A 461,373-nucleotide genomic window follows, 5' to 3' on the forward strand; every position below is an offset into this window, starting at 1 on the left:
ATTACCCATTACCCATTACCCATTACCCATTACCCATTACCCATTACCCATTACCTGTTCCCTGTTCCCCTTTTAGCTCCAGGTTAGATTAAGAGAGAGGATGGAACAGTAAATCGGGGAAAAAGCGATTAAATTCGATTAAAACCCCAGCCGTAAAGACCATTAAAGCCGCGGCTAAAACGGGTGCTGTAGAAAGATATGTGAGGAAATACTTCATGAGTTTTTCTCCTAAGTTTGCAAATGTGAAAAACAATTAATCTGTTAAAAGAAACCAGAATTCACAAAGATTATTAGAACATTAACAAACTTTGTTTATGGGTTGATTAGGGAATAGTTTAAGTTAACTATTAAACTCAAATCTTCCCAAATCTCTGTTCAAGAATTCCACGACTAACGAGGTGAAACGGTGATTTCGTTATCTTTAGCGAACATTTCACCCGTGGTCATTTCTTTTAACGCTGCTAAGGGCCACAGGAAACCACTGAGCATAAAGGTTAAAGCCACAGGAACATTGATGATAATTTCTTTTTCTGCGGGGTTTTCGCTCTTTCTCGCATATTGTAAATAAGACCGACCTACCCAACCAATCCATCCAGCAATATACAGGAACAGAATCCCAGGAATTAAGAAATCGCCCGCATGAGATAGACTTCCATCCACAATTAAATGGGGTAAGCCATCTTCTTTTCCGCAAAGTTCTTGGGAATAGCGTTCAAAGCGTGCTTTTGCCTGTGCAGGGTTAGCCGCCACAGAGATAGAGGTTTTGGCTCGTTGCTGAAATACCGAAGATTCAGAGCAGGGAACCAGGTTATAAGCTGAAGCTGCGGGAACAACGGTCATCCACAAGCCCAGGGCCAGAATAGCAGCCAACAATCGACGCATAGAAGTGTTTCCTTTTGTTACAGAACAATACGTTTTCCATCCGTTGAGCCGAAGGCGTTTTGAGAAGTCCCTCTTAACAACCACCGGACAAAGCGTTTGTTATCCCTCAAACTGAGGTGAAAACCCACGCACAAATTCGACAATTAGGTTCAGTTGTTCACTGTACCCAAAAAATCTGCAATGATAAAGCTACTCAAAGTTAGCTCCAATCATTTCATAAAATTTATCAGTCAATGGCAACCGTTTTAGCAATTGAAACAAGTTGTGACGAAACCGGGGTCGCAATTGTAAAGAATCGTGAAGTTTTAAGCAATGTTGTGGCCTCTCAAATCGCCATTCATCAACAATATGGCGGGGTTGTCCCCGAAGTTGCCTCCCGCCATCATTTAGAAATGGTTAATCCTGTCCTTGACCAAGGATTAGAAACCGCAGGTTTGGACTGGTCGGCTATTGATGGAGTGGCGGCTACCTGTGCGCCGGGACTGGTAGGAGCCTTAATAACGGGCATTACCACCGCTAAAACCTTAGCTCTGGTGCATGATAAACCCTTTTTAGGGATTCATCACCTGGAAGGGCATATTTATGCCAGCTATTTGACCGAAACCAGTCTTCAGCCGCCATTTTTATGTCTGTTGGTATCGGGGGGTCATACCAGTTTAATTCATGTCAAAGATTGTGGGGTCTATCAAATATTGGGACATACGATGGATGATGCCGCCGGGGAAGCCTTTGATAAAGTAGCCCGGTTGTTAAATTTGGGCTATCCGGGCGGGCCGATTATTGACCAATTAGCCACCCAAGGCAACCCTAAAGCCTTTGCCTTACCCGAAGGCAAGATTTCCCTCCCGAATGGCGGCTATCATCCCTACCATTCCAGTTTTAGCGGGTTAAAAACGGCGGTATTAAGGTTAGTTCAAACCTTAGAAAAAGAAGAAAACACCTCCTTGCCCGTGGCCGATATTGCGGCGAGTTTTCAAGATACTGTTGCTAAAAGTTTAACAAAACGGGCGATCGCTTGTGCCTTAGATTTTGGATTAGATACAATTGCGATTGGGGGCGGTGTGGCGGCAAATAGTGGGTTAAGAAACCATCTGCAAGAAGCGGCTAAAACTCACGATTTGCGGGTATTATTTCCGCCATTAAAATATTGTACCGATAACGCCGCTATGATTGCTTGTGCGGCTTCAGACCATCTGAGTCGAGGTCATATTTCACCCCTAACATTAGGGGCGCAGTCTCGAATGTCCTTAGAAGATGTTATGCAGTTGTATAAAGGGTAATTACGAATTACGAATGGGAGGGATAGTCGCAGGATTGGTCTTTCAATCATTAATCGTTGAGGATAAAAAACAATATGAAAATAGAAGTAGAACAATTATCAGAAATTTATGAAAAAGATTATTTTTTGTGGTTAGAACAAACCATCAAACTTTTAAAAAACCGTCATCTTAACCAGATTGATTATGACCATTTAATTGAGGAATTAGAAGAATTGGGTAACGAACAAAAACGGAAAGTTGAAAGTTTGTTAGAACAAATTATCAGACATTTATTATTATATCAATATTGGGAAACTGAATTTCAATATAATTCCCACCATTGGCACGCAGAAATTATTGGATTTAGAACCCAAATTAAACGCCGTTTAACAACTAATTTAAAACAATATTTATCCCAGGAATTATTATCAATCTATGCCGATGCTCTGAAATTTGTTAAAGCGAAAACCCAACTCGATAATTTTCCCCAACAATGTCCTTATACCTTTGAACAAATTTTAGACGAAGATTGGCTACCTACCCTAACTCACTCCAAGAAATCCTAGAAACCAGGTAATAGAAACCGGGTTTCTCCAATAGCTTTTGCTACTAACAGAAAGATGAATTCAGAAACCGGGTTTCTGAATCAATCATCAATAACTTTTCCTCGCATTATCTTCAGATTCGAGCGCTTATTTTTACTATCCAGACGCTTTCTCTGAGAACTTCGAGTAGGTTTACTCGGTTTGCGAGGTTTAGGAAGGGAAATCGCACTTTTAATTAGGTCTTGAAGTCGTTGTAAAGCTTCTTCGCGATTCTGTTCTTGACTGCGGTATTTTTGGGCTTTCATAATAATCACTCCCTCCTTACTAATACGCTGATCATTTAACGTCAATAGTCGCTGTTTATAATATTCAGGTAATGAAGAAGCGGAGATATCAAAACGTAGATGAATGGCTGTTGCTACTTTGTTAACATTTTGCCCCCCGGCTCCTTGAGAGCGAATGGCAGTCATTTCAATCTCATGGTCAGGGACGCTCACGGTGTTAGAAATTTGTAACATCATTAATCAATAATTGTAAGAGAAAATATCAAAATTAAACCCTAGGGACAAGATATCAATTCAAACAAGGAAGGATAGCTAAATCGGTTTTTGGATCGAATAAATGAATTTTTTCCGGTGTTAGGGCTAACCAAATTTTTTCACCGGGTACAAATTCAGTTTCGGCGGGAATTCTAACTTGTAAGGAAAAAGGAAGATTATTTTCTCCAAATAAATGTACCCATAATAGGGTTTCATGTCCTAATGCTTCCATCCGATCAACAATTACGGGTAAATTTTTCGTAGCTGGACAACTAACAATTAAATGTTCTGGTCTAATTCCTAAAATTAATTTTTCTTCCTTCTGGCGAGGTAAAACCGTTTGCCAAATATCGGGTAAAGTTAAACGGAATTGAGGATGACTAATTAATAATGGGGCGGTGAATTGAATCGGAATAAAATTCATCGGCGGAGAGCCAATAAATTCCGCTACAAAGCGATTATTAGGACGATTATAGAGTTCTAAAGGCGGAGCAACTTGTTGAATTCTTCCTTGATTCATAACCGCAATTCTTGACCCCATGGTCATCGCTTCAACTTGATCATGGGTGACATAAATGGTGGTTGTGCCTAATTTTTTTTGTAATTCTACAATTTGGGCACGGGTTTCGGTTCTTAATTTTGCATCTAAATTAGATAAAGGTTCATCCATTAAGAAAACCTGGGGATTTCTGGCCATGGCTCGACCTAATGCGACACGCTGTTTTTGTCCCCCGGATAATTGTTTGGGATAGCGATCTAATAAGGATTCAATTTGTAATAATTGGGCAACGGTTAAGACTCTTTCAGCTACGGCTTTTTCTCGTTCTGAAATATAGCGAAAGTTAGGAGGAAGCGATCGCGTCATTGCCACTAGCGCATCTTCTAACCACAGGGGCGCGAAGATTTCATAATCTCCAATGGTCAAGGATAATTGTTGATTAGAATATAACTTAGACTCGCTTTTAGGAATAATTAAAGGCTGTTTTGCTTCAGTTTCTCGGTAGGAACGTCGCAACCCAAAGCCTAAGTTATCATAAACTTTTAAATGGGGATACAGGGCATAATTTTGAAATACCATGGCAATATCTCGCGCCTTGGGGGGTAAATCATTCACTAATTTATCCCCAATATAAATATTACCGCCCGTAATGGTTTCTAAGCCCGCAATTAACCTTAATAGGGTACTTTTTCCACACCCGGACGGCCCGACTAAAACCATAAATTCGCCATCATATATATTCAGATGTACCCGTTTTAAAATGGCTTGACGGGTGGGGGTTGATTCTAGGAGTTCCGATGAGTTTTTTTCCTCGGATGAGGTTTGACGACGGGTGGGAAAACTTTTATAAATATTATCTAAAATAACTTCTGCCATTTTAATTTTACCTAATTTTATGTAGGGGCGGGTTCTCTCAGATATTGATAATAAATCATTAACTGAACTAAACCCGCTTTTTCTTCTTCTTATCTCGGTGTTGGTGCGTGCGATCCACTCACCCTAGGATTTGATCGAGATAATTCTCTCATCGGGTTTGAGTTTGAAAATGCGATCGCCTGTACTATCTTTTGTGGATAGATGAATTTGATCCGTGGGAACATGAATAATCCGATTATCACTGGTTAACAGATGGATTTGTTGGTGGGGTTTAGCGGGGGCAATTCCCACTAATATATCATTAGGAGATTTAAACTGGATCAGGGAAATTCCAATGCCACCTCGGTTACTTCCCCGCACTAATTCCATCCCAATTCGTTTAATATAACCCTGTTCTGTCACTAATAATAAACTGCCTTTAGGTGATAGGGTAATACATCCAATTAAATGCTCTTTTTGTCGTAACCGAGTGGCTTGGGAACCCTGGGCGGTTTTCCCCATGGGGGGGAGTTGTTCATCATTTAGATCAAATCGTAGGAGTCGCCCCCCGGAGGTGGCTAAAACCACTTTTTCATCGGGTTTAGATAGGGTAGCAAAAGATAACTCATCGTCATCTTTGAGTTTAACAATCGTACTGCCTCGGTTGGTTAATTCCGCTAATTCTATTAGGGGTAAACGTTTAATTTTTCCCTGTTGAGTTAAGGTAATTAAATCGGTTTTATCGGGAAAAGCCGATAATAGAAATTGAGCAATCATTAAGTCTTGGGGATTAATGGATGTATCTTTATAGGCGGAAGGAGATAATAAAGTAATAATGGGTTTTCCCTTAGACCGATTATTACCCATCGGAATATCAGCGACACTCAAGGGATAAGCTTTTCCAGTTCTCAACACCATGACCAGATTTTGACTGGTTTTAGTATTGTGGGTTTGGGTGATAAAATCATCGGTTTCCTCAATATTAATAGCGGTCTTATTTTCACTCTGATTCCGTTTAGAATCTGCGGTTTTGGCAGAAACTCGCCGAATATAACCGCGATGGGTAATTTCAATTACGGTTTCTTCCTCCACCGGGGGTAAGGGTTGTAATAAATCCGGGGGGGAGGTGAGTTCTAATATTTTTTCTTTGGATTTTTTAGCGGTTTTATCCTCAGATGAAATAGGAGTCTGACCCTGGGGATAAATAATTCGGGTGCGTCGTTCATCGCCATATTTTCGTTTAAGCGATCGCAATTCTTTTTTCAGGGATTTTAACAATTCGGGACGTTCATCGAGTAACCGTCTTAACTGTTCAATATTAGTGGTTAATTGGCTAAATTCTTCCTGTAACTTTTGCCGTTCTAACCCCGTCAATCGACGCATGGGCATGGCTAAAATAGCATCGGATTGAATATCACTAAACCCTAATTGATTTTCTAAGGTTATTTTTGCCGTGGAACCATCGGGGGCATTTCTGAGAATTTCAATCAGACTATCTAAATTTTCTAAAGCTAGTAATAACCCTTCCACTAAATGACAACGCCGTTCGGCAGCTTCTAATTCATGGCGATATTGACGGGTTAAAGTATTTTCCCTAAATGATAGAAATTCTTGGAGAATTTGTTTTAAACTTAATTGTCTAGGTTGTCCATTGACAATCGCTAAAAAAATTGCCCCAAACTTGGTCATTAATTCCGTTTGTTGGTAGAGATGATGTAATACCACCTCCGGGGAAAATTCCCGTTTTAATTCAATTACAACCCGTATCCCTTCGCGATCGCTTTCATCTCGAATATCAGAAATTCCCTCTAATTTTCCCGCATTAACTAACCCGGCAATTTTTTCAATCCACGCCGCTTTATTCACCTGAAACGGCAATTCCGTGACAATAATTGCGTTTTTTGTCCGACGTTTTTGGGCGGTAGGAACTTCTTCCATTTTCGCCACCCCCCGCACCACAATACTGCCTTTTCCCAGGGTATAGGCCTCCCCAATGCCTTCGGTACTAATAATTTCTCCCCCCGTGGGAAAATCCGGCCCGGGGATCAATTCCATTAATTTTTGATCGGATAATTCAGGATGATCAATTAAGGCAATTAATCCATCCACGACTTCCCCTAAATTATGGGGGGGAATATTCGTCGCCATTCCCACCGCAATGCCCGAAGATCCATTTAATAATAAAAATGGCAGTTGGGCGGGTAAAACCGTGGGTTCCTGTTGAGAATTATCGAAATTACTAATAAAATTAACTGTGGCTTCCCCCACCTGGGAAAGTAACCCCTCATGACCGACGGCTGCCAAACGGGTTTCGGTGTAACGCATCGCCGCCGGGGGGTCATTATCCACCGAGCCAAAATTCCCATGACCCGCTAACAACGGATACCGACTGGAAAATTCCTGAACCAGTCTCACCAAGGCATCATAAACCGATTGATCCCCGTGGGGGTGATATTTCCCCAACACATCCCCCACGACCCGCGCACATTTGCGGTAGGGACGGTCGGGAGTTAACCCCAATTCGTGCATGGCGTACAAAATCCGACGATGTACGGGTTTCAACCCATCCCGGACATCGGGTAAAGCTCGGCCAACAATCACACTCATGGCATATTCAAGGTACGATTGTTGCATCTCGGTGTGAAGCGATGTGGTAATCACTTGCCCAGAAAAGAGGTTTAACTGTTTAGCCATGAGTTTAGTTGAGTCTACAGCGATAGGGTTCTTACCGTTATCAGTAAACAGTAATCAATAATCAGTGTAAGAGTGAATAGACTTTTTGCTGTCAATATCTGTACTGATAACTGATTACTGTATGGCGTGGTATGATGACTTTTCGGTACTGGAGAGTGAAAAATAGAGAGATTTGGTAAATCTATTTGAATAGTATATCGGGTGGGAGACTTAAATGAAGACCGTTCTGATTGTAGAAGACGATCAGGTTAATGCTCGTGTTTTTTCAAAAATATTGACAAAACGGGGTGGATTAGCCGTTAAACACACGGAAAATGTGGAAGAAGTGATGGAGATTGCCCGCACTGGGGAGGCGGACTTGATTTTGATGGATGTTTCCCTAGCGCGCAGTGTTTATCAAGGGAAAGCTGTTGATGGAATTAAAATTACCCAACTCCTGAAAGCTGACCCCGCCACCGCGAAACTGCCGATTATTTTAGTAACGGCCCATGCCATGGCTGGAGATCGGGAGGATTTTCTGGCTCAAAGTGGAGCCGATGATTATATCTCTAAACCCGTGATTGATCATCAAAAGTTCGTGGATAAGATTAAATCCTTGATCCCTCCAGAGGAGTAGACCGCAATAGGGGAACTGGAATCCATAGGTTTTCCAGTACCTACTGCCTTTTTTGTCCTCCTGGGTTGGGATTTGAGACTAGGGACTCGGGGGGGTGGGTTGGGTGTCTTTAACTTGAACTAGCACTTTTTGGATTTGAGGATTAGCTAGAAATTTTTCCGTATCCTTGAGTAAGCGATCGCCCCAAAGATTTTCTTTCAGATAATCAGAGTCAGCATAACGGCCATCGAGACGCAGGGCCGTTTCTCCTAGAGATAGAGCTTCGGCGGCTTCACCTTTGGTATAAAGGCCAACGGCTAAGGCTAATAGGGGTTCGGCTGCTTTGGGATCAATCTTAATCGCCTGTCTCCATTTGCTGATGGCGGTATCAATTTCTCCCTGTTCATACTTGACTAGGCCCACATTATTAATGGCTGGCCAAAGACTGCTTTCTTGGGCAAAGGCTTTCTCGTATTGTAGAATTGCCTGCTCTAACCGCCCTAACTTATAATAAGCATTGCCCAAATCAAATAACGCCCCGGGAACCTTGGGGTCAAGTTTCAAGGCAGCTTCTAGGAATTGAACGGATTTTTGATAGTCGCCTTTTTTGAAGTAGGCTTCGCCTAAAATAAACTGAATCCCCGGGTCTTTGGGTTCTAAGGTTTTGGCTTTTTGCAAAAACTCAATGCCTTTATCGAGTTCGTCTAATTGCAAATATAAACTGCCTAATAGGGCCCAGGCTTGATAACTGTCCGGTGCCAGTTGAGTTGCGAGTTCTGCCCGGGGTAAAGCTAATTGATATTGTTGAAATCGGGTTAACTGAGCCGCTTCTTCGAGCAACCCTAATCCCGTTTGTTTAAGTTGTTCTGAGTCCAGGGGTGGGGTATAGGGAACCAGAGCTTGTCCCCTGGCGGATGGAGCAACATTCCACAAACTCAGAGTAAGGATAACGGACAGAATCAGGGTTCGATTTCGCACGGTAAGAGCTAACCTAAATTTTTTAATATTTTGCGGGTTCTGTTGATCATACACGAACTTGGATCAATCGGTTAAATAAAGGGTAATAAAATCTCAAATTCCGTACCGATTCCTGGCTGCGATCGCAATTTTAATTGTCCGCCATGTTTGGCGGTGACAATATGATAACTCAGAGATAAACTGGTTTCTTTTTCCGTGCGTTTGAGATTAGAAAATGAATCTAGGATTTTTTGTTGTTCTTCCGCAGACAATCCCGGGCCATTATCGGCAATAGAAATCGAAACCCAACGTTCGGGAGGGCTGAGATTCTCCCCTGGGGATGAGTCTAAACCGATGATTGTTGTTGTAATCACAATTTGTGGTGCTTTCCCCGACTCTAAACCTGGGGAAATGCTATATTCATTCACCCAATCTTGTCTCACTAATTGATTGAGCAAGGCATCAAAACCATGAATCAAAATATTGATAAAAACTTGGCTCAACTGTCCCACATAGCAGCTGACGGGAGGTAAATGACCGTAATTTTTAACCACGTCAATTTCTCGGTTAATCCGGCTTTTCATTAACAGTAAAATACTATCTAAATGACTATGTAAATCCGCAGGTTTAGGATGGATTTCATCAATATGGCAAAAATTTTGTAAACTCGTGGCTAATTTACTTAATCGTTCCGTACCACTTTTGATACTTGATAGAATCCGAGGAAAATCTTGGCGGAGAAAGTCAAATTCTATTTCTTGTTTCAGTTGTTCAATGGCGGGAAATTTCTGGGTATAATGGGATTCATAAGCGTCCAAAAGTTCAATTAAACCATCACTATAGGTGACTAAATGGGTTAAATTTCCCCAAATAAATCCCACCGGATCTAAAATTTCATGGGCAACGCCATCTACTAATCTTCCTAAACTCGCCATTTTTTCACTTTGTAACAGTTGAACTTGAGTTCTTTCATAGCGAACTTGAGTTTCAATTCCTCGAATTTGCCAATAGGCAAGATTCAATTCATGACTGTTTAAAAGACGATAGGAAACCATCCAAGGATAATCCCCCGAAGATGACCAATTTCCCTGTACCACAATCGGATCGATATATCCAGGGGCAGTTCGCTTTAAGGATTGTTGGGTTGCTGCTAGAATTGTGGTTTGTGCAGGTAATACTAATACGGGGGTTCTAACATAACTATAAAGTACATCTAGGGATTGATCTAAAAATAATTCTAACCCCCGGGGACGGAGAAAAAATTCTAGGAGATCCCGCCGAGAAATCATCCCCAAAAACTCAGAAGTAGAGTTTTCCTGGGGGTCTACAATAATTACTCCCGGTAGCAAGGGATGTCTTTCAAACTGTTGTACTAGGGTTCGTACACTCGAAGCCAAAACCACTTGAAAATCGTATAGGGGTAAATCTCCTAGGGTGGAGTCTAAACTTAAATCTCCTCCGGTTTGACTTTCCCATAAATAGGGTACAGATATGCTCGTCAAGGTACTTTTAGGTAGAATTAGCAACACAGTTTCCTATCCCTTAGACTAACATTAAGGGGTCAAAAATTAATCAAAAATTTATTAATTTTAATTACCAATGGGGGTTCTCTACTAATAACGCTTCAGCCGCATTCGCTTCTAAAGGACGGGCGAAGAAATAACCCTGCCCTTCTTCACATCCCAAACTTCTAAGCAGGGACAATTGTTCGGGGGTTTCTACTCCTTCGGCGGTAACGTTCATATTCAGATGATGGGCGAGGGTAATAATGGCTTGAATAATTTCTAAATTTTGACGAGTTTGACTAATTCCTTGAATAAAAGATCGATCAATTTTTAAATTATGTAAAGGAAATCGATGTAAATAACTGAGGGAGGAATAACCCGTGCCAAAATCATCAATACTTAACTGAATATCTCGATCTCTGAGTTGTTGTAAAAGTTCGGCGGCGGATTCGGGATGTTCCATGATCGCACTTTCGGTAATTTCCAATTTTAAATAACTACTATTTAATTGAGTTTGCAAAATAATTTTATCAATATTTTGAATTAAATTCAGTTGAGAAAACTGTTTTACTGATAAATTAACGCTCATTTTAATGGTGCGTTTAGATAAACCTCGATCTTGCCAGGTTTTCAACTGTTGACAGGCTTCTTTTAAAACCCATAAACCGATGGGAACAATTAATCCGGTTTCCTCGGCGGCGGGAATAAAATCTCCTGGGGATATTAGTCCTTTTTGACCATGATGCCATCTTAATAAGGCTTCAAATCCATTAATTCTTCCGGTGTCTAAGGAAATAATCGGTTGATAATATAAGATAAATTCTTCCCGGTGTAAGGCCCGTCTTAAATCCGTTTCTAACTCTAAACGTTGTTGAGCGTGATAGTGCATTTGGGTATCAAAAATTTGATACCGAGCCTTTCCTTTGGCTTTGGCTTGATACATGGCAATATCTGCATCTCTTAAAATATGTTCCGGTTCTTGATAGGTTCTATTCCCCACCACAATCCCAATACTGGCATTAATAAATAATTCCTGTTCCTCAAATTGAAACGGCCAACTCATGGAGGTTTGGATTTTTTGAGCTAAACGACTCACATCGTCAATATCTTGAATATTTTCTAATAAAATAGTAAACTCATCGCCCCCAAACCGAGCCAACATATCTGTAGATGCTAAATGGGTTTTTAGGCGGCGGGCGATCGCAATTAATAGCCGATCTCCGGCAAAATGTCCCAGGGAATCATTCACCACTTTAAAGCGATCGCAATCCAAAAATAAAACCCCAAACTGATAATTAGGTTCCCGTTGGGTTCGTTGTAAAGACTGTACTAATCGATTCATAAATAGAACCCGATTCGGTAAATTAGTGAGGGCATCATGGGATGCCAGATGTAGCAATCGGGTTTGGGTTTTTTGATGTTCAGAAATTTCCTTTTCTAGCTTATAATTCAAGCCTTTTAATTGGGCATTGACAATTTCTAATTCCATTGTCCGAGATTGGACTCGCTGTTCTAATTTTTCATTGAGTTGTTGAATTTCAGCCCTAGCCGATTGTAAGGCAATTTGATTTTCAATCCGCGCTACCACTTCTTCAAATTGAAAGGGTTTAGTAATATAATCTACCCCGCCGACTTGAAAGGCTTTGACTTTATCGATCACTTCATTCAAAGCGCTTAAAAAGATCACCGGGATATCCCGGGTTTTTTCATTCTCCTTCAAGGACTGACAAACGGTATAACCGTCCATATCGGGCATTTTGATATCTAATAAGATCAAATCCGGTGGCAGGGTTTGTACGGCCATAATTGCCATTTGTCCATTCATTACGCCCCGAACTTTATATCCCATTTGGATCAAAGTATTCGATAACAGCCGTAGATTTTCTAGGGTGTCATCTACAATTAAAATATCGGCTTTAAAAGATCGATTAAAAGAATGATTCATTGCTGGGTCGCTTTATGAGCTAAATCCATTATCTGATCAAAAGAAAAATTATTCACTAATAGGATGAGAGATTCTGCGACCGGACTGTGGGATACAGGAATTTGTTGCACCAGTTGTAAAATTTGTTCGCCATCGGCTGCGGTGGCACTGTAGTGCAATGCTACTAACCATTCAGAAGACATCATGGTCAACGCATCCGGGCTAATGATGGAGCTTGGCGGGGGTGCTAAGGGTTCTAAAGTGGGAAGATCAGGTGTGTATAAATATCGTACCCCTAAATAGTGGGCAATTTTCTCTAATAGGGCATCTTCTCGGAAGGGTTTTTTGACAAAATCATCACACCCGACTGATAAAACTATAGCCCGTTCTTCTTCAAAAACACTAGCAGTTAAGGCGATAATCACCGTCGCTTGACCTTTTAAATGGGATTTAATTTGTTTTGTGGCTTCGTAACCATCCATCACCGGCATTCGCATATCCATGAGGATTAAATGGGGTTGCCATTCATTCCAGACTTTTAATGCTTCTTGACCATTTTCAGCCTCAGCCACCTCAAACCCCAAAGGAGATAACAGTTTAACTAATAATTGGCGATTGGTAAATCGGTCATCAACGACTAAAATGCGGAATTTGGGTTGATTTTCGGCTAAACCAATGATTCGTTTTTGAGTTTTAATTTCTTGGAGATCCTCCGCGTTAGCCAGGTCAACTTGAAGATTAAATTTAAAAATAGTCCCTTGATTTAAGATACTATTGACTTGAATATCGCCGCCCATTAACTGAATAAATTTTTGACTAATTGCTAATCCTAACCCGGTTCCTTGTTGAGATTGACGTCCTGTTTCTGTTTGCATAAACGCCTCAAAAACTTGATGGAGTTCACCGGGGGCAATCCCAGGGCCCGTATCTTCGACTTCCAACTCCAGGGTAAGTTTGTCATCAGTTGGCGTTTTCGGTTGAACTTTTGCCCGTAATATTACTTGCCCCGTTGTGGTAAATTTAATGGCATTGGACAATAAATTCATTGAGATTTGCCGGAATTTACTTTCATCGGTTTTAATATATTGAGGTAGGTTAGGATCTAATTCAAAAATAAGTTTTATTCCTTTAGAGTTTGCTTTTAATTCAAACATTTGTTCTAAGGTGGTAAAACAGGAATAGAGGTTAAAACAACTGGAATTAATCTGGGTTTTTCCCGATTCAATTTTGGTTAAATCTAAAATTTCATTAATTAATTTGAGTAAATGTTCTCCAGAACGATTGACAATTTCCAGATTTTCTGAAAGTTGTGCATCGCCGTTATATTGACGGAGCATTAATTGGGTAAACCCTAAAATCGCGTGCAAAGGGGTTCTTAATTCATGACTCATATTCGCTAAAAATAGGCTTTTAGCCAGATTAGCTAATTCTGCTGATTCCTTGGCTTGTTTCAATTCTACGGTGCGTTCTTCGACTCGAATTTCTAGGGTTTCAAAGGATTCTTTGAGTTCCGATACCATTTGATTAAAAGATTGGGATAAAACCTCTAATTCATTAATGCCATAAACTTCATTTTTAGGAAGGATTTCTTCTAATTTTCCTTGAGCAATTTTTTGAGAATCTTGATTTAATTTTACAATCGGTTTCATAATCCATCGGGCGGTTAAAATTCCCAAGATTACGGATAAACCCAAGGCTAAAAAGCAAAGAATAATAGTTCTTTTTTGATTGTTTTGGATCTTTTCCGTAAAGTCGGATTCAGGAACAACCACCACAATTAACCAATCTAAACCTCTGGGGTCGGAATAGGGAACAATTTGGATTAGTTGTCGTTGATTATTATAAATAAAATCGAGTTGTTGTTCGGTAGTAATATTATTAAATTTTTCAAAATGATTCAATAAAAAAATAGCTGTTTTTTGTAAGAATTTATCAGAACTTTCAATCGCTTTAATTCTTTGAGTTTTTCCTTTTTTGTCTACTAAAAATGATAAATTTAAACTAGAACTGGCTACAATTAGACCGGAACGTTCAATAATAAAGGTTTGTCCTGATTTACCGACTTCTATACTTTTTAAAAAGTCACTGACTTGGTTTAGAAATAAGTGACTTGCTAATACTCCTAACACTTTTCCCTGATTATCTTTAACAACAACACTCGCAGGTAAAACCATTTCAGGATACGCATGATAAGTAAAAATGGGACTCCAAATCGATTGATCAGCTTGCAATGCTGCTTTGTACCAAGGTCGCTCTCGAATGATAAAATTAGGGGTTTCTTGGATTAATTTTTGGGGGTTTCCTTGAGGATCTAATTCATTAAATTGAATACTTCCCTGGGTAGATAGATCGGATTTCATCATCAACAAACCAGACTGATCAAATCTTCCCACCCCAATAAACTCGTCTTTTTCACTCCCAAATAAAATAAAACTGATGGTTTTAAAGGATTGTACTTGTAACCAGAAATGATATTTCAGGTTTTGCATATTATCAATATCAATATAACCGGATTTAATCGCATCTAAGTTGAGTTGATTAATTAAATGGGGAACTTCTAAAAATTGATACAATCTTTGTTCAATTCGGTTAGAAATTTCGTTTCTGAGTTGATAAGCAACATCTCTAACGGAGGTTTTACTGGTACGGAAAGACAACCAGCCAATTAGTCCAACAGTGCCAAATAGTTGTAAAATAAAAGGAACAATCAGAACCCATCGTAGGGGAAATTTAATTAATAAGGGCTTCATAGAAAAAGTGATTAATAAATTAAAATTTTTTATGAATTGCGATCGCACTCAAATTAAATCAATAATATTTTAACCCATTGACAAGGGGGTAGTAGACAGTTTCTCAAACTGTCCATGATAGTTGAGGGGTTTTGTGACTCAAAACTACAATAGAATTAACAATAACGCCCCAAGGAATTGACGGTTATGAGTAATAAACAAATGTTGGCACAAAAAGATACATCCGCTTGGATTCTTCAAGTTTGGCTATCTTTTATTCTGGCTGTATCCACAACTGCCGTCGGTATTGCTTACCTCCCCGTTGATATTTGGGTGAAAGGATTTATGGGGATGGGTTTAACTTTTTCGGTGGGGTCTTCTTTTACTTTAGCAAAAACTGTTCGAGATAATTATGAAGCGGACAAATTATTATCTAAAGTCGATCAAGCTAAGTTAGAAAAATTATTAGCTGAATATAATCCGATGAAGTGATTTAGGTTGTTAATCACAAATCAAAATACAATTGAGATCAATTTTTCTCGCCTGTAGGGTGCGTGTATAGCTTCCCGCACGCACCTATTAGCACCTCAAGTTATCAAGTCACTTAGAGTTATCCAGTGAGCGAGGACGCTCGCACTACGACCGCTATACTTTAAATAATTAAAAATTAATTTTATTGACTCATTTGTTCCGCTTGTTGTGTTGTATAATTCAGATTTTTTTGATATTCTATAACCTTTTTTTGAGCTATTTCATAATTAGAGCTTGACGAAGAAATTGATTTCATCATATCAATAGCACTTTGCCATTCATTGATAACTAAATTCCAGTCATCTTTAGACTTTGCCGATTGCGCTAAAGTTGATGCCCGGGTCGCTTTATTAACAGCTTCTCGGAAAAAATCAACTTTAATTGATGGGTTTTCAGTTGAGCGAGAAACTAAATTAGGACTAGACTCTTGTGGAGACGATGAAGCGGTAATAGTAGAATTTCTCGGTAAAAATAATATAGTATAGAGGCTTAAACCTACAGCAATAGACCCAATTAAACAAGAAGCTATGGTTAAATTTCTGTTGAACTGAACATTATTTTTAAATTCACTTAAAAAAGATTCTGTTTCGTCTAATTTTTTTTGTAGTTTGTCTAAATCAGTTTTGCTTTCATCAATTTCAGACTGAGTTCTATTTTCAATCTGGCTAATTTGAGTCAAAATATTTTCAGTTTTATTGTGTATAGCATTAAAAGTTTCATGCCAATATTTTTTATATTCTTTATGGTTGATTGATAGAGAGTCAATTTCTTGTTTAGTTTGAGATAATTCAAAAGAGTTGTTAGATAATTTATCTTTATAACTTTTTGATAATTGCTCTAATTCTTGCTTGATTCGAGATAAATCATCAATAACTTTTGCTGCTTCTTGAAAGCGTTTTTGAAGTCTAGCTAGTTCTTCAACTGAATTCATCGTTTAATCTCCTTATGATTATAAAATACGATTAAGATTTTTAATATGGGGTTCAAGAGAAATACAAGATTCACAGATTTGATTAAGCATCTCAATTTGTTGAATCAATTTATCAGCATCACTTAAATTTTCTATTTTCTTCTCCTGCAAATTTTCTATTTTATTGAACTGATAAATTTCTTTCAATTCTCGGAATAAATTATATAAAGTAGAATCCAATTTTTCATTAGAGAAAGTAGGAAAGCTGCAACCCACGTCTTGAAAATTAGAATATCTCAATGATTTTGGTTCTTCCAGAATTTCTTTCCAAATTAATCGATTTTCAGTAAATACTAAACCGACTTTTCCTGAGCCGAATAAACTTTGATCGACTAAAGCTAATACTTTTTCTCCTTGTTCAAGATTTACATACTTATCAAGTGCATTAGCAAGTTTATCTACAGGAATATTAGGAGCTAAAAAATATTCGTTTGTTTTTTCTGATAGATAATAGTTGAATACAGTCATTAAATGATGGGTTTGATGTTCTAATAAAGTATAAAGTCTTGCTTCTAACTGTTTGGCATTATTTTTTTTATTTTTCAGTAAGTTGTAAATACCAAAACCTGCACCCGCAGCAATTAAAGCCGCCCCTCCTGTCATGACACTAACTCCGCCCAAGGCTGACATAATCGCAGTATAAGCCGCCGCCCCTGATAATGTGCCAATGGCTGTTCCTGTACCCGCTACACCAAAAGCTCCCACCGCAGCCCAAGCGGTTGCAATAGTCGCGGCACTGGTTAATGTTCCTGCAACAGCCGCTATTCCTAAATTAACTTTATCTTCTGTATCCATTTGAGAGACGGACACAATGGAAACTAAAGTTGCGGCTCCAATTAATGCGGCTCCCCCCGTTACTACGACTAATCCTCCTAACATTCCTAAACCCCCGGCGGCAACAGAACCTCCTCCTAAAGCCGCTAGTGTTGCATTAGTCGCGGCTCCACCTGATAAACCTGCAATGGCAACTTTTGTTCCTGCTTCTACTCCTAAATGCCCCAAAACTGCATGAGCATTCGGCACAATTTGAGTAGCTTTTTTGACAGATTTAGCAACTTTACCAACCCTGTCTATAATATTATTTGAGTTTCCCTCATTCTTTTGCTCAAATACTCGCTCTGAGGCTAACTTATAAATAACTTTACATTCTTCAGGAATATTTGAATTAATAACTAATTCATCCAGTTTGAGTAATTGCTGCAAATCGGTAATTTTTTGATTATCTCGAACTTGAATATAAACCAATAAATATTTTTCTTTTTCTACTTTTGATATAACTTGATCTTCGATTAAATCAATAATAAATAATTCCGTTGTAATAGCTTTTGATGTTACGCTGGCATTCAAATATCTCTGTTTAACAGTTACGGGAATATTAGAATTAGTAATTATGGAATCAAGATCATTAAGATAATCTAGCTTCCCAATGGCTTCACCTGCCCTCACACATTGATAAATTCCTCTTAAGGCTTGTTTTTTGTGTTCAGAAAGACGGGAAACTTCTAAAGATTTTTCTAAACATTCCTCAATCCAAATTAGACGATTATTTTCGCTGGCTAATTGATATTTTTGAACAAATTCATCATCTAAATTTTTTTTGTTGCTGTCAACTATAAAATCTAATAAATCAAGGGCTGCTATATCATCATTTAATTGATTTTGTCGAATATTTTCATAAGATTGTGTACATCTGACTTTGCTATCATATTTAATGTCGCAATTGCTAATTAAATTATTGATTATCTGTTGATAACTATTATTTTCATCATATAAAGTATGAAGAATCAACAGAACATCATTTTGATCTAAACCAGATTTTTTTAATCTTAGTTTAAATCCTTCTTGCAATTGATCGGGGATTGTTACATCATAGGATTTACCAGATCGCAGAATGACTTTTTGGTTGCCTCCATGACTTGCAATCTGGTCAGGAATAAAAATGTGATAAACTTCTTCAGACATAAACTGCTTAATGATATCCTCAATAGAATATGATAAATTAATATTTCTCCAGTGTCATCAGTAAATTTACGGAAAATTTTTTTCCCTTGTTCCCTCATTATAGCCGTTGATTACAACTTAAGCTAACGAGAAGGAGTATTAGGGCAGGTTTAGTAATATTGGGGTAAAGTAAAAAAGCTCTCGAAGAACGCGCCCCTACCAATTTCTGTAAACAGGTTATAGCAGTATTAAGCTAATAATAATCGTCCTTTAGGTTCAAGGATAGAACGTCCTAACTCGTCGCTCGACATTTGTTAATAATGTTAGATCGCTAATATTTTTTCGTCACTTAAATCAATAGTTTCTAAGTTTAGGGTAAATTGAGTCATAGTTCTGATTAGAAAGCTATGGGATTATAGTTATTATTATAAGTGATGCACCAGAAGGCGAGGCTAGTAACATTGCTATTTTTATAAACTATAATAAAAAAATACTTATCCTAACGGACATTCAATAATGTCTATTGTTGAAGAACAAATTCAAACCCCAACACTTCTCCCTGAAGTGCAATTTCCGCCCAGTGATTTATTGAGTCAGGAGCCTCCATTGGAAAGCGAACTCCATCTCCGCCAAATTCTACTTTTACTCAACTCGTTAGAATGGTTATGGCAAAATCGAGATGATTTTTATGCGATTGGCAACTTAACCATTTATTATAGTCAACGTCAAAAAAAATCCGAAGAATTTCGCGGGCCAGATTTTTTTGTAGTTTTGGGAACTGAACGAAAACCCCGTAATAGTTGGGTTGTTTGGGAAGAAGATGGCAAATATCCTAATGTCATCATTGAAATGTTATCCAAAACAACGGCTAATACTGATCGCGGAGAAAAAAAAGAAATCTATCAGGATGTTTTTCGTACCCCAGACTATTTTTGGTTTGACCCAAAGACTTTAGAATTTGCCGGATTTCATATTGTTGAGGGTCAATATCAACCCATTCCACCTAATGAAAACGGCTGGTTATGGAGTCAACAATTAGACCTATTTTTAGGGATTCTTGATAATAAATTACGATTTTTTACAATAGGAGGTGAATTGGTTTTAATGCCTGAAGAAGTTGCTAGAAATGAAGCTCAACGGGCTAATAAGTTAGCCGCTAAACTCCGAGAATTAGGAATTGATCCTGAACAACTTTAAAAGGATTTAATACTAAACCTTCCTGATTAAACGAAAGATTAAAATAGGCAAAAGAAGAATATTCTCCTTTTGCCTGATTTCATTAAATGAATATAAAAAAATGGCAGTTTTCAGCCCGCCATCAATCAGTTATTCGGTTAAAGACTTGTCTGGTTTCGGTTTTTGTTTCTGACGTTTCCGGTTAGCTAAACCCGCTTCCACAGGGAAACCAACAACGGGAATTACCTGATCTTGACGTTCTGCTTCTAAGCGTTTCAGTTCAGTGTAATCCACCCAATTAATACAATTAACCGGACAAGTATCAATCGCTTCCTGTATTAACACGGATGTATCGCCATCCTGTCTAAATACCCGCGCTCGACCATAATCTTCTTGAATAAAAAAAGTATTCCGAGCGACGTGGGAACAGTGTTTACACCCGATACAGGTGAGTTCATCCACATAAACCCCTTTTTGCCGCAATGCACCGCCTAGTTCCGGCTCAAACCCCGAACGTTCCGGTGCATTTCGCAAAAATCCGCCCAATTCTGGTTCTAGTCCAGAACGTTCGGATACGGGATCACTTAGTGATACAGACCCATCAGACATTAGGCACTCCAGCGTTGTAAAACTAAGCGGATGGAACCATCTTGATGATTTTGTTGTTCAGCAACTTGAAACCCTTGTTTGGTGGTTTCATTAACAACGGTGTGGTAGGCATAGCGTTGAGTGATTTTGCTCAAAAACCGATCAACGGGAACTGCTTGTTGCCAAAATTGTAAATCAGCAACAAACTCATATTCTTGGCCATTCCATGTAAAACCTAAGTCATAACCGTTGTCTTGTTCAATTACGACTTGAGCGGGGCGGGTTTGACCTTGATAACCGCGAACCTCTTTAGGGCCAGCTTTCCAGTCAATTTCCAGATCACTTAAAGCAGTTTGTAATGAGGTCAGATTCCGAATTTGGGTCTTGATTTGGCTAAAGTGTGACATAGTTAGCTATTTTTAACGAGATTTTCAGTGAACTCAAAAACAGAATTTACCAATGGCTCGAACCCACTTGGTTTGTCGCGGTCTCGGACTGTTGTTGGGTACGGGCGTAATATTCAGAAGTGGCCTCCTGAGTCAGCACGATACCTAATTCGGCTTCGAGGGCGGCAGTTACTTCCGCACAGGAAGACCCAACAATGCCAGTAACTTTCTCCTGCACACGGCCATCTGGATAGATGATGAATTCTAAGGTTTCCATTATGCTAGGGGAATGGCGAGGATATACACCGACGGTTGACTGTTCAGCGACAACTGACAACTGATGATCCCTTTGTTGATTAAGGTTTGACTCGAAAAGTCCGTACATCAATTTTGACGAATGGATCACAAAAGAGTCACAACTTAACAAAAGTTATTAATACTTGAAGCAGTAGGACAATTATAGGCTAACTTTGTTTTAAATTTATGATCTCGGTCTTAAGAAAATCCTCAGAAACCTCTACAATCTGGGGAGGACTGTTAATTAGCTTTTGTTCTATAATCTCTGTTACCGCCAACACGCCTAAACCTTTATGCAGCTTGCTCCCAAACCTCTAACCGACGAAACCTTAACCCCACCCCCAACGGAAACGATTATTTTAGATGTATCTGGGATGCAATGTGCGGGCTGTGTGAAAGCGGTGGAACGTCAACTGCTCCAACAGTCGGGGGTGATTTCTGTTTCTGTGAATTTAGCGACGGAAGTGGCAAGGGTTGAATGTACCGCCAACCAACTCAACCCGGAAAATCTGGCTGAAATTTTAACGAATACCGGGTTTCCCACCCAACTCCGTAATTTAACATCTTCAGCTACGGACAAATTAAAGGCGCTACAAGACCGACATCGCCAGGACATGGGAAAACAAATTCAACGGATTGTTACCTGTGGTCTGTTGTTATTATTATCCAGTATTGGACATTTACATCATTTTGGCTTTCCCCATATTCATCTATTAAGTAATATTTGGTTTCATTGGGGACTCGCCACCATTGCCTTATTATTTCCCGCCCGTTCTATTATTATTGATGGTGGACGTAGTTTATTAAATAATGCCCCTAACATGAATACGTTAGTGGGACTGGGAACAGTTACAGCCTATTTAACCAGTTTTGTCGCCTTATTATTTCCCCAATTGGGTTGGGAATGTTTCTTTGATGAACCTGTAATGTTATTGGGGTTTATTTTATTAGGAAAAACCCTAGAACAGCACGCTCGACAACGAGCCGCCACCGCCTTTCAATCTTTAATTGCCTTACAACCGACTACTGCCCGTTTAGTTGCACCTAAATCTCAAAATGAGGGGATTTTAAATAGTGTAGAAATTCCCGCCGAACAAGTTAAAGCGGGGGAATGGTTGCAAGTTTTACCCGGGGAAAAAATACCCGTTGATGGCGAAATTCGGTTCGGAACAACCACCGTCGATGAATCGATGTTAACGGGGGAATCTATGCCGATTTTAAAACAAATTGGGGATGATATTTCGGCGGGTACAATTAATCAAACGGGGGTAATTTTAATCGAAGCAACCCGCACGGGTTCTGATACTATTTTAGCCCAAATTGTACAGTTAGTAGAAACAGCCCAAACTCGCAAAGCTCCGATTCAGAAATTAGCCGATATTGTAGCGGGATATTTTACCTATTTTGTCATGAGTTTAGCGGGTTTAACCTTTTTATTTTGGTATGGGTTAGGAACTCGGATTTGGCCGGATGTGATTCCCTTAGCCGGAATAGAAATAGCCACGAATGCTCCTTTATTATTAAGTTTAAAATTAGCAATTGCAGTGTTAGTAATTGCCTGTCCCTGTGCCTTGGGATTAGCCACACCTACGGCTATTTTAGTCGGTTCGGGAATGGGGGCAGAAAGGGGATTATTAATCAAAGGCGGGGATATTTTAGAACGGGTACATCAACTGAATACCGTTGTTTTTGATAAGACAGGAACCTTAACTACAGGTTCTCCCAGGGTCACAGATTGTATTACTATTTCTGAGTTATCACCACAACAAATAGTACAACTGGCGGCAACGGTAGAACAGGGTTCAAATCATCCGATTTCTCAAGCCATTTTAAGGGAAGCAAAAGAGCAGAATTTATCGTTATTAATCGGATCAAATTTTCAAACCGAACCGGGTTTAGGGGTTTCAGCGATAATAGATAATCAAAGTATATTTGTCGGCAATTTAGCCGGATTAATGGAACACAAAATTAACTATCCTGAAACCTTACCGGAATTTTCAGGAAAAACCCTAGTTTATGTTGCGATAGAGGGTGAAGTGGTTGGGTTAATAGCCATGAGTGACCCATTAAAAGATGATGCTCAAGCAACAGTTAAACAGTTACAAACTATGGGGTTACGGGTAATTTTATTAACAGGCGATCGCCAATCCGTTGCCAATGCGATCGCAATGGAGTTAAACTTAAACTCAGAGGATATTTTTGCCGAAGTTCGACCCCAGGGCAAAGTTAATCTCATTCAAACTTTACAACAACAGAATCAAGTTGTAGCCATGGTGGGAGATGGAATTAACGATGCACCCGCTTTAGCACAAGCGGATATTGGAATTGGGTTACAAACCGGGACGGATGTGGCGAATGAAACCGCAGACATTGTGTTAATGCGAAATTCCTTAATTAGTATTGTTGATTCCATCCAATTAAGTCGCGCCACCTTTAATAAAATTCGTCAAAATCTATTCTGGGCATTCGGTTATAATATATTAGCAATTCCCCTGGCGGCGGGGTTTTTATTCCCTCAATTCGGAATATTATTAAGTCCTTCCACCGCCGGGGCTTTAATGGCATTAAGTTCCGTTACTGTTGTCACCAATTCCTTATTATTACGTCGTCAAGTTAAACGTTAGGAAATCCGTGTTATTCTTCACCATCCTCGGCTTCTCCTTGTTCAATTTCTACTTCTTCTAGGGATTGTCCATGTGTACTTAGTAAACGCCAAAGATCGTCATAGAAAAAGTAATCAATTGTTTGAATATGTTGTGAGAGCAAAGAGTCACTAACCATGTTGGGTCGAATATCACAATAATATACACCATCTAATGGGTTTAGCCTAATAGTGTAAGCTTTGAAATGTCCTGACAGAAAAGTTGAATTAATACCATATTTGTTTAATTGCTTTGTCTTTTTCCTTTGCACATCATTCAAAAAAATAGCAATGTGAGGTAGATTAGTAGCAGTTAACTTGTTGTACAGAAACTTATCTACAAAAATTTTGTCGATACGATCTTTACTTGAAGTTTTCACTGAACCAATAATTTTAAGCTGATCTTGTTCACTAATTAGTAAATCATGTTGATAACTCGTATGAAGTAGGATTTTGCCGTTATCGTCCTTAATTGGAACTTGTGCTGTTCCAGCAACACAGTCTACATCTAACTCCGAAATGATAAGTCGAATCAAACGCTCAAAAAGATCTCCATTTACCTTGCGGGCTTGATTGGATTTTCCTGAAGGTAAAGCATCAAGGGCAGCACCAATAGATTGCTGAATAGTATAGATAGTACGAACTAAAACTTGCCTTAACTGATTATCCGGTAACTGTCTATCTCTTTCTCTTAACTGTGTAACAACTTGCAAAAACTGTACAGAAGCGTTCTCGAAAATAGCTTCCTCATACATTAATAAGGTGTTAACTGGACGTGTAATATTATAGAAACCATCTTTCTGATACTGATAGAATTGGTAGTGATTTTCGTTCTGTGAAACTATTCTGGCTTGTAAACCTGTCTCAATAAACTGCAAATATCTTTTGCAGAAGTTTATATAGTCTTGAAGAGTTTGAAAACGTCCTTTATCAGTTGCATGATTAACTAAATTCGTTAAGCTCATCTTATGGACTCTCTCCTTTCGGCATTTTTACGATCAAAAGCAATCCATTCATCTTTTGTCATCCGGCGAACGTTTTCTATACGTCCAAATGCCCAATTATTGTATTCCATATTAAGATCACAGCCCATCCACTGTCGATTTAGTTGTTCGGCGACCACAATCGTTGTTCCTGACCCTGAAAATGGATCGATAACTAAATCCCCTTCATTAGAAGACGCAAGAACAAACTTTCTTAATAGCTCTTCAGGTTTTTGTGTAGGGTGAGGTGTTGTCTCACCCATGCCATTACAAGTAGTAGGAATCTCTATAACATCTTTAGGTTTTGCACCTTTCGGATTAGGTGTCCAATTATCACGCTTCTTCCTTGCCCCTTTTCCGTAAGCACTCGTTTCAGCTTGTGGGTGGGACGGATATTTCAACGTATGTGCGCCATAAGGAATTCGCACATCGTCCATATTCAGTTTAACTTTATCTGATTTACGAAAATGAATAATACTTTCATGGGAACGTCCCCAATCATTACCTAAATTTGCTTTATTCTTGTAATGCCAAATTAACCAACGACAACTTTTGAAATACTTTGATGCTGGATGCTTTAGATCGGCTAAGATTTCAGAAAAACCACAAATGTAGAGAGAACCCGTTGATTTTAAAATACGCGAGGCTTCACTGATCCATTGAAGTGACCATTTAATGTACTGCTCTTGATTCTCGAAACTATCCCAGTCAGCTTTCTTAATGTTGTAGGGCGGATCAGCAAAAACTAGGTCAATGCTCTCAGAATCAAGGGATTTGAGCCAATCAATTGAATCACCTTGATAAAGTTGCCCATGAGGGTGTGAATATTGCAGTTGAAAGGCCTTAGTTAAAGGTTTTGATGCTTGCTTCCTAATTGGCTGTGTTTCAACAAATTCTAGGGAAGGCTGCGTCATACCTATGGTCTGATCAGAAATGACCAATGTTAGTTATTCCTCGCTATTGTGTTAACAAACAGGAAATAATTATACTACATTTAGATTTTTCTGGAAACTAGGAACACCGGAAGATAAGATTTTATACAGCTTGGTTTCAGGAGCCATCGTTATCCTAAACGTGATAGAAACGGCTATAAATCCTATTTACCCTGAACAATCAACACCGAACAGGGTGCATGATGGACAACATGATAACTAACACTGCCTAAAATTGTCTCTGTAATTGCCGTTCTTCCCCGTCTTCCCATCACAATAATATCAGCATTCCAATCCTTTGCTACCTGACAAATTAAACGCCCAGCTTTTCCTTCTTTCCAATCCCATTCTGCCTTAATTCCAGCTTCAATAGCCAAGTTTTCCAACCCCGTTAACCATAGGCGAACTCGTTCTAAATCCTGTTCTAACTGCTCTTGAATCAATTGATAATGCTGAACAATTTGATCCACCTGCACACTAGCATAACTATAACTTTCGGGTTCATGGAGAGTTAAACGATTAAAAATCATCAACTGTGCCGATAATTTCTGCGCTAATTCTAACGCCTTTTCAAACACGATTTGACTTTGTGCCGATTGGTCAACCGCAACTAAAATTCTTTGATAACTCATATTCCGTTGTTGCGCTTCAGCGCATCTTAAACTTAATATTCTACACCAACAAACCGGGCTTATATAAACCCGGTTTATCCCTAATTAACTTTGAGTGACAACTTCTTTTTCCTTCGCTAAGAATTTTTCTAATTCTGTTAGCGCATCCGCATCCATTTTGGTTTGCATCGGACAGAATTTCGGCCCACACATGGAACAGAATTCAGCCGTTTTATAGATATCTGCTGGCAGGGTTTCGTCGTGATATTCCTTCGCCCGTTCGGGGTCTAAGGATAACTCAAATTGACGATTCCAGTCAAAGTTATAACGAGCTTTTGATAACTCATCATCACGGTCACGGGCGCCAACACGATGACGGGCAATATCCGCGGCATGGGCGGCAATTTTATAGGCAATTAACCCATTTCTGACGTCTTCGGCATTCGGTAAACCCAGGTGTTCTTTTGGCGTCACATAACATAACATTGCTGTGCCGTGCCACCCGGCGATCGCTGCCCCAATTGCTGAGGTAATATGATCATAACCTGGGGCAATATCTGTTACTAACGGCCCCAAAACATAGAAGGGTGCTTCAGAACAATCCTCCATCTGTTTTTTAACATTAAACTCAATTTGATCCATGGGAACGTGACCAGGGCCTTCTACCATCACCTGTACATCATGTTCCCAGGCGCGGCGGGTTAATTGTCCCAGGGTTTTGAGTTCCGCCAGTTGAGCATCATCAGACGCATCATGGGTACAACCCGGACGCAGAGAATCCCCTAAACTAAAGGAAACGTCGTATTTTTTGAAGATTTCAATAATATCGTCAAAGTGGGTATAAAGAGGATTTTGTTTGTGATGATGGAGCATCCAACGGGCAATAATTCCGCCACCACGGGACACAATTCCGGTAATTCGACTTCTAACTAAGGGCAGATATTCAATTAATAAACCCGCATGAATCGTCATATAATCCACACCCTGTTGGGCGTGTTTTTCAATAATATGTAGAAAATCATCGGGGGTGAGATTTTCAATTGTGCCGTGAACACTTTCCAACGCTTGATAAATCGGAACTGTGCCAATGGGAACCGGAGAAGCGTTAATAATAGCGGTACGAATGGTATCTAAATTACCGCCTCCGGTGGATAAATCCATTACCGTATCCGCACCATATTTGACGGCTAAATTGAGTTTAGCAACTTCTTCATCTAAATTAGAAGAATTAGGAGAAGCGCCAATATTAGCATTAACCTTACATTTAGAAGCAATGCCAATTGCCATCGGTTCTAAATTAGTATGATTAATATTAGCAGGAATAATCATCCGTCCCCGTGCCACTTCTTCCCGAATCAACTCAACTGGTAAATTTTCCCGTTGAGCCACATAGGTCATTTCTTCGGTAATCACGCCTTGGCGGGCGTAGTGCATTTGAGAAACGTTGCCCTGTCCACGCCGTTTGGCGACCCATTCTGTCCGCATTTTGATTTTCCTCGTATTAATAGCTTCCCTCCGCCGGTACTAGCCGGACTCAGGTTCCAAGGGTGTTTTTCTCAGCCTGAACCTAGTCAGGCACCCCTAGCTTATTAGTTGAAAATGGTATCACAGTTTTTGTTGATTGGGTAGAAATTAATCCAATTTTTAGAAAATCAGGAAAATTCAGGGTGTAATTATACTCATTGAATTAAATCCTAATACATCTTCATAAATTTCTGAGACAAGACAACTAAAATTAATACTCTCTAAGTGAATGGTTTCAAGATAATACTTCAATAAGTAAACAAGGATATTGTTTAATATTATGGGGGTTGCGATCGCGAGAATCACAAGTTACCATTGATAGGCGGGCAATTTATTTTTTTTAAATATTAATTAGAACGCAGCTTTTCTAATACCTTATCTGTAAACGGATTTTCACCCTTTTTAAGAGATTCTATCCAAGCTTTTCGCTGTTTTTTCTCCTGATCATTTTCAGCCGATTTCACAAACATCTCAAAATCTTCAATAGCGCCTGGAAAATCATTCGTTAACGCTCTGGCTAAACCTCGACTATTACGAATCCATCCATTTTTAGGATCAAGTTCAACGGCTTTATTACAGGCAAGCATCACCTTCTCAGCTTGTTTACTAACACTTCCTACCCAACACAGTTTATTCCAATCAGAAGCGGAAATTTTTAAATTGGGATCTAATTTTTGAGCTTGATTATAAGCTAGAATAGCTTTTTCAAATTTTAAAATAGGTCTACCATATTCATCATTTCCTATTAACCACTTTCCAATCCGAACTAAACTCTCTGCTGCCAACTTTAAACTCAAGTTAGAGTCAAGTTTGGAGGCTTGTTGAAACTTAGAAATCGCTTCCTTAATATTACCCTCTGCTGCCAGGTGTTCACCCTGCAAAAACCAAGCGGTTGCAGAAGGTTCAACTTGACCACAAACTTGTCGTTCCTTTTCCTCAAGATTGGGGTTATTTTTCAGGTAGTTCCTCATCCAACTACAAGCGTGTTTGAGGAGTGCCTCTCGGTTAAGTTTCCACAGTTTCACCGTCTTGTCCCTACTCCCAGAAGCGATGAATTTTCCGTCGGGGCTGAAGGCGACACCCCAGACATTACTCTCATGGCCTTTGAGGGTGTCAACGAGAGTGCCATCAAGTTTCCACAGTTTCACCGTGTTATCCTCACTGGCAGAAGCGATGTATTTCCCATCGGGGCTGAAGGCGACACTGATGACACCACTCTCATGGCCTTTGAGGGTGTGAACGAGAGTGCCATCAAGTTTCCACAGTTTCACCGTGTTGTCACCACTCCCAGAAGCGATGAATTTCCTGTCGGGGCTGAAGGCTACATCCCAGACATTACTCTCATGGCCTTTGAGGGTGTTAACTAAAGTGCCATCAAGTTTCCACAGTTTCACCGTGTTGTCCTCACTGGCAGAAGCGATGAATTTCCCGTCGGGGCTGAAGGCGACACCCCAGACAGGACTCTCATGGCTTTTGAGGGTGTTAACTAAAGTGCCATCAAGTTTCCACAGTTTCACCGTGTTGTCCCGACTCCCAGAAGCGATGAATTTCCCGTCGGGGCTGAAGGCTACACTGATGACACCACTCTCATGGCCTTTGAGGGTGTTAACGAGAGTGCCATCAAGTTTCCACAGTTTCACCGTGTTGTCCTCACTGGCAGAAGCGATGTATTTTCCGTCGGGGCTGAAGGCGACACTGATGACACGACTCTCATGGCCTTTGAGGGTGTTAACGAGAGTGCCATCAAGTTTCCACAGTTTTACCGTGTTGTCATCACTGGCAGAAACGATGAATTTCCCGTCGGGGCTGAAGGCGACACTGGTGACACCCCTCTCATGGCCATTGAGGGTGTCAACGAGAGTGCCATCGGGTTTCCACAGTTTCACCGTGTTGTTGTCCTCACTCCCAGAAGCGATGAACTTGCCGTCGGGGCTGAAGGCGACACCCCAGACAGAATTCTCATGGCCATTGAGGGTGTCAACGAGAGTGCCATCAAGTTTCCACAGTTTCACCGTCTTGTCCCTACTCCCAGAAGCGATGAATTTCCCGTCGGGGCTGAAGGCGACACCCCAGACATTACTCTCATGGCCTTTGAGGGTGTGAACCAGAGTGCCATCAAGTTTCCACAGTTTCACCGTGTTGTCAGCACTGGCAGAAGCGATGAATTTCCCGTCGGGGCTGAAGGCGACACCAAAGACAGAATTCTCATGGCCTTTGAGGGTGTGAACCAGAGTGCCATCCAGTTTCCACAGTTTCACCGTTTTGTCAGAACTCCCAGAAGCGATGAACTTGCCGTCGGGGCTGAAGGCGACACCCCAGACATTACTCTCATGGCCTTTGAGGGTGTGAACCAGAGTGCCATCCAGTTTCCACAGTTTCACCGTGTTGTCAGCACTCCCAGAAGCGATGAATTTGCTGTCGGGGCTGAAGGCGACACCCCAGACAGAACTCTCATGGCCGTCTAAACTATTAATTTGTTTCTGTCCAGGCCAGTCAACGATTTGTCGCAGCAAGCCTGTTGCTTGCATCTGGATATCCATTGTTGCTGTCTTTGCCTGTTGCAATCTTTGATTGAGTTTAATCACATTCAACTGCACGGGCAAGCTAGAATTGAAGGAAGATTCTAACGTCCATTCTAAGGTCGTTATTTCGGCTCTGAAATTGGCATTTTCCTCCCCAATAAATGCTTTGCGCCGTTGAACTTCTGACCACACACCGAGTAGAGCAACGATTACAGCAAATGCAATTGAGCCACTAACAATTTGTTGACGTTGACGTCGTTTTTGTTTTTCTTCCTTTCCTTGCAGTTCTTGACTCAACTGAATATATTCTTGTTCATCTGGAGACAATTCATCTCGACGTATTTTAAGTTGTTCAGAGGCTTGAACTAGGGCCGCCCCCCGCAATAATAAGCCTTGATCTCGGTTCTTTTCCTGCCAATAATTCATGGCAGTTCGCAGTCGTTCTTGCCAGGTTCTAAATTCTCGGTCTGTTGCCATCCATTGTCTGAGTTGACCCCAATTTTTAATTAAGGCTTCATGAACCACTTCAACGGTTTCTTGTTCTTTAAGTTGTTGCGGTTGTTGTTGAGAATTATCCGTTGTTTCACGGGTGATTACCGTCCGACTGGTAACAACTAATCTCGCATCGGCTAATTGTTTGACTAAATTCCAATTACTATCATTTAACTCGGCTTTAGTTGCCACTCGGCGGGTGTCTTCCGTTCCTGCACCGGGACGCACTAATTGTACAAAGATTCGCCGGACTTGCTGTTGTTGTTCCGGTTTGAGTTTACTAAATTCGCTATCCGCATAACAAGTTAATGCCCCCGAAACTTCTCCAATTTCTTGATAAGCATTGTGGGTTAATTGTTTTCCCTTTCGTTTGCTCCAAAGTTCCGTTAAGGCAAATTCTAATAACGGTAAATTTCCCGGTTCTTTATCGACATCATCGAGAATGCGTTCAATGAGTCCCCCTTCAAAACTCACCCCTAATTTTTGGGCAGGTTTTTCAATAATTTCTCGGAGTTCTTTTTCATTCATCGGCCCTAATTTGATATCGTTTTTTTGCAATACATCAACTAAGGGACGATAGGATAGGGCATTTCCTAAAAAATCTGCCCGCATCGTAGCAACTAATATCGTTGATAAAGAGGATTGTTCAGCAAAGGATTTAAAGGTATTTAAGAGAATATCGAGAAAATTACGACGGATTTGTTCATCGTTACAAAGGGTGTAAAGTTCCTCAAATTGATCGGCGATGAGTAAAATTCTATTATTAGGATAATTGCGTTGTATTGTTGAGAAAACATCCGATAAAGGAACGGTATTATCTTGAAAATATCCGGCTAATTTACGAGCTTGAGCGATGCGATCAGTTTCATCCAGATTTTTGACATAGAGGGGAACTAACGCTTGAGCTAGGGCATGAAACGGGTCATTTCCCGGTCGAAAATGGGTAAATTGCCAATGTCCGATTTTAACTAATTTTGGGACTAAACCCGCTAAAATTACCGAAGATTTCCCGCTACCCGATGCCCCTAAAACTGGGATAAAATTACGGGTTTCTGTATATTGAAACAGGTTTTCTACAAAGACTTCTCGCCCAAAGAAATATTCTGCTTTTTCAGGACTGAAATGATATAATCCTTGATAGGGACACACTAAATTATCATTAACATCTTCTTCTGTAGCGGTTAGAACCGTTTGTTCTTGATAATAATAGTTATAGATAATTGTCCGAGATTGATTAATGCTGGTGGTTCCCTGGGTTGTATTCACTAGGTTGACCACCGGATCTTCATTACCGGAAATATTGATATCTCCAGTATGCTGACTTTTATTAATTAAAGGTTTATCGTTGTTTTCGGCACTCATCCTCTCCCCCATCACGATTATTTTTAATCTCAACCCAGACTCAATCAGAATTAAATCCAAACCCCTGCTAAAATAGCAGCAACTTTCATCACAGGTTCAGCCAGGGTTTCTACCCCTTCTAATCCTTTTTTAAGGGCTTCAACAGCTTCATCAATTAAACTTTTATCCGGTTGAGGTTTCTTCAGTTCTGCTTCGATCATGTCAACTGGAAACTCGGCTTGTTTTTTCTGAATAGAATTAAGGGCATTTGTTGCAGCAATTTCCTGTTTAAGTTTTTGCAGTTCATTTAATGCTGTTTCTAACTTGGAATTTTCTCCGACGGTTTGGGTATAGCTTTGATCAAGATTGACCTCAGAATCTACTGTGTTAAAGGCTTGAAAACCTTGATAATGGGTTCCACTATTACCACTAATGGTTATGTTACCAAGAGATTGAGATTTATTCATAGATGGCGGATTTTCTTGAGGAGATGGCATGGTTTTTTTAGATTCAGGATTGGAACTCATCGCTGCATTTTTCGTTCTGTTTCGATATTTAATTTGAGGTTTATCGACTTCTGGAATAGCGTTCAAATCGATTAATGTTCGACCCGATTCAAAACAGTTCTCATAAGGTTCTCCCGCCCCTAACGCCCGATAAAATCCCACCGCAAATTTAATCGCAGCTTGATCTCCAATGGCTTGATTCATACCGACAACACAATCAATATGTTGATGAATAGCGTTAGCTTGAATTTCACTATAACAAGTATTCAGAATAACACATTCAATTTGAGTTTGAAAGGCTTTAAATAATCGAGCTAAAGCATCTTCTCTCACCAAGACACTCTGACCGGAATGGTCTTCTAAAACCAAGCCATCACTTCCAGAACCATGACCGGAAAAGTGTACAATAGTCGGATGATGATCATAAAGGGTTTGTTGTAAATCATCAATCTGAACCGCACCTACTGAAATTATACTAAATTCATCTCTGTAATTAGATTTTCTCAGAATTTGTTGAATTTCTCTGAGTTCTTGATCTAAACGTAATGGAGTTGTATTTTTGGGATTAGCTGCAAGAATTAAGATCTTTTTCATAAGTTGAATCCAATTTGTTAGATAGAGAACTTGAGATCGAGAAATTCTAACGTTGCTTTCACACCCTAGGGGTTTATTTTCGTCTGGATTCTAATTTCTGGTAAACATCTCTTAAATCAACATTATGATAGGCTAAGGCAACTAAAGTATGATAGAATAAATCCGCAACTTCTCCGGCGATCGCATCTTTATCATTATCCTTACAAGCCATCACCACTTCGGCGGATTCTTCCCCAATTTTTTTGAGAATTTTATTATCTCCCCCCGCTAATAATTTAGAGGTATAGGATTCTAATGGGGGATAGTCGCGGCGATCGCAAATCAGATCAAATAACCCAGATAACGTATTTCCTGATAACTCCCGATGCGCTTCTCCTACTCCAATAATCAGCATCGGATTATCATCATTGTAACGAATTTCTTTTACAGTTATTTGCGAATTCCATAACACAACTTCTGTTTCTTGACAAGACCAAATTTGTCTGAATCTGATAGTTTTTTCTAAGGCTTCTGCATTCATCCAAACCCAATTTAACACCGTTCCTTCTAAAGCATCTTGGATAATAGATAGAATCAATCCTTTTTCGTCGTAACGAATTGTATCAATTTCACTCAACAGGCTTAACTCTAAGGGTTTTAAGGTTGACATAAATTTACCGAATACAACGAGATCCCTAACTTGATTACAATATCATCTGGTTGGTTAGGCTATACCCAGTAAAAGTGATCGGAATACTGCTTTTTGCCTATCAACCCAGACAATATACATTTTAAGGAGATTATCTCAGAGTGACCATACCCTTAATAACCACAAAATCAGAAGAAATATTTGCCGCAGCCCAAAAAATTATGCCGGGTGGCGTAAACTCCCCCGTGCGGGCGTTTAAGTCCGTTGGGGGACAACCGATTGTTTTTGATAGAGTCCAAGGCGCCTATGCCTGGGATGTGGACGGGAATCAATATATTGATTATGTTGGCTCTTGGGGGCCAGCTATTTGTGGTCATGCCCATCCCGAGGTGATCAATGCCCTGAAAGAAGCCCTAGAAAAAGGTACCAGTTTCGGCGCTCCTTGTGTCCTAGAAAATGTTTTAGCAGAAATGGTAATTGATGCCGTTCCTAGTGTTGAAATGGTACGTTTTGTCAATTCGGGAACTGAAGCCTGTTTGTCGGTCTTGCGTTTGATGCGAGCCTTCACCGGACGGGAGAAACTGATCAAATTTGAAGGTTGCTATCACGGACACGGGGATATGTTCCTGGTCAAAGCTGGTTCCGGCGTCGCTACCTTGGGTTTACCGGATTCTCCGGGGGTTCCCAAAGCCGTCACTGTTAGTACCCTCACCGCCCCCTACAACGACCTAGAAGCGGTAAAACAGCTATTTAATGAAAATCCTGGTGAAATTGCCGGAGTCATCCTAGAACCAATTGTAGGTAATGCTGGCTTTATTCCTCCCGATGGCGGATTTTTGGAAGGGTTGCGGGTGCTAACTCGGGAAAATGGGGCTTTATTGGTGTTTGATGAGGTGATGACCGGGTTCCGTATTGCCTATGGTGGCGTGCAGGAAAAATCCGGGGTGACGCCCGACTTAACGACTTTAGGGAAAGTCATTGGCGGTGGTTTACCCGTAGGAGCTTACGGCGGACGGCGGGATATTATGTCCATGGTGGCTCCGGCTGGCCCAATGTATCAAGCCGGAACCCTATCGGGAAATCCCTTAGCGATGACGGCGGGAATAAAAACCCTAGAGTTATTGCAAAAACCAGGGACTTATGAATATTTGGATAAAATCACCAAAAAATTAAGTTCTGGGTTGTTACAAATAGCCAAAGAAACTGGTCATGCAGCCTGTGGAGGTCAAATTAGTGGAATGTTTGGTTTATTCTTTACCCCAGGGCCAGTCCACAATTATGAAGATGCTAAAAAATCCGATTTAGCTAAATTTAGTCGTTTTCATCGGGGAATGTTAGAGCGGGGAATTTATTTAGCCCCCTCTCAATTTGAAGCCGGGTTTACGTCTTTAGCCCATACGGATGAAGACATTGATAAAACCTTAGCTGCGGCTAGAGAAGTCATGTCTAGTTTATAATAGCTTCCGCCCCTACAAGTTTGATTGAATGTAGGGGCGAGTTGGTTTTAATACAATTACCAAATAGAACAATAATGAAAGTTAAGACCTCTGTTTTTGCAGCCATCCTGTCTTTGAGTGTTCTGGGTACTGCCATGGTTGCTCAAGCGGACACCGTAAAAGCTCGCTGTGATGTTTACCCCAAAGGAGAAGATCAAGCCTCCTCCTCTGGCCCCTGTACGTTTTCTCAGCGTCAAGGCGCCGTTGGCATCCAACTCAAAGATGGCAAACGTTATGACCTTCGCCCCGTAGGGGATGAGCCGGGTAACTATGTAGACCAGGACGGTCAAGCTGCCTATCGTCAAGGGGGTTTGGAGGGCAAAGGACACATTTATCGGTTCGCTAATGAGTCGATTTATGTCTATTGGGATACGGCTCCCTACTAGATACCGTTCATAACCGGTTTACAAATATTAGCAAAAAAATATCGAAATAACCTATCAGAAGAAAAGGATGGGAGTGTGGAAACTCAGTGTCTTCAGACAACAGAGGGAACACGACGCAGGGGAATTTATTCCCCTTGAAATATTAAAAGATGTGCTAAAATCTAAAAACACAAGTAAGAATAATAAACATCTGCGTGTTGAAGCATTCTAGTATCGGAGAAATCCCGGCTCCCCAGAAACAACGGTTAGGTTAAAGTCCTAACGGCAGTATGACAAGCAAGGAGCAAATAATGGCAGATTGTAGAGCGTACCGCAACTTGGCTTAGTGATGGCTTCTGAAAGTGTCTTAATTCAAGAGTAAAAGTATCGGGAAGATTAGGCTTGTCGCTTAATCAACTCAGTAGACGATTTTTGGCAGTCGTAGCGAGAATTAAACTAATTTAATTCTGTCCGCAGAATCTCAGTGTCTTCAGACCTGAGAGTGTCAATCTGAGCAATTTTCTGTTTAAATTTTGAACAGTCACTTTATCATCATTCAGGAAAAAACAATTATGAGCATAGAAGATAGAATCAAAGCTGCGGCTACAGATGTCGAAGGCAAATTAAAAGCCGCTGCGGGTGACTTAACGGGTGATAACCAACTGAAAGCAGAAGGGGAAGCCAAACAAATACAAGCCGACGCTATGAATGCCGCCGCCGATCTCAAAGATCAGGCTAAAAACCTAATTGATGGCGTAAAAAATGCCACCAACGATACACTCAATAACGTTAAACAAAAATTGGATTAATTCAGAATATTAGATTATAAATTCCTATTCTCCTGTTTTGTATGTAACTTAACGGGAGATTTTTTGTACAATAGAATCATCCCCAACCCCACAAAATCAGATGACTCTCACAACCCAACGCTTTACCCTAGAAGAATATCTTCACTACGATGACGGTACAGATAGTCTCTATGAATTAGTAAATGGAGAATTAGTTTCTATGGCATTAGGAACCGGACAACATGGTGAACTGATCGATTTTCTGAATACTCAATTTCGCACCGAGATTACTAGAATGGGACGAGATTGGGTATCTAAACAAATGGCGATCGGTGTTCAATCTCCCCGTGGCGATCGCTGGGATACGGTTCGCATTCCTGATCTTATGATTATTCCTAAAGAACAGTGGCGGAATTTGCAAAACCGCGAGGCTGTTATTCGTCTGAATGAAGCACCCCCGCTTTTAGTTGTAGAAGTTGTTAGCACTTCAACTAAAAGTGTTGACTATCGAGCTAAACGGGCCGAATATTGTGTTTTAAATATTCCCGAATATTGGATTGTTGATCCGTTACAAGCTAAAATTACGGTTTTTACCCTATCTGAAGGATGGTACGATGAAGTAGTTTTTATAGAAAGCGATCGCCTAATTTCTTCTACTTTTGCGGAACTTAATCTCACCGTTAATCAAATTTTTATTAGTGAAATTTAAGGTAGTAAGCCCTTTAGGGCTTTGAGGCGTAAACGCCCCACCACAAAGTAGTTAGCCCTAAAAGATCTTGAGGCGTAAATACCTCACTACGAAGTTAGTTAATGCTTAATCTTTTGTCCATTCTGTGTGAAAAAATTCACCCCGGGGTTTATCGATACGCTCATAGGTATGGGCTCCAAAATAATCCCGTTGGGCTTGGGTTAAATTCAAGGGTAAAGTTGCCCGTCGGTAACTATCAAAATAGTCTAAGGACGCACTAAAAGCCGGAACTGGAATCCCAAATTGATTCGCAATAACTAACACTTCCCGCCATGCTTGTTGACGATCTAAAATCGTCTGTTTAAATTCCGGTGCTAATAACAAATTCGGGAGGTCAGGATTTTCGCCAAAAGCGGCTTTAATTTTATTCAAAAATCCCGCCCGAATAATACAACCACCCTTCCAAATTCGCGCCATTTCCCCCAGATCCAAATTGTACCCATACTCCTTAGAAGCGGCACCTAATAAAGCCATCCCTTGAGCATAGGAACAAATTTTAGAACAGTACAACGCATCCCGAATTTTATTCACTAATTCGGAAATATCGCCCTGATAATCACTCGTCGGCCAAGGCAATTCTACGGAAGCAGCCACCCGTTGATCTTTATAGGAAGAAATAATCCGACTATTCACCGCCGCGATAATTGTGGGAATGGATACACCCAACTCCAAAGCACTCATCACCGTCCAGCGTCCCGTGCCTTTTTGTCCCGCAGAATCAACAATTAAATCAACTAAAGGAGAACCCGTTTCTGGGTCAATCTTTTTGAAAATATCCGCCGTAATTTCAATTAAAAATGAATTGAGTTCGTCGGTGGTATTCCACTGGGCAAAGACTTCATGGAGTTGTGCCGCATTCAACCGGGCGACACTTTTTAGCAGGTCGTAGGCTTCGGCAATTAACTGCATATCCCCATATTCAATGCCGTTATGCACCATTTTAACGTAGTGACCCGCTCCCCCTGGCCCCACAAAAGTCACACAGGGGCCGTCATCCACCTGGGCGGCAATTTTGGTTAAAATCGGCTCTAATTCTTTATAGGAGGCTTCCGTACCCCCTGGCATCAGGCTAGGCCCCCAAAGAGCGCCTTCTTCCCCGCCACTCACACCCATGCCCACAAACCCTAAACCCGTGGCTTCTAATTCCTTGGTGCGGCGTTCGGTATCTTCATAGAGGGAGTTGCCCCCGTCGATAATCATGTCATCTTGATCCAGCAGAGGTTTAAGCTGATCAATCACGGCGTCCACGGGTTTCCCGGCTTTGACCATCACCAAAATGCGGCGGGGACGTTCTAAGGACTGGACAAATTCTTCTAGGGTATAGGCGGCTTTGACGTTTTTTCCCTGGGCCCGTTGCTGCATAAACTCATCGGTTTTAGCCCCGGTGCGGTTATAAACTGCGATCGGAAACCCATTGCGTTCGACGTTGAGCGCCAGGTTTTCACCCATGACGGCTAGACCAATTACACCAAATTTTTGTAGGGTCATAGAGTTCTACTGACTGTAATATTGTGGGTTACTGAATGCAGTAATCTTATTAGATTAGCGTTGATTTTACTGGGTGTATAATTTAAGTCAGATTTTTTTAAAGATTTGCCTGATAAAGAATTTAGTGCAGTTTGATCAAAACCAATGGAAGAATTACAGTATCTCGCAACTTGGGTTAAGGAACAACACGCCCAAGAATATATCCTGACTTGGTTATTAACTCAACCTGGCCTCTGGTGGTCAAATGGGGAAGTTTACCAGGCGGTTTTACAAAAATCGGGGAAACGGTTGAAGGAATTTGTCAAGAAAAGCAAACAAGGAGATCTATTTCAAGGCATTACCGATAAAATTGTTAGTGATGAAAGTTGGGATCAAATTGCTGAAAGTTTAGGTCGGTTAATGGGAGTTTATCAAGAGGAATTGGTGAAATTACAGGATCAAGGACGGTTACAACAAACTCCTCGTTTATCGGTTCCCCGTCCTTCTCCTCCGTCAAAATCCTGGTCTAATATTGATGTTCAACAGCCTTTACCTGACCCGAATACCGATGCTCTAACTGGACTCTAAACTATTAATTATTGTGGGGATAGCGATCGCTTTTTTTGTTAGAACTAAAATCTAATACAACATACTAATGGGAGATTATTTTTATGTCTTTGATGACAATTAAAGATTTAGAGCAAGTCCAAAAAAATCTCTCCGAAGGCGGTTTAGATTATCAGTTAGAATTAATTAACGGGAAGATTGAGATTAGGGGGCTATCAGATGTTGTCTCCAGTGAAATTCGAGCCGAATTCATTAGACTATTGGGAAATTGGGTTTATCCTCGTCGTTTAGGTCGTATCTTTGACTCTGCTGCGGGTTTTATTTTACCGGATAGCAATCTTACCGCCCTGGATGTTTCTTTTGTTCGTGCATCCCGTCTTAGACAAAGTGTGCGTTATTTTGCTGAATTAGTCCCTGATTTAGTGGTAGAAATTAAATCCCAAAGCGATCGCATCAAGCCTTTAAAAAAGAAAATTAATCAGTTTTTAGAGTTAGGGGCGCAAGTTGGTATTCTGATTGATCCTGATGAGTTAACGGTTACGGTTTATAGCTCTACAGAGGAACCCACTGTACTCGGAAATGGAGATATTTTAACCCTGCCAGAACTTTTTCCCGGTTGGGAGTTATCGATTAATGAATTATGGCCTCCGGTTTTTACGGATGATGAATTCTGAAAGCACTTTTCTATGGGAGTTAGTGTTTTTAGATACAGTTTCGGGGGAATCAGACCGTTGATAATTTCGGTGTGGTGACTAAATTTTGGGAACGTTGGCTTGAGATTGCTTTTAGATGACAACAATACCTATGAAACCTCGAATCATTGTTTGTAGTTTAGGTCGCACGGGATATCAGATTTTTAGACTCCTGAAGCAACAAGGAGCTATTGTTGTGGGTATCAGCGATAAACCTATCCCCCAGGAAGGGTCTGATGTGGTGGTGGGAAATGGGCGATCAGCTTCAACTTTATTAGCCGCCGGGGTGAAGACAGCCAACGCTTTGATTTTAGCCGGAAATGATGAAGCCACAAATTTAGCAATTTTAATGCAAGCCCGAATTTTAAATCCTCAGATTCGGATTATTAATCGTTTATTTAATACCAATTTAGGATCGCGCCTGAATCAAACTTTACCCGAACATAGTACCATGAGCGTTTCGGCTCTGGCTGCTCCTGTATTTGCCTTTGCGGCTTTAGGAAATCAGGCGATTGGACAACTAGAATTATTTAATCAAACTTGGCCGATTCATGAAGAATTAATCGATGAAGATCATCCCTGGTTAGGAAATAGTTTGAGGGATTTATGGGCTGATTCCAATCGAATGTTAATTTATTATTTACCTTTTAAAGATAAAATTGATTTAGTTTCTGGGGTAATGGCGGATCAAAAGTTACAGGTAGGCGATCGCTTAATTATAGCTATCAAACCCAAACCCCATCAAATTCAAAAGGATCTCAAATATCGCTTTCTTAAATTAAAACGGGGACTACAAAAATTCAAACAATATGCTAAATCAGCTTTAATTGTTAGTTCGATTTTATGCCTAACTATATTAGGTGCTGCTTTAACCTATATTTTTGTCGATCCGACTTATTCTTTTGTGGATTCTCTCTATTTTTCCGTGGGGATGATTACCGGAGCCGGAGGTAATGAACAAGTAGTTGAACATTCCCCTGATAGTATTAAAATATTTACAGTGGTGATGATGTTAATGGGCACTGGCGTCGTCGGAATTAGTTATGCCCTATTAAATGATTTTATTTTAGGAACTCGTTTGAAAGATTATCTGGATGCGACCAGAGTTCCCGAACGCAATCACTATGTTATTTGTGGATTAGGTGAATTAGGATTAAATATTGCTCAACATTTATATCAACGGGGCTATGAAGTAGTCGTTATTGAACGTGATCCTAATAGCCGTTTTCTCAGTACCGCCAAGGGGTTAAAAATTCCAATTTTTGAAGGAGATGCCAGTTTAGCTAATACCCTAAAAGGTGTTAATATCGAAGCAGCAGAAGCATTATTAGCCGTTACTAATGATGATACGGGAAATTTAGAAATTGCTTTAAGTGCCAGGGGGTTAGCACCTCGCCTAAGGGTGATTACTCGCACCCATGACTCCCATTTTGCCTTGATGGTACAACAGATTTTTGATTTTGAAGCGGTATTAAATACAACGGAAATCGCGGCTCCAGCCTTTGCTGCTGCTGCCCTGGGAGGAAAAATCTTAGGAAGTGGAATTACGGCCGATAGTTTGTGGGTGGCTTTAGGAACCTTGATTACCCACAATCACCCTTTTTGTGGGAAACGAGTCCAAGAGGTTGCTAGAAAAGCTGATTTTGTTCCCTTATATATTGAAACTGCCTATCAAACGATTCACAGTTGGGAACTGTTAAATTTTCTCCTGCAACCCGGGGATATCTTATATTTGACTATGCCAGCCCATCATATTGAGCAACTGTGGCACACTCTCCCCCCAGAACGATTTCCCTGGGAGGATAACCCCGTATTGAGTCGAGAGTCGAGCCTAGGGCCAACGAAAAAATTAATGGGTTAAGGAACAGGTACAGCAAACTGTTAGCCATAAACTATGTCTGACTGATGACGGACAAGCGCCGACTAACTGCTCACTGCAAATGTCCGCTTTTCCCCTTAAGGTTCACTATTTTGAAATTGTTGTCTACGGTTACGAAGGCGACGGCGTTCTTTATGGCGAGCTACCTCTTTCCGCTTGCGTTTTTGTCCGGGGGTTTCAAAATGACGATTTTTTTTCAGATCGGCAAAAATGCCAGCTTGTGAAACTTTTCGTTTAAAGCGACGTAAAGCAGACTCTAATTGCTCAGTTTCACCGAGAACGACTTGGCTCATTCCATATTCTCCCAGTTAAAATTATAGATTGGTTTAACAAGCTGCCCTAATTTAGCGGACAGAAACAAATGGGAATCAGATATCTTTTCCCGTTTCCCCGAAGCGGTTATGATGGCTTTAGACGGCCTCCAAGAGCAACCACGGGGAATATCCACTTGAATCGAAGCATGGTAGAAAAAAAATTTCCCATACGGCTTGGTGTTTGCCGTTTACTCCCCATACAGAGCAGTTCTTAGTATAACACAAATTGTGACCACAATTCATCCCACGCCTTATTAACACTCTGCCCCTAAACAGAGGCAGATTCTTTAAGACTTGCTTAAAAGGGATAGTCAAATACCCCCTGTACACTCAAAACAACTATCAATAAAGATAATTTAGGGGAACAAATTCCCGTCTGTCGTCTTTGGGTCGTCTAGGGCTCATTCTTAATTTGTGAAAAGATCCTAGCGACGGGAATAGCCGCCACCACCGCCACCACCGCCACCCCAGCCGCCACCGCCGCCACGGGGGGATTTGCTGCGTTCTTCTTGGGGACGAGCTTTATTTACCTTCAGGGTGCGCTCCATCCATTCAGCCCCATCTAACTCTTGAATAGCTTTGGCTTCTTGATCTTCAGTTTCCATTTCTACAAAACCGAAACCTCGTTTGCGTTGGGTTTCACGGTCAATAGGAAGTTGAACTTTTTTTATCGTTCCATATTCGCCAAAGACCTCTTTAAGATCATCTTCTGTGACGCTGTACGATAAATTGCCAACGTAAATAGTCATTACTTACCTCTTAAAATCGAGTGGTGTGCAGAGATTGGAATTCGGAGGTAAGCGAGTAGGACTTACACTAAACAGAAAAATTTTTCCTGATTCGGGCATTACAGGGCTACCGATACCTAATCCATCGGATATTGTAACATAATTTTCAACGATTACCAGTGCGGGGGAAATAATCTTTGGGCTCTAACAGAATTGTTAATGAATTGTTAATTTTAAGTCAGGAGGAATCAACTCCAGTCCGAAGACTTGAGCAAAGGTTTCTGCAACTTGTAAACGGACTGCTTCTAAACTAATCCCGGGAATAAATTGGGCTAAACTACCCACGGGTTTATCGGCAATACCACAGGGAACAATTGCTTTAAACCCACTCAAGTCGGGGCAAACATTTAAAGAAAAACCGTGCATGGTAATCCAACGACTGACTTTGATCCCCACGGCCGCCACCTTGGTTTGATTAATCCAAACTCCTGTCAATCCCGGAATTCTTTCTCCGGGGAGTCCATAGCTGTCTAGGACTTGAATTAACACCTGTTCTAACTGCCGTAAATACCAATGTAAATCAGGGGTGTGGCGTTGTAGATTTAAAATCGGATAGGCGACTAGCTGCCCAGGACAATGGTAGGTTACTTCCCCTCCCCGTTCGACCCGATGGAGTTCGGCCGGAGTTTGGTCGGGATCGAACTTCAGAAATCGTAAATCGGCTCCTTGTCCCAAGGTATAGACAGGAGGATGTTCTAATAGGATCAACACATCATCGAGATCGGGGTTGAGTTTGCGATCTTGAACCAAGGATTGTTGCCAATTCCAGGCTATTGTATAGGGAACCGATCCAAAGTAATAAATTTGACAGGGGAAAGCCACAATAACCGTTAAAAAAAGAAGTGAACAGGAGATAGAGTAACAGATTTGATGCTAATATAATAAGTATGAATACTTAATTTACCTCCGAGGAGAGCAGAAAAAACGTACAAGAGATCAGAAAAAAAATCAAGCGGTTTTGGACGAAACCTAACCCCAGAAAAGTCAAGAATTGTCACAGGATCAAAAAAAACTGTAATGGGTGAAGTTTGGTATCAGGTTAGTGTTAAGGTGAGAATATGCCCACATTATGAGCGGGAGGGAGCTTTATGAAGCTTGTTATCCAGGGTAAAAATTTAGAAGTTACGACGGCAATTCATGAATACGTACATCAAAAAATCACAAAAGCTGTCAGTCATTTTGAACAATTGACAACGGAAGTGGATGTACATTTATCAGTTGCCCGGAACCCTCGGATCAATCCAAAACAAACCGCAGAAGTGACAATTTATGCCAACGGAACTGTGATTCGGGCTCAAGAAAGTAGTGAAAATCTTTACGCCAGCATTGATCTAGTCGCCGACAAAATTGCTCGCCAACTGCGGAAGTACAAAGAAAAACGTCAGGATAAGAGTCAAAATCTACCTAAAACCGGTGAAGTCGTTATTGAGCATCCGGTGGTTGAAGACTTGATCGGGGATCGTTCTCCTGAACTACCCCCAGAGGTGATTCGCACCAAATATTTTGCGATGCCTCTGATCAGCGTTGACGAGGCTTTAGAACAGCTTCAATTTATTGATCATGATTTTTATATGTTCCGCAATGCGGAGACGGAAGAAATTAATGTGATCTACAAGCGTTCTAATCACCGTGGTTATGGCGTGATTCAACCTCGCCACGGAGACGCAGAAAGTAACGGTAAATCTACTCAGACCAATACTGAGACTTTGAGTTCGCCCAAAGCCGCTCAAGTCTAGGGGGGTCAGGGGTTTGACACACCGCCAAACCCCGATCGCAACTGTAAGGACAAATTATTAAAGATGAGTCTTTGTTGGAACAGTATTCTAGTCTAGGACGCTTTGGCTCAAAAAAAGACCATCAGAACCGTGCCATATTAGGATGGAACGTTTGAAGCTCCACCCCAGGAATGGCGGTGGATTTTTTTAATTCGTGCATAGTCCACAGCACAGAAACAGTCTCACAAGAGTTAAGAATTAAGAGTTAAGCGTTAAGCCATAAAAGTTCAGCGTTAAGAGTAGAGATTGAGATTTTCTCTTTACTGATAACTGATAACTGTTTAGTGATAACTGATTATGCTGTTGGCTTTTAGATTAAGCCGGTTCAATACCCGTTTCGGTTGAACTAATTTTTAGTGGATGATTCTGAAAAAGTTGATCTTCTCGGGTGTGGCTAAACCCATTATTTTGGTAAAAGTTATGTTGAACCGTGCTAATGATGCCCCGGCTTCCAGAATTTTAATTGTTGATGATGTTCCAGAAAATCTGGAACTGCTTTATCATGTGTTGACGGATGCCGGGTATGAAGTTGATACAGCTTTAGATGGAGAAGCGGCTTTAGAACAAATTAATCGTCATTCTCCAGAAGTAATTTTACTGGACATCATGATGCCCGGTTTGAATGGTTATGAATTGTGCAAACAATTAAAGGCTTGCCCGCAAACCCGGGATATTCCTGTAATTTTTATTAGTGCTCTGGCCGAAATTAATAAAAAAGTCAAAGGTTTTGAAGTGGGCGGGGTGGACTATATTACCAAACCCTTTGAGATTGAAGATGTGATGGTTCGAGTCAAAAATCAGTTAACCATTGTTGAACAACAAAAACAGTTACAAGAACAAAAAGCTCAATTAGAAAAAGAAATTAAAGAGCGACGACGGGTTGAAACAGCGCTCCAACAAAGTATTAAACGGGAAAAGACCAGCGCTCGTGTGATTCAACGAATGCGCCAAACCCTTAACTTGAATAAAATCTTTAAATCCACAACTGTAGAGTTGAGGAAGGTATTACATTGCGATCGGGTGGTGATTTATCAGTTTAACCCCGACTGGAGTGGAAAATTTGTGGCTGAGTCGGTAGAAACGGGTTGGCTCCCTTTAATTAAAGCTCAATATCAAGATCCGGTCATGGTACAAACGGCAATTTTAAATTCCGATTGTGTCTTTGAATCCTTAACGGCAACATCTGAAATTGTGGTTGAAGATACTTATTTGCAAGAAACCCAAGGTGGTGTTTACCGCCGGGGAGTTACTTATCGATGTGTTGAAAATATTTATCAATCTAAATTTAGTCCTTGTTATATTAATTTTTTAGAACGATTTCAAGTTAAATCTTATTTAACGGTTGCTATTTTTTGTGCGAATAAACTGTGGGGTTTATTAGGAGCCTATCAAAGTTCAGATTTTCGCAAATGGCACCACATAGAAATTTCAATGGTGGTTCAAATTGCCAGCCAATTAGGGGTTGCGGTTCACCAAGCCCAACTTTTTACCAAGATTCAAGAGCAAACTGAAGAATTAAAAATTGCCAAAAAAGCAGCGGAGTCAGCCAATGCTGCCAAAAGTCAATTTTTAGCCAATATGAGTCATGAATTACGGACGCCGTTGAATGCGATTTTAGGCTTTGCTCAAATCATGAAAAATGATAATTCTTTATTAGCAGAACACCGAAAGCATATCGAAATTATCAATCGTAGTGGAGAACATTTACTGGATTTAATTAATGATGTTTTAGAGCTTTCTAAAATTGAAGCCGGGAAGATTACCCTGAGTGAAACTCGATTTGATCTGTTAATATTAATCGATAATATGAAGGATATGCTGCGATTAAAAGCCGAGAGTAAAGGCTTATTGTTTGAGTTTAATATTTCTCATACCGTTCCTCAATATATTATTACCGATGAAAGAAAACTTCGTCAAATTCTAGCTAATTTATTGGGAAATGCGATTAAATTTACGGAAACAGGTGCGGTTAAATTGCGAGTAAGTGCCGGATTTAAACCACCATCAGAAAACGAGGAAACTGACCAGGATACTAACCGATTTTCACGTTTGAACTTGCACCCTGGATTAGAAGAAATACAAGAGAATCAAAAAATCAATCTTAAATTTGAAATTGAAGATACCGGAGCCGGAATTTCCGCCGAAGAATTACCTTTATTATTTGAGGCATTTACCCAAACAGAAGTCGGCCGTCAATCGGGTCAAGGAACGGGTTTAGGACTGCCGATTAGTCGTCATTTTGTCCAATTAATGGGGGGAGATATTCAAGTGCAATCAATCCCCCAACAAGGCTCAACCTTTAGCTTTGAAATCCAAGCAAGAATAGATAGGGAAACCAGCCTCTACCCCAGTCAAAATCAGCAACAAATTATTCATCTTGCCCCGGATCAAAATCCCGTTCGGATTTTAATTGTGGATGATGATGCGGATAATCGGTCATTATTAGTTAAAATGTTAAATAGGATCGGTTTTGAGGTACAAGAAGCCGGCGATGGTCAAGAGGCATTAGAGCTTTGGCAAAGTTGGCAACCGGATTTAATTTGTTTAGATATGCAATTACCAATTCTGGATGGCTTTGCTGCGGCCCGTCAAATTCGGAGTCAAGAACAGCAACGGTCTATTCCAATTTTAGCGATTACTGCCTCTGTTTTTGAGAGAGAGCGACAATCTATTTCAGTTTCTGGATGTAATGATTGGATCAGTAAGCCGTTTAAAGAAGAAGTTTTGTTAGAAAAAATTCGAGAACATCTAGGAGTGAAATATGTCTATCAAGAATCCTATTTAAGTTATACAACATTGCCCAAGATAACAACATCTTTGGTCAGTTCTGCATTAAAAAATCAACTGGCGAGGTTACCTGATTCATTAATTAAACAATTACATCATGCTGCCACCCAATGTAGTGACGATTTAGTTTTACAATTAATTGATCAAATTCCAGAAGAATTTTTGGAGTTGAGCCAGGTCATTCAAGAATGGGTATTAAATTTTAGATTTGACCTCATTATTGATTTAACTTATCAGATTCAATCCTCCAAGCAATGAATAACGAGCAAAATCCCCGAAATCCTTGTGATATATTAATTGTTGATGATTACCCCGAGAATTTACGAGTTTTAACTGCAATTTTAGTTGAGCAAGGATATCGGGTGAGAAAATCTATCACTGGTCAAATGGCACTGACTACAATTGAAGCCCAAGTCCCTGATTTAATCTTATTAGACATTCAACTTCCTGATATTAATGGTTATGATCTCTGTCGTCAGATTAAAGCAAATCCCCGCACCTATGCGATTCCGATTATAATGATTAGTATTCATGATCAAGCCGAAGATATTGTTAGAGCTTTTGCCGAAGGAGCGGTAGATTATATCAAAAAACCATTCCAACCAGAAGAAGTAATTATTAGAGTGAAAACTCAAATGATGATCCAAAATCTTTATAATCAATTAGAATACCAAAATCGCACCTTGTTTGAAAAAAATCATCAGCTTCAGTCAGAGGTTGAGCAACGGATTCAAATGGAAGAATCCTTAAAAGCAGCGAATTTACAATTGGAAAAGCTGGCATTTATTGACAGTCTGACAGAGTTGGGAAATCGCCGTTATTTTGATGAACAATTGCCGCGAATTTGGCGACAGATGGCTAGAAACAAACAATTAGTTTCCTTAATTATTTGTGATTTAGATTATTTTAAAATCTATAATGATACCTATGGTCATCCGGCTGGCGATCTTTGTCTTAAACAAGTGGCTCAAGCGATTAAGCGTGCACTCAAACGTCCGGGGGATGGCGTTTTTCGTTATGGTGGAGAGGAGTTTGTGATTATTCTCCCTGAAACTTCCCTAGAAGGTGCGATCCAAGTGACTAAAAATATACAGCTTGAAGTAGAACAACTTCACCACCTAAACACTAATTTTTATATCTATAAAAAAACAACATTAAGTTTTGGAATTTCCTGTGAATATCCCGAACCGAATACATCACCAACGGCTTTAATTATTCAAGCCGATCAAGCGCTTTATGAAGCTAAAATACAAGGCCGTAATACCTATGCTATTTATTCTTATCCCAGTCCTTTTTAATCTAATTTAGTTGTGAAATATTTCAAAAAAAAGTCCTTAAAATGGAGAATAAACCTTAGTAAAATTATTTTGCTGGTTTTGATTTGCTGTTTCTATTTATTGCCCTTACCCGGAGCAGCACAGGAACAATTTCAACCGTTATTTCAATCCAATATTGCGGCAGTTACTTTAGATGGACGTGCTATTTTTAAAGTTGCTGGAGCGGAAAATTTAACGGCTCAAGAACGAGCAGAAATGATTAGTACCAAACTGCAAGAAGCTGCCACATCAACCCAACCCGTAGAAGTTAAAGTTAAACCCATCAATCAACAACCCACTCTCTGGTTAAATAATTCCTATTTACTGACCGTAACTGAAGGGGATACACAAAGCCAAAATATTCCTGAAGATCACGCTCAAATTTTGCGTTCTAATATTCAAGTATCAATTGATCAAGCCCGGAAAGAACGGAGTGGTAATTTTATCAAAAAAGCAGTAGTTAACAGTTTCTTAGTGCTGTGCTTGGGCGTTTTACTGCATTGGGGATTAGGTAAATTTTTGCATCCCTATCTTCGTCGTTTGTTTGGATTTTTGGCTGATCATTCTCCCGGTTTTAATCCTATCAATAATCAGCAAAATTATTTAGAATTATTTTTGACTATAACACTAAAAAGTATAAAATTAGGATTATGGATTGGAATTATTATTTATATTACCAATCAATTCCCATTCACCCGAATTTTAAGCTATCAATTAACAAATACTCTGATTTCCACATTAACATCTAAACTGATTACAATTAATAAATCCTCCTATTCTATTCCTGACTTACTAATTTTAATACTTTTAGTTTGGGGATTAATTGTTTCTGCTAAAGTAATCACAGATATTTTACAATCCCGGGTATTAAATGCTACTCGAATTAGTCGAGGTTCTCAAGAAGTTGTCAGCGTAATTTTTAGATATGGGTTTATTTCCCTAGGAACCCTGGTTTTATTACAGGTTTGGGGTTTAGATTTAAGTTCTTTAACCATTTTAGCTAGTGCCTTAAGTGTCGGAATTGGGTTTGGATTTCAAGATATTGCTAAAAATTTTGGCAGTGGTTTAGTCTTATTATTTGAGCAGCCGATTCAGATAGGAGATTTTATACAAGTTGGTGATTATATGGGAACTGTAGAACGAGTGGGAGCTCGAAGTACGGTGATTAAAACCTTAGATCAAGTCTCGATTATTGTCCCTAATTCTCGTTTTTTAGAATCAGAATTAACGAATTGGCATCATGATGATCCGGTTTCGGGTGTCCGTCTCGCGATTGGTGTCGCCTATAGTTCCAGTGTAGAAATTGTCAAAGACTTATTATTAATCGCAGCCGAGGAAAATTCTGAAGTTTTATCTATTCCGAATCCTCAAGTTTTATTTAAAGGATTTGGGGACAATTCATTGAATTTTGAATTGCGAGTTTGGACATCTAAACCCTGTCGTCAGTTTTTAATTAAAAGTGATCTTTATTTTAAAATAGAAGCCCTGTTTAGACAATATAAAATAGAAATTCCTTTTCCCCAACGGGATGTTAATTTTCGGGGAACCCTGCCTTTAGAATTATCTGCTGATTTGCAAAATATAATTAAAAAAATTGCTCAAAATAATGATCAATCCCCCCAAAATTTAGAGAATTCTGGAGAGGAAGATTCTAACGCTTAACCTTGAGGCAATTGAGGACAGGTTTTCTGATTCCAGTCACATTGATAGAGATGTTGTTGTTGCCAACTGAGGGGAATTTCTAGTAAATCTCGGGTTCCCGTCATCCCTTGACCTAGAAACAATAATAAAGCGATACAATTTAAAACCGTATGGGTGATTCTCCAGCGATTGGATTGATAAATTTCAGGAACAATTGCTAAGGCAAAAACCATTAATAACGCCGCAGCTACCCCATAGTAATAATGAGAAACTTGCCATTCATATCCTCGTCTAAAAACTCCCTCTTGACATCCAATTACTACAATTCCCATTCCGGTTAACGTGGCAAAAACTCCTCGCCAAATCCTTTGATTTGGTTTAGCTTTATAGAGTAAAATCAGTGAAGAAATCGTGAATATAAACATAAAAATAATAAAAATAGCTTGGGGCATTTTCTCGGGGGATAAATCTTTAAAAACCCCCTTAAAATAAATTGAATACGCCAAACCAACTAACGTAATTCCCACCACCGAACCCGTTAACCACCGACCTATTTTTAAATGTTCTTGCCCAACATTTGCCGGAATTTTAGTTTTATTCTCGGGTTCAGAACGATGTAGACGGCGTTGACGGGTTTGCCATGCCATATAAACAGAAATCCCGATTAGGGGAAACACAAAAACCACCGCCAATACGGGATGAATTAATCCCATAATATCCTTGAGTTCCATACATCTCCTAAAAAAATTACTACCGATTGCTGAAATTGGGTTTCCCTGATTACCTATTCTGGTATTTATTGCTATAGAATAGTTATAACTTAATTTTGCTTTAATCAATCTCTGAATTTTTTAAATGAACGCAATTTCTAGCACTAACCCTAAACACCGACAGGAATTAGAGAAAATCCTAGGGGCAGGAAATGTCCAACCCTGGGGCGAAATTGACTCTATACAACACCAACAAATCATTCAAGGTTTAGCACCAGAAACTCCAATTGAAGGGATAATATATCCTCAAACTCAAGAACAATTGGCGGAAGTTATTGCCTATACCCACCAACATCAATTAAAGGTTTTACCCTGCGGTTTTTGTAGTAAAATTGATTGGGGAGGACTGGTCAAAAATATTGATTTTGTAGTTAGTACCCAGGGTATGAATCAACTAATTGAACACGCCGTTGGCGATTTAACTGTCACCGTAGAAGCGGGGATAAAATTTTCCCAACTGCAAGCTATTTTAGCTCAAGAAAATCAAGTTTTAGGATTTGACCCCAGCTATCCTGAAACCGCAACAATTGGCGGAATTATTGCCACGGGGGATACTAATTCTCTCCGACACCGTTATCGGAGTATTCGAGATTTGATCCTGGGGATTTCCATTGTTCGTTATGATGGAAAAATCGCTAAAGCTGGCGGTCGAGTTGTGAAAAATGTAGCGGGTTATGATTTAATGAAACTATTTACAGGTTCCTATGGGACTTTAGGAATTATTAGTCAAATTACCCTGCGAGTTTATCCCCAAGTTGAAGCGTCTGGGACGGTAATCTTAACCGGAGAAGCGTCGGGAATTTCCCAAGTCAATCAAATTTTATTATCTTCTGCTTTAACTCCTTTAGCTGTGGATTTAATCTCATCTAAATTATCAAAAAAATTGGGATTTGGAGATAATTTAGGTTTGATAGTTCGGTTCCAAAGTATTCCCGAAAGTGTGCAACAACAATCGCAACGCTTAATGGAAGTAGCAGAAAAATTAGGGTTAAAAGCAATTTATTCTGACTCCGATGAGGAGAATTTATGGCAACAATTAAAACAGCTAATTTGGCAATCTGAATCTGAAGATTCTATTATTTGTAAAATAGGAATTACCCCCACCTCTGCGGTCAAAACCTTAATCGAGTCTCAAACCATCGGCGTTATTCATGCTGGAGTCGGTTTAGGGGTATTAAGGTTTGACGGCATTTCTCCACAAACCCTGTTAAAATCAAGAAATTGGTGTGAATCTCAAGGAGGGTTTCTATCAATTTTAAAAGCACCTGTAGACCTAAAACAAGAGTTAGAAGTTTGGGGATATGCCGGAAATGGTTTAAATTTGATGCGTCAAATTAAACAACAATTTGATCCTCAAAATCAGTTTAGTCCCAATCGTTTTGTTGGTGGAATTTAATTCATAAATTATTTTAGGAGAATCTTGTTAAAATGCCAACCTCTGATCAAATTATTGACCCTCAATTAATTCCTGCTAAAGACAGTAACTTTTTAGGGCAAAATCCCCATTTAAACCCCAATGAAATTCCGGGTTTTGACTCCACAAATCCCCCTAATCCTAATTTAATTAGTACCTGTGTTCACTGCGGATTCTGTTTATCAACTTGTCCGAGTTATCGGGTTTTAGGAACGGAAATGGACTCCCCTCGAGGGCGGATTTATTTAATGGATGCCATTTCTAAAAATGACGCCGCTTTAGGAGAAACCAGCGCCGAACATTTTGATAGTTGTTTGGGATGTTTAGCTTGTGTTACCACTTGTCCTTCCGGCGTTAAATATGATCAATTAATTGCCGCTACCCGTCCCCAAATTGAAAGAAATGTTCCGAGAAGTTTATCCGACCGTTTAATTCGAGGATTAATTTTTAATTTATTCCCCTATCCCAAGCGTCTAAAGGCGTTTTTAATCCCGCTTTTTATCTATCAAAAATTAGGGTTACAAAAAATAGTCAGAAAAACGGGTTTATTACCGAAAATATCTCCTCGTTTAGCGGCAATGGAATCAATTTTACCTGCTATTCCTAAAGATGCTTTTCGAGAAGATTTCCCGGTTATTATTCCCGCCCAAGGGGAAAAACGCTATCGAGTCGGGGTGATTTTAGGCTGTGTTCAACGGTTATTATTTAACCCCGTTAATGAAGCCACGGTGAGGGTTTTAACCGCCAATGGGTGTGAAGTTGTGATTCCTAGAAATCAAGGTTGTTGTGGGGCGTTACCCGAACATCAAGGACAAACCGAACAGTCCCACACCTTAATTAAACAAATGATTGACCGATTTTCTGGGACTCGTTTGGATGCTATTATTATTAATGCGGCGGGCTGTGGTCATACCTTAAAAGAATATGGACATATCTTAAAAGATGATCCCGAATATCGAGAAGCAGCGCAAGAATTTTCGGCAAAAGTTAAAGATATTCAGGAATTTTTAGTCGAAATTGGGTTAACAAAAACCCTGTCTCCTTTAACAGAAACTGGAGAATTAACGATTGTTTATCAAGATGCTTGTCATTTATTACATGGACAAAAAATTAGCTCCCAACCCCGTCAACTGCTGCAACAAATTCCGGGGGTAAAATTGCGCGAACCCATGGATGCGTCTTTGTGTTGTGGAAGTGCCGGAATTTATAATTTATTGCAACCAGAAATTGCCGATGAATTAGGACAGCAAAAAGCAGAAAATTTAACCAATACGGGGGCAGAATTAATCGCGTCTTCTAATCCCGGTTGTTCGTTGCAAATTAAAAAACATCTACAATTGCAAGGAAAAGATATTATGTTAATGCACCCAATAGAATTACTTGATTATTCAATTCGAGGGGAGAAAATTAACATTTCATAGTTTATTCACGATTAATGTCATAATCAAACAAAATAGGGTCAATATTTTTGCTATGGTTGGTCAGCTTTTAGACGGACGCTATCAAGTCATAGACGTGATTGAGTCAACGGATTTTGGGAAAACCTATCTCGCCAAAGATACTCGGCGACCCGGTGAGTCGTTGTGTTTTGTTAAACATTTGCATCTGACTCCAGCAGATGCCAAACTCGTTAATGTAGCCCGTCAGCGCTTTCAACAAGAAGCCAAGGTTTTGGAAAAACTCTCTCAACATGATCAAATTCCCCAACTATTAGCTTATTTTGAAGAAAATCGAGAATTTTATTTAGTCGAATCCTATGTTTCGGGTCACTCATTAATGGATGAGATGTTACCCGGCAAACCCTTAACAGAAAATCAAGTCATTAATTTACTCACCGATGTATTAGGAATTCTGAGATTTGTTCATCAACAGGGCGTAATTCATCGGGATATTAAACCCAGTAATTTAATCCGTCGTCAAACCGATGGAAAATTTATTTTACTGGATTTTGGAGCCGTTCAAGAAATTAATTTAAACTCCCATCAAGATTCCCCCATCAGTCGGGTGGGAACCCTTGAATATATGCCCATTGAACAGTTCCAATGTCATCCCCATTTTAATAGTGATATTTATGCTTTGGGGATGATTGCCATTCAAGGATTAACGGGTTTACCCGCTTCCGAATTGCCAAAACTGCGAAGAAATAATGGTTCAGATACAGGTGAAATATTCTGGCGACATTTGGCAATTGTCAGTGTTGAATTGGGCGATATTATTGATAAAATGGTGCGGTCTGATTATCACCAACGTTATCAATCTGTTGATGAAGTTTTATCAGCCATAAAAACCCTGCGTTCTGCCTCGGCACCTAATCTTTCTAAGCTGGAAATCTATCGAGAAGAAGTTCAACGGTGTGCTAACCATCATCGAGGAGAAATTTCAATTATCGGTCGGCAAATTTTAGAGGAATTACGATTAAGTTTAGAACTATTACCCGAAGATGCAGAAGCGGTTGAAGATGAAATTTTAAACCCTTATCGTAAATATCATGAAAAGGGAGAACGTTATGAACAAGCTTTAATTGCCACGATGCAACAGGAATACCCATTTAGTCCAGAAACTCGCGAAGAACTGAAACGATTTCAACAACTTTTAGGGTTAAATGATCAAGATATTGCTATTATTGAAAAACAAGTTTTACCCCAATCTATTTTAACTAAAATTGCTAAATTTATCCGTAATTTTGGCTGGATTTCTTCCTTTTCTCCCCCTGAAAATATAGAGTTTAAACCTTCTCAAAAATCTGGGTTTTCTCCCCGACTGGCTTTGGGTTTAGGATTGATTAGTTTATTGGGAATAATTTGGGCAATCTCTGAATATCAGAAATCGAGAAATTTACAAGAATTACAAACCCAAAAAATTAATAATATTCAGCAACTTTTAGTCGCCGGAAAATATGATCAATGTTTAAACGAAGCTGAAAATATTACTGAAACCTCTTTTCAGGATCAATCACTTAAAAACCTGATCCAAAAATGTGAGGATAAAGTATTTTGGAAAACCGTAACTCCTGAAAATTTCGCCCAACATTCCGATGCAGTTTGGGCTGTTACCTTCAGTCCCGATAGTCAAACAATTGCCAGTGGGAGTCAAGATACAACTTTGAAATTGTGGGATATTAAAACTAGGAAAGAAATTAAAAGTTTAGTGGGAGATTTCTCCCCAATTTATGCTGTAGATTTTAACTCCGATGGCACAGAAATATCCTCTGGAAGTGGGTTATGGCGGATTTTAGAATGGAATTTGACTACTGGAAAAGAGTATGCACCCCTAGAACATTTAGCCACGATTTGGTCAATTGATGTTAGTCCCGATAATCAAAAAATTGCCAGTGCGAGTGCGGATAAAACTGTGAAAATTTGGGATCGACAAACGGGAGAAATTTTGCAGAATTTTACCGATCATCAAGATCAGGTTTATGCGGTTGTTTTTAGTCCCGATGGTCAACGATTAGTTACAGCTTCTCAAGATAAAACCATTAAAATTTGGCAAGTAGAAACAGGAGAATTGTTAAATACTTTAACCGGACATTTAGAAGGAGTGCGATCGCTGACAATTAGTTCCGATGGTAAAATTATTGTTAGTGGTAGCTTGGATGATACCGTTAAAGTTTGGAACCTAGAAACTGGAGCGTTAATTCAGACTTTAACCGGACATTCTAACGATGTCTTATCCGTCGCCATCAGTCCCGATAACCTGATTATTGCTAGTAGCAGTCGAGATAAAACTATTAAACTATGGAATTTAAAAACGGCAGAATTATTAAATACCTTAACCGGACATCAAGATGATATTCATTCGATTAAATTTAGTCCCGATAGGAATAGTTTAGTTAGTGCAAGTAAGGACAAAACGATTAAATTGTGGGTGCGTTAATATCAACTCCGTAGAGACGTGCCATGGCGCGTCTCTCTGCACAAAAGTCGAGGAAAGCAAAGACAAACTATCAAGTACAAAACGATTAAATTAGCCCTCTTCTGTCAGTCTCCGAAACCAACAAGTAATAAAAAGTAGAGTTATCCATTAGACATCTCCGAAATAAAAATGGGGAGGGATACTTGATGGTAAAATTAGATTTTACCCCAAGGAGAGATGACTAAATCAAGAGGCTATCTGGACAAGAATCCCCAGCAAACAAAAAGGCTATTGTCGATGAACAAATCTTACTAACTCTAATTTATCTGCATCAGATGCCCACATTTCAAATGTTAGGGTTACAGTTTGAAGTGAGTGAATCAACAGCGAATGATATTTTCCATAACTGGATAAAAATCTTCAGAGAATTACTGCCAGCCAGTTTAGTTGAGCAAGTAAAAAAAAACGAGAGTGATTGGGAGTGGGTAGAAGAAATTCTGCTGGAATTTGAGTTAATAGTAGATAGCTATGAACAGCCCATGCAAAGACCAATAGACAACGAAGAGCAGAAAAAATATTACTCAGGAAAGAAAAAAACACATACGTTTAAAAATCAAGTCATTGTCATGCCGAGCGGGAAAGAAATAGTGGATGTAGCTGTGGGTTATACCGGAGCAACAAGCGATCTGAAATTGTGGAGAGAAAGAAGGGAGGAATTGGGGAATCATCAAAAATACAGGGGGGATAAAGCTTATGTAGGGGAAACAGCAATTAATACACCACATAAGAAACCGAGGAATCAAGAAATATCCCTTGAACATCGAGAAGAAAATCGGTTAAAAGCCAAACAAAGGATTGTAGTCGAACATTTAATAAGACTGATAAAAATTTATCGAGTTGCTTCCGAAAGATTTCGGTTAAAGAGCCAAAATTATGAAGCAGTAATCTTGACAGTATGTGGACTAATAAGATGGCGAATAGGAGCGATTGTATTATCATCTAAGAATTGCCCAGAATACTTTTGAAAAATGATTGAATATCAGAAATAAAATTCATTAATTATTATTAATGTAACTGAAAAAGCCTATGAATCCGTTACTTTAGGAGAACCCGGCACAGGAGTGCTAGAGGCTCAAAAAGTAGCGATAGAGGGCGTTTGAGGATTTTCGGAGATGTCTANTTTGCCTAATTTCCAAGCCACATATTTGAGAACAGTGGTGAACTGACCATGAGCGGCATCAAGCATTGATTTATTCAAACCACTTTTAGACCTCTTTTGTCAGTCTCCGAGTATAATGAATAGAAGAATCAGGTTCTTCAGTATCTAGTATGCTAAAAATTTAGTTAAAATGCCAATTAAGTAAACATCTTGCTTGAAAGTTTTTAAAATTTCTGAATCAATAAGCCGAACGTTTAATCAGTTTCAGCTTGTTATTAATTCCCTCCACTACTCCACTGGTTGTTCTATGATCAAAGTACGCAATAATTTCATCTAGCCATCGAATAATTGTCTTTTGACTTTTCGGGAAATACTTTTTAGCTTCATCTAACCACATCCCCAATTGCCATAATCCCCCTAACCAATCATTTTTTTCCTCAAAAATTTGACGAATTTTTTCTTTGAATTCCTGCATACTTTTTAGGGTAGGAGAAACCTCTTTCACTTCCGCTAGTTTCCGGCTTTGTTGTTCATTCAAATCTTTTTCATTCTTCAAGAGAGCGTATTTACTCTTCTTCAATCCGGCTAAAACTTTTTCAGAATTGGCTTTTTCCGATTCGGACTTTGCTGTTTTTAGCAAATTTTCTTCCTTCCGCCTTTCTTGTTTTCTTTGCCAATCTAACTCCTGATTGATTTGTACCATCACATGAAATCTATCCGCTACAACTTGAGCATTTGGCATGATTTCTAAGACTAAGCTTTTGTATCCTTTCCACAGATCTATACTGACTTCTTCTATCTTTTCTAACACTTCTCTTCCCCACCCCATCAACACTTTTTTGATTTCTTCTTGTGTTCTTTTTTCGAGGATAGCAATTAATTCCGATTTCTCTAAATCTATTAAAACTGCACAATAATTTCCTTTTCCTTTAATCAATCAGGACTTACGCAAGGACACTATATATAGTGTGCAGTAAGTCAGCGAACGCTGCCAATTGTTCAAGTATTTGCGCCAGCAATATAAAATTTAGACACAAAAATTATACTGATTGACAGATATTTAGCAGTCAATATTTATGCTAAACTGATTAAGTTAACTTGGGATAGAAAATATGTCGTTTAGCCAATTAGATTACTGCCAATATCTATTAAGCAGCCCAAACAATTATACTCTAAATAACTTAGCCAACCACTTAGAAAACGTTAGCCATGATACCATAAACCGTTACTTAACCAAAGAAAATTTTACTTCGGAATCTTTGTGGCAAAATATCAAAAAAGATATCCAAATCAGTGAAAATAGTGCGATCATTTTTGATGATACAGTATTCGATAAAAGGTTTGGAGAAAAGATTGAATTAGTCCGTCGTCAATATAGCGGAACAGAACATCGTGTACTGTCAGGCATTGGGTTAGTTAACTGTGTTTATGTTAATCCAGAATTGGGTTTATTTTGGGTAATTGATTATCGCATATATCAGCCAGAGCATGATGATAAAACCAAACTAGATCATGTAGCTGATATGTTGAATAATCTGGTAACAGAAAAACAACTCCCCTTCGCAAAAGTCCTTATGGATAGTTGGTATGGGTCACAAAAACTAATGGCAATGATTGATGAATTAGGAAAAATTTATTATTGTCCATCAGTTAAAAGCCGAATCTCTGTCAAATTATTTAATCAAAGAACTGAATTTCCCTTCGATAAAAATGGAACTTGTTTGATTGTTTTAGGTTTGTTTTTAAATAAATAATCAGGCGATTGCTATTATCATTGGTATGCGATCGCCTACTTTTGACACGCTATATATAGCGTACTTGCGTAAGTCCTGTCGGAGTAAATCATTATCTGCATCTCCAAACAGATAATCATTGCCCAAATTGCCACTGAGCAGATCATCTCCCTTACCCCCGTAAAGCAGATCAGAGTCCTGACCCCCCCACAGGGTATCATTGCCTCCTTGACCCTCGAGGGTGTCATTGCCCCGATTTCCCTTCATTGCTTCCGGGTCTGTGGAGCCCCGAACATAATCATCTCCCCCCAAGGCGGCTAACCCGTTGGGATATTTAGATATGGCCACGGGGTTACTTCCTAAGACTCCGGGGGCAATTTCAACGTTATCGGCATTTTCCGTTAATAAAAATAACCCCGATAGCAGGTCACTAGGTGTTAGGGGTTCAGAGATCACGGGAATATTGGAATTATCTTCCCCGACTTGTTTAGGATCTCGGATGCTAATGGGCTGTATTTCTGATGATATGGACTGCATATTGTTTAACCTGAGAATATTAACTCTATTATATAATTACAAGTTATTTTGTCCCTTGTTTACTAAAGATTATACACCTTCTCCATTGTCCATTCCCTATTCCCTATAACGACGGAAAATCCCCTATAATTTAATGTGTATTGAACAGATGAATATTAAAGGGTCATAAAAAATATGAGTTATGATTATGATTTGTTTGTGATTGGTGCAGGTTCCGGGGGATTAGCTTCTTCCAAACGGGCGGCATCCTATGGGGCAAAAGTTGCGATCGCCGAACATGATTTAGTCGGGGGAACCTGTGTAATTCGGGGTTGTGTTCCGAAAAAATTAATGGTTTATGCTTCCCAATTTTCCTATATGTACAAATATGCTCAGGGTTACGGATGGGGAGAAGTTGAACCTACATTTGATTGGCATAAATTAATTACGGCTGTTGATACGGAAGTAAAACGGTTAAGTCAATTACATATTAGTTTTTTACAAAAAGCTGGAGTTGAACTCATTTCTGGTTATGCTAAATTTATTGATCCCCATACGGTAGAAGTGGGCGATCAAAAAATAACCGCCGATAAAATTTTAATTGCTGTTGGTGGAGAAGCGGTTAAACCTGATATTCCTGGTATTGAACATAGTATTACTTCCCGGGAAATGTTTTTACTCCCAGAAAAACCTAAAAAATTTGCCGTTTGGGGTGGGGGTTATATTGGGGTAGAATTTGCTAGTATTCTCAAGGGATTAGGCAGTGAAGTTACCCAAATTATTCGCCGAGATTTGATTTTAAATGGGTTTGATGAGGATATTAGAAATAATATTCAATCGGGGATGGCGAGTCATGGGATTGAGTTTTTAACCCAAAAAGTGATTAAAAAAATTGAAAAGACCGAAGCCGGATTAAAGTTGTGTTTTAAGGGGAAAAACTCAAAATCTATAACCGTAGATGCCCTACTTTGTGCCACCGGACGTAAACCGAATTTAGCCGGATTAAGGTTAGAAAATGCCGGGATAGAAATTAATAAAAAAGGGGCAATTGTGGTAACGGCTGATAGTTGTACCAATCAACCTAATATTTTTGCCGTGGGAGATTGTACCGATCGCATGAATTTAACCCCCGTAGCGATCGCCGAAGGACGAGCTTTTGCCGATACAGAATTTGGTCATCAACCCCGATTTATTACCCATGAAAATATTGCTACGGCGGTTTTTTCCTATCCCGAAGCTGCGACCGTAGGCCTAACAGAAACCCAAGCCCGGGAAAAATTTGGGGATAATATTAAATGTTACACGGCCCGTTTTCGTCCGATGTTCCATAGTTTTACCGGATCGGAAGATAAGGTATTCATGAAATTAATTGTGGAAATTAATACTGATCTGGTTTTAGGTGTTCACATGGTGGGAAAAGATGCGGCGGAATTAATTCAAGGGGTGGCGATCGCGGTTAATATGGGAGCGACCAAAAAAGACTTTGATAACACCATGGGAATTCACCCGAGTAGTGGAGAAGAATTTGTCACCCTGCGCTAATAGCTGCCTCTAGGTTCTTCCCATTCCGCCATTTCCTGCTAATATGGCTAAATCAGTTTCTCACCGTTGGGGAAGTTGCCCGTGCGTATTCCACTCGATTATTACCGAATATTAGGCTTACCGATTCAAGCAACTCCAGAACAACTGAAGCAAGCGCACCGCGATCGCACTTTGCAACTTCCGAGACGGGAGTATTCTGATTTAGCGATCGCTGCGCGCAAACAGTTGATTGACGAGGCCTATGCTATTTTATCGGATGCCGATCAGCGAAATGCTTATGATATGGGGTTTCTAGCTAAAACCTACGAACCCGAATCAGAAGTCAAAACTCCGGCTTTTGGGAAACGGGCCAGCCCCGAATCCACCGCCCTCGAACCCGTGATCGATGCTCATACCCCGAGTATTGAGATCGAAGATCGACAATTTGTGGGGGCTTTATTACTCCTGCATGAGTTAGGGGAATATGAATTGGTGGTGAAACTCTGTCACCCCTATTTGAATACGGGAAGTATTGGCCTCAAAGATGGCCGTTTTGGGGAAGCCTCCCTAATTGTTCCCGATATTGTTTTAACCGTCACCAGTGCCTATTTAGAACTGGGTCGAGAACAATGGCAACAAGGACAATATGAAAATGCCGCTTCTTCCTTGGAAGCCGGACAGAATCTGTTATTAAGGGAAAGCTTATTTGCCAGTTTAAGAGGTGAAATGCAAACGGATCTCTACAAACTCCGTCCCTATCGGATTTTAGAATTACTCCAACTCCCCCTAGAAAAAGCCGCAGAACGTCGAAAAGGATTGCAACTCCTCCGAGAAATGCTCCACGAACGGGGCGGTATTGATGGTCAGGGCGATGACGGGTCAGGTTTAGGCGTTGAAGACTTTCTGCGGTTTGTGCAGCAACTCCGTCGCTACATGACCACCACCGAACAACAGGGGTTATTTGAAACAGAAGCCCGTCGCCCCTCGGCCGTTGCCACCTATTTAGCCGTTTATGCCTTAATTGCCCAAGGATTTGCGGAAGCCCAACCCGCCCTAATTCGCAAGGCTAAATTGATGCTGATGCAGTTAGGGCGGCGGCAAGATGTGCATTTAGAAAAGGCCGTTTGTGCCCTACTATTGGGGCAAACCGAAGAAGCCAGTCGTTCCCTAGAATTAAGTCAGGAACGGGAACCCATTGCTTTTATCCGAGAAAATTCCCAGAATTCCCCCGACCTGTTACCTGGGTTATGTCTCTACGCCGAAAGTTGGTTACAGGATGAGGTATTTCCCCATTTTCGGGATTTGCTGGATAAGTCGGTGTCCTTGAAGGATTATTTTGCCGATCCCCATGTCCAGGCCTATTTAGAAGCCTTACCCAATGAAACGGGGAGCACATCTAATGAGTGGGTAGTAGTTCAACCGAGACGTCCGACGACGGCCGCGGGTTCGGCATCGAAGTCCACGACCCCAGCTACAACGGAAACGAGTCCCCAACTTACCCAGGCTTCTTTAGACGCTTTAACGGCGACTTTAGCCGCTAGAAATATAGTATCGAGTGCCAGTCTCCAAGAACCCTTAGCTCCCCCCCAACCCCCCCCAGCCAGTGTACGGACTGCGGTAGAAACGGGTTCTACGACAACTTCCTTGCAGGGAAATCGCAAAATGCCTGAATCTTCCCGTCGCAGTTCGTCCGAAACTGCCCCTCAACCGCTTCCAGACCCGGCCGCGTCAGCCCCTGTCCCTCCAACTCCCGCCCCAAAAACCGCTTCTAGTTCTGCCAATAGTAGTAGTCTGCGTCGGATTCAACGGAAAAATGATTCTGGTCAATGGCGTCGGTTATTAATTCTGGGTCTGGGAGGGTTGTTCGCAGTTTGGTTGCTTTGGTTCTTACTTTCCAGGGCTTTTGGGGCCTTAGCCGATGTTTTGGGCTGGTCTGGGCCAAGTTTGAAGGGGGAACAGGCGATGGTGCAGTTGAGCCAGCCTCCCTTACCGATTCCTGAACCGACGCCCGTTACCGCCGAACCGGAAAAAATCACCCCAGAAGTGGCTGAAGCCAAACTGAATCAATGGTTATCGGCAAAATCCGCCGCCCTGGGGCCAGAGTATCGAGTGGAGGGTCTGCGGGAAATATTAGTTGATCCAGCCCTGGCCCGTTGGGTGGCTATGTCACAAAACATGAAACAAGAGGGTTCCCATCGCACTTATAAACACGACGTGAAAGTCAGTGAAGTCCAGATTGATCAGACTAATCCGAATCAAGCCCTCGCGATCGCCAATGTTCAGGAACAAACCCAGTTTTTCAGCCGCGGTCAAGCCCAAAACACTGAAGATGCCTCTTTACAGATTCAGTATCGCTTGATTCGTAAGGATGGAGCTTGGCGGATTGAAGATTGGCAAGTGATGCGCTGATGGAAATTTCCCTCTTTGATCCCCAAAGAGGTTTTTTTTACCCCCAAATGTCAGGGTTTCATGACATAACGATCCCCACAATCCCGAAAACTGTGTATATTTACTCATCAATATTGATTTACCCCTTGACCAAACTTAATATTTTCTGCAATATGGTGAGTAATCAAGCGATCCCCATGATCCCGAAGAATTCCTACAGAGTTATCGAGAAATTGGGTCTAAAACCCCTAACTTCTAGTTAGGCTTGAATGAATTGGGGAAGCAACAGAAACAAACCTAAGTCATAAGTCTTAGGAGTCCCTGTAGGTTAACGTCGGGGAGGATGTCAACAATCTGCTGTTTAAGCCAATGGAGATCACTCTTTTATGCCAAAGGAACGCCCACCTTTAGAAAATATGACATTGCGACAACTCCGCAAGGTAGCAAGTGAATATGGGATTTCTCGCTATAGTCGAATGCGTAAATCTCAGCTTTTAGAAGCTATTGAAGAAATTGACAGTCAGAAGTTTGGAACCCCTAATCCATCTCGCGCATTGGAGGCACAAGAAGAAGTGGAAGCCGCAAAGTTTTCTCTAGTCGGTCAGAACTATCCGATCACTGATTCCCTGTCCTCCGTGGATGAGGGTTTAGCGGATTTACCCACCGGATATGGTGAAAGCCAGATTGTGATGATGCCTCGAGATCCTGAGTGGGCCTATGCTTACTGGGAGGTTTCTAACGAGCAGAAGGAAATGTTTCGCAGCCAAGGTGGACAACAGTTAGCCTTGCGGATCTATGATGTTACTGATATTGATTTAGACTATCAAACTCCCCACAGTATTCAAGAATATCCCTGTGATGAGTTAGCGCGGGAATGGTATTTACCGATTCCGGTCAGCGATCGAGATTATGTTGTTGAAATTGGTTATCGTTGTGTTGATGGTCGTTGGTTAGAATTAGCCCGTTCTGCGGCGACTCGGATTCCTCCAGTTTATCCCGCAGAATCTATTGACGATCAATTTATTACTGTTTCTTGGGAAGAAGAATTACAGGGGAAAACCTTCTATGAATTCCCCCTTCCCACAAAATCCTATGTCCTTGCGGGTGTTCACGACGATCTATTTGGGTTATCCCGGGAAGCAGAAGCCAAACGCATCGCGGGTTCTCTCTTTGGGTCAATGCACCAAGTCGTTAAACCGCAAGAAACCGTCAGTTCTTTTATCTTCCCCTCGGGTGTGGGAATGTGGGCGTCGGGTGTGGGTGAAACCATGTCCGGTGTCGGAATGTCCGGTGTGGGACAAATTATGTCCGGTGCGGGTATCGGCCAAATTATGTCCGGTGTCGGGATGTCCGGTGCGGGTCTAGGTTATACGACTTCCGGTATCGGTTATACCACTTCCGGTGTGGGAATGTCCGGTGCGGGACAAATTATGTCTGGCGCGGGTATCGGTCAAATTATGTCCGGTGTCGGGATGTCCGGTGCGGGTCTAGGTTATACGACTTCCGGTATCGGTTACACCACTTCGGGTGTGGGAATGTCCGGTGCGGGTCTGGGTATCGGTTATACCACTTCCGGTGTGGGAATGTCCGGTGCGGGACAAATTATGTCTGGCGCGGGTATCGGTCAAATTATGTCCGGTGTCGGGATGTCCGGTGCGGGTCTAGGTTATACGACTTCCGGTATCGGTTACACCACTTCGGGTGTGGGAATGTCCGGTGCGGGTCTGGGTATCGGTTATACGACTTCCGGTGTGGGAATGTCCGGTGTGGGACAAATTATGTCCGGCGCGGGTATCGGTCAAATCATGTCCGGTGTCGGGATGTCCGGTGCGGGTCTAGGTTACACCACTTCCGGTATTGGTTATACCACTTCGGGTGTCGGAATGTCCGGTGTGGGACAAATTATGTCCGGCGCGGGTATCGGTCAAATCATGTCCGGTGTCGGGATGTCCGGTGCGGGTCTAGGTTACACCACTTCCGGTATTGGTTATACCACTTCGGGTGTCGGAATGTCCGGTGCAGGATTAGGTTATACCCAATCTGGTATTGGCTATACTCAATCGGGTGTGGGTTATACGGAGTCTGGTGCAGGATTAGGTTATACCCAATCTGGTATTGGCTATACTCAATCGGGTGTGGGTTATACGGAGTCTGGTGCGGGATTAGGTTACACCCAATCTGGTATTGGCTATACTCAATCGGGTATTGGCTATACTCAATCGGGTGTGGGTTATACGGAGTCCGGTGCGGGATTAGGTTATACCCAATCTGGTATTGGCTATACTCAATCGGGTATCGGTTACACTCAATCGGGTGTGGGTTATACGGAGTCTGGTGCGGGATTAGGTTATACTCAATCAGGCGTTGGCTATACTCAATCGGGCGTGGGTTATACGGAGTCTGGTGCGGGATTAGGTTATACCCAGTCTGGTGTAGGTTACACTCAATCAGGCGTTGGCTATACTCAATCAGGCGTTGGNGGGTCTGGGTATCGGTTATACGACTTCGGGTATGGGGATGTCCGGTGTGGGACAAATTATGTCCGGCGCGGGTATCGGTCAAATCATGTCCGGTGTCGGGATGTCCGGTGCGGGTCTAGGTTACACCACTTCCGGTATTGGTTATACCACTTCGGGTGTCGGAATGTCCGGTGCAGGATTAGGTTATACCCAATCTGGTATTGGCTATACTCAATCGGGTGTGGGTTATACGGAGTCTGGTGCGGGATTAGGTTACACCCAATCTGGTATTGGCTATACTCAATCGGGTATTGGCTATACTCAATCGGGTGTGGGTTATACGGAGTCCGGTGCGGGATTAGGTTATACCCAATCTGGTATTGGCTATACTCAATCGGGTATCGGTTACACTCAATCGGGTGTGGGTTATACGGAGTCTGGTGCGGGATTAGGTTATACTCAATCAGGCGTTGGCTATACTCAATCGGGCGTGGGTTATACGGAGTCTGGTGCGGGATTAGGTTATACCCAGTCTGGTGTAGGTTACACTCAATCAGGCGTTGGCTATACTCAATCAGGCGTTGGCTATACTCAATCAGGCGTTGGCTATACTCAATCAGGCGTTGGTTATACTCAATCGGGCGTTGGTTATACGGAGTCCGGTGTGGGTTACACTCAATCGGGTGTAGGTTACACTCAATCGGGCGTAGGTTACACTCAATCGGGTGTAGGTTACACTCAATCGGGCGTAGGTTATACGGAGTCCGGTGCAGGATTCGGCTATACGATGTCTGGAATGGGAATGTCCGGTATCGGGATGGGCGCTTCCATACCTCCTATTCGTCCTCGGGAGTTCTGGTTAGTGGCGGATGCTGAACTGATTGTTTATGGCGCCACCGAGCCCAGTGCTAACTTAACGATTGGTGGACGTCCGATCAAACTCAACTCCGATGGTACATTCCGTCTACAAATGTCCTTCCAAGATGGTTTGCTGGACTTCCCGATTTTTGCGGTGGCCGCCGATGGGGAACAAACCCGTTCTGTCCATCTCAAGTTTGTGCGTGAAACCCCTGAACGCCGAACAAATACGAAGGAAGAAGCAATACCAGAATGGATTCATTAATTTGAAATCAAACAGTTAACAACATAGTTTTTTATTATCTACCCCTCGATTTAATTTGAGGGGATTTTTGCTGGATTTAAGAGGGGATTAAACGCACAAAGGTAGAGTCAATGGAGTTCAGGGAATTGAGCATTTGATTGAGTTCAATCCCTAGAATAGTATAATCCTTTAGAATTTGACGGGTGGGGGTATAGTCTTGATCGCTGGCAAACTCCTCTAGGCGAGTGACTTGTAAGGTTTGTAAATGGGTTTGTATGGCTTGAATTGAAGGTTCAAAAGTCGGTAAGGTGGGCGGTAAAGTTCCTGTTAAAATAGCACTGACTAAAGGGAGAAAAAATTGATTAACTTGTTCAACAAAAGTAGCTAATTCGGGATGGGGTTCAGTGCCACTAAAATGCTCAAGTTGTGCAAATAAAACACTCACAGAACGACTAAATCGATGCAAATAAATTAATAATGCCATTCTCGGTTCAATATCCGCAGTGGAGGTATTCGGATCACTACTTAACTGTTGTAAAGCCGCTTGAGCATTAAAATAAGCTAAACGGGTTTTTTGTCGTTGTTTAATAATTAAGTTTAAATCATAAGGTGCGGTTCCTAAATAAACCGATATAACTGCATTAAAGTAATCTAAAGAGGCGGCGATCGCTTTTACTAATTTAACCGATAACTGTTCTTTTTCATTGGTTCTAAATAACAAAAATGCCCCCACAAAAGCCAACGCTGCCCCCATACAAGTCCAGAGTAAACGAATCATAGCAACTTGCCAATTTCCCCCTTGTCTACTCATTTCTAATCCAATCGCAAAGATAGAAATAAAAAATACAGATAAACCATAATGAAAAGGAATTAAAGAAAATCCGATCACAATTGAACTTAAATTAATAGTTTCTAAAATCAATTGATTGGGAATAAACAACCAAAAAATAGGAGTAACTATCGCGCCTAAAATCGTTCCTAACATCCGATGAAAGAATCGTTGAAAGGTATTTCCAAAACTAGGTTGTAAAACCACTAAAATAGTTAGAGTTAACCAATTCCCTTGAGGAAGTTCTGCTATACTATAAATAGCTACACCAATGGTTATCATAATACTCAACCGTAGCCCATGACGAAAAAAGCTAGAGTCAAAGGTGAAATTGTCTCGCAAAGGATCAAACCAAGATGTGATTTTAATTCCTGATAATATTTCGGCTTCTGACGATAAAATCTTATTTTTTTGTAGATGATTAATAGAGTGATTATTTCGGATTTGGTTGACGGTTAATGCAGTACAATCTAATTGGATAATTATGGTTTCTAAGGTTGAAACAATGCGTTCTATGACGACTAAAGCGGGATAATCCTCAGCATGATCGGCAATTGTTTTTTGTTGGAGTTGTTTTTGTTGGGCGATCGCAGTTACAATATGTTTTAGGTGATGAGTATCAACAGAAACAGGTTTATTCCATAACAGTTTTACTAAATTATCACAAAATAAAGCAATTTCTTCTAACCCATCATTTACTAAAATTCCCACGGTAACAAATTGGGGATCATGTTGATGAAGTTGGAGTAATTCGGTTACAGTTACAATCATATTAATTAAATTATCTGCATCCTGAATTAGAACAATTGCTGATTCTCCTAACCTCGTATTTCCTAATCTTAATTTCCGGTCTAATGTCCAGGCTTGGCGGGCATTTTCTAAGGTTTCTCGCAGTTGACTAACTTGTTTTAATTCTTCAGATGCAGATGTATTTTCAGCTTGATTAATATATTTGGCAATGGCTTGATAACATTGACTGATCGATTTTTTCAAACTAAGATTGGGATTCAGTGGCCAAATCCCTAAACACAATAACATTGTCCAAGTTCCAGCTATTAGAGAAATCATAACTCTTTCACTCACAATTTCCCAATCTCCCGAGGGTAAATTAAGAGTAAATAAGGTTAATAAACCAATCACCATTCCAGACAGAACCCCTGGATGTCCATATAAAGCAATATACCCAACTAAAAATAAACTAAAAAATGAAAATATAAGTTTAAGCCATAAAATATGAGATACTAAAGTTGCTAAAGCAATAAATAAAGTAGAAACTAAAACGGTAAATAATAAAGAAATAGCCCGGGTTGAATAAAATCCCCCGGTATCACTCAAAAGAAAAAATAAGCTATCGAGACCGACATAAAAACCTAAATCCGAATGACCGGTGAATTTTCCCACTGCTAAAGCAACAGATAAAGCAATAGTTAATCTCAAAGCTCTTGCTACTTTAAGATTTCCACTAGGTTTTAAGAGAAAATCAAATTGTTGATTTAAAAATGTTTTAGTCATAAACAAATTATAGGGAATGGGCAATAAACAATAGGGTCAATACTGGGAAATTTAATTCATCCTAGGGGATAGGCGTACCCATTGGTGTCAACTTCAGGAAAAATGCGATCGCAACTATAGCGCTACGCATTACAGTAGAGACGCGCCAATAGCCTTCGGCATGGCTTCGCCCGGTAAATCCTGTTCCCTGTTCCCTCGCGCTATAGAAGTATGAGGTGCAAGAGTGGAGTCCACCCAAAAACAACAAAAAACGCCCCCCTTTCGGAGAGCGTTTTCTGTATTATTGAGGTTAAAAATTAACCATTAATTTGAGGAGCAACCAAAGCCACAGGAGCGGACTCGCCAGAAGCTAAATCTAAGGGGAAGTTGTGAGCGTTGCGCTCGTGCATAACTTCCATACCCAGGTTAGCCCGGTTTAACACATCAGCCCAGGTGTTGATCACCCGACCGGTAGAGTCGATGATCGACTGGTTGAAGTTGAAACCGTTCAAGTTGAAAGCCATGGTGGATACACCTAAAGCGGTGAACCAAATCCCAATCACGGGCCAGGCACCTAACAGGAAGTGTAAGCTACGGCTGTTGTTGAAGCTGGCATATTGGAAGATTAAACGACCAAAGTAACCGTGGGCTGCAACGATGTTGTAGGTTTCTTCTTCTTGACCGAATTTGTAACCGTAGTTTTGTGATTCGGTTTCGGTGGTTTCACGCACCAAGGAAGAGGTAACTAAGGAACCGTGCATGGCGGAGAACAAGCTACCACCAAAGACTCCAGCAACTCCCAACATATGGAAGGGGTGCATCAAGATGTTGTGTTCGGCTTGGAACACTAACATGAAGTTGAAGGTTCCAGAGATGCCCAGGGGCATACCATCAGAGAATGAACCTTGACCGATGGGGTAGATCAGGAACACGGCGGCTGCTGCTGCAACGGGTGCAGAGTAGGCGACGCAGATCCAAGGACGCATACCTAAGCGGTAGGACAATTCCCATTCCCGACCCATGTAGCACAGGATGCCGATCAGGAAGTGAAAAATCACCAACTGGTAAGGGCCACCGTTGTACAGCCACTCATCTAAGGAAGCTGCTTCCCAGATGGGGTAGAAGTGTAAACCAATGGCGTTAGAGGAAGGAACAACTGCACCAGAGATGATGTTGTTTCCGTATAACAGTGAACCAGCAACGGGTTCGCGGATACCATCGATGTCTACGGGGGGAGCCGCGATGAAGGCGACGATGTAGCAGATGGTGGCGGTTAATAAGGTGGGGATCATCAGAACACCGAACCAACCGATATAAATGCGGTTGTTGGTGGATGTCACCCAGTTACAAAACCGTTCCCAGATAGAGGCGCTTTCGCGCTGCTGAATCGTGGTTGTCATTTTGGTTATGATTGCTATGTATTTGTCGAGGTTCGTCGGTAGTTGTTTGTCTACCTTAATTAATAATATGACACAGATGATTGCGTTTTGTAAAGAGGTTTTAATAAAATTTTTCCCAATGTATGTAATCAGGAAATCTTATCTTTTGAGTTTGGAGCGGTTAGGGTGGGGCGCGATCGCCTCACCCAAAGAATTTAACCGGGGGGCCACTGCATTTGACGACCACCCAGAATGTGTAAATGAAGATGATCTACGGTTTGTCCGCCATCTTCACCTGTATTAATGACAACGCGATAGCCACCGTCTAGTCCCGCGTCCTTAGCAACCTGTTTGACCTTCAAGAGCAAATGTCCGAGGAGGGCGTGGTCTTCGGGTGTAGCATCGGCCAGTTGTGGAAGGGTTTTTTTAGGAATAACTAAGATGTGAACCGGGGCTTGGGGGGCGATGTCCCGAAAAGCCAGACACAAATCATCCTCATAAACGATATCAGCCGGAATCTCTCGACGGATAATTTTGTTAAAAATCGTATCAGCCATAGATTTATCCTTTATCCTGGGGTTTAAAAATTGCAGTCCTACTCAATTTAAAGATTTATCCCCTTTTAAGGGCGAATTCGAGATAATTTTTATAATTTCTTCCCAAATCTGTCCCCATTGACGACTGATTGGGCTGGGATCTCGAAGATGGAGTATGCTAGGCTTCTAGTCTAAATAATTGTATTCAAAGTTTATAATTTCTGATCAAGCCATTCTATGTCTATTCCTAAAAAAATCGGATGCTAGGATTTTTAATATTCTGTTGTTCGATGTCTATTATTTGAATATAACCTTATGCCCACTCCCCTATTTCATGCAACAACTGGATATTTTCTCGGTAAATTTTTGCCCCAAAAGCCAATCCCCAGATTTTATCCGTTTCGCCGTTTTAATCTCCATATTTTCTATCCGGTTTTTGTAGCAACCTGTGCGGATTTTGATTTTATTCCCCAAACTTTAACGGGTATACCGTTGCATCGAGGCTGGAGCCATAGTTTGGTTTTTATGTTGAGTTTTAGTTTAATTGTTGGTTGGGTTGCTAGTAAAATCTGGAAGACATCCTATCAACAGTTATTCCGATTTACATTGATTTTATATAGTTCTCATTTAATCCTCGACTTCTTTGCCGAAGGCAGAGGAATTAAACTATTTTTACCGTTTTTAGATCAATTTTTTAAATCCCCCCTTCTGATTTTCCCGGGTATTCATCATTCCAGAGGATTATTTGATCTGAGTCATTTTATTCCAGTTCTTTATGAATTGCTCCTCTCTGCTGTCCTGTATGGATTTCTGACCCAATGGCAATTATATAAAGCCTACAAAGCGGATAAATCTGCTATTAAGAATAATATCTATGTTCATCCTCAATTGCATTCCAAGAAATCGGTTAAATCTTCCGATTCTTCTTCTTAACATTGTTTATAACAGTAAAGTGCGTAAGCTGTCAGCCCATGCACAACTGCATGATCAATTTCCCCTAATCATCCCCTAGCTACCACAAAAATAAACACAAACAACGCAATCAATAAAAACCATAAAATTCCATTATTATCAACAGTTTGCTGTTTTTCTAACCTAAACACACAACCATTTTTTAAACACACGGCTTGGTTTTCGGACGTTTTTCTGAGTTTGCAACCGACTTGAGGACAGGACATAATATTAACTCCTATTCAGATAATTCCCCCTAACTCCCCTGAAAAAAGAGGGGAGCTTTTTATTCAGGGGTTAGAAATGCTGTTATTTTTGAGAAAAAGAGCGATGAGCATCAATAATTAAATACGTCCCTTGGGCAATCATCAGCAGAATTACTAACGCTAAAGGGATTCCTGATAAGATTGAAGCAACGCCGATTGCATCAATACAAGTCGCTTGGATAATAAATGAAGCTCCGCTTAGGCGTTGGTTAGCGTTAGAAATCTTTAAAAGTTGGGTCAAGAGAATCGCAATAAATTGTTGTCGCATAGCAGGTTCCTATTTAACTCTGAAACCACGCTAAATCAAAGTATTGGTGAAGTGCCAGAGCAAAACAAAGCAGTTTAAATGCACCATTCTGCACCCATCGAATTTCACTAAAAAACCTAGTCCTTTGAGCAACTAGGTTTTGATTAAAATAAAGTTTATAACTTTAGGATATAAACCTGACTCAATTTTCGGTTTTCAGCAAATCACTCAAATGATTAATGATAATTTCTCGGTCAGGAAAACGAGCTTTAATAATTAATTCACCTCCCATTGTTGAAATCACCTCTCGTAAATGATTAACATAGAGGTCGGTTTGTTTTTCTAAAAAGGCTTGTTGTAATTCATTTAACTCTATTTTTTGCTTAAGTTGGGCTGTTTTTTGATCAATTTTAGCTTTTCTTTCAGGTGAAATATTATCAATGAGTTGGTTGAATTTATGATGTCCTGTCATAATAAACCCTCCTGTTGTAGTTCTTCAAGATATTGATCGTACAATCGATCGGCGATGGGGATATATTTATCATAAAATAGATTATCTCCTGTTTTATCACCTCCAATTAATAATATCGCTGTGCGTCGGGGATCGAAAGCATAAAAAATTCTCAAAGGATTTCCTTGACTTTGGATGCGTAATTCTCTGAGATGAGAATGTTTGGAAGCATTGACCCCAGAAGAATAAGGAAAGGGTAAATTAGGCCCTTTTTCTTCTAGTAACTGGACAACACTAATAATGTTATCCTGTTGGGGTTCACCCAGAACATCCCACCATTGGCTAAATTCATCAGTATATTCTATCTCCCAAGTCACGTTTCTGATTTATCTCTCTAATATTTTCTCAATTTTAAGCTAGAATTTATTCATTATGGCAATTCACCTAAATTTATCTTTCTACCCTTGATAATTAGACGGATTTGAGATAATATTAAAAACAGCAATAAAAAACCAGACTTGTTAAAAAATGTCTACATCTCGCAGTGTTGCCGCTACTTCTGAGGGAATCGCTAAAATTAAAGCGAGAATGGTTGAACTGGAAAAAACCATTGACCTGGGAAAAACGGGAAAACATTGCTGGACACAGGGGTATTTAGCGAAACAAGCTCACGTAGGTTTAGACACAGTTAAACGGTTTTTGAAAGGAATTGCTATTGATACAGGTTATGCGATCGCAATTGTAAAAGCGTTAAACTTAGAATTAGCAGATATTGTCAATATTCCCAAACTTGACCCAGAACCACCACAACCTAATACTATTAACTGGCATCAAATCTGTGAATCTCGCCTCGACGCCTACGAAGAACGCTTTTTCAAGAATAACCCGTTAACGGGGATTAATTTTTATGTGCCTTTGGGGTTAGTGGAACCGAAACGGGAACAGGAAAAACGACAAAAACAGGAAGTGAACCCGGAGGACGGGTCACAATTTTATCAATTAGCGGAAACAGAAATTACCAAAACCTATAACGAACCTAATCAATTTTTTGAGGAGGTTTTACGACAGGGAAATAGTAAAAGTAAAGGTAAACGTTTGGCTATTATTGGGGAACCTGGGGCGGGAAAAACAACGTTATTATATCAAATTGCTCGATGGATTTTACAGGAAAATTTAGGTTATCCGATTTTAATTCGGTTGGCGGATGTTGATAAACCCATACGAGATTATTTAACTCAAAATTGGTTACGCGATGCGACGCCAAGTTTAACGGGGGTTTCGCCGGAATGGGTTTCTGGGTTTGAGAGGTTGATTACAAAAAAACAAAATTCTTCGGCGGATTATTCGGCGGATTATTCGGCGGTTGAAACCGCGTCTACACAGACAAAACCCGCCGTCGCGGGTTGTGAGCCGTTGGATTTCTCATCTGTCCGCGAAGGCGGACATCGTTTGTGTAGCCGCGAATTCCATTCGCCGGATACTTCTTCGACGGATATTTCGGCGGATTATTCGGCGGTTGAAACCGCGTCTACACAGACAAAACCCGCCGTCGCGGGTTCGCAAATTGTGCCATTTTCCCAACAGGTTTACTTACTCCTCGACGCCGTTGATGAAATGGGGATAACGTCACCTTTGGTAACAATTAATCAACAGTTAGCGGAAGGATGGACGCAGGGGTTACGGGTGGTGTTAACCTGTCGGTTGAATGTTTGGGAGGGGGAGAAAAACGCCTTAAGGGATTTTGATGTTTATCGCAATTTAGATTTTAATTCCCAACAGATTCAGGATTTTATTGAACAATGGTTTAATGATAAAACCCAGAGTCAGGAATTATTAAAACAGTTAAATGAATCCAACCAAACCCGGATTAATGATTTAATTAAAAATCCCCTGCGGTTAGGGTTATTATGTCGGACTTGGAAACGGGGGCAAAAATTACCGGAAACCCAAGCGGGACTTTATCAACGGTTGGTTAATAGTCATTATCAATGGAAGGATGAACAGAAACCGTTTCAAATTCCATTCGAGGTGCAAGAATGTCTCCATCAAAAGTTAGGAGAGTTAGCGAAAAATGCGATAAACCGTGAACAATTTCGGTTTCGCTTAGAGGAAAAATTTGTTGAACAGTATTTAGGAAAACCGCAACGGGAAAATACTCTATTTGATTGGGCGTTGAAATTAGGATGGTTAAATCGGGTGGGGTTAGCATCCGTTGAGGAAAAGGATTCAGACCAAGCGGTTTATGCGTTTTTCCATCCCACGTTTCAGGAATATTTTGCAGCTTTAGCGATTAACGATTGGGATTATTTTTTACCTCGAAATCATGGGAATTGTCCGGTGGAGGGGAAAGAGTATCGAATTTTTCAACCCCAATGGAAACAGGTGATTTTATTATGGTTGGGGCGGGATGATGTGGAGATAGGGGAGAAAGAGGCGTTTATTCAGAGGTTGGTTAGTTTTGATGATGGATGTGGATTTTTTTATGGGGAGCCTGCCTATTTTTTGGCTGCTGCGGGAATTAATGAGTTTAAAGAATGCAGTTTATCGGATGCAATTGTAGAAAAAATTGTTAAATGGGGTTTTGGTTATTTTAATAATGAGAAGCAAGAATGGATAACTTTTCTGGCTCCAATTGAGGAAAGCGCAAGAGCAATATTACCAGAGACAATAAGAGAAAAAGTAATCACTAATTTAATTAAAATTTTAGAAAATACTGAGGATGAATATACTCCTAGTATTGTTGCCGAGAGTTTAGGGAAACTTGACCCTGGAAATGAGTTAGCAATAGGAACGTTAATTCGAGTTTTAGGGAATACTGAGGATGAATATACTCGTAGAAAAATTGCTGAGAGTTTAGGAAAAATTGACCCTGGAAATGAGTTAGCAATAGGAACGTTAATTTGGTTATTAGAAAATGATAAGGATGAAGATACTTGCTGGTTGTTTGCCTATAGTTTAAGTAAAATTGCCCTTGGAAATGAGTTAGCAATAAGGGAGTTAATTCGGGTCTTAGAAACCTCTGAGAATCAAACGAATCGGAGTTCGGTTGCCTACAGTTTAAGTAAAATTGCCGTTGGAAATGAGTTAGCAATAGGGGAGTTAATTCGGGTCTTAGAAACCTCTGAGGATGAAGGTACTCACTTGTGGGTTGCCTATAGTTTGGAGGAAATTGCCGTTGGAAATGAGTTAGCAATACGGACATTGATTCGAGTCTTAGAAACTACTGAGTCTGAAGATACTTGCTGGAGGGTTGCCAGGAGTTTAGGGAAACTTGACCCTGGAAATGAGTTAGCAATACAGACGTTAATTCGAGTCTTAGAAACCACTGATTCTAACTTGATTCGCATGAGGGTTGCCGTTATTTTAGGAGAAATTGACCCTAGAAATGAGTTAACAATACGAGAGTTAATTGGGATCTTAGAAATTACTGAGGATGAAGATGCTCGCAGGACGGTTGCCGTTATTTTAGGAGAAATTGACCCTGGAAATGAGTTAGCAATACGAGAGTTAATTCGGGTCTTAGAAACTACTGAGTCTGAAAATACTCGCAGGAGGGCTGCCGAGAGTTTAGCAGAAATTGCCGTTGGAAATGAGTTAGCAATAGGAGGGTTAATTCGGGTCTTAGAAACTACTGAGTCTGAAGATACTCGCAGGACGACCGCCGAGAGTTTAGCGGAAATTGCCGTTGGAAATGAGTTAGCAATAGGAGGGTTAATTCGGGTCTTAGAAACTACTGAGTCTGAAGATACTCGCAGGACGACCGCCGAGAGTTTAGGGAAAATAATCAAAACAGAAAAACAATATACAGATATAGTTTTACCCCTCAAACATAACTTAATTAATGGAGTTCACGAGAATAATTTTGCTCTCTTTAAAAACTTCTATACACTCCTCTGGCCATGCGCCCAAAATCTACCTTATCCCAAATTTTATCAAGCATGGCATCACAACACCCTGACCCCACATCCTGAAATTACCAATAATACCCCCGTTGGCAATACCCCAACCGTGCGACAATTAGAACAACAATTCACCGATATTTGTAGCCAACTCCCTTACCCCCACCTCCATTGCATCGACGCGAAAAGACTGCAAAACCTCAACACTAAAAGCGAGTTTGTCCAAGCATTTTGTAACCGTCTCTATCAAAAACTATTACCTAATGAAACTATCCCAAAAGTGCAAAATGTCACTGACTTAGAAACCAAAATTATCCACCTGAAACAGCAACTCCAAACCCCCCATCTGTTCATACTGTTACTCGCAGATGGGACACCCACCCCCGAAGTGCTCGACTGTTGCGACTATCTCACCGACGTCTTACACCTCGGTTGGATAACTCCCGACCCCCTACCCTTACCACCCCCGCAACGTTCTTTTATGGCGTCGCAGGAGAATTTATTAGAAGCAATTGAAAGTTGGGTTGCGGAATATTAATCAACTTCAGAAAGTCAGAAACCGGGTTTCTGGGTTTCTAAGCCGAAAAATCATCCTCAAGACTGAGATAAATAGGGCGAGATTATATTACTATTTTACCATATAAATAGAGTCTAAAAATAATTTAATGGATCAGCACTATGGCAACTAAAAAGCGTTATATCCCTTCGGAAGAATATCGTCAAATGTTAGTCCGTGATGGCGATCGCCGTTTTAAAGAATGGCATGATAAATTCTTGAAATATCAACAGCTATTTCTGGCAGATATGAACAAACGCAAAGCAGCATAATTTTTAGCCAAATTATTATTTTCTTAATAGTTTTATTGAATAATTATAACTTGTCTTGCGGGAAAAGAGGTTATATTAAATGCCTAAATTATCCCTCCTAATTTCCCATTTTTAATGGGGTTAGGGGGGATCATCTTTAGCGGTTATAATTCTATTTAATATTGGTTTGACCCTACGGGGTTAATGGAGGTAGGTATAACGCCGCAAACTGCGTTCATAGTTTTGTAATAGCAGTTGAGATTCTTCTAAACTAATCCGTTTTTGTTCTAACGCCTGTTCGGTTTGGCGACGAATACTTTCAATTAAATCCTCCGTATCATACTGAACATAACCCAATACTTCGTTCATGGTATCGCCTTTAATTACGGATTCAATTTGATATCCTTGGGGAGTTAATTTGATATGAACAACGTTAGTATCCCCAAATAAATTATGCAGATTTCCCATAATTTCTTGATACGCCCCCGCTAGGAACATTCCTAAATAATAGGGTTGTTTTTCATTGGGATTTTGAGATAAATCGGAACTCTGTTCTAAAGAATGTAATTCTAAAACATATTTTACATCTCGTAAATCAATAAACTGATCAATTTTGCCATCACTATCACAGGTTAAATCCGCTAAAGTTGCCCGTTTTGTGGGTTCTTCATCTAATCGATGAATCGGCATAATTGGGAATAATTGATCAATTGCCCAGGTATCGGGGGCGGATTTAAAGACCGAAAGATTGACATAATAAATCGAAGCCATAATCTTTTCTAGGTCTTCTAATTCATCGGGAATATAATCGGAATTTCTAACAATTTCTAGGATTTTTCGACAACAAGCCCAATGAATTTTTTCGGCTTTAGCGCGATCGCTTAAACTCAAATAACCAAACCCAAATAAACTAATCGCTTCCCCCTTAAATTGGGTAGCATCGTGATAGGCTTCTTGGTAGTTATCCTCATTAATTGATTGATAAGTATCATCCAAATTCCTTAAAATTAGATGATCTTTTTCCGTAATAACTGGGGGTTCATCCATGGGAATATCACTGCTGCCCAACACATCAAACACTAAGACAGATTGATGGGAAGCGATCGCCCGTCCACTTTCACTAATTAACGTCGGAACTGGTAATTTTCGCTCCTCACAGGCTTCTTTAACCTCGGCGACAACATCATTAGCATAATTCTGCATATTGTAGTTTTTAGAGGCGTGGAAATTGGTTTTAGACCCATCATAATCAACGCCTAAACCGCCGCCCACATCCAAATACTTCATATTCGCCCCTAATTTTGCCAATTCCACATAAATTTGACTGGCTTCTTGCAAGGCATCTTTAATCACACTAATCGAAGAAATTTGGGAGCCAATATGAAAATGTAACAGTTGTAAACTGTCTAACATTTCAGCTTTTTTCAGCTTTTCCACCACGTCCATAATTTCAGGAATCGTTAAGCCAAATTTAGCGCGATCGCCCGTTGAACCGCCCCAACGTCCCATTCCCTTTGTACTCAATTTAGCCCGGACTCCCACAATCGGACGGATGCCTAATTGTTGACTCGCAGCAATGACTAAATTAACTTCTTCAATCTGTTCTAAAACAATAATTGCCGTCTGTCCCAATCGTTGGGCTAATAGGGCAGTATCAATATATTCTTGATCTTTATAACCATTACAAATTAATAGGGAGTCATGATTTTTTAATAATGCCAAAGCAATTAATAATTCTGGCTTTGAACCCGCTTCTAAACCAAAATTATAGGGTTGACCAAACCGGACTAAATCTTCTAGTAAGTGCCGTTCTTGATTACATTTAACCGGATAAACTCCCCGATAAACCCCCGGATAACTGTAACGGGCGATCGCCTTAGCAAAACAAGCATTTAATCGCTCAATTCGGTCTTCAAGGATATCGGGAAAACGGATTAATAAAGGTAACTCAATATTGCGACTTTTTAGCGATTCGACTAATTTTAATAAATCCAAAGATCCCCCTCGGTTCGCTTTTGGGGAAACCGTCACATTCCCCACCGCATTAATCGAAAAATAAGGATCACCCCATCCTTGAATCCGATAGAGTTTTTCGCTATCTTCAATTGTCCAGGTTTTTTCCTCCGTAACCTGGGGGGACTCCGTTGTTACCTCCGGTGTCTGGGGTTTAGGGGCGAGTGCATTGACATCCATTTGTTTCTATCCTTGCCGTTGAGCAACAATCAGACAGTGTAGCGGTTTAAGTTAAGATTAACCAGCCCTCTGTTACCAGGGATACGGTAATCTAAATTGTGAACTTGAATCACAGTTAAGGAGATTCCCTTGGAACGGACATTTATTGCGATTAAACCCGATGGCGTTCAGCGCGGACTCGTAGGGGAAATTATTGGGCGCTTTGAAGCCAAAGGCTTTACCCTGATTGGTTTGAAGTTAGTGATTGCCAGTCAAGAGTTAGCCGAACGCCACTATGATATTCACAAAGAAAGACCTTTTTTCAAAGATTTAGTGTCTTTTATTACCTCTGGCCCCCTAGTCGCCATGGTCTGGGAAGGGGATGGCGTTGTGGCTTCAGCCCGGAGAATTATCGGAGCCACCAACCCCTTAACCGCCGAACCGGGTACGATTCGGGGGGATTTTGCGGTCAGTATTGGCCGGAATATTATTCATGGTTCCGATGCCATTGAAACTGCACAACGGGAAATAGGCCTCTGGTTTACGGATGCTGAATTGGCCAATTGGGAATCGACGATGAAACCCTGGTTAGTCGAGTAGTTTTCATCCAGTTAGCGGTTAAGAATTATCGGTTAACCGCTAACGATTAATTATTATGATGGGCATCTTCAACCCGTTGGGAAAATCCCCAAGCAAATAAACCCAAGGTGAGGACAACCATTAACCATTCCGGCGGCACTAAAGCCGGATCAATCACTCGCAATAACAACCTTAATCCCACTAAACCTACGGTTAAATATCCGGCGGTTTCTAAATAGACATAATCCTTTAGCCACTGAATAAATAAAGTCGCCATAAATCTCAGAATAATAATTCCGATAGTAGCCCCGGTAATCACCAGCCAAGCTCGATCGGAAATGGCGATCGCGGCGGTGACACTATCGAGGGAAAAAGCCAGATCCGTAACGGCAATCAGGGGCAAGACTTGCCAAAAAGACTTGTAGCGTATAGCTGATTCTGATTTATCTTCCTGACTTTTATTAAAAAAGTATCGAAATACTAACCAGAGTAAATATAAAGCTCCTAATAATTCAAATTGCCAATATTTAATTACCCAAGTCGCAGTAATAATTAAAAGAATTCGTAAAATAAAGGCTAGAAACAAACCAATATTTAGGGCTTTGTTTTGAAGTTTTGGATCTTCTAAACCACAGGAAATAGAAGCTAAAGCAATGGCATTATCCGCCGATAATACCGCTTCCAATGCAATTAAAATCGGCAGTAAGACGAGAAGATTTAACTCGATATTTCGAGAAAATTCCAGAACGTTATCAAGATCTAACATTAACGATTGATGATTCCTATAGTGTCCTCATTTCAGATTATATTAGAGTTTGCCTGATCTGTCGCTGATTGTTCAAGAAGCGGACTCAACCTCTGGGGTTTTCAACTTTTTGTTACGATACCCTTCCCAAAATGCCCAAATTAGTTGACATTAGTTAACGATTCTCTCAATTTATGAAGGAGCTATTCAACAATGGCATTAACAGATACTCAGGTTTATATTGCCTTGGTTGTTGCCTTGATCCCTGGAATTTTAGCCTTCCGTTTGGCGACCGAACTGTATAAATAGAAAATTTCCAACTTATTAGTGAAAATTCACTGGTAACGGGTCAATTTCTAAATCTGTCTCGACAAAAAGAACCAAAATAGCAGACAATCATGCCCGAATGGGATAAAGTATTGTGTGTTAACTCGGTAAAAGTGTCGGGACAGTTTTTTTAGAAGAATCCTGATTAGATGTCGTTTCTTAACCCGTTTTGGGGAAAGCTAGAACCCGCTCCTACTGTTAGTGTTCCCCGCGTTATAACATTCGTGAAAAGTCATGTCTGCAATTCGACCTGTTCCCCAAATTATCACGCCCGTTGACCCTGTTCGCCGTCCCCGCGTGCGTCGAACCGCAAAGCGCCGACCTATTCGCAACCCCGGTTTGCTCACCGTTGAAACGACTGTTAAATTAGGCATCAATCTGATTTTATCTACCTTTGCCCTCTCGGCATTAATTCAGATGTTACCCCAACATCGTTCGGCGTCGGAAAAACTTCAAGATATTCGGGCTGAGGTCAAAATGACGGAAGAACGGGTGATGAAAGAACGGGAAGAATTTACTCGCTATTTTGATCCCCAGCAAACTCAAAGAATTATGCAGGAACAAGGGAACCGAGTTGATCCGAGTCAAAAGCCGATTGTTTTCCTACCAGAACGTACCAGCAGCGCCGCCGAATTAACGGAGGAACCAACCGCTACCTATGCAGGTTTAGAATAGCAACTTCAATTCATGAATTCAGATGTAGGGGCAATTCATGAATTACCCCTAAAATACAGCCATAAATCCTAAATTTATCTTAAATGATTCGGCCAGAGATTTCGTTCCTGTAACCATTGTTGATTAAACAATTTAGATTGATAGCGAGCGCCCCCATCACATAAAACCGTCACAATGGTATGACCGGGCCCCATTTCTTTCGCTAAAGCTACCGCCGCCGCCACATTAATCCCAACCGAACCCCCCATAAATAATCCGTCTTTTCTTAATAGTTGATAAACCACCCGCACCGCTTCCAAATCATCAACTAAAATCGCATCATCAATCGGAACATCTTGCATATTTGCCGTAATTCGACTATTCCCAATTCCTTCAGTAATCGAATTACCTTGAGGAGTAATTTCTCCGGTTTTCACATAACTATATAAACCGCTGCCCATCGGGTCAGCCACAACGGTTTTAATCTGAGGATTTTTCTCTTTTAAAAACAGCGAAACCCCCGCAAAAGTTCCTCCGGTTCCGGTGGCTGCCACCCAAGCATCAACTTTACCATCGGTTTGTTGCCAAATTTCTGGCCCGGTTGTTTCATAATGGGCAATCCGATTGGCTAAATTATCAAATTGATTTGCCCAAACAGCATTTTCCATTTCTGAAGCCAAACGTCCCGATAATTTAACATAATTATTAGGGTCTTTATAGGGAACAGCCGGAACCGGACGAACTTCTGCCCCTAAAGTTCTCAAGGCTTCCATTTTTTCCGGGGATTGAGTATCGGGAATAATAATTAAACATTTGTAACCCTTGGCATTACAAATATGAGCTAATCCAATCCCAGTATTGCCTGCGGTTCCCTCAACAACGGTTCCACCGGGTTTAAGTAATCCTTTTTCTTCTGCATCTTTAATAATATATAAAGCTGCCCGATCTTTCACAGACCCCCCCGGATTTAAAAATTCTGCTTTCCCTAAAATTTCACAGCCAGTTTCATCACTAAAACTATTTAATCGAATTAATGGGGTATTCCCAATTGTGCCAACAAAACCGTTTTTAATGTCCATGAGCAACGTCCTAGTTAAAATTTAGTAAGGGGTTTCTTTTATTTTAGGGATTAACAGGACTAATGCAAAAAACCCGGCTTGGTGAAACCGAGTTTTTTGTTGAAGACGGTTTTATTTATTGGGTTGAGGAGTCAGACGTAAATAGGGTTTAACTTCTTGATAACCTTTGGGAAACTTCTCTTTCAAGACTTCCGGGTCTTTCAGGGAAGGAACAATCACACAATCTTCCCCATCTTTCCAGTCGGCGGGGGTAGCAACGCTGTAGTGGTCAGTCAGTTGCAGAGAATCAATCACCCGCAGAATTTCATCAAAGTTGCGTCCGGTACTCGGAGGATAGGTAAAGCTCAGACGCAGTTTTTTGTTAGGGTCAATGATGAAGACACTCCGCACGGTCAGGGTGGCATTAGCATTGGGATGAATCATGTCGTACAATTCGGACACTTTGCGATCGCCATCCGCTAAAATGGGATAATTAACAATAGTATTTTGGGTTTCGTTAATATCTTGAATCCAACCTTTATGGGATTCGGTATCATCCACACTCAGAGCAATCACTTTAACGTTGCGTTTGTCAAATTCGGGTTTTAACTTAGCAACCGTGCCCAATTCCGTTGTGCAAACGGGGGTATAGTCCGCCGGGTGAGAAAATAACACCACCCAGCTATCCCCAGCCCAATCATAAAAGCTGATGTCGCCTTCAGAAGACGCTTGAGTAAAGTTAGGGACGGTATCCCCAAGTCGAAGTGTCATATTTAATATCCTGTAAGTTCAATGAAAACCTGTGTTTTTATTATACCCCAGTTTTCCCATCGGATTCAAGGGATTATAGAGAAAAAGGGTTTCAAGCCTTAAAAAATCTTGGTTTAGCAGACACAAGAATATTGTAATAAGCTAAATTATAGAAATAGGACTACCTTCTTAAATCGGGTAAACTCGTATTACAGTAAATAGAAATAGAGTCTTGGGAATAGATACAAGAGTGGATATTGTAATTGGTCGGGGCAAGGCTGCCCGCAGAGCTTATGGCATTGATGAAATTGCGTTAGTCCCTGGACAACGCACCCTTGACCCGGGTTTGGCAGATACAACTTGGACAATTGGTGGCATTCAACGAGAAATTCCGATTATTGCTAGTGCCATGGATGGGGTGGTTGATGTGCGGATGGCGGTAGAATTATCTAAACTGGGAGCATTAGGGGTATTGAACCTAGAAGGGATTCAAACCCGTTATCAAGACCCAGAACCGATTTTAGACCGCATCACTTCAGTCGGGAAAGATGGGTTTGTCACCCTAATGCAAGAATTATATGCAGAACCCATCAAACCAGAATTGATTATCCAACGAATTCAGGAAATCAAGGCGGGGGGCGGAATTGCTGCGGTTAGTGCTACTCCGGCCGGAGCGAGTAAATATGGTTTAGTGGTGGCTGAAGCGGGGGCTGATTTATTCTTTGTGCAAGCCACAGTAGTCTCCACTACCTTTTTATCTCCAGAATCTGTGATTCCTCTGGATTTAGTCAAGTTTTGCCAAGAAATGCCGATTCCGGTGATTTTGGGGAACTGCGTCACCTATGATGTCACCCTGGATTTACTCAAAGCTGGAGCCGCCGGAATTTTAGTGGGAATTGGCCCGGGTGCGGCTTGTACTTCCCGGGGGGTTTTAGGGGTAGGAGTTCCCCAAGCCACGGCCGTAGCTGACTGTGCCGCCGCCCGGAATGACTATTATCAAGAAACCGGACGTTATGTGCCGATTATTGCCGATGGGGGCCTAATTACCGGAGGAGACATCTGTAAATGTATCGCCTGCGGTGCGGATGGGGTGATGATTGGTTCTCCCTTTGCTCGGGCGAAAGAAGCACCCGGACGGGGCTATCACTGGGGTATGGCGACCCCTAGCCCGGTGTTACCCCGGGGAACTCGGATTCGGGTGGGGACAACGGGAACCTTAGAACAAATTCTGCGCGGCCCGGCTCAACTTGATGACGGTACTCATAATTTATTGGGGGCGTTAAAAACCAGTATGGGAACCCTGGGGGCCCAGACTATTCAAGAAATGCAGCAGGTGGAAGTGGTGATTGCGCCTTCGCTGTTAACTGAAGGAAAGGTCTATCAAAAAGCCCAACAGTTAGGCATGGGTAAATAATATCCTTCCCCCATCACGTTTGATGGTGATTCCCGTGGCACTGATGGCAAGAGTATCAGACCCACGGGATTTCCCAACTAGGGGACTGTGTTGAAACTGCGGTTTTCACCGCTTTGTGGGTAAGTTCTAATTTGATTGCAGTCCCCTTCCTATGAGAAATCTGCTAGGTTTAAAATATGACTAAAAATACTGAAGGATTTAAAATTGTTAGCGACAACCGCAAAGCCCGCTATCTTTACGAGATTTTAGAGACCTATGAAGCGGGGATAGTCCTTGAGGGAACGGAAGTCAAATCGATTCGGGCGGGTAAAGTTAACCTACAAGATGCCTATGCCTTAATTCGAGGGGGTGAAGCTTGGCTATTGAATGCCCATATCTCACCCTTTGAGAAAGCTAGTGTTTATTTTAACCACGACCCTCGGCGCACCCGCAAATTATTGCTGCACAAAGAACAAATTAATAAACTATTGGGACAGGTCGAACAAAAGGGGTTAACCTTAGTTCCCCTGAAAATGTACCTCAAGGGGGGACGAGTTAAAATTGATATTGCCGTCGGACGAGGCAAAAAACTCCACGATAAACGGGATGATATTCGTCAAAAAGATGATAAACGGGCGATGGAAAGGGCGATGAAACGCAATTAAATTGAGTTTTTAGCGGTTTTGTTGTGGGCGGAAAAGTTGTGTCAACTCTCCCCCAACTCCTGTTCGACAACCAGATGGCAGAAAAATTCTAAATATTAACTTATAATAATATTTAATATGAAATTCCTAAATGTTTGCTATAAATCATTAATCAGGAGCGGGTGGCTAATCCCAATTCGTAATTCGTAATTCGTAATTCGTAATTCGTAATTCCGTTGCTGTAGCATTATTTTTTCGATTTCATATAATAAGATTATATTCTCCCCCTTTCCTTGAAAGTAAGAGGACTGGGGGCTTGGGTCTTAGTTTGCATAAACTCAGACAATTAATCGCCTAGAATCGGGAGAACTCTCAAGATGATACCAGAACCAACAACCCGCAGAGAACGCGATAGTATGGGAGAAATTGAAGTTAAAAGCGATCGCTATTGGGGTGCTCAAACTCAACGTTCTATCCATTATTTTAGCATAGGAAATGATTTAATGCCCAAGGAAGTAATTACCGCCTTTGGGATTCTGAAAAAAGCCGCCGCGATTACGAATCAAGAATTAGGAAAACTCCCCGCAGACAAAGCTGAATTAATTGTTCAAGCTGCCGATGAAGTGATCGAGGGCAAACTGGATAATCACTTTCCTTTAAGGGTTTGGATGACCGGAAGTGGAACCCAATCTAATATGAATATTAATGAAGTGATTGCCAATCGGGCGATTGAAATTGCGGGCGGAATATTAGGCAGTAAAACCCCAATTCATCCGAATGATCATGTTAATATGTCCCAATCTTCTAATGATACCTTTCCGACGGCGATGCACATTGCGGCGGCAATTGCCGTGACCCAACGGTTAATTCCTAGTGTCAGAAAAATGCGGGATGAGTTACAAAAAAAAGTCGATGAATTTGCCGATATTGTTAAAATTGGTAGAACCCATTTACAAGATGCTGTTCCCTTAACTTTAGGTCAAGAATTTTCCGGTTATGTGGCTCAACTCGATGCAGATTTAAAGCGTCTTGAACTTATTTTACCCGATTTATATGAATTAGCCCTGGGCGGAACCGCCGTGGGAACGGGATTAAATACCCCGAAAGGGTTTGCAGAAAAAGTCTCTCATCAGATTAGTCAATTAACCGGATTACCCTTTATTTCTGCTCCGAATAAATTTGCAGCCATGGCCGCCCATGATGGTCTAGTTATGGCCAGTGGAGCCTTAAAAACCCTAGCCTGTTCGTTGATGAAAATTGCCAATGATATTCGGTTTTTAGGGAGTGGCCCCCGTTGTGGTTTAGGGGAGTTAATCTTACCTGAAAATGAACCCGGTTCGTCAATTATGCCTGGGAAAGTTAACCCGACTCAATGCGAAGCGATGACCATGGTAGCCGCCCAGGTTATGGGTTATGATACTGCGATTACTATTGCGGGTTCCCAGGGGCATTTTGAGTTAAATGTGTTCAAACCGATGATCATTTTTAATTTCATTCAATCGGTAGCTATTTTGTCCGATAGCTGTCATAATTTTACGGATTTCTTATTAACTGGATTAAAAGTTAATCGTAATAAAATTAACAGCTATGTTGAACAATCCTTAATGTTAGTCACCGCTTTAGCTCCTAAAATTGGCTATGATCATGCCGCTGAAGTTGCCCATGTTGCCCTAGAAAGAGATCTAACTTTAAAGGAAGTTTGTCTGGAATTAGGCTATATTTCCAGTGAAGAATTTGATCAGATTGTCAATCCCTATAAAATGGCTTATCCTGATGTCTAGGTTGTGATTTTAGCTAAAGTCGCAAATTGAGTCTAAAACCTGTGATTAAATCCTGAATTAGACCCCCTGAATCCCCAGTTTAACATCCTGTTCCTTGGTAAAGCGGTGGAGGAGGGGTCTAGGATGGGATAACCCGTTAATTGTATTTTTGTATTTTTGGTAACATTAGTTTTGATTTACCCTATCATCGGTGTGCGAGTTTTCTATTAATTGGTATTTGGGGACATCTATTGAATTTCAAGAATTAAGGATCTATACTAATCAAAGTCTATCTTTTAATACTTTAATTAGCATCGTTTTTTGTGAAACTTGATTTAATTTATGGATTCAACCTCAACCCATGTAATCATTTATGCCTTCTTTAAACAAAATGTCACTGGAAAATACATTAATATTTCCTGACCGGCCTCTAGCATTAAATTCTCCTTTTTATATTTATCGTTCTCCCGGTGAAGAACTGGCCTATGCAGAACTCGAAAAATCCGGCAGCTTATTGCGAGTTAAAGCCCCCAAAAAATTGGGCAAAAGTTCCTTAATGCTCAGGTTAATCCATCGTGCAGAAATCTTGGGATATCGTCCCGTTTTAATTGATTTTATGCAAGTTGATCAAGAAATTTTTCAAAGTAGTGATAAATTCCTGCGGTGGCTGTGTATCAATGTAGCTCGACAGTTAGAACTTGATCCCAAATTAGAAGATTATTGGGATGAAGATATGGGAAGTAAAGTGAGTTGTACTCTCTATTTTGAATTCTATATTTTACCGCAAATTAATTGCCCACTATTTCTAGTTTTTAATGAGTTAAATATTGTATTTGAACATACAAATATTAGTCAAAATTTTCTACCTTTAATTCGATTTTGGTATGAACAATCTCGACATAACCCGACCTGGAAAAATATCCACTTATTTTTAGTTCAATCAACGGAAGTTTATGTGTCTTTAAATATTAATCAATCTCCGTTTAATATTGGACTGTCGATTGAACTTCCTCCGTTTACAGTGAATCAAGTTGAAAATCTGGCTGAACGTTATCATCTGAATTTAAGCGATACTCAAATTCAAAAATTAACAAATTTAGTCGGAGGACATCCCTATTTAGTCCATCTGGCTATTTATCATTTAGCCAATAATTTAATTAGCCTAGAAGACTTATTAAAAAAGGCTCCCACCCTAGAGGGAATTTATAAAGAATACCTGGAATCCCTGTGGCTGATTCTACACAACAAACCCGAACTAGCGATCGCCATGAAACGGGTCGCTACCTCTGGGGGGGATATACAATTAGAACCAATAATTGCCTATCAATTATATAGTTTAGGTCTAGTTAATTTAGATGGGAATTACTGTACACCATTCTGTGAACTTTATCGTGTGTATTTCGGTTCACAAATTATCACTGAAAATCAAAATAATTCGGTTAATTTAAAACAACTAGAAGCAGAAAATAAGATTTTAAAATCTCTGGTTTATATTGACACTCTGACACAGGTTTTTAACCGCAGACAATTCGATCGCTCCGTAGATATTGAGTGGAAACGAATGATGCGAGAAATTGCCCCATTATCTTTGATTTTGTGTGATATTGATCATTTTAAAATTTATAATGATACCTATGGTCATCAAGCCGGAGATCACTGTTTACGGGCCGTAGCCCAGGCTATTAGTGATATAGTTCAACGTCCGGCGGATCTAGTCGCCCGCTATGGCGGTGAGGAATTTGTGATTATTCTCCCTCAAACCGATGCCAAAGGTGCTATTTATATTGCGGAGGCGGTTCGTGAGCATATTAAAGCCTTAGCTTTACCTTTTAACACGGATAAATTACCCCACCGTCAGGCACCCATTATTACAATTAGTTTAGGGGTAGCTAGTGCTATTCCTGGTGTGGATGCGATAGATATTGAAACCTTATTTTTAGCTACGGATGAAGCTCTGTATGAAGCGAAAGAAAATGGTAGAGATCAGGTTAAATTGAGTTCATTTCTTCGATTTCAATATTAATTAAATCCCTAATCTATGAAAATGATTAACTTTTGTCAACCCGCTATTACTTTGATTAACAAGCTGAAATATCCTCAAAAATTTATTTTAATTAGTTTTATTTTTATTATTCCTTTAAGTTTAATGATGTATCTTCTGATTTCAGAAGTCCAGACTCGGATTGATTTTGCAGCCCATGAAAAGTTGGGAAATGCCTATCTCCGTCCTTTAAGACAAATCTATCCCAAAGTTTATCAAGCTCAATTGTTAATGGCTAATCCTAATTTTAGTCCTGAGGATAAAATTAAGTTAGAAAAAATAAAAGTAGAGATTCAGGAGCAGATTAAAATTTTAGACGAAATTGATCAAAAAACCGGAGAAATATTATCAACAACTGCACTTTTTCAAGAAGTTAAAGATAGTTGGAGAACTTTAAAAGACAATCATAAAATTTGGAGTTTACAAACTCAAAAAGTTTATTATTATATTATTTTAGATCAAATTAATCAACTTAGATTTCAAGTAGGTGACGAATCCAACTTAATTCTTGACCCGGATTTAGATACTTATTATTTAATGGATGCTACCCTTTTAAAATTACCTGAAATTAGTAAGATTTTAGCGGATATTCGGTTAATTAGTCAAGAGATTAGTCAACGTCAACAACAGGAAATAACTCCCCAAGAATATTGGGAAATTACCACAATTTCAGGACTTTTAAATGATTATAATGAAAAACTAAAACGGACATTTGAAGTTTCTTTTACCCATGACTCCATGGGAAATCTTCGACCGAAACTAACCCAAGACTTAAATTTACTTACCGATAATATTAAAAATCTCAATGATGGACTGAGTGAAGTGATTAGAACTGGAGATACTACCCAGATGCAAAAGTATTTCATAGAAGCCGAAACTAATATAGAACAAACTTGGATTTTATGGGATAAAACTATTGATGAATTAGATGTTTTATTGCGCCATCGTATTGATGGTTTTTTACATCGACAAATATTTTTATCGATTCTAGTTTTAATCACATTATTAGTCGTAATTTATCTGTTTATTGGATTTTATCGATCCGTGATGCAAACGGTTCATATTCTGAGTATTGCTTCTCAAAAAATGATTGCCGGAGACATGAATGAAACCCTACATCTGGAGAATCAAGATGAATTAGCAGAAGTCGCTAAATCCTTTAATAATATGGCTTTTGCTTTGGTTAAAGCTAATCAAGAAATCACCTCTCTTAACCAGCAATTAACCTCAGAAAATATTAGAATGAGTGCGGAGTTACAAGTCACTCGTCAATTGCAAAAAATGATTTTACCCAATGAAGGAGAACTTTCAGAAATTGTTCATTTAGATATTGCGGGTTATATGGAACCTGCGGATGAAGTGGGCGGAGATTATTATGATGTTTTACAACATAGTAATGGCATGGTAAAAATTGGGATTGGAGATGTGACCGGACATGGGTTAGAATCCGGGGTTTTAATGTTAATGGTACAAACAGCAGTCCGAACTTTAATTACCTGTAATGAAACCGATCCAATTATTTTTTTAACCACCCTAAATCGGGTCATTTATGAGAATGTTCAACGGATGAAATCCGATAAAAATTTGACGTTTTCTTTAATTGATTATTATAATGGATTTTTAAGCATTTGTGGGCAACATGAGGAACTGATTTTGGTGCGATCGCAATTAGACTGTAATCCCAAATCCGATCCAGAATGTTATCCTTTTGTAGAAACCATTGATACAATAGATTTAGGATTTCCCATTGGTTTAGAAGCGGATATTACGGATTTTATTGGTTCTATTAATATTAAATTAAATCCTGGAGACGGTGCTGTTTTATATACCGATGGCATTACGGAAGCTGAAAATAATCAAGGTCAATTTTATTCTTTAGAAAGACTCTGTGAAATCGTGAAAAAACACTGGCATTTAACCGCATCAGAAATTCGGAAAGCGGTGATTGATGATGTGCGATCGCATATTGGCAAACATAAGGTTTATGATGATATTACTTTAATTGTTTTAAAACAAAGATAAGTCAGATCATGTCTTTTCCCCTGTTCCCTGTTCCCTGTTCCCTGTTCCCTCCTATAACGGATAATTCCGTTGTAAAAATGCTTCAGCAGAAGCGCGATCGCAAATTTCACCATCTAACATAACCGTTAATAAATCATCCAAAATTTGCTTAAATTGATGACTAGGTTTATATCCCATGGCTTTTAAATCATTACCATTTAAGGCGGGTTTAACCTCTTGCCATTGGGTTAAATATTGCCAAATTCGCTTTCTGACCTGGCGAGGAGATTGCACCGCGATCAAAATTAACATTGATAAACTATAGGGTTTAAATAACCAAAAAAACTGACTATTTTTCTCTGATTTAGAGACTGTTTCAATCATCTTATTTTTAGCGGATTCCAAACTTTTTAACCGTTCGATCGTTCCCGCCTGTAACTGAAGATTGTGGGCAACTTTTTCCCGATATTCTGGAGATAAATAGGCGACCAAAACCTCCAAACGAACTTCCCAATGGTTTAATTTTTTTTCGGGATCAAAGCGTTGTAAACAGCGATCGACAGACCGTACTTGTCGCCATAACTGCGGACTTAATTCTAAAGTTGGATGAATACACCGTAACGCTTTTAACTCGCCTAATAGTTGTAACGAGCGTTTCCAATCGGGAGATTGAAAAATATATCTTAACTCACTTTTTAATCGAGTTTCCAAAGCCGGAACTCGACGATTTTGATCAAAAGATTTATTACTTTCTTCCCGTTGTTTTTCATAAATTCCACTACTAATGGCATAACTAATATAGTCTTGCGTTTGAGCTTCAATTTCAAATCCTAACCGCACCGCAAACCGCACCGCCCGATAAATTCGAGTCGGATCTTCAATAAAACTATTGGCGTGTAAAATCCGAATTTTTCCAGATTCTAAATCCGATACTCCGCCAAAAAAGTCTAATAATTCCCCCACCTTGGGAGAAGTTAACCGCAACGCCAAAGCATTAATCGTAAAATCCCGTCGATATAAATCCTGACGAATGGAACTCGCCTCGACTTGAGGATTTGCCGCCGGGTAGGGATAAAATTCCGTTCTCGCGGTGGCAATATCAATCCAAAGTGAATCTAAAATTGGGTCATTATGCCATAATAAAGCGGCGGTTTGAAATTGACCATGAATATCTAATCTTGCTGCGGGATAATGTTTTTGTAAATCCTGGGCTAACTCCACCGCCGGAGAAACAGATGATAAAATATCAGGGCTAAAATTAGCATTTTTATAACAGCCATCCACGACAATATCAATATCATTAAGTGATACCGTTGTTTCCGATTCTGCTAATAATAAATCCCGTACCGCCCCCCCGACTAAATACACTTGCCATCCGCGTTTTTCTGCTAAAAATGAGAGGCGATTCAGTAAAGTTAATAAAGGTGTGGCTAATTTTTCTTCTAAAAGTTCTTCCACGGTGGTACAAGTCAACCCCGGAATACAGCCTTTAAAAATTGATTTCTGAGGCCGTTGTTGTTGATGAAGTAACCTTAAAACATCGGTTCGGGTAACAATTCCGACTAAATTTTTATCTTGTAAAACGGGTAATCTACCAATATCATAAGTCACCATTAAGGCTTCAATTTCGGGTAAGGTTGTTTCTGGAGTAATAGTTTTTAATTGGGGTGTCATATACCCTTTCACTGGGGCGTGACTAAAGCCATGGTGCAGGGCAATATCTAAGTCTCGACGGGAAATAATTCCTACTAATTGATCCTGTTCATCCACTACGGAAAGACCGGAATGATCATAACGTAATAAAATGCGATGGGCTTCTTCCACGGAGGTATCGGGGCGAATAGTTCTCACGGGGGAAGACATTAATTCTTGGGCTGTTGGTGGGTGGGGAATTTGTGCTTTTAATTGTTCAACTAATTGCTCTAAAATTTCACTAAAATTGCCTTCTTTTAAAACCACGGAAGCCGCCCGGGTATGACCCCCACCACCATAGGGTTTAAACAATTCATTTAAGTTGGTTTTTTCAATTCGAGATCGTCCAATAATACTTAAGCGATCGCCTTCTCCCCGACCATATTGATTAGCTAAAAGTAGGGCATCACTTTCGGTTAAATCAATTAATTCTGATGCCAAACTTGATAAACCCGGCACGTATTCATCGGTTTTAAATAATATCCAAGCAACCGTATAACCTCTGATTGTTGATTTGTGTAGCTGTTCTAAAGCTAAACTTAATAACTCTTGTAATTTCTGGGGTAAACCGGGTTCTACATATTCGGCAATCACGGGTAAATTAGCGCCTTGTTCCATTAACCAAGCGAGTGCTATGGCATCTCTGGCGGTGGAATGGGGAAAGGTTAAGGAACCCGTATCTAAATGGATTCCTAATGCCATTACCGTCGCTTCTGCGGTGGTTAAAACTGTTTTTTGAGGTTGATTTCTTAACAGTTCTACAATTAATGTAGTAGTTGCCCCAACTTCTTCAATATAGGTTTCTGTGGCGGGAATATCCGATATCATATCAGGATGATGATCGTATATTCTAATAGCGGATAAATTGGCTAATTTAAACCATTCGGCACTTTTTCCTAAGCGATCGCAATTTTGGGTATCTACCACACTAATTGAATGAATTTTATTCGGATTTACAGAACGCCGTTCAATTAAAGCAAATTCATCTCGATATAAGGCTAAAAAATCCCTCACCGCCGGATGACTTCCCCCCGCTAATACAATCCGACTTCCTGGGTAAATTCGAGTTAATCCCACCGCCGCACCAAGGGCATCAAAATCAACGGTTGTATGGCATAAAATTAGGTGCATAAAGTTAATAATAATTAAGTTTAATTTTTAATTAATTTTACCATAAAAAATCCATCCATATTCTGTCTATGGGGCCAAATCTTAATCCAGCCTTCAGATTCAGGAGTTAAACCAAAACTTTCCGGTGGAGTTTGAATTTTCCAGTTAGAATGTTGACTTAAAAATTTTTGAATTATGGTCTCATTTTCTTGGGGATGGAGAGTACAGGTTGCATAGACTAAACAGCCGCCGGGTTTGACACAATTTTGAGTTGTTTCTAATAATTCTAACTGTAATTGTGACAGGTCTTGGATATTTTTAGGATCATGTCGCCATCGAGCATCCGCCCGTCGATGTAAGGTTCCTAAACCGGAACAAGGAGCATCTAATAATAGCCGATCTGCTATCTCGAAATATCCCTCTAATTTACGAGCATCGCCCGCTTTAATTTGAATCGAATTAAGTTGTAATCGAGTGGAATTTTGCTTAATTTTTTTAAGTCTGGATTTCATCGAATCAAAGGCCAAAACTTGACCTTGATCTTGAATTAATTCGGCAATATGGGTGGTTTTTCCCCCCGGGGCGGCACAGGTATCAATAATAGTTTCTCCAGGTTGGGGATCTAATAAATAGCTAACCCATTGGGCACTACTATCTTGAATTGACCACCAACCTTGATCATAACCTGGTAAATTTTGAATTGATCCGATACTTCCGGTTAATCTTAATCCTAGAGGTAAACCGGAAATTCGACTCACGGAAATTCCCCGAGATTGAAATTCTGATTCTACGTTTTCTAAAGTGGTTTGCAGGGGATTAATTCTTAAATCAATGGCGGGAGATTGATTAAACCAAGTGCAAAGCTGTTCGGTTTCTGCTAATCCTAAAGTATCTAACCAAAATTGAATCAACCAGTCGGGAAAACTATAGATAATTCCCAATCTTTCCCTAGGATTTTGAGGTAATTTAAACGGCGTAAAAACAGAGTTAAAAGAATTAGCAGTTTCTATAGTACATTTTTCCAATTCTCGAAGATATTGTCTCAAGATACCATTGACAAAACCACTAAAATGGGTTAATTTATTGTGTCTAACTAATTCAACGCTTGTATCGACCGCCGCCGAATTGGGAACTTGATTCAGATAGCAAATTTGATAAAAACCGAGATGTAGTATAGTACGAATATCCGGGTGCTGTTGATGGGATTTTTTCGGGGCTAAGTAATCAATTAAACTATCAAGCGATCGCCGTCTACGCACACAACCATAGACTAATTCTGTGGTTAAGCGTCGGTTAATATCGGATAGATCGGATTCACGAAGCCATTGATCTAAAACCACATCTGCGAGTCCCCCCCGTCGGTTAATGTCTCGGAGTGCTAAAAATGCAACTTGGCGTGGATTATTATTCACAGTTATTATAAAATTCAATTCCAGGTAATTGGAAAATAATTGATCTTCGTAAGATTGTATGAATCTCCTTCAGGAAACCCAAGTAACCCATGACTACAACTGAATCAAGACTATCAGAATTTGGTGCATTTATTCGTACAAAATTGAAGATTTTTTCTTCTGGTTTTGTTTTATCTCAAGCTCCGACCTATGATACTTGGCGAAAGCATTTCATTCATAAACGCTTAAATTTAGGGTTTATCCTAGCTCTGCTTTCCTATTTTACCTTTAGCCTTTCAGAAATTAACAACTTTTTCTTTAATCCCCAGCATTTTCACCCCTCTTGGTTAGCCACGCAAATCGTCGTCGAATTGGGTTTAATTATCGGTTTATTTATCCTGAGAACTCCCCTAGGTCATCAACATCCAGCCTCGATGTTTTTGCTATTTTCTTGGTTAGTTACAATTACCCCCCAAATTCGAGAAACATTAAGTGGAGTCGCCCGGGCTTCGATTATTGAATGGCCCCTAATGTTTTTTTCCCAAGCCACCTTAATTCCGGTTTATTGGCCGTTGCATTTAATTTCTCAATTAGGGGTTTTTGTCTATTATCAGGGGAGTCAAATTTTCCTCAATTTAAGAGTCGAACTTCCCGCCGATTGGATGACGGCTGATTTCCTGTTTCTCTATCTGTTTTGGATTTGTTTAATTTGTAATCTTTCGGTTTATTTATATGATCGTTTAGCCCGATCAGAATTTAACTCTCGTAGATCTTTAGAGAAAGCCTATATCCAAGTCAAAGAAGAACAGGAACGCTCAGAAAGTTTGCTCTTAAATATTCTACCCCATTCCATTGCCCAACGGTTAAAACTGAAACCCAGTACCATTGCCGATAGTTTCACCGATGCCGGGGTTTTGTTTGGTGATATTGTCGGTTTTACTGAACTTTCAGGACAGTTTGATCCTCCTGAATTAGTCAATTTACTCAATCAAATCTTTTCTGAATTTGATAATTTAGCCGAACTTCATGGCTTAGAAAAGATTAAAACTATTGGCGATTCTTATATGGTGGTTTCGGGTTTACCCATTCCCCACGATGATTATGCAGAAGCGATCGCAAATATGGCATTAGATATGCAAAAAACCCTGAGAGAATTCAATCTAAAAACCCAACAAAATTTTCATATTAGAATTGGAATTGCTACGGGCCCAGTTGTAGCCGGAGTCATTGGAATTAAGAAATTTATTTATGATTTATGGGGAGATACGGTTAATATTGCTAGTCGGATGGAGTCCCATGGTATTGCTGATGAAATTCAAGTCACAGAAACCACCTATTTAGTGTTAAAAGAAAACTATCGATTTGAAAAGCGAGGAATCATTGAGGTCAAAGGTAAAGGAAAAATGACCACCTACTTATTAAAAGGAAAACAAACTTAGGTATTTATATAATATTGAATCATCCCCCCTGACCCTCATTAAAAAAGCAGGCGAGTTAGGAGGGATGAACACTTAAATAAAATCAAGGAATTAAAACTAAAGTAACCAAGTGCTATCAGAAAAATCCTCAGCGTAAACGGGTTGAGAGGTGGAAGAATAGGGACGGCGGCTTAATTGATAAGCCTTGGGTTTTTCAATCACTTGCGGGGCTAAAGCTTGAGCTTTCGGGGCTAAATCTTTAGCTTTCGTTTCCAAGGCTGTTTTCAACGATTCATTTTCTTGTTTTAGAGTTTTCAATTCTTCAATTAATTTAGAATTTGCCTCAGATAATTGTAACGCTGCTTCTTGAGATTTTTGTAATTTTCCTTTTAAATCGGCCGCTTGAATTTCGGTTTTTAGCCCATCAATAAATTTATTTTTGTCCTCTAATTCAATTTGTAATTGTAATATTTTTTCTTGAAGCGATCGCTCCTGATTTTGAACCTTTTCTAAAGCTGTTTTTAACTGAACAATTTGCTCCTCTAAGTCCGATTGTATTGCCGATGTTGTGGGTAAGGCAGTTGATTCAGTCACCACCACACTTTCATCCGGTACAATTTCTACTTCCGCAGCCGTTGAAGTTTTTTCGGTTTCCTGGCGTACCATATCGGAAAGACGTTTCCGCACCATTATTCTTCCTCCCCTTGGGTGAGCATTAATTTCGAGAGAATAACCCTAATATGCCTTAGCTTATCAGATCTTTCCGCCCTCAGAGACAATAAAAAAAGAATCAGCAAGAGATTTGAACTCTCACTGATTCGGTGAAAATCTCAATAAGATCTAAACTAGATTAAGGTTCAACAATAACCGGAGTTCCGACATCAACCTGTTCAAATAAGGCCACAACATCCTCATTTCGCATCCGTACACAGCCATGGGAAGCAGCCTGTCCGATGGAGTTGACCGTAGGGGTTCCATGGAATCCGATCGAATCTTTTCCATCTGTCCAGAAGCCAATCCAACGCAATCCCAAGGCAGTATTTGGCCCGGGGGAACGAATTTCTCCCGTCCAGGGATCTTGCCAAACCGGGTTTTCAATCTTTTGCATCACCTTAAAACTGCCAGTTGGGGTTTCCCATCCCGCTTTCCCCACCGCCACGGGGTAACTAGCAATCACCTGTTCTCCTTGATACAAATAAACCCGGCGTTGACCTAAGCGTAAAATCAAACGCTTGGGCTGTTCTAAGGAAGGTAAAAACAAGCCCGGGTTATCCAAAGGCGGAACCATGGGGTTGAAGGACTGACTCGGAATAATTGGGATAGTGCCAGAAGAAGTCGCACTCAGGGTTTCTGGGACGGGGGCAGTTTGGGCTGTGCCGGGTTGCTGTGCCCCTAAAAATAACGTGGCTGTTGCGATACCAGCGCCGATTAAATATTGAGATAAACGTTGAGCGCTGACTTTGATGGTCATATTTGACTCCTCACTTAGAAATAATATTTAGTATTTCTCAGAAAATACGACTGGGCAAAAATCAAACTGTTCCTTAATTGAAAAGTATCATAGCAGGGTAGAAGCGAGTTACTGCCCCTGGTTGCTCCTTACTTTTTCTTTTGGAATTCCTTTAAGGCAGCTTGGGCTTTTTGCACACCTTCGGTATTTCCTTGTTGTTGATAAAGTTCCAGGGCTTTTTGGAAAAATGTGATCGCCTGTGTCTCTCGACTTCCCCGACCTTTGAGCGCCATTCCCATATTAAAATGGGCTCCGGCATCCTCGGGATTATTTTCAATCACCCGACGGTAACTAATAATAGCCCCAACATAATCTTCCTTCGCCAGTTGAATTTCCCCTAGGGCTGCATTGGCTTCCATCAGGGTAGGTTTTAAGGCTAAAGCCCGTTGATAGGCTTGACTGGCGGCTTCCAAGTTCTGTTCCACCTTAAAAATTTCACCGATTTGGAATTGCACATCGCCATCTCGGGGGGCCAGTTGGGCTGCTTTTTCAAAGGCTGCAATTCCGCCATTGCGATCGCCATATTTCAATAAAGCCGCTCCTAATTTAATCTGGATACTGGCTTCATTCGGGGCTAACATCTCCGCCTGTTGCAGCACTTCTAAGGCTTTCATCACGTTTTCTTGCTTCAGAAAAGCCATGCCCATGGCAGAATAGGCTTGCCAATTACGCGGATCAACCGTTAACAGGGTTTGATAGGCTCGGATTGCCCCCGCATAGTCCCCTTTCCGAAATAGGGTGGCTGCTAATCCTTGATGGGCTTGGATATTATCCCGTTTGAGCATCGTGGCTCGACGATAGGCCTCGGCCGCCGCATCGTATTGTTGTAAATTAGCTAAACTAAACCCTAAACCATACTGAAAATCAGCATTATTCGGTTCTAGGATTAAGGCGTTTTGATAATATTGGGCTGCAACTTGAAAGTTACCGCGTAATGCTTCTAAGTAGGCAATCCCAGAATAGATCTTAGGGTTTCTGGGATCTAAAGGAACCGCTTGGGTATAAATGCTAATAGCATTTTCCACATCTCCTGCATCCACCAACTTCCGACCCTGTTCTAACAAATCATTAAGCTGTTTGTTGGTTTGGGGGTTGGCTTGAGCTACAATTTCCGTAGCTTGAGCAATTTGGGGTGTACTTATAGCAATCACAGCCATAAATACACTACTGACCAGTAATTGAGTTCGATTTGACACGGCCTATTTTGTGTGAGAAGTTGAGCGAGTTGTCACAGGAGTTCCTAACCGATGGTTAGGGGTGAAATTGATACTGACATACTTCGGGCCATTTGTGAAGCTATCCGGTTGATCGGTTTTCCCCATTCGTAATTCGTAATTCGTAATTCGTAATTCCCTATTCCCTTTATTTAATTTTTTTATGCGATCGCCCCAACCCCGCAAACAATTCGCTCAACATTGGTTACGCAGTGAAAAAGCCCTAAATAAAATTGTTAAATCGGCGTTATTATCTCCATCGGATTGTCTGTTAGAAATTGGCCCGGGAACCGGGATTCTCACGACTCAATTATTATCGGTAGCTCGGTCTGTGGTTGCCGTAGAAATTGATCGGGATTTATCTCAAAATCTCGTGAAAAGATTCGGCAATCGGGATAATTTTTTATTACTAGAAGGAGATATTCTCACCCTAGATATCGACGGTCAACTCCAAGGTTTTCCTAAGTTTCAAAATCCCAATAAAGTTGTTGCCAATATTCCCTATAATATTACCGGGCCGATTGTTGAACAATTGTTAGGAACGATTTCTGAGCCTAATCCTCACCCATACCAATTAATTGTCCTCTTAGTGCAAAAAGAAGTCGCCCAACGGATCACCGCCAATGCTGGATCTAAAACCTTTGGGGCGTTGTCGGTGCGAGTTCAATATCTGGCTAACTGTGAATATATCTGTGATGTCCCCGCCAAGGCTTTTTATCCAGCCCCGAAAGTCGATTCTGCCGTACTGCGTTTAAGTCCCCGTGCTATTGCCCATCCCGCCACCAACCCCCAATATTTGGAAACCTTGCTCAAATTAGGGTTTTCCAGCAAACGAAAAATGTTAAGAAATAATTTACAAAGTGTGATTAGTCGAGATCAATTAACCCAATTACTGGAACAATTAGAGATTAACCCCCAAGTTCGCGCCGAAGACCTCAGCGTTGAACAATGGGTTAATTTAACTAACTTGATGGAAATAACTGATCTAGTCACCGATTAAAATACGCTGTATCCTGTCTTTCCTATCTCTAATTCCGAATAAAAATGCGTTCCTATTCTTTAATTGCTCCGGCAAAAATTAACCTTTACTTAGAAATTATCGGCGATCGCCCCGACGGATATCACGAACTGGCGATGGTACTCCAAAGTATCAGTTTAGCCGATCAAATTGATATTCGATCAATTGGAATTGACACCATTAGTGTCCGTTGTGATCATGCAGAAGTTCCCAATGATCATACCAATTTAGCCTATCGGGCGGCGGCCTTATTAACTCAACAATTCCCCGAAGCCATGGCACAATTTGGGGGAGTAGAAATTAACATCAAAAAAAATATTCCCATTGCCGCCGGGTTAGCCGGAGGTTCCACCGATGCAGCCGCGGTTTTGGTCGGTTTAGATCTAATGTGGCAATTGGGCTTAACTCAAAGCGAATTAGAAGTATTAGGGGCTCAAATTGGTTCCGATGTTCCCTTTTGTATTCAAGGAGGAACGGCCTTAGCTACCGGACGGGGGGAACAACTTTCTCCCCTCAAAAATTTAGATCATTTGTATGTAGTTTTAGCTAAATATCGGAACTTGGGAATTTCTACGATTTGGGCTTATAAAACCTATCGTCAACAGTTTAGCCAAACCTATATTTCCCAAGCTCAAGATTTAGAAACCCGTCAACACCGAGTCCATTCCGGGCCGATGGTTTCTGCTATTATGCACGCAGACGGCGCAACCATTGGTCAATTACTGCACAATGATTTAGAAAAAGTCGCCTTACCCGAACATCCTCAAGTATTGGAACTGCGAGAGGCTTTTGAGTCCCAGGGCGTTTTGGGAACGATGATGTCCGGTTCCGGGCCAACGGTTTTCGCCTTAACCGCATCTGAAGCCGAAGCCCTACGGGTTTTAGAAGCAGTTAAAACCCAAATTGCCAACCCAGAATTAGAGTTTTGGACAGCAAAATTTGTCTCCACTGGTATTCGTTTAGCCCAATCATAAACCATGACTAAAACTACTCCTAAAACCTCCGAAATTTCCTCAACAACGGAATCAGTTAATTTATTTCGTTGTCTGAGTAATGCGGGAATTTATGCGGCCATTGCCTTCGGTTTGTATAATTTAACCTATGCAATGTCTGGAAAATTTGCCGCCAAACCGATTCATTCTCAGAATTTTACCGCCATCCAAATGTCCGCCGCCGTTCGGACTTTGGTGCTGGGTTTATTTACCATGGGAACGATTTTATTTACTTTTCTGGCGGTCGGATTAATTGGGTTAGCATTATACGTTAGTATTCAACGATTAATTAAACCTAATATTCCTTCGTCTAATAGTTAAAAAACCGTAGTGAGGCGTTCACGCCTCTAATCTAAGCCCGGTCGGGCTTACTACCGTAGTATATTTTAGGGAGCGAGGACGCTCTCACTACAGATCGGTTGAAATTAATTTGGGAAAGAAAATAGAGCCTATTGACAAACTTTCAAACGTTCTCGCTCATCTGGACGATTAACAAAGTAACTTGATAACCAATTTTACAAGGTATTCTGACATCAAGGAAGGGTGAATTAACAGGGGCGAATCTCTGAGTATTTACTGTTGAGAATGTCGTCTAAAAACGTTATTTCACTCAACTCCTAACCATGCTTTCCCCCGTTCTATTAATTCTTCTAAACTTTCAAACGGCCAAAATCGTACTATTCCATCTTCATAAGCTGCAACAATGTTTTTCCCATCAAGCGTAAAACAGACACCTAAAACAGAACTATCCAACTCAATAAAATCAGGTTCCCCTTCTAACAAATTGCCCTTATATCCCCGAAAATCTGCTAACAAATTGCCCTGTAAATCCCAAACTTTAACGGTTCCATCATGTGAACCAGTAGTTAGGTATTGACCATCAGGGCTAAATGCCAGACTATATATCATGTTACTATGACCCGTAAATTCGGCTAATTCCTGACCCTGTAAATCCCACAGTTTTACAGTTTTATCCTCAGAAGTTGTAGCTAAAAACTGACCATCAGGACTAAAACATACACTCGTTACTATATCAGAATGACCTGGAAATTTGGCTAATTTCTTTCCCTGTAAATCCCAAAGTCTAGCAGTTTCCCACCCGTAACCAGTTACTAGAAACTGACTATTAGGACTAAAACATACACTCATTACCTCACCATAATCATCCTCAAACTTTTTTAATAATTCCCGCCTATGTAAATCCCAAAGTGTGGCAGTTCCATCACCGCAACCAATAGCTAAAAACTCACCATTAGGACTAAAAGACACACTCATTATCCAGTCAGAATAACCTGTAAAAGTATGCAATTCTTGTCCTTGTAAATTCCATAGTTTGGCAGTTTTATCATCTGAACCCGTAGCTATATATTTACCATTAGGACTAAATGCCACACTCCTTACTATGTCAGAATGCCCTGTTGTAAAGGTGACTAATTCCTGTCCCTGTAAATTCCACAGTTTCGCTGTTTCGCCAGAAATTGTTACTAGAGTCTTAGCATCAGAACTAAATGCCATACAATATAACAAGCCATTTATTGTGAAAGTGACTAATTCCTGCCCCTGTAAATCCCACAGTTTTGCTGTTTCATCATTAGAGGCAGTAGCCAGATATTTACCATTAGGACTAAACGCCACAGTGGATACCCAAGCTAAATGACCTGTGAAGCTAACTAATTTCTGTGGTTGTAAATAATCCCGCAGTTTAGCTGTTCCGTCAGAGCAAGCGGTAGCAACATACTTACTATCAGGACTAAATGTTATACTTCTTACTGCACTTACCCCACTGAAATATTCCAAACACGAGGCAAACAGTTGACCCTGCAAATCCCATAGTTTCGCTCTTCCGTCACCAGAAGCGGTAGCAATATACTTACCATCAGGACTAAACACCACACTCATTATCAAAGCACAATGACCTGTGAACTTAACTAATTCTTGTCCTTGTAAATTCCATAGTTTTGCTGTTCTATCACCAGAAGCGGTAGCAAGATACTTACCATCAGGACTAAATGCTATACTCGTTACTCTTTGAGAATGACCTGTGAAGGTAATTAATTCTTGCCCCTGTAAATTCCACAGTTTTGCTGTTCTATCATCAGAAGCGGTAGCGAGATAGTTTCCATTCGGACTAAATGCTACACTTGTTACTCTTTGAGAATGACCTGTGAAGGTGATTAATTCTTGCCCCTGTAAATCCCACAGTTTCGCTGTTCCATCATAGGAAGCAGTAGCAAGAAACTCCCCATTCGGACTAAAAACCACACTCATTACCCAACCAGAATGACCAATGAAAGTAATTAATTCTTGCCCTTGTAAATCCCACAGTTTTGCTGTTCCATCATCAGACGCAGTAGCAAGAAATTCCCCATTCGGACTAAAATCTACACTTCTGACTCCGCGAGAATGACCTGTGAATTTGCGATTTTGACGAATTTTGCTAAGGATTTGTTGAAGGGTATGACTGGAACTACTAGCAGGTGGCTTATTTAGGAGATCAGGTTCATCTTGTGCTAATTCTCGCCAGTTGTACAAGAGGCGTTTTAAATCTTCCCCTATCTTAATGGCATCTTGTAATACTTGGAGTTTATCAATATTCCTATTAAATAATGTTAATACTTCTACTCCTGCTAATTCAATTTTAGTTGACTTAAGAGAAAGTTGAATAATTTTTTTTGCTTTTTCTTTCCCCTGTTTCAGTTGTTGGCGATCATAGTCTCGACTAGCATTCAAAAAATCTTGATCCTCATCACTTAATCGTTTTGTTTCTTCTTCTTTCAAAGCTTTTTCGAGAATTTCTCCACTTAACAATTGTTCGGTATCAGTTCGTCCTGACTTTAACCAAGCCACTAAGTTCTCATGATAAAACTTTCGCTGGTTAGCCAGTTCTTGTTCTATCCAACTCAAATTAAAAACTTCTTGATAAATTCGATTATAAACCTGCAAACAACCATTTTTTTTAACAACTAACCCAGATAACTGAAGTTTAATTTGATCATAGCTATTATCTGCTTTTAGGGTTTGGGTAAAAGAACTGATAAGCTGTTGATAGATTTCCAATAGTCGGCTAGTGTATGCTTCATCCTTGAGAATGCGATCACGAATGGTTCTAAGATGTTCAGGATTATCATTAGTCTCCCAATTCTCAATCATTGTAGATTGCACTAACTCATCAACATTATGATTAGGAACTTCTAAAATTTTATCGAATACTAACTTACAAAGCTTTTGAGTTAAAAATGGCTGTCCTCCTGTCCAATCTAAAACAGATTTTAAAACATTTTCAGGATCATCAACAACTTTAGCTATTCCATTAATTAAAGATTTCTTCGCTTCTTCAAATTCAAAACCTTTTAACTCAATAGCTTGACCAATATTAAAAGGAGTGCGTGTTTTATCTTGAATCAAATCAGAAGGCGTTGCAACTCCTAACAAACAAAATGTTAAACGGTTATAATCTGAATTATTCACTCGTTGATTGTAGCAATATCGAATAAAAGCAAAAAAGTCGTCGGTAGAAAAGCTACAATTTAGAACACTGTCAATTTCATCAATAAAAATAATAATATTTTGAGAAACTGATTTTAATAAAAACTCCTCAAATAACTCTCCAAGCCTTTGAATTGGCGAAATAAAATTACTACTATTCCACCACTCTCGCCAGTTAAGCTGACTAGGAAGGCGGAAAGTTCTCATAATTCGATAGACAATTCCTGTATACCATTGTTCAGGAGAAACTTGATTACTGCCAATACCTGTTAAGTCAATTTCTACACAAGCAAAACCTTCTTTTTGTAATCTGTACATTGTTCTAACTCGTAAGCTAGATTTTCCCATCTGCCGAGAGTTCAGAACATAACAAAATTTTCCAGCTTTTAAACTTTCATAAAGTTCTGTATCTGCTTGTCTAACGACATAGGTGGGATCATTAACAGTTAAACTTCCCCCTAAAGTGTATTCATCATTGAATGAAATTGGCTGATTACTCATTTTTTATAACCTTTCTTTAAAATATAAGCGATATAAATTACAGCGAGGTGTCACATGATTCCCTTCCTTAGCAACTAACCCTAAGCTATCCAACTTAAAGGCAAGTTCATCATCAATTCTGACAGGTTGATCAGCCCCTAATACCATTTTAAAAGCTGCTGCTAATTCTACACTTTGTTTAAGAGTATCACTAATATCTCTGAGATAATTTGTATAAATTCCTGCATTGGTCGGAGCAGTTTCTAGCAATTCTGCTATTGTTAAATCTGGATTAGCTTCTATCTGCTCAAACATTTGCCGAACTAGATAGGGATGACCGTCTACCATATTCATCAACCTGCTAACTGTATTAGAATCAACAGCAATACCATATCGTCGAGATAAATCTTGAACTTGCTCCGTGTTAAATCCTCGTAATTCGATAGACTTTCCAACATTGAAAGGGGAGTTATTAATGCTTAATTTTGGATAATTTGAAGTAGAATAAGCAATTACAAATTTTACTTGCTGCCATAATTCATTAGTTTTTGCAGTTTCATACCAAGACCGTAATAATCCAAATAAATCGGTCGAGATAGTTTCTAAATGAAAAACTCGATCTACATTATCTAATCCTAAAACAAGAGGAAATTCTAAATGAGATAATATATAATCTTCCAAATAATATGTACAATTATCTTTGCTTCCTATAGTTTCATCCCAAAGATCAGCCAAGGAATGATTTAAGTTTAACGAGCGAGTTACAGCTATATAAAGAGAACGTAGTAATTTATCAATATTGGTAATTTCATCTTCCTGAAGTTGGAGTAAATTCCAGTTAGCAGTTTTATAACCTTGTTTTTTAGCTTCTTCAAAAATCTGAGTCATTAATAAGGTTTTTCCCATTTGCTTCGATGCTCTAATCCTTAGTAAAGAACCAGGTTTTAAAATTTCTTGATAACAAATCGTTTCAATCGGAGGACGTTCAATATAAAACCCAGATGGTACTAAACCTAACTCTTGCCCTATTTCTAGTAAACCCTCCCGTCTTGAATGACGTTCATCACTATGATCCTTATCTGTACCAATATTAAAATCATTGCCTAAGTTTTCAATCTGTTTTCTAACGGTACTTGGTGTTATTCCCATAGCGTCAGCAATTTCAGGATCGGTTTTTCCTTCGCACATCAAGCAGAATACTTGTTTACGTTTGTCAGGTAACTCATTAAATATCTGCGATGGGTCTTTTTGTCTCATACATAGTATCCATTATTAGTGAGCATTTTTAGTATATCAATTAGCCTTTACACAAGCCATACACAAAATTAATCTAATTTGTGTATAAATTGATTATTCTTGTCCATTCGGTGTGTAGGACTACCTATGCAAATATAAAAATGTTCATAACGAGGAATAAATATGTTTCTACCCAACAGCTACGATTATTCTAATTTACCTAACCGTAAAACACCCTCTCTTGATCTGCGTAGCTTGTCACAACTTGACACCCGTTTAGCTCACTGTCAAAACTGCTATGCGATTCACCCCAGCTTACAACGAAACCAACAAAAACAAATTTTCTGCCAAACTTGCGGAATTCAATATATTGTCAATAGTCCTGAACCTGCAAAAGTAATTCAAGCTTATTTCCGAGATAAAAATCTCTACTTTAATGATAATGACTTTGATATTGAGCAATATAAAAAATTAGGAGCGATCGCACAACGCCTTAATACTGACGCCAATTATCCCCTCATGGCAGGTTTATTAAAAGCAATGAGTCTGGCTAAAAGGTTTATCCATTTTATCAGTCTGGGGATTAGTCATCAATTTCTGGGAGCATTAAAAACAGTATCCCAAGGGATTCCAGTGAAAGGTATTGTTTCGTTAACCTCTAGTCAAACCTATCAATTACCCGAATTATCCAACTACACCCATGAAAGCCCAAACTTAGAGATTAAACCGATGTGTGAAACTATTTTTAACTGGGATAGAATTCCCCATCAAAAACTAATTGTTATCGATGGATTAATAGCCTTTAAAGGCAGTGCAAATCTGACCTTGACAGCTTGGCGAAAAGCCGAAAAAAATTTAGAAGAAATTGAAGTGATCACCAATATGGATGAAGTTATTTATCTCCATAATCGCTATTTTTCACCCGTTTGGGCTGATTTTAGTTCGGATGGAAAAGCCATTATTATTGATCACGATAATCTTGAGGATATGGCAGCTTAAAAAACATCAATTCCTGTAGGGGTAACGCGCACGTTGCCCCCAAAATATCGGTTCAAAAAGTAATCATTTTCAACTTGTTGGGTGAGTGAGTAAGTTAACCTGTTCTTCTGATTATTAAGTTAATATTCTCACCCACCTAACTCAAAACTCATGATACAATTTGTTGATATCCTCTGAATTATTTAAACTTAATCCGATTAATTTGATTCTGTAACTCCTCAATTTGTCGGCGTAAATCATCGACTTCATCTTGAGATTTTTCTGCTTTCACATTAACCGACCCTTCCGTGGTGGCTTGTTGATATTCACCCGCACGAATTTTACGATATTCGACCGAATCATGCCACTCTTTTAGATATTGAATGCGTTCAACCGGAAAGGGGTGACTTAACATCATGCCCTGACCTCCATTGTACAATAAAAACTTATAAACTTGATTCAAACCATCTTGATCTAAATCTCGATATTGTTCCGATTGACGAATAAATTCATCTAAACTACATTCGTGAGCATATTTTGTACTAACTCCCGCTAATTGCATCATGGATTTCATCACACATTTGAGATCATCCGTTACCAATAATGCCGCCCGGTCTGCGGATAATTCGGCTTTTCTGCGCCATTCATAAAAGGCATAAATTAAGCCACTATTAACTAAATTTCCCAACCCAAAAGTTAATTCCCCAATCATGGAAGCCACACCCATCGCCCAAATTGACATCTGATTTAGAATCGGATGACCACATTTAATATGTCCTAATTCATGGGCTAAAACCGCTCTTAATTCAGCTTCATCGACTAAATCTAAAAGACCCGTATTTACAATAATATAGGGGTGTTCCTGTCCGAGAGCATAGCTATTAACCAGAGGATTTTGAGAGACAAATAAACCCGGTTCGGGAATAATATCTAAATCTCTAACACATTCTCGAAAAAGATGATAAATACTTGCATATTGTCTTGGCCCAACTTGCAAAGCATTTCCCATCAAGTAAACATATTGAGGACGTTCATAGACAAATTCGACAAATTTACTGGCAATTAAATCAAAGCCTGGAACACTTCTTAAAGCAACTTCTGCTTCTCTGTCCAGGGGATGACGGAAGGCTTCGCTAGAAATTCCGGTGTAAGTTGGCATAATAATAATTTACAGGTTATGTTAATACAATGTTTGGAAGCACTAAAGGATTGACTCAGTTTTGGATATTCCGATGATCAAACTATCTTCTGTTTCTATTTTAGGGCTTATTTTTATTTTGAGTGGATGCAGGACTCAAACTGATCCAATGCAAGGTCATATTCAGCAAGTCACCTCATATTTAACGGGTATAATGGAGACTTCAGCCCAAGCTAAGGCGATTCCTGACGCGCCCAGTGTTCGGATGACTACTTGTGAGGTAAAATTGAAGAATACAGATAGTTCTGTTCAACATTCTAAAGGAGTTTTTCTCTATCAAGAACAAGCCTTAACTCGTAATTTATCTAAACCCTATCGTCAGAGAGTTTTAAATATTTTACCCAGTATCGATAAAAATAGTATTGAGTCTGTCAGTTTTAAACCTATTAATTCTACAAATTGGATCGGTTTGTGTCAGAAACCTTTATCAGAACGGCTGATCAGTGTTCAAGAAATAGAGAACGTCAATTGTAGTGTATTTTTAAAACCCGTGGGGACTCAATATATCGGTGAAACTCAACCAGAAGGCTGTGTTACTAATCTTAAAGGGGCGGTTAAAGTCACCAATAGGATTAAGTTAGATGAAAAGGGGATGGAAACTCAAGATCGGGGCTTTGATGCCCAAGGAAAACAGGTCTGGGGGGCAAAAAATCGTCCCTATCAATATCAGAAAATAGAGGTTAAATCTCAATTTTGAATTTAAAATTATTGGAAATACAGTTCCTAGCATCTACATAAAAAAATACAATGATAGAACGACTAAAATTAGTTTTAATTCCTACTTTAAAAGTCAAAAAAATATCAAATCATCAAGTTATTATTAGTCAAAAATTTATAGATGGTGTTCTTGAATATCAAAAATATTGGTCTGGTTCAATAGTGGTTTTTATCGAAGAAGATAAAACTTTAAACAATGATCTTAGCAATACATTAATTGATATTAATAAAATGCCTTTTAAAATAGAAGTATGTGATTTGGATTTCATACAAAAACATCAAGATTTATATAATAATTCATTTTTCTTAATTAGTGCAGGTTTTAGACAAAATCAGATTAGTAAAATTTGTAAACTACATAATATTCCCTGTATTTATATCACTGAATACAGCTTAAAAACTCGCATCCAGATTATTAATGCTACGACTCAGAATCCGATTTTAAGATTGAGAAGATATGCTTGGGAGGTTTCTCAAGAATTAAAGCAAAGAAAGGCGATCGCGATCGCTAATGGAGTTCAGTGTAATGGTGTTCCTACCTATCAATCTTATCATAAAATTAATCCCAATCCCTTCCTTTTCTTTGATACTAGAATTGCCGAAGATATGATAATTAGTAGTGATAATTTAATGGCAAGAACTTCTGAGTGTTTGAAAAAAAATCCTCTACGGTTAATATTTTCTGGACGTTTAATTAAAATCAAAGGTACGGATCATTTACTCTCAGTTGCTGAACATCTTAAACAGCTTGGGGTTCAATTTGAGATGTTTATTTGTGGAGATGGAGAACAGAAAGAAACCCTGGAAAAACAGATTATTCAAAAGGGACTTTCTGATTCTGTTAAAATGCTAGGAGTTTTAGAATTCAAAACAGAACTTGTTCCTTTTATTCAGAAAAATATTGATTTATTTATCTGTTGTCATCTTCAAGGAGATCCGTCCTGTACTTATTTAGAAACCATGAGTTGTGGTGTTCCCATTATCGGGTATGATAATGAGGCTTTTGTGGGAGTTGTGAATCAATCCCAGGCGGGTTGGTTGGTAAAAATGAATCGACCAGATTTATTAGCCGAAAAAATTGCCGAATTAAACCAAAATCGAGAATTAATTGTTGCTGAATCCTACAAATCCCTGGAATTTGCCAAACAACATACTTTTGAAAAAACCTTTCAACGCCGGATTAATCATATTCAAGAAATAGCAGCTACTTAAACAGTTTTATGTTAGATTATACGGTAACTATAATTGATAATTTAATCTCAACTCAGAAGAATTTAAAAAATAGTATTTTATCGAAATTATATGATAAATTTACCTTTGTTGAAACAGCGTGGATTACGTCTTTTAACTGGACGTAAAACCTATAAAGATTTATCAGATAAAAAATGGACTCTTTGCGCGGCTGAGAGTTCAATTTCTCCCCCAGCAATTTATTTACCTGGAGAACTCAATAAAGTTACCGGTGTCGCCGAACAAACGACATATGAGAATGAATTGCGGCGCATACAAGGAGGTCTGACTCAACACGCAGCAACAACTGCTTATCGCTTGAGAAATGTAGAAATTCATAATGGATATATTTATAAAGGGGCGATGAAATTACCCTTAACAACAACAAAAGAATCTTGGTTTAATCAAGATAAAACAGAATATATTTCTGAAGCAGCACTCGCTTGTACGTTATATGGAAACCGTTATTTTGGTCATTGGATGACCGATGATCTGATCTTAAATTTGGCGGCGAGAGAATTAGGAATGGCGGTGAGAACTTCTGAGAAACTGAGTCCGAATCAAATTGAATATAGTCATCTTTTTGAGATTAATTCAACACCTGTTACCCACGCTAAATTTAAGGAATTGATCATTATTGAAGATTATGCACAAAATCAATTTAAACGGCAACGTTATCAATATCTTCGCAATAAAATTAAGCCATTAGGTTCATCTTTAGTTAGTCCAGGGGTGATGTTACTCCGGGGAAAATCAGGGGTTCAGAGATGCCTAGTTAATGAGGATAAAATTGCTGAATTTCTCAGGAGTCAAGGTTTTATTATTATCGATCCTGAACAGACACCCGCCGCGGAAATTGTGCGTCAAATGGTAGGAACAAAAATGATTATTGGAGTTGAAGGAAGTCAGTTAGCTAATGGATTATTTACGGTAGCAGATAATGGCGTGATTCTCACATTACAACCGCCCTATCGATTTAATAATGTCTATAAAGGTCGGCTGGATTGTTTGGGAGTTAAGTATGCTTTTGTATTGGGAAAACAAGTTGAGGGGGGCTTTGAAATCAGCATCGAAGATTTAGTAAAAACCCTAGAAAAAATTGATTCCAGGTAAGGATAATTCATGAATTACCCTTACCCCTATTTTTATCGACTATAAAGTTGATTTAACTTGAATAAGCGATCGCTTAATTCCTGAGTTAATAATTCCGAACTTTGATAACGCCACCGCCAATTTCCATCATTATGACTGGGATCATTCATTCTTGCATCGTGCCCTAAATCAAGAACATCCTGTAAAGGAATAATCGCTAAACTCGCCAGGGAACTTAATGCTAAACGAATCATCACCCAGTTAATATTAGTAATTTCATCGGGGGAAGAATAGCCTAAATATTCAGCAAAATGTTGTTTTTCTTTTGCCGTTGCAGTTTCCCACCAACCAATAGTTGTATCATTATCATGGGTTCCGGTATAAACTAAACAATTGTGAACATAATTATGGGGAAGATAAACACTATTTGCATCTCCACCAAAGGCAAATTGTAAAATTTTCATCCCCGGGAAATGATAATGATCTCGCAATTCTTCAACTTCGGGAGTAATAATTCCCAAATCTTCTGCTAAAATGGGTAAATCACCTAATTGTTGTTTAAGTTCATCAAAAAACTCATAACCCGGCGCTTTAATCCATTCTCCGTTAATAGCATTTTTTTCACTTCCAGGAACCCGCCAATAGGCTTCAAAAGCTCGAAAATGATCAATCCGAACATAATCTGCATATTCCAGGGTAGCTTTAAATCGTTCAATCCACCAAGCAAATTTGGTGTTTTGTAGTTCTTCCCAATTATAAATCGGATTCCCCCATAATTGACCCGTTTCACTAAAGAAATCCGGCGGAACTCCAGCAATATAAAGGGGTTCTAAGGTTTCAGAATTGAGTTGAAATAGATGGGAATTTGACCAAACTTCCACACTATTATAACATACATAAATAGAAATATCCCCAATAATTTTTATCCCTTTTTCATTGGCATATTGACGCAATTTTTCCCATTGTTTAAAGAAAATAAATTGCAGAAATTTTTGATAGGTTATGGATTCTTTTAATACTTCACTCTTGGCTTTTAACGCCTCGGGATCTCGATGGGCTAAAGCGGGTTCCCAATAATTCCACGATTGACCTTCATGGGCTTCTAATAAAGCCATAAATAAGGCATAATCATCTAACCAAGAGGCGTGTTTTTGACAAAAGGCTACAAAGGCAGGATTAGGTTTTTCTTCTAACTGTTGTTGAAAGCGAGTGTAGGCTTTTTTGAGATATAATGTTTTGTGGGGAACAACAGTTTCAAAATTAACCTTGCTAGAATCTTGAGTTTCTAAGGGGATAATTTCTGGTAATTCTAATAATTCTTCTTGGGCTAATTCTTCTAAACTAATCATTAATGGATTACCCGCAAAGGTGCTATAATTCATAATATAAGGAGAATGTTCTTCTCCCGTTGGGCCTAGGGGTAAGATCTGCCATAATTTATAACCACTTCGCTGTAAAAAATCAATGAATTCATAGGCGGATTTTCCGAGATCTCCAATTCCGTGTTGACTCGGAAAAGAGGTAGGATGCAGTAAAATTCCACTGGAACGTTCAAATAACATCGCAATATTGGATTAATTTTTCACTTTTATAAAAGTACCATAGATTCAAACCCATAGCATCTTTCTCACGATAGGTAACTACCGAACTGGAAATAGAGATGACCTATCCCCCGGTCGAGATGTGCCAAGGGTTTCGGTTGTTTAAACAGGAAATTAATTGAAATTCCGGTTACTGCTACTCAGGAATAGATATGATTAAATCAGTAGTATTTCAATAAACAGACTCGGTGAAATTTATGATTAAATTGCCTGATCATTTCCATTCTTTTTTATTAACGGGTTGTTTGGGGATCGGAGGTGTTTTTTTATCCCTATCTTCGGTTTATGCTCAAGATCCGATTGATATTCCAGTTCCCGTAACTGAGGGAACTCCCGCCCAAACCTATACCCCCGGAGCTTGGCAACCCGTCGCCAGAATTAATCCTAATCAACCCGTAACGGTGAGCATTGTGAATCAAACCGGATATAATTTAGAAACGGGATTAACCACCGGAAAAACGAATTCTCAAATTGCTCCTGGGGGCAGTTTTACTATCAATAATGTCCCTGGTAATTCTCATATTGTGATTAATTCTATAGCCAGAGCCGCCGTTCTGGATTATAGAATTGATGTACAGGATAATGTGGTTAATGTGACGGTAAAAACTGCTGCTGGTGTCGCCGGAGATAATGCGATTAATATTCAAGATACCGGGGCAATTTATATTTATTAATCGCTCTCAAAAATTCCGGTCGTAGTGAGCCCGACCGGGCTCTATTAAATTTGGGTTAATGTGGGTGGGTCATGAGTTGACGATTGCACCATGATTCGGTATGAATATTAAAGGAGTGAATAAAAAACTATCAGAATAAAAATTAATTCTTGTAGTTTGAGTGATCATTAAACTGTTTTAGGGGATAAAAATGCGAATTTTAATCATGGGTGGAACCCGATTTATTGGGGTTTATTTAACTAAAATCTTAGTTGAACAAGGGCATGAAGTTGTTCTATTTAATCGAGGTAAAAAACCTGCACCCGTTGAAGGGATTCAACAAATTCATGGCGATCGCACCGATGCTAACCAAATTCAAGAAAAACTTGCTAACCAACAATTTGATGCCATTTTTGATAATAATGGACGAGAACTTAATGATACAAAACCCCTAGCAGATTTATTCAAAGATCGGGTGCAACATTTTGTTTATATGAGTTCGGCCGGAGTATATTTAAAATCCGATCAAATGCCCCATATTGAAGGGGATGCTACTGACCCGAAAAGTCGTCATTTAGGCAAATACGAAACCGAGAGTTATTTGCAGGCTCAAAATTTACCTTGGACATCAATTCGCCCTACCTATATTTATGGGCCATTGAATTATAATCCCTTAGAATCATGGTTTTTTGATCGGATTGTGGCGGGTCGTCCAATTCCAATTCCGGGGAATGGATTTCACCTTACCCAGTTAGGTCATGTTAAGGATTTAGCAACCGCAATGGCCGCGGTTTTAGGGAATCAAAAAGCCATTGGTCAGGTGTATAATATCTCAGGAGAACGTTATGTTACCTTCGATGGTTTAGCCAAAGCTTGCGCTATTGCTGCGGGGAAATCCTTAGATTCATTTAAACTAATTCATTATGATCCTAAACAGTTTGATTTTGGCAAACGGAAAGCATTTCCCATGCGAGTCCAACACTTTTTTGCTGATGTGCATAAAGCCATACAGGATTTAAACTGGAAACCCGAATTTGATTTAATTTCTGGTTTAAAAGATTCTTTTGAAAATGATTATTTACCCAGAGGATTAGATCAAACAGAAGTTGATTTTTCAACGGATGATGAAATTATCGCAAGTCATTAATTGGGTTTATTAATACCGCGATTCTTTACCTATTCCCCACCGATATCAAGGATTGCTGAAAACCCCTGATAATAACCTCAATTATATCCCCCTAAACTACCGTTAAAAAGGCGGATTAGGGGGATATATTCCCAATTGCCGATTCCCTGCTATAAAATAAACCTAGGCGTGATTCAGCGCTTAATATTAGCAATCATAATCGGGGATATGCTGGGAACCACACTAGGCGGACGCTACCACATTTTGCAATCCTTGGGGGGTGGAGGATTTGCACGCACCTACTTGGCGGAAGATCGTCAACTTCCCGATCGCCATCAATGTGTGGTTAAACAACTCAAACCCCACACCACAAACCCCACAACATTACAAATTGCCCGGCGTTTATTTGAAACAGAAGCGCAAGTTTTATATCGTTTAGGACATCACGAACAAATTCCCCAGTTATTCGCTTTTTTTGAAGAAGATCAAGAATTTTATCTAGTTCAAGAATTTATTGAAGGTCATGATTTAACTCAAGAATTAATCCCTAATTTCTCTGTTTCCCCGACCCTGCCGCCTCCTGATCCTTCCATTCATTCGAGTTTGACTCAAGTTCTCCCGAATACGTCTAAAGGCGGTTTAAATGAATCGGAAACGATTATCTTATTACAGGATATTTTAAAAATATTAGATTTTGTCCATCAGCAAAATGTTATTCACCGGGATATTAGTCCTAAAAATATAATTCGACGCAAAAAAGATCATCAATTAGTTTTAATTGATTTTGGAGCGGTGAAACAGATTACAACCCAAATGTTAAATGCTCCAGGCCAGAGTGGTTTGAGTGTGGGGATTGGAACACCCGGTTATATGCCCGGTGAACAAGCTCGGGGAAATCCTAAACCCAGTAGTGATATTTATGCGGTGGGAATGATCGGGATTCAAGCATTAACTGGAATTACGCCGCATCAGTTACAAATTGATCCCGATACGGAGGAAATTATTTGGCAAAATCAAGGGAGTGTGAGTCCAGAATTTGCTGAAGTTTTAAATAAAATGATCCGGTATGATTTTCGAGAACGATATGGGTCAGCCAGGGAAGCATTAGAAGCTATAAAAAGTTTAAATAAACCCAATATAGCAACGGTTCCAGCTTTTAACTATTGGCTTAATCCTTTAAAAATTCAGCCCAAAAAAACAAAAATTTATTTGACTATAATGGCAACGTTGGGATTAATAGGATTGGGGACGGGAACCGGACTTTATTTATGGTCTTCTCTGAAATCTTCTAATGCAATAGAACTCTATAACCAAGGAAATACTTTATCTCAATTAAACCGTTATCCAGAGGCTTTAAGACGTTATGATCAGGCCCTAGATTTAAACCCAACTTATAAAGAAGTCTGGAATAATAAAGCTAAAATTTTATATAAATTAGAAGAATATTCCCAAGCTCAGGAAGCCTATGATAAAGCGATTCAAATTGATCCGAATTATACTGAATCTTGGATCGGTCGAGGAAAAGTTATGACTGCTTTGGGAAAGTATGCGGATGCTTTAACAGCTTTTGAACAGGCGATTGAACAAAATCCAGATGAGGTGGAAGCTTGGCTAGGAAAAGGCGATGTTTTAGTTAACTTAAAACGCTATGAAGAAGCAATTCAATCTTATCAAGTGGTTTTAGAGCAGCTTCCTGATTCCTTTGAAGCCTTATCTAAAACGGGAAAAACCTATCATGATTTAGAAGATTATAAAAATGCTTTTAAATTTTATGATCAAGCGGTTAAAGTTAAACCGAATGATCCGAATGCGTGGTATCACCGAGGGAATGCTTTAATGCAACTTAAACGCTATGAAGAAGCGACAGATTCCTACGATAAGGCGGTGCGTTTTAATCCTAATTTTTCCGCCGCTTGGTATAGTCACGGTCAGGGATTATTAAAACAAGATAGGACAAAAGAAGCTGTTGAATCGTTTGAAAAAGCGGTTAATCTTCAACCCAATGATTATCAATCTTGGTATAATTTAGGATGGTCATTGCATCAACTTAAACGCTATGAAGAAGCAATTTCCGCCTATGATGAAGCCTTAAAAATTAAACACAATGATCATTATTTAGCTTGGTATAATCGAGGGAATGCTTTATATAATTTAGGGGATTATCAAGGGGCGATCGCTTCCTATGATCAGGCAACTATTCAACAAATTGATCATGAAGAATCTTGGTACAGTCGGGGTAATGCTTTAGCGAATTTAAAGCAATATCCCGAAGCTATTTCTTCATATCAAAAAGCCTTAGAATATAGTCCAGATTATCCAGCCGCAAAGGAAGCGAAAGAAAAGATAGAACAACAAATTGAAGTCTTAAATAACCCAACAGATTCTACGAACCCGTAGGATTTTAGACCTTCTTTAATCGAATTGCCAATCCACTCGCTCGGCGTGACCCCAAAATGCTTCTAATTTATAGAAATCTCGACCTTCGGGCAACAAAATATGGACAATGACATCACCATAATCCATTAAAACCCAGTTACCCTCGTTTTGGCCTTCGACTCTCAGGGGCAACCGTTCTAATTCCATTTCTACTTGGTTTGAAATTGCCAGAGAAATTGCCCGGAGTTGAGCTTGGGAAAAACCCGTTACAATCACAAAATAATCAGCTAGATAAGATACCTCCGACACGCGCAGTACCATAACATTATCCGCCTTCCGGTCATCTGCTGCTCGGGCGGCGACTAGGGCGGTTTCCCGGCTGGTATGCTCATCAACATTGGCGCCAGATATCATTTGCTCAACAGCGTATTGGGTTTGGGCGTTATCAACCATTCAGTTTTTTTATTCCTCGTATGGAATCAAGGTTAACAATCAAATTTACATCTAGTGATCATTTTAATCATTATTTTCGATTTTGGAGGCTGAAGTTAAAGACAAAATCGGCTATTCCTGGCTTAACACCTGTTTAAATAACCGTTCATACTGGTCTAAGGCCTGTTCAATGCCATAATGTTCTTCTGCATATTTTCGCCCGGATTGACCCAAGGCGTCTAATTGTGCGGGATTTTTGTGAAGATCAGTAATCGCCTGGGCTAAACTCTGGGCATCCTCGGGCGGTACCACAATTCCCCCGCCACTTTTAAGAATCACATCTTTAGCGGTTCCCGTATCAGGAACAGAACCAATAATAGCACAACCACTAGCTAATAAAACCGGGATTTTTGACGGTAAATTAAAAGCTGTCACCTGGCGTTTTTGCACCACTAATCCCACATCAGCCGCCGCTAACATCTCCGGTAATTTTTCTCGGGGTTCTAGGGGAATTAATATAACATTCTCCGCTTGATGTTCCTGACAGACCTTTTCTAAATTCTGTAACGCCTCCTGTTCCCCGGCAATAATAAAAGAGATTTCAGGAATAGGCTCTAATAATTTTGCCGCTTTAATGACTGTTTCTAAACCTTGAGTTAAAGCAATATTTCCAGAATAGAGAACCACAAACTTATTCTCAAGTTGATACTTAATCCTAAAAGAATTATTGGTTTTTGATAAAGGTTTAATAAAATTAGTATCTACCCAATTGGGAATATAAACAATTTTATCTTTTGGTATCCCGAGTTCGACTAATTTATTAACAAAACCATCCGCAATCACACTAATCCGATTTACCTTTTCATAAGTCAACTGTTCCACAAATTTAGCCGTTTTAATCACAATACCATTGGGGTTCACCAATTTCACCCGCAGGGCAGCTTCTGACACAATATCCTGAATATTCAAGATCACCGGACAACGGCGCGCCCCGGCATAAAGACCCACCGGAATACTGACCAATAAAGGCGGAACCGTGGCAAAAATCAGATCAGGACGCCAACCATTAAACGCTTGAACCAAGCTCGTGGCTATAAAACTACTATCAAGCAGGAGACGATCCAATAATCCCGGTTTCGGGCCACGCACCCAAATATAGCTACGCTGAATCACTACCCCATTCCGTTCTTCCGTGAGATACAACTTATTTTGGTATCCCGGATAAATCCGACGTTCGGGATAATTGGGCATTCCCGTCACCACCCGCACTTCATGGCCCCGCCTCACCAGACCCTCGGCGAGTTCGGTCATCAAAGGAGCAATACCAATGGGTTCAGGATGGTAGTTATAAGAGTAAATTAGTATACGCATACGGTGATTGTTTATCAGTTATCAGTCGTCAGCAGAGAAGTGCCAATAGCCTTTGGCATCGCGCACGCCCGGGCACGTCTGTATCATTCATCAGTTATTAGTTATAGCAGTCCCGTGCATGGCGGTGTTTGACTTATACTGATTCAGCCAACCTGACGGCGCAGTTTTTTCCCCTGGTATTCCCTCTAGCCTGCTATATCAATTATCAGTTGTTAGTTGTTAGGTTTGAGTCCCAATAACATCTCCACTTCAACCTCTGCATTATCGGGAAAACTGGCGCTGATCCCCACACCCCGAATTGAATTGAGTAGGATCATTTTATTCGGTTGAAGGGCGATCGCCGGCGACGCTAACAAATATCCCATAGCCCAAGATGTCATTTTTTCAATATCTAAATAGACATAACTATGGTGGGAACTAGGTAGGGATTTGCTAATCTCTTGAAACCGTTGGCTTTGATTCAAGGGGTCGGTGGGGTTCTGAGTTATCGCTTCCACCACTGGCCCGCCAAAGGCAACAAACATGATATTGGGACTTAACCATCCATGTCCAAATAAAGTACCCTGTTTGGGATCATTCCATTCCGTTACCTCAATTCCAGCTAAACTCCGTTGTTCAATATTAATCGGAGGATTACCCCGGGCAACCAGAGTATTGAGTTTATTTAACATTATTTCTGCGGCCGGGCGATCGCTAGTTTCAATTAATACCACTCCCCCCAACCCCAAGGAGGCTAATACCCCTTTTTCAGAAGCGATCGCAGCCAAAGCAAATTCCCCATCCATCCAGCCAAACACCTCCGTATCGGCGTCCAAATTAATCGCTTGCAGTGCCAAACGAATTTGACTAATTATCTTCTTCAAATCCCCGTTATTTTCGCCCAAACTTAAAAACTCTAACCAAATTTGATGTAGATCATGGCTATTAACCAGGGCTAGGGTTTCACTGGGGAAGCGATTCATCATTTTCCCAAATGCGGGCGTCGGCGGGGACACCTGGCCATCGGGACGGAACTGAGCGCTTGCTTTTAACCGAATCCCATCCGCTTCTACGCCCATCCCAATCACCATCGATTGAATTGGTTTGACCGAAGATAGGGATTTACTAGATAAACCCGGAACTTCTGACCAAGTGCTACCGAGATCCGTCGTCAACCGATCATAATCCGCAATAAACACCGTCATCAAGGGTTCCGAGAGATTGACACTTTTCAAGAACAGGTCAGATTTTCCCGCTAAACTGACCAAGGAAGGGGAACCCATGAAGGTGTCGATCGCCCGTTTCACGGTGTCAGGACTGACCGCGATTACCAGATGATCGTTGATAACCGCCACGTTATATTGTTTTCCCGTTTTTTCGGTATAACTCGATAGACTCACCCCGCGATATTGACTCTGTTGGGATTTAATCTCCGGTGAGGTCTGTAATTTTTGGGCAAAATGCCAAGCTTTCAATTTATTTTTAATTCCCACAACCATCAACAGTTGGGGTTCCGAACCTAGTTTTCCCCCATCGGGAGGCAATAAAGCCACCATCACCCCCCCGATCCAAGGTTGAACATCCCGATTAAAATTAATTGGGGTTTGAGCTAAACTCTGTTCTTGAAAAATTTTGATTCCCCGACTCACTAACGCTTGAGCTTCCGGTGTGCCGAAATTTTGTAATTCTGATAAAACATGAGGCGTTGCCGACACATAAGTGGCCATCATCGCTTCATCCGGTATCAGTTTGCCACTTTCTAAGGGACTATAGGCTTTGTACCGCTCAGTTTTTAAGTAAAGGGCTGCGGCGACACTCCCACAGACAGTCAGCGCCACCACAGCCAAAAGCAGCTTAGATTTTTTTCGGGTCAGCATGATGATTTTTAGGCGGGGGTTGGGATAATCACCCAGGGTTTCGGTTAATTTGATCTATCTTAACGTCGTGAGAGGACTCCCGCCGAGCGCGTTAGCTTGGCGGTGAGATGAATCACGACCAAAGAAAACATGAGCGATAGCGAATTCGATTTAATTTTCTGGAGTTGATTGTTGCTCAACATATTTTTTTAACTGTTCATTTGAGCATTAAATGTTATCTTAAAAGAAGATGATAAAGATGTAGCGACAATGTTAAACGTTCTCAAGGTAAGACTGTATCCAAATAAAGAACAAGAAGTAGCTTTAGTTAAAAGTTTTGGCTGCTGTCGTTTTGTTTGGAATTATTACCTAGAGAAGACTAACAACCAGTATAAAGAAACAGGAAAAGGGTTGAATTATTGCGAGATGGCAAAAGATTTAACCCAGCTTAAAAAGCTTCCTGATTACTTGTTTCTACAGGATGCTACTGCTACTACATTACAGCAATCATTAAAAAATTTGGAATCGGCTTTTAAAAACTTTTTTCAGAAAAGAGCCAGATTTCCTAAATTCAAAAGTAAGTATAAAAAACAATCAATTCGTTATCCCGAAAGTTGTTCAATCAAAGGGAACGGCGTAAAACTTCCCAAATTGGGGATTGTTAAAGCCAGAATCCCAAAAACAATTAGCAGCAGAATTAAATCTGTTACCGTGTCTAAGGCAAGTACAGATAAATATTTTGCTGCTATTTTGTTTGAAACCGATGATTTAACCCTTGATAAAAACGGGAAAATCTCAGGGATTGATTTGGGGTTAACGAGTTTAGTGACAGTGTTTGATGGTGAAACTTACAGGAAAGTTGATCCGATTAAACCCACTAGAAAATACGCCAAGCGATTAAAAAGGAGGCAACAATCATTATCTCGAAAAACGAAAGGTTCTAATAACCGTAAAAAGCAAGTTAAAAGAGTCGCTAAGGTTCATGAGAAGATAGCAAATATTAGGCAAGACTTCCTCCATAAAGTCTCCAGAGAGTTAGTTGATGAGAACCAAGTCATTGTAGTGGAAAACCTTTGTATTAAAGGATTAGCTCGTACCAAATTGGCAAAATCCGTGTTGGATGCTGGATTTGGGATGTTGCTCAATTTCCTGGGCTACAAACTCGAAAGAGAAGGTGGGAAGTTGATTGAAGTTGACAGATTTTTCCCGAGCACAAAACTCTGTAATTGCTGCAAATTTAAAAACAATTCATTGAATTTAAGTATTCGTGAATGGGTTTGTCCGAATTGCCAAATCTACCACGATAGAGATGAGAATGCAGCAAAAAACATCAGGGAAGAAGGGATAAGAATATTGTCAACAAATACTGTGGGACACACAGGAATCGAAGCTTGTGGAGAGGATGTAAGACTCGTTGGTCTTTGCACTAAAAAGCATTCTTCTGTGAAACAAGAATCCCCCGTCGAGCGCGTGAGCTTGACGGGGGAGTGTCAAGTTAGCTTGTTACCCTATCGGGGAAGGGAGCGAAGATTTGTTAATCTAAGGAAAAAGGTGCGAGCATTCAGCCATTACGAGTTATTTCAATGAAAGTAGCAGTTACAGGAGCCACAGGTTTTGTCGGTAGTCGTTTAGTAGAGCGACTCCAACGGTCAGGACATTCGGTATTAATTCTCACCCGTCATCCAGAAAGGGCGAAACGAGTGTTTCCCAGTTCTGTCTATTCCCAGTTAGAAATTGTTGGTTACACTCCCACAAAATCCGGGGCTTGGCAACAGGCAATTTCGGGATGTGATGGGGTGGTGAATTTAGCCGGGGCGGGAATTGCCGATGAAAGATGGACACCGCAACGCAAACACGAAATTTTAGAAAGTCGGGCTACGGCTACCCAGAAATTAGTTGAAGCGATCGCTTTAGCTAATTCTAAACCTAGTGTCCTGGTTAGTGCTTCGGCCGTCGGATATTACGGAACCAGCGAAACCGCCCTATTTGATGAACATAGCCCCTCTGGACAGGATTTTCTAGCCAAGGTTTGTCTTGCTTGGGAAACCGCCGCCCAACAGGTCAAGGAAGGGGGAACTCGTTTAGTTATTTTAAGATTGGGGATTGTTTTAGCCATGGGGGGAGCTTTAGGAAAAATGCTGACTCCCTTTAAACTGTTTGCTGGCGGGCCATTGGGTTCAGGAGAACAATGGTTTTCTTGGATTCATCGAGAGGATTTAGTCGATTTAATCCTATTAAGTTTAACTAATTCCCAAATCGAAGGAGTTCTCAATGCCACGGCTCCTAACCCGGTTAGAATGGGGCAGTTATGTCATACTTTAGGGGAAGTTTTGAATCGTCCCTCCTGGCTTCCGGTTCCTGATTTTGCCCTAGAAATGTTATTAGGGGATGCGGCCCAAGTTATTCTCCAAGGTCAACAAGTTCTGCCCAAACGTACCCTATCCTACAATTTTAATTATCAATATCCAAAAGTTAAACCTGCCCTAGAAGATATTTTATCCTCTTCATAAATTGGGTATTTTTTTAACCGTTGTTGGGATGAGTGTCCACGAAGATTTGGGCTAAAGCCCAACAACGAATTTTTTTAATTATTACCCATTCGTAATTCGTAATTCCCCCCAACCTATTAATAATGGATCATTTTAATCAAGCTCGTTCTAGTTTAAAACAAACTTTATCCCGTTATCAGCATTTACAACGGGGGCGAAGGAGTTCCCATCCTGAATTACAAGCGACCTTACAAAAACAGTTAGAAATTTTATCAACTAACTTAGAAAAGCTAGAACAGGCAATTATTAGAATTGCGGTCTTTGGTTTAGTTAGTCGGGGAAAATCGGCGGTTTTAAATGCCTTATTAGGGGAAAAAATCCTCCAAACCGGGCCGTTAAATGGGGTGACTCAATGGCCCCGTTCTATTCGTTGGAGTGTGCCCTTATCTCAGATTGAAGAACCCAATCGAATTGATAATATTGACGAATCAAATCCGATTCAAGTTGAGTTAATTGACACCCCGGGATTAGATGAAGTCGCCGGACAGTTACGGGGAGAGATGGCAAAGGAAGTCACCCGACAAGCGGATTTAATTTTATTTGTGGTAGCGGGGGATTTAACTAGAACTGAATATGAGGCTTTATTAGAATTACAAAATGCTCATAAACCGTTAATTATTGTTTTCAATAAAATTGATTTATATACAGAAACAGAACAGGAAAAAATCTATCAAAATTTGCTAAAATTGGCTAAAATCACAGATGTTCCCCCGGTTGAATATTCCCATAACTCCCAACCCTTTGAAATTGTCAAGGTATCAGCAGAACCCGCACCCATCCAACTTAGAATTGAATGGCCGGATGGTCGAATAACTTATGAGTGGGAATCTCCAGTATCGCAAATTGATGAATTAAAACAGATTATTTTAAAGCTATTAAATCGAGAAGGACGCTCACTTTTAGCTTTAAATGCTTTAGTTCAAGGGAGAGAAGCCGAACGAATAATTGCCCGTCAAAGTATTGAATTACAAGCGGCGGAAGCAGAGGAATTAATCTGGAAATTTACCCGATATAAAGCTCTAGCGGTAGCCTTAAATCCGATTGCGATTTTAGATGTTTTGGGTGCAACGATTAGCGATTTAATTTTAATTCGGTCTTTAGCCCGTTTATATGGTTTACCCATGACCAGTTATCAAGCGGGGAAATTATGGCAAAAAATTCTATTAAGTTCGGGAGGGTTACTATTAACTGAAATGGGTAGTGGTTGGATATTGGGATTTGGTAAAAGTGCCGCCGGGTTAGCAACAGATTTGGTTAATTATGCCGGAATTGCCATTACTCAAGCCTCAATTTCTGCCTATCTAACCTATACCGTTGGTCAGGCGGCACAAGTCTATTTAGAAAAAGGCTGTAGTTGGGGTGAACAGGGGATTGATACCGCGATTCAAGAGATTTTAAATCAAGTTAACCGAGATAGTTTTATTACGCGATTAAAGTCGGAAATTGATCGGAGTTCCTAATTTAATTTTTTGGCGGCAGATTCAGCAGAATTAGGATCTTTTGTCGGAAAGGTGATAAAATTACCAAATCCCCCCAAGGTTTGATATTTATATCCGGCTATTTCGGTTGTATAAACACTAAATAAAATCGCATTTTGTCGGGTTGTGGATTTATCTACTGTGTCTTTAATTAGGTGACGTTGGTTGACTATTAAGGTATTACAAGTATTAACTAATGCACTAGAAAATCCTTTTAAAAATTCCGGGACTTGGGATTCTTTACAGATGGATTTTTTAATTTCGGATGATAATTGGTCGGAAGCATAATTAATATATTCTTCTCGCTGGGGATTGGTAAACGCCATGGTTCCCGCTAAAATAGTCAGTAGGATCACACCTTTCCCCAGATAACCCGAAGAGGATTGAGATGGAACGTAATCAAGTCTCGCCATGGCATTTCCTAAAAATAACAGACTATCTTGATTATATCTTTCCAGGGTTCCTCTGTCGCTTCAGGATTTCGCTAGAAGCAGAAAAAGCAGGTTTTGGAGTCACCGCTTGGAATTGCGAGTCTAAGGTAACAAAATAGAGTTCTACATCCAAACTCGGATACCGCTCACGAATCTTGGTATAGGCTTGGTTTAAATAATCAACATGGGCTTGATATTCCCGTTCGGGATTTTCATGTAGGTTAGGGTCAATTAAACTCGCATAAGCTCCACAATCTTGATGATCTAAAATGATCACTTTTTCAATGTCATGGAGTTTATAGGATAACTCTAATTGATCCCAAAAAACCGTGGCTTCGGCCTCATGGGGAAAACCAGCAATGGCTAGGGAAGCCCCGGCTAGGGCTGTCCAGTCATATTGTTGGGGTAAAATATTAGACAGAAATTGCTGTTCGGCGTTCATAAACCGAAAATCAATACAACTTAAGACTAAAGCCTTGGCGTGGTGATTTGCAGATAGAGCGGGTTTAGCAAATTCTAACAGAGGAATAGAAACAATAGTTGTTAATAGCGATCGCATAAACCAACGACGACTCAACAAATGGGAACAATTCCCCGGACAGCCACATTTTTGAATTCCCTGAAAATTATGGTTCATGTTTGAAATTCCAACTCTTTTTGTTTAACAGGTTCTTGCAAGGAGCGAATGGCTGCATCAGTGGTTTCAAAACAGTTATTTTGACCAATTTTCTCCAACAAACCACTCCGTTCTAAACGTTGCTGAACTTGAGGTTGTAGACCACTTAAAATCAAACGACAACCCCGACGTTTTAGGTCTTGATAGATGTCTTCGAGAGCCACTAACGCCGTTGTATCAATATTAGGAACAAACCGCAGTCGCAAAATTAAATACTTGACTTGAGGTTCTTCCCTTAAGAAGGTAGCAAATCGTTCTGCTGCACCAAAAAATAGAGGGCCATCCACCCGATAAACGGCAATTTCTTTAGTTAATTCCAGAGGAATACCAGGAGGAAAGGCTTCTTCTTGAGGAACTTTAGCCATTTCAAGTTCACTCATCCGCTTGATAAATAAAACACTAGCAGCAATTAAACCCACTTCCACAGCCAGAATTAAATCAAAGCCAATGGTAATCGTCCAAGTCAGTAACATCACGCCAAAATCAGCGTAATCTGCCCTGAACAGCAAACCAATGGTTTCCCATTCAATCATTCTGACACTGGTGACCATCAGAATGCCCGCTAAGGCAGCTAGGGGAATTTGAGCCGCTAGAGGCGCGAATATCACCACAATTAGGGCTAGGGCCACACCGTGAATTACTCCCGAAAGGCGGGTTTTACCCCCAGAGCGGACGTTAACAGCAGTGCGGGCGATGGCCCCCGTCGCCGGAATTCCCCCAAAAAAGGGAACAATTATATTGGCCAATCCTTGACCAATCAGTTCTCGGTTGCTATTGTGTTTATCGCTAACGGTCATCCCATCGGCTACCACGGCTGACAGTAAGGATTCAATACTTCCTAATGCTGCTAATGCTAAGGCGGGATTAATTAATTCTCGGAGTAAACCCCAATCTTGCCAATGGGGAATACCATGGGGAAGGGGTAGAGATTGGGGAATTTCGCCAATCATCTGAATATTTAGGTGAAAATAGGCCGTTAATCCAGTTGCTAATACTAATCCTACCAAAGAACCGGGAATCAGACGGGTGATTTTGACCCAAAATATTTTGGTGAAAATCACAACACTGGCAATACTAACCGTTGCCCAATTAATATTTTCTAAATGGCTAAAAGTTTGTAATAGACCGGGAAAAAAGTGTTCACTCCGAGGTAAATCTAGGCCGAAAAAATTATTCAGTTGACTACAAAAAATAATCACCGCAATCCCATTTGTAAAGCCACTGGTGACGGGATAGGGAATAAATTTCACCATTTGGCCTAATTTAGTCACTCCCAAAGCCACCTGAATGATTCCGGCCATGACTCCTGCTATCCAAACTTTCTCAATCCCGTATTTACCGACAATTCCAATTAAAATTACGGCCATGGCTCCGGTAGGCCCGGTAATTTGTACCTGTGACCCCCCACAGATAGCCGCGACAATCCCGGCGATAATGGCGGTATAAAGTCCCGCTTTGGGTTCGACTCCACTGGCTACCGCAAAGGCTAGGGCCAGGGGTAAGGCGACAATCGCGGCGGTAATTCCTCCGGTTAAATCACCTCGCCAAGAGCTAAAAATATTACCTAAGCCCAAGTTGGGTTTAACGACTTCTTCTATCATGGCTGTAGTAGTGTTGTGATAGTCATTTATGATCTTCTGAATTTGGATGTTCGAGATTTTCTAAGACATCACGCACTTCTACGAGATGGTTATTAAAAACTTCTAGGGCGGCATCGAGAACTTGAAAAATCGCCGGGTCACGGATGCAGTAGAAGATATAGTTTCCTTGGCGTCGGGCTTTGACTAGATTATAGCGACGCAGAATTGCTAACTGCTGAGAAACTGAAGATGCCTCAACTTCAATCCATTGGGCGATATCGTTAACGCTTTTTTCCCCAACACGCAAGGTGTCTAAAATCTGTATCCGCAGAGGGTTAGACAGCACTTTGAAGAAATCGGCTTTGAAGTAACTGGGCTGAAATGTCATTTCATTGGGTTTGTATCTGAGTATCTTCAAATATCTTCAGATACTTTATCACAAAAAATGTCAGCAGCAACCCGCGCTCTTGAGGATAATACGACGAGAGACAGAGGACAACCTCTTAAAGTCCCCCAATTTTGGGGGATTTAGGGGGCAAATACACTATACATTTCAAGCCATCTAGCCCCCTAGCCCCCAAATTGGGGGGAAAATAAATAATTAGGACTTTTTAGGCTGATTGCTATGATCATTGGTATGCGATCGCCTACTTTTGACACGCTATATGTAGCCTGCTTGCGTAAGTCCTGTTTTTTTCATTTATAAACTTTGAGTTTTGAATTGTGAGGCTTGAATAATTTTGATTAATCCCATTAAACACAAACAGCTAGTGATTAAAGCCAGGGGACTCAAAGAAGCACTATCTAGGATAATAAATACACCTAAACCAATTAAAATAAAGGGAACAAAATGATTTCCATAGCGAGCGAGTAAATTGGAGATATCCCGTTGACAAGTGAGTTTATAAGTCATATAACACCAAATTCCAACAAGTAACAAAAAGACTGATATAATAATCAGTAAACTAGAAATACCCGTAGAAGCAAATAAGGGCATATAGATGCTGATATTATCGCTCCCATTGGCAATCGTAATCGCTGCGACACTATAAGCTGGAGGAGAAATAAACCTAGCTAAACCAGAAGTCGGGGAAATTTTTGTTTCTAATTCTGACTCATAAGATGAATCATCATCAGGATTTAGTAACCGATTAAGTCCCATCGTAATGGGAACTAAACCCAAAAGTCCCATCCATTCCAAGGGTAACATTAAACCCCCTAAAAAACCCACCAAACTCGCGATAATTAAAGTACAAAAACCCAGATACTGACCGATGACAATATGGCGACGACGAAAGCTGGTATTAACTTGAGAAAACAACAGGGTGAGGATAACTAAATCATCCAAATTTGTAGCAGTAAAAGCTGTAATACCAGTAAAAATAGCCGTAAAAATATCATTCATTTTTATATCGCCTTAATCCTTAGAATATTCCATCTGTAAGGTCTTGTTTCAATTGGGGTTTTCCCAATAATTTTTAATTTACCGCGATTAACAGATAGAAACAAATATTCTTTGTTTTCAAAATGATAAATAAAATTAATCAATTTATTTTAAGGCTGGACAGGATAATTTACGGGTATCGGTTGCGACTCAATAACCCTGTTTTCTGTGTCGGGCGATATCTAATTAAACTTGTACATAAGTGGTGATTTAAAGAATAGGTTTAGGGAAATTTTTTAGACGATTCAGGATAATTTTTAATTCAAATCGTTTGTAATATTATGAAATAGCCAATACTCCTGATATTCTAATAGAATAAATTCCATAGCTTCTTCAAATTTTATCTCTAAATCATAATTTTGAATATCTAGGATCATTTGATAAAATAACTCAAACAAAACTCTATGATCCTGATTCCAAACCATCAGTTTTCCATTTTTAGAATGTTGAAGTTTTTCTAGCTCAAATAGGCTTTTCTGACCACTGATGGGATAATCGGTTTGATCTCGACAGAGAATAAATTTAAAATTAGGTTTCAAAACCAATAATTCATTCCAGTTTTTCATTCTATGGAAAAAGGGTGCTCCACCTAAATGCAAAAATCCCACAACAAAACTATGGGTTTTAGTTTGAATAACTAAATGTTCGGGAATTACCCGTTTTCCTAAGTGTAAAACATCAAAACTCAATGGAGAAATCACTAACATTAAGGCTTCCAAAATTGTTATTAATTTCCCTAAATCGTCACTGTCGGTCAGGATTTTAGGCTTGGATAAACTCGCTTCTAAACAAATTCGTTGCGCCTTTAAATAATTTTTGAGTTCACGTTTAGCTGCGGAATCAAAAGAGGGGACAAACCCGAATAATTCCCCATTAAATATTTCTAAATTTGGCTGATTTTTGTCTTCTAAAACCTTAAAAATTTGTGTCATTCCCTGTTTCATTTGTTCCAGTTCAATTTCTAACTGTTTTAACCGTCTTTCCATCTCACCTTCATCGGTTTGTAATACGGGAATCAGTTGATGTTTTGGGAGAGGAATTCCATCGACTTTATAGCGGTAATAATCCGCCGCCACATTGAGGACTGTCCGAATAGAAATATGATTTAAAATCGCAGTAATTTCATCCACTTCAAATAAATCATCCAGAGTGACATCTAAACCTTGTAATTTTAAATTTAATAACTGTTTTAACTCTTGATTGGAAGGACGGTTAAGCAAGACTTGGGACTGGGATACCCGATCAATAATTGACCCGTCAAAAACCTGTTTAAATTGTTGCCAGCGATCGGGAAATAGGTTTAAAATAATTAAACTATTGGGAACATGGGTAAAAATCTCTTTAATTGCAGTTCCAAAACAGTTTAATAACCGTTCATTGTGTTTTAATCCTAATCCTTCTAACTGGTCAAAAACAATGATTAAAGGTTCATCTAAGAGGGATAAACACCCCAAAACCTTTAACGCCTCTAAAGACGCTTCCTCCCGACTCAATTCATCTTCCCAAGAGGGCAAACCCACCCGGTCTAATTCTTCTTGGGGGAGATTATTCATTGCTAACCATTGGGTAATAATTTGACGGCGATTAAAGTCCGTATAGCCACAAAATTTCACAATTCCCTGTAAAAATTTAGGGGCGTAACCCGCGGCGGAAAAGTTATTATTCCACCACTCCAAAGCCCGTTTTTCAATATGTTGCCAAAACTCCCGTTTTGTTTTGGTTTCCGCCTGGGATAAGTCGGTAAATAGCTTTAAATTTCCCCCTTGAATCAGTTGTAATATCTTTTCATCTCTTTGGGTTTTTGAGGTAAAATAGTTATCAGTAGATTTAATAATTTCGGCAAAACTATTCGCTAATAAATACTCAAGCTGAGTATGAATACTATTCGGAACAATTTGGATTAAGGATTCTAAAATTCGACTATAGGTATGGAATAAAACCGTATCCGGGTTATTGGGTTGACGGATAAATAATAATCTATTTTTGGCTAATAAATCCTTGGCTAATCGCATCATTAAATGGGTTTTTCCCGACCCGGGTTCCCCAATCACAATCGCCCCTTTTGTTTGATGATTAAAGTCTAATTTAATATCGCCTAAAATAGCTTTTAAGCGATCGCATTCCTCCGCAAAAATCCCTCGAAAATCCGGGTGATCCTGAAAGGGAGTATCAACCCGACTGGTGCCAAAAGGGTTGGGTTGGGTTTTTAATTCTTTTTTGAGAAATTCATTGACAATATGTTTATAAAGTTGATAGGTAAATAACGCATCATATTTAGCTCGATGGGCAGAATCTTTGATAAAAAATTGACCCTCTAATTTCAGTCTCAGATGTTTACTTAAAGCCTCTAAAGAATGACTATTTAATTGGGGTAAATAGCGTTGAGCTAGTTCAAAACTACACTGAAAATCTAATTGAGGAGCAGAGATTCCCGCGGCTTTAAACGTATTTCTTAATACTTCAATATCATGTTGAGCATAATGACAAATAATGACTTGAGATTGGGCAATTTCCAGAAATTCTGTTAAAATTACTTTCAAGGGTTTAGTTAGATGGGCAATTTTAGGACTTTGGGGATGATTTTCCACAAAGGCTTCATACATTAATTCTCCTTGATCATTGACAATTGCTAATTCTCTTAAAATTGGTTGTCCTTCCGTATCAATAACAATAAAGTTTTTTGTAGTTTTCATAGTAATTCATCACAATAAATAGTCGGTACACAGAGAAGCACATGATCGAAATCACAAGATTTGCTTGATTTCCCTCACTCCCTTCTTTGTTCATTGTCACTCAAATTGAACGTTATTATCACAGAATTTTAGAGATAAGCGTCCCTGATTTAACCGCGAAAATACGGAATAATTAAATTATTGAGTTGATCTCTATTCTTTCCACCGTTAAGGATTTGGAGGGTGATTATGAAAGTTTATCCCAAACCACTGCGCTCAAACCCCTACAATAGTTACCGCGACCCTAAAACCGGACGCTGGTTAGTTGTCAAACCCCTGGAGAATTCGGCTAAAATGGATTAAGTGTAACGTTTTGTAAATCCGTGAGTTCAACTAACCGACGGACTACTAAAACGAACTTAACCCTTTAGACGGCCAATTCCTGTGACCCCAAAACGAATTTTAATCTGGTATCGAAACGATTTACGACTTCATGACCATCAACCCTTATCCTCAGCATTAAACACGCAAGCACAGATTATTCCTGTGTATTGTTTTGACCCCAGACAGTTTAAAAAAACCTCCTATGGATTCCCCAAAACCGGAGCTTTTCGCACTCAATTTTTATTAGAAAGTGTTACAGATTTACGTCAATCTTTCAGAAAGTTAGGAAGTGATTTAATCATCCGTGAAGGGAAGCCAGAAATAGTTATTTCTGAATTAGTTAAAATCCTAAATATTGATGCGGTCTATTATTATCAAGAAGCCACTTCCGAAGAATTAACCGTAGAACAAAATTTAAAAACTGCCTTAGCTGCTTTAGGAGTTGTTGTTAAATCCTACTGGGGTGCAACCCTTTATTCTATCGCTGATTTACCTTTTTCTATTCCTCAACTTCCAGAAATTTTTACTCAATTTAGAAAGCAAGTTGAATCTAAATCAATTATCAATACTCCGTTTTCTTCCCCTCAACAATTACCCCCTTTACCCGAAATTGAATTAGGAGAATTACCCACAATTCAAGATTTGGGTTTAGAAATGCCTGTTTTTGATCATCGGGCGGTGATGGAATTTAAAGGCGGAGAAACCGCAGGATTAGACCGTTTAAAAGATTATATTTGGGAACAGGATTGTCTAAAAACCTATAAAGAAACCCGCAATGGAATGTTAGGGGCAAATTATTCTTCTAAGTTTTCCCCCTGGTTAGCTTTAGGCTGTTTATCTCCCCGACTAATTTATAATACAGTTCAAATTTATGAAAAAGAACGGATCAAAAATGATTCAACTTACTGGTTGATTTTTGAATTATTATGGCGAGATTATTTTAAATTTATTGCTTTAAAACATGGAAATAAAATATTTTATCCTCAAGGTCTACAAGGAATAGAAATTCCTTGGAAAGACAATCCCAAACAGTTTGAACAATGGCAACGGGGAATCACTGGTTTTCCCTTAGTTGATGCGAATATGCGAGAATTATTAACCACAGGATTTATGTCAAACCGAGGGCGGCAAAATGTAGCTAGTTTCCTGACTAAAAATTTAGGGATTAATTGGCAAAGGGGGGCAGAATGGTTTGAATCTTTGTTAATTGATTATGATGTTTGTAGTAATTGGGGTAACTGGAATTATACCGCGGGAGTGGGTAATGATGCCCGAGGATTCCGTTATTTTAATATTCTCAAACAATCGAAAGATTATGATCCGAATGGAGATTATGTTAAACACTGGCTCCCCGAATTAAGGGATTTACCGCCCTCAAAAGTTCATCAACCTGGGAAATTATTACCCGTTGAACAAAAACGCTTTGGGGTAATTTTAGGCGTTGATTATCCTCAACCCATGGTTGATTTAGAAAAATCTGTTCAAGCAAATCAATTGATTTATGAAGCTGCGGTGAGAATTTAAGATCTGTAGGGGTAATTCATGAATCACCCCTACTATAGTTTTATTCCTGATTCATTTGAGCATCTTTAACCGCAGCAAAAAATAGAAATATACCTAAAGGAATACTCAGGGCTAAAATCACACTGGTGGTTAAACCGCCCAGTTGGGGATCGCCTGACGAGAGTTCAAAGACCGAACCCACCGATGCGATCGCCGCCACACAAGATCCTAATAACAAAACCATACTTTTTGGAGTGCCGACCATCTGGAATTATCCTATATTATTTAACAGATTTAACCGCTTTAGGCGAGAATTTATGCTTGGTCAATTCTTCATTTAAAGCCAATTTATTCTCGACTCTATCGACAAACAAAACCCCCTGCAAATGATCCATTTCATGTTGAATGGCACGACATAATAATTCCGTCGCTTTCAGGGTGCGCGGTCTGCCATTTTCATCTTTAAAAGATACTTCTATCTCCTCCGGGCGAGTCACATCCATATAAACCCCCGGAATACTCAAACATCCCTCTTGAAATGGTGAAATTTCCGTACTGGATTTAATAATTGTTGGATTAATCAAGACTAAGGGAGGAGTGGCAGCGTTATCGGGTTCGCAGTCGATCACAATCACCTGTTTATTCACCGCCACTTGGGGGGCAGCTAAACCAATACCGTCCGCACTGTACATGGTTTGTAACATCTCCCGCACCAGTTGACGAATTTCGTCATCAATCCGCGCTACCCTTTTGGCAGGAGTTCTTAAGGCGCGATCGCCTAAAAAGTGAATCTCAAAGGGAGGTTTTTCTAACTTTTTCTTTTCAACTAAAACTTGTACGGTCATAGAAGGGTTACTCTGAACTTCTGAAACAATCTGGTGAACTCAGTCGAAAGATCGCCCCTCCGACTCGTTTTCAAAACCGTGAGGGGTGACTTTCATCTCCGACGGTTTCTTAAATTATACGGTGCTGATCACCCATAAAGAGCGATATCCTGGGACATTCTCACCTCCTTTTGATGTAGAAATGTTTTCAGCCAACATCCCTATGCTTTTGGTTGATGTTCTCCCCTAAATTGAGAATTTAACTCGCCATATAGTCATCAATATCTTTTTTACGTTTTCGCAATTTTGTTAAAGCTTCTCTTTCAATTTGTCGAACTCGCTCTCGACTAATATTCAAGCGATCGCCAATTTTAGCTAAGGTTAAACTTTGCCCATCTTCTAAACCAAATCGCAACGATAGCACCTGACGCTGTTGTTCGGTTAAATCAGCCATCATTACTTCTAAATCGGTGCGGAGGGAAGATTGCAAGGCAAAATCCTCGGGAGATGTTCCCGTATCTTCTAAAAGATCCCCTAACTCCGTATCTTGGTTATCGCCCACCCGCAAATCCAGGGACAGAGGCAGACGAGCCCGTTCTAAATATTCCCGAATTTGTCGCGGGGTAAGTTCTAATTCCACCGCCAATTCCGCCATGGTCGCGGCTCGCCCGAATTTTTGGGCCAATTGACGTTGGGCTTTTTTAATTTTGTTGAGTTTTTCGGTAATATGAATCGGCAGACGAATGGTACGGCCTTTTTCAGCGATCGCCCGGGTAATCGCCTGACGAATCCACCAATAGGCATAGGTGGAAAAACGATATCCTTTGGTGGGATCAAATTTTTCGACGCCACGCTGCATTCCAATGGTGCCTTCTTGGATCAAGTCCAGTAGGTCTACATTCCGTTTAATGTACTTTTTGGCAACGGACACCACCAAACGCAAGTTAGCCTCCACCATTTTGCGTTTCGCACTTTGGCCCTGTTCCATCACCCGCTCTAATTGCGCTTCCGATAGTCCCACTGCTTCCGCCCATTCTGCTGGGCTCGGCGCTCGACCTAAACTGGTGGCTAGATCTTCCCATTGATTTTGAACAGCATTCAAGTGTTGTACTTGTTTGCCATAGATAATTTCTTGCTCATGGGTGAGCAGGGGAACGCGACCAATTTCTCGTAGATAAGCGCGTACAGAGTCTGTGTCTGAGGTTTTAGCAAATTTCATGGCTCATCTCCGGCTGGATACCTTAACCTATAAAGGTTTGATACGTCAAGCCCCTACTCGAAGCGCGAAAAACGATATCTTTCGTGATCAAGTACGGACGGTTAGCCTAGGTGTTAGTACCTGGGGGTTTTTTCAATGTTTAAGCTCTATAACGCTAATTTGCCGTTACAGTCTTAACATAACTACATTATATGTTAAGAAGTTTAACATTTCTTAAAGTAACTGACTATCCCCCCTAGGAGCGGAATCTCCAAAGGCCAGACGCTATATTCCTAGGAGGGTAGCCTGTAACAGTTTTTTTGATTGCATCACACAAAACAAAATCTTCATGTTCCCTTAACAGTTGATATCGGTTGACAGGTTCCGTCCCAGAAGTCTATGCTCTAAGGTTTGGCAGTCTGCTGATTTTGTTTAAACTTCATTTATGACTTATTGTTTAGGAATTATTACGGATACGGGCTTTGTGATGGCTTCGGACTCCCGCACGAATGCTGGGGTTGATCATATTTCTACCTATCGAAAATTATTTGATTTCTCTAAACCGGGCGATCGCGTTATCCTATTATGTACTGCCGGAAATCTTTCCGTTACCCAGGGGATTGTCAGCGAATTAGATCGGGATATTAAAAGTCAGGAAGATGTCAATTTACACAGTCTTCCCTCCATGTATGAAGTGGCTCGATATATTGGGACAAAACTCAGAAAAGTTCAAGAAATTGATGAGCATTGGCTGAAAAAAGACGGGATTGAACCGAAATGCTCCATGCTATTAAGCGGTCAAATCCAAGGACAAGAACCTTGTCTATTTTTGATTTACAGCCAAGGTAATTTTATTCATGCCACCAAAGAAACACCTTTTTTACAAATCGGAGAAACCAAATATGGTAAACCTATTTTAGATCGCACCCTCAGTTTCCAAACCCATTTAGAAGCGGCGGCTAAATGTGCCTTACTTTCGATTGATTCTACGATGAAATCTAATATTTCTGTGGGGCCACCGATTAATTTAGTTTTGTATGAAAAAGATAGTTTAGAAATCAAAAATTTTCTGAAACTGCGTTTAGGTGATCCCTATTTAGCCAAAATCCGTAAGGTTTGGGAAGAATGTCTCAAACAAGGATTTAATGAAATTCCCGATATCGATTGGCAACATCGAGGTAGTGATTTCTCGGAAGATGTTTTAATTGATTAGCTAATCGTATTCTTTGAATTGTAGCCCTATTATTCTATCGCAGTTAACATGAAAATTGGAGTCATTGGAACCGGGTTAATGGGATTACCCATAGCCCTAAGAATTCTGGAAATGGGATTTAAAGTGATGGTTTATAACCGCACAACCTCTAAAGTCGAACCACTAAGAGAAGCTGGAGCAACAGTAGCAGGAACTCCCCAAGGTTTAATCGCTGCTAGTGATTGTATTCTGTTAATGTTAACCAATCAAGAGGCGATTGAGTCGGTATTATTCCGGGCGGAATTTCAATCGATTTTATCTGGAAAAACAATTATTTCTATCGGAACAATTTCCCCAACGGAAAGTAAAAATATCCAAAAAGAAATACTTAAAGCTGGGGGAAACTATTTAGAAGCACCCGTTTTAGGAAGTATTCCCGAAGCCAAATCCGGGACACTACAAATTATGGTGGGTTCCACCGAAGCCCAGTTTAAACAGTGGTTTCATGTCTTACAACCATTAGGAGAACCCAAATATATTGGGGAAGTTGGAAGTGCATCAGCCTTAAAATTAGCCTTAAATCAGTTAATTGCTTCCCTCACAACCGCTTTCGCCCTGAGTTTGAATTTTGTTCAAGGTCAAGGAGTTGATATCGACCTGTTTATGGAGATTTTACGCAAGAGTGCCTTATATGCTCCTACTTTTGATAAAAAATTACAACGGATGTTAGAAGAAAATTATCAAAACCCTAATTTTCCTACCAAACATTTATTAAAAGACACGAATTTATTTTTAAAAGAAGCTGCCACCATGGGGTTAAATGCCAGTTCTTTAGAAGGGGTGAGAGGCATATTAGAAAAAACTCAAAAACTGGGAAAATCAGAGGACGATTATTCCGCCTTATTTACTGCGATTAAAAAGGAGAGTTAGATTCCAAAACTATAGCGCTAGGGAACAGGGAATAGGCAATGAGTTTGCACAGATAGGACTTACGCAGAAACCGGGTTTCTGAACGATAAATGTTGATTTTATCCGCAAAATCAGGGCCAGAAACCCGGTTTCTTTGGTCTTGTGCGGAAGTCCTGACAGATTTAGTAGAGACGTGCGGTGAGCACAGCGATGCCGTAGGCTATTGGCGCGTCTCTACAACTGTAATGCGTAGCGCTATTGGGCGCGCCGTCCCCCCAAAGGAAAATCAAGCTATAGTTTTCTATTCCCCTTTTTTCATCATTTTTTCCACAAAATTGGTATAAATTTCTCCTCGAAGAAATTCGGGATTTTCTAATATTTTTTGATGAAATCCGATAGTCGTCGGAACTCCGGTAATTGCAAATTCCCGTAAAGCTCGTTTCATTCTTAAAATTGCCGTCGGACGGTCTGGCCCCCAAACAATTAACTTGCCAATTAAAGAATCATAATAGGGAGGAATTTCATAATCCGTATAAACATGGGAATCAATTCTCACCCCATTTCCCCCCGGCGGTAAATAACCACTAATTCGTCCAGGGTGGGGGCGGAAATTGTACTCAGGATCTTCGGCGTTAATCCGACATTCGATGGAATGACCGCGCAAAATTACTTGATTTTGAGTTAATAATAACTTTTCCCCTTGGGCGATGCGAATTTGTTCAGCAATTAAATCTAATCCAGTGATCATTTCCGTAACCGGATGTTCCACTTGAATTCGGGTATTCATTTCCATAAAATAGAAATTGCCCGACTGATCAACTAGAAATTCAACCGTTCCCGCCCCGGTATAATTAATCGATTTAGCCGCTTTTACCGCCGCCGTTCCCATCTTTTGACGCAGTTTAGGAGTAATAAAAGAACTCGGTGCTTCTTCTAATAGTTTTTGGTGGCGTCTTTGAATCGAACAATCCCTTTCTCCCAAGTAAATTACATTGCCATAATTATCAGCTAAAATCTGAATTTCAATATGGCGAGGACGTTCAATAAATTTCTCTAAATAAACCCCCGGATTGCCAAAGGCGGCTTCCGCTTCCCCCTGGGCGGCGGCAAAGAGTTTGGGGAGTTCCGAATCTTCCCTAACTAACCGCATTCCCCGACCTCCCCCCCCGGCGGTAGCCTTAATAATCACCGGATAACCGATTTTGCGGGCCAGTTGTAGGGCTTCTTTATCATCACTCAGGAGTCCATCACTGCCCGGGACGGTGGGAACTCCGACCCGTTGCATGGTTTCCTTGGCCGTTGATTTGTCTCCCATTGACCGCATAGCGTGGGGTGTGGGGCCAATAAAAGCAATATCATGATCGGCACAAATTTCGGCAAATCGGGCGTTTTCGGCTAAAAATCCATAGCCGGGATGAATGGCCGTGGCGTTACGAGTCAGGGCGGCGGCGATAATATTGGGAATATTCAAATAACTTTTACTACTGCTGGGTTCCCCGATACAAACGGCTTCATCGGCCAGTTGGACATGAAGGGCGTGGCGATCAACCGTTGAATGAACAGCAACCGTCGCAATACCCATTTCCTCGCAGGTGCGAAGAATCCGTAAAGCTATTTCCCCTCGATTGGCAATTAATATTTTTGAGAATCGCATCTTTAATATCAGAAAACAAGATTTATCAACCGCTTTGTAGTAAGCCCTAAAGGGCTTAGTCTTCTGGGGAAGAAAGCCCTTTAGGGCTTACTACTTTTAGAAATAGTTTTAAAAGGTTCCTGCTAACGCCTCTACACACCGTTCACAAATGGTAGGATCTTCTTTTGATTCCCCAACATGGACGGAATAATTCCAACAGCGATCGCATTTTTCCCCATCTGCTTTTACCACACCAATTCCCAAATCTTCAAACTGTTGATTATAGGGTAAACCGTTTAAAGGTTCAGGAGTATCTAATAGTTCAACCTGGGAACAAATCAAGAGATAACGTAATTCATCAACCCCATTATTATCTTTTAATTCGGTGGTTTTGGGGTTCATTTGTTGCATCTGTTGACGCAAATCCTCATCCGCCACATATAACAAGACTTTGGCTTCTAAAGATGCACCAATAATTTTGTCCTGACGGGCTTTTTCCAAGACAACATTAACATCACTTCTAATTTGTCGTAACTGTTGCCATAACGTCCCTAATTCTGGCTTTTCCCAGTGTTTTTCTAATGTCACCCAACCCGCTTCAAATACCGAAGTCTGGGGGGGAGAATAGGGAATATTTTGCCAAATATCTTCGGCTGTATGGCATAATACGGGGGCGATCGCCTTCGCTAAATTTTCTAACGCTACCGCTAAAACCGTTTGACAACTACGACGCCGAAACCCATCAGCCCCACTAATATATAACCGATCTTTGGCAATATCTAAATAGAAATTAGACAAATCCACCACACAGAAATTCTGAATTACCTGGAAAAATCGGAAGAATTGATAACTTTCAAAGGATTCTGTTACCTCAGTAAAAACCTCCGTAATCCGGTGTAACATATATTGGTCTAATTCCGGTAATTCCTCGTATTTAACCGTATCTTTTATCGGATCAAAATCATGCAAATTTCCCAATAAAAATCGGGCGGTATTTCTAATTTTGCGGTAAACATCTGCCATCTGTTTGAGGATATTTTTCCCCAGAGGAACATCCGAAGAATAATCTACCGAGGACACCCACAGCCGCAGAATATCAGCCCCATAGGGTGGTTCTTGCTGTTGATTTTTCCCCCCTTCAATCACAATTGCAGGATCAACTACATTTCCTATGGATTTACTCATTTTCATCCCCTTTTCATCAAGGACAAATCCATGGGTTAATACGGTTTTATAGGGAGCGTGACCATAGTTAGCTACACTGGTTAATAAACTTGATTGAAACCAGCCCCGATGTTGATCAGAACCTTCTAAATACATATCCGCCGGATAGCGTAATTCGGGGCGTTGATTCGCCACCGCCGCCCAGGAAGACCCCGAATCAAACCACACATCCATGGTATCGGTTCCCTTACGGTAATTCTTGCCATTATTATGATATTCTGGAGGTAATAATTCCTCAATTGATAACTCCCACCAAGCATCGGAACCCTTTTCAGCAATAATAGTTTGAACGTGATTAATTGTGCTTTCATTTAATAGGGGTTCGTTGGTTTCTTCATCATAAAAAACCGGAATGGGAACCCCCCAACTCCGTTGTCGAGAAATACACCAATCACTGCGATCAACTACCATGGAAGTAATCCGATTTTCCCCTTGGGCGGGAATCCATTTGACCTCAGAAATTGCTTTTAAAGCCGCATCTCGGAACCCTTTAACCGAGGCAAACCATTGTTCTGTAGCCCGAAAAATTGTGGGTTTTTTCGTGCGCCAATCGTAGGGATATTTATGTTGATAGGGTTCTTCTTTTAATAGGGAATTAACTTCTGTTAAAGCCTGAATAATTGCCCCATTTCCCTCACCTAAAACATTTAATCCTTCAAATTTTCCCGCTTCATCGGTAAAGTTTCCTTGATCATCCACGGGGGATAAAATCGGTAAACCATATTTTTGACCCACAATATAGTCTTCTTGACCATGACCGGGGGCGGTATGAACTAATCCCGTACCGGATTCGGTGGTAATATAATCTCCCCCAATAACTATCGGACTTTTCCGATTAAATAGGGGATGTTTATAGGTAGAATTTTCTAAATCCTTACCTGTAAAAGTGGCTTTAACTGTTAAGGAATAACCCAAGGTTGCTGATAATTGTTCAGCTAAATCCGTCGCCACAATTAAATACTTAAACGCCGGGGGTTTTTCACTTTCCCCCACTTCCACAACGGCATAATTTAAAACGGGGTTAACTGCAACGGCTAAATTACCTGGAATTGTCCAGGGGGTTGTTGTCCAAATTGCTACCCCTAATTCCGATAGAAAGGGCGCTAATAATTCCCGCAAAGGTTCAGATACTGTTAATAGTTTAAAGGCGGCAAATAAACTGCGGGAAATGTGACCTTCAGGATATTCTAATTCCGCTTCAGCTAAGGCGGTTTTAGAACTGGGACTCCAGTGCACGGGTTTATGTCCTCGGTAAATATATCCCTCTAAAACCATCTTGCCAAATACACCAATTTGGGCGGCTTCATATTCGGGTTTTAAGGTTAAATAGGGGTGTTCCCAGTCGCCCCAAACCCCATACCGTTTGAAACTGGTTTTCTGTTGTTCAACGGCTTGTAAGGCGAAATCCCTGGCTTTGTGACGCAAAGTTAAGGGGGTTAATTGTTCCCTTTCCCCGGCTTTCATGTTTTGTAAAACTTTCAATTCAATGGGTAAACCGTGACAGTCCCACCCCGGAACATAACGAACTTTACGACCCTGTAAAATTTGATAGCGATTAATAATATCTTTAAGAATTTTATTTAGAGCATGACCAATATGCAGCGTCCCGTTCGCATAGGGGGGGCCATCATGTAAAATAAATAATTCGCCGGGGTTATTTTGTGATAGGCGTTGATAAATTTCCTGTTCAGCCCAAAAGGCTTGGATTTCCGGTTCTCGCTTCACGGCGTTTGCCCGCATATCAAATTTTGTTTGGGGCAAGTTGACGCTATCTTTATAGGATTTGGCTTCTGTCACAACAGTATCCTGAATGATTCTTGTTAATTGATTTGTATTGTATCCTAACATCGTAGTGAGCCCTTCAGGGCTCAATTATTGATCTCAAGTAGTAAATCGTAGTGAGCCCTTCAGGGCTCAATTATTCATCTTCAACCAGGACAGTGAACTTGATCTAAAAAACCCGCCCTACCGGAGTAAGACGGGTTGGATGAGAATTAAAGTTAATTAGGAATGGGTAACGGCGTATTCATTCAGAGAATTCAGGGCATGATCTCCGGGTGAAATCGTGACTTTCCCCTGTTGATCCACATCAATAAATGCTCGATCGCCATCCTTAATTGTTCCAGCTAATAAGGCTTCAGCTAAGGCATCTTCTAACAGATTCATTAAGGCCCGACGTAACGGTCTTGCCCCATATTTAGGATCAAAACCCACATTAACTAAATGATCTTTGAACCCTTCACTCACCGTTAAAGTAATATCCCTTTCCATTAACCTGGCCAGCAGATCTCGGAGTAAGATTTCGGCAATTTGCTTAACTTCAGATTTCAGCAATTGACGGAAGACAATAATTTCATCCAAACGGTTAAGAAATTCCGGCCGAAAATATTGTTTGAGTTCCTCATGGACTAAATTTTTAATCCGGTTATATTGCTGATCTGCTTCAGAAGCAGCACCCCATTCAAATCCTAAACCGCCGCCGCCTTTTTCAATTACCTTAGAACCCACGTTTGAGGTCATGATAATTAAGGTGTTTTTGAAACTGACCGTGCGACCTTTAGCATCGGTTAAACGTCCATCTTCTAAGATTTGTAATAACAAATTGAAGACATCGGGATGGGCTTTTTCAATTTCATCAAATAGCACCACCGTATAGGGACGACGACGGACGGCTTCAGTTAATTGCCCGCCTTCTTCATAGCCAACAAATCCTGGGGGAGAACCGATTAATTTAGACACCGTATGTCGTTCCATATATTCCGACATATCTAAACGAATCATCGCGTCTTCTGCCCCGAAGAAATAGGTCGCTAGGGCTTTAGTTAATTCGGTTTTTCCGACTCCCGTGGGGCCAGAAAAAATGAAACTGGCAATCGGGCGATCGGGATTTTTTAATCCCACCCGGGCACGACGAATGGCGCGAGAAACGGCCCCTACCGCTTCATTTTGACCAATTAAACGTTCATGTAAGATATCTTCCAATTTCAATAATTTTACCGATTCTGATTCGGTTAATTTATTGACATTAATACCTGTCCATGCAGCTAAAATTTCGGCAATATCGTCTTCAGTAACAACTAAACCCGTACCCGCTATATTGGTTTTTTCAGTGGGGGTTTCTAGTTTATCTTTGATTTCCAATTCGCGATCGCGCAGTTGACTGGCTTGATCGAAATCTTGGAGTTTGACGGCTGTTTCTTTTTCGCCAATAACTTTAGTTAATTCCCGTTTTAACTCGCGTAATTCGGGGGGAACTTTGGAATTCATCACCCGGACTCGCGAACCCGCTTCATCAATTAAATCAATGGCTTTATCGGGTAAAAAGCGATCGCTAATATAGCGATCAGATAGGGTCGCCGCCGCGTATAATGCCTGATCGGAAATCGTTAATTGATGGTGTTGTTCATAAGCGCGACGCAAGCCGAACAGAATTTCCACGGTTTCTTCCACGGTGGGTTCGCCGACCATCACCGGTTGGAACCGCCGTTCCAGGGCCGCATCCCGTTCAATATATTTGCGGTATTCATCCAGGGTAGTCGCCCCTAAGCATTGCAACTCACCCCGGGCGAGGGAGGGTTTGAGCATATTGGAGGCGTCCATAGTCCCTTCAATGGAACCTGCACCCACAATGGTATGCAGTTCATCGATGACTAAAATGATATTTCCGGCGGTACGAATTTCTTCGACAATGGTTTTCAGCCGTTCTTCAAATTCCCCCCGGAAGCGGGTTCCAGAGATCAGGGTTCCCATGTTCAAGCTGATCACTTGCTTGTTTTCCAGGACATCGGGAACATCGTTATTGACAATGCGTTGGGCCAAGCCTTCCGCAATGGCGGTTTTTCCCACCCCGGGTTCACCCACCAACACGGGGTTATTTTTCGTGCGGCGTCCCAGAATTTGAATTACCCGCTCAATTTCCCGTTGACGACCGATCATCGGGTCAAGTTTGCCTTCGGCGGCCAGTTGGGTGAGGTTTGTGCCGAATTCGTCCAGGGTGGCGGTTTTGGTGGACTTGCTGCGACTTCCTCCCCCCGGGGCGACGGTGGCTTCTTCTCCCAGGGATCGAATTACCTCAGTCCGCACTTGAGAACGGTCAACCCCCAGATTTTCTAGGACTTTTGACGCTACCCCTTCGTTGTCTTGGAGTAATCCGAGTAAAATATGTTCGGGGCCGATATAGTTATTGCCCATTTGTCGCGCTTCTTTCATCGCGGTTTCAAAGATGCGTTTGGCCCTGGGGGTAAAGGGAATTTCCACGGGCAGGAAACCTGACCCACGACCAATAATTGCCTCAACTTCTTTTTGGACTTCACGGAGGGCTAACCCTTGCGCCTTCAAGGTTTTGGCAGCAACACTGGTTCCTTCACTCATCAAGCCCACAAGAATTTGTTCTGTTCCTACAAAGTTATGTCCCAGGCGTCGGGCTTCTTCCTGAGCTAACATCACCGCCTTAATTGCCTTATCCGAGAAGTATTCAAACATTTTTTATGCTCACTCCCTTATGACGTTTATTTTTATGGAGTTGTCATCCCTGGTGGGGGACGATGATAGGTTTTAATGTCCCGATGTAAATTTTTATTGAGATACTACAACCTAATGTAACGTTATTGGGGTCAATGTGTAGTGGGGACACCCGTAATTTTAGAGGAGGTTGTCATTGCTCCCTCGGATCGATATAATGTCACGGACTTTGACCCGGGTAGGCCCTTGATTTTGATCCTCTCGGGCGGATATGTCCTAACGGATAGTTGGGCTAGTTTAGGGGCGGGTGAGCAATTATGCAATCGCTAACCTCATTTTAATTCTTTATTATTCTTTTTAGGTAGGGGAGGTAAACTCAACCCTAGGATGAATTAGATTTTAATACATTTTTATAACGGATTTAGAGTTTCTATAAAAAAATATATAATAGACAATAACCCAATTCAAAAGCACTTTATGAACGTTACCGATATTCGCAATCAAGTTAAACAGTATGTTGATCAGCTATCTCCAGAAAAACTCAGGGTAGCTGCGGATTTTTTATCGTATTTAGCAGAACGAGAAAGTCAAGAAGCAACAGAAGAATTACTTGAAATTCCTGGGTTTAAAGAATCTTTTGAAAAAGGAAAAGAAGATGTTTTAGAAGAACGATTGATTTCTGTTGATAAACTCAAAAAACGAAAAATTTTGATTAATACCCTACAAGGAAAATATGCTCATGCTCCCACCAGTAGTGAAGATTTTGCTCAACAAAAACAAAAGGACTATGAATAATCTTGAATAGCATCTAATTAAAATTGGGTTTCTGCTTCATTTGACTGTGAACTATTTGTTGTTTTGAGTACGTCCATCACCACTTTTGCCGCCTCCGTTAAACCTTTGGTGAAAGGAGCATATCCAGTTGAACAACAAGTTTTAATAATGTCTAAATCAATCTCAAACCCTAGTTTCCATCGGATTTGAAGTGGTCGTTGATTGCTACTAACTTCTGAGAGATAAGTTGATTTTGCGATCGCTGTTTCTAAAACATTCTTGATATCATCTAAGATTTCCATATTCTCCAGTTGTTCAATTTCTACATCTAAAATCCTTGAAACAGTTTGAATATCAGCCAACAACCACGCCTCAAAATTCTTAATGGCTAAACCACCAGCACTGCGATCATTAATCGATTGATCATTAACATCTAAATGATTATCACGAATTCTATTCAAAGCACGTTCTAAGTCCTTCTGTCTTTGAGATAGTTTATCATCCGCATCAACTACAATTAGGATTAGATCTACCTCCTCTGGTTTCCAAGAAATTACCACCTGTGCTAAATATTTGAGGTCTAAAATTGAATATCCAGTACGCCGTTTACAGACTCGACTTTCATTACTTAATGGGTGTCTTTGTACAAAATCAACAAAATCACAATCAGGTAATCCCGCACTTTTGAGTTCTCGTCTAATTAAAGTATGAAGCGCTCCTTCTTTATCCTTTTCAATAATTTTTCCACCGTCTTCGGGTTTAATATAAGGAATACTATCGCCTAATTCTGCTTCCCCTTCAGCAATTAACCCAATACGAATCGGACGACTCATAGGGGATTTCCTCCAAATATATTAGTAAACCAAAGTTCACCTAAAGCGCCATCATAAGCTTCCAGTGCTTTTTGAAAACGCACAGAATCTATGGGTAAACTATGAACTTGAGTTTTACCTTCGTTATCTAGTTCAACAGCACGAACTTGATAAGGCTCAACATAATTTAACAGGACAGGAGAATGGGTTGTAATTAAAACTTGAACAGGTTTACCCGCTATTCCTTCTGTTGATACTATTTTCAATAATTCCATCATTTTATGCAGTAACCAGGGATGAACTCCATTCTCTATTTCTTCAAAACAAAGAATACTCGGAGTGTGTTCTTGATAAAGTGCAGTTAGAAAAGCCAGGATTCTCAATGTTCCATCGGATATGTCAGAAGCTGGGATATGATGTTCTGAATATCTATCAACTAATTCCAGCAAAAAGGTCTGTCTACCACGGAAGGTTGGATTATTACTAGGTAATTTAATTCCTTGTATATTGGGAACAAGTTGTGTTAAACGTTCCTCTAATTCATCAAACTTTTTACGATTATTGTGCAAAATATCAACTAAAGCAGAAGCAATTCCTTGCCCTGTCTTTTCCATGCCACCATTTGATGAGTCATCATCGGATAAGTGAACTGCGGAAAAATTGTAAATACTTACCTTTCTTAAGGCATTAGCAACAAAAGAATCGTGGTATTGATTAGAAACCAAAAATTCTTTGAGTTCATAAGCAGAATGACTTATTTTATCACAAGTCTGTTTAAGATTTTCTATAAAAACTTTTTTCTGCCGATAATCAAGATTGACTAATAGATCTGAAAATATTGTAGTTTCTTCAGAAGAATTGCTTTCTGTTGTAGAACGGGTACTCACTTCAAACAACAGTGAATCTAGTTTTCCCTGCCAGAATTTAGATTCAAAACTCTGTTGATTCTTACTTACAATTGTTGAAGAATCGCCAAACAAATGTATTAGCCCTTTATCATTCCTAGCAGTAGTAGTAGCTATCACCTTTTGGAGAAAATCAGATAATACAGCTAAAGATTCACAAATATTTGATTTTCCCGAACCATTCGGCCCAATAAAGACAGTTAAGGGTTCTAAATTAACTTCTGTATCAAAGAGGCTTTTATAGTGCTGAACTCGTAGTTTAGATAACATCTCTTTTAGAGTGAGCAGATTTATTTATTATATAGCAATATTAAACACTTTGTAAAACAAAAACTTTTATCCCTATAAAATCGGAGCAATCGCGATCTATATATAATAAGCTTTAAAATTCCATAAGCTTTGGTGTCATTAAGTCAAATTGTCGATACCCAAGTGGCGGTTCTCTCTTTTGCTGATATTTTTAGGGTGGTGGGGGTGGCGTTTTTATGTTCATTACCGTTATTATTCTTTTTAGGTAAGGGAGGTAAAGGTGCAAAAGCTCCCGCAGCCCATTAAGGTAAGGATTTTAAAATTTTCCTTCCTGTTGTATAATTCAAAACATTAAGACTGCTCCACATCTTCTGCCTTTTTCCCTTCCTCCAGTCCTAACCTAAATTATGTCTAATTATTCGCCAGTCGTTGACCCGTCCCTCGACTATCAGTTTTTGCTGGTGACTCACATGGTCTGTGCTGATCAACAGATTCACAGTGAAGAATCCAAAACACTTCATGAACTTGCGGTTGAAGTTGGGATCGGAGAACGCACGATCGCAGAAATGGAAAAAATATTAGGTCAAGATGACGATTACCTATCCATTGAGGAGATCGCAAAGCAGATCCTACCCGGTCAGCAACAAGAAGCGATGAACCAAATTTTAGCGATCGCTTATGTCGATGGATTTTGTTCTGTATTGGAACGAAAAATGGCGCAACAGGTCGCTCAACTTTGGAATTGGCCAGAGGGAGAAGTTCAGAAACAATTAATCGAAGCGGGTGCATTTTCCGATACTCATTCAATTATTGGTAGCGAGAAGCAAGAACTTTCAATTGGAGCGCGTTTACTTAAAAAAGCGGGTACTATTCTATCCCAATCACTAATTGATGATTTAGCTAAATTTGTAGGAAAAACGGAAAAAATTGAACAACTCCGACAGGAAATTTTATTATCCGGCCCAGAATATGATCAAGCAATCCGTCAATGTGCTGCTATTGCAGAAGAAGATTATAAATATGCGGATTTGGCATTAGTGAAAACTGACTCGGCTTTAAAAGGGTTACAGAAAAGCATTAAATTAAATGTTCAATCAATTGAAAACAAAAGGACAGGGAACGCTCAAGTAAACCTAACTACTCAGGAAGTCGTAAAACAGCTTAAAGTAACTGAAGAAGCACTGACCGGACAAATTATTCAACAACTAGAAAGTATACAAGATTCACTGCGTTCTAAAAGACAAGCATTGAATTACTTTAGTATTGCTTTTATGGGTCGAACTAAAGCCGGAAAAACGACACTTCACGCTATTATTACTAATGATGGGTGGGATGCGATCGGGGTCGGAAAACAACGAACAACCCGGTTTAATCGTGTTTATGAATGGAAAAATATCAGAATTATTGATACCCCTGGAATTGGTGCGCCTGGAGGGAAAAGCGATGAAGAAATTGCTGAAAGTATTATTGATGAATCAGATATTATTTGTTATGTTGTTACCGATGATAGTATTCAAGAAAGCGAATTTCATTTTTTACGACTTTTAAAAGAAAAAGCCAAGCCTTTAATTATTCTATTGAACGTTCACAAAAACTTTAAAGACTCAAAACGTGGCCCTTATGAATTAGATAAATTTCTCAAAGATCCTAATAAACTGTTTGCCATGGAAGGTCAAAGTGGTTTAAGAGGACATATTGATCGAATTCAACGTTATGCTCAAGAATATTATGCCAATGATTACTTTGATATTATTCCTGTAATGTTATTGGCTGCTCAAATGTCCCGTGAACCTGAACATCAGCATCATAAAGATCAACTTTTTCAAGCTAGTAAAATCCAAAACTTTTTAGACTCAATTCGATCTTCTCTAATTAAACATGGAAAAATCAGAAGATCGCAAACTTTACTCGGTTCTACCGTTGGCTCAATTGATAATCCTAACTTAACAACTGCTGAAAAAGCACCCTTACAATGGGTTCAAGAACAATCAAAAATTTATCATCAACTTAGCGAGACTCTTAAGAGTAAACGAGGAGGAATTTTCACCAAGGTTCGGAAAACCCAAAAAGATACCCAAGCTTTTTTATTGCAACAAACTGAGACAATTTTTCAAGATGCAATTAATGCAGTTCCGACTTTTGCAGAACAGCATTGGCAGTCTAAGGAACAGGAATTAACATTAGGATGGGAGAAAACCCTTAACTCCTTACAATTTGAGCAACGGTTAAGAGGGAGTTATGAAGAATCGAGTAAAACCTTTAATAAAGAAGTTCAAGAAATATTAGAGGAAGTCGGTCGTGAGCTAGAGCTTGTCGCCCAAATTGGACAATATAAATTTAGTTTTAAGGAACAAGGCTCTATTAATTTTCGCGATATTTTTAGAATCAGTGGTAGTATTTTACTGATAGCTTCTGCTATTTTAGTGTTTGTTTCTCCCCCTATAGCTTTAGTTGTTAGCATTGTAGGTGGACTGGTAGGTTTTGCTAAAAACTTGTTTAAGTCTAAGGAGCAAAAAAGACGAGAAGCCGTTCAAAAAATCTCTGAGGAATTATATACACAGCTTAACCAGGAGAAACGCAAATATCTTAAGCAAGCCGATGAGAATTTCATTCAATCTTGTCAAAGTATTATCACAGCAATCGAGGTTTATTTTAATAAGTTAATCGAAGGATTAGACGATATTGCTAAACAGTTAGATAAGGCAAATAATGAACTAAAGGATAATTCTAAATGGCTTAATCGTGGTTATGCCAAACGAATTATTGACTGGCTGAATGATCGAGATGAAGAATTAAATCCTCAAAATATCAATAACAGCATTAAAAAAGTTGAGAGAAATTTTGGTCAGAAAATTCTGATCCAGACAAAAGTTAAGATTTCGGTCAATAAATCCTCAGAAGAACTTAAGAGTGTACTTCAAGAGGATCTAATCATCAATGATAATAAAATCTTGTAAACCTTAAATTAAGGAAGAAAAAAATGGCTGCTCAAAACTCTATCTTTAAATCAGCTATAGTAGGTGAAAAATTTAATAAAATCTTGGCTTATTTTGAGAAATTACTCGCTGAAGCCAATCTCCCAGAACTGACAGAAATTCAGGAAAAGCTGCGAGAGAATTTAAAAGTATATCGAGAAGATGGAGTTTTAAGCGTTGCTTTTATTGGGCAATATAGCTCAGGTAAATCAACCATAATTTCTGCATTAACCGGAAACAGAGATATTAAAATTGATGCCGATATTGCTACAGATAGAACAACCGCTTATAACTGGAATGGGATTAAAATTATTGACACGCCAGGGTTATTTACTGAACGCCAAGATCATGATCAAATTACATACGAGGCAATTAATCAAGCTGACTTACTGGTATTTTGTCTAACTTATATGCTGTTTGACTCTATCACAGTTGAGAATTTCAAAAACTTAGCCTATAACAAAGGTTATCGCTGGAAAATGATGTTAGTTGTTAATAAAATGTCAGATGGAGCCGGAGAGGAAGAAGAACTGATTGCTAATTATCGTGAAAGTTTAGCTCAAGCACTAAAACCCTATAGTTTTGATGAATTTCCGGTTTGTTTTATTGATGCAAAAGATTACTGTGAAGGTATTGATGAAAAAGAAGATTTTCTGATAGAAATTAGTCGTTTTCAAACTTTCATTGATGCTTTAAATAAATTTGTTCAAAAACGCGCTACTTTCGTGAAATTCGATACCCCCATTCGGATTGCTTTAGGTTTTGTTGATGAAGCGGAATTAATTTTTACTCGAAATTCCCCTGAAGATAATGCTTTTTTAGAGATTTTAACTCGTCTTTCCCGTGTTCTTCGTAAAGAACGCAGTCGTTTACAAACGAAAGTTAAAAATATTGCTTTGAAAATGTCCTCACAAATTGTTAAAGAAGGAACAGTTTTAGCAAATGCGGTAGGAACAGATAAAGATTCCACTCTCTTAAATCAACAAATTGAACTCAATCTTAAAAAATATTATGAAACAGCCGCAGCAGAATTACAAGATGTTATTAATGCTGCGGTAGAGGATGTCCGCCAAGAATTTGAAACTGTTTTTCAGGATAATTTAGTTCAGTCTTTTGTTGCTTGCCTTGACAAAAATCAAACCGTTTCGGCTAATAATGTTAGTGCAGGCATAGATATGGAACGTCTAAAAGTTCAAGTCACCTGGATTAAAGCCATTGGCGAAACCGCAGGAGTACAAGTTTCTAAACTGGCTACCAACAATTTTCTAAAAACTGGAGCAGAAGGCTTTTTACATTCTATAGATGTAGCGGGTAGTAGTTTGCATCAAGCTGTTTTAGAAGTTGGCAAATTTGTGGGATTTAAGTTTAAACCTTGGCAAGCAGTGGGAATTGCTAAAGATATTGGTAATGTCGCTAGTTTTTTAGGCCCTATTCTTGCATTGGCTTCTGTTGGTGTTGACTTGGTAGAAATGCAAAAAGAGAATCAACGTCAACAACAAATGGCTGATAGTCGCCGAAATATTACGAGCCAGTTTCAAGTCATTGCTAAAGATTTAGAAGATCAAATCTTGCAGCAAGAGAAGGATTTCGAGCAGCAAGTTTATGAAGAAATTGACAAGAAAATAGCCCAAGCCCGCCAAGACCAACAAGAGGCGATAGCAGCTTCTAATACTGGGTTGCAAAAATTTATAAAAATCCGCAATAATTTAGGAACAATCCTTGATTATATTAGCCGAATGAGCAATAATTCAGAGGCTTAATTTATAGGTGCGATCGCTTAACCCAAAGCAATGATCAAAATTAGTTTAAGAAATGCGATCGCTCTTATTAAAACCCGGCTTCTCAACTAATCAGAAACCGAGTTTCTTGGTTTTTAAGACAATTTTAAACCGTACAAATTGCGGTTAACGTAGCCACGAAATTCGGGTAAGAAATTCCGGCGGCTTCGGCGCGGTGAATCGTGGTTTTTCCTTGGGAATTTAAAGCGGCGATCGCTAAACTCATGGCAATTCGATGATCCGTATCGCTATCCACTTCCGTCCCGGTTAAAGGGAAACCCCCGGTAATTTCTAAGCCGTCGGGACGTTCCCTAATCTTAGCTCCCAATTGACTCATTTGAGTTGCCATCACGGTAATCCGATCGCTTTCTTTTACCCTTAATTCTTCCGCATCTTTAATAATTGTTGTTCCTTCAGCAAAAGCCGCAGCCACCGCTAAAATTGGAATTTCATCAATTAATCGAGGAATAATATCCCCCCCAATTTCACAGGCTTTTAACGCGCCATATTTCACTCGAATATCCGCCACAGGTTCCCCCGCCACAGTCCGTTCATTCTCTAATTGAAGATTGGCCCCCATTTTTTCTAAGGCTTCTAAAATCCCGGTGCGAGTTGGGTTCACCCCCACATTTTCTACCACTAATTCCGACCCCGGAACAATGGCCGCCGCCACTAACCAAAAAGCCGCCGAACTAATATCCCCCGGAACCACAACGTGCTGACCGTGTAATTCTGCTGGCCCTTTAACCGTTACACTAAAGGTATCCGGTTCAACGGTTAAATTCGCGCCAAAAGCTCTTAACATTCGTTCACTATGATCCCTAGATAGGGCGGGTTCGGTGACGGTGGTTTCGCCTTCCGTCATCAAGGCGGCTAACAGAATACAGGATTTAACCTGGGCTGAAGCAATGGGGGAAACATAATGAATCGGGCGCAGGGCTTGGCCCTGAACCGCTAGGGGCGCATAAGACCCCCCTTGACGGCCCCAAATGGTGGCTCCCATCTGTTGTAAAGGTTGAGTAACCCGGGACATGGGGCGACGTACCAGGGAACTATCCCCGGTGACACTAAAAAATCGTCCGGGGTGGGAGGCAAGTATTCCTAACATTAACCGTAGGGTTGTACCGGAATTTCCGGCGTCTAAAACCTCCAGGGGTTCTTGCAGATTACCCAGTCCAATGCCTTTGACTTCTACCCGTTCGGAATTTAACTCGGAAATTTCTGCCCCCATCCGAGAAAAACATTGGGCGGTGCTCCGGGGGTCTGCTCCTAACAATAACCCTTCGATGGTGGTGACACCCTGGGCTAAGGCCCCTAACATTAAGGCGCGATGGGAAATTGACTTATCCCCAGGAATGCGAATGCGACCTTGTAAGGATAATCCCGATTTGGGGGGGTGTATTGTTAATATTTGCTCAGTTTCTGTATTTTCTGTTGTTACGATAGTCTTTTGCATTTTATGATCTTAGATTAGGTCACCGATGACTAAAGGTGATCCTACCGCTTTCTCGACTCTAAGCAAATTGGAAACATCGAGAATTTTACCTAATATTGAGATGAGTTATGTTAACACACTATCGCGTCCCTGTGAGTCTGTCTTTAGTTGCCGTAGACTTACCCCTGCGCTCTTTAATTGAGGGGTCGGCAACCCTCTATCAGAAGGAGCGAGATCAGTTCCATTTATTGTTACATGAACCGGCGTTAGTGGAATGGGAGCCTGATATTTTGCCCCAGGAAACGCCAAAACCTCCCCAGAAACCCCGTTTATTGTGGCTGGAGGTGTCTCCCTACCGGGCCGTGATGACGATGCAGGGACAGGGGAAATATAGTTATCGTCATTTGTGGCAACAGGGAATGTATGGCTTGAGTCGCTATTACTTACAAACGGATTTACAAGCTATGGCGGGTCAATTGCGTCTGCGTAATTTTACTCGCAAGTTAGAGTTAGTCGGACATCCTCTGCCGGAATATGTGCGTTTAGAATACGAACTCTGGTCGGAAAATCTACAAATGGGTCGTTATGTTTTAAGTTTGGAAATTCACCATTAGGGTTTTTTACTGGGGCAATAGTTGACTAATTCTTTGAATAATACCTCATTATTAGTGGCAATTTGTTTGGCTTTTTGACCATTTTCTTCGACATTTTTTTGAGCTTCTAATAGTTGTTTTTTCCCTTCTGGAGTAACGGGGGCTTTCTCCGCAAGGGTTAGGGCTTCAGCGATTTGTTTTAGACTATTGGAGAGGTCTTTAAACTGTTGGGTTGAGTTTTTTTGAAAGGTTTGTAGGGATTTATCTTTAATGCTTAGGGTTTCTATATCCTTTGCAATACTGTTTAATTCTTGAGACAGTTGTTGGGTGGTTTTCCCATCTAATTTAGGGCTAAGGTTAACTACTAGGGTTTGACCTTCATTGATCATATCGATAAGTTTAATGCAGTCGGCGGGTTTACTGCTGCAACTGTTGAGGGAAAATGCGATCGCAACAACGGTTACGATCTTCGATAAATAGGGGTTAAAACTAAAACGCATAAATATTAATTTTAGTGAAATGGTGCGGGTATTGAAATACACGCACCCTGCTTTAATGGGTTTAACCTTCGGTTTCATCCGGTTGCAATTCCTTGACTTTTTGAAAGGCGGCAACGGCTGCTTCTGTTTGTCCTAAATCCTGTAATGTCAGACCTTTATTATACCAAACATCGGCATCATCCGGTTGCAATTCTAGGGCACGATTAAAGGAAATTAAAGCATCTTCTAATTGTCCTAAATTGAGTTGTGAAATGCCTTGGTTATATAAAGCATTAAAATAATTAGGCTCTAATTGAATCGCCTGTTGATAGGATTCTAAGGCTTCTTCTAGTCGTCCTAAATCCGATAAAGCGTTTCCGCGATTATTCCAAATATAGGGATCATTGGGTTCTAAATCAACGGCAAGTTGATAGGATTTTAAGGCTTCTTCCATATTATCTAAAACTTCTAAAACACTACCTCGATTATTCCAAGCATCTGCATACTCAGGTCGCAGGATAATCGCCTGCTCAAAGGATGATAATGCTTCTTCTATTCTCCCTAGACTTCTGAGGGTATTACCTCGATAAAACCAAACACAAACATTATTAGGTTGTAGCTGAAGTATCTGATCAAATAAGTCTAAAGCTCCTTGAAAGTCTCCGGCTTCATCTTGTTTAATGCCTTGATCAAACCATTCTTTAACTTCCGGTGAATTTTCCTCAACTATTGGAGTTTCTTCGGGAATAATTTCGGGTTGGTAACTAACGGGAGTTTCCTGAATAATTGGAGTTTCTTCAGAAATTATATCCGGTTGGTAACTAACGGGAGTTTCCTGAATAATTGGGGTTTCTTCAGGAATAATTTCCGGTTGATAACTAACGGGAGTTTCCTCAACTATTGGGGTTTCTTCAGGAATAATCTCCGGTTCGTTACTAACGAGAGTTTCTTGAATAATTTGGGTTTCTTCAGGAATAATCTCCGGTTGATAACTAATGGGAGTTTCCTCAACAATTGGAATTTCTTCAGAAATTATATCCGGTTGGTAACTAACGGGAGTTTCCTCAACTATTGGAGTTTCTTCAGGAATAATTTCCGGTTGATAACTAATGGGAGTTTCCTGAATAATTGGAGTTTCTTCAGGAATAATTTCCGGTTGGTAACTAACGGGAGTTTCCTGAATAATTGGGGTTTCTTCAGGAATAATTTCCGGTTGGTAACTAACGGGAGTTTCTTCAACTACTGGAGTTTCTTCGCGAATTATATCCGGTTGATAACTAACGGGAGTTTCCTGAATAATTGGAGTTTCTTCAGGAATAATTTCCGGTTGGTAACTAACGGGAGTTTCCTCAACTATTGGAGTTTCTGCTTCTGTTGAATTGGTGACACCATCCCCAATAAATTCCGCATTAATAATCGGAGAAACTTCAATATTGTTAGAAGGATTGACCGGAGTAGCAACCCTCAACCCATCCTCGAGAAATTCTGCATCAATTATCGGTTTAACCTCATTAATATCTGAGGTTGTAATCTCATTTTCTGGAGTTAACTGGGCTAAGATACTTCTACCAATACTTCCTGCCACATCTCCCAAATCACCGACATCCAGACCCGCTAAAAATACCATACGTCGTGCGAGTTCTTCGTGTTGGCTGGGTGTTTCCTGTAGACGGGTTCCAAACCGCTCTAACCAAGCCACTAACTCTGTTTCTTGCACCCGATTACCTATTAACCATCCTTTGATTTGTCCCCGACTGCTGGCGGGTTGTAAGGTGTCCAACAGTTGCAGAAATAGGGCTTCATATTCCGTATCTGTCCGAGTTGGAGTCGTCTCGACGGAGGGCGATGGAGGAGTAGGTTGTTTCCCGAACAGGCGTTGAATCAGTCGTTTGAAAAATTGAATAATTCGGCGTAGCATAAATAGACTCAGAAAATATAGTTGTTAGTGAAATGCTGGACAAAACCACCAGGATATCGGACATAATACACCGTTTTGATCTCAATCCTGATCCACTAATATTCAAAGGTTAACCTCTCACTCTCTGGGGTCAAAAAGAAAATATCTGTTTTATCCTCCTATTTGTGGGGGAGTTCAGATCATCCGCAATAAACCCTGTTGACCCAGGAGCATTTCTCGTAACAAACTAAATAGTCCCACCCAAATAATCGGGGTAATATCAACTCCTCCTACTGGCGGAACAATTTTGCGGGTAAGGACTAAAAAGGGTTCGGTGGGCCAAACAATTAGGTTAAAGGGAAAACGCTGTTGATTGACTTGGGGATACCAGGTGAGGACAATTCGGAAAATAAATAAAAAGGTCATCAAACCCAGAATTAAACCTAAACCCCACGTTAAAATCGTTGTAGTCTCCATAGGATCAGCAAAAATATTTTAAGTTTTGTTACCGTTTACCCGATCAATTGTAACGGTTTTGGGAAGTTTTCTGAGAAACAGACGAATACCTTCTCAAGATTGTGAAATTTTGTTAAACTGGTAAACCAAGAAATCATTCTAAGACAAGGATCGCATTTGTTATGACACCTTCATTAATGAACTTTTTCTATAGTTTGCTGGCCGGAATCCTGATTGTGGTGATTCCTGCAACTATCGGTCTGCTCTTTATCAGCCAAAAAGATAAAGTCATTCGTTCCTAGACTGGTGATCTGGAAACGGGTCTAGGTAGACTTGCCAAAATCCTGGTTAAACCTATAGACTTAGGGGCTAAGAATCAGAATTATCTCTGAATCGATAGCCCTTAATGTTTATTGTTGCCAAAATACCCAGCCCCAAGCACCGATCAGTAGAGATTTTCAAAAGAAATCGCTAAGATAGGACTGGCATAGGAGAAAAAATAATGGTTAATTTAGGTTTAAATTTCAGCAGCTTAGTGGGCATTGCCCTCGCGGTTTCTGGTGCTGGATTATATTTCCTGCGTTCTTGGCGGCCAAAACTAGCACGGGATCATGATATTTTCTTTGCCGCCATTGCGTTACTCTGTGGCGGGATTCTGTTGTTTCAAGGATGGCGACTTGATCCCATTCTAGCCTTTGGTCAATTTTTATTAACTGGAAGTGCAGTTTTCTTTGCGGTGGAAAGTATTCGCCTCCGAGGAATTGCCGTTGTCCAAGCTAAGGAACGAGGGCCAATTGTTGACGACGAACGCTATGTCAGTGACGTTTATCGGGTGGATGCAGAATTAGACGAACTCGAACCAACGGACGAATATATGCCCCGGGCTCGTCAAATTCGCGGGAGTCGTGATACTCGTTTAAGTAGAGCAGATAATTATGAGGATGATACGGTTCGTCGGCGTCCCTCTAGCCGCAAAAGCACCACCGTTGATTATCCTCCCTCGGCCGAACGTCCTCGCAAACGTCGTCCCAGTCCAGAATCTCGTCCCGAATCTCGTCCAGAATCTCGTCCCGAATCTCGTCCCGAATCTCGTCCCGAACCGACCTCGGATTGGGGAGAACCCCCTAGGGAACGGGAACCAAGACCTCCTAAAAGTCGCTCTAACCGCCCACCCGCATCGCCTGCGATAGATCGAGAGGATTGGACAACTTCTGCTTCTGATGCACCCCGGTCTCGCCGTCGTCCCTCTGCTTCTTCGGAGTATCGCTATTCTGAAGACCGTCGGGTGAAAGACAATTCAACGGATTATGTTGAATATCGACCTGTAGATTATTCTGATGATGAGGTTGATAGTTCTTCCAATTTTGAACGATAAAACCCCTAAAAAATCAATCAAGGGTTTAGGAATTAGGTATTAGGGTTATATTGTTTCCCTACCTAGTTCCTAATTTTTTTAAAATAGGTAATGGGTAATGAATGGGTAATGGGTAATGGGTTATTAACAATCCCAAGAATTAGGGATTTTTTCTTGAGTCATTAACTTAACATTATCCGATACATTAAACCCTAATTTATTATAAAAATCAACCATTTCTGGTAAACAGATTAATAGAAATAATTCAACCTCTTGTAAATCGGGATGAGTCAGAATTTCATGGATTAATTGTTTCCCTAAACCTTGATTTTGATAGGAACTCTCCACTAAGACATCCCAAATTGTGGCTCGATAAACATAATCAGTTAAAATTCTGGTAAAACCAATTAATTTTTGAGTTTGATCATCGATTAAACCGATAATAATATCAGAGTGAGTTAACATTTTCTGGATATCTTTTAAGGTTCTCTGATGACTCCACCATCCCAGTTGATAGAGTTGCTCTAAATCTTGTATTTGGGTGGGGGTTAAATCCTGAACGACAAGAATAGACAAGGCAATTCTCCTTTTAAATATTATCTGACTCTGATCTCAATTTTACACTATTCAGAATTTTTAAAGCCGCGCGATCGCACACTCCTTCCTCTCCCAGTGCTTGTTTCATCTGTTGATAGTGATTTAATATTTCCTGTCGTTTGGGTTGATTTGTGAGTAATTCTATTGCTTCTCGTACAATATTTTCGGGGGTTACTTCTTCCTGTACCAGTTCAGGGACGATGGCTTGCATTTGTACTAAATTAGTAGGGGATATAAACGGAACTGAAAAGTTTAAGAAACGACGAACCAGCCAAGCGGTTAAATTACTTACCCGATAAACCACAACTTGGGGAACATTTAATAAGGCAATTTCTAAGTTAACGGTTCCTGATTTGGTAATTGCTAAATCTGCGGCGGATATCACTTCTAAAGTTTGATAATTTTCGGAATTTGTGGAAACTAAAACTGCATTTAATTGATAGTTTTTAATGGCGGTTTCTATGACGTTATGATATTCGGGTAGAGACACCGGAATCCAAAATTTAACCCCGGGAATTTTATCTTGAATTTGTTTAGCAGCTTCTAATAATATCGGCATTAAATATTTGATTTCTTGCCATCGGGATGCCGGAAGTAAAGCGATCGCAATTTCATCCGGTTCTATCCCCAATTTTATCCGAGATTCTGCTCTACTAGGAGCCCCTTTCATCCGGTCTAATAGGGGATGACCCACCCAAGTCACCTTCGCACCTTTCGATTGAAAATAACGGGCTTCTTCAGGAAAAATTGCTAAAATTTCGTCGGTTAACTTAACAATTTTTTCCGTACTCTTTGAACCCAATGACCAGACCCATTCTTGCGGTGCAATATAATATAAAATCGGCATCTGGGGGAAGTGATTTTTAATAAAATTTCCGATACCAATATTCGGCCCCATATAATCAATTAAAATGACGATATCGGGAGGATTACTTTTTAAATATTGTTTGGTTTTTTGCTGAATTAAATAAGTGGGAATAATATAAGGAATAGATTCTAAAAGCCCAACGGAACCAATTCCGGTAGTATTGCCTAATAATAATGCTCCGGCTGCTGCCATTTTTTCCCCGCCTAATGCTATAATTTCTATAGGGATATTCTGATTTTTGGCTTGTCTGAATAAGGCTTCAATTAACATTGATCCTTGTAAATCGCCAGAGACTTCTCCCGTACTTATAAAAATCCGAATTAGGGTTTGATTGGGAAGCATTAGAACTCAATAGTAAATAATTTGGGAACGGATTAGATCGGTTTTATTCATAACCTAACCCCAGATTATAGCTGTTTATTGAGTCCCTGCTGAGTTTTCCTAAAAATTTGATGATTCCGATGGGCTAAAAACGATAAAATCACAATTCACCAACGAAAATTGTAGCTTCTCCTACGGTCGTTTTGAGACTGTCAAAAAGTGTTCTGGCTCAGGAACGTTTATAATCAAAATCGGGTCTTAGTGAGTATATCCAATTAATAGTCTAAGTCAAATAATGACAATTTTATTTATGAACTCTTTATCAAATATAGCCGGACTTTCCTTGGGAATTATAATTTTTAGTGGTTTAAATTTTATGGGAAATACTACTCCAACTTTTGCGAGTTTACCTCAACAGTTGAATCGTCAATCATCAGTATTGAAATTAGCACAAATTCCTGAACAACCCTCGGATAAAGTATTAGGGGGTTTATATGTTCAATCTGCAACTCAAAGCCAAGTTTTTCCCCTCAAACAAACCCAAGTTAAGGCTAAAATTTCCGGGAATATTTCACAGGTTGAAGTCTCTCAAACCTTTGAAAATCCTTTTAAAGAACCTTTAGAAGCGATTTATGTATTCCCTCTCCCCGATCAAGCCGCCGTTGATGAGATGGTGATTAAAATCGGCGATCGCACCATAAAATCCAGAATTGAAACCAGAGAAGGCGCGAAAGAAATCTATCAACAAGCTAAGGCTCAAGGTCGCACCACAGCTTTATTAGAGCAGGAGCGAGATAATATCTTTACTCAATCTCTTGCTAATATTCAACCCGGCGAACAAATATCCGTAACAATTCGCTATATTGATCAATTAAAATTTGAAGGGGGAAACTATGAATTTGTGTTTCCGATGGTAGTTGGCCCCCGTTATATTCCGGGTGAATTAGTTAATAAAAATCAACCCAATACTAATCAAGTTCCCGATGCGGATCGGATCACGCCTCCCATTATTGACCGAGAAACAAAATCCCCCCATAAAATTCAAGTTGATCTGGAAATTGATGCCGGGGTTCCGATTGAAAATGTTCGTTCAACTTCCCATAAAATTATTACCCAACAGCAGGGAAATCGGATATTTGTTAGTTTAGATCAATCCGATCAAATTCCTAATAAAGATCTAATTCTAAGATATCAAATTTCAGGAGAAAATACAAGGGCAACGGTATTAACAGAAGCGAATCAACAGGGGGGACATTTTGCCGCCTATTTGTTACCCGCAATTAGTTATAATCCTAATCAAATTATTGCGAAAGATGTTATTTTTCTGATGGATACTTCCGGTTCCCAAGAAGGTGAACCGCTCAAAAAATCTCAAGAATTAATGAAACGATTTATTCAAGGATTAAATCCCGAAGATACTTTTAATATTATTGATTTTGCCAATACCACCAATACCTTATCAGAAACTCCCCTAGAAAATACCCCCGCTAACCGACAAAAAGCGATCAATTATATTAATCAATTAGAAGCTAATGGGGGGACAGAATTATTAAATGGAATCCAGGCGGTTATGAGTTTTCCCTCTCCCTCCAAAGGTCGCTTACGCAGTCTGGTTTTATTAACCGATGGATATATTGGAAATGATCAGGAAGTAATTGCAGAAGTTCAAAATAAACTTAAACCCGGGAATCGATTTTACGCCTTTGGGGTGGGAAGTTCTGTTAATCGATTTTTACTCAATCGTTTGGGAGAAATTGGCCGGGGAACCACCCAAATCGTGCGTCAAGATGAACCGACAGAAACCGTCGTAGAAAACTTTTTCAAACAGATTAATAACCCGATTTTAACCGATCTGGAAATCACTTGGCAAGGGGAAGGATTAAAACCTGAAATTTATCCGATCAGCTTATCGGATTTGTTTGATAATCAACCCTTAGTATTATTTGGGCGTAAAGTTGATCGGCGTAATGGCTTATTAAAAATTACCGGAATAACCGCAAAAGGCGATCGCTATGAACAAACATTACCCGTTAATTTTCCTGAGATAAATAATAACGAATCAGGTAATATTGCCATTGCTAAATTGTGGGGACGGGCGAGAATTAAAGAACTAATGAATCAAATGTTTTCTGGGGAAACAAAATCGGGTGTTGAAGGGGTAACACGCACCGCTTTAGCCTATCAATTACTATCTGAATATACCGCTTTTGTCGCCGTGAGCGAAGAAGTGAGAGTCGATCCCAATGGAACCCGTCAAACCGTAGAAGTTCCCCTAGAATTGCCCGAAGGAGTGAGTTATGATGGTATTTTTGGCACTCCAGAAATATCTCAATTGCAATCAGCAAAACCCATGAGTTTAGGACGAACTCGTTCTGCATCTGGTTTGAATAATTATGGGAGTCAACGTAGTCCAGAAATTGCGCCCGCTCCCTCAATATTATCAGGATCAGATCTATTACCGACAAGACTTACTACATCGAAAAATACGGCTTCTACTATTACCGTCGTTCAACTGACTGGAATTAGCGATCGCACCTTAATTGATGACCTCAACCGTTATTTACAAGGGTTAAATTTAGCCGATCAAATCAATGGAAAAGTGACTTTTGAAATGATTATTGATCAAGGCAATGTCCAACGAGCTATTTTTGATGATGTTGACTCTGATCTGAATGTAGAGAATAATCTCAAACAGGCTATAATTATTGATCAAATTCGGCGATCGCTCCTAACTTGGCAACCTTCTAAACCCGTGACTGGAAAACTTAAAATCACCTTAGAATTAAAAGCAACACCATCCCCAACTCCATGAATATTCCGCCCTCAATTTCACCCTTAAATCAGGGTTATCCCCTCAGTATTGCACCGATGATGGATCGCACCGATCGCCATTATCGCTATTTTATGCGACAAATTACCCGGCGAACTTTGCTCTATACCGAAATGGTGACAACGGCGGCAATTTTACATGGAGATCAAGAGCAATTATTAGGATTTTCTCCCGAAGAAAAACCCATTGTATTACAGTTAGGAGGAGATAATCCGAATCATCTGGCAACTTGTGCCAAAATAGCCGAAGATCGGGGATATGATCAAGTTAATTTAAACGTGGGATGTCCCAGTGATCGGGTACAAAATGGCAATTTTGGGGCGTGTTTAATGGCGCAACCCGAGTTAGTAGCTCAAGCGGTGGAAGCTATGCAAAAATCGGTTAATATTCCGGTGACAATTAAACAGCGAATTGGCATTGATGACCAGGATAAATATGAAGATATGGCACATTTTGTGAGAATAGTTGCTAATGCTGGATGTAAACATTTTACGGTTCACGCGCGCAAAGCTTGGTTACAGGGTTTAAGCCCTAAAGAAAACCGCACTATTCCCCCCTTAAGATATGAAGAAGTTCATCGTTTAAAACAAGAGTTTCCCCATCTATTTATTGAAATTAATGGCGGGTTTAAAACCTTAGCAGAAGTCAAAGATCAACTACAATTTGTTGATGCTGTAATGATCGGACGTGCTGCTTATGATCACCCCTATTTGTTTGCAACGGCGGATCAAGAAATCTATGGGGAAAAAACTCCCCCTTTCACCCGTCAGGAAGTCATAGAAGCTATGTATCCCTATCTTGAATATTGGTTACAAAAAGGGGTAAAATTAAATAGTATGACCCGCCATTTTTTAGAGTTATTTGCCGGACAACCGGGAAGTAAAGCCTGGAAACGTTATATTAGTGAAAATGCCCATTTAACTAATGCTGGAATAGAAGTTCTTCAGCAAGCATTAAAGCAAGTTCCATTGTAGGGGTAATTCATGAATTACCCCTACATTTAGGGTTACATTCCCAAATTTGCGTAAGTCCTGAAAGATTAACTTTAACCCGCCCCTACGGGGTATTTAGGAACCTAAAACGGAATTTTTAATCTCAGAGGCTTGCAAATTTTCCCCAATAAATACTAATTGAGTTTGACGGGTTTCTGATGGTTTCCAGAGACGATCATAAAAGGTTTCAATGCGATCGCCCACTCCCTGTAATACTAACCGCATGGGTTTATTAGGAACAGAAACAAACCCTTTAATTCGGTAAATTTCCTGTTGTTTTACCATGGTTTTTAACCGTTGAATTAAATCTTCCGGGTCAAAATCTTGGTTTAAAATCACCGGAACCGAATTAATATTATCATCATGGTCATGTTCTTCTTCCGTATCATGATGACTCGGACGGGCTTCTAAATTATCCTCAACCGCCGCATTAAATCCTAAAATTACATCGGGATGAATATTTCCCTGTTGACAAGGAACAATTTTGACTCCTTCTCGCAATTCCTGTTTTAACCAAGTTACAACTTTCTGTTGAGTTTCTTGATTAACATGATCGGTTTTGGTTAATAAAACTAAATCCGCACAGGCTAATTGATCTTCAAATAATTCCTCTATTGGGGTTTCGTGATCTAAATTCGGATCGGCTTGACGTTGGGCTTCTAGGGCTTCAATATCCCCGACTAAACTGCCATTTGCTACCGCTTCACAGTCCACTACAGTTATTACCCCATCCACCGTTGCCCCCGTGCGAATTTCCGGCCAGCGAAAGGCTTGTACTAGGGGTTTAGGTAATGCTAACCCAGAGGTTTCAATCACAATATGATCAATTTTATCCCGTCGTTTGAGCAGGGCTTGCATGGCGGGGAGAAATTCTTCCTGCACCGTACAACATAAACAACCATTGGTTAGTTCTACTAGGTTAACTTCCTCGGTTTCATCGTCACAAACTTGACAGGATCGGATTAATTCACCATCAATTCCAACTTCTCCAAATTCATTGACTAAAACGGCAATCCTTCGCCCATAATTATTTTGTAATAAATGACGAATTGCGGTGGTTTTTCCACTTCCTAAAAATCCAGTAATAACTGTAACAGGAATTTTGGCAGACATAATATTTATAAGAGGGAATAGGGAACAGGGAATTACGAATTACGAATTACGAATGGGGGGAAAGACTTTACTGTGAGCTTTGGTGGATCAATCTTTATCCGGGTTGTTATAATTGAAGGTTTAAAGGTTAAAAGTAGAGATACTTTATCAATATCTCTACTCAATTCTAATTAGGCTCAACTAGCCCGTAATGGCTGAGGATAAAGCTACTACACCAATAGCTAAAACAGCAAAACCCGAATATTTGATCAGGGAAAATTTGCTATTTTCCAAGGTTTCTTTAAAGGATTGAGTCAGTTTCATTGTAGATCCAGCAATGATCAATTGAATGGCGGTAAACCCAATTAAATAGGAGATTAAGGGGGTCATTTCGGCTCCCATAATTGATTCTCCGTAGGCATAACCATGAAACAAACCTGCGACACTGGCTAAACCAATTAATGCTGCTAGGGGTAATTGTTGTTTGAGAACTAATAAAATCCCAATGGTGATCACAGAAAGGGCGATCGCAATTTCTGGAATAGGCAAATTAAAACTGATCAAATGAATTCCTGTTCCCAACATAGCAGTTAACAGAAAAGCAAAAATTACCCAACTACCGCCCACAATTCCGGCCGCAATTAAACCGATAGAAACCACAAAAGCTAAATGATCAATTCCAATAATCGGATGGCCAAGTCCGGCGAGAAATCCTTGAAAAAAGTTCTCTGGGGTTTGCCCTCCAAAGGGATGATGGGCTGCCGCGGGCTCCGCCATTAAGAGTAATAATAAACTCACCCCTAAAACTAAGATGCGATTGCTATTTTGTAGCGAAAAATTTTGAAAAGACTTTAACATTTTAAACACCATCTGTACCGCGCAGATGTGCGAAAGAACAATCTGATTTCGGTGGGTGTTCTGACTTAGAGATTCATATTCTCATCACAGTTGCGGGACAGTGTTGGATTTGCGCCAAACTTTCCCCTTACTTCTAGCGACTGTTCCCCGCTAGAACCGATTCAGATCCCAGATTATATCACAATTTCTCCCGCTTGAATAGGGGGAGAAATAATTAAATAATTACCATTTTTTATAGGAAAGAAATTTTCCACACATTGTAACCTGAACTCGATCACCCTTGGGATCTTCGATTTTATCCACATCTAAAGTAAAATCAATCGCACTCATAATTCCGTCTCCAAATTTTTCATGAATCACGCTTTTAAGAGGCATTCCATAGACCTGCATAATTTCATAAAACCGATAAAGTAAGGGATCGGTGGGAATCACGGGATCAAGTGATCCTTTGACGGGATAATCGGTTAAGGTTTCAATATATTCTGAACCTAAACCCAGGGCTTCAACCAGTTTTTTAGCTTCCTCATAGGAAGCACTCGCCTGTCGATAAATCACCGCAGCAATCCAAACTTCATCGCGGCCCAACAGTTGTTCTAAATCGGAAAAAGTCACACCTTTAGATTTTTTAGCCGCTAATAACTTTTCTGTAATTTCTGAAATAGCCATGAAAATCTCCTGGTAGAATTAATCGGGTTTATAACTTGTCAAAAATTATAAAATATTTTGCCAGTAATTTAACAGAAGTATTTAATTTTTAGCCCGGGGCGATCGCCTTTAGGATGGGGAATTTTTAGGCAGAGGTTTAGGGGGAATGGGTAAATTCCGAGGATTAGTGGTTTGTAATTGTTTAACCACCGACAATAACCGTTTTAGATGGGGTTTAATCACCTCTTGATGTTCTTGGGTGAGTTCATCCAATCGGGTTTGAATTTGAGCTAAATTTAGATCGGAAGCAGATGCTACGGATTTTTCCTGTTGTAATTGATTAATCACATTTTGAAGTTCTAAAAATTGTCCTTGAAAATCTGCTTGTAAAGACTCTAAATGAGCCGCTTCAGTTGAGGAAAGTGTTTGTAATTCTTGCCGAAATTGTTCTCGAACTTCTTCCAATACCACGCCAATATTTTCCTGCATTGATGTTACTGATTGTCCTAAAGCCGCGATCTGTTTAGCTCGATAGGCGGAGTCTAAGGCTTCAGTGGTCGGAAATGCTTCTAATTTTTGTTGGAGGGATTGAATTTCTTGTAATAGTTGTTGTCTCAATCCCATCACAACTTTAACGGTATTTTTTTCTAATGTTTCAACGGAGTTTTGAGCTTGAACAATTTCGATTTGATTTTGATGGGTTTCTTGTTCTAAACGATAACGGTTGGCAACATTCAGCGATAGGGCTAAGGTCAGGGGGGCAACTCCATAAAACGCTTGACCGGAAAGGGCCACCACTCCCGAACCGATAGCCGAACTGATCAGGGAAACATACTCTGCTAACTCTAACCAATGCCGTTGTTTGAGGGTAGAAAAAACCGTTTTGGGAAGGATTGAGTTAGGCATCGGCATAGCACTAGAAGTTATAGCATGGGGTCGATTGGGATGGGCAGAAGACGCTGGAGGAAACATAATAATCTATTTTACTGGGAATCTTGGGATACAGTGGTTAACTCCAGAATACAAAAAATCATGGATATCCGCACTAATAATTGACAATTTGATTATCGGTTCGGTGAGTCCTTAACTGTTAAGATGTTTTGGGACTACAAAATCCTCTGAACTTATCGCTGAATGCCCTTGGGTTGTCTGGATTTTAACACCCTTAACGCCTAGACTCAATCTTTCCTGTTAGAAAACCAGGTTCGTCCCAACTGTAGCCCAATCAACAGAAAACATTAATTCCTAGGAGATCAATCAGAATGAAACCGAATCAAGATCCAAAATCCGATCAATTAAGATCTGTTTTGAGTGTCACTACTTTTGTGATTTTAGTCCTAGGAGTAGGGTTTTTGAGTGTGAATTTTATTCTGGCTTTATTTCATAAATTCTCATCAACAATTTAACCTGTTTTTAGTGCATAAATTTTCTAATTTGATAGGATCGACTTTCTAAAATAGGTACTTTAAAAACCCCCATTTTTTCGTCAAGTTCTTGAAGGGTTTTTGCAGGAATAGCTTGCCATTGTTCCTGAGACTGCCAACGAATTACCATAACAATTTCCTGCTGTTCACGATCAAACCAAACTTCCTTCCCTATAAAACCAGGAATTTTTTGCAGTCCGGCTGTCCAAACTTCTTCATCTTTTTGAATAAATAGCTCCGATTGTTCGGGATCAACTTTGAATTTCAACCATTCAATAACCATAGTTTTTATTAAGATTAATTAAACTACAAAGACACCAAAAAGTTTTAAAAATGCTCCCCATTGTTATATTGTGCAGAAGTAGAGAACCAGAAACAATCTATGATTCCCTACTCCCGATTCCTTTTAACCTTTAAAATATTGTCCTCCTAAACGCATGGCATCAGCAATATCCACATCTCCATCCCCATCCGCATCTAAAAAACTATTTAAAACCGAATTAGAACCTGATGCAGATTGTTGTTGATTGGTTCCTGTTTTCAGCAGGTTTAAAACTAAAGGAACAACCATGGGTAAAACTGATTGAATAGTTTCAGCACTAACCCCGGTATGTTGAGAAACGGTTTGAATTAATTGCTGTTGCTGAGTTGAAGAAAATAGCATTTCCACTGCTTGGGGGTTAGAAGTAATTCCAGCAAATTGATTGACTAGATTTTGTACCCCATCATTGCCGATTTCGGTTTGTTTTTCTTGTAAAGAAGACCGCACCGAACTCCCGACCATTGACATCACCATTTGACTGGTTTCAGGGGCAATCCCTAATTGATTGCCAACCTGTTGAGCGGTATTCACAATACTGCCGATTTGGTCGGTGTTTCCCACTGTATTGGGATCATTCAAGGCTGTTAGAATTTGATCAAATAGTCCCATAGTATGACTCAACCTCTGATACAGATGAACTCCCCTCTAGTTTATCCTAGATTGGATCTATTGGCTTAATTAAGTTGATAAAAAGCTAATAACGCCTTCAAAATTTAAGGGGCGAGAAAACAAATATCCTTGGGCAGCTTCGCAGTCTAAGGATTGTAAAATTTCCTTTTGAATTGGAGTTTCAATTCCTTCGGCAATAATATCTAAGTTAAGACATTTGGCTAAATTAATAATGGTTTTGGTGATTTCTAAATCTTTTCCTTGGTATTGTAAATTTTTAACAAAACTTCTATCGATTTTTAGGATATCTATGGGTAAATTCTGCAAGTAACTTAAAGAGGAGTATCCCGTGCCAAAATCATCAATTAAAATTTTGATTCCCCGATGTTTTAACTGCGTTAAGATGCTAATACAATTAGCGGAACTTTTCATCAAGTTAGTCTCGGTAATTTCTAATTTTAAGTGATTATAATCTAAATTATTGGATTGAATAATCTGATCAATTTCTGCCAGTAAATCAGGATGATGCAACTGCACTTCTGATAAGTTAACACTCATACTTAAATCGGGAAATTGTTGTTGCAATTCATATAAATCCCGACAAGCTTGTTCTAAAACCCATTGTCCTAGGGGGATAATTAATTCTGTTTCTTCAGCAATAGGAATAAATTCAACCGGAGGAATTAAACCTTTTGTGGGGTGTTTCCAACGCACTAATGCTTCAAAACCCATAATATTTCCAGTATTTAAATGAATAATCGGTTGATAATTCAAATGCAACTGTTGATGGGCGATCGCCTTTTGTAAATCTGCCTCTAAGGTTTCTCTTTGGGTAATGGTTTCTAGCATTTGAGGATGATAGAATAGGGTAGCACTTTTTCCTTGTTTTTTGGCATAGAACAGGGCAATATCAGCAGATTGTAAATATTGTTCGGGATATTTCCAATTAAATTCGCTACAAACAATTCGCATATGAATTGCTGAGGTTAGGTTGATGCCATTTAAACTAAATGGGGTGATAAATTGATTTTTAATGCGATTTATTTGAGAATTTAAACACTCGATATCAACAAAATCAGGAATTAAAATAGCAAAGTCTTCGCTATCGACTCTAGCCACAATATCTACAACGCCCGTACAATTTTGTAAACGATGACTGACTTCAATTAATAATTGTTCAGCCAAATTATAACCCCAACTATATCTTAGGGATTTAAGGGGATATAAATTAATATAAATTAAAGCAAAGTTTTGAGAATCAACCGGACTTTCTAAACAATATTTTAAGCATTCAATTAATTGGCTACGATTGGCTAAACCCGTAAGAAAATCTTGAAACGCATATCGTTGTAATTGGCGTTCAGCTTGTATACGGGCAGTGATATCCTGGGCTAAAACCACCTGGGCTGATTGATCTTTCCATTGTAATTGATGAGAAAGTATTTCTACTTCGATTAAATTTCCATCTTTTTTTTGATGTTGAGAAAAATTTCCCAGATCAATATTTTCAGGATTATCTAGGGTTAAACTCCTGAAAAATCCCGACTTTTGATCAGGATAAATATCTAATATTTTCATTCTCATAAATTCTTTTTCTGAATAACCATAATGGGCGATCGCAGCCTCATTAACCGCCAGAAATTTTAAAGTTTTCAGATCATAAACCCAAATCGGTTGAGGATGACTCAGAAACAAATCTCGATACCGTTTTTCTGAGAGTTGCAAACGCTGGGTTTCTCGATGAATTAAATAATAAAGTAAAATACTGGTAATCAGAACAAAGAACCACCCTTTCAGAGTTTGAAGAACTGTAACTGAATAGGGAGAATTCGATAATATTGCCAATACTTGGTCAGAAAACGCAATCCAGAGACCTCCAATTACTCCATAAATTAAAGTAATTTGGTACGCGGGATTTATAACTAATTTTTGCCAAAGTTTCATGGAGAAAGGCACAGCTAGTTTAGTTATTTATAGTTTAATACAAGCTACGCAGACATTGGCTGGGTTATCAAATATAGCAATCCTAGATAATTCAATAATGATTAGGTGATTTTTAAGGATGATCTGACCCCGTTAACTCCATCAATCTTCTGACGGTTGTTACTTTTTCCCGATGAAGGGGTGCAAACCATTCTAAATTGATAATCATCACTTCCAGAGTATAAGTATCTGGATTTAAGTAAATTCCCGCCGCCTGGTTTTGTTCCAATTCCACTACCCAATATTCTATCCCATCGACTAGATGTAATTTTCCCCGTTGTTCTAATTCTAAAAGGGTATGATCTTTAGGAGTGGCCCAATTTGCATCGACCATTAACCGAGCTTGAGTAATGCGATGCTCGATATTTTCCATTTTCCACTGATTGTGTTCAGCGATTTTACAAAGTTGTTTTAACTCAATCTCACCAAATTTTGTACATAAAGGAATCGGTTTGAGTGAGCCATTTGCACTGACAAAGGTTTGAGTTGATTTGGTAGCCACAATCATTTTAGTGTTCTCACGGATAAACTGTCTGGACTTGTGTTCTTATAATCTACGTATTTTCGCTAAAAGTCAGTGATTATACAGGGGTTATGGTTGTGATGTGTTGATCTGATATCCGTGATCATACGCAAAATCTTCCCTGACTGAATTAACATCTCCAGAGTGATGAGGATCACAAACTCGGGTAAATGTTAATATCGATTATATTAATAAATAATTAGAGGTTTTTCTCGTTGAGGTTTAGTTATCGTTAATTATATCTGCTTTTATCTATTATCTTAGCTAGGTTAATATGGTTTTTTTTATTTTAATCAAATTTATATTAGATTATCTTAAAAATTGAGGATAACCTATGGATATTAATCAAAAATTGTCGGATTCAAGAAAAGCAATTACAATTTAAAAAATGAGTTCTTTCGTGTTTTGTCTAAATTCCATACCCATTTATTCACTTTCCATAACTGCCAATTGGTATAATTCCCGGGATTCTTGCTTGACTTTTCCTGACATTGCTGCTAATTGTAAGTTAGCAAAGGCATGAATATCCTCAGAATCATAATGGGTAGTTTGTAACATTCGTCTTAATTTGTTTTCCAGATTCAAGCTCAGATAGCCCGTAGACATCACTTCTTGAACCACATCACGAACACGAATACAAGTCATGGTACAGTCCTATTGTTGAAAAGTTCTGATAATACTTAGTATCAGGGAATTTTACTAAACCTGTCGTGATCCTGATACATCCCCTGTACTGATATTTGTCGTCAGACTCGGGTGATCCCAAACAATTTTCAATGGTGATCTCGATCAAATAGTGAATCAAAAACCTGAGTTGAGTGATCCAGGGTTAAGGAATACACTGTCCTTTTTCCTTACCCAACGGAGAAAAGCCAGGGATCAGACGGCGATTAACCTCCTGTTCCCGTAACCAACCCAGGTTCCCGGCTTCTAAGGATAACGGAATAGGGGTGGCCGTTGGATCAACCTCTAACTGTCCATTCGTCCCTTCCTTGGGGGTGGGAGTCGAACAAATTTTAAGCTCTATCCAGGTTCCCGCTTGGGGAGTAGACTCTTTTCGCTGAACCTGAAATACCGTTCCCTCTGGGACAGTTCCCTTAATCGTGGTTTTCCCAAATTCGCTCAGGAGAGTAATGGGTGAGGAATTAGTGGCGGGGTTTCCCAATTGAATCAAGGATTGTAGGGTTAACAGACTGGTGGGCGATGCCGTAGGCGTGGGGACGGGAGTAATCAAAGAAGTATCGGCAGGAGTAGGCGCTTCCGTCGGTTGGGCTTGAGGATCATTCGGGTTAAATAATACGCCTAAACCATAGAGCAAAGCCCCTAGAATCCCTAATAACACAGCAATCCCCAGGGATAAGAACCAAATTTTACTCACCCTTGATTCATCCGGCTGATTACCAGCAATTTTGGTTTCGATCAAGGAATCTTCTGCATCACTGGTGTCGGAAGAATCATCCCCCGAATCGTCGGTTAAAGGAATCACCGGAGGGATGCAAACGTCTTTCGGGCCATCGGGATCATCCTTGGGAACAACCGTAATTAACAATAAAGCCAGAGTAACGTTATCATGACCATTTTGAGTATTGGCAATTTCAATCAGACGATCCCGAACCGTCCCTAAATCCACTTCTTGACGCAAAACCGGTAAAATTTCCGTTTGCCAATGTTGTTCTACCCGATCGCGATCGCTTAACCCATCAGAACACAATAAAAATACACAATCTTCATCCAGGGGAAACCGTTGTACCGTTGGATGCAGCGTCACCGATGAGGTAATGCCCAAAGCCTGAATTAAGGCCCCAGAAGCCCCCTGTTGCAAAGCATCTCGATAGATGGCGCAACCTAAACGCACCTGGCGAGAAGCCACATCATCGTCCACCGTCACCTGATGACAACCACTGGAACTAATCCAATAAACCCGACTATCCCCCAAGTGGGTTAAATAAATTTCATGAATATGGGCCAAGGCCATTACCAAGGTTGTTCCCATGCGTTCGCGACCTTGACGGTTTTCATCATCGTTGCGTTGACAAATCACGTCATTAGCGATGCAGGTTGCCCGTTTTAATTTAGGGGTTAAAGACAATGGATCCCAATGGGCTTGATGCAGGGGCATTTGTTCCACCTGCTGACGCAGAACATCAATCGCCATCGAAGATGCGACTTCCCCGCCGTCCTGTCCCCCAATGCCGTCACAAACAATAGCCAGGGCTGCTTCCCCCGGAGTAACTTGGAGCGGTTTACTTCCCAGGGGATAACAGGCATCCTCATTATGGGAACGAGTGGGGCCAGCATCGGTTCCAGTGGCAATTTCAATCCGACGATGATAACTGCGTGCACAAATCGAGAGAGCCTGATCTAATTGTTGGATCAGTTGGGTGGACGTGCGTAATTCCCCCGAGGCCATTTGATGGGTCAGTTGTCGGAGGAATTTTTGGATTTGAGGCTGGGCGGTTGGAACCCACTGTTGCCAAAAATAACCTAATTGTTTGAGGGTGGGATTGTGGATGTCTAAGTCTAATTGCAACAACCGGACAAATCTTCCCTGAAGCCGCAGTAAGTGGGAATTGAGCAAACTCGAAGCGACATCTTGACGACTAAAGGGTTGCCAAAGTTGAGCAATTTGCCATAACCAATTGAGTTGGCGCATGGCGGTTGCATCGGGCCACAGGGCTGTTAAAGTGGGCATTAAGGTTTCCCCGTGCTCTGCAATCGGCCCTTTTTCCAAGAGAATGATCGGTTTATTAGTTTCTGCCTTAGCTGGGGAGATAATTCCATAGACCTGCGGAATGTGCAACCGATAGGCAAATAATTTTAGATAGGGAGAAATCTGATCAGAAATCTCGCTGGGTATTTCTGGCAAGAGATCTGGCCGCGTATCCACTACAATTCGATTGGTTTTGAGGAGGTAGCGATCTGCGATCAGCGTTCCCGAAGGTTTATCTTCGATTCCTTCGCCTACAGTCCACAGATAGTGTTTTGCCACAGGATTTTGCATTTGGGTTCCTCACGCCTGGCGTTGCCACTCAAAAGTGATCTTCTAAAATTTAGGATGGTTTACTGTTGTTCTCTACTTCACTGCCACGGGGCGACAACAAAGCACCGCAACAAATGGGCAATCCGGCTTGATTTTTATAACTCACCCTAAAAATTAGCACCAATTGGCAATCAAGATCGGGTAATCTGAACTATTGTAGCCTTTGAGCATCACCATCTGGTTAACCGTTTGTTGTTAATTTTTCTTGGCTCCGGGCAAGGATGCTTACAGCATGAGTGATTCTCCGCCTAACCCCTCCGATGACCCTAAGTTATTACCTGATTTGGAAATTAATGAACGCCTGACTCAACTCAAAAAGTCTCACGGTCACTATTACCAGATGATTAATTTAGAGGTTTGGGCTTTAATTGAAACCCTGGATCAGTTTTTTCCGGGTTCTTGGAATCGGTTTATGAGTAACCGTCAACTTTCCCTGAAACAATTTTTACAACGTCAGCGATCGCAAAAACAATCTCCAGCACCGGATGAGTAAGCTGATTTTAGCGCAATCATAAGGTTTAGGGCATCTACAAAGTCGCCATAAAGAGTCTGTATACAGTGAGTACAGACCCTTTATGGTCTACTTTTACTAACTGCTGAGTCGGGGTAATCCCATGCTATAGTTCACCGCCCGACAGTTGAGGTTATAGCTAATTTCACCCTTTTGGATCAGCGATCGCACTAAATGCTCTAAATCTGACCCGATTCGGCGTAAATTATATTCGGTCAGGTCTTCGCCACTGGACGCTTCAACTAACTCGTCAAATTTGCGATAGACTTGTTGCAAAGCCTGATCATTCCAGTTAAATTCGTTATCGGGATCAATATCCAAGGTCAATACTTGTTCATTGTTCACTAACTCCTCATCCTTAATTTCCGCCGTATAAATATGAATATGGCGAGTTGTTGATTTCAGCAGCATAGGCGGTTTATCTGAATAGATTTTATCTTGATTGTTTTTTATTTTGACATTACTCCAGGAAATAATGACTAATCTTTGGGATCAAATTTTTAACTTTGCACTCACCACCGCCACCGACGTTGGACAACAGTTAATCCTCGATTTTGGCACAGTCCAAGCTGCGGAAAAAGCCGATGGTAGTTTAGTTACTCAGTCTGACCAATGGGCGGATCAAGAAATTCGCACCCGCATCGCTAATACTTTTCCCGATCATGGGGTGATCAGTGAAGAAGCTGAACATATTTTTCCGAATACCGACTGGTGTTGGGTAATTGATCCTTTAGATGGTACAACCAATTTTGCTAGAGGGATTCCGATTTGGGGGATTTCTCTAGGATTACTCTATCAAGGAACTCCCGTATTTGGTTTAATCCATTTACCGCCTTTACAGCAAACCTTTCATGGGTTTTGGTATGGTGCATCGGGGTTAACCGGGCCAGAAGGAGCGTTTTTAAATGGTCAGCCTATCCATTCTAGTCCTGATCCTTTGAGTTCTAATCACTTCTTTAACCTCTGTTCTCGGAGTATTGCGATCGCTCCCCAAATTCCTTGTAAAATTCGGATGTTAGGGATGGCGGCTTATAACTTTCTAACGGTGGCCGTTGGCGCTACATTAGGGGGCGTGGAAGCCACTCCTAAAATTTGGGATATCGCCGGAAGTTGGGTTATTGTTAAAGCGGCGGGTGCGGTTTGGTATCCCCTCTCGACTGAACCTTTTCCCCTAGAAATTGACCGAAATTATGGAACTCAATCCTATCCTACATTAGTTGTGAGTCAACCTGAATTATTATCAGTATTTCAACCCTTGGCTAATGATTTTATCAATTAACTAGAAACCGGGTTTCTCGGAGAAACCCAGTTTCTAAACTTTACACCTTCACTCCATTAGCAAACTTAATTTTTAAATAATCATCTTCCATTTTTGCCCCAGAAGGTTGCAACATAGCTAGGGCTTGAGGTAACACTAAATTCCGGCGATGATTGCCAATTCTGATATTAAGTTCATCCCCGGTTTTATTCAATTGAACTTGTTCTTTAGGAATCCCAGGTAAATACAATTCTAGCGTATATTCATTATTATCTACCACCACTCTAAGTGTATTTTCTTGATAATAAACCTGGCTAGGATCTTCATCCTTATATAGCACTTCTTTCAATCTTTCTAGGGCTTCAAACCCACATAACTCCTCGGAAAATAACGGCACTTCCTTAACAGGTAAGGGGCTGAAATTGTCGTGGATTTCTTGACGATACTGTTTTTGATTGTCTTTCCATTTTTGGAAAAAAGGATCAGTCACTTCATCAGGAATAATCCGATTAGAAATAACTAAATCCGTGGAAACATTATACAAACTTAAATAGGCATGGGCGCGTAAAGATTCCTTAATTACCATTTTTTCAGGGTTTGTAACTAAACGCACCGAGGTTTGCGTATTATCCGTTAACACTTTTTCTAAGGCTTCAATTTTTTCATAAAAGTCATAAGGCGCGTCCATCACTTCTTTATCAGGTAAAGAAAACCCCGTCAAAGGTCTAAAAATCGGTTCAAATAGAGGACGCAACGCCACCGACATCCCTTGTAACGGTTTATAAAATTTTCTCATATACCAACCCCCGACTTCGGGTAAACTTAACAGTCTCAACGCTGTTCCCGTTGGGGCAGAATCAATAATTAATACTTCAAAATCTCCCTCATCATAATGGCGTTTCATCCGAACTAGACCAAAAATTTCGTCCATTCCCGGTAAAATAGCTAATTCTTCCGCCTGGACACCATCGAGTCCTCGCGCCTGTAATACCTGACTAATATAGCGTTTCACCGCCCCCCAGTTGCCTTCGAGTTCCATTAGGGCGTCCAATTCTGCCCCCCACAGGTTGGGTCGGACGAGACGGGGTTCGTGTCCCAAGGGCATATCAAAGCTGTCGGCGAGGGAGTGGGCGGGGTCGGTACTCAATACTAGGGTTTTATGCCCCAACTCGGCACAGCGTAAGCCTGTTGCTGCTGCAACGGAGGTTTTACCCACGCCACCTTTACCCGTCATTAGAATTACGCGCATACCGTTTTAAGATTAAAATTTGTTTACATTATTTAACTGTAGCGGGTTTTCATCCCGAATAACTGTTTCACCACCTCCAAGCGCGAACAGTCCCAATAGTCGATATGGCTTTCAATCAGGTTATGGGGGTTTAATTTGAGTTCACTCCGTCCAGGGATAGAAATTCTGGGTTTCCAGGGGAGGGGAGTTGTCCAACTCAGTGTCCAACGGGTTTCTATTAAATTCTCGGTTTGAGTAATATTATGTAAATCCAGTTGAATCTCTAAAAACCAAGTTTTCATAAATCCAATCATTTGTTGATAGCGTTTTAACCCGTTAAATTGATTCATGGGGTCTTTAAAATAAACGTTATCGGCATAAATATCATAGCTTTGATTATCGGGAAATTGTTGATAATCTTGTTTAATAATCTCAATAATATTCATAATTTTATTATAACCCAAAACCGATTAATTTATTGTATCTAGCAGTAAACGGGAATTGCTCATTGAGAATTATCAGGGTAACGTTTTGCTGTTCCATATAGGTAATGATCGTGATTGATTGACCAATCTGGAGGAGCCTCAACAGTTCCCGTTATTGATTCTAAGATATCCCAAGCATTTTGTTGATTTTGAACAAAAGTTATCTTTTGCTCAGTTTCTTTTTCGTGTTCTGTATTCCCTTCAGTATTCAAATAAGTTTGTAACCATTCTGCCAGTTGACGGACTTCAATAGCAGATAATTTTTGAATAGCCGCTTCAACTTCTGTTAGTGAATTCATCCTATTTTAGCGGTTAAGTAACAATTTGATTTTAACATTATTTCTCAATCCCTCGTTCCCTCGTTTCTAGGTTCTACCTAGAAATGCTAAAACGGTGGCTCTGCCACGAGTCAATAATAGAGGCAGAGCCTCAATCATAGCATTGCCAGGCTGGAGCCTGGGAACGAGAAAATAAATTAGTGCTTTTGCCTAGTTTTGACATATTGCGCCACCACCGGATTTAAACTAAAAAAAGTTATTTTTTCCCGATCTTGTATCTCCAATAAAAATCGCATACACAGAGATTTTATCGCATTAATTAAGTCGGAATTAGATAATTTTATTTTGTTTAATATGTCTGATAGGAGAACCCCTTCTGTTTCTTCGGCAAGCTGAGTAATTACCGTAACTTCTTCCTCTGTTAATCTTCCTAATAGTTGCTCTAAACGCGATTGTAATGATTCATCTAAAAGGGGCATATCATATTCCAAAAAATCAGCAACTTTACTACTAAATAATTCTCGAATCAGGGCAGCGGTTATATTTAACCAGAGAGGGTTGCCTTGATAGATATTAATTAGGGTTTCCCAGGTTTCTGCTTCTAATAATTGATATGAGCTTAAAATCTCTTTCGCGCCTAGACCTAAACTCCCTAAAACTAAAGAATGAATGGGGGAATTTGATTTTTCTAATTCGGCAATTTCCCTAGGTTTTTCCGAACTAATTAACAGGAAACAACTATTATGATTAACTTCGGTGATTTGTTTAAAAAATAACTGATAATCTTCATAGCCTGATTTATATTGTCCAGCAAGTTGACCACTGCTAAAAAGTGCCTGCACGTCATCGAGAATAATTAGACATCGGTATTTTCGCAGATAATCGAGAGTTTGGGAAATTTTGGTTTCGATATTTTGGGGAATTTCTGATGATTCGGAGAAAATTTTTAGGATTTTGGAAAGATATTGTTCTAAGGTAGGGGAAAAGCGGAGACTTCGATAGATGATGTAATCAAATTGGGTTTTGATTTGGTCTATTAGGTGAAGGGCAAGGGTGGTTTTACCAATACCACTGATTCCTAGAAGTGCAATTAAGCGTGTGCGATCTTTTGTTATCCAGTTTTCGAGGGTGGAGAGTTGGGGAGTGCGATCGTAGAAGCTGAATATTTCGGGTGCGTCGCCTAAGTCTATGTGGAGTTGTTTGGGAGTTTGTTCGGAGTTTTGGGGTTTCGTTGGATTTCTCGCCCTTTCTTGACAAATATTGAGGTTTTTAATCGCTACATAATCTCTACCTACTCTACCGATGGCTGATGAAAAGTTATCAAATTTCGCTTTTTCTAATATTGCTCTAAAATTTCTTTTAGTAATATCTTCTCCCAATCCCTCTGAAAATATTTGCCATAATTGCGAACCGATATCTCTGGTATGGCCTTCACTGGAATGAGTCGCTTCAGCAATTTCTGGGTATGTTCGACCTTGGAATGTCCCTTCAAGGATAGCTTTTTGCAGATAGTCTATATGTTCTCCCGTCTTCGCGAAAATTAGCTCGTCTGCGAGTTTTAAGACTTCTGCGATTTCCATAGGTCTGTCGTGTGCTGCGATTTGTCGTATTATATCCGACTTTCCGACATTTCCGACATTTCCGACAAGATTCCGACATTTCCGATTTGCTTGTCTCTGGAAAGTCCCGACATTACCAGATTCATCCTTGTAATATACTGAGCTTTAGGTGAACAAGATAAGAATAAAATTTCAAACAAGCAAATGGAAATGAAACCTTGTGATTTATACTGCACACACGCTGACGCACTTAACCGGAGTAAAATTCGAGAAATGGCAGATGAAATTCGATTCAACGGGGATTATTTGAGAGATAAATGGGAACCGATAAAAGTCTATTATTGTGATGGAAAATACTTAATTTTAGATGGTAATCATAGAACGATAGCTGCTAGTAAAGCAGGTATTAAAACACTTCCAGTTCTAGAATGCCCTAATGGTAATGAATTATGGACTACTGAAGAACTAAAAGAGGCTTCTAAAACATCGCGTCAAGTATTATGGATAGATTAGTTAATAAAACTACGAGGAGTGAAATATGGAAAGCCAAAAAATAATGAGTAAAGATGAGACAGGAACAAGAATAGATATTGAATATGAAAAAGGCAGAAAACTAGGAAATGTTCATGTACAAAATGAATATAATCATAAAGAAACGCTTTTTACATATCCAGACGATCCTGATGATGATGAAATTGAGGAAGCTATTAAATCATCTGATATTCTGAATCGAGCTTATAACCTTAAGAAACGCGAAAAAGTAGCGGAGCTTAAGAAGTATATAAAAAAGGGGATTGAGATAATGACTACTTTTGCAGAAACAGGTTATACCTCTGATTAAGTAAATTTTGAGCGCTGCTTCCAAAATGGAAGGATTGATAAAAGTTGCGATCGCCAACATTTATAGGAAAGGTTAAAGGTTAGCCGATCGCTCCCTCGAATCTACTATGCAATAGCCAAAAGGATGCGAGAGGGTGCAGGGGGCGATTCTTCTTCTTAATATCATTGATAATTTTAAATTGGAGTATAAATATGAGCGATATTAAGAAAAGATCCGTTCCGATTAGTCACATACTCGCAGCGTTTTTTTTCCCCCCGCTTGGCGTATTTTTGACGGTCGGGCTTGGCGCTCATTTTTGGATAAACCTGGTACTCACATTATTTTTTACCTGGATTCCGGGAGTTATCCACGCTTTTTGGCTGCTTTTTAATCACAATGCCTTAGTTAATAAAAATGAAGCTAAAACTTCTAGTCTTCCTAATCCTAATGAAATAAAATACCCGACTATTGATGAAAGTCAACTGAATGACGATCTAAGTTCAGCAGTAGGAATAGATTATCGAAACCTAAGAAATTTTCTCGCAGTTAAGGATTTTAAATCCGCTAATAAAGAAACTGAATCTATTTTCAAGGAGTGTTTCTTTATAGATATTGGAAGGGTTAGTGTTGACCCTGAGAGACCAAAAAGTATTCCTTGTACAGATATATGCACTATAGATAGACTCTGGGTAAAATATAGTAAAGGATATTTTGGTATTAGCGTTCAAGATGGCATTTGGTCTGATATTTTCTTGAGTATGTACCTTAAGGAAAAAGATTTTGCTAATCGAGAAAAACTTGAAAAGACCGACGAACAACTTCGCCAAGTTGCTTTGTTTGAAAGTTGGCGTAAATTCAATAACAAATTAGGGTGGAAATCAGACATAAAATATATTTATGATTTTTCAGCACCAAAAGGTCATTTACCAGTCCTATATCATCCTCATAGTAACAGTTGTTACTGTGCTATGACAGTCTTATTTGATCGACTTCGTAAATGTCTTGAGTAGAAAAAAAGATACCTAGGCTCCGCGAACAAGTCGCCCAACTTAATCAAATGAATTCTATATAGCAATTTCTGCTCAAGAGTGAGGAAAATGCGATCGCGCTTAATTTTCTGAAGTGCGATCGCCCTTCTTTTTCCAAAATGCGATCGCCCCTTCTTCAGAAATCATAACAGAGTTGGTTTTCATAAATTAATTCAGAATATTAATCAATTTCAATTTTACTTTCCCGATGGATAACTCTACTTTTTATTACTTGTTGATTTCGGAGAGTGACAGAAGATAGCTAAGTTACCCCTACGGCGTTATTCGCCATTTGCGACAGGTTTTTTCGCTCACTTTCTCCCAATAATCCCCCTAAATAGTTCCTAAATTCCCGTTTTTGCGCTTGATGGCTGAAAATATCGTCAAATCGACCACACCATCTATCGAAGCAAGGGGGCATCGCTGTCGGGGTTGTCTCTTTCATGCGTTATTCTTTCACGTTATCTGCTTGCTCTATAATCATTATCATCTATTTCCCTCCTTATTTTTGTTTAAGTCCCATTAATATAAATATGGCAATTTTCAGTTAAAATAAATTAAGTTGAGACTATTGGCGAAAAATGAACACCCTATCTACTCCTACAATTCCATCTCAAACCCTGACCAAAATTGGTGTAATTGGAGGGGGACAACTGGCTTGGATGATGGGAATAGAAGCGCCATCTTTAGGGGTTTCTTTATTTGTTCAAACGCCCCAAACGGATGACCCGGCTGTACCTTTTGCCACGGAAACTATTTTAGCTAAAATTGATGATGCCACAGCCACGGCAAAATTAGCAACTCATTGCGATGTCATTACTTTTGAGAATGAATTTGTTGATTTAAACGCCCTCTCTAAACTCGCGGAACAGGGGGTTTGTTTTCGTCCTCGCTTGTCGGCTTTATCTTTATTATTAGATAAATATGATCAACTCAGTTATTTAGAAAAAATCGGTTTACCCGTTCCAGAATTTCAACTTTTAAACCCTGAAAAGGGCAAAGAAGTTGATCATAATTTAGGTTATCCCGTGGTTTTAAAAGCCTGTCGCTATGGCTACGATGGACAGGGAACTTTTATTATTAATAATGCAGAGGAATTATCGGAAATTTGGTCAAAATTTAACTATCCTCCCATGTTATTACAGAAATTTGTTCCGTTTGAACGGGAATTAGCGGTAATTGCAGCCCGTTCGGTGGCGGGAGATGTGGCAGTTTATCCCATAGTTGAAACAGTACAGAAAAATCAAGTTTGTCATCGGGTTATCGCTCCAGCTAATATTAATAAAAGTATCGCTGAACAGGCAAAAGCGATCGCCATAACCCTACTAAATAGCTTACAAGTGATTGGTGTATTTGGCATAGAATTATTTTTAACACCGGAAGGCGAACTATTAGTGAATGAAATCGCCCCCCGTACCCATAATTCCGGTCATTTTAGTTTAGATGCTTGTGAAACTTCCCAATTCAAACAACATTTAAGGGCGGTCAGTGGTTTACCATTAGGGAATACGGCTTTAAAATGTAGTGGGGCGGTGATGGTAAATTTATTGGGTTTTGAAACTGCCAATAGTGAGTATTTAGAAAAGCGTCAAAAAATTGCAGAAATTCCTAATTCCTTTATTCGTTGGTATGGTAAAACCGCCTCTCGCCCGGGTCGAAAATTAGGTCATGTAACGGTATTAATTCACACAGAAAATGATCAAAATATAGAAGAAGAAGCAAATGCGATCGCCGATCAAATTGAATTGATTTGGTATTCCTAGGATGGGTAATTATCAAGCCCATAAGCGGGATTTAATTCTATCTGTAGGGGCAATTCATGAATTGACCCTGTATCAGTGATGTGTAAGTTCTGTTAATTTCTGGTTACGAGCAAGTAAGGCAGTTCCATAGGCGGCTTCCGTATGAATAGAATTAACCGTATTAACGTTTAAATAGCGCTGACGAATGGCTGTCCAAATCGGATTTTTTGCCCCTCCTCCGGCGCTATAAACTTGAGTTAGGGGAGTTGCACCCAGTTGTTGTAAAAGTTGATAACCTTGGGCTTCAATTTTGGCAATTCCTTCTAATAAACCCTGTAAAAATTCAACGGGATTATCGGGACGGGGTTGGAGACGGGGAAGTAATTCGGGGTCATTAATGGGGAAGCGATCGCCTTTTTTAATTAAGGGATAATAATTTAAGTTACTATTATAATTAGGGTTGATTTGACGGCTGAAATTTTCCAGTGACCGATCACTAAAAAATTGACGTAAGACCGCACCCCCGGTATTAGAAGCACCTCCAGTTAACCATAAATCTCCTAAACGATGGCTATAAATACCATATTTGCTATGATTTATAGGACTATTACTGAGAAGTTTTAAGACTAAAGTTGAACCTAAAGATGTTACTGCTTCCCCTGGAATCTTGGCACCACTGGCTAAAAAAGCGGCTATACTATCGGTAGTTCCTGCACAGATAACACAGGTTTTTGGCAATTTTAACTGTTCTGCTATTTCGGGGGTAATAGTCGTAATTGGGGTTCCAGGGGCAACTATATCAGGTAGTTTCAATAATTCTAAATCGGTCAGGGATTGTAAACCATTAATTAACCAGTTAGGATAGGTCAAATTCTCGACATCGTAGCCCAATTTTAAGCTATTATGATAATCACTAATCCCTAACTTTCCATGGAGTAAAAAGGCTAACCAATCGGCTTGATGTAGAAAATAGTGGGGTGCGGATTTTTGTGGTTTAGTGTTGGCAGTTTCAACGGTTAACCACCAAATCAGTTTGGCTAAACTAGAAGTAGCACTGTTAACAATATGATCGGGAGGAGCGATTTTTTTTAACTGTTCTAAAACAGTAATAGCCCGACTATCATTATATAAAATAGGGGACTGTACGGGAATGCCATTAGTATCACAAAGTAGCACGGTGGCAGAGGTTCCATTAATAGCGATCGCATCAATTTGACGACGAAAATGTAACGGAATTTGTTGAATTACGTCAAACAGAGCCGTTTTCCAAAGGCTAACCCATTCAGAGGTATCCGTAAACGGGGGAAAAGGAAATTGAGTTTGGGCCACCACTGTCCTTTGAGAATTAATGGTAATCGAACGAGCGCCGGACGTGCCAAAATCAATCCCGATATAAAAATTAACCATTGTTGCTATCTAAGTTCAATTCATATTTTTTTATTTATAGTACAATTGTAGGTTTGTGAATTATAAGATCATGAGTTATTTTGTTAAGTTTTAATAAAAATTGCGGAAACAGTAAAATTGCTCTGGACGTTTATTGCTCACAAAGTTATAAATTAAGGGTCAGTAGTTGAACTTTAATCGGATTAACTGCTTGCAATTGAACTTCTTAATGCCTTAATCGAGGATTTTATGGATACTCTTGCTTACAATCATCTAGTTTCTGCCTATGAGTCCCCTCGCCAAACCCATTTCAACGGGGATTTGGTACTATTTCGATCTGTGAATTGGAGTAAAATATCAACGGCTTGCTGGGTGCCCATTGTCGCAACCGCCATTGGCTTGTCTGTACTCAGTGTCAGCCAACCCGCCAGTGCTGCCCTCTCTCGGGGTGATAGCGGTCATAGCGTTAAAAGTGTTCAATATGCGTTGCAGAATTACGGCTATTTTGGCGGCAGAGCAACGGGTTACTTTGGGTCGGTGACAAAACACGCCGTCATGGCTTTTCAAAGAGATTATGGCTTAACTGCTGATGGCGTAGTTGGCCCGGCAACGGCATCGGCCCTAGGGGTAGGCAGTTATCACAAACCCAAAAAACATCACTATAGCAATGCCAGTTATGGCTGTAGTCATAGCTGTGGTGGCGGTGGTTCTCTGTCCCGCGGCGATAGTGGCTATGATGTCAAAAAATTACAAAATCGTTTAGCCAACCTGGGTTATTTTCATGCTAACTCCACGGGTTACTATGGCAAATTAACCGCTAGTGCTGTTAAATCCTTTCAATATAACTGTGGACTCTCGGCTGATGGTGTTGCTGGCCCAGCAACCATGGCCGCATTAGGCATTTAGCTGCCTTTGTAGAGGCGTGCCACGGCGCGTCTCTCTACTTTCTCTCTCAGGACTTACGCAGTTACGCTATATATCCCTCTTTTATTACTACAGGAAGAGTAAAATAAGGAAGAGAATCCGCAAAGGCTGTGAAACATATGGGTACACCACATCGTCCACCTAGACCAACAGTCAAGTTTATAGATGATTATTAGACATCTCCGAAATAAAAATGGGGAGGGATACTTGATGGTAAAATTAGATTTTACCCCAAGGAGAGATGACTAAATTAAGAGGCTATCTGGACAAGAATCCCCAGCAAACAAAAAGGCTATTGTCGATGAACAAATCTTACTAACTCTAATTTATCTGCATCAGATGCCCACATTTCAAATGTTAGGGTTACAGTTTGAAGTGAGTGAATCAACAGCGAATGATATTTTCCATAACTGGATAAAAATCTTCAGAGAATTACTGCCAGCCAGTTTAGTTGAGCAAGTAAAAAAAAACGAGAGTGATTGGGAGTGGGTAGAAGAAATTCTGCTGGAATTTGAGTTAATAGTAGATAGCTATGAACAGCCCATGCAAAGACCAATAGACAACGAAGAGCAGAAAAAATATTACTCAGGAAAGAAAAAAACACATACGTTTAAAAATCAAGTCATTGTCATGCCGAGCGGGAAAGAAATAGTGGATGTAGCTGTGGGTTATACCGGAGCAACAAGCGATCTGAAATTGTGGAGAGAAAGAAGGGAGGAATTGGGGAATCATCAAAAATACAGGGGGGATAAAGCTTATGTAGGGGAAACAGCAATTAATACACCACATAAGAAACCGAGGAATCAAGAAATATCCCTTGAACATCGAGAAGAAAATCGGTTAAAAGCCAAACAAAGGATTGTAGTCGAACATTTAATAAGACTGATAAAAATTTATCGAGTTGCTTCCGAAAGATTTCGGTTAAAGAGCCAAAATTATGAAGCAGTAATCTTGACAGTATGTGGACTAATAAGATGGCGAATAGGAGCGATTGTATTATCATCTAAGAATTGCCCAGAATACTTTTGAAAAATGATTGAATATCAGAAATAAAATTCATTAATTATTATTAATGTAACTGAAAAAGCCTATGAATCCGTTACTTTAGGAGAACCCGGCACAGGAGTGCTAGAGGCTCAAAAAGTAGCGATAGAGGGCGTTTGAGGATTTTCGGAGATGTCTAATGAATTTAAACCATTTTATTCTTCTGGATGAATTAGCTGATTTACTACCTGCTTAATTCGGAGACTGACAAAAGAGGGATATATATAGCCTGCTTGCGTAAGTCCTGTCAAATAGGATTGCTATAAAATTGTTAGATTCAGTTTAACAATTCTGTTGCTAAATTTTCTGCTTGTTCTCGAATTTCTCGGACTGCGGTGGTTTCCCAGCGACATCCTTTGCAAGTTGTCCCTAAAGTATATAAGTTTTGAGAAATTTCACCTTTTTGATCAATTAATGCTCAAGTTTTTGTGACATCTAAACCTAAATTTAATGAGTCAGAACGAATTAAATCGCTGGGTGTTTTATTAATAGCGATCGCTTCATCTAAAACCCGATACAAAAGAACTCATTTTTCCAGCCGAAACATTGAGTAAATGATGATCCGAAGGAGTGCTATAGGCAATCCCTTCTCCTAATTGATTTCTCTGTTCTATTAAATAAATATTTACAGGATAGGTGGATTTTTCGAGGAGATGAATTGCTACCATCACCCCACTAAAACCTCCTCCAATAATTGCTATTTTTTGAGCCATAATTAGGAGTTAATTGTGATAATTAATGCTTAGACAGTTATAAAAATCAACTGCCCTCTTTTGGGTATGAAAGCAGTTGATAGGCTGAGTTTTAATTGGTTTGTATTGCAAGTGAATTGTAATTCATTTAAGATGTCAAGCCCTAAAAACTCATCTATAGATAGAATCGCCCGGCTTCTAAAAGAGTTAGGATGTCAACTGGTTAAATCCCTAGGAAATAATAATTATGGAAAACTTTTGGCAATATTGGGGACGTTTAGAATACAATTTCCACCCACCAATTAGCGCCCCAATTCTGGCCCAGCTATCCGAACCTGTTAGAGATCCCGTTGCCGTATTTCTGATTATTTTGGCAATTATGTTAGTTGCGCCGTTGCTATTTGAACGGTTAAAAATGCCTGGAATTATCGGTTTAATTTTAGCTGGGGTGGTGGTTGGCCCCCACGGATTAGGGTTACTGGCCCGCGATCGCACCATTGAACTCCTCGGGACAGTGGGATTGCTATTTCTAATGTTTCTGGGGGGTTTAGAAACCAGCCTGGATGACCTCAAACGCAACGCCGACAAATCTGTGGTTTTTGGTTTAGCCACCTTCTGCCTACCGATGATTATTGGTACAGGAGCCATGTTATCCATCGGATTTAGTCCCTTAGCCTCGATCCTCGTCGCCTCCTGTTTGGCTTCCCACACCCTGGTGGCTTTGCCCGTTCTGGGTAAACTGGGAATTATGCGAAGTCAGCCAGTGATGGCGACTTTAGGAGCAACCCTAATTACCAACGTTCTGGCATTATTGGTACTAGCAATCATAGTTAAAGCCGATCAAGGGAGACTCACCGCCAGTTTTTGGCTCCTACTTATTCCCTCTTTAGCCATCTATACCTTTGCCACCCTGTGGGGAATTCCCCGACTCGGCCGTTGGTTTTTCCGCCGCTTCGGACACGATGAAAGCGCCGAGTTTATATTTGTTTTGGCAGCTTTATTTGTGGCGTCCTATATTGCTGGATTAATTGAAATTGAGCCGATTGTCGGAGCTTTTTTAGCCGGGGTTGCCATTACCTCCCTCGTCCCCCAATTGAGTCCATTAATGAATCGGATTCAGTTTATTGGCAATACCCTATTTGTCCCCTTCTTCCTGATTTCCGTGGGAATGCTAGTTGATCCTTTGATTTTAGTGAAGGAACCTCGAGGGATCATGGTTGCAGTGGTGATCCTAATAGCGGAACTCGTGAGTAAATTTTTAGCCGCTTGGGGGCCGGGTAAACTGTTTGGTTGGAAGTTCCCCAGTGTGATGGTGATGTTCGGAATGTCCATGGCCCAGGCAGCTTCAACCCTGGCAGCCATTACGGTGGCCTTAAAAATTAATCTGGTGGATGAGTTAACCGTCAATGGCATTATCGTGATGATTTTGGTGACTTGTGTGGCTTCCCCCTTAATTACAGCCCGTTGGGGGTCAAAGGTTTCATTAGAAGCAACGGAGGTGAAGGAGGTTGAAAAAAGTCGGCTGAGTGCCGTGGGCGACACCTTCTCCGTCAGTGATCGGATTTTAGTACCTGTGGCTAACCCCAATACCGAAGATAATCTATTGCAACTGGCACTAATTCTGGCAAAAAGTGGTGGGGGGACACTGTTACCCCTGCATATTATTTCTGACCAAACCCGGCCTATTCCATCAGGGGCGAAGGTGCGACAGGAACAATTATTGGCAAAGGCGGAGATGGTCGCCCATGCGGCAGTGACTTCGGTGGAAACCATTGGTCGAGTTGATAATTCGATTGGAATGGGGATTGTTCGCAGCGCAGAAGAACGGAATGCTACTTTGATTGTTTGTGGTTGGAAAGGATATTCGACCTATCAGGAGAACTTTTTTGGCGGGATGATTGACATGGTGGTGCGCTTGGCAACTATCCCGGTGTTAATTACTCGTTTTCCCCAACCCCTTAAAAATACCCAGCGAATTTTGTTCGTGGTCGGGGAAATTGATATGACCTCTTGGGCTTTCCGGGAAACCTTTAGCTTGGCTCAAAGTCTATCGGGAGAGTTGAAAGCCACGTTACAGGTTTTACAGGTGCTTTGGGATCAAAAACCCCGGGCTTCAGGGTTGGAATTAACCGGGGTTAACGGTCAGGTTCCGGTGGAACAAATTCGGGGGAATTTCGTAGCTAAACTTTCTCAGTTTCTGAAAGTTGATGATTTGGTAATTGTCATGGCAAGTAGCCATCGTTTAGGACAACCAACTTTAGGAAAAGATCCAGAAACGATCGCTCGCCTACATCAACAAACCTCTTTGTTAATTGTTCATTTTCCCACTTAAGCTAGAATTGAAGGCAATTGCTTAATCCACCTCTAAAATTATTCATCTCAATGTTGAGTTCTTTTGATTTCCGTCGTTTCCAGCCTCTAATTCTGTTAGTGCTCGGTGCTGGTTTTTTCATTCCGGCTAATCGGGCATTATCCCTAACGAATGAAGAAGCTCAAGCCTTTAGTACCGAATACATGAAAGGCTGTTTGCAAGGAGTTAGTCAGTTTAGTCTTGATCCCGAAAAAGGAGAACAGTATTGTCGTTGTACCCTGAATAATTTGTTACAACTTCCAGATGAAAAATTGAAGTCTTTAGGACAGTTGACCGAAGAACAAATTAGACAAGATTCAGGGATTAAAAATGCGTTTAATAATTGTCTATCTACTTATATTCAAACGGATCAATAGGTAGAAGACTTTTACAGGACTTACGCAAAACAACCATATCTAGTAGGGGCGAACGGCCGTTCGCCCCTACAGATGGTGTATAATTGGGTATTCTGCGTAAGTCCTATTTTAGTAATTTTATCCAGGTCTAAAATTATTACCAGCAGGGGAAATTGATCAACTTCCCCTACCGTTATTCAATAATTAAAGAATTTGAGACAAAAACTTTTGCGTACGTTCTTCTTGAGGATTGGTAAAAAATTCTTCCGGGGTTGCTTCTTCGACTAATATTCCATCGGCCATTAACACAATTCGATCCGCCACTTCCCGCGCAAATCCGACTTCATGGGTGACACAAACCATTGTCATTCCCGACTCGGCTAAAGTTCGCATCACGTCTAAAACTTCTCGCACCATTTCCGGGTCTAGGGCGGATGTGGGTTCATCAAATAACATGATTTTAGGCTGCATCGCTAAAGCTCTAGCGATCGCAACCCGTTGTTGTTGACCGCCGGATAATTGACCTGGATATTTTTTTGCCTGTTCTAAAATCCCAACTCTTTCTAATAATTGTAAGGCTACTTCTTCGGCTTTCGCCTTCGGCCAACGTCTGACCCAAATCGGAGCTAAGGTGACATTTTGTAAAATACTTAAATGGGGAAATAAATTAAACTGTTGAAACACCATTCCCACTTCTTTGCGAATTTCTTCAATATCTTTTAAATCGTGGGATAAATTAATTCCATCGATGACAATACTGCCCTGTTGAAATTCTTCTAAGGCATTAAATGTCCGAATAAAAGTTGATTTCCCCGAACCGGACGGCCCCATAATTACCACCACTTCCCCCCGTTTCACCGAAAGGCTAACCCCTCTAAGGACGTGGAAATTATTGCCATACCATTTATGTACATCGGTGGCAATAATGGCAATATCGACCGTCGGTGATTCAGTGGGTTGGGGATTAGGTTGTATTTGTGTCATGGCTTAAAATTGGGGTTCGTATTTAACTGTGGATTCATTGTTCTATAGATTATTATATGGTGTTGATCCCTAGGCACAATTCGGATGGTTTTTCGATTAACTACACCCTCAATCAGCAAGGACGGGGTTCTCTCTCCCCTCAGCAAGCCTCCGAATTCCTTCTGAATCTGATGTTCAGAGTTATAATTAAGACTATGTTAAGTGCTTGAGGGAACCACAATTGAATCAGCCTTCTATTTTAGTGGTCGATGACCAACCTCGTAATTTTGATGTGCTGGAATCACTGTTAAGCGATCATAATTATGAGTTACACTATGCTTCCAGTGGACAGGAAGCCCTCGAATCCCTAGAAATCATCCCACTGGATCTAATTTTATTAGATGTGATGATGCCAGAAATGGACGGGATTGAAGTTTGCTCCCGGATTAAAGCCAATCCCCAATGGCAGTCAATTCCGATTATTATGGTGACGGCATTAACAGAGAAAGAAGACCTGGCTCTATGTTTAAGTGCCGGTGCTGATGATTTTTTGAGCAAACCCGTTAATGGTCTGGAACTTCGCGCTAGAGTTCATTCGATGCTACGGATTAAGCAACAATACGACAATCTACAAACCCTGCTGAAATTGCGAGAAGATCTGGTCAATATGTTAGTTCATGATCTTAGAAATCCCCTAGCTGGGATCTTGTTAGGATTGGATATGTTGACCTATCCCAAGCTATCACCAGAGGCAAAACAAGAGAAAATAGTTAAAATAAAATTATCAGGGCAAAAGTTATCGGGCTTAATTGATGATTTATTGCTGATGGCGAGGATAGAATCGGGTAAAATTGCTCTCGATATCAGCCCAGTTGATCTGGGAAATATGCTGCGGGAATTGGTTAAAGATTTTGAATTTAACGCCTCTCAAAAAAAGATTGAAATCATCACCCAAATTCCTGATTTTGATGGCACGATTAAGATAGATCAAGCGATGTGTCAGCGAGTTTTAGATAATTTACTCTCTAATTCTATTAAGTTCTCTCCCCAAGAAAGTCAGATTATCGTCAGTGCTGAATATCTCCCCGAAGGAGGGACAAAAATTAAAATTGCTGATTATGGGCAAGGCGTACCCGATAATTTAAAACAATGTATTTTCGAGAAATATGAAATTGGGACTCTGATGCAAGGTGTCTCTCAAATCGGATTGGGATTAGCTTTTTGTAAAATGATTGTCGAAGCTCATGGTGGCACAATTATCGTTGAAAATAATCAACCCCAAGGAGCAATTTTTGAAATTAGCTTGCCCAATAATATTACCTAACTAGCCTGATTCAGATCATGTTGACATCGTTGACATCGGCAAGTGCTATCACCCAAACGGAACTAAGATCTGCCATCGTGCGTAATCCCCTGATTGTTGCACCGGATACGACCGTTAGGGATGCGATCGCACAAATGAGTGGACTGCATACGGTTTGTTCGACGTCCACCACAGGCGATAACCGACCAGAGGAATTACACCTTGAAGCTCGGTCAAGTTGTGTCTTAATTGCTGAAAATCAGAAATTATTAGGCATTCTCACCGAAAGAGATGTGGTACGCCTGAGTACCGAGAAACGCTCCTTAGAGAGTCTGCTCGTCCGGGAGGTTATGGCCCATCCAGTTGTCACCCTCTATGAGTCGGCTTTTGCGGATTTGTTTTTGGCAATTAACCTGCTCAAACAGCACCGGATTCGCCATTTACCCATTCTCAACGACCAAGATCAAATAGTTGGACTGCTCACCCACGAAACCCTAAGACAAACATCCCGTCCGGCAGATTTATTGCGGTTACGTCTGGTCGCAGAAGTGATGATTGCGAATGTGGTGTCCGTGTCTCCTGATAGTCCCATATTACAGATCGCCGAATTGATGGCAAAGCATCGTGTCAGTTCCGTGGTGATTGTACAAGAACAAGATGGCCTATTTATCCCCATTGGCTTTGTCACCGAGCGAGATTTAGTCCAGTGTCAGGCATTAAACCTTGATTTAGAAACCTGTATGGCCGATCAGGTGATGAATATATCGGTTTTCCCAGTCAGAAAAGATGATTCTCTCTGGGTGGTGCAACAGATAATGGAACAACATTTGATTCGGCACTTGGTCGTAACGGGTGAGGAGGGTGAACTGCTGGGAATTATCACCCAGACCAGTATTTTACAAGCCCTCAACCCCCTGGAATTATACAAATTAGCCGAAGTTTTAGAACAGAAGGTATTACGGTTAGAAGCGGAGAAAATAGAACTCTTAACCCATCGGAATTTAGAATTAGAACGTCAAGTCGAAGAAAGAACGGCTATCCTCAAGGCAAAAGCCAAACAAGAGGAGTTAATCACTAATCTTGCCACTCAAATTCGTTCCTCTCTGAATTTGTCAGAGATTCTGAAGACAACGGTGGAACAAATCCGATCTCACCTCAATTGTGATCGGACAGTGATTTGGCAATTACAAACCGATAGCAGTGTAATCGTTGTCGCAGAAGCCAGCAGTAGTCAAGATGTTTATGATCTAGGAACACAGACTACTGACCCCTGTTTTTCGGATTGGATCGATGTCTATACTCACGGACGGGTTCGGGTAGTGCCAGATATCTACACCACTCCCATGACCGACTGCCATCGTCAGAGCCTAGAAGACTTGCAAATTCGGGCAAAAATTATTGTTCCTATTCTTCAAGGACAAACCCTATGGGGATTGTTAGTGGCTTCCGAAAGCAATAAGCCGCGTCAATGGTTGACAGAAGAAATTACCCTGTTACAACAACTGGCTACCCAAGTGGCGATCGCAATTCAACAAGCCACCGCTTACCAACAAATCGAAACCGAACTGGCAGAAAAACGCAAAATCGAAGCTGCCCTGATTGAGAGTCAAAATCGCTATATTACCCTGGCGGCTGCTGTTCCCGTTGGGATTTTCCGTACCGATACTCAGGGAAACTGCATTTATGTGAATACATCTTGGTGTTCCCTGACCGGACTCACCCCCTCGGAAGCCATCGGTGGGGGTTGGACTCAGGCCATACATCCCCAGGATCGAGACAAAATCGTCTCGGAGTGGTATTTTGCCGTTCATGAAAATCGTCCCTTTCAGTTGGAATACCGCTATCAACGCCCCGATGGTTTGATCACTTGGGTATTTGGACAGGCGATCGGAGAACGTGATATTAACGGGGAAATCATTGGTTATGTGGGCACGGCTACCGATATTACTGAACGTAAACAGGATTCTGAGATTCTGGAAAACTTGATTGAAGGTACATCCGCCGTCACCGGAGAAGACTTTTTCCCAGCCATGGCTGAACATATTAGCAAAGCCTTTGAACTTGATCGGATTGTAATTACAGAATTGCGTAACGGGGTCTTTTGTAAGTTAGTCGATTTCTCAAATCACCAATTTCAAGCTGATCATGTCAATGAAGATTTTGAAGAACTTTATGTTAAAAGTGATCTGGGTCTTGCCCTACAAAATCAAGCCGGGGAGTCTCTGGGCTATATTGCGATCTGGAATAAAACCCTGAAAAATTCATCCAATCTAGGCAAGATCATTGATATTTTACGGGTTTTTGCCACCAGAGCCGAGGCAGAAATAGAAAGACTCAGGGTAACGGAAGCTCTGCAACAACGGAATCAAGAGCTACGCCAGGCACAATCATCATTAGAAGAATTTAACCTTTCCCTGGAAAGCCTGGTGCGACAACAGACTAAGGAAGTCCTAAACCTCAATATTCTCCAAAAAGCCATTCTCGATGGGGCTGATTATTCTATTATTTCCACCGATCTTCAGGGGGTGATTCAGACCTTTAATGCTGGGGCAGAAAAAATGCTCGGTTATCGGGCAGAGGAGGTGATTGGTAAAGTCACCCCGGAAATTTTTCATGATCGCGCAGAAGTAGAAGCCCACGCTCAAGATCTCTCCCAAAAATTAGGTCAGACCCTGAAGCCTGGCTTTGATTTGTTGGTTTCTCGCAGCCAAAAAAGTTTGATTAATGAGAAAGAATGGACTCACATCCGTAAAGACGGGTCGCGCTTTCCTGTCTTGGTATCTGTCACCGCTTTACATGATTTACAAGGGAAAATTATCGGCTATTTAGGTATTGGTAAAGACATTACCCAAAGCAAACAAGCTGAACTGGAACGGGAAAAATTACTTCAAGAATTATCAGCCTTTAAACTGGGCTTGGATCAGGCTGCAATTGTGTCGATTACTAATATTCAAGGTGTGATTACTTATGTTAATGATCGCTTCTGTGAGATTTCTGGTTATTCCCGCGATCAACTGATCGGCAAAACCCATCGCCTGATTAATTCCGGCTACCATCATCCTTGCTTTTTTAAACAATTGTGGTGGACGATTATCCAAGGGAAGGTTTGGCGCGGTGAAATTTGCAATCGAACTAAGAATGGCGATTTTTATTGGGTAGACAGTACCATTGTCCCCTTTTTAGATGGCCAGGGAAAACCGTTTCAGTATCTAGGGATTCGCTTTGATATTAGCGATCGCAAAAAAATTGAAGCCGAATTAGCTAAGAGTGAAGCCCAATTCCGAGGACTGGTAGAAGGAGCAAACGATGTCATTTGGTCTTTTGACCTGGAGGGCTTATATACCTACCTTTCACCCCAATTCGAGACGCTTTTTGGCTGGAAACCTAGTGAATGGATGGGTAAATCCTTTGTGGATCTGGTTCATCCTGATGATTTGGAAATCCTGATTAAAAATAATCACCAATATATCCTAGCCGGGGAAATATCCCATAATCTTGAAATTCGACATCTTCACCGAGATGGTCATTATGTGTGGGTGAGAATTAGTGCGACAGCGATTAAAAATGAACAAGGAACAATAATTGGTCGTCAAGGAATTTTATCGGATATTAGCGATCTCAAACAGGCTGAAATTGGATTACAAGCGAGTGAAAATCGCTTCCGCCGTGTGTTTGCCTCTAATATTGTCGGCATGATGTTTACGGACTTTAGTGGGCAAATTATTGATGCAAATGATCGCTTTTTAGAAATTACTGGTTATAGCAGAGAAGATCTGAATAATCATCGGATTAATTGGGCAGCAATCACCCCTCCCGAACACATTGCCAATGATTATAAGGCGATGGAATATCTGAGACTTTACGGAGCAATTGATCCCTGGGAAAAGGAATATTATCGCCCTGATGGAAGTCGAATTCCTGTGCTGATTGGGGTAGCCCTACTTTCTGACAATCAAAACGATAGTAGTTGTGTTTGTGTGGTTGTGGATATTACGGATCGCAAACAATATGAAGTCCAACTGCAACAAACCAATCTGGAACTAGCCCGGGCGACCCGCATGAAAGATGAGTTTCTAGCGAATATGAGCCATGAATTACGAACTCCCTTAAATGCGATTTTAGGAATGTCGGAAGCTCTCCAAGAGGAAATATTTGGCCCCCTGAATCAAAAACAACATCAGTCAGTACAAACTATTGAAAAAAGTGGGATTCATCTCCTGGCATTAATTAATGATATTCTCGATGTTGCTAAAATTGAATCGGGCAAAATTGAACTCAACTGCACCCCTACCCCTATAACAGAATTGTGCGAGTCAAGTTTGATCTTTATTAAACAACAGGCCCTAAAAAAACGGATTTTAATTCAGACCGAAATTTCCCCTTATCTGCCTAATTTATTAATAGATGAACGGCGTATCCGTCAAGTTTTAATTAACTTACTAAATAACGCGATTAAATTTACTCCCGAAGGCGGTAGAGTCTCCTTAACCGTTACATTTGAATCTTCAACGGAAACCGCTTTAAGCAATCATTATATTAGTTTTGCCGTCACCGATACGGGTATTGGTATTACTCCTGAAAATCTCGCTAAACTGTTTCAACCCTTTGTGCAAATTGATAGTGCTTTAAATCGTCAATATGCGGGGACAGGTTTAGGTCTTACCCTGGTCAAAAAAATTGTGGAAATGCACGGTGGGGAGGTAGAAGTTAAGAGCACAATTAATCTCGGTAGTTGTTTTACCTTCCGTCTTCCTTGTCAAGATTTGCTGTTACTAACTCCTCAATCTTCCCAGGAAACCGCAATCAATTTAGATCCAAATTCTACAACCCAAGTCTTAGAAAAATTTCCTGTAATTCTGTTAGCAGAAGATCATGAAGCTAATATTATTACTATCTCTCGTTATCTGAAGGCGAAAGGATACCAAATCATCTTAGCGGAAAATGGTCAAGAGGCAATTGATCAGGCTAAATTACACAAGCCAGATTTAATTTTAATGGATATTCAGATGCCTATTATGGATGGTTTAGAAGCAATTCAACGGATTCGTGAGGACAGCGATCACAAACTAGCTAATATACCCATTATTGCCCTCACAGCCTTAGCAATGACCAGCGACAAACAAAAATGCTTAGAAGCAGGTGCAAATGACTATTTGACTAAACCTGTTAAACTCAGTCAACTCACAAGTACAATTCAACAAATATTAGCCCAAGGGAAAAACTAATCAATATGTTATCTATTTACCTCGTTGAGAAATATAAAGAGACTTTTATCGAATTAGCACCGGATTTTGAGATAGATTATATAAGGATGTTGCACAACTGTCCTAGTTCCAGTCCTCGTTTACCGCTATCAAGATGCACGATCTTCAAACCCTGAACACTCAACGAATTCTCCATCTCACTGAAGTTTCTGCAACGGACTTGCCCATTGCCAACCGATACAAGTATAAGTGCCGAGTGCAGGTCATTTCTAATGAGGGGGAGACTGGACTACAAAAAGATCTATTGGCTCGAATGCAGCCCAACTGGTTAGTGGATTTGAAGAATCAGGGAGACTGCACCATTGCCATTACCCTATGTTATCGGGAAGGAGACATGACCCATCCCTGGCAAGATGCGGGAACCGTGACATTTGGGACGGAAAATTGTTTCAATGGCGATCGCAATGCGGAACTGGAATTTCCCATCACCACCTGGGAACAAGCACCCAAGTTAAACTTGAAAGTACGCCTCACCCAAAGTAGTAGCCAGGGTAGTAGTAGCACCGTTACCGTATGGAATCGGCAAAAGCAATCTCGTCGGCATACCCCATTAGAAAAGGTGGGCGTTGAACTTCCCCAACCTGCTACCCTCACACCCCAGGACGAGGTAATTATCAAAGACATCTGGAATAAGTTGCGGGCGTGGAAAGAGTTACAAATGGAAAAATTCCTCAAGCGTCTGTTGCTAGAAGAACCAGAACTTGAGTATTTGTTTGGGGAAGCGATCGATAGTATTAGCGACTTTTTCTATGAGTTGTTCGACTGTGCCATTCACCAACTCCAACCCGAAACTCAAGTGATTGTGGGTGAACCTTTGATGGGTGTTCCCCCAGAAGGCGAACATGGGTTTAAAACCATTGCCGAATATGGGAATTTCTTTGCCGATGCGGGACTGCGCCCGGAACATTGGATCAAAGCCCGCCAGGTGTGGATGTGGATGTTGCCGTCCATTCCCTATTTAGAAGAATATGATCGGGAAGATTTAATGCAAGGGGAGAATTCGGCCCTCTACAAATTTTTTAATACTTATATTATTCTGCCTATGGTGGAAACCCTCCATCAGTATGAAGCCGCATTACCCCCGGAATTGTTACAGGAAATGGCAGCCTGCTGGGAGATCTTTAGCCAGAACAAGCAACAAATGGGGATGGAATTTTATCAAATTCTGTTTGAGAAATATCCCTTTGTCTTGCCTATTTTTGGACGGGCTGATATGGATTATTTATCCTTACATTTATTCCAAGCCCTAGAATTTTTGGTACGTTGTCTGAGAACGGGTAGCAGTGATGAGATGTTGCAAGAACTCCGGTTTTTAGGACAGGTTCACAGCTTTGCCGACGTACCGACCTGTGCCTATCCGGCGATCTCAGAAACCCTATTTGTTCTGTTTGAACGGTACTTGCCCAACTTTACCCCCGAATTGCGTCAAGGGTGGCAGATCTTGCTTGATCGGATCATCAATGTGGTTAGAATGCCCATGGTCAATCAAGAACGGGTACTAAAAAAAGCCAAACAGTTTCTCAATTTGATTTCCTCTGAACAGGCTTGGGAAGTAGAGGATAGGGAACGTCGCTGGAAAGAAATTCAGGAGGAAGTCAAAGCCACGGGAACCTATACCCATACCTATGAAGAAGTCGCCTATGGGACTCAGGTGGCCTGGCGTAATGCTTCTAAATGTGTGGGGCGAATTGCTTGGAATAATATGGTGGTGCGCGATCGCCGTCATATCAGTGACCCCGATGAAATGTTCCGCGAACTTCAGGAACACGCCCAATTTGCGGCCAATGGGGGCAACCTACAAATCACCATGACGGTATTTCGACCCCGACAGCCGAAGGAACGCTGGGGGCCGAGGATTTGGAATTCTCAACTGTTCCGTTATGCCGCCTATCGGCAGCCCGATGGTAGTATTTTAGGCGATCCGGCGAATCTGGATCTCACCACTGCGATTATCAACTTTGGCTGGGAACCTCCCCAACCCTGTACCGCTTACGATATTCTGCCCTTGGTGATTGAGCTTCCGGGTCAAACTCCCAAGATGTATCACTGGAAACCGGAGGAAGTGCTAGAAGTGGAGATTGAACATCCCACCGTCCCAGAGTTCAAAGCCATTGGGATGCGTTGGTATGCTATTCCCGCCATTAGTAACTTCTCCGTTCATATTGGCGGGGTTCATTATGGCTGTATGCCCTTCAATGGCTGGTATATGGATACTGAGATTATGCGGGATTTCCTCGATGAGTACCGCTACAACAAAATTGAGGAAATTGCCCAGGTTTTGAAACTCGATACCAGTTCGGAACAAACGTTGTGGCGCGATCGGGCGGCTTTAGAACTGAATACGGCGATCCTCTATTCCTTCCAAAAAGCCAAGGTAACCATGGTAGATCACCAAACCGCCTCTCGCCAATTTCTCACCCATGACCTCCGGGAAAAGAAAGCCGGACGGGAATGTCCTGGGGATTGGGGTTGGGTGGTTCCGGCGGCGGGGGGGAGTGCCTGTCCGGTGTGGCATCACCAGATGCGAGATTTTTACCTGGAGCCCGCCTATCATCACGCAGCCGACCGTTGGGGCGTTGAAGACGGATTAGATTTGGAAAAACTCACGGTTGTTGCCGATGAGCAGGGCGATAAACAGGATCGGATTTTGATTTTGTATGCCTCAGAAACCGGAACGGCGGAAGGTTTTGCCCGGAAAGCCGCCCGTCAACTCAGTCGTTACCGTCCGCAGGTGATGGCACTGAATGAATATAACACCGATACTCTGGCATCGGAAAAGCTGTTATTGGTTGTGACTTCGACCTTTGGCAATGGGGAAATGCCCAGCAACGGGAAGCGATTTCTCCAATGGTTACAACAACAGCCCCGGGCCTCCCTCAACGGTCTGAGTTATTCGGTTTTGGGGATTGGCAGTACGGTGTATGAACAGTTCTGTGCCGCTGGGGTTTCCGTCGATAAGGCACTGGCAAAAGCCGGGGCAAACTGTATTGTACCGATACATAAAGCCGATGAAATTAAAGGACAGGCTGATACCTTTAAGCAGTGGTTGGGTTTAGTCTCCCGTGTCATGGGTGAAGATACCACTTCTGCTAGTACCGCCACCGATAGCCCTAAACTCACCGTGACGTTTCTGGCTGAAGCCCTACTCGCCCCCACCACCGGGGAACGGGGTATGGCGGTTCCCCTGGTTGCCAATCAAGAACTCCTGCAAGAAGTGGTTGCTGGGAGTCGTTCGACCCGCTTAATTGTCTTTGACTTGACCGATACGGATCTGCAATATGAAACCGGGGATCACGTGGCGGTGTATCCTGCTAATCCCCCGGAGTTGGTGCAGCGATTGTGCGATCGCCTGAATCTCAATGCTGACAGTTACTTCACGGCTGAATATAGGACTGCTAGTGGGGAAGCGTTAGACGATCAAACCCCCGTTACCGTTCCTAATACGGTTAATCAAGTCCTATCTGAAGATCTGGATCTGGCATTGCGCGAACCCTTGAGCGAGTTACTCGCCTATCTCTATTCTGTGGTGCAGAACCCCCAGGAAAAATATCGCCTGGAAACCTGGTTAGAAATTCTACGCCAGGGGGATGAAAACGCCGATAGCATCGCCCTCAAGAAGAACCTTATGGATAATTTGATGAGCGTGGTGGATCTGCTGGACGAATTTCCTTCGGCTTCGATTGAACTGGCCCCCCTGCTGGAACTGTTACCCAAGCAAAAACCCCGGCTTTATTCTATTTCCTCCTGTCCCCTGCTCCATCCCCGACGAATTCAAATCACCGTGGGTGTGCTACAAGTGACAACCGATGCGGGGAAAGTGCGTCAAGGACTGTGTTCTAATTATCTGGCTGGACTGCAACCGAGTTCCTCGGTGAGAATCGGGGTTCTAACCTCTGCTTTCCGCCCCCCGACGGACTCCCAGGCTCCGATTTTGATGGTGGGGCCAGGAACGGGGGTGTCTCCTCTAATTGCTTTCCTGCAACATCGGGAAGCGTTACAAAACCAAGGAATCAGCTTGGGTGAAGCACACCTTTATTTTGGCTGTCGGAATCCTAGTGATTTTATTTATCAGGAACAGTTGCAAGTTTGGCGCGATCGCAACGTTCTTACCGGGTTAGAAGTGGCATTCTCGCGGTTAGGTGAACAAAAGCAATATGTACAGAACCTGATGGAACAGCAACCCGAAAAGATCTGGCAAATTCTCAGCCATCCCCAGTGTCATTATTATGTTTGTGGCGACGCAAAGATGGCGGATGATGTGTTTGCGGTGATGATGGCGATCGCGAAACAGCAAGGAAAACTCACCCATACGGAAAGTGTCCTATTCTTCGACCGGATGAAGCAAGAAAAACGCTTCTTTACCGATGTTTGGGGGGTGCAGTTGAACTTTAAGGAAACCATTAGTCAAGTCCAAAAAGACAATTATTCTAAAGCCGAACTCTGGCTGAATCGCATTAAAGATTCTGTAGATGCTTACAACCCAGAGTCAAACCCCATCTTTTACGAAACCCTCCAAAAGCATTTTCCCGGTGCTCTACCCATGCCCGCCTATGTGCAAATGACTTACGAGGCGTTGGGTGCTTACGGTTTTGATGACAAAAACACGATGGGAATGACCACACTGTGTCGAGATGAAATCACCGAGCCGTTTTCGGCGGAAGTGATCCGAACCTGGGGAGAATCGTTTAATTGCTCTAGTTTGGCGGGGTTTGTGATCATGGGCAAAACCGCTTTAGGTGCTGCGATTGACCATGTGCCGATTATAGATGACAAAAGGCGGTTTGTCTTTTATGCGATGCCTCACATTGCCATTTCTAAAGATGGGGAAGTGGGCAAAGTCTACCGCTATGGGATTCAAAAAGTTTCTCATGCTTGTGGTGCATTGGAGGTGATCGTTAAAGAACTGTTATCCGGTCAGATTAAGTTAGAGATGGATATGCAGGATGTCGAACAAACGATCGTTCGTCAAAAGATTCTGTCTGCTATTCGTTATGGAGACAAACCTGATTTAGTCGAAATTACCAAATTAGCCGCTCAAATTATCTCTAAAGATATCGAAAATCTGTTTAGTATTGTAGACAAATCGGTATTTCAATATGCCATTATGACTGCAATTGAAATTCACGGGCCCATGAATACAAACTGGGTTTATCCCCTAGAGTTTTATGTGGTGGGTAACGATATTCCGGGGGGGAAAGAACACCTGACGGTTTTCGAGGATGTCCAACAGGAGCAACAGTTGATCATGCAACCTAGTACAATCAGTTAGTTTAAACTGATTTTTAGATGGGGTGTAACACAATCTGTTCCCTAGCGCGTAGTGCTATAGTTACATTAAATCCGTGAGGATTTTTGCTACTTGATTGAGTTGTTGAGTGCTAATTTTAGTTTGACTAATCCCAGCAGCCGTCTCCCCTGCCCCTTGATTAATACTGTTGATCACCTCAACAATCTGCTGAATAGCGATATCTTGTTGCTTAATATTCATAGCGATTTGCTGTGAATTTAAGACCATGTTATTAACAGAAGATGATACTTTTTCAAAAGTTAAGACCGTTGTTTTAGCCATTTGCATGATGTCGTTTACTGTGTCAGTTCCTTCTGTTGTCACTTTAATCGTTGAATTAATGGAATTTTTAATCTCTTGTACAAGAACATTAATTTGGTAAGCAGAGTGTTTGCTCTGATCTGCTAGTTTACGGATCTCCGAAGCCACCACCCCAAATCCCTGGCCCTGTTCCCCTGCCCGTACTGCTTCAATGGCTGCATTTAACGCCAGGAGATTCGTCTGTATGGCAATATTGCTGACTAAACTGGAGATTGTGCCGATTTCAAGGGTCTGTTTTTCTAAGTCTTGGGTTTGCTGAACAATTCTCTCGGAATTGGTTTTTATGGCCGCAATTCCTTGTACAGAGAGTTCTACTGCTTGGTAGCCTTCCTGGGTCAATGACAATACTTGATTGCCACTGGCAGAGGTGGTTTCTGCTTGAGTTGCCATTTGCCTAGATGATGTGGCTAATTCATTGACCGTAGCGGTGGTTTGATTGACTGAGATTGATTGTTGATAGGTGATTCTTTCTTGTTCTTCGATGGTGGTGGCAATCTGGGAGGAACTAGCAGTAATATCGAGGGAGATTTTCTCGATGGGCTGTATGATTCCTTGTTGAATAAACCGAATGCTGATACCAATTAGTCCTAGGATAATAATAGTTCCGGTAAGTGTGGCAATCCTGGAAAATTGTTCTGCCTGTTGCAATTCTTTTTGTCGATCTTCGAGTAGCTGATTTTCGACTTGGTACATTTCAATAAGTTTGACTCTAATTTCATCCATTATTTTTTTTCCTTGGCCTGAGAGGACAAGGTTTCTTAACTCTTGCTCCTTATTACTCCGTTTGAGGTTAATCGTCGTAGTTAATTCATCAACTTTATCCTTGATTAATAACTCTATTTGATCTAATCTTTCAAGTTGTTCTGGATTATCTGAAATCAAGTTTTTTAATTCTATTTTTACGGAGTCTTGATTTTTAAGTCCCTCAAGATAGGATTCCAGAAATTCTTCCTTTCCTGTGAAAATAAACCCCCTCTGTCCAGTCTCAGCATCGACTAAAAATTTTTCTAATGATCTTATACGAATCTTGACTTCATTGGTATGGTTAACCCAATTCATTGTTCTGACTACAGCTTGACTGTTAAGGTAAAAAATCAGACTCAGTGTTAAATTAAGGAGAGCAATAGCTCCTAAACTTATGGGGATAACTAGCCCAAGTTTCCACCGGCTTTTTTGAAATTCTTTACTGATTTGCATAACCTGAATGTTTGCCTTCTCAATAATTTCAGCGACTTTATACTAAATTCAGTCATTAGGGAGGACTTTTCTGGATGTGACTAACATTAATAGAGGTTTAACCCTACTCTAAATTATAGAATCTTTGCTCAAGCTATTTGCAAATGTAACAAAAGTATGGAAATACAACCCAAGGAAATTAGGCGTTATGTTAGATTCGATGGAAAAATACCTTTTGATCAATGGTTTAATCGTTTGCGCGATCGCCAAGCTCAGTATAGAATAGACTTCAGAAAATGCTTAACAGTTTACCATACCAACCCTTTCTGATCTCACGACTTCAAGACCTGACCTATGCAGCAGGTTACATCGAAACTTGTTTACTAGAAACTTCTCCAGAACCGGAATTATTAAAACTGGTTTTAAGTGATATTTCTGAAGCATTAGCACCGCAAACTATGACCCCAGAAGAAGCTAAACAACATTTAGCAGAGTTGGACGAAGTATTATCAAAAACAGGACAGGAAGCAATTTATAGTTTAGGGTTTTGGCTAAAATCTTTAGGATTAAAATTATCTGTCAATGTATACCAACTAAACTCAAGTAAATTAGACTCACAAACTCCCGTTTTACAAGAATTATTATCTAACCCAAAAAAGAAGGATAAAATACAAAATATGCTTGAATTATCTGCATTATCATTTAGTCCGCGCAGGCGGACTTTGTTTGTGTAGCTGCGAATTCTATTCGCTATTCTATTCTATTCACCCCAAACAAAAAGGGTTTATTTATGCTCCGTATTCAATTGTTGTTCTAATTTTTGACTAGCTATAGACATCCCATAACAAAATATCCAATACAGAATCCCAACGAAAATATAAACTTCTAAATGTCGTCCTAAAAACTTAGGGTTGGCTAAAATAGACCGACTCATTCCTAATAATTCCATTAATCCCACAATTGACAGTAAGGTTGTATCTTGGAATAGGCTAATAAACTGACCGACAATTGAAGGAATTGCCACTTTTAAGGCCTGGGGTAAAACAATTAAACCCACCGTTAAAGGTGTATTTAATCCTAGGGCTTTAGCGGCTTCGGTTTGACCTCTGGGAATCCCCTGTAACCCCCCTCGGATGTTTTCGGCTAAATAGGCGGAACTAAACATAGTTAATCCAATAATAGCGCGTAAAATGCGATCGGGTCGCGCTCCTTCAGGCAGGAATAAAGGCAGTAGAATTTGCCCCATAAATAGAATTGTAATTAAGGGTAATCCTCGAATTATTTCAATATAAATCGTGGATAAAATTCGGATCACCGGTAAACTACTTTGTCGTCCTAATGCTAATAATATTCCGATAGGAAAACATAATAAAATACTAATAATTGACATCAATAATGTCAACATCAGTCCGCCCCATAGGTTGGTTTCGACTACTTTTAATCCCAGTCCACCGCCAATCAACCAAACACAAATTAATAGTAATAGAAACCAAGAAAATGGCAACCATTTTCCCAGTTCGGGTTGAGTATTTCCGATAGTTTTACCCCCCCAAGCCCCCGCTACCAATAATAATAGCATCACAATTAATAGCAAACGAAAGATAATGGGAGTAGGAGTAATAAATGCTAAAAATCCTGTGAATCCTATGCCAATTAAAATATTTTTACTCAATAAAATTCGGGTATTTCTAGCTAAAAATCCCCAGGTTATACCGGATAAAATAGCAATCATTCCTAACATAACCCACAATCGCCAATATTGATCCGGGGGAAAACGTCCGACAAAATAGAGGGGGAAGTTTGCGGGTATGACATTCCATTTCGCCGTCGTAAATGCCCAAGAGATAAACCCTGTTAACATTGACAATAACAGGGAACTAATTCCAATAGTAATTAGAGTATTATACCAAGTATTAAATAGATTGGTTTGTAACCATTCTTTTGTGCTTAAAGCCAGGGTTTCAGGACGTTGCTGGTTGGGTGGGGATTGTACAGAGGTCATTGTCAATCTATAGAGTATATTTTGGGTTTTAATTATAGCGGTATAGGGAAAAATATACCACTATAATCAAAATATACCCTGGAAAATCTAAGCCTGAGAAGCGCGTAATTGTCCACAGGCTGCATCGGCTTCCAACCCACGGGAATATCTCACACTCACGGCGATATGACGCTCTTTTAAGATATCCATAAATTCATTAATTCCTTGGGTATTGGGTCGTTTATAATCAACTTCTTGAATTGGATTATAGGGAATTAAATTAACATGACTTTGAAACCCTCTTAACTGACTGGCTAATTCTATGGCGTGTTCGGGTAAATCATTTAATCCGGCTAACAATATATATTCAAAACTAATTCTTCTTCCGGTTAATTTTACATATTCTCGACATTCTGCAAATAATTCTGATAGGGGATAAGTCTTGGCGCTGGGAATTAATTCTTCTCTAATATTTTGATAGGAAGCGTGTAAACTTACCGCTAAAGTCACTTGTAAATCATATTCGGCAAATTCTCGAATTTTCCCCCGTAAACCAACGGTAGAAACGGTGATCATTCGTTGTCCAATTCCCACATCTTGATTCAATGATTTAATCGCCGCAATCACGTTTTCTGTATTTAATAAAGGTTCTCCCATTCCCATAAATACGATATTACTAACTCGTCGTTGGAAATCTTCTTGCACTGTTAACACTTGGTCTATGATTTCATGGGGTTCTAAATTACGAGTAAAGCCGCCTTTTCCCGTCGCACAAAAATCACAGCCCATCGGACAACCTACCTGGGAAGAAACACAAACCGTTAAGCGTTTTTCGCTAGGGATTCCCACCGCTTCAATAATTTGACCATCGGCTAATTTTAATAAATATTTAATGGTTTTATCGGGAGCGATCGCCTTATAATGAATACTGGAGCGACCCATATTCACATCCCCAATAGTCTCGCGCCATTGTTTAGAAAATACCGTAATTTCCCCTATGGATTTCGCGCCTTTGTGATAAATCCAATCATATAATTGTCTTCCTCGATAAGCGGGTTGTCCCTGCTGTTGTACCCAGTCGGTGAGTTGTTCCAAAGATAACCCGAGTAGGGGAGTTGATGCCGAGTTTGTAGTAGTAATCATAATAGTTAATAATAACAAGTGGGTGTGAAAATCAATCAGAACAGGGCTGATCAATTATATTATATCTTATCCACGGGGTTTAGGAGGATATTTTTCAATTCTGAGTTTACAGGAAATATAAAATATTCTAAGATAAGTTTAACTTTTATTATTATGACATTAATTGGGTATGAGTGATCAACATATTCTGCAAGAAACCTTCGATTCCCTTCCCAAATTAGATTATATTCCCCTATTGGATACTATTCTAAAAGAACTTAAAACAACAAATACTCCCATTTTTGAACTTTCTGCCGATCAAAATCGTCTCCTGATTCGTGCTTATGATTTTGCTGATAAAATAGCAACTGAAAATAAAACCCTCAATCCCTTAACCCAAACCACCGGAATTCGCGCCGCTACCGTTAATTTTGAAGATCCTGCTAAATTCTGTGATAAAATTAGACAAATTCAAGAGTTATTAAAAGAAAAATTAAGTCTCGCTTGTCAACCTGAATCTCCTGAAAATATCCTAGTTAAAATTTGTAGTGATCTAGGAGAATTTGATCATAAAAAAGAGGATCTTCCCTTTAACTATGATTTCAAAAAACAATCCCCATTTACCTCCAAACGCCTAATGGGACTTAAACAAAAATCAAGCCCAAATCAAGCCTAAACTTGCTTTGTAGGCTGCAAATACATCCCTATTATGCTGAAGCCACTCCACAAATCGAAAAGAAATCGCTGTGCGAAAGGCTTCCAGGGCATCACCAAATGTGTTTAAGGGTTTGTTCGCCCATCGACGTCTTAATTCTCCGGTTAAACTATGCCAGAGAATAAAAGTATAGGCACAAAATACCAAAATCCAATGTCTGATTAGACTTCTTTTATCTGGGATTTGATATTCTTTCAGCCCCAACCAGCCTTTAGCTTCCCTGTAAAAAATTTCTATCCAATTTATTTGTGAATAGGTCGTTACTATCCACTGTCCTTTAGGCAGAGAGTGATATAAAGATGGATAGTTATTCATCAATAAGCCAGCCACGCTCTATACCTTGTTCAATTCCACCAGTCCAGTCTCTTATTAGATGGGTGCGTGTTTTATTAAATAGATGTTGAACAACTGTTGGGTTGATAGGATTTTTTTTATATGTTGCTTCATATCTAAATTCTCGATCAGTATTTTTTTGTTGACGGAGTACATAAATTTGATCCACTTTATATTTACGAAGATTAACATCACTGGTTAGTTTAATCCATTCCATCAGAACCATATACAAACTATTAGGATTTCTTGCTTTTAAATCCTCTGCTGCTCTGGATGAACCTTCAAGCATGGTTTTATCCAAATAGGTTTTACATTCAATCACAACCACTGGAATATCAAAAAGATGCGTTTCTGCATTACCTGTAACTGTAACTTCTGAATAGCTTTCTGGTTCTTCTTGAACAATTGTAAGCAATTCACCAGGAGTTTCATCTTGTTCCGCTGGGGTTGATGCTTCAAAAGATGCGTGAATTGTTGCTCCAATAACAAAATCATGATCTTTCTTCTCAATGCGTGCGTAAGGTCGCTTTAACATCTCTGAGTATTTAGGAGGAACAAAAAAAATATCTTTGAAAGTATGAGATTTTCCAATCAGAGCATTTGAGCCAAAATCCCTCGCTAAATCTTTAAATAAATAGTAAAGAAACTCTTCTAATACGGTAGAGTGAAGATTAGAGCGAGAATCGAATTTTTCAGCATAATGTTGCTTGTCTAAAAACTCTTTGTAATCGCATAGAAGTTCTACCCTTTTAACAATAATTTCATTATCCTCGTCCTTGAGTATTGAGGTGGGCCCAATCAATTTGAGATTGGCTGAGTGCCATTGATCATACTTAGTTCTAATCTCCTTGAGAAATTTTTTACTCTCAACATCCTTGTATTTTTCACGATTATTTTCTTTTTGTTTAAGATTGGAACCATGAACTAAAGGGTTTCTATCACTTGTGGGCATAGCTCTAATTTTTCTTTAAGATGCAGTGCAATTACTTTAGCCAGTAACGGAGGAACAGCATTACCAATCTGATTATACTGACAAAGGAACTTTTCATCAAATCTTTGCTCACGGTGTAATAACTTGTGGGATACAACCGTCTTTTTTCCTAAAAAACGATAGGTATCAGGAAAAGATTGAATCCGCGCTCCTTCCCGTGCTGTTAAATTGCGGTGTTGGAAAGGGTGAATAAAATTAGCATAGAATGAAGCAGTTATTGTATGAGATGGTTTATAAGGATACAAACGGCGATTATTTTGGTCATAACTTTTTCCCGATAACTCACCATTTCCGCTTCGACGCCTTGCCCCATATTCTTTAGACACATCAGCACTTGATTCACCCCATTTAATTTGTTTAAAGCGTTCTACAAGCCTTTGAGAGTGATCCATTGCTACATGATTGTAGAGAGTTTGACTATTCTTTCTCATCGAGACCTGATAGTCATTTTGCGCTTCTAAAATATAAGGCTGTTCCTCCTGACCTTCACGGGCATTCACAGGTGGTAAATCTGATATAGCATCCCATACAGTAAAAGCAGGAAATAACTTCTCATGGTCTAATATAGATAATTGAAAATGATTAAAATTTAATAGGCCTAAAGAATAGAGTTTAGGAGGGACCCCAATTTTTTTCCCCGTATTATTTCCAATAATAAAAACACGCTCTCTTATTTGAGGAACACCATATTCAGCCGCATTTAATAACCAAACTTCAACAAGATACCCCAATTCTTCAAAAGTATTTTTTATAATATCTATAACCTTTATTCCATCAACATTTTTCCGTGAGAGTAAGCCTTTAACATTTTCCATGACAAAAGCTTTAGGTTGCAGAAAACTAATCCATTGAGCGAAGTTAATAAATAAAGTATTTCTAGGGTCTTTAGGATCTTTTTGGGCTGGCCCTGCAATACTAAAACCCTGACATGGCGGCCCACCAATAATAATATCAGGTTTCAAGATACAAATTTCTTTAACCTGACTTTCGGTGTTAAAATCACGAATATCATACTGAATAACAGTCATATCAGGATGATTATAATGGAGTGTCTCACAAGCCCAAGCATCAATTTCTACTGATAACGGAATAGAAAAACCTGCCATTTTGAACCCTAAACCAAACCCACCTGCACCCGCAAACAAATCAACAGCAATAGGTTGTGCTAATGTCATAGACTTTTACTATTACTTGTACAATTTTAAATTCTAATAATACTTCATTAATTCCCATAAAAAACCCCACCTGACGAATCAGGCAGGGTCTTTAATTAACAATCTAAGCGGTGATTAGATGTCTAGGTAAAACCCTAGTCTAAGTCCGGCATAGAAAGTACAGCTTCCGATTGCCGGTCAATGCCTTTCTCAAAACCAGCCACCGCAGCCCGGGCGCGACCCGCGTGCCAGAGGTGACCAATTAAGAAGAAGAAACCCATAATGAAGTGGAAACCAGCCAACCAAGCCCGGGGGTTAACATAGTTAAACCCTTGAGCTTCGGTAATAATCCCACCCACGGAGTTAATCGAACCGTTAGGGGCGTGGGTCATGTACTCAGAAGCCCGACGAATTTGCCAAGGTTGGATATCGTTTTTCAGCTTGTTGAGGTCAAGACCATTAGGCCCACGCAGAGGCTCTAACCAAGGGCCACGGAAATCCCAGAAGCGCATGGTTTCACCACCAAAGATGATTTCCCCAGTCGGAGAACGCATCAGGTATTTACCCAGACCCGTCGGGCCTTGGGCGGAACCGATATTGGCTCCCAGTTTTTGGTCACGGACTAAGAACACAAAGGACTGAGCCTGAGAAGATTCAGCGTTTGTGGGGCCGTAGAACTCACTAGGATAAGCGGTATTATTAAACCAAACATAGGAAGCGGCGATAAAGCCCATCAAGGACAGAGCGCCTAAACTGTAAGACAGATAAGCTTCTCCAGACCAGATGAAAGCCCGACGCGCCCAGCCAAAGGGTTTGGTGAGGATGTGCCAGATACCACCGGAAATGCAGATCAGACCAATCCAGATGTGACCGCCGATGATGTCTTCCATGTTGTCAACACCAATGATCCAGCCTTCTCCCCCAAACGGAGCCTTGGCTAAATAGCCAAAGATCGCGGCCGGGTTCAAAGTCGGATTGGCAATCACACGGACATCGCCACCACCTGGGGCCCAAGTGTCATAGACACCCCCAAAGAACATGGCTTTGAACACTAAAAGGAAAGCCCCCAGACCCAACAGAATCAGGTGATACCCGATAATATTGGTCATTTGGTTTTTGTCTTTCCAGTCATAACCAAAGAAAGAAGAATATTCTTCTAAAATTTCAGGGCCACGGACGGCATGATAAATACCGCCTAAACCCAAAACCGCAGAGGAAATTAAGTGCAGAACCCCAATCACGAAGTAGGGGAAGGTATCGATCACTTCACCACCAGGGCCCACACCCCATCCGAGGGTAGCCATGTGGGGGATCAGGATCAAACCCTGTTCATACATGGGCTTTTCAGGAACGAAGTGAGCCACTTCAAACAGGGTCATCGCCCCAGCCCAGAACACGATCAAACCAGCGTGAGCAACGTGAGCGCCCAGCAACTTACCAGACAAATTAATCAGACGGGCGTTACCTGACCACCAGGCGAATCCAGTGGATTCTTGGTCACGGCCGCCGACATAAGAAGTATTAGAGAGCGTTACCACGCGGTAATACCTCCTCAGGGAATATAAAGTTTTCGTGGGGTTGATCCGCAGGAGCCATCCAAGCCCGCAGACCTTCATTTAACAGAATGTTCTTGGTATAGAACGTTNCTGAAGCCACTCCACAAATCGAAAAGAAATCGCTGTGCGAAAGGCTTCCAGGGCATCACCAAATGTGTTTAAGGGTTTGTTCGCCCATCGACGTCTTAATTCTCCGGTTAAACTATGCCAGAGAATAAAAGTATAGGCACAAAATACCAAAATCCAATGTCTGATTAGACTTCTTTTATCTGGGANCGCTTGAGTCGGTTCAAAAGCCCGGAATGTATTGGCCTTATCTCCGTCTTCAAACAGGGTATTTTCCACCGTCGCCCCGTGAATAGCACACAACAGCGCGCCACCCAGGATTCCAGCCACTCCCATCATGTGGAAGGGGTTCAGCGTCCAGTTATGGAAGCCTTGCAGGAATAGGATAAACCGGAAGATTCCGGCTACCCCAAAGCTAGGGCCAAAAAACCAACTAGACTGACCCAAGGGGTACATCAGAAATACACTGACGAACACCGCAATCGGCCCAGTAAAGGCAATGGCGTTATAGGGACGAATACCAACTAAACGAGCAATTTCTAACTGACGCAGACAAAAGCCGATCAGAGCGAAAGCACCGTGCAGAGCCACAAAAGCCCATAAACCGCCCAGTTGACACCAGCGAGTAAAGTCCCACTGAGCTTCGGGGCCCCAGAGGAACAGCAAGGAATGTCCTAAGCTGTTAGCGGGGCTACTGACGGCGGCGGTGATGAAGTTGCAGCCTTCTAAATAAGAGCTTGCTAAACCGTGGGTGTACCAGGAAGTTACAAAGGTTGTTCCGGTTAACCAGCCACCGAGGGCTAGATAAGCGCAGGGGAACAGTAGGATTCCTGACCAACCCACGAAGACGAAGCGATCGCGTTTGAGCCAGTCGTCGAGGACGTCAAAGACGCCTCTTTCAACTTGCGGCCGTTCGACTGCTATAGTCATTGGATGAACGATCCTCTTGGGTTTATGTAAAACATTATCCTTCGTGAAGTACCCAGCAATCAATCGGAGTCCCGATTTTTGTTTGGGCTGACCTTCTTACTGGCTTGACCTTCTGTGGGAATCATGCCGAACTCTGTTCGGTCGAAGGTCTCACCAAACAGTTTCTATCCCTTGCGGGATAAACTTTTCAGTAATTGGTCTAATGCTTATCGTCTCCAGCTTTTTTGCCTCGTTTAACCGGGGGACATTTAGCGGTAGACTGTTAAGCAAGTTAACATAACTATATATTACAGTTAACAATTTTGGCAAAGGTGTCAACAGTCAAGATCCACACTCCTACGTTTCATGAGTACCCAAACAAAGACTACAAGCAATCAAATCCTCTCTAAGAAAGTTACGGGTTCCCGTCGCTTCAGTAACTACTGGTGGGCCAGTGTGATCACTATTGGGGGTACGGGTTTTCTCTTATCCGGTATTTCTAGCTATTTGAAAATTAATCTTTTACCCTTCGCCGATCCCACTCAACTCATCTTCATCCCCCAAGGCATTGTCATGGGGTTATATGGAGCCGCGGCTTTATTACTAGCCTTATATTTATGGTTAGTGATTCTCTGGGATTTAGGCGGGGGATACAATGAATTTAACCGGGATACGGGAAAAGTTAATATTTTCCGATGGGGGTTTCCTGGGAAAAACCGGAAGGTGGAGTTCAATAGCAACCTCAGTGACATTCAATCCATTCGTGTTGATATCAAAGATGGAATCAACCCCCGTCGAGCTTTGTACCTAAAACTCAAAGACCGTCGCCAAATCCCCTTAACCCGTGTGGGCCAACCCCTACCTCTGTCTGATGTGGAAAACCAAGGGGCAGAATTAGCTAAATTTTTACAAGTCCCCTTAGAAGGACTGTAGAATCTCGGACTATAAAAACATTGAAACTCAAGATGAAGAAACTCAACACACAGCAATGGTTTTTACCGCTTTTGCTGATTTGTGTATTAATCGTTGGGGGTTGTGCTTCTAATACACCCTCGGCCGAAATCCAAAATAACAATCCTGCTGGTGATCAGACAGTTACACCGATTTCCCAAAATCCTACTCAACCTATGACAAATTTACCTCAATTAAACGGAAAAGCCACGGTGGTGATGACGGTCAACGGCTCGCCGATTACCATTGAAATTGACGGAATTAATGCCCCGGTTACGGCCGGAAACTTTGTTGATCTGGTCAATAAAGGAGTTTATGATGGTCTGGCTTTCCATCGAGTCGTCCGTGAGCCCGATCCCTTCGTGGTTCAAGGCGGCGACCCTCAAAGTAAAGATCCCAAGTTTCCCAGCGCTAGATTAGGCACGGGGGGATTTATTGATCCGGCTACTTCTAAAGAACGTATGATTCCTTTAGAAATTAAGCCCAAAGGCGCAGAACAGCCGATTTATAGTAAAACCTTAGAAAGCGCTCGGATCACCGCAGAACCCGTTTTATCCCACCGTCGGGGTGCTGTAGCGATGGCCCGTTCTCAATTTCCCGATTCGGCTTCTTCTCAGTTCTATTTTTCCTTAGCAGAATTACCTTTTCTGGATGGGAGTTATGCGGTTTTTGGGAATGTTACCGATGGGATGAATATTGTTGATCAGATTAAACAAGGCGATCGCATTGACTCGGCCAAGGTGACGCAAGGGTTGGAAAATCTGAAAAATTAAACCTTAATAAATTGTTAACAATTATTACGGTTTGGTTTAAATTAGGGGTGATTCATGAATTGCCCCTATGAATGGGGTTATCCCCAAAATTTGCGTTATTCCGGTCTCAAAGATCGACTAAAAGTAATAAGGCTTTCTCAACATCTTGAATACCTACTTTTGTTTCCCGAATTCCGGTCGCAGTTTGAGCCACACCCTGATTCAGAGAATTCATGGCTTCCATCACCTGTTGAATCGCGTTTTCCTGCTGTTTATAAGTTAGATAAATTTGTTGGTTAGTCAGAACAATACTATCAATTTCTATGGCTACTTTAGTAAAGGTATCGGCTGTAAATTGAGCATTTTTCACTCCTTCATATACCGTATTTTTACCTTCATACGTCACAGCTACGGTGGAATTAATTTCCTTCTGAATATCTCTGACCAAATTATTAATTTCCTGAGAATATTTTTTACTTTTATCCGCTAGTTGACGAATTTCTTTAGCCACCACTCCAAATCCCTTGCCATCGCCCCCACTGCGAACCGCTTCAATTGAAGCATTTAAAGCCAATAAATTAGTCTGATTTGCTAAATTGGTTACAGCTATGTTAATTCGACTAATCGAAGTGGTCTGCTCACTTAAGCGCATAGTTTGTTCGGAAATCTTCCCAACTTTTTCCTGAAGATTTGCCATATCCGTTAAGGTATGATTGACCGCTTCTTGACCAATTCCCGCTAAATTCAAGATGTTTTTAGCCCTGTCCCTCGACATTTCTGCCTGTTGTGCTGACTGTTGAGAGGAAGCGCCTAACTGATTCATAGTTGTTGTGGTTTGATTTACCGTTACAGACTGTTGCAATGCCACTCGTTCTTGTTGTTCTACGGTTTTAGAAAGTAGGGTAGAAGACGTGGCGAGGGCATTGATTACCATTGCCTCTTGGCGATAGGTTTGAATATAGTCTAAACTCAACCCCACAAACGGAACTAAATAGGCAATAATTTTAAGGAAATGTCCGATATTAAAATCATTATCAAATAAGGCGATAGAACCAAAAGTCATGTGCATTTGGGTAGCTACAGAAGGAATGGTACTCACAACTAAAGCGTAGGAGAATAGACTGGGATAGCGTTGATAAAATCGAGGGAAAATAAATATTCCTGCAATTATAAATAATAATAAAGGAATTAAATCCCAAGGTCTTTTGATGAAGCTATTGGGAAAGATAGTCTGGGGTAAATTCTGGCTATTCATTGCCATATAAATAATCACAGAAGCGATTAATCCAAAGGTAATAATTGCAAAAATTACTAGATTAAAATTACCTCGATTTTTTTGAGGTTTGATCAGTAATACTGTTCCCACCCCTAAAATTAAAATGACGACGTTAAATAAACGACAAATTGCCCAGGTTACTGGCATAAGAGCCTGATTATCTGCCGATCCTTCAATCATTCGATCGGCAACTAAAATATGGAACGCATCCATACTTCCCGCAAACAGTAGGGCTATCCCAATAATGGGAGTTACCACATCTCGCTTGATGGCAAAGTGAACAAAGGATAATAAACCTGTAAAAAATGCGGTACAAATTGCGATCCATTCTAGGACAGTGTGGGTAAAACTTCCCACTAAAGCATGGTACAATTGATCCAGCAATTCATAATCGCTGAGGTCATTAAAATTTGATGAGTTTAAGCGATAGGGAGGAGAGGCAAAACTAATGCCTAAAAGATTCATGAGGAAGGGCAGCACACAGATAGCGACCACTGCATAAACAAATCCTAGGGGAAGCCGAGTTTCCTTAATCATGGTCATCTTAATTTAATAAATAAATAAATAAATTTATAAACTTTTTTTAAAATACCATATAATGCTTATAATCAGTGCTTTTGTTAAGCAATCTTTACCCAGAATACAAAAGAATTATGGTGATAAGCTTGCTTAATACCTAGTAAACGCTCTTAAATTTAATCTTAAATTTTGAATCAAAAAGTGGGACTTTTGATCAATAATGGATGTTGTTTTTACTGGTATTGGTTTAATCTCTGTATTAGGGAATTTGGAAACAACCTGGAAACAATTGTTATCGGGTCAATCGGGAATATTACCCCATCAACCTTTCGGTGAACTTCCGACTAAACCTCTGGCTTTAATTAATAATATTCCTTCCGATCCTACGGAATTATTAGAAAAAGCGATCGCCAATGCGTTAATTATGGCTAATTTAAACCCCCCTTTATTAGACTGTGGTGTTGTCATCGGTTCGAGTCGGGGATATCAGGGAAAATTAGAACAATTAGCAGGATTTTACCCCGGCTTACTAAGAGAGGATGAAGGGATTAATTTAAGCAAATTTGTAGACTATTTACCTTTTAATATTGCTTTAAATGCAGCTCAAAAAATAGGTTCTACTGGAATTATTTTATCACCAATGGCGGCTTGTTCCACAGGAATTTGGGCGATCGCCCAAGGATTTGAACTGATTAAAACCAAACAGTGTGAACGGGTAATTGTCGGGGCTGTGGAAGCACCTATTACTCCTTTAACTTTAGCAGGATTTGAACAAATGGGAGCCTTAGCAAACACAGGTTGCTATCCTTTTGATCGAAATCGAGAGGGATTGGTTTTAGGGGAAGGTGCGGCTATTTTTATCTTAGAATCAGAAGATTTAGCCCAGCGGCGAAAGGCTAAAATTTATGGGAAAATATTAGGATTTGGATTAACAGCAGATGCTTGTTATGGTAACAAACCTGATAGAGTGGGAAAAAGTGCGATCGCAGCCATTCAAAACTGTTTAAAAAACAGTAATTTATCGAGTCATGAAATTGATTATATTCATACCCATGGAACCGCGACAAAATTAAATGATGATCATGAAGTTCAATTAATTAAACAATTATTTCCCCAAGGTGTTCCAGTCAGTTCAACAAAAGGCGCGACAGGACACACATTAGGGGCGTCAGGAGCGTTAGGAGTGGCTTTTGGTTTAATGACATTAAACGATCAACTTCTACCCCCCTGTGTGGGTTTAAAAACACCGGAATTTGATTTAGATTTTGTTACCTGTGTTCGTTCTAGTATCGTTAAAAATATTCTCTGTTTTAGTTTTGGATTTGGGGGACAAAATGCTATTATTGCAATGGGTAAAGCCTAATCGTTGTTGCGCTTAAGCGCAATCTTTACAAGGGCACTCATCCCAACAACATAACCCTAATTAATCAAAGCTAACTACAATAAATAATGTCATTAACTGAACGGTTATCAAAAATTAAATGGGAGCATATTCCCTCCACCCTGTCTTTATTTTCGGGATGTGGCGGAATGGATTTACCTTTGCATAAGGCTGGATTTAAAGTGGTTTGGGCGATTGATGCTAATAGGGATGCTTGTCAAACGTTTCGCCGGAATATAGCAGATGTAATTGTTCATAATCAAATTGAAAATATTAATATTGCTGAACTTCCTGATGCGGATTTAATCACGGGCGGTTTCCCTTGTCAGGATTTTTCAATGATTTGGAAACGTCCCGGGTTAGAAGGAGAACGGGGAAATTTATATACTTATTTTCTGAAATGTGTTCAAGATAAAAGACCTAAAGCGTTTATTGCTGAAAATGTGAAAGGGTTATTAAGTGCTAATAATTATCAAGCAATTCAACGGATTATTTCTGACTTTGAAAATATAGAACCCGGATATTTAGTTAAACCCAAACTCTATAATTTTGCCGATTATGGGGTTCCTCAATTTCGAGAACGGGTATTATTAGTAGGAATTAGAAAAGATACGGGATTTAACTTTATTCATCCTCAACCAGAATATGGGTTAAATCGAAAATATCCCTATCGGACTGCATCGGACGCATTAGCAGGAGTCGAAAATATTTCCAATAATAATGAACATCAAAAAATTCAACCGAGAACCATTGAAATTTTAAAACGGATTAAACCCGGTGGCAATTTTACCGATATCCCTAAAGATAGCGAATATTATGTTAAAGGCATGATTAGTCATGTTTATCGACGTTTACACCCTGACCAACCTTCAACTACTATTATCGCAGGAGGCGGCGGCGGAACTTGGGGATATCATTACGATGAACCCAGAGCATTAACCAATCGTGAACGCGCTCGGTTACAATCTTTTCCAGATGATTTTATCTTTGAAGGATCATTTACAGAAATTCGTCGCCAAATTGGGAATGCAGTTCCTCCTGATGGTATTGTGGCGTTAATTGAAGCGTTAATTCCCTTATTTACTGGGAAATATCAGCAGGTTAATTTATATGAGTTGAATCAGTATTTACAAACCTTATCAATTAAAGAACGATTGAAATTAGCGAATCAAGAAAACCGTGAATTAGTATCACTCCGGTAGATAATCAGGGTTTAAGGTGTCCTCTTGAGAAAACGGTGATTCTACAGGAAAAGTATTAATTGATAATCCCGTTTCATCCGCAGCTAATTCTCTAGCATCCTGATAAGATTCTGGAAAAACTTCAAGAAAATATCGCTTTAAACTCGGACTATTTTTAAAATCATTTCGTAATCTTTTGCGATGTTCTCGAATAGTAAATAGCCAGCTATTCGTTCGTTTATCAGATTGATACTTATATTTTAATAGGTGCATTAATAAAATTCTGAGATTACTCTCAATTGCTGATTTTTGACTTCTTCCCATAGCTTCTAATTCTTCAATTAAATTAACCATATCAACTTTAGCTAACTTTCCATGTTGTAACTGATGAATAGTATTCATTAACCACAAATGATAATCTTCTTCGTATAAATCAGAAGTTTGTTGAGATTCTGTGATTGGGAGTTGGGTTGTCATGGGATATCCTAGACTCAGTTAATTTTAATTATAACAAATTAATAAGAGGGAACAGGGAATAGGGAATAGGTAATAGGTAATAGGTAATGGGTAATAGGTAATGGGTAATAGGTAATGGGTAATAGAAAGAGTCTATAAAAAATAGGTTGAGTTTTGTTATCTTAACCCAACCTATTTTAATTTTGAGGAGAAATTTAGAATGTGAGATCGAGTTTACTGTGGTTACGATAACACCAGCCTAAAATTGTCCCTAAAATGGATAATTTAATCATTTCTAGGGTAAAATAACTTAAGTGCAGTTGGTTCATGCCCTCGGGAATTGTATTGAATCCATTAAACAGATTTAAGTTAATTCCTAATGCACTCATTTGAGGGGTCAAAATATAGGTGTAAACCATGGCGATCGCTAACAGAAAAAGCGATAATCCGGTGATTGTCCGTAGGCGACTACTGAATTTTTCAGGAAGGTTCATTGCCAGAGCAATTAAACCCGTTAAACCCACCGCCGCACAAACTAATTCAACCCGGTTAAAGACTGAAAAAATTAGACTTCCCGCCGAAGCAAATCCGGTTTCTTCCATCATGCCAGAAACATACATGGTTGGCATAATTACAAAGTCAAGAATTAAACTTCCCGCCATCCATAACCCGAGGGTAGCCAAAACCAGTGTTAGCCAGCGTGTGGGATGATATTCTAGTTTAGAGATAGTAGCCATAGTAATGATTACCTTGTATGGATATATAATTGCTGTCTTTAGTTTTTATAATAGCGAATATTTTCACAATAGAATGTGAAGTATTTTGTATAACAAAACTTTACAAAAAAATATAAATCTTTAATTCTTGGTTCTTAAACAGCATAAAAACTGAGTTCTGAAATCATTTTTTTTAGGCTGCCTCAATCTTTCGAGAAAATACGGTTTTTAAATTGTAAAAATTGTTACTTTTAGAGGAGAGGGTAAGACGGCATAAATTTTTGCTAAAATTAACCCAGATATAATCAACACTAAGGAAAAGGATAAATTATTCACATGAAAGCCGTTATTTTATTATCCGGTGGCTTAGATTCTTCGACGGTTTTATACCAAGCAAAAGCCGATGGTTGTGAATGTTATACCATTTCTTTTGATTATCAACAGCGACATCGAAAGGAACTCGAATCCGCGCGAAAAATTGCCGAATTTGCGGGGGTCGTTGAACATCAAGTCGTAACTTTTGATCTGAGTCTATGGGGGGGATCTGCCTTAACCGATAATCGCCTCGATTTACCCCAGAATAGATCCCCAGAAACAATGGCTGGAAGTATTCCAATTACTTATGTTCCGGCTCGGAATACTATCTTTTTAAGTTTTGCTTTAGCCTATGCAGAAGCCATCGGAGCGCGCAAGATTTATATTGGAGTTAATGCGTTAGATTATTCGGGTTATCCCGATTGTCGTCCCGATTATATTCAAGCGATCGAAGAAGTCTTTAGATTAGGAACAAAACAAGGTCGAGAAGGTGATCCGATTACGATTGAATCTCCACTGATTCATTTAGCAAAAACAGAAATTATCCAACTGGGAAATCGCCTAGGGGTTCCCTGGGAATTCACTTGGTCTTGCTATGCTGGAGAGGAACAAGCCTGTGGTGTTTGTGATTCCTGTCGTTTACGATTAGCCGCCTTTGCTGAACTGGAATTAATAGATCCGATTGCTTATATAACAACACCGAAACCGGAGGAAAAGACTTCACTGTCAGGGTTGCTGGATTAGTCTTTGTCCTGACCGTGAGTCGTGCGACTATTAGATTAATCGTGATGGGTTGGCAATCATTAGGCAGAAGCAGGATATACTTTCTCCCTTACGGTTGGTACAGTTAAATGTGATCTGAAAAAACCTGAGTTCCTTTATCGGCTTCTAAACTATCTCCTTTATTTTGGCCGTCGTGGAAGGCGCAAAGAATCACATCACAGGTTTTTCCCCAGGCGAGTGCCCCAGTTCTGTCAATTCCAATGGCCCCAAAATCCCGTTGATGCTCGTGGGCTTCAGCGAAGGATTTTTTAAAGGCGGTCTGTAAAGACTGACCATCGGTGACTCGGATGACAATTTTAGCGGCTAAACACTCATCGAGAATATCTTCCCCAATGCCTGTACAACTCACCCCGGCTTGATCGGTGGCATAATTTCCGGCCGGAGTGGCGGAGTCACTCACCCGACCAATACGCTCAAACCCTTTACCCCCGGTGGAAGTCCCGGCGGCTAATTGACCCCGTTGATCCAAGGCCACAACCCCGATGGTTCCAGTGCCTGCGGGTTCAGAAACCACATTAGCCATGGTGCGTTTAAAATTGTCCTTGCGGTCTTCCAGCCATTCCTGCAAACGTTGGTCGGTGAGGGGATTATAGAGGGGTAACTGGAGTTCTCGCGCTAATTCGGCGGCCCCATGGTCGGATAAAACGTGATCGGAGGCGTCTTGTAAAACCACGGCCAAATCTATGGGATTTTTCACCCGTGAAACGTTAATTACGCCACTAAAACGTTGTAGGCTTCCATCCATTAAGGCGGCACTCATGCGGATTTGGCCATCGGATTGCAGGACAGAACCCGTGCCCGCATTGAACCGAGGATCGTTTTCTAGGAGTTGACAGCCGCGCACCACAGCTTCTTTAGCACTGGCTCCCCGGAGCAGGAGGGGATAAACTTGGTCAATCACTTGATAGAGGGATTTGCGTACCGCTTCTAATCCGCCTTTTCCTTGAAGGGAACTACCAGCACCGCCATGAATAATTAGTTTAGGTTGAACGGCCATGAATATCTTAATAAGGGACAATTTTTAAGCAGAACGGCGACGACGACAACGTTCGGAACAATATTTAACTTCCTCCCAACAGTCGGCCCATTTTTTTCGCCAGGTGAAGGGGCGATCGCAAACGGGACAGGTCTTTGTCGGTAAGTCGGACTTAGATCGCTGGCGTGCCATGCTAAGTTATTGAAGTTGCTCTAATCAGGGATGATCATATCATTTCCATGTCACAGACCGTACCGTATAACCCCTTAACCCCGATTCGGATTGTGTTAGTGGAACCCGCAGGGCCTTTAAATGTGGGTTCTGTTGCCCGGGTGATGAAGAATATGGGGCTTGGGCAGTTAGTGTTAGTGAATCCTCAGTGCGATCCCCTGGGGGATGAAGCGAAAAGAATGGCGGTTCACGCTAGGGATATTTTGGAAGGAGCGATCACTGTTTCCTCGTTACCGGAGGCTTTAGTGGGATGTCAACGGGCGATCGCCACCACGGCCAGATCTAGATCGGATGCTTTACCCACGGATTTAGAAGATCCCAGAACGGTTTTACCCTGGTTATTAGATTGTCCCTCGGCTTTGATTTTTGGGCCGGAAGATCGGGGGTTAAATAATGATGAATTGAGTTATGCTCAACGATTTCTGCGAATTCGGTCTAGTTCGGTTTATCCGTCTTTAAATTTAGCCCAGTCGGTGGGGGTGTGTTGTTATGAATTACGATATTGTATGTTAGAACCTCAAGAGAGGATAAACAACTCCATAGAAATTCCCCCGGCTTCTACGGTTCCCTTAGAGGTCTTAGAGGGTTATTATCAACAGTTGGAAGCGATGTTACTCAAGATTGGATATGTCTATCCCCATACCGCCAATAGTCGGATGAAAAAATTTCGGCGTTTGTATAATCGAGCTAATTTAACCTCGGAAGAAGTGGCCATGTTGCGTGGCATTCTCAGTCAAGTAGAATGGGCGTTGTCAGAATCACTGTAGAGGCGTGCCCGAGCGCAGCGATGCCGTAGGCTATTGGCGCGTCTGTACCAGGAATCACGGAAAAGTAAAATTCTAGTCAGGTGTTTAGGTGTGGCTCAACGATCTCCTCGTCAGTCGTTATTCTCAATCTTTTCCTTTAATAAGTCTGGCTCTAAGTCCTCTGAGCCAAAAACCCGCAATGGGAAGGCGTCTCAACCGCAACCAAGGCGTCAATCTCGTCGTGATCCGGTAAAAACAGCCCCCCGTCGCCCTCCATCCCCGGAACAACGGCAGAATCATGATTCTGGCCGTTCGGAGTCTTTTGATCCCCTGCTTTCTCAACTGCGCCCAAAACCCGTTCCGCCTAAATCTCGTAAACCCCGACCTACCACCGGTAAACGCCCCCCTAATGCGGCTACTGGTGCTTCTGTTTTGCCCTTTCGCAAGCCTGCTGATCCGGCCCCCCGTCGTTCCCGCACACCGGAGGGGGTTATGCTTCCGGCTCCGACCCCTCCCCTTGCCCCTAGGGATAAATCAGTAAAACGGGTGAGAAAAAAACGTCGGGTTTCTCCGATGGTTTATGCCACCCGCTTACTAATTTTAGGAATAGGGATTGGTGTTATTTCAGGGACAATTTTATCGGCTTTAAATGCCTTGGGTCGTTCTAGTGTTGCTGCTGATCAAACCGTAAATTTAAGCCTGGAACAACAACAAAATTCTACGTCTTCTAATGCTTTAGTTTCATCCCTACCATTAACTCAAGAAGCCTCGGATTTAAAAACAGCAATTCTGGGTTTAGCAAAGGATTCACCTAAGTTAAAACCCGGGGTGTTTTTAGTGGATTTAGATACGGGAAAATATGTGGATATTCAGGGGCAAGAAGCAGTTCCGGCTGCTAGTACCATTAAGGTTCCGATTTTAGTCTCATTTTTCCAAGCGGTTGATGAAGGCAGGATACGTTTAGATGAAGTGTTGACCATGGAAGAAAAACACATTGCTAAGGGGTCTGGAGAATTGCAAGATAAACCAGTCGGGAGTAAATTTACAGCCCTAGAAACAGCAGATTTAATGATTACAAATAGTGATAATACTGCCACTAATATGTTAATTGATCGCTTGGGTGGGATTGAATCCTTGAATCAACAGTTTGCTTCTTGGCAATTAAAACAAACTCAAATGCAAAATATTCTTCCTGATTTGGAAGGAACAAATAAAACCAGTGCCAAGGATTTAGTTAATTTAATGGCGGACATCAATCAAGGAAAGTTAGTTTCTTTGAAATCCCGCGATTTTATGTTAAGAATTATGCAGCAAACTCGCAATCGTTCTTTGTTACCTCGTGGTTTAGGAGATGGGGCATTTATTGCTCATAAAACGGGCAATATTGACTCGGTTTCCGGGGATATTGGTTTAATTGATATGCCTAATGGTAAACGCTATTTAGTCGGGGTTTTGGTGCAACGAGAAGCGGATGATCCCCAAGCTAATGAACTCATTCGTCAAATTTCTTCTACTATTTATCAGTATTTTGATAGTTCTACCTATGTTGAACCTAATTCTAATTCGCAAACTTCTCCCGATCAGGTTCAAGATGATCAACAATAATTGATTCTAAGGTATGTAAGTGCCAGCCCACGCACTTTATAAGTATTTAAAGATAATTTTAATAAAAATATTATTTAAAAAAGGGATAAATTCAAATTAAACCCCGGTAGTATTTCTTCACCGGATAGTTCTGTAGGAATATTTCTCAATTCTACAACTTTTTCAAAGCGATAAATTTCAACTTGCTGCTGTTGAGGATTAATCAACCAACCTAATTTCACGCCCGCATCCAAATATTCTAACATTTTCCGCCGCAGGGGTTCCAATTCATCCGTAGCTGACCTTAGTTCGATCACAAAATCTGGCGCAATGGGGGGAAATTTTCGGCGTTGTTCGGGGGTGAGATTTTCCCAACGTTCTTTTTTAATCCAAGCAGCATCAGGAGAACGATCTCCACCATTGGGAAGTTTAAAAATAGTTGAAGAACTAAAAGTATAACCGAGTTTTGTTTGACGATTCCAGATGCCCAAATCTATGATAAATTCCGCTTCTCGATTTCCACTTTCTCCCCCAACCGGAGACATAATTGTTAATTCTCCTTGAGTATTTCTTTCAAATTTTAATTCTCGGTTATTTTGACAGAGTTGATAGAACTGTTCATCGCTAAGTTGAACCATATCTAGGTTTAATATTACAGGACTAATAACCATATTCTTAGTCTCACCACTGCGGTCGCTATTAATAATTATATTATAGCAATGTTTATTGCAACTTTTGCGTTAGATTCCAGCAGCCATTTCGATGCTCAAAAATATAAGCCCCTGGTTCTCCATAGGTATAATCTAAATATTCTTCTCCTTCCTTATTAGGATCATAAGCATAGTGAGCTTTAATATAGTTGACTCGAAAAGTAGTATTATTAATGCGAATTAAGTCAATTTGTAAGCGGGTATAGGGACTATTATCTACCGCAGAAGGGACAAGTTGTACCCAACGGTAATCTCTTAAATCAATACTAAACTCATCATCTTTTTTATTGAGAGTTCCTATCAAATAACTGGGATTTTCATAATCTCGGACTTCGATAATATCGGCTGTATAGGTTAAGCGTGTTTCGTTTCCTTGGTAATCTTGACCCCGCACAAAATTCTCAAAAAAGGCTCTGTATTCATCGGGTGTACAATACTGCGGTACAGTCGAAGCCGTTTTAGGTTGAACTTGAGCGTTAGCAGGCGGTAATAAATTGGAGGTAATAATAGGTTTAACAGTGCTTGCTAAAATAGTAAGGATTAGAACCGTAGTGGAAGTTAAAATCTTCCTAAATTTGATAGACATGGCAAGATCAATAAAATAGGGATGTATTTGAGATCAGGAGTTAGGAAAAATACAATTAAATACCATTTCAAAGCCCACAGGTAGATACAAAAAGCCTTTCTCTAATGATTGACCATTCTTTGGCTTCAGAAGTCCCAGGACTAAGTTTTTTTCCAATGAGTTGAGGATAGCGATTATAAAAAATTATATCTGCTAAATAATCATAGGGGTTAGAATAGGAGTTAGGCATACCTTGAAAATTGAAGTCCCAAAGATCTTCAGGTTCCTGTTCTGCACCGTGACAAACTTCCCGAGTAGGTCTGATCATGGGTGCAATAACAGCGCGTAAATTCTCCCATTCCCGAATATATTCTCGATCTGTGCTGGTTAGTTTGCGACCCTGCAATTCAGGATTAACTTGATAGAAGAAATGATCGGTATACTGATCAATTAATTGGGATGGGGCTGGGCGGGAAACTTGGGTTAACTCAGTATTAACAGGGTGTGGAATTGCATTTGCTATTGGGGTATAAGTCAAACATACCATCCCAGATAAAAAAGAGAATGCAGAAAATTTTGAGAGAGTCAGCATAGAAAACTAGATGGGGGTTATACAGTTAATAACAATGAAGGAATCTATTTTTCCAGATACCGAATCATTAATTATTATAAATTTTGTAAATTGGGTTGTGTCAGAGTCATCCTAATATTAGCCTCAGCCTGTGATCGCTATTGATAATTATACTATCTCAGTTTAAAAAGGCTAAAAATACGCACTAAAAAAAATCATTGAATATCAACATAAATATCTTTTTCATGTTGCTTAAATTCGTCATCAATATTATATAATAAATTCCGAATTTGTTGGCGAAGTTCTCGGGCTGGTTCCAAACAATCCCGTTGATAATCGGATAAAGTTAATTGCAGATTAGGATAAAGTAATTTTAAAAATCCTGATGCTGTTTTGATAATTGCTTGTTGATCTCGGATCATGATATTATCACCGAATTGAGTATGTTGTTGGGCATATTGATTAAAGCGAGTATCTTTTCTTAAAGATAATAATACTTCTCCAAAAAAATCCATTTTTAACCCGATTTGATCAGCAATCATATCGCCTTGAAATTTAGGAATTTCCCACCCCGGTAAAATCCCAGCAAAACGATCTAACAGTGCTGTTTCCGAGAAAAAATTAGGCAAATTTGCCATTAAATTATATTCATTTTTAGGACGTAGATATTCATTTAGTTCGATGTTACCTAATAATGCTAAAGAACAATCACTAGCAATATCAGCAAATCCTGAACGATTATAACGTCCATTAGCCAGATAGGTTTTTAAAGGCCCAATTATCTCATCAGGATTATCAAAAGTTAAACTTTGAACTTCATCTAAAACCACGACATCATAACGCCCTAATAAACCAACTTCTTTAGTTCTTCCATTAATAAATAATTGAGAAGGGGTTACTTTTCCTCCACTAATTACAGAAACTTTATTATTAATATTTTCATAAACAAAGCTTTTTCCTGTTCCTTTTGGCGCTAATTCAATTAAATGATAATTAGATTCTACTAAAGGTAATAAACGAGTTAAAATCCAGGTTTTTACTCGATGATTATAGCTGGGATGTTCGGGATTAAAACCCATGGAACAAAACATTAAATCTCGCCATTGTTCTGTGGTAAAGTTTGAACGACATTCAGCATAAGTAGTGAGGTTAACTTCAGAACATTGGAAGGGGTCAAAATCAATCACGCAGACTTTAAATTTATCATCCGTAGTATTTTTATATCTTAAAGTGATTTTACCCCATACTCCCTGTCTCAATAACATTTGATAACGTTCTACAATATCGGTAGAAATTTCACAATCCGATAAATTTAAAACGGGAATATTAGCTAAAGGTTCAGGAATTTGTTTAGCGTTTGGTTCCAATTTTATTCTAACTTGAAGTAATGCAATTAATTTATGTATTTCTCCTTGAGTTAGTTTGAATTTAATAACTTCTTGATCATCTTTTCGGGGAAAAGCATTTTTTACAAAGGTATTAATTTTTTCTAGTTCGGAGTTACTTAAAATCCCACTTCCAGGGACAATTTTATCGAGTAACCATTCAGCGACAAAGCTAGGAATACCTAAAGTAGTTAATCTACTGGAGGGTAAACGTTTTTTGTCTATACTTAAAGTTGTAAAAATTTTAGTAACTAACTCATTGTCATAATTATTAGAAAAAGTCATTTAAACCTCCTTGAATACCACTACTAAAGATTTTTTTAATAATAATATAGGATTTTGAATCAAGGTTTGATTGACCCGAATCAGTATTAGAAAAGCTAAAAGTTAATTGACCTGATAATTCAATCTTGTTTTCATTTTTATCGGGTGCTAACTCTGGATATTCACTAATAGATATTTTATGAATAACTTGATCATTCGGTTTAATGGTAATATCTAACATTTTTCCTGTTTTAAAATCATTTAATTGATCAATAAATAAACAAAGATTAGTCAAGGATACTGGATTATGATTATGAATCGTAATCGTCAATTCTCCTGGTGGTTTTGCTTTCCCTTCTCCGCTACAAGTTACTATCACTGGATAACGTTGTAAAGATTGACTTAAAACAGAAAATCCAATCACAACTTCTTCGGGAAATAGTCCACCATGAGAACCAATAATTTGCTTGTCTTTTGTATAATTAAACGCGCTAATACAGTCGGAATTTCTGACAATACTAATATCGTGAGGAAGTCCAAAACGTCTAGCGTCAAGAAAAACAAAACGAGAATCATCTGTTTTCCCGATCGCCATTCTACCTTTTGATTCTAATTCTTCTGGACAATTAGATAATTTTTGCACATCTCCCATGATTTGACCATGATCACTAGAGATAACAACTTTTAATTTTTTAGAATTAGGACAGTGCTCTAAAAAATGTTGAATATTTCTAGCAATTCCTTGTAAACGACTGATTCTTTCTACTTGATATAAAGTTTTCCAATCTTTTTCTTGATGATAAAGTTCATCTAATTGATCTGTATCCCAACAATAAATCTGATATTTATTCTCTTTTAAGTCTTGGATTAATTCATGTTTATTCTGATCGGTATAACGGTTTCCTGATTTTACCATAGAAAAACCGGATTTTGCGTTAGGTTTCCAAGATGAATCTGCGGGTAAAAGTTGAGAATAAAGACTCCATTTTGCATATTCAGTTTTGGTAGGAAGGATACTAAAGCGCGGGGTAATATCTATTTCCAGTGATAGTTGATTATTGGTAGTCAAAATGGCAACTAATTCTTGATGATCTAACCATCCTAAACCATCAACAACTACCCAAATCACAATATTGTCCTGTGCTAATTTTAGCAATTGAGAAGTCCCATTATAATTTAGAAATGACTTGTCAACATTATCTATTTTTAAGTCGGGGTAGTTTCTTAGTATCCAGTTAACAAAATTATCTGCTAGTTGTTGACTAATTTGTTCTTCCTTGGGAGTATGATTAATTGTTGTTTCCCAACGTCTAAAGGGTAAATAAGATTCTGTCACCCATTCTAAAGCATCTTGAGGACTCGCATCAGTAGATAAGGGTAAAGGTTGAATAGGTGGTAATTTTTGCTGTAGTTGGGATATTTTTTGACCTCCTAAATAGAAACTAATTTTATTAATTCTTTCTGGAGTGATCCAAATTGGTTTATCCGATAAAATATCATAGGCGATAGAAGCTATTATCTGATTACCAGTTTGTTGATGTAATATTAACTCATCTAAAATTTTAGCTTCTGTTTGATAAATTTTTTGTCGCCAAAAATCACTAAATTCCTTCAAATAAACATCAGGAATATTTAAGGGGTATTTCCCTAATATATTAATAATATCAAGATCCGAACCTAAACCCAACCAATTTATTAAAACTTGATGCTTATTTTCGCTTTGATAATAACTGATTAAATTATCATTGTCATGGTTTTGACTAATTTTATATTTCCAAACATCTTCAAATATTTGATAGTCTTCTGGGACTTCAATACCTAACCATTCTGCTAAATGTTCTACCGATAGATTATCTATTAACCAAAAATTTTCTTCCGTATTCGTTTTATTAGCTAATAAAGATTCAACACGATGATTTGAAGCATAACTATCAAGCTGAGTAATCATTTTAAAAATATGTTGGTCATCCCAATTATTAGGGATAGATAAAGGAGCAAAAATAGCTTCTAATTTTGGCCGGGGGTGTTGTTTTATCTCAATAATTAAATCAGCTTTATTCCGTACTCTTAACCATTCTTTTGTCCAATCACAGAGTCTTTTCCCTTTAATCCAATAAGCATTAGCTTCAAGCGTAAAAGATTGTAACCACTCCACTTCGTTAGTAATAACAAGATAGTCAGTAAGTGGTTGATATAATTCCGTAGGGTCTAAGATAATTTTATTCATTAATTTCTTCCTCTTTAGATAAATATTCTCCTAATTTAGAATATAAAATTTGTTGTCTTTCAGGAGGAAGTTGTGTAAATAAATTGATAATTTGCTCCTCTTGACTTTCATTTTGTCGATCTATAGATCGAGTTTTAATGACTTCTAATAACTGTTGATACTCGGAATAATCATCAGAGTCTTTAAAAATCAAGTCTAATTTAGCTAAGTCGGTTTGAAGTTGACTTAACTGTTGATCTGTTTCTATTTTATCAACTTGCTCTTTTAAGTTTTCAAATTGTTGTTGAGAATCAAAAACTTGATTATTAAGATCATTAATTAATTGTTCGATTTCCGTATTAAATCTTTCAGGATAGTTAAGCTGAGAGCGTAAATTAGTGATTTGTTCAATTCCTTGTTGACATAAATTGATAGTATTTAAGAATTTAGGATTATTTTGGCGTAACTGTTGCATAATTTCAGTATCTTGTTGTTGTTTTATTTTTTCAGGTTCTTCTTGATTTTCAACTTCTAAAATAATTGGCTCTAATTTATCTAATATTTGTTTAACTCTTTGAGCAGATTCAATTTGAGTAAAACGATTTGTTTGCTGACTAACTTCTTGAGACAATTTAAGAGCTTCATTTTTAGTTATCCCTGTTAATCTTTCTGACCAAATTTTAAGAGTTGTTTCTAAATCAGTTTGTTTACTTTCAATATCTTGAATGATTGTTTGATACTGAGATTCTTGTTTAACAATTTCAAGATTATTAGTTAAGTTTTCAATTTCACTCAATGCTTGAATATAATCCTCTTGACTCGCATTTATACTCAGAGATTTATAACGAAGGTTGATTTTTTCCAAACAGTCTTCGATTTCAGTTTGATGTTCAATTTCATCTAGTTTTCTTTTAGCAACATTCCGAGAATAATTTAAGGTTTCAATTAAACGTGAGGGTAAAGAAGAAACTTGAGTAATTTTCTCAATTGCTGTTTCAAGTTCTCCTTGATAGTGTCCATATTCTTGCTGCGTTTTTAGAGATTCTGATTTGTCAGTTAATTGTATAACTGTGTCTTCAATTTTATCTTGAACCTTTTGTAAAGCATCAGCTTGACGTTGCTTTTGTTGAGAAGTACGATTAACAACAATACTATCTGATTTAAGGGGTGACGCGAGATTAATATTTTGGGGTTGTTGTTGAAGACTAGGATAAAGTTTTAGTAAGGTTTCCAGGTTGACATTATCGGGTAAGTTTTCTGCTTCTTCTACAGGTTTAAACCAATCATTAATTTTTTTGACTTCATCTGAAAGCTGTTTTCTTTTCAGTTTAATTTCTTCTACTTTTGCTGGATCTGGATCAGCAGAATTGATAAATTGATCAATCTCTTTGATCAGCTTTTCCGCTTTATTATAATCAATTGTTACTGGTATTTCAGGACAAGCAACAGTCTGACTCCGAATTAATCGAGGTGTTTTTCCAGGGGCTAAAATCCATTTATTAACAAAATTTTGGGCTGTTTCAAATACATTAGTTGTCGCCCAATCTTTTAGCAGTTTTTCTTGAATTAATACCTGCTCTTTAGTATTTTTAGGAATTCCAAAACTTCCGTGTAACATGACTTCACTCCGATAATAAACTATCCATGCGGTAAATAACATTGTAAATGTATATTCATTATAACCAAAGGGAGAATTAGATAACTCTTGCCAAATTTTATTGATATTAATATATATGCGTTTTTTATCTCCTAAAGCTGTTAATTGATCTATTTTATCCCATGCTTCTCTAACATTTTTATTAGTAGGAATTTGTACTGAATATTTTTGAGAAGTAGTTTTAAATAATCCCCAGCTATTAACAAATACTTGGTCAACCAAAGTATTATAGGATTTACTTTTAGGAAATTTAGTAGGATTAAGCTCGTCTTCTAGTAATCGTTGAGCTATATAACCAATTATACTATTTCCTTTACTTTGAGGCTTTAAAGCCATTTTATCACAGCTACCCAGGGGAGGCACAAAAGGATAAAGTTGTTTTAAAAGATGACTAACAATACTCTCTGGATTTTGTTTTTGAGCATTAGTGAGTTGATCTAATTCAAAACAATAATAAGTAGAAGAACCAATTGTTGCTTTAACTTCTCTTTTGATTTTTTCTTGTAGTTGTTTTTTATATTGTCCATAAGCTGTTCCTGATTCTTGTTTTTCACTTCTTGCTTTTCTGGTAATAATATCTATTGTCAACAGGTCTTTACAGATATCTCTAATAGGTTTATCGGGAATAGCAACAGCAATCTGTTTTTGATATTTTGATTGGGAAAGCAAATCATTAATTTGATGGCGAAGCTCTTGTAATTCTTCAAGAGTTTTCGCTAAAACGTAGGCAAAAATTCCTTTTCCTTCCAGGTTTTCTACCGCTTGATGACTATTTAATGCCCGTTTAAAATCAGGAATATTATAGAATTTATATTCAAAAAACCATTCATCATTGAGTAATTTATTTTTATTAATAAAATCTGTTCCTTCTATTTTTTGAGATGGAAAATAAGTTTCAACTTCTTCTTGACAATGATCAACTGCTAAACTTACCGAGATTTCATTGAGTTTTTTATTAGCTTCTTCTTCTATTTCTTGAATAATTTCTAGTAAATTGCTCCCTGAATAAAACCGATAAGTATTATCCCCAGCATTGGGATAAATGACTTGTTTTTTCTGAGATAATATATCTAATGTTTCTTTAGTTTCTTTTTCCGATAAACCCGTTAATTCACTAAGGATAACATCATGTTTTTCTGATTCGGATTTGTTGAGTTTATTTTGACTTACATAAAATAATAAAAGTCCTTTTAAAACGGCTTTCTCAGCCTCCGTAGCTGAGGAAGCAATAGTATCATAGGCTTTTTGATATTCTGAATAAGGGCGAGAAAATTCTAGTTGTTCAAAAAAACCAACTAAGGAAATAGCCGGAATATAGTTTAATTTACCATTCTTTTCAACAGGTTGAGAATTAATAAACTGTTTAACATTTTCTTTAATATATTGAATTGCTGTACGTCCTTGAGTGAAATCTAAGTTACAAAGCAGGTAACTGTTGAGGGGATGAAGGGGAAAACAACCGCGGGTCAAATTGGTTTGAAAATCTTGTAATTTCCAGCCCCTTTCACGATAAATATTAATTCTGGTTTCATGGGCTTTTCTACTATCTCCCAAAAGAGTATTATCCCAGGTTTGACAAAATTGGTTCCATAAATTAGGATTAACTTGTTTATCTAATAATCCTTTAATTACTAACTCCAAGCTGGAAACGGGTTCATAAGTGCTTTCAGAAATTTCTAACCGAGATGCTAATTTCTTGTAGTCTTCTATAGATTGATTGGGGGCTGATTTTAAAGGGCGAATTTGGGTAAAACAAACTAAGGCAATTTTGCTTTTATGATTCTCACAAATATTTGTAATACTTTGTAAACACGCACCCCCGGCATTGACTGAATCTGTCGCCCAAGATTTAAGATAATAATTGAGTTCGTCAAATAAAATCAAAATTCCCGAATATTTTGTATCGGCTCCAGAGCATAATTTATTGATTAATTCTTCCAAGATTTTTTCAACACTTAAATCTGTCTCAAAATCAATAGGAAATCCATTATTTAGCTCACCGCTAATTGATTTTACTGTGGAAGTAACTCGATAATTATCTTGATTTAATGACTTAATTATGCTGTCTAAATCCCCTTGATAATCGTTATTTTCTAAATATTTATTAGCTCTTTCTTTTTGAATGTCTGTTAGTTGGGTTAAATATTCAAGGGGTTTTTGACATATTTGTTGTGCTAAAGAATCCGTAATCCCTTCTGTCTCTAAAGTTTGTCGAAGCGCTCGCAAAAATATTTGTCTCAAGTCTAAGCCATCATCTCCACTAATACAAATAACTAAATGTTGAGGATTACGTCTTTTGTAGGTTGTTAAATCTTCTACTATTCCCTGATTATGTTCTGAGGCGATTTTGATTTGATCTAATATTCCTTCAACTTCGGGACTGTCTAATAATTGTTTAAAATAGTTGGCTGCAACTAAGGCAAAATGAGATTTTCCCTTACCATAATCTTGGACAACTAAATGAATATTAGCTTGATTAACACTCTGATAACTTTTCTGAATGGCATCGAGAACACCTAATGTTGAGGATTTAGGATAACCATGATTGTAATTAAAAACAAATCCTCGACACAACTGCAAGTTTTTATCAGCATCAGCCATCATCCCAAAGTTAACGGCGTTAGCTACAATTCCCGATTCATTGATCCTAACAATTTGATGGAGTTGCATGGTTTTAAAGTCCTGGTGATGGGTGTGTTTGGTTATTGGGCTTTAGCCTTCCTATTTAAGTTAATTAGGGCGGTGACTAACAACGGATTGAAGATGTCTTTTATTCCAATTTGGCGGACTAAGTTTAGAAGGCAGTAGAATCCATAAGATACTTTGCAAATGTCTCATATATTCTAATTTTTGCCAAAATAAACTAATCGGAGCATCTGGCTGTGTGTAAAGATAGGTAATCAAGATATCAAGGTCTGTTAGTAATATAACAGGTTTGGTGGCAGATTCACAAATTTGTTTAATTGCTTCTAATTCTTGACCTAAATTTTCATGAAGAATTAAAAATTTGTGTTTGTTGTTAATCCGACTCAATAAATTATCTCGATAACTGATTTTTTGAGCATTATTGTTAAATAAAAGTTGATTAATTTCTAAATCATTCGGAGTATCCCACAATAACAAATGAGGTATATCCGTCGGTTTAGCATCTACGAGAGATAGATGATTAGTGATTGACATAAGCTTTCTCTAATAACGTTAAAGGATCATTCCAGCGCCGGATAATTTGATAGGGTGCAACTGTTCGTCTTTGTTCAATAATTCCTAGAGCTTCCATCGCATTAAGATGTTGCTGTAATGATTCAGCTTGAATCCCTAAAACGGGTAAAATCCCCATTTTTTGATTGACAATATCCTCGGTTAAAACTGAAGTTTCTTGACCAAAATCTCGTTGCCAAAGTTGAGCTATAAAATAACCTATTAAATAAGAATTAGGAAGATTAGGATGTCCTGATTCATATTTATTGGTTTTAAATTCCTTGATAAATTGACAATTAGCTAGGGCTTGTTGCTCCGTATAGGCTCTTAAAATATATTTCATTCTTTCAGGAATTACTTTTTCCGGTTCTTCAAAGATAGAAATACTATTTTTATCTAAAATATCTTTAGTAAAAGTTGGATTGTGAGGAAGAAAAGTATAAATAAAATAAGTCCATCCTCCCCATTCAGCCGGATTTTCTGGTATTTTATTTAAGCCTTGATTTCCAAAACTTAAGTAAAAGTGCATTAACCAATCAGTAATAATTGATTGTAAATTAGGATCATGTTTTAAAACTATTTTTCCCTCTGGACTTAAATGGTTGTCTTTAATTAAACCTGCTCTCACTGACCAAGTTTTAATTTTTCCTACTTTGGCATTTCCTAAACCCGTTTTTGCCATTAGATTTTGTAAAGTATCTTTTAAGCCTTGGGTTTCTGAAGCCGCATCTAGGATTCTCTTAATTTCCTCTTTTTTAAGGGCAAAACTAGCGTTGAAATGGAGTTGTATTTTAGTCATAGTTGATCAATTCCTTGTAATGTTATATTCTTCATTCCATTCCTCATGCGTAAAACTGACCAAGTTGGTCTTTGTTTCAATGTTTTGAATAGCGGTCATCAGGTGGTAACGATTGGCTTGAGTAGACAGCAAATGCTCTCTTTCATCTTGTTGAATAGATGGGTTAGTATGTGTATTAAAAACATCTTGTTTAACTAAAATAATCACTTCAACAACTATTCCTTCGGCTAAATCAGAGGTGTGAATTTCTATTTTGCCATTTCTGCCAACGACCACTTGCTGTTTAATACTACTGAGCACGATCAAACCCTCATGGTACTATATCTCACATTAATTTTAGTTTACCATGATATTAACATAAAAGAATATTCTCAATTTTCCATCCAAATGCCTACTAAATTGGCATTTGAATGGAAAGTTTTTAAAATTTCTGAATTTTTAGCCTACTAGGTGATCCAAAACCTGGATTTCTAATTAGGGAGTCCAGGCGGTTTGGGAACCCTGACCCCAGAAACCATCATATTTTTTAACTTTGATATCCCCCAAAACCTGAACCTGACAGGCTAAACGGCGTTGTTTATCTGAGGAATGGGGAGGAAGGGAAAGGCGGGTTTTCTCTTTCCATTGGGGTTCGGAAACTTCCCCTTCAATTTCGACGCAGCAAGTCCCACAAGTCCCAAATCCGTGACAGTTTATTAGGGAAGCTTGACCATTATAGAGATCAATTCCATTTTCCAATAGGACTTTACGGAGATTAGCACCGCGATCGCAAGTAATCGTTTTCCCTTGAGCTTGAATTTGTACCATTTTTCCCTGAATAAAAGTTATGCAATGATTCTTAACTAAATTGTTACTTTTTTCAAGCCCAAAACGAGAGATTTAAAAGTAAAATAAGATTGAAAAAGAAAAAATTAGCTAAGATGGATGATTACAAGCCCATAGAGGTCACACCACTAAACCCTAACGCTAAAATATAATCAACTACTCATATTTGCCGCACTATCAATTAATTGTTAACTGTAAATTTTAGAACCTATGACTCATCCCCTTTGGATCTACGATACCACATTAAGAGACGGCGCCCAACGGGAAGGATTATCTTTATCTCTTGATGATAAATTACGAATTGCCCGTCAATTAGATAGTTTAGGAATCCCTTTTATTGAAGGGGGATGGCCAGGGGCTAATCCTAAAGATGTGCAGTTTTTTTGGAAGTTGCAAGAACAACCCTTAGTTAATTCGGAAGTTGTGGCATTTTGTTCCACCCGACGACCTAATAGTAATGCGGCAGAAGATGATAATTTAAAAGCAATTTTATCCGCCGGAACACATTGGATAACGTTATTTGGGAAATCCTGGGATTTGCACGTGATCGAAGGATTAGAAACTACCCTAACAGAAAATCTGGCGATGATTGCGGATACCATTCAGTTTTTCAGGAGTCAGGGAAGACGGGTAATTTATGATGCGGAACACTGGTTTGATGGCTATAAAAATAATCCTAATTATGCCTTACAAACCTTAATCACGGCGGCCCAGGCGGGGGCGGAATGGTTGGTTTTTTGTGATACCAATGGCGGGACTTTACCCCATGAGGTGACTCAAATTGTGCGGGAGGCAATTCAAGCCACAAAAGACCTAGAAACCCCTTTTCCTCTACAATTTGGGATTCATACTCATAATGATTCGGGAACAGCAATTGGGAATGCGATCGCCGCCGTATTAGAAGGAGTCACGATGGTACAAGGAACCATTAATGGCTATGGAGAACGCTGTGGAAATGCCAATCTTTGTACCTTAATTCCCAATTTTCAGTTAAAATTAGACTATGATTGTATTAAAGACGAACAGATTAAAAGACTAACAGAAGTGAGTCGTTTTGTCAGTGAAGTCGCCAATTTAGCCCCGGATGATCACGCACCTTTTGTGGGATTATCTGCTTTTTCCCATAAGGGCGGAATTCATGTTTCGGCGGTACAAAAAAATCCCCTCACCTATGAACATATCCCCCCAGAAACCATTGGCAATCAACGGCGCATTGTGGTTTCCGATCAAGCGGGTTTAAGTAATGTTTTAGCCAAAGCTAGAACCTTTGGGATTGATTTAGATCGGAATAATCCCGCCAGTCGTAAAATTTTACAACAACTGAAGAATTTAGAAAATCAGGGTTATCAATTTGAAGCGGCGGAGGCGAGTTTTGATTTATTAATGCGAGAAGCATTAGGAACACGCAAAGGCTTTTTTACCCTAAAAGGATTTCAGGTACATTGTGATAAATCTAGTGATGAAGTTTGCCATGCTTTAGCAACGGTGAAAGTAGCTGTTAATGGTCAGGATATCTTAGAAGCCGCCGAGGGAAATGGCCCCGTATCGGCTTTAGATGCTGCTTTAAGAAAAGCCTTGGTAAATTTTTATCCGATGATTGCCGAGTTTCAACTGCGAGATTATAAAGTTAGAATTCTCGATGGCGGTTCGGGCACATCGGCAAAAACTCGGGTTTTAGTTGAGTCTAGTAACGGTCAGCAACGCTGGACAACCGTGGGAGTTTCTACTAATATTATTGATGCCTCCTATCAAGCGGTTGTAGAAGGGTTAGAATATGGTTTATTACTGAAACAGCAGGAAACTTCGGTTAGCGTGGTTACGGTGGTGTAAGTTTTTAAACCACAAACCGGGTTTCTGAAGCTAGATATAATTATCACCAGCAACTTACCCAGAAACCCGGTTTTTTGACAATATTTTACTTTTCTAAAACTTAATAAAAAATATAGCTTTTATTTCCTAAATTTGCCTTATTATAGAAGTATAAATTTTATAGCAAAAATAAAACAATAATTTATTCCAAAATCATCCTTTTGTTGGGTTAATTAATCCGCAACCGAGAGTTTATAATTCTCAGGAGAAAGATATGCAAAATCAACAACAAGTTTCAGGCGCGTTTGCCCTAATTGATAGCCTCAAACGTCACGGTGTTAAACATATTTTTGGCTATCCAGGGGGGGCAAATTTACCGATTTATGATGAACTTTATCGAGCAGAACAGGCGGGAGATTTACAACATATTCTAGTCCGCCATGAACAAGCCGCCGCCCACGCCGCCGATGGTTATGCCCGGGCAACGGGTCGGGTGGGGGTCTGTTTGGCGACCTCTGGCCCCGGGGCTACCAACTTGGTCACGGGTTTGGCGACGGCTTATATGGACTCCGTGCCGATGGTGGCAATTACCGGACAGGTGCCGCGAGGTTCTTTAGGGAGTGATGCCTTCCAAGAAATTGATATTTATGGGATCACTTTACCCATTGTTAAACACTCTTATTTAGTGAGAAATCCGGCGGATATTTCTCGGATTGTAGCGGAAGCCTTTCACTTAGCCAATAGTGGCCGACCCGGGCCAGTTTTAATTGATATTCCCAAGGATGTGGGCATTGCTAAAATTGATTATCGTCCCGTTGAACCCGGCCAAGTTAAACTAATTGGATATAAGCCAACGGTGAAAGGAAATCCTCGCCAAATTCATCAAGCCTTAGAGTTAATTCAACAGGCAAAAAAACCCTTGTTATATGTCGGTGGGGGAGCGATTATTAGTAATTCTCACGCAGAAATTCAAGAATTAATAGAACGATTTAAAATTCCGATTACAACGACTTTAATGGGGAAAGGAATATTCAATGAAAATCATCCTTTATGTTTAGGAATGTTAGGAATGCACGGCACAGCATACTCTAATTTTGCCGTGGCTGAATGTGATTTATTAATAGCTTTAGGGGTGAGGTTTGATGACCGAGTGGCGAGTCAAGGCAATGACTTTGCCAAAAATGCCAAAGTGATTCATATTGATATTGATCCGGCGGAAGTGGGAAAAACACGCACACCAGATATTCCCATTGTCGGAGATGTGCGTCAAGTTTTAATTGATTTGTTGCGTCATGCCCATGAGTTAGGAAATAGTATTGATCCAGAAAAAAACAATAGTTGGTGTGAACATTTAGCCCAACTGCGCTTAGAATATCCCCTGGAAATTCCCCAACCAGAAACAGGAATTTCTCCTCAAGAAGTGATTGTAGAAATTGCTCGCCAAGCCCCCGATGCCTTCTATACTACCGATGTCGGACAGCATCAAATGTGGTCGGCTCAATTTCTGAAAACAGGGCCGCGACGATGGATTTCTAGCGGGGGTTTAGGAACTATGGGCTATGGACTTCCGGCGGCGGTGGGGGTAAAAATTGCCCTCCCCCATGAACAGGTAATTTGTATTAGTGGGGATGGCAGTTTTCAAATGAATATGCAGGAATTGGGAACTATTTCTCAATACAATGTGGGGATCAAAGTGATTATTTTAAATAATGGTTGGTTAGGCATGGTGCGCCAGTGGCAACATTTATTTTATGACGATCGCTATGAAGCCACTAATTTAGAAAAAGGTAGTCCCAATTTTGCTAAATTAGCCGATGTTTATAATATTAGATCCCTGAATATTTCTCGACGGGAAGATTTGGCAAATGCGATCGCTGAATTATTAACTTATGACGGCCCCATGTTATTAGATGTGCGCGTAACTCGCAATGAAGATTGTTTTCCCATGGTGGCTCCAGGTCATGGTAACGATGATATGATGGGTTTAAAATCGACAATTACTCCAACAAATCCTCAAGTATTAGCCTGTCCAAGTTGTGGCACACTCAATCCAATTAATCACAAATGTTGTTCAGAATGTGGAGTACAATTAACGACAGATTTCGTGTTAGCTTAGATCCTATAGAAATAGAACCCCTTATTAAACTTAAAAACCATGTTAGCCAGGGTTTGGAGTGCCTCTATTGTTGGAATTGATGCGGTTAAAGTCGGGGTGGAAGTTGATATTTCCGGGGGACTGCCTAAAATTATGGTTTTGGGACTTCCCGATGCGGCGGTTCAGGAATCACGAGAACGGGTAAAAGCGACTTTAAAAAATGCCGGATACGCCTTCCCGATGCGAAATATTGTAATTAATTTAACTCCGGCGGATTTACGCAAAGAAGGGCCGAGTTTTGACCTACCAATTAGTCTTGGGATTTTAGCCGCATCGGAACAAATTAAGGCTGATTTATTAGGGGATTTTTTATTTTTAGGAGAGGTGAGTTTAGACGGTGGATTAAGACCCGTTGCCGGGGTACTTCCGATCGCCGTAGCAGCCCAAAAAATGGGAATTACCGGGTTAGTTGTTCCTGAAGATAATGTTCAAGAAGCGGCCGTTGTTCAGGGATTATCGGTTTATGGATTTAAAAGTTTATTAGATGTAACCGATTTTTTAAATCATCCCAGTGCTTATCAACCTGTTCAATTAACCGCCAGGGATTTATTATCTCAAAAAACAACAATTGGCTTAGATTTAAGTGAAGTTAAAGGACAAGCCCACGGGAGACGGGCGTTAGAAATTGCCGCCACCGGAGGACATAATTTAATTTTTGTCGGGCCACCTGGCAGTGGAAAAACCATGTTAGCCCGGCGTTTACCCGGAATTTTACCCCCGTTAAGTTTTGAAGAATCCTTAGAAGTGACTCGGATTTATTCGGTGGCGGGGCTATTAAAAAATCGGGGAACTTTAGTTAGCGATCGCCCCTTTAGAAGTCCCCATCATTCCGCTTCTGGCCCGGCTTTAGTTGGGGGAGGAACCTATCCGAAACCAGGGGAAATTTCTTTAGCTCACAGGGGTATTTTGTTCGCCGATGAATTAACTGAATTTAAACGGGATGTTTTAGAGTTTTTAAGACAACCTTTAGAAGATGGATTTGTAACGGTTTCTCGTACCAAACAATCGGTAATTTTTCCGGCTAAATTTACCTTAGTCGCGAGTACCAATCCCTGTCCCTGTGGCTATTATGGGGATACTATTCAACCCTGTACCTGTTCGCCACGTCAACGAGAACAATATTGGGCAAAATTATCTGGGCCTTTGATGGATCGGATTGATTTACAAGTGGCGGTTAATCGATTAAAACCCGAGGAAATTTTACAACAATCTCAAGGAGAAAATTCTGCTAATATTCGACAACGAGTCATCACAGCCCGGGAACGCACCCGCCAACGATTTGAAGATGAACCCCAGTTAAAATCAAATGCGGAAATGCAGAGTCGCCATATTCAAAAATGGTGTCAATTAGATACGGTGGGACAGAGTTTATTAGAAAATGCGATTAGGAAATTAGGGCTATCAGCAAGGGCAAGCGATCGGATTTTAAAAGTCGGTCGAACTATTGCTGATTTATCGGGGGAAGATAATATTAAACCCGCCCATATTGCCGAGGCAATTCAATACCGAACCATTGACCGAATGCAGTAAATTTTAATTTCGGTTTTACTGATCTTTGAGTAAGTGTGGATAGTTCACGCTTCTTTGACAAATCTAATAATTTCTCTAACATGATTGAGAAATTGTCCATCGGTGGTTAATTGGGCGATCGCATTTTTGGCTTCTTTTTCTAATCGTTCATGTTCGGATAAATTAGTGGCTTTTAAGGTTTCTAAATCCGCCGTTAATCGGGTTAAATCTTGACGGGTTGCTTGCCATCGTTGTTCCTGTTGAGAGGCCCAAGAATCCGCATATTTGAGGTTTAATTGGCGTTGTAATTCTTTCAAGGTTAATTCCACCGTTTCAAAGCGATTTCGCAGTTCTACCACGTCCTCACGGGGATAGGATATTTGACGCCGAACCATCGCTAATCGCATAGATAAATATTGGTAAGCCCGCACCGATGGCCGTACAATTGTTAATAATAAAGCTGCCCCCGCACCCCAATAACCCACCAAACTAATTCCCGACCAAGCTAACCCATAAAGTCCTAAAGTAGATATCAAATGTAAACCCAAAGCCACCCCCAGGGAACGTCGGCTTAACCGAGTCACATATTCCACTTGTTTGGGTTCAACGGGAATCCCTTTTTTTTTCGATTCTTCTGCTTCGGCTAAAACTTCTTTAGCTTCAAAATGAATAGTCCAGGGAACAGTTACAATTAATAGTAACCACCAAAAAATCGCACAAGCAATCAACCAATCTAAAAAGGTTCCTGCCGAAATTTGCAACCATTGTAGCAGACTAAATAGGATTAACAAAAGGAGAGTTGATCCCAAACCAAAAAAACCATAATTAAACTGTATTCTCATGACGATTAATCCTCATTAATGACAGGTCAAATTGAGCAATATCTATTAAAAAATCCGATTTCCCTGCTGCCTTTTAATCCCGATTATGGAAAAAAATATTCAGATTGCGATCGCCTCTGTGACACTTCTTAAAGTTTCACACGCTGAAATTAGGATAAAATTAGATTGTCACCTTAATTTTTATGAAATTAATTAATGATTAACCCAACTGGAAAAGTTTATTTAATCGGGGCTGGGCTAGGGGAAATTGCCTATCTTACCCTACAAGCCCAACAGTTACTTTCCCAAGCGGAAGTGCTGATTTATGATGCTTTAGTTGATGATTCTATTTTAACCTTAATCCCGAAAAATTGCTTAAAATTAGAAGTCGGAAAACGCGGCGGAAAACCCAGCACTCTCCAGACAGAAATTAATCAATTATTGGTTAAATATTGCCAAGAAGGAAAACAAGTTATCCGTTTAAAAGGAGGCGATCCTTTTATTTTTGGACGCACAACTTCAGAAATTCAAGCCCTAATTGAATCGGAATGCAAATTTGCAGTTATCCCCGGACTTTCTTCGGCTTTAGCGGCTCCAACCCTCGCCCATATTCCCCTGACTGACCCGGTAATGAGTCGTTGTTTTGCCGTCCTAACTGCCCATGATTTAGAAGCCTTGGATTGGCAAATTGTTTCCCAGATAGAAACCCTAGTTATTCTAATGGGAGGACGGAATTTAGCCGAAATTGTTCATCAACTCTTACGCCATGAACGCCTCCCTCAAACCCCTATTGCGATTATTCAATCGGGCGGTTGTTCACAACAAAAAGTTTGGGTTGGCACATTAAATGATATTGTAGAAATAACAGTGAATCAATCCCTATCTCCCTGTGTAATTGTGGTGGGTGAAGTTGTCCGTTTACGGGATTTTATCAACCCAGACCAACACCCTTGGCAACAGGAAAAACAGCCTCAAAATTCTATTTTAAATTCGGCTACTATGAACCAACCCCTATTCGGTAAAACTATATTAGTGACTCGTTCTGTAGAACAATCAAGTCTCCAAAGTGACTTGTTAAAAGCTCAAGGAGCAATTGTTATTGAAATGCCTGCTTTAGTCATTACACCTCCGTTGAGTTGGGAGAGTTTAGATCAGGCTATTGTACAATTAGAAAATAGTTTTGATTGGTTGATTTTGACTTCTTCTAATGGAGTAGAATACTTTTTTAATCGTTTGATTACTCTAGGAAAAGATACCCGGAGTTTAGGTCAAACTAAAATTGCCGTAGTCGGTAAAAAAACCGCCGCTAGTTTACAAAAACTTTGTTTAAAACCTGATTTTATTCCGCCGGATTTTATTGCGGATTCCCTAGTTGAACATTTCCCAGAGTCCCTAGAAGGAAAAAGAATTTTATTCCCCCGAGTTGAAACCGGAGGACGGGAAATTTTAGTACAGGAATTAACAGCAAAAGGAGCAATCATAACAGAAGTTGCCGCCTATGAATCCGGTTGTCCTGAGAGTATTTCACCTGAAGTTTTAGAATCTTTACAGGGTAAAAAAATTGATGTGATTACTTTTGCCAGTTCTAAAACCGTTAAAAATTTCTGTCAACTGATTCAAGCCCTACCGGAAAAAGTTTTAACCCCGGATTATTTAGATACAATTTGTATTGCTTCGATTGGCCCCCAAACCTCTAAAAGCTGCATGAATCTTTTGGGACGGGTAGACATCGAAGCGCGAGAATATACTTTAGAAGGATTAACTCAAGTTATTATTAATCACTTGTCCCTATTTCAATTAAAATTGACTGATTAGTCGTTAATTCCTGTTGAGTAATTCCACTTTTGAGACAAATTAGGATAAAATAGTTTTCAGAAGTTTGTAGAATGATAGATCTATTAGAGAATAGCTACTTATATGAAATATCTCAATATACAGGAAATTGATCTCTCCCTAAATGCGATTGTTGACGAGGTTACAACAAACCAATCTGAAGTTGTAATTACTCGCGATGGTTTACCCATTGTTAGAATTGTCCCCTGTCAAACTACACCGATAACAAAACATTACCCACTCAGGGGAAAAGCAATTACTATTGCCAGTGATTTTGATGAACCTATGCCTAAGCTTTGGGAAGCATTAGGGGAATGATTTTACTTGATACTCACGTTTGGTTATGGTTGCTTCATGATCCCAGTCAACTGTCGGAATCAGCACAAGCAATTATTGAGAGTGACTTGCAAGCTCGTCTTATTTGGATTAACTTAAGATATAAGTCAGAAAAATGATGAACAAAATTTAGTCAATTTACGTCTATAAATAATATTGTCCTCTTGCTGATTTTTTCTGAAATTTTTTAAAGGTAATGGATAATGGAAAATCAAGCCCATTCATACGGAGGAGTTGCATCATGGGTTTAGGGTCATGGAATTCTGACTCCTTTCTTTATCTGCTCACGGGCACAGCAACGGTTGTCACCCTGGTGGTAAGTCAATCTACAATTGTCCTGGCAAAAACGGCGCAACAGGTGGCAGAAATTGCCGAACCGATTACCGTGCAAATTAACAGTCCGTTAGGAGATGGGTCTGGGGTAATTATTGCTAAAAATGGCAAGGTTTATACGGTTTTGACGGTGAATCATGTTGTAGAAGATCCAAATGTTAAATATAGTGTGCGAACTTCCGATGGAAATAGTCATCCGCAGATAAAAATTGTTCGGTTACAAAATGATGATCAAGAACCGGATTTAGCTATTATTCAATTTGAAAGTTCTCAAAACTATCCCATTGCCACATTAGGTAATTCTGAACAAGCGGTTATTGGCGCTCAAATTTATGTTTATGGATATCCCGCAACTGGGGGATTAACCGGAGTGGAAAGAGAACCCGAATTATCGCCAGGATTGGTTACCAGTCGCCCGAAAAGTCGTCCAGAAGGCTATAATTTACGCTATCAAGCGGTTACTTGGAGTGGCATGAGTGGGGGGCCGGTTTTTGATTCTGAAGCCCGGGTGGTGGGCCTACATGGACAGGGGGAATTTGGCTTTGCTCAAACGAGTTCCGGTGATGTGGCTCCCATTAAAACGGGATTCAATGCGGCAGTTCCGATTAATTTATTTATTGTAAAATTATTAGAAACGGGCTTAAAATCATCGGATTTAGTTATTGATGAAAAACTCCCAGAAGCCAACCCGGTTTCCTTGGATTTTCCGCGAACCTATCAGGCGTTTTATTTTCAAGGGTTAACTTTATTAGACCAAGGAGAAACCTGGGATGCGATTGATGCTTTTAATCAAGCCATTGAATTAAATCCGAACAATCCCGAAGCCTATTTTAATCGGGGAATTGCACGGACTCTTTTAGCCGCTAATATTGGTGAACCCACTCGCGCCCCTAATCCAATTGAGGATTATACCGAAGCCATTCGTTTAAATCCTGGTTTTGCTGATGCCTATTATAATCGAGCTTTAGCCTATCTGAAATTGAAGAATAAAATTAACGCTAGATCTGATTTTCAAAAAGCGGCGGAACTCTATGATAAATTAGGTCGGAAAGCAGCCCATCAAGAGGTGTTAAATCGTCTCCAAGAACTTGAATAATTTACTTTGTTTTTTGGGTTCTATATGCCATTTTATTATCTCTATAGGGTATACTAAATTTATAGGCCGGAGGAAGGTAGATTTTCCTCCTGTGATGATGGGTTTGATAACCTAAAATTCTCCGTTATCTGACGCTAGGATGGTTAACGGTGGGATGTTCAATTAATAACTGATTCACTGAGAGAGGAAAAAAACATGGATGCTAATACCATTAGGGAAAGAGTTGCTTTAATTGAAGGTAAACGGGAATCCCTCGTTAAGCTATTAGAAAAACCCAATTTAGGAACTCTGAGAATAGACGTTAATCAAGCATTAGAAGAAATTGACGAATTAATCGAAGAATTTAAGCGTACTTTTCCCAATCCTAATCATAGTTAAAGAGCAATTGCATTTTATAGGGAATAGGCAATATCAAGACTTTCCTATTCCCTATTCCCGCTTTTAAAATTAAATTAGCATAGTAAGTATCCCATAACCTTAATAGTGATGAGCTTAGAAATTACAAAAATAGAAACTACAGTTTCTTCTGAATGGGCTGAACAACTCAATCAATTATCCCTAAAAACTGGACATTCCTTAGAAGAATTAATTCAAGAAGCAATTGGTCAATATTTAGATAAAAGCAGCGTTTTTTTGAGTAGTGAGTCCGTCGATTTGGAATATTTTAATCTCCAAAAAGAGTTATTAAATTTGCAGCAAAAAGTTAAATCCTTAGAACCGTTATCGAATCAAGTAGCTAAACTAGAAGCTAAACTACTGGGGATTGAAAAAATCGTGATTCCTAAACCTTCTCTTTCGCCTAGTTCTAATTTTTCTAAACTTTTAACTGATGATAATGATCAAGATGAACCAGATGAAGTTCTAACGGATTTTTTAGTGGATTAAATTGATTTAGTCATAGCCCTAAAGGGCTTACTACAGGTCTAGGGGAGCCATAATTCCTAATTTTTCTTCTAATAAAATTTTTAGGAGAAATTGGGTAATAAAAATTAAACCCAGCCTAGCTTGAGCCAACTCGGGTTGATTTTGTTTGACTTCTCCCCAAATTTGACAATAACGATAAAATTGTTGGAAATGTTGGCTAAATTGTTCGGCAATTTTTTGCCAATTTTGAGGAATAGCAGAACAGAACAAAAGATCAACCAGATTCACAGATTGGGTCAGCAGTTGATATTCATAATTTTGGGTAAATTGTAGTTTTCCTTGGGGATTTAACCAGGGAATCGGGGGAGAATGGGGACTGATTTTTAAGGGTAATGTAGAAAATAAATTAGATGCTTCTAAAGTAATTAACTGATCGCGATCGCCTAAACGCAATAAGGAACAACAGCGAGCATGACTATATTGAATTAAAAATTGATCGGGCAGAATTTTTCGCTCCCCAATTGGCGTGGGTGTCCATGGATACCGGATGATTTGTTCTAACCAAGCGGCAATTCCCACATCCGTGAACTCAAACTGCAACAGTCCCGAGGGTAATACCTGAATTGTGACCTCCGCTAATTTACCTAAGTGGAGGGTTGGGAACTTCAGACCGATGGACGTGGCCAGATCCAAAGGGGATTGATGCAAACGGCAGGCCAATTTCAGGGCGATCGCCGATCCATAGATTACCCCAGTTTGATTTTTCATCCAATTTACGCGAATTTCCTGAGAGTCAGCCGTATCAATTCCTAAACAATCCAAGGTTTGTCTCAGTTGTGCCCTTAACCTATCTGCTAGAGTTAGCATGAGTGCTCAAACGACCTTGCCAAGTTGCTCAAATCTGATATTATCAGCAGATTAGGTTAAGACATGACCAAAATTTTTTGAAATTTATTTTTGAAAAGAATTGATTATTGATTCCCAAAGGGATGTGTTTTTTGCTACATTGGTTAAAATGTCTCAAACCCATCTACTTCAAGCATCAAATACACCGTTTAACTCCTAGGTGTCTTAACCGCCCTCTTGCCTTTGATTTTGATTGAAAATTTTTAATGAGCCGATCTAATGATACAGTCTTCCCCGATTCCAACCGATTCTAACCGACCGTTTTTAACCTGGCAACGGATTACCGACTGGGCCCAGGAACATTATCGTTGTCGTAGTTTCACTAAAGATGAACGGATTCCAGCCCGTCCTGGGTTACTGTATTTAGTGCAACGAGGCGCTGTCCGGTTAGTGGGTAGCGCTGAACTGCAATATGCCGAGAGTAGACCCAAATCCAAACCGCGTAATCGCAATTTAGACGAGGCTTTTCTGGGTTTTGTAGGTGCGGGTCAACCCTTTGAATTGATTGCCCAGTCGCCTTTTAGCCTGCAAGCCTATAGTCACGCCGATGATACAACGGTTTTATGGATGTATTGGCATGACTTGGATAACTGGCCCCATTTTCGTCGGGAAGTCCTCGATGCTTTTCGCTATCAGCATCAACGGAAATTACTTTGGTTAAGTACATTGGGTCAACGACGTACCATTGACCGACTTCTGGGATTTTTAACCTTACTGATTGAAGAATACGGCGAGTATTATACCAGTGGTGATGGGGAGGATGGGTTTAAAGGCTATCGTCTCCCTTGGTCATTAACTCACTCTCAAATTGGTAGTGCGATCGGGACTACACGAGTTACTGTAACCCGGTTGATGGGGAAACTCCGTCAACAAAACCTGATTTATACTCAGGATGATAACTTCATCTGTATCCCCGTTGACCCGGAAACCAACAATCAAACCCCCGATTTAACAGCAGAATCAGGCTTTGAGGAAGAATAATAATCAGTCATCAGTCATCAGTTAGTAGTTAGCAGTTAACAGTTAGCAGTTAGTAGTTATCAGTTTTTAGCCCACGACTATTGAAAATGAACTCTTTACTGATGACTCTTACACTGATAACTCTTACACTGATAACTGATGACTGTTAACTGATAACTGATAAAACTTGCCGTAATTGTTCCGTTGTCTGGGTTTGATTTTGGGAAATTTCGACCAACTGATTCAATTCAGTTGTGGTTTGTTCCAACTGTTGGCGAACTTGATTCCAGGAATCTTGAACAGGTTGTAACATTTCCTGATATAAACTGATCCGGCCCCAAAGTTCTGCTACCATCCGTTGCTGTTCGATCCAACTTTGTTCAGTCGTTTCTAACTGTTGGCGGGTTTGTTCGGTGGTGTTGGTGCGACTATTAAGATCGGTTTGCCGTTGTTCAAAGCTCGAACTCAGTTGTTGAATTTCGGTTTCCAAAGTTTGGAGTTGCTGTTTTTGTTCCTGTTGTTGGGTTTCCAAACTGGCAATCACCGATTTAAAATCCACAGCCCCTCCAGGGTTTACGGCGGGTAAACCTTGGCGACGGAGTAAAACCGCTTGATATTGGGTTTTATGTTCCTCCCGTTCTTTGAGGGTACGCCGCTGACCCACTAAGGTTTCATTCAGCATTTGATAGGCGTCTTGTTCATCGGTTAATTCCGTTTGTAAATCTTCCCGTTCGGAATCACTAACGGTTTTGAGTTTTTCCTGAATTTTACCAATATCTTCAAGTTTGTATTTGAGTTCCTCCTCCTGTTCTCCCACCATCCGAAACCAGCGATCCCACTCTTTTTCCAGTTGTTTGACTTCAGTTTCTAATTGTTCCAAGGACATCGCTTCCAAGGCTTGGACATCTACCTTCACGCTGGCGACAACCGGATCACTTTCAGATTGACGGGAGGCTAAATCCTGTAACTGTTCTAATAGGGTTTGACGGTTTTGGATCAGGGTTTTTAAGGTTTGGGCATAGTCCTGTTTGGTTTGAAGTAACTGTTGTTCACAGGCTAACTTCGCCCGGTTTTGGATTAAAGTATCCTGAGCCTGTTGCCATTGCTGCCATTGCTGTTCAATCTCTGTTGTCTTACTGTCTACGGTTTGTTGAAGTTGTTCTGCTTCGGAACGCTGTTCCTGTAACCGTTGGCGATGTTGTTCTAGCCCATTCAGAGCAATGGCTACCTGTTCCCGGGAGCGCTCCAGTTGTGTTTGTAGGGGTGAAATCGAAATGGGGTTAGACAGTTTATTCAGTAAATTTCCCAGGAGTTCTGACTGTTCCGTATTTAAGGAGGGAGACGACTGCAAGGCGGCTTGTTGTTCTTCAAGCTGTTGTCGTTGCTGTTGTAATGCGGCCCTAGTGGTTTCAATATCTTGACGGGCTTGATCAATTTCAGAACGCAGACGGTTACTTTCATCCTTAGAGCGATCAATTTCTTGACGCTGCTGTTCGAGTCGCTCTAATTCTCCCTCCAGTTGTTCCATTTGTTCCCGTCGGGCTTCCATTTCCATTTCCCGACGATTCAATTCTTGACTTTGGTAAGTCAAGGACTCTTTCCACTGTTCGATTTCTTCCTGTTGGGTTTTGAATTTTTCTTGCAACCGAGAAAAATCTTGGAGAATTCCCACCAGTTGGCGTGCAGCTTCTTGAATGCGCTGTACCTGTTTACCCGTATTCAGATCGACTAAAACTAAAGTTCCATCCTTGAAATTAGTTGCATCTTCAGCCAGGACAACCTCATCCCCGGATACGGCGCTCCAATTGTTTTCACCTCGCTGACAAGCCAATAGCTTGAGTTCTGTCCTCCCGCCACCCAGACCAAATTTGTTACTCTGCTTTTGTACTTCCGCTAAATAGAGCATCGGCCCTTTATCCTCTTGAGGTGTTCAAGCATGATTTTGATTTACCTGTCTTAATCATAAAACCTTCTGGGAGTAGCAGTTAACAGTTTATGCTTGGCCCTATTCTACAGGCTCAATTCCAGCAGCGCGCAGTTGGGCTTTTAATCTTTCGGCCCGTTGGCGTTCCTGCTCGGCCCGTTGCCGTTCCTGTTCAACCTTTTCTGTACCCCACAATAGCAAATTACCCTGTTCATCCCACCAGCGCAACCAATGGCCCTGACGGTTTTCGCGAGTTCCTTGCCAAGCTCCTAGAAAAAGGTGCATTTCCGGTATCCAAAACCAGCCCTGCTCATTCACCGATTCCAGTTTATACCGTTGGGTATCACCAAAACGATACAATTCTAAGCTCCCTGAGTTGGGTTCAAAAATACCGTAATTGGGGACTTGCAAAATCTGTTCATAGAAGAAGAATTTCCCGGGGGGATAGGTTTCTTTAACTGAATATTCTCCTCCGTCGGTATCGGATAAAAACTCTAAAACCAAAGCCGGATTTTCCCCCTGGAGTTGGGGGGTATAACTGCGAACTACTTCCCCTCGACTCACGGAAATCTGGGGAATGTAGGCCCAATCGGGGGCTTTAACAGCCATTTTGCCATTGATAGTTGCACAAATGCCGTAGTTCGTCGGGGTGAGAGCCGTTTCTGGCAGTTTTCCGGCCAGTTGCAAACTTTCGGTTAGGGCGGCGGCCAGGGCGGGTTGATTGATATTATCCACAGGGTCATCGGGTAGCACAAAATCATCCGGCAACTTTTCCCAAGTAATCGTGTAGGTGCGGGAGGTGGCTAACATGATCATGCGGCTAAGAATTAATTAATTGATAGGATTATATCAATTATTTGCTTAACCTTCAACAGATGGCTCTGTATTGTCTTCAGGAAAAACAACATCTTCATACAGCAAAGAAATAGGACAATGGAAATTAACGCTGGTGAAGTGAACTTCCAAGTCTGTCTCGTTGGTAGCAGTTTCTTCCAGGGAATAAGCAGTGAGTTCCCATTTTTCTTTCTCATTCAGTCGGTAACAATCTACACTCATGGTTTCTGCTTCAATCAGAACATATTCTTTTAAAGTATCAATTCGACGATAATTCCTAAATTTTTTCCCCTGATCAATATGTTCTGTACCAGGTGACAATACTTCTACAATCAGACAAGGATGATAGACAACCTGGCGAGCAGTTTGATCTCGACTGTCACAAGTGACCATGACATCAGGATAGTGAAAGGGGCCATTTTGTGAAACTCCCACTTTAGCATCTGCCATGAAGACTTTACACCCCTTACCCCGTAGGTGATTTTTGAGCGAGGAGGCGAGGTTTAAGGCAATAGAGTTATGGGAAAGAGTTCCCCCAGTCATAGCCAAGACTTGCCCATTAATATATTCATACTTCAGGGGTTGTTGTTCTTCCCATTTCAGGTACTCCTGGGGAGTCATCAATTGCCGCTGGGGATGAGCAATCATCAGCTATTTCTCCTTTTAATATAAAGTTTTATCATTACTGTCAATACTTGTGTTATTAAGTTAGAGAAAAGATGCGCTGAAGCGCAACAACGGTTTTGTTGGGATTAATTTATTATAATTTAGGTGGCTGTTGCCACCTTGGGTTTAGATATATTTTTTCAACAATAATTCTAACTGTTGTAGGCGTTCTGAAGGAATTTGATTTAAGGGGGTTAAAACCGCATACTTTAAGGCAGAATGGGCTTCGGATTTCGGTAAATGATATTTTAAACGGCGCACAGTTTCTTGAATTACTTGTTGAGCATTAACCCCATTTTTGCGGAGGTTTTGAATTACCATTTCTACGGTGACATGATCATGATCTGGATGCCAACAATCATAATCGGTGACTAATGCTAAGGTTGTATAGGCAATTTCCGCTTCTCGCGCTAATTTGGCTTCGGTTAAATTAGTCATCCCAATAATTGTTCCACCCCAACTCCGATATAAATTAGATTCGGCTTTGGTAGAAAATGCTGGCCCTTCCATACAAACATAGGTTCCCGATAAATGATAATCAATATCGGGTAAATTTAAACTAGCGATCGCTTCTCCTAATACTTTTGATAATTGGGGACAAAATGGATCACCAAAGGTAATATGAGCCACAGCACCATTCCCAAAAAAAGTAGAAATTCGTTGGTTAGTTCGATCAATAAATTGATCAGGAACAACTAAATCTAAGGGTTTAAATTCTTCTTTTAATGAACCCACCGCCGAAGCGGAAATAATATATTCAACTCCTAAACTTTTGAGCGCATAAATATTAGCCCGATAGGGTAATTCTGTCGGCAAAAATCTATGGGTGCGTCCATGTCTGGCCAGAAATGCCACGCGCATTCCCTCTAAAGTTCCGACTAAAATAGCATCGGAAGGTTGACCATAGGGAGTATCAATATGGAGTTCTTCCACATCGGTAAATGCCTCCATGTTATACAACCCACTGCCGCCAATAATGCCAATTTTAACCTGAGTCATTCTTTTTTCCTCGATCAAGTTGTACTCAGATATTGTACCGAAAATGGGGCAGCATTGACTCAAGGAAGATATTAATTTTTTACTATTGGGATCATTCCCTTGTAAGATGTCCCCTTGTTCGTTAAGCTATTAATCAGTCATCAGTCATCAGTCATCAGTCATCAGTCATCAGTCATCAGTCATCAGTTAACAGTCATCAGTGAAAGAAGTTAAATTAATACTTGACTTATCAATGATCACTGTCAACGCTTTCATAACTGATAACTGATTACTATTTACTGATAACTGATATTAGTCATCTCCTGCAACAAAAAACATGAATTGGAACTCCATTAAACCCCAGAATTATTTGGGGTATTTGCGAATTAAACGCTTAAAATCTTTAACTCGTTCACTTACAAGTCAAATTCAAAAAATTAGACTGGGAAAAATTACCAAATTTCAACGATATTTAGCCTTGGGCTTTTGTTGTATTTTCTTGGGATTAACCTTAGCTCAATTTCCTGTTCTTTCTACTTCCGTTAATATCCCCATACTCAGACAAGAACAATCGGAAAATTTATTATCCCAGGGAATAATTAATCCGACAAATTCCATTAGTCATCAACGAGAATTTAGGGGAGTTTGGGTGGCGACGGTCGCCAATATTGATTGGCCGTCTAAATCAAATTTGTCAGTTGATCAACAAAAATTTGAACTAATTGCTATCCTAAATAGGATGCAAGAATTAAACTTAAATGCCTTAATTCTGCAAGTTCGTCCGAATGGAGATGCCTTCTATAGTTCTAGTATTGAACCTTGGAGTGCGTGGTTAACTGGAACCCAAGGAAAACCCCCCGAACCCTATTATGATCCCCTACAATTTGCGATTGAAGAATCCCATAAACGCAATATTGAACTCCACGCTTGGTTTAATCCTTATCGGGCGAGATTAAGAGGAAATGCCGCTTTTGCACCGAATCACATGGCGGCAAAATTCCCCCAATATGCCTATCAATATGGGGATTTAATGTGGATGGAACCGGGGGCAAAGGAAGTTCAAGATCAAACCTATAATGTAATTATGGATGTGGTACAACGCTATGATCTTGATGGCATTCATTTAGATGATTATTTCTATCCCTATCCTCAAAGTGGGGTTCCTTTTCCTGATAGTCAAACCTATAATGCCTATCGTGCTGCCGGAGGAAATTTAGCACTATCAGATTGGCGGCGAGAAAATGTTAATCTGATGATTAAACGCATTCATGAAGGGATTAAAGCGATTAAACCTTATGTTAAATTTGGCATTAGTCCCTTTGGGATTTATCGCCCTGGAAAAGCTCCAGGAATTGTTGGATTAGATCAATATGCTTCTCTATATGCGGATGTTAAATTATGGGTTGAACAAGGGTGGATGGATTATTTAGCGCCTCAATTGTATTGGAAAATTGATCCTCCTCAACAAAGTTATCCGGTGCTATTAAATTGGTGGTTACAAAATAACCCGCGACGACTTCATGTTTATACCGGAAATGCTCTCTATCGGATTGATAATGAATGGCCTATTTCTGAAATACAAAGACAGGTGGCAATTTCTCGACAAACAGCGCCCCAATTATCTTTAGGAAATATCTTTTTTAGTATGAAGATGTTCCGAGATAATCGCCACGGAGTGAATGAAATTTTCAAAAGTGCGGTTTATCCGACTCCTGCATTAGTTCCGATTATGCCTTGGTTGGATAATCAACCCCCGGAATCTCCCAATGGCATTCAAACCAGTTCTGGTATGATTTCTTGGATGCCTGCTAATACTAATGATATCCGATCCTGGGCGATTTATCAACAATTTTCTACGGGTTGGCAGTTAGTAAAAGTGGTAGATAAAAATACAACTTCTGTTAGTGTTAACCCAGGAAATTATGCGGTTCGGGCAGTAGATAGAATGGGAAATGAAAGCGTTGAACAGGTGATTTCTGTTTCAACTTAGATTCTAAGTAGGGGCAATTCATGAATTGCCCCTACTACTGTTCCCTGTTCCCTGTTCCCTGTTCCCTACTCTACTATTTACTATTAATCCGACGCAAAGTTAATACATCGCTGATATTTTTGACTTGGGCGCAAGTGCGTTCAAATTGTTCGCGATCGCAAATTTCAATACCCAACTCAATTAACGCCGGAGCATCAGGAAAAGTCTTAACTTGGGCGCTACAAACGTTAATATTATTATCTTTCAAACGGGATAAAATATCATTCAAAACCCCGACTCGATCTAAGACTTCGATACAAATATTCACCCCATAGGTTTGAGGACGTCCCCCCTGTTGATAGTTGGGATTCCAACTCAAAGGAACGAATCTTTCTCCCTCCACTGTTAAGGTATTAGGACACCCTTGTTGATGAATGGAAATCCCTTTTGTGCGGGTAACAACCCCAATAATTGGTTCCCCTGGAATCGGATTACAACACCCCGCAATATGATAAAGTAATCCTTCAACTCCCATAATTGGAGAATTACTCGGGGATGAAGACGGAAGTTGAGAATAGGAAGGTAGGTGAGGAACCTGTAAAGAAGTGGTAGTTAGTTCTTGGGAAACCGTTTGAATTTGACTCTGGGATTTAACCACATCCCGCAGACGATTTACCACTAAATTTAAGGTGATTTCCCCATAACCTAATGCGGCTAATAAATCATCAACATTATGATAGTTACAGCGCTTAGAAACCGATAACATGGGTTCAGATTTGAGCAGGGATTCAAAGCCATTTTTTCCCATTTCTTTCTCTAATAATTCCCGTCCTCGATCAATATTTTCATCCCGGTGCGATCGCTTATACCACTGACGAATCCGATTTTTAGCGGTATTAGTTTTAACAAAATTTAACCAATCTAAACTAGGGCGAATATTTTTCTGGGTTAATATTTCCACAATATCGCCATTTTTTAGGGGAGTATCTAAGGTGACAATTCGTTCATTTACCTTCGCTCCTTTACAATGATTCCCGACTTCACTATGAATTCGATAGGCAAAATCAACCGGGGTCGCCCCGTGAGTTAAAGCAATTACATCTCCCTCTGGAGTAAAGACATAAACATCATCAAACTCTAAGTTACTTTTAACGCTTTCCAGATATTCTGTAGCATCTTTTAAATCACTTTGCCACTCTAATAATTGTCGTAACCAAGTAAACTTATCATCCATTCCCGTGACTTCACCGAGATTGGAATTTCCTTTTTCTTTATACTTCCAATGGGCGGCAATCCCATATTCAGCAATATGGTGCATTTCTACGGTACGAATTTGGACTTCAACCGATCTTCCCGTATTGCCAATTACTCCCGTATGTAATGACTGATAGCGATTAGGTTTAGGTAATCCAATATAATCTTTAAAACGACCGGGAATTGGCCGAAAAGCATCATGAACAATTGCCAAAGTCCGATAACATTCTTCGTTAGTTTCCACAATAACTCGGAGGGCGGCAATATCATAAATTTCATGGAACTGTTTCTGTCTTTGGTTCATTTTTTTATAAATGCCATACAGATGTTTAGGTCGTCCACTGACTTCATAACATTTAATTCCCGCTTTCTCTAGTCTGTCGCGTAAAACTTGAGCAAGTTGGGCTAATTTTTCCTCTCGAAATGCTCGGCGATCGAAAACTAATTCCTTAATATCTTTGTACGCTTCGGGTTCTAAATATTTAAAAGCTAAATCTTCTAATTCCCATTTTAGCCGACCGATCCCTAAACGATTAGCCAGGGGGGCAAAAATTTCTCGGGTTTCTAAGGCAATGCTACGCTGTTTATGTTCGGGTAAAAAGTCCAAAGTTCGCATATTATGCAGTCGGTCAGCGAGTTTAACTACAATCACCCGAATATCTTTCGCCATGGCTAAAAACATTCGCCGGAAGTTCTCCGCTTGACGTTCTGTGGTATTAGAAAAATTAAATTTAGACAGTTTGGTGACGCCTTCGACTAAATGGCGAACTTCTGCCCCAAAATGCTGTTCTATTTCTTCCGGGGTGACTTCGGTATCTTCAATAATGTCATGGAGAAAACCCGCCGCCACCATCGCCGAATCCCCTCCTAAATACCGCAATAGACCCGCCACGGCAATCGGATGATTAATATAGGGTTCTCCTGATTTGCGATACTGGCCTTGGTGCAATTGATAGGCAAATTGAAACGCCCGCACGATTAAATCGCTGTTTGTCGAAACCGATGTATCAGATTTTACCAGATCTCCCGATATCTCCATACATTGGTTTAACCAATCGGGGATGCTACAATCATAGGAGAAGTCTTTTTTGGCAAGGGTTTGAATATTCATGACAGTTACACCTAAAGGGTAATAATACTGATAAAAATATCAGATAACTAAAAATTATGTGCTTTTTTATGTCCGTACAAGGAATAAAAAGCCCCAAGCAGTGAAAGGTTGAAGTTTCACGGAATTGAATTGCACTTGATAGAAGAATAACACCTCTTAAGGTAAGCTTAATCTACCTCTTAATCCATTTTTACAGCAGAGGCCTAACCGCCAATGTCCCTTAACATCAGGATTTAGTCTATGGGGTAGCGGATCGGATTTAGCTGAAAAGGGGCAAAAACCCGATCACAATACTTATCTATTATTTAATAATTGTAGACAAGTTTCTTCATAATATGTTGTCAAAATCTGCTTGTAAGGCGATCGCGCAGTTCCAAAATAGCTTAAAACAGCTTGATATCAAGGTAATGTTAGTTCCAGTTGATCCCATCGGTTTAAAACAAAGTTTTCAGCAGCTAAAAGCCACGTTTAAAACCGAAATTATGGGGATCAGCGATGGTGATTTTGATCCCACCGTTGAGTCTCCAATTCAATCCTATTTAACCGAAACCCATAAACAGATGCGACTCTTGGAAATGGATATGAAATTTCTGCAAGCCGCCCGTCAAAGTGCCACGTTTAACAGTCGTCTCATCCCGATTCAAAACCGCCTTAATACTTTATTAAGTTATTCTGAGGATATTTTGAAGTTAGGGGAAATCACAGATCTGTAATAGCATGAACACTGAATATCACAATTTTTTTATTCGAGATTGGCTACCCCAGGATCGTCAGGAAGCGGTGGATTTAATCACTGCTGTTTTAACTGAATATGGATTAGGGTCAGAACCTGATGGCGCAGATATAGATATTTATGAAGTGGAGGAATATTATCAACAGACCGGGGGAGAATTTTGGGTCATAGAAAAGGATCAACGGTTAATCGGAACGGCGGGATTTTACCCGATTAAACGAGGAAATCTGGCGGTAGAAATTAGAAAAATGTATTTATTACCAGAAGCTCGCGGAAAAGGGTTAGGAAAGTTTCTGTTATTACAATTAGAACAAACCATTAAACAAAAGGGGTTTAAGGAAATTTGGATTGAAACCGCGTCGGTCTTAAAAGAAGCCGTACGACTCTATGAACATTCTGGCTATGAACCCACAACGGGAGTTGAAACCCAACGTTGTGATTTGGTTTATAGAAAGATAGTAAGTTGATAATTCCCATGATCTATTTCTTAGTATTAATAAAAGATTGAGTCCTGAAGGACTCACTACGAATATAAAGATTGAGTCCTAAAGGACTCACTACGGGTTAGGATTAAACAGTTGGAAGATTTGCCGACAAAAGAGCTTTAATTTTTCCGCCGATTCGGGCTCGGGTTCAGTTTGACCCACAAAATTCCAATTTTCAATCGTGGAGACTTTCCACTGTTGTCCTTGATGGTCATATCCGGCGGCTTCGACACCAATGACGCGACGGGTTTGATCAATCGGATCATGATAAAACCGAATTTCAATTAAAATACAGCGACTTTGCAATAAGCGACTCCGACCCGGAAAGTGGAACCCAATATCAATAGAATCAGGATCAACCAGTTCCCGTGTCTCTGGGTCATTTGTCCAGGGTTTGAGATCGACCCGGGCGTCGGGAAATTGAGTTTTAAATAAAGTTACAACCGATGCAATTTTGCTGGCAACTACCACGTTATTCGCCTGTTCAGCAGCATTCACAAATCTACTCTCCTTAAAAACAACCGTCTGAGTACCTTAAATTAACTTAATAGATTAACTATAGGTTATAGGGAATGGGGAATAGGTAATGGGTAATGGGTAATGGGTTTTGGGTTTTGGGTTTTGGGTTTTGGGGAAGAAAAGAGTTCAGTTTCAGTATCAGTTTAGGGAAAAAGTGGGTTTAAAATCGGATATAATTAGTGAAATAGATTATTCCAAAAGTCTCTATAAAATTTAATATTAATTTAATTTTTACTATGACGACTTCAGAAATTTGTTCTCATTTTCCGAATCGGGGATACCAGGTGATCCATTCCCCAACCTGGGATGCTCGATGGCAGATTAATCAATTTTTGGGAGTGATTCATGATCTGATCCTGATCATTGATTGTGAACAGGAACAAATTTATATTTTACCGACGGAATCGGCTCGTAATTTATCTTCGGAATCTAACGCATTTTTTCAGATGTTACAAGAGTTAGAAAATCCCCAGGAATCCTCTGAATTTACTCCTCTAATTCAACAGGTAATCCAAACTCAAGTAGCTCAACATATTATTTATAAATGTGATCAAAATCGCCAAGATTATCAGATTTTAGTTGAGATTTATCCCCTATCAAAAATAGAAGTTATAGCCGTAATTAAAGATCTAACTCAATGTTCCACGGTGAAAGCAGTTCTGCAAAAAGTATCTGAAAACAACCATTCCCCAACCCTAAATCCTACCCCCTCGCTCCAGGTAACTAAAGAATGCTTAAAAAAACAAATTGAAGAACGACAACGGATTGAAACTCAAATTCAAACTCGCAAAACCGAACTAGAAATATTAATGGATAATGCGGGGGATTGTATTGTTCGGCTAGATCATAAATTACGCTATGTTTTTGTTAACCGTCGCATGGCTTTTATTACTCAAATTGCCCAGGAAAAATTTATTGGAAAAACAAATCAGGAATTAGGAATTTCTACTCTGGTTACTCAAGAATGGCATAAGAATTGTCAACAGGTATTAGATACCGGACAGCCTCAACAATTTGAGTTTGACTTTGAAACCCCCGAAGGAGTGCGATCTTTTCAGACCTTAATTGTGCCGGAAATTCAACAGGGGGGACAGGTTAAAACCCTTTTAGCAACCACGCGAGATATTACCGAACAAAAACGCGCCTTGGCGGAAACTCAAAAACAAAATCAGTTTTTAAACCTATTAACCGAAATTACCTCAAAAATTAGGCAATCTTTAGAACTGGATTTAATTTTAAAAACCACCGTTGAGGAGGTGCAGAAAGTTCTAAATGTTGACCGAGTAATTATGTTAAAATTACATCCCCAGAAGGGGGCTACAGTGGTTCAAGAAGCCGTTATATCCCAATGGTCATCCCTATTATCCCATACGATTTATACCCCGGAATTAACCCCATACCTGTCCGATACTGCTGTACCAGATCAGGTGATTAGTTTTAGCGATGTGGGTCAAGAGAATTTAGATAATTGCTATTTAAAATTGATGGAATTTTTCCAAGTTAAAGCTATTTTAATTGTGCCGATTTGGTTAGAAAAAAAAGAAATTGATTCGATTATTACCTCACCGGAAAATCCAGAATTAACCGATAATTTCCCCGAACCTAAACCGAAATTATGGGGATTTTTGATGGCTCATAAATGTGCCGAACCTCGTCAATGGACTACCCTAGAAACCAACTTTTTGAAACAACTGGCCGATCAAGTCGGAATTGCCTTAAAACAGGCGGAATTAATTGCTGAATTAAAACAGACTCATCAATGTTTATCCTGTCATTTTGATAATTCTCCCTTGGCTGTAATTGAATGGGATCAGCAACTCAAAATTAAACGCTGGTCATCCCAAGCAGAAAGGATCTTTGGCTGGACATCGGCGGAAGTCTTGGGTCAAAAATGGTCTACATTTAAAGAAGTTTTTGGCACTAATGTTTTACAGATGAACCAACAAATGATTCATCTAATTGATGGCACCGATAATCACCAAATTTTTGAAGCTCAAAATCGCACCAAAGACGGCCGAGTGATTGATTGTGAGTGGTACAATTCCGTTGTTCGAGATGAAGATGGGAATTTAGTTTCTTTATTGTCCCTGGCTCAAAATGTCAGCGATCGCAAACAAGCCGAACAAGAATTAGTCAAAAGTGAAGAACGATTCCGAAGCATTTTTGAACAAGCCGCCGTTGGCTTTGCTTTAGTGAATCTATCGGGAAAACTGCTGCGGGTGAATCAACGCTATTGTCGGATTACCGGATATTCTGAGGAACAATTAATCGGTGGCCAGATTAATGATTTTATTCATCACCCCGATGCAGACGAAAAGAATTGGCTAGAAGCAATCCAAGACCAAGGTTTAATCGAAACCTTTTCTGTACAAAAACAGTGTATTCTCCCCGATGGTCAACTCAATTGGGTGCAAATTTTTGTTTCTCCCGTGAATGAATTATGGGAAGGAAAAAACTATATTCTATTAGCACTAGAAGATATTGAAGAACGCAAACAAACTGAAGAAGCTTTACGAAAAAGTGAAGAACGATGGCAACTGGCTTTAAGAGGAAATAACGACGGAATTTGGGATTGGAATATCCAAACTCGCGAGGTTTTTTTCTCCCCACGATGGAAAGAAATGTTAGGCTATCATGAACAAGAAATCTGTGATCATTTAACCCAATGGAATCAACGAGTCCATCCCGATGATTTACCCGGGGTGATGAAAGCCATTCGAGACCATTTAGACCAAAAAACACCCTTTTATATTACCGAGCATCGAGTTCTGTGCAAAGATGGCAGTTATAAATGGATTTTAGATCGGGGTCAAGCCCTGTGGGATGCGGGGGAAAACCTAGTGCGGATGGTGGGATCTTATACCGATATTAGCGATCGCAAACGAGCCGAACAAGAATTACATCAGGTTAACCGAGCCTTAAGAACCATTAGCGACTGTAATCAAGCCCTAGTCAGAGCCACTACAGAAAGTGAATTACTCCATGATATTTGTCAAACTCTAATTAATGTTGGGGGCTACCATTTTGCCTGGGTCGGCTATACCCAATATACCTCCGACAAAAAAATTATTCCGGTGGCTAAAGCTGGATTTGAAGCGGGCTATTTAGACGATTTGACCGTGACTTGGGATGACAGTAAATGGGGACAGGGGCCCTCGGGAACGGCCGTCAGAACCGCAAAAACCTGTATCTTTCAAAACTTTGATACCAATGGCAATTATGCCCCCTGGAAACAACAGGCTCAAAAACGGGGTTATACCTCCTCCATTGCCCTGCCTTTAATCATGACCACTGAGGCTCACAACCAAAATTTACAACCAGCATTGAATGGAGAAATTTCATCAATTCCCTTTGGCGTACTGAATTTATATTCCACTCAGGTCAATGCTTTTGATCCGGCCGAAGTTAAATTACTCAAAGAATTAGTGGATGATATTGTCTATGGAATTATGGCATTAAGAATTCGCGGCTCCCATGCCGAAACCGAGAAAAAATTCCGCCAACTGGCTGAAAATATTGATGATGTTTTTTGGATTACCAATGCCCTAGGTAATCAGTTTATCTATGTCAGTCCCGCCTATCAACCCATTTGGAATCAAAACCCTGACGCCATCTATCAGAATTTCCAATCCTTTATTGATACCATTCATCCCCAGGATCAAAACCGGGTGTTACTCGCCCGCCAAAATCCCCAGGGGCAGGGATTTGATTTAGAATATCGGATTTTGCGTCCCGATGGCTCCTATCGTTGGATTTGGGATCGGGGATTTCCAATTTTGAATGAAACCGGACAATTAGATCGTCGGGGGGGAATTGCCAAAGATATTACCCATCGTAAAGAAACCGAACAATTATTGCAACAAAATAATCAAGAATTAGAATTACGAGTGACTCAACGCACAGCCGAATTAGAAACCGCTAATGAGCGCTTACAATTTGAATTGATGCAGCGACATCGTACCGAATTTAAACTAAGAAAAAGTGAGGAACAATATCGCACCTTAGTTAAGAATTTTCCCGATGGAGCCGTATTTTTAGTCGATCTGGATTTCCGTTATACCATTGCCGATGGCATGGGCTTAGTCCTCAAGGGATTATCTCGAAAAATGTTAGAAGGAAAAACCATTTGGCAAGTTTTACCGAGCCCCCTATTAGAGATTGTGGAACCCCTATATCGGTCGGCTTTAGCTGGGGAAACGACGATTTCCGAAGTAGAATATGAGGGACGAATTTATTATCATCAAGCCTTACCCGTTCGCAACGAACAGGACGAAATTTTTGCCGGAATGGTGGTGATGCAAGATATTACCCAACGCAAACAAGCTGAAGCCGAACGAGATAAACTGATTTCCATTATTGAAGCGACTCCCGACTTTATTTCCTCGGCAAAACCCGGAGGAGAAGTGGTTTATTATAACCAGTCTGCTCGACGAATTTTAGGATTAGATCGAGAGGGAAAAATCAGCAATCAACATGTTCCTCAAAATCATCCCCAATGGGCGGTTGAAATCATTGAAAATGAAGGATTTCCTACGGCAATTCGAGAGGGATCTTGGATCGGTGAAACTGCACTAACCAGCTATGATGGCCGGGAAATTCCCCTATCTCAGTTAATTATTGCCCATAAAAATCATGAAGGACAGGTGTATCTTTTCTCCACCATGGCTCGGGATATTACCGAACAAAAACAAAGTCAAGCGAATTTGCTTGAAGCTGAAAGACGGTGGCGGAGTTTATTAGAAAATGTCCGGTTATTAGTGGTCGGATTAGATCGGCATGGGAAAGTTGAATATGTCAATCGCTTTTTATTGGAAGTCATGGGCTATACCCAAACGGAAGTTTTAGGAAAAAATTGGTTAGCAGATTTTCAAGAAAATTCGGCTCAAAGGCTGAGTGCCTCAGACTTTGCAGAACTATTAGACTATCATTTTAAACCCTATAGTCAACAGTTAATTGTGACAAAATTGGGAGAGGAAAAAATTATTAGTTGGAATCATACCCTGTTAAAAGATTTACAAGGAAATGCGATCGGGATGATGAGTATTGGGGAAGATATTACCGAAAGAGATGCCATTGAACGGATGAAAGATGAGTTTATTTCCGTGGTTAGTCATGAATTGAGAACTCCTTTAACTTCGATTCATGGCGGGTTAAATCTGTTATCGACCGGATTAATTGATCCCCAGTCAGAACGGGGAGTCCACGTGATGAAAATTGCTGCCGAAAGTGCCGAACGTTTAGTCCGATTAGTCAATGATATTTTAGAATTAGAACGGTTAGAATCGGGAAAAATTTGTCTGAATAAACAAGTTGTGAATTCGACGGATTTACTTTTGCGAGCCACGGAACAAATGCAGGTTATGGCTAATCGCACCGGGATTAGTTTAGAGTTTAGTAGCCCAAGTTTAGAATTTTATGCCGATCCCGACCGGATATTACAAGTGCTAACTAATTTATTAAGTAACGCGATCAAATTTTCCGAGTCCGGGGATAATATTAAGGTGAGTGTAGAGATGGAATCTCCAGAAAATCTGGCCGAAAAACCCCAGATTTTGTTTAAAATTAAAGATCAAGGTCGAGGGATTCCTCCCGATAAAATTGAAAAAATCTTCGAGCGTTTTCATCAAGTCGATGCCTCAGACTCTCGCAAAAAAGGTGGAACCGGGTTAGGTTTGGCCATTTGTCGTTCCATTGTCGAACAACATGGTGGGCAGATCTGGGTACAGAGTAAAGTAGATCAGGGAAGTTGTTTTTACTTCACCCTACCGATGGCAATATCAACGGAAGTGAAATCATGACAACAAAACGAATTCTGATTATTGATGATGATGATGGGGTGCGGGAGATTATCCAAATTTGCCTGGAAGTTGCTGGGGGTTGGGAGGTCATCAGCGCTTGCTGTGGGAGTGATGGATTGGTTTTGGCCGAGAAAGCCCAACCCGATGCCATTCTCTTGGATGTGATGATGCCCGATATGGATGGAGCCACCACCTTTAAGCATTTACAAGCCAATCCCGAAACCCACAATATTCCCACAATTTTGTTAACTGCTAAGGCAAAAATGAGTGAGAAACAACAATTTATTCAGTTAGGAGTAACGGGGGTGATTACTAAACCCTTTGAAGCCATGGATTTAGTGGATCAAATTCGCGCGCTTCTGCAATGGACAGATTGATCTGTAACAATTTATGACGGAATCAGGATTAGGAATTTTTCCTCACAGAATCCTCACATTTATTCGGTACACTTCTTTATATGGGCAATAGCAATTGTTTTAGGTTTAACTGTGTTCTATGTATTTAACCCCAAAAAGTCTAACTGCGGTTGACAACATCCCAACTTCGATTGATCCATTTCCTGAATTCTTCAATAGTAAGTGTCCCATTGTTATGTTTTCGACCTGTTCATCCTTGAATCTGCCTTTTTACAACCTTAGTCGTTTGGCACAGGAAAATGTGATGCACTCATCCGAGCAAGGAAGGGAAAATCGAGGTGAGATTGATCAGTCCTATGTAGAATTAGCTGTTGATGTACTCCGCGCTCAAAACCAACAATATATCCAAGCATTGAAGGATTTTTTAACAGTTTTACCCAATCCGGGCTGGATTGAGTGGGTTTTAATCCAGGCGATTTATCGACTTGCAGAAATAGATAAGGAAGCTTGCCTCTGGGTGTTGCATCATTCTGATAATTTGATGCCGGAGTTAGATCTCAACAATTATGCCGTGCAATGGGTTTGTTTTAAACTCCAATCTCAGGGATTTGTTTTTAATCAGGATTTTTGGTTTGCTGCTCCTTTACAGCTTGAACTAACGAAAAATGCTAGACTGGAATTATGGCAGAATATTTCTATTGGCGATCGGTTAATTCTCGAAGAAATTTTCAAGATTCATAATTTTTAAGTCACGGTTTTTATCAGGGTTTAAATTTAGTTCTAACCTTGATTTTTTTGAGCATTTTTAATTATTATTATTTTATATATTGATTTTCAGGAGGTTAATAAAGTTGCGAATTCTGCTTAAATGATAGTATTGTGATTGTGGTAAAATACCATGAAATTAATTAATAAAAAGCCAACATTGGATTATTCTAACCTTAATTTAATGGTGGATTCAGAAAAACAGTTTTTCCAGTGGATGCGGGTTCTGATGTGTAGGAGTCTGAACGAAATTCAAGCTGACATTAAGATATTTTTGGCTCGCTTATTTGTAAATCGAGATCTACAGGAAGCTCTGCAACGCTCCTATAAAGAGTTATCCGATTTTAAGTTTGCCCTTGATCAATCCTGCATTGTAGCGATTACTAATGCCCAGGGGAAAATTACCTATGCTAACGCCAAGTTCTGTGATATTTCTAAATATTCTCGAGAAGAATTAATCGGTCAAGATCATCAGATTGTTAATTCAGGATATCACTCCAAACACTTTTTTACGGTTTTATGGTCAACGGTTAAATCTGGCAAAATTTGGCGCGGAGAAGTTCGGAATCAAGCCAAAGATGGAACTTATTATTGGGTTGATACCACCATTGTTCCTTTTTTAGATGAAAAGAATAAACCCTATCAATATATTGTGATTCGTAATGATATTACCGAACGTAAAAAAGCTGAATTTCAACTGTTATATGATCTTTTACATGATCGATTAACCGGATTAGCCAATCGTAGCTTTTTGATTAGTGAAATCGATAAATCTATTGAAGGGGTGCAAAAGTATAATCAGGATTTATTTGCCGTATTATGTTTAGATTTAGATCGGTTTAAAGTCGTGAATGATAGTTTAGGGCGTCATGTAGGAGATCAATTATTAATAGCCTTTGCCCATCTGATTCGATCCTTAGTTTGTCATCCTAATATTGTCGCTCGTTTAGGGGGCGATGAATTTGCAATTTTACTCAAATCTATTCAGTCTCCCCTAGAAGCGATTGACCTGGCAAAACAGATTAATCATATCCTATCCAATCCCTTTGAAATTGGCGGACATCAAGTATTTAAAAGCACTAGCATCGGTATAGTTTTAGGAACAAACCATTATCATCAAGCGGAAAATATCCTCAGAGATGCCGATATTGCCATGCACGAAGCCAAGGAAAAAGGCAAGGGATGTTTAGAAATTTTTGATCGGAAAATTCATGATCAAGCCTTAGTTAAAATGCAGTTAGAAATTGAACTACGTCAGGCAATTGTTAAACAGGAATTTGCCGTTTTTTACCAACCGATTATTAACTTAAAAACCGGAAAAATCACAGGATTTGAAGCCCTGGTGCGTTGGCTACACCCCAAACAGGGAATGATTTCTCCGGCGGATTTTATTCCCCTAGCCGAAGCCACCGGATTAATTGTTCCCATCGGAAATTGGGTATTAAAACAAGCCTGCCAACAACTGCAAGAATGGCAATCTCTAAGACACCTGAAAAATTTAGTTCACCCCCTCACCGTAAATGTTAACTTCTCAGCCAAACAATTTGATTTATCTAATGTAATTGAAATTGTAGAAACTATTTTAAATACTACCCAAATTTCCCCCGGTGATCTCAAAATTGAGTTAACCGAAAGTGTTTTAATTGATAATAGCAAAACCCTCGAGATTATTGCTCAACTCAAATCCTATCATATTGGCTTGAGTATAGATGATTTTGGCACGGGATATTCCTCCCTCAGCTATTTACATCGTTTCCCCTTAGATACTTTAAAAATAGATCGATCATTTATTCAAAATATAGGACAAAATGGTCGAGAAACTGAAATTGTTTTAGCAATTATTAGTTTAGCCCATAACCTAGGGATGGATGTGGTTGCCGAAGGAGTTGAAACCCAAGAACAGTTAGATCAACTGCGACGATTTGATTGTGAATATGGACAGGGTTATTTATTCTCTAAACCCCTAAGTGCCGAAGCCACTGAAGCCCTATTACACTCTAATCCCCAATGGTAATCTAATCTTCAACAGATGTTTCCCTTCTCCCTCGAAAGTTTAATGACAGAGCGAGAAAAATTTGTTAAAATTTCCCTGTTAATGGAGTTAATTCCAAAACACAAAACTCGATTAAATTTTAATTAGGAGAAAAAATGGCTGATAACAGACTTCGTAATTTTTTAATTGGTGCCGGAATTGCCACTGCGGGTGCAATTGGAACTAAAGTCGCCGTTGATTATTTCAAAAATCGAGGCAAAGAGGAGGTTGTAGATGAAAGTCAAGGAGATGCGATCGCCGCTTCTCCAGAACAAGTGAGTTATGCTGTGGTTCAACCCAGTGAAGTTCAGACCTTTTTAGATAAAAGTTTCGGAGAAGTGGGCCGTTATGTCCCCCTTCGAGAACCCAAGGTTTTTGATTATCAAGGCCAACAATATATGGTGATTTGGGCCGAAGATAATAAAAACAAGAAAAATCAAATGATGGCCTTCCAATATACTGATACTGGCCGAAAAATGATTGCCAGTGTCGGCTATACCCCCACCAAAACCGATTATAACCTTCCTGGCCTCAGCAGTACACCCTTTGCTATCAAAGTTAATGATCAAAAACTAACCTCCGGTCAAGGAGAAACAGGTGGCAGTAACGACGTCGATTTTGTTCTAGCCTAAACCCGTAGAGACGTGCCACGGCGCGTCTCTCTATCTTTAAGGCGATCTACCTAACTCAGTTGACCAATTTTCTGTTGACAATTCTATAATTTGTCCAAAGTCTGACTGATTACGGGTGAGTAAAATAGCTTCATTTGTCAAACTAATAGCAGCAATTTTCAGATCCATAGTCCCCAAACGAGGATAAGATTTTCGGAGTTGTTGATATGCGATCGCTGCGGTTCCATTAAAGGGGAGAATTGGAATTGAACAGTAGTCTGTTGCCGATTGCTGTAGTCCTTGATAGGCTAAAACTTGTTCATCTATATTTTTAGCTTGTCCTAGAAAACTGAGTCGCCCTCTAGTTTGTTCTTCATAAGTAATAATCGTGACAGCAACTTCAACTTTTTCTAGGGTTTCTAGTCTTTTTAAAATGCGTTTTCCCTGTTGTCCGTTGCGCTGAATTAAGCTCAGATGGTCGGTGTCTAGGATGTACATAAACAAATCTGATTAACCTACTTCACAGAGTTACGCCACTCTTTCCCTAATTCTAGGACAGCATCAAAGGTAGGGTCATTTTCGCAACTACCTGCGACTTTTTGCCACCAAGGATTTTTCTGCTCAATGAAGCTAGATAAAATCTGTTTCATTTCTGCGAGTTCCGTTTCTAAAATGGCAACTCGTGCTTCAATTTTTGGGGGCTTTTCTTCAGTCTGTTGAGATATCATAATTTAGGAGAAGTTTATTTAAGATTTTGTATTGATTAAAGTATAGCTCAAGGGAAGCATCGCGTAACCTAATATTGACTCAATCTCTAGTTTTTGTTCGGAATCAACTATTTGCCACTCCCTAGCCATATTTTAATCCTTATAACATAAGTCTGGGAGCTTGAAAACTCAGTGTCTTCAGACCTGAGATGAAAAGCGACTCAGGGGGTTTTAACCCCCGTGAATATTTCTTCAATCTATGTTAATATATCCAGTAACAGGAAAAGGTAAACAACCTGTCTAAAAACCTAGTCGCCTAACGGCAAAACGCTGAACCTTGACAATTGAATCTATAGGGTTCTACTGCACAGTTCTAGTTTTCCCCCAGCAGTGGGTAAAAGATTCATGGGAGCTAGACGAACAGTTTTTAAGCAAAAAAGAACTCGCATTAATGCGAATAGGGTAGGGCATACCCGAATTTACGCTTGGGGAGAATCCCACCTCTGGTTAAAGCACTGCAAGGTACTTTGATTAAGTGGTTTCGTTGAACCAAGAATCTCAGCGTCTTCAGACCTGAGAGTGTCAATAAAATGAATGGTATAAAATAGCAACAATATTCCCACCCTGCCAGTGCCATGAACGAAGAACGCCTACTCGCCTATCTGTCCCTAATTCAAGAACTCCTCGACTGTCCCAGTGGGGAAGAAAACCAAATCCTCAACCAACACCCGGAACTGCTTGATGGGGCATTTGTGCAGGTGTGCGAACAGGTGGCAGAACAATTGCAGAGTGACGGACAAGAGAATAACGCGGGTTTTCTGCGAAATCTGGCGCAAGAGGTGGGGGCGTTTTTGGCGAGGCAGGGGACGGGGGAAAATCAGCAAGAAGTATTACAACAGTTTTGGCAACAACTGCTCAAAGCCCAAATGCAGGGCGGCATAGCAGCAGTTCATCAGGTGATGCGGCAAAATATGGGGTTGATTGTTCCCAACCTGGGGGATACCATTGTCCAGTCAATACCAGGACTTCTAGCTCAGAATCCCGACCAAGCCGAAAGAGTGGCAGGCTTAGTCGGAGATACCTGCACCAGTATTCGACTATTCCCCTATGGTCGGTATGCAGAAGCCTTAGAGATTGCCATTCGCGGCTATGGGGTGGTGCTGGAACTGCGGGCGGATAACCCGGAAAAACGGGCGCAAACCCTGACTAACCTCGGAAGTGTCCGCAGCACCCAAGCCATTATGGGCATCAACCCCGCTGCCAATCTCGAAAGTGCGATCACCTCCTGCGATCAAGCCGCCGGGATTATGCGGCGGTTGGGGTTAGACAAAGACCTCTCCTCTACCCTGAATAACCTCGGAATTGCCCGCAGCACCCAAGCCCAGATGGGCATCAACCCCGCCGCCAATCTCGATAGGGCGATCGCTGCCTACGATGAAGCCGCAGAAATTCGGCGACGGTTGAAGTTAGACAAAGACCTCTCCTCTACCCTGAATAACCTCGGAATTGCCCGCCGCACCCAAGCCCAGATGGGCATCAACCCGGCTGCCAATCTCGATAGGGCGATCGCCGCCTACGATGAAGCCGCAGAAATTAGGCGGCGGTTGGAGTTAGAAAAAGACCTCTCCTCTACCCTGACTAACCTCGGAGTTGCCCGCCTCACCCAAGCCGAGATGGGCATCAACCCCGCCGCCAATCTCGATAGGGCGATCGCTGCCTACGATGAAGCCGCAGAAATTAGGCGGCGGTTGAAGTTAGAAAAAGACCTCTCCTCTACCCTGACCAACCTTGGAAATGCCCGCAGCACCCAAGCCCAGATGGGGATCAACCCGGCCGCCAATCTCGATAGTGCGATCGCTGCCTACGATGAAGCCGCAGAAATTCGGCGGCGGTTGGGGTTAGACAAAGACCTCTCCCAAACCCTGACTAACCTCGGAAGTGTCCGCAGCACCCAAGCCATTATGGGCATCAACCCCGCCGCCAATCTCGATAGTGCGATCGCTGCCTACGATGAAGCCGCAGAAATTGGGCGGCGGTTGGGGTTAGCCCGCGACTTAGCAATAACCCTGAATAACTTTGGTTTTGCCTACCAAGCTCAATCTCGCCTAGCCGGGAACAGTTCCACCCAGACACAACAAGCCCTAGAAAATGCCTACCGTAGCTTTCAAGAAGCCCTGGAACGGGTGGAATATCTGCGGGGGGAAATTGGTGCCGATAGTGAGGGCTATAAACGCAACTTTAATGAGGAATGGAACAGAGTTTATCGCGGCATGGTGGAAGTCTGCCTAGAGTTGGGTCGATATCAGGATGCGATTGAATATGTAGACCGTAGCAAAGCCCGGAACTTAGTGGAACTCATCGCCACCCGTGACGCATATCCGGGGCGCGTAATGCCCGAGAACGACCGCCAACAGTTGCAGCAACTCAAAATCGACATTGCTCAAGCAGAACGTCGCATCCAAGACGAGGAGAACCCCGACCCGACCCACCTCAAGCAATTGCGGCAACAAAAGCGGGAACTCGAACCCTACAAACCCCTGCATTTCCAGGGGATGCAAGAGTTACTGGATAAAGAAACCGCCATCCTAGAATGGTATATCCTGGGGGATAAATTCCTCACCTTCACCCTAATGCCTGATCCCTCCCTAACCCTGCATTCAGAAGGGGGGGAACAAGAGGCAGACCCCTCAGAACCCCCTTTTTTAAGGGGGGCAGGGGGGATCAAAATCTGGACATCTTCAGAGGAAGACCTAGATAAACTCATCGACTGGACAAATCAATACCGAAATGCCTACTACCAAGCCCAAGAAGCTTTACAAGTTGCCCTCGCAGCATTAAAAGCAGCCAAAACCGAACAGGAACAGCAAAAAGCTGACGAACTATGGGCCCAAGCCCAAGATATTTGGCAAAATCCCCTGGCTCAACGGCTAGAAACCCTCGCCGAAATCCTCCACCTGCCAGAAATTCTGCAAAACCTCTTTAAAGAATTCCCCAACTGTAAAAAACTCATTCTCATCCCCCACCGTTACCTGCACCTGTTCCCCCTCCATGCCCTACCCATTCCCACAGGAGAAAGTAAGATAAAATCCCTACAGGAATTATTTGAACAAGGTGTTACCTACGCCCCCAACTGTCAACTCCTGCAACAAGCCCAAACCCGCCACCGTCCGAATTTTAAACGCTTGTTTGCCGTCCAAAACCCCAACGACAACCTCAGTTTTGCTGATTTGGAAGTGGAAACCATTGGCGGTCTTTTCCTCCTCGACCCCAACAGTCTCCAAAAAGGCAAGGCCACAAAAGCCAACTTCCTCGCCAAAGACCTCCGCCAAACCCATCATCTTTTCTTCTCCTGTCACGCAGGCTTTAACCGCGAATCTCCCCTAGATTCTGGCTTGGAACTCGCTGATGACATCCTCACCCTAGAGGAAATTATCGCCTCCCTCAACCTGAGTCAGTGCAGCCTCGTTACCCTCTCCGCCTGCGAAACCGGACAAGTGGCCATTGATGACACCGACGAATATATCAGCCTCTCCAGTGGCTTCATCCTGGCGGGTAGTCCTAGCGTCCTGGTTAGTCTCTGGTCGGTTAACCAAGTTTCCACCGCCCTGCTGCTGATTAAAACCTACGAAACCCTCCAAAACCACCCCGGACAAATCGCCATCGCCCTCAAAACCGCTCAAATCTGGCTCCGGGATACCACCGTTAAGGGGTTTCAAGTCTGGGTGGAAAAATGCCAGCTATTAGAAGGAGGAGATTGGCAAAAACCTTTAGCCGAATTTTTCCAACAATTGGGGCAAAATGAAAAGGGGGTTAATGACCGCCCCTATCAGTCTCCCTATCACTGGGCGGCATTCTGTGTAGTTGGACAAGGAGAACAAAAAATGGCAAGCGATAGCGATAAAATTCAAGCCTTTACTGATTTATTGAGCAATAATCTTTTAGCTGACTATTTGCCAGATTTAGAAGAATTAAAATCCCAACTGGGTGACGATGATGAAAAAAATGCAGAAGCGATCGACCAATGGTTAAATAATGATCAGCGTAAGTCAATCTTAACAGCTTATCATGAACAATTAAAATCTATCACCTCTATTAATCCCCTCCTGGGAGAAACGGGTGAAAAAGGATTCGGTGGCAGTACACCTAATCCTAAACCTCCCAGTCCATCCCTACCAAAACTGATTGACAACATCACAAAAGATCCTACAAAATTGCCTAAAAATCCAGAAGAAAATCCCCCACAGTCTTGATGAAAAATATCACCTTTAGCTGCTTCGCTTTCCACCTGCAACAACGCCTTGATGATGCCCCCGATGTCCCTAATCCGAAGGCAGATAGTCTCTGGAAAAGTTTAACATTTCTCCCCTTTCCTGAACTCAAAAATATCAAGTCTCAACCCGAAGTGGAAGTTAAGTTAACGGCAATTCCGACTAATTTCGGGTTTAAGTTGGAGGGAAATTTGCAACCGTTTCTCCTGAATGATACCTATTGTGTGGATATTACCCTCAAGCCGGAAGGGGAAAATGTAGAAGTTGAAGTTGCACAACTTTCAGCTTTTCAACCCCAGGTTTTCCTGAATCAAATTAAAGCCGATTTAGGCAAGGTTTTAACTATACATGGGGAACAAAATTATTGGATAACATCAAAACCAAAACTTGAAGAAGCGGAAAAATGGGCAAATGCTTTATGTGAGGATAAGGAGGATAAGTCATTTAAGCCACAATTTATTGATCAGTTGGAATTGTTTAATTGTCCCTGTTTTCTGTTTGAAGCCGGGGATTTAACGATTATTATTTCTTTGGCAAAACCCAAACAGTTAGATTTAAAAAAAGCTAATGATAACTATAGCTGGTTGAGGGATTTATTTTGGTGTCAAAAAAAGATTGTGGCGACCTACTCAAAGGCAAAACAGTCTTATCAAAAAGCTAGGGAACTCTATAGTAAATTAGAGAATAACCTGCCAAAATTCTATACAATTTCTGATGAAACTCCAGAACAACGGCTAAATAGCTTAGATACAATGGTTCAGGAAATTCCCCAAGATTTATTATATTATAATTGTTGTTTGCGGGATTTAAAAACTCATTATACCACAATTAAAACTAATTCTGATAATTTTAAAACCTGTTTGAATTCTTTACTAGAGGCAGGGAATAAGCTGGAGGTGTGGTCACGTTTAGCTGAAAAAACCTATCCTCTTTATCTGCGCCAAATCGAGACTTATTTGGAGTATTTGGAGCCGGGGAAAGATTTATTTAGTGATTTGATTAATACAATTAGGGCCAGGACGGAAATTGAACAGGCGAAAAGCAACCAAGATTTGCAAGACCATATTCAATCTATTGGTGTGGGAATTGCAGCCGGGGCGATAATTGCTTCTACATCGGGTTTGATGATGACACCCTGGAGTCCTCCCACACGCGATAACTGGATTAAACCCGTTCTCCTTCACCCTTTTATTATCGCCCTGGCTCTCAGTGCATTCTGTTCTTGGGGTGCATGGAAATTAATGAAATGGCGAATTGAGAGTCGAAGAAAGCGATCGCTAAAAACTACCTCATAAAAAATCTCTTACAACAGAGAAACTCTATCTCACCGGACTCGAACCCGCAGGACATTTTAACCCTTCTCCGGGTACAGGAGTTGAGGACAAAGCCGGGGGTTCGGTGGAGGGTTGATCGGTTTTGCAAATATTAGCGATCGCCATTACACCGCCTGCTGTGTGGCTGACAGTCACCACTCCAGCATAACTGGGAAGTCCGTCTTGTCTAGCCGCCGCAGTCATCAACACGGTTTCCGCATATTGACCTTCAGTATTCACGCTATAGCGATATTCTCCCGTGTCTAAATTCGCATTCAGAGATAACCCTTGAATAGAGTTGGCAAACTGACCATTAGCTTGATAATAAGCCTGTTGTCCCGTGGTCATCGTTTGCATGACAAATTGTGCTTTATCGCTTTCATTCACTTCGGGTAAGGACAAATTCAGAGAACAACTCGTTAACAGGACAGGAGCCGCGAGGAGAACTCCCGAAAGCCATTTTTTAAAAGACTTATCCATATTTACCTTAACCTGTAATCACCGGGTATAAAGTTTGTTATCCCCATCTACAGGGTAAAACCAGAGCATTCCTGAAATTCAACTCGACTTGGAATTAACCTAAATATGCCTCAGACAATTGATCTCCATAATTTTATGAATGATATTGTTTTATTGTTGACTGCAACAATTGATATTAAGGGAATGCCAAAGGCTTATCCTTCTGACCCGCAGATCCGTCAAGAGGATTATTTTCAAACTTTAAAGTATTATATTAATCATCATCCTAAAATTCAAAAAATTTTATTCGTTGAAAACTCAGGATGGTCTTTAGAAATAGTCCAAAAAGCAACCTCAGAAAACCCCTATAATAAAGAGGTTGAATTTATTTCAATTGATGGTAATAACTTCCCTCGTTCCTATGGCAAAGGATATGGAGAAATTTCTTTAATTGATCAAGGATTTAAACAATCTAAATTAATTCAAGAGGCTGATTATATTGCCAAAATCACCGGACGAATTAAGCTATTGAATTTAACAAAAATTCTTAGCCATATATCCGATGATTATGACTGTTTATGTGATATTAAAGATCAGGGATGGATCATCAAAAAATATTTATTTCAAGAAACAACAGCATCTCCTTATACTGACACTCGATTTTTGGTTTTCAAAAAAGAATTTTATTTAAAATATTTTAAACCTTTACTTGACAATCATCAAGACGGATGTTTTTATATGGAGCAAAAAATTTATCAAGGAATTCAGGCAGCAAAATTAGATCAGAAGTTGATGGAACGTTTCTTTATTGAACCTAACTTTTCTGGAATTTCAGGTCATTTCCAGGGAAAAGATTATGATAGTCCCATAGAAAAACTAAAGTTCAATATTCGAGCTTTTGCCCGTCAAGTTGCTCCTTGGATTCACTTGTAGCAATTTTTACTGATCACAAATTGGGTGAAGTTAGGGTTTATAAACTTCTAAAGTGGTGACTCGGTTGGGAGTTTCTGACACACTAACCCGCATAATTTGGATATGGCTATCAACCGGAATTCGAGAAAAATATAAACACATTTCCTCCGTAGTTCCATGGGGACATAGGGGATGATCATTAACAATTTCGGGTAACTGTTTTGCCCAAACTTGTAATTGATTTTCCATTTCTACCATATCCAACCCATACAAATCTTCAGGATGTCTCACAGCTTGCAATTCTAAGCTGATTTCAAAATTATGAAAATGGCGATCTTTCCAAATCGGCGGATTAAAATGTTGACGGTGTAAAGTGGTTTTAATGGTATAATTAAAGGTTAAGGATTCTCGATAAACTTGTTCATTCACCCCAACAATATTCCGATAGGGAATCGTTTGTTTTTCTAGCCATTCTGGGGGATAGTGGGAACGAAATTCTGGTTTCATAGTTATAATAGGGAATTACGAATTAGGAATTACGAATTACGAATGGGTAAATAAATAGGATTTTAGACCTGAACATAATAATTTTAAATTAAGGAACTTGTAACCATTTATGAATTTGCACTGATAACCGATAGTGGGGAAATTTTTTTAATAATTCTAAAACTAAAGGTAAAGTGCGATCGCGTTGGTTCCATTCAGGTTGTAGAAAGACAGGAATTTGATCATTAAGCTCTAAATATTCGGCATAAAACTCTAATTCCGATCCGGTTTCAATCACCAGTTTAATCTCGTTTGCTCGTTTCCATATTAACGGAACTACAGGATAATTGGGACTAACATGATGTTTTGGACTTAACGTTACCCAAACAGAATTAGGAATATCTTGCCAAAAGGAACCCGATGTTTCAATACCAACGGTTCTTCCCGTCGCTTGAATAGTTTGAATTAACTCTGTAAGTTGAGCATAAATAAAGGGTTCTCCTCCAGATATTACTACCCTGGGCGATCGCAATTCTGCAATTAACGAATCAAAAGACCGGAGTTGACGGGGTAAATTCATCCCTCCATCTCCATAACCCGTATCACACCAAGGACAACGAACCGGACAACCTGCTAACCGAATAAAATCCACTGGGGTTCCGACCCAATATCCTTCTCCTTGAATCGTCGATTGAAAAGTTTCATGAACTGGAATTTCAAGCATCAAAACGTTAACGATTTATCCCCCACTAATTTTAGCTTTATATCCTAATTTTATCAAGGTTTCCATAACTTTCGGACGATGATCTCCTTGAATTTCAATCGTATTTTCTTTAACCGTTCCCCCCGCCCCACATTGGGATTTTAACTGTTTAACTAACAATTCCAAAGTTTCCGGTTTAACTTGAAATCCACTAATAACCGTTACGGTTTTTCCCTTGCGTCCTGAACGAGTGGCTTGCACTTTCAGATTGTGTTGATGGGGGGGGATCTCAGGAACAGAAGCTGGAGAACGTTCTAAAGCTGCTGAATTTGTTCCCGTCCCAAACTCAGAATAAACTACACGATTTCCCCCGGAGTTAACCTTATGCTCAGAATCACGTTTTGATGTAGCCATAAACCGAATCACGAATTATACTTTAGGGTAAAAAAAACAATCTTTACAAAGATCAAAAGTCCCTAATCATCGCACATTTACAACAGATTTGTATTCTTTGTGTCTTTGTGGTTAAATTAGGCTAAACAAGCCGCCACCAAAAATAAACTATCCACCAAAATCGTACTTAATACCGCTCCCCCAAAAGCCCACCAATGTTGTTCTTTCGATTGTAACGGAAAAACACCAACTGCAAATAAAAATAGGGCAAATCCGACGGCCCAACTAATCCCCCAGGGGGTTGTCACCATTTGCAGGGCGTTTTGAAATATTGGTAAGGCTAAGGCGGGTTCAACGTGCATGAGTTGACGCCAACTGGGAATTAATCCGGCGATATAAAAATATCCGTCCGTGACCGCCGTTCCAAATAGGGAACCCAAATAAAACCAATTTCCGACCTTTCCCCAACCTCGATATAAACACCACACCGCAAAGGGAACGCCCACCGCTTCCACGGGTAAGTGTAACAGGGGTTCCCAGCGTAACCAACCCCAATAGATTGCACCCGTAAACCAACTCCAACTAAAGCCGAATAATAGGTCTCCCCAAACCCATGTGGCGGGTTGTCTGATTAATCTCCAACTGATTCCTAGCCACCCCAAGGTGAGAATAACACTAAATTCCGGCCATTGTCGGACTAGCGGCGCTTGGAAAAACACCGGGACAGTCACGAGAAATACCGACGCGAAAAATACCAGCCAAGTCTGGGAGATCCTAACTTTGGCTAGAACTCTGTGAAGGAATCCAGAGGTGGGTTGAATCGGTTGAGTGGTAGTCAAAATAAAACCTAGTAGGATGTTTAGCAAGATCTTTAAGATTTATTAAGTAGATTATCATAAATTAATATATCTTGACAATTATCCCCCCCTAGGGGATTTAATCTTTAATTTAGCATAATCGGTCTAGGGTGTGCGATGTCAAAAAATGTTACATATTATTGCATCGGCTCAGAAAAACGCCAGATGGGTTGCCGAAATCCCCTAATCTGTACTATAGCCAACCCTGTCGCTCCCAAGCCTTGAGTGATCATGGCTTCGTAGACCGCAAGATAAAAAATAAAGTTGACCTTCAAAATTAAGGAGATATTTAAGGTGGCGCTTCCTTTATTAAGCTATGGCCCGACCAGCCGCAACGTTCGCGTGGCTGGCTTTGAAGTAGCAGGTGATGAACAACCCAGAGTGTTTACGGCTGAAAATATGCCTTCGGCTTCTGAGTGGAATGACATCATCTGGGCTGCTTATCGCCAGATTTACAGTGAACATCAAATGCTCAAAAGCAACCGTCAAACTTGCTTAGAGTCTCAGCTTAAGTTTGGTCAAATTAACGTCCGGGATTTTATTCGGGGTTTAGTGATTTCCGATCCTTTCCTGCGTCGCAACTACCAAACCAATAGTAACTACCGTTTCGTCGAGTTGGTTGTCCAGCGCGTCTTAGGACGGGATGTTTATAGTGAACGCGAGAAAATCGCATGGTCGATTGTGGTTGCTAACAAAGGCCCTAAAGGGTTTATTGATGAGTTACTCGATAGCGATGAATACCTGGATAACTTCGGGTATGACACGGTTCCCTACCAACGTCGTCGGGTACTGCTACAACGCAACCAAGGGGAAGTACCCTTTAACCTGAAAACCCCTCGTTACAACGAGTACCACCGGAACCAACTTGGGTTCCCCCAACTGGTTTGGCAAAATGCGGTTCGTCGTTTTGTTCCCCAAGAAAAACAACTCAAAGCTGGCGATCCCGCACAGTTCCTGGGTTTAGTGACTCCTACCGTTACCCCAGTGACTCGCGTTGCTTTAGGTGATATCAATATTGAAACCATGGTTCCCTACCGCAAACGCTAAGATCAACCGATTTTCAACACAAATATTATTCAAATAGTGTTGAAACTTAATCGGTTCTAGGGGCGGAGAATTTGGATAGAAAGTGATGAAAACACCATCATTTAATATCTGAATCCTCCGCCCCTAATTATTGAGAATATTGATTACACAAAGGAACGAATAACCCCGTTTAAATTACTTTTTAAGGGTGTTCCTAATGCTTTGAATTTCCATTGTCCGTTTTCGTGAGACAGTTCCCCCAGCAACATAGAAGTTTGCCCAGAGTAAGCGGGTTCACCGGAAAGACTGTAACGAGCAATTTCTTTACCCTTAGCATCTATAGCTCTAACAAAAGCATTTTTAACCATCTCGAAGTTTTGTTGGCGGTCTTCGGCGTGGTATATATTCACTCCTAAAATAATTTGATGATAGGTTTGAGGAAGGGTTTTGAAATCAATAATAATTCGTTCATCATCTCCCGATCCTTCCCCGGTGAGGTTGTCTCCTGAATGAACTACAGTATTATTTTTTGTGGCTAAATGTCCGAAATAAATCACATCTTCTTGCTGATTTTTTAATTTTCCTCGCTCATCTAATAATAGGGCAAATCCATCTAAATCAAAATCGGCTGATCCGCTAAATATTCCGCCAAATAGTCCTTTTTTAGACACATCCCATCCCAAGCCCATGACCATTTTTGATAGGTCATATTCGCTTTTATCGAGAATAATGCTTTGGCCTTTTTTTAAGTTAATCGCCATGGTTAGAATCCTCAAAATAAATTAAACGTATTTGTCCACAAAACTTTGTAAACCCGCATTGTAACCTTGTCCGACGGCTTGAAATCTCCATTCGCCATTTTTGAGATATAATCTACCAAATTCCACGGCGGTTTCCCGGGAAAAGTCTTCTTCCAAATCATATTTTATGACTTCGGTTTGAGTGTCGTCATCATAAATTCTAATATAAGAATTTTTCACCTGGCCGAAGTTTTGCCGCCGTTGGTCAGCATCGTGAATGGTGACTACAAAAATTAATTCTTGAAGGTCGGGATTGATTTTTGCTAAATCGACAACGATGGTTTCATCATCCCCGATTCCTTCTCCGGTGCGACTATCTCCTAAATGTTTAACAGATTGATCAGGAGAGATTAAGTTATTATAAAATACGAAATATTCATCAATGGGAATTTTACCATCTTCTGCTAACATAAATACAGAAGCATCTAAATCAAAGGCTTTTCCTGTATCACTAACATTGACATCCCATCCTAAACCAATAGAAGCTCGTTTTAATCCTGGAGCTTCTTTCGATAAACTGATCCTTTCGCCTTTCTTAATATTAATTGACATGGTTAATCAATTCCTGCAATTGTGAACAAAAAACTAGGTTTTGAGTTTAATTTTTTTAGGTATACTTTTGAACAAAGGCTTCTAAACCTGAATTATAACCTTGTCCAACGGCTTGAAATCTCCATTCACCGTCTTTGCGATAGAGGCGACCGATTTCGATGGCGGTTTCTCGGGAAAAATCCTCCTCTAAATCATAGCGAGTGATCTCGACGTCGGTTTCATTGTTATAAATTCGGATATAGGAATTACGAACTTGTCCAAAATTTTGTCTTCTGTTTTCGGCTTCGTGAATAGTAACAACAAAGACAATTTCTTGAATATTAGGATCAATGCTATTTAACTCAACAAAAACCGTTTCATCATCTCCGCCACCCTCTCCGGTGCGATCATCTCCTATGGATTCTACTGAGCCCTCGGGAGATTTTAAGTTATTATAAAATACGAAATATTGGTCGTTAGGAATTTTACCATTACTCCCGAGCATAAATACCGACACATCTAAGTCAAAAGCAGCCCCGGTATCAGAAGCGTTAGTATCCCATCCTAATCCTACTCCGGCTTTTTTTAGACCGGGTGCTTCTTTAGATAGGCTAACTCGTTCACCTTTACTTAAATTAATGGTCATGGCGTTAATTAATTTCCTTTGAATTGAATTATAAACATTCTACAATAATCCATGGAACTATTACGGAAAATCAAGAATACGTTTTTGATATTCGGCTTCGGTAACTAAATCTTGGTTACTTTCAACCCGATCTACAAATATAATTCCATTCAAATGATCGAGTTCATGTTGAAAAATTCGAGCGACAAAATTGGTTAAGTGTTGATAGCATAATTCTCCTTCTCGGTTGGTATATTCAACTTCTATGGCTTGATACCGAGGAACTAATCCCCTAATTCCAGGGACGCTTAAACAGCCTTCCCAGTCTTTAATTATTTCGTGAGAATGGTTAATAATTTTAGGGTTAATCATGGCCGTGGGTTCCATCAAGGGTGCGTTAGGATAGCGCAATGTGGGACGGGAGGCAATAATAAATAAGCGATCGCTGATTCCCACTTGAGGCGCCGCAATGCCCACACCATTCGCTTGAGATGCGGTAATGATTAAATTATCAATTAAGGTTTGAATTCGTTCCTCCCTAATATTATTGACCGGATTAGCACAATGCCTTAAAACTGGATTTCCCAATTCAGAAATCGCTAAAATTTCACCCATAAACCTCTTTCCCTTCAACACTAAAAAACTTACTTACCTACTCCCCCTGCCTCCCCTACCTCCCCTACCTCCCCTGCTCTACTCCCGCGGCATATTGCCTGTTTTAACTTCTAAGATTAGGGGATTTCCTTGACGGTTTAGCTCTACTTTCATCGGTGTTCCGACATTCTTATTTTGAACTAATTCTTGAACAGCATCGGATTTGGTAATCGCTTGTTCATCAATTTTTACAATCACATCTCCGGGTTTTAATCCCGATTTCATCGCTGGAGAATCGGGAACAACCCTGACAATTAAAACCCCACTATCTTGAGTAACATTAAACTCAAAATTAGGATCTTCTTTTAATTCTTGTACTAACTCCGGGCTAAGTGTCACCATTTCAATTCCTAAATAGGCGTGTTCAGCCCGTCCAGTTGTGGCTAATTGTTGGGCAATTTGTTGAGCTTTATTAATCGGAATGGCAAAGCCCAAACCCTGAGCACCACTAATAATTGCGGTATTCATTCCGATCACTTCTCCCTTGGCATTGAGGAGTGGCCCTCCAGAATTGCCGGGGTTAATGGCGGCATCGGTTTGAATAAAGCCAATGCGTTTATCGGGAACTCCCACATCGCTACTCGAACGTCCGGTGGCGCTAATAATTCCCACTGTCACCGAATTATCTAACCCTAAAGGATTACCAATGGCGATCGCCCATTCCCCCGGCGATAGGGCTTCAGAATCACCAATTTTGACACTCGGCAAATTATCGGCATCAATTTTAATCACCGCCACGTCCGTGACCGAATCCGATCCTAATACCTTGCCATCGAAGCGACGCCCATCTTTTAAAACCACCTGCACCCGATCAGTTCCCTCCACAACGTGGGAGTTAGTCATAATCACCCCATCGGCTGAGAGAATAAACCCGGAACCCGTCCCCTGTTCAATCGGGCCATCGGAACGGCGTTTGGGGGGAGTCGCCCCAAAAAATTCTTCGGGAAAGCCATTTCCAAACTGCTCCAATCCTTGGCGGTTGGCTTGACGAGAGGCATTGATCCGAACTACGGCTGGCCCAATCTCGTTAACAGCATCGACAATAAAGTTAGAATCTACGGGCTTTGCAGCCACTTTTTGAGCTAACCAGCTAGTCGGATTGGGGTTAGCATTGGCTTGACTGTTTAAATTAGTAGTGGAAGCGGGGGCAGTTTTGGCAGGGGTTTGGGCGATTGAGGGCGGAACAGTTGAAGCGGTGCGGCTGGCTAACCAGCGATCGCCCATCAAAGCTAACCCACCTCCAATTATCAACAGAAACAGGCTCCACAGAGGGCTTTTACGATTTTCTTTGTCAGATGTAATTTTCATGTATTAATAACATCAGTAGTTTGGAAGTATTTCCTCGGCTTGCTGGGTTTTTCCTAGCCTGCGGTTTATTGGGATTAACTGTAATCAAAAAAGATAGCGAGAGGTTTGTATGTTATAATTAGGGGTTCGGTTCTGTCGTGAACGTCAGAAATTATCGGCATTATTATCATGCTAACACATACTAAGGAAGGTTAACTATGAAATTTATTGTTGAACAGGACAAATTAAGTTCTAATTTATCTTGGGTATCGAGGGCGATTCCATCCCGTCCGAATCATCCAATTTTATCTAATATTTTAATTGATGCAGATGAAGAAAATCAACGATTAAATTTAACTGCATTTGATTTAAGTTTGGGGATTCGGGCGAGTATGTCGGCGACGGTCACAGAGGGAGGAACCTTAACTGTCCCGGCTAAATTATTTAATGATATTGTCTCCCGTTTACCTGGGGGAGAAATTACGATTGATGATGAAGCGGGGGAAGCAATTGTTAATTTAACTTCCAGTTCAGGAAAGTATCAAGTTCGAGGGATGGCGGCGGAAGAATATCCCGAATTACCTTCTATTGAAACGGGGGATTCTATTCATTTGGCGGCGGAATCTTTAATTTCGGGATTGAAGGGGACGTTATTTGCTACGAGTTCCGATGAAACTAAACAGGTGTTAACGGGAGTTCATTTAAAAGTTAAAAATAATACGATTGAATTTGCATCAACGGACGGTCACAGATTAGCAGTTGTGCAAACGGAAAATTTAAGTGAAACCGATCCCGATGAGGAATTAGAAGAATTTGAGGTAACAGTTCCCGCTAGGGCTTTAAGGGAAGTTGAACGGATGGTGGCGATGCGAACTGTTGACAGCCATGGAAGTTCTAAAGATGATTCTCCCGTGGTGATTACCTTGCGATTTGATGAGAGTCAAGTGATTTTTGAACTAGGGGAACAACGGTTAAATACTCGTAAATTAGAAGGAGCTTATCCGGCTTATCAACAGTTAATTCCCCATCAATTTTTAAATCAAATTAATTTAGATCGGCGGGGATTTATCGGCGCCCTAGAAAGGATTGCGGTTTTAGCTTCCCAAAAGAATGATATTGTTAAATGCAGTATTGATCATGTTAATCAAATCATTGCTTTATCCGTAGAAGCTGCCGATGTGGGAAATGCTTTGGAATCTCTGCCCGCTCAAATTTCTGGGGATGAACCCAAGGAGTTAGCGTTTAATGTTAAATACTTATTAGAGGGTTTGAAAGTATTTAATACCTCGGAAGTTTCCCTGCAATTGAATGCCGCCACAACTCCAGTTATTGTTAATCCGTTAGGCGGGATTAAAATGACTTATTTAGTCATGCCTGTACAATTAAGGAATTAATTCCTATAAACCGGGTTTCTATGAGAAACTCGGTTTCTGTATTTTGCATTAATCTTCTAAAATTTGTTTTGTATGATTAACTAAAATCGGTATTTTTTGACTAATATTGATCAATTTACTTTCCATATCCGGGGCATCTTGTAAGAGTTTATCTAAATTTGTACGCTCCTTTAAATCCGTTAAAATATTAAGAATAGGGATTGCTAAATCTTCATCTGCATGATCTAATAATCCTACAAGCTGTTGTAGAGATTCTTGGACACCTAAATGATATATTGCTCCTAATAGTTCTGCTTTTATTTTGAGAAAACCATCAAAATATTGAATATAGCTTTTCAGTTTTGGCAAAATTTCATCGGTTCCTAAAAGACCAATAGAATTTGCTGCATAGGCGCGGACTGTCTGATCTTCTTCTATTGTTAACAGTGATTTTTCTAGTGTTTCTATCGCATTAGGTTCTCCCAGTTCTCCCAATGCTTCTGCGGCTGATGCACGAACTAAAGCAGAAGGATCAGTAATTAATTTATCTTTAATTTGATCAACAGCCTCAATATATTGCAATCCTCCCAGGGCTTCAATTGCATCAGATCTGACAATTTCTTCGGGATCATTCAGTATATTAATTAGAGCATAACCCACTTTTTTAATTTCATCAATTCCCAGATAACCTAATGCGTAAGCCGCACTAGAACGAATTGCTGTTTCTGGAGAGTTTAATAAGGGCAGAATATCCGGTACAGCTTCATAAACTTCATCATCAACTAACCTTAGTAATGCTTCAGCTTGTCTAGTTGCATTACCGGATCTCAAATCTTCTAAACTATTTATACAGATTGATTGATCAAACATTTATATCGACCTCAATATATATAGATAATAACACCTCTAGCAATCTAGGTTTAGAGCCAGCAGATCCAGTAAAATCGGGCGTGCTTAAACGCTATATTGCTATTATGTCTATAAGGAGATTATAGCAAAAATTGTAATAGGGTTCAACTTATGTTTTGCTGGGATCGTTTTTTTCTGGGTTTTTTCTGGGTTCTACATTTTCTACAATTTTCTGCTTTTTGAGTTGGTTTAATTCTTTGAATTTTATTGGTATCATTTTGTTTTCTAGCGTTTTTCATCATAGATTCTAACGCTTCACACATAGTTATTCCTTCTTGATTCATAAGTTGTCTAGCTTCTTCTAAAATTCCCGTATCAGCAACATTACCTTCAGATGTCATTTTATTATTTATATTATAGTTTACTCTCTAATCGTAACATATAGCCTATTTTAATACTAATGTAAAACAGATTTAAACTCGCTATAGAGAGTAAAAAAAATTAAAGTTTCAGATTAAATATAAAACTTTAATTCCATCATTCTCCCCTAAAACATTCTTGAAAATATTGACGATATAAGCCACAACTGGCAATAACTGAATTTCCATCAATATGAACCAGTCCCATACTTTTTAGTTTAAACGCTTTCACTTGTTCAATTTTGATAGGTTGATTTGTACTAATAATTTGTTGATAAGCAGTGACTAAATCAGGATCTTGTTGAAGTAACCATAACTGTTCGTGGAGATGATCTGCATAAATTCCTGTATCACTGACCGCTTTTTCTAGTAACTCTTGAATAGAAAAATTATGACGAACACTATGATCAAGGGCTAATCTAACTAAATAAGGAAATCCTCCAATAAATTCGGTGAATTGTGTTAACTCTCGATCCGTTAAGTTTAATCCATATCGTTGAGCTAAACTTTGAATTTGACTAATATCAAAAGGAAGTAAATCAACTCCTAAACCCACATTAAACGGAGATTTATTAGTATCTAAAGGAATATAAATATCCGTTGAATAGACGATCACAAACCTTAATTTTTTCCAATTGCTAATATCCCTGGTTTCTTCATGCCAAGATCGTAATAAAGCCAAGAAATCCCGCGCTAAGGACGGATACTCAAATAATTGATTAACTTCATCAATAGCTAAAATAATCGGTTCTTGAATTAATTCTAATAAATATCCTTGAAAATACAGGGAACTACTGACTAATGTTCCCACATCGTCATCCCAAAAATCATCTATTTTAGATTCTAATTCTAATTGTTGAGTCACATTTGCACACAACCAACGGAGGAATTTTTCCGTCGAGGTAAAGACTAAACTACTGGCCAGATGCAGACTTAAACGAACGGGATGATAACCTTGTTGTTGAGCATGATCTAAAATACGAGCCATTAAGGAGGTTTTACCCATCTTGCGAGGGGCTTTAATTCTCAATAATGTGCCTTGATTTTGAATCTCTTGATAACAAATTGATTCAATGGGCGATCGCTCAATATAAAAAATAGAATTAAGCGGAACTTGACCTTTTGGAGATTCTAAAATCTTATGTTCAGCAAAATTTTTTGGGGGGAAAATTTCCGGGATATTTTTCTCGTATAATTTCCTTTCTAATAAACCGCGACAATTGGTTTTACTGACTTTTTCACCCACCATATCCGATAAAAGTTGCCAGAGATGGGGGGCGACTCCATTTTTTAAATAATTAGGAGAATAGCCATTTTCTTCGGCAATTTGATCGTAGGTTTTTTTTGTTTCTAATAACGCTTCTTTTAAAATAACTTTCTGAATATAACTGAGAGAGTTTTTACCTTTAACAATAATCAACGCTTCAGTTAAGCCCAAAAGTTCCTCAACACTTTTGACCATGTTAACCCCAATATGTTTTTTATATATAAACTAGATGACTCAATCTGAGTATTTTAATAATATAAAAATACAGGATCGTTTAAACTAATCTAATTATATTTTAAACGAAAATTGTATCTTTGTATATACTTATGATTATATAAATCTCTGACGCATAAATTTGCTAATACATCAGGTCGTTCACTAAATTTTGGAGTCAATTTAGGGTGATGTATTTAATTTTGATATATCGAGTTATGGGCGGGATAAAAGTCTTCATTCCTGGCTTTTATCCTCTGCCCCAGGGTCTGAGTCGGCTCTAACTAGAGTAAACTGTGCGGACTAATTCTATAGGTTTTTGCGGTTGTGGAAGTTTTTTTAGCAGTTGCATTTTAATCCCACCTTTGGGGGCTAAAGTTACCCCTCGACGCACCGCTTTTACAGATTTTTTTTCCAACAAATTCAACTCATAATTCAACAAAATTGTGGCTAAAACTAACTTCATTTCATATTGAGCTAAAGCCATTCCTATACATAAACGACTCCCGCCACCAAAGGGAAGAAATTCATAGGGGGAAAACTTCCTTTCTAAAAAGCGTTCGGGTTTAAATTGCTCTGCTTGCGGATACAAATCTTCCCGTCGATGGGTTAAATAAATACAGCCAACTACTGGGGTTCTTGGGGGTAATTGATAACCCATTAAATCGACAGATTTTTTATTAGTTCTAGCAAAAGTTAACATTCCAACGGGATAAATCCGCAAGGTTTCTTGACAAACTGCTGTTAAATAGGGCAACCGAAAAATATCCATACTCTCGGCATTTTTGGGTAAACTTTTTAACTCTTGGATGAGTTTTCCATAGACTTCTGGCTGACTATGAATCCAATATAAAGCCCAAGACATTGCCGTAGCCGTGGTTTCATGTCCGGCAAATAATAATGTTAATAATTCATCTCGTAATTCCGTATCCGTCATCGAGTTCCCTTCTTCATCCCGCGCAGCTATCATTAAACTCAGCATATCCTTGCGAGATTCATCGAGGTTCTCACGACGTTCTCGAATTTCTGTATATAATAATTCATCAATTTGTTGGCGTTGTTTTAAGAAATATCCCCAGGGACTCCAAGGGCCTAAATCCCGTTGTAAAATAGGAAAGAATAAAAAACTAGAACTTAAGGGGGATTTAAAAACTTCTAACATTGCCGATAACAGCCGTTTTAACTGACTATATCGTTCTCCTTCATATACCCCAAAAACCACTCTTAGAATCACATCCAAAGAAATTTCTTGCATAATTTCTCTGGCAATAAAATCCTGTCCTTCGGATAATTTACCCATAATTTTTTGGGTAATATCCGTAATTAATTCTCCATAATCTCGCATTCTTTCGCCATGAAACGATGGCATTAATAATTTCCGTTCCCGTTTATGGCGATCGCCCTCTAACATAAATATAGCGTTTTCTCCCGTTAAAGGAGCTAAAATTTTATTAAAAGAACCTGGAGCTTCAAAAACATCATCGGTTAAAATTTTCTGAAGGGCTTGGGGATGACTCACGAAAACCCAAGGAGTTTTTGCCCCCAAAATATAATTAGTAAAGATATCCCCATATTTTTGGGCATGGGTATCCATATAATCAAGGGGATCAGCAATCCAATATACTTTTTGTTGAAAAGCTGGACGGGGGGAAGCGGGCGGAAGTTGTGTATTCATAATCAAAGTTTCAGAGTGATCAAATTAGGTTATAGTTTCTTCTATATTAACCATATACAAAGAATTTGCAACCGGGTTTAAATACTTCCATGACACCGATCTGATCCCCCTAAATCCTCCTTAAAAATGGGGACTTTGAACCCCCCTAACCCTCCTTAAAGTAGGGCTAAGGGGGATCTCGAGGATGTTGCTCAAAAGGGAGACTAGGGGCGATCTATTTCCCGCTTTTTCAAGGGGCGATACGGGGGATCGAAGCTGATAAAAAAGCCAGGGAGTTTCAGTTTTTTGGACTATTCATTGAAATCAATGATGGGAGTTTATTTCCCGAATTCAAAAAGAGAATTATTTTTAGGGACAAGGAATTGTAAAATAAAACTTAACTCAAAAAAATAAAAATATCCAGAAGGGATTGAATATGACATCAACAACAATACCCGAATTTTGTCAAGGAATTCAGTATTTTAAAGACAGTTTTCCCGAATTTGACCGCTATGGGAATAGCCCAATTATTGCTGAAAATAGTCGAGCCATTGCCGACGCCCATGATGCCACCGCCGCCTATCAAACCCTACTTTATGCCGATGCCCTGCGGTATCTAACCTTACAAATCACCGCCAGTAAAGCCTCGGGACACCCGGGAGGGTTTGCTTCTAGTGTGGAAGCATACGCGGCTTTGGTGATGCTGGGTCATAAAAATATTATGACGGAAGTGGGACACCATGCGCCCGGGTTTTACAGTGCGGTTTTCTTGGATCGCTCCCTGGAAGATATGGGCATTATCACTGTCCAACAATTACGCGATCGCTTCCGCGAAAAACATGGACTCCTGGGCCACCTTTCCGGCTTTATTCCCGGCCTGCTCAACCCCGCCGGGCCTCTGGGACAGGGACAACATTTTGCCATGGCCGCCGCCCTGTTACACCGGAACGTGCTGTTTCCCTTCACTCTCGGCGATGGGGGCATGGGCGAACCCTACCCCATGAGTAGCATGATGCACTTCCACACCGCCTATCCTGAAGTGACTAATTTCTTGCCTGTGTTGGTATGGAACGGTTACAGTCAGGAGCATCATAGCATGGTTTCCACGAAAACTAATGCAGAAATGATTGCCTACTGGAAAGGGAATGGATTTTCAGAAGTGATTTTAGTCGATGCTAAGGATTTTGATGACCAAAATCAACCCGGTTATTATGTTGATAGTACGGCTTTTTCTATTAATAAACGGATTGAATTTACCCAAGCGATTTTAGTGGCTATGGATAAGGCTGCAAAATCAGCTTTAGGGGGTCAATTAACCGTGTTTATTATTAAACAGTTGAAAGGAGCCGGAGTTCACGCCCTCGGAGCAAAATCCCATAATCTTTATCCGGGAGATACCTTAGATAGTCCCCATATTATTAACGCTTTAAAAGAACGGGCGTTACCTGTGGCAGCTTGGGAATTAGTCCGAACAAATTTAGAACGTTCTACTGGTGGCCCAGCAGCCAAAACCGTTGTCACCGAGTTTGATTACCCTTTAGCGGATCTCGGTCAACTCCCCTTAGAAGAATATCCGGTGGGCGGTGATCCCAAGGTTTCAACAACCGCAATGGGGGCATTAGTTGTTCATGTGGGGCAAAAAGATCCAAATTTTATTGTCACCAATGCTGATGGGAATGCGGCGTCTGGAATTAACAATATTAACCAGGGATTAAAGATTATTCACCCGACAACGGATAATATTTATTTTCAACAACCCCAAGGACAAGTTTATGAACCCTTAAGTGAGGATGCTTGTGCCGGGTTAGCGGTAGGATTATCCCTATTAGGAGCCAGAACATTATGGTGTTCCTATGAGTCTTTTGCGATTAACGGCGTGCCCGTGTTACAAACCGTTGCTCAAGCCATGGCCGAGTTACGACGGGCTACCCCTTCAACCGTCTGTTTATTCACCGCCGGAGCCTTAGAACAGGGTCGCAATGGTTGGACACACCAACGGCCGGAAATTGAGGCCTATTTCGCCGCTATGATGCGAAGTGGTAACGTTTTCCCGGTATTTCCCCCCGATGCCAACAGCATTCAAGTCTGCTACGATTGGGCTTTAAACACCAAAAACAAGAGTATTATTATTACTGCCAGTAAGTCCCCCCTACCCATTCGCACCACCTTTGAGCAAACTCGCCAAGGGTTAAAAGATGGGGCGGTGGTGTTACAGGAAGTCCCGGGGGATAAAACCGTGGTGTTTGCGGTAATTGGGGATATGACCTTAATTCCGGTGTTTGAAGCGGCGGCATTTTTGGAAACTGAAGGGATTGGAGTCCGAATTGTTTCTATTATTAACCCTCGGCGTTTATATCGTTCTCACGATGTTTTATCCGAGACTTGTTCCGAACCGGATAATAATTTTGCCAGTGATGAAACCTTTAATCAACTGTTTGCTGGAGATGCCTTAATTGGGGTAACAGGCGGTTCAAGTTTGATGTTAGAACCGATTATGTTACGCAGCAATTCTAAGCGGGATACTTTCGCTTGGAAACGGGGGGAAACCACCGCCAGTGCTGGGGAGTTAATGGCATTTAATGGCATTACTTCTGAGGCGTTGACGAAACGGGCGATCGAGTTAATTCACTAATATTTTCTGAGATTAATTCCCAGAATTATCCCTATTCCCTGGTTTTTCGAGGGAATAGGGAACAGGGAATAGTAAGCAGTGAATGAGTTTGCTATGCTTAGGCAAAAAATAGAGGCGTTCACACCTCACTACTAGGGTATGGGTACTGTCCATTATTCTGGGTTTTCATTCCCCTTTCAAACGCCAATTTACTCGTTATGCAATGGGTTAAATTTAGATTCAAGAGGAAGATTTTTACCCGCCAAGTTAAGATGCTTTATTGATTTTCTCAAGGATAAACTTGCAACTCCATTGAGTTAGTGTAGTTTAGGATGCAACCGGATTGTTATGTGTGGTTTTTATCTCTGATTTCGCGTATTAAATTCATTTTTGTTAATTCTTCATAACTGTCTATCGAATGCAAAAAAGCGATATTCTTGCTATGAGATTTGTTTATCAGGTCTATAAGCAAATCAATGTTATTCAGTTGCTTCTCAGATAATGAATCTAAATCATCGATTATTTCCTCTCTTAAATTAGTATTGATGTAATTAGCGAGTTTACCTATTAAACCAATAAAAACATCTGAAGCTTGAACAAACAAGTTACTTTTTGAATCAACAAAAGAATAATTTTTGATCTCTTTGTTGTCATCAATGATTCTGTGATTGGCAAGAATTTCCGAAATAGCTACTTCATTATCGAAAATATGATTTGAATTTTCAAACAAATATATAGGTCTTAAATAAAATTGCGAAAACTCCTCTATCAAAATATAGTTCTCTTCGTCCATCACGAATGGAAGTGAATCCTTTTTCCCTGCTTCTTTGAGTATTTGTCTGAGGTATTCCAATCCAAAATGGAATTCTTCTGTATCGATATATTCGTCAAATATTATAGTTAATTTTTCAATAAATTCTAAAACTGCTTCTTTTTTAAGGTTCGGATACTCGAAGTTATAAAATAATTCGATTACCGATTCAATTTCGAGCTTCGCAAGTTTGTATAGATCATTTTTTAGATGATTCAAGAAATTTAGTTCCAACTGCATTGCTATTTCTGAGTTCGCAATTGCAGAATCAACAATATCGACAATAGACCAGTAAAGGATGTTTAGACTTGAATAATGGATGTACAAATCACTGTCTAGGAGCCATGTTAGAAAGTAATTGAGTTTTTCGGATTTCAAGCAGTCAAGGAAATTACCCGTAGCAATATGCTTAAGTTTTACTTCTTTAATATTATTTTGTAAGTTAAGCCTGTCAAATAAGGATTTGATATTGGGTTGTATTCCTTCATGAACCAAACCACCTAAAACAAAATTTGAATTAAAAGAGGAATTAAAGTCGATTTCTCTTACATAGAATTTTCTAATATTATTCGTTTCGTCGTAATAAAAAGTAAAAGAACTGTCAAAGTCTGCTGTCGGTGTAAGCATCTTTGTCATTTTTCTAATATCGCTAATTTCAAAATTTATCATTTTCCGTCTCCTTTCATATAACGCATAACGCTAAAAGCGATCGCTTCGTGAGCAAGTGCCTCTAATTTACCGTCTTCAATATCTTGCTCTATCTGTTTATCCCAATGTTCATAGTCTAAATCAAGGAACCACAACCTTAACTGCTCAAACTCACTGGATGGCAATGAAAGAATTGCTGCTTCAATTTGCTCAAGATTTGACATAGCCAGTTGTACCTCTGTGCCTAGAAAGTTAAGATGCTTTATTGATTTTCTCAAGGATGAACTTGCAACTCCATTGAGTTAGTGTAGTTTAGGATGGGAGATAACAGGTCGCTTGATCGGCTGCAAGTAACTTTGAACTCAGCACCAGTAGCTTCTGGCAGTCCGATCCAAACGAATTGTTAGACATGACTGGGTTTGACTCTGCTTGCATTTAACAGGCATTAGGGTTCATGCTTCTACGGTCTCCTAAATGCTGCCATCTTGGTCTATAATATCTGAAAAGCTCAATTAGAGTTGAGTCTCAATAATCGCATTTAAGGTTTAGCCTGCTTTTTTTGCAGGACACAGCGCAACTCCCTAAACGTCCACCACACGATACAAATTACTTCATGGACGTGTTGAGGCAACGGCTTGATAGCTCGAGAGGGTTGTCAAGCTTTGGGGTTTTAAAGATTTATAGTAAGCCGATGAGTGTGTTGGCTACATCATAATGTATGTCGGCTAACGTCTCTTGAAGGAGAGATGTGTATTCGTAGAATCTGGGATGACTCCCAAAGCAACCGTGGAGTGTATTGCCATGAACAGACCAGTTCCGCAACCCATATAAAAGGGTAGGCATATCAAGAGAGTTAGCATTTCCTGCCTGTACAGCCTGCTGTATAGCCCTTGCAGTGCGTCCACGAATATTGCTTGGCAGGTATTTCCGATAGATAGCTTGTAGTGTTGAGACGGAATGGTAACTCGTGATGGGTAGCGATGTTTCAATGGGTAGCCGTGTTTCAATTGGTGCGTTCAGCAGCAGATGAAGTGTCTCCAAGCGTGCTGCTGCATTTGGTGGCATAGCACTTGTGTACAGAAGATGAAATGCTGAGTATTCACTCCCATCAGAGGGTGTTCCAAATAGAGACAGCAGTTCATCTCGTCGAGTGAATATTGCGTTAAGAGCAAACCATGAGAAGTTAAATCGTAAAATTTCAACAAACAAATCGCTACTTTTCGACTTATTTAAGTTCTTACCCATGTAATGAATGTTGTCCATCTCCGCCGCACGTCTTATCCACTCAGTCGCAACACCTATTCCAATAATTTGAGTTGAGAGCAATGGAGTAAGCCCTTGGGCTTCAATAGTTGTTTCTACTTTGTTGGCACACTGTGAATATAATTTACGTGCCTGTAAGAGGGTATCTCTGTGTGGTGGAATCATCGCGACGATTCAATTAGATATATGTCAATTATGTCTGTCTAACTATACATTATACGGAAACTTTCCGCATAACAGACCTGATCGGAACGATATACGGAAAACTTCTGCATAAAACTCCCGAAATTGTATGTTCTAACCGCGCCAAAGCGGTTGCTATAATTCTGGATTGATGTCAATAATCCTATGGGGATAATCCGTTGTTGCGATTGGGTGCATCCTAAAGAGGCGTGAACGCCTCACTACTAGGGTAGGGCAATTATCCTTAATCCTCTGGCGCTTCACCAATCACCGGTTGCGAGGAATGCCGAATATGAAGAATACGAACTGTAGATGTCTCTTCAAAAACAGTAAACAAGATTCGATAAGAATTACGCCTTTGCCCATAGAGAAACTGCCGAATTTCCTGGCTAAAATACTCATTTTCTCTGGCAAGTGTACACCGCTTTGGCATCGTCGATAAAGATTCAATTGCCTTGAGTAGTCCGCTATACCATTGACTCGCTTGAGCAAGAGACGTGACCTGCGATAAATGCAGAAACGCGCTATCTGCTTCCGCTTCCGCTACACTTGAAATCTCAACGCGGTATGTCATGCTGGCAAGTTGTACTTACGACGCTGTTCATCAGCAAATTCACTGAAAGAGCGGGAATTTCCTGCCTTAAAATCATCCAACCCTTGCTGAATACCTTTTATGGCTTCCTCCGAATCCTGTGCTTCCCACTTGAGGATATTTGCCAAAAGATTGGCAGCAACTACGTTGATATCCTGCCCATCAAGCGCCGCTTTCTTGCGTAATTGTTCTTCTAATTCTGGAGATAGGTTAATTACAATCGTCATAAGATTATTTCCTATAGCATTCGCTCCTCACCCATTATTTTAACAGGACTGCAAGAAATAAGCATATTTGAGGCTAAAGAAGTTACAACTCGAAGATATAAGCCTACGGTTTTGGTTCCGCGCCAAAGCAGTTGCTATAATTCTGGCTTGATGTCAATAATCCTATGGGGATAATTCGTTATAAGGAAGATTTTTACCTGCCAAGTTAAGAGGCTTTATTGACATAATCTATCGGCGGTCGGCTCCATCAATTTGTTATACCGCGATCGCTACTGAGTTTACAAGGGCAAGTACAGGACGATGCCTTTCCACTCGTCTTGTTCACTACAATCAATCAGTAGCAGCAATTCATCGATTACCTGCCTAACCGGCATCCGATCATTGATCACAAATAGCCCCGACATTTGCTGTCCCTGAGATAACCGCTCATAAGCAAAGTCTGGCATTGTTGCACGATCATGAGTTAAGAGAATGCGCCCATTGCTTGTGGCCCAATCTAGGATTTCTGGATCATCCACTTTTCGCAACCCAACATCCTGAACACGCAATAAGTCAAGGTCTGGTTGACGAAGAAACAATCCTCGCACGATATCGCCATTAAAATTTTCATCACTCAGCAACCTCAACATAACAAAGCTTAGGGAGTTTGTTGTGCTAAAAGTCTGGATCGAATCAGGCTCAGATCAGGCTGAATTTCTGAAAATCGTTGATGAACGGATTCTGCTAGCTGTTCGCGCTCGTTCAGATAGGATTCTATTTCTTGCTGATGCCTAAGATAATAACCAATTGTGATGTAAACGTCAGACAGAGAAAGCGTTGAGTATCTTTGCACAATGGTTTCTGGAGAAGCACCATCCTGGAATCCTCGGATCACCAGTTCCAGGAGAACCCTTGAGTTACCAACCCGAATTGCTCCTGTTGCATCTTTTCTAAGTGGTGGGGACTCGCACTCCAAGACAAGACTCACAATTTTATCTCCATTAGGGACTACTATAGCAGGCTTTAAGTCAAAAGTATTAGTCCTAATTATACCTACTAATCCTGTGTCGTTACGATATACGGAAAACTTCTGCATAAAACTCCCGAAATTGTATGTCCTAACCAAGCAAAAGCGATCGCTATAATTCTGGATTGATGTTAATAATCCTATGGGGATAATCCGTTGTTGCGCTTCAGCGCTTCCTAGAGAGCCCTAAAGGGCTCACTACTAGGGTATGGCAATTGTCCTTAATAATTGTTCAATAATTGTTTTTGCCCGCCTTCCACCCGCCGGAATTAAACGATGGGATAAGACGTGGGGCGCTAGGTATTTGACATCATCCGGTGTGCCATAATCTCTACCCAATAAAAATGCTAAGGCTTGAGTCGCTCGATGTAAAGAAATTGCACCGCGAGGACTTACCCCTAAAGTGATTTCATCTGATTCTCTTGTAGCTCTAACTAAATTTAGAATATATTGTTGTAACGAGGTTTCAATCTTAATTTGACGACACCAATTTTGAATTTCTAATACCTCATCCTGAGAAATACAAGGTTCTAAATCATCTACCGTTATTCCCTCCGATAACCGTTGTAACATTTGCAATTCTTCCGCTTCGGTGGGATATCCTAAAGTTAGGGATAATAAGAATCTATCCATTTGGGCTTCAGGTAGGGGAAAGGTTCCTTGATATTCAATGGGGTTTTGAGTTGCTATGACAAAAAACGGTTTGGGAACTAACCGAGAAACCCCATCAACAGTAACTTGTCTTTCTTCCATTACTTCTAATAATGCGGACTGGGTTCGAGGCGTCGCCCGGTTAATTTCATCGGTTAATAAAATATTAGTAAAAATCGGCCCGGGTAAAAATTCAAACTCTCCAGTACGGGGATTCCAAATATTCGTTCCGGTGATATCGGTGGGTAGTAAATCCGGTGTACATTGTATCCGATGAAACTGTCCTGCTATGGAACGGGCTAGGGATTTTGCGAGTAAGGTTTTACCGACACCTGGAACATCTTCTAGTAGTGCATGACCCCCTGCTAATAAAGCTACTAACGTCAGCCGAATAGCGTCTTCTTTGCCTACAATTGTCCGGCCTAAGTTGTCTTTTAGATGTTCAATTCGTTGTTTCATGGGATATTTTTATTGAGGGTAAGACAAAATGCAATTGTGTTAATTATAATCCTGGGTGAAAGATAGACGCGCCGTGGCTAGTCTCTACGTTGGGTCTAGTATTTCCTTGGCTTGTAAACAATCCGCCTTAATTTGAGTTTTGAGTGCCTCTAAAGAAGAGAATTTCTGTTCCGGTCGCAGGAATTCTTCTAGGCTAACATTTAAGGTTTTACCATATAAATCCCCCGACCAATCTAACAGATGAACCTCGACGGTGACGTTTTGACCTGCGACCGTTGGACGACAGCCAATATTCATCACCCCCGGATGATTCACTAACCCAAAATTACCATCACTTGCCGTTTTGGTGAGTGATTTCATCCCCATTTCCGATACTTTTACCGCATAAACCCCATACCGAGGTAAGAATTTTTCCGGGGGTAATTGTAAATTAGCTGTGGGAAATCCGATAGTTCGTCCCAACTGTTGACCCTGAACCACCGAGCCCACTACATGATAGGATCTTCCTAATAATTGATTGGCTCGACTAATTGCCCCTTGTTCTAAGGAGGCACGAATTTCTGAACTGCTAATCCGTTCGCCATTTTCACATAAATATAAAGGAACCGTTTGTACATTAATTCCGTAATTATCGGCAATTTTTTCTAAATCCTTAACAGTTCCAGCCCGTTTTTTTCCAAAATGAAAATCAATTCCCACACTAATATAATGGGGTTGCAATTTTTTAATTAAAATCTTTTCCACAAATTCTACTGGAGATAAAGCCGCCATTTGTTGATCAAAAGGTAACAAAACTAACTGTTTTACTCCCATTCTTTTTAACCATTCCGCTTTTTCATCTAGGGGAGTTAGTAACTTTTTGGGTTGACCTGTAAAAAATTCTTGAGGATGGGGATGAAAGGTGACGACGGTACTATAACCCAGTTCCGATTCTCCTAAATTACTATCCAATAGAAATCTATCCCGCGTCAACTGGGCGACGGGGTTGGCTAAAAGCATCTCTGTCCGTTGTCGGGAATCAATTTGTGGCTGTCCATTTAAAATCGGCTGAATCACCTGTTGGTGGCCACGATGTAAGCCATCAAAGTTTCCTAAAGCAACGGCAGTGGGCGTTAATATGGTATCGAGCGATGATGTTATCCACACGCTTCACATTTTGACATAATTTGGAAATTTGCGATCGCCATTCTCAGAAAATCTGGTTAAATTAACCATAGAGTTAGTCTTCCTACAGTACAGCAGGACTAGAAATCGAAGGAGAACTTAACTGAATTGATAATCCTTCCCGGGCAATTAAACTATCAGGAAATCTTTCGGCGACTTGTTCCCCTATCCTATCCATAAAATCATCATTATGAAGGGGGTCATGGTGGAAAATAACTAACCGTTTAACATTGGCCGCTTTTGCTACCTTGACGGCTTCTTGCCAAGTAGAATGTCCCCAACCTACTTTACTGGTTTTTTCAGCATGATATTGTTCATCACTGTAGGTAGCATCGTAAATTAAAACATCAGCATTCCGAGCTAAAAATAACACATTTTCATCTAAGCGATCGGGAAAATGTTCCGTATCACTCACATAAGCCGCGGCATAATTCCGCCAATTCACTCGATATCCTACCGCTTCCCCCGGATGGTTTAATAAAGCTGTTTCAACAACAATATCATCGCTAATTTTAATCGACTTACCCACATTAATATCAACAAACTTTAAATCTGCTCCCATAATTTGTAACGGAACCGGAAAATTAGGATGGAGCATTTGATCATTCAAACGATGCTGCACCGTTGAACCATCGGGGGCAATTGTACCATAGATATAAAAAGTATTAATTTTAATAAAAGCGGGAACAAAAAATGGAAATCCTTGAATATGATCCCAATGATAATGACTAAAAAATAAATGCCCGGTTACAGGCATTTGAGACAGTAAAGATTGTCCCAGGACTCGTAAACCCGTACCTCCATCAAAAATTAACCGTTCTGAACCCACTCGCATCTCAACACAGGGAGTATTTCCCCCGTAGCGGACTGTTTCCGAACCCGGACACGCGATACTCCCTCTTACTCCCCAAAAGTGAACCGTGAACTGGTTTTGTAGATTAGACATAGGTGTTAATTGCTAGTTGGAGTTAGGTGGATGAGTGGGTTAGGTTAATTATAATTAAGTTTTGGCTAGAAAACTTAATCGGAACCGACAGAGATGCCAGTTGATCTTGTCTCAATATTAGCTAATGCAACAAAATGTCATAAACTGTCGATAACACCATTTTAATTTTAGAGCAAATTATTAAGATCATCAAACACAAGACTTAACTTGGGATTGTCAGAATGGATAAAGTCAGTAAAACCCTTGATCATCTTGAGCTAATTCGGATTAGCCTATTAACCAACGGTCAGCAACTCCTGCATCAAGTTCAAACCCTATTATATTCTAGGGATATTGTGGTTAAGGGTTCTCAACCTTTTCTCCCTTTACCACTCAGGCTTAATCTGACCCGGGCTCAACCCGGTCAACGATTCCGCCACCGTCGATCTCAACGCTTGAGAAGTTGGTTATTTCTCCTAATTGTATGCGGAATTTGGGGCTGGTGGAATAGCCAACTTTTATTTTCAACCGCTTTGGCGATGGCGGTCATGGGTTGGGTATACCGTCTACGGGAACTTCCGATTAACTTTAGCCAATGGGACTGGTATCAACACCTCGAAAAGTCTCAACGTCAATTTCTATTGGCGGTGGGAAGTGGGTTGAGTTCCGGGATATTTCTCTATATTTGTTTATCGATTTGGACAAGTTCCGAAAGTCCAGAAATGGCATTAACTGTAATTGGACAAAATTTAGGGATTTTAGGAATTTTGGGTTTAATGATAGGGCAATGGTATCAACAGAAATCCGATTCAGGTCAATCTAAACTTGACCAATGGTTAGGAGATTTAACCCAAGATAATAGTCTGAAACGCTTGATTGCTGTACGTCAAATTACCCAGTCTTTTCAAAAATTTCCCCAAGGTTCAGGAAATCAGCAGTTATTATTAGAAGCCCAACGTTGGCAACCGTTACCCACCCTCCCGTCTTTTCAAGGAATTGATCAGACCCATATTATTGAGTATTTTCAGTTAATGTTATATCAGGAAAATGAACCCCTCGTCCGTAAAGCGTTATTGGAAGGGTTACAAATTCTGGAACAGAATCATGAATACTATTCTTAGAAATTAAATTTTAAAATTCAACTTTAAAATGATGTAAAATCAATTGACCATCAAAGGTTTCAAAAATCACTTTTTGAATATTAAAACCACTGAGTTTTAATTGAGCATGAGGGAAATTAAGGGCATCGGAACTAATATAATGGGAAACGCTCATTCTGGTTTCTGCTACTTTTTTGCCATCGACATCATAGGCTGATAAAGCCGTGCCACTGGAACTGGTAATCATTCCACAGACTTTCTGAACGGGATATTTAAAGTTAATTTCTAGGTGTCCCCCTTTAGGTGCACCCATAATAACAGTTGTTGTGGGTTTAATCACAAAGGCGGGATTGGAAGGTTGGAGAGCGATTGCATTATTAAAGGTAATTCCCAACTGTTGAAACTGATTTTCAATGACTTCAAAACAATATAATTCTTCTAAGGCTAATCGGATTTTTGTTGCGGTTTTAACGGCAAACTTTTGCTCCCAATTCAGTTCTTCCCGTTGAGGATAAACCGTAATTTCAGCAGAATTGAACTCAGAATTAATAGGATTTTCTAATTCTGAGTGCCTGAGCACATCAACCGCCGGAAAGTCTTCGTCTATCATAAGGTTTTTCATAATTACCCAAAGCCAAATTATTGATACGACAGGGTTGATTCGACCTTTCTGGTGTCAAACTGCTATCTTTTGGAAGGTTATCCAAAAAAAGATGGGCTTAACCCGCGAGGGGTATCACCCCCTATTATAAACAAGTGGAGAAAATTTGCAAACACTGGTCTAGGATTAACAAGATCCTACAAAGGATTTGAGGGGGATTCGGGAAAGATTGGGCAGGGGGAGCAGGGGAGGCAGGGGGAGCAGGGGAGGTAAACTCTTTCTATTACCCATTACCCATTACCCATTACCCATTCGTAATTCGTAATTATTTTTCAAGAGGTTAAAAATGTTTGAACCCAATGGATTTGGTCAGCGTTCAATTGTGACATCTTTAGGCAGAATGGTATATTACACGGCGGAGAGTTTGCCCTGGAATATTAATAATGAAAGTTCTGCCGAATTACCGCCATTAGTATTTTTACATGGATTTGGTGGGGGATCTTCTGCTTATGAATGGTCAAAGGTTTATCCAGCTTTTGTGGATGAATACCAAATTTTAGCCCCCGATTTAATCGGTTGGGGACGTTCAGAACATCCGGCAAAAAATTATAAAATTGAGGATTATATAACCACAATTACCGAATTTTTAGAACAAACTTGCTCCACTCCCGCCATAGTCATTGCTTCTTCCCTAACCGCAGCCTTTACCATTCGAGTCGCAATTCAACGTCCTGACCTGTTTAAATCACTCATTTTGGTAACGCCCTCGGGTTTATCGGATTTTGGGCAAGATTATCGACAAAGTTTATTCAGCCAAATTGTGAAAACACCCTTTTTGGATCGAGTTTTGTATTTTACCGGAATTGCTAATAGTGTTGGAATTCAAGGTTTTTTACAAAATCGTCAATTTGCCCAACCTGATCGAATTTATCCTGAAATTGTAGAAGCCTATTTGAAATCGGCTCAACAACCGAATGCAGAATACGCGGCTTTGTCTTTTGTGGGGGGAGATTTGTGTTTTGATTTATCCTTATATATTAGTCAATTGATCACACCAACGGCTATTATTTGGGGTGAGAAATCATCTTTTACCAGTCCCGAAATAGGTCAACGGTTAGCTAACTTAAATCCAACAGCCATTAAGGTTTTTCAAAAAATAGATAATGTGGGATTAACACCCCATTTAGAACTTCCCGCCGTTACCATTGGCAGAATTCGTCAATTCCTGAAAATGCTTTAAGGTTATTAAACTCTGGTTAAAATAACAATATGATCCAAAAGAAACGGTTAAGTTTATGTCTAATACCGATTATTTCGATGAACTTGAGTGGCTTCCTGAAGCTAAGGTCAAACTGAAAAATATTCCCTATTTTGTTAGAACTCAGGCGAGACAACGTATTGAACAACTTGCCAGAGAAGCAGAACAAGGAATTGTGACCGCAGAAATGGTGGAACAAGCTCGATTAGAATTTGGCCAATAACCCCTCCCCTTCCTCCCCTGCTCCCCCTGCTACCAGTTTGTCACTATTCTATGACAAATTGAGGTTAGTTTCAAATCAATCACAAAGGAATCAACCTATGAATACCAACAAAACCAACGGTTTATCTACTCGTACTAAGATTTGGATGGGAGTCGGTGCTTATATTTTAACGGCCGGATTGGGCAATGTTGCTAATGCTTCTACCACGCAATCCCTATNACTGGAGGGTGGGATTTTATTGTTTTTTAAGGTTAATTGCATTAACGGTGAGAAAAGTAATTATTGCGGGTAATTGGAAAATGTTTAAAACCCAATCAGAAGCCCAAGAGTTTCTGCAAGGGTTTATTAATCATTTAGATGATACTCCAGAAGACCGGGAAGTGGTGCTATGTGTGCCGTTTACCACCTTGGGGATCATGTCTAAAAGTTTACATGGGAGTCGCATTCTCCCCGGCGCTCAAAACATACATTGGGAAGATTCTGGAGCCTACACCGGAGAAATTTCTGGCCCGATGTTACTAGAATTTGGCATCCGTTATGTTGTCGTGGGTCATAGTGAACGACGTCAATATTTTGGTGAAACCGATGAAACGGTGAATTTGCGGCTCAAGGCGGCTCAACGTCATGGTTTAACCCCCATTTTATGTGTGGGAGAAACCAAAGAACAACGGGATGCTGGAGACACCGAGCGGGTGATTTTCTCTCAATTGGAAAAGGATTTAATTGGGGTTGATCAAAATAATTTAGTGATTGCTTATGAGCCAATTTGGGCAATAGGAACTGGGGATACTTGTGAAACCACTGAAGCGAATCGGGTGATTGGTTTAATTCGCAGTAAATTGGTCAATTCTAATGTAACCATTCAATATGGTGGCTCTGTCAAACCCGATAATATTGACGAGATTATGGCCCAGCCAGAAATTGATGGGGCTTTAGTTGGAGGAGCAAGTTTACAGCCCGAAGGTTTTGCCCGCATTGTTAATTATCAATAATCAATTATCAGTTGTAGGGGCGGGTTCATCGAAATTTAGGTGATTAACAAAAATCTAAAAGAACCCGTCTGTACCAGTTATCAGTTAAAGAGTTTACAGATCAAACTTATATTTTTCCCACTACCTATTACCCCTTCGTAATTCGTAATTCCCCATTTCCTATCAAAATTTATGACTTTTTTTAACCCTTTAAATATTAGAGATAAAAGTTTTCACTGGGGAAAACAAACTTATATTATGGGGGTTTTGAATGTGACTCCTGATAGTTTTAGTGATGGGGGAGATTTTAATAGTTTAGAAAGGGCTTTGCATCAAGCACAACACATGGTGGAAGCGGGAGTTGATATTATTGATATTGGCGGACAATCGACCCGTCCTGGGGCGGAAATTGTCAGTTTAGACACAGAATTAAATCGGGTAATTCCTCTGATTGAAACCATTAGAAATAGCTCTAATCAATTATTAGCAAATATTCCGATTTCTGTTGATACGACTCATTCTCAAATTGCAGAAGTTGCGGTTAAGTCTGGAGCAGATATCATTAATGATATTTCTGGGGGTACTTTTGATTCTGAAATGCTGTCTAGGGTGGCTCAATTGAAGGTTCCTATTATTTTAATGCACCTGCGGGGAACGCCAAAAACTATGCAAACTTTAACCGATTATCAGGATTTAATCGGGGAGTTGGAAGGGTTTTTACAAGATAGAATTAAAGAAGCGATCGCCCAGGGAATTTCACCCCAAAATATTATTATTGATCCGGGGATTGGTTTTGCAAAAACCTTTGAACAAAATTTAGAAATCTTGAGAAATTTAACAAAATTGCGATCGCTTAATTGTCCGATTTTAGTCGGAACATCCCGAAAAAGTTTTATCGGTCATATTTTAAACCAACCTGACCCAAAACAAAGGGTTTGGGGGACAGCGGCGACCTGTGTGGCGGCTATTGCTAATGGTGCGGATATTTTACGGGTTCATGATGTTAAAGAAATGGTGGATGTGAGTCGAGTTGCGGATGCTATTTACCGAGTGATTTCTGATTTATAATTAATTGTTTAACCTTTAAATAGTCTATTTCTATGTCTACTCCCGAAAAACTCTACGAAGGAAAAGCTAAAATCATCTATCCCACGGATGAACCTGAAATATTACTCGCCTATTTCAAGGATGATGCGACGGCGTTTAATGCCCAAAAACGCGGGACAATTCAAGGCAAAGGGGAAATCAATAATGCTATCTCTAGCCATCTGTTTCAAGAGTTAGAAGCTAAAGGAATCCCGACCCATTATATTGATTGTCCTACCCCAAATGAAATGCGGGTAAAACGGGTTAAAATTGTGCCGATAGAAGTGATTATTCGCAATATTGCAGCGGGAAGTTTATGTAAACAAACGGGTATTCCTGCGGGTACAATTATTGAACCAACTTTAGTGGAATTTTGCTATAAAAATGATGAATTAGGCGATCCTTTGTTAACTCGTGAACGACTATTATTGATGAAGTTAGCCACGCCGGAACAGTTGGAACAAATCACCGAGTTATCCTTACAAATTAATCAAATTCTCTCGGAATTTTTTAATGAATGTGGGATTACTCTAGTAGATTTTAAATTAGAATTTGGGATTACTTCTGAGGGTCAACTGGTACTCGCCGACGAAATTAGTCCTGATACCTGTCGGTTATGGGATCAATCCGAAACAGACCCCAACCATCGAGTTTTGGATAAAGACCGCTTCCGTCGAGATTTAGGAAATGTTGAATCTGCGTATCAACAAGTGCTTAAACGGGTTTTAGAACATACATCCCACCCATCGGAATAAATCCATCAGTCCTGATCCCTCTAAATCCTTTTGTAATCGGAGTTAGGGGGGATCACAACCTATGATTTGAAAAGGTTTTAGCTGTAGAAGTGTCAAAGCTTGTTAAGATGTCAGATGTCGCAGCAATGGTAACGAGTGTAATCATCACTCCAACCCTTCGCTGAGGATTGACAAATTTTAGGTGTGGGATTTTCTAAAAGAGTGAGTATCATGCGTTTATCTCCTGTATTAGTTGCGGTTTTTACTGCTTCAGCTACGTTTGGATTATCAAACTCTGCAAATGGTCAAACCGCCTATCCTGACTCTGAAAGTTCGCCCAGTTCTCAAGAAACTTTCGATCAGGTAGATCCGAGTTTACACCCCTCGGAAATTCATGAATCATCTTTTGCTGTTAATCAGATTATTCCCGCTACACCTAGTGATTCGGTTGAAAAAATAGTTTTAAATAAGACGAAATTCCCCTATTCCAATCTGGGTTTTTCCCTCGGTCAAGCGATGGGAAATCAGATTGACCTTTCTGGAGTTAATACGTCCGAAAATTTACCTGGATTTAATCCCTCTCAACCTCTGAGTAATAATGCTTTGGAGTTTCCGTTGAATCCTTCGGAATCAGAGGTTTTACAGGAACATTCTATTGTTAATCTGCAAACAAAAATAATTACTCTTAATAAAGGTAAAGCTAGGGAAGATTTAGAAAAATTAGCACAATTTCCGATCCAGGTTGCTCCTGAAACTAATTATTCTTCAAATTCGGCTATTATAGTCAATAAATCCGAAACTGAAAAAATCGGTAATTTTAGCTTTCCTGTAAGTAGAGAAGATGCGATCGCCTTTAACCCAAATTTACCAGAATCGAATGTATTTCAACCGAGTTTAAATAAAGATTCTGAGAAATTAGCCCAAGTATCAACAGAAGTTCCCGAATCTATTGCGAGTATAGAAATTACGAATTTCTCAAATTTGGGAATAATCCTGAATAAGTTGGAAACTGAAAAAATCGGTAATTTTAGCTTTCCTGTAAGCACAGAAGAAGCGATCGTCCTCAACTCCAGCTTACCAGAATCGAATGTATTTCAACCCAGTTTAAATAAAGATTCTGAGAAATTAGCCCAAGTATCTACGGAAGTTCCCGAATCTCTTGCGAGTATAGAAATTACGAATTTCTCAAATTTAGGAATAATCCTGAATAAATCGGAAACCGAAAAAATTGGTAATTTCAGCTTTCCTGTAAGTGGGGAAAATGCGATCGCCCTCAACCCAAATTTACCTGTTTCTAATATATTTGAACCCAGTTTAAATAAAGATTCTGAGAAAATTGCCCCAGTATCTACGGAAGTTCCTGAATCTATTGCGAGTATAGCAATTAATAATTTCTCAAATTTGGGAATAATCCTGAATAAATCGGAAACTGAAAAAATTGGTAATTTCAGCTTTCCTGTAAGCGAGGAAAATGCGATCACCCTCAACCCAAATTTACCTGTTTCTAATACATTTCAACCCAATTTAAACAAAGATTCTGAGAAATTAGCGCAATTTTCTCCGATCATTCCATTAAATATTGCTCAAGTAACACCCGAAACTATACCCCCAAATTCTGAAGTTCCAATACAACCCGAAACTCCCGCTACTATCCCGATTCCTACCACACCCGCACAATCTGAAACTGAAGTATTAGTCGCTGAAATTACTGTAACAGGAACCCAAGATCCACAATTAATTGAAAAAGTATATAGCGTTATTTCTACCCAACCCGGACGAACAACAACCCGGACTCAATTACAAAGAGATATTAATGCAATTTTCGCTACAGGTTTATTCCGAAATGTCAAAGCTCTCCCAGAAGATACCCCTTTAGGCGTGCGAGTCACGTTTGATGTAGAAGAAAACCCCCTGTTAAAACAAGTTATAATTGAAGGAGATACGGTTTTACCTGAAGAAATTATTAACGAAAGTTTCGGGGATCAATTTGATAAAACGATTAACTTAAATCAAATAGAAGCGGGAATTAAAAAAGTTAATCAATGGTATCAAGATAATGGCTACATTTTAGCACAAGTTGTTGCTGCTCCTCAAGTCACACAAGAAGGCGTCGTTACCCTAGAAGTCGCAGAAGGGGTAATTGAAAATATTGGAGTACGTTTTCTTAATAGCGATGGAGAAGCAATAGACGAAGAAGGAAAACCGATTTCGGGAAGAACCCGAGACTTTATTATCACCCGGGAAATTGAATTAAAACCTGGGGATGTATTTAACCAAAAAACAGCACAACGGGATTTAGCCCGGGTATTTGGTTTAGGAATTTTTGAAGATGTGCGCCTAGAATTAGAACCCGGAAAAGATAATCCTCGGGAGGCGGTAGTTATTGTTAATGTGATCGAAAAAACCACCGGATCACTCGCATTTGGGGGAGGAATTAGTTCCGCCGCCGGATTATTTGGAACCTTGAGTTATCAGGAAATTAACTTAGGCGGTAATAACCAACGCTTAGGTCTTGACTTAGAAGCGGGAAATCGGATATTTCAAATGGATTTAAGTTTTACTGATCCTTGGATTGCTGGTGATCCCTATCGCACATCCTATACCGTTAATGCCTTTAGACGTCGGACAATTTCCGTTGTTTTTGACAATGGCCCGCGAGAGGTCAACCTGGAAAATGGCGATCGCCCCCGGGTGGTGAGAACTGGAGGAGGGATTAGTTTTACCCGTCCGTTTGCGGATAATGTTTTCGCCGAACCCAATTGGGTCGCCTCCCTCGGATTCCAATATCAACGGGTGGAAATCACCGACTCCGATGGTCGAATTAACCGTACGGATCAATTTGGCAATCAACTGAGTTATAGCGGGAGTGGACAAGACGATTTATTCACCGTTCAATTCGGATTTGTTCAAGATCGCCGCAACAATAAACAACAACCCACCTCCGGCTATTTACTGCGTTTTGGTTCGGAACAATCCATACCCGTCGGTTCAGGTAGTATTTTAATGAATCGTTTGCGGGCTGGATATACCTTTTATGTTCCGGTGAAATTCCTCTCCGGTTTCATTCCTGAAGGCACTCAATCCCTGGCATTTAACTTCCAAGGGGGTACAGTCATCGGCAATTTACCCCCCTACGAATCCTTTCCTTTAGGGGGAACGACCTCGGTGCGCGGTTGGGAAGAAGGAGCGATCGCCTCAACTCGTAGTTTTATCCAAGCCTCCATTGAGTATCGTTTCCCTCTATTCTCTAGCTTTATTGGCGGTGCCCTATTTGTTGATGCGGCAACGGATTTAGGTTCCCAAGGGACAGTTCCCGGTTCTCCTGGAGGTGTTCGGGATAAACCCGGAAGCGGTCTAGGTTATGGGGTTGGTGTCCGTCTACAAACTCCTTTAGGGCCAGTTAGAATTGATTATGGGATTAATAATGACGGAGATAGTCGGATTCATTTCGGTTTGGGAGAACGCTTCTAATTGGGTTGAGAGATTTTTTTGAAAATATCCTGATTAGAACCAATAGCCCAGGAATAAGTAAGAGTAGATGCACCCTGATGGTTTTCCTTCAACTTTGGTTGAGGGAATTTTTTTTTGAGAATATCCCGAACAGAATCAATTTTCCAGGAAGAAACAAAAGTAGATGCACCCTGATGGTTTCCTTCAACTTCGGTTGGGGGAATTTTTTTTTGAGAATATCCTGAATAGAATCAATCTTCCAGGAAGAAACAAAAGTAGATGCACCCTGATGGTTTCCTTCAACTTCGGTTGGGGGAATTTTTTTTTGAGAATATCCTGAACAGAATCAATCTTCTAGGAAGAAACAAAAGTAGATGCACCCTGATGGTTTCCTTCAACTTCGGTTGGGGGAATTTTTTTTTGAGAATATCCTGAACAGAATCAAAGGTGGAAATTCAATGATGTTCAAAAATACTAGGAAATTGCAATAAATCTAAAGTAACTATCACAGGTAAACAGGAAAAACACTGTTGTGCAAGGTCTAAACGTTCTTCTCGCTCTAACATAGAAACCAACTTTTTCTGTACATTCAATAAATAGCGAACATCATTGGCGGCATAGTTTAATTGATTTTTCGATAAGTTAATCGCATTTCCCCAGTCGGAACTTTGGGAGGTTTTATCAAGTTCGACGTTTTCTAATTCCTGAACTAACTCTTTGAGTCCGTGTTTTCCGGTGTAAGTTCTAACTAATTTACTAGCAATTTTAGTACAGAAAATTGGATTAACTTCAATATCTAAATGATAACGAATAGTAGCAATATCAAATCGAGCAAAATGGAATACCTTCAGAATATTAGAAGTTTCAAAGAGTTTTTTTAAATTAGGGGCTTCTTTTTGACCTTTGGCAATTCTAATCGCACTCACTTGACCTTTAGGATCGCAAATTTGAATTAAGCATAGGCGATCGCGCCAAGGGACTAACCCCATGGTTTCCGTATCTACAGCTAAAGCATCGGCGGTTAGATATTCAGATAATAGGGCTTCCGAAATATCCCCATCACAAACTTGAAACTTAGACATATTATTTTAAAATAGTTTCAATCAATTTTACTCCATTTGTGATAATACAGCAATATAAGGTGAAAAACCTGGTTTCTTGTTCAGAAACGGGGGGTTTTGCATAAGTCCTACCTGTAAAAAACTGTAAAGATGACTCAATTCCTGACCATTACCCATTCGTAATTCGTAATTCGTAATTACCCATTACCCATGCCTAACTATTGTTTTCTCACAAAAATTTGAGTAAAATAATACTCTCCTTTAGCATTTCTAACAATACCCACTCCCGTAAAATCATAATTTCCCACCATATTCCGTTGATGACCCGGACTTTCTATCCATCCTTCAACAGCTTCTTTTCCGGGGTTAGAATAACCAGAATTAAAAGCTACATTCTCGCCAATTTCTCGCCACGGCGCAAACTGACGAATTTTTTGAAATCGAGCTTCTGAGCCGCCATGACCAAAGGCAACTTTACCGTTAGCCATGGCATAACTATGAATGCGGGACTGTTCACTAATATTTGGGTCAAGTTTTAATGGAGGTAAATTCTTGGATTTGCGATATTCATTGACCTGCTGATAAACCGAAAATTCCAATTGTTCAATGTTAGAAGGAGTTGAAGCTAAAATAGGTTTTACCTCTATTAATGGCTGAGAAGTTGAGTTGATTTCCGATAAAAATGTACATCCTCCCAATAATAAGACTATTCCCATGAACGGTAACTTATACATAGTTTATTCTGGCTATATTGTTGACGCGGTATCGTTGCGAGAGGTCTGGGAAATTGCGATCGCTTTTTTTGGCATACAGCACAAATTTTGATTTTTGTCAATATACCTTTTTGTCGCTTTCGGTTTTTGTCCCAAAATTCGTGCATCGTAGAGTCGTAAATTCGTCAAGATACCTTGATATTATAGGAAAGAATAAGGGTTTTAGCTTAATTTTTTGCTTTTAGACACAATAACTACTTGTACCCTAGATGAAGAACATCATTATGAACCTTACAACCCCTCCTCAAAACGTCATCGATTATTTTCAGATTATTTTGGATGCCATTGCATCGGGAAACTACGAGCTTTTTACAACAGTTGGTGATTCAAGCTACAAAGCGGGTATTACAAAACAAATGTTTGAGGGTGTTAGTGAGCAACTCGCTCCACGTATGGAAAAGGGATATTCAATTACTTATTTTGGTTATCTTAAACAAGGTGATTATCAGATCTATTTGTGGAAGCTGAGTTTTGAAGATGGTGGAGATGAATTTGTGACACGTATGACCATGAATGGAGATAAAGTTGCTGGGATTCTAATCACATGACACATCTGCTTAACATTGAGCTCTGACGGGCGATATTAAGATTCTTTTTGGAGTTGAACAGTCACAAGGTACACTGTGAGTAGCCATCAATCCCTTGCTGGTAAAAGCTTATGAAGTTCAATGTAACAATCGACTGATAAATCTCCTCTAGGTTCATAACTGATTTATCTATTGAAAATGACCGACAAAACTCTCCTAGATGAAATTGTTAATTGCTCCCATGCACAACAATGCCTAGGGGATTCTTCTGCTGAAAACCCTTGTCGTGCAATTGTTGAGTATCAAAATACCCTCAGCTTACAAAAATTCCAAGTTCCTGAACCGTGGAGTGGGCAAATAGAGAAAGCACCCATTCTCTTTCTCAGTTCCAATCCATCCATTGGTGGTGATGAGGTGTATCCTACTTGGGATTGGTCATCGAGAGAAGTCCATGATTATTTTAATCATCGTTTTGGAGGAGGAGATAAAACCTGGATTCTGGATGGGACAAAATCGTTGCGAACAGATGGAACCTATAGTCGCGCGACTCAATTTTGGGCAGCAGTTAGGCAACGTGCGATTGAACTTCTTCAACGGGATGTGATTCCAGGATTCGATTATGCGCTAACAGAAATTGTGCATTGTAAATCTCGTAACGAAAGCGGTGTGGAACAAGCGCAAGAGCAATGTGTACAAACCTATTTGAGAAGAATTTTAGAACTAGCAAAAGCAAGAGTGATAGTCGTCTTAGGAGCACGTGCAAGACAAGTGATTCAAAGGGAATTTGAAATTCCCCCAGAAAAATTGCTATCTGAATCGATTGAAATAGGGGGGAATCAAAGATTGTTTACCTTTCTTCCCCATCCAAATGCGCGAGGTGAGCGTTCTTTTGCTAAGTGTTTACAAAACGATGAACTTGAAAGGCTACGTGCTGCTTTGCGACAGAACCAATAATGTAGGCACAGATGCGGGCAGTCGAACAATATCCATGCACACCGAGTTAAAAGGTTATCGGTTAGAATTCAGAATTGTTTGTGGCGGGTGATGGGCAACGTCGGGCTGTTTTATCACTGAAATAAATAACGTTCTAATGTCACCCATCCTACAAACAATTTTGCTTTTATTGCTGAATTTAACTGTTAGGATGATTCAGGAATTTTTGCACGGTTTGTACATCTTTATCCCCCCGCCCTGAACAATTTAAAATAATTCGAGGACTGCCTTCTAATTGTGGGCAAAGGGTTTCTAAATAGGCGATCGCATGGGCGGTTTCCAAGGCGGGAATAATTCCTTCTAAACGGGATAACCGTTGAAACGCATCCAACGCTTGTTGGTCAGTCACACTATAATATTCTGCCCGACCCAAATCCTTTAAATAACTGTGTTCTGGGCCAACACCCGGATAATCTAAACCCGCACTAATCGAATGGGCCTCCATGATTTGGCCATCATCATCTTGTAATAGATAACTCATCGCCCCGTGTAACACTCCCACCCGGCCATGGGTGAGGGTAGCGGCGTGTTTCCCCGTTTCCACCCCTGACCCGGCGGCTTCAACCCCGATCAGACGCACAGAGGTTTCATTAACAAACTCATTAAACAGCCCCATGGCGTTAGATCCGCCTCCGATACAAGCTAACAAAATATCGGGTAAACCACCCCATTTTTCTGAACTTTGGGCGCGAGTTTCCACCCCGATCACGTGATGAAAGTCCCGCACCATCATCGGATAGGGGTGTGGCCCCGCAACGGAACCGAGAATATAATGGGTAGTTTCCACATTAGTTACCCAGTCGCGGATCGCTTCAGAAGTGGCATCCTTCAGGGTTCCGGTTCCCGCTTCCACCGGGCAAACCTCCGCCCCTAACAGGCGCATTCTAAACACATTCAGGGCTTGACGTTCCATGTCGTGAATGCCCATATAAATCACGCAGTCTAGGCCGTAGCGGGCGCAAACCGTCGCCGTGGCTACCCCGTGTTGACCCGCCCCGGTTTCGGCAATAATCCGCCGTTTGCCCATTTTCTTGGCTAACAGAGCTTGACCGAGGGCATTATTAATTTTATGGGCCCCCGTGTGGTTGAGGTCTTCCCGTTTTAGATAAATTTGCGGGCCTGTACCGTCGGGTTTAACATAGTATTGGGTGAGGCGTTCAGCGAAATACAGAGGGCTGGGTCGTCCCACATAATCCCGCAGCAGGCTTTGGAGTTCCGCTTGGAATTCAGGATCTTGACGATAATGGTTATAGGCCGTTTCCAGTTCCGCCAGGGCGGGCATTAAGGTCTCTGGGACATATTTGCCACCAAATTGTCCGAAGCGTCCGAGGGCGTCTGGGCGTTGTGTAGTGGCGGGTTTGGGGTTAGGAGGTAAGGGAGTGGTAGTCACGGCGAGTAGAAAATAATTAGTGAAGAACAATTTTATAATTATCGAACATTTCTGGATTAAGTTGAGAATAACTAACCTGAATCAACCCACCCGATCTCAATTTTTCGGTAACAATTGCCAAACCTTTAGGGTATCGTCAAAACTCCCACTCACTAAAGTATTGTTTTTAGGGTTGAATGCCACATTTACCCAAGCACGATGTCCTTTAAAGGTTCCGATTAGTCCTCCGTTTTCTGCCTGCCAGAGTTTGACGGTTCCAGCAAAATCTCCACTAGCTAGGGTTTGACCATCGGGACTAAAGGCAACGGACTGCACCTTATCCCCATGACCCAAAAGAATTTGCGCCGGGGTATTACTAAAATATTCCGACTCTAAGGCTTTTAAATGCCATAACTTAATGGAATGATCCCAACTTCCTGTGGCTAAACTTTGACCATCGGGACTAATCGCCACCGACCAAATTGCCTCGGAATGGGCTTTAAATGTCCGCAATAATTGTCCTGTGTGCCAGTTCCAAATATCCACAATCCCGCTACTACCGCCACTAACCAGGGTCTGATTATCTGCACTAAAAGCCAGGGACTGCACCTCCGTCCCATACCCGGGTAACGTCCTGACGGTTTTTCCGGTGGACATATCCCACAGCCGAATGGTTTGGTCACGTCCCACACTCGCCACCTGCTTTCCATTGGGACTAATGGCAACGGCATAAACCCATCCTTGATGACCATAGAGCATTTTTTTCTGACGGCCATTCCATAAATCCCAAACTAAAATCGTTTGATCACCACTACCACTCACTAAAGTCCGACCATCATCACTGATAGCTAAGGTTCCCACGGGTTGAGAATGTCCCAACAGCGTATTAATTAATCCGCCAGTTTCCGCATCAATAATCCGAATTGACCCGTCGGTATTCCCATAAACCACAAATTCACCATCGGGACTGACGGCCACCGACCACACCGGGCCGATATTCTGTACCAATGTCCGCATTGCTGGACTCGGTTGGGGGAGAATTGGGGTAAAAGTCTCTGGGGGGGAAACTGAAATATCGGGAATCTGATAAATGGGTTCTACGGGTTCGGAGGACAGTTGGGAAACGGGTTGGGGAAGCCTGGAACTCATGAATAGGGATAATATCGCTAAAGCTGCACCCCCCAAAGCGGTTAACGTCCATTGATGTTGGCTAACTTGGGGGAGTTTGACCGGAATTGGCCCGGATTTTAAATCTTGGATGACCTCGACCGCCGAAACATAGCGTTTAGTCGGGTCACGTTCAATTAGTCGATTCAAAATTCGAGTTAGGCGTTGACTAATGGGGGTTTTTAGATAATCTTTCCAGACCCAAGAATTAGTTTTAATATTCCATAAATCAAAAGGACTCATTTGAGTCAGTAGATGTAAACAAGTAACCCCTAAACTATAGAGATCATTTTTGGGGCTAACTTCTCCTTGTAGTTGTTCGGGGGAAATATATTCGGCTGAACCTTTTAGGGGATTAACTCCAGCAAAATCGACTAAAACCAATTGTTTTTTTATCGGCGAATTAGGATGAGAAACGGGACGACGAATAATATTTTCTGGTTTAATATCCCCATGAACTCTATTTTTATGGTGAATTGACTCCAGAATGGGCAGAATGGCACTCAGTAAATCCCAAATTTGCAGTTCTGAAAAAACGCCTTCTTGTTCAAGTTCTTCGGCTAAATTGCGTCCGGGGATATAATCTTGTACGAGATAACTATAGCTATTGTCTTCAAAACAGGCCAATAATTCAGGAAGGGCTGGATGTTGACTAATCTGGTCTAGGGTTTGGGTATATAGACGAAACTCCACACTCGCCTCGGGGAGAGAGCGGGGAGCATCCAGACATTGTTTAATCACACATCGCGGTTGAGTCGGTTTGTCCTCATCAATGGCCAAAAAGGTTCGGTGACAATGGCTTTGACCCAAAACTCCAATCATACGATAGCGGTGTTTGAGGCGCAGTTCCGACCCACAACTCTGACAGGTAATGGCGTGGGTCGGGTTCTGGGGGTTCTGACATTGGGGGTTGATGCAGTAACTCATAACCAGAATTTGTTAATATATTTTTCTATGATAAGTCTTTCTGAAACTTTAGGTTAATTCAGTCATCAGTTATCAGTCATCAGTTATCAGTTGTTAGTTTATTACCTGTTCCCTATTCCCTGTTCCCTGTTCCCTATTATTTAACATGGCTTTAATTCGTATTGTTCCATCTTGGGAAATTTCCGAAAATCAGATTACACCCGAGTCTGTTTTTATGAATCGTCGTAGGTTCATGAAAAGTTTAATTGGGGCGGGGTTAACAGCATCAGCACTTTCTTTAACCGGATGTCAAGCCACCTCAAAAACTGCAAACCCAGGTAATAATTTAGTCCAAGAGATTCCTGATTTTACCAAAAATCCTAATTTTGCTGAAGTTAATCGTCCCGTTACAGCCGAAGATGTAGCCACAAAATATAATAATTTTTATGAGTATGGCGGAACCAAATCAATTTGGCAAGCCGCCCAAGCCTTACCTTTAGAAGATTGGAAAGTTGAGGTTTCAGGATTAGTTAAAAATCCGACCACTTATGATTTAGAAGATCTTCAGAAAAAATTTCCCTTAGAAGAACGAATTTATCGCTTTCGTTGTGTCGAAGCCTGGGCAATGGTTGTGCCTTGGTTGGGATTTCCCATGCGGGCATTAATGGCGGCAGTTGAACCCAATTCTGATGCTAAATTTGTCCAGTTTACCTCTTTTTATGATCCTAAAATTACCACCGGGCCAGGATTTTGGGCGAATGGTTATCCCTGGCCCTATACTGAAGGATTACGCATCGAAGAAATGGCAAATGATTTAGCCTTTTTTGCCGTGGGAATGTATGGAAAAACCCTCCCGAAACAAAATGGTGCTCCTTTACGGATGGTGCTGCCTTGGAAATATGGATTTAAGGGGGCGAAATCCATTGTTAAAATTGAATTTTTGAAACAAAAACCCGCAACTTTTTGGAATACTTTAGCCCCAGATGAATATGGTTTTGAGGCGAATGTTAACCCCAGTAAACCCCATCCCCGTTGGTCACAAGCCACGGAACGAATTGTAAGTAGTAAGCCGAGTTTTTCTTGGAAAAAGCAACCGACTTTACCCTATAACGGTTATGGGGAATATGTGGCTAGTTTGTATTCTTAATCTCCATAGGTGGGGATAATTCATGAATTATCCCTATTCCCTATTTGTTAATTATTTTTTCAAATGCCCACAATGTTGTTTTAAACAGGTTTCTAACAGTTTTCTATCAAAAATAATCGGCAGAAAATGAATACTTTTGACTTCTCGAAAATAGAATAAAATTGGTACGGGAGTCCAAAAAATTTCCCAGTTTATCCAGTCTTGATAGGGGAACCGACGCAGCAATTTACCCGAACGATAAACGTCTAAATCTGTTGGAGTAAATTGTAGACGAATTAGGGCAGTTTGTACTAACAGAAATAGGGCAAAAATTGCGATCGCTAAACTCACCCATTTTTGAATTAAAAATAGGGGGAAAGCACTAATAAGTAATACCATCGAAATAATATAATTCGGAGGTAATTCAACAATATTAGCTGTTTGGGCCGTGGGGGTCGTTGTCATTGGTTATGCTTAAATCAAGATTACCCAAATTATAAAGGGTGCGTGCTGTATTAGTCTCCACACCCTAGGGAGAAATCGGGAGGTGAGCATTAACCCTTGATGGTGCTGCTCATACCTGGAAACATCATCCAAGACAGGAAGAAATCAATAATAAAAATCGATAATAGGGCGGTGACAACGGCGGTTGTTGCGGACTGACAGAGACCGTTTGCTCCTCCAGTTGTGGTGAGTGCCCAAGGGGTTCCAATAATGGCAATAGTCGCCTATAGTTGATTAATCTATTATCGTTACCAAAACTCTTTTTGAATTAGGTTAAATTCTTTCCATGGCAGATATTGTTGATATTGCTGTAAGTGCGGGTTCATTTACAACTCTGGTAGCTGCTGTTCAAGCAGCAGGTTTAGTGGAAGCATTAAAAAGTCCTGGCCCTTTTACTGTGTTTGCACCCAATGACGAAGCGTTTGCAAAACTTCCCCCAGGAACCGTACAAACCTTAGTTCAAAATCCACCGCAGTTAGCCAGAATTCTCAAATTTCATGTGGTTTCGGGGAAACTAACAAAAGCCGATTTAGAAAAATTGGGTTCTGTTACTTCCTTAGAAGGTTCACCAATTCCCATTAACTGTTCCGATGGTTTTGAGGTCAAAAATGCCACGGTACTCGCTCCCGATATTGAAGCAGATAATGGCATTATTCATGTCATTGATACCGTGATTTTAATGGGTTAATTGATTAGGAAAAATAACCACTAGGGGCGAGGTCTACTCGCCCAAAATATCAGTTTAAATTAATCAACTCATTCTACACCCACACCCAACTTAACGATAATCAGAGTTTTGAATATCTCTTAATCGTGCTTCAGGGCGTTTAAATCGATCTAATTGTGCTTCAAAAAATTGCCGATTTGCGATCAAATGTTTAGGATTTTGATCATCTAAAGGATAGAGTAAAGCCGTGCGTAACGCTTGAATCACCGCAGATGTGACACAATACATTGACCGTTGAAAACTATTCGCTAACTGAATCAACATATCATCCTCACCTCGACAATGTTTTTGATAATATTCAACTAAATAATTAGGCAAGAAATGTAACATATCTTGCATTAATAATGTGGGAGGAATTCCGGCTGTCCCAACGGGAAAAATATCAGCATAAAGAATCCCATAATGGAAATCATTTTGATCGTTAGGAACTTGTTTCGCTTGAGCATTATAAGATTTGGTTCCTCGGAAGGGAGATGTCCGATAAAACACGGCTTCAACGTAGGGTAATGCAGCCTCATATAACCACATAAACCCCTTAGATTTGGGGATAATTTCATAACATTCCCCCTCAATATAAACATGATGATAAATAGGCCGCCCAGCAATGGCAAAAATTCCATTAACCAGAAAATTCATCGCTTCAGGAACACTGGTAATTTTGCCTTCATCATAGAGATCACTCATTTCAAAAAATACAGGCGCCATCACTTCCCAGAATAATCCTAAATTACTATAATAGGACATCATTTTGACCTGTTCTAAGAATAAATCCGGGAATAGTTTATATAATCCCATCATCATCGGATTTTTCTTAAAATAGGCTTTAATCGCTTTATCAGCATTTGCTTTATATTCATCCGTATCTAAATAGGGATCAAATTGTCCCCCCATATCTCGATGCCAAAACATGGCTCGCATACAGGCTTCGGCAAATTCCATATTCACCCGGTCATGCCATAAATGATGCAATAATTTTGGCATTTTTGTGGTTTCACCCTTTTCTATAAAAGCTAATAATTCCGGGTGTGCTGTTGCTTCTCCTCGCCAAATTCTTAAATCGGCATCTTCCCCAGCATAATGATTATGCAGGTCTAAATAGTCTTGAGGAATAAAGTATTTTAAAAAGGGTAAAGGATTTAAAAATACCTGTTCTGCAATATACAGTAAATCCCGCCAATAGAAATCCATGGGTACTGCATAGGCTTTATAAATCCCGATAATTTGCATGAGGTTTTCTGGGGTATCGGGTAACATCGCCCCCCCAGCTTCTAAACGATGAATAATTTCGGAAAACTCATGGGTTGAGGGGGGTAATTTTGTTTGAGATAAAGTTGCCATTGTCATAATTTTTCCTGATTTTAATTGTTGATTTTAGTTGGGAATTAGAAACCGGGTTTCTGAAAAAAATCTTGATTTTATTGGCAAAATCTGAGGCAAAAACCAGGTTTCTTGGAGAGGTTGATTATTTAATTGCGATTTGGGTAGGAACAGATTGATTTAAGGCAATAACCATTGCTTGGGCGGTGGGTTCCATCCATCGAAATAACCAAGTAGGTTGTATACCCAGAATAAAAATTAATGCGGCTAAAATTAGTGCAGGAGCTTGTTCTGAAAAGGTTACTTTCGGGTAATAAGCTAATTTATTATCCAGTTTACCAAAACAAGTTCGGTTAAGGAGAATCACAAAATAAACAGCCGTTAAACCGGAGGCAATAATACACAATAAACTATGAATCGGGAAGACGGAAAATGTCCCTTGAAAGACGGGAAACTCGGCGACAAATCCTACTAAACCAGGGATACCAGCGCTCGCCATTCCTGCCATGATTAATAAAGAACTGGTTAAGGGTAAACCGCGAATTGGATTCATTAAACCATTGAGAATATTTAAGTCGCGGGTTCCCACTTTTTCTTCTACAATTCCGACTAATTGAAACAGAATTGCCAGGATTAAACCGTGAGCAACCATTTGAGCAATTGCCCCAATTAAGCTTAATTCATTCGCCGCCGCCGCCGCTACTAAAATATAACCCATGTGACCAATTGAACTATAGGCTACCATGCGTTTAATGTCCTGTTGGGCAATAGCGGTTAATGCTCCATATAACACACTAATTACCCCAATTGTTGCCAGGGTAGGGCTAATAACTTGCCACGCTTCAGGAAATAGTTGTAAACCAAACCGAATTAAACCATAAGCTCCTAATTTTGCTAAAATTCCTCCTAATAAAATGGTGACGGGGGCAGAAGATTCGACATAGGCATCGGGTAACCAAGTGTGCAGGGGAACTAGGGGAATTTTGATCCCAAATCCTAATAGTAAAATGGTGAGCAAAATTAACTGAGTTGTTAATTCAAAGTTCTGGGTTTGAATGGCAGAATAATCAAAACTTCCGACATCACTTAACCACGCCATGCCTAAAAATGCGGCTAGAATTAGAATCCCAGAAAGGGCTGTATAAATCAGAAATTTCATCCCCGCATAAGCGCGTTTTTCACCACCCCAGATGCTAATTAAAAGATAAATGGGGATTAATTCCAATTCATAGAATAAAACAAACAGGAGTAAATTTTGAGATAAAAAAGCACCAGCAATTGCCGCATTTACTAATAAAATCATGGCGTAATAGAGGCGAGGACGCTCCAGATTTCCGTGACTGCTGGCTATGACAATAAAGGTTAAAACTCCGCTTAACGCAATCAGGGGAAAGGATAACCCATCTATTCCTAAACTATAGGATAGTCCCAATTGGGGAATCCAAGCCAAATATTCTTGCAATTGAAAATTGGGATTAGTTAAATCAAAATCAAAGGCGAGTTTTACTGTCCAAATTAAAATCACGCCGGTTATGGCTAAGGCAACGGAACGAACTTGGGAAGCTGACAATTGTTTGGGCAAAAGTCCAATTAATAAAACTGCCAAAACTGGAAGAATAATTAAAGCACTCAACATAGGTTTAGGGTTTTAAAATCAGGGGTAATCTCAGGGATATTCAAGTTAACCAAAAATTTAGTTTCCAAACTTTATTTATCATAACTTACCAGGATTAAAAACGGTAAAAACCCAATATTTAAAGTTTGGATAAGGGAAATATAAATTATTGATTACACTCTCAGTAATTTTTGGGATGAAATTTCTATTCCCACAAAAATTTTAGGCAATTATCTTGACTTCTCCAGTCTCTAATTCATAAAAACCGCCGACGACATTTAATTTTTTATCGGTAATTAATTTAGAAATAACCGGAGAAGATTTTAAGCGTTTTATTTCCAGTTTCACATTAGCAATAACCGCTTCATCCCAAGTTTGTTTGCCTTTAATTGCAGGTTTAATTGCATCAATGATACTGCCAATTTTACCAGGTACAGCATTGCCTTCTAGCGTGGCTTTAACGGCTCCACATTTTTGATGCCCCAGAATTATGATGGTGTTAATTCCTAATTCTAAAGCTCCAAATTCAAGACTACCAATTTCTTCGGCGGTAACAACATTCCCCGCATTACGAACCACAAAAATATCGCCCAAACCTTGATCAAAAATAATCTCGGGTGCTACTCTGGAATCAGCACAGCCCAAAATAGCTGCAAAGGGTTTTTGACCTTCGGCCACTTCTTTGATGCGTTCTTGATGTTGGTTAGGATGTTTCTGTTTATGTTCCATAAACCGTTTGTTTCCTAAGATTAATCTTTCCAAAGCTACTTCCCTGGTTATTTCTTTGGGTTCACAACTAGAAGTTTCTCCGAGAGTTTTCTTTTTTTCTTGGTCTAAAAATTTCGTTGTTATTCCCGCCGTGAACAAGGCTGTTCCCACAATGCAAACACCATATTGTAATAAATGTCTACGGGTTGTATTGTAATCTTGGTTCATGTTGTTTTACCTGGTTAACGCCATGGAGTTAAAACTATCTCAAGCAAGTTTATCCCAGATTTACGGCAAAATAAGCCTGATTATAAACTTGCTGAGGGTAGCTTTAAGCCACAACTTTTACCATGCCGGTTTCTAAGTTATAGTAGCCTCCTGCTATTTTTAATTTCCCGTCTTTAATTAATTGGGAAATAACTGGAGAAGCCTGTAAACGACTAATTCCCAATTTAACATTAGCAATGGTCGATTCTTCTAAAGTTTGATTAGGTTTTATCGCCGGTTTGATGGCATCTAAAATGCTGGCAATTTGACCCGGAACTGCATTGCCCGCAATAGTAGCTTGAACCGCCCCACAACTTTGATGACCTATCACCATTAGGACTTTTGCTCCTAATACCAAGGTTCCAAATTCAAGACTACCAATTTCTTCAGGAGTGGCAATATTTCCGGCATTTCTAACGACAAATAAATCGCCAAAACCTTTATCAAAAATAATTTCCGATGGCACTCGAGAATCTGCACAACTGAGAATAGCGGCAAAGGGGGTTTGTCCTTTGGCAACTTCTTGAACTCTGGTCAGGGTTTGATTGGGACTTTTTCGTTTATTTTCGATAAACCGTCGATTTCCTTCTAAAAGTTGGTTTAACGCTTCATCGGGGGTGATATTATTTTGGGCAACCGCAGGCTGGGTTTTGAACCCACTGATTTTTGTTCCTAACCCCGCAGTTAAAGCCGCAGTTCCAGCCACTCCTGCACCAAATTTCAATAAATTCCGACGGGAAATGTTTAAGTTTTGTGGAGTTTTGTCCATGATTTTTATACCTTGAGTTGATTTGAATCTTCAGATAATTAATCCTTTGAATGGATTATAGATTAAAAGCAGAAACTCCTTTAAAATAAATTTAGGGTAAAAAATCCTAAAAGTAAGGTGACTCCCAAGATAATGGTCAAAGCATAAAATTGGGTTTGACCCGAAACATTGTATTTCAAACTTTGGCCACTAAACACAGTTGCTATGCCGACTAAATTCACAAATCCATCCACAATATAGCGGTCAATCCAATACATAGTATTAGAGATTAACCCCACGACAAAAATAATTGTGACTCGATACAGTTTTGCGGTGTAAAAATCGTAAGCAAAGAAATCTTGTAGACTTTGAGAGGGAAGTTTAACAGGTTTTTGCCAATTACTATTCCAATAAATTCCGGCACTAAGTCCCCATCCTAAAACTGTCGAGGTGATTAATAAACCTGCAACCGTTAGATTAATCGTTTCTGCTTGGGGTAATAAATTCCATTGTTTTAATAACAAGGGAGTATGTAAACAGAATCCGGCTAAAATCGTCATGGGTAATACCATTGCCCATAAAACTTCCGGGGAGCGGGTCGTCATTTGTTTGGGTTTTCCCGTAAAAATTAACCCAAATTCTCGGGTTAAACTAAAGACGGTTAAACCATTGACTAAAAACAGACATAGTGCAATAGCAGGTTGAGTATTCCAGAGGGTTTCTGCTAACTCTAATATTGTCCAAAAACCACCAAAGGGAGGAACAGCAACTAAGGAGGTCATTCCGACTAAAAAACACAATCCCGATATCGGACGCCGTGACCACAACCCGCCATATTGGGTTAAATCTTGGGTGATACTATTAACAATAATTCCCCCGGTGGTCATGACTAATAAAGCCATGGGTAAAGCATAGGTTAATAATAGAGAAAGAGCCGCTTGAGTTTGCCCAGTTCCCACCGCAATAAAGGTGATGCCCATATAGGCACTAACGGAATAGGAAAGGGCGCGTTTAATATCAATTTGAGCAATGGCAATACAACTGGCTCCTACGGAAGTTGCTAACCCAATAAATACCATGGTTGACATCACAAAGGGAGACAAGGCTAAAACGGGCTGCATTTTGACTAACACCCAAGCTCCAGAGGCAACTACCACAGAATTGCGTAAAATTGTACTGGGAAGTGGGCCTTCCATTGCTTCATCTAACCACAAATGCAGAGGAAATTGGGCGCATTTTCCTAGAGGCCCCGCTAATAATGCTAACCCTAATAGGGTGGCAACTTGGGGGTCAATTTGGGCAGTTTGTGACCATTGGGCTAATTCTGTAAAATTCCAAGTTCCCGCGAGGGGAAATAGGGCAACCACTCCCATTAATAGGAATAAATCTCCGACCCGTTTGGTTAAAAAAGCATCTCTAGCCCCGGTGACAACTAACGGTTGGTTAAACCATAATCCCACCAATAAATAGGTTCCTAAAGTAAGAATTTCTAGGATAATGTAACTGTAGAATAGGGAGTTACACAGGACTAACCCACATAACCCCGCTTCAAATAGGGCTAAGAGGGAATAGAATCGCGCCCAGCCCCAGTCCATTTCCATGTAACCGATAGCGTAAATTTGGGCGAGGAGATTTAACCCCGTAATCACTAAGGTGGCACCCACGGTGACAACAGAGATTTCTAAAGGAATCGAAAGGTTCAGGTCAACAACGCTAAACCACGGAATAATCAAGGCTTGGGGAGGCTGCCCCCAAATGGCAGTTAGGGCGAATAACCCATGGAAAAAAGCGAATAGGGTACTGATGATATTGACATAGCCAGCCGGACGGGGGCCAGTACGTCGAGTAATGGAGGGGAACCAGAGGGTAGATAACAAAGCTCCGATTAAGGGGTAGCAGGGTATCCACCAGATGGTTTTCAGAAGAAAATCAGCCATTGGTGTGACCTATTGATCAGTTTGCAGAAAGATTAAAGCGGTGTCCAACCCTATTTCTAGGGCTTTAGAGGGGGTTCAAGTCTCCTTGAGTTGCTTAAGTTATATAGATTTTTTACTGTTGAATGTAAACATACCATAGATATTAGTATATGAACACACCTACAAGCCTATCAATATAACAAATATTTCTCATATTCTAAATAATTTTTACTTATCAAAAGTTAATTTCATAGGAACTGAGTCAATAAATAATACAAAATAGTAGCTTTTGATCGGGCTATATTATAATAAGTTTTGTAGATAAAAGAATTAGATAAATAGTACCAAAATTGTAGAGAGTAGGGGAACTTTCATGGCTGCAACCCCAAAGGTTATTATTAACTCTTGAGCGTGCTTCCCATCCCTTGAAACATAATCCAAGACAGGAAAAAATCAATAATAAAAATCGATAATAGGGCGGTGACAACGGCCGTTGTTGTGGACTGACCCACACCTTTTGCCCCTCCAGTTGTCGTTAATCCCCAACTGGTTCCAATAATAGCAATAGCCGCCCCAAAAACTAAGCCTTTAATTAAGCCACTACAGACATCCCAAACTTGCAGGAAATTCCTGACTGAATCTAAAAAGACCGTTGAGGAAATATTGTACATAGTAGTAGAAATCAAGAGACCTCCCGCTAATCCCGTTACCAAACAAATAACAGTTAAAATCGGTAACATTGCACAACAAGCAATCACCCGGGGAATAACTAAATAATCTACCGGGTCAGTTTTCAACATATATAAGGCATCAATTTGTTCCGTGACCCGCATCGTGCCAATTTCGGCCGCAAAAGCCGAACACACCCGCCCCGCCACAATCACCGCAGTTAATACCGGGCTCAGTTCCCGGGCTAGGGACAGGGCCAGAACTCCCCCGACAATATTCACAGCCCCCAAAGCCACAAATTCCCGCGCCACCTGAATTGTAAACACCATCCCCACAAAACTAGCCGTGAGCAAAGCAATCATTAAGGATTCTGGGCCAACTATCACCATTTGTTCCAAAGTGTTACGACGGTGAATTTTACCCTGGAGTAAATGCACCACCACTTGACCCGCTAATAATAGGGCGGCAATAAATCGCTGTAGCCAAAGTCCAAAGCTGGAACGAGTTTTAGAATTGCTCAAGGGAATAAGAATGGGATAAAGTTCAACGGAAAACTACAAATATACAAATCTTCAACAAGATTTATAACGCATAAAGTTTAATTTTTTTGACTTTATATTTAAGATTTCTCACAGATTCGATTAAAAGGTGCGATTGCTCCTATCTTAGAAATTAATAACCTAGATTTTCCGTGTTCGCCTATCTAAGTGAGGTCAACGGAACTAACCAACAAGCTGAAGATAGCCAATCTGCTTTGGACAAATTTATGAGTATTTTGCCCCATTTTCTTCGTTCTTTGCTACTAGCAATCACCTTTAGTTTTATTGCCCCGCTATTATTGATTGCAGTAGGATTAATCACCTTTGTCCTGATGAGTCACCTCCCGGTCATCCAAAATTTGGGGGCGTTAGGGTGTAACCAAATGCTCAAATTTCTCGCCACGTTTGGTAATGGACATCCCTTGCAGGGCTGTTTAGTTATTGCCCTAACCTGTAGTTTAGTGGGCGGGTTATTCGATACTTATGCTTGTTGTCAAAACCTCCGTAGTAATTAAATTAAATACCTTAATCTTATTTATAATATTAAACTGGTTAAGTCTATAAGTCAAAAATCCCTATCGTTATGATATAATCTCATAGTTTTAGCTTATGAAAAAATTGATCAACATAATTTAAGAACAAGTCAGTATTTAAGAACAAGTCAGTGGGATGTTTTTGTTTATGTTCCATAAACCGTTGATTTCCTAATATCAACGTTTCTAAAGTAATTTCTTTATCGCCAGTTTAATTGAATATAAAACACTCAAGAGCAGTATTTATAATATAAATACTGCTCAGTGTAGAGAGATGAAATGCAGTTCAGAAACACTGAAGATTGCAGAGAAACTGGAGTAGTAAATAAAAATGAGGTCAAGCCCTCGGTCTGTTAGTGTGTCTCGGCTACATCCATCGCTGGACTTCGACCTAACACCTATAAACGGGTGTTCTGCCCGTGACCTTACCCACAAAAAGTGGTGAGAGCAATCATCTTGAGGTGGGCTTCCCACTTAGATGCTTTCAGCGGTTATCCACTCCGCACATAGCTACCCTGCGTTTACCGTTGGCACGATAACAGGTACACCAGCGGTGCGTCCTTCCCGGTCCTCTCGTACTAGGGAAGGCTCCTCTCAATGCTCTTGCGCCTGCACCGGATATGGACCGAACTGTCTCACGACGTTCTGAACCCAGCTCACGTACCGCTTTAATGGGCGAACAGCCCAACCCTTGGGACGTACTTCCGCCCCAGGTTGCGATGAGCCGACATCGAGGTGCCAAACCTCCCCGTCGATGTGAACTCTTGGGGGAGATCAGCCTGTTATCCCTAGAGTAACTTTTATCCGTTGAGCGACGGCCTTTCCACACAGTACCGTCGGATCACTAAGGCCGTGTTTCCACCCTGTTCGACTTGTAGGTCTCACAGTCAAGCTCCCTTATGCCTTTACACTCTGCGAATGATTTCCAACCATTCTGAGGGAACCTTTGCGCGCCTCCGTTACCTTTTAGGAGGCGACCGCCCCAGTCAAACTGCCCCCCTGAAACTGTCTTCAACCCGGATTCACGGGTTAGAGTTAGAATTCTAGCTCTACTAGAGTGGTATCTCACCGATGGCTCCATCATCCCCACAAGGATGACTTCAAAGCCTCCCACCTATACTGCGCAAGCAAAGCCCGAACCCAATTCCAGGATACAGTAAAGCTTCATAGGGTCTTTCTGTCCAGGTGCAGGTAGTCCGTATCTTCACAGACAATTCTATTTCGCCGAGTCTCTCTCCGAGACAGTGCCCAGATCGTTACGCCTTTCGTGCGGGTCGGAACTTACCCGACAAGGAATTTCGCTACCTTAGGACCGTTATAGTTACGGCCGCCGTTCACCGGGGCTTCAGTCATCAGCTTTAGCTTGCGCCTGACCGACTTCCTTAACCTTCCGGCACTGGGCAGGCGTCAGCCCCCATACTTCCTCTTACGAGTTGGCGGAGACCTGTGTTTTTGGTAAACAGTCGCCTGGGCCTCTTCACTGCGGCTTACTTGCGTAAGCACTCCTTCTCCCGAAGTTACGGAGCCATTTTGCCGAGTTCCTTAGAGAGAGTTATCTCGCGCCCCTGAGTTTTCTCAACCTCCCTACCTGTGTCGGTTTCGGGTACAGGCGTTGGTAAATTAACGGTTTTAGGGCTTTTCTTGGAAGCTTGATGCTCTCTACTTCCCCTTCGTAAAGGGTCGGACTCCCGCCTTAGCTCAGTCTGTTTTCGCCAGACCTCAACACCTCGTACGGTTGCACCGGTAACCATCATCCGGCTAGCACACACCTTCTCCGTTCCCCTGACCAATTTACCCACGGTACGGGACTATTCGCCCGTTGTCCATCGACTACGCTCTTCAGCCTCGCCTTAGGCCCTGACTCACCCTCCGCGGACGAGCCGTGCGGAGGAACCCTTAGGGTTTCGGGGTGTAGGATTCTCACCTACATTTTCGCTACTCAAGCCGACATTCTCACTTCTGGTTCGTCCACACCTGCTTCCGCTAGTGCTTCTCCCTACGCCAGAACGCTCCCCTACCAATACAATAAATCATATTCCACAGCTTCGGTACACCACTTAGCCCCGTTCATTTTCGGCGCAGGAACGCTTGACCAGTGAGCTATTACGCACTCTTTTAAGGTTGGCTGCTTCTAGGCAAACCTCCTGGTTGTCACGGCATTCCCACCTCCTTTCTCACTTAGTGGTGATTTGGGGACCTTAGCTGGTGGTCTGGGCTGTTTCCCTCTTGACGATGGAGCTTATCCCCCACCGTCTGACTGGTTGCTCTTCCTCTGGGTATTCAGAGTTTGTCTCGATTTGGTACCGCTCTCGCAGCCCGCACCGAAACAGTGCTTTACCCCCCAGATTTTTCCGCAACCGCTGTGCCTCAACACATTTCGGGGAGAACCAGCTAGCTCCGGGTTCGATTGGCATTTCACCCCTAACCACACCTCATCCGCCGATTTTTCAACATCGGTCGGTTCGGACCTTCAATTGGTTTTACCCAAGCTTCATCCTGGACATGGTTAGATCACCCGGGTTCGGGTCTAAAAACAATGACGACTTCGCCCTCTTCAGACTCGCTTTCGCTTGGGCTGCGACATTTTCTGTCTTAACCTGCCATTGCCTTTAACTCGCCGGCTCATGCTTCAACAGGCACGCGGTCATCCGTTAAATCGGACTCCCACTGCTTGTAAGCTGACGGTTTCAGGTTCTATTTCACTCCCCTTCCGGGGTTCTTTTCACCTTTCCCTCACGGTACTGTTTCTCTATCGGTCACACAGGAGTATTTAGCCTTACCTCGTGGTCGAGGCGGATTCACACGGACTTTCACGGGCTCCGTGCTACTCGGGATTCAGCTAGGCTCTTTGAGTTTTCGACTACAGGACTTTCACCTTCTCTGGTGCAGGTTTCATCTGCTTTGTCTAACTCTCTAAGTCCAGTGTCGCTGTCCCACTACCCCAATCGGTAAACCGACTGGTTTAGGCTGTTTCCCTTTCGCTCACCACTACTCGGGAAATCGCTTTTGCTTTCTTTTCCTCGGGCTACTAAGATGTTTCAGTTCGCCCGGTTCGCTCATGCCCACCTATTTGATTCAGTGGGCTGTTTTTGGGTTGCCCCATTCGGACACCTCCGGCTCGTCGCTCGCTTCCAGCTCCCCGGAGTTTATCGTCGGTCGCCACGTCCTTCTTCGCCTCTGTGTGCCAAGGTTTCCACCGTCAGCCCTTTCTATCTTGACCACTTTCTCTTTTTTCGAGAATTTCTGTTCTTGTTTGGTTAGTTCTCTCCACCTAGGGTTAGTTTCCTTTCCTTCGGCTGGGAGTTCTAACTACGAACTACTGCCAGTTTTTGTTTCTCTGCAATTTTCAAGGTTCTGTCTGGACTTGCTAGTCCAGCATTCTGGCTTCTTTTTTATTTACAGAAGCTAGGTGCTGAATTGTCCTAGGTTTTGAACCGGACTTCGGAGTTTGAAAGCTGTTGTTGTGTTTTTCATTCTTCTCGTAACGACCTGGGATGACTTTTGAGGGTGCTGTATTTTTGGATTGGGCACTCGACTCAAAAGTAGGTCTCCCTAAAAGGAGGTGATCCAGCCACACCTTCCGGTACGGCTACCTTGTTACGACTTCACCCCAGTCATCAACCCCGCCTTCGGCACCCTCCCCCCTTGCGGGTTAGAGTAATGACTTCGGGCGTGGCTCACTTCCATGGTGTGACGGGCGGTGTGTACAAGGCCCGGGAACGGATTCACCGCAGTATGCTGACCTGCGATTACTAGCGATTCCTCCTTCATGCAGGCGAGTTGCAGCCTGCAATCTGAACTGTGCCAGGGTTTAAGAGGTTCGCTCTCCCTCGCGGGTTGGCTGCTCTCTGTCCCTCGCATTGTAGTACGTGTGTCGCCCAGGACGTAAGGGCCATGCTGACTTGACGTCATCCTCACCTTCCTCCGGTTTGTCACCGGCAGTCTCGCTAGAGTTCCCAACTTAATGATGGCAACTAACGACGAGGGTTGCGCTCGTTGCGGGACTTAACCCAACATCTCACGACACGAGCTGACGACAGCCATGCAGCACCTGTCTTCTGGTTCCTTACGGCACTCCCACCTTTCAGCAGGATTCCAGAGATGTCAAGTCCTGGTAAGGTTCTTCGCGTTGCATCGAATTAAACCACATACTCCACCGCTTGTGCGGGCCCCCGTCAATTCCTTTGAGTTTCACACTTGCGTGCGTACTCCCCAGGCGGGAAACTTAACGCGTTAGCTTCGGCACGGCCCGGGTCGATACAGGCCACACCTAGTTTCCATCGTTTACCGCTAGGACTACTGGGGTATCTAATCCCATTCGCTCCCCTAGCTTTCGTCCCTCAGTGTCAGTTATAGCCCAGCAGAGCGCCTTCGCCACCGGTGTTCTTCCTGATCTCTACGCATTTCACCGCTACACCAGGAATTCCCTCTGCCCCTACTACACTCTAGTCTTCCAGTTTCCACTGCCTTTACGAAGTTAAGCCTCGCTCTTTAACAGCAGACTTGAATGACTACCTACGGACTCTTTACGCCCAATCATTCCGGATAACGCTTGCATCCCCCGTATTACCGCGGCTGCTGGCACGGAGTTAGCCGATGCTTTTTCCTCAGGTACCGTCATTTTGTTCTTCCCTGAGAAAAGGGGTTGACAATCCAAGAACCTTCCTCCCCCACGCGGTCTTGCTCCGTCAGGCTTTCGCCCATTGCGGAAAATTCCCCACTGCTGCCTCCCGTAGGAGTCTGGGCCGTGTCTCAGTCCCAGTGTGGCTGATCATCCTCTCAGACCAGCTACTGATCGTCGCCTTGGTAAGCCTTTACCTTACCAACTAGCTAATCAGACGCAAGCCCCTCTCTAGGCGATAAATCTTTTACCTTTCGGCTCATCCGGGTTTAGCAGTCGTTTCCAACTGTTGTCCCCGTCCTAGAGGCAGGTTCTTACGTGTTACTCACCCGTCCGCCACTAAATCCCGAAGGATTCCGTTCGACTTGCATGTGTTAAGCAGACCGCCAGCGTTCATCCTGAGCCAGGATCAAACTCTCCATTTTGAAGAATCTGTTGTTTTGGCTCTAAAACTTGTTTCTCAAAGTTTTAGAATTTCTTGCTTTCTCAGAAAGTTTGTGTTAAACTCCCTGATTAAGAATCAATTCTTTAATAACGAGATAAAGAATGTTTTAACTTGGCTTTCAAACTCTTTAGTTGTCCAGGTTCGGTGTGTCTTTTGTTTTTCGACACTTTTATAAATCTATCAGTCTTTCCCAAGGTTGTCAACCCTTTTGGGAAAAAAAGTTTTCGCCTCTTCAAATTCACCTTTTCATCCCCTTTCCAGTCCCTCTGCCTCGGGATATTGATCATTATAATGTTTGATTTTTCTGGCAGTCCCACTGGATAGACTCGAATCTTGAAATTAACCATCGCCGCCCTATCACAAGTCACAGTGATTAATCACAGGGTGGCTTTGCTGTGTTTTGGGTTGTGGCTGATTGATCAAAACAGCCCTGCCCTACCCCCCCTGATGGGTGACTCCCCGCTCCTCAAATTCTCAAAATAGAGGGAATATATATCAGGGAACAAGGAACACCGAGGCAGATTTCTACATCCCTCGTGGGGTTCTCCAAGATGTAATCGGGTTATAAAAACCTGGTCATATCAGGATTTTGTTCAATCAAGGCATCAATTTTGATAGCCATCAGGGGTCATCTCATGAAAAATATTATTGTTTTGTTAGGACTTGTTGCGTCTACAAGTTTTACGGTGTTTTCCGTGGCTTCTGCCCATGCAGTCCCGTCCAAATCTGAGGTGTATCAAACCACCCTTGATCAATGGACTACACTGAGTTACACCGGAAAAAATGAGGATGGAGAAACAGAACAGATCGATACTAAAAAATCTTAATCAATATTTAAGCTGTTTCTAACGCCAATGCACCCCGACACCAATCCGATCGCCACCTTGCTGTTTAGCCTCCTGTAGTGCTTCTTCGGCAACGGCGATCAACGGATAGGGGGGTAATTCCGGTGAAGGAATCGCTGTGGCTACCCCTAAACTCATAGTTAGGTAGAGACTGAGATCAGATTTAGGGTGAGGAATTTCCAGTTGCTGAATTTTAGCTCGGATTAGCTTGGCTACTTCTATTGCCCCAGCCCTAGCTGTATGGGGTAACAAAATTGCAAATTTTTCCCCTCTATAACGTCCCACCAAATCCGCCGGACGTTTAATACAGGCGACTAGGGTTTGGGCGATGGTTTGTAAACAGATATCTCCTTGATCAAATCCATAAAAGTCGTTATAACCTTTAAACTGATCGATGTCTCCAATAATTAAGGATAAATGTATTCTTTCCCGGGCTAAACGTTGCCATTCTCTTAATAAATATTCATCGAAGTAAGGACGATGCGCTAATTGAGTTAGGGGGTCAAGCCGACTCAAATACTTGAGTTGATCCGTTGTTGTTTGTAACTTTTGAGTCATTTTTTGAAGTTGGCTTTCGGCGAGATGACGGGCGGATGTTTCTTGTTCTAGTTGAAGTAAAGACTGGGTTAAAATTTTGTGACTTTGACGATAATACTCGATATTCTGAAGCCTAATAATAATTTCTGGAGGATAAAACGGTTTTCTGATATAGTCGCAATGCCAATCTTGTTCTACAGGAATCCTATAGCCCTGGTTAGAATATGAAATTAAGAAAAAAATAGCAATATTATGTTTATTGTCTTGAAGATATTTATAAAAATGGTTAAGATTAAACTCTTGCTCTTCAATTTCTGAACGATTCCAAAAGATAATATCAGGGCTCTTGACTTGTAAATATTCTAAAGCCAGATTGACATTTAAAGCTGTTGTCACTGGATAGCCTTGCCCACCTAGAATTGTCGATAGAATTTCTGCATTCTGATCATCAGAATCAATGATTAAACAATTAAATTTAGGAGAACTTTCAGGAGAAAAAATCATATAATTCAATCAAATTAAAACAGGATTAATTCAGATTTATTAGAAACTTAATTTTGGGTTTTATTGGATACTTTAATAGGGATTTATTTTTTAATTAATCAATTAATAGTTAACGATTAACTCTTAGACTGATAACTGTTGACAAAAACCCCCTAGGATGAAATACTACAACCTATTGAGGACATTAGACCATGACTGTTAAAATTCTATCAATAAGTAATGGTCATGGGGAAGATGCGATCGCTGTTCAGATTTTGCGCGAACTCCAAAAACAACCTCATCCCCCGGAACTCGCCGCGTTACCCCTGGTGGGACTAGGACAAGCCTATACTCAACTAGACAACGTTCCAATTAGGGGATCAGTAAAATCCCTACCGTCTGGGGGTTTTATTTATATGGATAAACACCAACTCTGGCGGGATCTACAAGGGGGGTTATTTCCCTTAATTATTCAGCAATATCAAACTATTCGCCAGTGGGTAAAACAAGGGGGAATAATTCTCGCCGTCGGAGATATTGTTCCTTTATTTTTAGCTTGGTTAAGTGGGGGAAATTATGCTTTTATCGGAACAGCAAAATCCGACTATTATCTCCGGGATGAACAGGGAAAGTTACCCTTAACCGGAATGTGGAAATGGTATAAATATTCTGATTCAATTTATTTCCCTTGGGAACGTTGGTTAATGAATAATTCTCGCTGTTTAGGCGTATTTCCTAGGGATAATATTACCACAAAAACCTTACAAAAATATTCGATTCCGGCGATTGATTTGGGCAATCCCATGATGGATAATTTGCAACCCAATATTGATAATTATACTCTTGATCAAGTCAATGCAGAAAACCAGCGATCGCTATTTATAACATTATTACCCGGATCTCGTTCTCCCGAAGTTAATCGAAATTGGGATATAATTTTACAAGGGGTGGATGCAATTATTCAAAGCTCGATCCTATCAATAGAAAATCCGACCCCTAGCTATCAAAATTTAGTGTTTTTAGCTGCGATCGCCTCTGGTTTAGACCTGCAACCCTTTTTTCAATCTCTCACGGCTTTAGGATGGCAAGAAACCCCTGATTTAAGATTACCTCATATTAACTTTCCTTGGGGTCAGGGAGAATTAATTTTTTCTCAAGAAAAAGCCAGATTAATCTTGACAAATCAGGCATTTAATGATTGTTTGGCTTTAGGGAATATTGCGATCGCTATGGCCGGAACTGCAACGGAACAATTTGTCGGGTTAGGGAAACCGGCGATCGCAATTCCGGGCGAGGGCCCACAATTTACCCGCACCTTTGCTAATAATCAACAGCGTCTATTAGGGCGGTCATTAATTATAGTAGAAAATCCGATAGAAATTCCTGAAATATTGCGATCGCTGCTTTCCAACTCCGATCAATTAAAATTAATTGCAGAAAACGGAAAACGTCGCCTCGGACAACCGGGTGCTAGTCGTCGCATTGCTGAATATTTATCAGTGCGATTTTCAAAGGGACTATAGGTATTTGAAGATTTAACTTGAAAATAACGAAGTAACAAACCCTGATTTACTTGACTTGAAAATAATGATAAAGATTAGCAACGGTTAAATCGGGTACTTCTTGCCAATTTTTAGAGGCTAATCCATTTAAACCTGTGGCGATCGCTTTATTAAAAATATAAGATTCATGCTCCCGGCGTAATTCAGGTTTAACGATAAATTTTAATTGATCTCGTAAAGCTGAATAGTGGGATTTTTGTTTTAATTCCTCATAGATTTGCATTTCTAAAGGTTTAACCGTTATGTCATTTTGCGGTAATTCCAAATTAACTACTTCTGAGGTTTCAGGTTCTAACATTGATAACTGTTCCCGTTCATCATTAGATAAGGTTTTAAACCAATTAGTATGATCTTGCCAAGATTTTAACGCTGTACAATCATGTATTTTAATTCGGGCTATTTCAGGAAAGAGAAAATCAAGTTCTTCCTGGGAACTACATTGATCAATAATATTCAGTAACCCTTGATGAATTTTATTTTGCAGTTGTTCGAGGTGTTCATTCGATGCTGTTAATTGATTTTGGGCTTGATAAGCAGTAATAATGGCTTGTTCAATCGCCCAAGTGCATTCGAGTCTGCGAAGTTGACCCGCAGCACAAACATTGTTTAATAGCTGGGGATTAGAGTAATCAGCTAAAGCATGGTATAGCATACTTAACACCCCGTTAATTTGATCGTTTCTGGCATTTGGTTCTTCAATAGTCATTGCCACTTTAAACCACTTTAAGGCTTCTGTAAATTTGCCATAAGCTGTAATTAAAATTAACCGATGTTGATTATATTTAATATCTTCTGCAACTTCATCAATTCGTCTAATAATACTATTACCTTGATTATTTAAGGCTGCTTTTAGATCAATAAATCCTCCCGTTACCGTTAATTTAAGTTGTTTGATATCTTCTCTTAACTTTAAAGTCTGATATAAATTTACAGCCGCAAGAACACCCGTTACCGCTACACCAACACCAATAACCGCAGTCGTTGATTGTAGAACTCCCAGACTCGCTTGTAACTGGTTAATTCCTTGATAGGTTTTCTGAAATCCTTGATGAACCTGATACATTTGAACTAAACCCATACCCACTTCCACGGGTGCGGTAATCGGCGCAAGGGGACTATTGTGCATTATTGTACCCATAGCGTGACCTGCAAACTGGCCCGCATTTGCTGTTCCTTTCGCCCATCTGACCATGCTTAAAGGTACTCCTGATTTGGAATAGACTAACTCATAAACACCCTTGGCTAAACCTTCTTGAATCGCGGGGGAAAATATAAATCGCATTGCCGCGGGGGAAAATACAAATCGAATTGCAGGATTGAATAAAAACATAATTTTTGACCTAACTCTTTAATTATTGTAAACTCATAATCCTCTAAAAATTAACAGACATTGCTAAAATTTTGATCAATTAATTTTTTGTTTTGCTTATTTCAGTATTTTTACGGAGAATAAAATCATTTTGATTTTAATTAATTGTATTGAAGCGTATAAACACGGATAAATAGTTTATAAATTGTTACTGACTTATTTATTGTTCCTCTAATCCTGTAAAGTAGAACTATATCCTAAATTGAGGTTTGCGGCAATGAATGAATTTTTAAATATCTTCCAGTCTATTACTTATTCAACGGTTTCTGTACTGAACAATCAAAGTGAATCTTGCGAGTTGAAACAATCCGCTACGGAGTTAAATCAGTCGATTCAATCCTGTAATCAAGAGTTAAGACAGTCCGCAGCCAGATTAAAAGAGTTAATGGAAGTTAGTTATAAAGATTTAGATCATGCTGAAGATGTCTGGAATAGTAAAGCTAGAATTATGTCTGTCCCCAAGTCTGAACTCTGGGAACAAATAGGAGAATTAACGGCTATTGATTTTAGAATTCGTGAGTTACAGAATAAATGTCAAACAGAAGTGATTCAAGAAATTAAAAATTCATGGTTAAATCAATGTGAACAGCTTAAGGAAACGTGGTTTAAAGATAGTAAAAATGGAACATTTAAAAAAGAAGTTGGTTTTTCAGATAAAGATGGATTAATTCAAGGATTAGATAAAAGAATAAAAATCACAAATACTCAGATGATGGGCATAATCAATAAAAATTTATTATTTTTAAATGATAATTTATCAAGTTTGGATATGAATTATCTTCAATCAACAGTTAATTTACTAAATTTCCAAGAACGAGTTAATATTTCAGTGAAACCAACTTCATACTCTTATCAAAAAAAATATTTAATTAATGTAAAAGGAAATTGTAGTAATCTTTTATCAGAGTGGGTAAAACCAACTCTTGGTGCGTTTTTAAATGAAGGCTTTATGGTGATTAATAGAGAAAAATTTAACATTTTTGTTAATAAAGTCAAAGAAATTATAGAAGAAAATATTGCTTCAAGATTTAATGAATGCTTTGATTTTGCTTTATCAAGTACAACAGAAATGATTAATTTTTATAATGATTTTTTAGAGAAACAAAACCGATATGAACAAGAAACCAGCGAACAACAGGAAGCCGAAAAAGATTGGATTGATCAACAACGTAAAAAATTAGATCAAGTTCAGAAACAAATTGATGTGATTTTGAGTGTCGGGTAGGGTGAGCTAGGCCCACCCTAATCCTATATTACCCTACAAATTAATGTCCAATCCCGACATATTGGAAACCTGCGGCTTCTAATTGTTTTCGGTCTAAGAAATTGCGACCATCAATCATAAATGCCGAGTGCATTTTTTTCGCCATTTTTGCATAGTCGAGGTTTTGGAATTGCGCCCAGTCGGTAATTAAAACCAACGCATCACAACCATCAGCCAACAATTCAGGATCGGTTTCAACGATAACCCCCGTTAACCCGTCACGCATTCCACTTTGGGAAATAATCGGATCATAGGCTTTAACTTTTGCGCCCAAACGGTTTAATTCTTGGATAATATCTAAAGCTGGAGCATCGCGTAAATCGTCCGTATCAGCTTTAAAAGTTAACCCCAATAATCCAACAGTTTTGCCCTTGAGAATTTTCAGAACTTGCTGTAATTTGTCAATAGCAATAGTGCGCTGACGATTATTAACTTCCACCGCCGCTTTTAATAATTTGGCATCATAATTATAGTCATCGGCGGTATGAATTAAAGCCGAAACATCTTTCGGGAAACAGGAACCTCCCCAACCAATTCCAGCTTGTAAAAACTTATTGCCAATCCGAGAATCTAAGCCAATTCCTTGAGCAACTTGTGTAACATCCGCACCGACGCGATCGCAAATATTAGCAATTTCGTTAATAAAGCTAATTTTAGTAGCTAAGAACGAATTAGCCGCATATTTAATCATCTCCGCCGAACTCAGATCCGTTAATACAATTGGAACCGGAGGTAAAGAGGGGTTATCAGAATATTTTCTCGACACCAAAGGTGCATACAATTCCTGCATCACAGAAAGTGCTTTTTTGTTGTTGCTTCCTAACACAATCCGATCAGGATTAAAGGTGTCATAAACCGCCGAACCTTCGCGTAAAAATTCCGGGTTACTGACCACATCAAATTCCGCTTCAATCGGTGTTCCTGCTAACCCTTTTTCTTTTTGTCGCTCGGAAACACCATCCAAAACAATCATCCGCACCCAGTCCCCCGAACCAATGGGTACAGTAGATTTATTCACAACTACTTTATAACCTTTAGTCAGGTTAGAACCAATCCCTCGGGCAACGGCTTCGACATAACGGGTATCGCTTTCCCCGGTGGGTAACGGCGGGGTTCCCACGGCAATAAATAACACCTCACCATGTTCCACACCCGCAGCTAAATCAGAAGAAAAATCCAGACGCCCGGACTCCATACAAGACTTCATTAATTCCGGTAATCCCGGTTCATAAATCGGAGATTGTCCCGATTTCATTAATTTAACTTTTTCTTCATTATTATCAACACAAATGACATCATGTCCGATTTGTGCTAAACAAACCCCCGTGACTAAACCCACATATCCCGTCCCAATTACACAAACACGCATAAATATATCCTCAATTTTTTGACCCAAACATTAACAATCTTGTTAACGCTGAACGATTGACCGTTAACCTAGATTTGATTCTTTTCAACTGCCGTAGATGCGTTCCCGAAAATCTTTCACTGTCAATTCTAATCCTTGATCGAGTGGGATTGTCGGTTCCCAATTCAGATAGGTTTTAGCACGAGTAATATCAGGTTGTCGCTGTTTAGGATCATCCTCCGGTAGAGGTTTAAATTGAATTTCCACATCCGGGTTAACCAGATTCTGAATTTTTTGGGCTAATTCCAAAATGGTATACTCTCCCGGATTCCCGATATTAATAGGGCCAGTCTGATCACTATTCATCAAACGGATGAATCCCTCCACCAAGTCTGACACATAACAGAAACTCCTGGTTTGGGAACCATCGCCATAAATGGTTAAAGGAATCCCTCGCAGGGCTTGTACAATCAAGTTACTAACCACACGGCCATCATTTTCCAACATTCTAGGGCCATAGGTATTAAAAATCCGTACCACCCGAATTTCTACCCCGTTTTGACGATGGTAGTCAAAGGCTAAGGTTTCCGCCACCCGCTTTCCTTCGTCGTAACAGGATCGAATTCCAATACAGTTAACGTTTCCTCGATAGTCTTCTGTTTGGGGGTGGACATCGGGATCGCCGTAGACTTCAGAGGTGGAGGCGAGGAAAAACCGGGCTTTGATCCGTTTGGCTAACCCCAACATATTCATGGTTCCTAATACATTGGTTTTGATGGTTTTAACCGGGTTGTATTGGTAGTGAACCGGAGAGGCGGGACAAGCTAAATGATAGATTTGATCGGCTTCTAACCGAATCGGTTCAGTAATATCATGACGGATTAATTCAAAATAGGGATTACCGATCCATTTCAGGATATTTTGTTTTCTCCCGGTAAAAAAGTTATCCAAACAAATCACTTCATGGCCTTGTTCCATTAAGCGATCAATCAGGTGTGAACCCAGAAAACCCGCACCACCCGTAACTAAAATTCTCATGCTTACACTCGCTTGCGAAATTGTAGAGAGTTTAACTTGGATGGACAACAATCAATTGTAGATAAGCTGAATTTACTATCGGTTGATTAAAGTTAAGACTTGGCTTTGGACACACCCCAGCTATACCCTACAACATTGATATGTTGCCGTCCGTTCCAACATCTATCCTACTCGATTTTATATTTTTAGCGACTATTTAACTCGGAATTTGCCAAGATTAGACAATATCGTGCTGTCAGTATGGGTTCTTCATAGATTCAATTGGGCTCTAATAGTTTCAATTCGTTTGCGATTAACGCCTAAATCCGATTCCCCTAAACGAGATGCAGAACGCACTTGAATTAGACTATTTTCTTGATCCAAATAAAATTCTACATCATCAACAAATCCCATTAAATCTGAGGTAAATTCAGCATAAATATAATTAGGTTCATCCGTAATGATTTTAGCATTTTCAGTATTTTTAAGCAGTTTTTCAAGCTGTTCAAAAGCTATTTCGGGAGAATCTTGATAGGTGAAAGGTTCAATTTGATGTTGGGCATCTAGGCTTTGACTGGAAACACAATTGGGAGAAGTTGGGCAGGTGGCAAATTCTCCCTGGTTAATCCCAAGGTTGGTGGGTCGATTTCCTGAAAATGAAAATACACTAGCTATGATTGGAGATACGGAAGTATTAACAGCAAAAGCTGAAGGCACTAACCCGAATAAACTGCTAACAAATATAATCGCCGTTAACAGCATAGAAAAACCGGAAATTTGACCGATAGACAAGACTGATTTTTTCATGGGAAATATTAAGAACTTAATCTATTTTAAACTTAATTTAACCGATTAAATCCTTTCGATGGATTCAAACATCGGACAGTAACCATCGGAAGTTACTTTGAAGCCATAAAGGGCTGAGGATTGATTCCAACAGCGTTGTCCGCGATAATATTGGCAGTTTCCACAACAATCAAGATCCCGGGGAATGGGGCGATCGCTACCTTGACTCAGGAACTCCCGTTGGGAAATCCCCCGCAACACTAATTCTTCCCCTTGCCATCGGGCTTCTAGTAATCCCGTATCGGCAAAACCTAACCAGCGCGGATCGGCGCTTAATCCTGGGGGCAGGGTAATATGAATTTGAGTTTCAAACTCGGCAATCTCCCCTTCATACTCAATTTCAGCCAGGGGCGGCTGGATGAAGGTTTCCCCGATGGGTAACTCGACGAGGGTTCCGGGGTTGGGGGTATGGAGTTGATAGCGGTTTCTGAGTTCTTCTAAATTGGTCAGATCCCCTAAATAGGTGGGAGATCCGTGAACAAAAATAATATGTTGGGGTCGCAGGTTATGAATCAGTTGGGTTGTCCCAGGGCCGTCACAATGTTCTGAGATGAAATAGGTTTCAACCTTGGGGATACGGGGACTAAAACCCATTTCTTCCGATTCGGGAGTCAGAATAATATCAAGGTTTTGACCGGGTTTTTGGCGCAAAAATAACATCCAGGGCAGGATGGAATTAGCCCAATAGGAATTCCAATCGGCAGATTCATCGGTGAGAACAATACAAGGAGTTTGACCGAGTTGAGATCGGTGTTCTGGAGTGAGTCGTCGGACTCTGGGGCGAATGCGGTCATCCCAAAATAGGGGCTGATGTTGGGCAAAATTCTGAACACTGGCGGGGAAATGGGGCAGGAGTTGCAGGTAAATATCGCATCCGGTGGCTATACTGGCATCGACCCAAATATCAAGATCTCGCCCGGTAAAATAATGGTGACTGCGAAGCAACATTAACAGTTCTTGTCCTAGCCCTAAAGTCGGTGTCGGTAGGAGTAGGCAATATTGGGCTTCTATCGCCCGATATAAGCGTTCTGCGAGTTGGTTTTCCAGTTGACGACGATGGGGATGGCGTCCGGTTCCATAACTGCCTTCTAGGATTAAAACGTCGGGTTTGAGTCCGCGCAACTCCCCCAGGGGTAAGCCTTCGACCAGGCGAGAATTGGAGAGAAAAAAATCTCCAGTGTAAATCAGTTTATAGTTGCGTTCGGGTGTTACATAATTGATTAAAATTACCGCCGCCCCGGGTAAATGACCCGCCGGAAATAAGGTGACGGTGAGTCCGGGTTTGAGGAGGATGGGAGAATCCCAAGGTAAGGGTTGACACAGGGGAATATGGGGATCGGGTTCCCAGTCTGGCCAGTTGAGGGGTAATAGTTGGGTTGTGACTTGACTCCCATAGATGGGAATTTCTGGAAATGCCTGATGGAAGGCGAGTAAACCTTGAGCATGATCCGCATGGGCATGGGAACACAGAACCAAGTCGGCCAAAGGTTGATCTGAAGATGCTAATAGGGGTGAAATGTCCTGAATACCACAATCGAGTAGAATGCGATGAGATCCCATCCGCATTAACAGACAGACACCTTCCCCTCCATGGCCGACGCTATAGGCTAAACATTCCGGGTCAATCACAGGAGTTTATCAACAGGATAATTTATTTTAGATTTTAGAATTATTAGGGATTTTTACTAAAAAATGTTAAAAACTGTTGCAAAGATAATTTCAGAGGAGTGATATTCACGATGTCAATTGCACAATTCCAGGAATTTTTCGATCATTGTGTGGGTGAATGGGTTACAGAACGTACCTACCATTATCTGAGTTATCGGGAAGTTGAGCGATCGCATACGGAATTTGTGATTCATCCTTTGGACAATCGGGCTAAGGCTAAAGTCTTAGAAGATAATCACCGTTTATCAAAAAACTTAGAGTTAGAAGTTCTACCCGGATATCGACTAGCATTTCAAACGGTTTCGGAAAAAGGAGATAGGGTTTCCCAAGAATTAAATATTCTTTTTGTCCCTCAAAAACTAGATTTCCCGATTATTGAAGGAGATTATCTCCGTGATAAAGCCTATGAAGAAGCAAAACCGATGGTGTCACATTTTAGCTACCATACGGAAACTAGGGAATTGTTAATGACCACCACCTACACCAGTATTGTTTCGGTAGATTCGATTACTTTAATTAATCCAAAGTTAAGAATTCGTCGGATTATTAATTATCAACGACCGATAGATAATAACCCCTTGGAAACCGTATTATTAGTCGGTTTTGGAGTTGAACAAAAACAATAATTTTTAGTTAAAAGGGAACAGGGAACAGGGAACAGGGAATGGGTAATTCGTAATTCGTAATTCGTAATTCGTAATTCGTAATTCGTAATTCGTAATTCGTAATTTAATCTATTTTAAATTCTGTTCCCCGATAACAACCTTGAAAGGTGGTAATTTCAAGTCCGGTTTTTTGTTGAAGTTGATCAACCAGGCTGGAAGAAACACCATTCCATTGATGGGGAAAATTTCCTAAACTTTGACGGGTTCCTTCTTGACTATACTCCTCAATCGGAATCCCCGAAACCCCCATAATATTTTGGTCATAATATCCATTTAAAATTATTTTTTCAATGACAACCCCGGGCTTAATATCCAGTTTCCAGGTGACGGGTTCATAGGATGATAAAGCTAATATTATGGGTTGATTCTGACGGTTAATGTTAACGGAAATTGTACCCTGAGAACGTTGATTTCCGCTATGATTAGGATCGGCTTCATAGACTCCAATTAAATGCAGTTCTTTGGGTTGGGAGGTTTTAATCACATAATGGTTAAAATCATCAGATCCTCCGACTCCACAGGTTTGATTTGCTGCTATAATAGGTTGAGTGGCTTGGGAAGCAGGAGATCGGGTTAATTGCTGTTCTACTTTAGGAATTAGGGAAGATACAGTTTTTAAACCGAAGACCGTGACTAAACCTACACCAATAGTTAGAGGAATCCATTTTAATAAATTTGAGAGTAATGTAGAATTAGTAATTTGATGGAATTGATATTTGATATTAGAAAATGACTGATTCTGAGTCTCTAAACAAGCAAGTAAATTTAAACTATCGGGTTGTTCTAATAAATTTTGAATAAGTTTCCCCTCTCCGATATAAAGGTTACGGGTTTTTCGATCTAAAAGTAATCCATATTGCTGCTCATTGTCGGGAAAATACTGTTGTAAACTAGAACTAATATTGGGATGTTGTAATAAAATTTGCCAAGATAAAGCCGAAGTTGTTCCTAAGTTTTGACCATCGGTAAAGAATGCTTGTTCAATATCCGATTCCCAATACCAAGCTACCCATCTATTGTTGGAATGATAGCCCAGGGATTTTTCTAGTTGGGGATGAACACTAATATTAAGGGGGTATATCTGTTGAGACATGGTTAAATTTAAGTTAGGTAATGGGTAATGGGTAATGGGGAAGAAAACACTTAACTGTCAGGTTTGTTGGATCAGTTTTTGTTAAACACTGTAAGTTGCGCCACTGCTATAAAATTTGAAAATCGTTGCTGTTTAAGCTATTTGCAGAAACATTAATTAATGTAGCCAATATTTCGTTAGTATTGGTGATAAAAATTAGGGTATTATTAAGTTCGGAAACGAAGGTTAATTGGGCAAAATCTAATCCTCCAGTTAACCCAATAATATCCTCACCTTGGGTAAAGTCATTGATAGTATCGCTTCCTGAATTATTAGTCAGGATAAAGCGATCGCGTCCAGACCCTCCAATTAAGGTATCATTATCCTTATCTCCATATAACCAGTCATCCCCATCATTTCCTCGCAGAATATCTGTTCCTTGACCTCCAAATAAGGTATCGGTTCCCACGTCCCCCGTGAGGTCATCACTATCTAAATTTCCAAATAATAAATCATCTCCAATGCGACCATCTAAAACATCATTATTTTGCCCTCCATACAGCGTATCATTGCCTTCATTTCCGACCACTGCATCATTACCCAGATTTCCATTTAACCAATCATTCCCTAAATTTCCCGATAAAAAATCATTTCCTGAAAGTCCTAATATTAAGTCATTTTCTACCCCTCCTAATATGGTATCATTGTTATCGGTTCCCAATAAAAATACAAAGGTATTATTATCGAGAGTAACAGTTGTGTCTGTCATAATATTTTTTAAGTTAAAATTGATTAATCATTAACCGTTGTTTTCCGGTATGGGTCTATTATACTCATACCAATGGTTAGCAATATCAACCCGACGACAGATCCAAACCTGATCATGATTTTGAATATAATCTAAAAATCGAGCCAGTGCCGCCGCCCGTCCAGGTCTACCCACTAAACGACAATGTAACCCAATACTCATCATTTTTGGTGCGGTTTCTCCTTCTGCATATAAGAAATCAAAGGCATCTTTTAAATAGGTAAAAAACTGTTCTCCACAGTTAAACCCTTGATTAGTTGCAAACCGCATATCATTATTATCGAGAGTATAGGGAATGACTAAATGGGGTTTTCCATAATCATAAATCCAATAGGGTAAATCATCGGCATAACTATCAGCATCATACAAAAATCCTCCAGCTTCTACGACTAATTTGCGGGTGTGGGGACTGGTGCGTCCGGTATACCAACCGAGGGGAGGATTTCCGGTAACTTTTGTATGAATGGCGATCGCTTTTTGTAAATGTTCCCGCTCCATTTCTTCATTAAAATATTTATAATCAATCCACCGATAACCATGACTAGCGATTTCCCAGTCCGCCTCTAACATGGCTGCAACGGCTTCTGGATTGCGTTCTAAGGCCATGGCAACCCCATAAACAGTCACGGGAATATGACGTTGGGTAAACAGCCGATAGAGCCGCCAAAATCCGGCTCTGCTGCCATATTCATAAATTGATTCCATGTTTAAATGGCGCAGTCCGTGAAAGGGTTCAGCCCCAATAATTTCTGATAAAAAAGCTTCGGAGGTTTGATCACCGTGGAGAATACAATTCTCGCCACCTTCTTCATAATTAATCACAAATTGTACCGCAATTCGGGCTTGATTCGGCCATTTCGGATCGGGGGTATAACGACCATAACCCACCATATTTCTGGGATAATGCTTTGCACTGAGCTTGTCGAAGTGTTCAGACATCCGATCAATTTCCTCCAAGCCATTCGGTTTAATTAAACTTCGGGTTCAATACCTGCTGCTCGTAATTGTGCAGCTAATCTTTCCGCCCGTTGATGTTCAATTTCTGCTAATTCAAATCCCCATAATAATAGGTTTTCGCTTTCATCCCACCACCGCAACCAATATCCGGTTCTGTTTTCTCGGGTTCCTTGCCAAACTCCTAAATATAAGTTCATTTCGAGGATAAAATAACGGCTATTAGCATTAGCGGTTTGTAACTGATATTCTCCCTTTTCATTTAAACCGTAGACTTCTAAAATGCCCTGCTGCGGTTCAAAAATTACATAATACTTGACTTGCAAAATTGTTTGATAGAAAAACCATTTCCCCGGCGGATAGGTTGATTTGATTGAATATTCTCCGCCTTCGGTATCAGACAGAAATTCTACAACTAAAAGCGGAATATCTCCTTGTAATTGCGGGGTATAACTGCGTTGAATATCGGTTCTAGGAACTCGAATTTCTGGAATAAATGCCCAGTCTGGGGCTTTAATTACTATTTTGTCATTAACCGTTGCACAAATTCCATAATTTGTTGGAGTTAAACTATTAGAGGGAAGTTTTCCCGCATTTTGCAAACTATCTGTTAAGGCGGAAGCTAATGCAGGTTGATTAATATTATCCACAGGATCATCCGGTAAAATAAAATCATCGGGAAGGGGTTCCCAAGTTATTTTTAAACTGGCGATTGAGGTTGCCATTGTTCTTGAAAAATAAGCTATATCCTAATATTTTAATTAATATTTTAATAATTGTCAAATTTTTAAGGGGATTTTCTGACCTGATAATAAACTGGGTTTATGAGTTCCTGTACGCAATTCAAACAAACCTAATAATCGGAAGGTTTGTTGTTGAGCTTTAGCTCTCTCTGGAGGGGCTAAAGCCCAACAACAATAACAACTAATGTTTAAAGCACTTTTTGGAGGGGCTAAAGCCCAATAACGAATAACAACTAATGTTTAATTTGTCGTTGCGATATCTTAAATTGAGAGGTAAATTTGAGAACCTTGGCTAGTTTTATGAACCTCAATTCTAGCTTGAAAAGATTCTTTTAAACTGGGAATATGGGTCACGGTGAGAATACAAGCAAAATCAGAAGCGATCGCATTAATTGCCGCAATTAAGCGATCGCAACCTTCAGCGTCTTGGGTTCCAAATCCCTCATCAATAATTAACATTTGTAGAGAAGTTCCCGCCCGTTGTGCTAATAATTTAGCTAGGGCTAAACGAATAGCAAAATTAATTCTAAAGGCTTCTCCCCCGGAATAGGTTTCATAAGAACGAGTTCCCCGCGCATCTGCTATTAAAATTTCTAAGGTTTCAATCATTTTAGCGGTATTTTTGGAGGATTTCCCCCCGCGCCCGCTAGTGCGTTGGGTAACAAATTGAACATGGAGTTGATTTGAAGATAATCGAGATAAAATTTGATTGGTTTCTGCTTCTAATTGGGGTAAAACATTCTCAATCATTAGGGCTTGAATCCCATTTTTACCAAAGGCTTTTGCTAATTCATCATAAACTCGATATTGACGGCGGGCGGTGTCTAATTGGGTTTTAAGTTCGATTTGTTGAGCGTTTAAATTGTCTAATTGAGTTTGTTGTTGTTGTAAACTTCCGAATTGACCTAAATGACTATCTAATTTTAGCTGTTGTTGTTGAATTAACTGCTCTAATTGTTTTAATGATTCTGTCGGGTCGGGAGTTTCTTTTAATTGCTGTTGTAAGATCTCAATTTGTCCTTGAATGGCTTGTAAATTTTTAACCCGTTCTTGGGTGATAGTTTCTAACTCTTGAAGGCGTTGTTGCAGGATGGGATATTGTTGTTTGGCTTGGTTTAATTGCTCGGTTCTAGTTAACCAAATTTGAGCTTGACGTAACTCCGCCCGGATACGATTATGCTCCTCTACATTATAACCCATTTGGCTAATTTTTTGTTCTAGGGTAATAATTTCTTGTTGTATTTCAGAATTATTTTTTTGTTCGGTTAAGGTTTGGGTTAAGGTTTGAATTTGGGTTTCTAATTCTGGTTTTTGAGTATTAATTTTCGTTAATTTATCTTGAGCATCTCGAATTTGACTATATTTAATTTCCGCCCAACGCCAGCGTTTTTCCTCATTCCTGGCTAACGCATGGCTTTGTTCGTTATAATTGAGTTGGCTTAATTTTTGTTCTAAATCCTGCAATTCCGTATATAAATCCGTTGCATAGTCACCCGTCTCTAAAATGGTTTGAACGGCTTTTTCTTCTAAAATTAATTGCTGTAATTGTTGTTCATCTTTATCTAAGGATTCTAACTGAGCTTGAATTTTTCCCCGTTGTTCTCGCAATTCTTCGTAGGGTAATAAATCTTCTTGAATTTGTCGATATTCCTCCTGTAATATTTTAAGTTCTCGATCCGCAACGACTAACTGTTCATGGATTATCCAAATTTGATTTCTGAATTCCTGTTGTTGATTTTGCTGTTTAGAAATCACTAAATTCCAGTGATGTTCGTCTAGGGGGCGATCGCATAATGGACAGGGGGGAAATTGCGATTGTAATAACGGTAATTCTTCGGTTTCGGATACTTCCGGTTCCGATTTTGATAACAGTTGAATTTTCTGATCCAGTTCCCCTAATTTTTCCTCATAATCCCGTTTAACTGTATTCAAACGGTCAATAAAACCATGGCGTTCTTGTCCTTTTTCTCTAACCCTGAGTTGATAAACTTTTTTCTTATCTAGTTCAATAATTTGATTAGCAATAGTTTGGGATTGTTGTTCTAATTGGGGGCGGTGATGGTTGAGAGTTCGTTGCAATTTTCCCACGGAGGTTTTTAATTCCTCTAACCGAGCTTGTTGACGAGATTGAGCCCGATCTAATTCCGTTTGTAGCCGTTGACGATGTTGTAAAATTGGGGTAACTTCTAATTGTAATTGATCAAACTGAGTTAAACGATTACGAGCGGTTTGTAACTGTTCTAATCCCGCTTCAATATCGGATTTTTGGCTTAAAATTTGTGAGTAATCCTGTTCCTGTTGGGTTAGGGCTTCTAAACGGGCTTGGAGTCCTTGAATTTGCTGTTGTAAGGTGTTTAGATGTTGGCGTTGTTGTTCTTGTAAGTGTTGGCGTTGTTGTTGGGAATCTTGATAGATTTTGAATTGAATTGATAGGGTTTCTTCTGTGGTTTGTAGGGTTTGAAAATTGGTATATCCGGTTTGAATTTCCGTTTCTTGTTTTAATACTGCTTCTAATTCTTGACTTTGCTGTTGAGTTGTAGTTAATTCCTGTTGTAATCTGCGATAATCTTGAGCAAAGCTTTGATGCTGTTGTTGTTGTCCTGTTAATAATTTTTCCCAAGCCTGACGGTGATGTTGTTGGGCTTGTAGCTGTTGATAGTGATCTCGGTCTTGAACTTGTTTTTCCTGAAGCTCATCAATTGTATTTTGTAGTTGAATAATATCTTGTTCCAGTTGACCTTTTTGGTCGATTTGGACTTGATTACTGGTTAAGGTTTGTTCTAGGATTTCGGCTTGGGATTTATAACTTTTGGCTAAGTCTTTGGCTTGATCAGATAAGGTATCATATTGATCTAGTTTTAATAAATTTGCCAGAATTTCTTTCCGTTCGGCGGGACGTTTAATCATGAATTCGTCCGCTTTTCCCTGACGCAAATAGGCGGAATTAGTAAAAGTATCATAATCTAGTTTTAAGTAGTCGATAATTTTCTGCTGGGTAGCAACTATTCCCTTTTCTGTGAGGGTGCGAAACTTGATTTGATCTAAATCTTCAATGTCTTGTAAAACAGTGGTTGATACTTGAAATTCTAAGGCTCCCGATTGACCACGGCGACGGTTACGAATTACCCGATATAAGTTTCCCTGACTAATAAATATAAAATCAACCTGGGTTTCTAATTCGCCCATATAGATAATATCATCCTTTGATTCTGCCCGACTCTCGCCCCAAATTGCCCAAGCCATTGCTTCTAATAAAGATGACTTTCCCGACCCGTTAGAACCGCAAATACAGGCGGTATGTAATCCACTAAAGTCTAGGGTGGCTTCTCGATAACTGAGGAAATTTTTTAGGGTCAGTTTTTGGGGAATCATAGGTTTTTAGAACGGGAAACAGGAGATTTTTTAGAGGTTGCTGTATTGTTCAATCTTATTTGAACCTAATTTGTGTTACTGGGACTACAACAAAAATATACAAGGCGTTAAACCCCGTATATTAATTCCGAATATCCTGAGCCATTAAATATATAGTCGTCCATTCCTGCTGAATTTGGCTGATTTTTAAGTTGAGGATTTTAGCAATAGTTTCTAAAGTTTCTCCGGCTTTTAATCGTTCAAGGATTTGACGTTGGTTATCGTTTAAACCTTGCCAAAATTCTTGCCATTGTTCAGAATTTAATCCTAAACGATGTTCGGATAAAGAGGTTCCTAACCAACTGGTAACTAATTCGGGATTTTGTTTTAAGGTAAAGTTTTTAATCGCATGGTAACTAACTTTTTCTCGCAGTCGATAGATTTGTTTAATGGGTAAATTTAACTTTTGAGCGATCGCTTCTTGAGATAATCCTTGTAAATAGAGTCGCAACCATTCCGCGGCCGTTGAATCTACATTTTTAATTAAATAGTCTTCAAATTCTGTTTGTACTTTTAACCTTTGGTTTTGTTGGGTTTGAAAATATTGTTCATCTTCGTATTGAATGATCGCTTGATTATCTAATAAACTAATGGTGTCTTCGGTTTCGTCTGAGAGAATTTCATCGGATAATTGCTTAATCCATTCTCCGGCGGGAACTTGGGTTAATCCTCCCCGTTGAGAACGACGTAAATAGTTGACAAATCGATAGACTAATAGGGGTTGATTCCGAATGGGACGCAGACAGTATTCTTCTACTGTTGTGAATAATAAAGCATTACTTAATTTGCGATCACTTGTACACTGAGAAATCCATTGGAGTTGTTGTTGTAAATAGCGATCGCTGTTCAACATTTCCTGTACCACTTCTTGTAAAACATCCACCACTTGGCGCTGGCGATCGCGACTCGTTGCCACCCAAAGACGAACTTTTTGGCGTAAGATCATTAAACTTCCTAATCGCTGCATTAAATTTCGATAGGCTTTTTCCGGCGGCGTATCTAAATAGCGCTGTTGCAAAATTCGATAGCGAAAGTTTAATCCTAATTTGATTCGTTCTTGTTGGTTAATAGGGAGGGAATCTAAGGTAGTAAAATGTTCTCCCAGTAACCAATTAATAATACTTTCTCGTTGATCTTGACTAGAGTTAGGATAGTCATTTTCCAGTTGGAAACGCCAGTGATTTGTCCAAGATTCTGCTAGGGTCATTTAAGGTTTTAAGGGGTCAGGAAGTTTTTAAGGGCTAAGGGTTTCACTATTTTATCCTAAATCTGGAAATCCGGTGAGCTATCTATAATTTTATCATATTTTAGGGGATAGTTTTCTTGAAGTTTATTATGAATTACTTCGACTAAATGCTGAGTTGCCATGTTTTTAAAATGATTTTTTTCAGGAATAATTTGCTCAATAATAGGGAGACTTTTTTCTCCTTTTCTGCCTAATAAAAAATAAGTATTCATCGCTCCTTTGCCTTTTACTGAAATTATCCCTCGTTTGAATATAACATATTGATCGGGTAAAAGATGGAAGGTATCTTCACTAATTTGAATCCGTCCTGCTAACCCGTGGGATTCCATTCGTGAGGCAATATTGACCGTATCTCCCCACAAATCATAGAGGAATTTTTTAATCCCAATCACTCCCGCAACGACGGGCCCACTATGGATTCCAATACGCAAACTCAATACTTGATTATGAATTTTATTAAATTCAATAATTTCCTTTTGCATATCTAAAGCCATTTCTGCGATCGCGATCGCATGATTGGAACAGGGATAGGGTAATCCGCCCACCACCATATAAGCATCACCAATAGTTTTAATTTTTTCTAAGCCATATTTTTCCGTTAATCGATCAAAAGCTGAGAATAATTCATTGAGTAAATTTACTAAAGCAATCGGACTTAAGGTAGATGAAATTTGTGTAAATCCGACAATATCGGCAAATAAAACCGTGACTTCAGAAAAATGTTCTGCGATAGTTTTTTGTTCTTTTTTTAGACGTTCTGCGATCGCTTCTGGCAGAATATTTAAAAGTAAACGTTCCGTTTGTTGTTGTTGATATTGGAGAGCAATTTCAGCCAATTTTCGTTTAATAAATTGACCGAGTTGACTGCCAATTGTGGTCATGGTTTGCATCAATTCAGGATCGGTAAAACAAATTTCTGTACCCCAAAATGTGATTACCCCTAAGACTTCTTTACCATCTTTAATCGGAAACCCAAAACCCGCGTGTAATCCCAGAATTTGGGCAATATTTTTTTGAGTCAATTGATCATTAACCATCACATCTTCGATCCAATGGGCAAAACCACTGTGCCAAATTTTACCCGGTAAACTCATATTAGAATCTAGGTTAATTTTTTGATAAAGTTCCTGAATTGCACAGAGATCAAAATCTGAGTTTATCCAGAGTTTAATACACTCTAGCTTAGGGTTAGTATAATTAACAGGAAAAGCATTAGTTTGAGTGAGTTTGTTCCCCAAAACTAAGGGTTCTTCCGAGAAATTTTCTAACATCCAAACCTCTCCTAAAACCCATCCCCAACTTTCACAAGTAGATTGTAAAATTTGTAATAAAGCCTCATGAATATTGGGGGCTTCAGACAGAATCCGAGAAATTTGATACTGGGTAAACATTCGTTGTTGAGCGCGTTTTCTGGCAGTAATATCCCGACCCACATAAATAAAGTCTAGGGAATCATCCGTATCAGTTGTTAGGGTCGATATGGAAAATTCTAGGATGATTTTACCGCCATGTTTCTTCTGACAGGTTAACTCCAAATTTTTAAATAAAAAGTCTTGTTTTTTCCGGCAAGATTCCTTTAAATATTCTTGCAAAAAAGTATCATCTTCCACAAAGGCGGAAAGGGAGTGATTAATTAAATCCGATTGACTATATTCTAATAGGGATAAAGTGGCGAGATTAATTTTTTGAATAATCCCCTGCTGATTCGTAACAATTAAAATATCCTCCATTGAGGTAATAATTCGATCAATATATTGTTGGGAATGGGAATAGGCATTTAACAGCAAACGGGATTCATTGGTTTCTTGAACTAAAGCCTGTTCTAGTTCCATTCGTTGTGTCACATCCTCAAAAAGTAACATTAATTCGGGGATATGTTCTCCTTGAATGGAAACACCTAGAAAGTAAATATTAAAATAAATTGATGTCGTTTCCTCAATTTGCCGACTCATGGCATTTAATTCAAAGTAATCTTGATGTCCTTGAATAATGGCATCAATAATATCCTCTGTTCCAATTAGTTCAGGAAAGTAATATTGTACATCTTCTCCTTGATTCAAACCTTCTGAACCTTCGATAAACCGCATTACTCCTTGAGAAAAATCTTCGATTTTTAGCTCTGAATTGATTACTAAAAAATCCATTTTTCGAGCTATTAAAAATTGTTTGAATAAATCGTTCATAATCCCTGAATTGATGATGTTTTTTCTGACCCTAGAATTAGAAAAAATGGTTAATAGATAGATGCAATTAAAACAAAAATCCGTTGATTATTAGGTGACAGATAATCGGGGATAGGCAACGGCTAACAGTTAGAAATTGAGTCATTTTTAGGATTCAGTTGATGAATGTCCCACGACTTACTGAGTAGCAATAAAAACAGAATTTCGTCCAGTTTTTTTGGCTTTATATAAAGCTTGATCAGCCTGAACAATCAGCATTTCAGGTGTCAGACTTTCAACGGGAATTAAACCTGCTACTCCAATACTAATTGTGATATAGTTGCTTACCTGTGATTTGAGATGCTGTAGTTCTAAGTCTTCAACGGCTTTCCGAACTTTTTCAGCTAGATGAACACAGCCATTAATATCCGTATTGGGTAAAATGATAGCAAATTCTTCCCCCCCATAACGAGCCACTAAATCGGTATTCCGTTGAATGACATTCTGTAAAACTTGAGCAACTTGTTGTAAGCAAACATCTCCAGCTAAATGTCCATAGTGATCATTATATTGTTTAAAATAATCAATATCTACTAAAAATAGGCAGAGGGGTATTCCTTCTCGTCTAGCGCGATTCCATTCATGCTCAAGTACCCGATCAAACTGACGACGATTTGCCAGTTTTGTCAATCCGTCCTCAATTGCTAATTGTTCTAATTCTTGATTGAGGATTTGTAATTGTTGATAAAGTTCAGCCTGTTGTAAGGCAATGGCGATTTGTAGGGCTAATTCTTCTAATAAGTTTATTTCCCCAACTTCCCAATGGCGAGGTTGCTGGCATTGATGGGCTATTAATAATCCCCAGAGTTGATTACTGGTATTAGACTGGGTTGAAACAGAAGAATCATAAATTATAATCGGGACTATTAAACTAGATTTTACTTTTAATTGAACTAAATAATCTAAATATTTAGAATTTGAAATCTTATATATATCATCAATAGCATCAATTTTACCTCCTTCAAAATAAGATAATAATAAAGAATTAAAATCTGGACTAAAAATCATGTTATCAATAGAACTAATCCAAGAGTTTGTTAAGGATTCAGCAATTATTTTTCCTTCTTCTAAAGAGTAAAATCGATAAATTAAAACTCGATCTGCTTTTAAAAAAGTCCGAACTTCATTCACGGTTGTTTCTAAAGTTTCTTGCAAACTTAAAGACTGGTGAATATGTTGTGTAATGGTTTTTAAAATCCGATCATGTTCCGCTTGTTGATGTAACTTAAATTCCACTTTTTTTTGTTCAGTCATATCCTGACCCATCCAAACGAATTCCTGGGAATCATTGGGATCAAAATTTAGGGCCGCACAGGAAAACGACGCAGGAAAATTGGTTCCTATTTTGGTCTGACAGATAACTTCAACGGGCATCAATAGATCAGAAGATAATAAAAATTGATTGACTTGGTTATAATTTTTAAGTTGATTATCCTTAAAAATAGTTAAAATAGATTGTTGGATTAATTCTGCTTCTGAATATTTTAATAAAACCGATGTAGCTTGATTGATAATTTTGATCATTCCTTGGTCATCTGTGACAATTAATATATTTGTCATAGAATTAATAATTTTATCTAAATAGATTTTAGTTTTTTCTAAAGCACTTAAGGCTAATCCATATTCCTTAGCAACTTGAGTAATTTTTTGTTCCTTTAAAATCCATTCTGTTGTATCTTCAAACACAATCAGTAGTTCTTCGGTTTCGCGAGAATCATCAGGATTTTTCAAAACATAAATATCAAAATAAATTATATGTTCCTGAGTGATTGTCCTAGAAATTCCTTTGAGTTCAAACTGATTGATTTGATTCAATAAAATTTTCTTAAAGGTTTCTTCTAATCCAATGAACTCAGGAAAAGCAATACAAACATCTTCTCCTAATTGCAATAGTTCTGGGGAATCTGCAAACCTGGCGACTCCCCAGGACGACTCTACAATAACTAACTCCAAATTAATGGTTAAATATTCAATTTTTTTCGGTGCTAAGATCTTTTTTAAAAGGTTATTCATAACTCATCCCAGAACAAAAAAAAACAAACTTAATCCTTTAACTATAGATAAATTTTTGAGATAACTCATAGAAAATTGTGTCTACATGATCTCCAGTTTTGGCGGAAGTTTGATGGCGGGACAAAATCTGATCATACTGCTTCAAATTAGGAGCTAGTTTGATTAGATGTTCAAGTTCTGTTGAGTCGATTAAATCAATTTTATTCAATGCTATCACTATACATCCTTTGGGATTGACCGAGAGAAATAAATCAATATGTTCCGGGAGTCTTTCTACGGTTTCCTGTCGGCTCACGTCCGCAACAATCACCACACCACTTGCTCCTTGTAAATAACTCGGTGCGATCGCTTTAAACTTAGTATGACCCTCAATATCCCAAATTAACAATTGTACAAATCCAGTCGTTTCTGAACTTGTTTCTGCCAAATCAACAGTTTTACGAGAAATTTTTACGCCAACGGTAGACAAATATTTATCGCTAAACTGTCTATCCACAAATCTGCGGATTAAACTGGTCTTTCCGACTCCGAAATCACCAACTAAGCAAATTTTTTTAGAAATCATGGTTTTGGGGGTTTATTCTGTTGAAACTGTAACGGTATTATCTCAAATAAAACCGTTTGACTCAACCAAAGTTCTTGATTTTGATCAACTCCCTCTGGGCGTTCAGTTTTGCCAACTGTTTCTATCCGGCGTCGATCAATTCCTAAATCCTCTAAAATATTTTGGATGGTTTGAGCCCGTTCTAAGGCTAATTTAGGGTGTTTGCGGGATTTTTCCTGTTCATGACTATAACCAATAATTCTTAATTTGAGATCGGGATATCGTTTTAAATATTGAGCCAGAGGGACAAGTTTACCTCGAATATCTTTTAAGACTAATTCCGCCGAACCAAAATTAAAATAAATTCTAGTAGGTATCGGTAGAGGTTGCACCGTTAGATTGGCCATCACTGAATCTACCCCTTCAATTTTCTTAAAAGCTTGGGTAATTTTTGGGATATCTTCAGACTGAATTACTTTTCCTATCAAATCGACTTGGGAATTTTGATAATTAGCAGAAATTGATATTCCACTAATCTGATTTACGATCATTTCCATTTGTTTAACTTCGGCAGCAACTTTGAGCGGATCGGGAGGAATTTTAACCGCAATAATTCGATTATTAATTTGAAAATTTGGAGCCGTTTGTTGGGCAATTTTTTCAACTTTATCTTTTAATCGAGCGTTGGGAACTTTCCCCTCTAATGCCAAGGTTTTATCCTGAGCTTTAACCTTTAAAGTATAAATTGATAACTCCGGTTCCGCTTCTAAAGCGGTGATTAATGTTGTTTCTAACTGACGCAAATTATGTTGTCGATATTGATAGATTCCCCAAGGAATTAGAATCAAACTCAAGACCACAGAACCCAAAATTAACAAAGTGGTTGGCTTGTGTTGATTATGCAAACGATCTACCACTCTCATTAAAGCCTCAAGCTGACTTATAACTCCTTCTGGGACGGAAGCGGGATCACCATCAAAGTCTTCAATCGGCTGACTATATTTCGTAATTAAATTTGCCATAGTTTGACGAATTTTTTTAATAAATGGTTTCGGAGGTTCTCCTTTGACCACCACCGCCAAATAACAATATCCGGCTACTTCTAGGATAATTTTACAATCCCCATATTCAATTTCATTCAGTTCGGAAACTTCCCCGGTTTGACTAATACAATCATTGACAAAACTCCGAATTGCTGTTAACATTCCAGCAACCATTTCCGCTTCCATTTGAGCTTGATCCGGTTGTTGAATTTCAGCAATAATTAAACCCGAACCTTTATGAATCAAAAACACCGCTTGTACCACAAAGTGTCTAACTTCTCTTAAAATAAGTTCCGCTTCCGATACCCCCTGAACTTTGGATTGAACTTTCCGTTGCAACCCTTGTACACTAAACGCTTGACCGACCTTTTCATTAATTTCTTGAATAGCCTCTGCTAAATAGCGGCTAATCGTACTCCCAATCACCGGATACAGTGCATCTACCATGGAATCTCGTTCTAAACTTACTTGTTCTTTAATGCTGCGTCCAATCGTCGGTGCTAAAGCTGCGGCGATTTCATTCCGATCAACTTTAATTTGTTCTCGAATGGCTGCCCCCATTTCTGGCCCCAAGGCTTGAGCAATTTCTTTAGGAGAATTTTTAATTTGTTGTCTAATGGCTTCGGGAATTAAATCAGCAATTGCCTCACTCATCGACTGTCTATCCGTTTGACCTTTGCCTTTAATTATCTGATCAATAATCGGAATAAAGGCTTGAATTAATTCTTCTTTGGACTCCGTAACTTTTAAATGCAAAAGTTGACCAATGGTGGGCAGTAAAAGTTCAATTAATTGTTCAGGATCATGAATTTGGAATTGAATTTGACTAAGTTTATCATTAATATTTTGGACTAATTCTCGAACTTCTGGTAGCTCAGAATTCAACAAATGGCTTTTAAAATTATCTAAGTCATCCCCCAAATTAGATCCAAATATTAATTCCTGTAATTGATCCAAAGGATCATTACCCCTGGGAACAGAATTGTTACTCTGAATAGTTGAAGATTGTGTGGATATAATGGGAGATTGTAATTGAGGTTTTGGGGCGAGATTTTTAGTTAAATCTTTTTCCAAATTAACGGAATCTAATTTTGAGTTAATATCGGTTTGCTCTAAGGGTAAAGGGGTACTAATATCCCCAATAATATCCTGATTTTTAGAAGTTTCTAATTTGGGTACGGGATTGCTAGAAATCCTCGGTACATCTTCTTCAATATTACTAACTGAATAATCAACATCCATCGCCCCAGAGGGCGGTTTTTCCAGTAAAGGTAGAAGTCGCAAAATCAGATCATCCTCTGATTTTGCCCTCCTCGCAGATCCGGTCTGAATCGAGGAAATCGGGTTAATAGACTCTATTTTAGAGGAAATATCATCGGCTGTTATTGCGTCAATACTGGGTTGATTTTCTAACGGTAAATCAGTAAGACTATGGGATTTTGAATGATCACTCGGTTGTTGATCTTCTGAAGTATTTAGAAAATTAAACTCAGAATAATCATCTTCTGAGTCTAAAGCAGGGACAAACTCGGCTTTATCATCATTAAAACCGTTTAAATCCATTAATAAATTCACCAACAATTCTAGGGGGTCACTCTCAACCTGATCCGATGGATTTTGTTGAGATGAACTCCCCTGTTCTTGATTGTGTGGACTTAAATTACCCTGAGAAAAGGTCATAGTTTGACCGAATTAATTATAGATGATGTTCTGGGAGGGCAAAACCCGAATTTTTTTCATCGGCTGCTTTTTTAATAGCCGGAACAAATTCAGTCCCCTTTAATCGCATCCCGACTTCAAACAGAACTTCCGCCATATCATCCCGGGAGACTTTGGCCTCTGTTAATAAAGTAAATCGACGTTCTAATTCTTCTAAGACTTGATTTTTCAGACTGCGAACTTCGTCTTGTAATTGATCACGAGTTTGTCCCAATTCTTCCCGCAAGGAATTGGTTTGACCATCTAAAGCCTCATCTAACGCCTCAATACTACTGGAAAATTTGCGATTAAGTCGATCAGTCTGTTGTCTTAAATCCGTTAACTCCTCCTGAGAATTTGAACTGAGGGTTTTAATTTTTTTGTCTAAATTCTCAACAACAGACTTGATTTCTGCGGTTAAAATAGTCTTGAGTTGTTCAACCCGATCCTGGGTATCTTCCTGTAAAACTAACAAGTCCGACTCGATCTTCTCAAACCTACTGTTATAGTCTCGCAGTTGCGATCCAAATATGATATCGCGAATTTGGTCAATATTGCCCAAACGCTCTCGCATTTCTTCTTTTGTGATTTCAGCCATTTTTACCTCCTGATCGATGCTCCTGGTACAAATGATTTGCCATGCAGGAATTATAGTTCGGTTTTGCTTGCAAGTTCGGCATTTCGCCCTAGAACTATATCAAACATTAGCCGAGATAACACTATAGCAGGGAATTAGGTATTGGCAAGATATTGCACGAAATTCGGCGAATTTCCGGCTAGAGTCGCCCCCGTTAAACCGGAGGTTTCCAAAGATATTCGGAAAGATTAATTTTACCCTGAGTGTTAAATTTGATCCCCTCGGATTCTAAGCGCGATCGCTGAAGATAGTCTGTACCTTTACGCCAGATCGAGTGAGAGATTTCTCCCTTAGCATTAATCACTCGATGCCAAGGAATATCGGTGGTTTCTAAGGGAATTTTATATAAAGCATAACCAACTAAACGAGCTTTTTGCCCCAAGTTAGCAAGTTCTGCAATCTGTCCATAGGTAGCAACTTTTCCCCTAGGAACTTGATAGACAACCTCATATATTTTATCATAAAGTGACATAAAAAACAAGATTAAATTGATCAAAAAAACATTTTTTTAAGTTATAGATAATTGGGAGGATACGACTAAATTATCCCGATGAATTACCGTATCTGCTCCCTCATAACCCAAAATTTCAGGAATTTTATCCGAATGTAAACCTTTTATTTTTTGCAATTCTCCTTGGCTATAATTAACTAATCCGCGAGCAATTTCCTGTCCGTCTAAATTACAAATTTGGACAGAATCTTGAAGATTAAATCCGCCTTCAACTTCAGTAATTCCCGCCGCTAATAGGGATTTTCCGCCTTGAGAAATTGCTCGAACTGCCCCGGCATCTAAATATATTTTTCCCATGGGAACTAATACATTTGCAATCCAATGTTTTCGAGCGTTAACGGGTCGATTTTGGGGTTCAAATTGCGTGCCAATTGCTTCCCCTTGCAGAATTCTTTCTAAATTTTGAGGGAATTTTCCCTCAGTTATTACTGTTCTCACCCCCGATCCCGTGGCAATTCTTGCCGCTTCAATCTTAGTAATCATACCTCCGGTGCCCCACCCACTGCGAGAATCTCCCGTTTTAACTTGAAATTCTTCTAGTTGTTCCATATTAGTTACTAAACTAATTGGTTGTGCGTTAGGATTTTCCCGAGGATCGGCTGAATATAATCGATCTACATCGGTTAATAAAAATAACCAATCCGCTTCCACTAAACTCGCAACTAAGGCCGAAAGCGTATCATTATCCCCAAATTTTAATTCATCTACCGCCACGGTATCATTTTCATTGACAATCGGAATTACTCCTAATTTTAAAAGTTGTTGAAAGGTATTATAAACATTCACATAACCATTGCGTTGTACTAAGTCTCCTCTAGTTAGTAAAACCTGAGCAATTGGTTGTTTTAAGGTACTAAATAAATCATCATAAACCCGCATCAAACGACCTTGACCGACGGCGGCTACCGCCTGTTTTAAAGCAATGGTGCGGGGACGTTCAGTTAATCCTAAGCGATCGCGTCCTACCCCCACCGCCCCCGAAGATACTAAAACCACTCGATAACCCTGGTTTTGCAGTCCGGTCAACGTTTCTACTAATGTGGCTAAAGTCGATAGGGCTAAATGTCCAGTCGCCGACTGGGTTAAACTCGATGTACCAATTTTAACAACAATAGTTTGAGACATAATCAGTTATCAGTTATCAGTTTTTTAGAGATTGTAGAGATATTGCCGTTAACCAAGAGATTAAGATTTTTTTTGGTAAATTACGCTATATCAGTATATCATTTATGCCAATATTATTAACTCTCAAACTATGGCAATTATTAAATCTCGCCTGCTTCTTTCCCTCTCCCTCTTAACTACCCTAATTTCGCTTTCTTTGCCTGTTAAGGCTGACTCCACCGCCGACCTAATGGTATTGTACAATTGCGGTGAATTCAAGATTGAGGTGTGGCAGAAAAAAAATTCTGGGCAACTAATCTATCGTTCTACCAGTTCCGCCGGAAACATCAACCTCACAGGAGGGAAACAAGAAAATACTGAAGGAGTGCGCGTCTATAAATTCCGCAGTGGCGATAATGAATATTGGGTATGGCAAGGAACTCTTGATAATCCCGATACGGGGACTCTGGAGGTTTATAAAAATGGTCGTCAAGTGATGCAGCGTACTTGCTCCCCAGCCTAGCGCATTCAGTCGCTCCCGGTAAAAAATCGTTTGATAATGACTTGTATGTATCTGTCTGAAGGGGTTTATTGTTCTACTGCTTAAGTTTGACAGGTTGTCTTTTGACAAACTAATCTTGAGGTTAAAAAATTAATATTGGATTGTATTCAAACCGATTTTTTTAGTGAACTAAAATTCAATGAATTGCCAATTTAATTTTAAACAAAAACAGACTATTGTGATCGGGTTTTCTCTGCTTTTGGGAACAGTTTTGAGCAGTTTAACAGGATGGGGTCTATCATCTGTTGAAGCCCATGAATCACAACAGAATACATCTTCACCCCAGCATAAAATGCTTGCGATTCCAACGGGTCAACCGATTCCCTCGGTGGATTTAGTTGTCCATCCCGATACCCGTCAAGGATGGAATTTAGAGTTAAAACTGACTAATTTTAAATTAACACCAGAAAAAGCCAATCAACCCAGCGACTGCTATCAAGAAGGACACGCTCACCTTTATATCAATGGCAAGAAAGTTACCCGAATTTATGGGAATTGGTATTATCTTGCAGAACTTCCCCCAGGACGTCATCAAGTTCGGGTTAGTTTAAATGGAAATGGTCATGAAACCTTCAGGGTTGAGAATCAAGAAATCGGGGATACAGAAATTATTGAAGTTAAGTAATCTCACTAGGGTTGAGGGTTAACAGTTAACTGCGAACCCTCAAAATCCCCTGGCTGTTTTTAGTCCGTCAGAGCAGAAGACCGACGGCGACGACGACGAATAATCGGCTCACCCGGTTGATGGTTTGTATCTGATTCTAAGTCGGAGGAATCCTCGGAGAGTGACTCATCCTGGGTTTGCGGTACAAAAAATTCTACTGTTGTTTCAGGTTCTTCTATTTCCGCCGTTTCTAATATCTCCGGTGTTTCTATTATCTCCGGTGTTTCTATTATTTCTGGTATTTCCAGTATTTCGGGTATTTCTATTTCCGGTATTGCCAGTATTTCTGGTTTTTTGGGTTCAAGAATAATCCGCTCCGAAATTGACCGTTCAGGAATTACCCGCTCAGGAATGGTTCGGTCAAGAATAATCCGCTCGGAAACTGACCGTTCAGGAATTACCCGCTCAGGAATCGGCCGCTCACCGAAACCAATCGAAAGGGGAAGATTTTCGGCTTCCTCCGAGTCTTCATCCATCAGAGTCGTGGGAGAAACGGGGGATTCCCCAGGAGAGCGAACCGTGACAATCACAGAGCGAGAATTTTTTACGGATTCATGGGATAGCATTAACGGAGAAATCCCCATCAACGCATAGACTTCCTGTTCTTCCTGTGTCATTTCCACCGAAATTACCTCGGGCGGTTCCACCATCGGTTTAATAATTTCGGACTTGGTTGGGCGACTGCGTTCACTCAGTCCACTACGGCCAGAGAACCCTTCACTAAACCCAACATCCGTCCGAGGTTCGCCATAGTTAACGGTTGGAGTCACCCGAACAGAAGCGCGGGGAGATTCCTCATCTCGCGTGATAGAATCCATATCCCGAATCCGACGGCGACGGCGACGGGCGTTACTGGCGCCAATATCCTGATAACTGGGATGGTTGAGCAGTTCTAACTCTTGAAAACCCTCAGAAGCCTCAAAATCTACAACTTCCGGTTCTTCCCGGGAAGACGGCTGTTCATAAACGGGAACCGGACGTAAACTGGGCCGTTCGGAGGTTTCACTACTACTGGGGGGCGTAATAATCCGATTAGTGGGAATAACGACCCGTTCTGGGGTTTCCGCGGGTTCGGGTTCGGGTTCTCCGGGTAACTGAACGATATGGCCTAAGCCGCCGCAGGTGCTACAGGTTTTACCAAACAACTCATAGATATTTTGGCCCTGGCGTTTGCGGGTTAATTCCACTAACCCTAATTCCGATAATTGAGCAATTTGGGGTCGGGCTTTATCGGCTTTCAGGACTTTATTAAAATGTTCCAAGACCTGTAATTGGTCTCGGCGGGAATCCATATCAATGAAGTCCACAATAATCACCCCAGCAATATTGCGTAACCGCAACTGACGGGCGATTTCGGTGGCGGCTTCGCAATTTGTCCATAACACCGTCTCCCGGGATGTGGCCGAACGGGTAAAGGAGCCAGAGTTGACATCAATTACGGTTAGGGCTTCCGTCGGTTCAATCACAATATAACCGCCCGAAGGTAAATCCACCCTCGGCCTTAGGGCCTCTCGAATGGCGGCATTAGCCCGGAAATACTCTAAAATCGGAATCCGTTCTCGGTGGTGGTCAATTAACACGCCTTGGGGAGCCTTGCCCACACTCCAACTCATCAAATGTTGTTTGACCCGCTTCACCCCGGTGCTGGTATCGACCACAATTCGGTTGACTTCGGTGCTGTACATATCCCGCAGCACCCGTTGAATAAAATCATTATCTCGATTTAACAAGGCTGGAGGCCGGGAGGATTGGGCTTCCTGTTGCACCAATTCCCATTGCTTTTGTAGACTTTCCAAATCTTCTAAAATCGCGTCCTCGGGCATATCTTCCGCTTCTGTGCGGACTAATAATCCCATGCCGGCGGGTTTAATTAGAATAGCTAAAGCCCTTAAACGGTTCCGTTCATTTTCCGAGCGAATGCGGCGGGATAAATTCACCCCTCTGCCATAGGGCATTAAGACCAAATACCGCCCGGGTAAGGAAATATTTCCGGTTAACCGGGGGCCTTTGGTTCCGGTGGGTTCCTTCATCACCTGCACCAGCACTTTTTGCTGGGGGCTTAATAGTTCGGTAATCGAACCGGAACTGCGTTTTAATCTTAATGGCCCGAGGTCGGAAACATGGATAAATCCATTCCGTTCTGGGTCTCCAATATTGACAAAGGCGGCATCAATTCCTGGTAGGACATTTTCCACGATACCCAGATAAATATCACTCACTTGGTGATTTCCGGTCGCTACCACCAGTTCTTGAATTTGATCTTCCGAAAAAACAGCAGCGATTCGTTGCTGTTCTGCGATAATAATTTGCTTTGACATTCAGTTCCCTCAAAACTTAGCAATATTGAAAGCACCTACGCTGCGTGTACCTAGCAATATTGACGTGATTAATAAATTCATTAATGCGAATTTTCGCGCCATTAGGAAGACACCAAAGACACACCAAGCCAATAGGCAAAACGTCCCCAGACCCACCCTACAACGAGGGCAAGGAAATCAGGTTTTGATCGTTTAAAATCAACGGTTAACAAAAGCTAAATTTAACATCCAAAATCCATCAAATGTAAGCCTTCAAAGGTTATGGGAAAATGAAATTATGGAGTTTATTTTGTTATCCATCTGTCTTCATTGGTGATTGGTGTCGGTGAGCCAAACTTGGGTTTCAAAGGGGTTGACTTCTTGAACTTGTTTACCAATCAAGTATCCGTATCTTGTGAAAATATCACCAGACTACAGCTTAGATCGCACATTCTAAGCTAGATGATCTCTCCCCCACTCACCTGAATACACTTGAATCTAGCCATTGAAATGTTTTTGTTTCTTTATGGTATCAAGACAGATGCCAGACAAAGTTTTTTTTGCTACTTTCTTCCGGTGTGATTTTTAGCCCTATTAAGCTTGGATGGATTTTCCAGCCGCCTTATAACAGGTGCGCCACCCGTGAATGCCATACACTGACGTTTAGTAAGTGTATAGGATTCCGGTTCAATTGGGTTGATCCTAGCGTCAGCGAACCTGCAATTTTTGATTCTGAGAACCCCAGTTGAGTACCGGGGAGATTAAGTAATATTGTCGGTTTGTAGCCTAGATCTGGACGAACCCGCCCCTATGCCACAAAACTTGGCTTAACGCATCCTATTATAACACTGGAGTAAATGCAAATTATTAGCTGAGATACAAGTTTTTTAAGATTGGGTTAAAAGCTGCTGGCGGTGAATCTGTAACAATTGGAATTCTTGGCCACTTACCTGTTCTAACATCTTGATCATCAGTTCGGGCCGTAGTTGTGTCCCATCATTCCGACAACTCCCCACATAACGCAGCCGCTGATCTTCCTCGGAAATCATTTCTAGTTCAAATAGTTGTTCTCGTAAATTGATCATGTTCTTTTTGCCTGATTTTGTGGTTTTTTCCCATAAAATTTCAGATGTGGCTTTGACTGCATTAATCCAATTTAACCATTCAGGGATAGCATTTTCTTTCCCTATCCAATTTAGGGTTAAATAATATTCTGCTTTTTCAACAGCATCTGTTAAAGACGTTAATTCTATCGGGACTTCTTGAATTTGATACAAAGGAATAGTATCAGGTAAACCCGTGGCTAATTTTTGGCGAAATTCTTCTATATTCATGGATTCTGTTAATTCAAAATCTACAATTTCACCGCTACTGGTTGCCCCTAAAGGTAAGGCAAAGGCAATGGAAATCCTCGGATTTGGACGATATCCCCCCGTAAACACTAAGGGAATTGAAGCCCGACGAATTGCCCGATCAAATAATCGGAATAAATCTAAATGTCCGACTAAAGCCATATCTCCTAATTTTCCAAACCCCACTCTTAACCTTTGAACTCGTTGGGAATTGGGAATAAATTCTCCCGCAAATTGGGGAATAGGAGGAGATTTAATCACAATATTATGACCAAAATCCGTTCCACAAACTCCACAATGAGAACAACTTTCAAAGGAACAATCGGCAACGGTCGCAGCTTCTAAAGCCAGTTTTAAATCTTCTTTGAGCCAATTTTTATCAATCCCACTGTCAATATGATCCCAGGGTAAAGGCTGATCTAATAATATCTGATAATCCTGTGGTTCCCCGTTCCCTGTTCCCTTGTTACTGAGCGAAGTCGAAGTATTCCCTGTTCCCTCTATCAAATTCCATTCCCCACTTTCCACCCGACGATATTTCCAACTCAAACCCGCTTCTTCGATCGCCTGTGTCCAAGCACCAAAGGCCCGCTCCAAACTTTCCCACCAGGAGTCCATTCCCGCCCCGAGTTCCCACGCTCGACGCACCACGGGCCCTAAACGGCGATCGCCTCGACCGACAAAATCCTCCATGGCTGAGATTCTCACATCGGTAAAGTTAACTTTTACCCCTCGCATTTGGCGAAATTCTTGTTTTAATAATTTCTGTTTGCGTTGAAATTCTGTAGTGGAAACCGAATGCCATTGAAAGGGGGTATGGGGTTTAGGTGTAAAGTTAGAAATAGTTAAATTAAAGTTTAACTTTCTGCGATCTTTAGCAGAACATTCCCGTTGTAACCAAGCAACAGTTTCGGCAATTCCTAATATATCCGCATCGGTTTCTCCGGGTAAACCAATCATAAAATAGAGTTTAATTTTCTCCCATCCCTGCTCAAAGGCGGTTTTAACTCCTTTTAATAATTCCTCATTAGTTAACCCTTTATTAATAATATCTCGCATTCTTTGGGTTCCGGCTTCTGGGGCAAAAGTTAACCCACTTTGTCGCGCTCCCCCTAGAATATTAGCAATATTTTCATCAAAGCGATCAACCCGTTGACTGGGTAAAGATAAACTGACATTATAATCTTTCAGACGGTTCTTAATTTCCATTCCCACCGAGGGTAAGGATAAATAATCGGAACAACTCAAAGATAATAAAGAAAACTCATTGTAACCCGTTTCTTTCATCCCTTTTTCAACAGCTTGAATCACATCTTCCGGTTCCACATCTCGCGCCGGACGGGTTAACATTCCCGGTTGACAAAACCGACATCCCCTGGTACAACCCCGTCTGACTTCAATGACTAACCGATCATGAACGGTTTGTACATAGGGAACAAATTTAATCGAATAGGCGGGCATTGGTGCAGCCACCCGTCTTAAAATTTTGGGGGGAACGTCAGGATGTTTGGGATGAATAGAACCATCTTCTGCCATCTGATAGAATTGGGGAACATAGACCCCGGGAATTTGGGCTAAATCGAGTAATACGGCTTTTCTATCTAAGTTATTTTTCTTACATTCTTCTAAAACTAATCCGATTTCGGGTAATAATTCTTCCCCATCTCCTAAAGCGATAAAATCAAAAAAATCCGCGTAGGGTTCGGGGTTAGAGGTGGCCGTTTGTCCCCCGGCAAAGATTAGGGGATAATGGGGTTGATCAGAATTTTGATCATCACCCCAGACTGAATAATTTTGTCGGTCTTCCCAAGTTAAGGGAATACCCGCTAAATCTAACATTTCTAAGATATTAGTTGCCCCTAATTCGTAGCTGAGGCTAAATCCTAAAATATCAAAATCGATTAAAAAATGACGGGACTCCACTGCAAAGAGAGGGGTTTTCGTCTCCCGTAATTTTTGGGAAAAGTCCGGCGCGGGCAGATAGGCGCGATCGCATAATTGCCGAGGTTGAGTATTTAAAATATTATAGAGAATCACATGGCCAAGATTGGAGACTCCCACTTCATAAACTTCAGGATAGGTTAACGACCAACGGACAACGGCGGACTCCCAAGGTTTGCGTTTCGCGCCCAACTCTTGACCCAAATAACGGGCCGGTTGATTAATTTCTGGTGTAATTAGTTTCTCTACTGCAACATTCAAGGCGAACCTCACCCCATGGATAACGACACTATTGCCAGATTATCATTAATTGTGCAACACCATGACTTTTAGTAGTGGATGGAGAACCGAAAACCGATCTAGGTAAATAGGATCTAAAAGTTAGTTAATTCGGACTATTCTGGTTTTCCCTAGGAATTGGTGTACCACTTATTCAATCGTGAATCTGGATAAAAATAGATGAGATATATTGAGTTCAATAGTAACAATTAATACCTCTAAAAATATACCTTAAGAGGGATGAAATTCCGACGAAATAAATGTTATTAAAGTTCCTAGATATTCAGTGATAAGGATCACTTTAAATAAAAGGATATGATCACAAGTAAAAATCACGACTTATCAGACAATCAAAATATGCGAGTTATCCGTACCTACTATGTCAGCAACGAATATGATTCGTAAACTGGTTGAAAAAGCTCTCTATTTTAGATGTCTGACCCCTGAAATTGAAAATGCGATTAATACAGAATTAACCCGACTGGGTTATGTTTCCGATGTCGATTATGAAGCCTTAGAATTATTAATGGAAGAAATGGATGCTGGTAGAATTCGGTTAGTTTCTAGCCATTAACGGTTTTAATCTTTAAAATTTCCAGACTCAAAAACATGAGCATAAGCTCGCCAAACTTGACCGATAAAGTCTTGGAGTTGTTGGTGAGCAGAGCCCGCATTTACCCGTTTAACTCCTGGGGAATTGACCTCTGGAGTCTCTAGTTGGGCTAAGAAAGTAATAACTTCCGTATCCAAAGCCGCCTTAAATAAGGGCGTTGGCCAAATTAAATCCGGGCTTTGGCGTAAATCAGATAAAATAAATGTTTTTGGGGTAAACCCCAAACTCGAAAAATCGTCTTCTGGATCATCAGATAACCCTTCAATTAACATCAAAGGTCTAACCCAACAGACTTCCCGAACTTCGACCACTTGAATAACTTCTGCATACAAACAACTGTTGTGATGATTTAATCCCACAATTTGACCGGGCTTAAAATTGCAGCTAGAGTCCATCACGCTTAACAGCTTATTAATTACAAGTAATTCTAATTATAAGGCTTCTTGTTGATCAATTTGGTTCAGTGCTAATTGTAAATCTTGGATCAGATGTTGAGCGTCTTTTTTAGGTGAACCTTGACAATAATCCGCAACAGATAGGGGAGAACCTATTTTTATTTTAACACTAGAACCCCGACAGGGAATGATCGGATTATAGCGTACAGAAATCGGGACAATCTTAATGCCTAAATGCTCCTGACTGGTTTCTGCTTGTATCGCTAAACGTCCCAGTCCTAATTTTAGAGGGTGAACTTGGTCATCCTGAAAAATATTTCCTTCTGGAAAAATCACTAACATTTCTCCTTGGTGTAGCAATTCTACGCCATAACGGATGGTGGAAAGAGTAGGATGTTTTTGATTAATCGCAAACCCACCCAGATGACGAATAAACCACCCCTGTAGTCCTTTCATTTCATCAACCGTAACCATAAACCGTAAGTCTCGCCTGGTGACATAGCGACCCGTGGCAAAGGGAATCATAATCGCATCCCAACGGGAACGATGGGTGGGTGCTAAAATCACCGGGCCCTGTAGGGGAAGATTTTCTTGGCCGATGACTTCCAGGGATTTAAAATAAAAGGGTAAAACCAGATGTTGTCCCAAGGGGTAAACAATGGACGCCAGCAAGGGTGAAATATCAGAATTAACCTGTGTTTCCTTGATAGATATGGACATTTTTGTAGAAGATTGATTAGAGTCAAGGATGAGCATAACGGTTTTCGCAGGTTGAATAAACCTCTTAACTGGATCTTAAACAGTTTAAAGGGTTTTATTTATTGTGATCAGGACAGTTTTTTCATTGTCTGTTTAATTGCGTTTTTGAGCAAACCAAGATTGTAATTGTTGACGACAGGGAGATTCTAATATTCCGCCTAAAACCGATAATTTATGGTAAGAACAGGGACTATCGGGAAGGTTAGCAACGGTTCGGATAGTCCCGGTTTTAGGGTCATCAGCACCATAAACTAATAACCCTAAACGAGCTTGTAATATAGCCCCAGTACACATAGGACAGGGTTCGAGAGTAACATATAAAGTACAGGTATTGAGATGCCAATTTTTTAATAGTTTTCCCGCTTGTCGTAGGGCTAAAATTTCAGCATGGGCGGTGGGGTCAAAATCTCTTTCTTTGCGGTTTTGAGCTTTGGCAATTAATTGATTATTCTGATTAATAATAATTGCTCCAACGGGGACTTCTCCGGCTTCTCCCGCTTGTTGCGCTAATTCTAAAGCCTGACTCATCCAATATTGATGGATTGAATAGTTGTTGATTTGTGGAATAGTCATTTTAGATCACCATAAAAATTAATGGATTTTATGAGATACCCTGAAGAAGATCATGCCCAGGATTTATATAAAGATCTTACGGAGAAGTTTGTTAATAGAACTCCTCCTATTATCTATTCCATAAAAGGTGCTGGTGTTCATTGGGGTTTTTATGTCAAATCTGGTTGTAAGATTTGTTCGATAGAATGCTTTGATAAGTTTGGAAGTCCTGAATATTTTATCTCCTTCGGGAAAAATTCTAAAAGAGTAGCGACTGGGCGCACATCCTCAAAACTTGATACAATTAACGCCGTGGATGACTGGATTAAAGGGGATGAACTTTCTATCCTCTACAAGAAGTTTTCATTCATTGATCGATCCAAGCGAGATGTAATCAAAATCTATAAGGAGTTAGTTACTACTGATTCTAGCTTATCTAAATTAGTAAAGATTGAGCGTTGTTTTTCAGACTATCAACTTTGGTTTAAAAGCGATGATCGAGCAGTATATATCGGTTATAATCATCAAAATAAAATTCTCGATGCCTCTTGCCGTGGGGATAATGCTCTACTATTTAAGCTCAAAACTCAAGACCGAAAGAGTTTAGCAAAACTTTTAAAGCGGTGGCTATGTGATCGCGCTTTACCCTCCCAAATCCAAACAGAATTTCCCTGGGTTGAGATGGGAAATCTTGCCGATTTTTACGAGAAAGGGAATCTATTTGAAGGCGAAGTGCTTGAAAGTTGGAACTCAATTGAAAATTTTTACGAGAGCAACCGAATATGTTTAGGGAATGAGTTAACAGACCTGATGATTAAATTTATTAAATCTATGAGACAAGAAGGTTATGATCGGTATCTTCGAGCCGGACAATCAGTATATTATTTAAACTTATCACGATCAAGAAAACATGGATATCTAGGTTCTTACATCAGTTTTTGGGGAGAATATGATAGTTTTCATGGATATAATGGGTATAAGGAAATTCAATGTTTGCGAGTTACTTATTCTGTTGAGTGTAAAACTGTTGAAGAATTTGAAGAAGATGAGATAATTTTAACCCCAAGAATTCGCAATCTTTTGCATCAGTTAGCAAAACAGCCGATTAACTAGATAGCTTTTGAAAAAGGCAAAGGACAAAATCTGACCTGCGAGCAATCGGAGGAAAATCTATACAATCGTCTTAAGGGCATAAATTCCAGATAGAATAAAAAATGCTGTCTGCAAAGTGCGATCGCTTAAGAAATGTCTACCGAAACCCCCTGTCCCTTTTCTGCTGAAGAAATTGCCTCTGAAGGCATCAAACCCCAAGAATATGAAGAAATTGTCCGACGCTTAGGACGACACCCCAATAAAGCAGAATTGGGGATGTTTGGTGTGATGTGGAGCGAACACTGTTGTTATAAAAATTCCCGCCCTCTGCTCAAACAATTTCCCACCACCGGAGAACGGATTTTAGTTGGCCCCGGAGAAAATGCCGGAGTCGTGGACTTCGGGGAGGGGCTGCATATTGCCTTTAAAATCGAATCCCATAATCATCCTTCAGCTATTGAACCCTTCCAAGGCGCTGCAACGGGAGTGGGGGGAATTCTAAGGGATATCTTTACCATGGGGGCCCGTCCAATTGCGGCGTTAAATTCTTTGCGGTTTGGTTCCTTAGAAGATTCCAGAAATAGACAAATATTTAAAGGGGTGGTTTCTGGTATTAGTCATTATGGTAATTGTTTCGGGGTTCCCACGGTTGGGGGAGAGGTTTATTTTGATCCGGCTTATAACGGAAACCCCCTAGTTAATGCGATGGCAATTGGGTTAATGGAGACCCCAGAAATTGTTAAATCTGGTGCTTCAGGCATTGGAAATCCGGTACTATATGTAGGTTCAACAACGGGACGGGATGGCATGGGGGGCGCGAGTTTCGCCAGTGCCGAATTAAGCGAAGAATCGATCCAAGATCGTCCGGCGGTACAAGTCGGAGATCCGTTTTTAGAAAAGTCTTTAGTTGAAGCCTGTTTAGAAGCCTTTAAAACTGGAGCCGTGGTTGCAGCCCAAGATATGGGAGCGGCAGGAATTACCTGCTCAACATCAGAAATGGCGGCAAAAGGTGGGGTAGGAATTGAGCTAGATTTAGACTTAATTCCGGTACGAGAAACGGGAATGGTTGCCTATGAATATCTGTTATCGGAATCCCAAGAACGGATGTTATTTGTCGCTCAAAAAGGGCGAGAACAGGAGTTAATTGATATTTTCCATCGTTGGGGATTACAGGCCGTTGTGGCGGGAACTGTAATTGCTGAACCCATTGTCAGAATTTTATTTAAAGGGGAAATTGCCGCGGAAATTCCGGCCGATGCCTTAGCAGAAAATACGCCTTTATATCCGCGAGAAATCTTATCAGAACCCCCAGAATATGTTCAAATTGCTTGGCAATGGAAGCCGGAAAATTTACCGGAATCTACAGTTTCAGGAATTGAAATTAAGGGGGAATTTCAATCGTGGAATCAGGTATTATTAACCCTATTAGATACCCCTTCTATTGCTTCTAAACGCTGGGTTTATCGTCAATATGATCATCAAGTTCAAAATAACACCGTTTTAGTTCCCGGGGGTGGAGATGCCGCCGTCATTCGCCTACGTCCCCTAGAACCCCGATTCACCAAAAATGGGCAAGCAATAGAAAATATATCCCCCCCTGCCTCCCCTGCCTCCCCTACCCCCCCTGCCTCCCCTGCTCAAACAAGGGGACTGGCCGCAACAGTAGACTGTAACTCTCGGTATGTATATCTTGACCCCTACGAAGGAGCGAAGGCAACGGTAGCAGAAGCCGCCCGGAATTTAAGTTGTGTAGGGGCCGAACCGATTGCGGTGACGGATAACCTGAATTTTGGCAGTCCTGAAAAACCGATTGGTTATTGGCAATTGGCTGAATCTTGTCGGGGGATTTCCGATGGCTGTAAGGCGTTTAATACTCCGGTGACGGGGGGAAATGTGTCTTTATATAATGAAACCCTGGATGCCCAGGGGAACCCACAATCGATTTATCCGACCCCGGTGGTGGGTATGGTGGGGTTAATTACGGATTTAACTAAAGTTTGTGGCCAAGGTTGGCGGGGTTCGGGGGATTTAATCTATCTTTTGGGGGATGACAAAACCCTACCCACCTTGGGCGCGTCCGAATATCTGGCGGTGTTGCATGGAACAATTGCGGGTAAGCCTCCGAGGGTGGATTTTGACTTAGAAGAAAAGGTACAAGCTGCCTGTCGGGAAGGAATTCGTCAAGGGTGGATTAAATCGGCCCATGATTGTGCAGAAGGAGGGTTAGCGGTGGCGCTGGCTGAATCTTGTCTGAGTGGGAAAAAAGGATCAACGGTTAAGCTGGATTTAAGTTCTACTGCTGCTGTCCGTTGGGATGAAGTTCTCTTTGCGGAAGGTGGAGGACGAATTCTGGTTTCTGTGCCTCCTGAATATCAGTCGGTTTGGGAAGAATTTTTACACCAAAAGTTAGGGCAAGAAAACGATATTTGGCAAAACTTGGGTGTTGTGGGTTCGGGGTCTGAACCTTTAAGAATTTTAGCGTCTGATGATCAGGGTTTAATTGAGGTGAATCTTGAAGAAATGGGCGATCGCTATTTTAATGGGATTGAACGCCGATTGAACGCCGATTGAATAGCCAAGCGTAATTTAACCACAAAGACACCCAGACAGAAGGAAGACTTAAGAGGTGAGTTTTATTGCGATTTCAGGTAAAAGGGGATAAGATTAAGAGAATATTAACTTTTAAATCAATCCCACCATCTGACTTTGCCAATCAGGAGCAAAACCTTAAAATGATTCCAAACGATTCCCTTGATACCCAGTCTGCCCAGGTTGATCCCGACCGACCTGATAAACCAGAAGAAGCCTGTGGCGTCTTTGGGGTGTATGCTCCAGGGGAGGATGTGGCCAAACTTACTTATTTTGGTCTGTACGCGCTGCAACATCGGGGCCAAGAATCCGCCGGAATCGCTACTTTTGATGGCGAAACGGTGCATTTGCACAAAGAGATGGGATTAGTTTCCCAAGTCTTTAATGAAACTATTTTAAATGGGTTGACCGGGAATCTGGCTGTCGGTCATACCCGCTATTCTACGACTGGATCGAGTCGGGTGGTGAATGCTCAACCGGCGGTGGTTTCAACCCGTCTAGGTTCCCTGGCTTTAGCACATAATGGCAATTTAGTCAATACCGGAGAATTGCGTGAGGAATTAACCCGGCGGGAATGTGATTTTCTGACCACCACGGATAGCGAAATGATTGCTTTAGCGATCGCTTCGGAAGTGAATAATGGCAAAGACTGGTTAGAAGGGGCGTTAAGTGCTTTTATCCAGTGCCAAGGAGCCTATAGTTTAGTGATTGGCACTCCTAAAGGGATGATGGGAGTCCGTGACCCGAATGGGATACGGCCGTTAGTAATTGGAATTTTACCTACGAGTCCCCAACGGTATGTTTTAGCCTCGGAAACCTGTGGATTAGATATTATTGGGGCCGAATATCTGCGGGATGTGGAACCGGGGGAATTAGTTTGGATTACAGAAGAAGGAATGTCTTCTTTCCACTGGAGTCAGAAACCCGCCCGGAAATTATGTGTATTTGAGATGATTTATTTTGCCCGTCCTGATAGTGTGATGTGTGGCGAAAGTCTCTATAGTTATCGTTTGGAAATCGGCCGAATTTTAGCTAGAGAATCCTTTATTGATGCGGATATTGTGATCGGTGTTCCCGATTCTGGAATTCCGGCGGCGATTGGATTTTCTCAGGAATCTGGAATTGATTTTGCTGAGGGATTAATTAAAAACCGTTATGTGGGCCGGACGTTTATTCAACCGACCCAAAGTATGCGGGAGTCGGGGATTCGGATGAAGTTAAACCCGTTAAGAGATGTCTTGGAAGGCAAACGGGTGATTATGGTGGATGATTCGATTGTCCGAGGAACGACCAGTCGCAAAATTGTCAAGGCGCTGCGGGATGCGGGTGCTAAGGAAGTTCACATGAGAATTTCTTCTCCTCCTGTAACCCATCCTTGTTTTTATGGGATTGATACCGATAGTCAGGAACAATTGATTGCGGCAACCAAATCTGTTGAAGAAATTCGTCAACAAATTGGGGTGGATACTTTAGCTTATTTGAGTTGGGAAGGAATGTTAATCGCCACCCGGGAAGATACTACTACTTTCTGTTCGGCGTGTTTTACTGGGAATTATCCGATTGATATTCCTGAAAAGGTAAAACGCTCTAAATTGATTCTGGAGAAATCAGTAACGGTTTAACTTCCCAAAGAAACCGGGCTTCTGAGTCAGAAATCCGGTTTCTATTTTTATTTAACCACAGAGACGCAAAGACACAAAGAAGTTTTAAAAACGTTCTCTTACTTTTTGTCAGCATGAATATAATCTACAAAATAAAATTTAGGTTCTAAATAATATTTTAAGACTCCATAAATGCCTAGTCCAAAAATGGCGATCGCAATCAAAGGAACCCCCCATTGTAATCGAATACGATCGGACATTAACGCTACCCCGGAAACCGTTAATATAAAATAAATTAATAAACCCAACTGTAACTTTTTAATATTGTTTAAGGCGTTGCTACAGCTACTACAATTTTGGGTATGTTGATGGTAGATATCTAGTAATTGTTTACGGTTATCATTAAACGGAAAATAATCGGGGACTGGTATATTCAGTTGTTGCCAAGGTAATTGTCCGTCACAATAACGATCAAACCATTTGCGAAATTCAATAATTAAACGATCAGCACCCGTGGGCATTTTATAAGCCGTTTTCCAGGTTTCTTTGATTTGCTTTTCTTGTAAAAATCGTTCTTGGTGATGGAGTAAAACCATATCGCTATCAATCACTAAATTTCGCAACATAATATGTTCCCACCATCGAGGGGTAATTTTAACTAAGGTTTTAGCAAAGTTTTGAGGAAACAAAGCAATTAATCTTGATTTTCCGGGTAATGTAGGAATACAATACACCACAATCCCAAATTTTTTCCCCGATGGAAAGACAATTTCATAGTCTATATAACAAGGGGGTTGAAATATAATTTTATGAATATGAATGGGTGTTTTTGCTTCAATTAAATTCAAGGTTGAATGGACAATTTCGAGGGGAATTGATCTCGCGTTTTCTCGTCTTCCTTGTAAACCATGATGGGCAATGGGAACATGACTCGGATCTAAAACATTTTCCACTAAAGTTTGCCAATCATATTCTAATTCTCGAGCATAGGAAGTCCAAATAAATCCTTTTTCTGAATCCAGTTGAGGGGATAAAGGTAAGGGAGTTTGGGCTGCTAATTCAGAGGATAAGGGATCAGCCCAAAACCATAATAAATCCTGTTCTTCTCGGGTAGGAAACACTTGAACACAAAATTTATCTTTAACTAATTCTGGGTTTTCTGCTTGGGGAATACGACTACAAATCCCTTGAGCATCAAATTCCCAACCGTGATAACTACACATTAAATTTCCCGTTTTTTCATCAATTCTACCTTCACTTAAAGAGGCTAAACGATGGGGACATTGATCTAAAAATACTTGATAGTGTTGCTGTTGTTTGGGTTTCCAAATGACTAACCGAATTCCTAATACGGTTACAGATTTTGGTCGGTTGGGGTCAATATCCGCAAGAATTGATAGGGGATACCATTGTTGAAAAAAGTTGAATTGTGTTTGTGTCATGTTGTTGCCTCTAAATATTTTACTAATACAGGACTTACGCACAAGACCAAAGAAACCGGGTTTCTGGCCCTGATTTTGCGGATGAAATCAAGATTTCTCGTTCAGAAACCCGGTTTCTGCGTAAGTCCTATAATATATAACAAAGAAAACCGAAATAGGATGAAACCTAAGCTACAATTCACTTAATTCGGCGAATAATGTAGATAAAACTTGATTAGAAACTAAGAAACCATCGGGATCTGTTAATCGCATAAACCCTTGATTTAAGTCAGGTTGAAGGATTTTATCAATTGGGTGTTTGTGGATATCTAAAAATCGAACTAATCCTTGCTGATGAAAAGGAGTTAATATTGTTAATATTTGGGCGAGGGTTTCGGCTCCAAATTGTTGGGATAGATATTCTAAATTAATTCCTTCTGCTAACCGGAATCCTAACATTAATGTTTCTAATAATTTTTCTTGAGTTGTATCAACAAATTCGGCAATATTATAGGAATAATTACCATTAACCCAAGCATAATATTCTTGTCGTTTTCGAGGTCGAGTTAGGCGATAACCCTGAAGATAACTTGCCGCCCCCATACCAAAACCATAATAGGGTTGTTTTTTCCAATAGACTAAATTATGTTGACATTGAAATCCGGGTTTGGCATAGTTAGAAATTTCGTAATGTTCATAACCAGCTTGTGTTAAAAGTTGTTGAGCTAAACGATACATTTGGGCGGTGGCTTCTTCCGTGGGTAAGGGAAATTCCCCCGGAGTATAATATCGAGAAAAGGGGGTTTTATCTTCAACAATTAAGTCATAAATTGATATATGATTCGGGTTGATTTTTAATAGGGTTTTTAAAGAATATTCCCAATCTTCTAAGGTTTGTTCGGGCAAACCCGAAATTAAATCTAAACTCCAGTTTTTAATCCCAGTTTTTTCAATAATATTAATAGCCGAAAAAATTTCATTAACCGTATGCGATCGCCCGGCTAATTGTAATAGTTTATCCTGAAATACTTGTACCCCTAAACTAATTCGATTTACCCCTAAATCTAAGAAACCTTGTAATTTTTCTTGATCAAACGTTCCGGGGTCTACTTCCATTGAAATTTCTGCATCCGTGGCAATGCCTAATTTTTTATCCACTAAATGTAAAATTTCTCCTAACTGATTAACCGATAATAAGGAAGGAGTCCCCCCGCCAAAGAAAACAGTTTTCAAAGGAGAAATATTAGAAGAAACCGATTCTTGGGCAATTTCTTGACATAATATTTTTACATAGTCTTGAATCATGGTGGAATTATCCCCATGTTTGCGATCGCCCACCACCGACACAGCAAAATCACAGTAAAAACAACGGCGACGACAAAACGGAATATGTAAATAGGCGGAGGTTGGCGATTCTAAAGAGGCAAAAGAGGATTCAGAGTTAGTAACAATCGAGGAATCATTCATCTTATTTAAGATTGGTGTATAGCAAATTCTAAAGTTTTTCTGAAGGAGTGGGGGAGTTTCTTTATCTAAATTTTGCCTATAATTAACAGTCTGCGGTGGTTATAGACAATACAGGAGTCGCGTGAATAAGTGTGGTCGGTTTTCCCTAACGGTCGAATCCCAATTAGGCTTCCCACAGAAGATATAATGGTACACAAACTCACGGATATCCTTAACGGGATTTCCAAACCACTTCCATCGGCTTAAAATCATGCTAGATGCAATCATTATTATTTTATTCATAATAGCTGGTGCTGGGACGGGCTTCTACGGCATTGAATTGCTGCCGAAACCCGTACTCGATCAAGTCACAAATATCGAAGGACTGCGATCGGTTACGGGTGCATTTACCGCTTTAATCGGAGGCGTAATAGGTTTAGTGGTGCAAACCACCTATCGCCGCTTAGAAGAACAAGTGCGCCAGATGCCTCTTGATGTATTGATAACTCGTGCTATTGGTTTGGTGATTGGATTATTAGTCGCCAATTTAATGTTAGCACCGTTATTTTTACTGCCTATTCCCCGGGAATTTGGGTTTATCAAACCCCTGTTTGCGCTCTTATGTAGTGCCATGTTTGGATTTACGGGCGTTAATTTAGCAGATACCCACGGACGGGCATTCTTGAGAATTATTAATCCCAGTAGTTTAGACTCAATGTTGTTGGCAGAAGGAACTCTAAAACCTGCCTATACCAAAGTAATTGATACCAGTTGTATTATTGATGGTCGGATTGAAAGTTTGTTAGAAACAGGGTTTATTGAAGGTCAAATTTTAGTCCCCCAGTTTATTTTACAGGAGTTACAATTAGTTGCCGATGCGGCTAACGATCAAAAGCGGGTGCGAGGGCGGCGAGGATTGGATATTTTAAATCGCCTGCGGGAAGAATATCCGGATCAGATTTCGATTCATCCTATTGATTACGAAGAAGCGCAAACCGTGGATGCTAAATTAGTCCGATTTGCTCAAGAAATCAATGGAACCCTATTAACCAATGATTATAATTTATCTAAAGTGGCAACGGTACAACAAGTTCCAGTTTTGAATATTAATGATTTGGTGCAAGCCATTCGTCCCTCCTATTTACCTGGGGATATTATTGATTTGAAAATTCGGAAGGAAGGAAAAGAACCCTCTCAGGGGATTGGTTATTTAGATGATGGCACAATGGTGGTGGTGGAAGCCGGGAGCGAATATGTGGGAGATCAGGTGCGAGTGATTGTCACCAGTTCCCTGCAAACTTCCGCAGGTCGGATGATTTTTGCCCGTCCTGAACATTCGGTTGTGGCGTGAATAGAATAGGACTTACAAACCTCCCACAAAGCCTAAAAATATTAGGATGGAAAATTTACTCACGCCAATCCTTTTATTAACTCTAAGTTTGGTTTTTTTTTGTACGGGAGTAATTAGCGTTGTCACGGGTTGTACTTCCTTAATTACTGTTCCCGTGATGTTACAAATGGGGATAGAACCGGATATTGCGATCGCGACAAATATGTTGGCGTTAACCTTTTTGAGTTTGGGGGGAACTATTCCTTTTATTAGGGCTAGAAAACTCAATATTCAAGGTTTACCCAGTTTAATTCTTTTAACAATATTCGGTTCAATTTTAGGGGCTTTTTTGGTTTTTACGATTTCCAAAAATACCCTTTCTTTGTTGATTTCTGTGTTTATGGTCGCGATCGCAATTTTTGTATTTTTAAACCCTCAAACCGGAGTTAAACCCCAGACCAAACCCCCCTCAAATTTATCAAAAACTTTAGGATATTTAGTCACTTTTTTATTAGGAATTTACGGCGGTTTTTTTAGTGGGGGTTATGTGACCCTACTAACGGCGAGTTATGTGATGCTATTTCATCAAACCTTCCTAGAAGCTGTTGCTATTACCAAAGTTATTAATCTGTTTTCCTCCCTAGTGGCTAGTCTAATTTTTATCTTTTATGGACTGGTTAATTATCAATTGGGAATTATGCTCAGTTTGGCCATGTTTTTCGGGGGAATATTAGGCGCAAAAATTGCTCTTAATCTGAGTAATATTTGGATCAAACGATTGTTTATGTTAGCGGTTTTAGGATTAGGGATTAAAACCTTTTTATCGGTTTTATAAAAACTAATTCTGCGGGATATTTTTCCGAGCTAGAAAGTCCCGTAACTGGATTAAACTCAGGGTTTGACCTAAATTCAAAGGGAGTATAGAAATTCCTTCTAAACGAGATTGTACCCAACCTTCTCCCCAATACCACTCATGAAACCCATCAATTCCATGACTTAATAAGAGTCTTAAACAATTAGGTTGGCTGACATCAACATAATGTTCAATTTTAACGGGGCCAAGGGAACTGGTAAAGGTTAATCCGGGTTGAAATCGTTCGGGAAGTCCGGGGTTAAACTGTTGCGGCCATAACCATTTTTGCAACTGACTCGGACGTAATAAACTGTCTCGAATATCAGCTTCTTTGGCATTGACTTCAATACGGAGACTACTGTGTTGGAACGTACCGAGCATAATAATTTTACAGGTTTTAATAACTGTTAATTTTTTGATTATAACATTTGGGAAAGGAATTACTGATTAACTCCTAACACCCGATCCCAGAAAAAATTAAAATAGGAGCAGGTACAAATTGTTAAAAACTGTAAACATGGCAGATCAACTGATTCGGGCAACGGCGGCAGAGGGCGGTATTCGGGCTGTGGGAGTGATTACCACCCGTCTGACGGAAGAAGCCAGACAACGACACAAACTATCTTATGTGGCAACCGCAGCCCTGGGGCGCACCATGGCCGCCGGGTTGCTCTTAGCATCGAGTATGAAACTGGCCACATCCCGGGTCAATATCCGCATCAAGGGCGATGGGCCATTGGATGGGGTCTTGGTGGATGCGGGATTAAATGGGACTGTCCGGGGTTATGTGGGCAACCCGGAGGTGGAATTGCCCCCCAATTCCCTAGGCAAATTGGATGTCGGTGGGGCAGTGGGCCAGAATGGTTATGTGCGGGTCGTGCGAGATGTCGGTTATGGCTATCCCTATACCAGTACGGTTGAATTAGTTTCCGGTGAAATTGGGGATGATATTACCCACTATTTAGCCCATTCTGAACAGACTCCTTCGGCTTTAATTTTAGGGGTATTTGTGGATAAACAAGGAGTACAGGTAGCCGGGGGTTTATTATTACAAGTTCTACCCAAAGCGGCAACGGATGAAGAATTAATTGCTAAGTTAGAATCCCGTGTAGCGAGTTTATCTGGGTTTACTCCTTTATTAAGAGCCCATAAAACCTTACCGGATATTTTACAAGAATTATTAGGAGATATTGGGTTAGTAATTTTACCCGAATCTCAATTAGTTCGGTTTGATTGTAGTTGTTCTTTTGAACGGGTATTAGGGGCGTTAAAAATGTTCGGGACGGAAGAACTTCAAGATATGATTGAAAAAGATAATGGGGCGGAAGCAAAATGTGAGTTTTGTGGGGAAATGTATCAGGCAAATTCCGATCATCTCCACCAACTGATTCAAGATTTACAGATTAAGCCCGAACCCCCAGAAGTCCGAAAAAATTCAATTTTATTTTAAGGGGTCAGGACTTACAGAGGTTGACCGAGAAACCGGGTTTTTTAGATATAAGTATTTTCGTAAAAAGCCCGGTTTCTTTGGTTGGGTGCGTAAGTCCTATATCATTTAATACGGCGGACTTCTGGCTGCGATTGAGTTAAATAATCTCGAACAAAATTAGACCCATAACTTAATAGATCTAAATTCAAAACATTCTCAATATTCCATAGAATTAAATTATTATCTTCACCAACCGATGCTACAAATTTGCCATCGGGACTATAGGCCAAACCCCTCAGTGCCGCACTATGTCCCCGTAGGGTGGTGAGTTCTTTTCCTTCTACTGTCCATAACTTCACCGTATTGTCCACACTTCCCGATGCCAACCTATCCCCCCGAGGACTAAACGCCACCCCCCACACTGCCGCCGTGTGACCCTCTAGGGTTCTTAATAAGGTTCCGTCCCGTTTCCAAAGTTTAATTGTATTGTCGGCACTTCCCGACGCCAACATTTCACCGTCAGGACTCCAAGCCACCCGCCACACGGCCGTTTCATGACCTTTGAAAGTTCTCAGTAAAGTACCGTCTGCTGCCCAGAGTTTAACGGTTCCATCGGCACTTGCAGAAGCCAACCACCGACCATCGGGACTAAAAACCACCTGCCACACCGTCGCCTGATGTCCGGTTAGGGTTTTCCGTAAAGTCCCCTCGCGGTTCCAGACTTTAATGGTATTATCCTCCCCTCCCGAAGCAATGATCTGAGCGTTGGGACTTAACGCCACGGCCCAGACTAAAGCCGTATGACCGATTAAGGTCTTAACTAAGGTTCCGTCCCGTTTCCACAACGTCACCGTATTATGATTACTCGCAGCCACAATCCAGTTCTGATCCTGGCTCAAATCAACAGCGACTGAACCCCGATGCTCACTTTGCAGTGTTTTCAATAACTGACCTTGACGGTTCCAGAGTTTTACCCAACCGTCCACCGTCCCCGTTACAATGGTCTGACCATCCTGACTAATATCAACACCCCAAACCCCTCCCTGATAAGGATTAATCACTGTTCGGAAGGGATTTTGACTTTGCCACAGTCGCACACTATTTTCTGCCCCCGCCGAGGCAATAAACTGACCATCGGCACTCCAATCCAAGCCCCAAATGACGCCGAGATGTCCTTTTAGGGTATGGAGAGGTGTGCCGTCCCGACCCCATAACTTAATGGTTTTGTCCACACTCCCGGAGGCGAGGGTCTGACCATCGGGACTCCAAGCCACACCATAAACAGCAGCACTATGACCTTCTAGGGTTCTCAGTAAAGTACCATCAAGTTTCCACAATTTAACGGTTTTGTCACCACTAGCTGATGCCAGGGTTTGACTATCGGGACTAAAGGCGACCGACACCACTAACCCGGGATGACCCCGAAAGGTTCGCGCTCCCGTCCCATCGGATTTCCACAATTTAATGGTTTTGTCAAAACTTCCGGCTGCTATCCATTGACCATCGGGACTAAAGGCCACGCCCCACACCCCTTCTCCCTGTTGCTGAAGGGTTTTGAGTAAGATGCCATCCCGCCGCCATATCTTCACAGCCCCATCCATACTGCTAGAGACAATATTCTGACCATCGGGACTAAAAGCCACACCCCAGACCCCAACCCCATTCCCCCCAAAAGTATTCAACAGTGTGCCATCTCGTTTCCAGAGTTTAACCGTACCATCATCACCCCCGGAAGCAATGAACTGACTATCGGTGCTAAAATTAAGGGTTCTAACAGTTCCTTGATGACCTCTGAGGGTCGCTACTTCCTGACCGTCCCGCCCCCAAAGTTTGATCGTTTTATCGACACTTCCAGAAGCAATTAAAGAACTATCAGGACTAATATCAACGGCCATAACTGCCGCTTTATGACCTAATAAACGGTTATATTCATCGGTTTCATAAACAGCTTGTCGCAGCACATTTTCAACTTTATCCTGAATATTTATATCGGTTTCCTGGAGATTTTTTAGACGATTTTTTGCTTTAATGGCTTCAATTAAAGCATCTAAATGACGGTTGGAAATAAACAGGCCATCGGAGGAGGAAACCAGGGCTTGAATTTCACTGAGTCGCGCTTGATATTCACTCAACAGTGAACGTCGATATTGAATATAACTGGTAATACCTAAACCACAGGCAACTAATAGGGCAAAACTGACGGCTATGAGTAAATTTTTTTGACGTTTTGCCGCTTGTTTTTCTTGAGTTAATCTGGCTTCTACTTCTTGGGTTCTTTGGGCTTCTAAAATAAGTTGCACTTCCCGTCTATCTGCTTCTACACTAGAGGCTAAAAATTGATAATCTAAATCACTTAAACTTTTTCCCATCGCCCAAGTTTGAGCATCTTTTAAAGCCTGTCCTCGTAATAGCCGAGATTCATCGGCTTTTCCCGTCGAAATCCAAGCCTCTAAAACTTGGGAGTAGGGACGCAGTTCCTCTAATTGTTTTTCTACCCAGGATTGGTTAAAGACTTCTTGATAAATGCGATTTTTGATTTGTAAGTAGCCTTGTTTTTTAATCAATAATCCCGATAATAAAAGTTCTGTTTGTTCGGGGCTATCATTTGTTATAACTGGAATATTCTGTAAAATTTGCTGATAAATACCGAGTAATCTTCCAGCCCGTTGTTCATTTCTAAACAGGCGATCGCGGATGGTTTTTAGATGTTCCGGTTCATCCTGGGTTTCCCAATGTTCAATAATGTGCGATCGCACTAAACTTTCTATCCAAAAAGCCTCGGAACCCAAGGGCGGAATTAAATCTTGGGAAATGGCATTTTGTAGGGTAAAATCAACTAATTGACAGAGTTTTTGGGTTAAAAAAGGTTGTCCCCCTGTCCAAGCAATAATTTCTTTTAAAATTAATTGCGCTTGGGTAATTCTTCCTTGTAGTTCCTTGGCTAAAGGTAAGGCTTCTTCCACCGTAAAACCGCATAAATCAATGCCCTGACCAATATTAAAGGGAGTTCGAGTTTTATCTAAGATTAAATCACTGGGAGTAGCGACACCAAACAACGCAAAAGTAATCCGTTTATACTCAGGATTAATCGCCCTTTGATTATAACAATAACGAATTAAAGCAAAAAAATCATCAATGGGAAAATCCAAGTCTAAAATACTATCAATTTCATCAATAAAAATACAAAGATGTTGCTCGGGAAACTGCTCAAATAATAATTCCTGAATAAAATCACTCAGCTTTTGTAATAACGAAACATCTTCCCGTTCTTTCCACCAAGTTTTTAAATTAATTTTTCCTAAACAATTAAACCCTCGCCATAGGTCTCCCACAATTCCTTTATACCATTGTAATGGCGTAATTTGTTGACTTCCAATCCGAGTCATATCTACAATCGTACAGCCATATCCATCGCTTTCGAGTCGGGATTTAGCTCGAACCATCAAGGAAGATTTCCCCATTTGTCGAGCATTAAAAACATAGCAGAAATCCCCGGCTTTGAGTGCGGTATAAAGTTGTTCATCCGCCCGACGGTGAACATAGGTGGGATTATCCTGATCTAAACTTCCCCCAACTTGATATGAACTAGAAATCATTATGATTGAAGAAGATAACTCAGAATAGGGAGCAGGGGGAGCAGGGGAGGCAGGGGAGGCAGGGGGAGCAGGGGAGGTAAACTCTTTGTATTACCCATTACCCATTTACCCATTACCCATTACCCATTACCCATTACCCATTACCCATTACCCATTACCCGTTACTTGCGCTTTTGGGGTTTAGTTTGAACACTGATCGGGCCATTAACAATAGTTTGGCAGGCTAATCGATAGGTATCTGGTTTTTTCTTCAAAATCCGTGCTTCTGCCTCCGTGCGGGGGGGGAGATTATCGATCCCTTCAACAATTTCCACAATACAAGTTCCACACTGACCATAACCCCCACAGTTCATCATTTTGCCTGTGAAGGTATATAAGTCAATCTGGTTTTCTAGGGCCTTCATTCTGAGATTTGCCCCATCCGCAGCAATAATTTCCTTATTTTCACTAACAAATCTGATATTACCCATTTTGATGTCCTAGCTGCATTAATATAGCGTCTCTTTCAAATTATAAGACAAGCCTGGGAGCTTGAAAACTCAGTGTCTTCAGACCACCAGATGAAAAGCAACTCAAGGGAATTTATTCCCCGTGAATATTTCCCAATCTATATTAATATAAGGTGGGTCGAAAAAAGGAGATTTCCATGATAGTTCTGGAATACAAAATTAAAGGTAAACCCAATCAATACAAAGCGATTGATCAAGCAATTCGCACCACCCAATTCATTCGCAATAAAGCGATTCGGTATTGGATGGATAATTCAAGAGAATTAAAGATTGATAAATTTGCCTTAAACAAATATTCCACAACTCTTAGAAATCAATTCCCCTTTGTTGCCGATCTAAATTCAATGGCAGTTCAATCCGCCGCCGAGCGAGGATGGACTGCCATTAGTCGTTTTTACGACACTTCGGCAAAGCTCAGTGACCATTGTAAGAAGAAGATCTCTGGTAAAAAAGGATATCCCAAATTTCAAAAAGATTGCCGTTCCGTTGAATATAAAACATCGGGATGGAAATTACACTCAACTAAAAGACAGATTACCTTTACTGATAAAAATGGGATTGGTAAAGTTAAATTGTTAGGGAAATGGGATATCCATACCTACAACGTCAAAGATATAAAACGAGTGCGTCTAATCCGTCGTGCCGATGGATTAGACGCTCAGTTTTATCTGAATATTGATGTCACCGATATTCAACCTAAAACTGGAAAGGAAATCGGACTTGATGTAGGAATTGAGTCGTTTTATACAGACTCAAATGGCTATCAAGAGCCAAATCCTAAGTTTCTGAGAAAAGCTGAACAATCAATTAAAAAATCTCAGAGACAAATCTATAAGAAAGTTAAAGGGTCATCGGGTAGATGCAAAGCTAGAAAAGTATACGCTAAAAAACACTTAAAAGTAAGTAGACAACGGAATGAACACGCCAAGAGAATTGCGCGTAACGTATGCACATCTAACGATGTAGTCGTCTATGAAGATTTAAGTGTTAGAAATTTAGTTAAAAACCATTGTTTAGCTAAATTAATTATTGATGCAAGTTGGTATTTGTTTCGGAAATGGATAGAGTATTTTGCAGCTAAGTTTAATAAATTGGCAATTCCGGTTGCACCCCATTACACTTCGCAGAAATGCAGTAATTGTGGGGTAATAGTAAAAAAATCTCTATCAACCCGCACCCATATTTGTAATTGTGGATGTGAGTTACATAGAGATACAAATGCTGCAATTAATATTCTAAATCTTGGGAAACAAACTAGGGATGGGCAATCCCGAAGTAACGCTAATGGACTAGAAACCTCTACTCTACTTGGGGAAACCCTGGCGGAGCAAGTATCTAGGTTGAAGTTAGAATCGAGCCCGTCTTCAGACGGTGAGAGTGTCAATACAAAAAGTTAACATTTCAACGTTACAAAGGAGAATCCGACAGAATATTGCCCGGAAGATTACTAACAGCCCGTTGCAAAGCAGACAGAGCGCGATTATAACCGATGATGGCATTGAGGAGTCGGTTTTGGGCGCGAGTTAAGTCCGTTTCCTGGTTGATCACTTCCAACTGAGTTCCCACCCCCGCTTGAAATCGTAAACGCGCTAAACGTAAGGCTTCCGTTGCTTCCTCCACCCCTAAACTAGAGGTTTGAATATTATCAAAGTTAGCTTGGAGGTCATAGTAAGCCCGTTCGGCATCCAAACGAATTTGATTGAGTAACTGATTAAAACGCTCATCCGCAATGCCAATATCTAACTCCCGTTGTCGGGCTTGAGCTTTAGCCGCACCGCCATCAAAGAAATTCCAAGACAACTGGACTTGAGCATTATAACCATCGGCCCAACCCCGAATGGCCCCGTAATCAGGGTCACCATCGATTCTTCCCAGGACGTTATAACTAGCCCCCACCGTAACATTCGGGCGAGTTGCTGCTAGAGCCGCCCGGCGTAATTGTTGAGCGCGATCGCGTTCGGCTAACTGTTCTTCCAACTCCGCCCGATTTTGATAGGCTTGAACAATGGTTTCTTCCAAGGTTAAATCCCAAGCACCCGCCAAAGCAATTGGGTCAGCCGCCAATAAATTCGTATTTTCATCAATATTCAGAAGCGCCGCCAGTTCTCGCCGAGTTTGAAATTGACTGCGCTGGGAATTAGTTAGATCCTGTTGGTTATTGGCAAGGGTGACACGGGCCTGCAACACTTCAAAACGGGTTCCCACCCCAGCCCGCTCCAGGGCTTCGGCATCATCTAAACTTTTTTGAGAGTTTCGCACAGCAGCCGCTTGAATTTCCACCGCCGCATCGGCTTCTTGCAAATTGTAATAGGCACGAGCCACATTAAATCGGACTTCTTCTAATGTCGTTTCTAACCTTAATTCCAGGATGCGGAACTGTTCTTCTGAAGCCTTAATCCTAGCTCCTCTCAATCCATTGATTCCCAGGTCGTACTGCAATTGAAAGGAATTATCAAAGGTATAGATTCCATAGTAGTTCTGAAATTCAATCTGATCGGCCTCCTCGGGATTATTAAACCGAGCCACCCGCAGCCGTCGATTTTGAGCCCGAACTTGCAAGCTTTCTGTCGCAGAAACCGTACGAGAAAAACCGGAACTAAAACTTAAACTCGGATATAAAGCCGCCTGAGATTCCCTCAAGGTCGCTAAGCTTTGTTCAACTTGTAGTTGGGCAATACTCACACTTTCATTATTCCGAATCGCTAAATCAATTGCCTGTTGGAGGGTCACGGGAACCGTTTCCTCAATATTCACCTGTTCGGGTAAGGTGGGTCGATACAGGGGATCACTACTCGGCAGTAGAATTCGGGGCGGATTAGTTTGTAAGGTGCCGTTGGGAGTCGGAGGCGGAAAGGGTGTGGTTGGGGGGGTGAGGTCAGGAACCGTTAAGGCGGGTCTGCTGACTTGAGCCAGTTGGGAAGGTGGAGATTGCCGGACTCGATTCCCTGCATCGGTCAGAGGGGCAGCTTGGGCAGAGGGATTCGGTAATGCAACTTGAATCTCTTGCAGAGTATGGTTTTCTGAGGATAGGGAATTATTTCCCAGGGGATGGGGCAAGTTAAAGACGGGGTTTACCCTGGCAGTCGGTTTTGGCCCAGGGTCTGGGATGGTTGGGCTAGAAGCAGCCGGGGTACTCGTGGAGATTGATTGGGTATCAACAACGGTAGATTCCGTCGCAGTGGGTACAGGCTGTTGAGCAGTTTTTGTAGGATTTTGTTTAAAAACTGGCGCAGGAGACCGGGTAAGGGACTCCGATGTCATCAATAGATTATCGATGATCCGATGGCCAGGAGTAGAAACTCCTAATTGAGATTTTTTAGGATTTTGCTTAAAAGTAGAATTTAGGATTTCTGGGGGTAAAGACGTTTGATTAGAAACGCTTTCCACTTTCTTTATAGGGGCTGTTTCCGGTGTAGAGTTAGAACTCTGTTGTTGTTTTCCCGCAGTAACATCTATAACTGCCGCGCCGGAATCTTCCTTTGGCGTCGGTGTTGAATCTAGGGACGAAGATTCCAGACTAGCTTCTACCTGAGCCGGAGCCGGATATTGAGATTTTGTAGGATTTTGTTTAAACCCCTGGGGTTGAGTTTTATTCGAGTCGGGCCAATTATCCTGAGATTCAACGGGGGAAGGAACGGCTGTTCCTGGCCCCACATTGATTAAAGTAATTGCTCCACTCACTCCCACAGCCATCAAATTACGAAGAACGGACATAAGGCTTCTTTTCTTGTCTACAAGTCCAGAAACAATTTTAGACTAAGGGAGCAATATTCCTAAGTTTTTTGATGTTTAAATGGCTGATAGGAGTACCCAAACCCAAGCGGATCAAGGATTATTTTAGCAAGCGATGTGTTCTGCTTCTAAATCTAAAAGGCGCAGCAAATGCAGGTCGCCCCGGGCGATCGCGGCTGCACGTCTACGGTTGAGTAAACGGCACAAATGATCCGCGTGAACTTTTGCCAGGTGATCGTCGAGGGGTTTCTCAAATGTAGCCAAATGCAGTACCGCTCCTCCCTGGGTTTGCGCCGGCTGGCTTTTCTTGGAAACCACTTCGTTGAGGGAATGTTGGGGCTCTGTACTGCTGTAGGATACACCTCGATACTTCAGGCAGTGAGAGGTTTTAGGCACGGGAACATGGCGAGGATAGTGAAATTGGACGCTTTGACCCCGATATTTGCCTGTTAATTCGCTTTCCACTGTATCCATTGGCGAAAAAGAGGTTTCGTACTGATGACCACGATAGGTGAGTTTCATATCTGTTTCTCCTGACTCTAGTTTTAAAGGTGCTGTCTTAAAGACAAATTCTAAACGATCTTCTTATTTCTGTATTCATTGTTACATTTTTTCAGGTTAAATCGAAAAACTTAATAATTATTTAGGAATTGTCCATGTGTTAGGAGTTGAGGGTTGATTTCAGGCTGGATCTGTGTCATCCTCTAAAACACTTTAAATCTTTACCTTGGTTGATCTTCAGCGAGGAGAGACTGCTGGTGGGCTATTTTTTGATTGAGTAGGAAAGATAAAATTACAGGGCGATCGCCAACGGCTATAAAACTTTTATTAAGAAAATTATTAAGAAATGTAAAGAGTGTTAATATTGTCTTAACTGAATTCTTAATCAAACTATCCATGCTAAGTTCCAACTTGCCCGAAGAGTCAGAGCTTCTCAAATCGATCTTAGAACCGCTACTGGAGGATTTTGAATACTGGTTTGAGCGATCGCGCCATCTTTTAGAAACGGAGGAGATGTCCTTTTTGACTCAACCGCAACAATCTGACCTTCTGAACCGAATTATCCAAGCCCAACAGAAGGTGATAGCGACTAAAACGCTGTTTCACGCGACCGGGGGGCAAGTGGGAATAGAAATTACGGTATTAATGCCTTGGCATAAACTATTAACAGAATGTTGGCAGGTGGCGGCTCGGTTTCGTATGGAACAAGCTAATCAAGTCAAAAATTAAGATCACAGGGTAAACCCCGAAACAATTAATCATTTTTTAAGTCGAAAGGTTCAATTTCTTGATAGAGTATAGGAAGATCCAGGTAAATGAGCGTTTCAATCAATCTCCCGGATTAAGCTCTAAAATAAAATACCCTTTCTATTAAAAAATCGCTGTAAATTAACCGAATAAACCCTAGCATTAAGGAGATAAAAATGTTACACTTAGTTTACGTCTTGGCTTTTACAATTCTGGCTTTTCTGGCTGTTCGGAATTTAATTCAGAGTCTTTTGACCGTGGGGATGGAATCCCATAAACTTCATGATCCTCGCAACTATGGCGGGTTAAATCATTCGGGACAAAGGGGAAAAGTCCTCCATCCAGAACTACTCGATGACACCGGAAATTTAATTAATGAACCTTTGTTAGTAATGCGCTCTTTATCCGTTCAGGATGCGCGAAATCAATTAGATAATTTATATGAATCTTCTCCGGGTTATGGGGATGATAACCGTGACGAAGAATAAAAATCATAAAAAAATTTAAGTTGAAGTGGGAAAGCCCACACCCGTTTCGATAGAATGGGGTGTGGGTAGGTCGCCCAGCCTATATAATATTCTCAAGGAGTTAGCCCTAGTTCCCCACAGTTCTCCATGGTTCCATGTTCTGGTAGATTAAACCTAAATATTGATCGTTAACCTGTGATTTTCAGTTAAATTAGGAATTATCAGCTTGCGATTCCATCTATGGTGTTAAACAAAAAAGATACATCGATAGTCACCTTAACGTTATTGTTATCAATAGCGACGAGTCCGGTTGCCTGGGCGACCTCTCGGTGGAACTCCAACTCTAGCGTCACTTCTTCCGCGCTTTCAGAGTCATCCTTATGGTCTCGCGGACAGGTGAGAAATATTGATATTAAGTCGGAGTCAGAGGACTGGAGTGTTCAAAATCCAGGGGATTTCAAGCTGAAATCCGGATCTAATTCGGCGGTTAGGTTGATTGCTAAGTCTCCTATTGCTCTGAGCCAGATTGACCCGCGTTTATCCCCAGCTAACACCAACAATGATAGCCTAGTGGGGCAATCTTCCCAAATGCAGCCCACAACAGTTCCGGCGACGGAAGGAGAAATTCCCATTTGGTTGTGGTGGTTACTTCCTGTGATTCCATTTTTGGGTTTATGGGTCAATTTACAATTCAAAGCTCAACGTTCTAAGTCCCCAGTCAAAAAACAAGAAGACCCTATTTCTGTTCCCTCATCTACAAAACCCGATGTTACAGGGGAGCAACCTCAGAAAAATTCTAATCAAATTGATTTTAACAGTTTGACAGAACCCCTGAAAACTCCATTTTCTCCAACTATTAATAAGCAGTTTATAGAACCCTTAAAAACTCCATTTTCTCCAACTATTACTACTTTTTCTCTCCCTCGTACTATTATTAAGAAAGATAATCATACAGAAACGTTTGAATTAGAAGAAAATCTTCAACCCCAAGGAGCATCTATTAGTTTAATGGAATCGGAGGCAGATAATTTAGATTCTGCGATCGCTATTCCCCATCAAGAATCAATTTTGTTAGAAGATGAAGATCAGGTTAAAACTCAATCCGAGGCAGAATTTTTGATTTCATCAGAATCTCCTGAACCGGGATTTTATCCGGTTGAAAATGGAGAAATTGAGGAAGTTTCGGAAGTCGTATTAATTAAGGAAATTGACCCGAATGAAGCTGAAGCTGTAATTGCAGAATTTTTGACAACAAAAATATCGGTTTCAGAAATAGTAGAACCTGAACCTGATATTCAGAATGAATCTATTATTGTGGAATTGGATAGTACGGAATTAGAATCGACGGTTGCTCCGGTTAGTGATGGGTTGACGGAACCGGAAATATCGGTTTCAGAAATAGTAGAATCTGAACCCGAGTTTCAGCATGAATCTGTTATTGTGGAATCGGATAGTACGGAATTAGAACCGACGGTTGCTCCGATTGATAATGAGTTGGCGGAACCGGAAATATCGGTTTCAGAAATAGTAGAACCGGAACCTGAGTTTCAGCATGAATCTATTATTGTGGAATCGGATAGTACGGAATTAGAACCGACGGTTGCTCCGATTGATAATGAGTTGGCGGAACCGGAAATATCGGTTTCAGAAATAGTAGAACCGGAACCCGAGTTTCAGCATGAATCTATTATTGTGGAATCGGATAGTACGGAATTAGAATCGACGGTTGCTCCGGTTACTCATGAGTTAACGGAACCGGAAATATCGGTTTCAGAAATAGTAGAATCTGAACCTGATTTTCAGCATGAATCTGTTATTGTGGAATCGGATAGTACGGAATTAGAATCGACGGTTGCTCCGGTTACTCATGAGTTAACGGAACCGGAAATATCGGTTTCAGAGGTACTAAAACCGGAAACCGAAGTAATAGAATTAGGAGTACCTCATCAAGAGATTCGTTCAGAAACAGACGTAGCAGCTACTAAATTTAATGTAGGAAAAGAAATAAAATTTGAACCCTCCCTTGCGGATGTAGACCAGGGACTTGCACCATTACCCGAGGGATATGGTCAGAGTCAGATTTTCCTGTTACCCCGTGATCCAAATTGGGCCTATGCGTATTGGGATATTCCTAACGAACATAAAGAACATATCCGTCACCAAGGCGGGAAACACCTTCTCCTGCGGGTTTATGATGTCACTGCAATTGATCTTGATACCCAACCGCCATTGTCGGTGCAGGAATATGAGTGTGATGAGATGGCTAGAGAATGGCATATTCCTATTGCCATGAGTGATCGAGATTATATTGCCGAATTGGGTTATTTAACGCTGGATGGACGTTGGTTAGTCTTAGTCAGATCTAATCATATTCATATCCCCCCCATTTATCCGACGGACTGGGAAAATTACCAATTTATTAATATTCCTTGGGATGAAGACCTCAGAGGAAAAACCTTTTTCAAACTCTAACAATTCTACAAGATTAATTTTAGATATTAAACAGGCTGTTAGTGAAAACTGACAGCCTATTTAATGACTACCCTATTCACCGGATATTAACAAGATTGAAAAATGTTGTTCTTGGTTATAGAGACAACAATACCTTTAAATCTTTGATAATTGATGGGTGAAGAAGGTTAGATCTTGAGGATTAAGTTAGTTTTTCTAATCCAGCTTGAATAGCTCCGATGAGATTATCTTGCTCTGGTGGAAAGCCTTGAAGACTGATATCAAGAGGCTGATTTGTAATCCAAATAATATAGAATCCTAGTTCTTTATCAACTAATTTTAGGGAAACGGCGAGAGCTTCGGGGGTGGGTTCTTGATATATTCCTACACGATCTTGAATACAAAGAATGAGGGCTAATTTAGACTTTTGTAATTCATCTTGAATGGTGAATAGGTGTTGTTGAAGTTCGGCTGCATTACGAACTGTTGGCGGTTTTCCAGAGATATTCACTTGCGGATGTTTATAGATTTTAGTTGAAAGGAAATTTGCGATCGCTTCTTCATTAGTTTCAGTCGCTAAATTTAGGCTATTAATCACTAACGGATAAACGGTTTCTGTCGGTTTCAGTTGTTGAGCAAGGTCAGTCAATTGAGGTTTGAAGGTTGGAATAGAAATTTGACTATGCCATGCTTCCCAAAATTCTTCATATCTAAAATGTTCAGAACATTCAGCAGCAACATCATAAGCTAGTTGATAAATTGAACTGGATTCGTCATTATTTTGATAATTGACATATCTACCCATCGTTGAAACTATTAACCTTTTTGCTTCAATTTTTGAAACTGTGTTTTCAGCCAGATTTATATTGATGGCATACAAACTATATACAATTGCTTTGACTGTTATTTTATTTTGGGGAATTGATAATAAATCAATAAGTTGTTGAACCGTTTGTAAATCTTGAACAGGAAAATAAGTTAAATGATAATAAGTTAAAAGATATAAAATTGCACATTTCATCTCGGAATTTACCGCTGATTTTAGCTGTTTAAGTAACAAGTTTATTATTTCCTGCTCATTGCCTACTTCTTCATAACGAATCAGCATTTTTAATCTTGCTATTGATGCGCCTTTAATAAAAGGATGATTATTGGGATTGATTAACTCTAGTAACTCACTAACATTACTTAAAGCAAATATATTATTAAGTTTGTTATTAAATAAATTCTTAAGTTTATCTACTTCGGATTTATTTTTTGTTAAAAGTTTTTCTTCTATTAACAACTCTCGATAAACCAATAGCCAAAATTCATATTTTTCTGGATATTCGGTTTTTATAAAAGATTCTATGTATTCAAAGTGCATCCAAATATTTAAGTAATAAATTAGATCTTCTTCAATTGCATCTTGTGCATGTTTAATTTTCCAGATTTCATCAGTTATTTTATCAAAAAAAATTCCATAAATTACGAATTGTTCTTGATATTTATTCCATTCATCCCACAAACGTAATCGGTAATCATAATTATCCTCATGATCTATATGTTCATAAGTGATATCATTAAGACTTGTGTTTCTAAAATTGAATAAAAAATCTTCTAATAATCTGTAGTGATAATGTTTATTAAAAATATTATTGCATCCATCTTTAAATTTTATTAATGCCCATGCAAATTCTTCTTTGAGTGGATCTTCAATATGATTAAGTAGGTGGTCATAAATAGAGTTAAAATAAGAAATGAAGAAATATCAGAGGAATAGTCATGCCACTGAGGTTAAGAATTCAACTAACAGAAGAAGAAAAACAAGAGCTACTAACTCTGTATCAGCAAGAGAAAGTTCCGAAAAGAACAAGGCAGAGAATAGATATATTAATGTTTAGTGATGGAGGATGGATGGTCTCAAAAATAGCCCAGACTTTAAGGTGTTCAGAAGCCATGGTAAGAAAAACAATAACTCGATGGATAAATCAAGAAAAAGAAGGATTATTTGATGCTCCTCGTTCGGGAAGAAAACGGAGGTGGAAAGAAGAAGATATAGAATATTTAGAAACTTGTATAGAGTCAGATGAAAGAACTTATAATAGCCGTCAACTGTCGGAAAAACTTCTGCGAGAGAGAGCGATCGCACTAAGCGCAGAAAGAATTAGAAAAATCTTAAAAAAAAAAGACTGGCGCTGGAAAAGAACAAAAGCCAGTTTAAAGAAAAAACAGAATCCCGAAAAAACAGCGAGCAAGAAAAGAGATTTGGAGACGTTAAAGCGTTATGAAGAAGAGGGTTTGGTCAGATTAAAATATTTAGATGAGGCAGGTTTTTGTTTATGGAGTCCTGTGAGTTACACCTATGTAAAAAAGGGGAAGCAGAAACAAATAAACCAGACGAAAAAGCGAGGAAAAAGATTGAATGTAATTGGAGTATTAGAAAAAGGAAAAAGTTTTGAGTACGGTTTAAGTTTGTCAGGAATTACAAGTGAGAATTACATAAAATTTATAGATTGGCAAGCGGAAAAAGCTGAAAAGCATTTTCAAAATACTCGACAAATTACCGTACTGATTCAAGACAACTATAGCGTCCATAAAAGTCAAAAAATACAAGAAAAAGAAAGGGAGTGGCAAGACAAAAAATTAGAATTTTTTTTCCTGTCTGCTTATAGCCCTGAATTAAATGAAATCGAACCAGAATGGCATCAATTAAAAACTCATGAACTGGCGGGAAGAATGTTTGAAGATGAATATGATTTGAGCCAAGCTGTGATTCAAGCCATTGAAGATAGAAACGAAAGAAATGATTGTACCTGCGATCGCTTGCGATTTAATTCCCTGAGTAACTCTCAAGAATTATCCTAAACAATCTTTTTCTATTATTGACTTTATTTATGACCACCTACTTACTTCCTGCCCACAGCAAAATAACTTCTCTCCATTCATGTTCAAAAGCTCGATAACGTTTGTATTCACCCTGGCTATCTTTAACAGGTTTATCAATATGGTTAGAAGGGAGGAAAAAGTCCCGAGTTTTGATTGATAATGCTGCAAAATATTCTTGAAAAGTTGGGTGAAAGAACGCATACACAGATTCAAGCGGGTTTTCTTGTGCAACACCGATGGGAATTAGCCAGTTAAGTTTAACAGCTAAATCAAATAATAAAATTTTTTGCTCATCCTTTCCTAGAAACTGAGTTATAAATTTCTGAGATAGCCGAAACCGAGATATTTCTTGGTTAAGAGCAGTTTTAGCAAGTTCTCCTAAAAAATTATTTAGATTTTGCCGTACTATTTCATCTAGGGTGACTTGAACTTTATTTTTGTTCCATTCATAGAAAGCATCAACAAACCACTCATATAACCTGGCTTTAATTTCAGGAAGTTCTGGTTCCCCTTCTTGCCGTTGCCAACTATAACACAGTAAGGTTAAGCTAAGAGGATTTTTAACAAGATCTTGAATAACTTTCTTATTTGATTTTGCAAGTTCTGACTTCAGTTTTTCTCCTTGCTCATAGTTATTCTTAAACCAGTTACTAATAAACTGATGTACTTCGGTTGGATAGTCAAAATCTAAGTTTTGGTAAACGTCAAATCCATCCAGTGAATTTTTTCCCATATCCCAAACATTTAACCGACAGGTCAGCACAACCCGAATATTTTGTAACCATCCTTCATTCATTTGAGTTGCAATTTGATAGAGTGGATGAGAAACAGACATTTCATCTACCCCATCTAAAAGCAACCAAACTTTTCCAGTTTTTAACAAGTTTCCGAGTTCATCTTGATAGTGTTGGGGTGCAGTTTCTAGTTCCTGAGTTGCATTTCTCAGCCAATCATTCAGTAAATATTCATTAATAGATTTTTCTCCTATTTCAGTCAACGATATCCAAATCGGAATATCATCAGTTTTTTCTAAAATCCATTCTCCAATTTTTTGCAGTTGGGTAGTTTTTCCGGCTCCTGCTTCACCAATAATTGCAATACGGCTTCCTTGACTTTTTGCACTTTGCTTTTCCTTCAAAACTTTTGTAAAAAAGTCGTCATAGCTAATTGGCGTAACTTTATCATCATTGTTCTTTGTAGATAATGGCAAAGTATGGTTATCAGGAGTATATTGAGGCTTGTCTGCTTTTTCGACTACACCTAATTTTATAAAAATATCATCAACTTTAAAACGCACTCCAGTTGTTAGGGGATTTGTTGTTAACCATTTTCTTTGATTTAGTAATTCCTGACAAATTTCTCGCCAGTCAATATAAATGGCTTCTTCTAACTGTTCTGAGTCATCAGAGTTACAGATGTCTGTTATGGAAAAACCAAAAACTTCTGAGATCAGGCGCGCATTAGATCGATAAACTGCTTTTCCTTGAAAAAAACGTTCAACGGTATCCTCAGAAATATAAGTTTTTTGTGAAATAGTGTCAGCAATTCGTTTATATGTCCACTTTTTACCTTCTGGTGTTGGGTGATGGTCTTTTGCATCTATAATTTTTTGTAAACCGTCAATACTTGCAGGAATACGGGATGGGGGAATTGTCATAAATACCGAACCTTGTTGAATTAACTCAATCTTAGATAAATTTTATTGGAAAACCAAGGGCAGATAGGGGCAGATTATCTGCGGTCATCTGATCTGTATTATCATTGAGAAAATTGATAGGGTGAAATTGTCGTATTCATAAATACTATGACAGCATTTCAACTCAATCTTTTTCAACCTGACGTTTCTGCCGATCTCTCCGATAATTTACCCTTTGAGCGGGGAGAAATGGTTAATGCTTATGCTTTATCCATTGGAGAGATCTTGCGGAGAGTTTTAGGAAATGAATATTGGTACAATTTTGAGTTTCCCTTGCAGTTACTTTGCAATAAGGGGGAACATACATTTTTACCGAAAGAACTTTGGCAGTTTTGGGTCAAATCCAGACTGGATATTACGGTGATGAGTACAAAATTAGGAGAGAATTGCCGCAAGGCGTGTTTATTAGTGGAATGTCAATCACCGTTTCATGATTGGCCAGATGCACAACAGCGCGATCGCATGAAAGCTAATATTATTCGTCCTACGGGTATTCCATTAATTTATGCGCGATATGCAGATTATCCGAGAATATTAAGATTTTGGACAGATAGCGCAGAAGAAGTATTTTATAATCCGTTTACTGGAGACGGTTGGGAAGCATTAACGAGATTGATCAAGAATCAGTGTCTCTAACTTATTTGATATTAGTTGGGGTGTCAGCATTATGTTTGCACACCCTTTAGCTGTTTTTACACCTAATAGGGAACTATGGCAACAGAATGATGAATTAGCAATAATAATTCTAATGCTCAAATAACAGGAACCCTGCCAATTACAGGGAATTATCGTGTTATAGTTAATTCTATTGCTATAATTTATATCAAAAGTTTAAACCCATCTAAATTTAAAGGACAATTTAACATGATCTCACCACAATTATTAGAAATAGAAAAATCCATCAATAATTTATCCTTAGTCGAAAAACTATGGTTATTAGAAAATATTGCTCGAAAAATACGAGAAGGAGATTCCGAGATTAATCAAAAAGAATCTATTCAAGAAATTACCCTAGAGGATAAACTAAATCAGATGAAAGAATTTTTAGCTACTCCTTGGGAGGGAAAAGAAGATTTTTTAGAAATTATGACAGAAGTTGATCAAGAACGTCATTGTTATTTAGGTCGGAAAATTGAATTATAATCACTATAGGATTGTGTTATTATGTATTTACTAGATACCAATATTTGTATAGCAATTAATAATCTTAATTCTAAAGTTTTAACAATATTTTATCAGAAGTATTCTCAATGCTATGTTCCTACTATTGTAATTGCAGAACTCTATAAAGGTGCTTATTGTTCTCAACAAATAGAACAAAATCTTACCAGAATCAACCATTTTTTAAATTTGATTCCAATGATTATTGACTTTGATCAACAAGCAGCAGTTGAATTTGGGAAAATTCAAGGAGAACTCAGAAAACAAGGAAAACCTACGGGAGAAATTGACGCTATAATTGCAGCGATCGCTCGTTCACGAGGAGATATTATTGTTACAAACAATACTCGTCATTTTATTGAAATCTCAAAGTTACAGATCGAAAATTGGCTAGGTTAATAATTCTTATTTTGAGTTACAAGTACAAGTTGCGCCGCAATAATCAGCAGTTTTAAAAATTATTATACTGGCTCGACAAGTAATTGTCTCTGGTGGCATATTTAGGGCGAAATTCCTAAAGAATCCCATATCATTCAGACGTGGGAGTGTCAAAGCTCCATTATAATTGATCTCAAAAGTTAAATACTATCCAATCTTTAATGGAGTTGAGTTATATTTGACTATAAAAATACCCAAGTGTCTATGCCTAGCAATCCCTCACCTCAATTATCCTCTGAACCAGCAAAATATCTTCAGGAAAAACTAACGGGTTCCATCTGGATGCAACAGAAGAAATACCCTTATTTATTTGAACTCAATGGCACTTGTGAGATATTAAACCATAGTCGTTCGGGTCATTACACCATCTCACCGGATGCTCGCTCCGTTTTCCTGACTTGGACAAACCCGGCTTTTACTGAAGAATTGTATGTCCTAGCGGATGGGAATTTTTTCTTAGGTGGGAATGTGTTAGTTCCCAGTCGTAAATCAGGCAATCATCGCTTTCCCTGCTATCCTCTACCTCAGCCCGATCTAAATAACTATCAGTTTGAGATCGATACGGGTAAAATGCCTAATTATGGAAATATAACCCGAGAGGGTCGCCAGGTCAGATTTATTCATACGGGTTATGGTGCAAATGTCTTGTCTGACGAACTGCGGGAGTTTGATTCCGAAGAAGCAGCCGAAGACTACTACCATTCCACCATTCGCTATTATGACCCTTACTACGCACCCGGTCATATCAACGAACCCATTTACCTAGAATTCTCCGATAACAAGTCCCACAAATTCTATGAAGTCACGGTGAGTGGATTAACGGTCACGTTTGGCTATGGGCGCATTGGTGCGTCTGGAAAAACCGACCACAGCACCTATAACAGTCCTAAAAAAGCCCTAGCTGCGGCCCAGAAAAAAATCAATGAAAAGTTGAAAAAAGGCTATGTGCTATTCCCAAAAGGCAAGCCCAGCCCATCCAAATCTTCTGGAGCACCCCCAGTAGTAAAAGAACCTCCCAACCAAGAATCCATTCCCTACTGGCTACCGGAGGATTTTCGCGTTTTTATCAGTGATCGGGGTATCGTGGGCACTGATGCTGGTGGGACAAATAGAATTGAGGAGCAAATTTTGCCGACCGTCAATCAGTACACCGGTGCGGATGGTGGATATGTGGCGTTTTACTCACGAAATCCGGCCAAGGCTGTATATTCAGTGGGGGGCGGGATCTATGTGGTAGGACAGATTCGGCTTAAGGGTAGATATATTGGCAGAATTTTTCATCCGGCGGGTTACGAAAATCAAGATATTAGTGTTGTCCCAGAATTCAAAGCCTTATGTCGTGAAACCTTTGGTGTGGAAGGATGGGCCGGAGGCGATACCGGAGGCTGGTTTGCCATGAGCAATCACCGTCCCGAAGCGATAGTTGAGGAAAGAACTCCCCCGACAACCCCGGGAATTCTTCTAACTGTTAAACCCGGGGAAGATGTTTACTGGAATATTGTCAATTTCCGACCCGGCTCCACTGTGGAAATTGTTGCGATCTCCCCTAATTCTTGGTTCTCTTTTAACCTGATGGCGGGGGAAATTTTCGCCTATCACTTCAATGCGCGTCCGAGTGAAGGACAAATCGTCCAAAATACTAAGGTTGAGAATTGGGGGCCGGAGGAAAGACTACTTTTCCCCCCAGAGATGGCTGTGGGTAAAACCTTTACGGTGAAGATTGTCGTGAAGGAAACCCAATTGGCTGTTTATTTGAATGATAGCTTCCTCTGTAATTACCGACATCGCATCCCACCGGATGCCATTGATCGTCTGCGATTAATTTGCTCCCATGGGAGTCTGCCCATTTTATCCGTCAATATATCTGAACCCGTGGCTAACTCTAATCTCGATATTACCCAATTTGTTCGTCCCGCCTGGAAACCTATTGTGAGTGAAGGGGATGGCGATCGCCTCGCTTCCAAGTTTTCCGGTCGTCCCTGGCTGGCAATAGATGAAACCTGGCCCGCTTGTCCCTGTTGCGCCGAGCCGATGCAACTGTTTGTTCAACTGAATTTGAGTCAATTGCCAGAACCTGTCCGTGAGGAGTTTGGTACAGGTCTGTTGCAAATGTTCCACTGTGTGTCTGATCAGTGTGGGTTTGAGGTAGAAGAAGGAACAATTTATTATGGTAGAGTTCCATTCCTAATTAAAAACGTCAGAATTCGTCTGGTACAACCCGTGGGTCTGGGCTCAACTCCATCCCTACCCCGAATCGATGGAGAAGATTATGGAACTTCTTTACCCCCTAAGACCATCACCGAATGGCTAGAAATTAAAGACTATCCCGACCCTGATGAACTGGTGGCACTGGTCTATGGTTGGGAGCGGTTGAAGGAATATGACTTGTGGGATGCCGTGGTGGAGCGTTTCGGTCTGGATGATTCGGATGACTACGATCAGCTATACCCCACCGATGAAAGTGATAAGCTGGGCGGCTACCCGCGCTGGGTTCAGGGTGTGGAGTGTCCAGGCTGTCCCGTTTGTCAGGCTCCGATGCGGCAAGTGTTTCAACTGGCTTCGTACGAAAACCTTAACTATGGGTTTGGTGATTTGGGAATTGCCCATATTCTGCAATGTAAAACCCATAAAGATCAGTTTGCCTTTGTTTGGGCCTGTGGCTAAATCTCTTGAGAAAACGCACTTTGATTCAATTTTTGTTGCCTTTGGTCGTGCTGGTTAGTCCAACCCTATTCATTCTATGGGGTGCTTTTGCGCGGGTGGGGCTGTCCAGTCGTCTGCTTTTAATTCCGGTGGGTGGGATAGTTGGGTTTCTACTGATGGCTATAGCTGGGGCCTCTTTCTATGGGTTTATTATCTGGCTGGATGATCGTAAAACGGGCCCACCCGAAGCCGGGGCCATTGGAGCGGCAACGGGTCGGGCGATCATGACGTTTATTTGGATGGTATTACTGGGCTGGATGGGTTCAGGATTTGGGGCTTGGTGGGTGACGATTTATTGGGTAGATTAGGGCTATTTTTTCTGCTATAATAAACAGAATCTATGGAACCGTAAAATTTTGCGTTTCTCCTCAATAAACGATTAAAAATACCAATGCCTTTTAATTTTACGCCACCAAAATCTAATCAAGTTTTGATCACATTTGTTTCTGTTCTCGGTTTAGGTTTAAATTTAGTCAGTAGCCCTTTAGCTATGGCTGAATTAGTTAATCCCAATTTGATTTCGGTGTCAACTCAAGGAGCAACTGTAACCGGAAAAGAGGGTCAATATATTGCTAAAATTGTGGTAAATAGTTCTGCGGATACAGCTTGGAAAGTTTTAATTGACTATAATAATTTTGATCAATTTTTGCCCAATGTGATTAGTAGTAAAGTCTTAAAAACCGAAGGCAATCATAAGGTATTTGAACAGGTCTATCAAATTCAAGCGTTTATTTTTAATCAAAAAACTAGAGTTAAAATTGCTACGACAGAAACCTATCCTAAACAAATTGATTTTAAACTGGTTGATGGGGATTTAAAAGCCTTACAAGGAACTTGGAAAATTGAACCGATTTCTGCCAAACAAGTTTTAATTGAGCATCAAGTGACAGTTGATCCGGGTTCTACTCCCAGCCGAACTTTATTTTATAATATCTATCAAAATAGCTTGAAACAAACCCTAGAGGCGATTAAAAAAGAAACAGAAAGTCGAAATTAGTGATCAGATTAGATTGATTTGGGGGGAGAAATGGGGTTTCTCCCTAATTTGGATTGAATTAAGACAAAATGCGTTCAACAGTGGCGCGATAGGAATTACTATCTAACCCATAACCGGAGTTAAGCATACTCGGATCTAAAAGTCGTTGCATGGCAGAAATGCGATCGCCGGTCGCGGGGTGAGTGCTAATAATGGTTGGGGGAGAGCCACTTTTTAACAGTTTAGCCATAAAATCAACGGCGCCTCGGGGAGCATAACCGGCACGAATTAAAGTTCCTAAACCCATGCGATCGGCTTCATATTCAGCTTCACGGCTTTTAGGGCGGTTTAAGGCTAGTTCTACCCCAATTTGAACTAATTTGTTTTGATCCGCACCGACGGCCGTAGCCACTCCCGCAGCAATGGCCGCTTGACGCATTTGTTTGATCGCATGACGTCCGGCAATATGTCCGATTTCATGGGCCATCACACTGGCTAATTCCGCTTCATTATCGGCCGCCGCAATTAAACCCGTATGAATATAAACAAACCCGCCCATGGTGGCAAACGCATTAACATTGCGATCATCAATTACTTGAAAAGTATAGGGAATATTAGGCCGATCACTGGCTTGAGCTAGACGTTGACCAATTTGGTTAATATAGTTTTGAGCGTCTTGATTACGAAATAATTTAACTTGTTTGGAGAGTAATTCTTGATTAATTTGTTCTCCGATCGCCATTTCCTGTCGTGCAGATAAATTCGATAATTGAATAACTTGAACTCCTCTAAAGATTAACTCGGGTAAAGGAATTGCCAAGGTGGCGATCGTTGAACTTAATACAATACTCAGGGTAAGAGTTATTGAAATCACAGGATATAACCAACGATGACGTAAAGATCGGGTAATTGAAAAGCGGTTTAACATAATGAGTACAGGTGAGAATTTACAGGTTATAGTCAAAAACCCGTTGTTGCGCTTATAGGGCTTCATCAGGGGGCTATCAGTCCAACAACAAATCCATATCGTTGTTGCGCTTATAGCGCTTCCTAATGAGGCCATCAGTCCAACAACAAATCTATCAAGGAGATCTCAAAACCAGATTTAGGATTAGAGGTAGAAAAACCGCATCACAGGGCATTTAAACTGATCGACGCAGATCCCAGAAACTAGGTTTCTCAATCTAAAATAACCAGGACTTACGTACAAGACCAAAGAAACCGGGTTTCTAGCCCTGATTTTGCGGATGAAATCGGTGATTTCTCGTTCAGAAACCCGGTTTGGTGCGTCAGTCCTAATAACGATAAGAAACCCAATTACTGATCGCTGATTTCCTAAACCGACCAAGTGGCTAAATAAGCATCATTTCCTCCTAATGGGTTAGGATTAATCGCGTTAGTCGTTGTCGCAACCGAGGGTTGGCTTACTGTCCCCAAAATCACGGCTTGACCCTTTGCTACTGCAAAACCATTCACACTTCCTTTCGCCCCATCAGCATCAGCCGTTTGAGTTAAAGGAGTCCAGAATTTTCTGATAGTATAATCAGCCGATAATCCTAATACTGCCATTTCTCCCAAGGTATAAGCTCCAACGGGTTGATTATTAATGGTTTTAGCCGGACGATTTTGCAATTGAAAAGCCGAAGATCCTCCTATATATACATTACCAAATTCGTCAGCCGTGATGGAATTGGGAGTAAAACTATTGCCTCCGGTGCTAGTTCGAGTAACAATAAATTGACCCCGATCAACTGTTCCATTATTAGGATTAATTTTTGCGTGAAAAGTGAAAGTTCCCGCCCCAGCACCGGAGAAATTATTAAAGGAATCAAGATCAACTTTTGTGGCTAAATTTTCAGTAATGGTTTGACCATCCCGTTGAAAAACATTATTGCCACCATCGGTTCTTCCTAAGAAATAAAGTCCCCCATCTTTACCTATTGTAATTCGTTCTCCTCTTGTATCTGCTCCTAAATTTTGTCCGGTGACTTCTGTTGCACTAAAATCCCAGGTTTTCCATAGAGAATTCAAGGAAGAATCAAACCCGCGTAAGAAAGGAGTTTGTAAAATACTGGTGACTTGATTATACCCGGTAACAAAGACTTGTTTAGTAGTAGGATCAATCGTAATATCCGCCGGATTAACATTGGTTCCCGTTAAGGTTGTGCTAGTTAATTGAGTTCCCGTGGGATTCCATAAGGTAATCGTATCCGTACTATTATTTAAAGTGGCAACTGTACCATCATTTGCGATCGCAACTCGATTAAAAGTTCCCGGTTGTGACCATAAAACCGTATCAGCTGTAGGGTCATAAACCTTAATGCCAAAATCCCCAACGGCTACTATTTCTCCGGTATCTCGATCCACATCTAAATCATTGACAAGACCGCCTAATGGTGTATTAGATAAAGCGGCTGTATTGCCATTTTGTAACCGTTGAATTTGCCCCACACCGTTGAAATTACTCGCAATAATAATATTATTATCAATGGGCGAAATTTCCACCGATGCACCACTATCATTTCCAGTTGTTCCTAAATAGGTTGCACTATTTAACTGGAGATTTTCACTCGGATCATTATCAACAATTTGTAGAATTGCCGTATTTTGAGTTCCGATTGTTGCAGTTCCAGCAGTTAAAGTTAATGCTAAATTAACGGTTTCCATCGGTTCAAATACTGTATCATCAATGACTGGAATTGTAATGGTTTTCGGGGTAATATCTCCATCAGCAAATGTTACCGTTAGGGGCGCACTATTATAGTCTGAATTAGCCGTTGCAGTTCCATCCGTTGGCGTAATGGTTGCTGTGACTAAACCGCTACTTTCTTGGGTTCTATTAATCGTAATTGTGTTAATAGGTATGCCATTTTCATTCACACTAAAATTAGCTGAACTAAACTCTAAAACGCTTACAGGTACGGGAGTTGGCGTTGGTACGGGTGTTGGTATAGGTGTTGGTATGGGAGTTGGTACGGGAGTTGGTACAGGAGTTGGTATTGGTGTTGGTATGGGAGTTGGTACAGGAGTTGGTACAGGTGTTGGTATTGGTGTTGGTATGGGTGTCGGTATGGGTGTCGGTACGGGAGTTGGTTCTACTGTAGGTATGGGTGTCGGTGCTAATGTTGGTACGGGAGTTGGTTCAACCGTTGGTATGGGTGTCGGTGCTAATGTTGGTACGGGAGTTGGATCTGGGATCGGGTCTGAACCTTCAAAAATAAAATTATCAGAATTGAGACTATTACTATTTACATTTTTGAGAATTGCTAAATATTCATTAGAATTTTTATCTTGAATAATCGTATCATTAACATATTCCCCAGTTCCTTGAGTAATATTTAACGCAGAGAATGTCAGATTTCCCAATAATCCAATATCATCTTGATTTAAAGTAAAATCCGTGATAATATCAGCATCCGTAATCGCAAATCCTCCCATAGTTTTGCCAATATAAAAGAGATCATTTCCCTCTCCACCTACTATTGTATCAGCACCTAAGTCTCCATAAAGAATATCATTGCCAAAATCACCGAATAATTGATCATCTCCTTCTCCTCCGGCGACTAAATCATCTTCTTTTCCCCCATAAATAGTATCATTATTCTGATTACCAAATAATGTATCTGCACCGCGATCGCCTAAAATAAAATCATTTCCCACATCCCCAAAAATTAGGTCATTATCTTGACCGCCAGCTAAAGTATCGTCATCGTGACCGCCATAAATACTATCATTTCCTTGATTACCAAAAATATAATCAGCTTGTTCATTTCCGCCTAAAATATCATTGCTTTCTAAACCATAAATTGTATCATTTCCTCCCAAACCAAAAATATTATCCTGAAATTCAGTACCAATAATTAAATCAAAATTATTGGTAGGGATAAAATTAGTTTCAGTCGGAGTAATAGCTGTAAAACTTCTTCCCATGGGAAGATTAACCCCCAAACCAAAAGATAATATTTGAGGTTCAGGAATAATCGGGGTCGAACTTAAAAACAAATTTGCAGGATCAAAAGTATCGAGACTCATAATCAATTGTCCTCGTAAAGACTCGCAATAGCTATACTATTTTTCTGGATATCTTGAATTAATCAGGAAAATATTAAATTCAATCTGACTAACGATTGTGTAGATGTAAAAGCTAGTTAAACCCTGATTCTGAAGGTAATGCACTAAATAGTAAAGACGATTTATTTAGGGAAAAAGTTTCTCAGATTCGACTGTTTTTTAACTTGAATAATTTATTTTAAAAAGTAATTTAATATACATTGGATTTTAAAAAATACCGTATTTTTAAGGGTGCTCTGTTATTAATTACGTCCTGTAGTCATTAAAAATACTGAGTAAATGAATAGCTTTTTTCAAAATTACTCGATCTTTGATCCGTAGATCGACTTAGACCCATAGAATTTGATAAATTGACCCATGATCGATTAAAATAAGATCTTAGTGAAAACCAGTCGTCGAAAAATGATTAAACCTGATAGCACTCAACCCGGTTTAGGACAGCAAAGTTGGCAAAGTCAGTTAGATCGGTTTGTGAAGGATAACCGTCAGGAATTAGCCGCCTTAACCTGGGGTTTACACCTACAATGGGGAGAAGAACCCAATACCCTAGGAATTGATCTCAAACCTACTCCCCACTTTGTCGCTTGTCCGAAATCAACCCTTGAACAACTTAATCAAAATGTTGAAAATCGGCTAAAAGAAATTGTCGGAATTGTAGACGGGTATCAACCGAAACAAGAAGTATTAATTATTGGAATTGGTTTTGATCATGTCAGCTTAATTTATTTTGAATCTAATCCTACTCCTCCAGACTGTTTTCAACAAGTGGGAAAAGATGTGGATACTTTATTAACACAGTTAGAAGATTCGATGAATCAAGTGATCATTCTTTCCCATTCCTAGGGACGGGTTGCAAAACAATCTTTAATCATCGTAAAAAATCTCCACAAACTCGCCCAAATCAAAGCAATATCTAATTAATTATTGATTTCTCAATTGAAAGAAAGGGCGGGTTTATTGAATTGTTTTTTGGGTATTCAATATTATTGTCAAAGCTTCCCTACAGAGGAAAATAAAGTTTTTTAATTACGGATATTCAAAGAGACAAACTCGGGTTATCCGATATTGAATGAGTAAAGATAATAAAATATGGGCGGTACAAGATTCGAACTTGTGGCCTCTTCCTTGTAAGGGAAGCACTCTACCGCTGAGTTAACCGCCCGATTAACACATTCGACTATTATAACATAAACTTTTAGAATCACAACCCTATTTTCCAGGATTAATCATTTTACCCCATGCCATCAGGTCAAACCCACGACCGGATAACCCTTTGGAGCTTGCCGTTTATTGCGGGCTTAACCTTTAGCCAAACCCGCAGCAGTCACTTAACCTTTCTGGTGACGGGGAGTTTCCTGTTTAGCGGCTTAATGTTTGGCCCGGATTTAGATATTGACTCCCGACAGTTTCAACGGTGGGGGATGTTGCGTTGTTTTTGGGTTCCCTACCAAAACAGTTTACGCCATCGCTCCTTTTTATCCCATGGGCCATTTATTGGGACGGCGTTAAGGATTCTTTATTTAGCAGGAGGTTTGGGAATTGTGGGATTTTTGGGGTTAATCGTGGCACAATATTTAGGATTACTAACCCGGGAACCCTTAGAAATATTTCAGCATAGTTTGCGATCGCTCTCCCATTATCCCAGGGAATCTATCGCCGTTTATTTAGGATTAGAAATGGGAGCCATGAGTCATTCCTTTAGTGACTGGTCTAACTCTTTATATAAAGAATTTAGAAAATGGCTAAAAACGGGAAAAACTTATGAAGATATTCCAGAAACTCCTAAACCAAAAAAAACAAAACGTCAGGTTTCTGAGTCTTCCCAAATTGAACTTCCCGCGATTAAACCTAAACGTCAGAAATCCAATTCCACAACGGCAAAAAAATCCACCCGTCGTCCTAAAAAGTAAACCGTTGTTAACCCTAAAATCCTAATATTTAAAATGAGCAACACCGAAAATATTACCCTAAATCCCACATTAATTGCCCTACAAAACTTAATTGATGTTGTGGCAAAATTGCGATCGCCAGAAGGGGGATGTCCTTGGGATTTGGAACAAACACCAGAAACCTTAGTTCCCTATATTATTGAAGAAGCCTATGAAGTGGTAGACGCCATTCGGAGCGGGGATAAAAATGCGATCGCCGATGAATTAGGGGATTTACTATTACAAGTCATTTTACAAGCCCAAATTGCTGGAGAATCAAATCAATTTTCTTTAGAAGAAATTGCTAATAATATTACAGAAAAATTAATTCGTCGCCATCCCCATGTCTTTGGGGAAGTGGAAGTGAATAGTGTCGAAGAAGTTAGGCAAAATTGGGAAGAAATCAAATCAGATGAACGGGGAGAAACATCAGAAACTAAAAGTTTTAGTTCTAAATTAAGCCGTTATGCTCGACAATTACCTCCCTTAATTGCGGGGATGAAAATTTCTAAAAAAGCTGCCGATATTGGATTTGAATGGGATAATATTGAGGGAGTTTGGGATAAATTTGATGAAGAAGTTGCCGAATTTAAAGAAGCAATTCAAGGTACTGATAAAGAGCATCAACAAGCGGAATTAGGGGATATTTTATTTGTCTTAATTAATTTAGCCCGTTGGTACAATTTAGATCCCCATATTGGGTTACAAGAAACCAATCATCGTTTTATTAACAGGTTATCCAAGGTTGAGGAATATTGCGATCGCCCCTTATCAGAATACAGTTTAGAGGAATTAGACGCCCTCTGGCAACAAGCAAAAGCTATTCTAGCCCAGAAATAAAGCCTAATCATGTTAAAATAGAGAAGGTTTATCAATAGTTTTGGTAAGTTACTATGCCCTCTTTAGAAGTTCGTGAATTTGCCGAAAAAAATTAACCAATTATCTTTTGAGGATAAACAATGGTTATTACAACAATACTAAGAGAAAAATTCAATGATTCTCAGTCTATCTCACTCTAAACTCTGGAAAAAACGTTCCCTCTTGATCGCTTTATTAATTTCAGGACTCTGTTTGGGGGTGAAATTCTCCCAAGCTCAACCCTTATCGATACCAGATAACTTAGTTAATTTTAATTCCTCTGAAGGGGAAAAACTCTTTTCTGAAAGTAATGCTAAACAAGATTATTTTCCGTTGAGTATTTATTTTGTAACGCAAGATAATTTAGCATATTGTGGGGTTGCGAGTTTAGTAATGGCGTTAAATGCGATGCAAATTCCTCGACCAGAAACCCCGGAATATAGAAATTATCGGATTTTTACTCAGGAAAATGTATTTAATAATTCCTCAACTCAACGGGTGCTGACGGCGGAAACTGTAACCCGTCGAGGAATGACCTTAGAGCAGTTGGGAAAACTGTTAGACAGTTATTCCTTAAAGGTTCAAGTTTATCATGCGTCAGAGACAACTTTAGAAGAATTTCGGAAGTTAGTAATTGCTAATTTAAAAGCAGAAAATAATTTTGTTTTAGTCAATTATTTGCGTCCAGAAATGGGTCAGGAAGGAGGCGGACATATTTCACCGATTGCGGCTTATCATCAAAAGAGCGATCGCTTTTTAATCTTAGATGTAGCCCGCTATAAATATCCGCCTGTTTGGGTAAAAGCTGAGGATCTTTGGCGAGGAATGACAAGGATTGATCCGGCTTCCCAAAAAACACGAGGATTTGTTATCCTGAGTTCTAACTAATGATTATTGAACATATTGCCATTTTTCGGAAGCATGACAATATTCACACAAATATTTTGCTCGTTTACGAACTTCTTTAGGAGTATTTTTATCCATAAATTTAAAATAATATTTTTCGTTAAATCTGAGTTAAATAAAGATTGCGAATCGTCCGATTTACCAAACTCAAATAATCATCTAATTCTTCATAAGCATCTAATTCTTTTTCTTCTTCGATAGTTAATACTGCTTGCTTTTGTTTCTCAAGTAAAGTTTCAATTCTACTTTGAATCTTTTCAGAAGCACGAAAGATAGTAATTCCTTCTATTAAGGTAATGCTAATTATCCCTTCTAAGGAAAAATTTTCAGGTAAAGTTTCAAGTTTGGGTAAAGTTAAATTTTGCATGATTAAAGCGGTTATTGCTGAAGAAGATTTCAAGGATTATATGTGAGAAAATAGACAATAGGCAATAGGTAATTTATTTTGTTAATTCCATAATTAAATCCATGTTAAAATCCCTAACTAAATCTTTCAGAGTATTGGCGATCGCCTCTTGGGAAACAGGGATTTGTTCAATTAATTCCAGCAAGAAATCCTCATCACAATAATAAGCTGCATCATACATTTGCTGTAACCATTCAGGGGGCATGATTGCTAAATCTTCCTTCGATAATTCAACTGTCAACCGAGGAGAAGGGTCTTCAGAGATAATGGTCGGAATACCCTCTCGTTTATCGTTATCGGAGGATAGGATCTCTTGTAATATTTGCAATAATTGTTTGATCGTGTAAGGCTTTGCTAAAAATGTCTGAACATCAGTCTCTAAAGCCAGTTGACTATTAGTAATAAGTCCGCTAGTCCCAATAATCTTAACCAGAGGATTCATGCTTTTCAAAATATGAATTGCAGCCATACCATCTAAATTTGGCATCATCATATCCATTAACACAACGCTGATTTCCTGTTGATATTTGCCATAAAGATCGATGGCTTCAATCCCATCACTAGCGAGTATTACTCTGTAATTATAGTTTTCTAAATAAGTTTTGTTAATCTCTCGAATATAAACTTCATCATCAACAATTAAAATCAATTCGCCCTTCCCTCTAGGCAGTTCTTCTTCTTCGGTTGTGACGTTGACTTCTCCCTCGATCGCCGGGAAAAAAACCTTGAATTCCGTACCCTTTCCTAACTGGCTATAAACCTTGATAAAACCGCCATGATTTTTGACAATTCCTATTACGGTTGATAATCCTAATCCTGTTCCTTTGTTAACTTCCTTCGTCGTAAAAAAGGGATCAAAAATTCGCTCTAATAAATCTGGAGGAATACCGATTCCGGTATCAGCAACCGTCACCATCACATAAGCACCTACTTTTGCTTCTAAATTCATCTGGGTATAATATTGATCTATTTGGCAATTTTCGGCAGTGATGGTTAAAGTTCCGCCCTCTGACATGGCATCCCTAGCGTTAACCAATAAATTCATAAATACTTGGTGTATTTGGGTAGCATCTGCCGCAATAGTCCATAATTCACTGGTGGGAATTTTAGCTGAAATCGTGATTGATTTAGGAAATGTCTGTTGAGTAATACCGATTAATTCTAGGAGTAAGTAACTTAGTTGTAAGACTACAGATTGACCTTCTGTATCTCGACTAAAAAGCAGAATTTGTTTAACTAAATCCGCCCCACGTTTAGCACTGTCAGACAAGAGGGTCAATAATTTTTTTGTCTGATCATCAAGATTAGGAAATTTGAGGATAAGTAGTTGACTCGTGGCTAAAATCGGGGTTAGAATATTATTAAAATCATGGGAAATGCCACTGGCTAAGGTTCCTAAACTTTCTAATCGTTGGATATGGTAAAATTGTTTTTCGAGTTGTTTTTTCTTGGTAATATCACTGTTAACGACGAGGATTGATTGGTGTTGGGAAAATTGATTTTCTATCAGTGTCCTGCGACTCTCTACGATGATTTTTGCGCCTTCTTTGGTGATTTGCTCTAATTCCCCTTGGTAACTGCCCTGCTCTATAATAGTTTGTAGAGCTTCAGTAATTTCATTCACTTGATTAAATAAAGTTGGCGTTTTTTGCCCTAAAACTTCGGCTTCTGTCCAACCATATAAACGTTCTGCTCCTTTACTCCAGAATAAAATCTGATTATCTAAATCTTGGACAAAAATAGCATCGGCAGTAATATCAATTAAGGTAGCTTGTTCAATAATTTTCTGTTGTGCTTGTTTACGATCGTTAATATCTTCAGCAAACATCAAAATACCGCCCACTTCCCCTGTATCCAGTCGCCAAGGCAAGTTTTCCCATTTTAACCATTGCAGTGAGCCATCAAACCGGATGTAAGAGTCTTCATCGGATTTTCTGGTCGCACCTGCTAAACATTCTTGATGTACCTGTTTCGAACGCTCAGGAAGATCGGGGAACAGTTCATAGTGCGATCGCCCAATTATCGCTTCCCAAGAACCGAGTTGATTCATCTCTATCCAACGTTGACTGGCGGCAAGATAACACATCTGGCGATCAAACATGGCAACACAAACAGGAGCATATTTGATAAATAATCTTAATTTTTCTTGTTCTTCTCTTCGGGCAATTTCTGCTTGTTTGCGATCGGTAATATCAACAATCGTCCCGATCATCCGTATCGCTTGTCCTGCTTGGTCATAAAGCGATCGCCCTTTGGCTAAAACCCAATGAATCGTGCTATCGGGGTGAATAACCCGATATTCGACTGCGTAATCGCTGTGGGTTACCTGTGCTTGCTGGATTTTCTGTTCTACTTCGATTAGGTCATCGGGGTGAACGCGATCGCGCCAGGATTGATAAGTAGGTGGTCATAAATAGAGTTAAAATAAGAAATGAAGAAATATCAGAGGAATAGTCATGCCACTGAGGTTAAGAATTCAACTAACAGAAGAAGAAAAACAAGAGCTACTAACTCTGTATCAGCAAGAGAAAGTTCCGAAAAGAACAAGGCAGAGAATAGATATATTAATGTTTAGTGATGGAGCGCACTAAGCGCAGAAAGAATTAGAAAAATCTTAAAAAAAAAAGACTGGCGCTGGAAAAGAACAAAAGCCAGTTTAAAGAAAAAACAGAATCCCGAAAAAACAGCGAGCAAGAAAAGAGATTTGGAGACGTTAAAGCGTTATGAAGAAGAGGGTTTGGTCAGATTAAAATATTTAGATGAGGCAGGTTTTTGTTTATGGAGTCCTGTGAGTTACACCTATGTAAAAAAGGGGAAGCAGAAACAAATAAACCAGACGAAAAAGCGAGGAAAAAGATTGAATGTAATTGGAGTATTAGAAAAAGGAAAAAGTTTTGAGTACGGTTTAAGTTTGTCAGGAATTACAAGTGAGAATTACATAAAATTTATAGATTGGCAAGCGGAAAAAGCTGAAAAGCATTTTCAAAATACTCGACAAATTACCGTACTGATTCAAGATAACTACAGTGTCCATAAAAGTCAAAAAATACAAGAAAAAGAAAGGGAGTGGCAAGACAAAAAATTAGAATTTTTCTTCCTGTCTGCTTATAGCCCTGAATTGAATGAAATCGAACCAGAATGGCATCAATTAAAAACTCATGAACTGGCGGGAAGAATGTTTGAAGATGAATATGATTTGAGCCAAGCTGTGATTCAAGCCATTGAAGATAGAAACGAAAGAAATGATTGTACCTGCGATCGCTTGCGATTTAATTCCCTGAGTAACTCTCAAGAATTATCCTAAACAATCTTTTTCTATTATTGACTTTATTTATGACCACCTACTTACCAGTTTCATCCCATTGAAAGAACCGGGAAGATGAAATCCAGTGAACAGTACCATTTTTGTGACGATAGCGATACTCAATATAGCCAGTTTTGTTCAGCTTATAGTCTTTAAAGGTTTGAGAAATAACAGTTTCCAAATCTTCAGGAAATATCCGACTTGTAAACAAATTTTGATCAGCAATGAGTTCGGCTGCGGTATAGCCAAAGAGTTGTTCGCATCCCTGTGACCAATAATCAAAGATCCAAGTGTGATCAGGGAAGGCGCGATAACTGATAATTGCCGCGATCGCGCGATCGAGAATATTATTAAGTTTAGCAGCTTCAACTTTCAATTCCGTAAGATCAGTAATAATAACACTATTGACTAAAACCTCATTCACCCTAAATTGTTTCAGCGATAATTTAACAGCTATTTCCTGATTTTTAGTTGCCGGGATCAAAGATAATTCTTGGCTCAGAGTTTTCTGTTCTTGAAGCTGTTGTAATAGCAGTAGAAATGCTTTTTTGTCATGGGGAGAAACAAAGGTTTCTAACCTAGAGCCAATCAGATTTTTTAAAGGACAATTTAAGAGTTCTGAGAGTTGCTGATTAGCGTACAAAATCAAGCCATCAGCAGAAATCGTTGCGGCTCCTTCGCCCATTTGTTCGACTAAACACTGATAAACATAATCGACTCCCTCAAGGAGGAAAACTCGCTTCCCTTGCTGTGTAGAAACAACAAGAGCGTCTATTTCCCCAGAACCAATAGCCTGCAATGTTTCTTCCGTCTCATTGAGATGTTTCTGCATTTCTGCCAATTTTCCCTTTAGGGTTTCGACTTCTTGACGCAATGTTTTAAGAGTGTCTGGGGAATCATTCATTGTTCCTGTATCTAGTTATATTTTTAGTGGGACTTAAACAAAAATAAGGAGGGAAATAGATGATAATAATTATAGACAGGACTTACGCAAGCAGGCTGTATATAGCGTGTCAAAAGTAGGCGATCAGATACCAATGATTATAGCAATCGCCCTAAAAAGTCCTAATTATTTATTTTCCCCCCAATGTTCGGGGCTAGGGGGCTAGATGGCTTGAAATGTATAGTGTTTAGAATGCTAAGGTTATGAAGGATTGATCAGCAGTTTTAGAGACTATTTCTCAAGTAGCAATATTTGCCCCCTAAATCCCCCAAAATTGGGGGACTTTAAGAGGTTGTCCTGTTCAAGCGATCTCGTTTGAGTTAGGAGCACGATGGCAGTACCGCCGCCTTTGGATTTTGGTATTTTGTGCCTATACTTTTATTCTCTGGCATAGTTTAACCGGAGGATTAAGACATCGATGGGCGAACAAACCCTTAAACACATTTGTTGATGCCCTTGAAGCCTTTCGTACAGCGATTTCTTTTCGATTTGCGGAGTGGCTCCAACATAATAGGGATATATTTGCAGCCTACAAAGCAAGTTTAGGCTTGATTTGAGCTTGATTTTTGTTTAAGTCCCATTAGGCAAAAGATTAAGACCAATTAAGACTTTTTCTGTATTCGATAAGTTGCCAATAATTTTTTGTAAGGGCAGAGGTAACTCTTTAATTAATGTAGGAATAGCCACAATATTCTCAATAATAACGGCTTCTGTCTGTTGAAAAACATCAATAACTTCTAGTTCATAATGTCCTTGAAGATTTTCCTCACAAATCTTTTTGATATTTTGCAACGCCGTCAATGATTGGAGCGTTGTCCCGGCAATATAAAGACGAAGGATATAATGCTGTTCCTTGGATTCGGACAGGGACTGTTCAAATAGTTCTGTAGTTGTTAGTTTAAAATCTTCTGGGTTAACCATTATTAGTATCTAATCTTAATAAATTAATATTGAGTGATTGGAGTTATTCTTGATTTCTAAGAGGAATAATTTCCAGCCTCACCAACACTTTTTCCCGATTCGATAAATCACCAATAATCTTTTTAATAGGTAGGGGCAATTTTCTGACGAGGGTTGGTAGAGCAATGATATTATATTCTATGGCTAGATCGGGCTGTTTGCTCAGGTCAATAATTTCAATGCTATATTGACCATGCAGATGTTCCTCACAAATATTCTTTAAATTGGCAAAAGCCACCTGAGATTTAGGGGTTTGTCCGGCTACATATAACCTGAGTTGCCAAAGTTCTGATTCTTTGGTGTTAGCGAAATTTGATAAATCATCTTCTGTCATGTTTTTTAGGATAATAGAGCATAGGAAAACTTATAGGACAATTTTAAGTTTATTCATCTTCATTTAAAATCTCCTCTAATATTTCAGGAGTTAAACCTCTAGCTATCGCTTTTCTACTAATATCATCCATTAATTGCCCTAGTGTATCAACTTTGTCTGTTTGAATGGCGTTGATTTTTAGTTTCATTAATGTGGAAAATTTTAATTCAATTTGTTGCTTTTCTAGGTCACTGGATTCCCGATAAGCTTGAGCAATTTCTTCTGGGACTTTAATCGTAATTTCTTGTAATTTGTTCATGATTTTCTAAACCTCATCATTTAATTAGGAGTAATTTTTGCTATTTACCTCTTTCTTACCAATTACCGATCACGGATTTTAATCTGTGTTAATCTGCGTAAGTCCTGTCCCGATTATTAATCACCTTTTACTTCTTGCCTCTTGTCTTTTTCCTCTTGCCTATCATTTTGATATTCTGCTTCTTCCTCCATGATCAAAGTTAATTCTTGATCTCGATTCGCTAATTGCATTTGCAGAGCTTCAATCTGAGCTTGGAGGAGATGTTTTTCTCGCTCAAATTCTCGTTTTTTGAGTTCAAAACTCTGTCTCCGTTTTTTAGCGGCAGATTGTTCTCGTAATTCTTGATTAATTCTTTCCGTTCCTGTTAATACCTTGCCCTCTCCCAAGTAAACCTCCACCAAGTTTACCCCTTGACTGGTTAGGATAAATTCTCGTACTTGATTTGAGTGCATCATACCACGAGATTTGAGGACATAGAGAATGCGATTATTTTCCCCATGAGTCTTGAGTGTTTGCAGTTCTAACCAAGTATCCATCAAAGAGGAAACACCCACTGCTGTTTTTGTTTCGTCAATGTCGGTATTACTAGAGATTAAGTTGGTCAAAAGCACGGTGATTTGTTGACTCTTTAAATAGTCAATCAAGCGAGTAAAAAAATTCTTTGTTTGCATCATACTCGCAGCAGAAATAAGATTACTCATCGGATCGATAATGATCACCCTGGGTTGAAATTCTTCGATCCAGCGACGGATTTTAAACAATCGCATTTCTAAATTATAATTAGTGGGACGTACTGCATCAAATTGCAATAATCCCTGCTCTACATAAGGAGCTAAATCCAGACCAATCGAGTTTAAATTACGCAGAATTTGTTGAGGCGATTCTTCCGTAGCCAGATATAAACAGCGTTCGCCCCTCAAACAAGTTGCTTGGGCAAAATAAGCCGCAACACTCGTTTTTCCTGTTCCTGTTCTACCTGTGACCAGAATACTGCTCCCTCGATAGTAACCCTGTCCACCAAACATATCATCGAGTTGTGGGATTCCTGTGGAAATCTGCTCATTAGAAACCGCATGATCTAAAGTTAAGGAAGTAATGGGTAAGACAGAAATGCCATTATCTTCGATTAAAAAAGGATACTCGTTATTACTATGACGAGAGCCACGATATTTGATAATTTGGATACTTCTGGTGGTGATTTCTTCAACGGTTTTTTGATCTAATTTGATCACACAATCGGAAACATATTCTTCTAAACCTTTACGGGTTAAGGTCTGTTCTCCTCGCTCCCCTGTGATTATGGTGGTTACACCTTGTTCTTTTAACCACCGAAATAAACGGCGTAATTCGGCTCGGATAATGTTGACATTAGCTAAACCGGCAAACAAGACTTCAACGGTGTCTAAAACTACTCGTTTCGCCCCTATTTTTTTAATAGCATAGCCTAGACGGAGAAATAGGCCTTCGAGGTCATATTCTCCGGTTTCTTCAGTTTCGCTGCCTTCGAGATAAACATGATCAATGAATATTTTGTCTTCAGCGATCAAATCAGTTAAATTCCATCCTAACGAGGTGACATTCTTGGTGATTTCCGCCGCCGTTTCTTCAAAGGTAATTAAAACCCCTGGTTCCCCGTAAAGGGTTGCTCCACGCACCAGAAATTCCACCCCAAATAATGTTTTGCCGCAACCGGTAGAGCCACAAATTAAGGTTGCTCTGCCTTGGGGTAAGCCTCCATCGGTGATTTCATCGAGTCCCTGAATACCCGTTAGGCATTTGGATAATTGTAGACTTTGATTATCTTCCATTGGGTTGTAAAAATTTATTGTTAATATTTAGGATAAGTATACTGAATATTATAGCAATTCTGAAGGTATTTTTAACTAAAAAAGGGGTTTGGGTAATATTTTTTATTCCCTATTCCCTTTATTAAACGGTTATCCAAGGTTGAGGAATATTGCGATCGCCCCTTATCAGACCAGTTTAGAGGAATTAGACGCCCTCTGGCAACAAGCAAAAGCCATCCTAGCCCATAAATAAAGCCTAATCGTGCTAAAATAGAAGAAATTGATCAATATTGTTGTTTTAATTAGGAAAATTTATTAAGATTTTTGATCAGGAAAATTGTAAATATGAAAGCAGTCATCTCAGAACACATTGAAATTACTCCCGGGATATGTGGTGGAAAACCTCGTATTTCTGGACATCGAATTAAAGTTCAAGATATCGTAATTTGGCATGAAAGAATGGGAATGTCACCCGATGAAATTATTTATCACCATCCTAGTATTACCTTAGCCGATGTTTATGCAGCTTTAACTTATTACCATGACCATCGAGAAGAAATTAGACAACAAATTGAAGCAGGAGAAGATTATGCTAAAAAATTGCAAGGAAATCAACCCTCTTTAATTCAAAAAATATTAAAGGGTGAAAATGTCAAATAAGATTAAATTTCATCTTGATGAGAATGTGAGTAATGCGATCGCTAATAGCTTGAGAATGCGAGGAATTGATGTCACAACTTCCCCAGAACAAGGATTAATTGGTGCATCTGATCAACAACAATTAGCTTATGCTTTATCTCAACAACGAGTTATTTTCACCTTTGATGATGATTTTCTAAGTTTAGCTTCTACAGGTATTGAACATGGTGGTATTATTTATACTCACCAAAAACGTCAGTCAATTGGAAAAATTATCAGTGATTTAGTTTTGATTTGGGAATGTTTAGAACCTAAATATATGTACAACAATATTGAATTTTTGTAGGGAATGCTACAAATAAAAATAAACCTTATTATAATTCCTGATCAAGACGAATTGGACGTCCTCTAGCAACAAGCAAAAGCCATCCTAGCTAAGAAATAATCTGAAATAATTAAATATTTAATGATAGTTTTCCTCTGAATCTTCATCTTCCACATCAAAATTAGTGTCCGAATACAGTTCTAAACGTTGCAGATTTCGCTCTCGTAACTGATGAGAACTTCGGCCCTGTCCCGGCAGACGATTCACGGGTCGGCGCGACAATTCCGGGGAAGAAGTTTTGCGAGTAAAGGTTTTCCAAGCCACTCGAATTCCGGTAAAAATTCCCCCCGTGGTCGATTGGAATTTTCTGGCTTGTAGTCGGGCACTATCTAACCCTTGGTCAACCTGTTTAACCACTTGACTGGCACTTTGTACCCCCTCGCTCACATCCTCCGTCAGTTCCGTAATTTCCAACCCGGTTAACCGAATTGATTCCAAAGTGGGCGGAAATTCCCGCGCCAGAGTATCGGCCAATTTTTCCACACTCCGAGCAGCCCGGGCAATGGCTTGCAAAGCAGGTAAAGCCGCAATCACAACAGCAGTAAGACTGACTGCAACAAAAAACAGTGACAGTCCAAGCCAAAATAAAGGTTCAGTCACTGGATTTCCATTAACATCAAAATATTTTTCTTTCTCCCAATCAGTATAGCGATTTTCCCAAAAAATCCCCGATAATTAGCGTTCTCCTGTGGTTTTTGCCGACTCCGGGAGATGTTTTTCAGCCTCGGCTTTATAGAGGGTTTGTTGTTGCTGACTAGCCTCTAATCCGGCCGAAATCGCTTCTTTGAGACGAATCAGAGTTTCATCCCAATTGCGTAATGCAGATTCCGAAAGTCGATTGGCCTGTAACTGAACATTGGTAGATAAATCTTCTGCCAATTCCGGTAAGGTCTCGGCTGATTTTTTGAGCAACTGTCGGGTTTCTTTCCCAGAACGAGGAGCTACCAATAAACCGACCACCGTACCGACTACCGACCCCAAGACCAAACCCCCCAAAAACCGTCCTAACCGTTGATTTGACATATTGAATCGCAGTACCAATTCCATCTATTTTAACTATTTTGTTCCTAGAGATTTGATTTTCTTGGTTTTCTTCCGTGGGGCCAGACCTTAACGGCGAAGGAAATTAAACCCAGAGCTTGTTCAAGTTGTTGTCGTTTCAACTGAAGTTGACGATAGTTTTGCCGGAGTTTCGCACTTCCCCGTTGTCCCGAATCAATAAAATTGGGGGTTTGCTGCAAAACCAAACGGGTGCGCTGTTCCATCACGATTAACTTTTTTTCCAAACGATTCATCGTTAATGTCAACATCCAGATTTTTCTCGCTAGGAATAAACACAGCAGAGAAATGAAAATATTAATGATAATAACGATAATTACCATGTTTCTAGGGATATGGATTTAATACCCATCGGGGCAAATTGTCGTTTGGTCACAGTTTGCGTCCGATAAATTTGCCATTTTAGATCGAAATAAATTACATCCAGCCAATTGAGCATTTGTTAACTTAGCATTTTCTAAATTTGCATTACTCAAATCCGTATGTCTGAGGTCAGCTTCGGTCAGATTAGCACTATATAAATCTGCCCCTTGTAAATTACAATGGCTTAAATTAGCTCCTCTTAAATCAGCATGGCGGAGGTTACATCGAGACAGGGTACTGCCTTGTAAATTGGATTCCGATAAATCCACTTGATAAAGTTGGGTATCCCCGAGTTGAGCCTCCTGAAGTTGGGTTTTATGTAAGTTAGCATAGCTCAAATTGGAATAGGGCATATAAATCTGGTTTAAATTGCTACCCGCTAAGTTAATCTCCTCTAAGTTCGCTTCAAATACATCTGACTGACTTAAATCAATAGCCCCAAAGTCCCGTTTACCCTCACTGTATAAAGCGAGTAATTCCTGTGAACTAATTTTCTGCATTGTTTATCTATAAAGCCACGAAACCAAAATCACTGAAAAAATTCAGGCCCTGGGAAAATATTTTTGCCTAACCTCTGTTTACTTTAAAACCTTGTTAAGAAAGATCGAGGATGTGTTAACAATTTTTTTTATTTCTAGTGGAGATGGCAGAGGTCATGGAGTAATAGATTAAGCGATGGGGGGGAAGGGGGGTAAAATTGAACCAGGGGAACACCATGCCTGAAAAATCGTACACTATGAGGATTGTGTAATGAAGCGATTTGATAACAAACGTTATTATATGGCATGGTTATATATTCCTGGCTATTTCTATACCCGTTAGTGTGTTGATATTAATATTGCTGTGAGTGTAATGCAGTTAGAACAGTCTCAAAGTCAGTCCATCCCAATAATATTGGACAGTTTACCCGATCTACCGTTTGGTGAAAAAGGATGTCCACGTCGCGCCCGATTAGAAATTGATTTAATGTTACTGGCGATTGAAGCCTTGTATCTGGGGGGGGCAGAATATATGCTGGTCGTGATCTCAGAACTAGAGTTACAAACGGTCATCCCCAATCGGGTCGAATTGTGGCGAATCCGCAGTACCAATCCCTTACGCCGATTTAGTCAACGTCGGGCGCTGAGTTTGTTAGAAGCCAAAGCCTTAGTCGTGATTATCTCTAACCTGGGAAGACGCTTAACGGCCAGAATTCGGCAGTTACTCATGGATTATGAGGCGCTGACCCAAAAACAAATTCCCATTGAACGACATTTACAATTGTCTAACTACTTAACCCAGTTTCGGGCGCATTTCCGCAGTCGGATGAATCCCCGGCGGGCCTTGGTGATGACCTATAATTCCGATGAAAAGTTAAACGAGTTAGGGATACGTTTGTTAGAAAAACTGCTCTTTTGTACAGGGACGGCTGGAATGCAGCGATTTTGGATTAGTTTGTTTGATGGAGAAGTCTCATGACGATTGAACGTCAATATAGTTTACCGAACTGCAAACTGATTTTGCAGGGTTTACCCCAAGGAAGCGACGGCAAATCCGATGGACGAGCCAGTTTAAATATTCTGATGAATGCAGAATGTCATTTTGTCGGTCATCCCCAAACCCTGAGCGGGGGACGGGAGTTTTTTGAAAGTTTAGTTCGACAGGTCAGTCGCTATGCTCAAGGGTTCCTGAGTGGACTCAGAACCCCGGACTCTTTCCATCGCGGACAGGAGTTAGTTGAGTTACATCCAATTGCGGGAGAATTACATCAATTAACCGTTCATGAACCTACGGAGGAAAAGCCCTCAGATGAATCCTCCACCCCCTCTGTACCCCCGATTCAGCTTAATTTAACCACGGTACAATTATTTGATTTAGTGGAAGCAGTCGATCAATTTTTGGCCGATAGCCAGACCTTGCCAGAACTGTCCCTTCAGTTACAACCCCTATCTAAACGTTATCTCAAACCCGAACAACCCATTACTCAACGGGCGATTCCATCGGCCATTGGCATATCGAGTCTAGCACTAACGGCCTTGGCTTTATTGGCCTTGCCCATTCCCGAGATTAAACGACCCGAAGACCCCAAACTACAACCCCAAGCCCAAAGCTCAACGGTTCCCACACCAACAGCCAATCCCCCCCAAGGGTCTTCCCCGCAAACAACCGTACCGCAACCTTTACCTGCTAGTCTTTCCAGTTCGCCACCGATTACCAATCCCCAAGAACTTCAGGATTTAAAAGCTCAATTAAGTGAAAAGCTAACCCAAGCCTGGATACCGACACCATCGGTGAAAACCCCCTTAATTTATCGGGTGAGTGTCGCCAAAGATGGGGCAATTGTGGGTTACAAGTCTTTGAACCCGGAACTAGAAACCGAAACGAAACAAACACCCCTGCCGGATTTATTGTATAAACCTGTGGGAAGTCGTCAAACCAATGAACCTTTGGCCGATTTTCAGGTGACGTTTAATCCTGATGGGAATTTAGAGGTAAGTAATTTAGCGAGTAACACCGAGGCTGTTCCCCAGACCTCTCCCGAAACACCCGCCTCCAATTAAGGAGACTGACTGATGACTAAATCTGCAAAACCCCGCCCTGCTCCTTCGCCCCCCCCTAGACGATTTCGAGGCTTCTTATTCTTTGGGGTGATAGTGTTTAACCTCCTACTGTTGGGGGTGGGTTCGTCTATTGCTTGGTTGGTAGGGATAGCCGTGGCTCAGGTCTATCCTAATTCCAGTTCTGAGGTTCCGTTAACACAGCAATTACTCAATCAAACCCAGAGGGGGGGTTCCCAGGGAATAGTCCCGGTGGTTACTCCTAGTCCGGCTCCTCAACCCATAGACGAACCCAGTCAACGGTTAACTAACCCCCAACGTCAACAACTGCGGGTACAGTTACAGCAGTTACAGGGACAGTTAAATACTTTGATTGGACGGACGGCGGCCGTAGAAAGTCAATTGGGGGCCAGTCGTCCCACCGAACCCCTGGAGAAACGTTTACAAATTCTGGAACAGCAATTAGCCTCTGCACCTCCGATTTCGGGTTCAGGTAGCAATAAACCAACACCTCCGGCTATTTCAGCTACGCCCGAACGCCGTCAAAGTTCTAATACCCTAGTGGTGACTTTTCCCAGTGATGTGTTGTTTGATGTGGGTAGTACCATTTTGCGTCCCGGGGCTAACGTGATTTTAGATACGATTATTGCCGATATTAAAACCTATAAGGGTTCTGCTGTTAGGGTTATGGGTCATACCGATAATCAAGGCAGTCCTCAACAAAATTTAGATTTATCCTTTAGTCGCGCAGAAGCAGTGATGAAATATTTATCCGAGGTGATTGGTACAGATTACCACTGGGCAGCCATTGGATACGGCGCAAATCGTCCCGTAGTTAATAATAATTCTGAAAATAATCGACAACTGAACCGTCGAATTGAAGTCGCAATTACGCCGTAAATCAGTCATCAGTTGTAGGGGCGGGTTCTTTTCAATTTTTGTTAATCACCTAAATCTTGATGAACCCGCCCCTACCAGTTGTTAGTTATTAGTTATCAGTGTAAAAGTTAATTAATTGACTAATAAATCCCCATTACCTATTACCTATTACCCATTACCCATTACCTGTTCCCTATTCCCTGTTCCCTATTACCTATTACCTATTACCTATTACCCATTACCCATTACCTATTACCCATTACCTATTCCCTATTCCCTATTCCCTATTCCCTATTCCCTATTCCCTGTTCCCTGTTCCCTATTCCCTATTCCCTATTCCCTATTCCCTGAAATGAAAATCATTTTCTTTGGTACGCCTGAATTTGCAGTTCCGAGTTTAGAAAGATTATTAGCTGACCCAAAATTTGAAGTTTTGGCGGTGGTGACTCAACCGGATAAACGCCGAGGTCGGGGCAGTCAATTAACCCCTTCTCCGGTGAAAATGTTGGCTCAAACCCATGAATTATCGGTGTGGCAACCCAAGCGGGTGAAAAAAGATAAAAACACCTTAAAACTGTTGCGAGAGGCTCAGGCGGATGTTTTTGTGGTGGTAGCTTATGGACAAATTTTATCCCCGGAAATTCTGGAGATGCCTCGGTTGGGATGTGTGAATGGTCATGGTTCCATCCTGCCCAAATATCGCGGTGCCGCCCCAATTCAATGGTGTTTATATCACGGGGAACCCGAAACGGGGATAACTTCAATGTTGATGGATGCGGGGATGGACACTGGGCCGATGTTATTAAAGGTAGTGACACCGATTGGACTATTAGAAAATGCCACGGATTTAGGGCAACGGTTAGCCCAATTGGGGGCGGATTTATTGGTAGAAACTTTAAGCAAATTAGACGCAGGAGAAATTCGGGCTATTCCTCAAGATAATGCCCTGGCGACCTATGCCCCGTTAATTAAAGATGACAATTATGATTTAGACTGGAGTAAATCTGCGATCGCTTTACATAACCAAATTCGAGGTTTTCACCCCAACTGTATCACCTTGTTTCGGGAAAAACCCTTAAAAGTTTGTGCTACGCTTCCCTTATCGCCAGAATATCACGCTCAATTTCCCCCGGAATACCAAAATTTGTCGCAACAATGGCCTAATTTATCCCAATTTTCAGGACAACCTGGAGAGGTAGTCAGCCTAATTAAGCGTTTTGGGCCAGTAATCCAAACAGGTGAGGGATTATTATTACTCACCCAAGTCCAATTGGCGGGTAAACGAATACAGTCAGCTTGGGATTTTGTGAATGGAACCCGTCTGGCGGTGGGGGAAATTTTAGGGTAGAATTAATTTTGAGATTATAATAATAAAGATTTGGGGTGCTATTATCATCAGGGCAAAGGGGTTAGTCCAATAATTTTTGGTGCGCGTAACTAAGGCCCTTTCTCGTTTTTCTCTCAATCAATTAAAACAGACTAACAAAATTCACAACAACTACTCAGCAAACTATGGAGATGGTTGGTCAAGTTCCAGAAGAAAAATTTCAAATTATCCTAGCAGGAGATATTGTCTCTGTTTGCTTACCTGAACGTCTGAGTGTCTTAGAAGCAGTTTCTTTTAAAACCACTTGTCAGAATGTTATTTCTTTTAATCCGCCGCCCAAAAAAATTATTTTTGATTTTAGCCAGACTATATTTATTGATAGTAGTGGTATTGGCGCACTGATTAGTAACCTGAAAACCACAAAAGCCAAAGGAATTGACTTAGTTTTAAAATCCGTTGGTTCTCAGGTAATGGCGGTTTTTTCCCTAACTTCTCTTGACCAAGTATTAACTATTGAACCTCCGAGTTCGGACGAGAAAATCAAGGAAAAAACTAGAGGGGAAAATCGTCTTCCTGTGACCCATCCTTCTGTGCGGTCTTGGGTAAAGCGGTTAATTGATATAACGGGTGCTATTGTCGGTTTAAGTATTTCATCGGTATTAGCCATTCCGATTATTATTGCAATTCGTTTAGATAGTCCAGGGCCGATTTTCTTTGGTCAGGTGCGGTGTGGTTGGATGGGAAAACGATTCCGTATTTGGAAGTTTCGGTCTATGTGTACTGATGCGGAAGCCTTAAAAGATAAAATTCCAAATCAAGCCCAAGGAGCTATTTTTAAGAATGATAATGACCCTCGAGTTACCAAAGTCGGTCGGTTTTTACGGCGAACCAGTTTAGATGAATTACCGCAATTTTGGAATGTTTTAACTGGAGAAATGAGTCTGGTGGGAACTCGTCCACCCACACCCGATGAGGTAGAACGTTATGAAGTTCCTCAATGGCAACGCTTAGATGTTAAACCCGGAATGACGGGAGAATGGCAGGTTAACGGTCGTTCTCAAGTTAAAAATTTCGAGGATATTATCCGTTTAGATTTGAAGTATCAGGAACATTGGAGTCTGATGTATGACATGAAGTTAATTGTCAAAACTATCATGGTTGTCTTCAATAGAAATAGCGGTGCTATGTAAAGAATTGATGAGTAATGCAGCACTACTAGCACAATCACATCTTCAGGTAAAAACAACTTTAAGCTCCTTAGAGGAGGTGTTGTTTTGGTTTGAAAAAACTGCCTTGGATTTTCTACCTACGGATGTTTTTCATCAGTCTCAAATTGCTTTAACGGAGGGATTTACTAACGTTGTCCGTCATGCTCACCACAGCTTACCGGAAACAACACCTATTGAGTTAGAAGTGAGGATATTTTCCCCCTGGATTGAAATGAAAATTTGGGACATGGGGGAACCCTTTAACTTAGAAAAAGCCTTAGAGTCTGTATGTCAAATGCACGCTGACCCGTTGGAACATGAAGGAGGCAGAGGACTGATTTTTATGTCTAAATTAATGGATGAATTACATTGTATCCGGTTAGAGGATAATCGGAATTGTTTGGTGATGAGGAAACAGATTTAATGGGTAATGGGTAATGGGTAATGGGATAAGATTTATTTGGGTTAATTATGATGCCCATATCCTCCACCGCCGGGGGTTTCAATCACAAAAATATCGTTGATATTCATTTCGACGCTGGCGGTACTGGTTAATTGTTCTATTGTTCCATGATTACGAATAATATAATTTTTACCTACTAACCCAGGTTGTCCGCCATTTAATCCAAAAGGGGGAATAATTCGATGTTCTGATAGGATGGCGGCGGTCATGGGTTCTAGGAATTTAACTTTTCTAACGATGCCATTTCCGCCGTTAAATTGTCCTAAACCCCCACTATTTTCTCGGATACTAAATTCTTCTAATAATATGGGATAACGCCATTCTAAAACTTCCGGGTCAGTTAAACGGGAGTTAGTCATGTGGGTATGAACTGCATCAGTTCCATGATAGTTTATTCCGGCGCCAGACCCACCACAAATTGTTTCATAATATTGATAATTCTGATTTCCAAACGTAAAGTTATTCATTGTTCCTTGGGATGCTGACATCACGTTTAAAGCCCCATATAAGGCATCAACAATAACTTGAGAGGTTTCCACATTTCCCGCCACGACCGCCGCCGGATAACGGGGGTTCAAAAAACAACCTTCAGGAATAATAATCTCCAAGGGTTTCAAACATCCTGCATTTAAGGGAATATTATCATTAACCAAGGTTCTAAAAACATATAAAACGGCGGCTTTACAAATGGATTTTGGGGCATTAAAATTAGTCGGGAGTTGGGAAGAAGTTCCAGTAAAATCTATAATTGCCCTACGGTTATTTCTATCAATTTTAATATTAACTTTAATGATTGCCCCATTATCCATTTTATAACTAAATTCACCATCTTTTAAAACATAAATTGCCCGACGTACCGATAATTCTGCATTATCTTGAACAAACTGCATATAGGTTTGAACGGTATGTAATCCATAATATTCGACCATTCTTAAAAGTTCTTGAACGCCTTTTTCATTGGCAGCGATTTGAGCTTGTAAATCCGCAATATTGGTGGCTGGATTTCGGGCGGGATAGTTTCCAGATGTTAATAAATTTAAGAGTTCTGTTTCTAAAAAAATTCCTTCTTTAACCAATGGAACATTATCAATTAAAATTCCTTCTTCTGCAATATTTGTACTATTAGGAGGCATAGAACCCGGCGTAATTCCCCCGATATCGGCTTGATGTCCTCGGGATGCAACATAAAATAAAATAGTCTGTTCCTGTCTATTTCCCCCCTTTACTAAGGGGTTCTCCTGATCATTTCTCCCCTTTAATAAGGGGGGGCTAGGGGGGGTAAAAACAGGAGTTATAACCGTAATATCGGGTAAATGGGTTCCCCCATTATAGGGATTATTCAATAAATAAACATCACCGGGTTTGAGAGTTTCTCCCTTGGCAACAATTAAACTTTTAATACTGTCACTCATTGACCCCAAATGCACAGGAATATGGGGGGCATTGGCAACTAATTGACCCTGTTGATTAAACAGAGCACAGGAGAAATCAAGACGTTCTTTAATATTAACAGAAGTTGCTGTATTTTGTAATACAATTCCCATTTGTTCGGCAATAAATTGAAATAAATTTTTAAAAATTTCCAATTTTACAGGGTCAACTTTAATATCTTGATTCTCTCTGACTAGGGGCGGTTTAATAGAATGAATTGATTTTAAAACCAAATAATTTTTTTCAGTTAATTCCCCTTGCCATCCCGACTCAATAATATTTGTTCCAATGGATTCTATAATTATTGCAGGGCCCTGTATAATATCTCCAGGTTGTAAATCATTTCGATTAAAAATAGGGGTTTGTTTCCATTCATCCGGGGTATACATCGGAACAATATCAATGGGTGTGGGCAGTTGATTTCTTGTCCGGTTTAATATCGGTTCTTCCGGGGTATCCATTTGTTGAATTATTTCTGTAGTTATTGATTCAACAATTAAGATTTTTTCCGGTTTAATAAATCCGTAACGGATTTGATGCTGTTGTTCAAATTGTTTAGTTATACTAGACAAATGACTAACAAAATCAACCGATAATATAGAATCTGTTCCCTCATATTTGAGATTAAGTTTCAAAATAATCTCTATTTTTGAGTCTGGATTTTCCAATTCTGTTTTTGCTTCCGTTTCTAAACCCGAAAAAATATATTCTAAGTCAGGAATCAAACCTTCTGTTAAGGGTTTTTCAATCGCTTTTTCTCGTAATATTCGGATATCAGCTAACCCCATGCCATAGGCAGATAAAACCCCAGCATAGGGATGAATAAAAATCTGTTTCATACCTAAAGTATCGGCAATTAAACAAGCGTGTTGACCGCCCGCTCCGCCAAAACAACAGAGGGTATAATTAGAAATATCATAACCCCGTTGTAGGGATATTTTTTTAATGGCATTTGCCATATTTTCAACGGCAATAGTAATAAATCCCGTAGCCACTTGTTCGGAGGTGCGGTTATCTGCCGTTTGGGTGTGAATTTCTAGTGCTAATTCCCTAAATTTTTGTTGAACAATTTCAGCATCTAATGGCAAATTTCCAGTTTCTCCAAATACTTTGGGGAAGAATTGGGGCTGAATTTTCCCTAACATAACGTTAGCATCCGTAACGGTTAATGGCCCGCCATTGCGATAACAAGCTGGCCCAGGATAGGCTCCGGCGGACTCTGGCCCCACCCGGTATCGTGACCCATCAAAGCTTAAAATTGAACCGCCTCCGGCCGCGACGGTGTGAATTGCCATCATCGGAGTTCGCATTCTCACCCCGGCGATTTCAGTTTCAAATTGTCGTTCATATTCACCATTAAAATGGGCGACATCGGTGGATGTTCCACCCATATCAAAAGTAATAATAGAATTAAATCCGGCTTTTAAACTGGTTTGAACAGCACCAACAATTCCTCCGGCTGGCCCCGATAAAATACTATCTTTCCCTTGGAAGTTTTGGGCGTTAGTTAAACCTCCATTAGATTGCATAAACATTAATTGAATGGGGTTTGATGTTCCCCTTGCTAAACTAAGATCACTATTTAATTGAATAGTAACTTGATCAATATAACGTCTTAAAATGGGAGATAAATAGGCATCAACAATAGTTGTATCTCCGCGACTAACTAATTTGATTAAGGGGCTAACTTGATGGGATACGGAAATTTGAGTAAAGCAGATTTCTTGAGCCAAGGTAGCAATTTGTTGTTCGTGTTTAGGATAGCGATAACTGTGCATTAAGACAATGGCACAACTTCTAATTCCGGTTTGATATACTTGTTCTAATTGGGGTTTTAATAATTCTAAATCGACGGGTTTTAATTCATCTCCTTGGGCGGTATAACGTTCTTCAACTTCGATGACTTGTTCATAGAGCATTTGCGGTAAAATAATCTGACGGGCAAAAATATCGGGGCGATTTTGATAGCCAATTCTTAACGCATCTTTGAAGCCTTTTGTTATAATTAATAGGGTGCGATCGCCTTTTCGTTCTAATAAGGCATTGGTGGCGACGGTGGTTCCCATTTTAACTTCTGAAATCAACTCACCGGGAATGGTTTGATGGGGGGATAATTCTAATATTTCTCGAATACCTTGAATCACAGCATCGGCATAATGTTGGGGATTTTCTGATAGTAATTTATGGGTGATTAATGTGCCATCGGGTTTACGCGCAACAATATCGGTAAATGTGCCACCTCGGTCAATCCAAAATTGATATTTTGTAGCTTGTTGTTGGGGTGTAGATGTCATGGTTGCTTTAATTTAAAATTTATATTTTACCCTAAGATTAATCCCCAGATATCATAAATACATGGATTAGGGAGAATTATTCAGATATAATAAAATAGAAGGTTAGTTAAAAGATGTTCGTTTAAATGGGCAAACAATATTTAGAACTGAAACTGTTAAGGGAAAATCAACTTTCTGCTGTGGTAGAACTCGATCAACGGTGTTTAGGAGGACTTTGGACAAAGGAAGGATATCAACGGGAAATCGAGAGTCCCAATAGTGATTTAATCATCTGGAAACGGGAACAGGAAATAGGGGATAAGGAACATAATTCAGAAGAATTTCAATTTCCTAAACTAGAATTAAATGATGGAAGAAATTCGGGTGATGAACTCATCGGAATTGGCTGTTTATGGGCAATCCTAGAAGAAGCTCATATTACAATTTTAGCCATTGATCCCGACTACCAAGGCAAAGGATTAGGTCAGGCGTTATTATTTCAATTATTAGTATCTGCTTGGAAACGTAAACTAGAACGTGCAACCCTAGAGGTGAAAGTTTCTAATCAACCTGCAATTAATTTATATCATAAATTTGGCTTTAAAGAAGCCGGAATTCGTAAAAAATATTATCAAGACACCGGAGAAGATGCCTTAATTCTATGGCGAGGGGATCTGCATCATCCGCATTTTCCCCAAGTTCTGCATCAATGGTACCAAGAGATTTGTTTAAAGTTGACCCATGACTGATCATGCGGATACATGATTATGGCCCCCCAAAAATAGCGGCTTCGAGATCTCGACGGGAAAGGGAATATTTAAAGGAACGTTGAATATCCTGATCTTTGGTTGCAGCACCAATATAACGGACTGTAATTTGGTCAACTTCTAACCATAAATCGGCTGTCCAATTTTCGTTTCCAATGCGCCAATAATGGAGTTCTTTACGATCCTGTTCACCTCCGTGGGAGCGTAACCATTCTTCAATATCGGGTAGGGGATGATTATATAAAGGTGTATCTGAACTCGGCAAAGTCATAAATAAAAGGAGGGAGAGGCAATTTATCTTAGTTACTGATCATAGCATTTTTTGTTAATCAAAACCAATAAGCTGTTCAGCCGTTAAATCTGGTATTAGATCATGGTTAAATCCTGGCAGTCCCAGCGCTTGATATACGGTTTAACTATTTAACAGCTTAAAAATTTAAAAGGATAATTAAACCCGGGGGTTGAATCGGTTGTAAAACTCCATTTGAATTAGCTAAACCGATGACAATTGCTAACAGTAAACATCCCATTAAAGTTATTCCCATCAGAAATAGTGAAAAAATCTCCCCAGAGGAAAGGGGACGATCTGTTGGGTCTAAATAGGCAGAGGAAGAATGGGAACGATTATTTTTAGAATAGGGTTGATTTAAGTCCGTTGGAACTTGAATTAAATGATATCGAGAATAGCGAATTTTTTGATCATAGGACTGACGCCGATCTGGGTTACAGAGGGTGGCGTAAGCTTCATTGAGTTTCTGAAATTTTGCCGTGGCGCTCGCTTTTGATAGGCTTGTCGTATCAGGATGATACAGTTTACTCAGTTCCCAATAGGCGCGTCGAATTTCGATCGGGGTGGCACTGGGATGAACCCCTAACAGGGTGTAATAACTAGAACTCAGCGCCGGATGGTTTTCGGATTGGGGTTGCTGTTGAGATGAATTTCTGGGAGAAGTCACGGCTATCCTAACTCTACATCACGAAACAGTTCTGTTGATTATACAGAAAAAATCTTTGGATAGCAAAGTTCAAATAGAGAAAAAACGATCATTAGCTTCTTCCCCTATCTCAGCAATTTTTGTTTAATGACAACACCAAATGTGGTTAATCGATTAAAAACCAACCTCTAACACATCTATTCCCGATGGACGAACATCTCCTCGCATTCCATTATCAAGATTATTATTTGGGCTCAGAAAACCATCAGACTCAACGGGTTGAAGTGAGTTAAGATTCGGATTCACGATCGCATCCAAATATTCTTGATTATATTCAAAGGGTTGATCAGATTCTGGCCCCCCAAAAGGAAATACTAAACGATCAGGATCTCGTCCAATAGTGAGTTCTTCTGGTATTCCCAAATCCTGGGCGGAACCTCTAGGCAGTTCAGCCGTCTGTAAAGTAGGAATTGCAAACTCAGTTCCGGTTAAATCCGCATTTAAGAGATTTGCACCGTCTAATTGAGCTTGAATTAAATTAGCATTAGTTAAGTTAGCACCATTTAGGTTAGCATCATTAAATTCAGTCTGATTTAAAAACGCCCCTTCTAAGTTTGCAGATGTTAAGTTTGCTCCGGTTAAATCTGCACCTTCTAAATTGATATTAGCTAGGTTTGCCCCCGTAAGGTTAGCATCTCGTAAATCAACACCAATCAAGTGAGCACCGCTTAAATTAGCGCCTCTCAAATCACACCCTTGACAGAACCGGGTTTCTAATAATTGTTTAAGATCATTAGGATTTTGTGAATAGGCTGGAGTCGTAACTCCCAAACCTAGTAGAAGCACTGTGGCGGCTCCAAAAACTGTTGTGGATAGGATTTTCATAACTTTATCCTCCGCTTTGGCCACCGAAAAACTACACCTAATAGTTTTCGTTTTTCCTATTATAAGCTAAATACCCAAGCTATTAAAAAAATTTAATAAAAGAAAAAACGATCGCACTTTTGATAGACTCAAGAGCGATCGCTAACTTTGAAAAAACAATACTTAATAGATCAGTTTAAATCCTATTAAGCTAAGGCCGGAATTTTCAAGCTCAGATGGGAATATAGGGGAAAGCGATCGCATAAATTCGCCACCCGTTGCAGACAGGCTTCGCTGATCCCCTCATCTTCTGGGTTGAGCAGACGATCTGCAATAATATTCCCAATTTCGATAAATTCCGTTTCTCCCATCCCCCGCGTGGTCATAGCCGGAGATCCTAAGCGTAAACCACTGGTAACAAACGGAGATTCGGGATCAAAGGGAACCGTATTTTTATTTGCCGTAATATTAACTTCACTCACCAGTTGATCGGCCCGTTTTCCCGTCATATTTACAGAACGTAAATCCACTAACATCAAATGATTATCCGTACCACCGGAGACAATTTTTAAGCCTCGGTTTTGTAACTGAGTAGCCAGCGCTTTCGCATTAGCAATCACTTGACCCGAATAGATGGAAAATTCCGGCTTCAGGGCTTCCCCAAAGGCCACGGCTTTACCAGCAATCACGTGTTCTAGGGGGCCACCTTGACTTCCCGGAAAAACAGCTTTATCTAATTTTTTGCCTAGTTCCCCATCCCGACTTAAAATCAACCCGCCCCGTGGCCCTCTCAAGGTTTTGTGAGTCGTGGTAGTGACCACATCACAATAGGGAATCGGGTTAGGATGATGACCCGTTGCCACTAACCCCGCAATATGGGCAATATCGGCCATTAAGTAGGCCCCGACTTCATCGGCGATGGCGCGGAATTTCTCAAAATCTATAATTCGAGGATAGGCTGAATACCCACAAATGAGCATTTGGGGTTTATGCTGTTTGGCCAGTTCTAAAATTAAGTCATAGTCAAGTTGTTCGGTTTCCGGGCTAACCCCATAATGACAGGCTTTAAACCATTTACCAGAGACATTTACCGGAGAACCATGGGTTAAATGTCCCCCATGGGATAAGTCCATCCCCATGATCGTGTCACCTGGTTTGAGCATCGCCAAGAACACGGCAAAGTTGGCTTGAGCACCCGAATGGGGTTGAACATTGGCACTGGCGGCTCCGAACAGTTGTTTGGCGCGTTCAATGGCTAATTGTTCAATGCCATCAACAAATTCACAGCCGCCGTAATAGCGTTTTTTGGGAAGTCCTTCGGCGTATTTATTGGTAAGAACAGACCCCTGGGCTGCCATAACCGCCGCCGAGGTAAAGTTTTCACTGGCAATTAATTCTAGGTGTTCCCGTTGACGACAGAGTTCATGCTGAATCAAATCAGCAATGACGGGATCAGTTTCAGATAAGATTTCTAAATTACTCTGACTCACAATAAAATTCCTCTTAATTACACAATTTGATCACCGATTTAAACGGATTAGGATTATCCGTGATTTTCCATCATAACTTTACTGTGCTGATGGTTGATTCCAAAATTGTATTAAGTTGTGACTCATTTAGCCAAATCCCCTACAACTGTGGGCTTACAATAGAAGTATAATTGGGCATCTGTCGGAGGAATCATTATGCTAGTCATCTTGATGGATAACCAGATACTTGCTTCTCAACAAGTTTGTCAGGGATGTTTATTAGCTGATCAAAGTGGTCAACCTCGTTGGAGAGGCGGTCAGTTGTCCTGTGGACATTTAGTTCGTCCCTGCATTGACAATCAACCGAGTCAGTATGAATGTCAGATGGGCTTCCGCATTGCTAATATTCCATAAATCATCGGGATTGACTGTTGAGATGGGGCGGTTAATTTCTGCGAGAACAATTTCGCCCTTTCTCCTGCTGATCATTTTTTGACTCCCAATCTCTGGGACTGCGCTATCCTGGGTTTAAGAGATACTCAGGAGAATTGGTTATGACTTGGCGCGGAACCACGACAGTACGCGATCGCATTTTTGCCGCCTTACCCTATCTACTGCCTTTAATGGATGGGTTACCCTTTGGACGCTTTTTATTCCAACAGTTTCCGATTTTACAAATTATTACATTGCCTGTCATCCCTTTGATGTTTCTTTATCAATACATTCCTTTCGCGGGATTTGTTGTGTTCCTAGGGTTATATATGTTAGTGGTTCGCAATGAAAATATTCCCCATTTCATTCGATTTAATACCATGCAAGCCATTTTGATTGATATTGTTCTGATTTTGTGTACTTTGGTTTTCCAGACCTTCGGCAATGTCCTTTTACAAGGATTTCTCATGGAAACCCTCTACAACATGATCTTCCTAGGGCTTTTAGCGGTATTTTTCTATTCTGTGATTCAGTCTTTATCTGGGAAATATGCAGAAATTCCTACGATTTCCGATGCTGTTTATATGCAAGTTCGCTAATAGGGAACAGGGAATAGGGAACAGGGAACAGGGAACAGGGAAGAAAAAACTTTACCATCGGGGTTTGAGTATCCGTTGATGTCCTAATCGTGGGTCGCGCGACTACTATCAACGTTAATTGTCACCCCGAACCTGATACAATCAAAGATCCTTGCTTCTAAATCCAGAAGCCTAGTCGTCCATAAGGAGAATCACAGCATGAAGCCTTTTGTTTACGAAACAATGTATATCCTCCGTCCTGACCTCAACGATGAGCAGGTTGGGCAGTCTATTAGCAAATACGAAACCCTCCTCAAAGATCAAGGGGCAGAGAATATCCAAATCCAAAATCGGGGTAAACGTCGTTTGGCCTATGACATTGATAAGCACCGGGAAGGGGTTTACGTCCAGATGAATTATGAAGGCCCTGGAGCCCAGATCGCTATTTTAGAAAGAGCCATGCGAATTAGCGACGAGGTGATCCGTTATCTGACTATTAAAGAAGAAGTAACGGTAGAACCCACGGAAGCCACGGAAGCAGAACCCGAAGCTCAAGAGGCGGAATAAATTAGGTAAACAGGGGGAAAGATAGAATTAGATTTTACTCTTAACCCCTGTTTTTGTTATACCCAGTTTTTTGGCTCTTGCCGATTGGGAACAACAGAGATATTTTAGAAACAAATATAAAGAATAAATTTATAGGAGCCGTTAGTCACCGTGAGCCAAGCTAAAAGTCAAACGCCACAGGAGTTACAAGCTGAAGTTACTCGTTTGAACGAGGAGCTACAAATGCGGGAGCAGTTGATTCAACAGTTATCTCAAGAACTGTTCCGTTTGGTAAAAGGAGACGCTAACTTATTACCCAGTCCCGATGTTTCCGAACGTCATCAAGTGCAAATGGTGGCTTTACGCGAACAACTGCAAGAGATGGAGCAGCAGGTTAAGTTTTATCAAGGACAAATCGCCGAACGGGATACGGAAGCCTATCAACTCAGACAGTCAGTGGAGGAGCTAACAGACCGTTCTCGGATGTTGGAACAGGTTGTCCAGGAGTTACCTGGGGTATACCGTCAGAAGTTCTCAGAACGTCTGAATGAAGTCATGGAAAAAGTAGAATTACTACAACGGGAAAATAAACAACTTCATGCCGAGTTACAAAGTGTCAGCTATCGTTTAGCCCAAAAAAGTCGCCGTCCTAGTGGCTTGGATTTACCGAGTTTTCAAGGTCGCGGTTCGGGTTCGGTTGAGATTCCCACTTTGGGTAATGCTTGAGCGTTAAGAAGGACTTGTGAACGACCCACACTGTAGCCCCAGGTTAATCAGTGTGGGTCGTTGAAATTAACCCACTTGTACGACTCCGTAACGACTGGTTAATTTGTCCAATTGATTGACTAATAAACTTAGGAATAGTCCCACGTCGGTGACAACGCCAATGGACTCCACAGAACCGCGATCGCTCAGTTTGGTGACAACAGCCGGGTTAATATCGACACAGACCATTTTAACTCCCGAAGGGGTCATATTCCCCACCCCAATCGAATGCAGCATCGAGGACAGCATCAGAATCATATCCGCGCCCTGCAACAGTTCGGCATAATGTTCTTGGGCCTTGATTAAGTCCATTTGGGTATCCGGTAGGGGGCCATCATCTCGAATCGAACCCGCTAAGGAGAAGGGAATGTTATTTTTCACACATTCATACATCACCCCACTCTTAACCAAGCCATTTTCAACGGCGGCGGCAATACTCCCATAACGGCGAACACTATTGATCACTTTAAGGTGATGGCGATGACCTCCTTTAACAGCGATACCCTGTTTCATATCCATACCCAGGGAGGTTCCCATGATCGATTGTTCCATATCGTGAACGGCGATCGCATTTCCCCCTAATAACGCCTGCACATAGCCTTGGCGGATCAGGTGGGATAAATGTTGGGCTCCTCCGGTATGGATGACCACTGGGCCAGCCGTGACGACGACTTTGCCACCGCGATCGCGAATTTGGCGCAGTTCCCAGGCAACCTGTTCCACAATTAGCTCAACCCGGCGTTCACTAGAGACTCCAGACGACATAAAGCTGAATTCCTGGGGTGCATTCCGGGCTTCCCTGGATTCGGTTTTGCGGATGGTACGAAGACCCACCACATCCACAACCACCCGTTCTCCGACCTTTAAGTCCCGCAGAATCTTACATTGGGCTACTAGACCGTTGGGGGTTTGGGAAATTGCGATCGCGCCGTCCATCCGTTGATGTTGAACCGTTAGCCATTGGCCATTAACCCGAACTTCCGTGGGGTAAATGGTGGAGACGTAGAAATCATCGGGGCCAACGCCATCTTGTTCGACTGGTTGTAAGCGAGCGTCCCGTTGGTCTTCTTCTAAGGACACCACGCCAATATCAATTAATTGGCTGATAATTTCTTCCATCACCTCATGGGAGGGGGCAGAAATTTTAATCTCGGCTTTCGAGGTGCTTTGTCGTTGTTCCCCTAAATTGAAGTTGAGGACTTTGAAACTGCCCCCGCCTTCGACGACTAAATCCAAGGCGCGGTTAATTAGCCCGGCGTCTAATAGATGTCCTTCCATCAGGACGGTGTGGCTTTCAACTTTAACCACCGCATGACGATCCACAATCACAGGTTCAGTCACCCGCAGGGTTAAACATTTGGCAGCCCCACCTGCTTTTAAAAACTCAGTTAGGGGAGTTTCTAGGACAGTAAAACCTGCTTCTTCGATTCTGGCTTTGAGGTTTTCACTGGCTTTGTTCATAATCACCATCTGATTAACATTGACGGTGTTACAAGCAAAGTTAACGGCGTCTGGTTCCTCAACAATAATCAGTTTTTCGGGTGGAATACGCAGTTCGATTAAGCGATTTGAATAGGAATCAAAGGCGGGGGGATAATACATTAAATACCCGCCTTTTAAGGGACAAAAACAGGTATCGAGGTGATAAAACCGTTCATCCATTAACCGCAGGGATAGGACTTCAATATCCAGCCATTCGGCAATTAGGGGGTGGGAGTCGAGTTCAGACCGGAATCCATATCCCGCCCATAAATAGCGCCCTTCCCGGTCAAATAATGCGTCTCCAGCGCCTTCAAAGGGAAGGTCTTTTGGAAGTTCGTGGACGGTAAATCCTTGACCTTCAAACCAGGTTTTGAAATAGGGTTCTTCCCCTTGGCGTTCTTTATGATAAAAACGACTAAGAACGACGGTTTTATCGAGAACTAACCCGGCGTTGGCGGTAAAGACCATATCCGGCCAACCTTTGGCGGGGTTTACTAAGTCAACAATGGCGTGTTCTTTGATAAGATGGTACAAGTTTTGCCACTGTTCTCTGGCTTTGTCAAAGGAGGATTTGTGGATATTTCCCTCCATCCAAGGATTGATTACATAGTCCACATCATAGTGGTCTGGAGAACACATCAGAAAGCGAATTGATTCTGTCATTTTAGGTACAATAGGGTAGACGCTACGGTTTTCTACCGATAAGAGATTTGAGTCACTACAAAATCCCACTTCTAAGGTTGAGAAGGGGATATTGGTTCTATAAAAAGCCAACTTTTAATTATATCATCCGAATGTGGACAAGCCTTGCGATTAAATGTCATATTTTCATAACATTGGGCTGGAGGGTGATCAAGCTATTTTTTGATCTTCTCGCTTAAAAAAATAGAGATCGCATCAACAACTCCTACCAATATGATAAAATTTCATTAATTCTAGTTAATTACATTCTTGTATTAATATGGGACGGCCATTCAGCAGAATTTTAAAAGCAGATGAAATTTTAGCAGAGGCAAAAGTTCATAGAGAGAAACTTCTCAAACAATCAAGACAACGTTCACAAAATGGTAAATCTGTCCGTACTCCAGAAGTTAACACCCTACTGAAGAAAGGGGGAAATAAGTGGAGTTTTGGAAACGAAAAAGCATTAGAAGATTTTGTTTGGGATAATTTGAGGAATTTGTTAGAGCTTACTCCCTTAAAACGTCAATACAAAGTTAATGGAGAGATTTGTGATATTTTGGCTTTGGATAAAGATCAACAATTAGTTATAATAGAGCTAAAAAATATTACTGATCGAGGAGTGGTTCAACAACTCACTCGTTACTATAATAATTTAATTGGGGTTAAGCCGATTGATTTGGAGATAGATTATAGTAAACTTATCCGTCTAATGGCTATTATGCCCAGTTTTCATAAACACAATTTTGTTGACAAAGAACATAGCAAGCTATCTTTAGAGTTTCTCTCTTTTGAGATTATCAAACAACCGGATAGTTTAGCTCTGTCTTTAACTAATGTTGATACAGAAAAGACTGTTTATACAAAAATTAATTATCATAAAAATGATGTATTTGATCTATCATGTTATTTACCAGATCCACCCAATAGTTTACTAAAAATAATATCAAATTGCTCACCAGAAAAACAACAATATATTTTAAAATTGAGAAAACATATTTTGTGTTTTCACGAAAAAATTCAAGAAATTTATGCTCCAGCAGTTATTAAGTACGGACGAGGTAAAGATAATATTTGCGTTGAAATTCGTAAAGATAATAGCTTTTATCTTTGTTTACCAATACCAGATCGGCAAGTTATGGGTTCTAAATACCCTTCAGGTAAAATGCAAATTTTTACAAATGATTTTCAACAGATAAATCTTATTGGGTATATTCCCAAAGGTAAAAGATCTATTGATAAATCTTATCGGTACGAAGACTTTGAAAAGTTTATCCAGGTAACAGATTCTATAGAATCTCTGAATCAACTAGAAAATCTGATTAATATAGCTTTGCAAAATTGGTTAGAAAGGTTTTAGCTTCTGCCCAACAAAACAGAAAACTTTTTGCTATAATTGTAATATCTGGTATAGCCTACACCTAAAAACTTTAGTTTTAGATCACGAATAAACAAATAATTCAAACTAGGATAAAAATGATGATTAAATCAATTGCCAAAGTAACTTCCGAAGGAAAACTAGAACTTCCTCCCGAAATATTACAACAACTGCAACCTTTAACGGAATATGAAATATCAGTTACAGAAAATGAAATTAAACTGACAAAAACCAAGAAAAAATTAAGCTTAGATGAGTTATTTCAACGGATTGACGAAACCCAACCAGATCCTGATGAACCAACTTTGGAAGAAATTAGTGAAATAGTCAAAGAAGTTAGACAAGAATTGTGGGGTAAATCATGAAAGTTGTTGTTGATGTTAATGTCTGGATATCAGCTTTATTATGGCCAGGAGTAACCCGTAAAATTATACAATTAGCACAAGCTAGTCAAATTACTATACTCGCTTCTGAAGATTTATTTCACGAACTAGAAACAACTTTAAAACGAAATAAATTCGCATCTAAAATGCAATCTCTCGGTTTAACGGTTGAAGAATTATAGCGCTACGCACTAGGGAACAGGGAACAGGGAACAGGGAACAGTAAGCAGTGAATGAGTTTCAGGATTTAGAAGTGTCCTAACTTCAATGCGTAGCGCTATACTATATGCGAGTACGGAAGTTTTAAACTTTTGTTCCAATGTTTCTATTAACGTACCTCAATTAAGAGACAGTAAAGATAATCATATTCTAGCTGCGGCCTTATCTGCCAATGCAGAAGTTTTAATCACGGGAGATCAAGATTTATTAGTATTAGATAACTTTATGGGAACAGCGATTATGAAACCAACAGACTTTCTTGCTCTTTATTTTCCATAAAAACCAAAATATGATTGACCCAATTATCATCATGGGTTAACTTCAACAGGACTTACGCACAAGACCAAAGAAACCGGGTTTCTGGCCCTGATTTTGCGGATGAAATCTGGATTTCTCGTTCAGAAACCCGGTTTGGTGCGTAAGTCCTATTCAAAAATAAATAAATAGGATTAGAAAATTTAAGTTCTACCTTAAAGTAGATGAAAATAAGCTAATTACCTGTATTAATTTGTCTATTATAATCCTCAGTAATCGGTTGATCAAATATAAAGAAGATTTTTGTCTCCTCGGAGCAAATATCCAGACCATTGTGGTAATGAACAAATAAAATAATATTATTAAACCGTTGGGGATCAATATTTTACGAGAATCACCCCAAATCCGGGAAGAAAAACTTTCAATTATTTTAAGATTGTTTAGGAAATCGTTAAGTTCACAGAAAAGTCAACCGTTTGCTACGACAATAGAAATATAATTATCACGGTTCTCTTAGATTAGGATCGTTAACTCAGATGATTATGATCTCATCTGGAGGATTTAAGTCTTATGTCTCCCCAAGCTAACCTCCTTAATTTCCTTCAGGTAGTCCCTGTTTGTCACCATGACACCTCCCTAGAAGCATTGCGGTTGATTTTTTCCCAGGGAAACTGTGAACGGGTGGTGATTATCAACTCCCAATATCAGCCCCTGGGAATGATTTCCTTGCGTCGTTTTCTTCCCTATCTGCTGAATCAGATTCCTGTTTCCCCAGCTACCCAGATCCAACCCCCCTTAGGAGAAGATTTTCAGGCGATCATTGATCCTGTGATCCCTATTCCATCCCATTTAAACCTGCAAGAGTTTTGGCTGTATTTACAAGATCAGAATTCCCCTACTGCGGTAGATCAGACTCAAACTAAAAGTTTATCCCTAGCTTTAGTGAATCAGGAGGGGGAATTTATTGGATTAATCGATAGTTTACAGGTGTTAGAACATTTAGCTAAACATTGCCAACAGTTTCCCCCCGTTGATCCACCCAAAGCCTCTCCTCCCCATACTTTCGACTTCCAGACAGAAACCCAACCCGGGTTAAGTCCTTTATCCCTGGGAGATTCTCTCCCCCCCGATCGTTTAATTGAGTTTTTAGACGAACTACCTATCCCCTTAATGATTCAACAGGATGATGGCAAAATCATCAGTCAAAATTTAGCATGGCGATCGCTAATTGGACTAGGATCACAAGTAGTACAGGAAGTCGCAGAAACCGTAATCCGTTGGGTTCAAACCTCTGTAATATTTTCCGACGGCGAAAACGGGCCGAATTCACCTTTAGAAACCTCTGGGAACTGGGGACTTTTATCTAATCCCTTAACCCATGTTGCTGAACCTTTAATTGCCAATTCAGCCCACTTAGAAATGCCCCAATGGTGTCAACTCGGGAGCAAACCAGACAGTTATGTTTGTATTTGTCCGGTCGCTCAAAATCAGGAACGGGTGTGGCAATTTACCCGTCAACAATTAAACGCTAAATCAGAAATAGGTTTATATTTAGAGAATGACACGGATAACCTCTGGTTAGTGTTTGCTCAAGATATTACAGAACAACATCGAGTTGCTCAAGAACTCACCGCCAAAAATACCGATTTAATTCAACTCAATCGCATCAAAGATGAGTTTATGGCCTGTATTAGCCACGAATTAAAAACCCCCCTTACCGCCGTTTTAGGTTTATCAAGTTTATTAAAAGATCACGCATTAGGAGAACTCAACGAAAGACAAACCCGTTATGCCCAACTGATTCATAAAAGTGGTCGTCACCTAATGTTAGTGGTGAATGATATTCTGGATTTAACCCGCATAGAAACCGGACAATTAGAGTTAGTTCCCGAACCTTTACATATTCAATCAGTTTGTCAATCTGCCTTTGATTTAGCAATTCAACACTACCAAAGCCAGGACAAATCGGATATTAAACTGCAAGCAGAAATTTTAGCCCAAGTTAAACGTCGATTTCACTTAGAGATTGAACCGGGTTTAGAAACCTTCGTCGCCGATGAACTTAGACTACGACAAATGTTAGTTAATTTGTTATGTAATGCTCTAAAATTTGCCCCCGATCGCAGTGATTTTGGTCTACAAGTAGGTCGTTGGGAAAATTGGGTAGCTTTTACGATTTGGGATCGAGGGATTGGGATTCCTGATGATAAACAGCATCTAATTTTCCAAAAATTCCAACAGTTAGAAAGTCCCCTGACCCGTGAATTTGAAGGAACAGGACTGGGGTTAGTATTAACCCAGCGTTTGGCTCGACTCCATGGGGGAGATGTCAGCTTTATTTCTCAACCAAATCAAGGCAGTAAATTCACCCTATTATTACCTCCTAATCCCCCTCGTTGTAATTGGGAATTGCCGCGTAAAGTTGGTAGTCAAAATCGTCAATTTGCGAGTTCTTCTCCTGGAGATTCCTCAAACACATCTCGGTTAGTATTAGTGGTAGAAACCGTACCCAAATTTATTCAAAATTTGAGCGAACAACTGGCTGATTTAGGATATCGAGTGATCATTGCCCGTTCAGGAACAGAAGCAGTTGAAAAAGCCCGTTGTCTACAACCTAGGGTAATTTTACTAAATCCTTTAATTCCTTTATTGTCCGGTTGGGATGTTTTAACCCTCCTAAAAACCGATCTACAAACCCATAAAATTCCGGTGATTATTACCGCAACTTTGGGGGATAAACAACGGGCATTAATGAATCATTGTGATGGATTTCTTCACCTTCCAGTTAAAGAATTAGAATTAGAAAAGTTGTTAAAAGAGTTACTGCTGGAGGTTCCCTTTTCTGCCCCCCAACAGTTAATTATTCTTTGGTTTAGTTTATCAGAAAATTCTCCAAATGTGGCTCCCGATGCAGATTTGAAAAATAAGAATTCTATTTATCATTCGGCTTTATTTTTATCTCGATTTTCCCATTGTCGAATTTTAGAAGCGGATGACGTGCATCAAGCCGCGATGATGGCGCAAATTTGGCATCCTAATGTGATGGTCTTAGAAAGAGATAGTTCGATCCAAAATCCATCCTATTTGTTAGAGGAAATTAGTAAACAAGAAAGTTTGACCCAATTACCGATTGTTACTTTAGATCCTGTTACTACTCAGGTCGCTAATCAAGTTAAAAATTTGTCAATTTTTCCCTGTTTAGCTAATTCCCAAGATGATCGATTCAAAAATGAAAATTTTCCTTTATCGATAAGTTCAGCTTTATTAGAAGTCGTCCAAATTGCCACTCGTTTAAGTTGGAAACCCAGTATTTTAGTTGTAGATTCTTCAATTTTACCTGAACAACAATTGGGTGATTTATTAGATCCGCTTGATCCTGCTGATTCGAGTAATTTTAAGATCGATCAAGCTCTGGTTCAATATATTGAAATTGCTGGATTTCAAGGCATTATGGGGAAAAGTTGGGAAGAAATTATTCGTAAAATTCAATGCAAGAGCTTGGATTTAATATTAATTTGTTTTCGCGGAAAATCCCTTTCTAATTTAGTTGAAGCCCTGTCAACATTAGAAAAAATAAAATCAAGCATACCGATCATTATTTTAGCCCAATCTGATATAAAAATATTGAATAAAACTGTTGATAGAAAACAAAAAAATCAATCTTCTCCTACGGTTGAATTAGAGGATTATATCTGGAAAAAAATCGCTGTTTATCTACAACGCTTTACCGCTAGTTTTCCCCTGAAAGTCTTACCTTTTAATTTATCAGTAGATTCTCTATTGGAAGAAATTAAAATCCTCCTCACTCACCTTAAACCCGATCAATAAATGGTCTAAAAATTAGCTTTTCCGAGATTCCACGGGATTTAATCAATATTTAACTCCTGTAAAGGTTGTGTTATTTTAGAATAGATAGGACTTACGCACCAAACCCGGTTTCTTTGGTCTTGTGCGTAAGTCCTGATAGATTAAAATATTAAAAACTAGAACCGGAAAAAACAATGCGCTGGTTGTCCTCTTTTACCTTAACAATAGCCTCTATTGTATTGACGACTCTCCCCGGAATCGCCGCCGAATCTATTATTATTCCGTTGGGAACCACAACCATTTCTATCTCTATTGATGCTTTAGAAAATTATGCCAAAAAAGGCACAATTAACCCCCAAGAATCCCTATCTACCTATTTAAAACTATTAAATCCTGAACAAAAACAAACTTTAATTCGACTTTTGGAAACCCGTTATACTAATCAAGATATTTCTATTCAACCATTTTTTAATTCCCCCTTGATTCTATCCTTTTTAAACTATTTAGGAACAATCATTCAAACCCAATCGGGTGATAATGGAGTAGAAGCAATTCATACTAGCTTACTTGAAGTTGTGGATCAGCCTAATGGCTTTACCATTATAGACGTGATGCGCCAGTTTCCTAGTCCAGAAATTCGCTTAGATATTGAAAAAACCCTAGAAATTTTAACCCGGATTGTTACATTAGTTCAGCAAACTCAGACCGTCACCAAATCCTTAGAATTTCTATCGAATATTGAAGCCGAAAAAGCTGATTTTACCGATTTTAGTCAAAGACCAGATTTAAGAAAACCCGGAACATTTGCGGGTATAAAAAAAACAATTACTGTCAATAATCCGGAAAATAATCGTAACTTTCAGGTAGATATTTATTTACCCGATACTGCTAAAACTGTAGATCAATTTATTCATCCTGTGATTGTTATTTCCCATGGTTTAGCTTCTGACCGTTCACGGTTTGAAAATTTAGCTAGACATCTCAACTCCTATGGATTTGCGGTGGCGGTTCCTCAACATCCAGGTAGTGATTATCAACAATTTCAATCCTTACTCCAGGGGGAAGTAAAAGACCTATTTGAACCCGCACAATTTATTGATCGACCTCGGGATATTACCATCTTACTGAATCAACTTGAAAAACTCAATGCCAGCGATTTTAATAATCAATTAGATCTCCAAAATGTGGGGGTCATTGGTCATTCTTTGGGGGGATATACGGCTTTAGTTTTATCAGGAGCTACCCTGGATTTTACCCAACTAAAAACTAACTGTAAACCCTCTGATATTCCCTTAAATCCCTCAATTTTTCTTCAGTGTCGAGCTTTAGAACTTCCTGAAAACAACTATCAACTTAAAGATTCAAGAGTCAAAGCTATTTTTATATTAAATCCGGTCAATAGTATTATTTTAGGAGCATCGGGTTTAAGTAAAATCAAAATTCCTGTTTTCATGACTGCGAGTAACGCAGATTTTCTCGCCCCCGCATTATCAGAACAGTTACAATCTTTTACTTGGCTCACGACTCCTAATAAATATTTAATGATGCAAAATCATGCTACCCATTTTTATGATATTACCCAAGAAAATACCTCGGAACTCTCAAAACTTCCCCAATTTATTCCGCCAACTTCTGAAATTAGTCGAAATTATATTAAAGCATTAAGTGCGGCATTTTTTAACGCCTATCTGACTCAAAATCCTGAATATAAACCCTATCTTAATGCAGCTTATATTCAAACTATTGCTGATCCAGCCTATCCTCTGAGCTTGATCGAATCTTTAACCCCGAATCAATTAAATAATGCAATTAAGGGGATAAATTATGATGAAAATCAATAAATTTTAAATTACAAAAAGGTTGACACTATTTGATTTTTGATGGTATTATAAAAAAGCAATCATATAATCTCCTTTTAATTTTATGTTAAAACCTATTAAAAATCCCCAGGACTATCAACCCAATAAAAACAATAAAAGAATTCGGTCGCTCTCGACTCAACTAATTAAAATCGGCCTAGGAATTCTATCGGGTTTAATGGCTACAACCTCCTCAACAATGGCCGCCGAACAAATTGCAGTTCGGTATAATATTGGTACGGTCTTAATTCCCATTGAAGACTTAGCCACATTTGCTCAAGGGGGAGAAATCTCGCCTGTTCTATCAATTCCTGAAAAAATTCTTAGCCCTGAAGATGTAGAAAAACTGCGTCAACTGTTAGTCACTCCCATGACCGCCAGTCCTTGGAGTATTCAACAATTTAATGACACCCCTACAGGGACTGTAATTCTAACTCGCTTTGGTAATTTTATTCAAACCGATAATGGTGACAATGGTTTCAATGCTTTAAAAACAGCGATTAATCAAGCCTCTAAACTTCCTGGAGGTTTAACTTTATTGGGTATTTTAGAAAAATTTCCTGGTAACAGGATAGAAATTGACCTGAATTTTGCTGTGCAAGTGATTCGAGATTTATCTCAAATTATTTATCAAGATCAATCTATCATCAATTGGATTAGGCAACAGGCTCAAGCCGAGATCAATAATCCAGCCGTACAAAATCGACCGATTAATTTAAAAAATCCGGGTACAACTCAATGGAAAAAAGAATCCTTTACCTTTCAAAATCCTCAACGAAACCAGCCTTCTCCCGTTGATGTTTATATTCCCCAAATTTCAACCCCAGCCCCTGTAATTGTGATTTCCCATGGTTTGGGTTCCGACCGAACAACCTTCAAATATTTAGCGGAACATTTAGCTTCCCATGGCTATTTTGTAGCGGTTCCTGAACATTTAGAAACCAGTGCCGATGGGTTGGCTAATTTCTTACAGGGAAATGCTCAACCGCCTGGTGCAGAAGCATTTGTTGATCGTCCTTTAGATATTACCGCCGTACTTAATCTATTAGAAGAAAAAGCCAAAAAATCCGTATTTCCTAGCCCTTTACTCCTAGATAATGTGGGGGTTATAGGTCAATCCTATGGGGGTTATACAGCTTTAGCAGTGGGGGGAGCAGCCTTTAATACCAACAGAATTAATCAAGAGTGTGCAAAGGTGGCAGACCAGCAACTTACTCTAAATATCTCGATCTTACTGCAATGTCAAGCGGCTGATATTGCTAATAAAGGTTATGATCTTCAGGATGAACGAGTCAAAGTCGTAATTGCTATCAATCCCATTACCAGTGTGGTTTTTGGACAAGAAGGAATGAGTAAAATTCAAATTCCTACCTTAATAATTGGAGGAAGTGAAGATTATATTGCCCCCGCCGTTAGTGAACAAATCTATCCCTTTTCTTGGTTAACAACTCCTAATAAATATTTAATGTTATTGGAGAGAGGAACTCATTTTTCTTTCTTACAATCTGGGGAGGCAGTTATTCCTGTTCCCGAACAAATTATCGGCCCTGATCCTGAGTTAGCTTTCCCCTTTTTAAAAGCCATAAGTCTGGTATTTTTTAATAGTTATATTCGCGGTCAAACTGAATATTTACCATATTTGAATGCGGGTTATATTCAGAGACTAGAAACCTCACCATTTAGTTTAACTATTGTGAATAAATTAACCCAAGATAATATTCAAGAAGCCATTAGTAAAGTTCGCAAATAGTCATATTTGGCGCGGATTGCTATATAATTGACTTAATACCTCAAGCCCCTAACCCCTTATTACAGTTCCCAATGATCCAGCCGATTTATCAGCCCCCTTTTACCCTGAAAAATGGCTTCTCAATGACCCTTTATGCCGCATTAAGAGCCAGTAAAAACTGGGAAAAAACCATTGACTTGCCCGAACCATCCTATCAAGAAATCGTATTTTTAGGAGCATCTGATATTCCCATTTATGGCATTGTGGCGATTCCAGAAAACCCCAGAGGAACAGTTATTGCTACCTATGGAATTACCGGAACTTTAGAGAACCAATGGTTTCTGAGAATCTGGGGAAGAAAAGCCTTTGCTGCGGGTTATGCGGTGGTTTTATTTGATTGGAGGGCGCACGGAAAAACCGCAGAATTATCCCCCACTTTAACCTCCGATGGACTATATGAAGGCGAAGATTATGTCAGAATTGCGGCTCAATCTAAATTAATGGGGTGTCCGACTCCCTTTTGGTTTACGGGTTATTCTTTAGGCGGACAATTAGCATTATGGGGAATTAAAACCGCCCAAACCGTTAATGATTGGGGCGCGGATTTAGACTTAAAAAATTCTGATATCGCTGGGGGTGCAGTGATTTGCCCGAGTTTAGATTCCACCCGTTCCCTCTCCTATTTAGTTAGACATTCCTGGGGCAAATATTTAGAACGAGCGATTACGAAAGAGCTTAAAAAATTAGCTCGAAACCTCCATCAATATCATCCTAATGACATCGATCCAGAAGCCGTTAAACGGGCAAATTCGATCTGGGGATTTGATCATGAATTAGTGATTGGACGCTTAGGTTTTAAGAGCGTAGAAGCCTATTATGAAGCCAGTAGTGGATTACAGTTACTTCCTAAACTTAGGAAACCTACATTGATTTTATATGCTGAAGATGATCCTCTATTTGATCCCACCTTAATTCCCGAGTTAAAAGCCGCGAGTGATCAGAATCCGGCAATTAATTTAGTCTCAACCGATTATGGAGGTCATGTTGGTTATATTAGTAGTAAGACTTGCCAAAACCAATTTAATGATCCCGACCGATGGTGGGCTTGGAATCGGATTTTAGCTTGGTTTGATCAGCAGGAAAAAAAACAGCAATTAACCCTCAACAGTTTGTTAAATTTAACTAATTGTGTTGATTAAAATTGGAAAAATCATGGCCGAGAAGGAAATAGACTAGGGCAATTCATGAATTGCCCCGAGCGGCAGATTCACCGCATAAATTCAGAAGCAACAATCATCGTCCCTATGCCGGAATCGGTGAACACTTCTTGTAATAAAGCATGGGGAACACGACCATCTAAAATATGAGCCGCCCGCACTCCCTGGGCTAAACTTCTCACACAACAATTGACTTTAGGAATCATCCCCCCGGAAACAATACCTTGCTCAATTAACTGTCGGGCTTCCTGAATATTAACTTGGGCAATTAAGGTATCGGGATTATGATAATCCTCCAAAATTCCGGCTGTATCGGTTAACAGAATTAACTTTTCAGCACCCAACGCGGCTGCAATTTCCCCGGCAACGGTATCCGCATTCATATTATAAGCCTGTCCATCTTCATCCGTTGCTACACTGGAAACTACGGGAATATAACCACTACTGACCAAAGACTCTAAAAGCTTAGTATTGACACTACTGACTTCTCCCACAAAACCAATATCCGCTTGACCTTCAGGCCGAGCTTTAATTAAGTTAGCATCTTTGCCGCATAACCCCACCGCTTCCCCGCCAGCCTGGTTAATTAGAGAAACAATTTCCTTATTGACTCGACCCACTAATACCATTTCCACCACATCCATCGTAGCGGCATCGGTGACTCGTAATCCGTTTTTAAATTGGGGTTCAATTCCTAGTTTAACTAGCCAACTATTAATTTCCGGGCCGCCACCATGGACAACCACCACCCGAATTCCGACAAAAGACAGTAACACAATATCCTGCATCACCTTATCTTTTAGGCTGCTATCCTTCATCGCCGCCCCCCCATATTTCACCACAATTGTACGATTAGAAAACTTTTGAATATAGGGGAGAGCTTCACTGAGAATTTTGGCACGAATGGCCGTATCTGTTTGGTCAAAGTCGCTATGTTTAAGCATAGAAATTTCCTGAGCACGTTTAGGGCGGATTCTGTGAGGGGGTACGAATTAATCCCAACCCCGATGAACCCGCCCCTAAGATTTTAGTTGATTTGAGGGTTTTATAAATGCCCACCAACGATTAAGCGGCAGATAGATGACAGGAGCCCACAAACTACTCAGAATCGCCGTTGACAAAGCCGCCCGTTGTTGATGTTGCCAAAAGTGATTAAAATCCGAAAGTTTAAAATTAATTAACTGTAAACTTCGGATAAGTTCTACCAAAATAGCCATGCCGAAAACAATTAAAGCAACGGAAATAAAATCCTCTTGAATTTTTTTAATAATTCGTTTATAGATAAAAACAGTTAAAACCCCAACAATCATAAAGGGGAAAATATGGGAAGGTTCGGCAACCGTTAATCCATCTAACATCAACCCGCAGCACAATCCCCCAACCACAGCTTCTAATAAAGACCGTTTAATACTCCAACTTACCAACCAAATCAATACCCAATTCGGTGTAATTCCAAACAGTTCTAAACCCGGAATCCTAACCAAAGATAACCACATACAAACCAACAAGGAAAGCAGGGTAATAATCAGATTCAAAACTTGGTAAGGCTTAAAAAACATAATTAATCAGTAATCAGTTATCCGTAATCATTATAAGAGCAATTAATTTTTAATTACTGATTTTTGATTGGGGTAAATAATCACCCATTCCAAAGAAGAAATCGGAGCAAAAAGTTCAACAATTGCTTCAGGAGAAGGAGCTTTATTCATATCTACAGAAATGACTTTACCAATAGGTAAACCTTCAGGGACAAGCTGACTATAAGTAGAAGTCACAACCATATCTCCCACCTTGACTTTCGGATCACTTTCAAAAAACTCCATCACCCCTTGCTTCGTTGAATTTCCCTTGAGAAATCCCATATTTCGACTGCGAGTAATGGTGACTCCAATCCGACTCATTGGGTCACTCAAAAGCATTACCTTACTGGTACTCGGTGTCACACTAATCACCCGTCCAATTAATCCCCCAGGAGCCATCACTAAATCCTGATTCCGCACCCCCTGTTGACTCCCACGACCAATAATAATTTGTTCCCACCAAGAATCCCCAGTGCGACCAATTACAGGAGCCACCATTCCCTTACCCTGTTTTTTAGAAGCAACATAATTTAAAATATCTTGAAGCTTTTGATTTTGGTTTTTCAGTTCTTCAACTTGAGCTTCTAACTGATTAATTCTAGGGGCAATTTGTCGGACAATCTTTTCCTGTTCAGTTACAGTTGATGGGGATAAATGAAAAGGACGAGTCAACCAATAGTACATTTCATACAAAGGAGCACCTTGGGTTTGTCGCACCAATAAAGCGGCTAGAATCGCTAAACCCAGTAAAAAAAATTGATTCCGACTCCGACTCCACCAACTCCGTGTTTGCATACCGATTAAAATTAACTGTGAAGATAATTGATAATTGATAATTATTTTTTTCCGGGTCAATTATCAATTATCGATTATCAATTGTTACAGATTGCGGGAACCCCCAGTAAAAACCCGTTCCAACTGTTTGAAATTTTCTAATACCCGACCTGTGCCCAATACCACACAACACAGGGGGTCAGCCGCAATATGGGTAATAATTCCGGTTTCATGGCTAATCAAGGCGTCGATACCCTTGAGCAAGGCTCCTCCACCCGCCAGCATAATCCCACGATCAATAATATCAGCAGCCAGTTCGGGGGGAGTCCGTTCCAAAGTACGTTTTACAGAATCAATAATAATTGATAAAGGTTCGGCCATACTTTCCCGTACTTCCGGGGCTTTAATGGTAACAGTGCGAGGTAAACCCGATAATAAATGAATCCCCCGTACTTCCATAACCATTTCTTCATCGGCGGCCGGGTTGGGGTAAGCTGAACCCATCTTAATTTTGATATCCTCAGCCGTTTGTTCTCCAATCACCAAATTATGAACTTTTTTCATATACAGAATGATGGCATCGTTGAGTTCATCTCCAGCTACCCGCACGGACTCGCTTAATACCGTCCCCTGTAAACTCAGCACCGCCACTTCTGTAGTACCACCTCCAATATCCACAATCATATTTCCCGTCGGTTCCGAAACGGGTAAACCCGCACCAATCGCCGCGGCCACAGGTTCATCAATCAGTCGGACGTCCCGTGCCCCGGCCTGAGAAACCGCTTCAATCACCGCCCGGCGTTCTACTCCGGTGACTCCACTGGGAATCCCAATCACAATTCGAGGCGCAATCAGGGTTTTTCCCTCATTCACCCGCCGGATAAAATGTTTGAGCATTTGTTCGGCGGCATCAAAATCCGCAATTACTCCATCCCGCAGGGGTCGTAGCACAACTACATTTTCTGGAGTTCGGCCTAACATTTTCTTGGCTTCTTCTCCCACCGCCAACGGGATTTTTTCTAGTTTGTCAATAGCGACAACCGAGGGTTCTTGTAGTACAATGCCCTTACCCGATACATAAATCAATGTGTTAGCAGTCCCTAGGTCAATGCCCATGTCCTGCGAAAAACGACTAAAAAGACCCACTATTCTTTCCCTATAAAAAATTAACAGCAATCCTTTCGGAGTGTCCGTAAGGGCGACTAACCGATGAAAATTGTATTACGTTTTGGGTTGTGCGTCTAGTCATCACTATTTGGAATGCTGAGGACTTCAACCCCAAATTCCTCAGCATCGGTTTCCGGGATTATACTATTAGTTCGTTGGGTAGAAGACCGGATCAGCGATAATTAACCAATACCTTCAATAATCGGATGGAAGTAAAACGCAATACCCAAAACCGTATAAGCAGCCAAGAGTAAAACCCCCTCCAACCAATCGGAACGGCCATCGGAACTGACGGAGTTAGCAATTAACACAGAGACGGCAACGGCGATTAATTCAAAGGGGTTAAAATTCAAATCCATCGGTTTCCCTAATATCCATCCAGCTAAAACCAACACGGGGGCTACAAATAAAGCAATTTGTAAACTTGAACCTAAAGCGACGGATACGGATAAATCCATTTTATTTTTCATCGCTACGGTAACGGCGGTGGCGTGTTCAGCCGCGTTACCAATAATGGGCACTAAAATCACCCCGGTAAATAGTGCTGTCAGTCCCAGACTAGAGGTAGCTTCCTCTAAAGTCCCCACCAATAATTCCGACTCGAAAGCTACAGTTAGGGTAGCCAATAACAAAACCCCAATCCACAGCTTTAAATTCACTTTTTCTGCCTCATGTCCGGCTTCTGCTGGGGTGATTACGCCATCTTCATCGTTTTCGGCTACTCCCACATCATATAAATAGGAGTGGGTTTTCATGGAAAACAGCAGGGTGAGAATATAAACCGTAATTAAAACTACCGCTACCGCCGCTGAGAGGGTTTGCATGGTGGATTCCTCAATGCCAATCGAGGTAACATCTACTGCCGTTGGTACTAAAATAGCAATGATGGCTAAATTCATCGCCGAGGCATTCAAACGGGCAATAACGGGCTGGAATTTTTGTTCTTTGAAGCGCAAACCCCCTAAAAACATGGATAAACCCATGACTAACAGGAGGTTTCCCATAATTGACCCGACTAAACTGGATTTGACCACATCAATTAATCCAGCATTCAGGGCGACAACTCCAATAATTAATTCTGTTGCATTCCCAAAGGTGGCATTTAACAACCCGCCTAAATTCGGGCCCAGGACAACGGCTATTTCTTCGGTCGCAGTTCCCATCCAACCCGCTAAGGGGATAATCGCTAAAGCTGAGGTGACAAATACAATAGTTGATCCCCACTCCAAAAAGTGACCCGCAATCGAAATCGGCACAAAAATTAACAGGGCTGAGAGTATGGTTTTGGTATTCAACATTTCAGTAATCAGTTATAGGATTGATCAGAGAACCTATTGCCCCTAGAAGGCTATATCAACAAGGATTATTTTTTTAACTCGACCTTTCAGGCATTATAATTATAATCATCATCTGTAATACCTGTCAATCATTAATAATTAACCTTTAAAATGAACTTTTTTAATAAATTATTGACGGCAATTGAACAACAAAATAGTTTGCTTTATGTTGCCCTAGAACCCGATCCCGATAGCCATATTTTTGCTACTGACAATTGTGGGGGAATTGATGGCGATCGCACTGATATTACTGAACAATGGCAGGAATGGCTAGGTTATATTATTCGAGAAACTTCGGAATTTGTCTGTGCCTATAAACTCTCTTTGGGATTTTATTTGGGTTTGGGGATACCAGGTTTAAAACTTTTAGAAAAAACCATAAAATTAATTCCGCCTAATATTCCGATTATTTTAGATGCCAAATATAGCGATTTGAATTCTAGTACGGTTTTGGCTCGTTTTGTGTTTGAAGAATTAAAATTTGATGCTTGTACTTTGACTCCCTATGCGGGATTAGATCAAGTTGCACCTTTTTTAGTTTATCCTGATCAAGCAGTATTTATTTCCTGTGCCACGGCTAATCCTTCTGCTTCTATTATCCAAGAATATCCTCAACCTCAGCAACCTTTATATTTAGAATTAGTTAAGGTATCTCAAACTTGGGGAACTCCTGAACAATTGGGATTATTAGTGGGAATGATACCGGATATGTTAGCCAAAATTCGTCAAGCTGCACCGGAACAATTTATCTTATTAGAAGGGGATGTAGCCGAAGAAAATGATTTAATGGATGTAGACGATTTAACCCCAATTTTATCCGCCGGATTAAGTTTAAATGGCGATCGCTTATTATTACCTATTCCCCCTCATTTATTAGAAAAACAAACCATCAGAACCGAAATTCAACAGTTAAGAGATCAAATCAACAAAGAAAGACAACAATTCATTACAGGAAATCCTACCTGTGATTTATGGTTGCCCGATGTTTGTTTTTTAAGACATCAACCCCATCGAGATTTGATTTTACAATTGTATGATATTGGCTGTATTGTTTTTGGGGATCATGTTCAAGC

387 protein-coding genes, 1 tRNA gene, 2 rRNA genes, 8 pseudogenes and 2 riboswitches (1 of these 400 running past the window's edge) are annotated in these 461,373 nt (G+C 40.2%); of the genes and pseudogenes, 176 read left to right on the forward strand and 222 right to left on the reverse strand.

What is annotated here, in order from left to right; translation table 11 throughout:
* Positions 1-88: 88 nt before the first annotated feature.
* Together psaJ and PL9631_RS21990 are read right to left on the reverse strand one after the other, a co-directional pair.
* Positions 89-217, reverse strand: coding sequence for a photosystem I reaction center subunit IX (gene psaJ / locus PL9631_RS21985; protein WP_083623657.1), 129 nt, complete (start codon positions 215-217; stop codon positions 89-91).
* 173 nt (positions 218-390) lie between these two features.
* Positions 391-882 carry a Photosystem I reaction center subunit III gene (locus PL9631_RS21990; RefSeq protein ID WP_083623658.1) on the reverse strand — a complete coding sequence of 164 codons (492 nt, stop codon included), beginning with the start codon at positions 880-882 and terminating at the stop codon, positions 391-393.
* A 233-nt stretch (positions 883-1,115) separates the two neighbouring features.
* Between PL9631_RS21990 and tsaD the strand changes: the two genes are divergently transcribed.
* A complete protein-coding gene (gene tsaD / locus PL9631_RS21995; RefSeq protein ID WP_083623660.1) occupies positions 1,116-2,162 on the forward strand; it encodes a tRNA (adenosine(37)-N6)-threonylcarbamoyltransferase complex transferase subunit TsaD in 1,047 nt (348 codons plus the stop codon).
* Positions 2,163-2,236: 74 nt separating this feature from the next.
* Positions 2,237-2,707: a DUF29 domain-containing protein gene (locus PL9631_RS22000; RefSeq protein ID WP_083623661.1), complete on the forward strand. Its 471-nt coding sequence runs from the start codon at positions 2,237-2,239 to the stop codon at positions 2,705-2,707.
* An 80-nt stretch (positions 2,708-2,787) separates the two neighbouring features.
* On the opposite strand, the gene arfB is transcribed toward PL9631_RS22000, so the two are convergent.
* The 3 genes from arfB to gyrA form a co-directional block, all read right to left on the reverse strand.
* Entirely contained in the window at positions 2,788-3,207 is a 420-nt protein-coding gene (arfB, locus tag PL9631_RS22005; protein ID WP_331281283.1) for an alternative ribosome rescue aminoacyl-tRNA hydrolase ArfB, read from the reverse strand.
* A gap of 52 nt (positions 3,208-3,259) precedes the next feature.
* The gene (locus PL9631_RS22010; RefSeq protein WP_083623665.1) at positions 3,260-4,600 is read right to left on the reverse strand and encodes an ABC transporter ATP-binding protein; all 1,341 of its coding nucleotides are present in this window, start codon (positions 4,598-4,600) and stop codon (positions 3,260-3,262) included.
* A gap of 123 nt (positions 4,601-4,723) precedes the next feature.
* Positions 4,724-7,273 carry a DNA topoisomerase (ATP-hydrolyzing) subunit A gene (gene gyrA / locus PL9631_RS22015; RefSeq protein WP_083623666.1) on the reverse strand — a complete coding sequence of 850 codons (2,550 nt, stop codon included), beginning with the start codon at positions 7,271-7,273 and terminating at the stop codon, positions 4,724-4,726.
* A gap of 214 nt (positions 7,274-7,487) precedes the next feature.
* Between gyrA and PL9631_RS22020 the strand changes: the two genes are divergently transcribed.
* Complete coding sequence (locus tag PL9631_RS22020) at positions 7,488-7,889, forward strand: response regulator (protein WP_083623668.1); 402 nt, start codon at positions 7,488-7,490, stop codon at positions 7,887-7,889.
* A gap of 78 nt (positions 7,890-7,967) precedes the next feature.
* Here the strand turns inward: PL9631_RS22020 and PL9631_RS22025 are convergent, their stop codons facing one another.
* The 4 genes from PL9631_RS22025 to PL9631_RS22040 all read right to left on the reverse strand — a co-directional run bounded on the left by PL9631_RS22025 (position 7,968) and on the right by PL9631_RS22040 (position 15,004).
* Positions 7,968-8,846: a tetratricopeptide repeat protein gene (locus PL9631_RS22025; RefSeq protein ID WP_231516817.1), complete on the reverse strand. Its 879-nt coding sequence runs from the start codon at positions 8,844-8,846 to the stop codon at positions 7,968-7,970.
* 71 nt (positions 8,847-8,917) lie between these two features.
* Entirely contained in the window at positions 8,918-10,354 is a 1,437-nt protein-coding gene (locus tag PL9631_RS22030; protein ID WP_407947604.1) for a sensor histidine kinase, read from the reverse strand.
* Between the two features lie 64 nt (positions 10,355-10,418).
* Complete coding sequence (locus PL9631_RS22035; RefSeq protein WP_083623669.1) at positions 10,419-12,275, reverse strand: two-component system response regulator; 1,857 nt, start codon at positions 12,273-12,275, stop codon at positions 10,419-10,421.
* Positions 12,272-15,004, reverse strand: a complete 2,733-nt coding sequence (locus tag PL9631_RS22040) for a hybrid sensor histidine kinase/response regulator (protein WP_083623671.1) — start codon at positions 15,002-15,004, stop codon at positions 12,272-12,274. The genes PL9631_RS22035 and PL9631_RS22040 overlap by 4 nt, the downstream gene beginning before the upstream one ends.
* A 186-nt stretch (positions 15,005-15,190) precedes the next feature.
* Here PL9631_RS22040 and PL9631_RS22045 point away from each other — a divergent pair, with 186 nt between their 5' ends.
* Positions 15,191-15,475, forward strand: coding sequence for a YiaA/YiaB family inner membrane protein (locus PL9631_RS22045; RefSeq protein WP_042155498.1), 285 nt, complete (start codon positions 15,191-15,193; stop codon positions 15,473-15,475).
* 181 nt (positions 15,476-15,656) lie between these two features.
* On the opposite strand, the gene PL9631_RS22050 is transcribed toward PL9631_RS22045, so the two are convergent.
* Together PL9631_RS22050 and PL9631_RS22055 are read right to left on the reverse strand one after the other, a co-directional pair.
* The gene (locus PL9631_RS22050; protein ID WP_083623673.1) at positions 15,657-16,445 is read right to left on the reverse strand and encodes a hypothetical protein; all 789 of its coding nucleotides are present in this window, start codon (positions 16,443-16,445) and stop codon (positions 15,657-15,659) included.
* 18 nt (positions 16,446-16,463) lie between these two features.
* Positions 16,464-18,446: a hypothetical protein gene (locus PL9631_RS22055; RefSeq protein WP_083623675.1), complete on the reverse strand. Its 1,983-nt coding sequence runs from the start codon at positions 18,444-18,446 to the stop codon at positions 16,464-16,466.
* A gap of 495 nt (positions 18,447-18,941) precedes the next feature.
* Between PL9631_RS22055 and PL9631_RS22060 the strand changes: the two genes are divergently transcribed.
* Positions 18,942-19,622 carry a Uma2 family endonuclease gene (locus tag PL9631_RS22060; protein WP_083623677.1) on the forward strand — a complete coding sequence of 227 codons (681 nt, stop codon included), beginning with the start codon at positions 18,942-18,944 and terminating at the stop codon, positions 19,620-19,622.
* A 129-nt stretch (positions 19,623-19,751) separates the two neighbouring features.
* On the opposite strand, the gene PL9631_RS22065 is transcribed toward PL9631_RS22060, so the two are convergent.
* Genes PL9631_RS22065 through PL9631_RS22075 form a run of 3 tightly spaced genes read right to left on the reverse strand, consistent with a single transcriptional unit; the run spans position 19,752 to position 20,852 of the window.
* Positions 19,752-20,210, reverse strand: a complete 459-nt coding sequence (locus PL9631_RS22065; RefSeq protein ID WP_083623678.1) for a ferredoxin — start codon at positions 20,208-20,210, stop codon at positions 19,752-19,754.
* On the reverse strand, positions 20,210-20,596 hold the full coding sequence (locus tag PL9631_RS22070) for a DUF1257 domain-containing protein (RefSeq protein WP_083623680.1): 387 nt from the start codon (positions 20,594-20,596) through the stop codon (positions 20,210-20,212). Before PL9631_RS22070 ends, PL9631_RS22065 begins: the two co-directional genes overlap by 1 nt.
* Positions 20,597-20,642: 46 nt before the next feature.
* The gene (locus tag PL9631_RS22075) at positions 20,643-20,852 is read right to left on the reverse strand and encodes a DUF2997 domain-containing protein (RefSeq protein ID WP_083623682.1); all 210 of its coding nucleotides are present in this window, start codon (positions 20,850-20,852) and stop codon (positions 20,643-20,645) included.
* A 313-nt stretch (positions 20,853-21,165) separates the two neighbouring features.
* Here PL9631_RS22075 and PL9631_RS22080 point away from each other — a divergent pair, with 313 nt between their 5' ends.
* Positions 21,166-23,496, forward strand: coding sequence for a heavy metal translocating P-type ATPase (locus PL9631_RS22080; protein ID WP_083623684.1), 2,331 nt, complete (start codon positions 21,166-21,168; stop codon positions 23,494-23,496).
* A 10-nt stretch (positions 23,497-23,506) separates the two neighbouring features.
* On the opposite strand, the gene PL9631_RS22085 is transcribed toward PL9631_RS22080, so the two are convergent.
* The 7 genes from PL9631_RS22085 to hisE form a co-directional block, all read right to left on the reverse strand.
* Entirely contained in the window at positions 23,507-24,478 is a 972-nt protein-coding gene (locus PL9631_RS22085) for a hypothetical protein (protein ID WP_083623687.1), read from the reverse strand.
* Entirely contained in the window at positions 24,475-25,437 is a 963-nt protein-coding gene (locus PL9631_RS22090) for a DNA-methyltransferase (protein WP_231516818.1), read from the reverse strand. Before PL9631_RS22090 ends, PL9631_RS22085 begins: the two co-directional genes overlap by 4 nt.
* A gap of 155 nt (positions 25,438-25,592) precedes the next feature.
* A complete protein-coding gene (locus PL9631_RS22095) occupies positions 25,593-26,060 on the reverse strand; it encodes a universal stress protein (protein WP_083623692.1) in 468 nt (155 codons plus the stop codon).
* Between the two features lie 84 nt (positions 26,061-26,144).
* Positions 26,145-27,524: a phosphomethylpyrimidine synthase gene (gene thiC, locus PL9631_RS22100; protein WP_083624312.1), complete on the reverse strand. Its 1,380-nt coding sequence runs from the start codon at positions 27,522-27,524 to the stop codon at positions 26,145-26,147.
* 8 nt (positions 27,525-27,532) lie between these two features.
* Positions 27,533-27,632: riboswitch (TPP riboswitch) on the reverse strand.
* Positions 27,633-27,910: 278 nt separating this feature from the next.
* Positions 27,911-31,939 carry an nSTAND1 domain-containing NTPase gene (locus PL9631_RS22105; protein ID WP_083623693.1) on the reverse strand — a complete coding sequence of 1,343 codons (4,029 nt, stop codon included), beginning with the start codon at positions 31,937-31,939 and terminating at the stop codon, positions 27,911-27,913.
* A 50-nt stretch (positions 31,940-31,989) separates the two neighbouring features.
* Positions 31,990-33,018 (reverse strand): CHAT domain-containing protein, encoded by a 1,029-nt coding sequence (locus tag PL9631_RS22110; RefSeq protein WP_083623696.1) that lies wholly within the window; start codon positions 33,016-33,018, stop codon positions 31,990-31,992.
* 73 nt (positions 33,019-33,091) lie between these two features.
* Positions 33,092-33,667: a phosphoribosyl-ATP diphosphatase gene (gene hisE / locus PL9631_RS22115; protein WP_083623699.1), complete on the reverse strand. Its 576-nt coding sequence runs from the start codon at positions 33,665-33,667 to the stop codon at positions 33,092-33,094.
* A 140-nt stretch (positions 33,668-33,807) separates the two neighbouring features.
* On the opposite strand from hisE, the gene hemL reads away from it, so the two are divergent.
* The 4 genes from hemL to PL9631_RS22135 all read left to right on the forward strand — a co-directional run bounded on the left by hemL (position 33,808) and on the right by PL9631_RS22135 (position 37,004).
* A complete protein-coding gene (gene hemL, locus PL9631_RS22120; protein WP_269321712.1) occupies positions 33,808-35,103 on the forward strand; it encodes a glutamate-1-semialdehyde 2,1-aminomutase in 1,296 nt (431 codons plus the stop codon).
* Positions 35,104-35,177: 74 nt separating this feature from the next.
* Entirely contained in the window at positions 35,178-35,528 is a 351-nt protein-coding gene (locus PL9631_RS22125; protein WP_083623702.1) for a hypothetical protein, read from the forward strand.
* A 551-nt stretch (positions 35,529-36,079) separates the two neighbouring features.
* Positions 36,080-36,316, forward strand: a complete 237-nt coding sequence (locus tag PL9631_RS22130; RefSeq protein WP_083623705.1) for a CsbD family protein — start codon at positions 36,080-36,082, stop codon at positions 36,314-36,316.
* A 100-nt stretch (positions 36,317-36,416) separates the two neighbouring features.
* Complete coding sequence (locus PL9631_RS22135; RefSeq protein ID WP_083623708.1) at positions 36,417-37,004, forward strand: Uma2 family endonuclease; 588 nt, start codon at positions 36,417-36,419, stop codon at positions 37,002-37,004.
* 105 nt (positions 37,005-37,109) lie between these two features.
* Here the strand turns inward: PL9631_RS22135 and gnd are convergent, their stop codons facing one another.
* Positions 37,110-38,531 carry a decarboxylating NADP(+)-dependent phosphogluconate dehydrogenase gene (gnd, locus tag PL9631_RS22140; RefSeq protein ID WP_083623710.1) on the reverse strand — a complete coding sequence of 474 codons (1,422 nt, stop codon included), beginning with the start codon at positions 38,529-38,531 and terminating at the stop codon, positions 37,110-37,112.
* A gap of 144 nt (positions 38,532-38,675) precedes the next feature.
* Here gnd and PL9631_RS22145 point away from each other — a divergent pair, with 144 nt between their 5' ends.
* The 3 genes from PL9631_RS22145 to PL9631_RS22155 all read left to right on the forward strand — a co-directional run bounded on the left by PL9631_RS22145 (position 38,676) and on the right by PL9631_RS22155 (position 41,630).
* Entirely contained in the window at positions 38,676-39,098 is a 423-nt protein-coding gene (locus tag PL9631_RS22145; protein ID WP_083623713.1) for a hypothetical protein, read from the forward strand.
* Positions 39,099-39,181: 83 nt separating this feature from the next.
* Positions 39,182-39,751: a Uma2 family endonuclease gene (locus PL9631_RS22150; protein ID WP_083623717.1), complete on the forward strand. Its 570-nt coding sequence runs from the start codon at positions 39,182-39,184 to the stop codon at positions 39,749-39,751.
* Positions 39,752-39,881: 130 nt separating this feature from the next.
* Entirely contained in the window at positions 39,882-41,630 is a 1,749-nt protein-coding gene (locus PL9631_RS22155) for a potassium channel family protein (RefSeq protein ID WP_083623719.1), read from the forward strand.
* Between the two features lie 95 nt (positions 41,631-41,725).
* Here the strand turns inward: PL9631_RS22155 and rpsU are convergent, their stop codons facing one another.
* The 3 genes from rpsU to lipB form a co-directional block, all read right to left on the reverse strand.
* Positions 41,726-41,941 carry a 30S ribosomal protein S21 gene (rpsU, locus tag PL9631_RS22160; RefSeq protein ID WP_026788585.1) on the reverse strand — a complete coding sequence of 72 codons (216 nt, stop codon included), beginning with the start codon at positions 41,939-41,941 and terminating at the stop codon, positions 41,726-41,728.
* A gap of 446 nt (positions 41,942-42,387) precedes the next feature.
* Positions 42,388-42,711 (reverse strand): RNA recognition motif domain-containing protein, encoded by a 324-nt coding sequence (locus PL9631_RS22165; RefSeq protein WP_083623721.1) that lies wholly within the window; start codon positions 42,709-42,711, stop codon positions 42,388-42,390.
* A 195-nt stretch (positions 42,712-42,906) separates the two neighbouring features.
* On the reverse strand, positions 42,907-43,572 hold the full coding sequence (gene lipB, locus PL9631_RS22170) for a lipoyl(octanoyl) transferase LipB (RefSeq protein WP_407947605.1): 666 nt from the start codon (positions 43,570-43,572) through the stop codon (positions 42,907-42,909).
* Positions 43,573-43,838: 266 nt separating this feature from the next.
* On the opposite strand from lipB, the gene hpf reads away from it, so the two are divergent.
* The 4 genes from hpf to PL9631_RS22190 all read left to right on the forward strand — a co-directional run bounded on the left by hpf (position 43,839) and on the right by PL9631_RS22190 (position 50,290).
* A complete protein-coding gene (gene hpf, locus PL9631_RS22175) occupies positions 43,839-44,486 on the forward strand; it encodes a ribosome hibernation-promoting factor, HPF/YfiA family (protein ID WP_083623726.1) in 648 nt (215 codons plus the stop codon).
* 429 nt (positions 44,487-44,915) lie between these two features.
* The gene (locus tag PL9631_RS22180) at positions 44,916-47,570 is read left to right on the forward strand and encodes a response regulator (protein ID WP_231516819.1); all 2,655 of its coding nucleotides are present in this window, start codon (positions 44,916-44,918) and stop codon (positions 47,568-47,570) included.
* Entirely contained in the window at positions 47,567-48,610 is a 1,044-nt protein-coding gene (locus PL9631_RS22185) for a diguanylate cyclase domain-containing protein (RefSeq protein WP_083623729.1), read from the forward strand. Before PL9631_RS22180 ends, PL9631_RS22185 begins: the two co-directional genes overlap by 4 nt.
* A 69-nt stretch (positions 48,611-48,679) precedes the next feature.
* Positions 48,680-50,290, forward strand: coding sequence for a mechanosensitive ion channel family protein (locus PL9631_RS22190; RefSeq protein WP_231516820.1), 1,611 nt, complete (start codon positions 48,680-48,682; stop codon positions 50,288-50,290).
* Here PL9631_RS22190 and PL9631_RS22195 read toward each other — a convergent pair.
* Positions 50,287-51,000, reverse strand: a complete 714-nt coding sequence (locus PL9631_RS22195; protein WP_083623731.1) for a DUF4079 domain-containing protein — start codon at positions 50,998-51,000, stop codon at positions 50,287-50,289. The two genes, PL9631_RS22190 and PL9631_RS22195, sit on opposite strands and share 4 nt — an antisense overlap.
* A gap of 124 nt (positions 51,001-51,124) precedes the next feature.
* Here PL9631_RS22195 and PL9631_RS22200 point away from each other — a divergent pair, with 124 nt between their 5' ends.
* The 4 genes from PL9631_RS22200 to PL9631_RS22215 all read left to right on the forward strand — a co-directional run bounded on the left by PL9631_RS22200 (position 51,125) and on the right by PL9631_RS22215 (position 57,333).
* Entirely contained in the window at positions 51,125-52,435 is a 1,311-nt protein-coding gene (locus PL9631_RS22200) for an FAD-binding oxidoreductase (protein ID WP_083623733.1), read from the forward strand.
* Positions 52,436-52,467: 32 nt separating this feature from the next.
* Complete coding sequence (locus tag PL9631_RS22205; protein WP_083623736.1) at positions 52,468-53,874, forward strand: (Fe-S)-binding protein; 1,407 nt, start codon at positions 52,468-52,470, stop codon at positions 53,872-53,874.
* Positions 53,875-53,926: 52 nt separating this feature from the next.
* The gene (locus PL9631_RS22210; RefSeq protein WP_083624317.1) at positions 53,927-56,329 is read left to right on the forward strand and encodes a serine/threonine-protein kinase; all 2,403 of its coding nucleotides are present in this window, start codon (positions 53,927-53,929) and stop codon (positions 56,327-56,329) included.
* A gap of 284 nt (positions 56,330-56,613) precedes the next feature.
* Positions 56,614-57,333, forward strand: coding sequence for a transposase (locus PL9631_RS22215; RefSeq protein WP_269321674.1), 720 nt, complete (start codon positions 56,614-56,616; stop codon positions 57,331-57,333).
* A gap of 372 nt (positions 57,334-57,705) precedes the next feature.
* On the opposite strand, the gene PL9631_RS22220 is transcribed toward PL9631_RS22215, so the two are convergent.
* Complete coding sequence (locus tag PL9631_RS22220) at positions 57,706-58,404, reverse strand: ISL3 family transposase (RefSeq protein WP_231516821.1); 699 nt, start codon at positions 58,402-58,404, stop codon at positions 57,706-57,708.
* Positions 58,405-58,579: 175 nt separating this feature from the next.
* Between PL9631_RS22220 and PL9631_RS22225 the strand changes: the two are divergent.
* Positions 58,580-59,131: pseudogene (locus tag PL9631_RS22225) on the forward strand (transposase); the annotation flags it as partial.
* A gap of 90 nt (positions 59,132-59,221) precedes the next feature.
* On the opposite strand, the gene PL9631_RS22230 reads toward PL9631_RS22225, so the two are convergent.
* Positions 59,222-59,737 carry a calcium-binding protein gene (locus PL9631_RS22230; protein ID WP_083623739.1) on the reverse strand — a complete coding sequence of 172 codons (516 nt, stop codon included), beginning with the start codon at positions 59,735-59,737 and terminating at the stop codon, positions 59,222-59,224.
* A 174-nt stretch (positions 59,738-59,911) separates the two neighbouring features.
* Here PL9631_RS22230 and gor point away from each other — a divergent pair, with 174 nt between their 5' ends.
* From gor to PL9631_RS22250, 4 genes are all read left to right on the forward strand, one after another.
* Positions 59,912-61,258 (forward strand): glutathione-disulfide reductase, encoded by a 1,347-nt coding sequence (gene gor / locus PL9631_RS22235; RefSeq protein ID WP_083623743.1) that lies wholly within the window; start codon positions 59,912-59,914, stop codon positions 61,256-61,258.
* An 81-nt stretch (positions 61,259-61,339) separates the two neighbouring features.
* Entirely contained in the window at positions 61,340-63,646 is a 2,307-nt protein-coding gene (locus PL9631_RS22240) for an IMS domain-containing protein (protein ID WP_083623745.1), read from the forward strand.
* Positions 63,647-64,041: 395 nt separating this feature from the next.
* Positions 64,042-66,960: a DUF4912 domain-containing protein gene (locus PL9631_RS27225; protein WP_456238473.1), complete on the forward strand. Its 2,919-nt coding sequence runs from the start codon at positions 64,042-64,044 to the stop codon at positions 66,958-66,960.
* Positions 66,947-67,207: a hypothetical protein gene (locus PL9631_RS22250; RefSeq protein WP_331281285.1), complete on the forward strand. Its 261-nt coding sequence runs from the start codon at positions 66,947-66,949 to the stop codon at positions 67,205-67,207. Before PL9631_RS27225 ends, PL9631_RS22250 begins: the two co-directional genes overlap by 14 nt.
* Positions 67,208-67,283: 76 nt before the next feature.
* On the opposite strand, the gene PL9631_RS22255 is transcribed toward PL9631_RS22250, so the two are convergent.
* The 3 genes from PL9631_RS22255 to PL9631_RS22265 all read right to left on the reverse strand — a co-directional run bounded on the left by PL9631_RS22255 (position 67,284) and on the right by PL9631_RS22265 (position 71,442).
* Entirely contained in the window at positions 67,284-69,527 is a 2,244-nt protein-coding gene (locus tag PL9631_RS22255; RefSeq protein ID WP_156090655.1) for an FUSC family protein, read from the reverse strand.
* Positions 69,528-69,823: 296 nt separating this feature from the next.
* Positions 69,824-70,906, reverse strand: a complete 1,083-nt coding sequence (psbA, locus tag PL9631_RS22260) for a photosystem II q(b) protein (RefSeq protein WP_083617855.1) — start codon at positions 70,904-70,906, stop codon at positions 69,824-69,826.
* Between the two features lie 194 nt (positions 70,907-71,100).
* Positions 71,101-71,442, reverse strand: a complete 342-nt coding sequence (locus PL9631_RS22265; protein WP_083623751.1) for a histidine triad nucleotide-binding protein — start codon at positions 71,440-71,442, stop codon at positions 71,101-71,103.
* Positions 71,443-71,736: 294 nt separating this feature from the next.
* Between PL9631_RS22265 and PL9631_RS22270 the strand changes: the two genes are divergently transcribed.
* Positions 71,737-72,354: a metal-dependent hydrolase gene (locus PL9631_RS22270; protein ID WP_083623753.1), complete on the forward strand. Its 618-nt coding sequence runs from the start codon at positions 71,737-71,739 to the stop codon at positions 72,352-72,354.
* A gap of 68 nt (positions 72,355-72,422) precedes the next feature.
* Here PL9631_RS22270 and PL9631_RS22275 read toward each other — a convergent pair whose 3' ends face one another.
* From PL9631_RS22275 to PL9631_RS22290, 4 genes are all read right to left on the reverse strand, one after another.
* A complete protein-coding gene (locus PL9631_RS22275) occupies positions 72,423-72,599 on the reverse strand; it encodes a hypothetical protein (RefSeq protein WP_156090656.1) in 177 nt (58 codons plus the stop codon).
* Between the two features lie 82 nt (positions 72,600-72,681).
* The gene (locus PL9631_RS22280; protein WP_083623760.1) at positions 72,682-72,906 is read right to left on the reverse strand and encodes a hypothetical protein; all 225 of its coding nucleotides are present in this window, start codon (positions 72,904-72,906) and stop codon (positions 72,682-72,684) included.
* Between the two features lie 181 nt (positions 72,907-73,087).
* Positions 73,088-73,357, reverse strand: coding sequence for a hypothetical protein (locus PL9631_RS22285; RefSeq protein ID WP_083623761.1), 270 nt, complete (start codon positions 73,355-73,357; stop codon positions 73,088-73,090).
* Complete coding sequence (locus tag PL9631_RS22290) at positions 73,354-73,713, reverse strand: type II toxin-antitoxin system RelE/ParE family toxin (RefSeq protein WP_083623763.1); 360 nt, start codon at positions 73,711-73,713, stop codon at positions 73,354-73,356. Before PL9631_RS22290 ends, PL9631_RS22285 begins: the two co-directional genes overlap by 4 nt.
* A 151-nt stretch (positions 73,714-73,864) precedes the next feature.
* Between PL9631_RS22290 and PL9631_RS22295 the strand changes: the two genes are divergently transcribed.
* Together PL9631_RS22295 and PL9631_RS26325 are read left to right on the forward strand one after the other, a co-directional pair.
* Positions 73,865-77,773, forward strand: coding sequence for a HEAT repeat domain-containing protein (locus PL9631_RS22295; RefSeq protein WP_083623765.1), 3,909 nt, complete (start codon positions 73,865-73,867; stop codon positions 77,771-77,773).
* A gap of 140 nt (positions 77,774-77,913) precedes the next feature.
* Complete coding sequence (locus tag PL9631_RS26325) at positions 77,914-78,063, forward strand: hypothetical protein (RefSeq protein ID WP_197046468.1); 150 nt, start codon at positions 77,914-77,916, stop codon at positions 78,061-78,063.
* A 180-nt stretch (positions 78,064-78,243) separates the two neighbouring features.
* Here PL9631_RS26325 and speA read toward each other — a convergent pair whose 3' ends face one another.
* Positions 78,244-80,235 (reverse strand): biosynthetic arginine decarboxylase, encoded by a 1,992-nt coding sequence (speA, locus tag PL9631_RS22300; protein WP_083623766.1) that lies wholly within the window; start codon positions 80,233-80,235, stop codon positions 78,244-78,246.
* A 129-nt stretch (positions 80,236-80,364) separates the two neighbouring features.
* Between speA and ndk the strand changes: the two genes are divergently transcribed.
* Entirely contained in the window at positions 80,365-80,814 is a 450-nt protein-coding gene (ndk, locus tag PL9631_RS22305; RefSeq protein WP_083623774.1) for a nucleoside-diphosphate kinase, read from the forward strand.
* Between the two features lie 46 nt (positions 80,815-80,860).
* Here the strand turns inward: ndk and PL9631_RS22310 are convergent, their stop codons facing one another.
* On the reverse strand, positions 80,861-81,559 hold the full coding sequence (locus PL9631_RS22310; protein WP_083623779.1) for a DUF475 domain-containing protein: 699 nt from the start codon (positions 81,557-81,559) through the stop codon (positions 80,861-80,863).
* Positions 81,560-81,751: 192 nt separating this feature from the next.
* Between PL9631_RS22310 and psaM the strand changes: the two genes are divergently transcribed.
* Positions 81,752-81,847 (forward strand): photosystem I reaction center subunit XII, encoded by a 96-nt coding sequence (gene psaM / locus PL9631_RS22315; RefSeq protein WP_026788242.1) that lies wholly within the window; start codon positions 81,752-81,754, stop codon positions 81,845-81,847.
* A 252-nt stretch (positions 81,848-82,099) separates the two neighbouring features.
* Positions 82,100-82,540, forward strand: a complete 441-nt coding sequence (locus PL9631_RS22320) for a slr1601 family putative cell division protein (RefSeq protein ID WP_083623781.1) — start codon at positions 82,100-82,102, stop codon at positions 82,538-82,540.
* Between the two features lie 74 nt (positions 82,541-82,614).
* Here the strand turns inward: PL9631_RS22320 and PL9631_RS22325 are convergent, their stop codons facing one another.
* Both PL9631_RS22325 and PL9631_RS22330 read right to left on the reverse strand, forming a co-directional pair.
* On the reverse strand, positions 82,615-83,598 hold the full coding sequence (locus tag PL9631_RS22325) for a cysteine synthase A (protein WP_083623783.1): 984 nt from the start codon (positions 83,596-83,598) through the stop codon (positions 82,615-82,617).
* Between the two features lie 111 nt (positions 83,599-83,709).
* Positions 83,710-84,348, reverse strand: coding sequence for a peroxiredoxin (locus PL9631_RS22330; protein WP_083623785.1), 639 nt, complete (start codon positions 84,346-84,348; stop codon positions 83,710-83,712).
* Between the two features lie 229 nt (positions 84,349-84,577).
* Between PL9631_RS22330 and PL9631_RS22335 the strand changes: the two genes are divergently transcribed.
* The 5 genes from PL9631_RS22335 to PL9631_RS22355 all read left to right on the forward strand — a co-directional run bounded on the left by PL9631_RS22335 (position 84,578) and on the right by PL9631_RS22355 (position 92,187).
* On the forward strand, positions 84,578-85,741 hold the full coding sequence (locus PL9631_RS22335) for a GuaB3 family IMP dehydrogenase-related protein (protein WP_083623786.1): 1,164 nt from the start codon (positions 84,578-84,580) through the stop codon (positions 85,739-85,741).
* A gap of 176 nt (positions 85,742-85,917) precedes the next feature.
* Complete coding sequence (gene smpB / locus PL9631_RS22340) at positions 85,918-86,385, forward strand: SsrA-binding protein SmpB (protein ID WP_083623788.1); 468 nt, start codon at positions 85,918-85,920, stop codon at positions 86,383-86,385.
* Positions 86,386-86,741: 356 nt separating this feature from the next.
* Positions 86,742-88,145: a class II fumarate hydratase gene (gene fumC, locus PL9631_RS22345; protein ID WP_083623790.1), complete on the forward strand. Its 1,404-nt coding sequence runs from the start codon at positions 86,742-86,744 to the stop codon at positions 88,143-88,145.
* A gap of 352 nt (positions 88,146-88,497) precedes the next feature.
* On the forward strand, positions 88,498-90,147 hold the full coding sequence (locus tag PL9631_RS22350; RefSeq protein WP_083623792.1) for an AAA-like domain-containing protein: 1,650 nt from the start codon (positions 88,498-88,500) through the stop codon (positions 90,145-90,147).
* 15 nt (positions 90,148-90,162) lie between these two features.
* Positions 90,163-92,187: a PP2C family protein-serine/threonine phosphatase gene (locus PL9631_RS22355; protein ID WP_156090657.1), complete on the forward strand. Its 2,025-nt coding sequence runs from the start codon at positions 90,163-90,165 to the stop codon at positions 92,185-92,187.
* Positions 92,188-92,238: 51 nt separating this feature from the next.
* Here the strand turns inward: PL9631_RS22355 and PL9631_RS22360 are convergent, their stop codons facing one another.
* Both PL9631_RS22360 and PL9631_RS22365 read right to left on the reverse strand, forming a co-directional pair.
* Entirely contained in the window at positions 92,239-94,989 is a 2,751-nt protein-coding gene (locus PL9631_RS22360; RefSeq protein ID WP_083623794.1) for a CBS domain-containing protein, read from the reverse strand.
* Between the two features lie 20 nt (positions 94,990-95,009).
* A complete protein-coding gene (locus PL9631_RS22365; RefSeq protein ID WP_083623796.1) occupies positions 95,010-96,380 on the reverse strand; it encodes a 16S rRNA (cytosine(967)-C(5))-methyltransferase in 1,371 nt (456 codons plus the stop codon).
* 89 nt (positions 96,381-96,469) lie between these two features.
* On the opposite strand from PL9631_RS22365, the gene PL9631_RS27430 reads away from it, so the two are divergent.
* Positions 96,470-97,798: an adenylate/guanylate cyclase domain-containing protein gene (locus PL9631_RS27430; protein ID WP_083623797.1), complete on the forward strand. Its 1,329-nt coding sequence runs from the start codon at positions 96,470-96,472 to the stop codon at positions 97,796-97,798.
* Positions 97,799-97,894: 96 nt separating this feature from the next.
* Here PL9631_RS27430 and PL9631_RS22375 read toward each other — a convergent pair whose 3' ends face one another.
* From PL9631_RS22375 to PL9631_RS22385, 3 genes are all read right to left on the reverse strand, one after another.
* Positions 97,895-98,467: a hypothetical protein gene (locus PL9631_RS22375; protein WP_083623798.1), complete on the reverse strand. Its 573-nt coding sequence runs from the start codon at positions 98,465-98,467 to the stop codon at positions 97,895-97,897.
* Positions 98,468-98,627: 160 nt separating this feature from the next.
* Positions 98,628-99,248, reverse strand: coding sequence for a L,D-transpeptidase (locus tag PL9631_RS22380; RefSeq protein WP_083623800.1), 621 nt, complete (start codon positions 99,246-99,248; stop codon positions 98,628-98,630).
* 128 nt (positions 99,249-99,376) lie between these two features.
* Positions 99,377-100,483, reverse strand: coding sequence for a tetratricopeptide repeat protein (locus tag PL9631_RS22385; protein WP_156090658.1), 1,107 nt, complete (start codon positions 100,481-100,483; stop codon positions 99,377-99,379).
* A gap of 181 nt (positions 100,484-100,664) precedes the next feature.
* Between PL9631_RS22385 and rsmA the strand changes: the two genes are divergently transcribed.
* From rsmA to PL9631_RS22400, 3 genes are read left to right on the forward strand one after another with little or no spacing between them, the layout of a single operon-like run.
* Positions 100,665-101,501 (forward strand): 16S rRNA (adenine(1518)-N(6)/adenine(1519)-N(6))-dimethyltransferase RsmA, encoded by an 837-nt coding sequence (rsmA, locus tag PL9631_RS22390; RefSeq protein WP_083623803.1) that lies wholly within the window; start codon positions 100,665-100,667, stop codon positions 101,499-101,501.
* 44 nt (positions 101,502-101,545) lie between these two features.
* Positions 101,546-102,493 (forward strand): 4-(cytidine 5'-diphospho)-2-C-methyl-D-erythritol kinase, encoded by a 948-nt coding sequence (ispE, locus tag PL9631_RS22395; protein WP_083623805.1) that lies wholly within the window; start codon positions 101,546-101,548, stop codon positions 102,491-102,493.
* A gap of 3 nt (positions 102,494-102,496) precedes the next feature.
* Positions 102,497-102,832, forward strand: coding sequence for a DUF3082 domain-containing protein (locus tag PL9631_RS22400; protein ID WP_083623807.1), 336 nt, complete (start codon positions 102,497-102,499; stop codon positions 102,830-102,832).
* A gap of 285 nt (positions 102,833-103,117) precedes the next feature.
* Here the strand turns inward: PL9631_RS22400 and PL9631_RS22405 are convergent, their stop codons facing one another.
* Both PL9631_RS22405 and PL9631_RS22410 read right to left on the reverse strand, forming a co-directional pair.
* A complete protein-coding gene (locus PL9631_RS22405; RefSeq protein ID WP_083623809.1) occupies positions 103,118-106,498 on the reverse strand; it encodes a WD40 domain-containing protein in 3,381 nt (1,126 codons plus the stop codon).
* Between the two features lie 3 nt (positions 106,499-106,501).
* The gene (locus PL9631_RS22410) at positions 106,502-107,734 is read right to left on the reverse strand and encodes an AAA-like domain-containing protein (RefSeq protein WP_083623810.1); all 1,233 of its coding nucleotides are present in this window, start codon (positions 107,732-107,734) and stop codon (positions 106,502-106,504) included.
* 162 nt (positions 107,735-107,896) lie between these two features.
* Between PL9631_RS22410 and PL9631_RS22415 the strand changes: the two genes are divergently transcribed.
* Entirely contained in the window at positions 107,897-108,712 is an 816-nt protein-coding gene (locus PL9631_RS22415) for a phospholipase D-like domain-containing protein (protein ID WP_083623811.1), read from the forward strand.
* A gap of 178 nt (positions 108,713-108,890) precedes the next feature.
* Here the strand turns inward: PL9631_RS22415 and PL9631_RS22420 are convergent, their stop codons facing one another.
* A complete protein-coding gene (locus PL9631_RS22420) occupies positions 108,891-109,850 on the reverse strand; it encodes a M48 family metallopeptidase (RefSeq protein ID WP_083623813.1) in 960 nt (319 codons plus the stop codon).
* A gap of 73 nt (positions 109,851-109,923) precedes the next feature.
* On the opposite strand from PL9631_RS22420, the gene PL9631_RS22425 reads away from it, so the two are divergent.
* The 3 genes from PL9631_RS22425 (at position 109,924) to PL9631_RS22435 (ending at position 112,949) form a co-directional block, all read left to right on the forward strand.
* Positions 109,924-110,586 (forward strand): chromophore lyase CpcT/CpeT, encoded by a 663-nt coding sequence (locus PL9631_RS22425; protein WP_083623814.1) that lies wholly within the window; start codon positions 109,924-109,926, stop codon positions 110,584-110,586.
* Between the two features lie 50 nt (positions 110,587-110,636).
* A complete protein-coding gene (locus tag PL9631_RS22430) occupies positions 110,637-111,818 on the forward strand; it encodes a glycosyltransferase (protein WP_083623815.1) in 1,182 nt (393 codons plus the stop codon).
* Between the two features lie 90 nt (positions 111,819-111,908).
* Positions 111,909-112,949 carry a glycosyltransferase 61 family protein gene (locus tag PL9631_RS22435; RefSeq protein WP_083623817.1) on the forward strand — a complete coding sequence of 347 codons (1,041 nt, stop codon included), beginning with the start codon at positions 111,909-111,911 and terminating at the stop codon, positions 112,947-112,949.
* A 32-nt stretch (positions 112,950-112,981) separates the two neighbouring features.
* Here the strand turns inward: PL9631_RS22435 and malQ are convergent, their stop codons facing one another.
* Positions 112,982-114,490 carry a 4-alpha-glucanotransferase gene (malQ, locus tag PL9631_RS22440; RefSeq protein WP_083623818.1) on the reverse strand — a complete coding sequence of 503 codons (1,509 nt, stop codon included), beginning with the start codon at positions 114,488-114,490 and terminating at the stop codon, positions 112,982-112,984.
* Positions 114,491-114,726: 236 nt separating this feature from the next.
* Here malQ and PL9631_RS22445 point away from each other — a divergent pair, with 236 nt between their 5' ends.
* The 3 genes from PL9631_RS22445 to PL9631_RS22455 all read left to right on the forward strand — a co-directional run bounded on the left by PL9631_RS22445 (position 114,727) and on the right by PL9631_RS22455 (position 118,705).
* A complete protein-coding gene (locus PL9631_RS22445) occupies positions 114,727-115,203 on the forward strand; it encodes a hypothetical protein (protein ID WP_083623821.1) in 477 nt (158 codons plus the stop codon).
* Between the two features lie 190 nt (positions 115,204-115,393).
* A complete protein-coding gene (locus PL9631_RS22450; RefSeq protein WP_083623822.1) occupies positions 115,394-116,329 on the forward strand; it encodes an NAD-dependent epimerase/dehydratase family protein in 936 nt (311 codons plus the stop codon).
* A 207-nt stretch (positions 116,330-116,536) separates the two neighbouring features.
* Positions 116,537-118,705, forward strand: a complete 2,169-nt coding sequence (locus tag PL9631_RS22455) for a tetratricopeptide repeat protein (RefSeq protein WP_083623824.1) — start codon at positions 116,537-116,539, stop codon at positions 118,703-118,705.
* Positions 118,706-118,720: 15 nt separating this feature from the next.
* Here PL9631_RS22455 and rsfS read toward each other — a convergent pair whose 3' ends face one another.
* From rsfS to PL9631_RS22470, 3 genes are all read right to left on the reverse strand, one after another.
* Positions 118,721-119,137 (reverse strand): ribosome silencing factor, encoded by a 417-nt coding sequence (gene rsfS, locus PL9631_RS22460; protein ID WP_083623826.1) that lies wholly within the window; start codon positions 119,135-119,137, stop codon positions 118,721-118,723.
* A 111-nt stretch (positions 119,138-119,248) separates the two neighbouring features.
* Entirely contained in the window at positions 119,249-120,487 is a 1,239-nt protein-coding gene (locus PL9631_RS22465) for a glycosyltransferase family 4 protein (protein WP_083623828.1), read from the reverse strand.
* 212 nt (positions 120,488-120,699) lie between these two features.
* A complete protein-coding gene (locus PL9631_RS22470; protein ID WP_083623830.1) occupies positions 120,700-122,343 on the reverse strand; it encodes a DUF3352 domain-containing protein in 1,644 nt (547 codons plus the stop codon).
* Between the two features lie 249 nt (positions 122,344-122,592).
* Between PL9631_RS22470 and PL9631_RS22475 the strand changes: the two genes are divergently transcribed.
* From PL9631_RS22475 to PL9631_RS22485, 3 genes are all read left to right on the forward strand, one after another.
* Entirely contained in the window at positions 122,593-123,909 is a 1,317-nt protein-coding gene (locus PL9631_RS22475; protein WP_231516822.1) for an RNA-guided endonuclease InsQ/TnpB family protein, read from the forward strand.
* A complete protein-coding gene (gene thyD / locus PL9631_RS22480; RefSeq protein WP_083623832.1) occupies positions 123,906-124,832 on the forward strand; it encodes a thylakoid membrane protein ThyD in 927 nt (308 codons plus the stop codon). Before PL9631_RS22475 ends, thyD begins: the two co-directional genes overlap by 4 nt.
* 122 nt (positions 124,833-124,954) lie before the next feature.
* Positions 124,955-126,331, forward strand: a complete 1,377-nt coding sequence (locus tag PL9631_RS22485) for a GTP-binding protein (protein WP_083623833.1) — start codon at positions 124,955-124,957, stop codon at positions 126,329-126,331.
* Here PL9631_RS22485 and PL9631_RS22490 read toward each other — a convergent pair.
* From PL9631_RS22490 to PL9631_RS22515, 6 genes are all read right to left on the reverse strand, one after another.
* Positions 126,328-126,762: a DUF4359 domain-containing protein gene (locus PL9631_RS22490; protein ID WP_083623835.1), complete on the reverse strand. Its 435-nt coding sequence runs from the start codon at positions 126,760-126,762 to the stop codon at positions 126,328-126,330. The genes PL9631_RS22485 and PL9631_RS22490 overlap by 4 nt on opposite strands.
* 31 nt (positions 126,763-126,793) lie before the next feature.
* The gene (locus tag PL9631_RS22495; protein ID WP_083623837.1) at positions 126,794-127,417 is read right to left on the reverse strand and encodes a carbonic anhydrase; all 624 of its coding nucleotides are present in this window, start codon (positions 127,415-127,417) and stop codon (positions 126,794-126,796) included.
* Positions 127,414-129,057: a SulP family inorganic anion transporter gene (locus PL9631_RS22500; RefSeq protein ID WP_083623839.1), complete on the reverse strand. Its 1,644-nt coding sequence runs from the start codon at positions 129,055-129,057 to the stop codon at positions 127,414-127,416. Before PL9631_RS22500 ends, PL9631_RS22495 begins: the two co-directional genes overlap by 4 nt.
* Before the next feature lie 22 nt (positions 129,058-129,079).
* Positions 129,080-129,424, reverse strand: coding sequence for an ArsR/SmtB family transcription factor (locus PL9631_RS22505; RefSeq protein ID WP_083623840.1), 345 nt, complete (start codon positions 129,422-129,424; stop codon positions 129,080-129,082).
* A 312-nt stretch (positions 129,425-129,736) separates the two neighbouring features.
* Complete coding sequence (locus PL9631_RS22510; protein ID WP_083623842.1) at positions 129,737-130,441, reverse strand: cadmium resistance transporter; 705 nt, start codon at positions 130,439-130,441, stop codon at positions 129,737-129,739.
* Positions 130,442-130,737: 296 nt separating this feature from the next.
* Positions 130,738-133,173: an exonuclease domain-containing protein gene (locus PL9631_RS22515; RefSeq protein WP_083623844.1), complete on the reverse strand. Its 2,436-nt coding sequence runs from the start codon at positions 133,171-133,173 to the stop codon at positions 130,738-130,740.
* Between the two features lie 423 nt (positions 133,174-133,596).
* Here PL9631_RS22515 and PL9631_RS22520 point away from each other — a divergent pair, with 423 nt between their 5' ends.
* Positions 133,597-135,060, forward strand: coding sequence for a DASH family cryptochrome (locus tag PL9631_RS22520; RefSeq protein WP_083623846.1), 1,464 nt, complete (start codon positions 133,597-133,599; stop codon positions 135,058-135,060).
* A 40-nt stretch (positions 135,061-135,100) separates the two neighbouring features.
* Here PL9631_RS22520 and PL9631_RS22525 read toward each other — a convergent pair whose 3' ends face one another.
* The 3 genes from PL9631_RS22525 to PL9631_RS22535 all read right to left on the reverse strand — a co-directional run bounded on the left by PL9631_RS22525 (position 135,101) and on the right by PL9631_RS22535 (position 137,082).
* Positions 135,101-135,304 carry a hypothetical protein gene (locus PL9631_RS22525; RefSeq protein ID WP_083623848.1) on the reverse strand — a complete coding sequence of 68 codons (204 nt, stop codon included), beginning with the start codon at positions 135,302-135,304 and terminating at the stop codon, positions 135,101-135,103.
* A 16-nt stretch (positions 135,305-135,320) separates the two neighbouring features.
* The gene (gene def, locus PL9631_RS22530) at positions 135,321-135,884 is read right to left on the reverse strand and encodes a peptide deformylase (RefSeq protein ID WP_083623849.1); all 564 of its coding nucleotides are present in this window, start codon (positions 135,882-135,884) and stop codon (positions 135,321-135,323) included.
* Between the two features lie 238 nt (positions 135,885-136,122).
* Complete coding sequence (locus tag PL9631_RS22535; RefSeq protein WP_083623851.1) at positions 136,123-137,082, reverse strand: RNA polymerase sigma factor, RpoD/SigA family; 960 nt, start codon at positions 137,080-137,082, stop codon at positions 136,123-136,125.
* Positions 137,083-137,506: 424 nt separating this feature from the next.
* Here PL9631_RS22535 and PL9631_RS22540 point away from each other — a divergent pair, with 424 nt between their 5' ends.
* Positions 137,507-138,274 carry a proteasome-type protease gene (locus tag PL9631_RS22540; protein WP_083623852.1) on the forward strand — a complete coding sequence of 256 codons (768 nt, stop codon included), beginning with the start codon at positions 137,507-137,509 and terminating at the stop codon, positions 138,272-138,274.
* Positions 138,275-138,322: 48 nt separating this feature from the next.
* Positions 138,323-139,183, forward strand: coding sequence for an NAD(P)-dependent oxidoreductase (locus PL9631_RS22545; protein WP_083623853.1), 861 nt, complete (start codon positions 138,323-138,325; stop codon positions 139,181-139,183).
* 280 nt (positions 139,184-139,463) lie between these two features.
* Here the strand turns inward: PL9631_RS22545 and accC are convergent, their stop codons facing one another.
* The 3 genes from accC to PL9631_RS22560 all read right to left on the reverse strand — a co-directional run bounded on the left by accC (position 139,464) and on the right by PL9631_RS22560 (position 146,501).
* A complete protein-coding gene (gene accC, locus PL9631_RS22550; RefSeq protein ID WP_083623854.1) occupies positions 139,464-140,816 on the reverse strand; it encodes an acetyl-CoA carboxylase biotin carboxylase subunit in 1,353 nt (450 codons plus the stop codon).
* 108 nt (positions 140,817-140,924) lie between these two features.
* On the reverse strand, positions 140,925-143,816 hold the full coding sequence (gene ileS / locus PL9631_RS22555; RefSeq protein ID WP_083624320.1) for an isoleucine--tRNA ligase: 2,892 nt from the start codon (positions 143,814-143,816) through the stop codon (positions 140,925-140,927).
* Between the two features lie 207 nt (positions 143,817-144,023).
* A complete protein-coding gene (locus tag PL9631_RS22560) occupies positions 144,024-146,501 on the reverse strand; it encodes an ATP-dependent Clp protease ATP-binding subunit (RefSeq protein ID WP_083623855.1) in 2,478 nt (825 codons plus the stop codon).
* Positions 146,502-146,957: 456 nt separating this feature from the next.
* Here PL9631_RS22560 and PL9631_RS22565 point away from each other — a divergent pair, with 456 nt between their 5' ends.
* On the forward strand, positions 146,958-147,275 hold the full coding sequence (locus tag PL9631_RS22565) for a hypothetical protein (RefSeq protein WP_156090659.1): 318 nt from the start codon (positions 146,958-146,960) through the stop codon (positions 147,273-147,275).
* 17 nt (positions 147,276-147,292) lie between these two features.
* Here the strand turns inward: PL9631_RS22565 and PL9631_RS22570 are convergent, their stop codons facing one another.
* Both PL9631_RS22570 and PL9631_RS22575 read right to left on the reverse strand, forming a co-directional pair.
* Positions 147,293-148,087 carry a hypothetical protein gene (locus tag PL9631_RS22570; RefSeq protein ID WP_083623857.1) on the reverse strand — a complete coding sequence of 265 codons (795 nt, stop codon included), beginning with the start codon at positions 148,085-148,087 and terminating at the stop codon, positions 147,293-147,295.
* Positions 148,084-149,241 carry an AAA family ATPase gene (locus tag PL9631_RS22575; RefSeq protein ID WP_083623858.1) on the reverse strand — a complete coding sequence of 386 codons (1,158 nt, stop codon included), beginning with the start codon at positions 149,239-149,241 and terminating at the stop codon, positions 148,084-148,086. The genes PL9631_RS22570 and PL9631_RS22575 overlap by 4 nt, the downstream gene beginning before the upstream one ends.
* A gap of 132 nt (positions 149,242-149,373) precedes the next feature.
* Between PL9631_RS22575 and PL9631_RS22580 the strand changes: the two genes are divergently transcribed.
* The 3 genes from PL9631_RS22580 to PL9631_RS22590 all read left to right on the forward strand — a co-directional run bounded on the left by PL9631_RS22580 (position 149,374) and on the right by PL9631_RS22590 (position 153,955).
* On the forward strand, positions 149,374-149,526 hold the full coding sequence (locus PL9631_RS22580) for a hypothetical protein (RefSeq protein WP_156090660.1): 153 nt from the start codon (positions 149,374-149,376) through the stop codon (positions 149,524-149,526).
* A gap of 101 nt (positions 149,527-149,627) precedes the next feature.
* Entirely contained in the window at positions 149,628-152,177 is a 2,550-nt protein-coding gene (locus PL9631_RS22585; RefSeq protein ID WP_083623860.1) for a GTPase, read from the forward strand.
* 23 nt (positions 152,178-152,200) lie between these two features.
* Positions 152,201-153,955, forward strand: a complete 1,755-nt coding sequence (locus PL9631_RS22590) for a GTPase (RefSeq protein WP_083623862.1) — start codon at positions 152,201-152,203, stop codon at positions 153,953-153,955.
* A 124-nt stretch (positions 153,956-154,079) separates the two neighbouring features.
* Here PL9631_RS22590 and aroA read toward each other — a convergent pair whose 3' ends face one another.
* On the reverse strand, positions 154,080-155,429 hold the full coding sequence (gene aroA / locus PL9631_RS22595) for a 3-phosphoshikimate 1-carboxyvinyltransferase (RefSeq protein WP_083623863.1): 1,350 nt from the start codon (positions 155,427-155,429) through the stop codon (positions 154,080-154,082).
* Positions 155,430-155,536: 107 nt separating this feature from the next.
* On the opposite strand from aroA, the gene PL9631_RS22600 reads away from it, so the two are divergent.
* Positions 155,537-156,022, forward strand: coding sequence for a hypothetical protein (locus PL9631_RS22600; RefSeq protein WP_083623864.1), 486 nt, complete (start codon positions 155,537-155,539; stop codon positions 156,020-156,022).
* Here PL9631_RS22600 and PL9631_RS22605 read toward each other — a convergent pair.
* The 3 genes from PL9631_RS22605 to PL9631_RS22615 all read right to left on the reverse strand — a co-directional run bounded on the left by PL9631_RS22605 (position 156,019) and on the right by PL9631_RS22615 (position 158,854).
* On the reverse strand, positions 156,019-156,501 hold the full coding sequence (locus tag PL9631_RS22605; protein WP_156090661.1) for a hypothetical protein: 483 nt from the start codon (positions 156,499-156,501) through the stop codon (positions 156,019-156,021). The two genes, PL9631_RS22600 and PL9631_RS22605, sit on opposite strands and share 4 nt — an antisense overlap.
* 61 nt (positions 156,502-156,562) lie before the next feature.
* Positions 156,563-158,398, reverse strand: coding sequence for a tetratricopeptide repeat protein (locus PL9631_RS22610; RefSeq protein ID WP_083623867.1), 1,836 nt, complete (start codon positions 158,396-158,398; stop codon positions 156,563-156,565).
* A gap of 174 nt (positions 158,399-158,572) precedes the next feature.
* On the reverse strand, positions 158,573-158,854 hold the full coding sequence (locus tag PL9631_RS22615; protein ID WP_083623869.1) for a YggT family protein: 282 nt from the start codon (positions 158,852-158,854) through the stop codon (positions 158,573-158,575).
* A 161-nt stretch (positions 158,855-159,015) separates the two neighbouring features.
* Here PL9631_RS22615 and psbX point away from each other — a divergent pair, with 161 nt between their 5' ends.
* Positions 159,016-159,135 (forward strand): photosystem II reaction center X protein, encoded by a 120-nt coding sequence (psbX, locus tag PL9631_RS22620; RefSeq protein WP_083623870.1) that lies wholly within the window; start codon positions 159,016-159,018, stop codon positions 159,133-159,135.
* A 200-nt stretch (positions 159,136-159,335) separates the two neighbouring features.
* Entirely contained in the window at positions 159,336-160,208 is an 873-nt protein-coding gene (locus PL9631_RS22625; protein WP_083623872.1) for a Ycf66 family protein, read from the forward strand.
* 123 nt (positions 160,209-160,331) lie between these two features.
* Here PL9631_RS22625 and PL9631_RS22630 read toward each other — a convergent pair whose 3' ends face one another.
* Positions 160,332-160,763: a GNAT family N-acetyltransferase gene (locus tag PL9631_RS22630; RefSeq protein WP_083623873.1), complete on the reverse strand. Its 432-nt coding sequence runs from the start codon at positions 160,761-160,763 to the stop codon at positions 160,332-160,334.
* 13 nt (positions 160,764-160,776) lie between these two features.
* Positions 160,777-161,994: a lipid-A-disaccharide synthase gene (lpxB, locus tag PL9631_RS22635; protein WP_197046470.1), complete on the reverse strand. Its 1,218-nt coding sequence runs from the start codon at positions 161,992-161,994 to the stop codon at positions 160,777-160,779.
* Positions 161,995-162,283: 289 nt separating this feature from the next.
* On the opposite strand from lpxB, the gene PL9631_RS22640 reads away from it, so the two are divergent.
* Together PL9631_RS22640 and dusA are read left to right on the forward strand one after the other, a co-directional pair.
* On the forward strand, positions 162,284-164,785 hold the full coding sequence (locus tag PL9631_RS22640; protein WP_231516823.1) for a VIT domain-containing protein: 2,502 nt from the start codon (positions 162,284-162,286) through the stop codon (positions 164,783-164,785).
* Positions 164,782-165,777, forward strand: a complete 996-nt coding sequence (gene dusA, locus PL9631_RS22645; RefSeq protein WP_083623875.1) for a tRNA dihydrouridine(20/20a) synthase DusA — start codon at positions 164,782-164,784, stop codon at positions 165,775-165,777. Before PL9631_RS22640 ends, dusA begins: the two co-directional genes overlap by 4 nt.
* A 93-nt stretch (positions 165,778-165,870) precedes the next feature.
* Here dusA and cobW read toward each other — a convergent pair whose 3' ends face one another.
* From cobW to PL9631_RS22665, 4 genes are all read right to left on the reverse strand, one after another.
* Positions 165,871-166,908 carry a cobalamin biosynthesis protein CobW gene (gene cobW, locus PL9631_RS22650; RefSeq protein ID WP_083623877.1) on the reverse strand — a complete coding sequence of 346 codons (1,038 nt, stop codon included), beginning with the start codon at positions 166,906-166,908 and terminating at the stop codon, positions 165,871-165,873.
* A 180-nt stretch (positions 166,909-167,088) separates the two neighbouring features.
* Complete coding sequence (locus tag PL9631_RS22655) at positions 167,089-167,745, reverse strand: HupE/UreJ family protein (protein WP_156090663.1); 657 nt, start codon at positions 167,743-167,745, stop codon at positions 167,089-167,091.
* A 32-nt stretch (positions 167,746-167,777) separates the two neighbouring features.
* A riboswitch (cobalamin riboswitch) is annotated at positions 167,778-167,921 on the reverse strand.
* A 46-nt stretch (positions 167,922-167,967) separates the two neighbouring features.
* Positions 167,968-168,411, reverse strand: a complete 444-nt coding sequence (cynS, locus tag PL9631_RS22660; protein WP_083623880.1) for a cyanase — start codon at positions 168,409-168,411, stop codon at positions 167,968-167,970.
* Between the two features lie 108 nt (positions 168,412-168,519).
* Positions 168,520-169,362 (reverse strand): hypothetical protein, encoded by an 843-nt coding sequence (locus tag PL9631_RS22665; RefSeq protein ID WP_231516824.1) that lies wholly within the window; start codon positions 169,360-169,362, stop codon positions 168,520-168,522.
* A gap of 290 nt (positions 169,363-169,652) precedes the next feature.
* Here PL9631_RS22665 and PL9631_RS22670 point away from each other — a divergent pair, with 290 nt between their 5' ends.
* On the forward strand, positions 169,653-169,796 hold the full coding sequence (locus tag PL9631_RS22670) for a hypothetical protein (protein WP_156090664.1): 144 nt from the start codon (positions 169,653-169,655) through the stop codon (positions 169,794-169,796).
* 7 nt (positions 169,797-169,803) lie between these two features.
* Here PL9631_RS22670 and PL9631_RS22675 read toward each other — a convergent pair whose 3' ends face one another.
* From PL9631_RS22675 to PL9631_RS22700, 6 genes are all read right to left on the reverse strand, one after another.
* Positions 169,804-170,097: a TIGR03792 family protein gene (locus PL9631_RS22675; protein ID WP_083623884.1), complete on the reverse strand. Its 294-nt coding sequence runs from the start codon at positions 170,095-170,097 to the stop codon at positions 169,804-169,806.
* A gap of 123 nt (positions 170,098-170,220) precedes the next feature.
* Positions 170,221-170,745 carry a DUF937 domain-containing protein gene (locus tag PL9631_RS22680; RefSeq protein WP_083623885.1) on the reverse strand — a complete coding sequence of 175 codons (525 nt, stop codon included), beginning with the start codon at positions 170,743-170,745 and terminating at the stop codon, positions 170,221-170,223.
* A gap of 69 nt (positions 170,746-170,814) precedes the next feature.
* The gene (locus PL9631_RS22685; RefSeq protein WP_083623887.1) at positions 170,815-172,689 is read right to left on the reverse strand and encodes a sensor domain-containing protein; all 1,875 of its coding nucleotides are present in this window, start codon (positions 172,687-172,689) and stop codon (positions 170,815-170,817) included.
* A 112-nt stretch (positions 172,690-172,801) separates the two neighbouring features.
* Entirely contained in the window at positions 172,802-173,236 is a 435-nt protein-coding gene (locus PL9631_RS22690; RefSeq protein WP_083623888.1) for a hypothetical protein, read from the reverse strand.
* 441 nt (positions 173,237-173,677) lie between these two features.
* Positions 173,678-173,896: a hypothetical protein gene (locus PL9631_RS22695; protein WP_083623890.1), complete on the reverse strand. Its 219-nt coding sequence runs from the start codon at positions 173,894-173,896 to the stop codon at positions 173,678-173,680.
* A 184-nt stretch (positions 173,897-174,080) separates the two neighbouring features.
* On the reverse strand, positions 174,081-176,252 hold the full coding sequence (locus PL9631_RS22700; RefSeq protein ID WP_083623891.1) for a protein phosphatase 2C domain-containing protein: 2,172 nt from the start codon (positions 176,250-176,252) through the stop codon (positions 174,081-174,083).
* Between the two features lie 271 nt (positions 176,253-176,523).
* On the opposite strand from PL9631_RS22700, the gene PL9631_RS22705 reads away from it, so the two are divergent.
* Positions 176,524-176,784, forward strand: coding sequence for a hypothetical protein (locus tag PL9631_RS22705; RefSeq protein ID WP_083623893.1), 261 nt, complete (start codon positions 176,524-176,526; stop codon positions 176,782-176,784).
* A 96-nt stretch (positions 176,785-176,880) separates the two neighbouring features.
* Here PL9631_RS22705 and ndhM read toward each other — a convergent pair whose 3' ends face one another.
* Complete coding sequence (ndhM, locus tag PL9631_RS22710; protein WP_083623895.1) at positions 176,881-177,213, reverse strand: NAD(P)H-quinone oxidoreductase subunit M; 333 nt, start codon at positions 177,211-177,213, stop codon at positions 176,881-176,883.
* Positions 177,214-177,277: 64 nt separating this feature from the next.
* Here ndhM and PL9631_RS22715 point away from each other — a divergent pair, with 64 nt between their 5' ends.
* The gene (locus PL9631_RS22715; protein WP_083623897.1) at positions 177,278-178,081 is read left to right on the forward strand and encodes an inositol monophosphatase family protein; all 804 of its coding nucleotides are present in this window, start codon (positions 177,278-177,280) and stop codon (positions 178,079-178,081) included.
* A gap of 40 nt (positions 178,082-178,121) precedes the next feature.
* On the opposite strand, the gene PL9631_RS22720 is transcribed toward PL9631_RS22715, so the two are convergent.
* The 4 genes from PL9631_RS22720 to PL9631_RS22735 all read right to left on the reverse strand — a co-directional run bounded on the left by PL9631_RS22720 (position 178,122) and on the right by PL9631_RS22735 (position 181,631).
* Positions 178,122-179,309 carry a TRC40/GET3/ArsA family transport-energizing ATPase gene (locus PL9631_RS22720; protein ID WP_083623899.1) on the reverse strand — a complete coding sequence of 396 codons (1,188 nt, stop codon included), beginning with the start codon at positions 179,307-179,309 and terminating at the stop codon, positions 178,122-178,124.
* A 32-nt stretch (positions 179,310-179,341) separates the two neighbouring features.
* Positions 179,342-179,734 (reverse strand): DUF2358 domain-containing protein, encoded by a 393-nt coding sequence (locus PL9631_RS22725; protein ID WP_083623901.1) that lies wholly within the window; start codon positions 179,732-179,734, stop codon positions 179,342-179,344.
* A 59-nt stretch (positions 179,735-179,793) separates the two neighbouring features.
* Entirely contained in the window at positions 179,794-180,072 is a 279-nt protein-coding gene (locus PL9631_RS22730; protein ID WP_156090665.1) for a hypothetical protein, read from the reverse strand.
* Positions 180,073-180,248: 176 nt separating this feature from the next.
* Positions 180,249-181,631: an AAA family ATPase gene (locus tag PL9631_RS22735; protein ID WP_083623903.1), complete on the reverse strand. Its 1,383-nt coding sequence runs from the start codon at positions 181,629-181,631 to the stop codon at positions 180,249-180,251.
* A gap of 252 nt (positions 181,632-181,883) precedes the next feature.
* Here PL9631_RS22735 and PL9631_RS22740 point away from each other — a divergent pair, with 252 nt between their 5' ends.
* The 3 genes from PL9631_RS22740 to PL9631_RS27080 all read left to right on the forward strand — a co-directional run bounded on the left by PL9631_RS22740 (position 181,884) and on the right by PL9631_RS27080 (position 183,440).
* Complete coding sequence (locus PL9631_RS22740) at positions 181,884-182,123, forward strand: ParB/Srx family N-terminal domain-containing protein (protein ID WP_197046471.1); 240 nt, start codon at positions 181,884-181,886, stop codon at positions 182,121-182,123.
* A gap of 25 nt (positions 182,124-182,148) precedes the next feature.
* Positions 182,149-182,451, forward strand: coding sequence for a hypothetical protein (locus PL9631_RS22745; protein WP_083623907.1), 303 nt, complete (start codon positions 182,149-182,151; stop codon positions 182,449-182,451).
* Between the two features lie 191 nt (positions 182,452-182,642).
* Positions 182,643-183,440 carry a YqaE/Pmp3 family membrane protein gene (locus PL9631_RS27080; RefSeq protein ID WP_197046472.1) on the forward strand — a complete coding sequence of 266 codons (798 nt, stop codon included), beginning with the start codon at positions 182,643-182,645 and terminating at the stop codon, positions 183,438-183,440.
* Between the two features lie 286 nt (positions 183,441-183,726).
* Here PL9631_RS27080 and PL9631_RS22755 read toward each other — a convergent pair.
* Positions 183,727-183,903, reverse strand: a pseudogene (locus PL9631_RS22755) (IS701 family transposase); the annotation flags it as partial.
* A gap of 136 nt (positions 183,904-184,039) precedes the next feature.
* Between PL9631_RS22755 and PL9631_RS22760 the strand changes: the two are divergent.
* The gene (locus PL9631_RS22760; protein ID WP_083623908.1) at positions 184,040-185,221 is read left to right on the forward strand and encodes a 5-(carboxyamino)imidazole ribonucleotide synthase; all 1,182 of its coding nucleotides are present in this window, start codon (positions 184,040-184,042) and stop codon (positions 185,219-185,221) included.
* 72 nt (positions 185,222-185,293) lie between these two features.
* Here the strand turns inward: PL9631_RS22760 and PL9631_RS22765 are convergent, their stop codons facing one another.
* On the reverse strand, positions 185,294-186,607 hold the full coding sequence (locus PL9631_RS22765; RefSeq protein WP_083623909.1) for an FGGY-family carbohydrate kinase: 1,314 nt from the start codon (positions 186,605-186,607) through the stop codon (positions 185,294-185,296).
* A 228-nt stretch (positions 186,608-186,835) separates the two neighbouring features.
* Here PL9631_RS22765 and PL9631_RS22770 point away from each other — a divergent pair, with 228 nt between their 5' ends.
* Positions 186,836-187,492, forward strand: a complete 657-nt coding sequence (locus PL9631_RS22770; RefSeq protein WP_083623911.1) for a peptidoglycan-binding domain-containing protein — start codon at positions 186,836-186,838, stop codon at positions 187,490-187,492.
* A gap of 327 nt (positions 187,493-187,819) precedes the next feature.
* Entirely contained in the window at positions 187,820-188,539 is a 720-nt protein-coding gene (locus PL9631_RS22775; RefSeq protein ID WP_269321674.1) for a transposase, read from the forward strand.
* Positions 188,540-189,054: 515 nt separating this feature from the next.
* Here the strand turns inward: PL9631_RS22775 and PL9631_RS22780 are convergent.
* Complete coding sequence (locus PL9631_RS22780) at positions 189,055-189,267, reverse strand: FAD/NAD(P)-binding protein (protein WP_083623912.1); 213 nt, start codon at positions 189,265-189,267, stop codon at positions 189,055-189,057.
* 226 nt (positions 189,268-189,493) lie between these two features.
* Between PL9631_RS22780 and PL9631_RS22785 the strand changes: the two genes are divergently transcribed.
* Both PL9631_RS22785 and PL9631_RS22790 read left to right on the forward strand, forming a co-directional pair.
* Positions 189,494-191,578: a cation:proton antiporter domain-containing protein gene (locus tag PL9631_RS22785; RefSeq protein WP_083623914.1), complete on the forward strand. Its 2,085-nt coding sequence runs from the start codon at positions 189,494-189,496 to the stop codon at positions 191,576-191,578.
* Positions 191,579-191,628: 50 nt separating this feature from the next.
* The gene (locus PL9631_RS22790; protein WP_083623915.1) at positions 191,629-191,973 is read left to right on the forward strand and encodes a hypothetical protein; all 345 of its coding nucleotides are present in this window, start codon (positions 191,629-191,631) and stop codon (positions 191,971-191,973) included.
* 183 nt (positions 191,974-192,156) lie between these two features.
* Here the strand turns inward: PL9631_RS22790 and PL9631_RS22795 are convergent, their stop codons facing one another.
* Complete coding sequence (locus tag PL9631_RS22795) at positions 192,157-192,936, reverse strand: amino acid ABC transporter ATP-binding protein (protein WP_083623916.1); 780 nt, start codon at positions 192,934-192,936, stop codon at positions 192,157-192,159.
* Between the two features lie 220 nt (positions 192,937-193,156).
* Here PL9631_RS22795 and PL9631_RS22800 point away from each other — a divergent pair, with 220 nt between their 5' ends.
* The 3 genes from PL9631_RS22800 (at position 193,157) to PL9631_RS22810 (ending at position 204,751) form a co-directional block, all read left to right on the forward strand.
* Entirely contained in the window at positions 193,157-194,239 is a 1,083-nt protein-coding gene (locus PL9631_RS22800) for a hybrid sensor histidine kinase/response regulator (RefSeq protein WP_083623918.1), read from the forward strand.
* Positions 194,240-194,256: 17 nt separating this feature from the next.
* Positions 194,257-199,443 carry a PAS domain S-box protein gene (locus PL9631_RS22805; RefSeq protein ID WP_083623920.1) on the forward strand — a complete coding sequence of 1,729 codons (5,187 nt, stop codon included), beginning with the start codon at positions 194,257-194,259 and terminating at the stop codon, positions 199,441-199,443.
* 133 nt (positions 199,444-199,576) lie between these two features.
* Positions 199,577-204,751, forward strand: coding sequence for a nitric oxide synthase oxygenase (locus PL9631_RS22810; protein WP_083623921.1), 5,175 nt, complete (start codon positions 199,577-199,579; stop codon positions 204,749-204,751).
* Between the two features lie 60 nt (positions 204,752-204,811).
* Here the strand turns inward: PL9631_RS22810 and PL9631_RS22815 are convergent, their stop codons facing one another.
* A complete protein-coding gene (locus tag PL9631_RS22815; protein WP_197046473.1) occupies positions 204,812-206,149 on the reverse strand; it encodes a CHASE3 domain-containing protein in 1,338 nt (445 codons plus the stop codon).
* Positions 206,150-206,562: 413 nt separating this feature from the next.
* On the opposite strand from PL9631_RS22815, the gene PL9631_RS22820 reads away from it, so the two are divergent.
* A complete protein-coding gene (locus PL9631_RS22820) occupies positions 206,563-207,000 on the forward strand; it encodes a transcriptional regulator (RefSeq protein WP_197046474.1) in 438 nt (145 codons plus the stop codon).
* A gap of 50 nt (positions 207,001-207,050) precedes the next feature.
* Here PL9631_RS22820 and PL9631_RS22825 read toward each other — a convergent pair whose 3' ends face one another.
* Entirely contained in the window at positions 207,051-208,268 is a 1,218-nt protein-coding gene (locus PL9631_RS22825; RefSeq protein ID WP_083623924.1) for an amino acid ABC transporter permease, read from the reverse strand.
* An 87-nt stretch (positions 208,269-208,355) separates the two neighbouring features.
* The gene (gene rlmN, locus PL9631_RS22830) at positions 208,356-209,390 is read right to left on the reverse strand and encodes a 23S rRNA (adenine(2503)-C(2))-methyltransferase RlmN (protein WP_083624326.1); all 1,035 of its coding nucleotides are present in this window, start codon (positions 209,388-209,390) and stop codon (positions 208,356-208,358) included.
* Positions 209,391-209,559: 169 nt separating this feature from the next.
* Here rlmN and PL9631_RS22835 point away from each other — a divergent pair, with 169 nt between their 5' ends.
* Complete coding sequence (locus PL9631_RS22835) at positions 209,560-210,045, forward strand: hypothetical protein (RefSeq protein WP_083623926.1); 486 nt, start codon at positions 209,560-209,562, stop codon at positions 210,043-210,045.
* On the opposite strand, the pseudogene PL9631_RS22840 reads toward PL9631_RS22835, so the two are convergent.
* From PL9631_RS22840 to PL9631_RS22865, 6 genes and pseudogenes are all read right to left on the reverse strand, one after another.
* A pseudogene (locus PL9631_RS22840) lies at positions 210,025-210,354 on the reverse strand (IS701 family transposase); the annotation flags it as partial. The gene PL9631_RS22835 and the pseudogene PL9631_RS22840 sit on opposite strands and share 21 nt — an antisense overlap.
* Positions 210,355-210,391: 37 nt before the next feature.
* Positions 210,392-211,369, reverse strand: a complete 978-nt coding sequence (locus tag PL9631_RS22845; protein WP_083623928.1) for a Bpu10I family restriction endonuclease — start codon at positions 211,367-211,369, stop codon at positions 210,392-210,394.
* Positions 211,342-212,583 carry a DNA cytosine methyltransferase gene (locus tag PL9631_RS22850; protein WP_083623930.1) on the reverse strand — a complete coding sequence of 414 codons (1,242 nt, stop codon included), beginning with the start codon at positions 212,581-212,583 and terminating at the stop codon, positions 211,342-211,344. Before PL9631_RS22850 ends, PL9631_RS22845 begins: the two co-directional genes overlap by 28 nt.
* Before the next feature lie 134 nt (positions 212,584-212,717).
* Positions 212,718-214,100, reverse strand: a complete 1,383-nt coding sequence (gene psbC, locus PL9631_RS22855) for a photosystem II reaction center protein CP43 (RefSeq protein WP_083623932.1) — start codon at positions 214,098-214,100, stop codon at positions 212,718-212,720.
* Positions 214,084-214,268 (reverse strand): annotated as a pseudogene (locus PL9631_RS22860) (hypothetical protein); the annotation flags it as partial. The gene psbC and the pseudogene PL9631_RS22860, both read right to left, overlap by 17 nt.
* A 126-nt stretch (positions 214,269-214,394) precedes the next feature.
* Positions 214,395-215,114 (reverse strand): annotated as a pseudogene (locus PL9631_RS22865) (photosystem II D2 protein (photosystem q(a) protein)); the annotation flags it as partial.
* 345 nt (positions 215,115-215,459) lie between these two features.
* On the opposite strand from PL9631_RS22865, the gene PL9631_RS22870 reads away from it, so the two are divergent.
* Together PL9631_RS22870 and PL9631_RS22875 are read left to right on the forward strand one after the other, a co-directional pair.
* Positions 215,460-216,026, forward strand: a complete 567-nt coding sequence (locus PL9631_RS22870) for a photosystem I assembly protein Ycf4 (RefSeq protein WP_083623936.1) — start codon at positions 215,460-215,462, stop codon at positions 216,024-216,026.
* A gap of 32 nt (positions 216,027-216,058) precedes the next feature.
* Entirely contained in the window at positions 216,059-216,817 is a 759-nt protein-coding gene (locus tag PL9631_RS22875) for a peptidylprolyl isomerase (RefSeq protein ID WP_083623938.1), read from the forward strand.
* 106 nt (positions 216,818-216,923) lie between these two features.
* On the opposite strand, the gene PL9631_RS22880 is transcribed toward PL9631_RS22875, so the two are convergent.
* Positions 216,924-218,609: a methyl-accepting chemotaxis protein gene (locus PL9631_RS22880; RefSeq protein WP_231516825.1), complete on the reverse strand. Its 1,686-nt coding sequence runs from the start codon at positions 218,607-218,609 to the stop codon at positions 216,924-216,926.
* Positions 218,610-218,811: 202 nt separating this feature from the next.
* Between PL9631_RS22880 and PL9631_RS22885 the strand changes: the two genes are divergently transcribed.
* On the forward strand, positions 218,812-219,954 hold the full coding sequence (locus PL9631_RS22885) for a beta-ketoacyl-ACP synthase (protein WP_083623942.1): 1,143 nt from the start codon (positions 218,812-218,814) through the stop codon (positions 219,952-219,954).
* Between the two features lie 86 nt (positions 219,955-220,040).
* Positions 220,041-221,174 carry a DNA cytosine methyltransferase gene (locus PL9631_RS22890; protein WP_083623944.1) on the forward strand — a complete coding sequence of 378 codons (1,134 nt, stop codon included), beginning with the start codon at positions 220,041-220,043 and terminating at the stop codon, positions 221,172-221,174.
* Here PL9631_RS22890 and PL9631_RS22895 read toward each other — a convergent pair.
* Together PL9631_RS22895 and PL9631_RS22900 are read right to left on the reverse strand one after the other, a co-directional pair.
* Positions 221,163-221,630: a DUF29 domain-containing protein gene (locus PL9631_RS22895; RefSeq protein ID WP_083623946.1), complete on the reverse strand. Its 468-nt coding sequence runs from the start codon at positions 221,628-221,630 to the stop codon at positions 221,163-221,165. The genes PL9631_RS22890 and PL9631_RS22895 overlap by 12 nt on opposite strands.
* Before the next feature lie 194 nt (positions 221,631-221,824).
* A complete protein-coding gene (locus tag PL9631_RS22900) occupies positions 221,825-222,346 on the reverse strand; it encodes a DUF4149 domain-containing protein (protein ID WP_083623948.1) in 522 nt (173 codons plus the stop codon).
* Positions 222,347-222,661: 315 nt separating this feature from the next.
* On the opposite strand from PL9631_RS22900, the gene queC reads away from it, so the two are divergent.
* A complete protein-coding gene (gene queC, locus PL9631_RS22905) occupies positions 222,662-223,384 on the forward strand; it encodes a 7-cyano-7-deazaguanine synthase QueC (RefSeq protein WP_083623949.1) in 723 nt (240 codons plus the stop codon).
* A gap of 103 nt (positions 223,385-223,487) precedes the next feature.
* Here queC and PL9631_RS22910 read toward each other — a convergent pair whose 3' ends face one another.
* Both PL9631_RS22910 and PL9631_RS22915 read right to left on the reverse strand, forming a co-directional pair.
* Entirely contained in the window at positions 223,488-224,420 is a 933-nt protein-coding gene (locus PL9631_RS22910) for an isoaspartyl peptidase/L-asparaginase (protein ID WP_083623950.1), read from the reverse strand.
* Between the two features lie 24 nt (positions 224,421-224,444).
* Positions 224,445-224,591, reverse strand: a complete 147-nt coding sequence (locus tag PL9631_RS22915; RefSeq protein WP_071782553.1) for a DUF2256 domain-containing protein — start codon at positions 224,589-224,591, stop codon at positions 224,445-224,447.
* A 47-nt stretch (positions 224,592-224,638) separates the two neighbouring features.
* On the opposite strand from PL9631_RS22915, the gene PL9631_RS22920 reads away from it, so the two are divergent.
* Entirely contained in the window at positions 224,639-225,397 is a 759-nt protein-coding gene (locus PL9631_RS22920; RefSeq protein WP_083623952.1) for an RNA methyltransferase, read from the forward strand.
* Between the two features lie 90 nt (positions 225,398-225,487).
* The gene (locus PL9631_RS22925) at positions 225,488-226,981 is read left to right on the forward strand and encodes a serine hydrolase (RefSeq protein ID WP_083623954.1); all 1,494 of its coding nucleotides are present in this window, start codon (positions 225,488-225,490) and stop codon (positions 226,979-226,981) included.
* Between the two features lie 74 nt (positions 226,982-227,055).
* On the opposite strand, the gene PL9631_RS22930 is transcribed toward PL9631_RS22925, so the two are convergent.
* The 10 genes from PL9631_RS22930 to PL9631_RS22975 all read right to left on the reverse strand — a co-directional run bounded on the left by PL9631_RS22930 (position 227,056) and on the right by PL9631_RS22975 (position 239,122).
* The gene (locus tag PL9631_RS22930) at positions 227,056-227,631 is read right to left on the reverse strand and encodes a Uma2 family endonuclease (RefSeq protein WP_083623956.1); all 576 of its coding nucleotides are present in this window, start codon (positions 227,629-227,631) and stop codon (positions 227,056-227,058) included.
* Between the two features lie 52 nt (positions 227,632-227,683).
* A complete protein-coding gene (locus tag PL9631_RS22935) occupies positions 227,684-228,256 on the reverse strand; it encodes a hypothetical protein (protein ID WP_083623958.1) in 573 nt (190 codons plus the stop codon).
* A gap of 67 nt (positions 228,257-228,323) precedes the next feature.
* Complete coding sequence (locus PL9631_RS22940) at positions 228,324-228,773, reverse strand: hypothetical protein (protein ID WP_156090666.1); 450 nt, start codon at positions 228,771-228,773, stop codon at positions 228,324-228,326.
* Between the two features lie 248 nt (positions 228,774-229,021).
* On the reverse strand, positions 229,022-230,476 hold the full coding sequence (brxL, locus tag PL9631_RS22945) for a BREX system Lon protease-like protein BrxL (protein ID WP_083623961.1): 1,455 nt from the start codon (positions 230,474-230,476) through the stop codon (positions 229,022-229,024).
* On the reverse strand, positions 230,463-232,682 hold the full coding sequence (locus PL9631_RS22950; RefSeq protein ID WP_083623963.1) for a PglZ domain-containing protein: 2,220 nt from the start codon (positions 232,680-232,682) through the stop codon (positions 230,463-230,465). The genes brxL and PL9631_RS22950 overlap by 14 nt, the downstream gene beginning before the upstream one ends.
* Entirely contained in the window at positions 232,675-236,988 is a 4,314-nt protein-coding gene (locus tag PL9631_RS22955) for a sbcc family protein (RefSeq protein WP_083623965.1), read from the reverse strand. Before PL9631_RS22955 ends, PL9631_RS22950 begins: the two co-directional genes overlap by 8 nt.
* 60 nt (positions 236,989-237,048) lie before the next feature.
* On the reverse strand, positions 237,049-237,498 hold the full coding sequence (locus PL9631_RS22960; protein ID WP_083623967.1) for a hypothetical protein: 450 nt from the start codon (positions 237,496-237,498) through the stop codon (positions 237,049-237,051).
* Positions 237,485-238,315, reverse strand: coding sequence for a DUF4007 family protein (locus tag PL9631_RS22965; protein ID WP_083623969.1), 831 nt, complete (start codon positions 238,313-238,315; stop codon positions 237,485-237,487). Before PL9631_RS22965 ends, PL9631_RS22960 begins: the two co-directional genes overlap by 14 nt.
* 6 nt (positions 238,316-238,321) lie before the next feature.
* On the reverse strand, positions 238,322-238,615 hold the full coding sequence (locus PL9631_RS22970; protein ID WP_083623971.1) for a hypothetical protein: 294 nt from the start codon (positions 238,613-238,615) through the stop codon (positions 238,322-238,324).
* A 174-nt stretch (positions 238,616-238,789) separates the two neighbouring features.
* Entirely contained in the window at positions 238,790-239,122 is a 333-nt protein-coding gene (locus PL9631_RS22975; protein WP_083623972.1) for a 2Fe-2S iron-sulfur cluster-binding protein, read from the reverse strand.
* Between the two features lie 228 nt (positions 239,123-239,350).
* On the opposite strand from PL9631_RS22975, the gene cimA reads away from it, so the two are divergent.
* From cimA to PL9631_RS22990, 3 genes are all read left to right on the forward strand, one after another.
* Entirely contained in the window at positions 239,351-240,970 is a 1,620-nt protein-coding gene (gene cimA / locus PL9631_RS22980) for a citramalate synthase (protein ID WP_083623974.1), read from the forward strand.
* A 253-nt stretch (positions 240,971-241,223) separates the two neighbouring features.
* Positions 241,224-243,065, forward strand: coding sequence for a biosynthetic-type acetolactate synthase large subunit (gene ilvB / locus PL9631_RS22985; protein WP_083623976.1), 1,842 nt, complete (start codon positions 241,224-241,226; stop codon positions 243,063-243,065).
* A 39-nt stretch (positions 243,066-243,104) separates the two neighbouring features.
* Entirely contained in the window at positions 243,105-244,634 is a 1,530-nt protein-coding gene (locus tag PL9631_RS22990; protein WP_083623977.1) for a YifB family Mg chelatase-like AAA ATPase, read from the forward strand.
* A gap of 44 nt (positions 244,635-244,678) precedes the next feature.
* On the opposite strand, the gene PL9631_RS22995 is transcribed toward PL9631_RS22990, so the two are convergent.
* The gene (locus PL9631_RS22995; protein ID WP_083623979.1) at positions 244,679-245,455 is read right to left on the reverse strand and encodes a hypothetical protein; all 777 of its coding nucleotides are present in this window, start codon (positions 245,453-245,455) and stop codon (positions 244,679-244,681) included.
* Between the two features lie 195 nt (positions 245,456-245,650).
* On the opposite strand from PL9631_RS22995, the gene cobA reads away from it, so the two are divergent.
* From cobA to PL9631_RS23025, 6 genes are all read left to right on the forward strand, one after another.
* Positions 245,651-247,249 carry a uroporphyrinogen-III C-methyltransferase gene (gene cobA, locus PL9631_RS23000; RefSeq protein WP_083623981.1) on the forward strand — a complete coding sequence of 533 codons (1,599 nt, stop codon included), beginning with the start codon at positions 245,651-245,653 and terminating at the stop codon, positions 247,247-247,249.
* Positions 247,250-247,351: 102 nt separating this feature from the next.
* Entirely contained in the window at positions 247,352-247,585 is a 234-nt protein-coding gene (locus tag PL9631_RS23005; protein ID WP_083623982.1) for a type II toxin-antitoxin system Phd/YefM family antitoxin, read from the forward strand.
* On the forward strand, positions 247,582-247,722 hold the full coding sequence (locus PL9631_RS26345) for a PIN domain-containing protein (protein WP_197046476.1): 141 nt from the start codon (positions 247,582-247,584) through the stop codon (positions 247,720-247,722). Before PL9631_RS23005 ends, PL9631_RS26345 begins: the two co-directional genes overlap by 4 nt.
* Positions 247,723-247,844: 122 nt before the next feature.
* Positions 247,845-249,032 (forward strand): tetratricopeptide repeat-containing S1 family peptidase, encoded by a 1,188-nt coding sequence (locus PL9631_RS23015; protein ID WP_083623984.1) that lies wholly within the window; start codon positions 247,845-247,847, stop codon positions 249,030-249,032.
* A gap of 195 nt (positions 249,033-249,227) precedes the next feature.
* A complete protein-coding gene (locus PL9631_RS23020; RefSeq protein WP_083623986.1) occupies positions 249,228-249,410 on the forward strand; it encodes a hypothetical protein in 183 nt (60 codons plus the stop codon).
* Positions 249,411-249,518: 108 nt separating this feature from the next.
* Complete coding sequence (locus PL9631_RS23025) at positions 249,519-249,917, forward strand: hypothetical protein (protein ID WP_083623988.1); 399 nt, start codon at positions 249,519-249,521, stop codon at positions 249,915-249,917.
* Between the two features lie 30 nt (positions 249,918-249,947).
* On the opposite strand, the gene PL9631_RS23030 is transcribed toward PL9631_RS23025, so the two are convergent.
* The gene (locus PL9631_RS23030; RefSeq protein WP_083623990.1) at positions 249,948-250,763 is read right to left on the reverse strand and encodes a DALR anticodon-binding domain-containing protein; all 816 of its coding nucleotides are present in this window, start codon (positions 250,761-250,763) and stop codon (positions 249,948-249,950) included.
* 258 nt (positions 250,764-251,021) lie between these two features.
* On the opposite strand from PL9631_RS23030, the gene PL9631_RS23035 reads away from it, so the two are divergent.
* Positions 251,022-251,783, forward strand: coding sequence for a Crp/Fnr family transcriptional regulator (locus PL9631_RS23035; RefSeq protein ID WP_156090667.1), 762 nt, complete (start codon positions 251,022-251,024; stop codon positions 251,781-251,783).
* A 145-nt stretch (positions 251,784-251,928) separates the two neighbouring features.
* On the opposite strand, the gene hmpF is transcribed toward PL9631_RS23035, so the two are convergent.
* The 4 genes from hmpF to PL9631_RS23055 form a co-directional block, all read right to left on the reverse strand.
* Positions 251,929-253,668: a pilus motility taxis protein HmpF gene (gene hmpF, locus PL9631_RS23040; RefSeq protein ID WP_083623991.1), complete on the reverse strand. Its 1,740-nt coding sequence runs from the start codon at positions 253,666-253,668 to the stop codon at positions 251,929-251,931.
* A gap of 99 nt (positions 253,669-253,767) precedes the next feature.
* Positions 253,768-254,496 (reverse strand): Uma2 family endonuclease, encoded by a 729-nt coding sequence (locus PL9631_RS23045; protein ID WP_083624329.1) that lies wholly within the window; start codon positions 254,494-254,496, stop codon positions 253,768-253,770.
* Positions 254,497-254,547: 51 nt separating this feature from the next.
* Entirely contained in the window at positions 254,548-255,168 is a 621-nt protein-coding gene (locus PL9631_RS23050; protein ID WP_083623993.1) for a Uma2 family endonuclease, read from the reverse strand.
* Positions 255,169-255,312: 144 nt separating this feature from the next.
* Positions 255,313-256,185: an S-methyl-5'-thioadenosine phosphorylase gene (locus PL9631_RS23055; RefSeq protein WP_083623995.1), complete on the reverse strand. Its 873-nt coding sequence runs from the start codon at positions 256,183-256,185 to the stop codon at positions 255,313-255,315.
* A gap of 316 nt (positions 256,186-256,501) precedes the next feature.
* Here PL9631_RS23055 and PL9631_RS23060 point away from each other — a divergent pair, with 316 nt between their 5' ends.
* The gene (locus PL9631_RS23060; protein ID WP_083623997.1) at positions 256,502-258,154 is read left to right on the forward strand and encodes a glycoside hydrolase family 10 protein; all 1,653 of its coding nucleotides are present in this window, start codon (positions 256,502-256,504) and stop codon (positions 258,152-258,154) included.
* A gap of 73 nt (positions 258,155-258,227) precedes the next feature.
* On the opposite strand, the gene PL9631_RS23065 is transcribed toward PL9631_RS23060, so the two are convergent.
* The gene (locus PL9631_RS23065; protein WP_083623998.1) at positions 258,228-260,498 is read right to left on the reverse strand and encodes a RelA/SpoT family protein; all 2,271 of its coding nucleotides are present in this window, start codon (positions 260,496-260,498) and stop codon (positions 258,228-258,230) included.
* A gap of 335 nt (positions 260,499-260,833) precedes the next feature.
* Between PL9631_RS23065 and patD the strand changes: the two genes are divergently transcribed.
* Both patD and PL9631_RS23075 read left to right on the forward strand, forming a co-directional pair.
* Entirely contained in the window at positions 260,834-261,211 is a 378-nt protein-coding gene (gene patD / locus PL9631_RS23070) for a heterocyst frequency control protein PatD (protein WP_156090668.1), read from the forward strand.
* 4 nt (positions 261,212-261,215) lie between these two features.
* Positions 261,216-261,698, forward strand: a complete 483-nt coding sequence (locus PL9631_RS23075; RefSeq protein WP_083624002.1) for a GNAT family N-acetyltransferase — start codon at positions 261,216-261,218, stop codon at positions 261,696-261,698.
* A 90-nt stretch (positions 261,699-261,788) separates the two neighbouring features.
* On the opposite strand, the gene PL9631_RS23080 is transcribed toward PL9631_RS23075, so the two are convergent.
* A complete protein-coding gene (locus tag PL9631_RS23080; RefSeq protein WP_079680850.1) occupies positions 261,789-262,214 on the reverse strand; it encodes a hypothetical protein in 426 nt (141 codons plus the stop codon).
* A gap of 257 nt (positions 262,215-262,471) precedes the next feature.
* Between PL9631_RS23080 and PL9631_RS23085 the strand changes: the two genes are divergently transcribed.
* From PL9631_RS23085 to PL9631_RS23105, 5 genes are all read left to right on the forward strand, one after another.
* The gene (locus tag PL9631_RS23085) at positions 262,472-268,033 is read left to right on the forward strand and encodes a PAS domain S-box protein (RefSeq protein WP_083624004.1); all 5,562 of its coding nucleotides are present in this window, start codon (positions 262,472-262,474) and stop codon (positions 268,031-268,033) included.
* A complete protein-coding gene (locus PL9631_RS23090; protein ID WP_083624006.1) occupies positions 268,030-268,410 on the forward strand; it encodes a response regulator in 381 nt (126 codons plus the stop codon). The genes PL9631_RS23085 and PL9631_RS23090 overlap by 4 nt, the downstream gene beginning before the upstream one ends.
* Positions 268,411-268,693: 283 nt before the next feature.
* Positions 268,694-269,137 carry a hypothetical protein gene (locus PL9631_RS23095; protein WP_083624008.1) on the forward strand — a complete coding sequence of 148 codons (444 nt, stop codon included), beginning with the start codon at positions 268,694-268,696 and terminating at the stop codon, positions 269,135-269,137.
* A gap of 150 nt (positions 269,138-269,287) precedes the next feature.
* Positions 269,288-271,168, forward strand: a complete 1,881-nt coding sequence (locus tag PL9631_RS23100; RefSeq protein WP_083624010.1) for a putative bifunctional diguanylate cyclase/phosphodiesterase — start codon at positions 269,288-269,290, stop codon at positions 271,166-271,168.
* A 134-nt stretch (positions 271,169-271,302) separates the two neighbouring features.
* Positions 271,303-271,818 carry a hypothetical protein gene (locus PL9631_RS23105; protein ID WP_083624012.1) on the forward strand — a complete coding sequence of 172 codons (516 nt, stop codon included), beginning with the start codon at positions 271,303-271,305 and terminating at the stop codon, positions 271,816-271,818.
* A gap of 36 nt (positions 271,819-271,854) precedes the next feature.
* On the opposite strand, the gene PL9631_RS23110 is transcribed toward PL9631_RS23105, so the two are convergent.
* Both PL9631_RS23110 and PL9631_RS23115 read right to left on the reverse strand, forming a co-directional pair.
* Entirely contained in the window at positions 271,855-272,295 is a 441-nt protein-coding gene (locus tag PL9631_RS23110) for a type II toxin-antitoxin system VapC family toxin (RefSeq protein WP_083624014.1), read from the reverse strand.
* 17 nt (positions 272,296-272,312) lie between these two features.
* The gene (locus PL9631_RS23115) at positions 272,313-272,525 is read right to left on the reverse strand and encodes a hypothetical protein (protein ID WP_026789077.1); all 213 of its coding nucleotides are present in this window, start codon (positions 272,523-272,525) and stop codon (positions 272,313-272,315) included.
* A 614-nt stretch (positions 272,526-273,139) separates the two neighbouring features.
* Between PL9631_RS23115 and PL9631_RS23120 the strand changes: the two genes are divergently transcribed.
* Entirely contained in the window at positions 273,140-276,754 is a 3,615-nt protein-coding gene (locus PL9631_RS23120; RefSeq protein ID WP_083624016.1) for a CHAT domain-containing protein, read from the forward strand.
* Entirely contained in the window at positions 276,754-278,067 is a 1,314-nt protein-coding gene (locus PL9631_RS23125) for a hypothetical protein (RefSeq protein WP_083624018.1), read from the forward strand. The genes PL9631_RS23120 and PL9631_RS23125 overlap by 1 nt, the downstream gene beginning before the upstream one ends.
* Positions 278,068-278,091: 24 nt before the next feature.
* On the opposite strand, the gene PL9631_RS23130 is transcribed toward PL9631_RS23125, so the two are convergent.
* Complete coding sequence (locus PL9631_RS23130) at positions 278,092-278,565, reverse strand: type IV pilin-like G/H family protein (RefSeq protein WP_083624020.1); 474 nt, start codon at positions 278,563-278,565, stop codon at positions 278,092-278,094.
* A 105-nt stretch (positions 278,566-278,670) separates the two neighbouring features.
* On the opposite strand from PL9631_RS23130, the gene PL9631_RS23135 reads away from it, so the two are divergent.
* Entirely contained in the window at positions 278,671-279,477 is an 807-nt protein-coding gene (locus tag PL9631_RS23135) for a hypothetical protein (RefSeq protein ID WP_083624022.1), read from the forward strand.
* A gap of 30 nt (positions 279,478-279,507) precedes the next feature.
* Here PL9631_RS23135 and PL9631_RS23140 read toward each other — a convergent pair whose 3' ends face one another.
* From PL9631_RS23140 to PL9631_RS23155, 4 genes are all read right to left on the reverse strand, one after another.
* Positions 279,508-279,963, reverse strand: coding sequence for a 6-carboxytetrahydropterin synthase (locus PL9631_RS23140; RefSeq protein WP_231516826.1), 456 nt, complete (start codon positions 279,961-279,963; stop codon positions 279,508-279,510).
* Between the two features lie 88 nt (positions 279,964-280,051).
* Positions 280,052-280,666 (reverse strand): 7-carboxy-7-deazaguanine synthase QueE, encoded by a 615-nt coding sequence (locus PL9631_RS23145; RefSeq protein ID WP_083624023.1) that lies wholly within the window; start codon positions 280,664-280,666, stop codon positions 280,052-280,054.
* A gap of 15 nt (positions 280,667-280,681) precedes the next feature.
* A complete protein-coding gene (locus tag PL9631_RS23150; RefSeq protein ID WP_083624025.1) occupies positions 280,682-281,059 on the reverse strand; it encodes a translation initiation factor in 378 nt (125 codons plus the stop codon).
* Between the two features lie 116 nt (positions 281,060-281,175).
* A complete protein-coding gene (locus PL9631_RS23155) occupies positions 281,176-281,907 on the reverse strand; it encodes a DUF3120 domain-containing protein (protein ID WP_156090669.1) in 732 nt (243 codons plus the stop codon).
* Positions 281,908-282,189: 282 nt separating this feature from the next.
* Here PL9631_RS23155 and PL9631_RS23160 point away from each other — a divergent pair, with 282 nt between their 5' ends.
* Complete coding sequence (locus PL9631_RS23160; RefSeq protein WP_083624029.1) at positions 282,190-282,942, forward strand: phycobilisome rod-core linker polypeptide; 753 nt, start codon at positions 282,190-282,192, stop codon at positions 282,940-282,942.
* Between the two features lie 143 nt (positions 282,943-283,085).
* On the opposite strand, the gene PL9631_RS23165 is transcribed toward PL9631_RS23160, so the two are convergent.
* The 5 genes from PL9631_RS23165 to PL9631_RS23185 form a co-directional block, all read right to left on the reverse strand.
* Complete coding sequence (locus PL9631_RS23165) at positions 283,086-283,682, reverse strand: TerD family protein (protein WP_083624031.1); 597 nt, start codon at positions 283,680-283,682, stop codon at positions 283,086-283,088.
* Positions 283,683-283,703: 21 nt separating this feature from the next.
* Positions 283,704-284,273, reverse strand: a complete 570-nt coding sequence (locus PL9631_RS23170; protein WP_083624032.1) for a TerD family protein — start codon at positions 284,271-284,273, stop codon at positions 283,704-283,706.
* A gap of 55 nt (positions 284,274-284,328) precedes the next feature.
* Positions 284,329-284,898: a TerD family protein gene (locus tag PL9631_RS23175; RefSeq protein WP_083624034.1), complete on the reverse strand. Its 570-nt coding sequence runs from the start codon at positions 284,896-284,898 to the stop codon at positions 284,329-284,331.
* Between the two features lie 60 nt (positions 284,899-284,958).
* Positions 284,959-285,492 carry a peptide deformylase gene (gene def, locus PL9631_RS23180; RefSeq protein ID WP_083624038.1) on the reverse strand — a complete coding sequence of 178 codons (534 nt, stop codon included), beginning with the start codon at positions 285,490-285,492 and terminating at the stop codon, positions 284,959-284,961.
* A 78-nt stretch (positions 285,493-285,570) separates the two neighbouring features.
* The gene (locus PL9631_RS23185; RefSeq protein ID WP_083624041.1) at positions 285,571-286,839 is read right to left on the reverse strand and encodes an HhoA/HhoB/HtrA family serine endopeptidase; all 1,269 of its coding nucleotides are present in this window, start codon (positions 286,837-286,839) and stop codon (positions 285,571-285,573) included.
* A gap of 197 nt (positions 286,840-287,036) precedes the next feature.
* Here PL9631_RS23185 and dnaN point away from each other — a divergent pair, with 197 nt between their 5' ends.
* A complete protein-coding gene (gene dnaN, locus PL9631_RS23190) occupies positions 287,037-288,212 on the forward strand; it encodes a DNA polymerase III subunit beta (RefSeq protein WP_083624042.1) in 1,176 nt (391 codons plus the stop codon).
* Between the two features lie 48 nt (positions 288,213-288,260).
* Here dnaN and PL9631_RS23195 read toward each other — a convergent pair whose 3' ends face one another.
* The 4 genes from PL9631_RS23195 to PL9631_RS23210 form a co-directional block, all read right to left on the reverse strand.
* Positions 288,261-289,061: a HEAT repeat domain-containing protein gene (locus PL9631_RS23195; protein WP_083624044.1), complete on the reverse strand. Its 801-nt coding sequence runs from the start codon at positions 289,059-289,061 to the stop codon at positions 288,261-288,263.
* 143 nt (positions 289,062-289,204) lie between these two features.
* Positions 289,205-289,441 (reverse strand): polymorphic toxin type 34 domain-containing protein, encoded by a 237-nt coding sequence (locus PL9631_RS23200; RefSeq protein ID WP_083624046.1) that lies wholly within the window; start codon positions 289,439-289,441, stop codon positions 289,205-289,207.
* A 136-nt stretch (positions 289,442-289,577) separates the two neighbouring features.
* The gene (locus tag PL9631_RS23205) at positions 289,578-290,921 is read right to left on the reverse strand and encodes an AAA-like domain-containing protein (RefSeq protein ID WP_083624048.1); all 1,344 of its coding nucleotides are present in this window, start codon (positions 290,919-290,921) and stop codon (positions 289,578-289,580) included.
* A gap of 298 nt (positions 290,922-291,219) precedes the next feature.
* Positions 291,220-292,614, reverse strand: coding sequence for a cytochrome P450 (locus PL9631_RS23210; protein WP_083624049.1), 1,395 nt, complete (start codon positions 292,612-292,614; stop codon positions 291,220-291,222).
* Between the two features lie 415 nt (positions 292,615-293,029).
* On the opposite strand from PL9631_RS23210, the gene PL9631_RS23215 reads away from it, so the two are divergent.
* The gene (locus PL9631_RS23215; RefSeq protein WP_083624051.1) at positions 293,030-295,225 is read left to right on the forward strand and encodes a phosphoketolase family protein; all 2,196 of its coding nucleotides are present in this window, start codon (positions 293,030-293,032) and stop codon (positions 295,223-295,225) included.
* Positions 295,226-295,550: 325 nt separating this feature from the next.
* On the opposite strand, the gene PL9631_RS23220 is transcribed toward PL9631_RS23215, so the two are convergent.
* From PL9631_RS23220 to PL9631_RS23265, 10 genes are all read right to left on the reverse strand, one after another.
* Complete coding sequence (locus tag PL9631_RS23220) at positions 295,551-296,684, reverse strand: DUF3800 domain-containing protein (protein WP_197046478.1); 1,134 nt, start codon at positions 296,682-296,684, stop codon at positions 295,551-295,553.
* The gene (locus PL9631_RS23225; protein WP_083624333.1) at positions 296,681-296,887 is read right to left on the reverse strand and encodes a hypothetical protein; all 207 of its coding nucleotides are present in this window, start codon (positions 296,885-296,887) and stop codon (positions 296,681-296,683) included. The genes PL9631_RS23220 and PL9631_RS23225 overlap by 4 nt, the downstream gene beginning before the upstream one ends.
* A gap of 454 nt (positions 296,888-297,341) precedes the next feature.
* Positions 297,342-298,091, reverse strand: coding sequence for a hypothetical protein (locus PL9631_RS23230; protein WP_083624053.1), 750 nt, complete (start codon positions 298,089-298,091; stop codon positions 297,342-297,344).
* 262 nt (positions 298,092-298,353) lie between these two features.
* Positions 298,354-298,683 carry a type II toxin-antitoxin system RelE/ParE family toxin gene (locus tag PL9631_RS23235; protein ID WP_083624055.1) on the reverse strand — a complete coding sequence of 110 codons (330 nt, stop codon included), beginning with the start codon at positions 298,681-298,683 and terminating at the stop codon, positions 298,354-298,356.
* Entirely contained in the window at positions 298,680-298,928 is a 249-nt protein-coding gene (locus tag PL9631_RS23240) for a hypothetical protein (RefSeq protein ID WP_083624056.1), read from the reverse strand. Before PL9631_RS23240 ends, PL9631_RS23235 begins: the two co-directional genes overlap by 4 nt.
* A 278-nt stretch (positions 298,929-299,206) precedes the next feature.
* Positions 299,207-299,557 carry a DUF5615 family PIN-like protein gene (locus PL9631_RS23245; RefSeq protein WP_083624058.1) on the reverse strand — a complete coding sequence of 117 codons (351 nt, stop codon included), beginning with the start codon at positions 299,555-299,557 and terminating at the stop codon, positions 299,207-299,209.
* An 8-nt stretch (positions 299,558-299,565) separates the two neighbouring features.
* A complete protein-coding gene (locus PL9631_RS23250) occupies positions 299,566-300,003 on the reverse strand; it encodes a DUF433 domain-containing protein (RefSeq protein WP_231516828.1) in 438 nt (145 codons plus the stop codon).
* A 132-nt stretch (positions 300,004-300,135) separates the two neighbouring features.
* Positions 300,136-301,044, reverse strand: coding sequence for an AAA family ATPase (locus tag PL9631_RS23255; RefSeq protein ID WP_083624060.1), 909 nt, complete (start codon positions 301,042-301,044; stop codon positions 300,136-300,138).
* A gap of 84 nt (positions 301,045-301,128) precedes the next feature.
* Entirely contained in the window at positions 301,129-302,190 is a 1,062-nt protein-coding gene (locus PL9631_RS23260) for a bifunctional riboflavin kinase/FAD synthetase (protein WP_083624062.1), read from the reverse strand.
* Between the two features lie 82 nt (positions 302,191-302,272).
* On the reverse strand, positions 302,273-303,154 hold the full coding sequence (locus tag PL9631_RS23265) for an MBL fold metallo-hydrolase (protein WP_083624064.1): 882 nt from the start codon (positions 303,152-303,154) through the stop codon (positions 302,273-302,275).
* 221 nt (positions 303,155-303,375) lie between these two features.
* Here PL9631_RS23265 and PL9631_RS23270 point away from each other — a divergent pair, with 221 nt between their 5' ends.
* Positions 303,376-304,254, forward strand: coding sequence for a hypothetical protein (locus tag PL9631_RS23270; protein WP_083624066.1), 879 nt, complete (start codon positions 303,376-303,378; stop codon positions 304,252-304,254).
* A 10-nt stretch (positions 304,255-304,264) separates the two neighbouring features.
* Here PL9631_RS23270 and PL9631_RS23275 read toward each other — a convergent pair whose 3' ends face one another.
* Complete coding sequence (locus PL9631_RS23275) at positions 304,265-304,843, reverse strand: hypothetical protein (RefSeq protein WP_156090670.1); 579 nt, start codon at positions 304,841-304,843, stop codon at positions 304,265-304,267.
* A gap of 337 nt (positions 304,844-305,180) precedes the next feature.
* Here PL9631_RS23275 and PL9631_RS23280 point away from each other — a divergent pair, with 337 nt between their 5' ends.
* From PL9631_RS23280 to PL9631_RS23310, 6 genes are all read left to right on the forward strand, one after another.
* Positions 305,181-306,074 (forward strand): alpha/beta fold hydrolase, encoded by an 894-nt coding sequence (locus tag PL9631_RS23280; protein WP_083624072.1) that lies wholly within the window; start codon positions 305,181-305,183, stop codon positions 306,072-306,074.
* A gap of 55 nt (positions 306,075-306,129) precedes the next feature.
* The gene (locus tag PL9631_RS23285) at positions 306,130-306,315 is read left to right on the forward strand and encodes a PCP reductase family protein (protein WP_083624074.1); all 186 of its coding nucleotides are present in this window, start codon (positions 306,130-306,132) and stop codon (positions 306,313-306,315) included.
* 266 nt (positions 306,316-306,581) lie between these two features.
* Entirely contained in the window at positions 306,582-307,307 is a 726-nt protein-coding gene (gene tpiA / locus PL9631_RS23295; RefSeq protein ID WP_083624077.1) for a triose-phosphate isomerase, read from the forward strand.
* A gap of 171 nt (positions 307,308-307,478) precedes the next feature.
* Entirely contained in the window at positions 307,479-308,354 is an 876-nt protein-coding gene (gene folP / locus PL9631_RS23300; protein ID WP_083624078.1) for a dihydropteroate synthase, read from the forward strand.
* Positions 308,355-308,386: 32 nt separating this feature from the next.
* Positions 308,387-309,127: a phosphoribosylaminoimidazolesuccinocarboxamide synthase gene (gene purC, locus PL9631_RS23305; protein ID WP_083624080.1), complete on the forward strand. Its 741-nt coding sequence runs from the start codon at positions 308,387-308,389 to the stop codon at positions 309,125-309,127.
* Positions 309,128-309,337: 210 nt separating this feature from the next.
* Positions 309,338-312,577, forward strand: coding sequence for a BamA/TamA family outer membrane protein (locus tag PL9631_RS23310; protein ID WP_083624082.1), 3,240 nt, complete (start codon positions 309,338-309,340; stop codon positions 312,575-312,577).
* A gap of 434 nt (positions 312,578-313,011) precedes the next feature.
* On the opposite strand, the gene PL9631_RS23315 is transcribed toward PL9631_RS23310, so the two are convergent.
* On the reverse strand, positions 313,012-313,638 hold the full coding sequence (locus tag PL9631_RS23315) for a ribonuclease H-like domain-containing protein (RefSeq protein ID WP_083624084.1): 627 nt from the start codon (positions 313,636-313,638) through the stop codon (positions 313,012-313,014).
* A 197-nt stretch (positions 313,639-313,835) separates the two neighbouring features.
* Entirely contained in the window at positions 313,836-314,351 is a 516-nt protein-coding gene (locus tag PL9631_RS23320) for a CAP domain-containing protein (RefSeq protein ID WP_083624086.1), read from the reverse strand.
* Between the two features lie 263 nt (positions 314,352-314,614).
* Here PL9631_RS23320 and PL9631_RS23325 point away from each other — a divergent pair, with 263 nt between their 5' ends.
* Positions 314,615-314,938 carry a hypothetical protein gene (locus tag PL9631_RS23325; RefSeq protein WP_083624088.1) on the forward strand — a complete coding sequence of 108 codons (324 nt, stop codon included), beginning with the start codon at positions 314,615-314,617 and terminating at the stop codon, positions 314,936-314,938.
* Positions 314,939-315,115: 177 nt separating this feature from the next.
* Positions 315,116-315,871, forward strand: coding sequence for a uracil-DNA glycosylase family protein (locus PL9631_RS23330; protein WP_083624090.1), 756 nt, complete (start codon positions 315,116-315,118; stop codon positions 315,869-315,871).
* A 178-nt stretch (positions 315,872-316,049) separates the two neighbouring features.
* Here PL9631_RS23330 and trpB read toward each other — a convergent pair whose 3' ends face one another.
* Together trpB and PL9631_RS23340 are read right to left on the reverse strand one after the other, a co-directional pair.
* A complete protein-coding gene (gene trpB / locus PL9631_RS23335) occupies positions 316,050-317,300 on the reverse strand; it encodes a tryptophan synthase subunit beta (RefSeq protein ID WP_083624092.1) in 1,251 nt (416 codons plus the stop codon).
* A 96-nt stretch (positions 317,301-317,396) separates the two neighbouring features.
* Complete coding sequence (locus PL9631_RS23340; protein ID WP_083624094.1) at positions 317,397-319,373, reverse strand: serine/threonine-protein kinase; 1,977 nt, start codon at positions 319,371-319,373, stop codon at positions 317,397-317,399.
* Between the two features lie 145 nt (positions 319,374-319,518).
* Between PL9631_RS23340 and msrP the strand changes: the two genes are divergently transcribed.
* Complete coding sequence (msrP, locus tag PL9631_RS23345; RefSeq protein WP_083624095.1) at positions 319,519-320,499, forward strand: protein-methionine-sulfoxide reductase catalytic subunit MsrP; 981 nt, start codon at positions 319,519-319,521, stop codon at positions 320,497-320,499.
* A gap of 51 nt (positions 320,500-320,550) precedes the next feature.
* Here the strand turns inward: msrP and PL9631_RS23350 are convergent, their stop codons facing one another.
* Together PL9631_RS23350 and PL9631_RS23355 are read right to left on the reverse strand one after the other, a co-directional pair.
* Positions 320,551-320,943 (reverse strand): DUF3119 family protein, encoded by a 393-nt coding sequence (locus PL9631_RS23350; RefSeq protein ID WP_083624097.1) that lies wholly within the window; start codon positions 320,941-320,943, stop codon positions 320,551-320,553.
* A gap of 89 nt (positions 320,944-321,032) precedes the next feature.
* Positions 321,033-321,200, reverse strand: a pseudogene (locus PL9631_RS23355) (ABC transporter permease); the annotation flags it as partial.
* A gap of 68 nt (positions 321,201-321,268) precedes the next feature.
* Between PL9631_RS23355 and PL9631_RS23360 the strand changes: the two are divergent.
* Complete coding sequence (locus PL9631_RS23360) at positions 321,269-321,670, forward strand: fasciclin domain-containing protein (RefSeq protein ID WP_026794219.1); 402 nt, start codon at positions 321,269-321,271, stop codon at positions 321,668-321,670.
* 90 nt (positions 321,671-321,760) lie between these two features.
* On the opposite strand, the gene PL9631_RS23365 is transcribed toward PL9631_RS23360, so the two are convergent.
* The 6 genes from PL9631_RS23365 to PL9631_RS23390 all read right to left on the reverse strand — a co-directional run bounded on the left by PL9631_RS23365 (position 321,761) and on the right by PL9631_RS23390 (position 329,470).
* The gene (locus PL9631_RS23365) at positions 321,761-323,047 is read right to left on the reverse strand and encodes a CO2 hydration protein (RefSeq protein WP_331281287.1); all 1,287 of its coding nucleotides are present in this window, start codon (positions 323,045-323,047) and stop codon (positions 321,761-321,763) included.
* A gap of 124 nt (positions 323,048-323,171) precedes the next feature.
* The gene (locus PL9631_RS23370) at positions 323,172-324,662 is read right to left on the reverse strand and encodes an NADH-quinone oxidoreductase subunit M (protein WP_083624101.1); all 1,491 of its coding nucleotides are present in this window, start codon (positions 324,660-324,662) and stop codon (positions 323,172-323,174) included.
* Between the two features lie 201 nt (positions 324,663-324,863).
* Positions 324,864-325,577: a carbonic anhydrase gene (locus PL9631_RS23375; RefSeq protein WP_083624103.1), complete on the reverse strand. Its 714-nt coding sequence runs from the start codon at positions 325,575-325,577 to the stop codon at positions 324,864-324,866.
* Between the two features lie 103 nt (positions 325,578-325,680).
* Positions 325,681-326,385, reverse strand: coding sequence for a carbonic anhydrase (locus PL9631_RS23380; RefSeq protein ID WP_083624105.1), 705 nt, complete (start codon positions 326,383-326,385; stop codon positions 325,681-325,683).
* A gap of 80 nt (positions 326,386-326,465) precedes the next feature.
* Complete coding sequence (locus PL9631_RS23385; RefSeq protein WP_083624106.1) at positions 326,466-328,301, reverse strand: NAD(P)H-quinone oxidoreductase subunit F; 1,836 nt, start codon at positions 328,299-328,301, stop codon at positions 326,466-326,468.
* A gap of 377 nt (positions 328,302-328,678) precedes the next feature.
* A complete protein-coding gene (locus tag PL9631_RS23390; protein WP_083624108.1) occupies positions 328,679-329,470 on the reverse strand; it encodes an MlaE family lipid ABC transporter permease subunit in 792 nt (263 codons plus the stop codon).
* A 170-nt stretch (positions 329,471-329,640) separates the two neighbouring features.
* On the opposite strand from PL9631_RS23390, the gene PL9631_RS23395 reads away from it, so the two are divergent.
* On the forward strand, positions 329,641-330,003 hold the full coding sequence (locus tag PL9631_RS23395) for a hypothetical protein (protein WP_331281288.1): 363 nt from the start codon (positions 329,641-329,643) through the stop codon (positions 330,001-330,003).
* Between the two features lie 351 nt (positions 330,004-330,354).
* Here the strand turns inward: PL9631_RS23395 and PL9631_RS23400 are convergent.
* Both PL9631_RS23400 and PL9631_RS23405 read right to left on the reverse strand, forming a co-directional pair.
* Positions 330,355-333,241, reverse strand: a 23S ribosomal RNA gene (locus tag PL9631_RS23400).
* 335 nt (positions 333,242-333,576) lie between these two features.
* Positions 333,577-335,067: ribosomal RNA gene (locus PL9631_RS23405) — 16S ribosomal RNA — on the reverse strand.
* The 16S and 23S rRNA genes sit together here, the layout of an rRNA operon.
* 655 nt (positions 335,068-335,722) lie before the next feature.
* Between PL9631_RS23405 and PL9631_RS23410 the strand changes: the two genes are divergently transcribed.
* The gene (locus PL9631_RS23410; protein ID WP_083624112.1) at positions 335,723-335,914 is read left to right on the forward strand and encodes a hypothetical protein; all 192 of its coding nucleotides are present in this window, start codon (positions 335,723-335,725) and stop codon (positions 335,912-335,914) included.
* Positions 335,915-335,932: 18 nt separating this feature from the next.
* On the opposite strand, the gene PL9631_RS23415 is transcribed toward PL9631_RS23410, so the two are convergent.
* Positions 335,933-336,973, reverse strand: coding sequence for a diguanylate cyclase domain-containing protein (locus PL9631_RS23415; RefSeq protein WP_083624113.1), 1,041 nt, complete (start codon positions 336,971-336,973; stop codon positions 335,933-335,935).
* 191 nt (positions 336,974-337,164) lie between these two features.
* Between PL9631_RS23415 and PL9631_RS23420 the strand changes: the two genes are divergently transcribed.
* Positions 337,165-338,475 carry a lipid-A-disaccharide synthase-related protein gene (locus tag PL9631_RS23420; RefSeq protein ID WP_083624115.1) on the forward strand — a complete coding sequence of 437 codons (1,311 nt, stop codon included), beginning with the start codon at positions 337,165-337,167 and terminating at the stop codon, positions 338,473-338,475.
* Between the two features lie 46 nt (positions 338,476-338,521).
* Here PL9631_RS23420 and PL9631_RS23425 read toward each other — a convergent pair whose 3' ends face one another.
* Positions 338,522-339,844 carry a hypothetical protein gene (locus tag PL9631_RS23425; protein WP_231516829.1) on the reverse strand — a complete coding sequence of 441 codons (1,323 nt, stop codon included), beginning with the start codon at positions 339,842-339,844 and terminating at the stop codon, positions 338,522-338,524.
* Positions 339,845-340,100: 256 nt separating this feature from the next.
* Between PL9631_RS23425 and PL9631_RS23430 the strand changes: the two genes are divergently transcribed.
* Complete coding sequence (locus tag PL9631_RS23430) at positions 340,101-341,108, forward strand: hypothetical protein (RefSeq protein WP_083624117.1); 1,008 nt, start codon at positions 340,101-340,103, stop codon at positions 341,106-341,108.
* Positions 341,109-341,148: 40 nt separating this feature from the next.
* Here PL9631_RS23430 and PL9631_RS23435 read toward each other — a convergent pair whose 3' ends face one another.
* From PL9631_RS23435 to PL9631_RS23450, 4 genes are all read right to left on the reverse strand, one after another.
* On the reverse strand, positions 341,149-342,516 hold the full coding sequence (locus tag PL9631_RS23435; RefSeq protein WP_083624118.1) for a UDP-glucose dehydrogenase family protein: 1,368 nt from the start codon (positions 342,514-342,516) through the stop codon (positions 341,149-341,151).
* Positions 342,517-342,600: 84 nt separating this feature from the next.
* Positions 342,601-343,533 carry a UDP-glucuronic acid decarboxylase family protein gene (locus tag PL9631_RS23440; protein WP_083624120.1) on the reverse strand — a complete coding sequence of 311 codons (933 nt, stop codon included), beginning with the start codon at positions 343,531-343,533 and terminating at the stop codon, positions 342,601-342,603.
* A gap of 249 nt (positions 343,534-343,782) precedes the next feature.
* The gene (locus PL9631_RS23445; protein WP_231516830.1) at positions 343,783-344,319 is read right to left on the reverse strand and encodes a DUF1499 domain-containing protein; all 537 of its coding nucleotides are present in this window, start codon (positions 344,317-344,319) and stop codon (positions 343,783-343,785) included.
* 45 nt (positions 344,320-344,364) lie between these two features.
* A complete protein-coding gene (locus tag PL9631_RS23450; RefSeq protein WP_269321714.1) occupies positions 344,365-345,987 on the reverse strand; it encodes an MBL fold metallo-hydrolase in 1,623 nt (540 codons plus the stop codon).
* Positions 345,988-346,097: 110 nt separating this feature from the next.
* Here PL9631_RS23450 and PL9631_RS23455 point away from each other — a divergent pair, with 110 nt between their 5' ends.
* A complete protein-coding gene (locus tag PL9631_RS23455) occupies positions 346,098-346,652 on the forward strand; it encodes a phycobiliprotein lyase (RefSeq protein ID WP_083624122.1) in 555 nt (184 codons plus the stop codon).
* Positions 346,653-346,755: 103 nt separating this feature from the next.
* Here the strand turns inward: PL9631_RS23455 and PL9631_RS23460 are convergent, their stop codons facing one another.
* From PL9631_RS23460 to proB, 13 genes are all read right to left on the reverse strand, one after another.
* The gene (locus PL9631_RS23460) at positions 346,756-347,784 is read right to left on the reverse strand and encodes a hypothetical protein (RefSeq protein ID WP_083624125.1); all 1,029 of its coding nucleotides are present in this window, start codon (positions 347,782-347,784) and stop codon (positions 346,756-346,758) included.
* A 106-nt stretch (positions 347,785-347,890) separates the two neighbouring features.
* On the reverse strand, positions 347,891-348,532 hold the full coding sequence (locus PL9631_RS23465; RefSeq protein WP_083624127.1) for a calcium-binding protein: 642 nt from the start codon (positions 348,530-348,532) through the stop codon (positions 347,891-347,893).
* Positions 348,533-348,562: 30 nt separating this feature from the next.
* A complete protein-coding gene (puuE, locus tag PL9631_RS23470; RefSeq protein WP_231516831.1) occupies positions 348,563-349,510 on the reverse strand; it encodes an allantoinase PuuE in 948 nt (315 codons plus the stop codon).
* Positions 349,511-349,542: 32 nt separating this feature from the next.
* The gene (locus PL9631_RS23475) at positions 349,543-350,250 is read right to left on the reverse strand and encodes a Uma2 family endonuclease (protein ID WP_083624131.1); all 708 of its coding nucleotides are present in this window, start codon (positions 350,248-350,250) and stop codon (positions 349,543-349,545) included.
* 279 nt (positions 350,251-350,529) lie between these two features.
* Entirely contained in the window at positions 350,530-353,640 is a 3,111-nt protein-coding gene (locus PL9631_RS23480; protein WP_083624133.1) for an AAA family ATPase, read from the reverse strand.
* A gap of 121 nt (positions 353,641-353,761) precedes the next feature.
* Positions 353,762-354,886: a HetZ-related protein 2 gene (locus PL9631_RS23485; RefSeq protein WP_083624134.1), complete on the reverse strand. Its 1,125-nt coding sequence runs from the start codon at positions 354,884-354,886 to the stop codon at positions 353,762-353,764.
* Positions 354,887-354,942: 56 nt separating this feature from the next.
* The gene (locus PL9631_RS23490) at positions 354,943-357,108 is read right to left on the reverse strand and encodes an adenylate/guanylate cyclase domain-containing protein (RefSeq protein WP_083624136.1); all 2,166 of its coding nucleotides are present in this window, start codon (positions 357,106-357,108) and stop codon (positions 354,943-354,945) included.
* A gap of 177 nt (positions 357,109-357,285) precedes the next feature.
* Positions 357,286-359,160 carry a sensor domain-containing diguanylate cyclase gene (locus PL9631_RS23495; RefSeq protein WP_083624138.1) on the reverse strand — a complete coding sequence of 625 codons (1,875 nt, stop codon included), beginning with the start codon at positions 359,158-359,160 and terminating at the stop codon, positions 357,286-357,288.
* A 37-nt stretch (positions 359,161-359,197) separates the two neighbouring features.
* Complete coding sequence (locus tag PL9631_RS23500; RefSeq protein ID WP_083624139.1) at positions 359,198-359,725, reverse strand: Rab family GTPase; 528 nt, start codon at positions 359,723-359,725, stop codon at positions 359,198-359,200.
* The gene (locus PL9631_RS23505; protein ID WP_083624141.1) at positions 359,722-362,427 is read right to left on the reverse strand and encodes an OmpA family protein; all 2,706 of its coding nucleotides are present in this window, start codon (positions 362,425-362,427) and stop codon (positions 359,722-359,724) included. Before PL9631_RS23505 ends, PL9631_RS23500 begins: the two co-directional genes overlap by 4 nt.
* Positions 362,428-362,443: 16 nt before the next feature.
* Positions 362,444-363,043, reverse strand: a complete 600-nt coding sequence (locus PL9631_RS23510; protein WP_083624143.1) for a hypothetical protein — start codon at positions 363,041-363,043, stop codon at positions 362,444-362,446.
* Positions 363,044-363,236: 193 nt separating this feature from the next.
* Positions 363,237-363,554: an MGMT family protein gene (locus tag PL9631_RS23515; RefSeq protein WP_083624145.1), complete on the reverse strand. Its 318-nt coding sequence runs from the start codon at positions 363,552-363,554 to the stop codon at positions 363,237-363,239.
* A gap of 36 nt (positions 363,555-363,590) precedes the next feature.
* Entirely contained in the window at positions 363,591-364,718 is a 1,128-nt protein-coding gene (gene proB / locus PL9631_RS23520) for a glutamate 5-kinase (protein WP_083624146.1), read from the reverse strand.
* A gap of 130 nt (positions 364,719-364,848) precedes the next feature.
* On the opposite strand from proB, the gene PL9631_RS23525 reads away from it, so the two are divergent.
* Complete coding sequence (locus PL9631_RS23525; RefSeq protein ID WP_083624148.1) at positions 364,849-365,220, forward strand: hypothetical protein; 372 nt, start codon at positions 364,849-364,851, stop codon at positions 365,218-365,220.
* A 250-nt stretch (positions 365,221-365,470) separates the two neighbouring features.
* The gene (locus tag PL9631_RS23530) at positions 365,471-365,884 is read left to right on the forward strand and encodes a hypothetical protein (RefSeq protein ID WP_231516832.1); all 414 of its coding nucleotides are present in this window, start codon (positions 365,471-365,473) and stop codon (positions 365,882-365,884) included.
* A 59-nt stretch (positions 365,885-365,943) separates the two neighbouring features.
* Here the strand turns inward: PL9631_RS23530 and PL9631_RS23535 are convergent, their stop codons facing one another.
* Together PL9631_RS23535 and PL9631_RS23540 are read right to left on the reverse strand one after the other, a co-directional pair.
* Positions 365,944-368,241, reverse strand: coding sequence for an Rne/Rng family ribonuclease (locus PL9631_RS23535; protein WP_083624153.1), 2,298 nt, complete (start codon positions 368,239-368,241; stop codon positions 365,944-365,946).
* Between the two features lie 866 nt (positions 368,242-369,107).
* On the reverse strand, positions 369,108-371,774 hold the full coding sequence (locus PL9631_RS23540; protein WP_083624155.1) for a TIGR03960 family B12-binding radical SAM protein: 2,667 nt from the start codon (positions 371,772-371,774) through the stop codon (positions 369,108-369,110).
* A gap of 397 nt (positions 371,775-372,171) precedes the next feature.
* Here PL9631_RS23540 and PL9631_RS23545 point away from each other — a divergent pair, with 397 nt between their 5' ends.
* A complete protein-coding gene (locus tag PL9631_RS23545; RefSeq protein ID WP_026787890.1) occupies positions 372,172-372,366 on the forward strand; it encodes a hypothetical protein in 195 nt (64 codons plus the stop codon).
* A 5-nt stretch (positions 372,367-372,371) separates the two neighbouring features.
* Here PL9631_RS23545 and PL9631_RS23550 read toward each other — a convergent pair whose 3' ends face one another.
* From PL9631_RS23550 to tadA, 3 genes are all read right to left on the reverse strand, one after another.
* A complete protein-coding gene (locus PL9631_RS23550) occupies positions 372,372-372,800 on the reverse strand; it encodes a hypothetical protein (protein WP_083624157.1) in 429 nt (142 codons plus the stop codon).
* A gap of 36 nt (positions 372,801-372,836) precedes the next feature.
* Positions 372,837-373,556 (reverse strand): lysophospholipid acyltransferase family protein, encoded by a 720-nt coding sequence (locus PL9631_RS23555; protein ID WP_083624158.1) that lies wholly within the window; start codon positions 373,554-373,556, stop codon positions 372,837-372,839.
* Positions 373,557-373,652: 96 nt separating this feature from the next.
* Positions 373,653-374,132: a tRNA adenosine(34) deaminase TadA gene (gene tadA, locus PL9631_RS23560; protein ID WP_083624160.1), complete on the reverse strand. Its 480-nt coding sequence runs from the start codon at positions 374,130-374,132 to the stop codon at positions 373,653-373,655.
* A 30-nt stretch (positions 374,133-374,162) separates the two neighbouring features.
* Here tadA and PL9631_RS23565 point away from each other — a divergent pair, with 30 nt between their 5' ends.
* The 3 genes from PL9631_RS23565 (at position 374,163) to purF (ending at position 379,414) form a co-directional block, all read left to right on the forward strand.
* Positions 374,163-375,224 carry a hypothetical protein gene (locus tag PL9631_RS23565; RefSeq protein ID WP_156090671.1) on the forward strand — a complete coding sequence of 354 codons (1,062 nt, stop codon included), beginning with the start codon at positions 374,163-374,165 and terminating at the stop codon, positions 375,222-375,224.
* Positions 375,225-375,356: 132 nt separating this feature from the next.
* Positions 375,357-377,774 (forward strand): phosphoribosylformylglycinamidine synthase subunit PurL, encoded by a 2,418-nt coding sequence (gene purL, locus PL9631_RS23570; RefSeq protein ID WP_083624164.1) that lies wholly within the window; start codon positions 375,357-375,359, stop codon positions 377,772-377,774.
* A 161-nt stretch (positions 377,775-377,935) separates the two neighbouring features.
* Positions 377,936-379,414 carry an amidophosphoribosyltransferase gene (gene purF, locus PL9631_RS23575; protein ID WP_083624166.1) on the forward strand — a complete coding sequence of 493 codons (1,479 nt, stop codon included), beginning with the start codon at positions 377,936-377,938 and terminating at the stop codon, positions 379,412-379,414.
* Positions 379,415-379,512: 98 nt separating this feature from the next.
* Here purF and PL9631_RS23580 read toward each other — a convergent pair whose 3' ends face one another.
* Both PL9631_RS23580 and hemW read right to left on the reverse strand, forming a co-directional pair.
* Positions 379,513-380,835 (reverse strand): aromatic ring-hydroxylating dioxygenase subunit alpha, encoded by a 1,323-nt coding sequence (locus PL9631_RS23580; RefSeq protein ID WP_083624168.1) that lies wholly within the window; start codon positions 380,833-380,835, stop codon positions 379,513-379,515.
* A 171-nt stretch (positions 380,836-381,006) separates the two neighbouring features.
* Complete coding sequence (hemW, locus tag PL9631_RS23585) at positions 381,007-382,281, reverse strand: radical SAM family heme chaperone HemW (protein ID WP_083624170.1); 1,275 nt, start codon at positions 382,279-382,281, stop codon at positions 381,007-381,009.
* Positions 382,282-382,531: 250 nt separating this feature from the next.
* Between hemW and PL9631_RS23590 the strand changes: the two genes are divergently transcribed.
* Together PL9631_RS23590 and PL9631_RS23595 are read left to right on the forward strand one after the other, a co-directional pair.
* On the forward strand, positions 382,532-383,611 hold the full coding sequence (locus PL9631_RS23590) for a PIN/TRAM domain-containing protein (protein WP_083624171.1): 1,080 nt from the start codon (positions 382,532-382,534) through the stop codon (positions 383,609-383,611).
* A gap of 46 nt (positions 383,612-383,657) precedes the next feature.
* On the forward strand, positions 383,658-384,425 hold the full coding sequence (locus PL9631_RS23595) for a sulfite exporter TauE/SafE family protein (RefSeq protein WP_083624173.1): 768 nt from the start codon (positions 383,658-383,660) through the stop codon (positions 384,423-384,425).
* A gap of 3 nt (positions 384,426-384,428) precedes the next feature.
* Here PL9631_RS23595 and PL9631_RS23600 read toward each other — a convergent pair whose 3' ends face one another.
* Positions 384,429-384,824: a hypothetical protein gene (locus tag PL9631_RS23600; RefSeq protein ID WP_083624175.1), complete on the reverse strand. Its 396-nt coding sequence runs from the start codon at positions 384,822-384,824 to the stop codon at positions 384,429-384,431.
* A gap of 136 nt (positions 384,825-384,960) precedes the next feature.
* Here PL9631_RS23600 and hslO point away from each other — a divergent pair, with 136 nt between their 5' ends.
* On the forward strand, positions 384,961-385,893 hold the full coding sequence (hslO, locus tag PL9631_RS23605; RefSeq protein ID WP_083624176.1) for an Hsp33 family molecular chaperone HslO: 933 nt from the start codon (positions 384,961-384,963) through the stop codon (positions 385,891-385,893).
* Positions 385,894-385,994: 101 nt separating this feature from the next.
* Here the strand turns inward: hslO and PL9631_RS23610 are convergent, their stop codons facing one another.
* Entirely contained in the window at positions 385,995-389,468 is a 3,474-nt protein-coding gene (locus PL9631_RS23610; RefSeq protein ID WP_083624178.1) for a WD40 domain-containing protein, read from the reverse strand.
* A gap of 161 nt (positions 389,469-389,629) precedes the next feature.
* Complete coding sequence (locus tag PL9631_RS23615) at positions 389,630-389,938, reverse strand: 2Fe-2S iron-sulfur cluster-binding protein (RefSeq protein WP_083624180.1); 309 nt, start codon at positions 389,936-389,938, stop codon at positions 389,630-389,632.
* Between the two features lie 176 nt (positions 389,939-390,114).
* Here PL9631_RS23615 and PL9631_RS23620 point away from each other — a divergent pair, with 176 nt between their 5' ends.
* Entirely contained in the window at positions 390,115-391,374 is a 1,260-nt protein-coding gene (locus PL9631_RS23620; protein ID WP_083624181.1) for an RNA-guided endonuclease InsQ/TnpB family protein, read from the forward strand.
* Positions 391,375-391,384: 10 nt separating this feature from the next.
* Here the strand turns inward: PL9631_RS23620 and PL9631_RS23625 are convergent, their stop codons facing one another.
* Both PL9631_RS23625 and PL9631_RS23630 read right to left on the reverse strand, forming a co-directional pair.
* Positions 391,385-393,691: a TolC family protein gene (locus PL9631_RS23625; protein ID WP_083624183.1), complete on the reverse strand. Its 2,307-nt coding sequence runs from the start codon at positions 393,689-393,691 to the stop codon at positions 391,385-391,387.
* 123 nt (positions 393,692-393,814) lie between these two features.
* The gene (locus PL9631_RS23630; RefSeq protein ID WP_231516833.1) at positions 393,815-394,183 is read right to left on the reverse strand and encodes a DUF4278 domain-containing protein; all 369 of its coding nucleotides are present in this window, start codon (positions 394,181-394,183) and stop codon (positions 393,815-393,817) included.
* Positions 394,184-394,606: 423 nt separating this feature from the next.
* Between PL9631_RS23630 and PL9631_RS23635 the strand changes: the two genes are divergently transcribed.
* The 3 genes from PL9631_RS23635 (at position 394,607) to PL9631_RS23645 (ending at position 397,896) form a co-directional block, all read left to right on the forward strand.
* The gene (locus PL9631_RS23635) at positions 394,607-394,939 is read left to right on the forward strand and encodes a DUF2605 domain-containing protein (RefSeq protein WP_083624187.1); all 333 of its coding nucleotides are present in this window, start codon (positions 394,607-394,609) and stop codon (positions 394,937-394,939) included.
* A 194-nt stretch (positions 394,940-395,133) separates the two neighbouring features.
* Positions 395,134-395,445: a DUF2973 domain-containing protein gene (locus tag PL9631_RS23640; RefSeq protein WP_083624188.1), complete on the forward strand. Its 312-nt coding sequence runs from the start codon at positions 395,134-395,136 to the stop codon at positions 395,443-395,445.
* Between the two features lie 219 nt (positions 395,446-395,664).
* Positions 395,665-397,896, forward strand: a complete 2,232-nt coding sequence (locus tag PL9631_RS23645) for a DUF4912 domain-containing protein (RefSeq protein ID WP_083624190.1) — start codon at positions 395,665-395,667, stop codon at positions 397,894-397,896.
* A gap of 181 nt (positions 397,897-398,077) precedes the next feature.
* Here PL9631_RS23645 and PL9631_RS23650 read toward each other — a convergent pair whose 3' ends face one another.
* Entirely contained in the window at positions 398,078-399,382 is a 1,305-nt protein-coding gene (locus PL9631_RS23650) for an NACHT C-terminal alpha/beta 1 domain-containing protein (protein ID WP_083624192.1), read from the reverse strand.
* A 257-nt stretch (positions 399,383-399,639) separates the two neighbouring features.
* Between PL9631_RS23650 and PL9631_RS23655 the strand changes: the two genes are divergently transcribed.
* On the forward strand, positions 399,640-400,722 hold the full coding sequence (locus PL9631_RS23655; protein ID WP_083616166.1) for an IS630 family transposase: 1,083 nt from the start codon (positions 399,640-399,642) through the stop codon (positions 400,720-400,722).
* 37 nt (positions 400,723-400,759) lie between these two features.
* On the opposite strand, the gene PL9631_RS23660 is transcribed toward PL9631_RS23655, so the two are convergent.
* On the reverse strand, positions 400,760-402,400 hold the full coding sequence (locus PL9631_RS23660; protein WP_083624193.1) for an NACHT domain-containing protein: 1,641 nt from the start codon (positions 402,398-402,400) through the stop codon (positions 400,760-400,762).
* Positions 402,401-402,547: 147 nt separating this feature from the next.
* Here PL9631_RS23660 and PL9631_RS23665 point away from each other — a divergent pair, with 147 nt between their 5' ends.
* The 6 genes from PL9631_RS23665 (at position 402,548) to PL9631_RS23700 (ending at position 407,738) form a co-directional block, all read left to right on the forward strand.
* Entirely contained in the window at positions 402,548-403,075 is a 528-nt protein-coding gene (locus PL9631_RS23665) for a hypothetical protein (RefSeq protein WP_083624194.1), read from the forward strand.
* A gap of 228 nt (positions 403,076-403,303) precedes the next feature.
* Positions 403,304-403,582, forward strand: coding sequence for a hypothetical protein (locus PL9631_RS23670; protein ID WP_083624196.1), 279 nt, complete (start codon positions 403,304-403,306; stop codon positions 403,580-403,582).
* 21 nt (positions 403,583-403,603) lie between these two features.
* Positions 403,604-403,999: a type II toxin-antitoxin system VapC family toxin gene (locus PL9631_RS23675; protein WP_083624197.1), complete on the forward strand. Its 396-nt coding sequence runs from the start codon at positions 403,604-403,606 to the stop codon at positions 403,997-403,999.
* Between the two features lie 243 nt (positions 404,000-404,242).
* Positions 404,243-406,702, forward strand: a complete 2,460-nt coding sequence (locus tag PL9631_RS26350; protein ID WP_197046479.1) for a WGR domain-containing protein — start codon at positions 404,243-404,245, stop codon at positions 406,700-406,702.
* A gap of 155 nt (positions 406,703-406,857) precedes the next feature.
* Positions 406,858-407,049 (forward strand): hypothetical protein, encoded by a 192-nt coding sequence (locus tag PL9631_RS26855; RefSeq protein ID WP_156090672.1) that lies wholly within the window; start codon positions 406,858-406,860, stop codon positions 407,047-407,049.
* Positions 407,050-407,132: 83 nt separating this feature from the next.
* Positions 407,133-407,738: an SRPBCC family protein gene (locus PL9631_RS23700; protein ID WP_083624200.1), complete on the forward strand. Its 606-nt coding sequence runs from the start codon at positions 407,133-407,135 to the stop codon at positions 407,736-407,738.
* 58 nt (positions 407,739-407,796) lie between these two features.
* Here PL9631_RS23700 and PL9631_RS23705 read toward each other — a convergent pair whose 3' ends face one another.
* Positions 407,797-408,645, reverse strand: coding sequence for a M48 family metallopeptidase (locus PL9631_RS23705; RefSeq protein WP_083624201.1), 849 nt, complete (start codon positions 408,643-408,645; stop codon positions 407,797-407,799).
* Positions 408,646-409,052: 407 nt separating this feature from the next.
* Positions 409,053-411,749 carry a Calx-beta domain-containing protein gene (locus tag PL9631_RS23710; protein WP_083624203.1) on the reverse strand — a complete coding sequence of 899 codons (2,697 nt, stop codon included), beginning with the start codon at positions 411,747-411,749 and terminating at the stop codon, positions 409,053-409,055.
* A gap of 420 nt (positions 411,750-412,169) precedes the next feature.
* On the opposite strand from PL9631_RS23710, the gene ccmS reads away from it, so the two are divergent.
* Positions 412,170-412,631: a beta-carboxysome assembly chaperone CcmS gene (ccmS, locus tag PL9631_RS23715; protein WP_331281289.1), complete on the forward strand. Its 462-nt coding sequence runs from the start codon at positions 412,170-412,172 to the stop codon at positions 412,629-412,631.
* 247 nt (positions 412,632-412,878) lie between these two features.
* On the opposite strand, the gene PL9631_RS23720 is transcribed toward ccmS, so the two are convergent.
* Positions 412,879-412,950: transfer RNA gene (locus tag PL9631_RS23720), tRNA-Val, on the reverse strand.
* A 76-nt stretch (positions 412,951-413,026) separates the two neighbouring features.
* Here PL9631_RS23720 and PL9631_RS23725 point away from each other — a divergent pair.
* From PL9631_RS23725 to PL9631_RS23735, 3 genes are all read left to right on the forward strand, one after another.
* On the forward strand, positions 413,027-413,698 hold the full coding sequence (locus tag PL9631_RS23725) for a metal-binding protein (RefSeq protein ID WP_083624204.1): 672 nt from the start codon (positions 413,027-413,029) through the stop codon (positions 413,696-413,698).
* 33 nt (positions 413,699-413,731) lie between these two features.
* Positions 413,732-414,556, forward strand: coding sequence for a nucleoside triphosphate pyrophosphohydrolase (mazG, locus tag PL9631_RS23730; protein ID WP_083624206.1), 825 nt, complete (start codon positions 413,732-413,734; stop codon positions 414,554-414,556).
* A 153-nt stretch (positions 414,557-414,709) separates the two neighbouring features.
* The gene (locus tag PL9631_RS23735; protein WP_083624207.1) at positions 414,710-415,462 is read left to right on the forward strand and encodes a phytochelatin synthase family protein; all 753 of its coding nucleotides are present in this window, start codon (positions 414,710-414,712) and stop codon (positions 415,460-415,462) included.
* A gap of 118 nt (positions 415,463-415,580) precedes the next feature.
* On the opposite strand, the gene PL9631_RS23740 is transcribed toward PL9631_RS23735, so the two are convergent.
* The 3 genes and pseudogenes from PL9631_RS23740 to PL9631_RS23745 form a co-directional block, all read right to left on the reverse strand.
* Positions 415,581-415,880 carry a hypothetical protein gene (locus PL9631_RS23740; protein WP_231516834.1) on the reverse strand — a complete coding sequence of 100 codons (300 nt, stop codon included), beginning with the start codon at positions 415,878-415,880 and terminating at the stop codon, positions 415,581-415,583.
* Positions 415,881-415,920: 40 nt separating this feature from the next.
* Positions 415,921-416,535 carry a response regulator gene (locus tag PL9631_RS27085; protein WP_269321718.1) on the reverse strand — a complete coding sequence of 205 codons (615 nt, stop codon included), beginning with the start codon at positions 416,533-416,535 and terminating at the stop codon, positions 415,921-415,923.
* Between the two features lie 72 nt (positions 416,536-416,607).
* A pseudogene (locus tag PL9631_RS23745) lies at positions 416,608-418,275 on the reverse strand (PAS domain-containing sensor histidine kinase); the annotation flags it as partial.
* Positions 418,276-418,342: 67 nt separating this feature from the next.
* Between PL9631_RS23745 and PL9631_RS27090 the strand changes: the two are divergent.
* Both PL9631_RS27090 and PL9631_RS23750 read left to right on the forward strand, forming a co-directional pair.
* Positions 418,343-418,477: a hypothetical protein gene (locus PL9631_RS27090; protein ID WP_269321681.1), complete on the forward strand. Its 135-nt coding sequence runs from the start codon at positions 418,343-418,345 to the stop codon at positions 418,475-418,477.
* A 20-nt stretch (positions 418,478-418,497) separates the two neighbouring features.
* On the forward strand, positions 418,498-419,190 hold the full coding sequence (locus PL9631_RS23750; protein WP_231516636.1) for an IS630 family transposase: 693 nt from the start codon (positions 418,498-418,500) through the stop codon (positions 419,188-419,190).
* Positions 419,191-419,227: 37 nt separating this feature from the next.
* Here the strand turns inward: PL9631_RS23750 and PL9631_RS23755 are convergent, their stop codons facing one another.
* Entirely contained in the window at positions 419,228-420,094 is an 867-nt protein-coding gene (locus tag PL9631_RS23755) for a PAS domain-containing protein (RefSeq protein WP_083624210.1), read from the reverse strand.
* A 383-nt stretch (positions 420,095-420,477) separates the two neighbouring features.
* On the opposite strand from PL9631_RS23755, the pseudogene PL9631_RS23760 reads away from it, so the two are divergent.
* Positions 420,478-420,690, forward strand: a pseudogene (locus tag PL9631_RS23760) (IS701 family transposase); the annotation flags it as partial.
* A gap of 13 nt (positions 420,691-420,703) precedes the next feature.
* On the opposite strand, the gene PL9631_RS23765 reads toward PL9631_RS23760, so the two are convergent.
* From PL9631_RS23765 to kaiC, 4 genes are all read right to left on the reverse strand, one after another.
* Positions 420,704-421,054: a circadian clock KaiB family protein gene (locus PL9631_RS23765; protein WP_083624212.1), complete on the reverse strand. Its 351-nt coding sequence runs from the start codon at positions 421,052-421,054 to the stop codon at positions 420,704-420,706.
* A gap of 43 nt (positions 421,055-421,097) precedes the next feature.
* Positions 421,098-421,427: a circadian clock KaiB family protein gene (locus PL9631_RS23770; protein WP_083624213.1), complete on the reverse strand. Its 330-nt coding sequence runs from the start codon at positions 421,425-421,427 to the stop codon at positions 421,098-421,100.
* 49 nt (positions 421,428-421,476) lie between these two features.
* Positions 421,477-421,725 (reverse strand): hypothetical protein, encoded by a 249-nt coding sequence (locus PL9631_RS23775; protein ID WP_083624215.1) that lies wholly within the window; start codon positions 421,723-421,725, stop codon positions 421,477-421,479.
* Positions 421,726-421,841: 116 nt separating this feature from the next.
* The gene (gene kaiC, locus PL9631_RS23780; RefSeq protein ID WP_083624216.1) at positions 421,842-423,533 is read right to left on the reverse strand and encodes a circadian clock protein KaiC; all 1,692 of its coding nucleotides are present in this window, start codon (positions 423,531-423,533) and stop codon (positions 421,842-421,844) included.
* 88 nt (positions 423,534-423,621) lie between these two features.
* Between kaiC and PL9631_RS23785 the strand changes: the two genes are divergently transcribed.
* From PL9631_RS23785 to PL9631_RS23795, 3 genes are all read left to right on the forward strand, one after another.
* A complete protein-coding gene (locus PL9631_RS23785) occupies positions 423,622-423,765 on the forward strand; it encodes a hypothetical protein (RefSeq protein WP_156090673.1) in 144 nt (47 codons plus the stop codon).
* 92 nt (positions 423,766-423,857) lie between these two features.
* Complete coding sequence (locus PL9631_RS23790; RefSeq protein ID WP_083624218.1) at positions 423,858-424,172, forward strand: DUF433 domain-containing protein; 315 nt, start codon at positions 423,858-423,860, stop codon at positions 424,170-424,172.
* Positions 424,162-424,497, forward strand: coding sequence for a DUF5615 family PIN-like protein (locus PL9631_RS23795; protein WP_083624219.1), 336 nt, complete (start codon positions 424,162-424,164; stop codon positions 424,495-424,497). The genes PL9631_RS23790 and PL9631_RS23795 overlap by 11 nt, the downstream gene beginning before the upstream one ends.
* 117 nt (positions 424,498-424,614) lie before the next feature.
* Here PL9631_RS23795 and PL9631_RS23800 read toward each other — a convergent pair whose 3' ends face one another.
* From PL9631_RS23800 to PL9631_RS23815, 4 genes are all read right to left on the reverse strand, one after another.
* Entirely contained in the window at positions 424,615-425,136 is a 522-nt protein-coding gene (locus PL9631_RS23800) for a DUF948 domain-containing protein (RefSeq protein ID WP_231516835.1), read from the reverse strand.
* A gap of 75 nt (positions 425,137-425,211) precedes the next feature.
* Positions 425,212-425,559, reverse strand: coding sequence for a YtxH domain-containing protein (locus PL9631_RS23805; protein WP_083624221.1), 348 nt, complete (start codon positions 425,557-425,559; stop codon positions 425,212-425,214).
* 44 nt (positions 425,560-425,603) lie between these two features.
* Positions 425,604-425,846, reverse strand: a complete 243-nt coding sequence (locus tag PL9631_RS23810; RefSeq protein WP_156090674.1) for a hypothetical protein — start codon at positions 425,844-425,846, stop codon at positions 425,604-425,606.
* A gap of 90 nt (positions 425,847-425,936) precedes the next feature.
* Positions 425,937-426,458: a pentapeptide repeat-containing protein gene (locus PL9631_RS23815; protein ID WP_083624224.1), complete on the reverse strand. Its 522-nt coding sequence runs from the start codon at positions 426,456-426,458 to the stop codon at positions 425,937-425,939.
* 352 nt (positions 426,459-426,810) lie between these two features.
* Here PL9631_RS23815 and PL9631_RS23820 point away from each other — a divergent pair, with 352 nt between their 5' ends.
* The 6 genes from PL9631_RS23820 to PL9631_RS23845 all read left to right on the forward strand — a co-directional run bounded on the left by PL9631_RS23820 (position 426,811) and on the right by PL9631_RS23845 (position 432,333).
* Entirely contained in the window at positions 426,811-427,416 is a 606-nt protein-coding gene (locus PL9631_RS23820; RefSeq protein ID WP_083624226.1) for a DUF3038 domain-containing protein, read from the forward strand.
* The gene (locus PL9631_RS23825; RefSeq protein ID WP_083624227.1) at positions 427,413-428,498 is read left to right on the forward strand and encodes a DUF4335 domain-containing protein; all 1,086 of its coding nucleotides are present in this window, start codon (positions 427,413-427,415) and stop codon (positions 428,496-428,498) included. Before PL9631_RS23820 ends, PL9631_RS23825 begins: the two co-directional genes overlap by 4 nt.
* Before the next feature lie 12 nt (positions 428,499-428,510).
* Positions 428,511-429,395 carry an OmpA family protein gene (locus tag PL9631_RS23830; protein ID WP_083624229.1) on the forward strand — a complete coding sequence of 295 codons (885 nt, stop codon included), beginning with the start codon at positions 428,511-428,513 and terminating at the stop codon, positions 429,393-429,395.
* A 331-nt stretch (positions 429,396-429,726) separates the two neighbouring features.
* The gene (gene fmt, locus PL9631_RS23835; RefSeq protein ID WP_083624346.1) at positions 429,727-430,722 is read left to right on the forward strand and encodes a methionyl-tRNA formyltransferase; all 996 of its coding nucleotides are present in this window, start codon (positions 429,727-429,729) and stop codon (positions 430,720-430,722) included.
* Positions 430,723-430,892: 170 nt separating this feature from the next.
* Positions 430,893-431,891 (forward strand): sugar transferase, encoded by a 999-nt coding sequence (locus PL9631_RS23840; protein ID WP_083624348.1) that lies wholly within the window; start codon positions 430,893-430,895, stop codon positions 431,889-431,891.
* Positions 431,892-431,898: 7 nt separating this feature from the next.
* Positions 431,899-432,333, forward strand: a complete 435-nt coding sequence (locus PL9631_RS23845) for an ATP-binding protein (RefSeq protein ID WP_083624230.1) — start codon at positions 431,899-431,901, stop codon at positions 432,331-432,333.
* A 41-nt stretch (positions 432,334-432,374) separates the two neighbouring features.
* On the opposite strand, the gene PL9631_RS23850 is transcribed toward PL9631_RS23845, so the two are convergent.
* On the reverse strand, positions 432,375-436,097 hold the full coding sequence (locus PL9631_RS23850) for a hydantoinase B/oxoprolinase family protein (RefSeq protein ID WP_083624231.1): 3,723 nt from the start codon (positions 436,095-436,097) through the stop codon (positions 432,375-432,377).
* 125 nt (positions 436,098-436,222) lie between these two features.
* On the opposite strand from PL9631_RS23850, the gene rimI reads away from it, so the two are divergent.
* A complete protein-coding gene (rimI, locus tag PL9631_RS23855) occupies positions 436,223-436,825 on the forward strand; it encodes a ribosomal protein S18-alanine N-acetyltransferase (RefSeq protein ID WP_083624233.1) in 603 nt (200 codons plus the stop codon).
* Between the two features lie 16 nt (positions 436,826-436,841).
* Here rimI and PL9631_RS23860 read toward each other — a convergent pair whose 3' ends face one another.
* The 4 genes from PL9631_RS23860 to glyA form a co-directional block, all read right to left on the reverse strand.
* Positions 436,842-437,114 (reverse strand): DUF3143 domain-containing protein, encoded by a 273-nt coding sequence (locus tag PL9631_RS23860; RefSeq protein ID WP_083624234.1) that lies wholly within the window; start codon positions 437,112-437,114, stop codon positions 436,842-436,844.
* A 157-nt stretch (positions 437,115-437,271) separates the two neighbouring features.
* On the reverse strand, positions 437,272-437,799 hold the full coding sequence (locus tag PL9631_RS23865) for a J domain-containing protein (protein WP_083624236.1): 528 nt from the start codon (positions 437,797-437,799) through the stop codon (positions 437,272-437,274).
* A gap of 153 nt (positions 437,800-437,952) precedes the next feature.
* Positions 437,953-438,663, reverse strand: a complete 711-nt coding sequence (locus tag PL9631_RS23870) for a pentapeptide repeat-containing protein (RefSeq protein ID WP_083624237.1) — start codon at positions 438,661-438,663, stop codon at positions 437,953-437,955.
* Positions 438,664-438,848: 185 nt separating this feature from the next.
* Positions 438,849-440,132, reverse strand: a complete 1,284-nt coding sequence (gene glyA, locus PL9631_RS23875; RefSeq protein WP_083624239.1) for a serine hydroxymethyltransferase — start codon at positions 440,130-440,132, stop codon at positions 438,849-438,851.
* A 195-nt stretch (positions 440,133-440,327) separates the two neighbouring features.
* On the opposite strand from glyA, the gene PL9631_RS23880 reads away from it, so the two are divergent.
* The 4 genes from PL9631_RS23880 (at position 440,328) to PL9631_RS23895 (ending at position 442,393) form a co-directional block, all read left to right on the forward strand.
* The gene (locus PL9631_RS23880) at positions 440,328-440,525 is read left to right on the forward strand and encodes a hypothetical protein (RefSeq protein WP_083624240.1); all 198 of its coding nucleotides are present in this window, start codon (positions 440,328-440,330) and stop codon (positions 440,523-440,525) included.
* A 140-nt stretch (positions 440,526-440,665) separates the two neighbouring features.
* Complete coding sequence (locus PL9631_RS23885; protein WP_083624242.1) at positions 440,666-441,142, forward strand: Tic20 family protein; 477 nt, start codon at positions 440,666-440,668, stop codon at positions 441,140-441,142.
* Positions 441,143-441,340: 198 nt separating this feature from the next.
* Positions 441,341-441,688, forward strand: a complete 348-nt coding sequence (gene rpsF / locus PL9631_RS23890; protein ID WP_083624243.1) for a 30S ribosomal protein S6 — start codon at positions 441,341-441,343, stop codon at positions 441,686-441,688.
* A 150-nt stretch (positions 441,689-441,838) separates the two neighbouring features.
* A complete protein-coding gene (locus PL9631_RS23895; protein WP_083624245.1) occupies positions 441,839-442,393 on the forward strand; it encodes an Npun_F5560 family protein in 555 nt (184 codons plus the stop codon).
* A gap of 66 nt (positions 442,394-442,459) precedes the next feature.
* On the opposite strand, the gene argZ is transcribed toward PL9631_RS23895, so the two are convergent.
* Positions 442,460-444,577, reverse strand: coding sequence for a bifunctional arginine dihydrolase/ornithine cyclodeaminase (argZ, locus tag PL9631_RS23900; RefSeq protein ID WP_083624247.1), 2,118 nt, complete (start codon positions 444,575-444,577; stop codon positions 442,460-442,462).
* 298 nt (positions 444,578-444,875) lie between these two features.
* Here argZ and PL9631_RS23905 point away from each other — a divergent pair, with 298 nt between their 5' ends.
* The 8 genes from PL9631_RS23905 (at position 444,876) to PL9631_RS23940 (ending at position 455,424) form a co-directional block, all read left to right on the forward strand.
* Complete coding sequence (locus PL9631_RS23905) at positions 444,876-445,955, forward strand: endonuclease NucS domain-containing protein (protein WP_083624248.1); 1,080 nt, start codon at positions 444,876-444,878, stop codon at positions 445,953-445,955.
* Positions 445,956-446,071: 116 nt separating this feature from the next.
* Positions 446,072-446,338: an AbrB/MazE/SpoVT family DNA-binding domain-containing protein gene (locus tag PL9631_RS23910; protein ID WP_083624250.1), complete on the forward strand. Its 267-nt coding sequence runs from the start codon at positions 446,072-446,074 to the stop codon at positions 446,336-446,338.
* Positions 446,335-446,538, forward strand: coding sequence for a putative toxin-antitoxin system toxin component, PIN family (locus PL9631_RS27095; protein WP_083624251.1), 204 nt, complete (start codon positions 446,335-446,337; stop codon positions 446,536-446,538). The genes PL9631_RS23910 and PL9631_RS27095 overlap by 4 nt, the downstream gene beginning before the upstream one ends.
* Before the next feature lie 85 nt (positions 446,539-446,623).
* Positions 446,624-446,854 (forward strand): putative toxin-antitoxin system toxin component, PIN family, encoded by a 231-nt coding sequence (locus PL9631_RS27100; RefSeq protein WP_083624253.1) that lies wholly within the window; start codon positions 446,624-446,626, stop codon positions 446,852-446,854.
* 546 nt (positions 446,855-447,400) lie between these two features.
* Positions 447,401-450,658: an ATP-binding response regulator gene (locus PL9631_RS23925; protein ID WP_083624254.1), complete on the forward strand. Its 3,258-nt coding sequence runs from the start codon at positions 447,401-447,403 to the stop codon at positions 450,656-450,658.
* 173 nt (positions 450,659-450,831) lie between these two features.
* A complete protein-coding gene (locus PL9631_RS23930; protein ID WP_083624256.1) occupies positions 450,832-452,478 on the forward strand; it encodes an alpha/beta hydrolase in 1,647 nt (548 codons plus the stop codon).
* A gap of 82 nt (positions 452,479-452,560) precedes the next feature.
* Positions 452,561-454,246: an alpha/beta hydrolase gene (locus tag PL9631_RS23935; RefSeq protein WP_083624257.1), complete on the forward strand. Its 1,686-nt coding sequence runs from the start codon at positions 452,561-452,563 to the stop codon at positions 454,244-454,246.
* Positions 454,247-454,317: 71 nt separating this feature from the next.
* Complete coding sequence (locus PL9631_RS23940; RefSeq protein ID WP_083624258.1) at positions 454,318-455,424, forward strand: YheT family hydrolase; 1,107 nt, start codon at positions 454,318-454,320, stop codon at positions 455,422-455,424.
* A gap of 68 nt (positions 455,425-455,492) precedes the next feature.
* On the opposite strand, the gene argB is transcribed toward PL9631_RS23940, so the two are convergent.
* The 5 genes from argB to cax all read right to left on the reverse strand — a co-directional run bounded on the left by argB (position 455,493) and on the right by cax (position 460,261).
* On the reverse strand, positions 455,493-456,386 hold the full coding sequence (gene argB, locus PL9631_RS23945) for an acetylglutamate kinase (RefSeq protein WP_083624259.1): 894 nt from the start codon (positions 456,384-456,386) through the stop codon (positions 455,493-455,495).
* A gap of 75 nt (positions 456,387-456,461) precedes the next feature.
* Positions 456,462-457,001, reverse strand: coding sequence for a rod shape-determining protein MreD (gene mreD, locus PL9631_RS23950; protein WP_197046482.1), 540 nt, complete (start codon positions 456,999-457,001; stop codon positions 456,462-456,464).
* 42 nt (positions 457,002-457,043) lie between these two features.
* Positions 457,044-457,817 carry a rod shape-determining protein MreC gene (gene mreC, locus PL9631_RS23955; protein WP_083624349.1) on the reverse strand — a complete coding sequence of 258 codons (774 nt, stop codon included), beginning with the start codon at positions 457,815-457,817 and terminating at the stop codon, positions 457,044-457,046.
* A gap of 84 nt (positions 457,818-457,901) precedes the next feature.
* Positions 457,902-458,942 carry a rod shape-determining protein gene (locus PL9631_RS23960; protein WP_083624262.1) on the reverse strand — a complete coding sequence of 347 codons (1,041 nt, stop codon included), beginning with the start codon at positions 458,940-458,942 and terminating at the stop codon, positions 457,902-457,904.
* A 203-nt stretch (positions 458,943-459,145) separates the two neighbouring features.
* Entirely contained in the window at positions 459,146-460,261 is a 1,116-nt protein-coding gene (gene cax, locus PL9631_RS23965) for a calcium/proton exchanger (protein ID WP_083624263.1), read from the reverse strand.
* A 150-nt stretch (positions 460,262-460,411) separates the two neighbouring features.
* Here cax and PL9631_RS23970 point away from each other — a divergent pair, with 150 nt between their 5' ends.
* Positions 460,412-461,373, forward strand: partial view of a bifunctional orotidine-5'-phosphate decarboxylase/orotate phosphoribosyltransferase gene (locus PL9631_RS23970; protein WP_083624265.1) — the 5' portion only. The gene runs 502 nt beyond the window's last position; 962 of the gene's 1,464 nt are visible here — the first part of the coding sequence; its start codon is at positions 460,412-460,414; the stop codon falls past the right edge of the window.

Origin of the sequence: Planktothrix paucivesiculata PCC 9631 (assembly GCF_900009265.2) — a bacterium.
GTDB classification, from domain to species: domain Bacteria; phylum Cyanobacteriota; class Cyanobacteriia; order Cyanobacteriales; family Microcoleaceae; genus Planktothrix; species Planktothrix paucivesiculata.

What these genes read in the sequence shown, in the direction of transcription:
- psaJ (WP_083623657.1), bottom strand. Translation starts at nt 217, where the DNA reads ATGAAGTATTTCCTCACATATCTTTCTACAGCACCCGTTTTAGCCGCG.
- PL9631_RS21990 (WP_083623658.1), bottom strand. Translation starts at nt 882, where the DNA reads ATGCGTCGATTGTTGGCTGCTATTCTGGCCCTGGGCTTGTGGATGACC.
- tsaD (WP_083623660.1), top strand. Translation starts at nt 1,116, where the DNA reads ATGGCAACCGTTTTAGCAATTGAAACAAGTTGTGACGAAACCGGGGTC.
- PL9631_RS22000 (WP_083623661.1), top strand. Translation starts at nt 2,237, where the DNA reads ATGAAAATAGAAGTAGAACAATTATCAGAAATTTATGAAAAAGATTAT.
- arfB (WP_331281283.1), bottom strand. Translation starts at nt 3,207, where the DNA reads ATGATGTTACAAATTTCTAACACCGTGAGCGTCCCTGACCATGAGATT.
- PL9631_RS22010 (WP_083623665.1), bottom strand. Translation starts at nt 4,600, where the DNA reads ATGGCAGAAGTTATTTTAGATAATATTTATAAAAGTTTTCCCACCCGT.
- gyrA (WP_083623666.1), bottom strand. Translation starts at nt 7,273, where the DNA reads ATGGCTAAACAGTTAAACCTCTTTTCTGGGCAAGTGATTACCACATCG.
- PL9631_RS22020 (WP_083623668.1), top strand. Translation starts at nt 7,488, where the DNA reads ATGAAGACCGTTCTGATTGTAGAAGACGATCAGGTTAATGCTCGTGTT.
- PL9631_RS22035 (WP_083623669.1), bottom strand. Translation starts at nt 12,275, where the DNA reads ATGAATCATTCTTTTAATCGATCTTTTAAAGCCGATATTTTAATTGTA.
- PL9631_RS22040 (WP_083623671.1), bottom strand. Translation starts at nt 15,004, where the DNA reads ATGAAGCCCTTATTAATTAAATTTCCCCTACGATGGGTTCTGATTGTT.
- PL9631_RS22045 (WP_042155498.1), top strand. Translation starts at nt 15,191, where the DNA reads ATGAGTAATAAACAAATGTTGGCACAAAAAGATACATCCGCTTGGATT.
- PL9631_RS22050 (WP_083623673.1), bottom strand. Translation starts at nt 16,445, where the DNA reads ATGAATTCAGTTGAAGAACTAGCTAGACTTCAAAAACGCTTTCAAGAA.
- PL9631_RS22055 (WP_083623675.1), bottom strand. Translation starts at nt 18,446, where the DNA reads ATGTCTGAAGAAGTTTATCACATTTTTATTCCTGACCAGATTGCAAGT.
- PL9631_RS22060 (WP_083623677.1), top strand. Translation starts at nt 18,942, where the DNA reads ATGTCTATTGTTGAAGAACAAATTCAAACCCCAACACTTCTCCCTGAA.
- PL9631_RS22065 (WP_083623678.1), bottom strand. Translation starts at nt 20,210, where the DNA reads ATGTCTGATGGGTCTGTATCACTAAGTGATCCCGTATCCGAACGTTCT.
- PL9631_RS22070 (WP_083623680.1), bottom strand. Translation starts at nt 20,596, where the DNA reads ATGTCACACTTTAGCCAAATCAAGACCCAAATTCGGAATCTGACCTCA.
- PL9631_RS22075 (WP_083623682.1), bottom strand. Translation starts at nt 20,852, where the DNA reads ATGGAAACCTTAGAATTCATCATCTATCCAGATGGCCGTGTGCAGGAG.
- PL9631_RS22080 (WP_083623684.1), top strand. Translation starts at nt 21,166, where the DNA reads ATGCAGCTTGCTCCCAAACCTCTAACCGACGAAACCTTAACCCCACCC.
- PL9631_RS22085 (WP_083623687.1), bottom strand. Translation starts at nt 24,478, where the DNA reads ATGAGCTTAACGAATTTAGTTAATCATGCAACTGATAAAGGACGTTTT.
- PL9631_RS22095 (WP_083623692.1), bottom strand. Translation starts at nt 26,060, where the DNA reads ATGAGTTATCAAAGAATTTTAGTTGCGGTTGACCAATCGGCACAAAGT.
- thiC (WP_083624312.1), bottom strand. Translation starts at nt 27,524, where the DNA reads ATGCGGACAGAATGGGTCGCCAAACGGCGTGGACAGGGCAACGTTTCT.
- PL9631_RS22105 (WP_083623693.1), bottom strand. Translation starts at nt 31,939, where the DNA reads ATGAGTGCCGAAAACAACGATAAACCTTTAATTAATAAAAGTCAGCAT.
- PL9631_RS22110 (WP_083623696.1), bottom strand. Translation starts at nt 33,018, where the DNA reads ATGAAAAAGATCTTAATTCTTGCAGCTAATCCCAAAAATACAACTCCA.
- hisE (WP_083623699.1), bottom strand. Translation starts at nt 33,667, where the DNA reads ATGTCAACCTTAAAACCCTTAGAGTTAAGCCTGTTGAGTGAAATTGAT.
- PL9631_RS22125 (WP_083623702.1), top strand. Translation starts at nt 35,178, where the DNA reads ATGAAAGTTAAGACCTCTGTTTTTGCAGCCATCCTGTCTTTGAGTGTT.
- PL9631_RS22130 (WP_083623705.1), top strand. Translation starts at nt 36,080, where the DNA reads ATGAGCATAGAAGATAGAATCAAAGCTGCGGCTACAGATGTCGAAGGC.
- PL9631_RS22135 (WP_083623708.1), top strand. Translation starts at nt 36,417, where the DNA reads ATGACTCTCACAACCCAACGCTTTACCCTAGAAGAATATCTTCACTAC.
- gnd (WP_083623710.1), bottom strand. Translation starts at nt 38,531, where the DNA reads ATGACCCTACAAAAATTTGGTGTAATTGGTCTAGCCGTCATGGGTGAA.
- PL9631_RS22145 (WP_083623713.1), top strand. Translation starts at nt 38,676, where the DNA reads ATGGAAGAATTACAGTATCTCGCAACTTGGGTTAAGGAACAACACGCC.
- PL9631_RS22150 (WP_083623717.1), top strand. Translation starts at nt 39,182, where the DNA reads ATGTCTTTGATGACAATTAAAGATTTAGAGCAAGTCCAAAAAAATCTC.
- PL9631_RS22155 (WP_083623719.1), top strand. Translation starts at nt 39,882, where the DNA reads ATGAAACCTCGAATCATTGTTTGTAGTTTAGGTCGCACGGGATATCAG.
- rpsU (WP_026788585.1), bottom strand. Translation starts at nt 41,941, where the DNA reads ATGAGCCAAGTCGTTCTCGGTGAAACTGAGCAATTAGAGTCTGCTTTA.
- PL9631_RS22165 (WP_083623721.1), bottom strand. Translation starts at nt 42,711, where the DNA reads ATGACTATTTACGTTGGCAATTTATCGTACAGCGTCACAGAAGATGAT.
- hpf (WP_083623726.1), top strand. Translation starts at nt 43,839, where the DNA reads ATGAAGCTTGTTATCCAGGGTAAAAATTTAGAAGTTACGACGGCAATT.
- PL9631_RS22185 (WP_083623729.1), top strand. Translation starts at nt 47,567, where the DNA reads ATGAATAACGAGCAAAATCCCCGAAATCCTTGTGATATATTAATTGTT.
- PL9631_RS22195 (WP_083623731.1), bottom strand. Translation starts at nt 51,000, where the DNA reads ATGGAACTCAAGGATATTATGGGATTAATTCATCCCGTATTGGCGGTG.
- PL9631_RS22200 (WP_083623733.1), top strand. Translation starts at nt 51,125, where the DNA reads ATGAACGCAATTTCTAGCACTAACCCTAAACACCGACAGGAATTAGAG.
- PL9631_RS22205 (WP_083623736.1), top strand. Translation starts at nt 52,468, where the DNA reads ATGCCAACCTCTGATCAAATTATTGACCCTCAATTAATTCCTGCTAAA.
- PL9631_RS22210 (WP_083624317.1), top strand. Translation starts at nt 53,927, where the DNA reads ATGGTTGGTCAGCTTTTAGACGGACGCTATCAAGTCATAGACGTGATT.
- PL9631_RS22230 (WP_083623739.1), bottom strand. Translation starts at nt 59,737, where the DNA reads ATGCAGTCCATATCATCAGAAATACAGCCCATTAGCATCCGAGATCCT.
- gor (WP_083623743.1), top strand. Translation starts at nt 59,912, where the DNA reads ATGAGTTATGATTATGATTTGTTTGTGATTGGTGCAGGTTCCGGGGGA.
- PL9631_RS22255 (WP_156090655.1), bottom strand. Translation starts at nt 69,527, where the DNA reads ATGACTAAAACATTTTTAAATCAACAATTTGATTTTCTCTTAAAACCT.
- psbA (WP_083617855.1), bottom strand. Translation starts at nt 70,906, where the DNA reads ATGACAACCACGATTCAGCAGCGCGAAAGCGCCTCTATCTGGGAACGG.
- PL9631_RS22265 (WP_083623751.1), bottom strand. Translation starts at nt 71,442, where the DNA reads ATGGCTGATACGATTTTTAACAAAATTATCCGTCGAGAGATTCCGGCT.
- PL9631_RS22270 (WP_083623753.1), top strand. Translation starts at nt 71,737, where the DNA reads ATGCCCACTCCCCTATTTCATGCAACAACTGGATATTTTCTCGGTAAA.
- PL9631_RS22275 (WP_156090656.1), bottom strand. Translation starts at nt 72,599, where the DNA reads ATGTCCTGTCCTCAAGTCGGTTGCAAACTCAGAAAAACGTCCGAAAAC.
- PL9631_RS22280 (WP_083623760.1), bottom strand. Translation starts at nt 72,906, where the DNA reads ATGCGACAACAATTTATTGCGATTCTCTTGACCCAACTTTTAAAGATT.
- PL9631_RS22285 (WP_083623761.1), bottom strand. Translation starts at nt 73,357, where the DNA reads ATGACAGGACATCATAAATTCAACCAACTCATTGATAATATTTCACCT.
- PL9631_RS22295 (WP_083623765.1), top strand. Translation starts at nt 73,865, where the DNA reads ATGTCTACATCTCGCAGTGTTGCCGCTACTTCTGAGGGAATCGCTAAA.
- PL9631_RS26325 (WP_197046468.1), top strand. Translation starts at nt 77,914, where the DNA reads ATGGCAACTAAAAAGCGTTATATCCCTTCGGAAGAATATCGTCAAATG.
- speA (WP_083623766.1), bottom strand. Translation starts at nt 80,235, where the DNA reads ATGGATGTCAATGCACTCGCCCCTAAACCCCAGACACCGGAGGTAACA.
- PL9631_RS22310 (WP_083623779.1), bottom strand. Translation starts at nt 81,559, where the DNA reads ATGTTAGATCTTGATAACGTTCTGGAATTTTCTCGAAATATCGAGTTA.
- psaM (WP_026788242.1), top strand. Translation starts at nt 81,752, where the DNA reads ATGGCATTAACAGATACTCAGGTTTATATTGCCTTGGTTGTTGCCTTG.
- PL9631_RS22320 (WP_083623781.1), top strand. Translation starts at nt 82,100, where the DNA reads ATGTCTGCAATTCGACCTGTTCCCCAAATTATCACGCCCGTTGACCCT.
- PL9631_RS22325 (WP_083623783.1), bottom strand. Translation starts at nt 83,598, where the DNA reads ATGGACATTAAAAACGGTTTTGTTGGCACAATTGGGAATACCCCATTA.
- PL9631_RS22330 (WP_083623785.1), bottom strand. Translation starts at nt 84,348, where the DNA reads ATGACACTTCGACTTGGGGATACCGTCCCTAACTTTACTCAAGCGTCT.
- smpB (WP_083623788.1), top strand. Translation starts at nt 85,918, where the DNA reads ATGACTAAAAATACTGAAGGATTTAAAATTGTTAGCGACAACCGCAAA.
- fumC (WP_083623790.1), top strand. Translation starts at nt 86,742, where the DNA reads ATGATACCAGAACCAACAACCCGCAGAGAACGCGATAGTATGGGAGAA.
- PL9631_RS22350 (WP_083623792.1), top strand. Translation starts at nt 88,498, where the DNA reads ATGCCTTCTTTAAACAAAATGTCACTGGAAAATACATTAATATTTCCT.
- PL9631_RS22355 (WP_156090657.1), top strand. Translation starts at nt 90,163, where the DNA reads ATGAAAATGATTAACTTTTGTCAACCCGCTATTACTTTGATTAACAAG.
- PL9631_RS22360 (WP_083623794.1), bottom strand. Translation starts at nt 94,989, where the DNA reads ATGCACCTAATTTTATGCCATACAACCGTTGATTTTGATGCCCTTGGT.
- PL9631_RS27430 (WP_083623797.1), top strand. Translation starts at nt 96,470, where the DNA reads ATGACTACAACTGAATCAAGACTATCAGAATTTGGTGCATTTATTCGT.
- PL9631_RS22375 (WP_083623798.1), bottom strand. Translation starts at nt 98,467, where the DNA reads ATGGTGCGGAAACGTCTTTCCGATATGGTACGCCAGGAAACCGAAAAA.
- PL9631_RS22380 (WP_083623800.1), bottom strand. Translation starts at nt 99,248, where the DNA reads ATGACCATCAAAGTCAGCGCTCAACGTTTATCTCAATATTTAATCGGC.
- rsmA (WP_083623803.1), top strand. Translation starts at nt 100,665, where the DNA reads ATGCGATCGCCCCAACCCCGCAAACAATTCGCTCAACATTGGTTACGC.
- ispE (WP_083623805.1), top strand. Translation starts at nt 101,546, where the DNA reads ATGCGTTCCTATTCTTTAATTGCTCCGGCAAAAATTAACCTTTACTTA.
- PL9631_RS22400 (WP_083623807.1), top strand. Translation starts at nt 102,497, where the DNA reads ATGACTAAAACTACTCCTAAAACCTCCGAAATTTCCTCAACAACGGAA.
- PL9631_RS22405 (WP_083623809.1), bottom strand. Translation starts at nt 106,498, where the DNA reads ATGAGTAATCAGCCAATTTCATTCAATGATGAATACACTTTAGGGGGA.
- PL9631_RS22410 (WP_083623810.1), bottom strand. Translation starts at nt 107,734, where the DNA reads ATGAGACAAAAAGACCCATCGCAGATATTTAATGAGTTACCTGACAAA.
- PL9631_RS22415 (WP_083623811.1), top strand. Translation starts at nt 107,897, where the DNA reads ATGTTTCTACCCAACAGCTACGATTATTCTAATTTACCTAACCGTAAA.
- PL9631_RS22420 (WP_083623813.1), bottom strand. Translation starts at nt 109,850, where the DNA reads ATGCCAACTTACACCGGAATTTCTAGCGAAGCCTTCCGTCATCCCCTG.
- PL9631_RS22425 (WP_083623814.1), top strand. Translation starts at nt 109,924, where the DNA reads ATGATCAAACTATCTTCTGTTTCTATTTTAGGGCTTATTTTTATTTTG.
- PL9631_RS22430 (WP_083623815.1), top strand. Translation starts at nt 110,637, where the DNA reads ATGATAGAACGACTAAAATTAGTTTTAATTCCTACTTTAAAAGTCAAA.
- PL9631_RS22435 (WP_083623817.1), top strand. Translation starts at nt 111,909, where the DNA reads ATGATAAATTTACCTTTGTTGAAACAGCGTGGATTACGTCTTTTAACT.
- malQ (WP_083623818.1), bottom strand. Translation starts at nt 114,490, where the DNA reads ATGTTATTTGAACGTTCCAGTGGAATTTTACTGCATCCTACCTCTTTT.
- PL9631_RS22445 (WP_083623821.1), top strand. Translation starts at nt 114,727, where the DNA reads ATGATTAAATTGCCTGATCATTTCCATTCTTTTTTATTAACGGGTTGT.
- PL9631_RS22450 (WP_083623822.1), top strand. Translation starts at nt 115,394, where the DNA reads ATGCGAATTTTAATCATGGGTGGAACCCGATTTATTGGGGTTTATTTA.
- PL9631_RS22455 (WP_083623824.1), top strand. Translation starts at nt 116,537, where the DNA reads ATGCTGGGAACCACACTAGGCGGACGCTACCACATTTTGCAATCCTTG.
- rsfS (WP_083623826.1), bottom strand. Translation starts at nt 119,137, where the DNA reads ATGGTTGATAACGCCCAAACCCAATACGCTGTTGAGCAAATGATATCT.
- PL9631_RS22465 (WP_083623828.1), bottom strand. Translation starts at nt 120,487, where the DNA reads ATGCGTATACTAATTTACTCTTATAACTACCATCCTGAACCCATTGGT.
- PL9631_RS22470 (WP_083623830.1), bottom strand. Translation starts at nt 122,343, where the DNA reads ATGCTGACCCGAAAAAAATCTAAGCTGCTTTTGGCTGTGGTGGCGCTG.
- PL9631_RS22475 (WP_231516822.1), top strand. Translation starts at nt 122,593, where the DNA reads ATGTTAAACGTTCTCAAGGTAAGACTGTATCCAAATAAAGAACAAGAA.
- thyD (WP_083623832.1), top strand. Translation starts at nt 123,906, where the DNA reads ATGAAAGTAGCAGTTACAGGAGCCACAGGTTTTGTCGGTAGTCGTTTA.
- PL9631_RS22485 (WP_083623833.1), top strand. Translation starts at nt 124,955, where the DNA reads ATGGATCATTTTAATCAAGCTCGTTCTAGTTTAAAACAAACTTTATCC.
- PL9631_RS22490 (WP_083623835.1), bottom strand. Translation starts at nt 126,762, where the DNA reads ATGGCGAGACTTGATTACGTTCCATCTCAATCCTCTTCGGGTTATCTG.
- PL9631_RS22495 (WP_083623837.1), bottom strand. Translation starts at nt 127,417, where the DNA reads ATGAACCATAATTTTCAGGGAATTCAAAAATGTGGCTGTCCGGGGAAT.
- PL9631_RS22500 (WP_083623839.1), bottom strand. Translation starts at nt 129,057, where the DNA reads ATGATAGAAGAAGTCGTTAAACCCAACTTGGGCTTAGGTAATATTTTT.
- PL9631_RS22505 (WP_083623840.1), bottom strand. Translation starts at nt 129,424, where the DNA reads ATGACATTTCAGCCCAGTTACTTCAAAGCCGATTTCTTCAAAGTGCTG.
- PL9631_RS22510 (WP_083623842.1), bottom strand. Translation starts at nt 130,441, where the DNA reads ATGAATGATATTTTTACGGCTATTTTTACTGGTATTACAGCTTTTACT.
- PL9631_RS22515 (WP_083623844.1), bottom strand. Translation starts at nt 133,173, where the DNA reads ATGAAAACTACAAAAAACTTTATTGTTATTGATACGGAAGGACAACCA.
- PL9631_RS22525 (WP_083623848.1), bottom strand. Translation starts at nt 135,304, where the DNA reads ATGGTCGGCACTCCAAAAAGTATGGTTTTGTTATTAGGATCTTGTGTG.
- def (WP_083623849.1), bottom strand. Translation starts at nt 135,884, where the DNA reads ATGACCGTACAAGTTTTAGTTGAAAAGAAAAAGTTAGAAAAACCTCCC.
- PL9631_RS22535 (WP_083623851.1), bottom strand. Translation starts at nt 137,082, where the DNA reads ATGAAATTTGCTAAAACCTCAGACACAGACTCTGTACGCGCTTATCTA.
- PL9631_RS22540 (WP_083623852.1), top strand. Translation starts at nt 137,507, where the DNA reads ATGACTTATTGTTTAGGAATTATTACGGATACGGGCTTTGTGATGGCT.
- PL9631_RS22545 (WP_083623853.1), top strand. Translation starts at nt 138,323, where the DNA reads ATGAAAATTGGAGTCATTGGAACCGGGTTAATGGGATTACCCATAGCC.
- accC (WP_083623854.1), bottom strand. Translation starts at nt 140,816, where the DNA reads ATGCGATTCTCAAAAATATTAATTGCCAATCGAGGGGAAATAGCTTTA.
- PL9631_RS22560 (WP_083623855.1), bottom strand. Translation starts at nt 146,501, where the DNA reads ATGTTTGAATACTTCTCGGATAAGGCAATTAAGGCGGTGATGTTAGCT.
- PL9631_RS22565 (WP_156090659.1), top strand. Translation starts at nt 146,958, where the DNA reads ATGAACGTTACCGATATTCGCAATCAAGTTAAACAGTATGTTGATCAG.
- PL9631_RS22570 (WP_083623857.1), bottom strand. Translation starts at nt 148,087, where the DNA reads ATGAGTCGTCCGATTCGTATTGGGTTAATTGCTGAAGGGGAAGCAGAA.
- PL9631_RS22575 (WP_083623858.1), bottom strand. Translation starts at nt 149,241, where the DNA reads ATGTTATCTAAACTACGAGTTCAGCACTATAAAAGCCTCTTTGATACA.
- PL9631_RS22585 (WP_083623860.1), top strand. Translation starts at nt 149,628, where the DNA reads ATGTCTAATTATTCGCCAGTCGTTGACCCGTCCCTCGACTATCAGTTT.
- PL9631_RS22590 (WP_083623862.1), top strand. Translation starts at nt 152,201, where the DNA reads ATGGCTGCTCAAAACTCTATCTTTAAATCAGCTATAGTAGGTGAAAAA.
- aroA (WP_083623863.1), bottom strand. Translation starts at nt 155,429, where the DNA reads ATGCAAAAGACTATCGTAACAACAGAAAATACAGAAACTGAGCAAATA.
- PL9631_RS22600 (WP_083623864.1), top strand. Translation starts at nt 155,537, where the DNA reads ATGTTAACACACTATCGCGTCCCTGTGAGTCTGTCTTTAGTTGCCGTA.
- PL9631_RS22605 (WP_156090661.1), bottom strand. Translation starts at nt 156,501, where the DNA reads ATGCGTTTTAGTTTTAACCCCTATTTATCGAAGATCGTAACCGTTGTT.
- PL9631_RS22610 (WP_083623867.1), bottom strand. Translation starts at nt 158,398, where the DNA reads ATGCTACGCCGAATTATTCAATTTTTCAAACGACTGATTCAACGCCTG.
- PL9631_RS22615 (WP_083623869.1), bottom strand. Translation starts at nt 158,854, where the DNA reads ATGGAGACTACAACGATTTTAACGTGGGGTTTAGGTTTAATTCTGGGT.
- psbX (WP_083623870.1), top strand. Translation starts at nt 159,016, where the DNA reads ATGACACCTTCATTAATGAACTTTTTCTATAGTTTGCTGGCCGGAATC.
- PL9631_RS22625 (WP_083623872.1), top strand. Translation starts at nt 159,336, where the DNA reads ATGGTTAATTTAGGTTTAAATTTCAGCAGCTTAGTGGGCATTGCCCTC.
- lpxB (WP_197046470.1), bottom strand. Translation starts at nt 161,994, where the DNA reads ATGCTTCCCAATCAAACCCTAATTCGGATTTTTATAAGTACGGGAGAA.
- PL9631_RS22640 (WP_231516823.1), top strand. Translation starts at nt 162,284, where the DNA reads ATGAACTCTTTATCAAATATAGCCGGACTTTCCTTGGGAATTATAATT.
- dusA (WP_083623875.1), top strand. Translation starts at nt 164,782, where the DNA reads ATGAATATTCCGCCCTCAATTTCACCCTTAAATCAGGGTTATCCCCTC.
- cobW (WP_083623877.1), bottom strand. Translation starts at nt 166,908, where the DNA reads ATGTCTGCCAAAATTCCTGTTACAGTTATTACTGGATTTTTAGGAAGT.
- PL9631_RS22655 (WP_156090663.1), bottom strand. Translation starts at nt 167,745, where the DNA reads ATGTTAAAGTCTTTTCAAAATTTTTCGCTACAAAATAGCAATCGCATC.
- cynS (WP_083623880.1), bottom strand. Translation starts at nt 168,411, where the DNA reads ATGGCTATTTCAGAAATTACAGAAAAGTTATTAGCGGCTAAAAAATCT.
- PL9631_RS22665 (WP_231516824.1), bottom strand. Translation starts at nt 169,362, where the DNA reads ATGTTTCCTCCAGCGTCTTCTGCCCATCCCAATCGACCCCATGCTATA.
- PL9631_RS22670 (WP_156090664.1), top strand. Translation starts at nt 169,653, where the DNA reads ATGAAACCGAATCAAGATCCAAAATCCGATCAATTAAGATCTGTTTTG.
- PL9631_RS22675 (WP_083623884.1), bottom strand. Translation starts at nt 170,097, where the DNA reads ATGGTTATTGAATGGTTGAAATTCAAAGTTGATCCCGAACAATCGGAG.
- PL9631_RS22680 (WP_083623885.1), bottom strand. Translation starts at nt 170,745, where the DNA reads ATGGGACTATTTGATCAAATTCTAACAGCCTTGAATGATCCCAATACA.
- PL9631_RS22685 (WP_083623887.1), bottom strand. Translation starts at nt 172,689, where the DNA reads ATGAAACTTTGGCAAAAATTAGTTATAAATCCCGCGTACCAAATTACT.
- PL9631_RS22690 (WP_083623888.1), bottom strand. Translation starts at nt 173,236, where the DNA reads ATGATTGTGGCTACCAAATCAACTCAAACCTTTGTCAGTGCAAATGGC.
- PL9631_RS22695 (WP_083623890.1), bottom strand. Translation starts at nt 173,896, where the DNA reads ATGACTTGTATTCGTGTTCGTGATGTGGTTCAAGAAGTGATGTCTACG.
- PL9631_RS22700 (WP_083623891.1), bottom strand. Translation starts at nt 176,252, where the DNA reads ATGCAAAATCCTGTGGCAAAACACTATCTGTGGACTGTAGGCGAAGGA.
- PL9631_RS22705 (WP_083623893.1), top strand. Translation starts at nt 176,524, where the DNA reads ATGAGTGATTCTCCGCCTAACCCCTCCGATGACCCTAAGTTATTACCT.
- ndhM (WP_083623895.1), bottom strand. Translation starts at nt 177,213, where the DNA reads ATGCTGCTGAAATCAACAACTCGCCATATTCATATTTATACGGCGGAA.
- PL9631_RS22715 (WP_083623897.1), top strand. Translation starts at nt 177,278, where the DNA reads ATGACTAATCTTTGGGATCAAATTTTTAACTTTGCACTCACCACCGCC.
- PL9631_RS22720 (WP_083623899.1), bottom strand. Translation starts at nt 179,309, where the DNA reads ATGCGCGTAATTCTAATGACGGGTAAAGGTGGCGTGGGTAAAACCTCC.
- PL9631_RS22725 (WP_083623901.1), bottom strand. Translation starts at nt 179,734, where the DNA reads ATGAATATTATTGAGATTATTAAACAAGATTATCAACAATTTCCCGAT.
- PL9631_RS22730 (WP_156090665.1), bottom strand. Translation starts at nt 180,072, where the DNA reads ATGAATTCACTAACAGAAGTTGAAGCGGCTATTCAAAAATTATCTGCT.
- PL9631_RS22735 (WP_083623903.1), bottom strand. Translation starts at nt 181,631, where the DNA reads ATGGAAATCGCAGAAGTCTTAAAACTCGCAGACGAGCTAATTTTCGCG.
- PL9631_RS22740 (WP_197046471.1), top strand. Translation starts at nt 181,884, where the DNA reads ATGGCAGATGAAATTCGATTCAACGGGGATTATTTGAGAGATAAATGG.
- PL9631_RS22745 (WP_083623907.1), top strand. Translation starts at nt 182,149, where the DNA reads ATGGAAAGCCAAAAAATAATGAGTAAAGATGAGACAGGAACAAGAATA.
- PL9631_RS27080 (WP_197046472.1), top strand. Translation starts at nt 182,643, where the DNA reads ATGAGCGATATTAAGAAAAGATCCGTTCCGATTAGTCACATACTCGCA.
- PL9631_RS22760 (WP_083623908.1), top strand. Translation starts at nt 184,040, where the DNA reads ATGAACACCCTATCTACTCCTACAATTCCATCTCAAACCCTGACCAAA.
- PL9631_RS22765 (WP_083623909.1), bottom strand. Translation starts at nt 186,607, where the DNA reads ATGGTTAATTTTTATATCGGGATTGATTTTGGCACGTCCGGCGCTCGT.
- PL9631_RS22770 (WP_083623911.1), top strand. Translation starts at nt 186,836, where the DNA reads ATGGATACTCTTGCTTACAATCATCTAGTTTCTGCCTATGAGTCCCCT.
- PL9631_RS22780 (WP_083623912.1), bottom strand. Translation starts at nt 189,267, where the DNA reads ATGGCTCAAAAAATAGCAATTATTGGAGGAGGTTTTAGTGGGGTGATG.
- PL9631_RS22785 (WP_083623914.1), top strand. Translation starts at nt 189,494, where the DNA reads ATGGAAAACTTTTGGCAATATTGGGGACGTTTAGAATACAATTTCCAC.
- PL9631_RS22790 (WP_083623915.1), top strand. Translation starts at nt 191,629, where the DNA reads ATGTTGAGTTCTTTTGATTTCCGTCGTTTCCAGCCTCTAATTCTGTTA.
- PL9631_RS22795 (WP_083623916.1), bottom strand. Translation starts at nt 192,936, where the DNA reads ATGACACAAATACAACCTAATCCCCAACCCACTGAATCACCGACGGTC.
- PL9631_RS22805 (WP_083623920.1), top strand. Translation starts at nt 194,257, where the DNA reads ATGTTGACATCGTTGACATCGGCAAGTGCTATCACCCAAACGGAACTA.
- PL9631_RS22810 (WP_083623921.1), top strand. Translation starts at nt 199,577, where the DNA reads ATGCACGATCTTCAAACCCTGAACACTCAACGAATTCTCCATCTCACT.
- PL9631_RS22815 (WP_197046473.1), bottom strand. Translation starts at nt 206,149, where the DNA reads ATGAATTGGGTTAACCATACCAATGAAGTCAAGATTCGTATAAGATCA.
- PL9631_RS22820 (WP_197046474.1), top strand. Translation starts at nt 206,563, where the DNA reads ATGCTTAACAGTTTACCATACCAACCCTTTCTGATCTCACGACTTCAA.
- PL9631_RS22825 (WP_083623924.1), bottom strand. Translation starts at nt 208,268, where the DNA reads ATGACCTCTGTACAATCCCCACCCAACCAGCAACGTCCTGAAACCCTG.
- rlmN (WP_083624326.1), bottom strand. Translation starts at nt 209,390, where the DNA reads ATGATTACTACTACAAACTCGGCATCAACTCCCCTACTCGGGTTATCT.
- PL9631_RS22835 (WP_083623926.1), top strand. Translation starts at nt 209,560, where the DNA reads ATGAGTGATCAACATATTCTGCAAGAAACCTTCGATTCCCTTCCCAAA.
- PL9631_RS22845 (WP_083623928.1), bottom strand. Translation starts at nt 211,369, where the DNA reads ATGCCCACAAGTGATAGAAACCCTTTAGTTCATGGTTCCAATCTTAAA.
- PL9631_RS22850 (WP_083623930.1), bottom strand. Translation starts at nt 212,583, where the DNA reads ATGACATTAGCACAACCTATTGCTGTTGATTTGTTTGCGGGTGCAGGT.
- PL9631_RS22870 (WP_083623936.1), top strand. Translation starts at nt 215,460, where the DNA reads ATGAGTACCCAAACAAAGACTACAAGCAATCAAATCCTCTCTAAGAAA.
- PL9631_RS22875 (WP_083623938.1), top strand. Translation starts at nt 216,059, where the DNA reads ATGAAGAAACTCAACACACAGCAATGGTTTTTACCGCTTTTGCTGATT.
- PL9631_RS22880 (WP_231516825.1), bottom strand. Translation starts at nt 218,609, where the DNA reads ATGATTAAGGAAACTCGGCTTCCCCTAGGATTTGTTTATGCAGTGGTC.
- PL9631_RS22885 (WP_083623942.1), top strand. Translation starts at nt 218,812, where the DNA reads ATGGATGTTGTTTTTACTGGTATTGGTTTAATCTCTGTATTAGGGAAT.
- PL9631_RS22890 (WP_083623944.1), top strand. Translation starts at nt 220,041, where the DNA reads ATGTCATTAACTGAACGGTTATCAAAAATTAAATGGGAGCATATTCCC.
- PL9631_RS22895 (WP_083623946.1), bottom strand. Translation starts at nt 221,630, where the DNA reads ATGACAACCCAACTCCCAATCACAGAATCTCAACAAACTTCTGATTTA.
- PL9631_RS22900 (WP_083623948.1), bottom strand. Translation starts at nt 222,346, where the DNA reads ATGGCTACTATCTCTAAACTAGAATATCATCCCACACGCTGGCTAACA.
- queC (WP_083623949.1), top strand. Translation starts at nt 222,662, where the DNA reads ATGAAAGCCGTTATTTTATTATCCGGTGGCTTAGATTCTTCGACGGTT.
- PL9631_RS22910 (WP_083623950.1), bottom strand. Translation starts at nt 224,420, where the DNA reads ATGGCCGTTCAACCTAAACTAATTATTCATGGCGGTGCTGGTAGTTCC.
- PL9631_RS22915 (WP_071782553.1), bottom strand. Translation starts at nt 224,591, where the DNA reads ATGGCACGCCAGCGATCTAAGTCCGACTTACCGACAAAGACCTGTCCC.
- PL9631_RS22920 (WP_083623952.1), top strand. Translation starts at nt 224,639, where the DNA reads ATGTCACAGACCGTACCGTATAACCCCTTAACCCCGATTCGGATTGTG.
- PL9631_RS22930 (WP_083623956.1), bottom strand. Translation starts at nt 227,631, where the DNA reads ATGGTTATTAGTCCTGTAATATTAAACCTAGATATGGTTCAACTTAGC.
- PL9631_RS22935 (WP_083623958.1), bottom strand. Translation starts at nt 228,256, where the DNA reads ATGTCTATCAAATTTAGGAAGATTTTAACTTCCACTACGGTTCTAATC.
- brxL (WP_083623961.1), bottom strand. Translation starts at nt 230,476, where the DNA reads ATGACTTTTTCTAATAATTATGACAATGAGTTAGTTACTAAAATTTTT.
- PL9631_RS22950 (WP_083623963.1), bottom strand. Translation starts at nt 232,682, where the DNA reads ATGAATAAAATTATCTTAGACCCTACGGAATTATATCAACCACTTACT.
- PL9631_RS22955 (WP_083623965.1), bottom strand. Translation starts at nt 236,988, where the DNA reads ATGCAACTCCATCAAATTGTTAGGATCAATGAATCGGGAATTGTAGCT.
- PL9631_RS22960 (WP_083623967.1), bottom strand. Translation starts at nt 237,498, where the DNA reads ATGTCAATCACTAATCATCTATCTCTCGTAGATGCTAAACCGACGGAT.
- PL9631_RS22965 (WP_083623969.1), bottom strand. Translation starts at nt 238,315, where the DNA reads ATGACTAAAATACAACTCCATTTCAACGCTAGTTTTGCCCTTAAAAAA.
- PL9631_RS22975 (WP_083623972.1), bottom strand. Translation starts at nt 239,122, where the DNA reads ATGGTACAAATTCAAGCTCAAGGGAAAACGATTACTTGCGATCGCGGT.
- cimA (WP_083623974.1), top strand. Translation starts at nt 239,351, where the DNA reads ATGACTCATCCCCTTTGGATCTACGATACCACATTAAGAGACGGCGCC.
- ilvB (WP_083623976.1), top strand. Translation starts at nt 241,224, where the DNA reads ATGCAAAATCAACAACAAGTTTCAGGCGCGTTTGCCCTAATTGATAGC.
- PL9631_RS22990 (WP_083623977.1), top strand. Translation starts at nt 243,105, where the DNA reads ATGTTAGCCAGGGTTTGGAGTGCCTCTATTGTTGGAATTGATGCGGTT.
- PL9631_RS22995 (WP_083623979.1), bottom strand. Translation starts at nt 245,455, where the DNA reads ATGAGAATACAGTTTAATTATGGTTTTTTTGGTTTGGGATCAACTCTC.
- cobA (WP_083623981.1), top strand. Translation starts at nt 245,651, where the DNA reads ATGATTAACCCAACTGGAAAAGTTTATTTAATCGGGGCTGGGCTAGGG.
- PL9631_RS23005 (WP_083623982.1), top strand. Translation starts at nt 247,352, where the DNA reads ATGAAATATCTCAATATACAGGAAATTGATCTCTCCCTAAATGCGATT.
- PL9631_RS26345 (WP_197046476.1), top strand. Translation starts at nt 247,582, where the DNA reads ATGATTTTACTTGATACTCACGTTTGGTTATGGTTGCTTCATGATCCC.
- PL9631_RS23015 (WP_083623984.1), top strand. Translation starts at nt 247,845, where the DNA reads ATGGGTTTAGGGTCATGGAATTCTGACTCCTTTCTTTATCTGCTCACG.
- PL9631_RS23020 (WP_083623986.1), top strand. Translation starts at nt 249,228, where the DNA reads ATGGATGCTAATACCATTAGGGAAAGAGTTGCTTTAATTGAAGGTAAA.
- PL9631_RS23025 (WP_083623988.1), top strand. Translation starts at nt 249,519, where the DNA reads ATGAGCTTAGAAATTACAAAAATAGAAACTACAGTTTCTTCTGAATGG.
- PL9631_RS23030 (WP_083623990.1), bottom strand. Translation starts at nt 250,763, where the DNA reads ATGCTAACTCTAGCAGATAGGTTAAGGGCACAACTGAGACAAACCTTG.
- PL9631_RS23035 (WP_156090667.1), top strand. Translation starts at nt 251,022, where the DNA reads ATGATACAGTCTTCCCCGATTCCAACCGATTCTAACCGACCGTTTTTA.
- hmpF (WP_083623991.1), bottom strand. Translation starts at nt 253,668, where the DNA reads ATGCTCTATTTAGCGGAAGTACAAAAGCAGAGTAACAAATTTGGTCTG.
- PL9631_RS23045 (WP_083624329.1), bottom strand. Translation starts at nt 254,496, where the DNA reads ATGTTAGCCACCTCCCGCACCTACACGATTACTTGGGAAAAGTTGCCG.
- PL9631_RS23050 (WP_083623993.1), bottom strand. Translation starts at nt 255,168, where the DNA reads ATGATTGCTCATCCCCAGCGGCAATTGATGACTCCCCAGGAGTACCTG.
- PL9631_RS23055 (WP_083623995.1), bottom strand. Translation starts at nt 256,185, where the DNA reads ATGACTCAGGTTAAAATTGGCATTATTGGCGGCAGTGGGTTGTATAAC.
- PL9631_RS23060 (WP_083623997.1), top strand. Translation starts at nt 256,502, where the DNA reads ATGAATTGGAACTCCATTAAACCCCAGAATTATTTGGGGTATTTGCGA.
- PL9631_RS23065 (WP_083623998.1), bottom strand. Translation starts at nt 260,498, where the DNA reads ATGAATATTCAAACCCTTGCCAAAAAAGACTTCTCCTATGATTGTAGC.
- patD (WP_156090668.1), top strand. Translation starts at nt 260,834, where the DNA reads ATGTTGTCAAAATCTGCTTGTAAGGCGATCGCGCAGTTCCAAAATAGC.
- PL9631_RS23075 (WP_083624002.1), top strand. Translation starts at nt 261,216, where the DNA reads ATGAACACTGAATATCACAATTTTTTTATTCGAGATTGGCTACCCCAG.
- PL9631_RS23085 (WP_083624004.1), top strand. Translation starts at nt 262,472, where the DNA reads ATGACGACTTCAGAAATTTGTTCTCATTTTCCGAATCGGGGATACCAG.
- PL9631_RS23090 (WP_083624006.1), top strand. Translation starts at nt 268,030, where the DNA reads ATGACAACAAAACGAATTCTGATTATTGATGATGATGATGGGGTGCGG.
- PL9631_RS23095 (WP_083624008.1), top strand. Translation starts at nt 268,694, where the DNA reads ATGCACTCATCCGAGCAAGGAAGGGAAAATCGAGGTGAGATTGATCAG.
- PL9631_RS23100 (WP_083624010.1), top strand. Translation starts at nt 269,288, where the DNA reads ATGAAATTAATTAATAAAAAGCCAACATTGGATTATTCTAACCTTAAT.
- PL9631_RS23105 (WP_083624012.1), top strand. Translation starts at nt 271,303, where the DNA reads ATGGCTGATAACAGACTTCGTAATTTTTTAATTGGTGCCGGAATTGCC.
- PL9631_RS23110 (WP_083624014.1), bottom strand. Translation starts at nt 272,295, where the DNA reads ATGTACATCCTAGACACCGACCATCTGAGCTTAATTCAGCGCAACGGA.
- PL9631_RS23115 (WP_026789077.1), bottom strand. Translation starts at nt 272,525, where the DNA reads ATGATATCTCAACAGACTGAAGAAAAGCCCCCAAAAATTGAAGCACGA.
- PL9631_RS23120 (WP_083624016.1), top strand. Translation starts at nt 273,140, where the DNA reads ATGAACGAAGAACGCCTACTCGCCTATCTGTCCCTAATTCAAGAACTC.
- PL9631_RS23125 (WP_083624018.1), top strand. Translation starts at nt 276,754, where the DNA reads ATGAAAAATATCACCTTTAGCTGCTTCGCTTTCCACCTGCAACAACGC.
- PL9631_RS23130 (WP_083624020.1), bottom strand. Translation starts at nt 278,565, where the DNA reads ATGGATAAGTCTTTTAAAAAATGGCTTTCGGGAGTTCTCCTCGCGGCT.
- PL9631_RS23135 (WP_083624022.1), top strand. Translation starts at nt 278,671, where the DNA reads ATGCCTCAGACAATTGATCTCCATAATTTTATGAATGATATTGTTTTA.
- PL9631_RS23140 (WP_231516826.1), bottom strand. Translation starts at nt 279,963, where the DNA reads ATGAAACCAGAATTTCGTTCCCACTATCCCCCAGAATGGCTAGAAAAA.
- PL9631_RS23145 (WP_083624023.1), bottom strand. Translation starts at nt 280,666, where the DNA reads ATGCTTGAAATTCCAGTTCATGAAACTTTTCAATCGACGATTCAAGGA.
- PL9631_RS23150 (WP_083624025.1), bottom strand. Translation starts at nt 281,059, where the DNA reads ATGGCTACATCAAAACGTGATTCTGAGCATAAGGTTAACTCCGGGGGA.
- PL9631_RS23165 (WP_083624031.1), bottom strand. Translation starts at nt 283,682, where the DNA reads ATGGCGATTAACTTAAAAAAAGGCCAAAGCATTATTCTCGATAAAAGC.
- PL9631_RS23170 (WP_083624032.1), bottom strand. Translation starts at nt 284,273, where the DNA reads ATGTCAATTAATATTAAGAAAGGCGAAAGGATCAGTTTATCGAAAGAA.
- PL9631_RS23175 (WP_083624034.1), bottom strand. Translation starts at nt 284,898, where the DNA reads ATGACCATTAATTTAAGTAAAGGTGAACGAGTTAGCCTATCTAAAGAA.
- def (WP_083624038.1), bottom strand. Translation starts at nt 285,492, where the DNA reads ATGGGTGAAATTTTAGCGATTTCTGAATTGGGAAATCCAGTTTTAAGG.
- PL9631_RS23185 (WP_083624041.1), bottom strand. Translation starts at nt 286,839, where the DNA reads ATGAAAATTACATCTGACAAAGAAAATCGTAAAAGCCCTCTGTGGAGC.
- dnaN (WP_083624042.1), top strand. Translation starts at nt 287,037, where the DNA reads ATGAAATTTATTGTTGAACAGGACAAATTAAGTTCTAATTTATCTTGG.
- PL9631_RS23195 (WP_083624044.1), bottom strand. Translation starts at nt 289,061, where the DNA reads ATGTTTGATCAATCAATCTGTATAAATAGTTTAGAAGATTTGAGATCC.
- PL9631_RS23200 (WP_083624046.1), bottom strand. Translation starts at nt 289,441, where the DNA reads ATGACATCTGAAGGTAATGTTGCTGATACGGGAATTTTAGAAGAAGCT.
- PL9631_RS23205 (WP_083624048.1), bottom strand. Translation starts at nt 290,921, where the DNA reads ATGGTCAAAAGTGTTGAGGAACTTTTGGGCTTAACTGAAGCGTTGATT.
- PL9631_RS23210 (WP_083624049.1), bottom strand. Translation starts at nt 292,614, where the DNA reads ATGAATACACAACTTCCGCCCGCTTCCCCCCGTCCAGCTTTTCAACAA.
- PL9631_RS23215 (WP_083624051.1), top strand. Translation starts at nt 293,030, where the DNA reads ATGACATCAACAACAATACCCGAATTTTGTCAAGGAATTCAGTATTTT.
- PL9631_RS23220 (WP_197046478.1), bottom strand. Translation starts at nt 296,684, where the DNA reads ATGATAAATTTTGAAATTAGCGATATTAGAAAAATGACAAAGATGCTT.
- PL9631_RS23225 (WP_083624333.1), bottom strand. Translation starts at nt 296,887, where the DNA reads ATGTCAAATCTTGAGCAAATTGAAGCAGCAATTCTTTCATTGCCATCC.
- PL9631_RS23230 (WP_083624053.1), bottom strand. Translation starts at nt 298,091, where the DNA reads ATGATTCCACCACACAGAGATACCCTCTTACAGGCACGTAAATTATAT.
- PL9631_RS23235 (WP_083624055.1), bottom strand. Translation starts at nt 298,683, where the DNA reads ATGACATACCGCGTTGAGATTTCAAGTGTAGCGGAAGCGGAAGCAGAT.
- PL9631_RS23240 (WP_083624056.1), bottom strand. Translation starts at nt 298,928, where the DNA reads ATGACGATTGTAATTAACCTATCTCCAGAATTAGAAGAACAATTACGC.
- PL9631_RS23245 (WP_083624058.1), bottom strand. Translation starts at nt 299,557, where the DNA reads ATGTTGAGGTTGCTGAGTGATGAAAATTTTAATGGCGATATCGTGCGA.
- PL9631_RS23250 (WP_231516828.1), bottom strand. Translation starts at nt 300,003, where the DNA reads ATGCAGAAGTTTTCCGTATATCGTAACGACACAGGATTAGTAGGTATA.
- PL9631_RS23255 (WP_083624060.1), bottom strand. Translation starts at nt 301,044, where the DNA reads ATGAAACAACGAATTGAACATCTAAAAGACAACTTAGGCCGGACAATT.
- PL9631_RS23265 (WP_083624064.1), bottom strand. Translation starts at nt 303,154, where the DNA reads ATGTCTAATCTACAAAACCAGTTCACGGTTCACTTTTGGGGAGTAAGA.
- PL9631_RS23270 (WP_083624066.1), top strand. Translation starts at nt 303,376, where the DNA reads ATGGATAAAGTCAGTAAAACCCTTGATCATCTTGAGCTAATTCGGATT.
- PL9631_RS23275 (WP_156090670.1), bottom strand. Translation starts at nt 304,843, where the DNA reads ATGATAGACGAAGACTTTCCGGCGGTTGATGTGCTCAGGCACTCAGAA.
- PL9631_RS23280 (WP_083624072.1), top strand. Translation starts at nt 305,181, where the DNA reads ATGTTTGAACCCAATGGATTTGGTCAGCGTTCAATTGTGACATCTTTA.
- PL9631_RS23285 (WP_083624074.1), top strand. Translation starts at nt 306,130, where the DNA reads ATGTCTAATACCGATTATTTCGATGAACTTGAGTGGCTTCCTGAAGCT.
- folP (WP_083624078.1), top strand. Translation starts at nt 307,479, where the DNA reads ATGACTTTTTTTAACCCTTTAAATATTAGAGATAAAAGTTTTCACTGG.
- purC (WP_083624080.1), top strand. Translation starts at nt 308,387, where the DNA reads ATGTCTACTCCCGAAAAACTCTACGAAGGAAAAGCTAAAATCATCTAT.
- PL9631_RS23310 (WP_083624082.1), top strand. Translation starts at nt 309,338, where the DNA reads ATGCGTTTATCTCCTGTATTAGTTGCGGTTTTTACTGCTTCAGCTACG.
- PL9631_RS23315 (WP_083624084.1), bottom strand. Translation starts at nt 313,638, where the DNA reads ATGTCTAAGTTTCAAGTTTGTGATGGGGATATTTCGGAAGCCCTATTA.
- PL9631_RS23320 (WP_083624086.1), bottom strand. Translation starts at nt 314,351, where the DNA reads ATGTATAAGTTACCGTTCATGGGAATAGTCTTATTATTGGGAGGATGT.
- PL9631_RS23325 (WP_083624088.1), top strand. Translation starts at nt 314,615, where the DNA reads ATGAACCTTACAACCCCTCCTCAAAACGTCATCGATTATTTTCAGATT.
- PL9631_RS23330 (WP_083624090.1), top strand. Translation starts at nt 315,116, where the DNA reads ATGACCGACAAAACTCTCCTAGATGAAATTGTTAATTGCTCCCATGCA.
- PL9631_RS23340 (WP_083624094.1), bottom strand. Translation starts at nt 319,373, where the DNA reads ATGAGTTACTGCATCAACCCCCAATGTCAGAACCCCCAGAACCCGACC.
- msrP (WP_083624095.1), top strand. Translation starts at nt 319,519, where the DNA reads ATGGCTTTAATTCGTATTGTTCCATCTTGGGAAATTTCCGAAAATCAG.
- PL9631_RS23350 (WP_083624097.1), bottom strand. Translation starts at nt 320,943, where the DNA reads ATGACAACGACCCCCACGGCCCAAACAGCTAATATTGTTGAATTACCT.
- PL9631_RS23360 (WP_026794219.1), top strand. Translation starts at nt 321,269, where the DNA reads ATGGCAGATATTGTTGATATTGCTGTAAGTGCGGGTTCATTTACAACT.
- PL9631_RS23365 (WP_331281287.1), bottom strand. Translation starts at nt 323,047, where the DNA reads ATGGCAACTTTATCTCAAACAAAATTACCCCCCTCAACCCATGAGTTT.
- PL9631_RS23370 (WP_083624101.1), bottom strand. Translation starts at nt 324,662, where the DNA reads ATGTTGAGTGCTTTAATTATTCTTCCAGTTTTGGCAGTTTTATTAATT.
- PL9631_RS23375 (WP_083624103.1), bottom strand. Translation starts at nt 325,577, where the DNA reads ATGAACCAAGATTACAATACAACCCGTAGACATTTATTACAATATGGT.
- PL9631_RS23380 (WP_083624105.1), bottom strand. Translation starts at nt 326,385, where the DNA reads ATGGACAAAACTCCACAAAACTTAAACATTTCCCGTCGGAATTTATTG.
- PL9631_RS23385 (WP_083624106.1), bottom strand. Translation starts at nt 328,301, where the DNA reads ATGGCTGATTTTCTTCTGAAAACCATCTGGTGGATACCCTGCTACCCC.
- PL9631_RS23410 (WP_083624112.1), top strand. Translation starts at nt 335,723, where the DNA reads ATGAAAAATATTATTGTTTTGTTAGGACTTGTTGCGTCTACAAGTTTT.
- PL9631_RS23415 (WP_083624113.1), bottom strand. Translation starts at nt 336,973, where the DNA reads ATGATTTTTTCTCCTGAAAGTTCTCCTAAATTTAATTGTTTAATCATT.
- PL9631_RS23420 (WP_083624115.1), top strand. Translation starts at nt 337,165, where the DNA reads ATGACTGTTAAAATTCTATCAATAAGTAATGGTCATGGGGAAGATGCG.
- PL9631_RS23425 (WP_231516829.1), bottom strand. Translation starts at nt 339,844, where the DNA reads ATGTTTTTATTCAATCCTGCAATTCGATTTGTATTTTCCCCCGCGGCA.
- PL9631_RS23430 (WP_083624117.1), top strand. Translation starts at nt 340,101, where the DNA reads ATGAATGAATTTTTAAATATCTTCCAGTCTATTACTTATTCAACGGTT.
- PL9631_RS23435 (WP_083624118.1), bottom strand. Translation starts at nt 342,516, where the DNA reads ATGCGTGTTTGTGTAATTGGGACGGGATATGTGGGTTTAGTCACGGGG.
- PL9631_RS23440 (WP_083624120.1), bottom strand. Translation starts at nt 343,533, where the DNA reads ATGAGAATTTTAGTTACGGGTGGTGCGGGTTTTCTGGGTTCACACCTG.
- PL9631_RS23445 (WP_231516830.1), bottom strand. Translation starts at nt 344,319, where the DNA reads ATGAAAAAATCAGTCTTGTCTATCGGTCAAATTTCCGGTTTTTCTATG.
- PL9631_RS23455 (WP_083624122.1), top strand. Translation starts at nt 346,098, where the DNA reads ATGTCAATTGCACAATTCCAGGAATTTTTCGATCATTGTGTGGGTGAA.
- PL9631_RS23460 (WP_083624125.1), bottom strand. Translation starts at nt 347,784, where the DNA reads ATGTCTCAACAGATATACCCCCTTAATATTAGTGTTCATCCCCAACTA.
- PL9631_RS23465 (WP_083624127.1), bottom strand. Translation starts at nt 348,532, where the DNA reads ATGACAGACACAACTGTTACTCTCGATAATAATACCTTTGTATTTTTA.
- puuE (WP_231516831.1), bottom strand. Translation starts at nt 349,510, where the DNA reads ATGTCTGAACACTTCGACAAGCTCAGTGCAAAGCATTATCCCAGAAAT.
- PL9631_RS23475 (WP_083624131.1), bottom strand. Translation starts at nt 350,250, where the DNA reads ATGGCAACCTCAATCGCCAGTTTAAAAATAACTTGGGAACCCCTTCCC.
- PL9631_RS23480 (WP_083624133.1), bottom strand. Translation starts at nt 353,640, where the DNA reads ATGATTCCCCAAAAACTGACCCTAAAAAATTTCCTCAGTTATCGAGAA.
- PL9631_RS23485 (WP_083624134.1), bottom strand. Translation starts at nt 354,886, where the DNA reads ATGACCCTAGCAGAATCTTGGACAAATCACTGGCGTTTCCAACTGGAA.
- PL9631_RS23490 (WP_083624136.1), bottom strand. Translation starts at nt 357,108, where the DNA reads ATGAACGATTTATTCAAACAATTTTTAATAGCTCGAAAAATGGATTTT.
- PL9631_RS23495 (WP_083624138.1), bottom strand. Translation starts at nt 359,160, where the DNA reads ATGAATAACCTTTTAAAAAAGATCTTAGCACCGAAAAAAATTGAATAT.
- PL9631_RS23500 (WP_083624139.1), bottom strand. Translation starts at nt 359,725, where the DNA reads ATGATTTCTAAAAAAATTTGCTTAGTTGGTGATTTCGGAGTCGGAAAG.
- PL9631_RS23505 (WP_083624141.1), bottom strand. Translation starts at nt 362,427, where the DNA reads ATGACCTTTTCTCAGGGTAATTTAAGTCCACACAATCAAGAACAGGGG.
- PL9631_RS23510 (WP_083624143.1), bottom strand. Translation starts at nt 363,043, where the DNA reads ATGGCTGAAATCACAAAAGAAGAAATGCGAGAGCGTTTGGGCAATATT.
- PL9631_RS23515 (WP_083624145.1), bottom strand. Translation starts at nt 363,554, where the DNA reads ATGTCACTTTATGATAAAATATATGAGGTTGTCTATCAAGTTCCTAGG.
- proB (WP_083624146.1), bottom strand. Translation starts at nt 364,718, where the DNA reads ATGTCTCAAACTATTGTTGTTAAAATTGGTACATCGAGTTTAACCCAG.
- PL9631_RS23525 (WP_083624148.1), top strand. Translation starts at nt 364,849, where the DNA reads ATGGCAATTATTAAATCTCGCCTGCTTCTTTCCCTCTCCCTCTTAACT.
- PL9631_RS23535 (WP_083624153.1), bottom strand. Translation starts at nt 368,241, where the DNA reads ATGTCAAAGCAAATTATTATCGCAGAACAGCAACGAATCGCTGCTGTT.
- PL9631_RS23545 (WP_026787890.1), top strand. Translation starts at nt 372,172, where the DNA reads ATGTCAGCAACGAATATGATTCGTAAACTGGTTGAAAAAGCTCTCTAT.
- PL9631_RS23550 (WP_083624157.1), bottom strand. Translation starts at nt 372,800, where the DNA reads ATGGACTCTAGCTGCAATTTTAAGCCCGGTCAAATTGTGGGATTAAAT.
- PL9631_RS23555 (WP_083624158.1), bottom strand. Translation starts at nt 373,556, where the DNA reads ATGCTCATCCTTGACTCTAATCAATCTTCTACAAAAATGTCCATATCT.
- tadA (WP_083624160.1), bottom strand. Translation starts at nt 374,132, where the DNA reads ATGACTATTCCACAAATCAACAACTATTCAATCCATCAATATTGGATG.
- PL9631_RS23565 (WP_156090671.1), top strand. Translation starts at nt 374,163, where the DNA reads ATGAGATACCCTGAAGAAGATCATGCCCAGGATTTATATAAAGATCTT.
- purL (WP_083624164.1), top strand. Translation starts at nt 375,357, where the DNA reads ATGTCTACCGAAACCCCCTGTCCCTTTTCTGCTGAAGAAATTGCCTCT.
- purF (WP_083624166.1), top strand. Translation starts at nt 377,936, where the DNA reads ATGATTCCAAACGATTCCCTTGATACCCAGTCTGCCCAGGTTGATCCC.
- PL9631_RS23580 (WP_083624168.1), bottom strand. Translation starts at nt 380,835, where the DNA reads ATGACACAAACACAATTCAACTTTTTTCAACAATGGTATCCCCTATCA.
- hemW (WP_083624170.1), bottom strand. Translation starts at nt 382,281, where the DNA reads ATGAATGATTCCTCGATTGTTACTAACTCTGAATCCTCTTTTGCCTCT.
- PL9631_RS23590 (WP_083624171.1), top strand. Translation starts at nt 382,532, where the DNA reads ATGCTAGATGCAATCATTATTATTTTATTCATAATAGCTGGTGCTGGG.
- PL9631_RS23595 (WP_083624173.1), top strand. Translation starts at nt 383,658, where the DNA reads ATGGAAAATTTACTCACGCCAATCCTTTTATTAACTCTAAGTTTGGTT.
- PL9631_RS23600 (WP_083624175.1), bottom strand. Translation starts at nt 384,824, where the DNA reads ATGCTCGGTACGTTCCAACACAGTAGTCTCCGTATTGAAGTCAATGCC.
- hslO (WP_083624176.1), top strand. Translation starts at nt 384,961, where the DNA reads ATGGCAGATCAACTGATTCGGGCAACGGCGGCAGAGGGCGGTATTCGG.
- PL9631_RS23610 (WP_083624178.1), bottom strand. Translation starts at nt 389,468, where the DNA reads ATGATTTCTAGTTCATATCAAGTTGGGGGAAGTTTAGATCAGGATAAT.
- PL9631_RS23615 (WP_083624180.1), bottom strand. Translation starts at nt 389,938, where the DNA reads ATGGGTAATATCAGATTTGTTAGTGAAAATAAGGAAATTATTGCTGCG.
- PL9631_RS23620 (WP_083624181.1), top strand. Translation starts at nt 390,115, where the DNA reads ATGATAGTTCTGGAATACAAAATTAAAGGTAAACCCAATCAATACAAA.
- PL9631_RS23625 (WP_083624183.1), bottom strand. Translation starts at nt 393,691, where the DNA reads ATGTCCGTTCTTCGTAATTTGATGGCTGTGGGAGTGAGTGGAGCAATT.
- PL9631_RS23630 (WP_231516833.1), bottom strand. Translation starts at nt 394,183, where the DNA reads ATGGATACAGTGGAAAGCGAATTAACAGGCAAATATCGGGGTCAAAGC.
- PL9631_RS23635 (WP_083624187.1), top strand. Translation starts at nt 394,607, where the DNA reads ATGCTAAGTTCCAACTTGCCCGAAGAGTCAGAGCTTCTCAAATCGATC.
- PL9631_RS23640 (WP_083624188.1), top strand. Translation starts at nt 395,134, where the DNA reads ATGTTACACTTAGTTTACGTCTTGGCTTTTACAATTCTGGCTTTTCTG.
- PL9631_RS23645 (WP_083624190.1), top strand. Translation starts at nt 395,665, where the DNA reads ATGGTGTTAAACAAAAAAGATACATCGATAGTCACCTTAACGTTATTG.
- PL9631_RS23655 (WP_083616166.1), top strand. Translation starts at nt 399,640, where the DNA reads ATGCCACTGAGGTTAAGAATTCAACTAACAGAAGAAGAAAAACAAGAG.
- PL9631_RS23660 (WP_083624193.1), bottom strand. Translation starts at nt 402,400, where the DNA reads ATGACAATTCCCCCATCCCGTATTCCTGCAAGTATTGACGGTTTACAA.
- PL9631_RS23665 (WP_083624194.1), top strand. Translation starts at nt 402,548, where the DNA reads ATGACAGCATTTCAACTCAATCTTTTTCAACCTGACGTTTCTGCCGAT.
- PL9631_RS23670 (WP_083624196.1), top strand. Translation starts at nt 403,304, where the DNA reads ATGATCTCACCACAATTATTAGAAATAGAAAAATCCATCAATAATTTA.
- PL9631_RS23675 (WP_083624197.1), top strand. Translation starts at nt 403,604, where the DNA reads ATGTATTTACTAGATACCAATATTTGTATAGCAATTAATAATCTTAAT.
- PL9631_RS26350 (WP_197046479.1), top strand. Translation starts at nt 404,243, where the DNA reads ATGCCTAGCAATCCCTCACCTCAATTATCCTCTGAACCAGCAAAATAT.
- PL9631_RS26855 (WP_156090672.1), top strand. Translation starts at nt 406,858, where the DNA reads ATGGCTATAGCTGGGGCCTCTTTCTATGGGTTTATTATCTGGCTGGAT.
- PL9631_RS23700 (WP_083624200.1), top strand. Translation starts at nt 407,133, where the DNA reads ATGCCTTTTAATTTTACGCCACCAAAATCTAATCAAGTTTTGATCACA.
- PL9631_RS23705 (WP_083624201.1), bottom strand. Translation starts at nt 408,645, where the DNA reads ATGTTAAACCGCTTTTCAATTACCCGATCTTTACGTCATCGTTGGTTA.
- PL9631_RS23710 (WP_083624203.1), bottom strand. Translation starts at nt 411,749, where the DNA reads ATGAGTCTCGATACTTTTGATCCTGCAAATTTGTTTTTAAGTTCGACC.
- PL9631_RS23725 (WP_083624204.1), top strand. Translation starts at nt 413,027, where the DNA reads ATGCCATCAGGTCAAACCCACGACCGGATAACCCTTTGGAGCTTGCCG.
- mazG (WP_083624206.1), top strand. Translation starts at nt 413,732, where the DNA reads ATGAGCAACACCGAAAATATTACCCTAAATCCCACATTAATTGCCCTA.
- PL9631_RS23735 (WP_083624207.1), top strand. Translation starts at nt 414,710, where the DNA reads ATGATTCTCAGTCTATCTCACTCTAAACTCTGGAAAAAACGTTCCCTC.
- PL9631_RS27090 (WP_269321681.1), top strand. Translation starts at nt 418,343, where the DNA reads ATGCCACTGAGGTTAAGAATTCAACTAACAGAAGAAGAAAAACAAGAG.
- PL9631_RS23755 (WP_083624210.1), bottom strand. Translation starts at nt 420,094, where the DNA reads ATGAATGATTCCCCAGACACTCTTAAAACATTGCGTCAAGAAGTCGAA.
- PL9631_RS23765 (WP_083624212.1), bottom strand. Translation starts at nt 421,054, where the DNA reads ATGGTTAACCCAGAAGATTTTAAACTAACAACTACAGAACTATTTGAA.
- PL9631_RS23770 (WP_083624213.1), bottom strand. Translation starts at nt 421,427, where the DNA reads ATGACAGAAGATGATTTATCAAATTTCGCTAACACCAAAGAATCAGAA.
- PL9631_RS23775 (WP_083624215.1), bottom strand. Translation starts at nt 421,725, where the DNA reads ATGAACAAATTACAAGAAATTACGATTAAAGTCCCAGAAGAAATTGCT.
- kaiC (WP_083624216.1), bottom strand. Translation starts at nt 423,533, where the DNA reads ATGGAAGATAATCAAAGTCTACAATTATCCAAATGCCTAACGGGTATT.
- PL9631_RS23790 (WP_083624218.1), top strand. Translation starts at nt 423,858, where the DNA reads ATGAAAGCAGTCATCTCAGAACACATTGAAATTACTCCCGGGATATGT.
- PL9631_RS23795 (WP_083624219.1), top strand. Translation starts at nt 424,162, where the DNA reads ATGTCAAATAAGATTAAATTTCATCTTGATGAGAATGTGAGTAATGCG.
- PL9631_RS23805 (WP_083624221.1), bottom strand. Translation starts at nt 425,559, where the DNA reads ATGTCAAATCAACGGTTAGGACGGTTTTTGGGGGGTTTGGTCTTGGGG.
- PL9631_RS23810 (WP_156090674.1), bottom strand. Translation starts at nt 425,846, where the DNA reads ATGTTGACATTAACGATGAATCGTTTGGAAAAAAAGTTAATCGTGATG.
- PL9631_RS23815 (WP_083624224.1), bottom strand. Translation starts at nt 426,458, where the DNA reads ATGCAGAAAATTAGTTCACAGGAATTACTCGCTTTATACAGTGAGGGT.
- PL9631_RS23820 (WP_083624226.1), top strand. Translation starts at nt 426,811, where the DNA reads ATGCAGTTAGAACAGTCTCAAAGTCAGTCCATCCCAATAATATTGGAC.
- PL9631_RS23825 (WP_083624227.1), top strand. Translation starts at nt 427,413, where the DNA reads ATGACGATTGAACGTCAATATAGTTTACCGAACTGCAAACTGATTTTG.
- PL9631_RS23830 (WP_083624229.1), top strand. Translation starts at nt 428,511, where the DNA reads ATGACTAAATCTGCAAAACCCCGCCCTGCTCCTTCGCCCCCCCCTAGA.
- fmt (WP_083624346.1), top strand. Translation starts at nt 429,727, where the DNA reads ATGAAAATCATTTTCTTTGGTACGCCTGAATTTGCAGTTCCGAGTTTA.
- PL9631_RS23840 (WP_083624348.1), top strand. Translation starts at nt 430,893, where the DNA reads ATGGTTGGTCAAGTTCCAGAAGAAAAATTTCAAATTATCCTAGCAGGA.
- PL9631_RS23845 (WP_083624230.1), top strand. Translation starts at nt 431,899, where the DNA reads ATGAGTAATGCAGCACTACTAGCACAATCACATCTTCAGGTAAAAACA.
- PL9631_RS23850 (WP_083624231.1), bottom strand. Translation starts at nt 436,097, where the DNA reads ATGACATCTACACCCCAACAACAAGCTACAAAATATCAATTTTGGATT.
- rimI (WP_083624233.1), top strand. Translation starts at nt 436,223, where the DNA reads ATGGGCAAACAATATTTAGAACTGAAACTGTTAAGGGAAAATCAACTT.
- PL9631_RS23860 (WP_083624234.1), bottom strand. Translation starts at nt 437,114, where the DNA reads ATGACTTTGCCGAGTTCAGATACACCTTTATATAATCATCCCCTACCC.
- PL9631_RS23870 (WP_083624237.1), bottom strand. Translation starts at nt 438,663, where the DNA reads ATGAAAATCCTATCCACAACAGTTTTTGGAGCCGCCACAGTGCTTCTA.
- PL9631_RS23880 (WP_083624240.1), top strand. Translation starts at nt 440,328, where the DNA reads ATGCTAGTCATCTTGATGGATAACCAGATACTTGCTTCTCAACAAGTT.
- PL9631_RS23885 (WP_083624242.1), top strand. Translation starts at nt 440,666, where the DNA reads ATGACTTGGCGCGGAACCACGACAGTACGCGATCGCATTTTTGCCGCC.
- rpsF (WP_083624243.1), top strand. Translation starts at nt 441,341, where the DNA reads ATGAAGCCTTTTGTTTACGAAACAATGTATATCCTCCGTCCTGACCTC.
- argZ (WP_083624247.1), bottom strand. Translation starts at nt 444,577, where the DNA reads ATGACAGAATCAATTCGCTTTCTGATGTGTTCTCCAGACCACTATGAT.
- PL9631_RS23905 (WP_083624248.1), top strand. Translation starts at nt 444,876, where the DNA reads ATGGGACGGCCATTCAGCAGAATTTTAAAAGCAGATGAAATTTTAGCA.
- PL9631_RS23910 (WP_083624250.1), top strand. Translation starts at nt 446,072, where the DNA reads ATGATGATTAAATCAATTGCCAAAGTAACTTCCGAAGGAAAACTAGAA.
- PL9631_RS27095 (WP_083624251.1), top strand. Translation starts at nt 446,335, where the DNA reads ATGAAAGTTGTTGTTGATGTTAATGTCTGGATATCAGCTTTATTATGG.
- PL9631_RS27100 (WP_083624253.1), top strand. Translation starts at nt 446,624, where the DNA reads ATGCGTAGCGCTATACTATATGCGAGTACGGAAGTTTTAAACTTTTGT.
- PL9631_RS23925 (WP_083624254.1), top strand. Translation starts at nt 447,401, where the DNA reads ATGTCTCCCCAAGCTAACCTCCTTAATTTCCTTCAGGTAGTCCCTGTT.
- PL9631_RS23930 (WP_083624256.1), top strand. Translation starts at nt 450,832, where the DNA reads ATGCGCTGGTTGTCCTCTTTTACCTTAACAATAGCCTCTATTGTATTG.
- PL9631_RS23935 (WP_083624257.1), top strand. Translation starts at nt 452,561, where the DNA reads ATGTTAAAACCTATTAAAAATCCCCAGGACTATCAACCCAATAAAAAC.
- PL9631_RS23940 (WP_083624258.1), top strand. Translation starts at nt 454,318, where the DNA reads ATGATCCAGCCGATTTATCAGCCCCCTTTTACCCTGAAAAATGGCTTC.
- argB (WP_083624259.1), bottom strand. Translation starts at nt 456,386, where the DNA reads ATGCTTAAACATAGCGACTTTGACCAAACAGATACGGCCATTCGTGCC.
- mreD (WP_197046482.1), bottom strand. Translation starts at nt 457,001, where the DNA reads ATGTTTTTTAAGCCTTACCAAGTTTTGAATCTGATTATTACCCTGCTT.
- mreC (WP_083624349.1), bottom strand. Translation starts at nt 457,817, where the DNA reads ATGCAAACACGGAGTTGGTGGAGTCGGAGTCGGAATCAATTTTTTTTA.
- cax (WP_083624263.1), bottom strand. Translation starts at nt 460,261, where the DNA reads ATGTTGAATACCAAAACCATACTCTCAGCCCTGTTAATTTTTGTGCCG.